Genomic DNA, 455,334 nt, shown 5'->3' on the forward strand with positions numbered 1-455,334 from the left:
CCCGGCGGCCTTGCCGCCTTCCGGGGCGAAACGCGCATCTTCATCACGCCGGGCTATCGCTTCCGCGCCATTGATGCGCTGATGACCAATTTCCACCTGCCGCGCTCGACGCTGTTCATGCTGGTGTCCGCCCTCAGCGGCCTCGAGACCATGCGCGCGGCCTATGCCCATGCGATTGCCGACGGCTACCGGTTCTACAGCTATGGCGACAGCTCGCTGCTGTTTCCCGCTGCCGGAAGCATCGCCGCCCAGGACGAGATCGACCGATGACCGGTGACACCCAGCGCTTCTCCTTCCGCCTGCTTGCGACCGATGGCATGGCCCGGCGCGGGGAGATCACCACGCCGCACGGCCTCGTGCGCACGCCTGCCTTTATGCCCGTGGGCACGCAGGCGACCGTCAAGGCCATGTACACCGATCAGGTGCGCGCGCTTGGCGCCGATGTGGTGCTGGGCAACACCTATCACCTGATGCTGCGCCCCGGTGCCGAGCGCGTAGCGCGTCTTGGCGGGCTGCATCACTTCATGAAGTGGCCGCACACGATCCTGACCGACTCGGGTGGCTTTCAGGTCATGTCGCTGGCGCAACTTCGCAAGCTGGACGAGACGGGCGTGAAGTTCCAGAGCCATATCGACGGCCAGCGCTATCACCTCACGCCGGAGCGTTCCGTTGAAATTCAGGGGCTGCTCGGATCCGACATCCAGATGCAGCTGGACGAATGCATCGGCCTGCCGGCGCCCGAAAAGGAAGTGCAGCGGGCGATGGAGCTGTCGCTCCGCTGGGCCGAGCGCTCGCGCGCCAAGTTCGAGGCCATGGGCGGCGTTGAAAAGGGGCAGGGGCTCTATGGCATCGTGCAGGGCGGTGACGTGCCGCATCTGCGCATCCGCTCCGCCGAAAGCCTCGCGGCCATGCCGTTCGAGGGCTATTCGGTCGGCGGCCTTGCAGTGGGTGAGCCGCAGGACGTGATGCTGCGCATGCTGGAAGTCACCACGCCGGTGATGCCGGTGGACAAGCCACGCTATCTGATGGGCGTCGGCACGCCGGACGATATTCTGGAAAGCGTTGCGCGCGGCATCGACCAGTTCGACTGCGTGATGCCGACCCGCGCCGGCCGACATGGCCTTGCCTTCACCCGCCGGGGCAAGATCAACCTGAAGAACGCCCGCCACGCCGATGATCCGCGTCCGCTGGACGAGGAAAGCGATTGCCCGGCCGCGCGCGACTATTCCCGCGCCTATCTGCATCATCTGGTGAAGGCGGGCGAGGGGCTGGCTGCCATGCTGCTGACCTGGAACAACCTCGCTTACTATCAACAGCTCATGCAGGGCATGCGCGATGCCATCGAGGCTGGCCGCTTCGAGGATCACCGCCTCATCGTTAAGGAAGGCTGGGCCAGGGGCGACCTGCCGCCGCTGTGATGGGATGGCGTGGCTCGCTGCCTGCCGAAACACTCCCGAGCAGTCAGGGCGCGCGGGAATCTATTGTTGCGTGCAGCACCTCCGTCTTGTTCTGGTGTTGCCATTCTCTCCGCGTCACCCCGGCCTTGAGCCGGGGACCACTCGTTCGCAGAGAATTGTTGCCAAGTTCGCCGAAGTACAGCGCGGATGGCCCCATGCGCTTGCCGCGCCCCTTGCAACTCAACTTAATGCTGTGCAAGCGAGTAGGCCCCGGGTCTGCGCTTCGCTTCGCCCGGGGTGACGCCGCGTAGGCCTTGCGGCTGTGCTCTCACTTCTGCAGCCCGCGACCTTTGCATCCTCCCGGCTCAGTCTTGGGATTTTATGCCGGAGCGGTGTGGGAGGAGGAGGACCTTCAGGCCTGAAAGCCCTTGTCCTTGCGCAGGATGCAGCCGGAGATGCCCCAGGTGCCGTCTTCCCGCTGTGCGAAGGAATAAAGCGCCAGCCAGTCATCCCCATCGGGACCGGTGACGAAGACCTCCTGAACGGGGCCGTTCTTGGTCTGGCGCAGCTTGCCGAAGCTGACGCTCTTCGGCCGGTAGACCGGCATGTAGACCTCTTTCACCATGTTGATGAAGATGTCCGGCGTCATGAACTGCTGCTGCAATCCGGGTGTGGCAAATGAAAATGCCCCCGCAGCGTCATTGCGCCGGAAGGCCTGCATCTGCTGCTGGATGAGCTGGCGGAACTCCTGGCCCGAGGCCTCTTCGGCCTGAACCGCCTGAGGCCCGAGCCTCTGCGCTGCCGGGTCCGGGGACAGCACAAGGCCCAGACTTCCGCATAGAACCCACATCACCCCCCACATCACCCTTCTGGCCACCTTGTTCATGGCGCGTCTCCTCGCGTGTGGAACATGATGAGATTACGCCAGAAAACGGAAATGGGATCTGCCTGTTTCGTCACGTTTTCGGGAGGAGAGCGGGTGTGTGCAGAGAAAAACGGCGGCGGGAAACTGTTTGCCGGGAAAGGGCCGTTGTTCCGGGCTCTGCGGTAAGCTCCACTCAGGCCAATTTGAGCTGCGGAAACAATTCTCATCACTCTACGAACGAGTGGTCCCCGGCTCGCGCTGCGCTTGGCCGGGGCGACGCCGTGAGGATACACTTCCTCACGGCTTTTCCTTTGCGTTTCCCGATCCTGCCAGCTTGGCGAAGAAGGCGGAGGTGCGCAGGAGGGAGCGGAAGCGGCTGCGGCGGCCTTCGGCCGGAACGCCTTCGCGCTGCATCATCCGCATCACCGTGTAGACCATGAATAGCCCCTGCACGGCGGCGGTGTACCAGAAGAGGGAATGCGGCCCGTAACGGCCCATCAGCATGGAGGCAAAGAGCGGGCCGGCGATGGCTCCGACCGACCAGAAGAACAGGGTTCCGGCCGAGACAAGCGCATGCTGACCGGGGGCTGCGTGGTCATTGGCGTGGGCCGAGCACAGGGAATAGAGCGGCATGGCGAATGCACCGAAGGCGAAGATGCCCAGATAGTTGAGCCAGACACTTTCGCCCGCCACCTGCGCCAGGAAAATGCCGGAGACGAAGGAGCCGAAAGTGGCGATGAGGATGATCAGCCGCCGGTCCAGCTTGTCCGAATAATGCCCCAGCGGATATTGCAGCACCACACCGGCAAAGATGCCCGCGCTCATGAAGGTGGCGATGGAGGTGACCGTCATGCCGATGCCGTCCGCATAGACGGGGCCAAGCGAGCGGAAGCTGGCGTTGGTGAAGCCGACAACGATGCAGCCGATGGTCGCCAGGGGCGAGACACGCCACAGCACCCGCACATCGAAGCGCACATGTTCGGGCACCGCCGGGCTGGTGCGGTCGGTGAGGGAGATCGGCACCAGCGAGAGCGTCAGCGTCATCGCGATGATGACGAACAGCTCGAAACCGCTGACGCCGACCGCCGGGATGATGTACTGGCCCAAGGTTACCGCGCCCAGATCGACAAAGCGGTAGATGGAAAGCGTGCGGGCGCGGTTGGCATTGGTGACGCGCGCATTGAGCCAGCTTTCCACCACGGCAAACAGTCCGGCGATGCACAGGCCCTGAACGAGGCGCATCAGGAACCAGGGCAGGGGCGCGATATAGAGCAGCATCAGCATGGAGGCGGCGGCGGCGATCGCTGCCAGGGCGCAGAAGGCGCGGATGTGGCCGATGGCCCGGATGATCCGGGTGATGTAGATGCAGCCCACGGCAAAACCGATGTTGTAGCCCGTGCCGATGACGCCGATGGTCTGCGGCGAAAAGCCTTCCTCCAGCGCGCGCAGCGAGATGAAGGTTCCCTGCAGCCCGTTGCCGCCGATGAGAATGCCGGCGGTGGCAAGCAGGGGAATGAGCGGGCGGATCGTTGACATCGGTTTCTCTGGAAGGCGCGTTGCGATTGCGGGCCGGCGCCTTGCTGCTGCGCTCTTGGACCTCTGGTCAGTTCTGTGTGCGGCGGTGCCGGCCCCGACTCAAAGGCCGCAGGCCGCCTGCAATTCCCTTGTATCCCGTTGTACTCTGCGTTTGCCGGTGAAAACAGTTCACGAGGTGAATGGACACTTCACGGAAAGTGATCGGTCGGCGCGCAAGGCCGTGGCACGGCATGCCCCGGAAGGGCTGGAACGGGGGAGGAAACCCGCCTGCGTCTTGACTTTGGCGGCACAACGTGGCTTGTCGCTCGCACGATTGCGTGCCCTTTTGCGGGGCGCGCTCCTTGTTCATTGCCGAGATTGTCGAGGACTGCATGCACCGCTACCGGAGCCACACTTGCGGCCAATTGCGCGCGAGCCACGTTGGGGAAACCGTTCGCCTGTCGGGCTGGGTTCACCGCGTGCGCGATCATGGCGGGCTTCTTTTCATCGACCTGCGTGACCATTACGGCATCACCCAGTGCGTGGTTGACCCGGACAGCGCCGCCTTCAAGCTGGCGGAAACCGTCCGCTCCGAATGGTGCATCCGCATCGACGGCGAGGTGAAGGCCCGCACGGCAGAGACGGTGAACACTGGCCTGCCGACCGGCGAGATCGAGCTGTTCATCCGCGACATGGAAGTGCTGGGCGCTGCCAAGGAACTGCCGCTGCCGGTGTTCGGCGAGCAGGAGTATCCGGAAGACGTCCGCCTGACCTACCGCTTCCTCGACCTGCGCCGCGACACGCTGCACAAGAACATCGTCAAGCGCACCCAGATCATCGCCGCCATGCGCCGCGAGATGACCAAGGGCGGCTTCACCGAATATTCGACGCCGATCCTCACCGCCTCCTCGCCGGAAGGCGCGCGTGACTTCCTGGTGCCGAGCCGCATTCATCCGGGCACCTTCTACGCGCTGCCCCAGGCGCCGCAGCAGTACAAGCAGCTGCTGATGATGGCAGGCTTCGACCGCTATTTCCAGATCGCCCCCTGCTTCCGCGACGAGGACCCGCGCGCCGACCGTCTGCCGGGCGAGTTCTACCAGCTCGACCTGGAGATGAGCTTCGTCACGCAGGAAGACGTGTGGACCACCATGGAACCGGTGATCCGCGGCATCTTCGAGGAATTTGCCGAAGGCAAGCCGGTGACGCAGACCTTCCGCCGCATCGCCTATGACGATTCGATCCGCATGTTCGGCTCCGACAAGCCGGATCTGCGCAACCCGATCGTCATGCAGGAGGTGTCCGACCACTTCCGCGGTTCGGGCTTCAAGATCTTCGCCCGTATGCTGGAAGACGAGCGCAACCAGGTCTGGGCCATTCCGGCCAAGACCGGCGGCAGCCGCGCCTTCTGTGACCGGATGAACTCCTGGGCGCAGGGGCAGGGCCAGCCGGGCCTCGGCTACATTTTCTGGCGCAAGGAAGGCGATGTGCTGGAAGGTGCTGGCCCCATTGCCAAGAACATCGGCGAGGAGCGCACCGAAGCGATCCGCCAGCAGCTCGGCCTTGAGGACGGTGACGCCGCCTTCTTCGTCGCCGGTGATCCGGTGAAGTTCTACAAGTTTGCCGGAGAAGCACGCACCCGCGCAGGCGAGGATCTGAACCTCGTGGACCGTGACCGGTTCGAGCTGTGCTGGATCGTGGACTTCCCGTTCTATGAGTGGAACGAGGACGAGAAGAAGCTCGACTTCGCCCATAACCCCTTCTCGATGCCGCAGGGCGGCATGGAGGCGCTGGAGAACCAGGACCCGCTCACCATCAAGGCCTATCAGTATGACATGGTCTGCAATGGCTTCGAGATTGCGTCCGGCTCGATCCGTAATCAGTCGCCCGAGCTGATGGTCAAGGCCTTCGAGAAGGTCGGCCTCAGCGCTGCGAACGTGGAAGAGCGTTTCGGCGGCCTCTACCGCGCCTTCCAGTATGGCGCACCGCCGCATGGCGGCATGGCTGCTGGCGTGGACCGCATCATCATGCTGCTGGTGGGTGCAAAGAACCTGCGCGAAGTCTCGCTGTTCCCGATGAACCAGCAGGCGCAGGACCTTCTGATGGGCGCGCCGACGCCGCCCAGCAACGAACAGCTGCGGGAGCTGCATCTGCGGCTTAACCTCCCGGCCAAGTGATCTGATGCTGCGCCCGCCCAAAAGCGGGCGCAGCCGTATTATCCGGCGGTGATCCTTGTGCAATGGGCGCAGGCCGCTGCAGACCAGAGGCGTGAAACGTGAGCGTCAAGACCTGGTTTCAGGACCCGGACGGCACCTATGAGGTGATCCGGCGTCTCGTTTCCGAAAATGCCCGCGCCCATGTGCCGGGCTATCTCCTGTCCTTCCTGTTCATGGGCCTCGTGGCCGGTTCGACCGCTGCCAGCGCCTGGATCATGCGCGACGTGATCAACGAGGTCTTCGTCAACCGTGACCAGTCCATGGTCCGGCTGATTGCCTTTACGGTGATGGCCATCTTCGCGGTGAAGGGGATCTCGACCTACGGCCAGCAGGTGACGATGAGCCGGATCGGCAATGCCATCGTTGCCGATTGCCAGCGCCGCCTGTTCCGCACCATCACCCGGCAGGACATGGCCTTCTTCGACCGCACGCCGCTGGGTGATCTGGCGACGCGGCTTTCGCACAATGCACAGGCCGCCCGCAGCGTGCTGGATATGGTGGTGCTGTCGCTCGGCCGCGATCTGTTGAGCGTCGTGGGCCTGGTTGCCGTCATGGTCATTCAGGACCCCGGCCTCAGCGCCATTGCGCTGCTGATCATGCCGCCGGCCGTCTTCGGTGTGTCGCTGCTGGTGCGCCGGGTGCGCAAGCACGCCAAGTCCCAGTTCGTCTCCACCACCAAGATCGTCTCCGCCGTGCAGGAAACCGCGATCGGCGTGCGCGTGGTCAAGGCCTTCCGCGTCGAGGACCGGATGCGCGCCGAGATGGACAAGGCCATCACCGATGTGGAGCGCCGGGCCAACCGCATTGCGGCGCTGACGGCCCGCACCTCGCCCTTGATGGAGACACTCGGCGGTTTCGCCATCGCTCTGGTCATTCTCTATGGCGGTTTCAGCGTCATAGAGCAGGGTAAAGATCCGGGAGGGTTCTTCTCCTTCATCACCGCGCTGCTGCTCGCCTATGAGCCGGTGAAGCGTCTCGCCCGTCTGCATGTGAACCTCAGCTCCAATCTGGTTGGCGTGCGTCTCATGTTCGAGATGCTGGACCGCCCGCCCGCCTTCGAGGATGCGCCGGATGCCGTTGAGCTGAAGACCGGCAAGGGCGAGGTTCGGTTTGAGGGCGTGCATTTCACCTATGGCGACAAACCGGTTCTGACCGGGCTCGACCTGGTGGCGCAGGCTGGCAAGGTAACGGCGCTGGTCGGCTCTTCGGGGGCCGGCAAGTCCACCACCTTCTCGCTGCTGGAACGGTTCTACGACATTCATACGGGGCGCATTCTCATCGACGGACAGGACATCCGGCAGGTGACGCTTGCCTCCCTGCGCGACCAGATCGCGCTGGTGACGCAGGATACCTTCCTCTTCGATCTCTCCATCCGCGACAACATCGCCCTCGGCCGCCCCGGTGCCGGGGATGCGGATATCATCCGTGCGGCCGTGGATGCCAATGCGCATGAGTTCATCGAGGCGATGGAACAGGGCTATGACACGCTGGTGGGCGAGGGCGGGGGGCGGCTCTCCGGCGGACAGCGCCAGCGCATCGCCATCGCCCGTGCCATGCTGCGCGACGCGCCGATTCTGCTGCTGGACGAGGCGACCTCGGCGCTGGATGCAGAATCGGAAGCCAAGGTGCAGGGTGCGCTGAAGCGGCTGATGCAGGGCCGCACCACGCTCGTCATCGCCCACCGCCTCTCCACCGTGCGCGATGCGGATTGCATCGCCGTGTTCGACCGGGGCCGCGTGGTGGAAACCGGCACGCATGAAGCGCTTCTGGCCCATGACGGTGTTTATCGTAGGCTCTACGATCTGCAGTTCCGGGAGACGGCGAAGGGGTGACGCGTGGTGGCAGGCCTGATGTCCTTTCGGGCCTAACCAAACGGTCAAAGCGGTGCGTCCGTGACAGTGACCCGCATCACGTCGCCCAGCACCAGGAACTCCTCCACGCCGGTTCGGCGCGCCGTGAAGACGACGGCACGTGCAGGTGTCTCGCCCTTGCAGAAATTGCTGTTGCGTCTGACGATCCCGCCGTCCGAGAAATCGCCGATGCGGCTGACGGGCAAGCGGGTCAGCACATACTCCCAGTCTGGTGGCAGCTTGCCACAGTCGCCGCGCTCGCCGTGAATGACGATGCTTTCGCCCACAGCCATGGACACATGCGGGCGCAGCACGATGAGAGGGTAAACCGGGCCGGAGTGAAACCAGAGCCATGGCTCAGCCCTGTAGAGCTCCGAGGCGCCGATCCCGCACAGGAACATCAGAAGACCAAAAGCGGCTCCACGCAGTTTTGCTGGCCGTAGAGAAATATCCGCCACCAGGGCCGGCGGTACCAGGCCCGGAGGCGGGGCCGGCTGCAACGGCCCAACCTCGAACGCCTCCTGGTCCTTCTCAAGCTCGTCATCCGTGCCGTTGCCGGTGCTGCCGCCAGTTTTGTCCTCAAGCTCCCGCGCCTTGGCATAGAGAGCGTTCCACCGGGCGCGCAGGGCGGGGCTGCGCTGCACATTCATCAACTCGGAAAGAATCATGAAATTCCGCTGCCGGGGAATATGCCGGCCGGCGCGCCAGTTGCGCAGGTTCCTGACGGCCGTTTCGAAGTGCGTATCTTCTCTTTTGCCAAGGCGGCGGCAAAGCTCGCTACCCAGACGGGCATTGTCATAATCACCGGACTGGTTGCACAGTTCATCCAGCAAGAGGTGCCATCTGTCGATTTCAGGCCCGTTGTCAGCTTCCCCTTCGCCCATTCCTGCCCTCCAAGAAATAGCTCAAGTGTTTGAATTCAAAATCTAAACATCCGGAAATTTTCCGCTTTTACCGTTGCTATCAGGTTTTTCAATTGACTTGGGTGGGGCTAGAATAAACCAATGGTTCCTGTCAGTCATACTGAAAAGGAAATCATCTGATGAGCCCCGTTATCAGACTTTCAATCGCAGCATTCGCCCTTGTGGCAGTTACCGCTTCTGCTCACGCAGAATGTAGTGGTTCAAACGGCCGCGGGTGGGGAACGGGAAATGGCAAGGGAAGCTTCGAAATGACTTCCGCCGACAAGGTTTGTAAAATCAGTTTTCCCGGATTTATTGACGAGGTGAAGAAAACACGCGAACCTGCCACGGATGTAACCATCACCCGGCAGCCGAAAAACGGGAAGGTGTCGGTGGTGAAGGGGCAGGGGTTGATCTATACGCCTGCGCGCAACTTCAAGGGTGAAGATCAGTTCTGCACCAAGAACACGACGCCCAAGGTGAAGGGCAAGAGCCTCTCCGGCTGTATCACCGTCATGGTGAAGTAACGAGAACTGACCCTGTCAACGTGATGGCGGTGTGAGCTGATCCGGAGCTGCCGGATTGGCAATGCGCGGCCGGAAAACAGAAACGCCGGGCAGATCCCTCTGCCCGGCGTTTCTGTTTGCTGTGTCAGCTGTGCTGTTCCCGATGCGTGAGGCGCACCGGGAACGGGGGTTACTTGGCCGTGGCGCTTGCACCCAGCAGATCCGGAAGGGTCTGCGGAGCGGTGGCGCCTGCACCCAGAAGCTGCGTGACCGGGACCGGTGCCTTCGGGGCCATTTCGATCACGATGTTCTTCGGGTCGGCGGCAAAGGTGCGGGCAGCCTCCAGCAGTTCCTCGCCGAAGCGGGTGCCGGTGAGCGGGCCCATGTCCTGCGCCATCGCGTCGACGAGGCCGGCGGCGAGCTCTTCCTGAGTGAGGCCCGCCTCGTCCGCCTGAACGCCGATGAAGGCCGACAGGACAGCGAGATTTTCAGCTTCGATACGGCCAGACTTGATGCTGGCGGTTGCCAGGGCCAGCTGCGCCAGTTCCGGGTTCTCGAAGATGTCCTTCGGGATACCGCCGATGGTGAAGGTCATGTGGATCCTGCCACCGTCCTTCATCTCAAGGCTCAGGTCCTTGAGTGTCAGGTCACCGGTTGCTTCATCCCAGTTCATTTCGAAGTTCTGGTCGATGACCACTTCGGTGATGTTGAGGCGCGCGGCCAGGTCCTGGAACTGCGGGTCGGGCACAATCGCCGCCGGGAAGCGCAGGCCCTTGATGACAAGGCCAGCCTCGGTCGGGATGCGGTTGATGTGGCCCTTCTCGGTCTGGCGGTAGGTGTCCAGAGCGATCTCCTGATCGCCGATGGCGGCCGCCTTGACCGAAACGCCCAGAACCTCGGCCAGACCGATGATCGGACGGGCATCGAGAATGTCCTGCACGGAGGGCTCCATGCCGCTCATGCTGGCAACGGAGATCCGCACCAGGGAGTCCATCAGCGGGAAGTCGATTTCGCCCACCGCGATGCGGCCCAGATTGATCTCGACCTTTTCCTGCGGCTTCGTCACATCGACCTTGAGGCCGTCGAAGGCAACAATGCCGAGGCCGTTGCTGCTGATGTCCTTCATCTCGAACTTGTCGAGACCGCCGCTCACGTCCGGAGCGGTGAAGCTGACACCATTGACGGTCATGCCGTCGGCCTTGAAGAACTGCAGCGAGGCGAGGGCGGCCTTGCCGGCCTCGTCGCTGTCAACGGCATCTTCATCCAGCACCAGCTGGTCAAGATAAGGCCAAAGGGGCAGGGTTTCCGCCTTGGTGATGCTCATGGGATCCGCGGTGAGGCTGTCGATCTTGACGTCGACGCTGGCGACGTTGACGGTCATCTCTTCAACGGTCTGGCTGCCCATGATGGTCAAGCGGCTCGGGTCGGAGCCCTGGCCGATCAGGGTCAGCAGCGGCATGAAGTCGATGTCCTTCACCACCTGCTTGCCGATCGTCATGGTCATCTGGGCCATCTGGCCGCCGGGTTCCAGGGGCATGAAGTCCTGGGTCTGGACCGTTTTGCCGACCGAATACTCGTCGATCCGGAAGTCCTTGTACCCGGTCATCGCATAGTCTTCGTAGACGGTCTTCTGGTTCATGCCGTCCGGGCCGGTCATCTCCAGTGTCATCGTCTCGATGTGATAGCGGTCACCCTTGCCGTCCAGCAGCGTGCGGGCAATGTCGAAGTAACGGGTCACCGGGCGCTGCGGATCTTCCGGCACATCGGGGATGCGGCTCCAGGCCATGCCTTCGGCCACATAGCCGGTCTGGCTGAGGATGATCCTCACCGGTTCGGCAGGCTTTGCCTCCGGTGCGGCCGCCTCGGGAGCTTCGGCGTTTTCCCCGGCTTCGCCGTCTGCCGGTGCATCCGCAGTCTCGTCTTCCGGGTCCGGGATCTCCAGCGTGGTCTGCCGGTGTGAGGACGTGTCGAAGAACTTGCCGGGGATTTCAACGTCTGCCTGGGCTGTTCCCGGCACGGAAATCCTGGCGGCCTCGTAGCCCTTGTCCGTCTCGGTCAGGCCCTCGAAGGAAACAGCATCGATGCCAAGTTTCACGTCCACCTTGTCCTCGCCGCCGGGCAGCGGAATGGCGAACTCGATCTTGACGCCATGGATGGTGACGTCATTCTCGGTTGCACCGTCTTCGGCGCGTTCATAGCTGGCAACGGAAGCCCCCATGCTGGTGAAATCCGCCATCCAGCGGTCCACCAGCACGCTGGCCTGGTTGGCAAAAGCGTGCGAGGGCAGCGACATGACCAGCACCACCGTGGCGGTGCGGGCGCTGAAGCGGGTGAAGATCGGGTTCGGCAACAAGGCTTGGCCTCCTTTTGTGAAAATGCAAAGCGCGGCAGTTCAGTCAAACCGCCGCGCTGGCTGGTTCTGAATTCAGGCGTCCGGTCTATGGTTCCGTTGATGGGGGACCATCGCCGGATGCGGGACCGTCAAACGGCGCTTATTTCTTGTTGGCCGTTACGTCGATCCCGAGGATCTGCGGCAGGCCCTGCGGCGCCATGACGGCCGTTCCGAAGATCTGCGCGATGGAGACCGGTGCAGACGGCTTGGCATCAGCCTGCAGCGACACCGGGTTGTCCAGGAACTCGGCAGCGGCGGTTGCTACCTTGGCCTGGAACTCCGGGTTTTGGAGCAGGGCAAGCATCATCGGCAGGCCGGTCTTGAGCTGGCTTACGACTGCGGCGCGGTCCGAACCGGCGGTCTTGGCCTGCTGGTCCAGCAGACGGTCGACGATGGAGCCGTTGTCGAAGCGCAGGCGCATGGAATTGACCGTCAGCCCCTGGAGAATGGCCATGGCTTCTTCGCTGTTGTCCTTTGCGGCAGACAGTTTTTCGGCCACTTCCTTGGTGAAACCGCCGATCTGGACTGCGAGGGAAACACCGCCCATGTCGGCGGCGGTGATGTCCAGCTTCTGCAGGTCCAGAACCCCGGTCACGGGATCCCACTTGAAGTCGGTCGAAAGGTCAGCGGTGACGGTCTCGTAACCCAGATCGGTCAGCTGCTTTGCCGAGGAGGCATCCATTTCCGATACGGCCATGGTCAGGCCGGAAAGGGTCAGTTCGCCCGAGGTCGGCAGGTTGTCTTCGCGGCTGTTGATGGCGGCATAGGCCGATTCCAGGCGCGCCTTGGTGCTGTCGCCTTCCGTAATCTCGATGCCTTCGGCCTCGATGCTCTTGTAATCGGCCACATCCTCGAAGGACTTGGAGCCGTCGGCCGGGGGCAGGACCACCTCGCTGGCGACGAAAGAGGCCACCGAAACGGCCGTGCCCGTCTTGTCTTCCAGATAGGCTTCCTCGAAGGCGAGGCCGTCCAGCGTCATGGTGCCGTCAGCCTGCACCACACCGTTGGTCAGCGTGATGATGCCGATGGAGCCCGTGCCGTCATCCGGCGTCTTGCCTTCGAGGGCGACGTCTTCAATGGTGACCTCGCTGCCATCCTCAGAGACGCCGCCGACCGACAGAACCTTGACTTCCCCGGCTTCAAGACGGGTCAGGAAGGCGTCGGCAATGTCATTGCCGGTCGCTTCGAAGGCCAGTGCGCCGTGGGCCAGCACCAGGGTCATGACAGAAGCGCTGACACCGCGCATCAGAAAGGATCGCATTTGAAGCTCCAGATTGAGAACTGAAATCTAAACCGCCGGAACCATGTCCCAACCTTGCCATCCGGGTCCGTGACTTGCGTCACACACAGGTCTTTGGCCGGAACATGACCGTCCGTAAGGCAGGTTAAACTACTCCGGCATAACGGCTTTGTGAAATGATCTGTCAAAGGGGGCGATTTCACGGCGCTTTGCCGCGGCAGGCTCATACTTTTTACCGGTGTGTGGAGGCCTTGCGCGCCTGCACAAATGCTTTGGCATTGTTTCCGCGTGAGCTAGAGTGCCGCTGATGGGTTGCACAGACGAGGTCTGCTGCGGCAAAAATCAGGGAACGGGGTGAAGGGCTTGCACATGAGGCAAGGCCTGATTCCCCGGCTGCCCCCGCAACTGTAAACGGCGAGCGACGCCCCGATGCCACTGGCCCCAAAAGGCTGGGAAGGCAGGCGAAGCAGTGAACCGTGAGCCAGGATACCTGTCCATCACATGACCGGGCGCAAAGCCCCACCCAGTCCCATGCGCGGCGGGCGCAGAAAGGAACGAGCATGCATATCGAAGAAGGCGTCGTTGAAGGCGCGAAGATCATCCTGAGCTATGGCACGGCGGCAGCGGCTTTCGGGCTTGCGGCAAAACTCGCCGTTGACGACCTGCGGACCAATGGCGGCGCCATTCCGCTTCTCCTGCGCAGCATCATGACGACTGCGCTTGTGTTCTGCTTCTTCGAGGTGCTGCCGCATCACCCCGTGGGCGTGTCGGAGGTGCATCTGATTCTCGGCTCGACCCTGCTGCTGCTGTTCGGGGCAGGGGCGGCCGCCATCGGTCTTGCGGCCGGGTTGCTGATCCAGGGGCTGTTCTTTGCGCCCTTCGACCTGCCGCAATACGGCATGAATGTCACCACGCTGCTGGTGCCGCTCTTTGGCATCAGCCTGCTGGCAAAGCGAATCATTGCGCCGTCGACGCCTTATGTGGACCTGAAATATTCGCAGGCGCTGGCGCTTTCCACCGCCTATCAGGGCGGCATCGTCGCCTGGGTGGCCTTCTGGGCCATCTATGGCCATGGCTTCTCTGCGGAGAACCTGGCGGACGTAGCCAGCTTCGGTGCGGCCTACATGACCGTGATCATTCTGGAGCCGCTGGTGGATCTTGGCGTGCTGGCCGGTGCAAAAGCCTTGAAGCAGCTGAGCCGCAGCCCGCTGTTCAATTCAAGGCTTCATGTAGCGGGCTGAACCTTTGACATGAAAGGAGGCCGGGCTGTCCCGGCCTCCATGCAGATGATCTGGTCAAAAAGGATCGATGCCGATGCGGCCCAGCTTGTCCTGGGTCCAGCCGTCGCCTTTGCAGCCCTTGTAGGCGCCGCCGGAAGCGTAATCGAGCAGCTCGTCCGGGAGTTCATCCGCTTCGATGCGGCGCGGCAGAACCAGCACGACCTCTCCTGCGGTTTCTTCCAGAACGCGGATTGCAAGGCTGGGCACCGGATCCGTGCCGAGCAGATCCAAGAGCGCTGCGTGCGGATCGCTCAGAAGCGCAGCGCGGAAGGCTGTGTCTGATTGTGCCTTGGCTCGAAGTTCGGCCTCCAGCAGGGCGCGGGCTTTCTCGAATGGATAGGCGATGATTTCGCTCATGGTCTTCTCCTTGATTACCAGAGGCCGCGGCCTTCGATCGGCTTGAAGAAGCCGATATCCCGCAGGCATTTGTCGAGGCTGCCACCGGAGGCATAATCGAGCAGTTCATCCGGCAGCTCGTCTTCGGCGATGGAACGCGGCAGCACGAGAAGCACTTCGCCGGCCTGTTCCTCGACGACGCTGATCTTCATCGAGGGGATCGGATCATTGCCGAACATCTCGCGGATGGCGGCATGCGGGTTGCTCTTCAGCAGCTCGCGGAAGGCCGTGTCGGAGGTTGCCCTGGCAACGAGCGCAGCCTCAATGTGGGCACGGGCGCCGGCAACGGCTTCGATCATGGACGTCATCTGAATATCCTTTCTGATCAAGTGATGAGTGGTTACTTCTTCTTGTCGAACCGGCCGAAGAGCCAGTCGTTCTTGAACTGGTTCCAGCATTCCTGCGCATTGCCGCCAGCGGCATAGTCGAGGATTTCGTCCGGCAGTTCGTCCTGGGCGATCGCACGGGGCAGGACGAGGGTGACCTCGCCGGCCTGTTCTTCCACAACGGTGATCTTCAGCGACGGGATCGGATCATTGCCCAGCAGCTCGCGAATGGCGGCGTGCGGGTTGCTCGTCAGCAGCGCGCGGAAGGCTGCGTCAGACGTGGCCTTTTCGATCAGCGCAGCCTCGATGTGGGCGCGGGCGGCTGCCATGGTATCTGTCATGTGCGGCATGGTGTCTTTCCTTGCAGGGCGTGAGTTCAGGGCTGCAGGGCCGGTTTGCGTGCGCAATGCCTCAGGCGTTCCCCCGGCAGTTTCTGCTGCAGGTGGCCCTCGCCGGATTCTTGCCTTGCTGTTTCTGGACTAGGTGAAGCGCGCGATCATAGGCTCTGTCCGTCCGAGGAGGCATTGCTTGCCGTCGCCGCCAGAGGCGTAGTCAAGCAGCTCGTCCGGCAACTCGTCCTGCGCAATCGCCCGGGGCAGAACGAGCGTGATTTCGCCTGGCTGCTCTTCAATCACGGTGATCTTCAGCGAGGGGAGCGTGTCAACGCCCAGCAGCTTGCGGAGAGCGGCGTGAGGATTGCTTGTCAGCAGAGCGCGGAAGGTTGCGTCAGAGGCCGCTTTTTCGATGAGCACTGACTCGATGTGGGCGCGTACCGATGCCATGGGAACCGTCGTATACGTCATGGTCTTCTCCTTTGAAGATTGCTTTCTCAGGGCATCCAGTCCTGCTTGTAGGCCCACTGGTTGAACTTCCACCAGCACTCCTTGGCATTGCCGCCAGAGGCAAAATCGAGAAGCTCATCCGGCAATTCCTCCGGCAGATCTTTCTGCGAAATCGCACGGGGCAGGACGAGGGTGACCTCCCCGGCCTGTTCCTCGATGACGCGGATCTTGAGCGAGGGGATCGGGTCCACGCCAAGCAGCTGCTTCAGGGCAGCGCGCGGATCGCTCAGCAGCAGGGTGCGGAAGGCGGCATCTTCGCCAGCCTTCGCCAGCAGCGCTTCCTCAACATGCTGGCGGACGCGAGCCATCGGGTCTGTTGAACTGATCATGTGAATGGCCTTTTCCGTTTTGCTTGCTGCTTGTGGCGGCCAGCGCCGCCGCAAAATCCAAGCATTGACCTTTGAAATATCGTATTGTTCTGCCGTTGATCTGCGGGCTTCGCAGAGACGCCGGGAGGTGGAAAGCAACTCTGGAAAATCGAGCCGCGCATTACTCGGTGCGTGCCCGCTTTCTGATGTTTCTTTTCTATTGCATGGCTGGCAGCTTCTGGTGATTGGACCTGAAAAATTCCAAATCACGCCGGAGCGGGCATTGGGGCAGCTCTGCCGCAATCATGGCCTCGACAAGTGCCGCCGGAATGGAGGACGATTGCAAGACCCGCGAGGCCGCGCAAAGGATCAGGAGCCGCCGAACCATCATGCAGACCGGCATTACAACGCTTTCCGCCGTCCAGCTGTCCGCTGCCATCCATCAACGGCAGATTTCCTGTGTCTCCGTGATGGAGGCCTATCTGGAGCGGATCGGGCGGATCAATCCGCTGATCAACGCGATCATCTATCTGCGCCCTGAAAGGGAACTGCTGGAAGAGGCGCGCGTGTGCGACCGCGAGCTGGCGGAAGGGCACTCACGCGGCTGGATGCACGGGATGCCGCAGGCGGTGAAGGATCTGGCGGAGGTGAAGGGCCTGCCGTGCTCATGGGGCTCGCCCCTGTTCCCCGGCTATGTGTCCCCGGCTGATTCCATTCACGTGGCGCGGGTGCGGGCGGCAGGGGCCATCTTCATCGGCAAGACCAACACGCCGGAATTCGGCCTTGGTTCCCACACCCGCAATCCGGTCCATGGGGCGACCCGCAATCCGCATGATCCGGTACGCAGTGCCGGGGGCTCCAGCGGCGGCGCGGCTGCGGCACTGGCAGCAAGGCTGCTGCCGGTGGCCGATGGCTCGGACATGATGGGCTCGCTGCGCAATCCCGCTGGCTTCAACAATGTCTACGGTTTCCGCCCCAGCTTCGGCCGGGTGCCGAACGGCAAGAGCCCGGATCTGTTCTTCAGCCAGCTTGGAATCAACGGCCCCATGGGGCGCACGGTTGCCGACATGGCGCGGCTGCTGGAAACGCAGGCCGGATATGATCCGGTTGACCCGCTGTCGCTCGCCGATGAAGACCTTGCCTTGCGCGGAGCTGCCAATCTCACGGGCCGAAAGGTGGCCTGGCTGGGGGATCTGGGCGGCTATCTGCCGTTTGAACCGGGCGTGCTGGAGGTCTGCCGCAAGGCGCTGGATGTGCTGTCCGCGATGGGCTGCGAGGTGGTGGAGGTGACGCCGCCGTTCGACTTTACAAAGCTGTGGGAGTGCTGGCTGACCTTGCGCAGCTTCTCCGTCGCCCATGGCCTGCGCGGGTTCTACGACAAGCCGGAGGCTCGGGCGAAACTGAATGCGCAGATGCATTACGAGTTCGAGCTGGCCCTGAGCAAGAGCGCGGCAGACATTCACGCTGCTTCCGTGGTGCGCACCAGCTGGCATGCCGCGATGCGGCGCATGTTCGAGACCTACGACTTCCTGATCCTGCCGTCGGCGCAGGTGTTTCCCTTCGATGTCAATCTGCCCTGGCCCGGTGAAATTGGAGGGCGGACGATGGACACCTATCACCGCTGGATGGAAGTGGTCATCGGCCCGACGCTGGCAGGACTTCCCGTGGCTGCAGTCCCTGCCGGTTTTGGGGCGGGTGGATTGCCGGCTGGCGTCCAGCTCATCGGCCCGCCAAGGGCGGACCGGCAGACGCTGGAATTTGCGCTGGCCTATGAGGAAGCGGCGGGGATCGGGACAGGCGGGCTGGAGTTGTGAGAACTACAATTACCAGCGCGGCGCGGTAAGGCGGCCTTCGGCATCCTCAGCCGCAGCGCGGCAGACGGCCTTGCCGTCTTCCAGCAGCACCTGACCGGAGGCAACCAGCGCCAGCGCCTGCGGATAGATCTGGTGCTCGACACTCAGCACCCTTGCCCCCAGCGCCTCGGGCGTGTCGCCGGACAGCACGGGCACGGCGCCCTGCGCAATGATGGCGCCTTCGTCCATGCCGGGCGAGACGAAATGCACGGTCGCGCCATGCAGGCGCACGCCCGCTTCCAGAGCGCGCTCATGGGTGTGCAGGCCCTTGAAGGAGGGCAGCAGGGCAGGGTGGATGTTGATCATCCGCCCGTTCCAGCGTTCCACGAACCAGGGCGTCATCAGCCGCATGAAGCCCGCAAGCACCACCAGTTCGATGCCCTCCGCCACAAGCATGGCGTCCAGCTCGCGCTCGAAGGATTCCCGGTCGCGGCCATAGGTTTTGTGATCGAGAACCTTGGCCGGAATGCCAAAGCTTTCCGCCCGGGCAATGCCGCCCGCATCCGGCCGGTTCGAGACAACGAGGACGATCTCTGCCGGATAGGCAGGGTCCTTCGCAGCCTCGATCAGCGACAGCATGTTGCTGCCCCGGCCCGAAATCAGAACGGCGGTGCGCTTGCGGCTCACGGTCATGCGAAAATGCTGAGGTGATTGTCGAAGATGACTTCGCTTTCGCCTTCGGCACCGGCTTCCATGCGGCCGATCACAGCAACGGTCTCGCCTTCGGCCTCAAGGGCTGCCTTCACGGCTTCCACGCTGTCAGCGGCAACGGCCACGACCATGCCCGCGCCGCAGTTGAAGGTGCGCAGCATTTCCTTTTCGGCGACGTTGCCGGTGTTGGCAAGCCAGCCGAAGACCGGGGGAACGGAAACGGCGGACAGATCGATACGCGCATTGATGCCTTTCGGCAGCACGCGCGGCAGGTTTTCCGGCAGGCCGCCGCCGGTGATATGCGCCAGCGCCTTGATGCCGGAGGTGGCCTTGAGGGCGGCCAGCAGCGGCTTCACATAGATGCGCGTCGGCGTCATCAGGGCTTCGCCCAGCTTGCGGCCATCCGCGAAGGGGGCGGCGTCCTCATAGGTGAGGCCGGAGACTTCGACGATCTTGCGCACCAGCGAATAGCCGTTGGAATGGACGCCGGAGGAGGCGAGGGCAAGCAGCACGTCGCCTTCCTGCACATCGGCACGCGGCAGCAGGCCATCGCGCTCGACAGCGCCGACGGCGAAACCGGCAAGGTCATAGTCGCCCTTGCCATACATGCCCGGCATTTCCGCCGTTTCGCCGCCGATCAGCGCGCAGCCGGCGATCTTGCAGCCTTCCGCGATGCCGCCAACGACGGCGGTTGCCGTGTCCACATCCAGCGCGCCGGTGGCGTAATAGTCGAGGAAGAACAGCGGCTCTGCGCCCTGAACGACCAGATCGTTGACGCACATGGCAACGAGATCGATGCCCACGGTGTCATGGCAGCCGGTGTCGATGCCGACCTTCAGCTTGGTGCCGACGCCGTCATTGGCGGCAACCAGCAGCGGATCGGAGAAGCCTGCAGCCTTCAGGTCGAAGATACCGCCGAAGCCGCCGATGGCGCTGTCCGCGCCGGAGCGGGCGGTGGCCTTGACCAGCGGCGCGATGCGCTTGACCAGAGCGTTGCCTGCGTCAATATCAACGCCTGACTGGGAATAGGTGAGGCCGTTCTTCCCCTGGCTGTCCTGCGCGCTCATGGGTCAAGTCTCCGTGCCGGTTGCGGTTTGCCAGCGCAATGCCCGATTTTCGGCCGCCTTGCAACGGCTGAGAGGGTGCACATCACGAAAAACCGCCGATTGCGCCCGCATGAGCCGTGGACGGCGGCGGCCAAGGAAGCAGGCGGGCAGCTTCCGGCTTGACCTTGCGGCCTGAAACTGCCCCTATCGCGCTCATATGCCCTGTGTTGCGGTGCATAACGGAGTTGCTTCATGACGTTACGCCGGCAGGTCCAGTTCTGGCTTCTGTCTCTCTTGGCCTTCATCCTGTTCATGATGGTCTTCAGCGCGGTTCTGCTGCCCTTCGTGGCCGGCATGGCATTGGCCTATCTGCTGGATCCGGTGGCAGACTGGTTCGAGCGCCGGGGCTTCAGCCGGCTTGCCGCCACGCTGATGATCCTGCTGCTGTTCGTCATTCTTCTCATCGTGGTTCTGGTGCTGCTCGTGCCGGTTCTGGGCAACCAGATGCTGGGATTTGTCGACCGGCTTCCCTCGCTGGTCCGCTCGTTGCAGGACCTCCTGACCGAGCAACTGGGCGACCGCCTCACCAAGTTCAGCGGCCTGAAGGTCGAGGACATGCAGTCGTCCCTTGGCGACATCATGGGCAAGGCCGCAACATGGATCGGCGGCGTGCTGAAATCGGTCTGGAGCGGCGGACAGGCGCTGATGTCGATCCTGTCGCTCTTCGTGGTGACGCCTGTGGTTGCCTTCTACATGCTGCTCGACTGGGACAACATGATCGAGCGCATCGACAGCTGGCTGCCGCGCCAGCATGCGGAAACCATCCGCGAACTGGCGCGCGAGATGGACAATGCCGTCGCCGGATTCGTGCGCGGGCAGGTGTCCGTCTGCCTGCTGCTGGGCCTCTTCTATGCCGTGTCGCTGGTGATGCTGGGGCTGAATTTCGGCCTGCTGATCGGCATTGGCGCGGGGCTTGTCAGTTTCATTCCCTTTGTCGGCGCGGCGCTCGGGTTCATCGCCTCCATGTCGGTCGCGCTGGTGCAGTTCTGGCCCGACTGGCACTGGATTGCAGCGGTGGCAGCCGTGTTTGCCGTGGGGCAGTTTCTGGAAGGCAACATCCTGCAGCCGAAGCTTGTGGGCAGCAGCGTCGGCCTGCATCCGGTGTGGCTGATGTTTGCCCTGTTTGCCTTTGGATATCTCTTTGGATTTGTTGGTATGCTTGTGGCTGTTCCGGCGGCTGCCATGGTGGGCGTGCTTGCGCGTTTCGCGCTAAGGCAGTACCTAGCCAGTGCCCTGTACAAGGGCACGGGCGTTCCGGAACAGTCCGGAGCTTCTGACGAGTAGAGTTCAAAGCCCAAGAGACCATGGCTGACACACCGCGCCAGCTGCCGCTGATCCTGCCGCATGAGCAGGCCCTGAGCCGGGATGACTTCCTGGAAGGCGAGGCCAATCATGCCGCGCTGGAGATGATCGAGTCCTGGCCTGACTGGCCGGCCCCCGTCACCGTGCTGGCGGGGCCCGTGGGCAGCGGCAAGACGCATCTGGTGGAAATCTGGCGGGCGCTGTCGGGGGCGGTGGTGATCCAGGCCCGTGACCTCACCTCTGAAAAGGTGGCGGATCTGGTGGCCGCCGGGGCTGTTGCCGTCGAAGATGCCCATCGGGGCTTTGACGAGACGGCGCTGTTCCACCTCATCAATGCGGCGCGGCAGGCGGGGGCAAACCTTCTCATCACCAGCCGCACGTGGCCGTCGAGCTGGCCGCTGACGCTGCCGGATCTGGTCTCGCGCCTCAGGGCTGCGACACCTGTGGAAATTCTGGAGCCAGATGACGGGCTTTTGCGCTGTGTCCTTGTGAAGCTCTTTGCCGACCGGCAGGTTGCCATTGACCAAGGGGTGGTGGACTATCTTGTCGTGCGCATGGAACGCTCGCTGGGCGTCGCGGGCCGTCTGGTGGCCGCGCTCGACGCAGAAGCGCTGGCCGCAGGCAGCCGCATCACCCGCAGCCTTGCAGGCAAGGTGCTGGAGCGACAGTCCGGCAAGGCCTGACGTCATTTGAAACGGGAGCAGCATTTTGGTTGACAGGGAAGAGACACAGGCAGCACCGCAAGCGGAGGGCGCCCAGCCTGTACCTCAGGCCAGGACAGCGCCGAATGGTGTTGATCCTGCGGCGGTGGAGCAGATGATGCAGTCGCCGGCCCGGTTCATGAACCGGGAACTCTCCTGGCTGCAGTTCAATCACCGGGTGCTTGAGGAATCCATCAACAAGGATCACCCGCTGCTGGAGCGCCTGCGCTTCCTGTCGATCTCGGCGAACAATCTCGATGAATTTTTCATGGTGCGCGTCGCAGGCCTCAGGGGGCAGCTGCGCGCCGATGTGAGCCTGCGCTCCGACGATGGCCTGACACCGGCCGAACAGCTGGAGAAGATCGGCGCGGCCTGCCAGCGCCTGCAGAGCGAGCAGCAGCGCCTGTGGCGGCAGATCCGTTCGGAGCTGGTCGGCGCCGGCATCCGCATCCTGCTGGCAACGGACCTCGCTGAAGCAGAACGCGACTGGCTGGAAGGCCATTTCCTTGCGCATATCTTCCCGGTGCTGACGCCTCTGGCGATCGATCCGGCGCATCCGTTCCCCTTCATTCCCAATCTCGGCTTCTCGCTGGTGTTCGAGCTGGTGCCGGTGAAGGGCGGACGCGGCATGACGGCGCTGATCCGCCTGCCGGCCCATATCGACCGCTTCGTCCGCCTGCCGGATCTGGGGCAGGGCGAGGGCGAGGTCCGTTACATCACCATCGAGAAGGTGATCGGTCTCTTCATCGGCCGCCTGTTCCCCGGCTACGAGATTCGCGGCAAGGGCACCTTCCGTGTCATCCGTGACAGCGATCTTGAAATCGAGGAAGAGGCGGAGGATCTGGTCCGCCTGTTCGAAACCGCCCTCAAGCGCCGCCGCCGCGGCTCGGTGATCCGGCTGGAGATCGACGCCAATGCCCCGGCCTCGCTCAGGGCCTTCGTCGCCAATGCGCTTGGCGTGACGGATAACGAGATTTTCCTGGTGGATGGCCTGCTGGCGCTGGACAACCTGTCCCAGCTGGTCGCCATGGACCGGGACGACCTGAAATTCACGCCCTACACGCCGCGCTTCCCCGAGCGCATCCGCGAGCATGGCGGTGATTGCCTTGCCTCCATCGTGCAGAAGGACATCATCGTTCACCACCCCTACGAATCCTTCGATGTGGTGGTGCAGTATCTGCGCCAGGCGGCGCAGGACCCGGATGTGGTGGCCATCAAGCAGACGCTCTACCGCACCTCGAAGGACTCGCCCATCGTCAAGGCGCTGGCGGAAGCGGCAGAGGCCGGAAAGTCGGTCACGGCGCTGGTGGAGCTGAAGGCACGGTTCGACGAGGAAGCCAACATCCGCTGGGCCCGCGATCTGGAGCGGGCGGGCGTGCAGGTGGTGTTCGGCTTCATCGAGCTGAAGACCCACGCCAAGCTTTCCATGGTGGTGCGCCGCGAGAACGGCGAGCTGAAGACCTATGTGCACATCGGCACGGGCAACTATCACCCGATCACGGCGCGCATCTACACGGACCTGTCCTATTTCACCGACGATCCGGAAATCGGTCAGGATGCGGCCCGCGTCTTCAACTACATCACCGGCTATGCGGAACCCGCCGAACTGAAGCGGCTCGCCGTTTCGCCCGTGACCATGCGCAAGCGCATCATGGAGCTGACGGAAGCCGAGATCGAACATGCGCGGGCAGGGCGGCCGGCGCAGATCTGGATGAAGATGAACTCGCTGGTGGATGCCGGCATCATCGATGCGCTCTACCGGGCAAGTCAGGCAGGCGTGCAGATCGATCTGGTGGTGCGCGGCATCTGCTGCCTCAGGCCCGGCATTCCGGGCCTTTCGGAGAATATCCGGGCCAAGTCCATCGTCGGGCGGTTCCTGGAGCACAGCCGCATCTTCTGCTTCGGCAATGGCCATGGCCTGCCTTCGCCGCAGGCGCATGTCTACATCGGTTCGGCCGACATGATGCCCCGCAACATCGACCGGCGCGTGGAAATCCTTGCGCCCATGCTGACGCCGACGGTGCATGAACAGGTGCTGGACCAGATCATGGTTGCCAACCTGCGTGACAATCAGCAGAGCTGGCGCATTCTGGCCGATGGCACCCACGAGCGCATCATTCCGGGACCGGGCGAGGAACCTTTCAACGCCCACCGGTATTTCATGACAAACCCTTCACTCTCGGGCCGTGGCAAATCGCTCAATGCTGACAGACCTAAACCCTTCATGGAGCGGCCAAAGCGTGGCTGATTCAAGCGAAAAGCATCCTCCGGCCCGCGGCCGTTTCAATGGCAGCGGGCCGGTCGCAGTGATCGACATCGGATCGAATTCGGTCCGCCTTGTCGTCTATGAACGGGAAGCGCGCTCCCCGACGATCCTGTTCAACGAAAAGGTGCTGGCAGGCCTTGGCCGCGGCATTGCCACCACCGGGGAACTTGCCGAAGAATCGACCGCTTCGGCCCTGGCGGCGCTGAGCCGGTTCCGGTTCCTGTGCAGCCATCTGGACGTAAAGGCGGTCTATGTGCTGGCAACGGCAGCCGCCCGCGATGCCAGCAACGGCGCGGCTTTCGTTGCCGAAGTGGAACGTGTGACCGGCCAGACGGTGCGCATTCTCAACGGGCCTGAAGAGGCCTATTACTCGGCTCTGGGCATCATGGCCGGCTTCTGGAAGCCGCATGGCGTCGTCGGCGATCTGGGCGGCGGCAGCCTCGAGCTGGTCAGCATCGGCGCCCGTGGCCCGGGCGAGGGTGCAACTTTCCCGCTGGGCGGATTACGCCTGCAGGAAGCCTCGGGCGGGCGTATTCCGCGCGCCCAGAAGATCGTGGATGATGCGCTGGCGAAAGCCAACTGGCCTGCCCGCGCCGCGCGCCATACGTTCTACGCGGTCGGCGGAACCTGGCGCTCGCTGGCCCGGCTGCATCTCTTCCAGGCTGGCTATCCGCTGCATGTGATGCACAACTATGCCATTCCGGCGGAAGAGGCGATCGAGTTCTGCCGGGTGGTCTCCACCCGGGACGTCAACACGCTGGACTTCATCGACGTCATCTCCCGCCAGCGCCGCGCGCTGCTGCCCTTTGGCGCCATCGTGATGGAGCGGGTGCTCAGGGCGATGAAGGCCGACCGGGTGATCATGTCGGCCACCGGTGTGCGCGAGGGGCTGCTCTACGAGCACCTGCCGCCTGCCATCCGCCGTCAGGATCCGCTGCTGGAATCAGCCCGTGAGCTGGCGCATCTGCGCGCCCGTTCGCCGCAATATGCGGAGGAACTGATCACATGGACCGATCAGCTCATGCCGGTGATCGGGGTGGATGAAACCGAGGAAGAGCTGCGCCTGCGCCATGCAGCCTGTCTTCTGTCCGATATCGGCTGGCGCGCGCACCCCGATTATCGCGGCGAGCAGAGCCTCAACATCATTTCCAACGCAGCCTTTGCCGGTATCGACCATGCGGGCCGCGCCTATCTGGCGATGACGGTGTTCTTCCGCCATCAGGGGCTGATTGACGACGCCCTGTCGCCGCGTCTGCGCGAGCTGGCCCCGACCCGGCTGAAGGAGCGGGCGCGGATTCTGGGTGCGGCGCTGCGTGTGGCATCGCTGATCTCCGCCTCCATGCCCGGCACGCTGCTGAAGACCCTGATCCAGCGCGACGAGGACAGCCTGACGCTGACCTTGCCCGGTGAACTGGCGATGCTGGATGGCGAGCGCCTGCGCAAGCGTATGGTGCAATTTGCCAAGCTGGTCGGCGCCAAGGGCGAAGTTCTGCCGCTGCCGTGAGTGACTGAAGTGACTGCGGCAGATCGCCCGCAGTCAGTTGACGGTGACGGGCTCGTCGGCCGTGCGTGTCGCATCGGCGTGCAGGAGGGCCGCAGAGATGGTTTCCGGGCTTTCCGCCCCGGCGATCGCAAAGCGGCCGTCGATGATGAAGAAGGGCACGCCGGTGACGCCCATGCCGCCGGCCTGCTCGATCTGGCTGCGCAGCTTGGCAAGGTCGCTGTCCGTTTCCAGAAGCTGGGCAACAAGATCGGACTCCATGCCTGCCTCTGCCGAGATATCGACCAGCGTCGAGGCCTTGGAAAGATCGCGGCCTTCGATGAAATAGGCCCGGAACAGCCGCTCCACCACGTCATCCTGCAGCCCGTCCGCCCGGGACCAGAGGATCAGGCGGTGGCTGTCGAGCGTGTTGGGGGACACGCGGATCCTGTCGAAGGCGAAGGCAATGCCTTCTTCCGCCCCTGCGGCGCTCACCTTCTGGTAGATGGCGGCTGCCTTAGCCGGGCCTCCGAATTTCTCGTTCAGATAGGTTTCCCGGTCCTTGCCTTCACGCGGAAGCGACGGATCGAGCTGGAAGGGATGCCAGCGCACTTCGATGTTGAGGTCCGGCACTTGCCGGATGGCTTTTTCGAGCCTGCGCTTGCCAATGTAGCACCAGGGGCACATGACATCTGAGATGACATCGACGGTAAGGGGCGGTTGTTCCGCCATGGCTGCCTCCTGGCTGCGGGCTCGTGTAGGGTCAGGCTAGACAGACTTGTTGAGCCACGCAAGGGCAACCAAAACGGATATCCGCTGCACTGCTTACAAAAGGGTTGAGCCCAGAATGGCGTTGATGCGCCGCTTCAGGCTCGGTCCGGCCTGATCATGTTTCAGCACCGCCACAGGTCCCCGGCCCGCCACATAGCAGATGAGGTCCTCCTCCCGGCTCGTGGCATCGGCAATGGAGAGGATCGTGCCGGACAGATCGCCTGCGAGCTGGGTGACGGGGATATTGGCCGCGTCCGCTTCCGGGGACAGCCGCACCTCATCCAGCATCAGCCCGCGCAAGGCCGCCTGATCGGCGCTGCGATGCAGATAAGCCTGATAGAGGGGCAGGGGCAGGCCTTCCTCGCCCGCCTGCCGCAGCAGCCAGACACGGCTTTCCGCGAGCAGGCGGTCGGCGAGCCGGCGGCGCTTGCCCATGCGGATGGCGCTGGCAATCCTGGCTGACAGCATGGCCCGCGTCAGGTCGCCATGCAGCACATCATTGGCGCCCATCTCGAACAGGGCCGCCACTTCCTGCCGGTCGTCGGCAAAGGCCAGCACAGGGATCTGGGAGAAGCGGGCATCACGGCGGATGCGCTCGATCAGATCGAGGCTGTCGTCGATCCCGGCCTCGATGATCACCGCGTCGAACGCGCGCTGGGAGAGGTAGTTTTCCGCCATGTCGGCGGACAAGGCACCGATCAGATCCACATTTCTTGCGCGAGCGTCGAAGAGCTCGATGAAACGGCGGCCAAGGCCCGCGACCAGAAGGCTGGAGCCGCCCTGCTGATGCGGCGCAGAGCCATAGCTCGGCACACGTCCAAAAACGAGCCGGCGGATGCGCGCCTCGTCACTGCGCAGGATGGCACGCTGGCGCGCACAGATCATGCGGAACAGGCTTGCTTCGGGGATATCCGCGTCAACAAGCCCATGGGAGCGGCGCAGCGGCAAGCCGACAGCACTTCCGGCGCCGCACAGGAGCAGGGCAGGAACCTCCACCGGCAGCTTGCTCTCGGCCCTCGCAAGCCGGGCGAGCGGCGCAAGCGTCTGGTCCAGCCGCACCACAACAGCCGCCGGCAGTTCTGCCAGATCGTCATCGCCCGCCGTCAGCAGGTCGAGCTCACGCGGCCAGCCGGGAGCTCCAGCGCCAAACACCGGCTCCGGACCAATGCGCCAGACGGGCCCCTGCCAGACGAGGGCACTGTCGCCATCTCCGTCAAAGGCCGCCATTGATCATGCCACCTGCCGGTCCTGGCGCTGAAGCCGTGCCGCCAGCCGGTGCCGGTCGACGGTGCCATCCTCCAGCCTCGGGAGTGCCTGCAGCATCAGGACACGTGTGGGCACCTTGGCGAGGTCAACCCGTTCGGTGTCGAGCCAGGCAAAGAAGGCACGGGCATCGGGCGAGCAGCCGGGGCGCATGACAAGGGCCGCATGGAGCTTTGCGCCCAGGATCGGATCATCCACCAAAAAAGCGGCAGCCTCCGTCACCTCGTCATAGGCGGCGTAGATCTGATCGATCCCTTCCAGCGCGCCGGCGCCGGGGGCCAGTTCGCCCGGAATGCCGAAACCGGCAAGTCCGCCTTCAACGGGGATCACGGAAACGCCTGTCCGGAGAAAACCGGCCGCGTCAGTCAGTGGACCCGGCCCGGCCTTGCGGCCGGCCTTCCAGCCGGCATCGGCAACCATCGGGCCGCGGGCCAGCAGCTTGTGCGGGCTGCCGTTGTCGCCGCCTTCCGTCTTGATCTCCAGGACGCCGGCGGAAATATCGGTTCCGGCCGGAGCGCCGAAGCTGCCAAGCGGAATGGGGTGGATGCGGGCGGATTTGCCGCGCAGTCTTGCGACCAGCGCATATTCATCCGCCACGTGCAGGTCCACCAGCTGGTGGCGCGGCACGAAGGTGGTGGCCTGCGGCGAGGAAATGCTCCAGCATGCAACGATGCTGGTGGACTTGCGGCCCAGCCGCACATCCAGCGCCTCGGCCAGCGGGCCGGGCGTCAGCACATAATCGGCTTCCACGGCCTCGGCATGGGCCGCAAGGCGCTGCAGCGAGGTGGGATGATGCAGGTGCATGGTGCCGCCGGACAGGAGCCACGGGACAAGCCCGGCACCGACACCGGTCATGCCGCTGAAGGCATAAGGCACAACGATGCTGGCCCCATCCGGCAGGCGCGTTTCGAGATAGGGCATGAAGCCGGCGGCAATCCACTGATTGTGGCTGCGGGTCACGGGCATCGGCTCGGCGCCATTGCGCGACCAGGTGACCGTTGCCGTATGTTCCGCCGAATTGGGCCGTGACAGCTGCGGGGCGGGCATGTCGTCGCCCATCTCGGCAAGCACGGGCCCCAGTTCGATCAGCCCGTCCGGAATGTCCTTGCCCAGGCCAAAGACGAAGCGCAGGCTGAACAGTTCGGCTGCCACATCGCGGGCGGCATGAGCCACCTGCCTTGTCTCCAATCTGTCCGCTGCCACAAGGCCCTTGGCACCGAGACTGTTGAGCGCTTCCAGCACGTCCTTCTGCCGCCAGTGCAGGGGCAGGGGCGAGACGATCAGCCCGGCCCTCAGCGCGGCCAGAAAGGCAATCACCGTATCCACGGTGTTCGGCGCCTGAATGCCGATCACATGGTCGGTGGACAGGCCAACGGCGGCATAGAAGGCGGCGAGCTTCTGGATCTCGCGCTCGGCTTCGGCATAGGTCAGCTGGCGGGCTTCACCGCCGGTCCAGGAGGAACGGTCGGGCGCGTCCACAAGGGCGAGCCGGTCCGGATTGGCGGCGGCCGTCTTGCGGAAGATCTCGTCGAGCGTCACGCGGCCCCAGAAAGCGCTGAGGCGGTTGCGTTCGATGGAGTCTGCAGGCGTTGTAATCATGATCCTGGTCCCTTGCCGGGTCTCAGTTGGCGCCTTCGGTTTTCCACCACGTCGTGGTTTCGAAACCGTAAATCGGGTCTATCTGAGGTGACGTGATTCTGGTCCAATGTCCAAGCCATTCCGCAGGCGGATGGAACAAGGGCACGGCGTAACGGCCTGAAATCAGAACACGGTCGAGCGCCCGGACGGCCGATATGAAGTCTTCCTTGCTGTGTGATGCGACCATCGCGGCGATCATCGCGTCAATTGCCGGCTCCTTCGCGCCGGTGATGTTGAACGAGCCGGGTGTGTCGGCTGCGGCGATCGACCAGCGTCCCATCTGCTCGCCGCCTGGGGAGAGAGACGAGCTCCACATGTGGAACACCATGTCGAAGTCGAACTTGATGCGCCGGTCCTCGAACTGGGACGGGTCCACCGTGCGCACGTTTGCCTTGATGCCGATCACATCCAGATTGCGGGCATAGGCGAGGGCGATCTTCTCCTCGTCCTCGTTCTTGGTCATGATTTCGAAGCTGACCGGCTGGCCGTCGGGCCCCTTCAGGATACGGCCGTCGAGGGTGTAACCGGCCTCCTTGAGCACGGCCATGGCATCGCGCAGCACGGCCCGGTCACGTCCGGAGCCGTCGGTTTCGGCAGGGCGCCAGGTGCCATCCATCACATCCGGATCCACGACGCCGGGGAAGGGGGCCAGAAGCTCCTTCTCCCGCTCGCTGGCCGGATGGCCGATGGACGACAGCTCCGACTTGTCCCAGTAGCCGGCGGTGCGGTCATAGAGGCCCGCATAGAGATTGCGGTTGATCCATTCGAAATCGAACAGCATCGACAGCGCCTTGCGCAGGCGCTTGTCGGCGAAGACCGGGCGGCGCGTGTTGAAGGCAAGGCCCTGGATCACCGGCGGGATGCCCTTGACGATCTCCTTGCGCACCACCTTGCCTTCATTTGCCGCCGGGAAGTCGAAGCCATTGGCCCAGCGGGAGGGATTGTTGAAGGGCAGCACGTCGATCAGCCCCTTGCGGAAGGCTTCCTGCAAGGTGGTCTCGTCGCGGTAATATTCGATGCGGATCTCGTCGAAATTGTCCATGCCGCGCTTGGAAGGCAGATCCTTGCCCCAGTAATCCGGATTGCGCCGGTACACGGCGCGGCGGCCGGGGACGATCTCGGCAAAGACATAGGGGCCGGTGCCAAGCGGCGGCTTCAGGCTGGACTTGTCGAATGTGTCCGGGTTCGTGGCGGCCTTGGAGAACATCGGCGCCAGCGCGATGAGCAGCGGCAGCTCGCGATTCTCGTTGTTCTTGAAGGTGAAGCGGACGGTTCTTTCACCGGTGACTTCACTCTTCTCGATCTCGGCATACCAGTTGCGGAAGGGCGGGCGGCCCTTCTCGCGCATGATATCGAGCGAGAAGATCACATCGTCGACCGTGAAGGGGCTGCCGTCCGAGAACCTGGCCTTCGGGTTCAGGCGGAATTCGATCCAGGACCGGTCTTCGGCCATGCGCACGGCCTCGGCGAGGTGGCCGTAGAGCGAGAAAGCTTCGGCGTTGGAGCGCACCATCAGGCTTTCGATGATGTTTTCGCCGAATTGCCGCTCCTTCATGCCGCGCGCGCTGGTGAAGCCGCCCTGCACCACGAAGGAATTGAGGCTGTCGAACGTGCCCTGCACCCCCAGCGTCAAAGTGCCGCCCTTGGGCGCATTGGGATTCGCATAAGGAAAATGTGAGTAGTCCGCAGGCAGGGCCGGATCACCATGCATTGCGATTCCATGGACCCAGGGAGCCGGGTTTTCCTCACCCGCGGCAGCTGTTTCCGGGGTCTGAGCGCGGCAATCCTGCGTGAAGGTTAAACCGCCCGCTGCCAGCACAAAGACCGGAAAAGCCAGCGCAAACCGGCGGAAAGCCGTCATGCGTCCGGTCTTTCCAGAAACAGTTTTCAGGGAAAAAGCCATTGTGTGATGCATGTCCATCTTGATTCTGTCGCTGGAATGGTAACACACCAGTGGCTACCCGCGCATTCCGCGCCCGGAGATGCTGGAAATCCGCTCACGATGCGGTTAAACATGGGCCCGCGCAGGTGAAGGGTCACCCTGTTGCCGCAATCTTCCGGCATCGGGGCTGGTGATGTCGGCCAGCGTGGCGGCGGCAGTTCCGCTGGACGCGCGGGGCCGTGGGGAACGCAAGGCCTGGACGAGCGAACGCACAATCGAGGATGTTTCGAATGAAGAGTTTTCTGATGAGGGGGATGGCGGGCTGTGCGGTCGCTGCGCTTGCCATGCTTGGTGGCACGGCCGCCGTTTCGGCGCAGCAGGCCGAGGCAGATTCCCCCTGGGTCAAGGTGTGCAATACCGATCCGAACGTGAACAAGGAAATCTGCCTTGTGACGCAGGAGCTGCGGACTGCCACGGGCCAGTTCCTGTCGTCGGTTGCGATTCGCGAGATCGCCGGCGAAGCGCGCAAGACGCTGCTCATCGCCGTGCCGACCGGCATGCTGATCCAGCCGGGCATGCGCGTGCAGGTCGATGCCGGCAAGCAGACGGAAGCCAAGTACGGCATCTGCTTCCCGAATGCGTGCTATTCGGAGCTCGTCATTGATGATGCCTTCGTCGCCCAGCTGAAGAAGGGCTCCAAGCTCGTCATCACCGCCTTGAACCAGCAGGCAAAGCCGGTTCCGCTGGAACTGACGCTCGCAGGCTTCACCAAGGTCTATGACGGCGCCGCCATGGATGTGGGCGAGATCCAGAAGAAGCAGGAACAGCTTCAGAGCGAGCTGCAGCGCCGCGCTGACGAAGCCCGCCAGAAGCTGATCGACAAGCAGAAGGAACAGACCCAGTCGGGCAACTGATCGGCTGGTCTTTCCTTACATGAACACGAAACGCCGCGCGGGAAACCGGGCGGCGTTTTCATTTGGGCCTTGCAGATGCCGCAAGCGAGCCGGGCACGCCAGCCTGCCTAGTGCAGGCCGGTCGAGCGCGGCAGATAGGAGCCGTCATCCTGCTCTTCGAAGATTTCCTCGATCTGCGGATGGCGCACCGGTTCGCCCGTGTTGTCCGGCACGAGGTTCTGCTCGGACACATAGGCGACATATTCGGTTTCCTCGTTTTCCGCGAGGAGATGATAGAAGGGCTGATCGCGGCTCGGGCGGACATCCTCGGGGATGGCGTTCCACCATTCCTCGGTGTTGGAAAAGGTCGGATCCACATCGAAGATCACTCCCCGGAAGGGATAGACCTTGTGGCGGACGACCTGTCCGATCTTGAATTTTGCCGTACGCATGACTGTCACCGTGGCTTGAACCGGCGGAGACGCCCCATGGTGTGGAGGGGCACGATGCGGCGTCAGCGCGCGGTGAAGACTTTCCCTTATAATAGGGAACCGTCTAGAGTCCGTAAACCTCTGCAAACTTGGTGTCGCGCGCCGCAACAAGGCGTGCAAGGTCAACAATCACCTTGGCCTGTTTCCAGGTGGCATCATCCTGCATCTTGCCGTCGATCATCACGGCGCCGCTGCCGTCGGGCATGGCGTCCAGAATCCGGCGCGCAAAGGCGACTTCCGCCGGGTCCGGGCTGAACACGGTCTTGGCTATGTCCACCTGAGACGGATGCAGCGACCAGGCCCCAAGGCAGCCCATCAGGAAGGCATTGCGGAACTGGGCCTCGCAGGCCGCCGGATCGGAAAAGTCGCCGAAGGGGCCATAAAAAGCCTTGAGGCCGGCGGACATGCAGGCATCGACCATGCGGGCCACCGTATAGTGCCATGGGTCCTGCTGCATGCGGGCGCGGAGCACGCCGCTGCCGTCCTCATCCGCCAGCACCGCATAGCCGGGATGGCCGCCACCGACGCGGGTCGTTTTCATGCCGCGCGAGGCGGCAAGGTCCGCCGGTCCGAGGCTCATGCCGTGCATGCGCGGAGAGGCCGTGGCAATGGCCTCCACATTCTTCACCCCCTCAGCCGTTTCCAGAATGGCATGAATGAGGATCGGCTTCGTCAGGCCCGCGCGGGCTTCAAGCTGGGCCAGCAGCTGATCGAGATAATGGATGTCCCAGGGGCCTTCGACCTTCGGCAGCATCACCACGTCGAGCTTGTGCCCCACGGCCGGAATGATCTCCAGCATATCGTCGAGGAACCAGGGGCTGTTGAGGCAATTGACACGGGTCCACAAGCCCGTGCTGCCGAAGTCATTCGCCCTGGCCATTTCGATGAAGCCATGCCGGGCTGCCGTCTTGGCATCGGCGGGGATGGCGTCTTCCAGATTGCCGAGGATCACATCCACCTGCGAAATGAGATCCGGGATCTTGGCACGGATCTTTTCCAGATGCGGCGGCACGAAATGGATCATGCGCTCCAGCCGCACCGGCAGATCGCGGAAGGGCGCCGGCGCGCCAATGGCAAGCGGGGCATAAAAGGCGCGTGGTGTCTTCGTCATGCTGCGGCTCCTCCGGTCCTCATGACCCACAGCTATAGCATCATGGTGCGGAGCAGCAATTCACCGAAAGACGGAAGCGCAAGCAGCGGATCAATCCGCCCACTTGCGGTGGATCCACATCCATTGCTCCGGCACTTCGCGGATCCATGCCTCGAACTGGGCATGGATGGCGGCAGTCGTCGCCAGAATATCGGCCTCTTTATCACCATCCGACGCCGGATCGATGCAGATGCCCTCGATGCGGAAGCGGGCGCCTTCCAGCCGCACCACGCGGCCAATGACGATCGGCACGCCGCAGGCGCGGGCGAGGGTGGCCGGCACCGGCGTCGCATAGGCCTCCCGCCCGAAGAACGGCACTTTGACGCCGCGCCGCTCGCGCAGGTCCGCCATCAGCGCAAAGACGCCGCCGGAGCGCAGGATGGACAGCAGCTTGCGCGCCGTCTGATGCCCCTTGGAATAGAGCCCGAGCGGATAGAGCGTGCCGCGCAGGCTGCGCAGCAAGGCGTCGGAATAGGGGTTCTTCAACGCCTGATAGACGCCGGCCATCGGCAGGCCGCGCTGGAAGGCGGGCGTCACGCAAAGTTCCCAGCAGGCCGAATGCATCGACACGAAGACGCAAGGGCCTGCGCCATTGAGGATGGCATCGGTGCGCGCGTCCACCTGCAGCTCGAAACGGCTTTCATCGCGGATCATCCGGTCGATCTGGAAGGTTTCGGCGGTCACCCGGCCGAGATTGTCCCACATGCCGTCGATGATCTGGCGGCGTTCTGACGCCGTCAGCTCCGGCATGGCCAGTTCCAGATGCTTCAGTGCCCGCTTGTGGCGCTTGTTGAGCGGGGCAAGCTTGCGCCACAGAAAGCCCATGGCAGCCGACGCCCGGTCCACCGGCACGAGGCGGAACAGGAACACAACAGCGGCCAGAACGGCCCATTCAGCCTTCAGTGCGAGAGTGCGGAATGGGGAGCGCGGGGTCATGGGCAGCGGTCGGATCCGGGTCATGGCCGGCAGGGCATGCACGTATGGCACATGTGTCCGGCCGGCGCGTCACATAGCCAGAGGGTTCATTGACCGTCTGGCGCGAACAGGTTAGGCGTGGATTACCCAAGCCACATGCCGGTTGCAAGCGGCAGATCCTCTGACGCTGTGCATTCCTCACCCTGTCTTGGCCCCTCACGTCTTGGCCCCGAAGTCTTGGCCAAAGGTCCCGGATCCTGCCATGCAAGATGTCATCGCGCTCGCCTTTCCCTTCTTCGGCCTGATTTTTCTGGGCTTCGGAGCGGGCAAGCTCAGCAAGATTCCGCCGTCCGGCATGGCGTGGATGAATTTCTTCATCATCTATATCGCGCTGCCGGCCCTGTTCTTCCGCCTCCTGTCGGAGACGCCGGTGGAACAGCTGACCGACCTCAGCTACGTGGCTGCGACCACCTTCGTCACCTACACGGTCTTTGCCATCTGCTTCTGCATCGGCGTGCTGGCGACCAAGGGCAGCATCCCCGAATCCACCATCATGGCCATCGGCGGCTCCTATTCCAACGTCGGCTACATGGGGCCGGGCCTGACCATGGCGGTGCTGGGACCGGCCGCCACCGTGCCTACCGCCTTTGTCCTGTGCTTCGACAACACGCTGATGTTCATCCTGGCGCCGCTGATGATGGCCATGGCCGGAACGGAAAAAGAGCATCTGTCGCAGACCATGAAGAAGGTGGCGGTGCGTGTCTTCACCCATCCCTTCATTCTGGCGACGATCGCGGGTGTCGGCGCCGCCTTCATCGGCTTCAAGCCGCCGCAGGGGCTTGATACCATGCTGAAATTCCTCAGCGGCGCGGCAGCCCCTTGCGCGCTCTTTGCCATGGGCGTGACCGTGGCGCAGCGCCCCATCGAAAAGGTGCCGCTGGAACTGCCGGTCATTCTGGCGGTGAAGCTGATCCTGCACCCGGTGCTGGTCTATCTGATGCTCACCTGGGTCGGCGGCTTTGATCCGGTCTGGATCGCCACCGCCGTCCTGATGGCCTGCCTGCCGCCCGCCACGAATGTCTTCGTCATCGCGCAGCAGTATCAGGTCTACGTCAACCGCGCCTCCAGCCTCGTCATGATCGGCACCATGGCATCCGTGGTGACGGTGACGGGCGTGATCTGGGCCATCCAGCACGGGTGGCTTTAGGGGGATTTGCCTCTCCACCGTCATTCAGGACGCGCCTGCGCAATCCAGGGCCGCTGAGGCAAAGCCTGTAAGGCGGGAATAGCCTATCCGGTTGAGCTTGATCCCCGCCTTTCGCGGGGATGACAAGGTGAGAAGCTGTAGAACGATTGACGGCGCTGCGGTGAGGGACGCTCTGCCTTGCCCTTCACCGCAGCGTCGCCCCGGCCTTCGAGCCGGGGCCCACTCATTTGCAGAGGGATGCCGAAATTCTTCGCAAGTGAGACATAGATGGCCTGATGTGCCCGTTATGCCTTCGGCGTTTCAACGCGCCGCTCTGCAAGCGAGTGGTCCCCGGGTCTGCGCTCCGCTCCGCCCGGGGTGACACCGAATTTGCGGTTCGCCTGTGCTTCCCTGCGAGCAGTTGCAGTCATCGCTCCGCCCCAGCCTCAAATCTTAACAATGGGCCGGAGCCTGTGCGGCGGGCATGGTGCCTGCCGCAGGACGGCCATCTATCCCTCTTCCAGCTCCGCTGACAGCAGCAGCCATTCTTCTTCCGTGGTGACGAGCTTCTTTTCGATATAGGCCCGTTCCTTGGCGAATTTCGCCGCCCGCTCGGGATCGCGGGTGAAGAAGTCCGGTTCGGACATGGTGGCGTCCAGCATGACGATCTTGTCGGAAAGCCGCGCCATTTCCTTTTCCGCCGCCTCGATCTTCTTGCGCAAGGGTGCCTCGCGGGCGCGCCGTTCGGCGGCCTCGCGCCGCTTGTCCGTGGCGGAGGCCGCCTTGGCCTCGTCCTCGCGGGCCTTCTTCACCGCATCCGGCCCTTGCAGGATGTAGCGGCGGTAGTCTTCCATGTCGCCGTCGAAGGTGCTGACCTTGCCGTCGGCCACCAGCCACAGCCGGTCGGCGCAGGCTTCCACCAGATGCCGGTCGTGCGAGATCAGCACCACGGCGCCCTGAAACTCGTTCAGCGCCAGAACCAGCGCCTCGCGGCTGTCGATGTCGAGGTGGTTGGTCGGCTCGTCGAGGATGATCAGGTTCGGCCCATCGAATGTGGCAAGGCCGAGCAGCAGCCGCGCCTTTTCGCCGCCCGAGAGATCCTTGGCCGGTGTTTCCATCCGGTCGGTCGGCAGGCCGAAGCGGGCGACGCGGGCGCGCACCTGCGCTTCGGCAGCCTGCGGCATCAGCATGCGCACATGCTGGACGGCGCTTTCGTTCGGGCGCAGTTCATCCAGCTGATGCTGGGCGAAGAAGGCGATCTTCAGCTTGGTGGCGCTGGTCACCTCGCCGGACAGCGCTGCCAGACGGCCGGAAATCAGCTTGGCGAAGGTGGACTTGCCGTTGCCGTTGGAGCCGAGCAGGGCGATGCGGTCCTCGGTGTCGATGTTGAGCGTCAGGCGCGACAGCACCGGCTTGCCGTCATAGCCCACCGAGACATTTTCCAGTTTCAGGATTGGCGGCGACAGGCGCCCCTGCGGATCGGGGAAATGGATCGGCCGGCCGCTTTCCTCGGTCAGCGCGGCGATGGGCTCCATCTTCTCCAGCATCTTCAAGCGGGACTGGGCCTGCCGGGCCTTGGTGGCCTTGGCGCGGAACCGGTCGACGAAGGCCTGCATGTGCTTGCGCTGCGCGTCCTGCTTTTCCTTGGCCTTCTGCTGCAGCATCATGGTCTCGCGCCGCTGCCGGTCGAAGCTGTCATAGCCGCCGCGGTAGAAGGTCAGCTTGCCCCGGTCCAGATGCACGATGGAATCAACCGCCTTATTGAGGAGGTCGCGGTCGTGCGAGATCAGCAGCACCTGATGCGGATAGCGTGCCACATAGCTTTCCAGCCACAGCGTGCCTTCCAGATCGAGATAGTTGGTCGGCTCGTCCAGCAGCAGCAGATCCGGTTCGGAGAAGAGCACCGCCGCCAGCGCCACGCGCATGCGCCAGCCGCCGGAAAAGGCCGAGCAGGGCCGCTTCTGCGCCTCCGCATCAAAGCCAAGGCCGTGCAGAATGGCGGAAGCCCGGGCCTCTGCCGTGTGGGCGGAAATATCGGCAAGGCGGGTGTGGATGGCGGCGATCCGGTCCGGATCCTTCGCCGTTTCCGCTTCTGCCATCAGGGAGGCGCGCTCTGTGTCAGCGGCCAGCACCACTTCAATCAGGCTTTCCTCCGTGCCCGGTGCTTCCTGCGCCACCTGGCCGATGCGGGCAAGGCGCGGCACGCTGACGGAGCCGCCTTCACTCGTCAGATCGCCGGTGATCAGCTTGAACAGGGTGGATTTGCCCGCGCCATTGCGGCCCACAAGGCCGGTCTTGCTGCGGGCGGGCAGGGTGACGCTGGCATTGTCGATGAGGAGACGGCCGCCGATGCGATAAGTGAGGTCTGAAATCTGCAACATGGGCGGATCTTTGGGCGAGCTTGGCCCGCATTGCAAGAGGGCAACGTGCGGCCAGCGTGTTTGCGCAAGGGCCCCATGTCTTTCGCGCCGCCCCCCTTGCGGGGCGCGCGAGGCAAAGCTATAGGAACGGCCAAGTTTCCGCGCCCGTCAGCCGATGGGGCGCAGCGCAACGCGGCCGCTCCCAAAGGGCGGCCTTCACACACTTCACCGCCGCATGCGCGGCACCCGTATTTTTAAAGGATGAGACCAATGGCCATCGAACGCACTTTCTCCATGATCAAGCCGGACGCCACGAAGCGCAACCTGACCGGCGCCATCACCGCCAAGCTCGAAGAAGCCGGCCTGCGCGTCGTTGCTTCCAAGCGCGTGTGGATGAGCCAGCGTCAGGCTGAAGCCTTCTACGCCGTCCACAAGGACCGTCCGTTCTTCGGCGAACTGACCGAGTTCATGTCCTCCGGCCCGACCATCGTGCAGGTTCTGGAAGGCGAGAACGCCATTGCCAAGAACCGCGAAGTGATGGGCGCCACCAACCCGGCCAATGCTGACGAAGGCACCATCCGCAAGCTCTTCGCCCTGTCCATCGGCGAAAACTCCGTGCACGGCTCCGACGCTCCGGAAACCGCTGCCGAAGAAATCGCCTTCTGGTTCGCCGGTCACGAAATCGTCGGCTGATCTGCCTGACATTTCCGGAAACGCGGAAAGGCCGGCCTCGCAAGAGGCTGGCCTTTTTGCTTGCCGGCAGACCGTCCGTCCCGTGAAAAACGGAGCTTCAAAACATCGCGGTACGGGCCGTTTTCACGCAAGGCCCCGATTGATAGTGCGCCCCTCATATGCTCAACTCCTGCGTGAGCATGACAGCAGGCAGGGGGCGCCGCATGGTAGTGTTCGAATGTCTGGCACAGGTGTGGACCATTCTGGCTCGTGAAGTCGGGGCAGGCGTGATCGCCGCCCTTGCCGTTTACACTGTCACTTTTCTGGTCATGCGCGGCACGCTGGCCAGCGGCTTTGGCCTGATGCAGCTCTTCTGCGACCAGCGCGCCCATGAAGAGGCGATCCGCAGGCGCGGGTTCTGGCGGCTGTATCTGAGCCCTGCCTTCACCGCGACGCTGCTGCTGTTCATCTGGATTGGCGTGGCGCTCTATCTGACCCGGATCCTGCCCGTTGCGCTGGAGCGGGATGTGGGCACCTCTGTCCGTGCGGCCTTGCATGCCGGGCAAATGCCCTATGGTGTCCTCATCTGGCTGGTGTCTGGCACCATCGCAGCCGTCTGGGCGCGCCCGCCGGACACTCCCTGGCAGCCGGGAGAGCCGTTCCGCCGGTTCGCCGGGGCGGCCATTGGTTTTGCGGTCACGCTCGCGGTTCTCTACCTCTATCTTCCGGCCTTGGACCCGTTGTTTGCCAGCCGTGAGGCGGGACCTCAGCTGGCCCTTGCCGTGCTGGTGCTGGTGGCCTTCGTCGGAGCGGAGAGCCTGAGGCTGCAGACCTGCGCGGCCTGGTTCCTGCTGCTGCTTCTGGTGACGGCGCTGGTGGCGCTGGCCTCCGCCTTTGATGCGCTGGTCCTGACCCTCGGCCTTGCCGCTGGGATCGGGGTTCTGGCGTGGCGCATGCCCGTATTCCGCTTGCGCATTCCCGGTCTTGACTACTCCGGCGAGCTGCCGGATCCCTCAAATCCCGGACAGGACGGCTCTGTCTGGGCTGACCGCCCTGAACCGCCAGCATTGCTGGCGCCGGAAGCCGTTCTGGCTGCCTGGGCCGCGCGGCTCGGAGCAGAAAATCCGGCAAGCCAGGATGGAGATGCGGGGCAGAAGACGGATGATCCGGAACCCCTGAAGCCCAAGCTCGTGCTGCTGGCAACGTCAGGCGGCGCCTACCGGGCTGGCTTCTGGACAGCGGCCGTGCTCGACGGCCTCAGCCGTCATGACCCTTTGTTTCCGGGGGCGGCCGCGGAGGCTGGCAAGGGGCAGGGGACGCAGAGCAATGTGCAACTGCCCGGTTTCATGAATGCCATCCGCTTCATCACTGGGGCTTCGGGCGGCATGGTGGCGGGTGCTTACCTGACCGAACAGACCTCGAAGGCGGCACAGGGGCTGCCCGTCCGCCCGGTGGCCCGGATGATCGAGGACGACATTGCCGCCTGGCAGCAGCAACAGCCGCCGCAGGCGCCTCCCGGCATGCGCTATCCCGCAAGGGAAGGCGTGATCGTGCCGCGTGACAGCATTTCACCGGTGGCGCGGCAGATGGTGCGGGACGTGGGCGCAGGCCTGCTGCCGCGCGTGCGGCGGGCCGACAGGGGGCGTGTGCTGGAGGCCCAGTGGGGCACGCTGCGCCTTCCCTTCAACGGCTGGAGGGAGGAGGAGCGGCAAGGCCTCAGGCCCTCCGTCGTCTTCTCGCCCATGCTGGTGGAAACCGGCGCGCCGCTGTTCATTTCCAATCTCGACCTTCTGGAAATGCGCAAGCATTTCGCGGCGGAGGATCCGGATGTGCATTCGGCGGAGATGTTCCGCGTCTACCCATACGCACAGGTGGGCGGATCCGGGGAGGAGGGACATGCCGTCCGCACGGGCAAGCGGGGCAAGGATGAGTTCACCGTTGCCACGGCTGTGCGTCTCAGCGCCACCTTTCCCTATGTCTCGCCGGCCGTATCCCTGCCCGCGATGCCGCAGCGGCGGGTGGTGGACGCAGGCTATTACGACAATTACGGCGTGATGGCCGCCACGGGCCTCATCAATGCACGAGCCGTGCGCAACTGGGTGGTGCGCAACACGTCCGGCGTGCTGATCGTCAATGTCAGGGCCTTTCCCGATCAGGATCGGGCGAAGCCGGCCAGCGCCCTTGCGCGCCTGTTCTGGTGGCTGACCAGCCCGCTGGAAGGCGTGTTCAATGCGCGCGGCTCATCCCAGACCATCCGTAACCGGGACATGCTGCGCATGACCCGCGACCTTTATGGCCTTGCCCTGCAAGAGGCCAATCCGGGCGTCACGCCGCCAAAGCCCTGGCGGGAGATCGGTCAGGATTTCGTCACCATCGCCAACTTTACCTTCGATGATCCAACCACCATGTCCTGGTTCCTCATCGACAGCGACTACACCCGCCTGCAGGCAGAGGCCGAACGCGATACAGCCGCCACGAACCCCACTGTGCAGCGCATAGCCGAATTCTGGCAGCGTAACCCTCTGGCTTTCCTGAAGGGGGAATAGCTTGAAAGATGGGACGGCGAGATCCAGAACGATGTGGGTTTGCCAGGCTTGGCGCCGTTCCATGAAAGCTCTGACAAGGGATCTGATCGCCGAGCTGCCTGCCCGGACGTGCGGCTGCAGGCGCTGACAGCATTCTTATCATTGAACTTCAGGGACAAAGCCCCACCTGCGGGGCGGTGCTGCAGTGGCCCGGCCGGGCAGAGCGGCACCGGACAGACGTTTGACCATGGAGTTTTCATGCAGCCGATTGAAACGGCCCGGTTGATCATCCGCAATTTCCGCCGCAGCGATGGCGAAGGGCTCTATGCCTATCTGCGCGAGCCGGTGGCAAGCTGCTTCCTGTCGATGCGGCTGGAGAGCCTTGAGGCCTCCGAAGCGGAGGCCGGAAAACGCGGCCTGGATGACGAGTATCTCGCGGTTGCCCTCAAGGAGACCGGCGCACTGATCGGCGATGTCTTCGCCATGCAGGAAGAGGACACCTGGTCCGTGGGCTGGAACTTCAACCCCGCCTATGGCGGCGCAGGCTATGCGCTGGAGGCGGCGCGGGCGCTCTTCACCCATCTCTTCACCACCTGCAAGGCCCGCCGGGTCTATGCCTATGTGGAAGACCACAACATGGCCTCGCAGCGCCTGTGCGAAAAGCTGGGCATGCGCAAGGAAGGCCTGTTTCTGGACTACATCAGCTTCCGCAAGGATGCAGCGGGCAATCCGGTCTATGAGAACACGTTCCAGTTCGCCCTGCTGCACAAGGAGTGGGTGAGAGGCCTCACGCTGCCGGAAGGCTGATCTGCCGGGTGCTGTTGCGGCGGTGTTCGCTGAACACCGCCGTGATGGCGCGCAGGGTTTCGCGGGTTCTGGCGTCGGTCAGCGACGAATGCAGCACGATGGACTGCGAGGGGATCGGCGGCAGGTTCAGCGCTTCGCTGACTTCCACCATGTCAGCCGTCGCCAGGCGGCAGGGGAAGGCGGCCACCGCCAGCCCGGCGGACAGCGCCGCAATGACGGCCGTGGTGCCGCCGACAAAGACCTCCACCCAGGGAATGCCCGCCCCGTTGAGCAGATGCACCGCCACTTCGCGGACCGTGCAGACCGACGGATGGCTGGCAATCCGCAAGGGCTCGCCCGCGTGATGCTCGAAGGCCGGCGAGGCATACCAGCCGAAATGCTCGGGGCCCAGCACCTCGCCATCGCGGCGGCCATCATCGCTGCGGGCGATTACCGCATCCAGCGCACCATTTTCGAAGGAGTCGATCAGCACCCGGGAATTGTCGACGATCACCTCCACCGTCAGGCAGGGATCGAGCGATTTGAGCCGGGCCAGCAGCGCCGGCACCTCCGGCCCCATGACATGGGCGGCGATGCCCAGCCGGAAGCGGCGGCGCTCGGCCGAAAGAGCCGCGAGCGCCCGTTCATGGGCCGCCAGAAACTCCCTTGCAGGCGCCAGAAAGGTTTCCCCCTGTGCCGACAGGCGTACCTGCCGGGGCGTGCGCTCGATCAGCTTCTTGCCGAGCCGCTCCTCCAGCCGCTTCAGCTTCACGCTGACTGCCCCCTGCGTCGAGCCGAGCGCCACCGCCGCACGGGTGAAGCTCTGAAGATCGGCGATCATCACGAAGGCCCGGACGGCCTCGACCTCAAGCGCGCTCATCTATCCAAATCCGTTATCTCTGATATGCCCTGCCATGCGATTGCCAAATGATCATAGCTCCTGCATTCCTGCAAGTGAACCTTACCGCCGCACAAAGTGGATCAGCCGGGCAGCGCATGCTGCCAGCGGCAACGAACCCGCTTGCGCGGCATTCAACTGCAGGGTCAGACAATGAAATCAGCCACCTCATCCGGAAACAGCTTCGCGCTGGCCGCCGTGTGTCTTTCGGCGCTCATGCTGGGGCTGGAGATCACCAGCATTCCGTCCATTCTTCCCACGCTCGAGCATGTTTTACCGGCGGACTTCCGCCAGCTGCAATGGATCATGAACGGCTATACCATCGCCATGTGCGCGGTTCTGATGGCCATGGGCGCCCTGGGCGACCGGTTCGGCCGCAAGCGCATCTTCATCGCCGGTGTCGCCGTTTTCGGCGTGGCCTCGCTCGTCTGCGGGCTTGCCACCAGCGCCCCGCTGCTTATCGCGGCGCGGTTCCTGCAAGGCTTCGCCGCCGCCGCCATGCTCGCCTGTCAGGTGGCGGTGCTGTCGCATCAGTTCCCGGACGGCGCGGGCCGGGGCAGGGCCTTTGGCTGGTGGGGCATCATCTTCGGGATCGGCCTCGGCTTTGGCCCCATCGCCGGGGGCGGCATCATCACGCTGGCCAGCTGGGAATGGGTGTTTCTCATCCATGTGGGCCTTGCCGCTCTCACCGTGCTGTTTGCCCTCAAGGGCGTTGAGGAATCACGCGATCCCCACGCGGTGCAGATCGACCTTGGCGGCATGATCACCCTGTCGCTGGCGGTGCTCGGCATCGTCTATCTGATCACGCAAGGGGAGCAGCCGGGGCTGGACAATCCGGAGGGCCTTGCCATCCTGTCGGCCTGCATCGTTAGCCTTGGTCTCTTCGTTCTGATCGAGACGCGCATCGCCCGGCCGATGTTCGACTTTGCCGCCCTGCGGATCCGCAGCTTCTCCGGCGCGCTGCTCGGCTCCTGCGGCATGAATTTCAGCTTCTGGCCCTTCGTCATCTATCTGCCGATCTATCTGCAGGCCGTGCTCGGATATGATGCCATCGGCGCCGGGCTGACCGTGCTGGCCTATACCGTGCCGACGATCCTGGTGCCGCCGCTGGCCGAAAAGCTGCTGCTGCGCCGCGGCCCCGGCATGGTCATCCCCCTTGGGCTTTTCCTGACCGGCGCCGGGTTCCTGCTGCTGCATCTGGCTGTCGTCAGCGGGGAGGCGGGCTGGCTGACGCTGCTGCCCGGCTGCGCCGTTGCCGGGATCGGCCTTGGCTTCACCAACACGCCGGTCACCAACACTGCAACCGCCGCCGTGCCGCCGGAGCGGGCCGGCATGGCTTCGGGCATGGACATGAGCGCAAGGTTCATTTCGCTCGCCGTCAACATCGCGGTCATGGGGCTGATCCTGTGGAGCGGCGTCCACGCCCATCTGGCTAACGCCTTCACCGGAGCGCCCGCTGACGGCGTGCTGGCGGGTCTTGCTGGCGCCGTATCCGCCGGAAATCTCGCCGCCGCCAGCGGTCACGGCCTCTCCCTTGCGGAGGCCCGGGGCGCCCTGACACAGGGCACCGGCTGGGTCACGCTCTACGGCGCCATCGCCGCCTGGTGCTTCGCCGGCCTCTCACTCCTCACCTTCGCCAGCCGCAAAACATTCCCGGCAGATGCCTGCCTGAGGTGACAGGAACGAGAAAAGCCGCTGGCGGATTTCCGCCGGCGGCTGTTTCCTGCAGAAGGGTGTCATGCGGCAGGCAGCTGGCGCCGTTGCCAGTCTCCGGGATTGGCTGGCATAAATGGCTGGACGAGAACGGAGCAAGACCATGAATGATGTCATCGAGATCAATGGCGAGAAAGCCGTCATCGCTCTCGACCCGGAGCTTCAGATGCTGCGCGGCGAGTTCGTGGGCCTGAGTGGCGGGGCAGACTTCTATGCTGAAAGCGTCCACGAACTGATTGAGGAAGGCCGCAAGTCACTGGCTGTCTATCTTGAAATGTGCCGGGAAAAGGCATCTAGCGGCTCCGGAAGTTCTCCGGAAAGTTCAATGTCCGCTTGAGCCCGGACGACCACGCAGCCGCCGTTATAGTGTCCTATCTCAGTCTAACGTAACAGTGATCAGCCGTTCGTCGATAGCGGGCCCCTTGAAATACGTATACTTCAGCTGAGCGCCTTTACCTTGGATATTGGTATTTCTATTGCCTCGGAATGCGTTGAGAACCTCCTGAACGCTCTCCGGTGCATACCGAGTCGCCAGTGCTGTAACCCAAGCTTCGGCCTGCTCCCTGTCTGTATGGACACCATAGCCAATGTCACGGGTCCAGTCATTCCACATAATTTTCACGTTACTGACACTTGAATTGTCATCAGTGGCGTTGACAAAAATTTTCAGGACCTCTGCCTTTGGTAAGATACATTCCCAAAGGTCAGGAAGACCTTGCGTTTTCGTAACTTTCGGGGTCGGGCATTTAACAAGGTCCGCGATTGCGTTTGTCTCATCTACGAAGCGCCGAGACCCGCCAGCATTGCTTGTATCGACAAGGATATCGCTCATAGTGGTGTTTACTACGATAGCTGGTGCAGAGTTATTTGCGGATTCATTTGACGCCACTGTTCGGGCAGCTGGGAAAAGCCAATTGTATGTTTTGTACGCTCCAGGAGAAATTAGAACTATCGCAAAAAACAGCATTGTGAAACGTTCTCCAGGCTTTTCCTTGTTGGGAAACATGGCCCCCAGTCCAAAGATTGCACCTAAAATCGCGGATACAACCGTTATTATTGGGAAAATAACGGTAGACCAAGGCCAGGATGCAACATAAGCCACGAAAGTGGCAATAATAGTCAGAGCGATAAATGGCATCAGTAATTCTCCATGCTATCTACGCTTAAATATGTTTAAATTTATTAAGGATTTGCAACTGGAGTGTGTTAATTATTGGATGATCTTAAAAAAGTTGTCGAGTGCTTTAAGTTTGCCAACTGGAAGGTAACCTTCATCCGCATGGCTTTGAATGGCATACAACAGGCAGGCCCATGGTCCGCGGGGAACGGCGGCGCTGATCGAGATGCAGGCCTGAAGTCAGTTCCGCACCGGTCGGGCAGAATCTGCTGCGCCACCACCAGCCTCTGGCGGCACAAAGGTGCAGGCGAACTTGCCCGGAAAAACGGCTCCGCTTCTCCCCACCCATGACAGGTGAGCGTGATGATCTGTACCAGGGGCTTGCAGAGCCATATCACCCGGTTGAAGTTGAGCCGTTTCCAGAAGTGGGTGGATTATGAGCGAGTATCAGTTTTATGATTTTCTGGCCGTCGACAAGCCGCTTACCAGGACAGATCTGGAGGCTCTGAGGTCCTTGTCCACGCGTGCCCGGATTTCCTCCACCAGCTTCACGAACTCCTATGAATGGGGCTCCTTCCGGGGGGATCCGGATAGCATGATGGAGCGCTGGTTCGACTTGCATCTCTATCTGGCGAACTGGGGAGCCCGCCGGCTGATGATGCGTTTGCCTGCCGATCTGGCCGGCCGCGCCCGGCTCGATCAGTTGGCCGGAAGCCTCCATTGTGTAGAGCTGCGTGCCGCTGGCCCAAACCTCATTCTGGATATTTCCATTGATGAGATGGAGTTGGATGGCTGGGAGGATGGCGCGGGATGGCTGGCAGCACTTGCGCCGTTGCGTGCTGACGTGCTCGCCGGGGACCTGCGGCTTTTCTATCTTATGTGGCTGATGGAGGTTGATCTGGGGCTTGCGGAGGCGGGCCAGCTGGAGCCAATGCTCGGTATCGGACCAATATCGGATGCGCTGGAAGCTTTCGCAGATTTCTTTGGAATTGACTGCGATCTCGTGGCTGCCGCCGCCGAACGGGAAGACGACGCTTATACGAGCGTGGACGCATCTTCGGAGACCGCAGTGCAGGTTATTGCCGGGCTACCTGATGCGGACAAGTCCGGTTTTCTTGTCCGCCTTGTCTGTGGCGATGCGCATGTTGCCAGCGAATTGCGTGCCCTTGTCCGCAACAGCCTTAAATCTGCCAATACAGTCTCTCCCGTTGCCGCGCGAACGGCAGGTGACCTTTGTGCCCGCGCCAAGGTGATCCGCCAGGAACGTGAGGCAGAACAGGCCGAGCAGGCGGCGGCCGAGAGCAGGCGGCGCGAGGAAGAACAGCTGCAGTTTTTCCGGACCAGGGCCGATCAATTGATGCGGCACGGGTACAACGTCTGGGATGAAATCAACTCAGAGGCCGAACGGCGCAATGCGTCAGGCTATGACACAGCCGCCAATCTGATCCGAGCACTCAGGTCCATTTATGAAGAAAACGGATCGCTTGACGAATTCAGGCTGCGCCTTCAGGAAATTCGCGATCTTCACGCAAGAAAAGAGCGGTTTCTGGAGAGATTTTCGGATTTGGGGTGAATGACGCCCCGTCGTACCGGAAGCTCTCCTGAAACTTCAAAGTTCGGCGCAGCTAGGCTGTCTTCACATAGGCAGGCCCCCGCCACTTCAGGACCTGTCTGGTATGGGCACGATGGACCGGAACCGGCTGCCAGCGTTCGAGACGGCTTTTCTTCGGCGCGAATACTGCCAGTACCGCCAAGCTGTTTGCCGCCGGTGTCAGTGCGGCACGCGCTGCGGCGCTGCCCGGGCTGCATGGCCTGACGTCAGAAGATGCAGGTCTTGAAGGGCAGGGCGGCGGCGCCGACGGCGGAGGGTTCGCCTTCGAGGTCCGAGACGATGAGCTTGGGCGTCCGGCGGCGGTTGCCGTAGCGCGGGCTGTTGTTGAAGGTGACGCGCTCAATCAGCATGTCGGCGAGCTTGCGCGGGACTTCGCCGCCAAACACGATGGCCTGCGGATCGATCACCGACCAGATGGCGTTGAGCAGCGTGTTGGTGAAGGGAGTCACGTCGTCGACCCAGGCCTCGACGCCAGGCCAGTCGGGGCGAAAGTTGCGCCTCAGCCATTCCAGGCTCGGCACATGCATGCCTTCGGCCTCGAGACGGGCGATGAGCAGGTGCAGGGCGGGGCGCCGCTTGTGCCCTTCCGCATCGGCCAGGCCACTGAACTCGCCGGCGTTGCCGTTCGAGCCGGCATAGAGCTCGCCGTTCAGGATCAGCCCGCCGCCGAAGCCGTAGTTGAACGACAGATAGGCAAAGCTCTGGATGTGGCGCCCGACGCCCAGCATCGCCTCGCCGACGGCGGCGGTGCTGGCGCCGTTTTCCACCCAGACCGGCAGGTTGAAGCGGCGCGACAGCAGCGGCCCCAGTTCGATCAGCGACCAGTCATGCAAGGGCAGCGGCGCGTTGTAGACCGTTCCCTCGATCCGGTAGCCGGCAATGCCGAGGCTGAGCCCCAAGATCCGGTCGGCGGCAACGCCGCGCTGGTCGAGGAGTTGTGTCAGCCGGGTCTGGATGCGGTCGAGGCTGCCGGTCAAGGTCTGTCCGCCAATGTCGATGGACACCGTTTCGGCCGGGCCGGCGAAGGGCATAAGGCAGAGGCCGGCGCGGTCCGTGTTCACCGACAGGCCGACTGTCCAGGCGAATTCCGGGTTGAGCGACACGGTCGGGCTCGGCTGACCGCGGCCGGTGCCGGGCCTTGGGCTGCCGAGCAGAATGAGGCCGCGTTCGGCGAGGGCATCAATGATCCGGTGCACGGACTGCTGCGCCAGCGGCAGGCGCGCTGCGATCTCGGAGCGGGAATGGCCCGGATAGGCCCGCGCCAGGCGCAGCAAGGCGCGCTCGTTCTCAGATACGACCTCACAGGGATCACTGGAGCGTAGGAACCGGGGCGAGATCAGGGCAACGGGATCATAGGTCATGGCCGGAGTTAAAGCACAGGGCGAGCCGGCTGCAAAGGCGTTCCGCGTCATGGCATTGTCACACTTAAAGTGTAGTAATCCGCCTGCCTTCACCACTGCCCCATGAGGAGCCTTCATCATGATCCGATCCACTGCCGCAGCCCTGTGCGCGCTGGCTTGCACTGCCCTTTCAAGTCCCGCCTCAGCGACCGATTTCGAGTTCTGGTATGGCAACACCGGCAAGATCGAAGAGGCGATTCAGGCCAACTGCGCCGGCTTCAATGCCGCCCAGAGCGAGCACAAGGTCACCTGCGTCGGGCAGGGCGGCTATGAGGTTGCCATGCAGAAGGCAATCGCCGCCTATCGCTCCGGCACCCATCCGGTGCTGATCCAGTTCTTCGACGCCGGCACGCTCGACCTCCTGCTGTCGGACGCCGTGGTTCCCGTCTCGGACGTGCTGCCCGGCGTCGACTGGAACAGCTACATCGGCGGCGCGCGCTCCTATTACGAGACGTCGAAGGGCGCGCTCTGGTCGCAGCCCTACAATGCCTCGACGTTGATTTTCTACGGCAACCGCGAGGCGCTCGCCTCCGTTGGCGTCAGCGAGCTTCCGGCCACTTGGGAAGGCGTGATCGAGGTCGCGACCAAGCTGCGCGATGCCGGTCATGCCTGCCCCTTCGCCACCGACGGCCATCCCTGGCGCGTGCTGGAACAGTTTGCGGCCCGTCACGGCGCACCGGTTGCTACCCAGGGTAACGGCTTTGCCGGTCTCGATGCGGAGTACGCCTTCAACGCCGGCCTGCCGGCCAAGCATCTGGAAAACCTTGCGGGCTGGCGCAAGGACGGGCTCGTCCGTCTGGCAGCCGACACGCGCGCTGGCAAGTTCGTCGACGCCTTCAACTCTGGCGAATGCGTCATGATCGAAAACTCTACGGGTGGATACTCCAGCCATCTTGCCGCGCTCGGCGACAAGCTGATGGTGGGCCTCGCACCGATGTACGAGGGTGCCGAACGGCGCAACACGCTGGTTGGCGGGGCCTCGATCTATGTCATGAAGGGACATGGCGCCGAGCAGACCGCAGCAGCGAAGGCGTTCCTTGACTACCTGCGCGAACCGGTTCCGCAGCTCGAGTTCGTCAGGGCGACCGGTTATGTGCCGGTGACGCAGGCCGCCCTTGACCTGATCAAGACGACCGGCCGGGCCTCGGATCCGGCCTTTGCAGTGGCAGAGCTGGGCGTCAGGTCGATGGACGTGGCCGGCAACGAATACAGCCGCGGCATCCGGCTCGGCTTCTTTGTCCAGTTCCGGGACATCTTCATGGAAGAGACGCAGAAGGCCTTCAACGGCGAGAAGCCGATGCAGGCAGCCCTCGACAGCGCTAAGACCCGTGGCGACGAGCTGCTGCGCCGCTTCCAGGCAACCTATGCCGGCGTGACCCTGCCGTAAGCAAGACGGCCCAGCCCCTGGCCGTGAGCGTCAGGGGCTGGTCTTTTTCCCGGAAGGATCCTTGATGCTCGCCCTGTTTCCCCAGCGCTGGCTGGCCTTTGCCCTCGTCTTGCCGCAGACGCTGCTGATTGCGCTGTTCTTCTATCTGCCGGTTTATCTCGCGTTCTACTGGTCGTTCACGCTGGAGCGTCCGTTCGGCGGTGGATCGGAGTTCGTTGGCCTGCAGAACTACGCAAGAGTGCTGGCTGATCCGGAGTTCTGGGGATCGCTGCGCCTGACCTTTATCTTCATGGTGATCGGCTCGACGCTGGCCATCGTCATCCCGTTGATCCTTGCGCTCGCCGCCGACCGGCACATCCGGCTGAGCCAGCCGGCGCGCAACATCCTGGTCTGGCCGAAGGGCGTCGCCGGGGCCTCGATCGGTCTTGTGTTTGTATTCATTTTCAACCCGTTTCTGGGCCTGCTGGCGCCGCTCAACGGCCTGTTTCCGGGGATCTGGAACCCGCGCATCGACGGAGCTGACGCCTTCACGATGATTGTCGTGGCCCATGTCTGGGGCGGAATCCCGTTCAACTTCGTCGTTCTGCTCTCCGGCCTTCAGGCCGTGCCGCAGGTGCTGCACAGGGCGGCGGCGCTGGATGGGGCAGGGCCCTGGCGCCGGGTGCGCGACGTCCAGTTGCCGCTGATCGCGCCGCAGCTGTTCCTGTCTTTTGCCCTCGAATTCACCGAAAGCGTCACCGGCGCCTTTGGCCTGATCGACTCGATGACCGAAGGTGGTCCGGGCGGATCTACTACACTTCTAGTGTATAAAATCTACTCGGACGGCTTCCGTGGGTATGACCTGTCGGGCGCTGCGACCCAGACGGCCCTCCTGATGATCTTTGTCCTGATGCTGACGGCCTTCCAGTTCCTCGTTCTGGAACGCCGCGTGAGATACGAGCGCTGACATGGTCGAGAACACCAAGAGCATCGACCGCGCCGCCGGTCTCATTTTGGCCCTCGGCATGGGGTTCGTGCTGCTGCCCCTCGTCGTCGCGGTCATCACGGCCACGCAGGCCTATGAAACGGTACTGACCGGTGGCCTGAGCTGGATGCCGGGTGACCAGATCCTCGCCAACATCGCCCGCGTGTTCGAGGAAACGGCACTCCCCGGCCAGCTGGTCAATTCCTTCGTCGCGGCCATGCTGGTCGCGACGCTGAAGTGCCTCTTCGCCTTCATGACCGCGCTGGCGATCGTGTTCTTCCAGATCCGCTGGGGCGGGGCGCTGTTTGCCCTGACGCTGGTCACCATCATGCTGCCGCTCGACCTCCGGGTGATCACCACCTATCAGGTCGCCGCCGATGTCGGCATGCCGGTTAACATCCTGCTGGAACTGTTCGGCATCGGGCCGCTGATGCGCCTTTCGGTGCTGGACACCTGGTTCGGGCTGGCGGCGCCGCTGGTGGCGCATGGCACCGGCACTTTCCTGTTCCGTCAGGCGTTTCTGGCGATGCCGCGCGATCTGCCCCGGGCGGCCGTGATGGATGGGGCGGGGCCGGTCCGCTTTGCCCTCGACATCCTGCTGCCGCTGTCCCGCGCGCCGCTCATCGCCCTGTTCATCATGATGTTCCTCGGCGGCTGGACCCAGTACCTGTGGCCGCTGGTGGCCGCCTCGCGGCCCGACATGCAGACGGCCGTTGTCGGCCTGTCCCGGCTGGCCAACGACATGCCGGGGGCGGTGCCGGACTATCCGCTGATCATGGCCGGCGCGCTCGTCGTCTCGGCCATCCCGCTGGCCATGGTTGCCCTGCTGCAACGCTTCATCGTGCGCGGCTATGCCCTCTCGGAGAAATGACATGACACAAGCCGCTGAAATTGCGCTGAAAGGCGTAGCCAAGCGCTTCGGCGCAACCGAGGTGCTGCCACCGCTCGACCTGACCTTCACCGCCAGCGCCTTCACCGTCATCCTGGGGCCGTCCGGCTGTGGCAAGTCCACGCTGCTCAACCTCATTGCCGGGCTGGAGGCGGTCTCCGGCGGGGAGATCGAGATCGGCGGACGGAAAGTGCAGGACCTGCCGCCGCGTGAGCGTGGCTGCGCCATGGTGTTCCAGTCCTATGCGCTCTATCCGCACATGACGGCGGGCGACAACATCGGCTATCCGCTGAAGGTCGCCGGTGTGCCGCGCCGCGAACGCATGACCCGGATTGCGGAAGCCGCCCGCGTGGTGGGACTTGGCGATCTGCTTGCCCGGCGCCCTTCGGAGCTGTCGGGCGGTCAAAGGCAGCGGGTGGCGATTGCCCGCGCCATAGTGCGTGCGCCGCAGGTGATGCTGTTTGACGAGCCCCTGTCGAACCTCGACGCGCTGCTGCGCCATGAAACCCGTGCGGAACTCGCCGGCCTGCACCGCCGCATCGGTGCGACGACGGTCTTCGTCACCCATGACCAGGCCGAAGCGCTGACGCTGGCCGACCAGATTGTCGTCATGAACGCTGGCCGGGTCGAACAGATCGGAACTCCGGCTGACATCTACCACCGCCCGGCCACGCGCTTCGTCGCCAGCTTCATCGGCCATCCGCCGATGAGCCTCATCACGGCCATGGGCGACGGCACCTGGCTTAGGCTTGGTGACGGCACGCCGCTGGCCGCCTCCACGCACCGAGGTGCCGTTCTGGCCGGTGTCCGGCCGGAAGCTGTGGTTCTGGACGCGGGAGGGGCATCATTTGTCCCGCTTCACCGGGAAGATTTTGGCTCGCATGTCGTCCATTTCTTCCGTCTGCCCGATGGTCAGACGGTGGCCGTGCAGTCTCCGGCCGGGCGTCCGGTGCCTGCCGATGCTGGTCTCGGCATTCCCGAGCACGCCCTGCATCTCTTCGACGCCGAAACCGGCGCTCGTCTTGTCTCCTGACCGAAAGGACATTTCGTTGTTGAACTACCGTGACTTCGTCGCCCGCAAGAACCGCCAGCCGTTGATTGTTGCCCATCGCGGGGCCTGGACCACCGGTCCCGAGAACAGCCTTCTCGCCATCCGCGGCGCCTTTGACGCCGGGCATCAGATTGTCGAGATAGATATCCAGGAGAGCGCTGACGGGATCCTGTTTCTGATGCATGATGACACGCTGGAGCGGATGACCGGCGAAACCGGCGCGGCCTCGGACAGAACCATGGCCGAGTTGGCGAGCTTCAGGCTGCGCGAGCGCGATGGCGGCAGCGATTCAGCCGCGTCGGATGAGCCGGTTCCGGCCCTCGCCCAGGTTTTGGCACAGGCGGAAGGCCGCGGCTTTCTCGATCTCGATGTGAAGCATCCGCACCTGATCGAAAAGGTCGCTGAAACGGCGGCCGAGCTGGGTGCCGCAGCCCGGGTGAACGTCAAGTTCCCGCTGCGTACGGCCGAGGACCTTGCCCGGCTGCGCCACATCGAGGCCACGACGGGCGTCATGGTCATGCCGATGCTGCGGCTGACGGTTGAAACTTGGGCCGATGATGTCGCGCGCGTGCTGGAAAGCGGTGCGGTGATGACCGAAATGAAGTTCGACAGCCTCGACACACTTCGTGCTGCCGCTGGCCAGCTCAATGCGGGCGGCACCTCGGTCTGGGTCAATACGCTCGATCCCGTCTGCTCGGCCGGGCTCAGCGACAGCCGCGCCGCGCATGAACCGGATGCGATCTGGGGTGTTCTGGTCGAGGCCGGGGCATCTGTCTTCCAGACCGACATTCCCGATCTGCTTTCTGCCTGGATCAAACGGCGGGGAGTGGCAGCTTGACGGCACCTTCGTCCAAAATCTGGGACTGGTTGATCGACGAGGTGCGCGCGGGTGCGGCAGAAGAAATCCTGCCGCGCTTCCGCCGGCTGTCCTCTGACATGGTCAGCGCCAAATCCGCGCCGGATGATCTGGTGACCGAAGCGGACCGGCAGATGGAAGAGCGCCTGCACGGGGCCTGCGCGCGCCTGATGCCGCAGGCCCTGTTCCTGGGCGAGGAGGCGGTTTCCGCCGGCCGGCGTCTACTGGAGGATTTGCCGCAGGCGGAACTGGCGATCGTCTGCGCTCCGGTCGACGGCACCTGGAACTTCGCCGGGCTGTCGCTCCTCACCTTCGCCAGCCGCAAGGCACTTCCGGCAGATGCCTGCCTGAGGTGACAGGGACGAGAAAAGCCGCTGGCGGATTTCCGCCGGTGGCTGTTTCCTGGAGAAGGGCGTCATGTGACCGGCTGCAGGTAAAAGCCTGAATGAGCGGTTCGCGCCGCCATCCTCTGTGCCCACATTTGCCCTGTCTCTGTGCCCACATCGTGCCCACATTTGTTCTGGCTGGTCGTGGATTACGATGGACGGGCACGGACAATAAAGCCGCCGAAAATGGCGGCTTGCAAGGAAAAATGGACGCTGGCGGAGGGTAATGGATGTGGCAATGGCGGAAGAGGTGGGATTCGAACCCACGGTAGGCTCTCACCTACGCCGGTTTTCAAGACCGGTGCCTTAAACCACTCGGCCACTCTTCCGTTGTGCACACCGTTTCGGGGCTTTGGGGGGGAATGTCAAGCGGGGTGGTGTGAATTTGTGAGGACTGCCCGGAACTTGCCAGAAAACGTGCCGGTAACCTGCCAGAAAACCTCGCAGAAACCTTGGCTGAAAACTCCGAGGGACGGGGCGGGTGGCACCTTGGGGCGCATCCCCGGAACAGCAGGATTGACGCGGAAAGGCGGCCTCAGCCTTGCCATATCCTCCGGCGGTCATCCCGGGCGGAGCGGAGCGCAGACCCGGGAACCACTCGCTTGCAGAGCCGCTCGCGTGATGTGTGGCGGCTACGGCAGATGCGCAAAGATGTCTTTGCGGGAAATTTTGCAGGATTCGGCATTTCTCTGGAAACGAGTAGGCCCCGGATCTCCGCTGCGCTCCGTCCGGGGCGACGCTGCGGCAAGGGGGCAGTCGCTCCGCAGCCAGAACGGCTGCCGCCGCGCCGCGCATACAATGCATTGTCAGGAAGAGTTGCCCGCCGTGTATCCCCCGGAAGGGGGCCGCTGATCCGGCGTGTCGTGGGCAGGGGTGCAGGATCAGCGGCCGGTGCCGGGAAGGCCCCAGCCTGCGCAGGGCGGGGCGGCCCGTTGCAGTGACATCACCTTAGGCGCTGCCGCCGCTGCGGTTTGTGATGACGATCACAAAGTGATGCAATGATGGGCCCGAGCCTTGCTGGACCCAAGCCTTGATGGGTCTGAGCCTTTTTAGGGCGGGGCGCGTCAGCGTTGCAAAGCCTGGACAGACCGGCAGGGGGATATGCCAGAGCCGGGCAGGGGTGCAGATTCGGGGCATGAGCCCTCTGCCATGTTGCAGGATGGTAAATTATTTCAAGAAGGCAGCGGCGCTTCCGGCCCTGCCGGAACGGTGGAAAACAGCCGCCCCGGGACTATACGGTGTACCGGATACGGTTTGATGGCCTCTGCGGCGCTTTGGGACTTGGCGAAGCGGTAAGGATCAGGTAACCACTATGCGATTAACTGCGGCTGTTGCATTTCTGCGGGGGCGGAATGCACTTGCGCGCAAGAGACCGAACGGTCAGTTTGCGCAACCGCGAGACAGTGCCGGGAAACCGGCTTCATGGAGCGCGTGTGCTGGGGCCGCCAGACGCGTTGTGAGTGGGACGGCAGGATGCAAGGTTTGGGGAAACGCCCGATGGCAGCTATGGCTGAGAAGGCCGTATGCGCCAGCAAGGACGCTCAGGAGGCAGGCGGTGTGAAACTCCGCAAGCCCGCCCTGAAACTGATGATCGCGCTGACTGCAGCGCTCGCACTGGCAGCCTGCGAAAGCGCGCCGACCAAGAAACGCTCCTCCGAATATTTCCCTGAATCCAAATACGGCGTGAAGGCCAGCCCCCGCGTGGTCGCCGATGGCAAGCCGGTGCCCAAAGGCGGTGGCCGCGCCATCGTCGGCAAGCCCTACAAGGTGGCCGGGCGCTGGTATTATCCGAAGGAAGAGCCGGGTTACACCAAGGTCGGATTTGCGTCTTGGTATGGTGAGGCCTTCCACGGCCGCAAGACCGCCAATGGCGAGATCTATGACCGTCACTCGCTGACGGCTGCCCACACCACCATGCCGCTGCCGTCCTATGCCCGCGTGACCAACGTGGAGAACGGCCGCTCGATGATCGTGCGCGTCAATGACCGCGGGCCGTTCCACGGCAACCGCGAGATCGATCTGTCGCAGCGCGTCGCCAAGATGCTGGGCACCAAGCAGGCCGGTATCGGCAAGGTGAAGGTGGAATATATCGGCCCGGCCCGCATGGACGGCAATGACGAGGCCTTCCTGATGGCGAGCTATGACGGACCGGGCGCCGTGACGCCGGGCGGCACGATGCCGGGCACCATGCTGGCACAGGCCCCTGCTGCGCCTGCACCTGCAGCAGGACCCGTCCGCGCGCCTGCCGCTTCTCTGATGGTTGCCTCTGCCGAGCCGCTGGCGCAGGGCGCCGGCAGCACGAATTATGTGCCGAGCTTCGCGCCGCGCCCGCGTCCCCTGACACTGCCGCAGCCGGTGACGGTGGCTTCCACTTCCGGCACCACTCATCCGCAGCTTGATCCGTCCTACATGATCGCCTTCGATCCGGCGGTTGCCTATGAAAGTGCGGCGCAGATCATGGTCGCCTCGGCAAGCCCTGCGGCCTCTGCGGTCAATGCGTCGGCGGCTGCCGCTGAAGCCCAGGCCATCATGAGCCCGGCCGCAGCCACCGCTACCGAGGTTCCCGCTGCCGCTCCCGCCGTCCAGACGCTGGGTGAACAGCCGCAAACCCTTGGCACCATCCGCGTGCCTGCGGCATCGCCGGTAAATGCGGCGCCTGCGGCCTATCAGGATCCGTCAGCCGCCGGTCAGCCGCAGATGATCTGGCAGCCGGGGCTGAATGCACCGCGCAACCTGCTGCGCGGCGGGGCCGTGTCGTCCTATGCCGCCAACGACCGTATCAATGGTGTTTTCGGTGCGTTCGAAACGTTCGAGAACAGCGCAACGTCCCTTCAGAAGCTGAACCGCTGATCTGGCGGCAGGCGCAGGCTGGATTCCGGCTGTTTGGGGCGGTTTTGAGCGGTTTTCGGCCGGGTGGAACATGATCGGGCAGGGTGAAACGGCCGCGCGGCCGCTGCAGACAAGGTTCAAACGCTTCAGCCTTGCGGCCCTTGTCGCAGGGCTTCTGCTTTCCGGCCTGTGCATGCCGCGCCCCGCTGCGGCGCAGGATGTGCTGGCCACCCGTGCCACGACCGCCATTCTTCTCGACCAGTCCAGTGACACGCTGCTTTATGCCAAGGCGCCGGACCAGCCGTTTGAGCCGGGCTCCCTTGCCAAGGTGATGACGGCGGCGATCGTCTTTGATGCGCTGAAGGCGGGGGAAACGTCCGAAGACACGCTTTACACAGTCAGCGAACATGCCTGGCGCACAGGCGGAGCGCCGTCACGCGGGGCGACGATGTTTGCGGCCGTGAAGTCGCAGATCGCGGTGTCCGACCTGCTGCAGGGGCTCCTCGTTCACAATGCCAATGATGCGGCCATCGTTCTGGCTGAAGGACTTGCAGGCAGCGAGGAGGCCTTTGCCGGGCGCATGAACGCTCTTGCGGTCAAGCTTGGCATGAAGAACACGCATTTTGCCAATCCGACCGGCTATCCGGCGCCGGGCGTGAAAGTGACGGCACGCGATCTCAGTCTGCTGGCCGGCTATATCCTGAGCGAGCACAAGGACCGCTACGGCCTGTTCAGCCAGCCGGAGTTCACCTGGAACAACATTTTCCAGCGGGCGAAGAACCCGTTTCTGGGCAATGTTACCGGGCTCGACGGGCTGGGGGCAGGTCAGACCGAAAAGGATGGGTTCAGCGGTCTTGTTTCGGTGGAGCGGAACGGGCGGCGGGTGATTGCGGCCCTTTCCGGCCTTCCCACGGACAAGGCACGGCTGGCGGCGCTGAAGGATCTTGTCGAGGGGGCATGGGATGCCTTCACCCTCAACCGCCTGTTTGATGCCGGGGCACAGGTGGCCAGCGCGCGCGTGTTCGGCGGCACGGCAGGCGAGGTGCCGCTGGTGGCGGCGCGCACTGTCGAGGTTCTGTTGCCCACGGGCGGCACGATGAACTACCGTCTGCGCGCCGTTTATGACGGGCCGCTGCTTGCGCCGGTTGAAAAGGGCACCGTGGTGGGCGAAATCAGGGTGCTGGGGCCGGATGATGCCATCGTTTACCGCGCACCGCTTCTGACTGGCGGTGACGTCAGCGAGGGCACGCTGAGCCAGCGGGCGATGAATGGTGTGCGTCAGCTGCTGTTCGGCTGGCTGTGATGCAGCGCCCTGCGGGGCGGATGAGTTGGAGAGTTTCGTTGGCGCTGGGGCGGTTCATCACATTTGAAGGCGGAGAGGGGGCGGGCAAGTCCACCCAGATCCGCCGCCTGCGCGAGCGCCTGCTGCAACAGGGGCTGCGGGTGACGCTGACGCGTGAGCCGGGCGGCTCGCCGGGGGCGGAGATGATCCGCGAGGTGCTGCTGTCGGGTGCGGCGCGCAAGCTGGGCCCGCGCGGTGAGGCGATGCTGTTTGCCGCCGCCCGTGCCGACCATGTGGATGTGACCATCCGTCCGGCGCTGGAGCGCGGGGAGTGGGTGCTGTGCGACCGCTATGCCGATTCGACCCGCGTCTATCAGGGCGAGGCGGGCGTCGAGGCCCAGGTGCTGGATGTGCTGGAGGTGACGGCCACAAACGGGCTGAGGCCTGATCTGACGGTGCTGATCGACGTTCCGGCTGCCATCGGCCTGAAGCGGGTGGACACGCGGGCGCAGAATGCCAGCGGCAACAGCCCGGACCGGTTCGAGACCGATGCCATGGAAACCCACGAGCGGCGGCGGCAGCTGTTCCTGGAGCTTGCGGACGCCGAGCCGGACCGCATTGTGGTCATTGACGGCGCGCAGGATGCAGGCGGCGTGGAAGCGGCCATCTGGCAGGTGGTGTCCTCCCGTTTCGGCCTGAAGAACAGGGAAGGCGCAGGATCCGGCCATGGCGCGTAACACGGACATCGAAGCCACCCCGGAGGTCGACGCCATCGACGGCGTGCCGCTGCCGCGCGAGCAGTTTGCCCTCGTGGGGCAGGAGGCAGCCGAGCGCGAGCTGATCGAGGCCTACCGTTCGCCGCGCTTCCATCATGCCTGGCTCGTCGGCGGGCAGAAGGGCATCGGCAAGGCGACGCTTGCCTTCCGCTTTGCGCGTTTCGCGCTGGCCCATCCGGACAGGTTTTCACCCGAGGTTGCCGCAGCCAGCAGCCTTGCCGTGCCGGAGGGGCATATCGTCAGCCGCCAGATCGCGGCGGGTGCGAGCCCCAATGTGCTGCATCTGCGCAGGCCCTATAACGACAAGACCAAGCGCTTCAAGACCGATCTGCCGGTGGACGAGGTGCGCCGCACCGTGTCCTTTTACGGCACCACGGCATCGGGTCAGGGGCTGCGGATCTGCATTGTCGATGCGGCGGATGACATGAACGCCAGTTCCGCCAACGCGCTGCTGAAAATTCTGGAAGAGCCGCCCGCCAACTCTCTGTTCTTCGTGCTGTCGCACGCGCCGGGGCGCCTGCTGCCGACCATCCGCTCGCGCTGCCGCAGGCTGGATCTGCAGCCGCTGGACGAGCGCGCCATGACCCAGGCGCTTTCCGGCCTGGGCGGCAGTGCCGATCCTTCCGCCATGGCGGATGTGGCGCGCTTTGCCGGCGGCAGCCTGCGCTCGGCCCTTCTGCTGCTGGCCGGTGAGGGGCTGGCGGTGACGCAGGGCTTCCACAATCTCGCCGCCCGCCTGCCGCGCATTGATCCGGTGGCGCTGCATGCCTTTGCCGATCTCGTTTCGGCACGCGGCGAAACCGACAACTGGGAAGCCTTCCTGTCGGTGGCGCGGGACTGGATGCACGCCCAGTTGCGCGGGCCGGACGCAGGGCACGCCTCACGGCTTGTCAGGTGGACCGAGGTATGGGAAAAGATGGGCCGCGCGGCGGCGGATGCCGAGGCGCTCAATCTTGACAAGAAACAGGTAGTCATCGACGTGTTCCGGTCCCTCTCCGAGGCCATGCGAATGCCCGCATGAAGCCTTGCCGCCCGCAAGGCACCTGCTGATGACCGGACACCTGTCCGGCTGTTTCTCCCGTTTGTAGCCAGTTCTCGCCCGAAAGCATCCGAAGCGTCATGACCGACAAGCCCCGCTACTACATCACCACGGCCATTTCCTATCCCAACGGTGTGCCCCACATCGGCCATGCCTATGAGGCGATTGCCACCGATGCGATGGCCCGTTTCCAGCGGCTGGATGGCAAGGATGTGTTCTTCCTGACGGGCACGGATGAGCACGGCCAGAAGATGCTGCAGACGGCGCGCAAGGAAGGCATCACCGCGCAGGAACTGGCCGACCGCAACTCCGCCCGCTTCCGCGCCATGGTGGAGGCCCTCGGCTGCACCAACAACGACTTCATCCGCACCAGCGAGGAGCGCCACCACAAGGCGAGCCAGGAAATCTGGAAGCGGATGGCGGCGAATGGCGACATCTACAAGGACAGCTACTCCGGCTGGTACTCCGTGCGTGACGAGGCCTTCTATCAGGAGGGCGAGACCGAAGTGCGCGCCGATGGCGTGCGCTACGGCCCGCAGGGCACGCCGGTGGAATGGGTGGAGGAGGAGAGCTACTTCTTCCGCCTGTCCGCCTATCAGGACAAGCTTCTGGCCCATTACGAGGCCAATCCGGACTTCATCGGCCCGTCCGAGCGCCGCAACGAGATCGTCAGCTTCGTCAGCCGCGGGCTGAAGGACCTGTCCGTTTCTCGCACGACCTTCGACTGGGGCATTCCGGTGCCGGGTGACGAGCGGCACGTGATGTATGTGTGGGTGGATGCGCTCACCAACTACATCACCGGTGCAGGCTTCCCGGATGAGGGGGATGCGCGCTGGTCCTACTGGCCGGCGGATGCCCATATCATCGGCAAGGACATCATCCGCTTCCACGCGGTCTACTGGCCTGCCTTCCTGATGTCGGCCGGCATCCCGCTACCCAAGCGCGTCTATGCCCACGGCTTCCTGTTCAACCGCGGCGAGAAGATGTCGAAGTCGGTCGGCAACGTCATCGACCCCTTCAGCCTGATCGAGCATTACGGCCTCGACCAGACCCGCTACTTCTTCCTGCGCGAGGTGCCCTTCGGACAGGACGGCAACTACAGCCACGAGGCGATCGTCAACCGCATCAACGCTGATCTGGCCAATGACCTTGGCAATCTGGCGTCGCGTTCCCTGTCGATGATCTCCAAGAACTGCGACGGCAAGCTGCCGCAGCCGGGTGCGCTTCACCCGGCCGACGAGGCCATTCTGGCGCAGGCCGACGCCATGCTGGAGACCTGCCGCGCGGCCTTCTCCAAGCAGGAAATCCATGCGGGTCTTGCCTGCATCTGGGCCTGCGTGGCCGAAGCCAACCGCTACTTCGCCGCACAGGAGCCCTGGGCGCTGAAGAAGACCGATCCGGAGCGCATGAACACGGTGCTCTATGTCACGGCCGAAGTGATCCGCCAGATCGCCATCCTGGCCCAGCCGGTCACGCCGGCTGCAGCGGCCAAGCTGCTCGACAACCTGTCGGTTCCGGCCGGCGCCCGCAGCTTTGCAACGCTCGGTGCAGCCGGGCGGCTTGCCGCCGGCGTGGAAATCCCCAAGCCCGAGCCGGCTTTCCCGCGCTATGTGGAGCCGGAACAGGCAGACGCATAAGCTGCGAAAATGCGAGAGAGCGGGGAAATCCCCGCTCTTTCAAAGAGTTCCGAGGTTGATCCACAGGGGAGGGCACCGGTTCTCCACATGGATTGCCCGCATGTTATCCACAAGGTTCCCCCAAGGCTTTCCCATGCTTGTCGACAGCCACTGCCATCTCGATTTTCCCGACTTCGAGGCCGAACGGGACGAGGTGATTGCACGCGCCCACGCGGCTGGCGTGAAGCTGATGGTCACGATCTCCACCCGGGTGCGCAAGTTCCCGCAGGTGCTGGCCATCGCGGAAGCCTATGACAGCGTCTATTGCTCGGTCGGCACCCATCCGCACAATGCTCACGAGGAACTGGACGTCACGGCGGACGAACTGGTGCAGCTGGCCCAGCATCCCAAGGTCGTTGCCATCGGGGAAGCAGGGCTCGATTACTTCTACGACAAGGCACCGCGGGCCTCGCAGGCGCAGGGGCTTCGCACCCATATCGAGGCCGCCCGCCGCACCCAGCTGCCGCTGGTCATCCATTCGCGCGATGCGGATGAGGACATGATGGCGATCCTGACCGAGGAAATGGGGAAGGGGGCCTTCCCGGCGCTGCTGCACTGTTTCTCTTCCGGCCCGGAGCTGGCCCGGCGCGGCGTGGAGCTGGGGCTTTATGTTTCCTTCTCCGGCATTCTGACCTTCAAGCGCTCGGAGGAGATCCGCGAGATTGCCGCCAGCGTGCCGCGTGACCGGCTGCTGGTTGAAACCGATGCGCCTTATCTCGCCCCGCAGCCCTGGCGCGGCAAGCGCAACGAGCCGGCCTATACGGCCTTCACCGCCCAGATCCTTGCCGAAGTGCATGGCGTGAGCGCGGAAGACATGGCCCGGCAGACGACGGACAACTTCTTCCGTCTCTTCACCAAGGCGAAACGGCCGGAGGCAGAATGAGCGCAGAGCTGGAGATCACCATCCTCGGCTGCGGATCATCAGGGGGCGTGCCGCGCCTTGGTGACGACTGGGGACGCTGTGATCCGGCCGAGCCGCGCAACCGCCGCCGCCGCTGCGCCCTGCTGGTGCGCCAGAAAGGCGAGGGGGGCGAGACAACGGTTCTCATTGATACGGGGCCGGACATGCGCGCTCAATTGCTCGACGCCGGGGCAGGGTATCTGGATGCGGTGATCTACACCCATGCCCATGCAGATCATCTGCATGGTATCGATGACCTCAGGATGCTGGCGCTGCGCAACCGCATGAAGGTGCCCGTCTACATGGACGAGCCCACCTCGGCCCGCGCGCATGAGGCCTTCGACTACTGTTTCACCACACCGCCCGGCTCCTCCTATCCGCCGATCCTGGACGAGCGGCGGCTGGCGGCAGGAGAGGAAACCGTGATTGGCGGAGCAGGCGGACCGATCGCCTTCCAGCCCATCCGGGTGCATCACGGGGAAATCGATTCCCTCGCGTTCCGCTTTCAGGACGTGGTCTATCTACCTGATGTGTCAGAGATTCCCGAAAGCGAAGTGGCGCGGTTCGCCGGTCTGCGGCTGTTCATCATCGATGCCCTGCGCCGCACGCCGCATCCCAGCCATTTCTCGCTGGACGATGCGCTGCACTGGATCGCCAGCCTGAAGCCGGCGCGGGCGATCCTCACCAACATGCACAACGACATGGACTATGCCACGCTCTGCCGTGAGCTTCCGCCGCATGTGGAACCTGCCTATGACGGCATGGTGATCAAGCTGGCAGGCGGGGGAGCGGCGCCCGGCTCTTCGGACTGACCGGGCTCAAGCTCCTGTCAGGCTTTGCTCATCGCATAGGACTTCATGAACACGCGTACGGCTGAGGCGACGATTGCCTGCTGCTCGGCCTGAGAGGGCGCCGAGCCTGAGGTCAGCAGCATGCGGCGCATGGTGCCGGAGATGCAAAGATCCAGAAACTGGCTCGCCGCCAGTTCCAGATCGCAGTCCGTGATCTGGCCGATTTCGTGCCGGTGCAGCAGGAACTGCTTCAGGTGGCGGATGCCCTTCTTCGGGCCTTCCTCATAGAGCAGGGCGCCAAATTCGGGGAACTTCTCCGATGCCCCCATCACCATGCGCAGGGTCGAGATGGTTTCGGGCAGGATCATCCGTGAAAGATAGACGATGCCAAGCCGCATGAGCGCGTCCTCAAGCGGCGCGCTGTCATCCAGATCCGTGATGCAATGCTCGGGCTGAAGCTGCCGGTCCTTCAGGATCAGCGCCTTGAACAGGGCTTCCTTGCTGTCGAAATAGACATAGAGCGTGCCCTTCGACACCCCGGCCTCACGGGCGATGGTTTCCATGCTCGCCCCGTCAAAGCCATTGGCGCGGAACACACGGCGTGCGCCGTCCAGAATCTGGTGGCGTTTGGCATTGGCGGGCTGGCCGGACTTGTCTCCGTCCACCTGGGCATCCTGTGCAGTCATGATCCGTTTCAGCTCTGTTGCAGCGGCGTTGCCCCTACGTAGGTTCGTGAAGGGCCCTCTGTCAAATTCCACCCGGAAGATGCCGTGATTTCAGCGGGGGAGGAACCCTGTTCCGGAGGGCTGTCTTTTCAAATCATCTATTGACCGAACCGTTCAGTCAAACTATTTATGTGCGAAAGGCACACAACGAAGGCTCCCCCGCCGTGACCAGCACTGCCACACTTCTCAAGACTGAAACCCAATCTCCCGCGTCCGGTACCCCCACCGGCAGCGGAGAGGAACGCCGCGCGGCTGCACCCGCGGCGGATGGCAGCGGGTCTCCCGCTGGCAGCCCGGAAGCACCATCCCCCACCCGTGCCCGGAATGCCCAGGGAGACCCGCAGCCTGCCACCGGCCAGCAGGCCGGCGAGGGTGGCAGCACGCCGAAGAAGAAGGGCAAGGCGGGCAAGGTCATGCGGGTCATCCTGCTTCTTGCCGCCGCTGCCGGGGCCTATGAGGGCTATGGCTGGTGGACCCATGGCCGCTTCATGGCCTCGACGGATGATGCCTATGTTTCGGCCGATATCACCACGGTTCTGTCCAAGGTGTCGGGCTATGTCGCCAGCATCGAGGTGGCCGACAACCAGCATGTGGACGCAGGGCAGGTGATCGCCCGCATTGATGACGGCGATTACCGGCTGGCCGTGCAGTCCGCAAAGGACAATGTGGCCAGCGCCGAAGCGACGGTGGAGCGTATCGCCCGCCAGATCATCGCCAGCCAAGCCTCCGTCGAGCAGGCGAGGGCCTCTGTCGAAGCGGCTGAAGCCCGCGACATCGAGGCAAAGGCAAGTTACGAGCGCCAGGTGAAACTGACCGCGGGCAAGGTGTCGAGCCAGGCCTCTCTGGACACGGCGCTTGCCAACATGCGCGACGCCTCCGCCACGGTTGCCAGCAGCAAGGCGGCCGTCTCGGTCGCCGAAGCCAACGTGGCCGTGCTGGAGAGCCAGAAGAAGGAAGCCGAGCAAGCCATTGCCTCCGCCCGCACGGCGCTGGAAAAGGCCGAACGGGATCTGGACTTCACCGTGGTGCGGGCGCCGGTTTCCGGTGTCGTCGGCAACCGGGCGGCGCAGGTGGGCTCGCTGCTGCAGACCGGCAGCCGCGTCGCCTCCATCGTGCCGCTGGCCGATGCCCGTATTGACGCCAATTTCAAGGAAACCCAGCTGGATGCCATCCAGCCCGGCGCTTCGGTGAAGGTGACCGTCGATGCCTACCCGGAGCTTGAGCTGCACGGCACCGTGAAGAGCCTGTCCCCGGCGACCGGCTCCGTCTTCAGCCTGCTGCCGTCCGAAAATGCCACGGGCAACTTCACCAAGGTGGTGCAGCGCGTGCCGGTGCGCATTTCCGTTCCGGTAAGCGAAGAGGGCGCTTCCGTGCTGCGCCCCGGCATGTCGGTGGTCGTGGAAGTCGATACCCGCACCGGCACGCGGATCACGGGCCTTCCCGGCAGCGAGACCGCGAGCGCCCGCTGACAGCGGGCGCCCCAGAAGGGCGGCGGACGCAACATGACAGACGCAACGATGGCCGTTCCGGCCCAACCCGTCGTGACCCCACGCAGGATGCTGACCTTCCTGTGCATGGTCTTCGGCATGTTCATGGCGATCCTGGACATCCAGATCGTCTCGGCCTCCCTGTCGGAGATCCAGGCCGGGCTTGGCGCCTCCAGCGATGAGATTCCGTGGGTGCAGACCAGCTATCTGATCGCCGAAGTGATCATGATTCCGCTGTCCGGCTATCTGTCGCGCATGCTCTCGACCCGCTGGATGTTTGCCATCTCCGCCGGCGGCTTCACCGCCATGAGCTTCATGTGCGCCACGGCCACGACGATCAACGAAATGATCCTCTGGCGCACGCTGCAGGGCTTTCTCGGCGGCGGCATGATCCCCACCGTGTTTGCGACGGCCTATCTGATCTTCCCGCGTGAGAAATTCAGCATCGTGTCGCCGATCATCGGCCTCGTCGCAACGCTGGCCCCGACCATCGGCCCGACGCTGGGCGGCTATCTCACCGACTTCATGTCCTGGCACTGGCTGTTCCTGATCAACGTCATTCCCGGCATCTTCGTGACGATTGCCGCCATTTCGCTGATCGACTTCGACGAGCCGGACATGAGCCTTCTCGACAAGTTCGACTGGACCGGCTTTGCCGCAATGGCGGTGTTCCTTGGCTCGCTCGAATATGTGCTGGAGGAGGGGACCAACGACGACTGGTTCCAGAGCGAGCACATCGTCCTGTTCTCCGTGCTCTCGGGTGCCGCCGCGCTGCTGTTCTTCTACCGGGCTTTCACCGTGGATGAGCCGGTGGCGGACCTGCGCGCCTTCGGCAACAAGAACTTCGCCATGGGCAGCCTGTTCAGCTTCGTCATGGGCATCGGGCTCTATGGCCTGACCTATCTCTATCCGGTCTATCTCTCCGGCATCCGCGGCTACACCGCACTGCAGATCGGTGAGACCATGTTCGTCAGCGGCCTTGCCATGTTCCTGACAGCGCCCATCGCCGGACGGCTGATGAGCGTGCTCGATCCGCGCGTGATGATGGGCATCGGCTTCGGCGGCTTTGCCCTTGGCACCTATCTGGTCACCGGTCTGACGCAGGACTGGGATTTCTACGAACTGCTGCTGCCGCAGATCCTGCGCGGCTGTTCCTTGATGCTGTGCATGGTGCCGATCAACAACATTGCCCTCGGCATGCTGCCGCCGCAGATGATCAAGAACGCCTCCGGCCTGTTCAATCTGACGCGGAACCTCGGCGGTGCCGTGGGCCTTGCGCTGATCAACTCCTTCCTGACCGAACGGCGTGACTTCCACTACGAGCGCCTGGCCGAAAGCGTCAATGGCGCCCGTGAGCCGGTGCAGGAAACCATGTCCATGCTGACGCAGGCCTATGCGCCGCTGGGCGATGCAGGCCCCACGGCGGCCCTCAATGCGGTGAAGGGCATGGTCACCCAGCAGGCCTTCATCATGTCCTTCATCGACATGTTCATGCTGCTGACCCTGCTGTTCATCTGCCTGCTGGCCGCCATCTTCTTTGTCGAAAAGCCGAAACTGAACTCTGGCGGCGGAGGAGGGCACTGATGCCCTCCGGTCAGACGCGACCATTTTATCCTTGAAAAATCCAATGTTTCCAATATCTTGATTGGCATGAAACGGATTTTCGGAGGGCTTCATGGCCGATGACGGCGCGCAGGACCGTCCGGCCAGCGCCCGGACAGACGGCCGCAGTGACGAAAGCCCGGCGTCTGCAAGGCCCTTGTCTACAAGGTCCGCTGGCGGCAAGGCACAACGCCGGGCGCCGCGCATTCCGACAGAGGAACGCCTCACGCGGCAGGCCCTGGCCTATCTGGAGCGCTATGCCACGTCACTGGCCAATCTGCGGCTTGTGCTGGAGCGCAAGGTGGCCCGCGCCGCCCGCCACCATGGTACGGATGCAAGCGTCTATGCGCCGATGATCGAGGCGGTGCTGGACAAGTGCAGCCGCAGCGGTCTGGTGAACGACCGCAGCTTTGCCGAAACCAAACTCGCCAGCCTGCGCCGCAAGGGAGCCTCCACACGCAAGATCGCCGCGCAACTGGGGGCCAAAGGTGTGGCGCGTCAGATGATCGATGCGGTGCTGGATCAGGACGAAACGTCGGACGCCAGCGCCGCCCGCCGCTTTGCGCAGCGCCGCAGGCTCGGGCCGTGGCGCAAGGGCCACCAGGACGAGAGCCCGGAAACCCGCCGCGACAAGGACCGCAAGGACATGGCCGCCATGTGCCGCGCCGGCCACTCCATCTCCGCCGCCCGCGCCGCCTTGCAGGATGCCGCCTTCCAGAACGTGGAGGGAATGGAAGAGTGAGCTGTCTCATACAGCACCTTTCCATCGTCATCCCGGCCAAGCGCAGCGCGAGCCGGGACCGGAGAGCCGGGATGCTTGTTGTTTGTTCCGGCGTGAGCGGAGTGTTGCACCGTCACAGCGCGCAGGCCTTTGGCAGAATGAAAGGCACCCTTGGCATATACAAATGTCGGATAAGATATATTATGGAACTTATCTATATGCGGTGGGATTGGCGCCGAAGCGACGCCGCCTGTCACATGCCTCCCGTCACATGGATGACACGGTGCTGCGGTTGTTTCGCGCCATGGCTTCACATTGTCTCATCATCATCGATCTGCTCAACGACTTTCTCGACAGCTGGGACGCCGGGCGAACGGCGGAGCTGATTGCGCAGACCAACCGGCTGGCCGCTGCCTTCCGGATGGCCGGGCTTCCCGTCGTCTGGGTGCGTCAGGAGTTTGAGCCCGGCCTCAGCGATGCCTTTGCCGAAATGCGTGAGCGCAACATCAAGGCCACCATCATGGGCACGCGCGGCGCGCAGCTTCATGCGGATCTCGACTGGCGGCCCGGAGATGTGGTCATTGTCAAGAAGCGCTACAGCGCTTTCTTCCGGACAGACCTTGAAGACCGGCTGGCGCATATGGGCGCCGGGCATGTGGTTCTGTGCGGCATCAACACCCATGCCTGCGTCCGCATGAGCGCCATCGATGCCTATCAGCGCGATCTGCGCGTCACCATCGCCCGCGACTGCACGGCCTCCTATGACGAAGAACATGCCCGTGTCTCGCTGGCCTATATGGACGGCAAGATCGCGACAGTTGCGCCGTCTGCTGCCATTCTAAAGGCCATCGCGGCCCGCTGAATGACCCGTCCGGACTGTGGAGCCAGAGCCTTGTTTTCAAACCATAATACCGAAATCAAAGACCTGATCAGCGCCTTCTGCGCGGCCCATCCGGCGCGTCTGGAAGAGCTTTCCGTCATTGACCGGCTCTGGCGCAGCGATGCGGATATGACCGCCCGGTCGACGGTTCCGGCGCATGTGACCGCAAGTGCCGTGCTGCTGCAGGATGGCAAAGTCCTGATGGTGGAGCATCTCACGCTCGGAAAACTGCTGTTTCCCGGCGGCCACATCGATGCCGGAGAAATGCCCCCTGACGCTGCTGCCAGAGAACTGTCCGAAGAAACCGGTCTCGCCGCGCAGCTGCAGGATAGGCTTCCCATCGATATCGATGTCCACGGCATCCCTGAAAACAGGAAGAAAAACGAGCCGGCGCATATCCATATCGATCTGCGCTATCTCTTTGCGAACCCGTCCGGCGCGCTTCTTGCCAATCCTGACGAGGTATCAGCCCTCAGCTGGGTCTCACCGGACGCCCTTCCCCCGGCGATGCGTAGGATCTTGGAGTATTTCCGGCAGGTCCGCCGGCACGATTGAAACCGCCTTCTTTCTTCCATTCTCTGAAGAAAACGATCATACTCCAAGAATGACCAAGCTTCTTGAACAAGCCCTTGATCAAGTCCGCCGGCTTCCGCCTGAGCAGCAGGATGAGCTTGCACGCCTGCTTCTAAGCCTTGCCGGTTCGGAAGACGATATGGCTGTTTACGAATTGGATCCGGAGGAAATTGCGTCTTTATCCGTATCCCGGTCACAGGCAGCGCGTGGTGAGTTTGCGTCTGACGATCATGTTCGCGCAGTCTGGGCGAAACACGGCCTGTGAAGCTGAAGTTTACACCGCAGGCGTTGGCGGAATTTGAGGAAATCCTCTTTCAGATAGACCATGAGGATCCTTTTGCGGCAGCCCGGGTCAAAGCGCGTATCGCAGCGATTTTAAGTCTCCTTGCCGATTATCCGCGAAGCGGAATTATAACAAGTTCTGCAGGTCTGCGCCGCATCGTGGCAAGGCCTTATCCATATGTCATCTTCTACGAAATTCACTCAGACGCAGTTGTGATCATCGGTCTTCGGCATGGCGCGCGCGATCCGGCAACCATGCCTCAACACCGGTAGAACGGCCCCTCCCCGCCAAATCCATTCCCATTTCGCCCTGCTCCCGCTATACCCCTTGCCAAAAGCAATCTCGGGGAGGAATGCGGGTGACGGAACCTCTGGTCCTGATCGCAGGCGGCGGAATTGGCGGCATGGCGCTGGCCTTGACGCTTCATCAGATCGGCGTGCGCTGCAAGGTGTTTGAATCCGTGCGCGAGCTGAAGCCGCTGGGCGTCGGCATCAACATCCAGCCCAATGCTGTGCGCGAGCTGTTCGATCTCGGCATCACGGCGGACATGCTGGACAAGGTGGGCGTTCCGGCGCGTGAATGGGCGCTTGTGGGGCGCAATGGCCAGGAAATCTACGCCGAACCGCGCGGGCTGGAGGCCGGCTACAACTGGCCGCAATATGCCGTGCACCGGGGCGAGCTGCACATGCTGCTCTTTGAAACCTTCCGCGCCCGCGCAGGTGAAGAGGCAGCCATTCTGGGGGCGAAGGTCACCGGCTACCGCAAGAACCCGGATGGCACTGTCACCGCCCTGCTCCGCCATGCGGATGGCTCCGCCAGTGAAGAAACAGGCACGCTGCTGATTGGCGCTGACGGCATCCATTCGGCCGTGCGTGCGCAGATGCACCCGGATCAGCCGCCGATCCACTGGGGCGGCGCTGTCATGTGGCGCGGCACGGCGATGGCAAAGCCGGTGCGCACCGGCTCGTCCTTCATCGGCCTCGGCTCGCACCGGCACCGCATGGTCATCTATCCGATTTCGCCCGTTGATCCTCAGACCGGCCTTGCCCGCATCAACTGGATTGCCGAAGTCACCTATGACGACATCAGCAAGCGCGATGCCACCGGCTGGTTCCGTCAGGTTGAGGTAGAGGATTTCTTCCATCACTTCGCTGACTGGACCTATGACTGGATGGACGTTCCGGCGCTGCTGCGCGGTGCGGATGTCGCCTATGAAAACCCGATGATCGACCGGGACCCGGTGGACACATGGGTGGATGGCCCGGTGGCGCTGATGGGCGATGCGGCCCACGCCATGTATCCGACCGGCTCCAATGGCGCGAGCCAGGCCATCATCGATGCCCGCACGCTCGGTGTCATGATGCTGGCCCATGGCGTCACGCCGGAGGCGCTTTCCGCCTTTGACGAAAAGCTCTGCGGCCCCGTCTCGCAGCTCATCCTGCGCAACCGGGGGGCTGGCCCCTTCGGCCTTCTCAACATGGTGGACGAGCGCTGTGGCGGCGACTTTGACAACATCGATGACGTGATTCCGCCGGAAGAGCGCGCCAGCTTCATGGGCGCCTACAAGGCCGCTGCCGGCTTTGCCAAGGACGCCCTCAACGCCGCCCCGCGGATGATTGCCGAAGGCGCAAGGGTGCCCGCCCCGGCGCCTGTGTCGGCGCCCGTCTGAACCTCTGGAAGGAAGCCGCAGATGACCAGCCGCACGCCGGAAGACATGAGCCGCGAATCCCCTGCCCCAGAATCCCCTGCCCTGGCGGCGCCCCGCCTTGTGCACGTGTGCGATCTCAGGGTCGAGGTCGCACCGCCCCGCGCCATGGGGCAAGGCAGAGGCGGCGAGCGCAAGATCATGCAGATCACCGGCGGCACGGTCTCCGGCCCCCGCCTCAACGGCCGCATTCTCAATCTGGGCGCGGACTGGCTGACGCTGCATGAGGGCGGGCTGGCGGTGCTTGATGCCCGCTACGCCTTCGAGACGGAAGACGGCGCCCTCATCGAAATGCGCGACAGCGGCTTCCGCCATGGCCCGGCGGATGTGATGGCAGAGCTTGCCAAAGGCGGCGATGTGTCCCCCGACGCCTATTACATGCGCTCCTCCGCAAGGCTCGAAACCGGCGACCCGCGCTATCAATGGGTCAACCGCACCATCTTCGTCAGCCGCGGCGCCAGGCTCGGCAAGGGCGTGGTGATCAGCCTGTTCGCGGTGGAATGAGGAAGAACCTGATCTGGGTTCCGCATTAATTTCTGCCCGATGCCACAAATCCGGCGCCGCCCCGGGCGGAGCGGAGCGCAGACCCGGGGACTACTCGCTTTCAGAGCGGTGAAATGAACCGCGAAGGCGCAGCAGGCGCATGAGACCATCCGTTTCTCACCTTCAGCAGATTTTGGCATCTCTCTGCAAATGAGTGGGCCCCGGCTCAAAGGCCGGGGCGACACTGCGGCAAGTGGCAAGGCAGAGCAAAAAACATACCGCCTCCATAGCCAGAATGAGAACAGTCAGAAACAAAAACCCCCGGAACCTTCCGGTTCCGGGGGCTTCAAACTCAGCTTTCCTTCAGACTGATCAAACCGTCAGGCCAATCAGGCCTTCAGGCCAATCAAGCTTTCAGGATGGAGCGGCCGGCGAAACGGGCCTGGGAGCCCAGTTCCTGCTCGATGCGCAGCAGCTGGTTGTACTTGGCAAGCCGGTCGGAACGGGCCAGCGAGCCGGTCTTGATCTGGCCGCAGTTGGTGGCAACGGCGAGGTCGGCAATGGTTGCGTCCTCGGTTTCGCCCGAACGGTGCGACATGACGGCGGTGTAACCGGCCTTGTGGGCGGTTTCCACGGCGTCCAGCGTCTCGGTCAGGGAGCCGATCTGGTTCACCTTCACGAGGATCGAGTTGGCGGTGGCGCTGGCAATGCCCTGGCGCAGGCGGCTGGTGTTGGTCACGAACAGGTCGTCGCCCACCAGCTGCACGCGGTTGCCGCACAGCTCGGTCACGGCCTTCCAGCCGGCCCAGTCGTCTTCGGCCATGCCGTCTTCGATGGAGATGATCGGGTAGCGGGCGGAGAGATCGGCGAGGTAAGCGGCCATCTGGTCCGAGTCCAGCGTCTTGCCTTCACCGGCCAGAACGTACTTGCCGTCCTTGTAGAACTCGGTGGAAGCGGCGTCGAGCGCGAGGTAGATGTCCTCACCCGGCTTGTAACCGGCCTTCTCGATGGCCTTCATGACGAAGCCGATGGCAGCGTCGGTCGATTCGAGGTTCGGCGCAAAGCCGCCTTCGTCACCCACGTTGGTGTTGTGACCGGCGTCCTTCAGGGCCTTCTTCAGCGTGTGGAACACTTCCGCACCCATGCGCAGCGCCTCGGAGAAGTTCTCCGCGCCCACCGGCATGATCATGAATTCCTGGAAGTCGATCGGGTTGTCCGCATGGGCGCCGCCGTTGATGATGTTCATCATCGGCACCGGCAGCAGGCGGGAAGACGCGCCGCCGACATAGCGGTAAAGCGGCAGGCCGGAGGACTGGGCAGCAGCCTTGGCAACGGCCAGCGACACGCCGAGGATGGCGTTGGCGCCGAGACGGGCCTTGTTCGGGGTGCCGTCCAGCTCGATCATGGTCTGGTCGATGTGGATCTGGTCTTCCGCATCGAGGCCACCGATGGTGTCGAAGATCTCGCCGTTGACAGCATCGACGGCCTTCAGCACGCCCTTGCCCAGGTAGCGGGAGCCGCCGTCGCGCAGCTCGACAGCCTCATGCGCACCGGTCGAAGCGCCGGAAGGCACGCCGGCGCGGCCAAAGGCGCCGTCTTCCAGCAGCACGTCCACTTCAACGGTCGGATTGCCGCGGCTGTCCAGAATTTCGCGCGCCGTGATATCGACAATGGCGGTCATTCGTATCTCCTCGAGATCAGCCCGGCCGGCCCTCCGGCACGGGCAAGGTAGGGACCGGACAATTGTCCGGCGCATTCACATCCCCCGGCAGCCGGCAGCGGCCACGGCAAGGGCAAAAGGTCAGGACTGCGCGGCAGCCTTCACCACGCGGTCAATGTCGCGCACCTGAGCAAGCAGCGCGCCCAGGTCCTTCAGCGGCACCATGTTCGGACCATCGGACGGAGCATTGTCCGGGTCGTCATGGGTTTCGATGAAGAGCCCTGCGATGCCTGCAGCGGCAGCCGCACGGGCGAGAACCGGCACCATGGTGCGGTCACCGCCTGTGGAAGCACCCTGCCCGCCCGGCTGCTGAACCGAGTGGGTGGCATCGAACACCACCGGCGCACCGGTGCGCGCCATGATGGGAAGAGAGCGCATGTCCGTGACAAGCGTATTATAGCCGAAGGAGGCGCCGCGCTCGGTGAGCAGCACATTCGGATTGCCGCTCTCGACGATCTTGGCCAGCACATTGGCCATGTCCCAGGGCGCCAGGAACTGGCCCTTCTTCACATTCACCGTCCGGCCCGTGCGGGCAGCGGCGACGAGAAGGTCCGTCTGGCGGCAGAGGAAGGCGGGGATCTGAAGGATATCAACAACTTCCGCAACCGGCGCACACTGGGCCTCGTTGTGGATGTCGGTGATCACCGGCATGCCGAAGGTCTCGCGCACTTCGGCGAAAACCGGCAGGGCTTCCTTGAGGCCGATGCCGCGCTTGCCCGTCAGCGAGGTGCGGTTCGCCTTGTCGAAAGAGCTCTTGAAAACAACGGGAATGCCGAGATTTCCGGCAATTTCCTTCACCGCTGCTGCAATCTCCAGCGCGTGGGCGCGGCTTTCCATCTGACAGGGACCGGCAATGAGGGAGAAAGGCGCGTCATTGGAGAATGTGACGTTGCCAACAACGACTTCCTTGTTCGGAGTCACCATGCGCAGATCATCCTTTGGGCGTAGGGGCCAACGGGGTCTGCATACAGGCCTTTTGCCCCTGCCGCAACTCCGCAGAACCCCAAGCAACCCCGTTTCGCATTTGCGAAAAATTTGATATTCAGGAGGTGTTGCCTGCAATCCTGCCATGTTTCGGCGCCAGCGTGAGCAACCTACAGCATATTGACCGGACAAACAGTCCACGTGTTTCAGGAGTATTTTCCATGAGCAGACCGATCCGCAAGGCCGTATTGCCGGTGGCTGGTCTTGGCACGCGTTTTCTTCCCGCGACCAAGGCCGTTCCGAAAGAGATGCTCACGATTGTTGACCGCCCGATCATCCAGCACGTGGTGGACGAAGCCCGTGCCGCCGGTATCGAACACATTGTTTTCGTGACAGGACGCAACAAGCACGTCATCGAAGATCATTTCGACATCAATTACGAGCTGGAAGACACCCTGCGCCGGCGCAACAAGGCCGCCGCGCTGGAACTTCTCGACAAGATCCGCCCGGATGCCGGCAGCACCAGTTTCACCCGCCAGCAGGAGCCGCTGGGTCTGGGCCATGCCATCTGGTGCGCCCGTGACATCATCGGCGACGAGCCCTTCGCCATCCTTCTGCCGGACGTGATCGTCAAGTCGCAGAAGAGCTGCCTTGCCCAGATGGTGGACGTCTACAACGAGCGCGGCGGCAACGTCATCGCCGTTGAAGAAGTGCCGGAAGACCAGACCCACCAGTACGGCATCGTCAAGCTGGCCAGCGGCGGTCCGCGCGGCCGCGCCATGCCGATCGAAGGCATGGTGGAAAAGCCGGCTCCGGGCACCTCCCCGTCCAACCTGATGATCACCGGCCGCTACATCCTGCAGCCGGAAATCTTCCTGCTGCTCTCCGAACAGGAGATGGGCACAGGCGGCGAGATCCAGCTGACCGACAGCATGATCAGGCTGATGGAGAGCCAGACCTTTACATCGCTGCAGTTCGAGGGCCGCTCCTATGACTGCGGCTCGAAGATTGGTTTCCTTGCAGCCAATATCGCTTTTGGTCTAGAGCAGCCGGACATTTCCTCTGAGCTGATGACGATCATGTCCGACCTGACCCGCGCCAAGGCCGCCGAATAAGCAGCTGTCCGGAAGCAGAGCAATTCAAGGGGCGGAGCAATCCGCCCCTTTTGCGTGAGCACATTGCTTTTCAGGCTTTGGGGGCATATTTTCGGAAAGCATGCGCTCTGAAAGCTGTGAGATTGACGCTCTGCTGCAAAAACTGCCGCGCGGCTTCAGACAACAGCAGCCCTCTGCAAGTGAGTGGTCCCCGGATCTGCGCTTCGCTTCGTCCGGGGCGACAGCCTGAGTGGGCGGCAAGGCTCAACACATCTCCGGCTCATACTGCGGCGTGATGGAGCCTGGAAGCCATAAAGACGTCAGCGCCGGAAACGGCACAAACCCCGTTTCAATCCAGCGCCTGAATGAGCGGATGCCATTGCGCCAGAACGTCAGCCGGAGCTGCCGGCGGATCGAAGACGCTGGTTCCGCTGGCAGCATGGCGGGCATAGATCACCCGGTCGGCAATTTCGGTCAGCAGCGGATAGCCTGCCTCATGCGCCTGCTGCTGCAGCAGAAGCTGATCAGCCCGGCTGCGCCGGACCCGGTTGGCCACGACGAGAATTTCCGCCTTGCCCTTGCGGATCCGTTTCATCTCCGCGAGCCGTTTCAGGAACGCCGCCGTCGCGTCCCAGTCGAAGGCCGACGGCATCAGCGGCACGACAATGTCATCGGCCTCCGCCACCAGATCCTTTGCCCGCTCACCGCGCAGGCCGCCGGGGCCATCGATGAAGATGAACCCCTGGCTGAAGGACGGCATGTCATGCTCTCCCTTGCTCCAGTCGAGCCCATGGATCACCGGCAGGCCTTGCGGCCGCCGCTTCAGCCAGCCCAGCGACGAGCGCTGCCGGTCGGCATCAGCGAGAAACACCCGCTCGCCCCGCACGGCGAAGGCAGCCGCAAGCGTGGTGGCAAACGTGGTCTTGCCACAGCCGCCCTTGCTGTTAACGATGAGAATCCTGCGCATGAAGCTGTCCTCCGGAACCTGAGCTTTGCGCAGGTGTTTCCCTCATGCAACCTCGCTGGCGCACATTACAAGAGGCTGACGGTTTCATGGCGACAAGATGGCAAGTCTGCGGTATAGACCAGAGTTACCATGAATCTGATCACGACCACATCTGACCTCGCCGACGCCTGCAAGCGCCTTGCCGCCCATGATTACGTGACTGTGGACACGGAATTCCTGCGCGAGACGACATTCTGGCCGAAGCTCTGCGTTATCCAGCTGGCTGGCCCGGATGACGCCTTCATCGTCGACGCACTGGCCACCGGGCTTGACCTTGCGCCCTTCTTCGAGCTGATGCGCGATCAGTCCGTCATCAAGGTCTTCCATGCCGCCCGGCAGGATATCGAGATCGTCTATCATCTCGGCGGCCTGATCCCGACGCCCCTTTTCGACACTCAGGTCGCGGCAATGGTCTGCGGCTTTGGCGACTCGGTCTCCTATGACCAGCTGGTGCAACGCATCACCGGTGCGCGCATCGACAAGTCCTCCCGCTTCACCGACTGGGCCCGCAGGCCCCTGACGCAGAAGCAGCTGGAATATGCGCTGGCGGACGTCACCTACCTGCGCGATGTCTATCTGTTCCTCAAGGCCAACCTTGCCGAACAGAACCGCATCAGCTGGGTCGGCGACGAAATGCAGGTGCTGCTGTCGGAGGGCACCTACCGCACCGAGCCGGAAGACGCCTGGCAGCGCCTGAAGATGCGCGTGCGCAAGCCCATCGAACTCGCCGTGCTGATGGAAGTGGCCGCCTGGCGCGAGCGCGAGGCCCAGTCCCGCGACGTGCCGCGCTCCCGCGTGCTCAAGGATGATGCCATCTACGAGATTGCCGCCCAGCAGCCGGTCAATGCGGATGCCCTCAGCCGCCTGCGCACCATTCCGCGCGGCTTTGAACGCTCCAAGCAGGCCGAGGACATCCTCAAGGCCGTCAACGCCGCCATGAGCCTGCCCAAGGAGAAGCTGCCGAAGCTGCCCAAGGGCCGTCAGGCGCCCGATGGCTCTGCCGCCGCGGTGGACCTTCTGAAGGTGCTGCTGAAGCTCGTCAGCGAACAGCAGGGCGTCGCCGCCAAGGTGATCGCGACGGTCGAAGACCTGGAGCAGATCGCCGCCGATGATCAGGCCAGCGTGCCTGCGCTGGAAGGCTGGCGCCGCGAAATGTTCGGCGAGATGGCGCTGAAGCTCAAGCGCGGCGAGATCGCCCTCGCCTTCGACGGCCGCCAGGTCGTGGCGCTGGAGCAGCCCGCCAAGTCCAAGGCCGCTGCGGAGTAATCCGGCAGGCAGTCTAAAGATTGAAAAGCCCCCGGGCCGCGAGGTTCCGGGGGCTTTTTTTGTTCCTCCAACTCGCCACACGGCGCCGCCCCGGGCGGAGCGGAGCGCAGACCCGGGGCCTACTCGCTTGCAGAGCGGCGAAATGAATCGCGAAGGCGCGGCAGGCGCATGAGATCATCGGTTTCTCACCTTCAGCAGATCTTGGCATCTCTCTGCAAATGAGTGGGCCCCGGCTCAAAGGCCGGGGCGACACTGCGGTAAATTGTGACGCGGTGCTGAAATCAGGTCAGCACGCAGCGTCTCACCATTGCCTTTCCTCGCAGAACGCGTGTCTGACCTCCTCCTCAAACCAATTGAACATCGTGCAATTGTGCGCTACCGGTAGAGGCCTGAGCCACTTCCGCTGGAGCCTTGCCGATGTCCGCAGCCGCCCGTCCCCATTCTCAAGCCACGGACCCCGCTGATCTTGGAGCGCTGGAGGCGCGGCAGATGATGGCGCGGCGGCAGTTGTCAGCGGCGGAACTGGCGCAGGCCTGCATCAGCCGGGTGGATGCGGTGGACCACGCGGTCAATGCACTGGTCGCCCGTGACTTTGATGCTCTGCTGAAGGATGCGAAGGCCGCCGATGAGGCGCTGGCGCGGGGTGATGTGCTTGGCCCTCTGCATGGCCTGCCCTTTGGCGTCAAGGACATGATCGACGTGAAGGGCTTGCCGACCACCTTCGGCTCGGAACTCTTTGCCAGGAACATCGCCGCGAAGGATGACGTCATTGTCGCGGCCATGCGGGCGGCGGGCGCCATTCCGCTGGGCAAGACCAACAATCCGGAATGGAGCGCGGGCGGCAACACCCGCAACCGGGTCTATGGCGTCACCGCCAATCCGCATGACGTGACCCGCAGCTGCGCCGGCTCGTCCGGCGGCTCCGCCGTGGCGCTGGCCTGTGGCTATGCGCCGCTGGCAACAGGCTCGGACACGGGGGGCTCCTTGCGTAATCCGGCGGCCTTTTGCGGCACCGTTGGCTTCCGCCCCAGCCCCGGCGTGGTGCCGGGCGATACGCGTTCCATCGGCCTCATCCCCATGTCCACCTCCGGCCCCATGGCGCGTTCCGTCGCCGATGCGGGGCTGATGCTCTCGGTTTTGACCCGCGCTGACCGCAAGGACCCCTACACCACGGTGATCAACGGCCGCACGCCCTGGGATGCGCAGAGCTTCGCCGCCCTGCCCCGGCGCGATCTGTCCAGCCTGAAGGTGGCCGTCACCGAAGATTACGGCTTCGCGCCGGTCGAGGGGCTGGTGCGTGATCATTTCCGCAAGGCCGTGAAAACCCTCCTGCCCTTCTTCGGCACGGCCGATGAGGCAACACCGGACTGCGCCCATGCGGACCGGATCTTCTCCGTCCTGCGCGGCGTGGTCTTCGTCAGCACCCACGGCAAGCGGGTGGACGAGTTCCCGGATCTGGTCGGCCCCAATGTCACCGAAAATGTCCGCGAAGGCCGATCCTTCAGCGGTGAGGATGTGGCGGGTGCGCTGACGCAGCAGGGCGCCTATTACCAGCGCTGGCAGGCTTTCTTCGAGGACTGGGACGTGCTGATCTCGCCAGCCGTCTGCATCAGCCCGCGGGATTGGCACGAGCTTTACCCCACTGAAATCGATGGCAAGCCAACGCTCAGCTACTACCACTGGCTCGCCATGGCCTATGCCTCGACGATTGCAGGCCACCCTTCCATCACCCTTCCCTGCGGTTTCGATGCCAACGGCATGCCGTTCGGCCTCCAGATCGTCGGCAAACGCCACGACGACCTCGGCGTTCTGGCCATCGCGGCGGAGCTTGAAGCCGTCATTGCCGGTATCCCGGACCTTGCTCCGCACGGGCCGGATATCGCAGCACTGAAGACCGCCCCGCGCCTTTGCGAAGCCGATGGCTTCCTGAGCCTTTGAGGGGGAAATGGCGGCAGAAAACGGCCTCAAACCAGCAAAGCCGCCGCGCGGGCGGGCGGCTTCCATTGGTCTGACGCGGGAGCAGATCGTCGCGGCTGCGATTGCGCAGATCGACGAGAAGGGCCTTGCCGGGTTCTCCCTGCGCGAGCTGGCAAGGGCGCTGCAGGTCTCGCCCAATGTCATTTACTGGCATGTGGGCGGCACCAAGGAAGACCTGTTCGCTGCCATTTCCGGCGCGATCACCAGCGCGCTGCCCGCCGGTTTTGACCGCTCGGCGGACTGGCGCCTACGGCTTCGGCAGGTGTTTCTCGGCTACCGGGCGCTGGTGCATGAACACCCCAACCTCGCGCCACTGCTGGGTGCGGAGATGCAGTCGAACGGCGTGGCCAATCTTGGCTGGGTGGAAACCGTGCTTGCTGCCCTGCGTGATGGCGGCTTTCGCGGGGATGAGTTGACCCGCGCCTTCAATGCCCTGATCGGCGGGCTCGGCGGCTTCGTCACCATGGAGCTTGCCCCCGGCCCGCAAGGCGGCAGCGGCGGCTGGGAGAGCCATTTCCAGCAGCAGGTGGCCGCCATTGACCCGGCCCTCTACCCGCTGACCCATGCCGCCCTGCCGGAAATTGCCAACCGCATCTTCGTGCTGCGCTGGCAGAACGGCACGCAGGTGCCTTACGGCGCCAGCTATGAATTCCTGCTCGATCTCCTGATCAATGGCCTTGCCGCGCTTGGCGAAGGCCGCAAATGCTCTTCAACCCAGAAAGAGGACTAACCGATGACCACACCTGCAAAACTGCCCTTCTCCAAGGTCCGCCGCGCCGGGTCCACCGTTTATCTGGCCGGTGAAATCGGCTTTGCGGCGGACGGCACCGTTCCCGAAGGCATCGAGGCCCAGACCCGCAACTGCCTGTCGCGCATCAAGGCAACGCTGGAAGGTGAGGGCCTGACCATGGCCCATGTGGTCTCCTGCACCTGCTATCTGACGGATGCAAAGGATTTCGCCGCCTTCAATGCGGCCTATGCGGAGTTCTTCGCCGATCCCTTGCCCGTGCGCACCACGGTCCAGTCCGGCCTGATGATCGATGCGAAGCTGGAAATCACCGTCATCGCGCAGGCGTAAAATCATTCAAACTCCGCGCCGTCCCGGATCTTCGCTTCGCTGCGTCCGGGACGGCGCGGTGGACAATTCTTTGCCCTGGCATTGATTTGCCGGCCCCCTTCAAGGAACCTCATCAATGCATAAAATTCTCGTGCTCGGCGCAGGCATGGTTGGCGTTTCAACCGCGCTGGCGCTGCAGGAGCGCGGGCATCGGGTGGTGCTGGCGGACCGGAAGGCACCGGGCGAGGAAACCAGCTACGGCAATGCCGGTGTTATTCAGGCCGAGACCGCTGAGCCCTATGCCATGCCGCGTGATCTGCCGACGCTGCTGCGCTATGCCCTGGGGCAGAGCAATGATCTTGTCTGGTCCCCTGCCGGTATTGCCTCGATGGCCCCTGCCCTGTGGCGCTATTTCCGGGCATCGGCCCCGGCCCGGCACCGGGCAGTCTCTGCCGTTTACAGCCAGCTGACAGCCCAGGCCTGCGCCGCCCATGCGCCGCTGATCGAAGCCTCCGGCAGCGGCAATCTCATTGCCCGCGAGGGACTGGCCATTCTCCACCGGGACCCGAAGACATTTGAGACGGAGGCCGTTGAGGCCCGGCGTTTGCAGGAGGCCTATGGCGTGCCGTTCCGGGCTGTGGCCGGTGCGGCATGGATGCGTGAAGAGCCTTCCTTGCTGAAGGCTCCCGCAGGCGTCATCCACTACACGGGCAGCTGGAGCTGTTCCGATCCCGGCGGCCTCACCAAGGCCTATGCCAACCTGTTCGAAAGCCGAGGTGGGGCAATCACCGCCGCCGATGCCACAACGCTGCAGCGGACCTCCTCTGGCTGGCAGGTGGCTGGCGCGGAGGGGCCGGTCAGTGCGCAAACCGTGGTGCTCTGCCTCGGCCCCTGGACTGGACAGTTGCTGGCGCGCTTCGGCATGTCCGTGCCAATGGTACTGAAGCGTGGCTATCACGCCCATTATCATGCGCCGCAGATGCCCCGCCGCCCCTTCCTGGATGCCGCCAACGGCATTGTCGTGGCGGGCATGCGCAAGGGGCTGCGCCTGTCCTCCGGTGCCGCGCTTGTGGCGCATGGTGCCAAGGCCGATCCACGCCAGCTTCGCCGGGCCGAGGCCAGCGTCGGCGGGCTGATCGAACTGGGGCCGCGCATCGAGGAGCCGCAATGGTCCGGCACCCGCCCCTGTCTTCCGGGCATGCTGCCCATGGTGGGCCCGGTGCCGCGCGAAACAGGCCTGTGGGTGAATTTCGGCCATGGCCATCAGGGCTTTACATTGGGGCCGGTCACGGCGGATATCCTCGCCCGTGCACTGGACGGGGAACTGAAGCAGGACGCTCCTGGCACGTTGCCCCATGCCCTTTCCCCGGCCAGCCAGCTGTCCTGATCCTTCGGAGCCCTCCGGCCATGTCCAGAGCCAAAGACATTTTCGATGACGTGCAGGGCCTGGCCTTCGGCATCATCATGACCAGCCTTGGTGTCGTCTTCCTCAAGGCGGCCGGGCTGGTAACGGGGCAGCTGGCGGGCCTCTCGGTTCTTGTCTCCATGGCAACGCCCCTGCCCTTCGGTCTGGTGTTCTTCTGCGTCAACCTGCCCTTCTATCTGCTGGCCTGGCGGCGGCGCGGGGCAGGTTTCACCCTGCGCACGCTGATATCCGTTGCAGGTATCTCGCTGCTGTCGCCGCTGCTGGGAGAGGTGATCACCTTCCATCAGCTGCCCGTGCCGCTGGCGGGCGTTCTTGCCGGCTGCTGCTGCTCCATCGGCCTCATTGCCCTGTTCCGCCACAAGGCCAGCGCCGGCGGCATCGGCATTCTCGGCCTCTATCTGCAGGAAACCCGCGGCATCCCGGCCGGCTGGGTGCAGATGGCGCTGGATGTGCTCATCTTCACCGGAGCGCTTTTCGTCATCGCGCCCGACAAGTTAATCTGGTCGCTCCTGGGCGCGCTGATCATGAACCTGCTGATCGCCTGGAACTTCCGCCTGCCGAAGCCTCAGGAGGCGTGAGTTTGACGGCAGGGCTCCTTTTTTGTACTCTTTGAAAACATACGGAGATGAGTGCGATGCCCAGGGCCGCTGTTGAAGACAATGAACGCATGAACCTGCGCATCCCGGCTGAGGTAAAGGCGAAGCTTGTCCGCGCTGCTGCCCTGAAGCACACGGACCTTACCAGCTTCGTCACGCAAACGGCTTTGCGTGAAGCCGAAGCCGTGATTGAAGAGGCTGAATCCCTCAAGGCCTCCAGCCGGGATTTCACAAGGATCATGACGCTTCTTGAAAATCCGCCCAAGGCAAATGACCGTCTGGCTGCGGCCATCCACGCTCTGCCTGAAACATTGTGAACCTGCCCGGCTGGCATGAGGAGCCTGTGGCGAAGGCTCATGACCGCGACGCCTTTGATTGCGGGGATGCAGACCTCAATGTCTTCCTGCGGCGTTATGCACGCCAAAGCCATGAGATGAACGCCTCCAAGACCTTCTGTGCAATTTCCGATGAGCAGCCTAACCGCGTTCTCGGTTTCTACACACTCGCTCCGGCCAGTGTCGACTATGCCGAGGTTCCCTCTCACATGACACGGCGGATTGCCCGGCATGAAGTGCCCGGCTTCCGGCTGGCCCGGCTGGCCGTCGACACTTGCGTGGCAGGCAAGGGCCTTGGCGGCCAGTTGCTGGCGGCTGCGGCCCTCAGATGCCTGCGCCTTGCTAATGACGGTGGTGGCCTTTTGCTGATCATCGATGCCAAGTCGGACTGGGCAGCGTCCTGGTACCGGAGCTTTGGCGCCGAGCCCTTGCAGGACAGCCCCTTGACGCTGGTCATTCCACTGGCAACCTTTGCCCCGGGCCTCAAGGCCAAAGGCCTTCTATAGCCCACAAACAGCGCCCTTCATGAGTTATAGAACGCCAGTCTATAGCCCATCCCCTACTCCACCGGCCCGCTGCCGCGCATCTTCTTGATCGTGCCGCGATGTTTCTTGCCTTCGACGCGGCGGCGTTTGGAGGCAAGTGTCGGCCGGGTGGCCTTGCGGGGCTTGTCGCGGTGGGCAGCGCGCGCCAGCAACTCAATCAGCCGGGCCAGCGCGTCGTCCCGGTTCATCTGTTGGGTGCGGAACCGGTCGGCCTGGATGATGATCTCGCCGCTGCGCGTCAGGCGGCTGCCGGCAAGCTCTGCCGCCCGTGCCTTCACATCCTCCGGCAGGCTTGTGTTGCCGGCAAGATCGAAGCGCAGCTGCACGGCGGTCGAAACCTTGTTGACGTTCTGCCCGCCCGGACCGGAGGCGCGGATGAACTCCTCGCGCAGGTCCGCTTCCTCGATGAAAAGCCGCCCGGTCACGGGAATACGGCCGCGCGGCGGCATGCCGTTCTCTTCCGCCATAGTCCCGCCTCCTTTGCTCCCGTCCGCCTGCATTACGGCGGAATTGCGCGCATCCATCTTAAAAAGATTTAACAAAACAATGGCTTGGCAGAATGCCTGGAAAGGCGGATGCTGATCTTGCCTTCCGGAGCGGCCAGCCAAGCCCTCCCCCACAGCGCTCCACGCGCCGCTCCGGGCAAGGCGGATGCTTCCTGCAGGTCCTTATGGCCTGATAACCCAGGAGTTGGTGAAATGAAACTGCAGAAGATGATTGCCCCGGTCCTTGCCGCTTCCTTCCTTGCCACCATGGCAGGCGGCGCATTCGCAGCCAGCACGATGAAGCGGGCGGACACCGGAGCACCTGCACAGCACCAGACGCAGCTGCTGACGAAGACTTCGGCCACCAAACCGGCCACAGCCGCCCAGACGGGCAAGACACAGCAGAAGTCCGCAAGCAGTGGCACGGCCTCCAGTGCCTCGGGCACGGCGCTTCACAAGAAGAAGGGCTGAGCCTTGACCGCCCATCCCGTCAGGAGATCCCCGCCCTGACGCTCACTGCGGTCTCTCAAGACATCTGACCTCCCGCAAGGGCTGCGGCGCTGCCACTGGCGCCGCAGCCTTTCGCGTTTCAGCCGTATCCCTTTCAGGCTGGTTTCAGCCCCAGCGCGGACAGCACCAGCCCGCAGACTGTCTCCGCTGCCCCTTCGCGGAACTCCGGGTCTTCCAGCGACTTGCCCGTCACCATGCGGATCTGGGTTTCGAAATCGGCATAGTGCTGGGTCATGGCCCAGATCATGAAGATGAGATGCACCGGATCGGCAGGCCGGATCAGCCCCTTGTCCATCCAGTGCCGGATGACACCGGCCTTCTCGCGCACCAGTTCCTTCAGATCCTCCTCCAGAACCTTGCGGATGCGCGGGGCGCCCTGCAGCACCTCGTTGGCGAAGAGACGCGAGGCTTCCGGCAGGTCGGCGGACATCTGCAGCTTCTGGCGGATATAGGCGGTCAGTTCCGAGGCCGGATCGCCCTCCGGATCAAGACGGCGCAAGGGGGCAAGCCAGACATCAAGAATATAGGCCAGAACCGCCTCGTAAATCTCTGTCTTGGAGCGGAAATAATAGAGCAGGTTCGACTTGGACATGCCCGCCCCGCCTGCGATTGCTTCCAGCGTTGCGCCGGAAAATCCAAGGCGGGAGAACTCGGCCAGCGCCGCATCCAGCAGGCGGCTGCGGTTCAGTTCCTGAATGCGGCTGAGATTGCCATCCTCGTTCTGCGCGGCAGCGCCCGTGCTGCGCGCCGTGCGGGTGCGCGGGCGCGGCGTGCGGTTGCGCGCCGGAGGATGGCCGGAAGAAGTCTGATCCGTCATGCCGCACTGTCTCCACCCTGAGCCCCGGCGCAAGCCTTGGGCCTTATGCCGACGCCCGATAGCACGATTCGCACCACGTTCTCCCGGGCCAAGGCGAACTGGCCGTCCGACAGCGGCGCTCCGCCGTTCAGCGTTTCGACCTGATGGATGAAGTCCGCATAATGCTGGGTCGTCGCCCAGATCATGTAGAGCAGCGTGCGCGGGTCCACCGGGTCCATCCGCCCCTCCGCCACCCATCTGTCGATGATGGCAATGCGGCTCGCGGTCCAGTCGCGCAGCGTTGTTTCGAGATAGTCCTGAATGACGGGCGCCCGGTGCAGGATCTCGTTGGCCCAGACCTTGGACCCCATCGGATGCTGCCGGGAAATGTCCATTTTGGTGGTGATGTAGCGGGTCAGCGCCTCTTCCGGATCCTCGCAGTCATCGAAGGAATTGGCCGCTTCCAGCCAGATCGTGAAGATGTTCTCCACCACCTGCCGGTACAGCGCTTCCTTGGTGGCGAAGTAGTAATGCAGGTTCGCCTTGGGGATGCCGGCCCGGGCCGCGATCATGCCCGTGGTGGCGCCCCGGTAGCCGTGTTCGGCAAACACCGCTTCGGCCGCCTCAAGGATCGCCCGTTCGGTTTCCGCCCGCGCTGTGCTCCGGCTGGATGGCTTGCGCTCCATTGCCCCCCGCTTCCTGTCCCCGCTGCTGGCCAGTCTATTGCGGCGCAGCGCATCTGTGGTCAGATTTTCATCCTGCCGATGAAATTATCATCTTGACCGTCTGGTCAAGGATTCATACGCTCCTTGACCAATTGGTCAGGTTTCTTTTGAGCTCTCTCAAAGGCTTCCGGCCGCAAAACACAAGACCCCGAACGGGGCATATCCAGAGATCGACCGGCCCGCACGCGGCAACAAGACTGCGGCAGGCCATGAAGGGAACAGCGCAGGTGCAAAATCGCAAGACGATGACGGACAACCGTGCCCGGCACTGCTAGGCTCAGGCTACCCGTGTTCGCCTGAAGCCGAACCCGTGTGCAAGTTTGCTGCAGCCACGACCGTGTTTCCGCGCCGAAATGGGCCGGAACCGGCAAGGAGGAACTATGTCTGACAAGGCCGCGTCCGCTGCCATTCCCAACAATCTGGAAGCCTTCTGGATGCCGTTCACCTCGAACCGCCAGTTCAAGAAGGCGCCGCGCATGTTCGTCGCGGCCAAGGACATGCATTACACCACGGCCGAGGGCAACAAGGTGCTGGACGGCACGGCCGGCCTGTGGTGCTGCAACGCGGGCCACTCGCGCCCCCGCATCGTGGAAGCGGTGCAAAAGCAGATCGCCGAGCTGGACTATGCCCCGGCCTTCCAGATGGGCCATCCCAAGGCCTTCGAGCTGGCGGCCCGCCTTGCCGCTATGCTCCCCTCGCCGATGGACCACGTGTTCTTCACCAACTCGGGCTCGGAAAGCGTCGATACGGCGCTGAAGATTGCCCTTGCCTATCAGCGCGCCATCGGCCAGGGCACCCGCACCCGCCTCATTGGCCGCGAGCGCGGTTATCACGGTGTCGGCTTCGGCGGCATCTCCGTTGGCGGCATCGTCAACAACCGCAAGCATTTCGGCACCATGCTGACCGGCGTCGATCACATCCGCCACACCCATGACCCCGTCCGCAACGCGTTTTCGCGCGGCGAGCCGGAGCATGGCGCGGAGTTTGCCGATGACCTGATCAAGGTCATCCAGTTGCATGATCCCTCAACCATCGCCGCCGTCATCGTCGAGCCGGTGGCCGGGTCCACGGGCGTCCTGATCCCGCCGAAGGGTTACCTCAAGCGCCTGCGCGAGCTTTGCACCCAGCATGGCATCCTGCTGATCTTCGACGAAGTGATCACCGGTTTCGGCCGCATCGGCACGCCGTTCGCCACCGATTATTTCGACGTGATGCCGGACATGATCACCACGGCCAAGGGCATCACCTCGGGCGTGATCCCGATGGGCGCCGTGTTCTGCACCAAGCAGATCTACGAGACCTTCATGACCGGCCCGGAGCACATGATCGAGCTGTTCCACGGCTATACTTACTCGGCCCATCCGGTCGCCTGCGCCGCAGCGCTCGCCACCCTCGACACCTACGAGGAAGAGGGCCTGCTGACCCGTGCGGCCGATCTGGCCTCCTACTGGGAAGCGGCGGTGCATTCGCTGAAGGACTGCCCGCATGTGATCGACATCCGCAACCTCGGCCTCATCGGCGCCATCGAGCTGGAATCGATCCCCGGCGAGCCGACGAAGCGCGCCTTCTCGGCCTTCCTGAAGGCCTATGAGGACGGCATCCTCATCCGCACCACGGGCGATATCATCGCCCTGTCGCCGCCGCTGATCATCTCGAAGGAGCAGATCGACGAGCTGTTCGGCAAGCTGCGCAAGGTGCTGGAAAACAACATCTGACGAAGCCGTGCGTCAGGGCGGGACCGCCTGCCCTGACGCGGCACCAACGCCCCGCACACACAACAAGATGATGCCAGACCGCAGCCAGGCCATCGCTTGCGCGCTCCAAGGCAGAACCCGGAAACGCGACCCATGAAGACCATTCACAACATCATCGCCGGCAAGGAAACGCCCGTCACCTCCGGCAAGGTTTCGCCCGTGTTCAACCCGGCAACCGGCGAGCAGGTGGCCGAGCTTGGCCTCTCCAATGCCGCCGATGTGGCCGGTGCCATCGCTGCGGCCAAGGCGGCCTTCCCGGCCTGGCGCGACACGCCGCCCTTGAAGCGCGCGCGGTTCATGTTCCGCTTCAAGGAACTTCTGACAGCCAACGCGGACAATATCGCGCGGGCGATCTCCGCCGAACATGGCAAGACCCATGACGATGCGCTTGGCGAAGTTGCGCGCGGCATCGAGGTCGTTGAATTTGCCTGCGGCATTCCGCATCTGCTGAAGGGCGACTTCGCCCGCAACGTTGGCCCTGCCATCGACAGCTATTGCGACCGCCAGCCGCTGGGTGTTGTCGCCGGCATCACGCCGTTCAATTTCCCGGCCATGGTGCCGCTGTGGATGTATCCGATCTCCGTTGCCTGCGGAAACACCTTCATCCTGAAGCCGTCCGAGCGGGATCCGTCTGCTGTCATGGTGGTCTATGACCTGTTCCGCGAGGCCGGATTCCCGGAAGGCGTGCTCAACGTGGTTCATGGCGGCAAGGAAGCCGTAGATGTGCTGCTCACCCATCCGGATGTGAAGGCCGTGTCCTTCGTCGGCTCCACGCCGATTGCCGAATATGTCTATGCCACCGGCACCGCCCATGGAAAGCGCGTGCAGGCGCTTGGCGGGGCGAAGAACCACATGATCATCATGCCCGACGCGGACATGGATCAGGCCGCCGACGCGCTGATGGGCGCAGGCTACGGCTCGGCCGGTGAGCGCTGCATGGCCATTTCCGTTGCCGTGCCGATTGGCGAGAAGACCGCCGATGCGCTGATCGAAAGGCTGGTGCCGCGTGTGCAGGCCCTCAAGATCGGCCCGGCCACGGACAAGGACGCCGAAATGGGCCCGGTCATCACCGAGGCGCACAAGCGCAAGGTGCTGGGTTACATCGACCAGGGCGTCAAGGAAGGCGCAGACCTGCTGGTTGATGGCCGTGGCTTCTCGCTGCAGGGCTATGAAGACGGCTATTTCGTCGGCGGCACCCTGTTCGACCGGGTCACCCCGGACATGACCATCTACAAGGAAGAAATCTTCGGCCCGGTGCTCTCCGTGGTGCGGGCCAAGGGCTATGACGAGGCGCTCGACCTCATCAACAATCATGAATATGGCAACGGCACCGCCATCTTCACCCGCGACGGCGACGCCGCCCGTGCCTTTGCCGACCGGATCGAGGTGGGCATGGTGGGCATCAACGTGCCGATCCCGGTTCCGGTGGCCTATTTCTCCTTCGGCGGCTGGAAGCGCTCGCTCTTCGGCGATCATTCCATCTACGGGCCGGAAGGCGTGCGCTTCAACACCCGCCTCAAGACGGTGACCACCCGCTGGCCGGCCGGCATCAAGGACGGCGCGGTCTTCACCTTCCCCAGCCTCGACTGAGGCTGGCCAGAGAGGCCCCCACCCGCCAGCGGCGCAATTTTCAAGGCAGAGCACGATGACAGCACTCGGACAGAACCTGAAGATCAACCCGGACCGGCTGTGGGACAGCCTGATGGACATGGCCAAGATCGGTCCGGGCATTGCAGGCGGCAACAACCGCCAGACCCTGACGGATGCCGATGCCGAGGGACGCAGGCTGTTTCAGTCCTGGTGCGAGGACGCAGGCCTGACCATGGGCGTCGACAAGATGGGCACCATGTTCATGACCCGGCCGGGCACCGATCCCGACGCCCTGCCCGTCTATGTGGGCTCGCACCTCGACACCCAGCCGACCGGCGGCAAATATGATGGCGTGCTCGGCGTTCTGGCCGGGCTGGAGCTGGTGCGCACGCTGAATGATCTCAGCATCAAGACGAAGCATCCCATCGTTGTCACCAACTGGGCCAACGAGGAAGGCGCCCGCTTTGCTCCTGCGATGCTCGCCTCCGGCGTTTTCGCCGGGGTTCACAGCCTTGACTATGCCTATGGCCGCAAGGACCCGGAGGGCAAGACCTATGGCGATGAGCTGAAGCGCATCGGCTGGGTCGGCGAGGAAGAGGTGGGCGCCCGCAAGATGCACGCCTATTACGAGCTGCACATCGAGCAGGGGCCGATACTGGAGGCCGAAGGCAAGCAGATCGGCGTCGTCACTCATTGCCAGGGCCTGTGGTGGCTGGAATTCACCCTGACGGGCCGCGAGGCGCACACCGGCTCCACGCCGATGAACCTGCGCGTCAACGCTGGGCTTGCCATGTCGCGCATCCTGGAAATGGTCCAGAGCGTTGCCATGGACCACCAGCCGGGAGCTGTCGGCGGTGTCGGTCAGGTGTTCTTCTCGCCCAACTCCCGCAACGTGCTGCCCGGTCAGGTGGTCTTCACCGTCGACATCCGCACGCCGGACCTTGCCAAACTCACCGCCATGCGCGCCCGCATCGAGGCGGAAGCGGCCACCATCTGCGAGGCGCTCGGCGTCGGCTGTTCGGTGGAGGCGGTCGGCCATTTCGATCCGGTCACTTTCGATCCGAAGCTCGTCTCCAGCGTGCGCTCCGCCGCCGAACGGCTCGGCTACAGCCACATGAACATCATCTCGGGCGCCGGCCACGACGCTTGCTGGGCGGCCAAGGTCGCCCCCGCCACCATGATCATGTGCCCCTGCGTGGGCGGGCTCTCGCATAACGAGGCGGAAGAGATTTCCAAGGAATGGGCGGGCGCGGGCTGTGATGTTCTGCTGCACGCGGTGCTGGAGACGGCTGAGGTCGTGGGGTGAGAGAGAGCACTCTCGACCCGTTCCCCTCCATCGTCATCCCGGACGCAGCGAAGCGGAGATCCGGGACCGGTGAGCCGGGGCCTGAGTTGACTGGAGGACGGAACGGACAATGCCCGCATGGGTCTACATCATGGCATCAAAGCCATATGAAACACTCTACACGGGCGTGACGGCAGATTTGGCAAGACGGGTTTACGAGCACCGTGAAGGCGAGGCTGAAGGTTTCACGGAGCGCTACGGCATCAAGTCGCTCGTTTGGTATCAGGAGTTTGCCACGATGAATGAAGCGATTGCGATGGAAAAGAAGATCAAACGCTGGCGGCGGCAGTGGAAGTTCGACCTGATCGAGAAGGGCAATCCGCGATGGCGTGATCTTTATCCGGACCTCAACCGGTAGCACCTCGGCTCACCGGTCCCGGATCTGCGCTGCGCTTGTCCGGGATGACGATCGAGAGGGGGAAGACCATTACTCGAACCACAGAAAGCACCGCATGACATCGCTGCGCATCGCCATCGAAACACCTGACCAGCCCGAGGTTCTGGAGCTTCTGGCGCAGTCGGATGCCTATGCGGACAGTCTCTATCCGCCGGAGGGCAATTTCGGCTCGCCGCTTGAGGATTTGATGCGGGCCGACGTGGATTTCATCGTGGTGCGCAAGGCGGATGGTGAGGCGATCGGCTGCGGGGCGGTGAAATGGTTCGACGAAGGCAGCGGCGAGCTGAAGCGCATTTTCGTTGATCCGGCCGCACGCGGCATGGGGGCCGGGCGGGCGCTGATGGAAAAGCTGGAGGATCTGGCGCGGGAGCGCGGCGTGCTGCAGCTTTATCTGGAAACGGGCGAGCTCAATGTGGAGGCGGTGCGCATGTACAAGGCGTTCGGTTATGCGCCCTGCGGGCCTTTCGGGCCCTATGAGGACAATCCCTACAGCCTGTTCATGAGCCGGAGCATCGAGCAAAACTGACATAAAGACAGCCGCGCGATGCCCCGCAAAGGCGCAACGGCGCGGAAACGAAAAAAGGGGAACAGACATGGCAAGCACTGTGATCAAGGGCGGAACCGTGGTGACGGCCGACCTCACCTACGAGGCCGATGTGAAGGTCGAAGGTGGCAGGATCATCGAGATCGGCAAGAACCTCTCCGGCGATACCGTGCTGGATGCCACGGGCTGCTATGTCATGCCGGGCGGCATCGACCCGCATACCCACCTTGAGATGCCCTTCATGGGCACCTATTCCGCCGATGACTTCGACAGCGGCACCCGCGCGGCGCTGGCGGGCGGCACCACGATGGTGGTGGATTTCGCTCTGCCCTCGCCCGGCCAGTCGCTGCTGGAGGCGCTGTCCATGTGGGACAACAAGTCCACCCGCGCCCATTGCGACTATTCCTTTCACATGGCGATCACCTGGTGGGGCGAGACGGTCTTCAACGAGATGGAGACCATCGTCCGCGAGAAAGGCATCAACACCTTCAAGCACTTCATGGCCTACAAGGGCGCGCTGATGGTGAATGACGACGAGATGTTCGCCTCGTTCCAGCGCTGCGCCGAGCTGGGCGCCCTGCCGCTCGTCCATGCGGAAAACGGCGATGTGGTCGCCTCGCTGCAGCAGAAGCTGCTGGCCGAGGGCAACAACGGGCCGGAGGCGCATGCCTATTCCCGCCCGCCGGAAGTGGAAGGCGAGGCCACCAACCGCGCCATCATGATTGCCGACATGGCCGGCGTGCCGGTCTATATCGTCCACACTTCGTCCGAACAGGCGCATGAGGCGATCCGCCGGGCGCGGCAGAACGGCATCCGTGCCTATGGCGAGCCGCTGATCCAGCATCTGACGCTGGACGACAGCGAATACCGCCATGCCGACTGGGACCACGCCGCCCGCCGGGTGATGAGCCCGCCGTTCCGCGACAGGAAGCATCAGGACAGCCTCTGGGCCGGCCTTGCCTCCGGCTCTCTGCAGGTGGTGGCAACGGACCACTGCGCCTTTACCACGGATCAGAAGCGCTTCGGCCTTGGCGACTTCACCAAGATCCCGAACGGCACCGGCGGCCTGGAAGACCGCATGCCCATGCTGTGGACCTATGGCGTTGCAACGGGCCGGCTGACGATGAACGAATTCGTCGCCGTCACCTCCACCAACATCGCCAAGATCATGAACATGTATCCCAAGAAGGGCGCCATTCTCGTCGGCGCGGATGCGGATATCGTGGTCTGGGACCCGGCAAAGGAAAAGACCATCTCCGCCGCCAGCCAGCAGTCGGCCATCGACTACAACGTCTTCGAAGGCAAGACGGTGAAGGGCCTGCCCCGCTTCACCCTCACCCGTGGCCGTGTGGCCGTGGAAGACGGCACGGTGCGCCCGCAGGAAGGCCACGGCCAGTTCGTCAAGCGTGAGCCCTATCAGGCGGTCAACAAGGCGCTGTCCACCTGGAAGGAACTCACCGCCCCCCGCAAGGTGGAACGCACCGGCATTCCGGCGAGCGGAGTGTGAGACAGACCATGGCCGTCCGTCTCCCCGGCCATTGTGCCTTCGTCATGCTTCTGCTTTGCGGCAGCGCCCTGGCCGCAGACGGCACGGGCCGGCTCGACGGACGTTACGGGGATGAGGAGGGCTGTATCCTTGCACGCACCGGCAGCACGGCGGGAGATGGTTTTTTCTTTCTGATGGATGATGAGGGCATTTCAACCGCCGTGTCATATTGCGCCTTTTCGGCAGAGCGCAAGACAGGCGCAGACGGCATTGAAATCGAGGCGCAATGCCGCGAGGAGGGCGAGGAAGAAGCGGTGCCATTCACCCTCATCCTTTCGCAGCAGGCAGATGGCTATCTTGTCACCTTTCCGGACGGAATGAGCTGGGGGCCACTGATGCGGTGCCTGCCGTAAGCTGGCAGAAGAGCAGTGAAAATGGGCGAGAGGCATCCGCATGACACGGGGAAAATCCGGCGGCGGGTGAGCAGCAACAGCGGGGAACGATGAACGTGACGAGTGGAGCAGTTGAGCGGCCAGCCGCCTCCCAGCCGGTGATTTCGGCGAAGGATCTGTGCCTGACCTTCGAGACGAATGACGGGCCGGTGCATGCCCTGTCGAACATCAATCTGGACATTGCCAAGGGGGACTTCGTCTCCTTCATCGGCCCTTCGGGCTGCGGCAAGACAACGCTGCTCAGGGTCATAGCCGATCTGGAGCAGAAGACCTCGGGCGAGATCAACGTCAACGGCACCACCCCGGAAAATGCCCGCCTCGACCGCTCCTATGGCTATGTGTTTCAGGCCGCCGCGCTCTATCCCTGGCGCACCATCGAGAAGAACATCGCCCTGCCGCTGGAAATCATGGGCCTTGCCAAGGCGGAGCAGCGCAGGCGCATTGCCGACGTGCTGGAGCTGGTGGAACTCGGCGGCTTTGCCCGCAAATACCCCTGGCAGCTCTCCGGCGGCATGCAGCAGCGCGCCTCCATCGCCCGCGCCCTTGCCGTTCAGCCCGATCTCCTGCTGATGGACGAGCCCTTCGGCGCGCTGGACGAAATCGTGCGCGATCACCTCAATGACCAGCTGCACCAGCTCTGGGCCAAGACGAACAAGACGGTCGTCTTCGTCACCCACTCCATCCCGGAAGCGGTCTATCTCTCCACCAAGATCGTCGTTCTGTGCCCGCGCCCGGGCCGGATCTATGACATCATCGAAAGCGACCTGCCGCGCAAGCGGACGCTGGACATGCGCGAGAGCCCGGAATTCCTGAGGATCGCCCACCGCGTGCGCGAAGGGCTGAAGGCGGGGCATGTCTATGATGACTGACAAGGGCAAAACCGCACGGCTTCTCTCGGGCTCCACCCTGCCCGTCCTCACGCTCCTGCTGGCGATCCTCGGCCTCTGGTATGTGGCAACGGTCGCCCTCAATGCCCCGTTCCAGCGCGACATCTATGCCCGCGCCGGCCAGACGGATGTGCCTTTCACCCAGCTGGTCGCCGACACCATGATGCAGGAACGGCCCGTCATGCCTTCGCCGCAGCAGGTGGCGGTGGAAATCTGGGACACGACGGTCAACAGGCGCATCACCTCCAACCGCAGCCTGTTCTACCACACCGGCATCACGCTCTCCTCGACGCTGACCGGCTTTGCCATGGGAACGCTGCTCGGCATTCTTCTGGCCGTCGGGATTGTGCACAGCCGCGTTCTGGACAAGTCGCTCATGCCCTGGGTGATCACCTCCCAGACCATTCCGATCCTGGCGATTGCACCCATGATCATCGTCGTCCTCAATGCCGTGGGGATTTCGGGGCTTCTGCCCAAGGCCATGATCTCGACCTACCTGTCCTTCTTTCCCGTGACGGTGGGCATGGTGAAGGGGCTGCGCTCGCCAGAAATCATCCACATGGACCTGATGCACACCTATTCGGCGACGAAGCTTGAAACCTTCTGGAAGCTGCGCCTGCCCTATGCGGTGCCCTATCTCTTCACCTCGATGAAGGTCGGGATTGCCGCAAGCCTCGTTGGTGCCATTGTTGGCGAGCTGCCGACCGGGGCCGTCGCAGGCCTGGGGGCGCGGCTGCTGGCCGGGTCCTATTACGGCCAGACGGTGCAGATCTGGTCGGCGCTGATCATGGCCGCCGTTCTCGCCGGGCTTCTGGTTTCCCTCATCGGCCTTGCCGAAAAAATCACCCTCCGCCGCATGGGGATGAGCCGATGATCCAGTCCCGGCACAGCACCTCCTTCAGCAGCACGGCGTTCATTGCCGGTGCCAGTCTGCTTCTCACCGTCATTGGCCTCACCAGCCTCATCTTCACGCCGGATCTCGGCGTGGTCGAAATGCCGCGTGTTGCCATCGCAGTCAGCCTCATGGCCATCATGGGCATGCGCATCATGCTCGGCTTCCAGCAGAACCGCATCGGCGATGTGGCCATCGGCATCGTCACCGCCATTTCCGCCCTGCTGCTGATCGTCGTTGCGCATCATCACCGCGGGCAGGCCGCTCCCGGCTTCTGGGCGCTGGTGGCGGCCATCTGGCTGTCCGCCTGGCTTCTGGCAAGCCGCCTGTCGGCCTGGCGGGGGCTGGGCAAGACGGCAGCACGCGTGGTCAATCTGGCCATCCCGCTCGTCTTCGGCCTGACGCTGCTGGCCCTGTGGGAGCTGATCACCGTTGGCGCCGGCGTGCCGCAGGTGCTGCTGCCCGCTCCCTCCGCCATCGGCTTGCGCATTGCCGGATCCCTGCCGATCCTCTGGGCCGATTTCCAGCAGACGTTTCTCAAGGCCGTGATCTTCGGCTATGTGGCGGGCTGCGGCTCGGGCTTTCTGGTCGCCCTCATCGCCGACCGGGTACCCTTCCTGAAACGCGGCCTTTTGCCCATCGGCAATCTGGTCTCGGCCCTGCCGATCATCGGCGTCGCACCCATCATGGTCATGTGGTTTGGCTTTGACTGGCCGTCGAAGGCAGCCGTTGTCATCATCATGACCTTCTTCCCCATGCTGGTGAACACGGTGGCTGGACTTGCCGCAGCCGATGCCATGCAGAAGGACCTGATGCGCACCTACGCGGCCAGCCACGGCCAGACGCTGGTGAAGCTGCGCCTGCCCATGGCGCTGCCCTTCATCTTCAACGCGCTGAAGATCAACTCCACCCTCGCCCTTATCGGCGCCATCGTGGCGGAGTTCTTCGGCACCCCCATCGTCGGCATGGGCTTCCGCATCTCGACGGAAGTGGGCCGGATGAACCTCGACATGGTCTGGGCGGAAATCGCCGTGGCGGCGCTGGCCGGCTCCCTGTTCTACGCCGCTGTTTCGGCGGTGGAACGCTGGGCCACCTTCTGGCACCCGTCCCAGAGAGGGTGAGCGAAAACAGGCCCCGCAGCTTCACGCGGGGCCTGCAAGCCGGTAAGGTCCGGGTCCCGACATTCCCTCCCTACCGGATTCTCCCATGAAACCTGGCCGCGATATCTCCGTTCTCATCGACATCATGGCGGCGCTGCGCACGCCGGTGACCGGTTGCCCCTGGGACCTGGAGCAGGACTTCGGAACCATCGCGCCCTACACGGTGGAAGAAGCCTATGAGGTGGCGGAAGCCATCAGCCGCAACGATCTGGATGATCTGCGCGAGGAACTGGGCGACCTGCTGCTGCAGGTGGTCTATCACGCCCGCATGGCCGAGGAAGACGGCGCCTTCAGCTTTCCCGATGTGGTCGAGGCGATCACGAAGAAGATGATCCGCCGCCACCCGCATGTGTTCGGCAGCGAGGAAGCCCGCTCCTCCGGGATGGCCAAAGGCATGTGGGACAGGATCAAGGCGGAGGAAAAGGCCGAGCGCAAGGCCCGCCGGGCAGCCATGGGCCTGCCGGACACCGAACCCGGCTATCTCGACGCGGTGCCTTCCGCCTTCCCTGCGCTGATGGAAGCGGAAAAGATCCAGCGCCGGGCCGCGAAGGTGGGTTTCGACTGGGAGACGCTCGCTCCGGTCTTTGCCAAGATCCGCGAGGAACTGGACGAACTGGAAGCGGAACTCACGGACCATACGCCGCCGGCAGTCACCGGTTCCGTTCCCGATGCGGTGAAGGACGAGTTGGGCGACGTGCTCTTTGCCGTTGCCAACCTCGCCCGTCATCTCGAAGTGGAGCCGGAGGCAGCCCTCAAGCGGACCAACGCCAAGTTCCGCCGCCGCTTCGCCGCCATCGAAGCCGAAGCCACCCGGCGCGGCACCACGCTGGAAGCGCTCACTCTGGATGAAATGGAAGAAATCTGGCAGGCCGCGAAGGGGAAATAAGCCGGCTAATCACCTAGGCACCGTCCCGCGCAAACGCAGCGCGAGCCGGGAACCACTCGTTTCCAGAGCGGTGGATGTCTTGCGAAATCATCAGGCAAACTGGCTTGAGAGCTCCTCAAACGCTCTGCAAGCGAGTGGATCCCGGGTCCTCACTGCGTTCGGCCCGGGATGACCGCTGTTCGTGTGGCAATGCCAAATCCCGATAAGCTTAACTCATCGGGATTTGGTCAAGCCCGTGCGGCGTTTGGGCCTTTTCAAGGCGTGATGCGTCAGCATCTCAGAGCCTTGGTATAAAGGCACCGGCCGTTTCCCGCCGCCTCTATTGCTCTGCGTCTCAATCCGCCCCGGAGATATAGGCGCCGTAGCGGCTGCGGAAGGGGCCTTTCTGCTTGTCGGAAATGCGCACCGTCAGCTCGATAACCTCTTCGCCATCCACCCGCTCCAGCACCTCCCCCATCTGGTAGAGGCCCGCCAGCAGTTCGCCCTCCGTCACCGGGAGCGCCAGCTCGAAGCGGTCGTCGCCCACGGCCATGAAGGCCTCAATGCGGGACAGCAGCGCCGGGATGCCGTCCCCGGTCAGGGCCGAGAGCGCGATGGCGCCTTCCGGACCGTTGGCTTCCAGCAGCTTCGCGCGGCGCTCGGGATCAAGGTTGTCGATCTTGTTCCACACTTCCACCACCGGTGCACCGGTCTGCGGATTGACGCCAAGGTCGGCCAGCGTGCGGCCCACATCCACCGATTGGGCGTCGCTGTCCTCGTGCGAGATGTCACGCACATGCAGGATGAGATCGGCTTCCAGCACCTCTTCCAGCGTGGCACGGAAGGCGGCGACCAGATGGGTCGGCAGTTCGGAGATGAAGCCCACCGTGTCGGACAGGATCACCTCGCGCCCATGCGGCAGGCGGATGCGGCGCAGCGTCGGGTCCAGCGTTGCAAACAGAAGGTCCTTGGCGAACACATCCGACTGGGTCAGCCGGTTGAACAGCGTCGACTTTCCGGCGTTGGTGTAGCCGACCAGCGCGATGACCGGCTGCGGGATCTTCTTGCGCTTCTTGCGGTGCAGGTCGCGGGTGCGGCGCACCTGCTCCAGCTCCCGCTCCAGCCGCATGATCTTGTCCTGGATCTGGCGCCTGTCCGCCTCGATCTGGGTTTCGCCGGGGCCACCCATGAAGCCGACACCGCCGCGCTGGCGCTCAAGGTGGGTCCAGGAGCGGACAAGGCGGCTCTTCTGCCAGGTCAGATGGGCAAGGTCCACCTGCAGGCGGCCTTCCTTGGTGCGGGCGCGGGCGCCGAAGATCTCCAGGATCAGACCGGTCCGGTCGATCACCTTGGTCTTCATCGCCTTTTCGAGATTTCGCTGCTGGATCGGCGTCAGTGCATGGTCGATCACGACCACGTCCACATCGCCCTCTTCCGCCGCACGCGCGATTTCCTCCACCTTGCCGGGGCCCAGCAGGGTTGCCGGGCGCGGCGTGTGGATGCGCGCGATGGAGGCGGAAACGATCTCAAGCTCAATGGCGGCACACAGGCCGACGGCCTCTTCCAGCCGCGCCTCGGGCGTGCGCGTCGGAGGCGGCGTGCCTTCAAAGCCTTTGGGAAGCCGTTCCGGCAGAACCGGCTCGATCACCAGCGCCCGGGAAGACGGTCCCTTGAAGACAAGTTCACCGCCGTGGGCGGCGGGCTCACCATGGCCACCGTCCCTGCCCCGGCTGTCTTCCCCGTCCAGCCAGTCCTGATCTTCAAATTCGTTGCCGGAGCTGCCCTCTCCGGCCTGTCTGTTCTTGCGAGCCAATCAGGCGCCTGCTTTTTCGGCGCCTTCTTCACCGCCTTCGAACAGCTGCACGGGGCCGTTCGGCATGATGGTCGAAATGGCATGCTTGTAGACAAGCTGGGAATGACCATCCCGGCGCAAAAGAACACAGAAATTATCAAACCACGTCACCACGCCCTGCAGCTTCACGCCGTTGATGAGGAAGATCGTCAGCGGAACTTTCTGCTTGCGAAGGTAGTTGAGGAAGGTGTCCTGCAGATTCTGTGCACGCTCAGCCATGAGTCTTCTTATCCTGTTTCTGTCGTCCGCGGCCGGGGCATCTGACATGTTCTTGTTGTGCGACCGGCAAGCGAGGCAAAAAACACAAACGTAAGCGCCTCTCCCGGATGAACCGGGCGCCGGTATTCAAGTTTACAACAAGTCCCGTCCGTTACCCCAGCACTATTTCATATCATCAATATATTTCATCAAGATGGGTTGCTGTGTGGAACTGCTTGCGCAGCTCCGTCGCAACACTTCCCGGATGGCCGTTGCCGATCGAAGCCCCATCGAGACTGACCACCGGCATGCAGATGGTGGAGGCGGCCGTCACGAAAGCCTCACGCGCGGTCTTGGCCTCTTCCAGCGTAAACGGACGCTCCTCGAACTGCAGGCCATCGCGCTCAACCAGATCCAGAACCACGCTGCGGGTGATGCCGCGCAGAATGCCGCTTTCGGCCGGGCGCGTCACCAGCACGCCGTCCTTGGTCACGATCCAGGCGTTGGTCGAACCGCCTTCGGTCACAAAGCCATCCTGATCCACATACCAGACTTCCTTGGCGCCCTGCTCGCGGGCATATTGCTTGGCCAGCACGTTCGGCAGCAGGCCAACGGTCTTGATGTCCACACGCGGCCAGCGGTTTTCCGGGTGGCTGACGACGGCAATACCGGTTTCGGCCTGCTTGTCGGAGGCTGCCGGGTTCGTCGGCTTGGCCGTGATCACCAGCGTCGGCGCGATGGGCGTCAGCGGGAAGAAGTGATCGCGCCGGGCCACACCGCGCGTCACCTGCATGTAGACGATGCCGTTGCGCACCTTGTTGCGGCGGATGACTTCCTTCAGAACCAGCGTCAGCGGCTTATGTTCCATCGGCATGGGGATGCGCAGCTCGCTGCAGGAGCGCTCCAGCCGCGCCAGATGGCGCGGACCATCGACCAGATTGCCCTGCCAGACCTCGCAGACCTCATAGACGCCATCGGCAAACTGATAGCCACGGTCTTCCACATGCACGGCGGCCGAAGAGTGCGGCAGGTACTGTCCATTCACATAGGCAATGCGGCTCATGAGAACTCCTTACGGCAAAGGCCGGAGCGTTGGGCGGGCAAGGCGGGAGGCGGGTACGGGAGGGTACCCTTTCGGCACATCCTGACCGGCGGATCAGAAGAATTCAAGGCTGACGCGGAACATCTGCTCCACCTGGCGCACCCGGTTGGCCATGGCAAACATGACGATCCGGTCGCGCGCCTGGATCTGCACATCGCCATTGGGGGTCAGCACCTTGCCATTGCGGAACACCGCACCAATGCGGATACCGTCCTGCAGGTCAACTTCCCGCAAGGGGCGGCCCACCAGCGGCGAGGTTTCCAGCGCTTCGGCCTCGATGATCTCCGCCGCGCCATTGTGCAGCGACTGGACGCCGCGGATGCGGCCCCGGCGCACATGCTGGAGAATGCGGGAAATCGTCACCGCACGCGGATTGATGAAGGCATCGATCCCCAGCGCATTGGCAAAGGCCGGATAACTCGGGTTGTTGAGCAGAGACAGGTTGCGCTTGCAGCCGAGCTTCTTGGCCATGACGCAGGAGAGGATGTTCACCTCGTCATCATTGGTCAGCGTGATCATGGTATCGGCGGTTTCCACATCCGCTTCTTCCAGGATCCCCTGATCCAGTGCGCTGCCATGAAGAATCACGGTGCGTTTCAGCTCATTGGCGATGCCGACAGCGCGCTCGCGGGACGATTCGATAATCTTCACACGGGTGGATGTCTGGCGCTGCTCAAGGGCGCGGGCCACGTAAAGGCCGATGTTGCCGCCGCCGGCAATGACGACACGGGTGGCCTCCGGTTCCTCGTGACCGAAGATGCCGAGGGTTCGGCGCACCTGATCGCGGCGGGCCACCACATAGGCAAGGTCGCCCACCAGCATGCTGTCGGAGCTTTTGGGTGCAAACAGTTTGCCGCCCCGGTTGATGCCGACGACCACGGAGCCAAGATCGGGGAACAGATCGGTCAGCTGGCGCAGCGGCGTGTCGACAACCGGGCAGTCTTCCTCGCAATTGACGCCGATGACCACGACCTGATCATCGGCAAAGCGCATGGTCTCCACCGCGCCGGGGAGCGAGAGGCGGCGCAGCACCATGTCCCCCACCTCGATCTCGGGCGAGATGATCACGTCGATGGGCAGGTTTTCGCGGGCGAAGAGATTGCGCCAGCGGCCCTGAAGATAGCTCTGGGCGCGCACGCGCGCGACCTTGGTCGGCACATTGAAGAGGGAATGGGCCACCTGGCAGGCGACCATGTTCACCTCGTCATAAAGCGTGACGGCGATGATCATGTCCGCTTCGTCGGCACCGGCCTGCGCCAGCACATCCGGATGGGCGCCGTTGCCCACGAAACCGCGCACGTCGAGCTGATCACCGATGGCAGCAATCAGCTTGGACGACGAATCGATCACCGACACATCGTTCTGTTCCGCAGCCAGACGTTCGGCGATGCCGTAACCGACCTGCCCTGCCCCGCAAATGACGACCTTCATCGGTCACATGTCCCCGTTTGAAGCGCTTTCACGGCGCTTGTCTCACGATAGACCTAACGACTTCAGCTTGCGATGCAAGGCCGAACGTTCCATGCCCACGAATTCTGCGGTGCGCGAGATGTTGCCGCCAAAGCGCTTGATCTGCGCCTGAAGATATTCACGCTCGAACACTTCGCGTGCATCGCGCAGCGGCATGGACATCAGATGCTCGCCGCCGCCATTGGCCGGAAGGCTGGGCACCATGGAGCCGACTTCCGAAGGCAGGAGATCCGCCGTGATCACGGCCTCGGGATCGGCCCGGGTGAGGATCATCAGCCGCTCCACATTGTTGCGCAGCTGGCGGATGTTGCCGGGCCAGTCGTGGGTCTGCAGAACGGCCATGGCGTCATCGCCGATGCGGCGCATGGGAAGGCCTGCGGAGGCGGAGATCTGCTCCATGAAGTGACGCACCAGGATCGGCACATCCTCGCGCCGCTCCGCCAGACCCGGCACGCGCAGCGGCACCACGCCGAGACGGTGATAAAGATCCTCGCGGAAGGCGCCGCTGGCGATTTCCTCTTCGAGATTGCGGGCGGTCGAGGAGAGAATGCGCACGTCCACCTGCACGCGGGTGGAGCCGCCAAGGCGGGTGAAGGTCTGGTCCACCAGCACCCGCAGGATCTTGCCCTGCGTCTCGCGCGGCATGTCGGCCACTTCATCAAGATAGAGCGTGCCGCCATGCGCCTCTTCCAGAGCGCCAACCTTGCGCAGGTTGCCGCCTTCGTCCTCGATGCCGAAGAGCTCCTCTTCCATGCGGTCGGGGGTGATGGTTGCGGCGTTGATGGCGACGAACGGCCCCTTGGCGCGCGGCGACAGCTCATGCACCTGCCGCGCCGCCAGTTCCTTGCCTGCGCCCGATGGGCCGGAAATCAGAATGCGGCTGTTGGTGCCGGCGATCCGCTCGATGGTCTGGCGCAGCTGGTTGATGGCCGACGATTCGCCGATGAAGCGGGACGCATCGCCGCTGCGCTGTTTCAGGTCCCGGATCTCGCGCTTCAGCATGGAGGCTTCCAGCGCGCGCTCCGTGATCAGCAGCAGCCGGTCGGCCTTGAACGGCTTCTCGATATAGTCATAGGCGCCGCGCTTGATGGCGGAAACGGCGGTTTCCACATTGCCGTGGCCGGAAATGATGACGACCGGCAGATCCTTGTCCTGCGCCTTGATCTCGTCCAGCAGCGCCAGCCCGTCGAGGCGGCTGCCCTGAAGCCAGATGTCCAGCACCACGAGGGACGGCCGCCGCTCCTTGATGGCGGCAAGCGCCGTGTCACTGTCGCTGGCCGTGCGCGTGCCATAACCCTCGTCATCAAGGATGCCGGCGATCATCTCACGGATATCGGTCTCGTCATCGACGATCAGGATGTCATAGGCCATGGCTCGTCACTTGTTCTCTGGTCTCTGATTGGGATCCGGACTGCGCTCTTCCGGCCTGCGCCGTGCTGTCTTCTGCGGCGGGCGGTCCAATGATGAGGCGCACCATGGCGCCGGTTTCGTCCGGGGCAAGGTCCGGCGCGTCCAGCAGCTCGATGCTGCCATTGTGGTCTTCCATGATCTTGCGCACGATGGCGAGGCCAAGGCCGGTGCCTTTCTCGCGTGTCGTCATGTAGGGCTCCAGCAGCTTCTGCCGTTCCTGCTTCGGCAGGCCGATGCCATTATCGATAATGTCGATCAAAGCCTTGCCGTTTTCATGGCTCAGCCGGATGCGGATCCGGCCCTTGGGCAAATTGTCTCCGCTGCGGCCGGAAATCGCCTCGGCGGCATTCTTGATCACGTTGGTGAGTGCCTGACCGATCAGGCGGCTGTCGAAACAGGCTTCGATGCTCTCTTCCGGCAATTCGGTCTTCACCTCGATTTCCGGATTGCCGACGCTCTGCATGAAAGCAGCTTCGCGCACCGTGTTGCGCAGGTCCGCCATGGACTTGGCGGGCTTGCGCATGCGGGCAAAGGAGGAGAACTCGTCCACCATCTGACCGATATCGCCAACCTGCCGGATGATCGTGTCGATACACTGGTCAAAGACCGAACGGTCGTCTTCCACCTTCTTGCCATAACGGCGGCGGATGCGCTCGGCTGACAGCTGGATCGGGGTCAGCGGGTTCTTGATCTCATGGGCGATGCGCCTTGCCACATCCGCCCAGGCCGAATTGCGCTGCGCGGATACAAGGTCGGTGATGTCATCCAGCGTCACCACATAACCATGCTCGCGCCGGGTGGAGAGTTCGGTGGTGATACGCGCATTCACCGTCCGTTCGCGCCCGCCGATCCGCAGGGAAATCTGCGTTTGCTTGATACGGTCGCTTTCCTTCGCCAGGGCTTCGCGGAGGAAGGCCTCCAGCTCCGGAATGACATCGGCCAGCGGACGGTCGAGGATTTCGCTCTCCTCCACTCTCAGCAGATCCCGCGCCGACCGGTTGACGAGCGTGATGGCCCCGTCATCATCGATGCCGATCACGCCGGTGGTGACGCCGGAGAGAACGGCCTCGGTGAAGCGTCGGCGGCGGTCGATCTGCTCGTTGGCCGCCAGCAGCGCATCGCGCTGGCCGCGCAACTGGCCGGTCATGTTGTTGAAGGTGGTGCCGAGATTGGCGAGATCGCCTTCCGACTTCTCGGTCATCACTTCCACATAAAGATTGCCCTTGGAAACCTGATCCGCCGCCGAAATCAGACGCCGGATGGGCGACACCAGCCGGTTGGCGAAGCCAAAGCCGATCCAGATGGCGGACAGCAGCAGCACCAGCGCCACGCCGAGATAGACGAGCGCGAAGGCGATCTGCACACCAAAGCGGCTGCGCTCCAGCTGGCTGTATTCACTCGCCCCCTCTTCGGCGAGGCGCTGATAATCCAGCACACGCTGATCCACCGTCCGGGCGACATAAAGATACATGCCGTCATAGGCATCCAGTTTGACGATGCCGCCGACCAGATTGGACCGGCCCGGCGCGATCAGCACCGCCTCGCCCTGATCCGCCTTGGCATAGACGTCGTTCGGCGGCAGCAGGATGTTGACATCGGGCACCAGGATGACGCGGGTGACGACCGTGCCATCTGCCTTCAGCAGGAACGCCGCCACGATGCCGCGCAGCTGCGCCTGACCGGCGAAGAAGGCATCAAAGCGCGTGGGCTCGAATTCATAGACGGCCTTGGCCTGATCCACATCCTGCGACATGGCGATCAGATCGCCGCGCAGCACGCGGGCATGTTCCTGCAGATAGGCCTGCGCCACAGTCAGGGCATTGTCGATGATCTGGCGGGTGCGCTGCTCGAACCAGCGGTCAAGGCCCTGATCGAGCGTAATTGCCGCGACGATCGCCATCAGGATGGCGGGAACGGCGGCAATCAGAGAGAACATGGCGACAATGCGCACATGAAGCCGCGCGGCCGCCCTGCCCCGTCGCCGCGCCTGCATCAGCTTGAAGATTTCCCGGCCGATCATGCCGACCAGAGCGGCGCCAAGCCCGCCATTCACCATCATCGCGACCCAGACCACTTCCGGCGTCGGCGCAATCGGGGTCAGACCCGTCAGGACGGCAAAGGTGACAGAAATCGCCAGGAGAGCAGCCAGCATGACGGCCAGCCCGGCTCGGCGGCCAGCGCGGCCGCGCGACCCCTGGTCCAAATCCGCGGGCGGGTCACGTTCCAGTATCATCAGTCCTCAAGGCAAGGCGGAGGGAAGAATCAGAAATGCAACGCCGGCACAAATGCGCGGCTTTGTTACCACACACTGTTGCCTAAATGCGACAAGAATGCGGCCAGCCCTCTTCCAGGTCCGCGTCACTACGGACTTCTTCGCCGTTGCATATGCATAGGGGGCGTGCCCATAAATCAGCTGGACGGACGTGAAGCTGCAATAATACGCTGAACAATGATCTGCTTTCATAGGGGCTGAAGCAAAGATGACGAAGAAAATCCTTTTGATCATTGCAACGGTTGTTGCCGTCATTGCAGGGGCTGTCTTTGCCTGGTTTGCAACGCGCCCCACACTTCCGCCGGAAATCGCTACGGCGAATGGCCGCATCGAAGCCGAAACCGTTCAGATCGCTGCCAAGACCGGCGGGCGGGTGCTGGAAGTGACTGTCCGGGAAGGTGATCTGGTGCAAGCCGGCACGGTTCTTGCCCGGATTGACACGGATGAGCTGGATGCCCGCAAGGCTGGCGCCGTGGCCCAGGTCAGCGCCGCCGAGGATGCGGCCAATACGGCAGAGGCGCTGATCGCACAGCGTGAAAGCGAACTGAAGCTGGCGGATCAGTCCCTTCAGCGCGCGATAACCCTGCGGGAAAACGGCCATGTCTCGCAGCAGGAGCTGGATCAGCGCCAGACCGCCCGCGAAACCGCCGAAGCCGCACTCAGAGCAGCCCGGGCACAGCTCGCCAATGCCCGCAACACCGTCACGGCGGCGCAGGCCGAGGTGGCCCGGATCGAATCCCTGATCCGCGACAGCGTCCTGACCGCACCGATCACCGGCCGCGTGCAGTACCGGCTGGCCGAGCCCGGCGAAGTGGTGGCAGCCGGCGGCCGTGTGCTGACACTGCTCAATCTCACCGACGTCTATATGACCGTCTATCTGCCGACCGCCAGCGTCGGCCGCGTGTTCATCAATGCCGAGGCGCGGATCGTGCTGGATGCGGCTCCCGATCTTGTGATTCCGGCCAGTGTCTCCTTTGTCGCCGCCGATGCCCAGTTCACCCCGCGCGAGGTGGAGACCCGCTCCGAACGGGACAAGCTGATGTTCCGTGTCAAGCTGCGCATCGATCCGGCCCTGCTGACGGAATATCTCGAGATGGTCCGCACCGGTTTGCCCGGCGAGGCCTATGTGATGATGGCGCCGCCCGTGGCATGGCCGGATTCCCTGGCGGTGCGTCTGCCGGCACCCCGGTGAGGCGGTCATGACACAGGCCCCCTTGCAGGCTTCGCCCGCTTCCACCGTGGCACGTCTGACCGGCGTGTCGCATCTCTACGGCAAGACACGGGCACTTGATGGGGTGACGCTCGCCCTGCCCGCAGGCGGCATGATCGGCCTCATCGGGCCGGACGGCGTTGGCAAGTCCACCCTGCTGGCCCTGCTGTCGGGCGCCCGCAAGATCCAGACGGGCACGGTGGAGGCGCTCGGCGGCGACATGGCCAATGCCCGCCACCGCCGCGCTGTGCTGCCGCGCATCGCCTATATGCCGCAGGGGCTTGGCAAGAACCTCTACATGGACCTGACGGTCGCGGAGAACCTGGAGTTCTTCGGCCGCCTCTTTGGTCAGGACGGGCGGGAACGCCAGCGCCGCATTGCGGAGCTGACCGTTGCGACCGGCCTTGATCCCTTCCTTGACCGCCCGGCGGGGAAACTCTCCGGCGGCATGAAGCAAAAACTCGGGCTGTGCTGCTCGCTCATTCACGATCCGGACCTGCTCATTCTGGATGAGCCGACCACGGGCGTTGATCCCCTGTCCCGCCGCCAGTTCTGGACACTGATCGACACCCTCCGCACCTCGCGCCCCGGCATGACCGTGGTGGTGGCCACCGCCTATATGGACGAGGCGGAGCGTTTCGGCCATCTGGTGGCCATGCATGGCGGGAAAATACTGGCGGAAGGCAGCGCGGCGGACCTGAAGGAAAAAGGACAGGCGGCAACGCTTGAGGCCGCTTTCGTCAACCTGCTGCCGGAATACAGGAGCCAGCCGCACCAGAGCCTCACCGTACCGCCTTATGAAGGCAATGGCGAGGGTCCGGCCATCGTCGCGCAGGATCTGGTGCAGCGCTTTGGCAGTTTTACCGCCGTTGATCATGTCAGCTTCGAGATCCGGCGCGGCGAAATCTTCGGCTTTCTCGGGTCCAACGGCTGCGGCAAGTCCACCACCATGAAGATGCTGACCGGTCTGCTGCCGCCCAGCGAAGGCAAGGCCTGGCTCTTCGGCGAGGAGATCGATGCGCGCAACCTGAACACCCGCAAGCGCGTCGGCTACATGTCGCAGGCCTTCTCGCTTTATGGCGAGCTGACGGTGCGCCAGAACCTGACGCTGCATGCCCAGCTCTTCCATATGCCGGCAGCGGAAATCCCTGGCCGCGTCGATGAACTGCTGCAGACCTTCCGTCTGACGGATCATGCCGATGCCCTGCCCGGCTCCCTGCCCCTTGGCGTGCGCCAGCGCCTGTCTCTTGCCGTTGCCATCGTCCACCGGCCCGATGTGCTCATTCTCGATGAGCCGACCTCCGGCGTTGATCCGGTTGCCCGGGACGAGTTCTGGAGCCTCTTGATCGATCTGGCCCGCAAGGACCGGGTGACGATCTTCCTCAGCACCCATTTCATGAACGAAGGTGAGCGCTGCGACCGCATTTCCCTGATGCATGCGGGCAAGGTGCTGGCCTGCGGCGCGCCGGACGAGCTGGTGCGCAGCTACGGCGCTGCCACTCTGGAAGAAGCCTTCATCAGCGCGCTTGAAGGCGCATCCGCTCCCGCGCAGCCGGCAACAGAAGCGCAGGCTCCACTGGCTGCGGCTATCGAGCCGCCCGCGAAGCCACAGAAGCGGCGGCAGGGCTTCCTGTCGAAGCGCCGCCTCATGGCCTATTCCCTGCGCGAGGCCAAGGAGTTGCGGCGCGATCCGGTGCGTCTTGCCGTGGCGCTGGCGGGCACCATGCTGCTGATGCTGGTCTTCGGCTATGGCATCACCACCGACGTGGACGATCTCACCTATGCGGTGCTGGACCATGACCGGACCCTTGAAAGCCGGCAATATGCCGAAAGCATGTCCGGCTCGCGCTACTTCAAGGAGCAGGCGCCGCTCACCAGCGAAGCGGATATCCTGATGCGGATGCGCAGCGGCGATATTTCACTCGCCGTCGAAATTCCGCCAGGCTTCGGCAAGGCGCTGCTGCGCGGCGAGACACCGCAGATTGCCGCCACCATCGACGGCTCCATGCCGTTCCGGGCCAATACGATTGCAGGCTATGTCACGGGGCTGCATCAGTCCTACATTGCCGAGCAATACCGCCAGCGCTTCGGCGAGACCCCGGTCTTTGCCGCTGCCAGCATTGAACCGCGCTTCCGCTACAATCAGGACTTCAAGAGCATCAATGCCATCGCCCCTTCCGTGATGGCGCTGCTGCTGGTGTTTATCCCGGCGATCCTGACCGCCGTTTCGGTGGTGCGGGAAAAGGAGCTGGGCTCAATCACCAATCTCTATGTGACGCCGGTGACGCCGCTTGAGTTCCTGATGGGCAAGCAGCTTCCCTATGTGGCCATCGCCATGGTCAATTTCGCGCTGATGATGCTGATGGCGACGGTTGTCTTCGGCGTGCCGGTAAAAGGCAGCCTGCTGACGCTGACGGCGGGCGCCCTGCTCTATGTCTGTGCCACCACGGCCATCGGCCTGCTGTTCTCCACCTTCACCTCGACGCAGGTGGCCGCGATCTTCGGCACGGCCATCGGCACGGTTCTGCCGGCGGTGCAGTTCTCCGGCATGCTGCAGCCGGTCTCCTCGCTGACGGGCGCCGGTGCGGTGATCGGTTCGCTCTATCCGACCACCCATTTCATGACCATCAGCGTCGGCACCTTCACCAAGGGGCTGGGCTTTGCGGATCTCTCGGCGAATTTCTGGGGCTTGGCCCCGGTCGCACCGCTGGTGCTTGCCGCCTGCGCCCTGCTTCTCCCGCGGCAGGAGCGCTGAGATGGACAGGCTGATCAGTATTTTCCGGCTGGGACTGAAGGAACTGCAGAGCCTGCGGCGCGATCCGGTGCTGCTGATCCTCATTCTCTGGGCCTTCAGCGCCGGGGTCTATATGGCGGCCGACGGCATGCGCTCGGACCTCAACAACGTGGCCGTTGCCGTGGTCGATGAGGACCGCTCGCCCCTGTCCCGGCAGCTCATCGACACCCTGCGGCCGCCCGAATTCCGCAAGCCGGAGCTGATCAGCTTCGCCGAGATCGACCGTGGCCTCGACACGCAGGCCTATTCCTTCGTGCTGGTCATTCCGGAGCGGTTCGAGGCGGATGTGGTGCGCGGCAACACTCCGAAGATCCTGCTCAACATCGATGCCACAGCCATGATGCAGGCCGGAACGGGCGCCAATCACATCGCCCAGGCCTTTGCCCAGGAAATCGCCCGCTATCAGCACGGCCGGGGCATTGCGGCGGCGGCAATGCCGGTTGATCTCATCATCCGCTATGCCTTCAATCCGAACCTCACCAGCTCCTGGTTCTCGGCCATCATGGAGATCATCAACAACATCACCATGCTGACCGTGGTTCTGACCGGGGCCGCGGTGATGCGCGAGCGCGAGCATGGCACGCTGGAGCATCTGCTCTCCATGCCGCTGACGCCCTTCGAGATCATGATGGCCAAGGTCTGGGCCAATGGCCTTGTCATTCTCGTGGTGGCCGGGCTGTCTCTGAAGATCGTCATCGAGCAGCTTCTGGGCGTGCCGGTCGCCGGTTCCGTCGCCCTGTTCCTGAGCGGCACCGCCCTCTATCTCTTCTTCGCCTCGGCTCTGGGGATCCTGCTGGGCACCATCGCCCGCTCAATGCCACAGTTCGGGCTGCTGTTCATCCTCACCATCCTGCCGATGAACCTCTTGTCCGGCGGCGAAACCCCGATCGAGAGCCAGCCGCTGATGCTGCGCACGCTGATGAGCGCGGTGCCCTCCACCCAGTTCGTCAGCATGGCGCAGGCGGTGCTCTACCGGGGGGCGGATTTCTGGATCGTCTGGCCGAAATTCGTTGCCATGACCCTCGTCGGCCTCCTCCTCTTCACCCTCGCCGCCATCCGCTTCCGCAAATCGATCGCGGCAGCGCATTAACAACCAAGGTGGTCGCCCCGGACGAAGCGAAGCGGAGATCCGGGGTCCACTCGCTCGCAGAGCGCGAGCCGCTTTCATAGGAAAACGCCGCAAGGCCTTCCGCCTGCTCACCGCTCTGGAAACGAGTAGGCCCCGGCGCGCGCTACGCTTGGCCGGGGCGACGGCTGAGCCTGACCCGGACGCCTGACGCATCCGGGCCTTCTTTCATGTTCTCTCGCCCAGCCCCTCAGCGGCTGGAGCGCATCACCTGGACGTCGAGATCACGGATCTTCTTGCGCAGGGTGTTGCGGTTGACGCCGAGCAGTTCCGCCGCCTTGATCTGGTTGCCCCGCGTGGCGGCAAGGGCGGCGCTGATCAGCGGATATTCCACCTCCCGCAGGATGCGGTGATAGAGGCCCGGAGGCGGCAGGGCATCGCCGAAATTGGCGAAATAGGTGTTGAGATAGCGCTCGACCGCCTGACCGAGATTGATTTCGCCGGTGGGCTCCTCGATGGCGCTGGTGACGGCGGGCGTGCTCAGCTCCTGCTCGATCAGCCCCTCGCCGATGACATCCTGCGGATAGAGCGCGGCGAGACGCCGGACGAGGTTTTCCAGCTCGCGTACGTTGCCCGGCCAGCGGTAGCGGCGCAGCAGGTTCATCGCGGCCTGGTCGATCTGTTTGGCCGGAAGGCCTTCCTTCTCGGCCAGCGCAAAGAAGTGGCGCACCAGATCCGGAATGTCCTCCACGCGCTCGCGCAGCGGCGGGAGGCGGATGGGCACCACGTTGAGGCGGAAGAACAGATCCTCGCGGAACAGGCCCTGGTTGATCAGCTGACGCAGATCCTTGTTGGTGGCGGCGACGATGCGCACATCCGTCTTGATGGGCGTGCGCCCGCCGACGGTGGTGTATTCGCCCTGCTGCAGCACGCGCAAAAGCCGGGTCTGCGCTTCCATCGGCATGTCGCCGATTTCGTCCAGAAACAGCGTGCCCCCGTCGGCCTGCTCGAACCGGCCGGATGAGCGGGCCTGCGCTCCGGTGAAGGCACCCTTCTCGTGGCCGAAAAGTTCTGCCTCGATCAGGTCACGCGGGATGGCGGCCATGTTGATGGCGACGAAAGGCCCATTGCGGCGCTTGCCGTAGTCATGCAGCGCGCGGGCCACCAGTTCCTTGCCGGTGCCGCTCTCGCCATTGATCATGACTGTCAGGTCGGTCTGCATCAGGCGCGCCAGCACCCGGTAGATTTCCTGCATGGCAGGCGAGCGGCCGACCAGAGGAATTGCTTCGCCCATGTCGTCCATTTCCGCCGGGCGGCGGGATTTGGGCTCCTCAAGGGCGCGGGCGATGATGCCGGTCAGTTCCTTGAGATCGAAGGGCTTGGGCAGATATTCGTAAGCGCCCTTTTCCGAGGCGCGGATTGCCGTCATGAAGGTGTTCTGGGCACTCATGACGATGACCGGCAGGTCCGGCCGCAGCTTCTTGATGCGCGGCAGAACGTCGAAGATGTTCTCGTCCGGCATCACCACATCGGTGACCACCAGATCGCCGTCGCCGGAACTGACCCAGCGCCACAAGGTGGCCGCGTTGGACGTCAGGCGGACGGTGTAGCCGGCCCGGGACAGGGCCTGATTGAGCACGGTGCGGATGGCGGCATCGTCGTCTGCAACAAGAATGGTGCCGGTCGGCATGGTCAGGCGGTCCTGTCGCTGGAGGAGGTTTCAGGTTCGGTGAAAGCAGGCATCAGGATGCGGAAAACGGTGCGCCGGGGGGCGCTGTCGCATTCGATGAAGCCGCCGTGATCGCTGATCATCTTGGCGACCAGCGCCAGGCCAAGGCCCGAGCCGTTGGTCTTGGTGGTGATGAAAGGCTCGAAAATATGCGGCATCAGGTCTTCCGGCACGCCGGGGCCGTTGTCCTTGACGCAGAATTCCAGCGGCAGGCTGACCTTTTCCGAGGTGCCGGGCACCGACAGGCGCACACCGGGACGGAAAGCGGTGGTGATGCGGATCTCGCCATCGGGATCATCGCCGATGGCTTCGCAGGCATTCTTCACCAGATTGAGGAACACCTGAACCAGCTGGTCGCGGTTGGCATAGACCGGCGGCAGCGACGGGTCATATTCCTCGATGATGCGCTTGCCGCGCCCGAAGCCCGTGTCCGCCAGCCGCTTCACGTGGTCCAGCACCACGTGGATATTGACCGGCTCGCGCTCGATCGGCCGTTCATCCGAGAAGACTTCCATCCGGTCGACGAGTTTCACGATCCGGTCGGTCTCGTCCATGATGAGGCGCGTCAGCGCCCGGTCATCCTCGCTGGCGGATTGTTCCAGCAGCTGGGCAGCGCCCCGGATGCCGGAGAGCGGGTTCTTGATCTCATGCGCCAGCATGGCGGCAAGGCCGGTGACGGTGCGGGCCGCCCCGCGCGAGGTCAGCTGGCGGTCGATCTTCTCCGCCATGCCCCTTTCCTGGAACATCAGCACCACTGCACCGGGCCGCTCCACCACGGGGGCCGCGTGAATGTCCACCACCCGTTCGGCACCAATGCGGGGCGAGCCGATGTCCACCTTGTACTCGTTGACCGGTGCCCCGCGCTCGCGCACCTGCTCGATCAGGGTCAGGAGCGGGCTGCCGAAAGGCACAAAGTAATCAATCGTGTGCCGCCGCAGGAAGGATACGGATGAGCGCAGGAAGATTTCGGCGGCCATGTTGGCGGCCTCGATCACTCCATCGGGAGCGACCAGAAGTACGGGGTGTGGCAAGGAGTCCAGAATGGTCGGGCCATCGGTGGCGAGGGCCTCGGTGCGTCCTTCCACGGATTTCGCAGACGGTCCTGTCATGCGGCGCTCCGTTGGGGTTGATCGGAAAACCAGGTGCGGACAAGCCGCGTGACGGTGGCGGGGCTGTCGCTGGTCAGGATTTCCTTGCGCAGAACGGCTGGCACATCGGCGGTCTGGTCCAGATACCAGCCCAGATGCTTGCGCGCGATGCGCCGGCCCAGCTCCAGCCCGTAAAGAGCAATGAGGGCGTCGTAATGCTCCAGCGCCAGATCGCCGAGGGCCTCTCCCTCGGGCGCGGGCTGCGGCTCCGTGCCGTTGAGATGCGCGCCGATTTGCCCCGGCAGCCAGGGGCGGCCATAGGCACCACGGCCAACCATCACGCCATCGGCGCCGGACTGCTCCAGCATCATCTCCGCCGCCTCGATGGACACACAGTCGCCATTGGCAATGACGGGAATGCTGACAGCCTCGGACACAGCGCGGATCGCCTGCCAGTCGGCCTCACCCTTGTAGAACTGGTTGCGCGTGCGGCCATGCACGGTGACGAGCTGTACGCCCGCATCCTGTGCCCGGCGCGCCAGTTCCGGCGCGTTCATGCAGTCCCGGTCCCAGCCAAGGCGCATCTTCAGCGTCACCGGCACGGATACGGCCCCCACCGTCGCGTCTACCAGCGTCAGCGCATGGTCAAGATCACGCATCAGGGCCGAGCCGGAATAGCCGGTGGTCACGCGCTTGGCCGGGCAGCCCATATTGATGTCGATGATCGCAGCGCCCGCAGCTTCCGCAATGCGGGCTGCTTCCGCCATCCAGTGCGGCTCGCGGCCAGCCAGCTGCACCACATGCAGATCCAGCCCCTCGCCTTCCGCCCGGGTGCGGGTTTCGGCATCGCCTTCCACCAGCTGTTCGCAAGCCACCATCTCGGACACGACAAGTCCCGCACCGAAGCGCGCCGCCAGCTTGCGGAAGGGCAGATCCGACACACCGGACATGGGCGCAAGAAAGGCCCGGTTCGCCAGAACGTGCGGACCGATCGTCAGGGAACTCTCAAAACGTGCAGCTGCAGGTGTGCTCATATCGTGTGCATATCTCGATTTGCCTACACATTAGACATTTTTTGCATTGCGGCAAGGGACAAGTTGTAACAGCTTCTGAAAATGAGTTGAGAACAACCCCGGAAAACCCTTAAGAGACAGGCACGAAACGCGGCCTGCCTCAAAACTGTCCATATGCGGCGGCTGGCGGTCCTGATTGCCCCGGCGCATGAGGCGGCGCCACCAGCGGAAACCCTCGATGACGCGCAAGACATCTGCCCTGATCGTCGCTGCCGGACGCGGAACGCGTCTCGCCGATCCACAGGACAGGTGCCCCAAGCAATATCTTGCCCTCGACGACCGGCCCATGCTGGCCTGGACCCTGGAGGCCATTCTGCAAAGCCCGCATGTGGCTGATGCGCTTGTCGTGATCCATGCCGATGATGGCGGCCTCTATGAAGCATCACTGGCGGCAGTGCAACCGGCCATGCGCGAAAGAATTCTGCCGCCCGCCATCGGCGGCGCCACCCGTCAGGCGTCCGTGCATGCCGGGCTTGAGGCGCTCGCCTCCCGGCCGGAAGAGCACCTTCCTGCACATGTGCTCGTGCATGATGCCGCCCGTCCCTTCCTGATGGCCGTCACACTTGAACGCATGACGGCCGCCCTTCAGGCCGGAGAACAGGCCGTGCTGGCCGCCCTGCCCGTGCATGACACGCTGAAGCGCGCCGGGCCGGATGGTTATGCCACCGGAACCGTGGACCGCAGCGGATTGTGGGCCGCCCAGACACCGCAGGGCTTTGCCTTCGAGCCGCTGCTCGGAGCGCACCGCAAGGCCGCCGTTCTGGGGCAGGACCATTTCACCGACGACACCTCCCTTGCCGAATGGGCCGGTCTGCGCGTTCAGCTGGTGGAAGGGGCCGCCGAAACCTTCAAGGTGACAACCCGCGCGGACCTTGACCGGGCGCGCGCCATAGCCGTGCTTCTGCGCCGGCCTCAAAGTGAATAGGAGCCAGCATGAAGCCCTGGTCTGAACTGCCGGATATCCGCACCGGCAACGGCTATGACGTGCATGCCTTCGAGGACGGCGATGCGGTCATTCTCGGCGGCATTGCCATTCCCTTCCACAAGCGCCTCAAGGGCCACTCCGATGCGGACGTGGCGCTGCATGCGCTCACCGATGCCATTCTGGGTGCCATTGCCGACAAGGACATCGGTGGCCATTTCCCGCCCTCCGACCCGCAGTGGAAGGGGGCATCCTCGGACCGGTTCCTGCAGCATGCCCTGTCGCTCGTGGCCGCCCGCGGCGGGCGGGTGGCGCATCTGGATGTGACCATCGTCTGCGAAGCGCCGAAGATCGGCCCGGTGCGCGACGATATGCGCCGCAGCATCGCCGCCATCTGTTCCCTGCCGGTCGAACGGGTTTCGGTGAAAGCCACCACCTCGGAAGAACTCGGCTTCACCGGCCGGCGCGAAGGCATCGCCGCTCTTGCCACGGCAACGGTCCGTCTGCCAGATTTGGGGGACTGAACCCTCCGGAGGCTTCGATGACCGATCTGACGCAATTGCGGCCGCAGGCCGAGGCGCTTGTCCTGAAGCTGAAGAGCAAGGGGCTGATGATGACGGCGGCCGAATCCTGCACCGGCGGCCTTGTCTGTGCGCTGGTGACGGAGATTGCCGGATCTTCCGCCGTGCTGGACCGGGGTTTCGTCACCTATTCCAATGAAGCGAAGATGGACATGCTGGGCGTGCCGGCTGAGGTGCTTGCCCGCGTGGGCGCCGTCAGCGAAGAAACGGCCCGGGCCATGGCGGAAGGGGCTCTGTCTCACTCACGTGCAGATGTGGCTGTCGCCATAACGGGCATCGCCGGCCCCGGCGGGGGCTCAGCGGAAAAGCCGGTGGGCCTCGTCCATTTTGCAGCCGCAGGTAAAGGCAAGCAGACACGGCATCTGGCCTGCCAGTTCGGAGACCAGGGCCGGGACGGGGTCCGCGTGCTCGCTGCAGCGACAGCATTGGATATTCTGTCAAATTTGATAGACTGACAGAAGAGAATATCAAGACGGCTATACTATATCGTGGCACTTGTGCTGAGCCTGCGCATCTGCTGGCTTGGCGCTGACAACGGGGCAGGTTGTTATGCGCGTCTTGATTTTTCTAACGGGAATTCTCGCAACCGTTCTTCCGGCTCAGGCCGAGGAAGTGGTGAAAGCGGGAGATTTCTATCTCATCTCGCGGCAGGTCGATGGCACGTTTCACGGCAGCCATCAGGTGCTTGAAGAGCAGGCGGTTGGCTATGTCGCCGTCGCTTACTGCGGCCGCAGGGTTTGGGTCCGGCCCAAGTCGGTGGCCTGGAGCCTGATCGAAGTTGAGAACAAGCGCGTCGTCGGTCTTGAATACAGCAATGGACGCGGCTGGGTGGAGGTCTGCGCCAAGGCCGAGAAACATGTCTCCATGGCGGATATTGGCAGCGACGAGGACCCGCTGGTGGTCAGCAACGACACACCGGCCGCGATGACACCGCCGGGCAGCAAATTGTCTCGGATCAGCGAAGCTTTTGCCAACAAGTCCGGCGGCAAGCCCAAAGGCACGTACCATCAGCAGTAACACTTATTCCTCGGAAAACAGCGCGTCCGAGCACACCGATCCGCAAGGTTGACGCAGGATTGACTTGATATTGCCTCCTTTGCAGGCAAAACTTCTAGTCGCAAAAAGTGACAGGCAGGTCGGCGCAACCTGCAGGCGACCATAAGCCTGGCTCAACACAGGGAATTGTGCCGTGGCAACCCTCGCTGGTGTTCTTCTGGTGGTTTTTATTGCAGTCAGCGTCCTGCCGGTGACGGCCGTGGCCCAGACTGCAGCACAAACGGCCGGACAGCCGCAGGCCGCAGAATTTCATATCATCTCCAGAGACAATGGCCGCTTCCGCGGCAGTCACGTGGTGCTTCGCCGGGAACAGCAGGGTTTCATGGCCGTGGAGTATTGCGGCTCGCAATTCTGGGTCCGCCCCACCACCGTCGCCTGGACGCAGAAAGAGGCAAACGACGGCTTTGAACTCAATCTGGAGAGCAACGCCAACGGCCGCTGGCAGGCTGTCTGCCGCAACCCGCAACTGCATGTCACGGTTCAGGACCTGAACCTGCCGGCCCATGTGGAGCGGAGCCTGACCGGTGAGGCCCCTCCTCCACGGGAGTTCAGGTTCCAGGAGATACGCCGGGCCTTTACCGGGCGGTGACCGGAAGCCCGGCCTTGCGGCCATAGACCTCGTCTGCCCGCGCCTCGAAGGCGGAGGCAAACTTGCGGAAGGCCATGTCGAACATGGCGCCCATCAGGGCTGCAAAAGTCCGGCTCCTGAAATCATAGGAAATGAAGAAACCGACGCTGCAGCCGCCATTTTCAAGCGGCTGGAAGGTCCAGCGGTTCTCCAGATGCTGGAACGGGCCGTCCAGATACTCCACGAGGATCTGGTTCTTCGGCCTGTCCAGCACCACGCGGCTGGTGAAGGTTTCCTTGAACAGCTTGTAGGCGACCGTCATGTCGGCCACCAGAACCTCGCGCGTTTCATCCAGCGGCTTGCGTCCGCGGATCACGAGGCTTTGGCACAGGGGCACAAACTGGGGATACTTCTCCACATCGGCAACAAGGTCGAACATGTCGCTGGCGCTGTGGGCCACGTCCCGGCTCGATTCAAATGACGGCATGTAAGTCTCTTCATGCGCCCGGCAGGAGCGGTGCAGCCGCCGGCGCGGTTCTTTGTGTCAATGGCCGAGCTTTGCAGCGCGTGCGGCCCTCAGGTCAGCAAAATCCTCGCCCGCATGATGGGAGGAGCGGGTCAGGGGGCTGGCCGACACCTTCAGGAAGCCCTTGGCATAGGCGATCTTTTCATAGGCCTTGAACTCTTCCGGCGTCACGAAGGACAGCACCGGATGATGCTTCTTCGAGGGCTGCAGATACTGGCCGATGGTGAGGAAATCCACGTCCGCCGTCCGCAGGTCATCCATCAGCTGAAGCACTTCGTTGCGCTCCTCGCCGAGGCCGACCATGATGCCGGACTTGGTGAACATGGTGGGATCCAGCTCCTTCACCCGCTGCAGCAGGCGGATGGAGTGGAAATAACGGGCGCCGGGGCGCACCTTCAGATACTTCGACGGCACCGTTTCCAGATTGTGGTTGAACACATCCGGCTTGGCCTTCACGACGATCTCCAGCGCGCCTTCCTTGCGCAGGAAGTCCGGCGTCAGCACCTCGATGGTGGTCTTCGGCGCCTTGGCGCGGATCGCGGCGATCACATCGGCGAAATGGTTCGCGCCGCCGTCATCCAGATCATCCCGGTCCACCGAGGTGATGACGACATGCTCAAGCCCCATGGTGGCAACCGCCGTGGCGATGCCCTCCGGCTCGTTCTTGTCTACAGGCCCCGGCATGCCGGTGCGCACGTTGCAGAAGGCGCAGGCGCGGGTGCAGGTATCACCGAGGATCATGAAGCTGGCGTGCTTCTTCGACCAGCATTCGCCGATATTCGGGCAGCCGGCTTCCTCGCACACGGTGACGAGCTTGTTCTCGCGCACCACCTGATGGGTCTCGCGGTAGACCGGCGACGTCGGCGCCTTGACGCGAATCCACGCAGGTTTGCGGGCGACCGGATTGTCGGGCCTGTGGGCCTTTTCCGGATGCCGGGGCTTCGCATCGTCTGCGCTCTGCGCGGGAGCCGGACGGTTCAGGGTGTCGAGGATCGTTACCATGGCATCCAAATGTCGTGAGCAGCGCCGAAGGTCAAGTGCCTCTTTGCCGCGGTGTCATGCGTTTTCGGAAGATCCGCTCAGCGCAGCAAAGCGGGCGGCGGTTTGCTGCGAAAGCGGACGGGATTTGCGGGTGGCTTCATCCATCTGCACCACCACGGATACGGCCCGCGCCACACAGGCGCCATTCTGGAACAGGGCCTGCTCCAGCGTGATGGAGCTGCGGCCAACCGCCTTGACCCGCGTGCCGGTCACCACCGTGCCCGGCCATGTGACTTCGGCCAGAAAATCCAGTTCCAGCCGGGCAATGACGAAGGCTGCGCCCTCCTCCTCAAGGCCTTGCTGCGATGCGCCGGCGCCATAAAGCGCCTCGACGCGGCCGGTTTCAAGGAATGTGGAGAAGACGGCATTGTTGACATGGCCCTGACGGTCCGTGTCGCCATAGCGCAGCTTGTCCTCGCTGTGCAGCGGAAAGTCTTCCAGACCTGGCAGATCACCCCGCATGATGCCCCCTTCCCTTCGCCTTCATCCTGTGGCGCCAGTTTCCTGTGGCGCCCCTATCCCGTCGCGCCTGTCAGCGCCCTCTGATCTTGCGCCAGACGAACAGGAACAGAATGGCTCCGACCGTCGCCACAACCAGCTGGTCGATGAAGCCACCGGTCAGGTTGAGCCGCAACATTTCGGCCAGCTTGCCGCCGACGAGCGCGCCGATCAGGCCGACGATGAGTGAACCAAGGAACCCGCCCCGGCTGTCCAGCACCCGGTGGGCGATGGCGCCCGCCAGAAGCCCGATGATGATCCAGAAAATCATGCGTTCTGCCTCCCCTGCTTCCGGCGCTGCCGCCGGAAGCGCTGAGTTGCTCCGGGATACCGTCCGCTCAAACCCGTATTTCAGGCGAGTATGCGGGCGACGAAGACCACCACGACCGCGCCGATGGCTGCCACGGCAATCTCGTTGGCGATGGCATTGCCGAGGTTCAGAGAAAACCCGAAGTAATGCATCAGAAAGCCGCCAACGACGGCACCGGCAAGACCGGTCAGGATGTAGCGGACCAACCCGCCGCCGCCAGTGATGAAGCTGGCGATCCACCCGGCGACAAGGCCAATCAGCGCCCAGATGATCACGGTCTGAAGTGTCATGATGCAGTCTCCCTATTGACGTGCTGCCTTATCAACACTGAAGACACCATCGCGGTTCCGCAAGAGGCCTGTCTGGCTGAAATGCCAAGAGGGCCGCACCTCTTGCGAAGGGCGGCCCCGCGGGACTTGCGTCAGGCGTTCAGCGCCCGCCCGTAGGCGTCCAGAACGCTTTCCTTCATCATTTCCGACAGGGTCGGATGCGGGAAGATCGTGTGCATCAGATCTTCCTCGGTGGTTTCGAGGTTCATCGCCACCACGAAGCCCTGGATCAGCTCGGTCACTTCCGTGCCGACCATGTGGGCACCCAGCAGTTCGCCGGTCTTCTTGTCGAAGATGGTCTTGATGAGGCCGTTGTCCTCACCCAGAGCAATCGCCTTGCCGTTGGCGGCAAAGGAGAAGCGGCCGACGCGGATGTCGCGGCCCTGTTCCTTGGCCTTGGCTTCGGTCAGGCCGACAGAGGCGACCTGCGGGTTGCAGTAGGTGCAGCCCGGGATCTTGCCCTTGTCCATGGCGTGAACGCCCGGCAGGCCTGCGATCTTTTCGATGCAGATGACGCCTTCATGCTCGGCCTTGTGGGCGAGCATCGGGGGGCCGGCCACGTCACCGATGGCATAGAGCCCCGGAACGTTGGTCTTGCCGTAGCCGTCGATGACGACGCAGCCGCGGTCGGTCTTCACGCCAAGCGCCTCAAGGCCGAGGTTCTCGATATTGCCCTGCACGCCGACAGCGGAAATCAGGCGGTCAGCGGTGATCTGGGTCACCTTGCCGTCCTTGGTCTCCACATGGGCGGTGATGGAATTGGCGCCCTTCTCGACCTTGGCAACCTTGGCCTCGGTCAGGATCTTCATGCCGCGTTTTTCCAGCGCCTTGCGGGCGATAGCGGAGATTTCGGCATCTTCCACCGGCATGATCTGTGACATGACTTCGACGACGGTCACGTCCACGCCCATGGAGCGGTAGAAGGACGCGAACTCGATGCCGATGGCGCCCGAGCCCATCACGACCAGCGACTTCGGCATGAAGTCCGGCTTCATCGCCTCGAAATAGGTCCAGATCAGCTTGCCATCCGGCTCGATGCCCGGCAGCGCACGCGGGCGGGCGCCGGTGGCGATGATGATGTGCTTGGCCGTGTAGGTGCCTTCGCCCTTCACGCCCTTGGGCGCGGGGTGCTGCGGCTCGACGGCGGGCTTGGACGACTTGCCGACGACGATCTCACCCGGCTTGGTGAGCTTGGCTTCACCCCAGATGACGTCGATCTTGTTCTTCTTCATCAGGAAGCCGACGCCGCCGTTGAGGCGGGCCGAAACGCCGCGCGAGCGGGCAACCACGTCCTTGATGTCAGCGGTCATCTTGCCTTCCAGCTTCAGCCCGTAGGACTTGGCATGGTTGGCGTGATCGAGAATTTCAGCGGAGCGCAGCAGCGCCTTGGTCGGAATGCAGCCCCAGTTGAGGCAGATGCCGCCCAGATGCTCGCGCTCGACAATGGCAGTCTTGAAGCCGAGCTGGGCCGCACGGATCGCGGTCACATAACCGCCGGGGCCCGACCCGATGATGAGGACGTCATAGCTATCGGCCATGGAAGTTCCCTCGCCTTTGTTTCGCAAGAATGTCGCGTTCTGTTTTCAAGACAGAAAGGCCCCGGACCTGCCGGGGCCTCGCTGAGGGTCACTCAGACCAGCATGCTCATCGGGTTCTCGATGTAGCCCTTGAAGGCGCCGAGAAGTTCCGCGCCCAGAGCGCCGTCCACGCAGCGGTGGTCGGTGGAGAGCGTCACCGTCATGACGGTGGCCACAGCCAGCGCGCCATTCTTGACGACAGGACGCTGCTCGCCCGCGCCGACCGCCAGAATGGTGGCATGCGGCGGGTTGACCACGGCCGAGAAGCTCTTCACGCCCATCATGCCCATGTTGGACACGGCGGTGGTGCCGCCCTGGTACTCTTCCGGCTTCAGCTTGCGGTCCTTGGCGCGCTGACCCAGATCCTTCATCTCGTTGGAGATGGTGGACAGGGCCTTCTGCTCGGCGCTGCGGATGATCGGGGTGATCAGGCCGCCCGGGATCGACACGGCAACGCCGACATCGGCGTGCTTGTGCTTGACCATGGCATCGTCCGTCCAGGAGACATTCGCATCCGGCACATCGCGCAGGGCCAGAGCCATGGCCTTGATGACCATGTCATTGACCGAGAGCTTGTAGGCCGGCTTGCCGTCCTTGGACTTCGGAGCCGCGTCGTTGAGCTGGGTGCGCAGGGCCAGAAGCGCGTCGAGTTCGCAGTCCACCGACACATAGAAGTGCGGGATCGTCTGCTTGGACTCGGTGAGGCGCTTGGCAATGGTCTTGCGCATGCCATCGTGCGGCACCAGCTCGTAGGAGCCTTCGGCGAAGAGCTTGAGCACCTGCTCCTTGGAAGGACCAGCGGGCGCTGCAGCGGCAGCGGCCTTCGGAGCCTCGGCAGGAGCTGCGGCGGCAGCAGCCGGAGCTGCCTTGCCGGTGCCGGACTTCAGCGCAGCTTCAATGTCGCGCTGGACAATACGGCCATGCGGACCGGAGCCTGCGATCGCCTTGAGGTCCAGACCGTTCTGCGACGCCAGACGGCGGGCAAGCGGCGAGGCAAAGATGCGCTCGCCCGATGCGCTGACCGGAGCCGGACCGGCAGATGCCGGTGCAGCAGCGGCAGGAGCCGGAGCAGCTTCAGCCTTGGCCGGAGCGGCTTCCGCCTTGGCGGGCGCAGCAGCAGGCGCTGCCGAGACAGCCGAAGCATCCTCGTCTTCACCTGCGAGCACGGCGATCAGGCTGTTGACCTTGACGCCCTGCGTACCGGCGGCGACGACGATCTTGGCGACCGTGCCCTCGTCCACGGCTTCCACTTCCATGGTCGCCTTGTCGGTTTCGATCTCGGCGATCACGTCGCCGGGAGAAACCTTGTCACCTTCCTTCACCAGCCACTTGGCCAGGTTGCCCTCTTCCATGGTGGGAGAGAGGGCCGGCATTGTGATGTTGATCGGCATTGCGGCCTCCCTCGCCTCAGTCCCTGTAGGTGACAGCCTTCACGGCGTCGATGACGTCCTTGACAGATGGCAGGGCCAGCTTTTCAAGGTTTGCGGCATAGGGCATCGGAACGTCCTTGCCGGTCACGCGCAGGATCGGGGCGTCGAGGAAGTCGAAGGCCTTTTCCTGAACCTGATAGCCGATTTCCGAGGAAACCGAGCAGACCGGGAAGGCTTCTTCCACCGTGACGCAGCGGCCCGTCTTGCGGACGGAGGCGAGCACCGTGTCGATGTCGAGCGGACGGATGGTGCGCAGGTTCACGACTTCCGCCGAGATGCCCTGAGCTGCCAGTTCGTCCACGGCCTTCATGACATAGGTCATGCCGATGCCCCAGGAGACGATGGTCACGTCCGTACCGGCGCGCTCGATCTTGGCCTTGCCGATCGGCAGGACAAAGTCATCGACCTTCGGAACCTCGAAGGACTGGCCGTAGAGGATCTCGTTTTCGAGGAAGATGACCGGGTTCGGGTCGCGGATCGCTGCCTTCAGCAGGCCCTTGGCATCGGCAGCCGACCAGGGCTGGATGACCTTGAGGCCCGGGATGTGGGCATACCAGGAGGCATAGTCTTGGCTGTGCTGGGCACCCACGCGTGCCGCAGCGCCGTTCGGGCCGCGGAAGACGATCGGCGCACCCATCTGGCCGCCGGACATGTAGAGCGTCTTGGCGGCGGAGTTGATGATGTGGTCAATCGCCTGCATGGCGAAGTTGAACGTCATGAACTCGACGATGGGCTTCAGGCCCGTCATGGCGGCGCCGGTGGCAAGACCGGCAAAGCCGTGCTCGGTGATCGGCGTGTCGATGACGCGCTTGGCACCGAATTCGTCCAGCAGCCCTTGCGTGATCTTGTAGGCGCCCTGGTACTCGGCAACTTCCTCACCCATGATGAAGACGTCGCCATCACGGCGCATTTCCTCGGCCATGGCATCGCGCAGCGCTTCGCGCACGGTCATGGACACCATTTCGGTGCCGGCCGGAGCATCGCTGTCGGCAGAGCCGGACGTGACCGGGTGGGCCGGAACCGGGGCAGCGGCAGCCGGAGCTGCGGCAACAGGTGCGGGAGCGGCCGGAGCAGGTGCAGCTGCCGGGACCGAAGCACTGGCCTCAGCCGCAGAAGCATCCTCACCTTCGGCGAGGAGAACGGCGATCTTGGTGTTGACCTTGACGTTCTCGGAGCCTTCGGCCACCAGGATCTTGCCCAGCGTGCCCTCGTCCACGGCTTCCACTTCCATGGTCGCCTTGTCGGTTTCAATTTCGGCGATCACGTCGCCAGCCTTGACGCTGTCGCCCTCGGCCTTGAGCCACTTGGACAGCTTGCCCTCTTCCATGGTCGGCGAGAGAGCCGGCATCAGAATATCGATCGGCATGTATTCCCCCCGGCCTTAAAGCAGAATGTCGGTGTAGAGCTCGGACACATCCGGCTCCGGATCGTTCTGCGCAAACTCCGCCGATTCGGCGACGATGGCGCGCACGTCCTTGTCGAGTTCCTTCAGATCGTCCTCGGTGGCCCAGCCGTTTTCAAGCACGCGGGCGCGCACCTGTTCGATCGGGTCATGCTCGGTGCGCATCTTCTGGACTTCGTCCTTGGAGCGGTACTTCGCCGGGTCGGACATGGAGTGGCCGCGGTAGCGGTAGGTCACCATTTCCAGGATGTAGGGGCCATTGCCTTCACGGCACCAGGCAAGCGCCCGGTCGGAAGCAGCCTTCACGGCGCGCACGTCCATGCCGTCAACCTGCTCGCCCGGAATGCCGAAGGAGGCACCGCGCTGGGACAGGTCGGTGGTGGCCGAAGCGCGCTCGACGCTCGTGCCCATGCCGTATTTGTTGTTCTCGATCACATACACGACCGGCAGCTTCCACAGCTGGGCCATGTTGAAGCTCTCGTAGACCTGGCCCTGGTTGGACGCACCGTCACCGAAGAAGGCCATGGCGACGTTGCCGTTGCCGCGGTACTTGTTGGCAAAGCCAAGGCCGGTGCCGAGCGCGACCTGCGCGCCGACGATGCCGTGACCGCCGTAGAAGTGCTTCTCCTTGGAGAACATGTGCATCGAACCGCCCTTGCCCTTCGACAGGCCGCCACGGCGGCCGGTCAGCTCGGCCATGACGCCCTTCGGGTCAAGATCCATGGCCAGCATGTGGCCGTGGTCGCGGTAACCGGTGATCATCTGGTCACCATCCACCTTGGCCATCTGCATGCCGACGACGACAGCTTCCTGACCGATGTAAAGGTGGCAGAAACCGCCGATGAGGCCCATGCCATAAAGCTGGCCGGCCTTTTCTTCGAAGCGGCGGATCAGGAGCATTTCACGGTAGGCGTGAAGCTCTTCGTCCTTCGTGAATTTTGCGATGGCGGCGGCAGCATTGCCCGCACCACCCTGACCGGACGCGCCCTTCGCGCGTGCGCCGGCGGAAGATTGTTTTGTAGCGGCCATGTCCCTCGTCTCTGCGTGGCGTTTCCCCTAGACAGCAAGCGGAAGGTAACCGCTTGCTGTTGTCAATCCAAGAGGTTGAGTGCAGCGCGGTAATACTGACCAACCAACTGAAATGATTTGATTTTTATCACTTAACCTAATTTCGGTTATTTTGGCGATATAAACTGTTTTTCAGTTATCTCGCCGCAACGGAGCGGCCGCGCATGATGATCAGCTCATCTGCCTGCACGACGTTGAGGATGACGCGGGCGCGCTCATCCACCATATCCGGATCAAGGCTTTCCGGGCGCAGCAGCGCCACACGCGTTGCCAGATGCTCGCGCACGGAGGTGATGTCTGCCAGCTCGCCCTCAAGCTGGGCCACCTGACGGTCCAGACGCTCGCGCCCGGCCATGCCGAACTCGCCATTGACCGCGTGAAAGGCGAAATAGCCCAGCACGGCAGCTGATGCGACCGGGATAACGAGACTGCCAAGAAAGGATTTTTTGCGCTGACGGGTGGTTGCGGGCACTTGTCGACCTACTGGACACGTGGGGTCTGAAACTCCTCGCAGTGTGCCGGGACTCGCTTAACAGAGTCTTGCGCAATTGTGGCGGCTGTCCGGAAATCTGTTGCTGCGGCGGGGTTTGCACAACAGCCTTGAAGGAGCGCAGAAGGCGTGATGGGAGAAGGCCTGCGCCCTGCCCCCGCTCTGCGCTGCTCAATTCTGTTCGGCCCCGCCCCGATCCTCCCGGCTCAAGCCGCCGCCTTGCCACCTCCGGCCAGCTTTGCCAGCTTGGACATGATGACAGCGGTTCCCTTCAGCCGGTCTTCCGCGCGCTCCCAGTCGCGTGACAGCACCACCTTCTGATCCGGGCGGATCTTGGCCAGCACGCCCTGCTCCGCGATATAGCCGACAAGCCCTGCCGGATTGGCAAACTCGCTGTTGCGGAACGAGATGACGATCCCCTTCGGCCCCGAATCCACCTTCTCCACATTGGCCTTGCGGCACAGGCCCTTGATGAAGACGATCTTCAGCAGGTGCTGCACTTCTTCCGGCAGCGGGCCGAAGCGGTCGATCATCTCCGCGCCAAAGGCATCGATTTCCTGCGCTTCCGTCAGATCGGCGAGGCGCCGGTAGAGCGACAGGCGCAGGTTGAGATCGGGCACATAGTCTTCCGGGATGAGGACCGGCGTCCCCACATTGATCTGCGGCGACCACTGGTCTTCACCAAGCTCGTTCCCGCCATCCTTCAGCTGCGCCACCGCCTCTTCCAGCATCTGCTGATAGAGCTCGTAGCCCACTTCCTTGATGTGGCCGGACTGCTCTTCGCCCAGAAGATTGCCCGCGCCGCGAATGTCGAGGTCGTGGCTGGCCAGCTGGAAGCCGGCGCCGAGGTTTTCCAGCGATTGCAGCACCTTGAGGCGGCGCTCCGCCGTCGCCGTCAGCTTGCCGGCGGCAGGCACGGTGAAGAGTGCATAGGCGCGGGTCTTGGAACGGCCGACGCGGCCCCGGATCTGGTAGAGCTGGGCAAGGCCGAACATGTCGGCCCGGTGCACGATCAGCGTGTTGGCGGTGGGGATATCGAGGCCCGATTCCACGATGGTGGTGGACAGCAGCACGTCATACTTGCCCTCGTAGAAGGCATTCATCACGTCTTCCAGCTGCCCCGCCGCCATCTGGCCATGGGCGATGGCAACCTTCACCTCCGGCACGCTTTCGGCGAGAAACTCCGCCCGCTCGGCAAGATCGGACACGCGCGGGCAGACATAGAAACTCTGGCCGCCGCGGTAATGCTCGCGCAGCAGCGCCTCGCGCACCACAAGCGGATCCAGCGGCGAGATGAAGGTGCGCACGGCAAGGCGGTCGACCGGCGGCGTTGCGATCAGCGACAACTCGCGCAAGCCCGTCAGCGCCTGCTGCAGGGTGCGCGGAATGGGCGTGGCCGAAAGCGTCAGCACATGCACGTCCGACTTCAGCTCCTTCAGCCGCTCCTTGTGCTTCACGCCGAAATGCTGCTCCTCGTCGATGATGAGAAGGCCGAGATCGCGGAACTTCACGCCCGTGCCGAGCAGCGCATGGGTGCCGACGACGATATCGACAGAGCCATCCTCCAGCCCCTTCTTCGCCGCCGAAAGCTCCTTCGGGCTGACGAGGCGCGAGGCATGGGCGACGTTGACCGGCAACCCGTGGAAGCGCGTCGAGAAGGTGCGGAAATGCTGGCGGGCAAGCAGCGTCGTCGGCACCACGACCGCCACCTGACGGCCGGACATGGCCGCAACAAAGGCCGCACGCAGGGCCACTTCCGTCTTGCCGAAACCCACGTCGCCGCAGACCAGCCGGTCCATCGGGCGGCCCGAAGACAGATCCTCGAACACCGCATCAATGGCGGTCAGCTGGTCTTCCGTCTCGTCATAGGGGAAGCGGGTGGCGAACTCGTCATAGACGCCTTCCGGCGTTTCGATCACGGGGGCGGTCTTGAGGGCGCGGGCAGCGGCGGTCTTGATCAGGCCATCGGCAATCTCAAGGATGCGCTTCTTCATGCGCGCCTTGCGCGCCTGCCAGGCGCCGCCGCCCAGCTTGTCGAGCTGCACATCGGTCTCTTCCGAGCCGTAGCGCGTCAGAAGTTCGATGTTCTCGACCGGCAGATACAGCTTGTCGCCGCCGTGATATTGCAGTTCCAGGCAGTCATGCGGCGCCCCAAGCGCCTCGATGGTCTTCAGGCCGATGAAGCGGCCGATACCGTGGTCGACGTGGACGACGAGATCGCCTTCCGACAGGCTGGTGGCCTCGGTGAGGACATTGGCGCCCTTGGCCTTGCGCCGCCCCTTGCGCACCAGCCGGTCACCGAGAATATCCTGCTCGGAGATAAAGACCAGCCGGTCCACCTCGAAGCCGGTTTCAAGGCCGAGAAGGCTGAGCGCCACCGTGCGCGGCGGCAGGGCCTGCATGTTGGCAAAGGTATCGGCGGGCGCGGCCAGCTCCAGCCCGTGGTCGAACAGGATCTGCCCCAGCCGGTCCCGCGAGCCTTCGCTCCAGCAGGACAGGATGACCTTGCGCTCTTCGGCCACCAGCGCCCGCACATGGCGCACCAGCGCATCGAAGATGTTGACGTCGCCCGCAGCACGCTCAGCGGCAAAGTTGCGGCCCTGACGCCCGGCGAAATCCACCACCTGACGGCCGGAACCCGGCGGCGGCGTAAACACATCCATCTGGCAGCTGGCGGCATCGGCGAGGCGCGACGTCCACTCCTCCGGCGCCAGATAGAGCCCGCCGGTTTCCACCGGCATATAGGGTACGGACCCGGCCAAATGGCCGTTGTCGAGTGCGTCCTTGCGGGCGGTGTAGTGCTCGGCCACCTGATCCAGCCGTTCGCGCAGGGCGTCGGGCGCGCGGGAATCAAGGACGAGCGGCACACCCTCCACATAGTCGAACAGGGTTTCCAGCGTTTCGTGGAACAGCGGCAGCCAGTGCTCCATGCCGGCGTAGCGGCGGCCCTCGCTGACCGACTGGTAGAGAATATCCTCGCGCCGCGCCGCGCCGAAGCGGCCGATGTAGTTGCGGCGGAAACGGGAGATCGCCTCTTCCGTCAGCACCACCTCGCTCATCGGCACCAGATCCAGCTTCTTCACCGGCGCGGTGGTGCGCTGGCTCTCCGGATCGAAGGCGCGCACGGTCTCCAGCGTGTCGCCGAAGAAGTCGAGGCGGACAGGGGCTTCCGCGCCGGGCGCGAAGAGATCGAGAATGCCGCCGCGCACCGCGTATTCGCCGGTCTCGCGCACGGTCGGCGTGCGGGAAAAGCCGTTCAGCTCCAGCCAGGCGGCGATGGAGGTGAGATCCGCGCGCGTGCCTGCGCTCAAGGAGAAGGTCTGGCCCGCCACCCAGCTGCGCTCCGGCAGGCGCTGCACGGCGGCGTTGACCGTGGTGACCAGCACCTTGCGGCCAGCGCCTTCCAGCCCGCGCGCGAGCTCGCCCAGCACCAGCAGCCGCCGGGCGCTGATGGCCGGGTTCGGGGACACACGGTCATAGGGCAGACAGTCCCAGGCGGGCAGCGACAGGGCTTCCACATCGGGTGCAAAGAAGCTCAGCGCCTCGATCAGCCCCTGAGCCCGCGTGGCATCGCGGGCGACGAAGACGGCGCAAAGCCCCTGCTTCGGACCTTCGTCCAGAATGCGTGCAAGCGCCAGCGCCTCGGCCCCATCCGGCACGCTGGCCAGCGTGATGTTGCCCTTGTCGCGGAGAAGGCTCTCGAACACGGTTCTTATCCCTGAAATGCTGTGCGGCGCGCAAAGGTGCGTTTGCGGACTGACGATCCGTCCGGATCAGGCGGTGCGGCTGGACGTGATGTTGTGGAAGGCGAGCATGCGCCGGTAGAGCGGACGGTCCCATTCTGCCGGAACGGGCTTGCTGCCGGTGATCCAGGCGAAGAGATCCTGATCGTTGACGTTGATCAGTTCTTCCATCTCGTCGAGTTCGGCTGCCGTCAGCTTGTCGAGTTCGGACTGGGCAAAGCCGCCGAACAGAAGGTCCATTTCCTTCATGCCCCGGTGCCAGGTGCGGAACAGGATGCGCTTCTTGCGGTGGGTCAGGGCATCATCCTGTGCTGCCGCCATATCTGCACTTGTGCCGCTCATCATGTCTCTCCGCATTGCCGGGCTCATGCCGTCCTGACGCCTGCAGCCGGAGCGCGGGGTTTCCGCGTCCGGCGCAAACGGGACAGCTCATCGTCCGAGGTATATAGCGCCGCAAACCGGCTCTGTCAGGTCAAGGTTTTGGGGTGCATGTCCTGAAGGTTCAAGAGGCTTCATTGCCCTTGCCGCCAGACCATGCCAAAACGCGGCATCGGTCTTGCGGATTCCTGTGCCATGCGTCCTTCTCTTCTCGATCCCCTGTTTGCTCCGGTTTCGGTGCTGCCCGGCATCGGCCCGAAGATCGCCAAGCTGCTGGACGGGCTGACCGGCAGCACGCCGGGGCGCGAGGCCAGCGTTCTCGATCTGCTGTTCCACCTGCCGCACGGCGTGATCGACCGCCGCCGCCGGCCGGGCATTGCCCATTCCGAGAATGGCGAGATCGCAACGCTGGACGTGGTGGTGGAGCGGCACCTGCCCTCGCCGCGCCAGGGCAAGGCGCCCTATCGCATCATTGCCAGCGACCCGACCGGCGAGATCGCCCTTGTCTTCTTCCATGCCCACAGGGACTGGCTGGAAAAGACCCTGCCCGTGGGCGGGCGGCGGATCATCTCCGGCAAGGTGGAATGGTTCAACGAGCGCCCGCAGATGGTGCATCCGGACTATGTGCTGACGCCTGAAGAGGCCGAAACCATGCCGGATGTGGAGCCGGTCTATCCGATGACCGCAGGCCTTGCCTCGCGCACCCTGTTGAAGGCCATTGCCGCCGGGCTTGGCCGTCTGCCAGTGATGCCGGACTGGCTCGACCCGGAATTTGCCGCCCGCAAAGGCTGGCCGGATTTCGATGAGGCACTGGCGCGGATGCACCGGCCGGAAAAGGCGGGCGATCTTGGCCCCGAATCCCCTTTCCGCGCCCGCCTTGCCTATGACGAATATCTCGCCAACCAGCTGGCACTGGCTCTGGTGCGCGCCACCATGCGCAAGCTGGATGGCGCCCCGCGCATGGCCAGCGGCGCGCTGAAGGCAAAGATCCTCGCCGCCCTGCCCTTCACGCTCACCGAAGGCCAGACGCAGGCCGTTGCCGAGATCGAGGCGGATCTGGCGAGCCCCCACCGCATGCTGCGGCTGGTGCAGGGTGACGTGGGCGCGGGCAAGACCATCGTCGCCCTGCTCGCCATGGCGGCCGTGATCGAATCCGGCGCGCAGGCGGCGATGATGGCGCCGACCGAAATCCTCGCCCGCCAGCATTTCGCCTCAATGGCCCCGCTGTGTGAGGCTTCCGGCATCCGCATTGCCCTGCTGACGGGGCGCGACAGCGCCAGGACACGGCGCGAGACGCAGGCCGGTTTGCTGGACGGCAGCATTGATCTGGTTGTCGGCACCCATGCGCTGTTTCAGGGCTCGGTCGAGTTCCAGAACCTTGGCATTGCCGTGGTGGACGAACAGCACCGCTTCGGCGTGCATCAGCGCCTTGCGCTTTCCTCCAAGGGCAAGGGCGTCGATGTGCTGGTGATGACGGCAACGCCGATCCCGCGCACGCTGGTGCTGACCTATTTCGGCGACATGGACGTCTCCCGCCTCATCGGCAAGCCGGCCGGCCGCAAGCCCATCACCACCGTCTCCGTATCGCTGGAGCGCATGGGCGAGATGGTGGCGCGCATCAAGGCGGCGGTGGCCGAGGGGCAGAAGGTCTATTGGGTCTGCCCGCTGGTGGAGGAATCCGAGAAAGTTGACCTTGCTGCCGTCGAAGACCGGCACCGGCATCTGTCGCAGGAACTGAAAATGCCCGTCGCCCTCGTCCATGGCCGCATGAGCGCGGAAGAGAAGGACATGGCCATGACTGCCTTCAAGGAGGGCCAGGCCCGCGTTCTCGTGGCCACCACCGTAATCGAGGTGGGCGTTGATGTGCCCGATGCGACGATCATGGTGATCGAGCATGCCGAACGCTTCGGCCTTGCCCAGCTGCATCAGCTGCGCGGCCGTGTCGGGCGCGGCGACAGGCCGTCCTCCTGCGTGCTGCTCTACAAGGGGCCGCTGGGCGAAACCTCCGCCGCCCGCCTTGCGGTGATGCGCGAGACGAATGACGGCTTCCTCATCGCCGAGGAGGACCTGCGCCTGCGCGGTGAAGGCGAAATCCTCGGCACCCGCCAGTCCGGCGCTCCCGGCTTCCGCCTTGCGGGCGAAGAGGCGCGGCCAGACCTCATGGAAACCGCTCGCGACGATGCCCGCCTGATCCTTGAGACCGATCCGGAGCTGAAAGGCCCGCGCGGTCAGGCCCTGCGCATCCTGCTCTATCTCTTTGCCCGCGACGAAGCGATCCGCCTGCTGCGGGCCGGGTAAGTTTCACGGGCGGAAGCTCCGGCTCCTCCTCATTTTAACGGCTTTCACACTTGTAAAGCTGCTCCATATGTGAAGAGTAAAAGTGACTGGAGCCTGTACCGTCATGAGAGAGCTTGAGAGCATAAGGGTCGTCGTTTTTAGAGAGGGTGAGCTTTTCATCGCTCAAGGCCTTGAACTCGACATTTGCGCGCAAGGAAGATCATCCGAAGAAGCAAAACTACGCTTTGATGCAGCTTTGGCAGCCGAGATCCATGAGGCGGAATCACGGCAGATCAGCCTGTTTGAAATGATTGATCCGGCACCCGCTTTCTTTGAGGCCATCTACGAAAATGGTGCGCTGGAGCGTGACGCCAAGCCCATTCCAAGGGCAGCATGAGCAAAACGACTCTTGGCGACTACATGGCGTGGATCGAGAGCACCGGCGGCCGATGCCGGACTGGCGTTGGCCAGGACGATGCCATTGGCATGGTACCGGTCACCAAGATCATCGCAGTCAGCGGACGTCATGTGATCTTTCCCGGCGCAGATCCGGACGAAGTCCTCTCACCTTCAACGATCGAGAACTTCGACAGGCGCCTGATGGTGATCTCGCCATTCAGAGGCATTCAACGGTCCTGAACAGCACCCGGCAAAGCCTCTGCGATTTTCGGATGCTCCGGTGAAATCAGGCCGGCAGAGATGATCAGCTTTGCCGCTTCCTCGACCGTCATGGACAGTTCGATCACATCCTTGCGCGGCAGATAGAGCAGATAGCCGGAGGTCGGGTTGGGTGTGGTCGGCAGGAACACGGCCATATGCCCGCCGCCATCCTCCGTCTCCGGCAGCTTCTGCGCCACCTCGCCCTTGGCGGAGGTCGCGACAAAGACTATGGCATAGGTGCCCTTCCGTGGGTACTCGATCAGGGCGGCTTTCTTGAAACTGGCTCCCTTTTCATCAAGTACAGTCTCAAAAATCTGCTTCAAGCCCTTGTAAAGACTACGAACAAGCGGCATCGTTGCGACGATGCGCTCGCCAAAGTTTATGAGCGTCCGGCCAAGGAAGTTGGCCGCCAGAAAGCCCGTGAGAGACAAGGCCGAAAAGGCCACGATCAGACCGAAGCCCGGCACGGCAAAGGGCAGATAGTTATCCGGATTATAGGCCGGCGGAAGCGCGGGCTTGACCAGGGCATCGACCCACTGGATGAAAGACCATGTCAGCCAGAGGGTGATGCCCACCGGCCCTGCAATGACGAGTCCTGCCAGAAACGAGTTGCGCAGTCTTGCGCCAAAGCTTGTTCGCGTCCGGTGCGGCACGTCATGCGCCGCTGTTTCCTGGCTGGATGGCTCTTCCATCGATATCCTCTCGCTTCACTTGCCGGGAATTCGGCCTTCCCTATTTGGCTTGAGGGGCGTAAACCGGATTGCAGAGTTCCGGATTTCAGCTCCAGGCCCGCCCATCATGCGGTGCATCATAGGGCAAAAACGGACACCGGAGAGATGATTTGCGGCGTGCAGCATACCGGATAGCAGGAATTTTATGTGTGATCCTCGGAGTGATCGGCGCCATCCTGCCGGTCATGCCGGGCACCATCTTCTTCATTCTCGCCGCCGCCATGTTCGCCAAGTCCTCCCCGGAACTCGAGGCGCGCATTCTGGCCCATCCGTCCATCGGGCCGCAGGTCATCGCCTGGCGCGAGCACGGCGTCATCCCGCCGCGCGCCAAGCTCTATGCCACGGGCGGCATGGCTTTCGGATATGGCATGTTCTGGCTCGGCGCCCATCCCGGCTGGCCGCTGGCCCTCGGCGTTCTGGCCTTCATGGTGGCCTGCGCCGCCTATGTTCTGTCGCGGCCCTCCTATCCGCGCAGCTGAAGCTATCTAAATTTACGCTTCAATTTTTCTGCACACCCAATTGATTTATAAAATCAATCATCCTTGATTAGCCGCTTGCCCAGCTCCACCACATCGTCGGGGACATAGCCTAGCTGCCGGTAGAGGCCGGTTACCTCTTCATTGCCGGTCCGCACCAGAAGATTGATCTTCGGACAGCCGCGTGCCAGCAGCAGCGCTTCGCCATGCTGCATCAGAAGCCGGGCATAGCCCTTGCCGCGATGGGCCGGATGAATGCTGAGATAGTTCACCGAGCCCCGGTGCCCGTCATAGCCGAACATGGCGCTGCCGATGATGGCATTGCCCAGACGCAGCACGATGAAGCCCCAGGGACTGTCCGCGACCTTGCGGTCGATGTCCTTGTCCGGATCGTTCCAGGGCCGTGTCAGGCCGCACTCTCCCCAGAGGGTGACCACACGATGGCGGTCCCCCTCGGTGAAGGTATCGATAACGGGCTTGGGGCTCGTGATCATTCCACCGTCACCGACTTGGCAAGGTTGCGCGGCTGGTCCACATCCGTGCCCATGAACACCGCCACATGATAGGCGATCATCTGCGTCGGAATGGCGTAGATGATCGGCGCAACGATGCCGGACAGTTCGGGCATCACCACCTGGTCATTGGCCGCAAGGCCGGAGGCTGCAGCGCCCTTTTCGTCGGTGATGAGCAGGATCTTGCCGCCGCGTGCCGCCACTTCCTGCATGTTGGAAACGGTCTTCTCATAGAGGGCGTCATGCGGGGCGATGACGATCACCGGCATGTTTTCGTCAATGAGCGCGATCGGGCCATGCTTCAGCTCGCCGGCGGCATAGCCTTCGGCGTGAATGTAGGACAGTTCCTTGAGCTTCAGCGCCCCTTCCAGCGCCAGCGGGAAGCTGGTGCTGCGGCCGAGATACAGCACATCCGATGCCCGCGACAGGGCCGGAGCCAGCTTCTCGATGCGCGGCTCAAGGCCGAGTGCCTGCACGGCCAGACCCGGCGCTTCGGCAAGAGCGCCGACCAGTTCGGCCTCTTCTGCTTCGGTTATGAAGCCGCGCTGACGGCCTGCGGTGACCGCGAGCGCCGCCAGCACCGCCAGCTGGCAGGTGAAGGCCTTGGTGGAAGCAACGCCGATCTCCGGGCCTGCGACGGTCGGGAACACCACATCGGCCTCACGGGCAATGGTGGATTCCGGCACGTTGACAATGGCGCCGATGGTCAGGCCTTCCTGCTTGCAATAGCGCAGCGAGGCAAGCGTATCCGCCGTTTCGCCGGACTGGGAGATGAACAGCGCCATCTCGCCCGTCGACACGGGCAGTTCGCGGTAGCGGAATTCGGAAGCAACGTCGATTTCCACCGGCAGGCGGGCGTATTTCTCGAACCAGTACTTGCCGATGAGCCCTGCATAATAAGCCGTGCCGCAGGCGGACATGACGATGCGGGTCAGCTTGCTGAAGTCCACCGACGTGCCTTCCGGCAGGCGCACCTTGCGGGCGCTCAGGTCCAGATAGCGCGACAGGGTGTGGCCGATCACCTCCGGCTGCTCGTGGATCTCCTTGGCCATGAAGTGGCGGTAGTTGCCCTTGTCGATCATCGCAGCGCCGACGGCCGACTTGCTCTCCGGGCGCGTGACGGGCGTATTCTGGCGGTCGAAAATGGCGAGGCTGTCACGGCTGAGAACGACCCAGTCGCCTTCTTCCAGATAGGTGATCCGGTCCGTGAAAGGCGCCAGCGCGATGGCGTCGGACCCCAGGAGCATCTCGCCTTCCCCGTGGCCAACGGCCAGCGGCGAGCCGCGTCTTGCGCCGATCAAAAGGTTCTCTTCGCCCTCGAACAGGAAGGCGAGCGCGAAGGCGCCGCGAAGGCGCGGCAGCACGGCGGCCACGGCCTCCTTCGGCGCAAGCCCTTCATCCATCGCGGCATTGACCAGCAGCGCCACCACTTCGGTGTCCGTATCGGTCACCGGATGATAATCCTTGGCGATGGCCTCAGCACGCAGTTCCTGATAGTTCTCGATGATGCCGTTATGCACGACGGCAACGCCACCGCTCTGGTGCGGGTGGGCATTGGAGACGGTCGGTGCGCCATGGGTGGCCCAGCGGGTGTGGCCGATGCCGATGACGCCCGGCAGCGGTGTCTTTTCCAATACGGCTTCCAGATTGCGCAGCTTGCCTTCCGCGCGGCGGCGGGTAACGATGCCGTTCTCCAGCGTGGCAATGCCGGCCGAGTCATAGCCCCGGTACTCAAGGCGCTTCAGCGCATCCACGAGGCGCGGTGCAACACCGCTTAGGCTGACGATACCAATGATGCCGCACATGAAAATGAATCCCTTTGAAACGATCTAACCCGCCTCTGTTAGACGAGACGGGCCAGTTTGTTGAAATCAAACCCTGTTTCAGACGATGACAGGCAGCAATCCGTCAGCTCTTCTTTGCGGCCTTGGCGGCAGCAAAGCGGACGCGCAGCACTTTGGCCCGGCCTTCCTTCACGCTCTGGCGGGCCCGTCCGATGACAAGGGCGTCATCCGCCACCTCTTCCGTCACCGTGCTGCCAGCCGCCACATAGGCGCCCGAACCGATCTTTACCGGCGCAACGAGCGTCGAGTTGGAGCCGATGAAGCTGCCCGCGCCAATCTCCGTCAGGTGCTTGCCGAAACCGTCATAGTTGCAGGTGATGGTACCCGCGCCGATGTTGGTCTTTGCCCCCACCACGGCATCGCCGATGTAGCTGAGGTGATTGACCTTGGCGCCTTCGCCGATCTTGCCGTTCTTCACCTCGACGAAGTTGCCGATATGGGTATCGCGGGCCAGTTCCGCACCGGGGCGCAGACGGGCATAGGGGCCGACCATGGCATCCGCTCCGACCGTCGCCCCTTCCAGATGACTGAAGGCCCGGATGCGGGTTCCGGAGGCAACATGCACGCCAGGCCCGAAAACCACATTGGGCTCCACCAGAACATCCGGCTCCAGCACCGTGTCATGGGAGAAGAACACGGTGGCGGGAGCCTGCAGCGTGACGCCGCGCTCCAGCGCGGCGCGGCGCATTCTGTTCTGGAAAATCTCTTCACATTCAGCAAGTTGAGAACGGTTGTTAATGCCGCGCGCATCGTCTTCGCTGGTGGTGGCTGCAACCACTTTCAGCCCGCGTGCATTGGCAATCTCCACGGCGTCCGTCAGATAGTACTCGCCCTTGGCATTGCTATTGCCAACCGCTGACAGCAACTCCTCTGCAATAGCGCCCTGAAAGCCCATGATGCCAGAGTTACAGAAATTTATCTTTCTTTCGTCGTTGCTTGCGTCCTTTTCCTCACGTATCGCGAGAAGCTGATCGCCTTGCATCAACAGGCGGCCATAGCCGAAGGGATTGGCTGCTTCGAAGCCCAGAACCGCCACATCCGCTCCTGCCGCCAGAGCGGCCCGCACGCGGGCAATGGTGTCCCCGGTCACCAGTGGCGTATCGCCAAACAGCACCAGCACGTCATCGGCCGCCGGCGTCAGGGCGCTTCGGGCGGCGAGTGCCGCATGGGCCGTTCCGAGCCGTTCGGTCTGCTCGTGGCAGCTCGCGCCGGGCGAGAGCTTTGCGACAAGGGATTCCAGCGCCGGCATGTCCGGCCCGACGACCACGGCAACGCGATTGCCTTCGCCGCTCACGGCCTTCAGCACATGGCCGATCATCGGCAGATTGCCGATCTCGTGCATCACCTTCGGCAAGCTGGACTGCATGCGTGTTCCAAGGCCTGCGGCCAGGATGATGGAAAGGAGACTGCGGTTGGACATGGGATCTTTCTGCCGGTCTTGCTGATGGGCACAGGCCGCCCGCGCACCGCCGCAGGCCTTCTGTATCCCTGTTCAGCCTTTTCCTGCCCTTTTACCAAAGATGCAAGCCGCCGATCCACAGTTCCCTGCAGAAGACTTCCCCGGGACCGCTGTAATTCCCTGTTCGTTAACCATGTTTGGAGACAAGATATCCCATGGATAGCAACAGATTCGCCGTAGCGGGATAGCCCAGGTGGAGAGCCGCAAGAAGGATGCCGGTGTCAAGGCGTCCGGGCCAGATATGGCCCGGGCACGGCTCGACATTGCCGCCTGGGCTCTCTTTGCGCTTCTGTTTGGCACCGTCGGCTTTTCGGCCTACTGGTTTGCTCCGGCACGCCCCTCCGGCGGGCAAGCTTACGCAGGCATCATGCTGCCCCCTCCCGGCGAGGTTTCCGGGCCAACCGGCAGCATTGGCCGCACGGAAGCCGTCGTGATGGATGGGGAAACCGTCTCCATCGGCATTCTCCCCTCTCCCCTTGGAACGGGCGGTGCGGAATCCATGCGGCTGCTCGAGGCACGGCTGGAAACGCTGCAGCGGGAGGTGGTCTCTTTGCGCCGCCGTGTCCTCCAGATGACGGAGCTCAGCGACGGCTATTCGAACAGGCTCGCCTCGCTCGAAACCGGCACCGGCGGCGGCCTCATCACCGGCTCGGTAGAGAACAGCATCCCCGCGCCCGCGCAGCCAAGGCTTGCCGACATTGCCGCCGGCACGTCGCAGCGGAGCGAGCCGCTGCACGATGCGGGGGATCTGCCGAAGCTTGATCCCAAGGATGCGGAGCGCCCACAGGCTGCCGTCAGCCTGCCCAGACCCGATCCGCGCAAGACGGTACAGGCCACTGTCGAGACACGGCCAGCCCCGGAAACCCTGGCGGAAACAAGCTCCTCTGCGGCCAAGCCTCTTGCCGCCTCGGACATCAGCGCCATCATGTCACCGGCAGGAGCCGTGCCCGAGTCGCCTGGCAGTTCCTACGAGGGGCGGACCGCGGCGCTTTCTTCAACGCCGGAACCGGTGCGGCCGGTACGGATCGTCGGGTTGCCGGTATCCGGCACGCCCGCCCCTGAAACGACCGCCGCCATTCCTCCCGAGCCCGCGCCGGAAGATGCACAGACCCAGCGTGAGGACCTCGACGCAGCCCTGATGATCCGCCCGGTTGACCCGGCCGGACGCACCATTGGCAGCGCGGACCGTATTGGCCGCAGCGACTTTGCCATTGAAATCGGCCGTTATGCCTCACGCTCCGCGGCGAGCGACGGCTGGGAGAATTTCGCGTCGGCCCATACGGACAAGATGAGCGGGTTGCGCGCCCTGACCCAGCCGGCTGGAGAGGGTTCTGAGTCCGTGCGGCTTCTGGCCGGGCCTTTCGCCAATGCGGCCGCGGCCTCCGTCGCCTGCCTGCGTCTTGAAGTGGACCAGAAAGCCTGTTCGCCCACGCTCTTCTCGGGCGAGCCGCTTCTGGAGAGTTTCCGGTAGGCAGAGATCCGTTTCCAGTGATCTGGAGAGGATCAGCCGATCACCTGAAACTGCGGGAATGTCTCGAGCAGCCAATAGGAGAAGACAGCCATCTGGCCGGTCAGGAACATGATCCCGGTGAGAACCAGGACCACGCCCATCCCCTTCTCCACCTTGCCCATGTGGCGGCGCGCCTTCTGCATGAAGCGCAGGAACGGGCCGGCAAAAAGCGCCGCGATCAGGAACGGGATACCGAGGCCCATGGCATAGGCGCTGAGGAGAATGGCGCCACGCGCCACGGTTTCCTCTGAGCCCGCGACGAACAGAATGGCCGCCAGAACCGGCCCCACGCAAGGGGTCCAGCCGAAGCCGAAGGCGAGGCCAATCACATAGGCTCCGGCGAGGCCAGCCGGTTTGCGGTCCAGATGCACCCGCGCTTCCCGGTAGAGCAGCGGAATGCGGAAGAGCCCGAGGAAATGCAGCCCCATGACGATGGTCAGCACACCGGCGACATAGCCGAGGATCTGGATATGCTGCGTCACCATCTGCCCCAGGAAGGAAGCACTGGCGCCAAGCAGCACGAAAACGGTCGAGAACCCGGCCACGAAGGCAAGCGCGGCAAAGAACACGCGCCGAACCGCTTCGTCTGTCCGGTCATCGGCGGACAGCTCTTCAAGGCTGGTTCCGGCAATAAAACCAAGATAGGGTGGCACAAGCGGCAGCACGCAAGGGGAAACGAAGGACAGAACTCCGGCGAAAACAGCGCCTGCCAGTGTTACTTCCTGAATCATTCCCGCCACCTTTGTCAGCGAATCTGCCGTGCCCGCCCGGGGCCCGCACAATGCATGGACAGGTCTTACCGCATTGCAGGGGATGAAATGAAGATGGCAGAACCGCGCATCCCGTGAGGAATGGGACTTACGCCGATCACCTTACCGCGAGGCGCGCCGCCTCCTCAGAGACAGGGCGCGGCCGCTTCGACCCATCAGGCTGGATGAGGAAAGAGCAACGTACCTCAGCTGTCCTGGCGTCCGCCGTCGACGACTTCAAAGCTGGGCCGGATCACGACACCAACATCACCGCCATCGCGCAGTCCCTGGCGCCATTGGTCCAGCACCAGCCGCAAAGCCAGCGTCTGACGGTTGTGCGGCAGCTGGGAAATCACGCCAGCCAGAAACTCATCGAGCAGGTCGCGGTTGATCGCGCCTTGATGGATCAATGCGTTCACGAGGGTGAGAGTCGCTGCGATGTTCGCTTTGACGAAGTCGAACTCAGGTGAGGTCATCGAGTGCGAAGCAGAGTTTTCCGGCATCGAGCGAGCCAATCTGCCAGAGATTGTTCTGGCGTTAGGACAAAAAATACCAAGGGGCGAACGGCAACCCAAACGGGATGCCTCAGCCCCTGCGACCCACCGCACCTACTGTGATCAGATTTTATGAGTAAGCCAGTACACATTCCAGTCAATTTTTAAGCGACCGGTTCCTTTTTGTGATCTTTCGCCGAAACAGTCCAATTTATCTGCACTACTGACGATGTGTAATTTACCAGATTCACAGTCTTTCGGCTGAACTGAGTCCGGCAGACGCATGGGAAGCATGATCTGCTTCATGCAAAAACAGCGTTTCCGAATGCCGTGCGGGACAATCCCCGACAAGGCAACATGGAATGAATGATCAAAAATCAGGAAAAGGGAAAGTGGTGAGCGAGCGGGGGCTCGAACCCCGGACCAACTGATTAAAAGTCAGTTGCTCTACCAACTGAGCTACTCGCTCCCGCTAGGGAAACAGATGCGCCGGAGCGCCCGTCTGCTGGCGGTGTGTTTATGCCGGAAGGCGGCTGGGCGCAACCCGGAAAAAACACTTTCTGAGACTATCCACGAAGCTGTCAACATCCGGTGAAGACAGTCCGGCAGGCCTGACACATCCCGCGTCAGGCCGGCTCCAGCACCAGCGTCACACCGCAGAGGCTTTCAGCGGGAATGATGGACCGTGCGGCGACACTTGCCCCCGTCACCCGAAGGGCCGCAATGCAGGGCAGTCCGCCCGGCAGCGCATCGGCCGCCGCATCGCCGAAGAGATGGCGGTAGGCGACAGGCGACAGGATCGAGATCTTGCCACGGGCCGTCTGGCACTCGATGCCAAGGCTGGTGGCCCTGAGTTCCCGCACACCCGTGAAACCTTCGAGGAAGATGTGATGGTCTGCCGGATCCCGGGCCACCAGAATCACTTCGGCCAGTGCTGTTGCGCCATTGGCATGGCGCTGGAACTCCGGCTTCCAGAAGTTTTCCGGATAGAGATTGTGGCAGGTGAAGAAACCGGTCTCCGGCGCATCCGCATCGCGGGTGAAGGTCAGCTCAAACCCGACCTTGCGCACCGTGCCATCAGGTGCAGTGGCTTCCCGGCCAAAGGAGAAGGGATCGAACACGGGAAGTCCGGCCGCAGCAAAGGCCGCACGGTCGTCCGCCGCACTGATGCTGTCCAGCACCAGCATGGAGGCCCCTTCCCGCTTTTCCAGGAAGTCCTGATTGAAACGGCCAAACGAGAAGGCCGTTCCCGTGGCCGGAACAATGGCGGCACCGGCCGGAACCGTCAGAAGTTCAAGGAAAGCTCCGTCCAGCTGCACCAGACGGTTTTCCGTGCCCCAGGGATGGCGGGCGCGTGGCGTCAGCGTGAAGCCGAGCGCCTCGAAAGCCTCTGCTGCACGGTCGAGATCCCGGACCGCGATCACCACGTGATCCAGTCCGCGTGTCTTTGCCGCCGCTGTCATGCCCCCCACTCCCTGCCCTGTCCGGCTCTGCCGGATGCCTTTGGCCCTCAGACCAGACGGCTGCGCTTGATGGCCGCCTCGACGAAGGAGGCGAACAGCGGGTGCGGCTCGAACGGCCGGGACTTGAGTTCCGGATGGTACTGCACGCCGATGAACCACGGATGGCCGGTGATTTCCACCGTCTCCGGCAGCACGCCGTCCGGCGAAGTGCCGGCGAAGACGAGGCCGCAGCTTTCCAGTTGCTCACGGTAGCCGATGTTCACCTCATAGCGGTGGCGGTGACGCTCGGAAATGAGGGTGCTGCCATAGACTTCGGCAATGCGCGAGCCCGGCTTCAGCGCGGCCTGATAGGCGCCAAGGCGCATGGTGCCGCCAAGGTCATCACCCGCGTTGCGCAGTTCCTTTTCGTTGCCGCGCGTCCATTCGGTCATCAGGCCGACCACGGGCTCTTCGGCGGGGCCGAATTCGGTGGAGCTGGCCTTGGTGATGCCGGCAAGGTTGCGGGCTGCTTCCAGCACCGCCATCTGCATGCCGAAGCAGATGCCGAAATAAGGCACGTTGCGGGTGCGGGCGAACTGGGCAGCGGCGATCTTGCCTTCCGCGCCACGCTCGCCGAAGCCGCCAGGCACCAGGATACCGGCCACGCCCTCAAGATAGGGCGCCGGATCTTCCTTTTCGAAGGTCTCGGATTCGATCCACTGCAGCTTCACCTTGACGTTGTTGGCGATGCCGCCATGGACAAGCGCCTCGATCAGCGACTTGTAGGCGTCCTTCAGCACGGTGTACTTGCCGACGATGGCGATGGTCACCTCGCCTTCCGGATTGGCGATGCGGCGGGAAATCTCTTCCCAGCGGTCGAGCTTGGGTGCCGGTGCGCCAGTGATGCCGAAAGCCTTGAGGACTTCCTCGTCGAGGCCTTCCTTGTGATAGGCGATCGGCACGTCATAGATCGAGGCCACGTCATAGGCCGGAATGACGGCGCTTTCCCGCACATTGCAGAACTGGGACAGCTTGCGCCGCTCGTTCTCCGGAATGTGGCGGTCGCAGCGGATCATCAGGATATCCGGCTGGATGCCGATGGAGCGCAGCTCCTTGACCGAATGCTGGGTCGGCTTGGTCTTCATCTCGCCGGCGCTGGCGATATAGGGCATCAGCGTCAGGTGGATGTAGATCGCCTGTCCGCGCGGCAGGTCATTGCCGAGCTGGCGAATCGCCTCGAAGAACGGCAAGCCCTCGATGTCGCCCACCGTGCCGCCGATCTCGACCAGCACGAAGTCCACATCGTCATTGCCGTCCAGCACGAAGGCCTTGATGGCATCCGTGACATGCGGAATCACCTGCACGGTGCCGCCCAGATAATCGCCGCGGCGTTCCTTGGCGATGATGTCCTGATAGATGCGGCCGGTGGTGATGTTGTCCTGCTTGGTCGCCGGGCGCCCGGTGAAGCGCTCGTAATGGCCAAGATCAAGATCGGCCTCGGCGCCGTCGTCGGTGACGAAGACTTCGCCGTGCTGATACGGGCTCATGGTGCCCGGATCGACGTTGAGATAGGGGTCGAGCTTGCGAAGCCGGACCTTGTAACCGCGGGACTGAAGCAGGGCGCCAAGCGCAGCCGATGCCAGACCCTTCCCGAGCGAGGAAACCACGCCGCCAGTGATGAAAACGTATCGCGCCATGGAGCAACACCATACTGTGGTCCCTGCCGGATCGGCCAGCGGGGTCCAGTGGTTAAACACAACAAAAATGCCCTGCAGCAGATGTGCGCAGGGCACTTGAGAGATTTTTCCGGTCTATCCGCCGGATATGGCCCTGCGGCGGTGCTGACTGCCCCGCCGCAACCTGCAAGCCTGCGGCGCTTACTGCGCTGCCGGAACCTGGGGGCCGGAAGGCTGAGCCGGAGCCGTTGCGGGCGCCTGGGGCTGGGACTGCTGCCTCAACACATCCAGAACACCGGTCCCCGTCGAGGGTGCGGAACCATCGGCCGGCTGTGCGGCACCCGGAACAACCGTGCTGCCGTCCAGAATGGAGCCGGGACCACTGTCCATGCGGGCGATGATGCTGAGGCCCAGTGACGTGGCAAAGAACATGACGGCGAGAATCGCCGTGGCGCGGGTCAGCACATTGGCTGTGCCGCGGCTCGACATGAAGCCGCCGCCGCCTCCGCCGCCGATGCCAAGAGCGCCGCCTTCGGAGCGCTGCAGGAGGACGACAAGCACCAGGGCCAGCACGACCATCAGGTGAATGACGATAACTACCGTTTCCATTTTGGACCGATCATCCGTTTCAGTTTGGCGGCCTTCTACACCAGCCTTGCCGGAGTTTCCACCCTTGAAGGCCGGGAGATTGGCATCCTTTGTGACAAAAGGCGTCTCACACGCCGCAATCCACCGGAACCTGCCCTGTGAAGGTGGCCCTCTGCGGCGCAGCACTCTGCAACAGTTATATAAGCATCAGGGGCCGGACGACCAGCGCCCGGCCCGGTCCCGCATCAGGCATAGGCCGAAATGATGCCAAGGAAATCGGCAGCCTTGAGGCTGGCGCCGCCCACGAGGGCGCCGTTGACATGCGGCACGGCCATCAGCTCTGCCGCGTTCGAGGGCTTCACCGAACCGCCGTAGAGCAGGCGCATGGCAGCGCCTTCCGCGCCGAAGCGGGCTTCCAGTGCGCTGCGGATGGCGGCATGCACTTCGGCGACGTCGGCTGCAGTCGGCGTCAGGCCGGTGCCGATGGCCCAGACAGGCTCATAGGCAATCACCGTATTGGCCGCCGTTGCACCCTCAGGAACCGACCCGGCAAGCTGCGTGCCGACCACATCCAGCGTCTTGCCGCCCTTGCGCTCGGCTTCGGTTTCGCCAACGCAGATGATGGCCGTGAGGCCTGCGCGCCAGGCTGCTTCCGCCTTGGCCTTCACCACGGCATCGCTCTCGCCGTGATCGGTGCGGCGCTCGGAATGGCCCGCGAGCACGGCGCTTGCGCCTGCATCCTTGAGCATTTCAGCCGAAATGTCGCCCGTATGGGCGCCCGAAGCCTTGGCATGGCAATCCTGCCCGCCGAGCGCCACCTTCGATGCAGCGGAAGATTTGGCGAGAACGGCAATCAGTGTTGCGGGCGGGCAGATCATCACGTCCACCTTGGCCGCCAGCGCTGCCTCAAGCCCCTGCCCCAGTGCCTCGAACTCGGCAGAAGCCGCGGCAAGGCCGTTCATCTTCCAGTTTCCGGCGACAAGCGGGCGGATTGCGGTGGCGTGGCTCATGGCGGTCTCCTCAAGGGCTGTCCGGCGCACGGGCTGGCGGGACAGCAGCATGGTTCCTGGTGGCCACTTCGCTACCCAGCGGCGGCCCAAAGTGCAAGTGTCATCGCATCTTTCCCGCCCTTCCTGCGCATTTCTGCCTGTCTGCGCACATCTGCCAGTTTCCGGCTATTGTCCGCCGCCCCTTGAGCCGCTATTCAGAACCACCGCTCCGGGACCTTTCGCTCCGGACATGAGCTTATGGAATTACGGGAGACATCATGCTCGACGCGCTGCGCAAGGGCGCCGGCACCTGGGTTGCCAAGATCTTCATCGCCCTGCTCATCCTGAGCTTTGCCGTCTGGGGTATCGCCGACATTTTCCGCAACTTCGGCAGCAATGTCGTGGCCAAGGTGGGTGATGCGGAAATTTCCGTGGCCGACTTCGATCTCGCCTACCGGCGCGAACTGAATGCCGTGAGCCGCCAGATCGGCCGCCCGCTGTCCACCACGGAAGGCGCCATGTTCGGTATTCCGCAGCAGGTGCTGGCCCGGATGATTGCCGAAGCTGCCATGAATGACATGGCCGCGGACATGAACCTCGGCATTTCCGATGACGGCCTGCGCCAGATGATCCAGGAAAACCCGGCCTTCCAGCGCCCGGGCGGCGGCTATGACCGCAACAGTCTGGTGCAGCTGCTGCGCGCCAACGGCATTTCCGAAGATGACTTCGTGCGCGAGCAGCGCCTCCTGTCCGGCCGCCAGCAGATCGCAGGCGCCCTGACGGACAATCTGAAGACGCCGGAAGCGATGCTGAGCGCCTTCAACATCTTCGAAAATGAAACCCGCACCGTGCGCTATATCGCCGTGCCGCCCTCGGCAGCCGGTGAAATCGCAGCCCCGTCGGACGCGGACCTTGAGAGCTTCTACGAGACGCGCAAGGAAGATTTCCGCGCTCCGGAATACCGCAGCCTGTCCGTCCTGCAGCTGCTGCCGCAGACGCTGGCCAAGCCGGATGAGGTGACGGACGCAGAAGCAAAACAGGCTTATGACCGCTCCGGCAACCGCTACCGGACGGATGAGCTGCGCCGCGTGCGCCAGATGCCCTTCCCCGATTCGGCCGCAGCCGAAGCTGCCGCCGCCGAGCTTGCCTCCGGGGCCAAGACCTTTGCCCAGCTGATGGAGGAGCGCGGCCTCAAGGACAGCGACGTCGACCTTGGCCTGATGGCGAAGGACAAGTTCCTGGATCCGGCCATTGCGGACGCCGCCTTCGCGCTGCCTGAGGGCGGTGTCAGCGGCGCCGTGCAGGGCCGGTTCACCACCGTCATTCTGGAAGTGGCGCAGATCCAGCCGGAAGCCGTGCGTCCCTTCGACGAGGTCAAGGCGGAGCTGAAGCAGGAAATCGCCCTGCAGAAGGCCGAACAGGACGTGCAGGACCTGCATGACGAGATCGAGGACGCCCGTGCGGGCGGTGCCGCCCTTGCCGAAGTCGCAGGACGCTTCTCGCTGACCACCACCGAAATCCCGGCCGTGGACAGCAATGGCCGCGACGAGGCCGGTCAGCCGGTCACGCTGCCTGAGGCTGACGGCCTGCTGCGCGAGGCCTTCGAGAGCGACGTTGGTATCGAAAACAACCCGCTGCCGCTGGGCCAGCGCGGCTTTGTCTGGTTCGACGTGACCAAGGTCACGCCGCCCCGCGACCGCGAGCTGTCCGAAGTGCGCGATGCCGTTGTCCAGGCCTGGACGGCGAAGGAGCGTGATCAGAAGCTGCTGGATCTTTCGGCAAGCATGGCAGCCCAAGTGCGCGGCGGCGAAACGCTGGAAGCCGTGGCGGAAGCCGCTGGCCTTGCGGTGCAGACCTCCGACAGCTTCAAGCGCAACGGCCAGCCGGCCGGCCTGCCGCAGGAAGCCGTCGAGGAAGCCTTCAGCGGCCCCTCCGGCACCGTTCTGGACACCATGGGCGCGGACAGCGGCCGTCTGGTGATGGTGGTCGACAGCGTCTCTGCCCCCGCCTTCTTCCGCGAGGAAGAGAGCATCCAGCAGATCGACACCCAGATCAGCGAACAACTCTCTGCCTCGCTCCTCAATCTTGTGATCAACAAGGTCGAGGCGGACAAGGGCGTCCAGATCAACCAGCAGGCGCTGCAGATGGTGATCGGCACCTCTGCGCAGAACTGACGGCATGAAAGAACACTGTCCCGGCCGCAATCTGCCGGGACAGTCACAAGCCGGACTGCGGGAAGCGTTAACGCAGGCCGCGTGAAAAACGGGAAGAGGGACAGGCATGAGCGGGCTCAAACCCTTTATCGCCAAGGTGGCTGAAGGCGCGTCTCTGGATTTCGAGGAAGCGCTTGCGGCTTTTGACGTGATCCTGTCCGGCGCGGCAACGCCTTCCCAGCTCGGCGGCTTCCTGATGGCGCTGCGCATGCGCGGCGAGAGCGTCGATGAAGTGACCGGCGCCGTCGCCTCCATGCGCGCCCGCATGCTGCCCGTCGAAGTTCAGGGCGATGCCATCGATATCGTCGGCACCGGTGGTGACGCCACCGGCTCCTACAACATTTCCACCTGCGCCGCGCTGGTCGTGGCAGGCTGCGGCGTGCCCGTTGCCAAACACGGCAACCGCTCGCTCTCGTCCAAGTCCGGCTCTTCCGAAGCTCTGGCGCAGCTCGGCGTCAACATCGACATCGGCCCGGACAAGATTGCCGCCTGCGTGGATAAAGCCGGGATCGGCTTCATGTTTGCCCCGCTCCATCATGCGGCGATGAAGCATGTCGGCCCGACCCGTATGGAACTGGGCACCCGCACCATCTTCAACCTGCTCGGCCCCCTGTCGAGCCCGGCCCGCGTCAAGCGCCAGATGACCGGTGTCTTCGATGGCCGCTGGGTGGAGCCGATTGCACAGGTGCTGAAGAACCTTGGCTCGGAAGCCGTCTGGATCGTCCACGGCAGCGACGGCATGGACGAGATCACCACCACCGGCCCGACCAAGGTGGCCGAACTGAAGAACGGCACCATCCGCAGCTTCGAGATCACTCCGGAAGACGCAGGCCTGCCCCGCGCCCGTTTCGAGGATCTGAAAGGCGGCACGCCGGAAGAGAACGCTGCCGCCCTGCGCGCCGTGCTTTCCGGCGCGAAAAACGCCTACCGGAACGTGGTGCTGTTCAACGCCGCCGCCTCGCTGATCGTTGCGGGCAAGGCGGCAGACCTCAAGGACGGGGTGGCGCAGGCCGCCCGCTCCATCGACACGGGCGATGCCCTCGACCGGCTGGAACGGCTGGTGGCAGTTTCGAACGGATAAGCCATGGCAGACATTCTCACCCGCATCGAGGCCTACAAGCGCGAGGAAATCGCTGCTGCCAAGGCTGAACGTACGCTTGCCAGCCTGCTGGAAGCGGCAAAATCCGTCGAGGCTCCGCGCGGTTTCGAGCGGGCCATTCGCGCCAAGCATGCCGCCGGGGACTATGCGCTGATTGCGGAGATCAAGAAGGCAAGCCCGTCCAAGGGGCTGATCCGCGCCGACTTCGATCCGCCCGCCCTTGCCCGCGCCTATGAGGCGGGCGGTGCGGCCTGCCTGTCCGTGCTCACCGATACACCGTCGTTTCAGGGCAAGCCGGAGTTTCTGACCGCCGCGCGTGGCGCCGTCAGCCTGCCTGCCCTGCGCAAGGATTTCCTCTACGACACCTATCAGGTGGCCGAGGCCCGCGCCTGGGGCGCGGATTGCATCCTGATCATCCTCGCCGCCGTTGATGATGCGCTGGCGAAGGATCTGGAAGACGCCGCCTTCGGCCTTGGCATGGACGTTCTGCTGGAGGTGCATGACGAGGCGGAGCTGGAGCGGGCGCTGAAACTCGCCTCGCCGCTGCTCGGCATCAACAACCGCAATCTCAAGACCTTTGACGTGTCGCTGACGACGAGCGAGCGGCTGGCGCCGATGATCCCGGCGGAACGGATCATCGTTGGCGAATCGGGCCTCTTCACCCCGGCGGATCTCGCCCGCATGGAGGTCTGCAACATCTCCACCTTCCTCATCGGCGAAAGCCTGATGCGGCAGGCCGATGTGGAAAGCGCCACCCGCGCCTTGCTCACCCGCAACGGAGCCTGAACCATGGCAGGCGGCGGCCCCGAGCGGGATCAGGACCACCTGACGCATCTGGATGCCTCCGGCAGCGCCTCGATGGTGGATGTGGGAGACAAGGCCGTCACCCGCCGCAGCGCCACCGTCACCGGCGAGGTGAAGATGCATGCGGACACGCTGGCGCTGATCCTCTCCGGCAACGCGAAGAAGGGCGATGTCATCGCCACTGCCCGCATTGCCGGCATCATGGCCGCCAAGCGCACCCATGAGCTGATCCCGCTCTGCCATCCGCTGCTTCTGTCGAAGATCAGCGTCGATATCGAGCCCGATCACGCCCTGCCCGGCCTGAAAGTCAGCGCCACCGCCACCGTCACCGGCCAGACTGGCGTGGAGATGGAAGCCATGACCGCCTGTTCCGTCGCCTGCCTCACCATCTATGACATGGCCAAGGCCGTGGACCGGGGCATGGAAATCGGCCGCATTCACCTTGCCGAAAAGCTCGGCGGCCGCTCCGGCCATTATGTTGCCGGGCCGGAAAACGCACCAAAGGAGCCCTGACATGGCCTTGATGCCGGTTGACGATGCGCTGCGGCAGCTTCTCACCGGCGTTGCGCCGCTGGGCCTTGAGAACGTGCCGCTGGCCCGGGCCAATGGCCGCATTCTGGCGGCGGACCTTGCCGCCACCCGCACGCAGCCGCCCTTCCCCGCCTCCTCAATGGATGGCTATGCCCTGCGCGCCGCCGATTGCGCCGCAGCCGGCGCCGTGCTCACCGTCATAGGCGAGGCTCCTGCGGGCCATGCCTTTGCGGGCCGGGTGGGCGCGCGCGAGGCCGTGCGCATCTTCACCGGCGCACCGGTGCCCGATGGCGCGGATGCCATCCTCATTCAGGAAAACGCCACCCGCGAGGGCGACCGCCTCACCGCGCTGGAGCCGGTTCGTCCCGGCCAGTTCGTCCGCCCTGCCGGGCTCGACTTTGCGCAAGGCGACGTGCTGTTGAAGGCAGGGCTGAAGCTCGACTACCGCAGCCTTGCGCTGGCTGCCGCGATGAACCACGCCGCCCTGCCCGTCTGGCGCCAGCCGAAGGTGGCCATCATCGCCACGGGCGATGAACTGGTGCTGCCGGGCGGTACGCCGGGGCCTGACCAGATCATCGCCTCCAACCACTGCGGCATTGCGGCCCTCGTCGAAGATTGCGGCGGCCTCCCGCTGGACCTCGGCCTTGCCAGTGATGACCCTGCCGATATCGCCGCCCGCGTGCGCGAGGGGCTGGCGGCAGAGGCCGACATTCTCGTCACCCTCGGCGGGGCCTCGGTGGGCGATCATGACCTTGTGCAGGCGGTGCTGGGCGGGGAAGGCATGAAGCTGGATTTCTGGCGCATCGCCATGCGCCCCGGCAAGCCGCTGATGGCGGGCAACCTTGGCCGCACCAAGGTTCTGGGCCTGCCCGGCAACCCGGTCTCCAGCCTCGTCTGCGCCCTCCTGTTCCTGCGCCCGCTGATGGCGGTGATGATGGGCACAAGCCTTGAGGCCGCCATGAAGGGCAAGCGCACCACCGCCACCCTCACCGGCCCGGTCCCGGCCAACGACCAGCGCCAGGACTACCTGCGCGCCAGCCTCACCACCCACCCGGACGGCACCCGCAGCGTCACCCCCTTCACCCGGCAGGATAGCTCCATGCTCTCGCTGCTCGCCGCCTCCGGCGCCCTCATCCTCCGCCCCCCGCATGCGCAAGCGCTGGAGGCCGGGGCGGAGGTGGATGTGCTGGTGGTATGAGGATTATCCAAGCGTGAAGGCGGTGGGCAAACGGAAGCACTGCGGGTCAGCATAGACGGCGTCGCCCCGGCCTTCGAGCCGGGGCCTACTCGCTTGAAGAGAGATGCGATAGTCCGCCGCGGTGAAGCACGGATGGCCTCATGCGCCCGCCGCTGCTTCCATGCTCCCTATCGCGTCTCTGCAAGCGAGTAGGCCCCGGGTCTGCGCTTCGCTCCGCCCGGGGCGACGCTGCGGTGATGGGCAAGGTAGTGCGTCCCTGCCGTCAATCGTTCTGCCGCCTCTCCATCGTCATACCGGACGAGAGCGAAGCGGAGATCCGGTACCGGTGAGCCACGGTCTTTGGGTTATGGCTCCGAGAGCAGCCAGCTTGCACTTCGGCTCTCCGGTCCCGGCTCAAGGCCGGGATGACGATGGAGAGGATCGAAGGCCTGGAAAGGACTGCGGACGGAGCTGGTGACCTGCGCCAAACGGCGTCCCCCCAACAAAAAAGCGGCACGGTTGCCCGTGCCGCCAGGTGGATGTGTCCCGGGAGGGAGATCAGAAGAAGCCGAGCTTATTGGGGTTGTAGCTGACGAGGATGTTCTTCGTTTGCTGGTAGTGATCGAGCATCATCTTGTGGGTCTCGCGGCCGATGCCGGACTGCTTGTAGCCGCCGAAGGCCGCGTGGGCGGGATAGGCGTGGTAGTTGTTGACCCAGACGCGGCCTGCCTCGATGGCGCGGCCGAAGCGGTAGGCGCGGGTGCCGTCGCGGGTCCACACACCGGCGCCAAGGCCGTACATGGTGTCGTTGGCGATATGCAGCGCCTCTTCCTCGGTCTTGAAGGTGGTGACGGAGACAACGGGACCGAAGATTTCCTCCTGGAACACGCGCATCTTGTTGTGGCCCTTGAGGATGGTCGGCTGGATGTAGAAGCCGTTGGCCAGATCCCCGCCGAGGCGGGCGGCATCGCCGCCGGTCAGCACTTCCGCGCCTTCCTCGACGCCGATCTGCAGGTAGGACATGATCTTGTCATGCTGCTGCTGGCTGGCCTGCGCGCCCACCATGGTGGCGGGGTCACGCGGGTCGCCCTGCTTGATGGCCTTCACACGCGCAATGCAGCGGGCAATGAATTCCTCGTAGATGTCTTCCTGGATCAGCGCCCGCGACGGGCAGGTGCAGACCTCGCCCTGGTTGAAGGCAAAGAGCACGAAGCCTTCGACCGCCTTGTCGAGATAGGCATCATCCTGCGCCATCACATCGGAGAAGAAGATGTTGGGGCTCTTGCCGCCCAGTTCCAGCGTCACCGGAATGAGGTTGACGGTTGCCGCTTCCATGATCTTGCGGCCCGTGGCGGTGGAGCCGGTGAAGGCGATCTTGGCGATGCGGCCGGACGAGGCCAGTGCGTGGCCAGCTTCAGCGCCGGTGCCGTTGACGATGTTGAGGACGCCCGCGGGGAGCAGGCCGCCGATGAGTTCGGCCAGCACCAGAATGGCCGCCGGGGTCTGTTCGGCCGGCTTCATGACGATGCAGTTGCCCGCAGCCAGGGCCGGAGCGAGCTTCCAGGCGGCCATCAGGATGGAAAAGTTCCACGGGATGATCTGGCCGACGACACCCAGCGGCTCATGGAAGTGATAGGCGACCGTGTCATGGTCGATCTCGCTCATGGTGCCTTCCTGCCCGCGCAGCACACCGGCGAAATAGCGGAAGTGATCGACGGAGAGCGGAATGTCGGCGGCGGTCGTCTCGCGGATCGGCTTGCCGTTGTCCCAGGTTTCGGCGGCGGCCAGCACGTCGAGATTGGCCTCCATCACATCGGCGATCTTCAGAAGGATGTTGGCACGGTGGGCGGCAGAGGTCTTGCCCCAGGCCTCGCGCGCCGCATGGGCGGCGTCCAGTGCGGCGTTGATATCGGCGGCATCGGAACGGGCCACCTCGCAGATCCTGGCGCCGGTGATCGGGGTGATGTTGTCCATGTAGCGGCCGCTGACCGGCGGCACGAACTTGCCGCCGATGAAATTGTCATAGCGCTCGCGGAACGGTGAAACGGTGCGGAAATCCGCCTGTGCCTGAATGTTCATGCTTGTCTCCTCCAACGGGCCGCCTCCTCGCGGCCATGGGAAGAGCTTGACGCACGGCGGACGGTCTGAGGAGCCATGGCCGGGAACGGCTGCCCGCGCCCTGTCGCAGTTCTGCGACAGATGATGGCGGGTTTGTGGAAGGGGCTCATCCGCGCTGCGCTGCAGAGATTGCGGAAAGCCGTTCCACCGCAGCTTCTCACCTTGTCATTCCCGCGCAGGCGGGGATCCAGTAACCGCAGCATTTGACATCATTTCCGCCCGGGTCACTGGATCCCGGTCTTGCCGCTGCGCGGCAAACCGGGATGACATGACCAGAGGTTTCCACCTCACTCCTTCGCCAGTTTCCGGTGAAGCGTCGCGCGGGAGAGGCCGAGGGCGCGGGAGGCGGCGGAGACGTTGCCCGAGGCCCGGGCCAGCGCCCGGTGCAGCACGGCGCGCTCCGCATCCTCCAGCCGTTCATGCACCGGCAGGCCGAGAAGATCGGCGAGCGGACGCGGGTTTGCGGCAGGATCGGCAGTTAGGCCCAGCAGAGCCCGCGCCCCGCGTGTGGCGCCGATGACGAGATCATCCTCATCCACCGCCACAAGCGCGGCAAGGCCATGCGTGCCACCGCCCGGCACCAGCACCATACGGGCCTTCGGAAAAGCGGCATGGAAGAGGTCGGCCTCCACTTTCTGCGCCGTGTTCTGCACCGTCTGGCTGATGAGGCTGAGCACGGCGGCGGACACGTCCTGCTCGGCCGTGGACACATCGATCACCGCCGCCAGCTGGCCGCCGGCATCATGCACGGGGGCGGAGGTGCAGGTGAGGCCAATGTTGCGGGCAAGAAAATGCTGGTCCCGGTGGATCGTCACCGCCCTGCCCTCGGCAAGGCAGGTGCCGATACCGTTGGTGCCGGCTTCCGCCTCGGACCATACGGCGCCGGTCCACAGGCCGGAGGCGGCGAAATCGCGGTCCTCGGATGAATTGCCGCGCCGTTCCACCGCGATACCTTCCGCGTCAGCCAGCACCACACAGGCGCCAAGGCCGCCGATGGTCTGGAACAGCCAGTCGAGATGGGGCGCGGCGGTGGCCACGAGCCCGCCCATGCGCTCGCGCACGAGGGCAAGCTCCTGCTCCGTCAGGCGCGGCTCCACCCGGCGTTTCACCGGATCAAGGCCATGGAGATGGGCCGAGCGGGCCCAGGAAGCGGCAATGGGCGAGCGCGCCGCCTGCCCGCTGGCAAGCGCCGCCTCGATACGGCTCTGATGCTGAGACGTCACCGTGGGCATGTCTGGTTCCTCCCGCAAGGCTCTGACAGCCTGCATCCTGCCCGAAGGAACAGGACGCAGGCCGAAGCCCCTGAGGCGGCAGGCATCACTCCCGGCGGGCCTTTGTTGCAAGGACGCGGATCTCTCCCTTCCGCGAGCCTCAAGCCCCCAATGCGCACCATGCCGCAAGGAAAGACTAGCAGCTTCGCCGCGCCCACGCCACCGGCGGATTACACGGCCGGGCGAACCCACACGGCGCAGTCATGGAAGGCGGCGCCGCCATAGGGGGCAATGGGCTCGGCGCCGATCAGCGTGTTGATGCCATTGCCGTTTTCAAAGGCCGTGTTGGGCCAGATGCCTTCCGACACCACCGTGCCGGGGGCCAACCCCTCCACATGGCGCAGATGCAGCCGCACCTCGCCGCGCCGGTTGCCCAGGATAACGCGGGCGCCATCCTCCAGCCCTGCAGCAGCGGCTTCATCGGGACGCATCCAGACCTCCGGCCGGCCGCCTTCCTTCTTGGTGGAGCCCGGCGTTTCGGTGAAGCTGGAATTGAGGAAGGAGCGGGCGGGCGCCGTCACCAGCCGGAACGGATGCTCCGCATCGGCATTCTCCACCGCGTTCCAGTAATCCGGCAGGCGCGGCATGGCGGCGTGGGCGCCGAAGGGCTTGCCGTTTTCCGGCCGGTTGGGCGCTGCGGTGAATCCCCAGTCCACCTTGAAGTGATACTTGCCGTCCGCATGGCCGAAGCCATCGAGATAATGAGCGGTGCGGAAGTCCGGCTGCAGATCCTTCCAGCGCCCGGCCTCCAGTTCGGCCAGCGTGCCATAGCCGGAATTGACGAGCATCCAGTCCACGTGCTCGCGGGCGCTCATGTGGAAGCCGGGATGATCCCTTGCATCAAGACGCTTCGCCAATTCGTTGATAACGAATATGTTCTCCCGCGCCTCGCCCGGCGCATCCGTCAGCTTGGGGCCAAACAGCATGTACTGGTGGCCGCCGCCCCGGTAGATGTCGTCATGCTCCAGAAACTGGGTCGCGGGCAGCACGATGTCGGCATAGCGCGCCGTGTCCGTCATGAACTGCTCATGCACCACGGTGAAGAGATCCTCGCGGGCAAAGCCCTGTTTCACCAGTGTCTGTTCCGGCGCGACGGAGACCGGATTGGTGTTCTGGATCAGCAGCGCCGTCACCGGCGGGCCGCCGGCCAGCGCCTCCCGGTCCCCCGTCAGCACGCGGCCGATGAGGCTCTGGTCGAGGAACCTTGTGCCGGTGCGCAGGGAACTGCCCTCGACCATCGACTTGTCGAGCCTGTAGATCGCCCCGTTGTTGTGGAAGGCCCCGCCCCCTTCATACTGCCAGGAGCCGGCAACAGCTGCGATGCTGGCCGCCGCATGCATGGAGACAGCGCCGTTGCGGCTGCGGGTAAAGCCATAGCCAAGACGGATGAAGGTACGCTTCACCTCGCCGATCATCCGGGCGAGCTGCGTGATCTCTTCAGCCGGAACGCCGGTGATCCCTTCCGCCCATTCCGGCGTGCGGGTGGCAAGATGCGCCTCCAACTCATCCGGGCAATCGGTGTAGCGGGCAAGATACTCCCGGTCGGCCAGACCGTCGCGGAACAGCACATGCATGATGGCACAGGCCAGCGCCGCATCGCTGCCGGGCTTCAGCACGATCCCGATATCCGCCTGCTTCATCGTTTCGGTGCGGTAGACATCAACCACGATGATCTTCGCACCACGCGTCTTGCGGGCGGTGATGGCGTGGGTCATCACATTCACTTGGGTTGCCACCGCATTGGTGCCCCAGATGATGATCTGGTCAGCCTTCATCATCTCGCGCGGGTCCGGCCCGGCCAGAAGCCCGGTTCCGGCCACATAGCCGGTCCAGGCCGGATTGGTGCAGATCGAGGAAAACTGCTGCGAATAGCCCTTGGCATGGCGCAGGCGGTGGATGCTGTCACGCTGCACCAGCCCCATGGTGCCGGCGTAGTAATAGGGCCAGACCGCCTCAGGCCCGTGCTTTGCCTCCGCCTCCAGGAATCGCGCGGCAATAAGGTTCAGTGCCTCGTCCCAGGAGATGGGCTCGAACCGCCCTTCCCCCTTCGCCCCAACGCGGGCCATTGGCGTCAGCAGCCGGTCCGGGTGGTACAGCCGCTCCGCATAGCGCGCAACCTTGGCGCAGATGACGCCCGCCGTGTAGGGATTGTCCGCCGCCCCGCGCAGGCGGCCGATGCGGCCCTCTGCCGTCACCTCCACATCCAGCGCGCAGGTGGAGGGGCAGTCATGCGGACAGGCGGAATGGGCGGTAATGGTGACAGGCTTGTTCATCGTCGGTCTTTTCGGGGTCCCGGTAGCGCCGCCCCAGAGCAGAATGCCGTTTGAGGCAGGGTGAGGCCATCTGCGAAGCGCAGGCAGCGCGGGAGCTGTGTCTTCTTCTTTCGCCAGCTTTCGGGACACCGGCGCATGAAGTCAAGCCGGGCCCGCAGGCAATTGCACGCAAGGAACCGTTCTGCCGGGAAAAGGCGCAGCGGCGGTGTGTTGCCTTGAGTGCATGCGACAGGAACATCCCGCTAACCTCACCTTAAGACTTGTGGAACACAGTGAGAACAGCTAAGGTACGTTCATGATTTGTACCAGACCCTCCAACGGGGACCTCACATGCTGACGCGCAAGCAACACGAACTGCTGATGTTCATTCATGAGCGCCTGAAGGAATCCGGGGTTCCGCCGTCCTTTGACGAAATGAAGGACGCACTGGACCTCCGGTCCAAGTCCGGCATTCACCGTCTGATCACGGCGCTGGAGGAGCGTGGCTTCATCCGCCGCCTGCCCAACAGGGCGCGCGCCATGGAAGTGGTCCGCCTGCCGGATTCGGTCACCCCAGGCCTGTCTTCGCCGCGCGGCAAGGGCTTTGCGCCGTCGGTTATCGAGGGATCGCTCGGCAAGGCCTCTGCCCCGGCCGCCGCTCCGGCCGCCCCGGTGGCGGAAAGCGCCCCTCACTTCACCTCCATCCCGGTCATGGGCCGCATCGCTGCCGGTGTTCCGATCGAGGCGATCCAGACCCACAGCCATTCCATCTCCGTGCCGCCCGAGCTGATCAGCCGCGGGGAGCACTATGCGCTGGAAGTGCGCGGTGATTCGATGATCGAGGCCGGTATTCTGGATGGCGACACGGTGCTGATCCGCAAGACCGACACGGCCGAAAGCGGCGACATCATCGTGGCACTGGTGGACGACGAGGAAGCAACGCTCAAGCGCCTGCGCAAGAAGGGCGCTTCCGTTGCGCTGGAAGCTGCCAATCCGGCCTATGAAACCCGCATCTTCGGTCCCGGCCGCGTGCGCATCCAGGGCAAGCTTGTGGCCCTGTTCCGGCAGTATTGAGCCGCTGCTGCCCGTTCGACACGCTTGAAGAATGCCGGAGACACTGTTTCCGGCATTTCTGTTTATGGCAGCACGCGGCACGCACCCGGCAGACTTGCGTCACCGGCAACTGGGCGGGCCCGTGCGGTGCCTGCGCGCATGCGAGAGCAATTCCGGCAAAGGCGGCACCGGTTTCGCGTCCGGAATCGCATGAAAACAGACAGGCAGAGCACGGCCGGCCGCTCCGTTTTCATCGAAAGGGCTTCAGGCATGTTGCGCCAGCCACTCAAAGCCTTGATACGGGCGGTGCAGAATCGTCCGGACCAAGTTCCCGCCGGGCACAGGAATAGCTGGCCTGCCCTCCCCTTGCCCCCTGCGTCAAAACGCATCTTGCTCCGGACGCGTCTGCGCCGCAGTTAGCGGGTAAGGAATTATCCTGATTTGCCGCAAGCCGGCCAGCACAAGGAGGCCCTCATGACCATCGAGACATCCGGCCAGTGGCCAGCCCAGTCGCCCGCCCATGTCGGCGTGCGCGGCCGTTGCCCGCGCTGCGGTCAGGGGCATCTGTTCAAGGGCTTCCTCACCCTTGCCCCGTCCTGTGAAGTCTGCGGCCTTGACTACAGCTTCGCCGACCCGGCGGATGGCCCGGCCTTCTTCGTCATCTGCTTTGCCTGCGTTCCGAGCGTTGCCTTCGCCATGTGGCTGGAAATTGCCTACACGGCGCCCTATTGGGTCCACCTCTTCACAACGCTGCCGCTCCTCCTCCTCACCTGCATCCCGCCCCTCCGCCCCCTCAAGGGCTGGCTGGTAGCAAGCCAGTATATCTACAAGGCCGAGGAAGGCAGGCTGGTGACGGATACGCCGGCCGAAGACAAGACGGCGGGAGGAGCAAGGCCCGGTCCCGAAACCTGAAAAGGCCGCCTCATGCCAGGAGTTTCGATGCTCACACCTCACGCCTTGAAAAGGCTCGTGCGCCGCAAGGATTTGTCCAACTCTCAATGAGTCAGGCGGATTGAGAGCCGGCAGCAAGCTCCGGAGCAGACCGGACTGCTTCAGCCCGCCCTTTCACCATGAAGGGCACCGCTGTGAGGATCATCAGGCTGAACCACCAGCCCTGCCATGCCCCATGGCTCACAACCGCGACACTGTAGGTGACGGCCAGAGTGACGGTTGCCGCCGCGAGGCTCGCGCCCTGAAGGTGGCCCGCGCGGCGGAACAACAGGGCAAGCGCTGCAGCGAACAAAGCCGCCCCGGCCAGCCCCAGTTCGAACCAGATTTGCAACGGCGCGTTATGGCTGTGCCCGAAACCAAGCAGGTATTTTCTCTCAGGTGAATATCCGGCAGCTTCGGGCAATTCGTCTGCCACTTTCGAGGCTTCCATCCCATATCCCAGCCAGACATGCCCGGGCAGCAAATTGGCATATTCCGTCCAGATGAGCCCGCGTATGGTCAGCGAGGTGTAGCCGACCTTTTCGTGGACGGCCTGAGGGATCATGTCATTCACATGGCCGACAATGAGCGGCATCAAGACAAAGGTCACAAGAGCGCCACCGGTCACGACCCTGTAGATAGCCCGCGGCCAGACGAAGGCCGGAACGGTCAGCAGTAGGATGACAAGCACGCCGAGCTGCGCCGACGAGCTGTCGGATTGAAAGCATGACACAGCTGCAAACACCAGCAGTCCGGCCAGGGGCAAGCGGCGGCGCTGTTTCAAGACCACGAGAGCGGCAAACGGCAGGAACATGGCGATTGCAACGGCCGCGCGGTTCAGAACGTAGTTGTCAGGATCTGCGCGAAGTTCTGCATTCAGCACGCCGCCGGTCAGGAAATGAACAAAAATCAGAACAGCCGTCAGCGGCAGAGAGATGGCAAGCGCGGCTCCGATCCGTCCTGCAAGACGGTCAAGCACCGGAACCGGCAAGGCACAGACACATAGCCACAAAAGGCCTGAGACAAGGACCGAGAAGAGGAACCCCCATGCCGAACTCAGCCCCCTCGCCTGTACCGGGACAGGCGCCCAGGTAACGGAGATCAGCATGAAGGCGGTACAGGCGAGGCCCGCCAGGAGCAAGGGAGACCGGATCTTCGAGCCCAGGCCCTCAAACATGGCCTGCCCGCGGTAACACCACGCCAGCCCGGTAAGAAAGACAGCGGCCAGCCCCAGAAACAACGGCGGAGACACCCGGGCGACCGTCAGGACAGGCGGAAGCGCTGCAAATACCGATACGAAGAGGAATTCGAGCGCCTGCACCGGCTTGCCGCGGTTTCGCCCGGCCAGTTTTTGAGCAACCTCAGTCAAAACGGCAATTCCCTTTAAAAAAGTCTCTTAACTCAGGTCTCTCGATGCAGGCGCATCATGCGTTGAAATTGCCCAACCGCACCACAGCAGCCGCCACCCGGAGCTTGCGGTTCAACGCATTCGGGGCATCGCGGTCTGAACGGGGCTTCCGGCCTCGACTTCACCCAGCGCGGCGATCAGCATCGCCTTGCACTGATCTTCCCCACCGGCAGCCGCACTGTTGCCGAGGCGCTCCAGATGCCACGTCAAACGCTCGAGCGGAATGATGCCGGCGGAGGCGACAAAGAAGCCCTCTGCATCGTGAGGGGTGGTCATCTCGTTGGCGTCAAACAGCTCTTCATAAAGCTTTTCCCCCGGACGCAGGCCGGTGAATTTGATGGCTATGTCCTCATCCGGCCGCAGTCCCGCCAGGGAAATCATCGTTCTTGCCAGTGTCAGGATCTTCACGGGCTCGCCCATGTCGAGGACAAAGATGCGTCCGCGTGTCTCTTCACGTCCGATTTCGGCCGAAGCGGCCTGCAGCACCAGTTCGGTCGCCTCCCGGATCGTCATGAAATAACGCGTCATTTCCGGGTGCGTGACCGTGATCGGACCGCCGGCGGCAATCTGCCGCTTGAAAAGCGGCACGACCGAGCCGTTGGATCCCAGCACGTTGCCGAACCGCACGGTGATGAACCGGGTGTCGACGCCGCTGATGTCCAGTGCCTGGCAATAGGCTTCCGCGATCCGCTTGGTCCTGCCCATCATGCTGGTGGGCCGCACGGCCTTGTCGGTCGAAATCTGCACCATCGCACGGGCACCACAGGCAACGGCCGCATCAGCCACATTGCGGGTCCCCAAGACGTTGGTCAGCACACCTTCACAAATATTGTTCTCCACCAGCGGCACATGCTTGAGGGCTGCTGCGTGAAAAACGACGGCAGGCCTGCAGGCCTGCATCACCTCATGCACACGCCGCCTGTCGCGCACGTTGCCGATGACGGCCTGCCGGGCCAGATCCGGCATCAGGCGGGAGACTTCCAGATCGATTTCATAAAGAGCATATTCGCTTGAATCGAACAGAATGATCGAAGCCGGGTTGCAGGCTATTACCTGCCGCACAATTTCAGATCCGATGCTGCCACCGGCTCCGGTGACAATCACCGTCTGACCTGCGATCAGGGAGCGAATGGCTTCCAGCTGCAGTTGGACCGGGGCACGACCGAGAAGGTCCTCCAGCGTAATGTTTGCAAGATCCGGCTCGGTTCCTGTGAGGGGCTGGTTGACAACTCTACGCAAGGGCAGCTTGAGCCGCGCGGCACTGGCGGCAAGAGACTGCATGCCCTCATCCCGGGTTCTTGGCGAGGCAAGCAGCAATGCCGACACCGGTATGCCAGCCATCGCAAGGCGGGCGACAATCCGCTCCAGCTCATCAGTCGACCCGATAACCGGAATCCCGCGCACGGCCCTGCCGCTGCGCTTGCCTGCGCCAAGCTCGACAATGCCTTCCACCTTGTAGAGGCGGGAAGACTCGAGCTTGTAATTGCGGATGACGTTGTCAGCGTCGCCGACATGTCCCACGATCAGCACGTGTTCGCGGTTCTGTATGTCCCGTTTCCGGAACCCGACCCCGCCAAGATGCCCGTCTTTGTACGCACGGTACATGATGCGGGGGGCACCGAGCAGGACGATGAGGACGAACCAAAGGATGAGCGGCGTCGCACGCGGAAAGCCAGCCAGCCGGTCGACGAGAAAATGAAGAATCAGAAACGCGAAGATCGCGGCCGTGCTGCTCAGCACGATGCTCCGCAGATCGCTCAGCGAGGCAAAGCGCCAGATTCCTCTCCCCAGACCGAAAAGGGCAAACATCACGCCGGCGATGGCCGCGAATGAAAGAACCCACCACGCGAGGCGGCTCATGGGCGGCAGGGACTGAAGATCGTACCGGGCCAGCAGCGCAATCGTCATGGCAAGGCCGGCCATGATCACGTCATGCAGGCGCGCGAGCAGTTGCTTCGTTGATGCCCGCGTTAACACCACGCCCGGCCACTCCTGACACTTGAAGCCATATGGTTCTCTCCTGACCAGGCTTCATTAAACTGCTTCGCTTTTGCCCTGACCAGTGTCGCGGCGTCAAGGCCAAGACAGGTGGAGGCGCAAAACACCCCGGACAGACATTTGACGAATGCACAATTTATAGGCGCGTTATCCTCTGCCTGCTCCAGCACCGCAGTCCCGCAAGCGTATCGGGTTAGACATCCCGGCGGATATTCAAAACATGATTAATTCGAGACAGATTACGCACAATCAATATCTTGCGCGGATGGGTGTCACTCTCAGATAAAAACTTCAACTTCACTTCTTCTCATGATTGAAGCAAAAGATGTGCCACCCACTTTCGAATGATTAATATTTTGTTAAAATTCAAGCCGTAGCCGCGCTTGTTTAGTGAGTGAACCGGCGGCTTCCAGACTTGCACCTCATTCAAATGCGTTTGCGGGGGCCAAATGCGTATCAACCGACTTTTCACCAAAGCCGGAGCGCCGGCATATTGCGATATTCGTTTCCGCCAGCACCAGAGCGAAGTTCGCACACAGGGCGGCAAGGTTCTGTCGCGGCAGGCAGTATCGGAAGTGCCGGAGCGCTTTTCCCAGGTTGCCGCGGATGTGCTGTGCCAGAAGTATTTCCGCAAGACGGGTGTTGCCGCCCGTCTGAAGAAAGTGCCGGAGGACGGTGTCCCGGTCTGGCTGCAGCGATCGGTTCCCGACGAGGAGGCTCTCAAGTCTCTTCCCGAAGAGGCGCGCTTCGGGCCGGAAACCTCGGCACGGCAGGTCTTTGACAGGCTTGCCGGGACCTGGACCTACTGGGGCTGGAAAACCGGCACCTTTGACAGCGAAGACGATGCCCGCGCCTTCTTCGACGAGATGCGCGTCATGATGGCGCTTCAGGCCGCCGCTCCGAACTCGCCGCAATGGTTCAACACCGGCCTCTTCTGGGCCTATGGCATCGAAGGCGCCGCACAGGGCCACTGGCACGGCGATCCCGTCTCCGGCGAAGTCGTCCCCTCCCGCACGGCCTATGAGCATCCTCAGGTCCACGGCAGCGTCATCCTCTCGGTGGAGGATGATCTGGTCAATGAGAACGGCATCATGGACCTGTGGGTCCGGGAGGCGCGGCTCTTCAAATATGGCTCGGGAACCGGCTCCAATTTTTCGCGCCTGCGCGGCGCGGGAGAACCGCTGGACCACGGCGGCCGCTCGGCCGGGCTCCTCTCCTTTCTCAAGGTCGGAGATGTGGCTGCCGGATCGCTGAGGCTTGGCAGCACGACCCGTGCTGCAGCCAAGATGGTCGTCGTGGATGCGGACCATCCGGATATTGAGGCCTTCATCGACTGGAAAGTGGCCGAGGAAGAAAAGGTCGCCGCGCTCGTCTCCGGCTCGCAGCTGGCCAGGCAGTGTCTCAACCGGATCATTTCGCTGGTCAGGGCCATCAGCGGCCATCACACCACGGGCGAGCGGTTCAAGACGGAGCTCGATGCGGCCATTCAGGAGGCGCGTGCCGCCCAGATCCCCGACAGTTTCATCGACCGGATCCTGCGCAGCGCCTCGCAGGGCCACGAGCTGCCCGAGCTGAAAACCTACGACATCAACTGGGATTCGGAAGCTTACCGCACCGTTTCCGGCCAGAATGCGAACAACTCGGTCCGGCTTCCGGACAGTTTCCTGCAGGCCCTGGCAACAGGCGGCGACTGGCACCTGTCTGCGCGCCGGACCACGGCGGCACAGGCAGGACCAGGCCGCAGCATCAGGGCCGAAGCGCTCTGGCAGCGGATTGCCCGTGCGGCCTGGACTTCGGCCGACCCCGGACTGCAGTTCGATACCACCATCAACGGCTGGCATACGTGCCCGGCTTCGGGCCGCATCAATGGCTCGAACTCCTGTTCCGAATTCATGTTCGTGGACGACACGGCCTGTGTGCTCGCTTCCCTCAACCTCATGGCATTCGTGCAGGAGGATGGTGAGATCTGTCTTGAGCGGTTCCGCCATGCGGTGCGGCTGTGGACGGTCAGCCTCGATATTTCCACCGCCATGGCGCAATATCCTTCGCGTGCCGTGGCGCATAACACGCTGCGGCACCGGCCGCTGGGCCTCGGCTTTGCCAATCTGGGCGGGCTCATCATGTCGCTTGGACTGCCCTATGACAGTTCCGCCGCGCGCAGCCTTGCAGCCGCACTCACCGCCGTTCTGACGGGCACCGCCTATGAGACATCGGCGGAACTTGCCAGAGATCTGGGGCCTTTCCCTGCCTTGGCCGAAAACCGGCAGTCCATGGAGCGGGTGCTGCAAAACCATGCGGCCTGCGCCAAAGGCCAGAGCGATCCGGCGCAATATGATGGATTGTGCCGGCCGCCCTACTCTGCCGGCTTTCACATGTGCCCGAGCCCGGACCTTGCCGCGGCTGCGGCCACGGCCTTTGACCGGGCGCTTGAGCTTGGCCGGCGCTTCGGCTGGCGCAATGCACAGGTCTCGCTGCTGGCCCCGACCGGAACAACCGGGCTGGTGATGGACTGCAGCACGACGGGCATCGAACCAGATTTCGCCCTGGTCAAATTCAAGACGCTGGCGGGCGGCGGCTTCTTCAAGATCATCAATGCCATGGTGCCGCTGGCCTTGCGCAGCCTCGGCTATGGCGAGGATGCCATCACCCGCATCGTGCAGCACATCGTCGGACACGGGTCGGTCAAGGACGCGCCGGGCGTCAATCTGGACAGCCTGCGCCAGCGGGGGCTGACCGAAGCCTGTCTCGCCCGGATCGAGGCTGCGGTGCAGGGCGCAAGCCATATCCGCGATGCCGTGAGCCAGTGGGTCACCGGTCCGGAGGAACTGACCTTCTGCCTCGGAATCACGGCAGCGGAAATGGAGCAGCCGGGATTCGACCTGCTGAACTGGCTGGGCTACCTGCCGGAGGAGATCGAAGCGGCCAATGCCCATGCCTGCGGCGCGCTGACCATCGAGGGGGCCGCGGATCTGGACCCGCAGCATCTGCCGGTGTTTGACTGCGCGACGCCTTGCGGCCCTAGGGGCGTGCGCGCCCTCAGCCTGGAAGGGCACCTGACGATGATGGCTGCGGTGCAGCCCTTCCTCTCCGGCGCCATCTCCAAGACGGTCAACATGCCGCGCAATGCCTCTGTCGCCGATTGTTCCGCTGCGTTTCTCAAGGCATGGGAACTGGGCCTCAAGGCCATTGCGATCTACCGGGATGGCTCCAAGCTGTCGCAGCCCCTGTCGGCGGGCAGTCTGGACCAGCTTCCTGCCGTCAACACAGGCGGCAGCAAGGCTGACCGGGTGGAAATGCCTCAGGAACCTACAGCCCAGTCCCCACAGGATCAGGCCGCTTCTGCCGAATCCCCGGCGGCGTCACGCTCGCCCGTCAATGCCTGAGCGAGCTCGATATAGAGTTTGCCGGGCAGCGGCGGCGCAAAGAGATAGCCTTGTGCCGCCGTCACGCCCAGTTCCCGCAGGCGCTCCACCTGCTCGACCTTCTCAACGCCTTCGGCGATGATGCCCATGCCGAGATTGTCGGCGAGTTCCACCATCGAATCCACGATCGTGGTGGAGCTGTCATCCGTACCGATGGCATCGATGAACATCTTGTCGATCTTGATGATGTCGATGCCCAGCTTCTGCAGATAGGCCATACCGCCATGGCCGGTGCCCACGTCATCCAGCGCCACACGCACGCCAAGGGCCTGGATCTCGGCGATCAGCTTGCGGGCGAGCTCCAGATCTTCCAGCGGCATGCGCTCGGTCACTTCCACCACAAGCTGCTGATAGGCGATGGCGGAATTGCCGTAGATTTCCTTGATATCGTCGATGATCCGCCGGTCATTGAAGTGGCCTGCAAACAGGTTGATCGACAACTTCAGATCCGGATGCTCCGAATAGAGCGGGCCAACCTCGCGGACAGTTTCCCGCATCATGATGCGGGTCATTTCAAAGATATGCCCGGTGCTTTCGGCGTAAGGCATAAACTGGGCTGGCGGGATCAGGCTGCCGTCGCGGTTGCGCCAGCGCATCAGCACCTCGCAGCCGCGCAGGCTTCCGGTTTCGATATCCATGACCGGCTGATAATAGGGAATGAACTCCTTGCGCCGGATGGCGGCGGCAAATTCGTCATCCGCATCCTTGTCGGGCCGCCAGGAGAACCAGACGCCGATTGCAATGAAGATGATGGCCAGCCCTGCGCAGACCACGGCCACCATCATCTTCAGCCCGGCGACCAGACTGATGGCGGCAGAGCGCGGCACCGCGATGATGGATTTCAGCGGATAGCGGTCCGAGCGCACCTCGACCGTCAGAATCTCGTCGCTCTCCAGAAGCTCGGAGCTGAAGCCGCCGGTGGAGAACCAGGGCACATCATTGCCGAGCCGCAGTTCGGCGCGGCGGAAGGCCCGCAGATACTCCGGCCCCGGATCGATCGACACCGAAGCAGGCGATATTTCGGCAAAGAGCCGGGTCGAATTCATCAGGTCCCAGCTGACGATGGCAACATGAGTGCCCAGAAACTGGACGCCCATCACGCCGATGCCCACCAGCGGCGCATCCTGCTTGGCGGCCGGCAGGATCGCCTCGCCGTTGATCTGACCGTCGGGAACAACACACATGCGCACGCCGTTGCGGTCGACAAGGCCGATGCGCTGCAGAAAGCCAAGCTGCCCGACGGCGGCCAGAAGCATCTGCCGGTCCTCGCGCGAGCAGCTGGTGGCCGAACTGCGCTCGAGGCGCTGCAGCGTGGTCACCGCATCATTGATCGCGAACTCGCCGCGCATCACATAGCGCTTGGCCATCGCCTCCAGTTCGGTGCGGGCGTTGGTAATGGCATAGTTGTCGAGGACGAAATTGGCTGCGACAAGGGGCGCCAGTGCCAGCATCAAGGCGACGCAGACAGCCCTGATAAAGATCATGTAGCGTCGTGTCATTGCGCGGCCTGATTCCCGAGGGGTTGCTGACCACAATGGTACAGGCCAGTAAAAAAGAACTGAACACTCCATATGCGGCCGAATGTGCCGGCCGCAGCGGAATTACTGCCGGGAGGCGGACACTATGAAGGCACTTTTCATCGGGCAGGCCTATATCGACATCACGTTCCTGGCCGATCAGATCCCCACCGGCGATGAAAAAGCCATCGCGCAGGACTATGCCGTCAGCTTCGGCGGCAATGCGGTCACAGCTGCCTTCTGCTGCGCGAAACTTGGGACCGCCCCCGATCTTCTGTGTTCACTGGCCGATGACTGGCTCGCCCGCATGTTCCTCGACATGGCCGCGCGCTACGGCATCTCCGTGCATGGGCGCAAGGTGCGCGAGTCGTCCCTCTCCTTCATCATGCCGCATGACGGCAAGCGCGCCATCGTGCGCTGCCGCGACAATGACTTCCTGCATCCCTTCCCGCCGTTGAATCTCAATGGCTGCAAGGCGCTGCATCTCGACGGGCACATGCCCGATGCCGCGCTTCATTATGCGAAAACCTGCCGCGAAGCCGGCATTCTCACCTCGCTCGATGGCGGTGCCGTGCGGCAGAACACCGATGAGCTCTTGCATTTCATCGACGTGCCCATTGTTTCGGAACGGTTCTGCGAGCAGCTGAAACTCGACATTCCCGGCACCCTCGCCTATCTGCGCGCCCACGGCTGCCCTGTGGGCGGCGTCACCGCAGGGCACCGCGGGCTCTACTGGTATGAGGGCGATGGCCCGGTGCAGCACATGCCGTCCCTCGCCGTGCCGAAGGAGAAGGTCGTCGACACCAACGGGGCCGGCGACACATTCCACGGCGCCTATGTGGCGGCCTATCTGCAGAACCCCGAAGGCAGCTGGGAAGACCACTTCCGCTTCGCCCGCGCCGCCTCGGCCCACGCCATCCAGCACCTCGGCAACGAGGCCAGCATGCCCACCCGCGAAGAAGTCCTCGCCGCCATGGCCACCTGGCCGGAGCGGGAAGAGTAAAGAAACGCAGCGCCCTCGCCCGTGCCAATCTGCAGCATGTCTCCGCACGGGCAGGCCTGTGCGGGGATGCGTTTGCGCCATCATGCAGCTGTTTCCGGCGGGCATCTGCAAGCTGCAGCCGGACATTTGCCGAGATCAGAATGGCGCTTCTGCCGGTGGTAGCTTGATCTTTTTTGACTTAGATCATTGCACCCGCTCCGGCACTTCTGGACGTTTTCGTCAGGCGGGCTTCTTTCCCCTCCACGATGGAGGGTTTCGTCTCCCCCCGCCAGCGCCCATCAGAAGGCGATATGCCAGACAAGCAACACTGGCAAAACTCCGGAAGATGAAAAACGGACAAAGAATCCGGGCCGCAGCTTCAGCTGCTGCAGATCGAGGAAACGTCAATGAAATCTTTAGAAAACGCCGGACCAAGCACGTCAACAGCCGCAGCAGCGCAAGCGTCCATTCCCCTTCCCGGCCTTGCCCGGCGGCAGTTCCTTGCCGGAGCAGGCGCCTCCCTGGCGGCAGTTGGTACCGGCATTCAGCCAACCTGGGCACAGGCAGCAGAGAACACAGGCATGCCCGGCATTGACCTGTCCTGCAGCGTAACCGCACAGCGGCTGGACGCAGAGGTTGCCAGGGCCTTCCCGTTGTTCAACACTCCAGCAATCCTCCCGGATTTTGACGCAGAAAAGGATGGCGCCCGGCACGACGTCGACCTCCACCGGATCGTCACTCACACGATTGTCCCCGAGACCGGGGAAAACCTGAAGGTCAGTGGCCTTCTTGCCGTTCCCGCCGGCGTCAAGGGCGAAATCCCCCTTGTCTCCTGGCAGCACGGGACGATCCTTTCTTTTGATCAAGTGCCATCGAATCTCACCAAGCTGGCCGATCCGGCCTATGAATTGACGGATGCAGCAGATTCTCTCGAGACACTGTTCAACATCCAGCGCTTTGCGGGCCGCGGCTTTGCGGTGATCGCTGCCGACTACGTGGGCAAAGGCCCCTTCCGGGACGGACGCGGTGAAGGCTACGGCGTCAAGGATGTGACCGTTCGGACTTGCCTCGACATTCTGGAAGCTGGGAAAACGTCCATGCAGTCCCTGGGTCTGACGCCATCCCGGCTTTTCCTGAATGGATGGTCTCAAGGTGCAATCAATACACAGTGGCTTCATCAGGCTTTGCAGGCTCAATCTACTCCGGCGGCTGCGGCGGCAGCTGCCAGCCCGTTCAATGACCTGAACGAGGCATGGAGCTTCTGGGCGGGGCAACTGGCCTTCGCACCGCCAGCAGGGACAAGCTCATACCCTGAGGTGCCGAACTGGGTTTCGCTCTGCATGATCATCGCGCTCGGCAGTTACGAGCTTCAGTATGGTTTGCCCGGACTGCTCCAAAGCGCCATCCGGCCTGAATTTCATGACATGGCGCTGAAATACTGGAAGACCTACGACAGCAATTTCGATCCGGCTCAGCCTTTCCCGTCCGCATCAAACCTTCTGGTTGATGGCTTCTTCGATCGCATGACGGATGACCGCAACAGCGCCTTCCTCCGCCACCTAGCTGCCAACCGGGCATCCTACTGGCCCTATGAAACGCCGATCCGCCTTTATTATGGACTGGCGGACGAGGCCATTCATCCTGCCATGGTCTACCGGGCCCTGTCTGCGGGAGGAAGTCAGATGGCAGGAATACCGGTCGCAGACGCAAGCCATAGGGGAACCTTCCTCGCCGGCCTTTATGGGGGTGGTTCGGCACTCGCGGGCACGGAAAACGTGCTGGATTGGTTCAACAGCCTCGCTTGAGCCGACAGCAGCTCATGCCGGCTGACAGGTTGTTCGTCCGGCATGAGCTGCCTTGTTGCGCAAGGTCAGGCTCCACCCTTGTATACGGAGAAATTAAACCAGCACCCAGCCGGCGCCGGCATTACCGCTCCGCGACGCTCCTCTCTTCTTCTTTTTTCTTCTTTTCTTGCGCTACAAAATAAAACCGGAGCCTTGATTTTTTCATTATTTTGAACCATATTGTTTTTGCTGATTTGATTGATATGGCTTTGCTATGCAAAAGCCTCGCTGTGTTTTCTCAAATTCCGGTGACTGGACGCGCCTTGTGACGCATTCCGAGAACCGGCTTCAGGACCGGAACATTTTTCTGCGCTGACCACGGATGTACTGGCAGACAGACTGCGTTCCGGCCTGGAATGGCACTCGCCAATCCGGCATCCGGGCCGTCCGGAAGCCTCGTCTTTCAGATAGACACTCTGCTCTGTGACCCGTGCCACTGCCGGACTGCGTCTTACGATGTGCACATATGCCTGCGTTCATTTGGTGCATGGCGGCGGCACAGGACTGACGCCTGTCACCGGGGAACGGCGCAGCTGAAAGCTTCTTCGGTTGCGGGGCAGCGCCGCGCGGCAAGCATGCCGCCAAGGCTCGATGCCTCAGCGCCTGATCCAGCTTCCGGCCAGATCCCGGAAAGCCTGACTGACCGGCACGTGTTCAAGCCCGTGAAGGACTCAAGCCCGCCAATGCTCTGCGGCGCAGAAACTGGCTCGCAAGGCGCGCAGGCGCTGACCTGAAGATAAACCGGACTTTTTGGAACTGTTCCTGCTGCCGTTCCGGATCACCTGACAAAGGACCCAACGACCCATGACCTCCACTGCCCGTCCCCGCCGTCCTGCGCCGCGCCCCGTCAGCAATGACGCGCCGGCCTATCTCTACAAGGTCGGGCAGGATGTCCGGCTGAACGGTGGCTCCATGGAGCGGCTGCATGCCGCGGGCGTCTACCGCATCACGGCCCGTCTGCCCATCGAGGGCGACACCCCGAAATACCGCATCCGCAGCGAGGACGAACGTCACGAGCGGGTCGCATCACAGGACACGCTCGTTCCGGCAGGCCCGGCCTCCGGCGGCGCGGACAGCTCTCTTCTCGAAAGGACATTCCGTCATGGCTAAGGGTCAGAAGCGCAGCACGCGCGAAATCAGAAAGCCGAAGCAGGACAAGACCGCCGCAAAGGCAGCCCCCGTCCCCTTCGCCAACAGCAACAAACCCGGCACCAGCCCCTTCCCGAAACTGGGCACCGGCAAGAGCTGATAACATCTCTCGATGAGCCTGGCTCACTGAGTGGTGGTCAAGCCCGTGCGGCGTCTGAGCAATTTCAAGGCGTCATGCGTCAGCAACGGCAGGCTTGGCATAAGATTGATTGGGCAGGGCTGGATCAGCCGCCGCCCGGTCCTCCGGCTTTTGGCTTTTCTGCACCAGGCCCGGGCAGGTCAAGCGCCGACATCAGCACACCCTGCCCCCGGCGGTACAGCGTGGCATAGGCTGCAGTTTCCAGAAGATCGGGCGATGGCACGAAGCCGGGAACGATCTTATTGAAGGGAATGGCGCCACAGCCCGGCGTCCCGCAATCGGGCTTGCCCTTCGGGCACTGGCTGAAACTGCAGAGCCGCCCGAGATACCGGTCCGTCTCCGGCTCGAACAGGAAGACCTCGGCCTGATGACCGGTGACGGCCAGCGGAAGCGGACCAAGCCCGTCGCGGAAAAGGTTCCGCCCTGCGGCCGCAAGAGACTGATCGCGGGCCTGCCGCAACTTCTCCAGCCGCTCACACGATGTCACCCACACCGCAAGATCCAGATCGCCGCATTCATGCCAGATCATGATCTGCTTGCGCCGGAAGCCCCCGAACCGCGGCACTTCCTTCCACAATGGCCGGGCCACCGACCCGATAACCGCCACGGCCTCGACCTCGGCAAATTGCGACAGGCCCCCCGCCACAACATCGGCCGCCACACGGAAGGCCTGTTGCCGGCGGACCATACGGAAGTCCTCCTCCTCAATCCGGGAACGGCGCATGTTGTCGCTCAGGTGTCTGCGAGACAGCCTGATGCTGCCTCTTCAACAAACTGATACGAAACCGCACCCAGTGGCAACCCGCTTCAGATCACTCCCACTCGATCGTGCCGGGGGGCTTGGAGGTGATGTCGTAGGTGACGCGGTTGATGCCTTCGACCTCGTTGATGATGCGGGTCGCGGTTTCGCCGAGGAATTCGTGGGTGAAGGGGTAGTAATCCGCCGTCATCCCGTCCACGGAGGTCACCGCGCGCAGGGCGCAGGCGTAGTCGTAGGTGCGGCCGTCGCCCATGACGCCGACGGTGCGCACCGGCAGGATGGCCACGAAGGCCTGCCAGATCTCGTCATAAAGGCCGTGCCTGCGGATCTGGTCGATATAGACCGCATCCGCCTTGCGCAGGATCTCCAGCTTGGCACGGGTGATCTCGCCCGGGCAGCGGATGGCAAGGCCGGGTCCTGGGAACGGATGGCGGCCGATGAACTTCGCCGGCAGGCCCAGTTCACGCCCCAGGGCGCGCACTTCGTCCTTGAACAGTTCGCGCAGCGGCTCGACGAGCTTGAGGCCCATCTTTTCCGGCAGGCCGCCGACATTGTGGTGGCTCTTGATCGTCACCGACGGGCCGCCGGAGAAGCTGACACTTTCGATCACATCCGGATAGAGCGTACCCTGTGCCAGGAACTCGGCGCCATCGATGCTGTTGGCGTGTTTCTGGAACACGTCGATGAACAGCTTGCCGATGGTCTTGCGCTTCACTTCCGGGTCGGTCACGCCTTCCAGCGCGCCCAGGAACAGCTCCTGCTCATCCGCATGGATCAGCGGGATGTTGTAATTGTCGCGGAACATGGTGACGACTTCTTCGGCCTCGCCCTGCCGCAGCAGGCCGTGGTCGACGAAGACGCAGGTGAGCTGGTCGCCAATCGCCTCGTGGATGAGAACGGCAGCCACCGAGCTGTCGACACCGCCGGACAGGCCGCAGATGACATTCTTGTCACCCACCTGCGCACGGATCTTGGCAATGGCCTCGGCGCGATAGGCGCCCATGGTCCAGTCGCCCTTGAAGCCGGCAAGGCGCACGAAATTCTCGTAAAGCGTCCGGCCATTCGGCGTGTGGTGCACTTCCGGATGGAACTGCACCGCATAGAAATGCCGCTCCGGATCGGCCGTGATCGCAAAAGGCGCGTTTGGCGACGTGCCATAGACCTTGAAGCCCGGCGCGATGCGGCTGACATGGTCGCCGTGGCTCATCCACACCTGCTCGCGCCCTTCGGCAAACCAGCCGGCGATGAAGGCATCGCTCTGATCGGACGGGGTCACATAGGCGCGGCCGAATTCTGCCGTGCCGCCGCCGCCGGAAATCTTGCCGCCATCCACCTGGCCGCCCAGATCCTGCATCATCACCTGCTGGCCATAGCAAATGCCAAGGACCGGCACGCCGAGCGCATAGACCGACTTCGGCGGGCGGGGCGAGCCCTCGCGGGTGACCGAATCCGGTCCGCCGGAGAAGATCACCGCCTTCGGCTTGAAGACCGCCAGAAAGTCATCCGTGACGTTCTGATAGGGGTGGATTTCGCAATAGACATTCAGCTCGCGCAGACGCCGGGCGATGAGCTGCGTCACCTGGGAGCCGAAGTCGATGATGAGAAGACGGTCGTGCTGGGTCATGAGCAGCTTCTAGCGGGTCAGAGGGTGGATTTGAACCGGAATCTTGCGCCTTGCAAAGCTTTTGTGAAGGGCAGCGCCCTGCCCTGTCCCGGCCCTTGAAACGGCAGCCGCAAGCGGCGCGGCGTCAGGCGTTTTCCTTGGTCTGCAGAGAGCCCAGAAGGCTGGCAAGGCGGATGCGGTCCGGCGTGCCGAGGCCTTTCATGATCTCCGCCTCCAGCGGTACCAGACGGGCGTTGATTTCATCGGCAAGGTCACGCCCGGCCTTGGTGGGCTTCAGCACCACGAGGCGGCGGTCCTGCCGGTTTTCGCTCTTCTTCAGGAACTTGCGGTCGGTGAGGCGCATGGCGGCACGGCTGATGGCCACCGCATCGAGCCCGGTCTTCGCTCCAAGATCGCGCACCGAGCCTTCGCCCGCCTCGATCAGCGCCGCCAGAACCAGCCATTCGGCCAGGGCCAGGCTGTGCTGGCTCTGCAGCGCCTTGACGAGGCGGCGCTCCACCAGCCTTGCGGCGGAAATGATCTTCAACGGCAGAAAATTGTCGAGCCCGGTCTCCGGCACCGTGTCGAAAAGGCTGACCTGACCGGCCGCCTGCGCAGAGGCCGGCTTGGCTGCGGGTTTGGCTTTGAGCTCTTTGCCGCCTGACTGTTTCATGTTCCGTGCCCTTCCGGCGCAGGCCGCCGGTGCTTGTGAAGATCCGTGTGGCGGCCGGTGATGCAGCCACAGAAGGCCCCGAAGGCGGTTCTACGGCTTGCAGGCCGCCCGCTTAAAACAATTTCAGTTCATCTGAAAAGGCTTTGCCGCATGGCCCGCCGTGCTCCTCCACAGAATTCGAGCAAGCTGCATTTCACGCGCGCAGCAGCGGTCTTCTTCATGCCGGACAGGGAAAAGCCGCGCCATGGCAGGCAGGCAAGCGCTCAAGGGATCACAAATGCGGGTGGACAGGCACGCCTTGGCCCCGTTCCGCCTTTTGACCGCCTCAGAGTGAGTGCTTAGACTGAAGGCAGCTCATGCTTTTTGATTCGATGCGGAACGCATGGGGGTCAGGGGGCAGGAACAGGAATGGCAAGCAAACAGGAGCCAGACAGTGGCAGCACCGGTCAAGGCTCCGGAAATGGTCGTCTGACATGACGGATGCGGAGGACACCCGGCTGAAGGAAGGAACAGCCACCGGCAGTGATACCGGTGGACGGGAACCTGTGCCTGCAAACACGTCCTCCGCCGGCTCGCAAGGGGACGCGGCAGGCCTTGGCCCGATCAGCGCCAGCAGCATCGAGAGCGCCCACCGGCTGGCGCGCCGCCTGCTGCGCGAAGGCCAATTCGAGGAAGCGGCCACGCACCTGCGCAAGATCGTCTTTGCCGAACCTGCCAACACGCGGGCGCGCGCCAGCCTTGGCAACTGCCAGCTGATGACCGGCGACCTCGTCAATGCCGAAGCCTCCTTCCGTACCGTGCTGGAGACCGACCCCAAGGACCAGAACGCGCTTTATGGCCTCGCCACGCTGCTTCTGCGCCGCGACGCCTATGACGAAGCGGCCATTCACGCGGCAAAGCTGGTCGAGGTGCTGCCGGACAGTGCGGCCGCGCTGTCATTGCTGGCCGAAACCGGCTCCCAGGATGCGCGCCCCGGCGCCGCCATCGCCAATTACCGCCATGCCCTGCGGTTTGATCCGGATTACCAGCCGGCTCTCCTTGGCCTTGCCAATCTTCTGTTGAAGCGCCACCGCTTTGATGAAGCGCGGGAACTGGCCGAGCGTGCCGCCCAGGGCGGCGCCGGACCGGTGGAAGCGCTTGTGGTGCTGGGTGACGTGATGGCTGCCCAGGGGGAGCTGGTCGGCGCCCGCCGCGCCTTTGAAGCTGCCCTTGGCCGCGATGCGCAGCATCATGCCGCGCGCGTGAAGCTCAGCTCGCTGGCGCGCCGCGCCGGTGACATCAAGATGGCCCTCCGGCAGGCGGATGATGCCTGGACCGAGGCTCCCGACTTCCGCGAGGCGGGCAATGCCGTGGGCGCAGCCCTTGCCGCACTGGGCGAGCGGCAGGCGGCCCGCGAGGTGCTGACCAGCGTCGCCAATGGAAGGCAGGCACCCGACTGGGTGCGCCACGTCATCGAAACCCACCGCAAGGTAGACATGCCCTCCGTCGACTGGGTGGCCAGCGAGGAAGCGCTTCACGCAGCCAAAGCCAGCAAGACAGCGGCCATGGCCGCGCTGACGGCCGCTGCCGAAGCCGACAAGGCCGCCGCCATGGCCCGCGCTGCAGCAACGAAGGCGCTGGCAAAAGGGGCTGTCATGGCCGCCAGCGCAGAGCCGGACGAAGATCCTTTGCCGGCTGATGAAAATGATGAGCCGGCAAATGAATCTCCGGCAGAGACAGTCCTGACCGGAGAAGCAGAGAGTGCTTCGGGCTCAGTCCATGGCGAAAACGGACCTGAGGAAAGTCCCGCAGAGCCCACGGCTGCCAGTGAAGCTGTCAGTGAAGCTACCAGTGAAACGGTAGCGGAAGCCTCAGCGGAGACCGGCAGCGGCGGGCCGGAGGGTCTGGATTCAGGTCCTGCAGCGGAAGAGGAGGCTGAGCTGCCCTTCCCTGCCGCAAATGCCGGGTTTCAAGCGGAACCAGAGCTTGAGCTCTTGCCTGCGTCCCCGCCGGAGACAGAGGCCGGGACGGACTCCACGGCTGACGATGAGGACCGGCTTGAGGCAAGTGCGGATCCTTCCGGCAGCGAGGCGCCCGTGCTTTCAGAAGATGAAAGGCAAGCGGCTGACGTTGCGGGGGAAGAGACTGCTGACGGCAGCGCAGGCGCACCGGATGCGGCTGAGCCGCTTGTCCCCTCAGATGAAGTCCCGGAGAGCGAACTGGTCTATGAGCCGGAGCCGGATGACAGCTGGACAGGCGAGGATGATCTGAACGACCTCAACCGTCTCGACGGCAGCAAGACCTGACGTTTGAGCACTTAGCCATCCTGAAATGCCAAAGGCCGCCTGAGGGACATTCCCCGCAGGCGGCCCTTGTTTTCATTCGGGCGGTTCAGATCAGCGCCAGCGAGAAGGCCGGCACGAAGGTGACCAGCAGCAGCGCCACCAGAAGCGTGGCGAGGAAGATCCAGCCGTCGCGCAGGAACTCGACCAGTTTGGCGCCCGTCAGGTTGCACACCATCAGCAGCACCGTTCCCACTGGCGGCGTCAGCGTGCCGATGGAGAGGTTGAGGATCATGACGATGCCGAAATGCACCGGATCGATGCCGAGCTGCATGACCACGGGCTTGAGCAGCGGCACGAGAATGATCATCAGCGCCGTGCCCTCGATGAACATGCCCAGCACCAGCAGCAGCACGTTGACGGCAATGAGGAAGACCCAGGGGTCGGTCGTCAGGCTGGTGATGATCTCCGCCATGGCAACGCCGGCCCGCTCCACCGAGAAGATCCAGGCAAGGGCCGACGAAGTCATGATGACCAGCAGGATCGAGGCGGTCTGGCGGCCGGTTTCGGCAAAGGCGCGGCCCACATCCGAGAGCTTCATTTCCCGGTAGATCAGGAACCCGATGGCGAGGGTGAAGACCGTCGCAACGGCACCGGCTTCCGTCGGCGTGAAGATCGACAGGCGGATGCCGCCGACGATGACCAGCACGAGGAAGATGGCGGGCCATGCACCGATGAGCGTGGTCCTGGTCTCGGCGGCTGACGGCCAGCTTTCACGCGACGGCTTCAGCCCCTTGCGGCGGGCGTTGATCCACACGGCCGTGATCAGCAGGGCGGCGCAAAGCAGGCCCGGAATGATGCCGGCGGTGAACATGGCGCCGATGGAGACGTCGGCCACCAGCGCATAGATGATCAGCGCGATGCCGGGCGGAATGATCGGGGTGATCAGCGAGCCGCAGGCGGTGATGGCCGCGGCCGCACCGGCGCTGTAGCCCTGGCGGCGCATTTCCGGCACCAGAATGCGGCACATCATGGCAGCATCAGCAAGGTTCGAGGCCGAGATCCCGCCCATCAGGGTGGAGAGCATGACGTTGGTGTGGCCAAGGCCGCCGGTGAGCCGCCCGACCATCAGATCCGCCAGCTTCATCAGGCGCCCGGCAATGCCGGTGGTGCCCAGAAGCGTGCCAAGCAGCACGAAAAAGGGAATGGCCAGCAGCGAGGGGTTCTGCGTCGGCGCAATGATCCGCTGCACGGAAATCTGCAGGGGCACCGAGGAGAAGAACACGAAATAGGCGACCACAGCCGCGAACATGGCGAGATAGATGCGCATGTTCAGGGCAAAGAGCGCGAACATGAGAGCAATGATGATGAACCAGGTCATGGACGTCTTTCTGAACGCGAATACGTGGCCGTCAGTAAGGAATGCGAAGGTAGGAGATCAGGCCTTGTGCTCGGGACCGGCGGGCGGGTTCGCCGCCGCATCAGGCCGGTAGAGACGCCAGGCCATGACAAGCGCGGTGCCGCCGGCGCCGATGACAATGGCCAGATCCAGCCAGAACCACGAAATGCCGAGGATCTGCGTCTTCTTGAAAGCCGTGGCCTTTGCCAGCGCCCAGCCCTGCCAGGACATGAAAGCCAGCAGGCCCACGGAAGCCAGATTGACGGCAAACACCAGCAGGCGGCGCGGCAGGCCCTTCAGCGCATTTTCCAGAAGATCGATGGTCAGATGCTGCCGGTTCGCCTCGCAGGCGATGGCGCCGATCATGACGATCCAGATCATCAGGATGCCCGAGACCTCTTCGGTCCAGGCAAAAGGCGTTCCCAGAAGATAGCGCGCGATGACGGCTGCAACGGTCATCAGCACGAGCAGGGCCACGCATACGGCCCCGAAGGCCGAGGCAGCACGGAAAATGAGGGACATGACAGTCTCCGCGAAGAGAGAGGACCGGCCGCTTGCGGGAAGCGGCCGGCCGGAAGGATCACTTGGCGAGTTCTGCCTGGATCATGTCATAGAGGCCCGGCGTCCATTCCGGGAACTGGGTGTAGAAGGGCATGGTCTTCTCACGGAAGGCCGCCACGTCCGGCTCGGTGACGTTGACGCCGGCCGCCTTCATCTCGGAGAGAATGCGCTCTTCTTCCTCGGCGGCGATCTCCTGGCTGTAGAGGCCGGCCTCGTAGCCGGTCTTGTGCAGCATTTCGAGAACCTGCGGGTCGAGGGTGGAGAAGAACTCTTCACCGCCCAGCCACAGGGCCGTGTTGGTGAGATAGCCGATCATGGACAGTTCCTTGGCCGGCTCATGCAGCTTCTGGCCATAGAGCACCGGCAGCGGGTTTTCCACGCCGTCGATCACGCCCTGCGTCAGGGCCGGATAGACTTCGCCCAGCGGCATCGGCGTCGGGGTGGCGCCCATCAGCTCGATGGCCTTGATCTGCATCGGGTTGTTCGGAACGCGGATCTTCAGGCCCTTCAGGTCTTCCGGCTTTTCGATCTTCTTCGTCGCCAGCAGCTGGCGCGTGCCATAGAGGTAGTTCGGGATGACGATGTGGATGCCCTTGGCACGCAGAGCCGCATCCTTTTCCTTGAACCAGTCGCTCTCGTAGATCTTCAGCAGCTGCTGCGGATTGTCGGCCAGATACGGCCCGAACAGGATGCCCAGATCCGGATCGAAGTCGGTCAGGAAGCCGGCGTCGGCAATCGTCACGACGTTCACGCCCAGCATGGCCTGCTCGATCACGTCCTTCTTCGCCCCCAGCTGCGAGGACGGGAACAGCTCCAGCGCCACCTTGCCGCCGGAGGCTTCCTTCACGAGATCGGCCCAGCGGTGCATCACCTTGTCGACCGGCTCGCCCGGATTGTTCTCATAGGCTACCTTGACGACCACTTCCTGCGCCGCCACCGGCAGAATGGCCGCGACGCCCATGAGCGCGGCAAGCGCAAGCGATTTCAATTTCATTGCAGATCCTCCACTTGGATGAGTTCAGACGGGATCGCCCGCCTGTTTTGCGAGGGCCGCGAAGACGGCGCCCGAATAGTCGAAATGGGTGTTGAGACTGGCCGTCAGCCCGGCAGCATCCCGCTCGCGCAGCTTGGCGATGATGGCCTGATGCTGGGCATGGGACTCGACCGTCTGCGCCGAGCGGGACTTGCCCACCTCCATGTAGAAGCGCAGCGGCACCGACAGCACCCGGTACATGCGGATGAGCACCGTGTTGCCCGTCGCCTCCACCATGGCCATGTGAAAGTCGTAGTCGTGCCCCGCGGCTTCCGAAACGGTCATGGCCCGGCGCATGCGCTCGTTGGCCTCGGTCATCTGGTCGAGATGGCTGTCCGTCACGCCAATCGCGGCCAGAGGCGCTGCGCCGGTTTCCACGATGCGGCGGAAATTGAGCACGTCTTCCAGCGTCTTGGCGGAATTGTCGAAATGCTGGGCAAAGACGGAGAAGATCGGATCGAAATCCGGCTTGCGCACCTTTGCGCCGCGCCGCGTCTTCTCGATGAGGCCGAAGGCTTCCAGATGGATCATGGTCTCGCGCACCGTGTTGCGCGCGACGCCAAAGCGTTCCGCCAGATCCCTCTCGTTCGGCAGCAGATCCCCGACCTGCATGCGCTCCACGATCTCCCGGCGCAGAACCTCGCGAATGTCCTCGACTGCTGAAAGTCCCGCCATGGCCTCCCCTCCATTGGCTCTTGGTCCTATGGTTGGACCAAACTCGGCGCTATGAATTCACCGGCGCACGCCGGTTGTCAAGCCTTGTCAGACAAGCTGACCGGAGATTTCTGTTAGAGCGATCACACCGGAGCGGTGTCTTCCGGCCAGATCACCGAGGCCATCAGCGTGCGCCGGGCGGTGGCCAGATGGGCATCCAGCGCCGCCTGCGCCCGCTCTGCATCACCGGCCTGAACCGCATCGATAATGGCCATGTGCTCTGAGATTGCAGCGCGGTTGCGGTGCTGTTCGTCACGCTTGTTCCAGCGGTAGTGGAAGTGCACGATGATGGAGATGGTGCGGCTGAAATCGATGATGAAGCGGTTGCCGGAGGACGCGCAGAGCAGCTGATGGAACTGCGCATCAAGCTGTGGAAAGGCATCGAGCCCCTCATCCGGCCCGGCGGCCAGAGCCTGATGCGCCAGCGACAGCGCCTGGAGCTCCCCTGCCCGCTCGCCGCCCGGCCCGCAGGCGTTCATCATGCCGGCCAGCGCCTTGCGCTCGAACATCTCGCGCACGGTGAACATTTCCTCGGCAAAACCACGGGTGAAGCCCTTCAGCACCCAATGACGGTTCGGCTGCTTTTCGATCAGGCCAAAGGGCTCGAAACGGATCAGGAATTCGCGGACGGAGGCCACATTGACCCCGAAGCGGCGGGCAAGCCCCGCCTCGCTCAGCACCGTGTTGGGCCGCGGATCGCCGCGCAGCACCCAGTCCAGAAACTGGCTCTCCACATGCGCCTGATGGGACAGGGTTTCTGATTCCTCGAACCAGTCGGCCGCTTCCGGCAGGCGGCGCAGGGTCTTTTCGCGCCCCTCCCAGTCGAGAATTCCGGCCCCGGCCAGATGCGCCAGCACGGCGCGCACGGTGGTCCGGCTCACGCTGAGAGCCTCCGCCAGCTCTGCTTCCGAGCCCAGCCGTTCGCCGGGCGCCATTTGCTGCAAGCGATCCAGCATCAAATTCACATGCAGTTTGAAGAGGTTGCGGTTGCGCGCCACGAACAGGCCTCTGGATTTCAACCGGGATCAACCGGATTCAGTTTGACGAAAACGGATCTTTTTCAATAAAAAACCGTAAGCGATCCAAATGCGCATTTCAAGAAACCCGGAAACTGTCCCATGTCCCTGATGAAGACCCTTGTGTGTGCCGAGCCAGGCAAGTTCGAACAAGCCCAGCGTCCGCGCCCCGCGGCAAAGCCCGGCCACGTGCGGGTGAAGATCGGCCATATCGGCATCTGCGGCACGGATTACCACATCTATGGCGGTCATCAGCCCTTCCTCGCCTATCCGCGCGTCATGGGCCACGAGCTTTCCGGCACGGCCGAGGAATCTTCTTCCGATGGCCGCATTGCCAAGGGCGATCTCGTCGTGGTGAATCCCTACATCACCTGCGGCAAGTGCCACGCCTGCGCCATCGGCAAGCCCAACTGCTGCGAGGCCATCGCGGTGCTGGGTGTCCACACGGACGGCGGCATGTGCGAGGAGATCGTGGTGCCGGAGGGCAATCTCTATCCGGCGGAAGGCCTGTCGCCCAAGGCAGCGGCCATGGTCGAGTTTCTGGCCATCGGCGCCCATGGCGTGCGCCGGGGCGGCGTCAAGCGCGGCATGAGCGCGCTGATCGTGGGCGCTGGTCCCATCGGCCTTGGCGCTGCGATCTTTGCCGCCATTGAAGGCGCGGACGTCACCCTGCGCGACACGTCACAGTCGCGGCTGGATCTTGCCCGCAAGGCGCTCCCGTCTGCCCGCTATGAACTGGTGGGCGAGGAAACCCCGGGCACCTATGACGTGGTGTTCGATGCGACCGGCAACATCAAGGCCATGAACGCGGGCCTTGCTCACGTCGCCCATGGCGGCGCCTATGTGCTGCTGTCTGTGGTCAAGGGCGATCTGGTCTTTGCCGATCCCGAGTTCCACAAGCGCGAGACGACGCTCTTCGCCAGCCGCAACGCGCTGAAGGAAGACTTCGAGCACGTCATTGCCAAGATCCGCAGCGGCGAGGTGCCGGTGGATGCACTGGCCACCCACGAGACAAGCTTCGAGGACGCCGTGACCAACCTGCCGCTCTGGGCAGAGGACCGGGGTACCCTGATCAAGGCCATCATCAAGGTCTGATTCACAAACCGCTGCGCCGGATCAGCCTTGCAATCCGGCGCGCTGCTTCCGGCACCGGCTCGATGATGGGCACGGAAAACTGCCCCGACAGAGCACGCGCTGCAGCGGCGAGCGGCCCGCCGCCGATGACAATCGCCTCGGCTGAATCTTCTGAAATGGCCAGATGAATGGCCTCTGCCAGAGCCGCTTCCAGCCGTGCCGGGTCCGCCATCACCTGATGCACATCGCCCGCCGTCAACCGCACGGAGGTGAGGCTGTTCCCGAGGCCATAGGCCATTGCCCGTACCTTGATCGGGGCGGCCAGATCCGGTGTCGTCGTTACCACGCAGACCCGCCTCCCGCCCTCAGCCGCCGCCAGCATGCCCGCTTCGGCAATGCCGGTGACGGGCACGGCGAGCGCTGCACGCAACTCCTCCAGCCCCGGATCACCGAAGGCTGCCGTGATGACGCCGGAAATCCCATCCGGAAGATGATCTGCGAGTGCCGCCACATGCGCCGCCGCTTGCGCCAGCGCCTTTGGCTCCGTGATCACCGGCGGCCCTTTGGCAACAGTGACCGGCAGAAATTCAATCTCCGGCACCGCTTCTGCCGCAAGCCGCACCATGGCCAGCGTCGTCGCCACGGTGGTGTTGGGGTTGATCAGCGCGATGCGCGGCTTCATGCCAGCCTCCTTATGCGGTGGACATGCGGCGGGCAAAGTCGAGGATCATCTCCTCCCCGCCCCTTGCCGCCACCAGTGACAGGCCAACCGGCGCGCCGTCCACGCTGGCACCGGGAATTGTCAGCTCCGGCAGGCCGCTGAGACCGGCAATGCAGGTGATGGGCATGGTGGCCCGGCGGTAAAGCTCAAGATCGGATTGGCTGGCATCACGCAAGGGCGCCGGACCGGGAGCCGTTGGCAGCAGCAGGATCACGCCGCCGGAAAGCGCTTCATCCATGGCCGCGCGGATGGCAGACCGGTCTTGTGAGACCTTGGCAAACGTTTCCTCCGAAACGGCCTTGGCCGCCGCCAGCCGCTCGCCGACACCGGGGCCGAAGTCCGGCTGTTCTGCCTCGATCCAGTCCCCCAGCGCGCCCCAGGCCTCATATGCCTGATGCAGGCGGAATGTCTCGAACCAGTCGATCTCCCCGTAGAGCGGGATGGCATGGGTGAGCGCCGGCCCCAGCAGGCTTTCAGCCCGGGCAATACCCGGCGCGAGCGCGCTGCGCATTGCAGCATCCATCCGGCCCCAGATGGTGTCCGGAATCCATAGCCGCACCGGGACTGTTGCATTATCCGCCGCAAGGCCGAAGACCGCGCTGATCCGCAGCATCAGATCCAGCTCCCGGGCAAACCAGCCCGGCACATCGAAGCTGGGGGCCAACGGTTTCAACCCCGTGCCGTCAATGCGGCCATGGCCGGGACGCAAGCCGTAGAGCCCGCAGAAGGACGCAGGAATGCGAACCGAGCCGCCCGTGTCGCTGCCAAGGGCAAAGTCCACGAGGCCTGCGGCCACCGCAGAGGCCGACCCGGACGACGAGCCGCCCGGCACCCGCAGCGGCGCAGCGCTGTTCAGCGGCGTGCCCGTATGGGCATTGCTGCCGATCATGCTGTAGGCAAGCTCATCCATTTTCGTGAATCCGGCGAGCGCCGCCCCCGCATTCAGCACCGTTTGCAGCGATGGCGCCGTCACAGTGTCCGGCGCATGGCTCGCCTTCCAGGCAGGGCTCCCGTTACAAGCAACGCGGCCCGCGAAGGCGTAATTGTCCTTGGCGGCAAAGGTGAGGCCGTTCAGCGCGCCTTGGCCCGCCACCAGCGGCGTCTCCAGAACCTCGATGAAGGATTCGGCCGTATCATTGATCATGAAATCATCTTCCTCACGAGGGCAGGTCTATTCCGGCGCGCCGGGCGGCGCCCTTAATGTGGGCAGCCATGGCGCGGCAGGCAGCATCCCCGTCCAGACGGTCCACCGCCTCCATGATGGCCAGATGCTCGGCTGCGGTTTCCACCATGCTTTCCATCCGTACCATGGGCACCCACTGGCTGCTCTGGAACTCCCGCGCCATCAACCGGTGCATGGACTGAAAGATGCGGTTGCCGCAAGCCTCGACGATCAGATCATGGAACAGGGTGTCCTGCGCCGCCGCCTCGACACTGCGGCCGGTGCGGGCCGCCGCCATCAGCGCCTCGACCGAGCGCCACAGCCGCCATTTCACATCACCGGTGAGCGCAGGCATGGCCAGGCGCAGCACCTGCGGCTCCATCGCCATGCGGAATTGATAGGTCTCTTCAAGCGAATAGCCTCTGCCGTGCGACCACAGATCGGCCGGCTGCAGGCCGGATGCGCCCGCAACAAAAAGCCCGCGCCGCTGCTCCACCCGCACCAGCCCCAGCGCTTCGAGCATGGAAATCGCCTCGCGCACCGATGGCCGCGATGCGCCCAGAATCCCCACCAGATCACGCTGGGACGGCAGGGCATCGCCCTCTTCCAGCCCTTCATCCGCAATCATCGCCTGGATCGCCCGGGCCACACGCGCCGGAACCGAAGCGGACGCGTCCTCCTCCGGCAGCGCCAGGGTGCCGTCTGCGTCATGTGGTGAAAGAGCGGTCATATCTGCCTAAATCTTCGCCTTGCATCAAAAATGCGCTGTTCATACGCTCATCTGGTCAGACCAGAAGGATTTGGTAGCGCACGAAAACCTGACCTTCAAGTCAAAAATTCAAATGACTTTCAGATCCTGTAATATCCGCAAGTTCTGAAAAGTCATTCAATAAGAAACATATCAAACCTCTCAGAGAAGGAAGACATTGATGGCGTTGAAGACATTCCGAAGCGCAGCACTTGCGGCCCTTTCGCTTGCCGCCCTCGCCGGCACGTCAATGCATGCTTTGGCAGCAGGTACGCTGCGCATCGGCATGACAGCGTCGGATATTCCTCTCACCACCGGTCAGGTCGATCAGGGCGGCGAAGGCATGCGCTTCATTGGCTACACGGTCTATAACTCGCTGGTCGAGTGGGATCTTTCGAGCGCCGACAAGCCTTCCGTCCTGACGCCGGGCCTTGCCACCGAATGGAGCGCCGATCCGGCCGATACCACGAAGTGGACTTTCAAGATCCGCGAAGGCGTGAAGTTCCATGACGGCTCGGACTTCACCGCCCATGACGTGGTGTGGAACCTCGACAAGCTGCTGAAGACCGATGCGGAACAGTATGACCCGCGTCAGGCGGCACAGGGCAAGTCGCGCATTCCCGCTGTCGACACCTACCGCGCCATCGATGACTACACGCTGGAAGTCGTCACCAAGGCTCCCGATGCGACCCTGCCCTATCAGCTCGCCTGGATCTTCATGAGCTCCAAGGCCAACTGGGAAGCCAAGGGCAAGAACTGGGAAGAGGTTGCCAAGGAGCCGTCCGGTACCGGCCCGTGGAAGCTTGCCAGCTTCGTCCCGCGTGAGCGTGCAGAACTGGTGCCCAACACCGGTTACTGGGATGAGGCCCGCATCCCGAAACTCGACAAGATGGTGCTGGTGCCCCTGCCCGAGCCGAATGCCCGCACCGCGGCGCTCCTCTCCGGTCAGGTGGACTGGATCGAGGCCCCTGCCCCGGACACGATCCCGGCCATCAAGGCACAGGGCATGACGATCACCTCCAATGCCTTCCCGCACAACTGGACCTGGCACCTGTCGCGCGCCGAAGGCTCGCCCTGGAACGACATCAATGTGCGCAAGGCCGCAAACCTTGCCATCGACCGCGACGGCCTGTCCGAACTGCTTGGCGGGCTGATGATCCCGGCCAAGGGCTTCGTGCCGCCGTCCAACCAGTGGTTCGGCAAGCCCACCTTCGACGTGAAGTATGACCCGGAAGAGGCCAAGCGCCTTCTGGCGGAAGCTGGCTACGGCCCGGACAAGCCGCTGAAGGTGAAGGCGCTGATCTCGCCCTCCGGCTCCGGCCAGATGCTGCCGCTGCCCATGAACGAATACATCCAGCAGAGCCTTGCGGAAGTGGGCATCGAGGTGGAATTCATGGTGGTGGAATGGAACCAGATGATCAACCTGTGGCGCGCCGGTGCCAAGGACCCGAGCGTCGAGGGCTCCCATTCGATCAACTTCACCTATTTCATTCAGGACCCGTTCACCGGCTTCCTGCGGCACCTGAGCTGTGACCTCGTGGCACCGAACGGCACCAACTGGGGCCACTACTGCGACCCGGAGATGGAAGAGCTGTTCAAGCAGATCAAGACCACCTTCGACCCGGAAAAGCAGGATGAGGTGATCCGCAAGACCCACGAGAAATTCGTCGATGACGCCCTGTTCCTGATGGTCACCCATGACGTTGCCCCGCGCGCCATGACCGGCAAGGTGAAGGGCTTCGTCCAGCCGCAGAACTGGTACCTGAACTTCTCCTCCATCACGATGGAATGAGGCCTTCTGCCCGGCGGGGACCTCTCCGCCGGGCAGGCTCTCCCGAGCATTTGCCACGATCCCGGCCGCAAGAGCCGGGACGCAAAAGACACCGGTTTCCCGAGAAGAGCGGCCCCTGCCCATGTTCATCTATCTTCTGCGCCGTCTGATCTATGTGCTGCCGGTCGCCATCGGCGTCAGCCTGATATGCTTCCTCCTGGTGCATATCGCCCCCGGCGACCCGCTGACGGCGATCATGCCCGTGGATGCAACACAGGAACAGCAGGCGGCCATGCGCTCGGCCTACGGGCTGGACAAGCCCCTGCCCGTGCAATACGGCATCTGGGTCGGCAAGGTCGTGACCGGCGATCTCGGCAAGTCCATCGCCACGGGCCGGCCTGTGGCACAGGAGGTGTTCGGCGCGGTCAAGAACTCCATGCTGCTCGCCTTCATGGCCAGCCTGATTGCCTTTCCCATCGGCCTGACGCTGGGATTCCTTGCCGGATACTGGCGCGGCACCACCTTTGACCGGCTGGTGACGGGCGTTGCCATCACCGGCGTCTCCGTGCCCAATTACTGGCTCGGCATCGTGCTGGTCATCATCTTCTCCGTCCAGCTCGGCTGGCTTCCGGCCATGGGTGCAGGGCCCGGCGGTTCGGGCGAGTGGGTCTGGGACCTTGAGCACCTGAAATATCTGATCCTGCCCTCGGTCACGCTTGCGGTCGTGCCCATCGGGCTGGTGGCCCGCACCGTGCGGGCGCTGGTGGGCGACATCCTCACCATGGATTTCGTGCAGGCGCTCTATGCCAAGGGCATGCGCCACCGCGAGGTGCTGCGCCACGTGCTGTGGAATGCCGCCCCCACCGCGCTCTCCGTCATGGGCCTGCAGCTTGGCTATCTGCTCGGCGGCTCGATCCTGATCGAGACCGTGTTCAACTGGCCCGGCTCCGGCTTCCTGCTGTCCAACGCCATCTTCCAGCGTGATCTGCCGCTGCTGCAGGGCACGATCCTGGTGCTCGCCATGTTCTTCGTCACCATGAACCTCCTCGTCGACGTGGCACAGGCCGCAATCGACCCGCGCATCAAGAGGGCCTGAGCCATGAGCGTGACAAGCCCCGCAGCAAGCCCTGCCGCAATCACCGCACCCGTGGTGCAATCCGCCCCCGGCTACTGGTCCGGCGTCGGCCGCCGTTTCCTGCGCGACCGGCTGGCCGTCATCTGCCTCGTCGTCCTGATGATGCTCATTCTGGCCGCCATCTTCGCCCCGTATCTGGGCCTTGCCGACCCCTACAAGGCCAGCATGATCCGCCGCCTAAAGCCCATCGGCTTCGACGGTCATCCGCTCGGCACCGACGAACAGGGCCGCGACATGCTGGCCCGGCTCATCTACGGCGGCCGCCTCACCCTGTTTGTCGGGCTGATGCCGGTCGTCTTCGCCTTCTTCATCGGCTCGGCGCTAGGCATCATCGCCGGCTATGCGGGCGGCTGGCTCAACACGGTGATCATGCGCACCGTGGACGTCTTCTTCGCGTTTCCCTCCGTGCTGCTGGCCATCGCCATTTCCAGCGCGCTGGGCGCGGGCATCGTCAACAGCCTGGTGTCGCTCACCATCGTCTTCATCCCGCCCATCGCCCGCGTTGCCGAAAGCGCCACCGCCAGCGTGCGCTCGCTCGACTATATCGACGCAGCGCGAGCGAGCGGCGGCGGGGCGCTGACCATCATCCGCGCCCATGTGATCAGCAACGTCATCGGCCCGATCTTCGTCTATGCCACCAGCCTCACCAGCGTGTGCATGATCCTCGCTGCCGGCCTCTCCTTCCTCGGCATCGGCGTGCGCCCGCCCGAACCGGAATGGGGCCTGATGCTGAACACCCTGCGTACGGCGATCTACGTGAACCCCTATGTCGCCGCCCTGCCCGGCCTGATGATCTTTGCCACCTCCCTCTGCCTCAACCTGCTCAGCGACGGCCTGCGCAGCGCGATGAACGTCAAGGACTGAGGAGCACGCAAATGACAGCCACCAACGCCTTGAACGCAGAAACCCTTGCGCAGACCGAAGACAGGGGCGGCCCGGCCCAGCCCCTGCTGATGGCGCAGAACCTGACCAAGCACTTCCCCATCCGCTCCGGACTTCTCAACCGGCGCACCGGCACAGTGCATGCCGTGGATGACGTTTCATTCCATGTGAAAAAGGGCGAGACGCTCGGCATCGTCGGCGAATCCGGTTGCGGCAAGTCCACCACCGCCCGCCTGCTGATCGGCCTTATCCCGCATGATGCCGGGCAGATCGTCTTCGACGGCGAGGCGCTGGGCGCGGAACTGGCGCTGAAGGACCTGCGGCGCGGCGTGCAGATGGTGTTTCAGGACAGCTACGCCTCGCTCAACCCGCGCCTCACCATCCTCGACTCCATCGCCTTCGGCCCAAAGCTGCATGGCATGGACGATCCGGAAGGGCGCGCCCGCAGTCTGATGGAAAAGGTGGGGCTTGATCCGGCCCGCTTTGCCCACCGCTACCCGCACGAACTCTCCGGTGGCCAGCGCCAGCGCATCAACATCGCCCGGGCGCTGGCGATGGCCCCGCGCCTGGTCATCCTTGACGAGGCCGTCTCGGCCCTCGACAAGTCGGTGGAAGCGCAGGTGCTGAACCTGCTCAACGACCTCAAGGCCGAGCTGGGCCTGACTTATGTTTTCATTTCCCATGATCTGAATGTGGTGCGCTACATTTCCGACCGGGTGATGGTGATGTATCTGGGCGAAGTGGTGGAAATCGGACCTGCAGAGAGCATCTACGAGCGGCAGGCTCACCCCTATACCGCCTCGCTCTTTGCCGCCATGCCCTCCATGGACCCGGACAACCGCACCATGGAACCGCCGCTCGCAGGCGATCCGCCCAACCCGATCAACCCGCCCACCGGCTGCCGCTTTCACACCCGTTGCCGTTTTGCCGAAGGCGTCTGCGCTGCGGCCAAACCTGCCCTTGCCGCCCTTCCGGGTGCCGAGGAACACATGGCCGCCTGCCACATGCTGGAGCCCGCCTCCGGCCACAGCCTTGCCGTGAAGGAGGCCGCAGTATGACGAGCACAGTGACTGGCACAGTGACCGGCACAATGACCACCGCCGCCCCCCTGATGGAATTCGACAATCTCACCGTCCGCTTCAAGGGCGAGCGCACGGTCCATGCCATCAACGGCGTCAGCCTCACCATGCAGCAGGGCGAAACCCTCGGGCTGCTGGGCGAATCCGGCTCCGGCAAGAGCGTGACGCTGAAGACGCTGCTGCGCCTGCTGCCGCCGCGCCGGACGGACATCGAAGGCAGCGTGCGGGTGAACGGCACCGACGTGATGAAGCTGCAGGGCGCAGCCCTTTCCGCCTTCCGGGGCAGCGAAGTCTCCATGGTGTTCCAGGAACCGGCGCTGGCGCTTGATCCGGTCTTCACCATCGGCGACCAGATCGCCGAAACCGTGATGCGCCACAAGGGCGTGAGCAAGCTGGCGGCCATGGATGTGGCCCTCGACATGCTCACCCGCGTGCGCATCCCCTCGCCCGAGCGGCGGCTGAAGAACTATCCGCATGAAATGTCCGGCGGCATGCGCCAGCGCGCCATGATCGCCCTCGCCCTCGCCTGCCGCCCGAAGCTGCTGCTGGCGGACGAACCGACCACCGCCCTTGATGCCACCGTGCAGATCCAGATCCTGCTGCTGCTGCGCGAATTGCAGAAGGAATTCGGCATGGGCGTCATTTTCGTCACCCATGACATTGGCGTTGCCATCGAAGTATCGGACCGGATCGCGGTCATGTATGCGGGCAATATCGTGGAGATGGGCCCGGCCCGCGAGATCATCCGCAACCCGCAGCACCCCTACACGCGCGGCCTTCTGGCGGCAAACCTGCATGATGTGGTCAAGGGCCAGCGGCTTGACGCCATTCCCGGCTCCCCGCCCGCGCTGGAGACAAAACCCGTCTCCTGCTCCTTCGCCCCGCGCTGTGCCTTCGCAACCGATGTCTGCCGGGCGCAGAAGCCTGAGCTTGTTCCGGCCAGCGGCCAGCCCACCCACGTCTCCGCCTGCTTCCACCCCCAGGCGGCAAACGTGGCAGCTTGACCCCTCCTCCCGAGCCGTCCCCGCCTTATGCGGGGACGCACGGAGAATACGGCGGCTATTGATGGCCTCTGCCCGGTATCATGAACCTCAGCCCGAGCATCCATGCCCGCACAAGATGAAGCAAGCACCACCAGCAACTCAACCCAGAATACATGAGTTGCTTATGCAAGATTTCCCCTTGCACCTAGACGTGTATGATATACAATCTGCACCTGACATATTTTACGAAGTATCTGCCATGATGCAGCCGGTCTGTCATGGCATGTGCGCCTTGCCCGTTACAGATGCCAGCGTTGAATGATGATCAGGGAGCAGCCATGAGCAGGTGTTTTTGCAGACCTCAGACAGCGGGCAAGCGGGTGGCCCGGCGGGCTTTCTGGCTGCTGGCAGCCGCCGCTGCACTCGCAGCCTCCCCTGCTGCGGCGGGCGGCGTGAAATACTGGGTCTCCGAACATTTCAACGAAGCCCCGGATGTGAATTATTACGAACAGAACAAGGATGAGCGGCATAAGCAATGGCATGTGCCCATCTTCGCCCCTCAGGTGCTGGACCTGTCGCATCTCGATTGGAGCAAGGATGAAGACGAGGGGGCTGACATTCGCCTGTGCTTCGACAACAGGCCACTGATATCCGCAAATAATGGCCGGATTGCAAAGGACAGTGTCTGGACCGGCTATTGTTCACATTATAGCCAGCCGCAAACGCTGAAAGTGGAAGATACGGAAAACAGGCCCTATTATGGATTGGAGGTCCGGCGCAGTCCGGACGGCAAATTTACCTGCGAAGCGGTTTTCACCGTCCGTTCGCTCATTTCTCTGCTCGCAGCCACTGCAGAGGGGGCCGATCTCTCCAGCCCGCTTCCCCCCCGCGTTCTGGCGTACCGCCGCGACAGCTTTCCTTTTTTATGGAAGGCCGAATACCAGTATTACCTGAACAGCCAAGATACCATCGAGATCCACAGCGGCATGGGCGGCTCTCACGGTTATGGGCGGATTTATCTGAACAACACATGGCAATGCCTGCTGCCTGCCTACCGGCTTTACTGGTCCGAAGCATTGTCCTCCTGCAACCGCCTTGTCGAAGAAATGCAGGCAGCCCCTGACAAGACAGAGCTTTACGATCCGCTCGTCACCCGTCTCGGGCCGGACATGATCAGACTGGCAGAGCCTTGCAGGCAGTGACGACCAGCTCTCTACTGCCAACCTACGGAGATTATCATGAGTTATCTTGCCCCTATTACCAAATTCGGAATTGACGGCGCAATAGAATATTATATTTCAACAGAATTCCCAAATCCGCAAACAATAATAAATGCACTAAATCACGTTCTTTCAACCGAAACAGGACAAACCCTCATCAGAAGGAGCTTACACACAGAAAATGAAAAATATTACATCAGAACAACAAATCAGGAAACAAGATACAGCAGCCAGCAAAACGAAATATATATAAACATTTCCGATTTAATCGGAAACGGAACAACATTCATGGACAAGGACGGGATCGTCAAACCAGTTAGTATTGAGCAAATGCTCACCCATGAGCTTTCTCATGCAGTTCTTGGCACGCGTGATCCAGAGCAGATTTATAACATAGTTGATACAGAGCAATACTGGGCCTTTTTGGCAAATCCAAATGCGAAGACCGGTGGCGAAGCGGTGGATTTTGAGAACACCGTAATGGCTGAGCTTTACGGCGATGATGCCCCATTCCGAACCCAGTACTACGGCACAGCGAATGTGAATTCCGAAGAAGCGCCAATTATAGACAGTCTGAATATCAGTTCATACATGAGCGGGGGAGATTCCATCAGGCGCACGAAAATCGGAACCTACAATGACGCGGCAGGAGAGGATATTATTCGGACTGACTCGACTGATGATACCCAAAACGACTCAGACTTGCTGATTGGCCTGCATGGCAATGATGTTCTTGTCGCAGGCGGCGGGCGGGATTTTCTCTTTGGAGGAGATGGCGATGATCTACTCCTCGGCGGCGCAGGCCGCGATGTTCTTGTTGGCGGCAACGGAAACGACATCCTCATTGGTCATGGCGTCATCACGAAAGAATACGACAGCGTCCAGGATCTAATTGAAGATCTTCTCAGGGATGATCGGCTGCTTTTCCATGACGACAACGAAGGTGATGAACTTCACGGCGGCGCTGGCGAGGACATATATTTGATTGGAATGAAAGAAACAGAAGAAAATCCTTTTGACCCAGTTACAGATCAAACCTTCTATGATTTTCTTGCAAAGTTTGATGTAGTCCTATCAACAGGTACGCAAGAAGGTCTTCCGATTTCTCAGTTCAACGAAAACAGATTAGAAGGTGTGGACCGGATCATTGATTCGGATGGGGACGGACGAATATTCGTACAAACCGGATTTGGAGAACTGATCGAATTTAGCAATGTCTCATACAGGTACGCCGGAGAATTCAGTGGCGGAATAGGATTTTATCAAGGAATTAATGACCCTGACAATGATATCTGGCTTAGCCATTTAACTCTGATAAAACATGATGAAGTACTTTACGGAACTGACGCCATGGCCATGAAACTTATAGATCAGACATCATTTCAAGGTCACGATATTTTGTTTGCCATTAATGGATTCAACAACGGTGACTTTGGTATATATTTAGTATAATAATGAGCTTCCAATCTCCATGAGAGGCTATTCAATTGTCGAAGCCGGGGCTCTCAAATTGCTCCGGCTTTAATTTCTATCAGAATATCTTACCATCCGCGCCAGACATACTGTCCCGTCACCACCGAGGATCAGGGGCGCATCCATTTCATCCGTAACGAGAAGACAATCGCGCGGCTGAAGCGTCTCTCTGCCGCTCTTGGCCAAGGCAACGGTGACACGGCCTGACACGCAGACCAGCGCGATGGTTTCCCCTGCGCCGGGACCAGGGCATTCGAGGCCGTTGCCCTCCTCAAGCGTCACCCGCTCCATGGAGTGACGAAACACTCCGCGCCGGGTCATGATGTTGAAATCCAGCACCGGGCCATCGATGAGCCGGCCGGTGACGGGAGCGCCGCCGTCGAAGCTGGTGAAGGCGCCGGGCGTGCTGAGGATGGTTTCTCCATCAGCGCCGAAATCGAGGCCGATGCCTGCCCCGTCCACCAGCGCCAGCGTCCGGTCAATGCCGGTGAAAGCCGAGAACGGGCCATCACTGGCAACCTCGGCCATGGACAGCCGCCAGCCGAAGTCTTCAAGCCCGGCCGTTTGCGGGAAGACGGCGAGTTCATGCGTGATGCCGCCGCCGTTCTTCCAGGGCATGGCCCGCGCCATGCCCCAGCGGATGAGATGCACCGCCATCAGAACATCGCCTTCGGCAGGAAGGTGGCGATCTGCGGCAGGAACCAGATCAGCGCCATGGCGAGGATCTGCAGCAGGATGAAAGGCACGACGCCCTGATAGATCATGCCCGTGGTGACTTCCTTGGGCGCTGCCCCGCGCAGATAGAACAGGGAGAAGCCGAAGGGCGGTGTCAGGAACGAGCTTTGCAGGTTGATGGCAATCAGCACCGCCAGCCACACCGGATCGTGCCCCATGAGGATCAGCGGCGGGATCAGCAGCGGCAGCAGGATGACGGCGATTTCCACGAAATCGAGGAAGAAGCCGAGCACGAAGATGAAGGCCATGGCAAAGATCAGCGCGCCCGTGGGCCCGCCCGGCATGGCCGCCAGAATATTGGCCACCCGGTGCTCGCCGCCGAGGCCGACGAAGACCAGCGAGAAGAAGGACGCCATCAGGATGGTGGCGAAGATCATCGAGGTAACCACCATGGTCTGGGTCAGCGCCGGGATCAGCGTGCGGGCGCCAAAGGACTGGCGCAGCGACACGGCGACGGCGGCAAGGCCGGTCAGGGCGAGCAGCGCATAGGCACCCGCCACCGTGTATTCCAGCGCCCCGGCGTCCGAGCGCTGCAGCCGCACCGGATAATATCCGGCTGCCAGCACCAGCACGAAGAGCGCGATGGCACCGCCGAGGATCAGCCGCTTCGGGCCGCCCTGCTTGTAACCGGCGAGCAGAATGGCGCCGATGGCCCCCACGGACGCGGCCTCGTTGGGCGAGGCAACGCCGAAGAGCACGGCGCCCAGCACCGCGACGATGAGGATGACGGCAGGCAGGATCGCGCCCATCACCTCGCCGCGTGTGGCCTTGCGGTCCAGATCCTTCATGGCCGGTGCATCTGCGGGCACCAGCCAGGCGCGCAGCAGCACATAGAGCACATAAAGCGCCACCAGCAGCAACCCCGGCAGCAGAGCCGCGGCAAAGGTCTGGCCGACGGAAATGGTCTCGATGGAGAACTTGCCCTGCTTGTATTGCGCCTGCTGGAAGGCGGAGGACATGACATCGGCGAGAATGATCAGCAGCGTCGAGGGCGGGATGATCTGGCCGAGCGTGCCGGAAGCGCAAATGAGACCGGCCGACAGGCGCGGATTGTAGCCGTTGCGCAGCATGGCCGGCAGGGCAATCATGCCCATGGCCACCACCGTTGCGCCGACGATGCCGGTGGAGGCGGCCAGCAGCGCGCCGACCAGCACAACGGAGACGCCCAGCCCGCCGCGCATGGAGCCGAACAGGCGGCCCATGGTTTCCAGAAGGTCTTCGGCAATGCGGCTTTTTTCGAGGATCACCCCCATCAGCACGAAGAGCGGAATGGCCGTCAGCACCGGATTGGTGAGCACCGCGAAGAAGCGCTGGCCGAGCGCGCCCATCAGCGACAGGTTGAAGTCACCCAGCGCAAAGCCGAGCAGCGCAAAGCCCGTCGCCACACCGGCAATGGTGAAGGCAACCGGATAGCCGAGCAGGATGAAGCCGATCAGCGCGGCGAACATCAGGATGTCAAGCGGGATCATGCGGCGCTCCGCAGCTTGAGGCAGTCACGCAGGAAGGCGGCAAGGCCCTGCAGCAGAAGCAGGACGCAGAACACCGGAATGAGGCTCTTCAACAGGAAGGAGGCGGGGATGCCGCCGACGGAAATCGGCCCTTCCAGAATGGCCCAGGAGCGCTGCACGCTGGGCCAGGAGTAGACGAGCAGCATGACGAGCGAGGCGCCCAGCAGCGCCACATGGCCGAAGAGGTCAATCACCGCCTGCCCGCGCGCCGTCATGCGGGCGTAGTAGATGTCCACCCGCACATGGCCGTTGACCATCAGCGTGTAGCCTGCCCCCAGCATGAAGACGCTGGCATGCAGATAAAGCACGCCCTCATTGAGGAAGATCGAGCTGTAGCCGAACACATAGCGCAGCAGCACGATGACGAACTGCAGCAGCACCATCGCCAGCGCGAACCAGATCGTCACCGCGCCCACTGCCCTGCTGACCCAATCCAGAGCCCTGGCAAGCCGTTCCATTCCCTCTTGTCCCCTGCTGCTGCGGGCGTTTGCCGCCCTGATCATATTTGCTTTCGCTTCACCTTCGGCCGTCATCCCCGCGCAGGCAGGTATCCGATCCCCCCGGTGTTTGGGCAATGTCCGCACCGGATGCAAGGAGGAGGAAGGACTATCGCTTCACCGCAGCACCCCTCTCCCCCCTTGAGGGGGAGATGTCTGCGCAGCAGACAGAGGGGGGTAGCAGCGCTCCGGCAGAGCACCATCTCTCTCACAAGCGGACAGTCCGTTCCCCCCCCCTCTGCCCCCTGCCGGGGGCATCTCCCCCTCAAGGGGGGAGAGGAGCGGGAGTCTGACTGACTGTCCGGTATAAACATCGTCCGGAGCCTGCGGCACTCTCCCCGGCACCGCAAGCACCCCGGATACTGGATCACGGTCTTGCCGCCATGCGGCAAACCGGGATGACACCAGAGGCAAACCCCGGCGCGGCTTTTACCCCGCGCCGGAGGGGATGGCTCAGCCGTAGTTGTAGTCGAGGCCGCGGGCGTTCATCTGGCCGGCGTCCGCATAGGGCATGTATTCGACCATCAGCTTGCGGTACTCAAGGAAGCTTTCGGTGATCTTGCGCACCAGCTCGTCATTGCTTTCGCGCAGCTCCTTGACCACCTCGCCCATGGCATTGCCCATGGCGATGACGATCTCGTCCGGCAGCTTGCGCACGGTGACGCCATGGTTGGCGGTCAGCTCGCGCAGGGCCAGGGCGTGCTTGGTGTTGTACTCGGTCAGCACCGGGTTGTAGAGGCTTTCGGCCGCATAGGCGACCGCCTGCTTCAGGTCATCCGGCAGGGCTTCCCAGGCCTTCATGTTGACCGCGCATTCTTCCGCCGAACCCGGCTCGCCGACGCCCGGCGCGTAGTAGTTCTTGGCCACCTGCTGCAGGCCGAGGGCGCTGTCGGACCAGGGGCCAATGAACTCGCCCGCATCCAGCGCGCCGGACTGCAGCGCCTGGAACATGGCCGGTCCCGACATGGCTTCCACCGCCATGCCCAGCTTGGCGCAGACTTCCGAATTGAGGCCAGTGGTGCGGTACTTCAGGCCCTTGAGGTCATCGACGGAGCTGATCTCGTTGCGGAACCAGCCGAACCACTGCGGGCCGGAGTTGCCGCACAGGAACGGCTTCAGGCCGAAACGGCCATACATCTCGTCATAGAGCGCCTGACCGCCGCCCTGCATCAGCCAGCCGATCTGCTCGATGGCGGTGAGGCCCAGCGGCTGGGAGCCGAACAGCAGGATGCCCTTGGACTTGGAGCCCCAATAGGCCGGAACGGCGTGGTAGATCTCCGCCGTGCCTTCGGCCACGGCATCGAACACGCCGGGACCGGGGACGATTTCACCGGCGGCGAAAAGCTCCACTTCCAGCCGCCCGCCCGACAGGGCGGTGATGCGGTCTGCCAGCATCTGGGCGGCAACGCCCGGACCCGGCAGATTCTTCGGCCACGCGGTGACCATGCGCCATTTGGTGATGCCCTGGGCAATGGCCGGGGTGGCAAGGGCTGCGCCCGTTGCCGTTGCCGCCGCACCGATGCCCGCTGCCTTGAGGAAGTCACGTCTTTGCATGTCGGTTCTCCATCCTGCTGGTTCCACTCATGAAATGCCTGCTTCTGATTTTTTTCAATCTTTCAGGATCGCAGGCAGGTTAAGTCCGTTTTCGCGGGCGCAATCGAGGGCGATCTCGTAGCCTGCGTCCGCGTGGCGCATGACGCCGGTGGCCGGATCGTTCCAAAGCACATTGGCGATGCGCCGGTCAGCAGCTTCCGTGCCGTCGCAGCAGATCACCATGCCGGAATGCTGCGAGAAGCCCATGCCAACGCCGCCGCCGTGATGCAGCGACACCCAGGTGGCGCCTGACGCGGTGTTGAGCAGTGCATTCAGAAGCGGCCAGTCGGACACGGCGTCCGAACCGTCCTTCATCGCTTCGGTCTCGCGGTTGGGCGAGGCAACGGAGCCTGAATCGAGGTGATCGCGCCCGATGACGATGGGCGCCTTCAGCTCGCCGTTGCGCACCATTTCATTGAAGGCAAGGCCAAGCTTGTGGCGCAGGCCAAGCCCCACCCAGCAGATGCGGGCCGGCAGACCCTGGAAGGCAATGCGCTCGCGCGCCATGTCCAGCCAGTTGTGCAGGTGGGCATCGTCCGGGATCAGCTCCTTGACCTTCTGGTCGGTCTTGTAGATGTCCTCCGGGTCGCCCGACAGCGCACACCAGCGGAACGGCCCGACGCCGCGGCAGAACAGCGGACGGATGTAGGCGGGCACGAAGCCGGGGAAGGCAAAGGCATTCTCCAGCCCCTCGTCCTTCGCCACCTGACGGATGTTGTTGCCATAGTCGAGGGTCGGCACACCGGCGTTCCAGAAGTCGACCATCGCCTCCACATGCACCCGCATGGAGGCACGGGCCGCCTTTTCGACAGCCTTGGGATCGCTCTCCTGCTTGGCGCGCCATTCGGCAACGCTCCAGCCGGAGGGCAGATAGCCATGCACCGGATCATGGGCCGAGGTCTGGTCGGTGACGATATCCGGTCGCGGGCCGCCAGCTTTCATGCGGGCGACGAGCTCCGGGAACACGTCCGCCGCATTGCCGATCAGCGCCACGGACTTGGCCTCGCCTGCCTTGGTCCAGCGGTCAATCATCGCCAGCGCCTCGTCCAGCGAATGGGTCTTTTCGTCCACGTAACGGGTGCGGATGCGGAAGTCGGCGCGGGTCTCGTCGCATTCCACCGCAAGGCAGCAGGCACCGGCCATGACGGCGGCCAGCGGCTGCGCGCCGCCCATGCCGCCGAGGCCGCCGGTCAGGATCCACTTGCCCTTGAGATTGCCGCCATAGTGCTGGCGCCCGGCCTCCACGAAGGTTTCATAGGTGCCCTGCACGATGCCTTGCGTGCCGATGTAGATCCACGATCCAGCGGTCATCTGGCCGTACATGGCCAGGCCCTTCTTGTCGAGTTCGTTGAAATGGTCCCAGGTGGCCCAGTGCGGCACGAGATTGGAATTGGCAATCAGCACGCGCGGTGCATCCGCATGGGTGCGGAACACGCCCACCGGCTTGCCGGACTGTACCAGCAGCGTCTCGTTGTCTTCCAGCGCCTTCAGCGCCGCGACGATGCGGTCAAAATCATCCCAGGTGCGCGCCGCCCGGCCAATGCCGCCATAGACCACCAGTGCATGCGGGTTCTCGGCCACATCCGGATGCAGGTTGTTCATCAGCATGCGCAAGGGCGCTTCTGTCAGCCAGCTCTTGGCGTTGAGCGTGGTGCCGGTGGGCGGGAAAATATCACGCTGGTTATGGCGGGGATTGGTCATGTTTCCTCTCCGGATCATGTTATTTCATTGGATATGCAGCAAACAGGAAGGACGGCGGCCTCAGCCGCGCCAGCTGCCTGATGCGATGGTTTCGAGAATGGCCGTCAGAATGGGCCGCAGCCGCCCTGCCCGCGCCTCGTCATAGGCGTAAGGCGGAAGCTCAGTGGCGAGATGCGTTGACTGCGCCAGCTCCATCTGGATGGCGTGGAAGCCTTCCTCCGGGCGGCCATAGTGGCGCGTCGTCCAGCCGCCCTTGAAGCGGCCATTGACCACGCTGCGGTAGCCTTCTGCTTCCCGGCAGATATTGGCGACAGCCTCTGCCATCGCAGGCGCGCAGGATGTGCCCTCCACCGTGCCGATGTTGAAGTCCGGCAGCGTGCCTTCAAACAGGAACGGAATGTTGGAGCGGATCGAGTGGCAGTCATAGAGCACGGCAAAGCCATGAATGGCGTGCACCCGGCGCAACTCGGCCTCCAGCGCCGCATGATAGGGTGCGTGATAGGCCAACCGCCGCCGCTCGATCCCGCCCGCATCCGGGGCTTCCTGCCAGATGTTTTCGCCGTCAAAATCCGTCAGCGGCACAAGACCGGTGGTGTTCTGTCCCGGATAGAGGCTTGCCCCATCCGGCGGGCGGTTGGCGTCGATGACATAGCGGTGGAAGGTGGCGGCAACGGTGGTCGCACCCGGCAGCAGCCCGGCGTAGAGCCTGTCCACGTGCCAGTCCGTATCGCTCAGCACCAGCCCGCGCGCATTCAGCTTCGCACGGATCTCCGCCGGGACGAAAGTGCCCGAATGCGGCAGCCCCAGAACCACCGGGCTGTCCCCGCGCTCCACCGTCACGGGCGATGCCGGAACGGCCTGACTATCCTGCGTCATCTCAATTCGATCCTTCCCTGCGACCGTTCGTTCCGTTCATCTGTTTTTCATTTTGGCCGTTGCCAGCGACCTGGTTTCAGCTGTCATCCCCGCGAAGGCGGGATGCCCCCAAGGCACAGCCTCCGTGCCCCCCTCCCCCTCGTGGGGAGGGGTCGGGGGTGGGGGGAAAAGCCTTTCAATTCTGGGTGAGGCACTCGCACCGTGAAACCACCCGTCTTCTGGCAGTTCCCGGGTTACGCCTCAGAGCCCCCCACCCCTTACCCCTCCCCACGAGGGGGAGGGGCGCGGAGAGGCTTTGCCTGCAAAACCCGCAGCCCCCCCTACGGCCTGAAATCACCGATTTCCGCCGCAGCAACGAATGCCCCTTCCCGCACCAGAGCCGCAGCCGCTTCGATATCGGGCGCGAGGTAGCGGTCTTCCTTCAGCGCAGGCGCATGGCCGCGCAGCATGGCGATGACGGCCTGAAGCCGTGCCGAGGTCTTCAGCGGGGCGCGGAATTCGATGCCCTGCGCCGCACATAGCGCCTCGACGCCGAGGATGACCGAGAGATTGCCGTTCATACGCAGCAGCCGTCTTGCGCCATGGGCCGCCATGGACACATGGTCCTCCTGATTGGCGGAGGTCGGCGTGGAATCCGTGGAGCACGGCGTCGCCAGATGCTTGTTCTCGCTCATGAGTGCCGCTGTCGTCACTTCGGCGATCATGTAGCCGGAATTCAGCCCAGGCTCCGGCGTCAGGAACGGCGGCAGGTCGTGGCTGAGCGTCGGGTCCACCATCAGCGCCACGCGCCGCTGGGCAATCGCGCCGATTTCGGCCACGGCCAGCGCGATCTGGTCGGCCGCGAAGGCCACCGGCTCGGCATGGAAGTTTCCGCCCGAGACAATGCGGCCCTCGCCCAGCACCAGCGGATTGTCAGTCACCGCATTGGCTTCCGTTTCCAGCGTGCCGGCGGCAAAGCGCAGGAGATCAACGGACGCGCCCAGCACCTGCGGCTGGCAGCGGATGCAGTAAGGATCCTGCACGCGCGTGTCGCCTTCCCGGTGGCTTTCGCGGATGGCAGAGCCTTCCATCAGCGCCCGCATGCGCTCGGCCACCTCGATCTGGCCGCGATGGCCGCGCAGGGTGTGGATTTCCGGCTGCAGCGGCGCGGTCGAACCCATGATGGCGTCGGTGGACAGAGCCGAGATGACCATGGACGAGGCGGCATTGGCCCAGGCGCCGAACAGGCCGATGAGCGCCAGCGCGGTGGAGAACTGGGTGCCGTTGATGAGCGCCAAGCCTTCCTTCGGCCCCAGAACCACGGGCGTCAGCCCGGCCCGCTTGAGCGCCTCGCCGCCCGGCAGGCGCTCGCCCCCGTAGATGGCCTCCCCGGCGCCGATCATCGCCGCCGTCATGTGGGCAAGCGGAGCCAGATCTCCGGAGGCGCCGACCGAGCCCTGCGACGGCACGACAGGCGTCACGCCCTTGTCGAGCATATCCTCGATGAGGGCAATCACCTCCCAGCGCACGCCAGACGCGCCCCGACCAAGGCTGAGCAGCTTGAGCGCCATCATCAGCCGTGTGGCGGCCCGGTCCAGCGGCTCGCCCACACCGCAGCAATGAGACAGGATGAGATTGCGCTGCAGCGTTGCCGTATCCTTGGCCGCGATCTTCACCGAGGCGAGCTTGCCGAAGCCGGTGTTGACGCCATAGACGCCCACATCCCCGGCGGCAGCGGCGGCGATGACGGCGCTGGCCGCTTCCACGGCGGGACGGGCCGAGGGGGCGAGACGGGCGGACAACTCCTCCCGCCAGAGCTGTTCCAGCTGCTCCAGCGTGGTCTTGCCGGGCGTGAGCACGAGGGTCATTCCGAGCCTCCGAAGATACGGGCATGAAGGGGATTGAAACCGAAGCGGTAGGCGAGTTCCGCCGGGCTATCGGCATTCCAGATGGCAAGATCGGCTCGAAGACCCGGGGCGATGCGCCCGCAGTCCGAAAGCCCCAGCGCCCGCGCCGCGTTGACCGTGACACCGCGCAGCGCTTCTTCCACGGTGAGGCGGAAGAAGGTGCAGCCCATGTTCATGGTCAGCAGCAGGGAGGTCAGCGGCGACGTGCCGGGGTTGCAGTCGGTTGCCAGCGCCATGGGCACGCAGTGGGCGCGGAAGGCAGCAACCGGCGGCACCTGCGTTTCGCGGATGGCATAAAAGGCGCCGGGCAGCAGCACCGCCACCGTGCCGGAGCGGGCCAGCGCCGCCGCGTCGTCATCGGTCGCATATTCCACGTGATCGGCAGAGAGCGCGCCATAGTCCGCCGCAAGTCTGGTGCCGCCCAGATGCGACAGCTGCTCCGCATGCAGCTTCACCGGCAAGCCGAGACGGCGGGCCTCATCAAAGACCTTGCGCATGGAGGTGACGGAAAAGGCGATGCCTTCGCAGAAGCCGTCCACCGCATCCACCAGCCCTTCCGCCGCAGCATGGCGCAGGCCCGGAAGGCAGACCTCGTCGAGATAAGCCTCCTCGCGGCCCTTGTACTCGGACGGCAAAGCATGGGCGCCGAGATAGGTGGTGCGCACCCGCACCTTACGTTGGCTCGCAAGGCTTCGCGCTGCGCGCAACATCTTCAGCTCGGTTTCGATGTCGAGGCCATAGCCGGATTTGATCTCCACCACGGCCACACCTTCGGCCAGCAGTGCATTGAGGCGCGGCAGGGCCGAGGCCACAAGCTCCTCTTCGCTGGCAGCGCGGGTGGCCGACACGGACGAGACGATGCCGCCACCGGCGCGGGCGACCTCTTCATAGCTAGCCCCCTCCAGCCGCATCTCGAATTCCCGCGCCCGGTGGCCGCCGTGGACGAGATGAGTGTGGCAGTCGATGAAGGCCGGCGTCATCAGGCGCCCCTCAAGATCACGGCGTTCATAGGCGGCAAAAACCGCCGGAAGATCCGCTTCCGGCCCCACCCATTCGATACGGCCATCGCGGATCGCAACAGCGCCGCGCTCGACAAGGCCATAGCCGCCCGCCTCCGGCAGGGTGACGAGCCTTGCGTTGGAAAGAAGGGCCGGACCGTGAAGTTCCATCTTGGTTTCCCCTGAAGTTCGGTTTATTTATGTATGTACATAATAGCCCTGTCAATCAGCAAAGGCGGCGAAAGAATGAGCAGCGCAAAAAACGGAGAAACTCCGGCAAGTGGCGGAAACCCGTCTTTCGCGGCGCAGGTTCTGTGGGCGGAGCAGGCACTTTTGCCCAATGGCTGGGCAAGCGGCGTGACTGTGCATATTGCCGCTGATGGCAAGGTGAGCCATGTGGCCGCAGGAACGCAGCCGGAGCAGAAGGCCATGCGCCTGGGCCTGCTGCTGCCCGCCCCTGCCAACCTGCATTCCCACGCCTTCCAGCGCGCCATGGCGGGGCTGACCGAGCGGCGGGGACCTGATCCGAGGGACAGTTTCTGGACATGGCGCCAGCTCATGTACCGCTTTCTCGACCAGCTGACGCCGGAGGACGTGGAAGCGATCGCCGCCTTCGTGCAGATGGAGATGCTGGAGGCAGGTTACGCCACCAATGTGGAGTTCCACTACCTGCATCACCAGCCGGGCGGTGAGCCCTATGCTGACCTTGCCGAAATGTCCGCCCGCATCGCCGCGGCGGCTGCCACATCCGGCATCGGCCTGACGCTGCTGCCGGTGCTCTATCAATATGGCGGCTGCGACAGGCGGGCGCTGGGGGCGGGCCAGGTCCGCTTCGGCAATGACATGGACCGCTTCGCCAGGCTGGTGGAAGGTGCCGAAGCTGCCCTTGGCGCCCTGCCCGCCGATGCCCGCATCGGCATTGCTCCGCACAGCCTGCGCGCCGTGTCTGCCGAAGACCTTTCCCGCGCCGCCGCCTTGCGCCCGCATGCGCCGCTGCACATGCATCTGGCCGAACAGGTGGCCGAGGTGGAGGAAGTGAAGGCGCATCGCGGTGCAAGGCCGGTGGAATGGCTTCTGGCCAACCAGCCGGTCGACGGCCGCTGGTGCCTGATCCACTGCACCCAGATGGAAGAGGCCGAAACGCTGGGCCTTGCCGCAACGGGCGCGGTTGCGGGCCTGTGCCCCATCACGGAATCGAGCCTTGGCGATGGCATCTTTGACGGCGTGCGCTTTGCCGCAGCGGGCGGGCGCTTCGGCATTGGCTCGGACAGCAACATCCGCATTTCACTCACCGAAGAGCTGCGCACCCTCGACTATTCCCAGCGCCTGCGCGACCGCTCGCGTGCGGCCCTTGCAACGGCGGAGCGGTCTACAGGCCGTGTGCTGCTCGAGGAGACGGTCCGGGGCGGCGCACAGGCGGCCGGACGCAAGTCGGGAGAGATTTCCGAGGGCTTTCTTGCAGATCTGCTTGCGCTGGACACGGAAGATGCCAACATGCTGGGCCGCAGCGGCGACACCGCCCTCGACAGCTGGATCTTTGCCGGAGACGACCGGATCGTCAGCGACGTCTGGGCCGCCGGGCGGCATATGGTCAAGGGCGGCCGTCACGTGGCGCGGGACAATATCAGGCAAGCCTACATGCGGACCATCCGCAAGCTGAAAGAGGCCTGACCGGGGAAACCGGACATATGAAAACCGGACATGGGGAATGACCAAGGCAGACGCAAACAGGCCCGCAGCTTCCAGGGCAGCTGCGGGGAACATTACCTGGCAGTCCATTCAGGCGGAGGCGCTGCGGCGCATTCATGACCGGGAATGGGCGCCGGGCAGTCTGATCCCGCATGAGGAGGAGCTTGCGGCCGAGTTCGGCTGCGCGCGAGCCACCGTCAACCGGGCCCTGCGCGAACTGGCCATCCTCGGCATGCTGGAGCGCCGCCGCAAGGCCGGAACGCGCGTGCCGCTCAATCCTGTGCGCCGCGCGACGTTCCAGATCCCGGTCATCCGGCAGGATGTGGAGGCCAAGGGCATGGATTATGCCTATCAGCGGCTGACCCTCGGCACAAAGCCCCTGCCCGCAGCCATCGCGGCAGCCCTGTCACTGGAGCCCGGCACGCCCTGCCTGCATGTCACATCCCTGCATATGGCGGACGGCAAGCCCTATTGCCAGGAAGACCGCTGGATCAACCCGGCGGTCGAAGGCGCCGGAGTGCAGGATTTCGTGACCATCAGCCCCAACGAATGGCTGGTGCAGAACATTCCCTTCTCGCGCGGCGGCATCGATTTTTCCGCCACCAGCGCCAGCCCGATCCTCGCCGACATGCTTCAGTGCAAGCCGGGCGCGGCCCTCTTCGTCATGGAGCGCACCACCTTCTCCGGCGACATGCCCGTCACCGCCGTGCGGCTGACCTATGCGCCGGGGCACAAGGTCAGCACAGCGATCTGACGGGACGCGCCAAGATCAGAGCGTCAGCGCTTCGCCCGCCCCGTCCAGGGACCTGTAAGGGTCGCAAGGCCTTGCTGCTCGCTCATAACCGGGCATGAAGCAAGGCTGTGCTTCCAGCTGCTACTGCGCATTCTCCATGATCAGATCGGTCATTTCAAAACGGATGACATCAACGAGCCCGAGATCGGAAATGCGCAGTTCGGGGATCACGACAAGCGCCAGCAGCGAGTGCTGCATGTAGGCGTTGTTGAGGGTGCAACCGCAGGCCGCCATGGCCTCCACCATCGCTGCAGCCTTCGCAGCAACATCCACGGCGGGGCTGTCGGACATGAGGCCGGCGATGGGCAGTTCCACCAGCGCCAGTTCCTTGCCGTCCTTCCAGACGGTGACGCCGCCGCCCACCTCGCCCAGCCGGTTGGCAGCCTTCGCCATCATCTGCCGGCTGGTGCCGACGACGATCATGTGGTGGCTGTCATGGGCGACGGTCGAGGCAATCGACATGTCTCCCGTGTAGCCGAAGCCGGAGACAAAGCCGTTGACCACCTTGCCCGTGGCGCGGTGGCGCTCCACCAGCGCGATCTGGCAGACCTCGCCTTCCGCTTCCACCAGCCCGCCGGAGACAGGAAGCTCCGCCGTCAGCGCCTTGGTGGGGGCCTGATTTTCAACAACGCCGATGACGCGGGCCTTCACCGCATTGGCCCCGGCAGGCGCGGGAATGGCGAAATCGGCAGCCTCCAGCACCTTGCCGAGACGCACTGTCTCACGGGCGCTTTGCGGCCAGTCATAATGCGGGCACTCCGCAAGCAGCTTGCCCCCCTGCGCCACCAGAACGCCGCGGGCATAGACATCCTCGATGGGCAGGTCTGTGAGGCTGGAGGTGAGGATCACATCCGCCCGCCGCCCCGGCGCGATGGAGCCAAGCTCCCGCTCCAGGCCGAAGTGGGAGGCCGTGTTGATCGTCGCCATCTGCAGCGCGATCACCGGATCGCAGCCGCATGCGATGGCATGGCGCACCACCCGGTTCATGTGGCCATCATTGACCAAGGTCCCGGAGTGGCAGTCATCGGTGCACAGGATGAAGTTGCGCGGATCGAGCCCCTTCTGCGTCACCGCCGTGATCTGGCTTTCCACGTCATACCAGGCCGAACCCAGCCTCATCATGGAACGCATGCCCTGCCGCACCCGGGCGATGGCATCAGATTCCGCCGTGCCCTCATGATCATCCGCCGCACCGCCCGCCACATAGGCGTGAAAGGGAATACCCCGGTCGGGGCTGGCATAATGACCGCCCACCGTCTTTCCGGCGGCCATGGTCGCGGCCATTTCGGCCAGCATCTGCGGGTCGCCGTTGATGACGCCGGGATAGTTCATCATCTCGCCAAGGCCGATGATGCCGGGCCAGTTCATGGCCTCGGCGACATCTTCGGCCGAAATCTCAAAGCCCGTCGTTTCCAGCCCCGGCGCGGACGGCGCGCAGGAGGGCATCTGCGTGAACATGTTGATCGGCTGGAGCAGCGATTCGTCATGCATCATCTTCACGCCCGCCAGCCCCAGCACGTTGGCGATCTCGTGCGGGTCGTGAAAGATCGTCGTGGTGCCATGGGGAATGATAGCGGCGGCGAACTCCGCCGGGGTCAGCATGCCGCTTTCGACATGCATGTGGCCATCGAGCAGCCCGGGAATGAGGAAGCGCCCGTCCGCCTCCACCACCTTCGTGCCTTCGCCGATGCAGTGCGAGGCATCAGGGCCCACATAGGCAAAACGGCCCTCGCTGACCGCCGCCTGCCAGCCGTCGAGGATTTCCCGGCTCTGCACGTTGACGAGCCGCCCGCCCCGGATGACGAGATCCGCAGGCGCCCGCCCCGCCGCCACCGCCACGAGCTTCGGAGCCGTTTCGGCCCAGGATTTGAAGGTGGACTGGCTCATGGCGGCAAACTCCTGAAAGAACTGACTGTTGCGCCATGGTTCGGTGCGGCGCCCCGGCTGTCAAGCCACAGACCGGCCCAAGAAACAACCGGCAATTGATCTGGCGCAAGGATGATACCGCCTCATCGCTGGCACCTTCTTGGCAAGCCGCTGCCCGGGAACTCCAGTTTCCGCGCGGTGCAGCCATTTCCTGCTGGACGGAAGGAGACAGCACATGTCTGCAAAGATGAAAGCAGCCGTCGTCAGGGCTTTCGGAGCCCCGCTCGACATCAGCGAGGTGCAGAAGCCGGAAGCAACGGCGGGCAAGATCGTCGTCAAGATGATGGCGAGCGGCGTCTGCCACACTGATCTTCATGCCGCCGAAGGCGACTGGCCGGTGAAGCCCAATCCCCCTTTCATTCCGGGTCATGAAGGCGTCGGCTACGTCTGCGAGGTCGGCTCCGGCGTCAAGGGCGTCAAGGAAGGCGACCGGGTGGGCGTGCCCTGGCTGCATTCGGCCTGCGGCCATTGCAAGCATTGCATGGGCGGCTGGGAAACCCTGTGCCACGACCAGCACAACACCGGCTACAGCGTCAACGGCGGCTTCGCCGAATATGTGCTGGCCGATCCGGACTATGTGGGCCACCTGCCCGACGGGCTCGAATTTGCCCCCGCAGCGCCCGTGCTCTGTGCCGGTGTCACGGTCTACAAGGGCCTCAAGGAAACCGAGACAAAGCCCGGCGAAACCGTGGTCATCGTCGGTGTCGGCGGCCTTGGCCACATGGCCGTGCAATATGCCCGGGCCATGGGCATGAAGGTGATTGCCGTCGATATCAGCGACGACAAGCTGAAGCTCGCCAGCAGCCTTGGCGCCGATCTGACGATCAACGCACTGACCACCGATCCTGTGGCCGAGGTGCAGAAGCTGGGCGGCGCAGAAGGCGTGCTCGTCACTGCCGTCTCCACCAAGTCCTTTGCGCAAGGCTTCGGCATGCTGGCCCGGCGCGGCACCATGGCCCTGTGCGGCCTGCCCCCCGGCGATTTCCCGCTGCCGATCTTCGACACGGTGCTCAACCGCAAGACCATTCGCGGCTCCATCGTCGGCACGCGCAATGACCTTGCCGAATCCCTCGCCTTTGCCGCCGACGGCAAGGTGAAGGCGCATTACGCCATGGACAAGCTCGACAACATCAATGCGATCTTTGACAAGATGCGCGCCGGACAGATCGACGGCCGCATTGTCATGGACATTTCCTGAAGACCCCAACCTTCAGGAGATCCCTCCGGCCGCGGGGCCGGTGCATGAAGGACAGGCAACCGGGTTGTCTCACGGCAACAAGCTGCCTATAGTCCCGCGTGCACCGGGGCCGGAGGGTTTCTTTTCAGAAGCGAGGCTGCGGTGCGCCTCCGCCGTGACGTTCCCCGACCCGCAGCACCCCCGTGTCCCGACCAGACCCTGCCCCTGAACAGACAGGCCCGGAAGCCTCCGGCACAGAAAATGCGCGCGCCCTGACGCCGGACGTGCTGCACCGCATTGCCTTTGGCGCGCTGCTCGGGGCTGCGGGCGGCATCCTGTTCTGGCTGGCCCATATGCCACTGCCGTGGATGCTGGGCTCCATGCTCTTCACCATGGTGGCCTCGATCTTTGGCGCACCAATCCTGCCGCCGAACCGCATCCGCCCTGCCCTTGTGGCGGTCATCGGCGTGCTGCTCGGCTCCGGCTTTTCGCCCGCCCTCATGGGACAGCTCGGCGACTGGGCCATCTCGCTTGGCCTGCTGGCGCTTTATCTCGTTGTCTCCGGCGTGCTGGCCGTTCCCTTCTACATGAAGGTGGGCGGCTTTGACCGCATCACCGCCTTCTGCTCCGGCATGCCGGGCGGGCTGATGGAAATGGTCAGCCTCGGCAAGGATCTGGGCGGCGACGAGCGCAAGATCATTCTGGCGCATGCGGCCCGCATCGTCGTCACCATCAGCCTTATTTCCTTCTGGTTCCGCATTATCGAGGGCCAGAATGTGGGCTCCGCCATCACCAAGGGCGGCAGCCCGTCCTGGCAGGACCTTGCCATCCTCGCGGCCTGCGGCGTCATCGGCGCCTTCGTGGCGCTGAAACTGCGCCTGCCTGCTGCCACCCTCGTCGGCCCCATGCTGCTGAGTGCCGCCGTCCATGTCACCGGCATCACCACCAGCGCCCCGCCGCAGGGGCTGGTGATCGCCTGTCAGGTGCTGATGGGCACCATCATGGGCTGCCGGTTTCTGGGAGCCGGGCGGCGCGAGGTGATCCACGCCGTCTCCCTCAGCTTCGGCGCCACCTTGATGACCCTGCTGGTGACCTTGCTGTTTGCCCTCGTTTTCGGCGCCTTCATCGGCCAGACCACCTCGCAGATCGTGCTGGCCTATGCCCCCGGCGGCCTCACCGAGATGAGCCTCATCGCCCTCGCGATGAAGGCGGAAGTCGCCTATGTGGCCAGCCACCACATCACCCGCATCGTGCTGCTGATTTCCTTCGCGCCGCTGGTTCTCTCCCTCATCGACCGCCGCCCGCCCGGCCGCATCAAGCCGCGGGACTGATCCCTTCTGACTGGCGGTCCGGGCCTGACTTGAGGAGGGCCGGCCAGACACCGGAATGCGGACGCAGCAAGCCGGTTCCTGACGGCAAAACGGGCTGGGTAAAAATTGGCGGTCCAGAAGCCTCCGCGTCACGGCCCTGTCACCTAAAGCAGCTATCACGCAATTCATTCGAATGAATTGGAGGCCTTGATGGCGCGTGAAACGTGGCAATCGATCCGGGACCGGCTTGCTGCTGATATTCTGTCTGGCAGCCTCGCGCCGGGAGCGCAACTGCCGACCGAACCGGAACTCTGTGCCGAATTTGGTGCAGGCCGCCATTCCGTGCGCCGCGCCATCGCTGCGCTGGCCGTTGAAGGCAAGCTGCGGGTTGAGCAGGGACGCGGGACCTTCGTCGAAAGCGCACCGCTCATCAACTACCAGATCGGCCACCGGACCCGTTTCCGACAGAACCTCCTGAGCCAGGGCGTCACACCAGCAGGCGAACAGGTCTCCGATGACGTGATCCCTGCGCCGCGCCGGGTTGCCGAAGCCCTTGAACTGCCGGCAGGCACGCCGGTCCACCGTATGATGCGCCTTGGCCTTGCCGATGGTGTGCCGCTCAGTCTTGGTGTTGTCTATCATTCGCAGGCGCTTTTCCCCGATATGCCCGGGCAGCGCCGCGCCGGGCAATCCGTGACGGATGTCTACCGCGCCCATGGCATCACGGACTATCTGCGCAAGCGCACCACCATCTACGCCCGCCGCCCGACGGCCGAAGAAGCGCGCCTGTTGAAGCAGCACCCGGATCAGCCGGTTCTGGCCGTGACCAAGACCGATGTGGATCTGACCGGACGGCCCATCGGTTACTCGCAGGCCATCTGGGCCGCCAACCGCGTGCAATTCACCTTCGATCTTCCACCCGAAACCGGGAGCCCGGACCAGGATGACTGACACTGCCATAAACGCTGGCATTAAGACTGGCATGAGTGAGGGCATGAGTGAGGGCATGGGCCCGGCTCTTGCCTCCCCTGACGGCGGCGCCCGCGCCGGTCACGGCGCCATGCTGACCGCCCTGTCCCACGGCTGTGCGGACAAGGTGAAAGGTTTCGCCGAAAGCCTTCTGCCCTCTCTCGGCGCCATTGACGTGCTGTGCAGCCGCACCGGCCTCGTCATGCTGCCCTTCCGCGACACGGTCAAGGGCACCGACTTCCACCTCGGCGAGGTTCTGGTGGCCGAAGCCGAGGTCCGCCTGACCGCCCACGGCTCGACCGGCTATGGCATGGTCACCGGCCGTGATCTTGAATGGGCCATGGCCATGGCCCTCATCGACGCTGCAGCCTCTGCCGGGATCGAGCCCGCAGCCATCAGCGCCTTCGTTGCCGAAACCATCGCCACCAATGCCGCCCGCGACCGGCAAAGCCTTTGCGCCATCGAGGCGACACGCGTCGACATGGAAACCTTCTGATCCCCCTATCCCTCAAGGAGGCCCGGTCATGGGTGCCCTGCCCGCCAGTTCACATGCCCTCATCACCGCGCCGTTGCGGGGTGAGGATGAAATCCGCGACAATGCCGCCTTCGAGGCGATCCTCTGGGCGCTGAGCCGCCCCGGTGACGTGCGCCATCTGCCCGAACCCGGCCCGCGCACCATCCTTCTCGCGCTCATCGACCGGGAATGCCGGGTCCATGCCGATGATCCGGTGATTGCCGGGCTCGCAGCGCAGACGGGTGCAACGCTTGCCCCGCTGCATGAGGCCTGCCACGTGTTCCTGCAACTGGACCCAGGCGCAGATACGGCCCGGCTAGCCACTCTGAAAACCGGCTCCGCACTCTACCCGGACGAGGGCGCGACCGTTGTCACCGAAGCCCGCCTGGGCGAAGGCCAGCGCCTGCGCCTGTCGGGCCCAGGCATCGAAACCACGCGCGAGATCGCCGTCGCCGGCCTGCCGCAGGGCTTTTTTGCCCTGCGCAATGACCTGTGCCGCTACCCGCTCGGCTTTGATCTCTTCATTGCCGATGGCAGCAAGGTGATGGGCCTGCCGCGCTCAACCCGGATCGAGGTGCTCTGATGGCTTATGTCGCAACCCGTGGCGGGGAAAGGGCTATTGACCAGTCCGAGAGGCTCTACAGGGCCGGAATGGGCACCATTGGCGCGGAGCGCGTGGCGGAGATCCGCCAGTCCCTGCCCTGGCTGATCGGCCGGGTCATGGGCGAGGCCTCGCTTTATGAGGAGGATCTGGCGGCGCTGGCGCTGGCCCAGTCCGGCGGCGACCTCTATGAGGCCGTGCTGCTGCTGCGGGCCTGGCGCACCACGCAGCCGCGCCTTGCCATTGCCGAAACGGTGACGCAGGATCAGCTCTTCACCCACCGCCGCATCTCTGCCGCCTTCAAGGATATTCCCGGCGGCCAGATCCTTGGGCCCTCGCTCGACTATTCCCACCGGCTGCTGGCCACCGGCGTGCTGGAAGGCCGGCCCCTTGTGCCGGAGCCGGTTGAGCCGGCGCCTCTGCCCGCTCCCGCCCGCCAGCCGTCTCTGGCCGCCTGGCAGAAGGCGCAGGGCCTCGTCGCCGATCCGGCGCGCGAAGAGGTGGCACCGGACGATATTCCCGACCTGACGCGCGAGCCGCTGCTATTCCCGGCCAAGCGCGCCCACACGCTGCAAAGCCTTGCCCGGGCCGACACCGGCGGCGTTCTGGCGCTGGGCTATTCCGCCATGCGCGGCTATGGCAACGCGCATCCGACGGTCAACGAACTGCGCCTTGCGGAAGCGGAGGTGACAGTCCGTCATCCGTGCGGCCCCCTGTTCAGCGCCGGACGGGTCAAGGTCTCTCAGGCCGAAGTCACCTCCAAGGGCAAGTCGGGCCAGCTTGACCTTGGCTTCTGCGCCACGCTGGGCTGGAACGAGATCAAGGTCATCGCCGGAGCGACCCTCGACCTCAACGCCCCCGATGCACCGCAGAATTCGCCGGTGAACGAGGAATTCTTCCTCTATCACACCGAACCGGTGGAGGCCTCCGGCTTCTGCATCCACTTCAAGCTGCCCCACTATGTCACCTTCCAGTCGGCGCTGGATGCCCTGCGCGACGCCAAGTCGAAGGCCGCGGGGGGGAATGCCGCGGGGGCAAAGACGGCACCCGATCCCGTATCTGCCGCCGTATCTGGCACCGCACCGGAGCCGGCCATCACCGGGGAGATTTCCGCATGACCAGCCTTGCCAGCCTGACCAAGCCCTGGGAGGCATTCTCCTACGGCTTCCTGGATGCCTCCGCCAAGCGTGAACTGCGCCGCAAGATGTTGAAGGCCATCGCCGTGCCCGGCTGCCAGATGCCCTATGCCAGCCGCGAGGTGCCCATTGCCCGCGGCTGGGGAACCGGCGGCCTGCAGGTGACGCTGACGCTGCTGAAGCCCTCGTCCGTCGTCAAGGTCATCGACCAGGGCGCCGATGACAGCGTCAACGCCGCTTCGATCCGCAAGTTCCTCGCCCGCGTCTCGGGCGCTGGTGAGACCTGGGACACGGGCGAAGCCACCATCCTGCAGTCCCGCCACAGGGTGCCGGAGGAAATCCTGCGGGAGGACCAGATCCTCGTCCTGCAGGTGCCGAACCCGGAACCCTTGCGCCCCGTCGAGCCGAACATGTCGGTGGCCCGGCAGATGCACGCCGATGCCGACTATGGCCGCCTCTGGCTGACCCTTTACGAGCAGATGGTCCGCTCCGGCCGCATCATGCAGGGCGCGGCCTATCCCAGCCTTGTCAACGGCCGCCATGTGATGACGCCCTCGCCGATCCCGCGCTGGGATGTGCCGAAGCTTCACATGGCGCGGCATCTGACCTTCCTTTCCGCCGGCCGCGAGAAGCGCCTTTATGCCGTGCCGCCCTATACGAGGGTGGAGCCGCTGGTCTTCTCGGATGTGCCCTACAAGGTCGAGGAGCACAAGCCGCTCACCTGCCACCGCTCCGGCGTGACAGGCTATTTCATGAACGAGATCCCGCAGGACGATGGCGGCTCATCCTTCGAGGTATCCGACAGCCATTTCGGCATCAAGGCCATCCGCCGCAGCGAAGGCGAAGCCATCCCGGACGTCGGGACCTGGTACAAGAACGGGGAGTTCCGCCCATGACCGTCCAAAGCCCCGCTCAGCGCATCGAGGCCGCGCCCCGGCTGATGACCGTTCCCCCGCTCCTCACCATGCGCGGCATCACGCGCCGCTTTGGCGGGGTCACCGCCCTCGACGGCGTTGATGCCACCGTCTATCCGGGCGAAGTTCTGGGCATCGTCGGCGAGAGCGGCTCGGGCAAGTCGACGCTGCTGCGCATGATGAACCTCGAGGACACGCCAGGCAGCGGCACCTATCACCTCAATCTGCCGGGGCCTGACGGAGCAGATCTGACCGGCAACCTGTTCGACCTCGGCCGGTTCGAGCGCCGGATGCTCTGCGCCCGCAACATCGGCATCGTCTACCAGAACCCGCACCTCGGCCTGCTGATGCGCCACTCCTCATCGGGCAATGTGGCCGAACGGCTGCTGGTGGCCGGGGAGCGCAGCTTCAAGGTGCTGCGCGGCAAGGCAAGGGATGCACTCGACGCCTCGGAATTCCCGCTGGAGCGCATGGATGCCCGGCCCATCGAACTGTCCGGCGGCATGCAGCAGCGCGTCCAGCTGGCCAAGGCCATCGCGCTGGAACCCTCGCTGCTGCTGCTCGACGAGCCCACCACCGGCCTCGATGTCTCGGTGCAGGCGCTGGTGCTGGACACGCTGAAGCGGCTTCAGCGCGACCGCTCCATCACCATGGTCATCGTCTCGCATGATCTGGGCGTCATCCACACCATGGCAGACCGCGTCATGGTGATGCGCCGTGGCAAGGTGGTGGAACAGGGGCTCGTCGACCAGGTGTTCCAGGATCCGCAGCACGAGTACACCCAGCAGCTCGTGCAGGCCAAACTTTGACAACAAGGAACCAGTCCGCATGACCCCGCTTCTCGACGTGGAAGGTTTGTCAAAGCGCTTCCACATGTATCACCTCGACCAGGAACTGCACGCCTTCAGCGGCATTTCCTTCCGCCTCCATGCCGGTGAGTTCCTGCTGCTGCGGGGTGAAAACGGGGCTGGCAAATCCACCCTGTTGCGCACGCTCTACCGCAGCTACCTGCCGCAGGCCGGGCACATCTGGTACACGGCCGGCGAAGGCCGCATCGACCTTGCAACAGCCGCCGATGTCGACATCACCCTGCTGCGGCGCCGTGACATCGGCTTCGTCACCCAGTTCCTGACCGCGCGCCCGCGCGTTGCCGCCGACGAGATCGTCGCCGAACCGCTGCGCCGGGCGGGCATGGCCAGAGCCGAGGCCCTTGACGAGGCACACCGCTGGCTTGAAGAATTCGGCGTGAAACGCGATCTGTGGCGCGCCTATCCCACCACGTTTTCCGGCGGCGAACAGCAGAAGGTCAACCTTGCCCGTGCGCTGATCCTGCCGCAGAAGCTCCTGCTTCTGGACGAGCCAACCGCCTCGCTCGATGCCGGTGCCCGCGCTGCCCTGGTGCGGCGGCTGGCGGATCTGAAAGCCGGCGGTGTCGCCATGATCGGTGTTTTCCATCACCCGGGTGATGTGGCGGGCCTGATCGACCGGGAAATCCTCCTCACCACCCAGACTGTGCCGGAAACGGCAGTCCCCTACGCGCCTGCGGCAACCGGAGAACTTGATCATGTGGCTGTCTGACTTTCGCATTGTCACCCCGAACGAGGTGATCGAACACGGCTCCCTGCGGATCGAGGATGGCTGCATCGCCGAGTTGCGCGATACTCCGGTTGCGGGCGCAGAGCTTGAGGGGAACGGCCTGCTGCTGCTGCCCGGCTTTGTCGATATGCATGGCGACATGGTGGAACGCGAGGTCGAGCCGCGCCCGAATGTACCGATGCCGCTGGAACTGGGGCTGCGCGACCTTGACCGGCGCCTCGCCGGATCCGGTTTCACCACCGCCTATGCCGCCCTCTCCTTCAGCCCCATGTCCACCTACGGGCATCTGCGCAGCTATGAACACACCAGCGCCGTGATCCGCAAGCTGAAGGCCATGCGGCACATGCTCAATGTCGACCACCGCGTCCATGCCCGGTTCGAGATCACCTTCCCCAAGGCACTCAGCGTCATCGAGGAACTGATCACGGAAGGAACCGTCGATCTCATTTCGCTCACCGACCACACGCCCGGCCAGGGCCAGTACCGCGACATCGAGCGGCACGTGCAGAAGATGGCCCGGGAAAGAGGCCTGAGCCGCGAAGAAGCGGCCGAGGCCATCGCCCGCCGCATCGAAGAGCGGACGCAGCCGGCAAGCGTTCTGGCCGAAACGCTCGAAGCCATTTCCAGCCTGTGCAGGGCGCATGGTGTCGCCCTTGCCAGCCATGACGACGACACAACGGACAAGGTGGAACTGATGCATGGCCTCGGCGTTGTCATCAGCGAGTTCCCGGTGACGCTGGAGGCTGCGGCCGAAGCGCGCCGCCGCGGGCTTGCCACGGCCATGGGCGCTCCCAACGCCCTGCGCGGCCAGTCCTACTCCGGCAATCTCTCGGCCCGCGAGGCCCATGCCGCGGGTCTTCTCGACATGCTGGCCTCCGACTATCACCCCTCGGCCATGCTTCCGGCCCTTCTGGAACTCGCCGGAACAGACCGGGATGGCCTTCCCGGCGCCGTGCGTCTGGCAACCCTCAACCCCGCAAAAGCCCTCGGCCTCGACGATCGCGGCTGCATCGAAGCCGGCCGCCTGGCCAACCTTGTCATTGCAGATGATACGGGCATCGGCCATGTGCGGGCCACGCTGCGCCAGGGCCGGTTCATCTACTCCGGCGGCCATCTCGGGGCATGTGCAAAGGCGGCTTGAGCCGCGCCTGCGGTGCCGCCACCTGCGGCGGCACCATTCCTCTCATACCAAGGCTTTCGATGCTGACGCATCACGCCTTGAAAATGCTCAAGCGCCGCACGGGCTTAACCAATGCTCGATGAATCAAGCTTATCGAACATTGGTATCAGCCCGCTCTTGCCGGACGGGCCCGGCGCTGCGTCCAGCGCACCAGCGTGTCGAAGTGCATCTCCATCCGCGTCTCGCCCGAAAGGCCATGGGACGCGCAGATTTCCTGAAAATCCGCCATCACCCGCGACAGGCCAAGACGGCGGACAACAGTCCAGACCACTGCCCGCGTCAAATAGAAATCGATCAGTTCCCGCGCTGTAAAGGCGCGGGACCAGGGCCAGCGCCGGCTGTGCGCGGTCAGGAAACCGTCCAGTCCCGACAGTTCCTCATGGCTCGGCTCCTTGCGCTGCTCCCGGGCTTCCAGCTCCGCACTGTTGGGATAGTGTTTCCAAACATAAGCGTCGAACCCGTCAAAGATCTGCCCCGGCCTGCGCCGGTTGCGCACAACCGCCAGAATGCCGCCCGGCGACAGGATCCGCGCCGCCTCGGCGTAGAATTTCGGCCGGTCGAACCAATGCACGGCCGAACAGGCCACCACCAGCGAGGCAAAATCCGGCGGCAGGCTCAGCTGCTCGGCCGGGGCACCGATGATCTGCACCTGCGGCGTATTGCGGAACCGGCGCATGAGCACGTGGCGCATGTCCTCTCCCGGCTCTGCCGCAATGACGCTCCAGCCATCACCAAGGCCGGTGAGCAGATCGCCCGTCGAATTGCCCGGCCCCGCCCCCACATCCACGGCCACCTTCAGCCCGGAGCGGGCCGGACAGATCCGCGCCAGATGCGCAAACACCGCAGGTGGATACCCGGGACGGCCGGCCTCATAGAACTCGGCCAGTCCCTCGAACTGATGCGCTGTCTCGATCATTGCCTTTTCCTGACGCACCGGCCCGGCAAATGGCATGGAGCCGGCGGACAGTGTGAAAATTGGTTCGAATGACTTTCCGCCGTTTACATGACAGTTCAGCGAAGGACAGATGAACCTTTCATTGCAGCAAGCCCCTGCCATCAGCCCGGCCCACAGGCTAACCTATTGGATTGATGAGTTTAAACCGGGCCTCAGCCACCTCCTGAAAGACTTTCCGCAGCGGGAACAAACTCCCTTGCCCGTAAAAGCTGCATATCCGTCACGGATACGTCACAAAGGCCCAGACGAAAATTCATTCGGATGACGTGGCGCTGTTACAGAGGGCGGGCAGTCTTCCCGTCATGGAACAGAACATCCTTTCCCTCTCCGGCCTCGGCCGCTCCTTCGGCGCCACGCGCGCTGTCGACAACGTCACGCTCTCCATTGCCCCGGGCCAGTTCGTCGGGGTGATCGGACGCTCAGGCGCAGGCAAATCCACGCTGCTGCGCCTGATCAACCGGCTGATCGACCCGAGTGAAGGGACGATCCATTTCGGCGGTCTCAATGTCGGTGCGCTGAAGGGCAAGGCCCTGCGCAGCTGGCGCCGGGACTGCGCCATGATCTTCCAGCAATTCAATCTGGTGGAGCGGCTCGACGTCCTCACCAATGTGCTGGTCGGCCGCCTTTCCGCCCACGGTTTCCTCAGTTCCATGGCGATGCAGTTCTCGGACGAGGAGCGCACACTCGCCATCCACGCCCTTGACCGGCTTGATCTTGCCCCGCAGGCGCTGCAGCGGGCCGGAACGCTTTCCGGCGGCCAGCAGCAGCGTGTCGCCATTGCCCGCGCCCTCGTGCAGAACCCGCGCATCCTGCTTGCCGACGAGCCGATCGCAAGCCTTGACCCGGGCAATGCGACCCGCGTGATGGATGCCCTGCGCACCATCAACCGAGAGGATGGCATCACCATCCTCGTCAACCTTCACACCCTCGACACCGCCCGCACCTATTGCGACCGGATCATCGCCATGCGCTCCGGCCGGGTGATGTTCGACGGCGCGCCGCGGCTGCTCACCTGCGAGGTGATGCGCAGCATCTACGGCAGCGAGGACCTCGAGGACTTCACCGAATCCGTGACATCGACGAGCCTCAGGGTCGCGATGCCGGCCTGACCTCTCAAGGGAGACTGACATGCGTATCATTGCCGCCGCCACCGTGCTTGCCCTCGGCCTCGGTGCAACCACCGCCCACGCCCAGGACTGGAAGAATGACTACAAGGTCGTCAAATTCGGCATTCTCTCGGGCGAGAACGAAAGCGACCGCGTCTCCCGCTACACCCCCTTCAAGGACTACCTGAAGCGGACGGTGGGCGTGGATGTGGAGATCTTCACGGCCGGAAACTACGATGGCGTGATCCAGGCGCTCGCGGCCAACCAGATCGAATTCGCCTTCCTCGGCTCCTCCGCCTATGCGGCCGCCTACACGGAGTCCGAAGGCGGCATGATCCCGCTTCTGACACAGGTGCAGCAGGACGGTTCCACCGGCTATTTCTCGGTCATCGCCGTGCGCTGTGACAGCCCTTACAAGAAGATCGAGGACCTGAAGGGCAAGACGCTCGCCTTTGCCGATCCGGACAGCACCTCGGGCTACAACGTGCCCTACTACAATCTCGACAAGCAGGGCTTCAAGCCGTCCGAATTCTTTGGCGCAACGCCCTTCTCCGGCAGCCATGAAGCGGGAGTTGCCGGTGTCGCCAACGGCCAGTTCGACGCGGCCGCCACCTATATCAACAACGAGATCAACGGCATTCCGCAGCGCATGGAAGCCAAGGGCATGATCCAGAAGGGCGAGATCTGCTGGATCTGGCAGTCACCGGAAATCACCTCCGGTCCTTTTGCGGCCCGCGCCAATCTGCCGGAAGGCCTGATCACTGCAATGAAGGACGCGGTCAAGAACGTCCCCACGGCCGATCCGGTGGCCTTCAAGGAAATGTCCGGCGCCGAAAAATCCACGGCCAAGGGCTATGTCGAGGTCGACCATGACCGCTACCAGTGGATCATCGACATGCGCGACTGGTTCAAGAAGCAGCGCCGGAGCTGACATCAGCTCTGCGTGAATACGGCCAGCTCCCGGTGGGCCTTGCTCACCGGGAGCTGGCCAAGCCCATGCCGCGCTTGAGCAATGTCAGGGCGTGATGCGTCAGCATTGCAAGACCTGGGGCGGTGACGCTGGGCATTGGCAGAAAATACGCAGCAACGGACAGCTTATGACCCTTGTATCCCCGACAGTAGCGGCCTTCGAGCGGGACTATGCCGCGCAACGCAGCCGCGCCCGGCTGACTTTCCTTGTGGTCCTCGCCCTTCTTCTGGTGCTGTTTCTGGTTACGGCCGGATTTTCCGACTTCTTCAAGGTCAGCCAGATCACGCTTGCCGACGGCAGCCGCGCCGAGCGCTGGGTGCTGCTGGCCGGTCTGCCCCGGCTTGGCGAATATCTGTACAAGACCATCCCCTCCCTCTCGCCCGAAAGCCTCGGTGAAGACCTGGCCGAATGGTTCTGGCGCTGGAAGGTGTGGCTCTGGCTGCTGCTGGAGACGATCCTCATCGCCTTCATGGCCACCGTTCTGGGCCTTGCCGGCGGTTTCCTGCTGTCCTTCTTCGCTGCCCGCAACCTGACACCGGGCCCCGTCACGCTGTGGGTTTCGCGGCGGGTGCTGGAAATTGCCCGGACCGTGCCGGATCTGGTTTTTGCACTGATCTTCGTCTTCTGCTTCGGCGCAGGACCGCTGGCCGGCATGCTCGCTATCGCCTTCCACACCACGGGCTCGCTCGGAAAACTCTATTCCGAGGTGAACGAAAACATCGACATGCGCCCGCTGGAAGGGGTGAAGGCGTCCGGCGGCAGCTGGTTCGACCAGATCCGCTATGGCGCGGTGCCGCAGGTCATGCCGAATATCATCAGCTACACGCTGCTGCGCTTCGAGATCAACGTCCGCTCCTCCTCGATCATCGGCTACGTGGGTGCCGGCGGTCTTGGACAGGAGTTCCGCACCGCCCTGTCCTATCAGGAATACACCGACCTTTCGGCCCTGTTCCTGATCATCCTGGTCACCGTCACCGTGATCGACTGGCTGTCGGAAAAGCTCCGCCATCACATCATCGGCCTGGAAAGGAACGCGTGATGCAGCGCGACACCGCATATCGTCACGGCCCGGCTGCCGCCCCAGCCATCACCGCAGCCGAAATCGCCCGTGCCAGAGCCCGCCTGCCGCATGCCTTCCGCCGCCCTCCGCTGCAGCGGCTCGCCCGGCTGTGCTTCTGGCTGGCTTTCACGGCCCTGTTTGCCTGGTGCCTCTATGATTTCGATGCGTCACCCGAACGGCTCTGGAACGGGCTGCAACGTCTTGGCCGGGTGCTGTCCTTCATGTTCCCGCCCCATATCTGGACGTCCTGGCGGGAAATGTCGGAGATCCTGACCGGCCTTGCCCAAACCCTGTCGATGGCCTTCCTCGGCACCGTGCTGGGCGCCGTCATCGCATTTCCCCTCTCCTTCCTTGGCGCCCAGAACATCAACCGCCTCCCGTTCCTGCGCTTCGGCGTGCGGCGCGGCTTTGATATTATCCGCGCCTTCGAAACGCTGATCCTGGCGCTGATCTTCATCCGCGCCTTCGGCCTTGGCCCTCTGGCCGGTGTTCTGGCGATCGCCGTCAGCGAAATCGGCGTGCTGGCGAAACTTTACGCCGAAGCCATCGAAAACACCTCGAAGAAGCCTGTCGAAGGCGTCATCGCCTCGGGCGGCGCACCGCTGCAATCCGTCCGCTTTGGCATTCTGCCGCAGGTCCTGCCCGTGCTTTTGTCGATCACGCTCTACAATTTTGAATCCAATGTCCGCTCCGGCACGATCCTCGGCATCGTCGGCGCGGGCGGCATCGGCTTCCTGCTTTCCGACCGCATCGGCGCCTACCGCTGGGATGAGGCCTGGTCGATCATCTTCCTGATCATTGCCATGGTCTATGTCATCGACGCCCTGTCTGCAGTCATCCGCACCCGTTTCATCGGCACATACGACGGTACAAGATAATGAAGACGCTCTCCGAAGCCCCCAGCATCCACGAAACAGCAACGGTGGTTGATTGCCAGATCGGCAAATGGACCGAGATCATGGCGCATGTTTCCATGCGGGAATCGAGCCTTGGTGATTATTCCTACATCGTGAAAGGCGGCAATATCGTCTGGTCGACCATCGGCAAGTTCTGTTCGATTGCCGAAGGCGTGCGCATCAATCCGGGCAACCATGCCACCTGGCGCGCCAGCCAGCACCACTTCACCTACCGCGCTGCCCAATACGGCCTCGGCGAGGACGATGACGAGTTCTTCCAGTGGCGCAAGGATCATTGGGTCACCATCGGCCACGATGTCTGGATCGGTCATGGGGTCACGGTTCTGGCCGGGGTCACCGTGGGCACCGGTGCCGTCATTGGCGCAGGCGCCGTGGTCTCCAAGGATGTGCCGCCTTACACCATTGTTGGCGGCGTTCCGGCCCGTCAGATCAAGCGGCGTTTTTCCGAAGCTCAGGCCGAAGCCCTGCAGGCCATTGCCTGGTGGGACTGGAGCCATGACGCCCTGCGCGAAGCCCTCCCCGATATCCGCAAGCTGTCCATCGATGAATTCATCGAAAAATACCGCTGACACCATTCCACGATGAGCGCACCGGACCGGGTAGTCAGGGCACGCAATCCCGGCATGCGGCGGCAGAACAGGAGGCAGGAGGCGCGCCTTCAGCCCGGGGGGATCTTGCGCCGCCGCGCGTGCCGGGGCACAAGCAGTGCGGAGCTGATTTGATCCGGAAACCGGGAGGAACGCGGATGATCTTGTGTTGCGGCGAAGCGCTGATGGACATGCTGCCAAGGACTGTTGGCACGGAAGGCACAGCCTTTCTGCCGGTGCCGGGCGGCGCCATCTTCAACACGGCCCTTGCGCTTGGCCGCCTCGGCAACCGTGCAGGCTTCCTCTGCGGTGTCTCGACGGATCTCTTCGGCGAGCAGCTTCTGGCCCATCTGGCGGCCTCCGGCGTCACGTCGGACCTGTGCATCCGCTCCGCCCGGCCGACGACGCTTGCCTTCGTGCGGCTGGTCAATGGGGACGCCACCTACACCTTCTATGACGAAAACTCGGCCGGGCGGCTGATCACGCCGGAAGACCTGCCGGTGCTGCCGGACGGGACAAGCGCCCTGCATTTCGGTGCCATCAGCCTGATCGGCGAGCCTTGCGGCACCGCCTATGAGGCCCTGCTGACGCGCGAGGCCCCCGCCCGCGTGATCTCGCTCGATCCCAACATCCGCCCCGGTTTCATCACCGATGAAGCCGCCTACCGTGCCCGTCTTTCCCGCATCATTCCGCAGGCGGACATCATCAAGGTCTCGCATGAGGATCTGGACTGGCTGGCCCCCGGCGAGCCGTTCGAGGCGCTTGCACAGGGCTGGATCGCCAGCGGCGCGAAGATCGTCATCCTCACCCTTGGCAAGGATGGTGCAAGGGCTCTGACCCGCACGCTCGACGTGACCGTTCCGGCCCGCAAGGTCGAGGTGGTGGATACGGTCGGCGCCGGCGACACGTTCAACGCCGGCTTCCTGTCGGCGCTGGAGGATGCCGGTCTCCTGACCAAGGAAGCGGTTGCAGGCATCTCGGACCAGAGCCTTACAGCCGCGCTGGCCCGTGCGGTGGCGGTCGCCGCCATCACGGTTTCGCGCGCGGGCGCCAATCCGCCTTTCCGCAGCGAACTTTCCGGCATCTGATACCAAGGCTTTCGATGCTGACGCATCACGCCTTGAAATTGCTCAAGCGCCGCACGGGCTTAACCAACGCTCGACAAGTCAAGCTCATCGAGCATTGGTATGAGACCGCTGCTCGCCGCCTGAAGAAGGAATCAGTTGCCCGCAGGGCGGCTGATTTCTTGTGCACCGCAAAATAAAACCGGAAGACCTCCCGCCCCACATTCGGCAACCGAAGATTTTACCGGAAGAACTACGTGCAATCTCAAATTACAAAGAAGCCGGACCACCTGTCCTCAACGTCACCCAGCTGTCATCTTCATTTAAAGCTTCAGTAATCACCACATCCTATCGTTACGGCCAGATTCTTCCGCTTCGGCAGAAAGGCCTTACCGATGGCACTCAAGCATATTCCGATCGTTCAGAAGATTCTGGCGGTCCTCATTCTCATGGGACTTTGCGCGACCGGAATCGCGGCCGTCGCCTGGACGCAGATCAACGCTCTCAGTCATTCCTTCACGGAAGTCGGCGCTTCGGAAGAAGCGGCCCGCGAAGCAATGGACCTGCGGATCGACATCATCGCCATCAGCCGCATGACCTATCAGCTGGCCCTCGCGCCGGAAAAAGCCTCCGACTTCCGCGCCGAAACAGACCGCCGCTCCAAGGAAATGCTGGACCGCCTGCCGGTTCTCGAAGCGGTGGCCGACACGGCGCAGAAGCAGCAGCTGGCCGATGTGCGCAAGGCAATGGATGCCTATTTCAAGACCATCATTGCCATGGTGGACGTGGCCGCCAAGGATCCGGCAAATGAGGAAGCCATCACTGGCGCCCTTGCAACCGCCCTTTCCGGCCAGAAAAACGTAACGGATGCGGTGAAGGTCTACAGCACCTACTCCGATGGCATGATGAAGACGCAGCGCGAGACTGCCTCCAGTTCCGCCATCTCCGCCGCAACCACCATGGTGGTCACGGCCGTCATTGCCATTATCGCCGGTATCGGCATCGGCCTCTATGTCAGCCAGTATGGCGTGGCCAAGCCGATTTCCGCGATGGTCGAAACACTGACCCGGCTTGCGGATGGCGACAACACGGTCGCCGTCGAGGGCACGGACCGCCGCGATGAAATCGGTGCAGTTGCCAAGGCTACGCTGATCTTCAAGGAAAACAGCATCGAGAAGGAACGCCTGCAGCGGGAAGCCGATGCGGAGAAGGCCAGCGCAGAAGCCCGCCAGAGGGAAATGATGGCGCGCATTGCCAAGGAATTTGAAGATGCCGTTGGCGGCATCGTCAGCAATGTCACGGTGGCCGCGAATCGTCTCGAAAAGGCTGCGCAGGCCATGTCCTCCAACGCGGAACACACGTCCCAGCAGTCCATCACCGTGGCAGCGGCCGCCGAGCAGGCCTCGGCCAACGTCCAGACCGTCGCTGCTGCGACCGAGGAACTGACCGCTTCCGTGCGCGAGATCGCCGGTCAGGTCGACCAGTCCAACCGCATGTCGAATGTGGCCGTGACAGATGCCGATACGGCCGCCCGCAAGGTTCACAGCCTGTCGGATGCGGCCCAGAAGATTGGCGACATCGTCGAGCTGATCAACGGCATCGCCAGCCAGACCAACCTGCTGGCACTCAACGCCACCATCGAGGCGGCCCGTGCGGGCGAAGCCGGCAAGGGCTTTGCGGTGGTTGCCGCCGAAGTGAAGCAGCTCGCCGATCAGACGGCCAAGGCCACCACGGAGATCGCCTCGCAGGTGGCCTCCATCCAGCTCTCGACCACGGACTCAGCCGCAGCCATCACGGACATCGCCGAATCCATCCGCAAGATGAGCCAGATCAGCGGCGCGGTTGCCGCCTCGGTGGAAGAGCAGTCCTCCGCCACGCAGGAAATTGCCCGCAACGTGCAGCAGGCTTCCAGCGGCACCGCGGAAGTGTCCGGTGCCATCACCACGGTGACCCGTGCGGCACAGGAATCCAGCTCCGCCTCGACGGACGTGCTGCATTTCTCGGCCGATCTTGCCAAGCAGGCCGATCAGCTCAACCGCGAGCTCTCCCGCTTCCTCGGCACCATCCGCGCCGCCTGAAAGCCGGGCGTGCCGGAACAACAAAGGGCGGAATGGTCACCATCCCGCCCGTTGTTTTTTCCTGGCAGCCAAGGTTCTGCGTTCAGATCGTGGGATCCTGGCGCTTTTCCTTGAAGATCAGCCACAGGTTCCGGATATAGATGATCAGGCCAAGGGCCTGTCCGGCGATGAACACCGGGTCCTGACGCTGGATCGAGTAGATCAGCAGCAATGTTCCGCCGCCGATGGAAAAGAACCAGAAGGCCACCGGCACGATGGACCGCCCTACCCGCTCCGATGCAATCCACTGCACCACAAAGCGCATCGAGAACATGAACTGGGCGACGAAGCCCAGGATGATCCAAACATCCAGCTGCTGCACGAAAACCGTATGCAGCCAGTCAAGCAAAGCGTTCATCTGAATTGCGGCTCCTGTGATCCGCTCCGGCGTGGTCTCAACGGGGTCCGGCGGCCGGTTCGATGGCCGAAACCTCGGGGATGGATTTGCGGCGGCGGCGCAGCCACCACACACCGAGCAGATCGAGTGCGCCGATCAGGGCCCGGTCGAAAATGCCATATTTGGACGTGCCGTGGCGGCGGTGCCGGTCCAGCACATCCACATGCACCACGCCGTAGCCCTCGCGGATCACCAGCGCGGGCAGGAAGCGGTGCCAGCTGTCAAAATACGGCAGCTGCAGGAAGACCTCGCGGCGCAGCGCCTTGAGGCCGCAGCCGCTGTCACGGGTGTTGTCCTTCAGCAGCGCGCCGCGCAGGCGGTTGGCGAGCCGCGAGGCAATGCGCTTGGCACGGCTTGCCTTGCGCCCCACCCGCTGCCCGGCGGCGAGCGCCACGGACGGCCCACCCGCCTCCAGCGCAGCCATCAGCTCCGGGATATAGGCCGGGTTGTTCTCACCATCGCCATCGATCGTGGCAACAATCCGCCCGCGTGCATGGCGCAGCCCGGTGCGCACGGCGCAGGACTGGCCGCCGGACCGGGCATGGCGCAGGGGGCGCAGCCAGGGATGGGAAGCGGCATAACCGGCGAGAACCTGATCGGTGCCATCGGTCGAGCCATCGTCGATCACCAGCACCTCGAAGGCGCGGCCCTGCAGCGCCTCGGCAATTTCGTCCAGCAGGATGGGCAGGTTGTCGCGCTCGTCCTTGGCCGGCACGATCACGCTCACCTCAAGTCCGGTCTCTGCCATGCCCTGCTCTGTACCGTTCATCGGCATCTCACTTTTCATCCTGTGCAGCGGCTGGATGCGCGGTCATAGACCGGCGCCCAAGGGCCGCATTCCAAAGCGCCCGGAAGGCTGCCCGCGCCGAAAAGGCATTGGCAATGGGCCGGATCCGTCCACCGGGGCGCAGCACGAAGCCGATCCGGCGCTTCGCCATCCAGCGGGCGCAGTATAGCGTTGTCGCGGCCCCGAGCAGCAACCCCGCCGCAACGTCCGAAGGGTAATGCGCCCCGACCATCACACGGCTGAAAGCCGCCCAGAAGGCCACAGCGGCGATCAGCCAGCGCCAGGCCGGGAAAATCAGCGCCAGTGCCAGCGCGAAAGCGGCGACCGTGGTCGAGTGGCCCGAGGGAAAGCTGGTGTAGGTGCTGTTAAAGGCGAAGAGGCTGAACTCGACCGGGCCCGCCACCTCATACAACTTCGGCCGGGCGCGGCCGATGCTCCACTTCAGGATCACCACCAGGAGGCCGCTGAGCGCGACGGAGTAGAAGACGAAGGCCGCATAGGTCCAGATCATGGCTCCGGCCATGCGCACCCGCACAGCAAGAACCTGCGCATTCACGAGAGCCAGACAGGCGAGGCAGAACAGTCCGGTAGACCACAGGATCCAGTTGGACTTGCCCAGATCCGTGACCCAGGAGAACACCACGCCATATTCCGGTGGCAGTGCCCGCACCCATGGAATGGCGGGAATGTCCAGCATCACCACGCCGAATCCTGCTGCCAGCAGCAGGATGGCCAGAAAGTCCTGCGGGCGCTGGCCGGCAGGCAGTGGCTCATGCGGGCCCTTCGCCCGGGCACGCCGGTTTGCAAGAATGGTGCGGATGCTGGCCACATTTGCCACAAAACGCTGCCGCACCTTGGAAAAACGTCCGGATGCCATCAGGGGCCTTACCTCTTGCTCGCTCATCTTGCAGACGCTCCGGGCACATAAATCCCCAGATCGAGCTGCCGCCCCCCGTTGATATTCAGGCCCTGTACCCTGCCTGCCAGCACGGGCACAAGCCCATCCTTGCTGGCGGCGTCCAGAAACGCCTGTTCCTGACGGCTTTCCACCACGGCGGCACGGCAAGGGGCCGGGTCCTGCGCCAGGAAGGCTGCGGACTGTTCCGCGCCGCCCAGCAAGGTGTCCGTGCCTTGCAGGAACACAAAACTTGGCTCGCTGAAGCCGGTCGAGGCCACTTTCACAGGGGTGCAGCCTGCACCTTCGGAAATAGCGGCCACAAGGCGCGGACTGACCCAGATCGTCGACAGTCCTGGCCCCACAAAGCCCCAGAAGCCGGTGGTCATGGCCACCGCAGCCGCGCAGGAGCGCCAGAGCGCACCCGTCATGTCGCCGCGCAACAGGCGCATGGAGGCCCAGACGCTGATCACGGCCGCAATGACACAGAAGACCACGCCCGGAGGAGACGGCCAGTCGCCAAGGAACAGCGGCCCGGCAACGGAGGCCGCGGCAATCGCCACCGGCAGCAGCGCCAGCAGCACCGCCGCAATCCAGCGCAGCACACGGCCGGTGGCCGGCCGCTCGTCCACGATCACCAGGGCAACGGGCAGCGCAAGGGCGGGCAGCAGCGGCATGGTGTAATGGGGCAGCTTGGTCGCCACCAGTTCAAACACCACCCAGGCCGGGAAGAACCAGGCGGCACAGAACCGCACCAGCGGCAGGGAGCGCAGCGCCCAGATGCGCGGGGCTGCCAGCGCCAGAAAAGCCGGCAGCGGCCAGAACACCACAAGCATGGCTGCAAGATGGGTCAGCGGCGGTGCGCCGTGGCTTTCCTGGCCCTCGGCCACCTTGCCCATCAGATCGCGGCCGATGGCCTCTTCAAAGAATGTGCCCTTGGAGGCAATCCAGATCGCCACAAACCACGGCAGCACCAGCAGGAGCGTCAGGACGGCACCCGGCAGCGGCGCGGCGGCGCGGAACCAGCCGATCCGGCGGCGCATCAGGGCGAGCGCGGCAACTGTCAGACCAACGATCATCGGTGCCACCGGCCCCTTGACCAGAATGCCAAGCGCCAGCGCCACCCAGAAGACCAGTGCCAGCCCCCAATGGCGGCGTGTGGCATCATCCGCCAGATAGATCCGCGCCAGCGCCCCTTGCGCCAGAACGATGGAGGCGAAAAGCGTAGCATCCGTCTTGCCGAGGCGGCTTTCCACACCAAGGATCAGCGCCAGAGCCACCAGCATGGCAGCCACCAGCGCGGCAGGCGGCCCGGTGAAGGCGCGTGCCGTCCAATAGACCGCCAGCACCACCGTCAATGCCGCCAGCAGGGACGGCAGCCGGTAGACCCACAAGGGTGCGGAAGCGTCGTGTCCCGTGAGCTTCACGGCAGCGGCCTGCAGCCAGTAGATGCCGATCGGCTTCTTATAGCGCGGCTCCTCCTGCAGGCGGATGTCCATGTAGTCGCCGGTTTCCAGCATCTGCTTGGTGGCCTGGGTGAAGCGCGGCTCATCCCGGTCGAGCGGCGGCACGGCAGACTGGCCCGGCACAAACATGAACAGCGCCAGAAGAAGCAGCAATGCGGGGGCAAACAGGTCATGCCCGAGCAGCTTCAGCCAGGCCGTATGCGGCCGGGGATCGCGCGCCTGTGCCATGCCGGCTGCGCCGCCGTCGATGCTCTCGCCTGTCTGCTGCTCGGTCTCATGCATGTGACTGTTCCGGAACCGTTTGCACCTGCCATGTGATGCTGCACCGCTTCCTACAGGAGAGCAATCCAAAGGGGAACCTGAGACTTGCGCGAAACGCGGTTTCCACTATCGTCCTCCCGCCCTTTCCATGGAGCTGAACCCAAGGCCGATGACCCTGATTGTCCAGATAACCGACCTGCACCTGCGCCCGCGCGGCCTTGCCTGTTACAGGGTGAGTGACACAAACATGCTGGCGGCCCGTGCGTTCCGCGCCATCGCCGCCCTGCCGCAGAAGCCCGATGCCGTTGTCATCACCGGTGACCTGACGGACGGCGCCGATGAGCGGGAATATGCCCTGCTGCGTCAGCTCTGCCGCCAATTGCCCTGCCCGGTCTATGTGATGCCGGGCAATCATGACCTGACGGCCGCCATGCGCAGCGAACTGGCGGATTTTCCGGGTGTCGGGGATGCGCCCGCCGGGGACAAGCTGCATTATGCGGTCACCATCGGCGGATTGCGCCTCGTGGTGCTGGACAGCAGCGTTGCGGGCAAGCCCTATGGCCGGCTGGGCGGGGAACAGATCGCCTGGCTTGACCAGACGCTTGCAGCCGATCACACGCCCACCCTCGTTGCCCTTCATCACCCGCCCAAGGTGACCGGCATCGCCCATATGGACGTGATAGGCCTTGCGGACACCGAGGCGCTCGCCGCCATCCTCTCACGCCACCACCACGTGGAGCGGCTGATCTGCGGTCATGTGCACCGGACAATCATCGCCCGCTTTGCCGGAACCGTCATGACCCTGTGCCCCAGCACGGCCCATGCCTGTGTTCTGGACTTTTCGCCGGACGCTCCTGCCGAATTTGTGATGGAACCGCCTGCGTTTTTTGTGCACCGGCTTGACCCGGAGGCTGGTTTGTCCAGCCATCTTCACTATGTAGAGGCATATCCGGGGCCCTATCCCTTCTTCGCGGACAAGGGTGTGAGTTGGCCTGGCGAAAAATAATCTTTTTTTTCAATACCCTGAGGGACGATGCTGAGACAGAACCTTACCCGACGCGACGCCCTGCGCCTGACTTTGCTTGGTGCAGCCGTTCTTCCCCTTGCGGCCTGCGGCGGTGGATCAGGCAGCCAGTTCGACCGCAATGTGCCCATTGAGCCGGTCTCGGTAAACCGGGATGAGATGCTGCAGAGGCTGAACAGCTTCCGTGCGGAAAACGGCTTGCCGCCGCTGCGCGCTGACGGACGCCTGAATGAAATCTCGGCATGGATGGCCAATCACATTGCCCGCTGGGACAGCATGGATACCCGCGAGCACCGGGCCATCGCCCTCGCCCGCCGCCTGGATGGGCATGGCTACGAACATTACGCCGCTGCGGAAAACCTCGGTGCCGGCTATGACAGCCTCGATGCCGCCATGGCCGGGTGGAAGGGCTCTGCCGGCCACCGCCGCAACCTGCTCAATCCCTATGTGACCCGGGTCGGCATTTCGCGGGTGCGCCGCCCGACCGGCAAGTGGCGCCATTTCTGGGTGCTGACGCTCGCCCGGCCCAAGGAAGATGGCCGCCCGGGCTGACAGCGCCCAAAAGCTGAAATAAAAAAGAGGCGGGCAAAAAGCCCGCCTTTAAAGTCTGGTTTCCAGAGACCCCAAGAGGGGAACCGGCACGAAGCCGGTGAGAGCGCCGCTCCAAAAGTGGAGTATCAATCTCATGTTTTTTCTATGCGGTCAGGACGGGCGTGTCAAGCACCCTGCCCTCCGGTATTTCACGGATCTGACCGCAGAGAACCGGCCGGACTTCAGACATGGCGGCATGCGGCAGATCAGAACGGATAGTGCCGTCCGGAAAATTCCCCCTCTTCTGCAGGCAAAGGCCTCAGACCCCACCGGACCGGAGACGTGAAGAGCCGCGGGTTGCCGAAGCGGGGAAGCCAGGAGCACAGATCCGGACTAACCGCCTTCACGCAAGCAAGCCCAGTCTCCGCTCTCGAGCAATCCGCCAGCCAGATCCGGATTTTCTGCGCCATCAGCGAGGCTTCGAACTCCTGCCAGGAAAATTCCCGTTCCAGATCCTGCACCACGGCGGCCGTTGCCGCCTCCAGCCGCAGGTCTTGCCGCACGTCCCTGGCTGCATAGGACTGCAACGCAGAGCCAGTTCCCCCCTCTTTGCCGGACGCAGACCTCCGACCGGCAAGCTCCAGCGCAAATTCACCTTGTACGAGTTCTCCGATTGCAGACTGAAGCACAGCCCCTGCCTCCAGCCCGCCAGCCACCCCGATCACGCCGGATTTCCCGTCTTCACCGTGGGAAACGGCGGCTATCACATGCAGCGAAAAGTCAACTGGCAAGTAAAGAAAATGAGTGACGTGCGCGCGCGCAGAGAGCCAATCAGCACATATTTTAGGCAGAAACTCCCTCACCTGAGCCCAGGGTAAGGGGGTTATCCCCAGCCGGTTGTGCCACCAGATGCCGGCGGCGTCCCGTTCGGCAAGTTCCAGCACCGCCCGCCGGGCCGCTGTTTCCCGATCCGTCCAGACGGCTGCCCCCAGCGTCGATCCAAGCGCCGACCCAAGCGGGAGCTGCGGTATCCCTGCATTCCGTCCTTCGCCAAGGAGAACGGCAAAGGCGGGAATCAGCGCTGTCTCATCCGAGAAGGCAGAGGTAACACGCATCCGCCGCCGGGACAGCCGGTTCCAGCCGATCCTCTCGCCTTCCCATACCGCAGCAAGCGCGGGAACGCGGCCGGCCAGCTCCTTCTCCTGAGCGGCGCTGAACTGCAAGAAGGCCCCGGCCGGCAGATCCCCGTCATCTTCACCTTGCCGCTCCAGCACGAGCGGATCCTCTGGCCCTTGCGCGATCAGACTGAGCCTTTCCGCCAGTTCGCCGAGGCAGCCGAGCACGGCCCGGTGCCGTTCCAGCCCCTGCCCGCCACAGGCCAGCTGCGCCAGAAGAGGCTGGAGCGCCTCCCGCCGCCAGCCCTCAGGCAGGGGGCCAGGCATGGCCGTACAGACATGGACCGGACAGTCCGCCAGCGGTGCAAAGGCGATCCGGGGGGCAAAACGGTCCAGAAACCCGGCAAACAGGCGCAGGGTCTCAGGCGGGACGCCCTCAGCGGCCCGCAAACTGCCGCCGCGCTGCTCCAGAAGGCCGCAGGACAGGAGGAAGGCCAGAGCCTGCGCCGTCCCGTCTGTCCCGCCATTTCCCTGCGCCGCAGATCTGAATGCCCCATGAGGGTCCGCTTCTGCCGTTTCTGCAGCCCGCAGAAATGCCCCTTTTTGTGCCACTGCCTTGTCCACAAGCCTTCACCGCTCAAGAGTTGCATTGCTGGGGAGCCCCGGTCCGCCTCTTGCCGAAGAGCTCCGTCCGGCGCAGCCTGATTGAGCAACGGCACCCCGGCCAGATCATCTGACGGGAACACGTGACACCAGCATCAGGCAAGGCCCTTTGACCCTGGAACATAACAGTTTCCAGGAGCAGCTTCGCTTTACCCGGTGCCAGCAATTCCAACACCAGACTGAAGAGGTTCGTCATGAAGCAGGAAGCCATTCTCGACAGCAAGCTCTCCCTTGGCGCGCTCATCGGCAAGACCGTGAATGACGCGGCCACTGCCAGCGAAGCTGCGGCCGCTGCCGCAAAGCACCTCTCCGGCGTCACCGTCCATGCGGACAGCGCTGACACCGTGCATCTGGTGGTTCCGGCCGCGGTTGATACGGCCCGCCTCGCCGCTGCCGACGAGAGCTATTTCGAAGAGCTCGGCCGCAAGGCTCTGGGTGCGTGCTACTACGACATCCTGCCGGAATAAGACCGGAGGGCTACAGGACAGCCCGCCGACAGGGGGGCTGTCCTGTCCATCCCACATTCTGCAGCTCTTGCAAGGACAGGTGCCATGGCGCGATTTCCCCTGCCCGCCTCCAAGATCCCGGTGCTTGGCCGCATTCTGGCTGAAGCGGCAGCCGACCCGGACAAGCGTGAAGCGCTCTGCCGGAACCCGGCCGCTGTCCTTGCCGCTGCCGGTTTGCCCGCCAACCTGACAGCGCTGTTTGACTTCAAGATTCTCGTGGAGACGGCAGAGACTCGTCAGGTGGTGCTTCCGTTTCGCTACAATGCCGAAAAGCTGGCACGCGGCGATGCCGCCTATCTGCAGGAAATCGAAAGCGGCCTTGGCCAGAGCGCCGCGGCAGGTCCGCTGCATTGATGCCAACCGGCAGCATCCCGGCCAGGTCCCCCGCCGGGCATCAGGCGTGCCGCGCCAGCCCGACAGTTTCCCGCAGGCTGTTCATGGCCAGATCAAACGAGGCCCGCGCCTCCGGATCCTGAAACAGGTTCACGCTGTCCAGCCATTGCCGCAGCTGCAGGGAAGTCTGCCAGCGGGTACTCGCCCCGAGCTGCCGCTCCATGCATTGCAGCAGCAGCGCGCGTGCTGCTTCCGCATCCTGCATATGTCCGGCCCGGTACAGCGCGGCAAAACGGGTGGCCAGGCCATGCAAATTGTCGAAGGGGCCGCGCCTTGCGTAGTCAGCCGACCGTTCATAATCGCCGAGCGCAAAGAACACATTCGCCAGATATCCATAGACGATGCGCGGCGTGACAATCAGCCCGTCAAATCCCCTCTCGGCCGTCTTCAGTGCCTGTTCTCTTTCGCCGATATAGGCCAAGGCCTCGGCCGCAGAGATCGTGTTCATCGGATCAAGCGGGTTCAGCTTCAATGCCTGGACAAAGGAGCGGCGGGCATCATCGGGCCGGCGCGAGTGGATCAAGGCCCAGCCGTTCACACGGTGGTTGACCACCTGCCACGGATCCAGAGCCACGGCCTTTTCCGTCAGCGACAGCACATGTTCGGCATCAGCCAGCGGCGTCTCGGCCGTTGGATAGAACAGGGCCTGTTTCAGCAGGATGGAGGCCTGCCCGGCATAGGTGAGACTGAAGGACGGATCACTCGCCTGCAGATCCTGCATGATGGCCAGAGCCTTGCGGTCGGCAGCGGCGTTGAACTCCCAGATCAGCGCATCTGCCTGGCACCAGCGGCCAAAGGGGCTGCGGCCCGGCCGCTGGCGCAGCCGCCCGATAATATGGCTGTGGATGCGGCTGACCGTGCGGTAGACGGCTTCGTGAAGCTCGTGGCTGGACCTGACCAGATCGAGATCAATCAGTTCATGAAAAGCGATCTGCCCGCTGGTCCGGTTCTCCAGCTGGATGCCAAGCCGGTTGAGCGTCCGGTCCCGGTGAAACCGCAGCAGGAAGCTGCCCAGATCCCCGCCATCCACGCGCATCGGGGCTATGCTGCCGTCCCCCGCCCAATAGGCGGCCTCATAGAGCTCGAACGACCGGTAGGCCGAAAGCCCCGTCACAACCTCTTCCCGGACAGCGAAAGCCGTCTCATCTCCTGCCGTCTCGTCCCAGGCCATGCTCGAAATCGAAATGACCGGCAAACGCAGCTCACCGGGGACAGCGGCCTCGATGCTGCCAGCGGCAGAAAACCGGCCAGTCTCGCTGCCGGCCGCCGGCGCCATGGCCGGGGGCGGCGCAGACGCGATCCTGTTGCCCGTGGGAAAGGCTATGACGCTTTGCTGGACGGTCTCTGTACCGGCGCCAGAGGTTTGCGCAGGCGCAGCCAGATGCCCCTCAGAGCCGGCAACATCCGGCACGTCCTCCAGCAAGCGGCGCGTTTCTGCCGAGGGCTCGATGTCGAGGAGATTGCGCAACTCCCGGGCACAGTCCCTGAACTGCTGCTGTGCTTTCTCCTTCTGCCCCTGACGCAGAAAATGCCGGATCAGTTCCTGATGCCCATATTCATTGGCCGGATCAAGCAACAGGAGAAACCGCGCCAGCCGCTCGCGCTTGACACAGGCAACATGGCCAATCCCCGTCCGGCTTTCTTCCAGAACCTCCGTGATTTTCTTGCTCAGGACCGAGCGCACCCGTGCCTGCTCAACGGCAAGCCATTCGCCGAATGCCGGGTCAAGCACATCAAAGCCATGCAGGAAATCACCGGCCCAGAGCGAGCTGATGCGGTCCAGTTCACCGGGATCGGCCCCGCCCACGCCCCGTGTCAGCACATCGATGTCGGTCTGGATGTTTTCACGCAGCAGCGACAAGGTGGAAGGTGTTGCCACCACCAGCCGCATCCCCGCCTCTTTCTCGGCCTGGCGGATGTGACTGAGGGCCTGACGCAGGGACATGGCGGAACGGGAGCGGTCGCCGTCGCTCCACAGCAAGGCGGACAGCTCGCCGCGCGTCTCGGTTCCTCCGGGGCAGCGCACCAGATAGCCGAGAATAGCCAGGGCCTTTCGCGTCTTCAGGCTCAGCACCCTTCCGCTGCTGTCCTCAAGCTGCGGCACCCCGAGCGTCCTGAAAAACAACCTCGTCATGCTGTTTGTCCCACAATCATTCCGGATCAGAAGCAAGAAATTCCGCTGCAGACACCCCGCCCCTCAGCCGTTCCCTTGCTATTTTTCCTTATGTACTAGGATAGGTTTCTCAAAGCACCCGCACAACCTGCAACTCAAGAGTGCCGATTCTTCAGCATTACCGCAATCATAGTCAACCTATCACGTTCATTTCACGCTACAACCCGATGATCAACGTACCGGTGCCGTGGCAGGCTGGCTTTCAGTGAGCCGGGAAACCAGCTGCCGCCCAAGAACTGGGTATTTCACGCAAGGCCGGAGAACCGGTCAATATCAGAACGGTAGGTTGCACATGTCGAAAGCTGCAGGACTGACGAAGGCTGAAGCAGCCGCGGAAACAGTGCATGGCCATGATGCCATGCAGGATATGTCTGCGGAGTCCCTCAAGCGCATGATCTATTTCACCCGCCGTGAAGCTGAAAAGGATGGCCGCACGTTCTGCGCCTATCTGCTGACCATGGCGGCCAACGCACTGGACGATGATGCTGCCGATGTGAACGAGGCGCTCAGGGCAAAGCTGTCGCCGGGTGATCTGCTGCGGAGCACGAAAGCGGGCTGAACAAGGTGCGCTGCCGTTCCCTGCCGGCTGACCGTCCGGACATGGCATCGCAGCCATTCTTCGCATCTCAGCCATTCCTCGTATCTCAGGCATTCTTCCCGGGGCAGGCCAGCGACTGTTGGCCTGCCCCGTTCGTTTTATGACGACAGCAGGCCGCAAGGCACCAGCCCAAAGCGGCAGCGAACGCCTGCAGAACAGACTCCAAGTCGCACCCCATTCCCGGAACGGTCGCACCTATAGCAAAATCAATCGGTTGGATAATGGTTTGGCGACCCCTGCAGGATTCGAACCTGCGACCATTCGCTTAGAAGGCGAGTGCTCTATCCAGCTGAGCTAAGGGGCCGTTTGCGCGGATCAGGCCGCGCGGGGCATGCCGGAGGAACGGCCTTGCCCGGTGTCGATTTCAAAACCCGCCCGGAAGGCGGGACGGGCGGCATCAGTGCCCAGATCTCATTGAGGCAGGCTTGATCTGGTCAGGCGCCTCAATGCGTCCAGGGTGCATGCCGGTCGAAGCGGAAATTGTCCGAATAGCTTGCACCGCGAATGGTGCGGTCCTTCGGCTTTTCCACCCGGTAGGCGATGCCCTTGCGCTGTGCATAGGTTTCGGCTTCTTCACAGGTTTCGAAGAAGAGACGCACCTGCTGCTTCATGTCGGAAGAGGAGGTGTAGCCCATCAGCGGATCGATGCTGCGCGCAACCTCGGGCTCATAATCGAGCACCCAACGCTGCGTCTTGGCCTTGCCCGACTGCATGGCCGTCTTCGCCGGCCGGTAGATTCGCGCCACCATTGTGTCTGTCCCGTCTCGCATACGTGCTGCAAGCTGCTGGTTTGCCGGAGTTTTCCAGGCTGCAGCGCGACCGCGGCGCTGCACCAGCCATTCATGGCTGTTTTCTGCGGGAACGGAGCGAATGTCAACATCACTTGCGCATCGCGGGGGCCGCACAACCGGTTTTGACACAGGCACCGGCACGCAGGACCGGCAGCTGAGGTCAAGCGCTGACGCGATTTGGCACAATTTGCAACCTTAGGGATCACTCTTGATTGCTATGACAGCTTTGAATCTGGACCTATTCTAACAACCGCACTCAAGGATTGCACTTGATGCTGGCGCAATCGCGGCCCGGTATTCCGTTTCAGGCATACCTTCGCCGCGCTGAACCGGACTTGACTGGAAAGGCTGTCATGCCCCGCTTTGACGTGAACAGACTGCAGCATGAGCACAAGATGCCGGCCGGTAACCGGGCCGGGCGGCTGCATGCGGAAGCACGACATCAGGATCTTGCTGTTCTCTGGGACATGATCCTGGCGGTCGATTACCATGCAGCGAGTGTTGATGCCCTGTCACCGGATGCCCGCGAGGACTTCTGCGATGTGATTGAGGTGCTGTTGCGTACTCTGGCGCAGGACTGATTCCGCCGGAAGCCATAGGTACCAGCACGCATCATCTTCACTTCACGCTTCCGTTTGCAGGATGACTAGGGCATCTTTGTCCGTACATATGCCCTGCGGCAGACGCCCCGAGCCGGGAGGCGCATGCCCCAAGAAAGTTGACAGGCCCGATGCTCGCCAGACCCCGACAGCTCTTTGCCGACCTTGGCAGCAGTGCGATCGAACGCGGTCTTGCAGACCCCCGGCTGTCTCAATTCTATGAAGACATGCTCAGGGCCGGCTCTGTCGCAGGGCCGGAGCTGCAGAAGCATCTGCCCTATCTCAGCCTCTGCGCATTGCCGGATGACAGCGGAACGGCACCGCCGATCGTCTATGCGGGACGGCTTTCCTCGCAGGTCCAGCTTTTCGGCAGCGTGTGGAGCGAGCAGCCCGGCGAGGCGCTGGTGACACCGGATCCCGAACTTGAGCGGGCCGCGGCAGCGGGCTACCTGAGCGCTCTGGAATCCGGCACCTATTATGGCTATGGCCGCACCGGTATCCGGCTGGGTGGACGGATGCATGACGTTGCCTATGAACGGCTGATCATGCCCCTGCGCCCAAGACCCGATTCTCCGGTGCGGATGCTGGCCTATTTCGGCGTCATTCAGGCTCTGGAGCCGCAAGGCCCCGCGCCAGCGTGACGAGATCGGCCCGCGTCGCCCAGACGAGCCAGTCATCGGGCCGGATATGGGCGGGCGCTGAGATCCAGTGCGTTCCGGACGGCGCAAAGTGCCGGTAGCCGACCCGCACACCGAATCCCTTCATCGCATTGGCCTGCGCCATCAGACCATAAAGATAGTCGGGTGACCATTTGAGCAGCGCCAGCAGAAAGCCGGTCTGCGTCAGCAATTCGGCAAGGCCCCTGCCCCGGATGTCCTTTCTCAGCCACAGATTGCCGTGATAGACGATCCGGCCCCGCATCCGGAACGCTTCTGCGGCATGGGCAGTGCCAAGTCTTGCGTCCGCATGCGGATCTTCAAACAGGCGCCGCTGCTGCTGCTGCCAGAAGGCAGCAAGGCTCCTGTCCTTCAACTCGTCAATCTTGGCGGCCTGAACGGACACAAGCTCGCCCTGCCCGTTATAGGCCCCAACCCAGAAGGCTAGGCTGGCGTGCAGATCGACGAAGCGGATGGAGAAGTCCTCCATCAGATAGCGGTCCTCGGTCCGGGACACAGCCTCTTCAAAGGCCTGAAAGTCCGTGCTTTCCTGCAAGGACAACCCTTGCTCCCGGATACGCCCCGTGAGGGCGGCGAGAGCGTCAGCGACGACAAGCGTCGGATCTTCTTGAAGTATCAAGGTCATGCGTTTCCCCATCATGCAGATGCCGCGAAACCGCAGCACAACCATGAAGCGATGAAGGGCGCAAAAAAGCGAGCTTTGCCTTGCATAAACCGGCCCGCGCGGCACCTGAGCCATTTCAAGGCGTGATGCGTCAGCATCGGAAGCCTTGGTATCAGGCGGGGAAACCCGGAAGCTTCAAAGAGTGCAGGCTGGGGAAAGAAAATGGTCGGGGCAGCAAGATTCGAACTTGCGACCCTCTGCTCCCAAAGCAGATGCGCTACCAGGCTGCGCTATACCCCGACGTCCGGTATGTGTGCGGGTGTACCGCCTTCCCCTGCACAGCGTCAAGCCCGAAGGCCGGGACAATGACAGCCTCTGCGCAGTTGCGCACCGCCGGTTTCCGGCCGGCACCCTGCAGCAAAGTTCAGGGTCTGATGCTGGGTGCCGAGACCTTCTGGCCCGGCGCAAACTGCAGGCGTGCGGAGGTGCCTGCGATCACTTCCAGAACATAACGGGCGCTGCCGTCAGAGGAGACGATCTTCTCCGACAGAGGTTCCGTGTCCCTGGCGATGGAAACGATACGGCCCGTCTCATCAATGAAGATCATGTCGAGAGAGATATAAGTGTTCTTCATCCAGAAGAACTTCTCGCCGCTGTCCGGAAAGACAAAGAGCATGCCCGCATCCGCGGCCATTTCCTTGCGGTTCATCAGGCCCGTGGCGCGGTCTGCCTCTGTGGCGGCAATTTCCACGGTGAAGGTCTGCGGGCCCGCTGCGGTTTCCACCGTCAGCTGTTCGGTGGGCAGTCCCGCCGCCTTGGCAAAGGCAGCAGCTCCCAGAACGATCATGCCGACCAGAATGGCCCTGACGGCGATCCCGAAGGCTCCACGCAGACACGGCGCCGGAACACCTGTGCTCCGGACGCTCAAGGCACGCAAAGGTGCCGTGAAGTGGGCGATACGCATTACTTCCCCCTCCAGACTCATACGCAACTGGTACAATATCCAATCCTTCAAGGCCGGTACAAGGCCACCTCAGGATATCAGTCTTATCGAAAGCATCGCTTCTTCTGGCGTATGTCTTCCAGCCGGGCTTGCCAGAACCTGGCCGCCCTGCCCTTTCATTTCGCCCCGCACCCTAGGTGCAAGGTGTTCCCGCCGGATTAACGGACGGATATTTCCTTTGCAGCGCAACAGAGAGACGCTCTGCAAAGGAAATCCTCAATGGGAGGACGGAATATGGGAGCCACTGCCGAGCGGACGGATTTCGGCAGCCATGCGGCCCTTCGGGCCCTGACCGAAGCGGACCTGCACTTCCTGGCCCGGACGCAGTTCCGTGATGCCGAAGCGGCGCAGGGTCTCCATATGGATGAAGATGTCTTCGGAGGTTTCGCCCTGCGTCAGGAAGCCGAAGCCCTTGACGCGGTTGAACCACTTGACGGTCGCCCGCTCGAAGCCGCTTTCCGGCACCACCTGCACATGGGTGCGCGAGGGCGGCAGCTGGGAAGGATGCACGGCGGTGGATTCGTCCATCGACAGAACGCGCAGGGCCTGAAGGCCGCGCGGCTTGTCGAGAACCTCGCAGACGACGCGGGCACCTTCATAGGCGGTCTGGAACCCGTCCCGGCGCAGGCACGTCACATGCAGCAGGATGTCCGGCAGGCCATCATTGTCCGGCACGATAAAGCCATACCCCTTGGCAATATCGAACCACTTGATCGTCCCGGCCAGCTCGATCACGTCGACGCCGGCGTCTTCCGCCATCGCCTCGATCAGCCGGGGATCCTGAGCCGTCTTAGCCCCCATGTGTCCAAGCCCCATCTCTGTGCCGCTCACGTCAGCTTCGGGTGAACCGTCCGACTCACCGCATACTGATTCCTAAGAAAAGGATAACACTCACAGAGGGCTCGGCCAGTGCCTTTTGTTAACAAACCACAACCTCTCAGTCTTTGCCCCCTGCAATTGCGGCAAACCTGTCAATTTTTACCGGATAACAGGACATCAAAAGTCGCGGCTGCCGGCGTGCGGATGAGAAGAGAGGCAAGATCATCCAGAGGCCCGGACTGCTGATTAACGATCATCATTTCTGCCGTGGCCTCAACTGCAATTTCCGGCAGGCGTGCAGCGGGATAAACCTGCAGCGATGAGCCAACCACAACGAAGACATCAGCTTTGCGGGATGCCGCGACGGCCCTTTGCCAGGGCTCTTCCGGCATGGACTGGCCAAAGCTGACGACAGCCGCCTTCAGCAGGCCTCCGCAAGCCGCACAGCGCGGGCTGCGGCCCGCACTCACCAGCTCCTCCTGCGCCATCAGGTCTGCCCGCTGACCGCAGGAAAGACAGGAGGCATAGGTGCCATTACCATGCAGTTCCACCAGCCTGTCCTCCGGCAGCCCTGCCCGCTGGTGCAGGCCATCAATATTCTGCGTGATCACCAGATGCACCCGCCCGGCCGTCGCCTCCTGCGCCAGGGCGAGATGGGCGGCATTCGGTACGGCGCGGGTGAAATCACCATGAAAGATGAAGCGACGGCGCCAGTCTTCCAGCCGCTGCGCCTTGTCTTCAATGAAATCAGCATATTGAACCGGGGCCATCCTGGACCATATGCCTCCCGCAGACCGGTAGTCGGGAATCCCTGACTCGGTTGAAATGCCGGCGCCGGTCAGGACAACAATCCGCCCGCCGCCGGAAAACACCTCCCGGAGCGCGGCCTGCGCAGCGGTCAGGTCGTCAATCTGTCTTGGCATTGCGGTGTCTTGTCATTTTGCAGTCTGGCCGTCACGCTGGTTCCGTTCAACGAACAGGCCCCGAGAGTGGCGCAAGGCTGCAGCCCATGGCAAGCCCCCGACGCAGGGCGGCACAGCCAGTGCCCTCCGGGATATCAGATAAGGGAATCAAGATGCGCTACCTGCACACCATGGTCCGCGTGACCGATATCGAGGCCTCTCTCGACTTCTATTGCAACAAGATGGGCATGACCGAGGTCCGCCGCATCGAGAACGAGGGCGGGCGCTTCACGCTGATCTTCCTTGCTGCCGGCAAGGATGTGGAAAGCGGCAAGGCTCATGCCGCCCCGCTGCTGGAGCTGACCTATAACTGGGATCCGGAAACCTACACGGGCGGGCGCAACTTCGGCCACCTCGCCTATGAGGTGGACGACATCTATGCCTTCTGCGCCAGCCTGATGGACAAGGGCGTCACCATCAACCGGCCGCCGCGCGACGGCCGCATGGCCTTCGTCCGCTCTCCCGATGGCATTTCCATCGAACTTCTGCAGAAGGGTGCGGCCAAGGCACCGGCAGAACCCTGGTCTTCCATGCCGAATACCGGCAGCTGGTAAGGCCTTTCAGACCCTCCTTGCGAGGGTCTGCGGCGCTGCCGGGCAGGAAATCATGGCCTGAAATCAAGGCTGTGGATATTTTGCCCGGCAAAAAGGCGCGGATTTCCGCGCCTGCCACCCTCTTCCTTCAGCGCCTCGTCCGGACCTGTGGAAAAACATGCAAATACCCTCTTGCAGCCTCCGAACAATCTGCCTATAAGCCTCCTCACACGACGCGGCCCACACGGGCCAGACAGTCAAGCGCCCATCGTCTAGCGGTCAGGACGTCGCCCTTTCACGGCGAAAACAGGGGTTCGATTCCCCTTGGGCGTACCACTCTCCTTCTGGTGAGTGACGATAGAAAAGACGCTTCGGCGTCTTTTTTCGTTTTAATCTCCCTGCTCTCTTCACTGTCCTTTGGTGGCAGTTCCAGCACCGGCTACGGCCCCGCCATGCGCTGAATCCTGTCACTTGCAGGCGGGACCGGCCACACCAAAAAGCCGGTGTTGAGCGCTTGCCGCTTGCGGGCCTGCTGCCAGCCGTGGCAAAACTTCCTCAGAAAACCTGACGAACTGCCGGTTTCGCTTCCCTGCGAAAGGTCCTGAAGATGCTTGCGCGCGCGCTCACCTGTCTTCTCCTGATTCTGGCCGGCATCAGCCCGGCTTTGGCCAAACGTGTGGCGCTGGTCATGGGCAACGGGGCCTATGTCCACACCGTCGCACTTCCCAATCCGGCCAATGATGCGCGCGCCATGTCGGCCAAGCTGAAGGATCTCGGCTTCGAGGTGGTGGCAGGCTATGACCTCGACTATCACGCCATGCGCCGAACGGTGGCAGAGTTCGCGAAGGAAGCGCGCGGCGCCGATGTGGCGCTGCTGTTCTATGCCGGACACGGCATGCAGGTGGGCGGCACCAATTATCTCGTCCCCGTGGATGCGAAATTCGACGACGAAACGGCGCTGGATTTTGAAACCATCTCCGCCGACTTCGTGCTGCGGCAGATGTCCAATGACGTGAAGGTGCGGATGGTGTTTCTCGATGCCTGCCGCGACAACCCGCTGGCACGCACGTTGGCCCGGTCCATGAATCCCTCGCGTTCGGCCGGTGTCGGTGCCGGTCTTGCGGAACTGAAACTGCAGGATCAGGGCGGCGAAGGCTCCGTCATCGCCTTTGCCACCAGCCCCGGAGACGTGGCGCTGGACGGCACCGGCAGCAATTCGCCCTTCACCAGCGCCCTGCTGCGCCACATCGATGCGCCGGACACGCCGATCCAGACCGTGATGACCCGTGTGACGGGGGACGTGTTCAAGGAAACCGGGCAGAAGCAGCGCCCCTGGGTCAATGCCTCGCTGATCGGCGAAGTCTATCTCAACCGCTCCGCCGCACCGGCCAATGCCACCACGGAAACCACCGTCTCGCAGGATGCTGCAGCCGTGGCCTCCGGTACGGTGCCCGCCAGTGCCACCCTTGCCTGGGAGCGGGAGAAGGCGCTGTGGGATGCAGCGGCGGCTGGCGGAACGGTGGAGGACTACAACGTCTATCTGGCCGCCTATCCGACCGGCAGCTTTGCCGATTTTGCCCGCAACCAGATCAAGCGCATCGAAGCGGCCAATGCCCCTGCGTCCGGCGAGGTTGCAGCAGAAGACGGGACGGCAGATACGGGCGGCGAGGCAGCAACCGCGGAAGGCGCCAGAACGCAGAAGGCCGTTGCGGCCAGCGCCCCCTCCACATCAGCCGCGACGGACGACGAAGCGTCCTGGTCCCGGTTCAAGCGCCGTGAAATCCAGTTGCGCCTGAATCTTGCCGGCTATGATTCGGGAACGCCGGACGGCGTTTTCGGCGCCCGCTCGCGCGCTGCCATCAAGGAATGGCAGAGCTACAACGAATATGAGCAAACCGGCAGCCTGTCCGAAGAGGAATATGAACTGCTGAAGGACCAGACGCAGGCGGAGTTTCTGGCCGCAACGGCGCAGCAGCCGCGGCCCGAGCGCCAGTTCCAGCGACCGCCGCAACAGGTGCAGCGCGGCACCACGGCGGATGGCTCGCCCATCTATTCCGCCGAGCCGGAGCACCTGCCGCCGGGCGCTGCTCCCGAGCGGGATCCGATGCTGGATGCGGCCGGAGCAGCGCTTCTGGGCGGCGCCATTGGCGGCATTCTCAACGGCATCCGCCGCTGATCCCGGCCGGAGCGGCGCTCACGCCACTTCGGTCAGCAGCAGCTCGAAGGTCACGCAGACCGGGTTGCAGCCCTGCCGCAGGATGCCGGTGCTGATCGCCCCGTCCAGTCCAACAAGGGCAATGTCGAGGCATGTGCCCTGCCCGCGCCGCCAGGAACCGGAGCGCACCAGAACTTCCGTAGCGTAGGACGAGACGGAGGTTCCGTCTTCATAATCTGCCCCCACCAACGATCCGATGCCATGCACCGATACGGCGGCAAAGCCCGCCGCCTCGCAGGCCTCTGAGATCATGGTGCAGACATCCACATTGGGCCGGATGGTCAGCAGCAGGCCGCGGGCACTGCCCGTCCTTTCCCGCTCGGCTTCGCCGGGTGCAGGCGGGGCGGCCTCCGGTGCAAACAGCGGAAAGTTGGTCTCGGCATCGAGCCGCGTCACCAGTTGCGCACCGGAAATGGCCAGCACATCCACCCCCACCGGCCCCGCCAGCTCCGCCTCGAAGGGCAGAAGATGCCCCATGGCCTCTGGCCTGCCTGCCGGGGTCCAGATGCCGTGGCAATGCAGGAAAGGCGCCCCATCCCTCTGCCCCAGATGCAGCCCGGCCCGGGAAATCCGGCTGCCCGGCCCGCCCTCATGCGTCGCGCTGTACCAGGCGGCGTGGCTGTCATCGGGGCTTGCGGCGGGGATCACGTAATTCATCCGCGCCATGGCAACGTCTTCAAGGCAGGCATAACCTGCCGCATAGCCGGCATCTGCAAAGGCGCGGGCGAGTGCCGCAAGGACCGTTTCGCCCGCAGCAGGTTCCAGCGTCAGCCTCAGCGGGCGCACCCGGCAGGGCACAGCCGCAAGGCGTTCCCCTGCCACCGGGCCCGGATGAACGATCTGGCGCATGAGTTTCCCCGCGTCCGGCCTCATGCGGACAGCCCCGCCATCACGAAGCCGCCATCCACCGCCAGCACCTGGCCATTCACATAGGATGCCTCGTCCGAGAGGAGGAAGGCAACCGCGCTGGCCACTTCCTCCGGCTGGCCATAGCGGTGCAGCGGCACACGCTTATGCCATTGCTCGCGCACATCCGGCGTATGCACGGCCCGGGCCAGCGGCGTATCGATCGGCCCGGGAGCCACCGCGTTCACCCGCACGCCGCAGGGGCCGAGTTCATTGGCCATCACCAGCGTCATCAGGTTGAGCCCGCCCTTGGACGCGCCATAGGCCGAGCGGCCCTTGTTGCCGCAGATGCCAGAGATGGAAGTGATGTTGACGATGGCGCCCGTTTCCTTGCGTTCCAGCCAGAGCCGCGCCGCAGAACGGCAGACGATGAAACTGCCGGTAAGATTGATATCGACCACCTTGCGGAAGTCCTCGACGCTGGTCTCCACGGCCGGACGGTCAAAGCCGATGCCGGCGGAGTTGACCACACCGGCAAGGCTGGTGGCGGCTGCGATCCGGCGCATGGCCGCTTCGACCGATGTTTCATCCGCAACGTTACAGACAATGCCGCGCGCTGCCGGAATGTCCAGTTCCGTGCAGGCGGCTTCCAGCGCCTCGGCCCTCAGGTCCAGAAGCCAGGGTTCGTAGCCGAGGCTCTGCAGCTTGTGTGCCGTTGCCAGACCGATGCCGGACGCACCGCCGGTGATGGCCACCGCCTTCGCCTTATCCTGATCGTTCATCGCCGTTCCTCCCTTGTCCGTCCCGCTCAGGCTCCGGCATCCGGCGCGGGGATTTCACCCCGGCGCTGAAGTTCCTCCCGGATCATCTTCTTGGTGATCTTGCCATAGGCCGACTTGGGCATGGCCTCCCAGAACACGGTGATTTTCGGCAGCTTGTAGCGGGCGACCTTGCCGTCCAGCCAGCCGCGCAAATCAATGGCCGATGGGTCGGCACCCGGCCGCGCCACGCAGACCGCAACGCCCGCCTCGCCCCACACCGGATCGGGAATGCCCAGCACGGCCGTCTCGGTGATGTCCGGATGCAGAAGGATCTTCTCCTCGATCTCACGCGGATAGATGTTGGAGCCGCCGGAGATATACATGTCCGAGGAGCGGCCGGTGATGTAGACGAAGCCCTGCTCATCCATGTGGCCAAGGTCACCGGTGCGGAACCAGCCATTGCGGAAGGCCTTGGCATTGGCCTCCGGGTTGTTGAAATAGCCTGCGAAAACGGCCGGCCCGATGACGCAGATCTCTCCCGTCGCGCCCGGTGCCACCGGCTCGCCGCTCTCGTCCTGGATCTCCACCTGCATGCCGGTGCGCTCGAAACCGCAGGTGCCGATGCGCGCGTCCGGCCCATCCTCCAGCACATGCAGGGCGGGCGGCAGAACGGTGATGTTGCCGGTCACCTCGCCGAGGCCGAAATATTGCACGATGACCTTGCCGAGCTTTTCCAGCGCCCGTTTCTGGTCGGCCCGGTACATGGGCGCACCGGCGTAGATGACATAGCGCAGGCTGGAATGGTCGTACTGGTCCGCCGAAGGGTCTTCCGCCAGCATCTTCAGGATGGTCGGCACGGTGAAGGCATTGGTCACCTTCCAGCGCTCCACCAGCGCCCAGATGCCCGGCACGTCGAGCTTTTCGGAAGCAGGCAGGATCGTCTTGGCGCCATGGGCCACCTGCGTCAGCTGATGCACGCCTGCCCCATGCGACAGCGGCGCCACAACGATGGAGGCATCCTCCGGCCCCGTCCCGGGCATCAGATCGCACAGGTGATTGGTGATGACGAAGGCCATCTGGCCATGGGTGAGGATCGCCGCCTTCGGCCGTCCCGTGGTGCCGGAGGTGAAGAAGAACCAGCACGGATCATCGCGGAACACCGGCACCGGCGCCTGTTTGCGGCCCATGTTGCGCGCGGTGATGGCGTCATAATCCTCGGCGAACTCCGAGGCGCCGATGGAGATGAGGAAGCTGAGCGATGATGCTTCCGCCCGGCAGGCGGCGGCGTGGGCGGGAAACTGCGCGCCGCAGATCATGCCCTTCGCGCCGCTGGCCGCCGCCAGGTAGGCCACCTCCTCCGGTGACTGGCGGAAATTGGCCGGAACCCAGACGGCCCCCGCCCAGAAGCAGGCGAACATGGATTCGAACATCTGGTTGCAGTTGGCCGACTGGATCAGCACCCGGTCTCCCTTGCGGACGCCGAATTCATGCACCAGCGCATGGGCCATGGCTTCTGCGCGGGCCTCCATTTCCGCCCACGTCCAGTGCTGCTCCCCCCAGACAAAGCCGATGGCATCGGGATGGCGGCGGGCCGCCTGGGTGAGGAACTGGCTGAGGTTCATCACCCGCGTGGTGGCCGGAGCCACCCCGGCCGAAAGATCCTGTGTCTGGCTTGCCCCTGTCACTTGCGCTTGTCCTCCCAAACAACGAATTCTGCGCCCGCCTCTCCTCAAGGCGGGCGAAACAGTTCAGGCGCTTATGGCCCGCGCTGCGGCCTTCTGCTCCCGGCTGGCGAACATGGCAGCGAGCTTCTCCTCCACCCGCAGCACTTCCTCGTGCAGAAATCCGGCCAGTTCCTGCTGGCGCGGCTCCTGCATGCGGCTGTCGATGGCCGCAATGCTCAGTGCGCCGATCACCTGCCCGTCCGGATGGCGCAAGGCAGCGCCGATGCCCCAGGAATTGGCAAAGATCAGTCCCGGATTGAGCGAAAAGCCGCGCCTGCGCGTCTCCTCCACCCGCTCAAGAATCCGTTCCGGCGGCAGGGCCGGATAGCGCTCAGTGAGGATCTGGGCATTCTCGGCCAGCACCTGCGCCACTTCTTCATCCGGCAGCCCGGCCAGCATGGCCAGCGCCCCGGCCCCGACGCCCAGCGGATGCTCCTGCCCGGCGAGAAGCGCATGGGTGCGCACCGGATAGGCGCCCTCCTCCCGGTGCAGGCACACGGAAAAAAGCCCGCGCCGCAGAGAGACGAAGCTGGTGTCTTCCGTGCGGCGGGACAGGCGCCGCAGGCTCTCCTGGCAGATTTCCACCAGACTGAACCGGCGCGCGGCCATGATACCCAGCACATAGGCCTCTGCGCCCGGATAGTAGCGGCGCGTCACAAGGTCCTGCTCGACAAGGCCCGCGCGGATCAGCGCCAGCAGCAGGCGGCGCACGGTCGGCTTGTTGAGGCCGCTCTCGTCAACAAGCACGGACAGCGGCGCACCCGCTGCCGCATGCCGCCCCACCCTCGATAGAAGCGACAGGGCCCGGTCCACGCTCTGTGACCCAATCAGCATCTGCAGGTTGCCTGAGCAAGGTTCATATTGTGGACCTCAAAACCACTGCTGTTTAATCATCACAAAAGCCAGCTTATTTCTTCTTGCCCGGCAGCTGCAAGAGGCTATTGTCATAGGACTGACTGGACCTGACTTAGTTCCACATTATGGACCACATGATAGCGCGGGAGGAAACGGCGTTGTCATGGGGGCCGGAATAAAGCTGCAGGTAGCATGACGCACGCACAGGGGACGAACACCGCTGTGCGGCAAAAAGTGGAGGAGAGACAATGAAGTTCGAGAAGCTGAACCGGCTCGCGCTGACGGCCACCGTTGCCCTTGCGGCGCTCATGGGCGCTGCCTCGGCAGAAACCCTGCGCCTGTCGCACAACACGGGCGATGCCACCACCTGGCACAAGGGTGCGGAAAAGTTCAACGAGCTGCTCAGCGCCGCGACCGATGGCGCCTATGACGTCAAGGTGTTCCCGAATGCATCCCTTTCGGGCGGCGACCAGATGAAACAGGCGGAGATGGTCAGCCGCGGCTTCCTCGACTTCGTCGTCACCTCGGCGATCAACGTGACGCCGCTGGTGCCGGAAATGGCGGTCTTCTCGCTGCCCTATCTCTATTCGGGCTACGAGGCCGTCGATGCGACCACGGACGGCGCACCGGGTGACAAGATGAAGGAAATCATGGCAAGCCACGATATCATCGTGCTGGCCTGGGGTGAAAATGGCTTCCGCGAAGTCACCAACAATGCACGCCCCATCAAGTCGCCGGAGGACATGAAGGGCCTGAAGATGCGCGTTGCGGGCCCGATGTATATCGACGTGATGAATGCCCTGGGCGCCAACCCGCAGCAGATGCAGTGGACCGAGACCTTCACCGCGCTGCAGCAGGGCGTCGTGGACGGACAGGAAAACCCGATCGGCGCCGTGATCATTCCCCAGCGCGTCTATGAGGTGCAGAAATACCTGTCCACCTGGCACTATTCCTATGACCCGGTCTTCCTCGGCATCAGCCGCAAGCGCTGGGAAAGCTTCGATGACGCCACCAAGGCCAAGGTCCAGCAGGCCGCCAGCGAAGCCATGGCCTATCAGAAGGACATCACCCGTCAGGCGACCGCCAGCGGCATCGAGCTGCTGAAGGAAAAGGGCATGGAAATCTACGAGCCCACGGCCGAGGAACTCCAGGCCTTCCGTGAAGCCACGAAGCCGGCCTTCGACAAGTGGTCCGAAAAAGTCGGCCCGGAGCTGGTGAAGACCTTCACGGACACCATCGCCGCCAAGCAGTAAACGAATGGCGGGGGGCCTGCTTGACGGCAGGCTCTCTGCCACGACACTGTGCCGTCTGCGCCCCGATTGTCTGCGCCCTGATTGTCTGGCCCAGTCATCCTGCCGGTCCGCGTGCCGTGGAGCCTGTCCGCATGTCCTTCCTGCTGCGTGAGGCAGAAAAACTCATCTGCGCCGTCATCTTTGCCGGCATGACATTGCTTGGCTTCGTCAATGTAGTGGTGCGCTACGCCACCAGCTATTCCCTCGCCTCGACGGAAGAGATCCTGACGAACGGCTTCCTGCTGCTGACGGTGTTCGGCGCAGCCATTGCCGCGCGCAAGGGCGACCATCTGGCCGTCACCCTGATCTACGAACGGGTGCCGCAGCCGCTGCGCAAGGCGATGCTGATCTTCGCCACGCTCATGTCCGCCGTGCTGCTGGCCCTCTCGGCCAAATACACATTCGATCTCGTCCAGAGCCAGATGAAGAGCGGTGTGCGCTCCTACGCGCTGCAGATCCCGGCCTGGTATTACAGTTTCGCCCTGCCCATAGGCTTTGCCTTCATTCTGCTGCGCCACCTCCAGTACAGCCTGGACTGCTGGCGCACGCTCTGTGCCGAAGGAAAAGCCCATGCTTGAATTCTGGTCAGATATGGGCGCGGGCACGCAGATGATCGTGATGTTCTTCCTGCTGCTGGCCCTGCGCCTGCCCGTCGCCTTCGCGCTGGGGCTCTCCGCCTTCTATGCCATGTGGTCCATCGGCTTCGGGCTGGAAATGGCGGGCGATCTCATCGCCACCGGCATCGCCAAATATTCGCTGCTGGCGATCCCCTTCTTCATTCTCGCCGGCACCCTGATGGGAAGCCTTGGCATTGCCGAACGGATGATCCGCTTCTTCCGCGTGCTCATCGGCGGCCTGCCTGGGGGCATGGGCATTGTCGGCACCACCGTCTGCCTGTTCTGGGGCGCAGTCAGCGGCTCGGGGCCTGCCTCCGTTGCCGCCATCGGCCCGCTGATCATCAAGGGCATGGAGGAGGACGGCTATCCGAAGGCCTTTGCCGCCGGGCTCGTGTGCACCGGCGCTGCGCTTTCCATCGTCATCCCGCCCTCCATCGGCCTTGTCATCTATGGCGTCATCGCCGAAGCCTCGATTTCGAGCCTCTTCATCGCCGCCATCATTCCAGGCCTGTTTCTCGGCCTGCTGATGCTCGCCGCCCTGCCCTTTGCGCGCAGCGGCGATGCGGCCAGGGGAGCCGAAACACTGAAGCGCCTGTTGCCGGCCGATCCGGATGCAGGCCTGCCCTATGGCCAGCGCCTGCGCCGCTCCTTCGTCTCCAGCTTCTGGGGGCTGCTGACGCCGGTGGTCATCCTCGGCGGCATCTATTCCGGCGCCTTTACGCCGACGGAAGCCGCGCTCGTCGCCACCGTCTATGCCCTGCTCGTGGGCGGTCTCATCTACCGGACGCTCACCTTGCGCGGGCTCTACCAGTCGCTGGCCGATGCAGCCGCCTCCTCGGCCGTGGTGATGCTCGTCGTCACCTATGCCAGCCTCTTCGGCTGGGTCGTCACCGTGGATGATGTCATCGGCAAATATTCCGCAGCCCTTCTCGGCCTGTCGGACAATCAGTGGGTGATCCTGCTGGTCATCATGGCCATTCTGCTGATTGCGGGCATGTTCATGGACGCGGTGACGATCATGTTCATCTGCCTGCCGATCTTCCTGCCGGTGGCTCAGCATCTGGGCTGGGACCCGGTGTGGTTCGGCGTCGTGGTGATGATCAATCTCGCCATCGGCCTGTTCACACCGCCTGTCGGCATCAACCTCTATGTGGCCGCCAACATTACGAAACTGCCGCTGGAGCGGGTGGCGCAGGGCGTGCTGCCCTTCCTCGTTACCAGCCTCATCGGCCTTGCCGTAGTCTGCGCCGTGCCGGGCATGTCGCTCCTGCTGGTGGAATGGCTGAGACCCTGAGACAGCTGCCGCCTTGTTGCCTTTGCCGGCAGCGGCAGTCATTGTCAGCCGGCAAGGCAAATACGGGAGACCAGCATGGCCGGCAGTCAGGAAGAACGCGATTGGCTTGAATCCCTCAGGGTGAAGCCGGGCCAGAAGGTGGATCTGTCCGCACTGCCCACGGCAGACAAGCCCAACGGGCACGACAAGGACGCGGCAGAGGCGCGCACGGCGGAAGTCACGCAATCGCTCGCGCGGCTTCAGTTCCTGCTCTATGCGGACGCCCGCTCCTCCCTGCTTGTGGTGCTGCAGGGGCTGGATGCGGCGGGCAAGGACGGGACCATCCGCAAGGTCATGTCCGGCCTCAACCCGCAAGGGGTGAAGGTAACCTCCTTCAAGCAGCCGACGGCGCAGGAGCTGGCGCATGACTTCCTCTGGCGCGTGCACAGGGCCGTGCCGGGCAAGGGCGAAGTCGGCATCTTCAACCGCTCCCACTATGAGGACGTGCTGGTGGTGCGGGTGCATGAGATGGTGGAGGAAAAGGTCTGGCGTGCCCGCTATGACCAGATCAACGCCTTCGAGCAGCTTCTGACGGCCAGTGGCACGCGCATTCTCAAGTTCTTCCTGCACATCAGCCCGGAAGAGCAGCTGGAACGCTTTGCCGTGCGGCTGACCGACCCCACGCGGCAGTGGAAGATCAGCGAGGCGGACTATACCGAGCGCAAGCATTGGGACGCCTACACCAAGGCCTATGAAGAGGCGCTGCAGCGCACCTCCACCAAGGACGCGCCCTGGTATGTCATCCCGGCCGACCGCAAGTGGGTACGCAACTTTGCCGTCGCACGAATCATCGAGGAAACGCTTCTGTCGATGGACCTGAAGACGCCGAAGGTGAGTGTCGATCTGGAGGACATCCGCCGCCATTATCACGCGGCCGTTGCGGCTGCCGATGCTGAGGCCCGATGAACCTGTGTCATTGGAAACAGCTCATGCCCGCGTGGAACACGGGCATTTTCTAGCCGTGAAAATTTAGCTGCCGCCTTCCCTAACGGCACGGCTTTTCAGCAGACAGGAAACAGCATAGCCTTCCCTTTGCGTAAAGGGCATCCAGCCTGTTTGAGGAGACAGCGGGATGCCACTGGGAGGAGACACGCAATGATGCTTTCACTTGTCCGCAACACATCAGCCCGCAGCCTGTCCGCAACGCTCGGCGGCGGCCTGATGCTGGCTGCTTCCCTGATGCTGATGCTTCCAGCCTCGTCCGCCCGGGCCGCGGATGCTTCAGGCGAATGGACGCGCCCCAGCGGTTCGTCGCGCATCAAGATCGGCCCCTGCGGCGGCAATCTCTGCGGCACCATCATCTGGCTGAAAGAACCGCGCAACGACACCAAGAACCCGGACCCGGCCAGGCAGAGCAAGCCCCTGCTCGGCACACAGATCGTGCTCGGCATGAAGCCGACCGGCAAGGATGGTCAGTGGAAGGGCGAGGTCTACAACGCCGAGGACGGCAAGACCTACACCGGTTTCATCCAGATGGACGGCGCCGACAAGATGACGCTGGAAGGCTGCGTCATGGGCGGCCTCATCTGCAAGGGAGAGACCTGGTCTCGGGTGAAGTAACGCCGTGATGTCTTGAACTTATGCAGGCCGGTCTATCCACTGAGAGACCGGCCTGCTCTGTCTGAAGTATGTCTTCAGCGGGCGCGCTGGCCGAACAGAACCTTCTGCGCGTCCTTGTCATCGGCCAGCGAAGCCTGACGCTCGCGTTCCTCACGGCCAACCGCAAGCCCGCGCTGCACGGCGGGACGCTCTTCCAGCCGGGCTTTCCAGGCCTTCACATGGGGGAACTCTTCAAGGTCCATGCCCTGGTTCTTCCAGCCTTGCGCCCAGCCAATGATGGCCATGTCGGCGATGGTGTATTCATCTGCCGCAACATAGGCGCGTCCGTCCAGCCGCTTGTTGAGAACGCCGTAAAGCCGGTGCGTCTCGTTGAGATAGCGGTCCATGGCATAGGGGATCTTTTCGGGCGCATAGATGCGGAAGTGATGGTTCTGGCCGAGCATCGGACCGAAGCCGCCCATCTGCCACATCAGCCACTCGTCCACCTCGACCCGCTTGCGCTCGTCTGCCGGATAGAACGCGCCGAACTTGCGGCCGAGATATTGCAGGATGGCGCCGGATTCAAACACGGAGATTGGCGCGCCGCCCGGGCCTTCCGGATCGACAATCGCCGGCATGCGATTGTTCGGGGCAATGGCCAGAAACTCGGGACGGAACTGCTCGCCCTTGCCGATATTGACGTATTTCACCTCATAGGGAACGCCGAGCTCCTCCAGAAGGATCGAGATCTTCCAGCCGTTCGGCGTCGGCCAGTAATGCAGTTCGATGGGCGCAGTCTGGGTCACAGGCATCATGGGCTCCAGTCATGGTATCCGGTCGGGGGATCCAGTCAGGGGATCCAGTCAGGGGATCAACGCGGGCAAGCGCCCGCTCTCACCTGCCAAGCTAGGCCAGCCGCGCCAACCCGGCAAGTCATGCGTCCTGGATACCGCCTTCGTAGCGGGCCACCACGATCTCGTCAGCCTTCAGCCGCGTGCGGGCAATGTCGAAGCTGTTCTGCATGCGCATCAGTGTCTCCATCGAAACACCGAAGGCCTTTTCAATACGCAACGCCATCTCAGGCGATAGCGCGGCACGCTCGTTCAGAAGGGCCGAAAGCGCGGGCCTTGTCACCCCCAGCACCTTTGCCGCATCCGTTACCGACAATTTCAGCGGCTCAATGATTTCATGCTTCACAAACCCACCGGGATGCGCCGGTGTGTTCATGCGGATGCTCACTGTTGTACCTGTTCCTATTTCAACTGCCTCGGTCATCGCAGCACCTCAAAGCATCTTCTTGAACCCGAGATGGCTCTGCTCATAGCCTTCGCGCAGGTAGAAGCGGTGGGCATCGAGACGGATGCGGTTGGAGGAAAGCTGGATCAGGGCAACTCCCCTCGCCCGCGCCAGAGCCTCGGCATGTTTCACCATCGCCTTGCCGATGCCTTGCCCTCGCATATCCGACCGCGTGTGGACGCTTTCAAGGCTCACCCGGCCGCGCCCGCGAAAGGCCAGGCCCTTCTCGAAGATCAGCTGATAGGTGGCCAGAACCTCCTCACCGCTTGTCCCGCCCAGCACCACGTAGATGTCCGTTTCGGGTGCGGTCAGGATCTCATCGAAGGCGGCGCGATAGTCTTCCGGATCGCCGCTTTCATAGTTCTCTCTTGCGCCGACAGCACCGGCATTGATGATGGCGAGAATATCCGCCAGATGCTCAGAGCGCGCCTTTTCAATCCGGAACCCGTCCATAAACTCCACTCCACATGCAAACGCCCCGAACCATGGTCCGGGGCGCAGAACTTAAGAAACAGGCGTCATCACATGGCGCGATTACTCGATACCGATCTTGGCCTTGAGCAGGTCGTTCACCGCCTGCGGATTGGCCTTGCCCCTGGATTCCTTCATCACCTGACCGACAAACCAGCCGAGCAGCGTCGGCTTTTCCTTGGCCTGGGCCACCTTGTCTGGGTTGGCAGCGATGATCTGGTCGACGACGGCCTCGATGGCGCCAAGATCGGTCACCTGCTTCATGCCGCGCGCTTCCACGACAGCCGCCGGCTCGCCGCCATCGGTCCAGATGATCTCGAACAGGTCCTTGGCGATCTTGCCCGAAATCGTGCCTTCCTTGATCAGGTCGATGATCCCCCCGAGCTGGCCGGCATTCACCGGGCTGGTCTCGATGGTCAGCCCTTCCTTGTTGAGGCGGCCGAACAACTCGTTGATCACCCAGTTCGCCGCCATCTTGGCATCGCGGCCCTTGGCAACGGATTCGAAGAAGTCCGCCGAGACCTTTTCGGCCACCAGCACGTCGGCGTCATAGGGCGTCAGGCCATAGTCCGCAACGAAGCGGGCCTTCTTGTCGTCCGGCAGTTCCGGCAGGTGCTGGGCCAGCTCATCGACATAGCCTTGCGTGAACTCCAGAGGCAAAAGATCCGGGTCCGGGAAGTAGCGGTAGTCATGCGCCTCTTCCTTGGAGCGCATGGAGCGGGTCTCGCCCTTCACCGCATCATAGAGGCGGGTTTCCTGATCAATGGAGCCACCGTCTTCCAGAATGGCGATCTGGCGGCGGGCTTCATAGTCGATGGCCTGACCGACAAAGCGGATGGAGTTGACGTTCTTGATCTCGCAGCGCGTGCCGAAACCTTCGCCCGGGCGGCGCACGGAGACGTTCACGTCGGCGCGCATGGAGCCCTGGTCCATGTTGCCGTCGCAGGTGCCCAGATACCGCAGGATGATGCGCAGCTTGGTGAGATAGGCCTTGGCCTCGTCCGCCGAGCGCAGGTCCGGCTTGGAGACGATTTCCATCAGCGCCACGCCGGAGCGGTTCAGATCGACGAAGGACATGGTCGGATGCTGGTCATGCAGCGACTTGCCCGCATCCTGCTCCAGATGCAGACGCTCGACGCCCACTTCCACGCGCTCGTCCGGCATGTCGAGGATGATGACGCCCTCGCCGACGATCGGCTGCTTGAACTGGGAAATCTGGTAGCCCTGCGGCAGATCCGGGTAGAAATAGTTTTTCCGGTCGAACACGGACTTCAGGTTGATCTGCGCCTTCAGGCCAAGGCCCGTGCGGATCGCCTGTGCCACGCATTCCTCGTTGATCACGGGCAGCATGCCGGGCATGGCCGCGTCAACGAGGCTGACATTCGCATTGGGATCATTGCCGAATTCCGTCGAGGCGCCCGAGAAGAGCTTGGCTTGGGAGGTCACTTGCGCATGGACTTCCATGCCGATCACGACTTCCCAGTCACCGGTGGCTCCCTTGATGAATTTTTTCGGATCGGGCTTGCGTGCCTCGACAATCGTCATCTGATCTCTAATCCTGTTCAAATTCCGGCGGGTTGCGCGTCTGCCGCACAGGCCTTTCCCGCCCGTTTCCGGAGGTCTGGCTGCGCCGGCGCACGCTCCTGTTGCCTAGACGGGATTTGCCCTGCCTGCAAGAGGGAGAGCCCGCCCGGCCGCTGGAAATTGCAGATGAAACCCGCCTGCCCTCACCCCGGCGGATTAGGTGCCTTGCCCTTGCGCAGGATGAAGCTGATCAGCACCGCCACCGCCTGATAAAGCGCCTCGGGGATTTCCTCGTCTAGCTCCAGATGCGACAAGGCCTCGGCCAGCGGCGAGTTGGCCTCCACCGGCACCCCGGCCTCCCGGGCGATCTCGACAATCCGCTCGGCCACCGGCCCCATACCCTTGGCCGAAACACGCGGGGCGCTGCGGTTGTCATAATGCAGGGCGATGGCGAGCTTGCGGGGTGGTCTTGCCAAAGTTTTTGCCGCCACTCCCTCCGGGGCGGGATCCGGCGTTTCGGGTTTCTTCATGAACTGCGGTCCAGCGGCAGAGGCGCAATGGCCGGAGCCGATTCAGGCTTTGCCCTCAGGATGCGCAGATCCTCCAAGTCCAGCCCTTCATCGGCAAAAAGCGCCGCCAGCGTTTCCCGGCGGCTGAGGAAACCGGCCAGCGTGTCCTCCTCGGCGGCACGCAGCGTGACATAGCTGCTGGTGCCGCGCAGACCCGCCGCAGCCTCCACCAGCCCGCCTTCGGGCAGATCAAGGCTGAAGCGCACGCGCCATTCCGGCCCCTTGGGGTCGGCAGGCACATCAGGATTTTGCGGATCGCGCGAGATCCTGAGGCTGAGGACCCGCGATTGGCCGTCAATCAGCACCGGCAGATCCAGCGACACATCCACGGGCCGCGCCGCCGGTGCACCTGAGGACGTTCCCGCAAGGGCAGCCCCTGCCGTGGCGCCCGATACGGCACGGGCCTGCCCGGCCTGAGATTCCTGCGCGGTGCCCTTGCCGGCGGCCCGCGCCATATCCCGGATCAGATATTCCGCCGCCATGCGTGAAACGGATTGCAGCCGCACGCGCTCGCCAACCTCGGCGCCGGTCTTTTGCGCCAGCGCCGTGGCCGTTTCCGGGTCAAGACTGGAGGGCATGCCCCCGCGGCCCGCCTGTGCCGCCCCCTTGCGGCCGGAGGGCAGTTGCGGCTGGGCGGCCAGCGCCTCATCGGCAAGGCCTGCGAGCCGCACCAGAAGCATGGTCAGGCCGTCGGCCTTCTGCGGCACATCGCCCTTGCGCTGCAGGCCTGCCGCCATGGCGCCGGTGGCGGATGCCGCCAGCCCGAGAACCGCATCCACCGCAGCCTTCAGTCTTGCCGGATCGGACAGGCTGTCCGCATCCGCCTGCAAGCCCTTCAAGGCTTCCACCAGCTTCTGTCCGGCCGGCGGAAGCGCAGCCGTGTCCAGTTTGCCGGCACTGGCCATGAGCGCAGACAGCACCGTGCGCGCCTGCGCCGGTTCGGCAAGCGCCGCCTTCAGCGCCTGCGGATCCAGTGCCCGCGCGGCTTCACCTGCCGCCGTCAAGGGTCCGGGGCCGCGCGCCAGCGCCTGAAGCTCCGCCTCCGTCTGTGCACCGGACAGGGAGGCACGAGATGGCGTGGCGGCAGAGGCGTCTGCAGAAGACGCGAGCGCTGGCATTTGCCTGTTGATGCCGGAAGCGGAGCCTGCAGCGGCGGGGGAAGCAGCAGGGCCTGCGGTCTGCGTTGGTGCACCGGTGGCGGCTGCATTTGAGGCAGCGGTACCGGCATTTGCTGCGGCTGACTGGCCAAGACCCGGCGACATCTGAGGTACCGCCCCAAGGCCAGATGCGGGAGCTGTAGCGGCATGACCGGGAGCAGCAGCCCCGGAAGGCACGGCCGCTCCGGCCGACAGTCCGGCGGCGGACGGGACTGCGGGCTTTGCCGCACCAACTCCCTCCGCGCCCATGCCGGTGGAACCAGCTGCGGCAGCGGCAGATGGTGGTGCGAACGGCAAGGATGGAGCTGGCGGTTGACCGGATGATTGCGGGCCTGCGGCCTGACCTTGGGGCTGGCCTGGCACCGGATTTGCTCCCGGATTGGCCGCCTGATTGGTTCCGGGCCCAACCAGCTGGCCCACAGTCTGACCCAGTATCTGGCCTGATATCTGGCCCTGCCCGGCAGAAGCTGAAGAAGCAGGCACCGTTCCTGCCGCAGACACCTGTGCGGGAGACCCTGCTGCTGCTGCTGCGCCGGCGGCCTGCCCCGAGGCCGGAGCAGACGGAGCAGCGCCCGAAGGCGACGCATTTGCAACGGGCGCCGGAGCGGTTGGCTGACCACGCCCTGCCGCATCAGGAGCGGCTGGCGGCTGCGCACCTGCCTGCGGTGAAGGCTGGACGGCACCCTGTCCTCCAGCCGGAGCTGAGGCAGCAGCCTGCCCGCCCGCAGGCGCGCCGGGAGCCGCTGCCGAACCGGTTGCTGCAGCACTGGATACCGGAGAACCGGAAGCGGGAGAGCCGGATGCAGAGGCCGCAGGGCCCGGTCCTGACGTAACCCCCGGAGCCTTCGTATCGGCTTTCAACAGGACAAAGGTGGACAGATCGACATTTGCCAGCACAGGCCGGGCCTGAGCCGTTCCGGTCTGGAGGGCGGCTTGTGCGGGCGTGGCGCCGCCTGCTGCCTGAGCCAGCGCGGCGGCGGATTTGAGCTGCTGGGCCTGAAGGCTTGCATCGGACGTTGCCTGACCGGGAGCAAGACCTGTGGCCGGGCTGGCACCTGCCCCACTGCTCTGCCCCGCATTCGCCTGCGGCTGGCCGCGCCCCTGCAGCGCTGCTTCATCGGCGCTCACCTTCAGCCGCATGGCAGGAGCTGGCTGCTTGACCTCGATCAGCACCGGCGTTCCGGCGGGCAGCGGCAGATCCGCCTTCACGTCGAGCCGGGCAGAACCGACCGCAAGCCGCATCATGCCCTCAGGCGCGCCGCTCACCACCTGGCCGCGCAACTGCGCACCGACGGGCAGCGCCTCAAGCGCTGGAGCCGCTGTCTGGGGAGCCGTCACCTGGCCGGTTGAAACCTGCGTCACCGCATGCGCCCTTCCCCGAATTTGCGCTCACTGACCCTCACATTGTTCGGCCTGGCTTGATCGGGGTCAAGGCGCAAAGCTGTTTGCCGGAGAAATATGAGCCAAATCCGGGGCTGCCGGCAGGAGGAAGTTGCATGAGCTGGATGGACAGACTGAACGAACGAGCCGAACTGATGGGCCGCATGATGAGCGCCATCGGTGCCGTCAACAAGCCAAACACGGGTTTCAGCGGCGCAAATGACCTGCGCGTGGCAGCCACCCGCTGCCTCAGCTGCGGCCACACCAAGGAATGCCGCGAGTGGCTGGACGCGCATCCTGAAGGTGCCGCCCATGCCCCTGCGATCTGCCCGAATGCCAATCTCTTCAAGGAATGGGCCCGCTACGGCTGATCCATACCGCCAGGCAGAATGCGGACCTCAGGCCTTCTGCGCCTTGCGCCGGAAGACCAGATGCACCACCAGAGCCAGAATACCGCCGCCAGCAAACCGGAAGGGAAAGGCGGCGAGTGGGCCTGCCTGCGCTGCAAACTGAGGCAGCCCGATGGAGCGCAGCAGCGCGTCAGCCATCAGCGAAAACACCGCTGCGGCAAAGGCCGCGATGATGATCTGCCGCCGCTGGGCCGCGAAATATCCCATGACGGCGCCGATCACGAGCGCGATCGGGTTGAGAAGTCCGGCGAATTCGAAAAGACCCGCCCACATGGCTGAAACATCAATCATGCGCGCACTCTAGCCCGCGATCGCTCCGCTGGCGAGCCTTTGCAGGGCCTGCGCGGCGTTTTCACACAGGCGGGGCATTGGATGTGACCACCGGGAGTTTCCGGCATCAGGCCAGCCCCTTCCGCCTGTCTGATGCGTCCTTGTAGACTTCACTCCTGTCACGGCGGCCAACGGCCACCACAGTGACAGTTACCACGAGGTCGTCGACACGGTAGACAAGCCGGTAGCCTGCGCTGCGGAGCTTGATCTTGTAATGGTCCTGCAGGCCATGCAGAGCATCGCCCGGAACACGCGGGTTCTGCAGGCGCTCGGCCAGTTTCTTGCGCAGCTGAGCCCGGATCGTTGCGCCCAGTTTGTTCCATTCCTTCAAAGCGGAAGGCAGAAACTGAAGCTCATAGCTCATCAAGTGAAACCCGGACCGGTGTCTCACCGGCACGGCTCTCGATGACCTTGACCAGCTCCAGATCATCCAGACGCTCGATCATCGTCTCGAACACGCTGGCTGGCACCATGTAAGCCATGATGCGGTTGTGATTGAGCACAGCAACCGTTTCTCCCTGCGCCTGTTCCAGCACAGCGGAAGGGCTTTTCTTCAGTTCGGAAACGCTGACGGCTACTTTCGCCTCGATACGCTGCATGAGAGCACCTCCTGTCCGCACTCATTCAGATATCATTTTTGGCACCTTTTTTCAACCTTTGGCACGGGGAACGCCTCCAACGAAAAAAGGCGCGGAAGCTGCCCCCGCGCCTTGACTGTCAAAAACTCACTGCCTGGCTCAGACCGCCTGCACGGCCTTGGCCGCAAGCGGCGTCGTGGGCGCATTGGCGCCAGCTTCCAGCGTGCGTTCCAGATCGGCAATCACCGGCTCCGGGGTCATCTCGAAAGGCGTGACGAACAGGCGGAGACGGCGGAAGGCCTGGCCCATCAGCACGGACGAGGTGAGAAACACGAGGATTGGCGCCAGCACCAGCGGCAGGGCAATCGGCATCAGCCAGAGCAGCAGGTCCGGTGTGTAATTATGGGCAAAGACCAAGGCGGCAGCCCCGCCGATCGCCATCCACCAGGTGGCCTTGATGCTGTCCCAGAAGGACATGGAGCCATCGGCACGGTCGGCTGCAGGCCAGCCGGAATCAGCCCCGAGCAGGATCTGCAGCACCGACCGGCTCTGGAACATCATATGCACCGGCGCCAGCATCGAGGTGAAGACAAGCTCCAGAAACGCCGTCAGCGTCACGCAGAAGGCACCGCCGAAGTTGCGGGAATCTCCGCGTACCAGCGCCCGCACCAGCAGGATGGCCTTGGGCAGGATCAGGAGCGCCACCACGCCGAACAGCAGGGCCAGCGCCGTGGTCGTCTCCGGATGCGGGAACACCGGGAAGGGTGAGGACGCATCGAAATAGACCGGCGGCGGCGCAAACAGCGGCGCGGCAAGGCTGGCGATGATGAAGATCAGCCAGATCGGCGAGGACAGATAGGCGAAAATCCCCTGCAGGATCGAGATGCGGCTCCACAGGCGGAAGCGCGGCGCGATCAGAAGGCGGGCATGCTGCAGGTTGCCCTGGCACCAGCGCCGGTCACGCTTGGCATAGGCCACGATATTGGCCGGAGCCTCCTCATAGGAGCCTTCCAGATCCGGGTCGACGCGCACGGTCCAGCCGTCACGGGCCAGCATCGCCGCTTCCACCGTGTCGTGGCTGAGAATATGCCCGCCGAAGGGCGGCTTGCCGGTCAGCGCGCCCATGCCGCAGCTTTCGGCAAAGGCCCGCACGCGGATGAGCGCATTATGGCCCCAGAACGGGCCTTCCGAGCCCTGCAGTGCCGCCACACCCCGGGTGAAGACCGGGGAATAGAAGGCGGCCGAGAACTGCAGCATGCGGCCGAAGAGCGTGCTGAGACCGATGACCTGCGGCAGGGCCTGCAGCAGCCCCAGCTTCGGCTCGGCTTCCATGCGGCGCACCATCTCGACGATGGTCTCCCCGCGCATCAGGCTGTCGGCGTCCAGCACCAGCATGTAGGAATAAGCACCGCCCGACGTGCGGATGAAATCGGCGATATTGCCGGCCTTGCGGCCGACATTCGGGCTGCGGTTGCGGTAATAGAGATGCCCGCCCGCCTTGAGACTGATCAGGGCCGAACGGTAGGCCTCGTTTTCGGCAGCGACACTGGCCGCCCTGGTCGAGTCCGACAGCACATGCACATCGAAAAGATCGATGTAGCCGGCAGCCTCGATGGAGCGGTACATGGCTGCAATCCGGGCGAAGACCGGCCCTGTGTCCTCGTTGTAGACCGGCACCAGAATGGCCGTGCGGCCCACGGGGCGGCCCTGCAGCACCGGCATCTGCGGCGGGGTGAAAAGCACGCCCAGCAGCGCAGTACAGGCACCCCAGGCCAGCCAGAATGCGGTGATGACGATCAGCGCGATGCGCAGAACGTCAACCCAGTCAAACCCGTCCGACTGAACCACCGTGCCAAACATGGAAGCGGCGGCAACCGTCAGGGTCGCCGCCAGCACGAAAGCTCCGATACGCCGGATTGCCACCGCGAGGCGGCTTTCCCCCGACCCGATCATGGATGTCAGCCCTCACCCACCGGAGGACGCGCGCCAAACAGGCTGCGTGCACCCGCAGCAGAGCGCAGCCACGCAGGCACCAGCCGTCCCTGCAGGTTATGCTCGGGCATCGCAAGCGCCACTTGCGGCTGCGGCAGAACAATACAGGACGCTACGAGACGCAGAGTTGCCGCATCGCTCTCCGGATGAGCCAGCAGCTCTTCCGCATCGCGCTCAAGACCCAGCAGGGCCAGCGTCTCGGCAACCGATTGCACGAGCACAGCATCCTCAACATCCGCCCGGCCCGTGTGGGCGCGGACAAACTCCAAACCAGCTGCAACCACTGACTGTTCAGCGCCTGCAGTAAAGTCTGTTTCAATCGACATAGAAGCCTCCTGGTCTCCCATGACAACTCCACTCATACCGTTTTGTTCCATTGGTACATCCAAGTCTCTGTCGCGGTCTTGCCGTCCAGGACAAGAGACAAGCTCATTTCAGACGGGCTGCTGTTGTCTTGCCTGTAAAGGTCAAAGATGAAGCGCCAGTGCCCCGGCTGCAGTTGCTGAAGCAGCGGATTGCGCACTTCGGCATTCTGCACCCAGAGTTTCGGTTCAATATTGGCGTCACGGCCAACCGGCATCAGCGGCCCGCCCCTGAATTCGACAACAAACTTGCGCAGGGCCGGATCATAATCCGAGGCCGCGCTGCCGCCGTGACCGGTGCGGGTATCGGTGATCTGCGCAAGCTCCGTGCCCGGTTCCGGCTCCCGGCCCCAATACATGCGGTAGCGGAACCGCAGCTCCGCCCCGGCCTTGGCCGGACCGGAGGGAATCCAGAAGGCTGCGATGTTGTCGTGGATCTCCTTCTGCGAAGGAATTTCCGCCAGCATCACATGGCCCTTGCCCCAATCATCCAGCGGCTCGATCCACAGGGACGGACGGCGCTCGTATTTCGCTTCCGTGTCCTGATAGTTTTCGAAATTGCGATCCCGCTGGATCAGTCCAAAGCCCTTGATCTTTTCCGCTGAGAAGAAGGACAAGCCCAGATTGCGCGGGTTCACCAGCGGCCGCCACTGCCGTTCGCCGGAATCATGCAGGATCAGCAGCCCGTCGCTGTCGTGAACCTCGGGGCGGAAGTCGTCAAAGCCGAGCCGGTCATTCTCACCAAAAAGATACATGGACGTCAGCGGCGCAATGCCCAGCCGGTCCACATCTCCGCGCAGGAAAATGCGGGCATCGACTTCGACTTCCGTGTTGATTCCCGGCGTCACCACGAAAGCATAGGCGCCCGTGACGCGCTCGCTCTCCAGTTCGGCCCAGATCTTGAGGCTGTTCTGCCCCGGCTGCGGCCGCTCGATGAAGAAACGCGTGAAGCGCGGAAACTCTTCCGGCTTGCCGGCCGCCGTATCGATGGCAAGGCCGCGGGCGGACAGGCCATAGATCGACCCCTTGCCAAGCGCCCGGAAATAGCTGGAGCCGAGAAAGGCGATCAGCTCGTCCTTGTACTCGGGCCGGTTCAGCGGATAATGCAACCGGAAACCGGCGACACCCGGCAGGTCCTGCCCCTCGAAGTCCGCCGCATTGAGCGGCTCGCGGTATTCAAAGTCTGCGCCGGTGAAATGCAGCTCGCGCAGGTTCGGCCCATCCACCTCATAAATCTGGACTGGCTTGGTGTAGAGCCCGCCGGGAGGAAAGGCCTGCATCTCGTAGCTGACACCGGCATCGCGCCAGACTGCCTTGTCCGGCCGGAAGCGGATGGCCCGGTACTGGTCATAGTCGAGCGCGGCGAAACGTTCCGGCAGCTCGGCCACAGTGCTATCGAAGGACTCACCCGCCTTCTGCCGCATCTGCTCGACAAGCGCTTCAAAAGAGAACGCGGGCGCCGGGGCACCACCGCCGGCCTGCGCAAAAGCCGTGCGCGGCGCGAGGCTCAAGGCACTGGCGAGAGAGCCGAGACACAGCGAACTTGTCACAAGAAACTTGCGTCGATTGATCACGTTATTTGCCCGAGGAAAGTGGGTCACCAGCGCTGCAGGAAGGCCTTGGAGGTCGCATATAACACAAGGCGATGCGACAATAATATGAGATACTTAGGCCTCTCGTCCATAAAAATGCTGCAATGCGGCACCGTTTACCTCACGTTTTCTGAACACCTCGCAAAACAGGAATACCAAACCCTTAATCTGGTCTTCCTGCCCCTCTTTTTAGAAACGAAATGCGGCAGTAATTCGCAGAACGCCAAACAGCCCTCACATATCATTAACAATCAAGGCAACGCGGGCGCCAATCGCCAATGAAGCCGTCAATCCCGGCGATTCGATTCCGAGAAGATTCACAAGGCCGGCGATTTTGTGACCGGCCTCAGTTTCGATGAGGAAATCTGCGGAGACCTCGCCTTCACCTGTCAGCTTGGGGCGAATACCTGCATAGTCAGGCAGCAGAGCTTCATCCGGCAGATGCGGCCAATAGCGGCGGATTGCGGCGTAGAATCCGGCTGCGCGCGCCGGATCGACGCTGTAATCCTCCTCGCCGGTCCATTCCACATCCGGTCCGAAGCGCCCCTGCCCTGCCAGATCGAGCGTCAGATGCACACCAAGGCCGCCCGGCTCCGGCACCGGATAGATCAAACGCGAGAACGGCGGGCGGGCGGACAGGCGGAAATAGTTGCCCTTGGCCATGTGGAACGGCCGCTGCGGATAGCCGTCCAGCGTCGACAGCAGCCGCATTGCGGAGAGACCCGCACTGACCACGAGATGGCGGCAGGAAAGCCTGTACCCCTCTGCCCCTTCCATCAGCAGCTCGAAGCCGCCGCCGCTGCGGTGATGGATAGCGGCCACACAGCTGTGCAGCACCACCTGCCCGCCCCGCGATGTAATGTCCCCCTCCAGCGCCTGCATGTAGCCGTGGCTGTCGAGAATGCCGGTGGAAGGTGACAGGAGCGCAGCCTCGCAGGCCAGTGCCGGCTCCAGCGCCTGCGCCTCAGCCCGCGTCAGAAACGCCAGATCATGAACGCCATTGGCGGCAGCGCGGGCGGCAATGCTCTCCAGTTCCGCCACCTGCTCTTCAGACGTTGCCACGATCAGCTTGCCGCAGCGCCTGTGGCCGATGCCGCGCGCGGCACAATAGGCATAGAGCCGCTCCTTGCCTTCCACGCAAAACTCGGCCTTGAGGCTGCCTTTCGGATAGTAGATCCCTGCGTGAATGACTTCGGAATTGCGGGAGCTCGTCTCCGAACCGATCAGTCCATGGCGCTCCAGCACCATGACCTCGCGCCCGCTTTCAGCCAAAGCACGGGCGGCGGCCAGCCCAACGGCCCCTGCTCCGATGACAACGGTATCCACGTCAAACACGGCCTTCTCCAGCTACGACAGGAATGACCCCGGCAGAAAGGCTGGCAGAAGACCGTGCTCAATTCACACCGTCAAGCCGAAAGGACATTCAGCCTTCCACCGAAGGCAGAATCAATCTGGGACCAGGGGGAGAAGATGCCGTAGGTCCCGGCGCCGACGGCCGGCGTGCTGGCGGTTACATCGGTGTTGGAGCAGGAACCGACATTGATGCCGCAGAAGGTGACGTTGGTATTGGTTCCCACCTGAGTATAGACCGGCCCGCCGCTGTCCCCCTCTTCGGAGGCATAGGACGCCAGAACCTGATTGGTCAGGGTCTGCGGCTCGTCATATTCGCCCACGGCGAAGGTGACGCTGACACCGGTGGCAACCACCTGGCCCTGCTGCGGGGCCTCGTTGTTCATGCCCAGCATCTTTACATCAAGGCCGGGCACGATCACATCATCCCCGGCAACACCCGTCGCCCGCAAGTAGGGCCCGGCTGCCGTCCAGATCTCCCCCTTGGTGACGGCGGCAGCCGCAGTCTTGGCAACGAAGGCGGCATCGCAGCAGCCGGTCTTCCAGTTGGCAATCACCAGAACCTTGCCGATGTTGTCCTGCGACACCTTGCTGTTCTGGTAGACGGTCGTGTTCGTCTTGCTGACCACATGCCCGGAGACGAGGACCCCGTGCTTGGGCGTGATGGAGCCATCATCATAGCTGCAGCCGATGCAGATGGTGCCTGTGAACTCCTGATAGCTGCGGTTCACCACCATCTGGATCCCGCCCACGACCGGGCGGATGCGGTTCTGATTGGACATGTGCCGGCGTGCCGTGAAGGGCTGCAGACGCAGCGGCAGGCCGCAGGTGAGGTAGCGCAGGTGCGCGAAGGTCTCCTCGGACGGACCGTCGCTGAAATCGAGCCCGGCCGTCAGGACACCGGTTTCCCAATCCACATAGGCCAGCGTCAGCGGCAGGTGGCCGCGGCCCCGGGTCTGCATGGCGGCGGTCACCGCGCCATGCGCCTGCATCAGATAGTCTTCGATCATCGCCGTCTCTCTCAAGATGCTCCCTATCCCTGAGGAGGAGACGCATCCATGGGGGCTGGCGTGAAAGATGGACGGCAACACAACCGGGACTCACCGCAGGGCTTTCGCGCAGGCCTCTACGGCTTAGACGAGCCGGACCTTGTCCGAGGCTTGCAGGGAGAGGCCCTCCCCGGGGAGACTTCGTCATGCCACGACTTGATCGTGGCATCCATGCCGTTTCAGAAAAGCACACTACACGATCAGGCTAGTCAGACTGCAGAGATCCCATCTCCTTCGTCTTCCCGGACGCAGCGAAGCGGAGATCCGGGACCGGTGAGCCAAGGCCTGCCGGCTATGAACAATGCGAACATGCAACAGGCACCCCGGCTCACCGGTCCCGGCTCGCGTTGCGCTTGGCCGGGATGACGGTGGAGAGGAAAGAGGAAAAGGGCGTTCAAAAACAAACCCGCCGAGCTGCCCCGGCGGGTCTGATATCTCAAGCTGACAGCGCCAGACTTATGTCACCACCAGCGGGCCGGGGTGAAGCGGCCGGCGGCCTTTTCGATCACGGCACCGGCCTGGAACAGGGTTTCCTCGCCGAAGGGGCGGCCGATCAGCTGCAGGCCGAGCGGCAGGCCGGTGGAGGACAGGCCCGCAGGGACGGAGAGGCCCGGCAGGCCGGCCATGTTCACCGTCACCGTGAAGATGTCGTTGAGATACATGGCGACCGGATCGGAGAACTCGCCCGGCGCAAAGGCGGCATCCGGGGTTGCGGGGGTCAGGATGGCATCGACGCCCGCTTCAAAGGCCAGATCGAAGTCGCGCTTGATCAGGGTGCGCACCTTCTGGGCCTTGAGGTAATAAGCGTCGTAATAGCCGGCCGACAGCACATAGGTGCCGATGAGGATGCGGCGCTGAACTTCCTTGCCGAAGCCTGCGGCGCGGGTGTTCTCGTACATCTCGACAATGTCCTTGCCCGGCACGCGCAGGCCGTAGCGCACGCCGTCATAACGGGCAAGGTTCGAGGAAGCCTCTGCCGGAGCAACGATGTAATAGGCCGGAAGGGCATATTTCGTATGCGGCAGCGAGATGTCGACGATCTCGGCACCGGCTTCCTTCAGCCAGGCGATGCCCTGCTGCCAGAGAGCTTCCACTTCTGCCGGCATGCCTTCGACGCGGTATTCACGCGGAATGCCGATGCGCAGGCCCTTTACGGACTTGCCGATGGCGGCCTCGTAGTCCGGCACCGGCAGATCGACGGAGGTGGTGTCCTTCGGATCAACGGAAGCCATGGACTTCAGCAGGATGGCGCAGTCTTCCACCGTCTTGGCGATGGGGCCTGCCTGATCCAGCGAGGAAGCATAGGCGATGATGCCCCAGCGCGAGCAGCGGCCATAGGTCGGCTTGATGCCGACAGTACCAGTGAGCGCGGCGGGCTGGCGGATGGAGCCGCCCGTGTCGGTCGCCGTCGCGCCAAGGCACAGACTGGCGGCAACGGCTGCCGCCGACCCCCCGGACGAGCCGCCCGGCACCAGCGCCTGGGTGGAACCGGTCTTGCGCCAGGGGTTGACCACGTTGCCGTAGTAGGAGGACTCGTTGGACGAGCCCATGGCGAATTCGTCCATGTTCAGCTTGCCCAGCATCACCGCGCCATCGGCCCACAGGTTGGACGTGACGGTGGATTCGTAAGTCGGCTTGAAGCCATCCAGAACATGCGAGCAGGCCTGCGTGTGATCGCCCCTGGTGGCGAACAGGTCCTTGATGCCCAGCGGCAGGCCTTCCAGCGCGCCGCCTTCACCCTTGGCCAGCTTCTCGTCGGAGGCCTTGGCCATGGCGCGGGCCTTGTCCGCCGTCACGGCGACATAGGCGTTGATCGCGCCGTTCGAGCCCTCGATGGACGAGAGGAAGGCATCCGTCAGCTCGGCGGAGGTGAAGTCCTTGTTGCGCAGGCCGCGGCGGGCTTCGGCAAGGGTCTGATTGGTCAGATCGGTCATGATGTGATATCCTTGCCCGGCTTATTCGACGACTTTGGGAACCATGAAGAAGTTGTCTTCGGTGGCCGGTGCGTTGGCCACCACGTCAGCGGCATAGCCGCCATCGGTCACGCCATCGGCGCGCTTCTTCATCGTCTGCGCCACCACGGAGGTCAGCGGCTCGACGCCCTCGATGTTCACTTCGTCCAGCTGCTCGACGAACTGGAGAATGGAATTCAGCTCACCGGTCATGCGCTCGGCATCCGCATCGCTCACCTTCAGGCGGGCAAGACGCGCAACGCGCTTCACCGTATTGATATCAACAGACATGGCGCTTCCTTGTGCCGGATGGTCTCATGAAACAGATGCCCCCTTATTCCGCTGCGCTTGTCCAAAGGCAAGGGTGGCCGGGGGTTGAGGATGGAGGTGGGATGAATTACGGTATGGATGGATACCGGAAGAACACGGATTGAGGCGCAGCCCGGATTGATGAACGGATTTTCCACGCAAAGCCTATCCGCCCCCCTCCCCCTAGTGGGGAGGGGGGCTGAAACGCCGTGCCAAAGCCCCACCATGACCCAGCCTCAAACCAACTCCCCCTCCCCGCGTGGGCGCCATCAGGATGAGGCGCTGACGGTCCGTATTCTGGATGCGGCGCTGAAGGCCATTGCTGACCATGGCCCCGATGGAGCAAGGCTGGCGGAGATTGCGCGGATGGCTGGAACAAGCCAGCAGGCGCTGCACCGGCGCTGGCCGGAGAAGGCCGGGCTGCTGCAGGCCGCGCTTGAGCATGGAATTGCGGGGCTTTCGGACCTGCGTGCCGGACGGGCCGGATTTCAGCGCACCACGGCGGGGGAACTGGCGGCGTTCCTGAGCGAAGCCTGCCAGCGGCTGTGCGGAACGGTCCTGGGCCGGGCGCTCGTCCGCCTGCCCCGCGGAACGCAAGGCTGCCCGATGGCACAGCTTGTGGCTGGGCTGGAGGATGAATGGCGGCTTGCCCTGCGGCAGATGCTGATTGCCACGCCCTTTGAAGCTGCCCTTGCTGCCCGCATCGAGCTGGTCACAGGCTTCCTGCGGCTTCAGACGGGAGCGCCGCACCCGCCCCCGCAGCGCCTGATCGAAGACACGGCAGCGCTGGTTCTAGGCCTCATTGCCCCTGCACAGCCGCAAAGCCCCGGCAGCACTGACTCAGCACTGCCGGGGCTGTGAGGTCTATCCTTGCGGATGCGGCACAAGATCGGGCCGCAGCACCTGCGGGGCTTCCTCCACCGGCTGACGGGTGAAGCCCTTCACACTCGAGAACTCCTGCGCATCGCGCTGGATCTCGACCGGGCTCAGCACATAGGCCGCAGCCAGTTCCGCCAGCGAGCGCAGCGCATGCATGTGGATGCGCTCATAGCCATGGCTGGCATCGACACCGAAGGTGGCCAGCGCCGTGCGCACATCCGCCCCCGCCTCCACAGCCGAAGCTGCATCGGAGCGGTAGTAGCGGAACACATCCTTCTGGTAGCGGATGTCATGCTGGCGGCACAGTTCCACCAGTTTGCGGGTCAGATGATAGTCGAACGGCCCGGTCTGGTCCGCCATGGCGATGGTGACGCCGAACTCGTCCGAATTCTGCCCCGGCGCTGTGGTGCCGTTGTCGATGGCGACCAGCGAGGCGATATCCGGCGTCAGAACGGCCCCTGCCCCGTGGCCGGTTTCCTCTGCGATGGTGAAGAGGAAATAGGTGTCCACCGTCGGAACGGAGCCCTCCTTCACCAGCGCCTTCAGCGCCGCCAGCATGACGGCAACGCCCGCCTTGTCATCCAGATGCCGTGAGACAATGAAGCCATTGGGCAGAAACTCCGGCTGCGGATCGACCGCCACCATGTCTCCGATTTCGATACCAAGGCGGTGAAGATCGGTGGCCGTGCGGGACAGCGCATCGACACGGGCTTCCACATGGGTCCAGCCGGTGGGCTGGGTGTCCACCTCGGTGTTGAAGGTGTGACCTGACGCTTTCAGCGGCAGGATGGTGGCGCGGTAGGCGCCTGCGCCGGAAAAGATGGTCACTCTTGCGCCTTCGGCAAAGCGCGCCGACCAGTGGCCGACCGGCACAAGCTCCAGCCGCCCGTTGGGCTTCAGGGCCTTCACCTGTGCCCCCAGCGTGTCGAGATGGGAGACGATGGCCCGGGCCGGGCGCGGCGCCTCTCCGGGAAGACGGGCACGGATTGCGCCGCGCCGGGTCATTTCATAGGGAATGCCAAGATCTTCCAGATAGGCACAGACCCAGCGCGCCACCTCATCGGTGAAGCCGGTGGGGCTGGGCACGTTCAGCAGCGCCATCAGCACCCGTTCCAGCTCCTCCACATCAATGGACGGCAGGCTCAAAGGTCACCTCCCCCGCGCCAAGCGGCCCGGACAGGCTGGGGCATGGACAGCGGAAACAGGAAATCGACAAAGCGCTCCGCCGTCGGCTGCGGCTCGTGGTTGGCAAGGCCGGGCCGTTCATTCGCTTCGATGAAGTGATATTCCGGCTCGCGTGGGTTCTTCACCATCAGATCAATGCCCGTTACCGGGATTTCGATGGCCTTTGCTGCCCGCACCGCCGCGTCGATCAGCGCACCGTGTGTCTCCCCCGTTACGTCGTGAATGGTGCCGCCGGTGTGCAGGTTCGCCGTGCGCCGCACGCGCACGGTCACGCCCGCAGCCGGAACATCATCGAGAGCATAGCCTTCCAACGCCAGACAGCGCTCGGTCTCTGCATCCATCGGGATGCGGGACTCGCCCCCCGTTGCCGCCGCCCGGCGGCGGGACTGGGCGGCAATCAGGTCGCGGATCGGCGTTGCGCCATCACCGGTCACTTCCGCAGGCTTGCGGATAGCGGCTGCAACAACCTTGTAGTCGATCACCACAAGCCGCAGATCCATGCCCTCAACGCAAGCCTCAAGCAGCACATCGGCGCAGGTGTTGCGGGCCACGGCAATGGCGGCCATGGTTTCCTCAAGGCCGGTGAGGCCGATGGCGATGCCCTTGCCCTGCTCGCCCCGCGCCGGTTTCACCACCACCTTGCCATGGGCTGCCAGGAATGCCTTGACCGTTTCCTCATCAGTTGCCAGCGCCTGCGCCGGAACGCTGATGCCGGCCTGTTCCACCACACGGCGGGTGGCGGCCTTGTCATCGCAGATGGACATGGCAACGGCGCTGGTGAATTCGGACAGCGACTCCCGGCACTTCACCTGCCGCCCGCCATAGGAGAGGCGGAAAAAGCCGCCCTCCGCATCGAGAATATCCGCATGAATGCCCCGCCGGCGCGCCTCGTTGACGATGATCGCCGCATAAGGGTTGAGCGCCGTATCGACCGCTGGCCCGGCATAGAGCGCCTCGTTGATGGTGTTTTTCTTCTTCACCGTGAAATAGGGCACGCGGGAAAAGCCCAGCTTCTCGTAGAGCTTTATGGCCTGCTCATTGTCATGCAGCACGGAGAGGTCCATGAACGGCCGTCCGCGCCCCTTGAAATGCTCGGCCAGACGGCGCACCAGCGCCTCGCCAACGCCGGGAAACTTCGCCTTGGGCGACACGGCCAGGCACCAGAGCGAAGCCCCTGCAGCCGCGCCATCCGTTGCCCGGTCATGATCCACGCCCATGGCGGTTCCGGCAATCTCGCCGGTTTCCTCTTCCTCGGCGACAAGCACGGTGACTGTGCGTGCATCCATCTGCGACCAGAAGAAATCGAGCGGCACAGGCACCATGCCGCGCTCGGCATAAAGCCGGTTCACGGCCTCGGCATCTGCGCGCGACGAGGCGCGGCGGATGGTGAAGCCCGGACGGCGGTTACGCGCCGTGCGGTAGGTCGCCAGATCCAGCCGGAACATGTGCGAGGGATCGAGAAACAGATCCTGCGGGGCGGCCGCCAGCAGCACATGCGGATCGCGCACATAGATGGCGATATCCCGCCGCCCCGGCACTTCGGCGAGCAGCGCCTCCACCAGTGGCTTCGGTTCGGCGAAGGTATCGCCGAAGATCAGCCGTCCCCAGCCGCAATCAACGCTCGCATCCGGGTCGCCACCAGCCTCGTCCAGACGTATGCCCGGCTTCAGCCCATGCTCACGCAGCCGCAGCAGCCGGTGGTCATAGGCCCGGCGCGGACGGTTCAGCTCAAGTTCGCTCATGGATCAGATTCCCTGTTCCTGCAGCCACATTTCCAGTAGGCCCACCTGCCACAGGGCAGAACCCCTGAGCTTCGTCAGGTGTTCCCTCGGCTCAGCCAGAAGCATGTCGGCATAGCGGGTATTGAACAGGCCGCGCTGGCGCGCCGCCGGGCTGTGCAGGGCCTCGCGCACCATCTCCAGCGTTTCGCCCTCAAGGTATTTCAGCGCAGGAACCGGGAAGTAGCCCTTGGGCCGGTCGATCACATCCGCCGGGATCACCTTGCGGGCCGCATCTTTCAAGACGCCCTTGCCGCCCTGCGCCAGCTTGTGGCGGGCGGGAATGCGGGCCGAAAGCTCCACCAGCTCATGGTCGAGGAACGGCACCCGCGCCTCCAGCCCGAAGGCCATGGTGTGGTTGTCCACGCGCTTCACCGGGTCGTCCACCAGCATGATGTTGGTGTCCAGCCTGAGCGCCTTGTCCACCGGGTCGGCAGCGCCGGGCCGGGCGAAATGCTGCTCGACGAAGGCAAGGCTCTCGTCCCGCTCCGGCAGATACTCAGGATTCACCTGCTGGCGCAGCTCCGCATCCGTGCGATCGAAGAAGGCATCCGCGTAATCGGCCACCGGCTGGTTCGAGCCGGCCAGCGGCGGATACCAATGATAGCCGCCGAAGACCTCATCCGCCCCCTGCCCCGACTGCACCACCGTGATGTGCTTCGACACCTCCCGCGACAGCAGGTAGAAGCCGATGTTGTCATAGGAAACCATCGGCTCGGACATGGCCTTCACGGCGGCGGGCAGCTCGGCGCGCATGTCGGCGGAGGGCACGAAGATCTTGTGGTGGTTTGTGCCGTAGTGGCGGGCGATCAGATCCGAGTAATGGAACTCGTCGCCCTTCTCACCATTGGCCTCCTCGAAGCCGATGGAGAAGGTGGCCAGGTCCTTCTGCCCCTCTTCGGCCAGAAGGCCGGTGATGAGACTGGAATCCACACCGCCCGACAGGAGCACGCCCACCGGCACATCCGCCACCATCCGGCGGCGCACGGCAGTGCGCAGGCCGTCCAGCACCATGTCGCGCCACTCTGCGGCGGACCGGGTCTCATCCGCATTGCTGCGTTCGAACTCCGGCTGCCAGTAGACATGATCGGAATAGCTGCCGTTCACATCATAGGTGCGGATGGTGGCAGCGGGCAGCTTGCGCACACCCTTCAGCACCGTGCGCGGCGCAGGCACCACCGCATGCCAGGTCATGTAGTGGTGAATGGCGACCGGATCGAGCGTGGTGTCGATCCCCCCGCCCGCCAGCAGCGCCGGCAGCGTCGAGGCAAAGGCGAGGCGGCCCTTGCTTTCGGCCAGATACAGCGGCTTGATGCCGAAACGGTCGCGCACCAGATGCACCCGGCCCGTGTCACGCTCATGCACGGCGATGGCGAACATGCCGTGAAACCGCTCCACGCAATCGCGGCCCCACTGGGCCCAAGCCTTCAGGATCACTTCCGTATCGCTGGTGGAGGCAAAGCGCTGGCCGAGCTTGCTCAGTTCTGCCCGCAGCTCCTCATGATTGTAGATGCAGCCATTGAAGACCAGCGACAGGCCAGCTTCCCGGTCCTGCATCGGCTGGGCGCCGCGCTCGCTGAGATCGATGATCTTCAGCCGCCGGTGGCCGAGCGCAACCCGCCCCTGCTGGGTGACACCCATGCCATCGGGTCCGCGGGCAGCCATCGCGCGCGCCATCGCGTCCACGCGCCGCACATTCGCGTCGCCATCGCCAAAGACCACTTCTCCACACAAGCCGCACATATCCGGGCCGAGCCTCCATTTGCTATTATTGGTGTATAATATATAGGGCTCTAATTATTAGAGTTCAAACCATCAGGGCAAATCATGCCGCAGAACGCCGAAGCCACCCGTATTTTCAAGGCCTTGCGCCGCATCGTCCGCGCCATTGACCTGCGCTCGCGCGAGGTGGCACGCACGGCGGGACTGACCATTCCGCAGATTGTGGTGCTGCAGGCGATCCGCGATCTTGGGGATGTGACGACGAAGGCGCTGTCCGTTCAGGCGGATCTGAGCGCGGCCACGGTGGTGACCATTCTGGACCGGCTGGAAGAGCGCGGACTGGTGGCGCGGGAGCGCTCTGCCACGGACCGGCGCATCGTCCACGCCCGCCTGACGGAGGAAGGACGCACGCTGCTGGAGCGCGCGCCTGCCCTGCTGGACGAGGAATTCGAAACCCGCTTCGCCCGCAAGGACAATGCAGCCCAGCAGTCCCTCGCCAGCGCCATCGAGGAGATCGCCGCCCTCATGGACGCGCACCGCCTCGACGCAGCGGCCATTCTGACGACAGGCGAGATGACGGCGAATGTGGCACAGCGTCCAAGCCCTCCTGTCACTTGAGAGCTACCGGATTCACCCATCGTATTTGAAGCTGCTCGCGGATTGAGGAAGGCCTGAGGTCTTGTCATTCTGGCACGGCTTCTCAGCCCCCCCTCGTGGGGCATTGTTTACTTTGGACGCACGGAGGAGGTTTGGGCCTCCGTTTTGCCGCAGCGCCCCTCTCCCCCCTTGAGGGGAAGATGTCTGCGTCAGCAGACAGAGGGGGGTAGCTGCGTATCAATGCGGCAGAATCTCTCACGATCGGATAGTCCGTCCCCCCCTCTGCCCCCTGCCGGGGGCATCTCCCCCTCAAGGGGGGAGAAGAGTTGGAGCCTGACTGACTGTCCGTTGTAAACACTGCACCCTCGTGGGGAGGGGGGCGGAGGCGTTCTGCCATCATACCAGTGCATCCGGCAGGTCAAAGAGAAGAGGAACTGTTGCCTGACGGCTTTTGCAGCCCCCCTCCCCCATACCCAGGCGTTCAGATGCGGGTGCTCACGCCCGGATGATGTTGTGCTCCGGGCCGAAGGGGAAGCCGGTGATGTTTTCGGCGCCAGAGTCCGTGACGATCAGGATGTCGTGCTCGCGGTAGCCACCAGCGCCCGGCATGCCTTCGGGGATCATGATCATCGGCTCCATGGAAACGACCATGCCCGGCTCCAGCACCGTATCCACATCCTCGCGCAGCTCCACCGCAGCCTCGCGGCCATAGTAGTGCGACAGCACGCCGAAGGAATGGCCGTAACCAAAGCTGCGGTATTGCAGGAGGTCATGCTGACGGTAGATGTCATTGAGTTCCATGGCAATGTCGCAGCAGCGGGCGCCGGGGCGGATCAGCTTCAGCCCGGCCCGGTGAACCTCGCAGTTCACCTCCCAGAGCTTCAAATGAGCGTCAGAGGCATGTTCGCAGAAGAGCGTGCGCTCCAGCGCGGTGTAATAGCCGAAGATCATCGGGAAGCAGTTGAGGCTGAGAATGTCACCCGCCTCGATCTTGCGGTTGGTGACCGGATTATGCGCGCCATCGGTGTTGATGCCGGACTGGAACCAGACCCAGGTGTCCATCAGTTCCACGAAGGGGAACGAGGCGGCGATTTCCCGCACCATGGCCTGCGTGCCCGCCAGCGCCACCTCATGCTCGCCAACGCCAGCGGCAACGGCTGCCGCGATGGCTGCACCGCCGATATCGCAGATGCGTGTGCCATGGCGGATCAACAGGTGCTCCTCGGCGCTCTTGATGGTGCGCATGCGCATCACCGCATCGCTCACGTCAACGAGTTCGATGCCGGGAAGCGCGGCTTCCAGCAGGGCCTTCAGGTCGAGCGACACATGGTCGAATTCGATGCCGAGCCGCTTCGGCTTGCGCCCGCCCCGGAAGAGGATTTCGGAGACCGCATGAAAATAGTTGTCCTTGCGCCAGTCGGTATAGGTCAGCGCCGTGCCATGCACCCGCCGCCAGGGCTGGCCGCCATCGATGCCCGGAACCACCGCCGTTGCCGCCTCATCATCAACGATGAAACCGAAACGCCGGCCGAAGGCGCAATAGAGGAAGCCGGAGAAATAGCAGATGTTGTGGTAGCTGGTGAAAAGGCAGGCATCCACACCGAGTGCTTCCATGCGGGCGCGCAGCCGGTCCTGCCGGCCTTGCATCTCTCCTGCTGAAAACGGCGACCAGCTCTTTTCGCCGTTCTCGATCACCTGCAGCCGCATCATGTCTTCCGCCATTTCCATCGCTCCATCTTGCCGAACCGGCCAGAACCGGATCTTGAAAGTCAGCTTCTGAAACCAGAACGGGCCGGCGTCCCGAATGGGAAGCCGGCCCGCCAGGCCTGAACTCGGTGCTGGAAGAATGCCCGGAACTGGCGTACCGCCCCGGGTCTCCAAAGAGCCTCAAGAGGCCTTGGAGGAAGCATCATTCCAGCGATGTCGTGCCGCTCCGCTGCGCGGAACATGCGTTTGAATTTGCTTCAGTCTGCGTGATCCGGGCGCATCTGATCAAGCGGAGCAACGCGCCAAACACTTGTCAAAATGCGCCAGCTCCCGGGTCCGCCTGCCGCATCAGGCCGGTGTCACGCCGCGCAGCCGTTCCGACCGGCGGCGCAGCAGTTCCAGCACGCTGAGGAGAATGATCGACAGCAGCACCATGATCGAGGCGACCGCCAGAATGGTGGGCGAAATCTGTTCGCGCAGGCCGGTGAACATCTGCCAGGGCAGCGTCTTCTGACCGGCAGAACCGAGGAACAGCACCACCACCACTTCGTCAAAGGAGGTGATGAAGGCAAAGAGCGCGCCCGACACCACACCCGGCAGGATGAGCGGCATCTGCACCTTGAAGAAGGTGCGGATCGGCCCTGCCCCCATGCTGGCGGAGGCGCGCACCAGGCTCTGGTCAAAGCCAACCAGCGTCGCCGTCACCGTGATGATGACGAAGGGCGTGCCGAGTGCCGCATGGGCCAGAACCACGCCCCAATAGGTGCCCTGAAGGCCGATGCGGGAGTAGAAGAAATACATGCCCGCCGCCGAGATGATCAGCGGCACGATCATCGGCGAGATCAGGATCGCCATGATGGTGGAGCGGAAGGGCACGTGGTTCTGCGACAGGCCGATGGCCGCCAGCGTCCCGAGCACGGTTGCAATCAGCGTCGCCGCCGGTGCGATGATGAAGGAGTTCCTCAGCGCCTGCTGCCAGTCCGGATTGGTGAAGAAATCCATGTAATGCTTGGTGGAATAGCCTTCCGGATCCAGCGCCAGCATGGCAGGGGTGAAGGTGAAGAAGTTCTCCGCGTTGAACGAGAGCGGAATGATGGTGATGATCGGAAAGATCAGGAAGAAGAAGATCAGCGCGCAGATCGTGCGGAACGTGTAGTGCCACGCGATCTGGCCCGCCGATGCGTAAGGAGGAAGGGATGACATGGTTTCTCTCCTTACCCGAGCTTCACATTGTCGATGCCGACGATCTTGTCATAGACATAGAACAGCACCATCACGGCCAGCAGCAGCAGGGCACCGAGCGCAGCGGCCAGACCCCAGTTGAGTGACGTTGAGATGTGATAGGCGATGCGGTTGGAAATGAAGATGCCCGAAGTGCCGCCCACCAGCTCCGGCGTGATGTAGTAGCCGATGGCCAGAATGAAGACGAGCACCGCCCCTGCCCCGATACCGGGCACGGACTGGGGGAAATAGACCCGCCAGAAGGCCGTCCAGTCATTGGCGCCCAGCGAGCGTGCCGCCCGCATGTAGGACGGAGAGATGGTCTTCATCACCGAATAGAGCGGCAGGATCATGAAGGGCAGCAGGATATGCGTCATGGCGATGATCGTGCCGGTGGCGTTGTTCATCATCACGAGGCGTCCGTCATTGCCGATCAATCCCACCCAGACCAGAAGATCGTTGATGACGCCCTGCTGCTGCAGCAGAACCTTCCAGGCGGAGGTGCGCACCAGAAGACTGGTCCAGAACGGCAGCAGCACCAGGATCATCAGCAGGTTCGACGTGCGCAGCGGCAGTTGCGCCAGCAGGAAGGCCACCGGGTACCCCAGAAGGACGCAGGTCAGCGTGATGGCGATGCTCATCATCAGCGTGCGGCCGAAGAGCATGATGTAGATGCGCTCATTCTCCGGCAGCCGCTCGTAGCCGTCCGGCCCCTTCCTGGCATCGACCGCCGCCAGGAAATACCCCGGCGTATAGGATCCCGAATAGCGCTTCAGCGTGGTCCAGATATCAAGCCGGCCCCAGTCCTTTTCAGCAGCAATCATCTGACCCTTGATGTCAGATCCCTCCAGCTGCTCAACAAGACGGCCTGACCTGCGCATCAGGCTCGACATGCCGGAGGTCTCGTAGTTCAGACGCGTGCCGAGGCGGGTATGCGTCTTGGCCGCCACGGCCTCCTTCAGGTCTTCAGCGAGAGCGGCAAAGACCGGCTCGCCGGGCAATTCGCCCGAAGCCGGTTGCCAGTCCTCCAGTGCCACGACTGTGCGCGGCAGCGTGTTGGGCACGATACTGTTGTCGACCGAGCGCAGCAGCATGTCGAAGATGGGTGCTGCGAAAGTCAGCAGGATGAAGAAAAGCAGCGGCGCGATCAGGATGAAGGCGCGCATTTTCTCGCGGCGCAGCGCCCTGGCAAGGCTCGCCTTCAGCGGGCGGCCATCCTGGGTCAGCACGGGGCCTGACGGAGCAGCCTCGCCCGTCCGTGATCCGCTTGGTCCCGCTCCGCCTGTCAAGGCTGCGGCTGGCGCATCGGCAATGGTCATGGGTTCCGGAAATCCAGCTTGAGTATCTGTTCGGGCCATAGATCCGGGGCAGAAGCACGCCCTGCTGTTCCCCGGTTCCGGCCTTGGCCTTGGCTTTGGCCTCAGCCCTTGCCGGCCTGCCGGACGGCGGCCTCAGCCGCACGGCAGACCAAGGGCGTGAAAGGTGCCGGATAGCTGCGTCTGGCGCAGCCATCCGGCACATCAAAAGGCTTGGAGCCGGGCTTACTTGGTCAGCCAGACCTGGAATGCGGCTTCCACCTCATCCTGGTTGTCGGCCCACCACTCAATGTTGTTGACCAGATAGTTCTTCTGGTTTTCCGGGTTGGTCGGCATGTGCGGCGCCATCTCGATGCCGAGGTCGGCATGCTTGCCGACGAGCGGCTGAGACGAGGCGCGGGCCGGGCCGTAGGAAATGTACTTCGCCTGATCCGCCAGACGCTGGGTGTCGGTGGCGAACTTGATGTATTCCTTGATGAGCGGCAGCTTGTCTTCCGGCACATCAGCGGGGATGATCCAGCCGTCGAAGTCAAACACCTGCCAGTCCCACAGCATGGCAACCGGCTGCTTCTGCTCCTCGATCACCGAGAACAGGCGGCCATTGTAGGTGGAGCCGATCACCGCTTCGCCGTCGGCAAGGCGCTGCGGCGTCTCGGCACCGGCCGACCACCAGATGACATCGCCCTTGATGGTGTCGAGCTTGGCCAGTGCCTTCTGCAGCCCTTCGGGCGTGGACAGGACCGTGTAGAGGTCGTCCTTGGCCACGCCATCACAGAGCAGCGCCCATTCGAGGTTCTTCTTCGGGCGCTTTTCCAGGCTGCGCTTGCCCGGGAAGTTTTCCGTGTCGAAGATGTCGCACAGGCTCGTCGGCACCTTGCCGTTCCAGGCGGCCACATCCGTGCGGTAGCCGAAGGTGGTGGAGAACACGATCTGCGGAATGAAGCACTTGTTGATCAGCGACGGGCCGAAGTCCGCAGTAGCAGAGGTGCCATCTGGAGCGGCGGCCAGCCATTCGTCAAAGTCGATCTCCATGGCCAGGCCTTCGTCGCACAGGCGCTGGCTGTCCGGGCCTTCCACGTCGACCACGTCCCAGGTCACGTTGCCGGCCTCGCTCATGGCGCGCAGCTTGGCGACTGCCTCGTTGGACGATTCATCATTGATGATCTTCACGTCCGGACGCAGTTCCATGAAGGGCTTGTGATAGGCGTTGTTCTGCGACGTCGAATAGGCGCCGCCCCAGGACACGATCGTCAGATCCGCGGCGCTTGCGGCGCCAGCCGACAGAACAATGGCCGAAGCCATAAGTGTGCTTGCCAGTCTCATTAGTGCTGCTCCCCTTTTTTGAGCATTGGGCCGGTTGCCGGCCAATCAGGTGCAGGCTGTTCCGCCTGCCCGTATATTACGCAACGGCATCGAGTGCCTTGCAATCCTTCTTCGCCCAGCCGATCGGCACGGTGCTGCCGGCTTCAAGCTGGCGCCGGTCGGCGCGGTTGCGCACCTTGACGATGAATTCGCTGTTGCCGCAGACCGTCATGCGCACGCGGATATGGTCGCCGAGATAGATCAGCTCCTCGATCCGGCCCTGCAGCATGTTGTCCATGGGCTTTTCCGGCGCCAGTTCGACGCGTTCCGGGCGCAGCGACACGGTGGTGAAATCGCCTGTGCCGCCCACATTCACCTTGTCTGCCAGAAGCCGGGTGCCGTCAGGCAGCATCACCTCGCAAGAGCCATTGTCCACCGAGGCCACGGTGCCGTTCAGCTTGTTGTTCTCGCCGATGAACTGCGCCACGAAGGAATTCTGCGGCTCTTCGTAGAGCAGGTCCGGCGTCGACAGCTGCTGGATGATGCCATCATTGAACACGGCCACCCGGTCCGACATGGTCAGAGCTTCGGTCTGGTCATGGGTCACATAGACCACGGTGACGCCGAGATTTTCGTGGATGTGCTTGATTTCATACTGCATCTGCTCACGCAGCTGCTTGTCGAGCGCGCCCAGCGGCTCATCCATCAGCACCAGTTCCGGATCAAAGACCAGGGCGCGGGCCACGGCCACACGCTGCTGCTGGCCGCCGGACAGCTGGGCCGGGCGGCGGGAGCCGAGCTTGCCCAGTTCCACCATCTCCAGCGCCCGCTTGACCTTGGCCTCCTGCTCCGCCTTGGCCATGCCGCGCACCTGCAGCGGAAAGGCCAGGTTTTCAGCCACGGTCATATGCGGAAAGAGGGCATAGTTCTGAAACACCATGCCGATGCCGCGCTTGTGCGGCGGCACCTTGTTGATCGGCTTGTTGTTCAGAAAGATTTCGCCGTGCGTTGCGGGCTCGAACCCGGCCAGCATCATGAGGCATGTTGTCTTTCCGGACCCGGAAGGCCCGAGCATCGTGAGAAATTCCCCGGGAGGAATATCCAGATTGAGATTTTTGACGACGAGACTTTCACCGTCATAGCTTTTCTGGACATTCTCGTAACGGACTGACGCCCCTCGATTTTTCGCCATCTGTTCCCCAATTGCGATGCGGGCGGCTTTTTATTTTATGCCGCTCACGCATTTATTGCCGGGACCATGCCCCGGCGAACCCCGTCGCGATGACCTCTTCAACCGTCATCTCGAACGCTAGGAAAGCAAAAAATCGAACATAACAAAAGGGGGCATTTGGAATTTTTTGAACGTTTTTTATTCAGGACCGAAGTCAATATTTGCGCACATCCAATTACGCAGGAAAATTTTTCCCAGAATTCGCCGTTGCAGCCCGAACCATTCCGGCGCCGCTTGTAATCTGGAGGATTTCCGCCCAAAACCGCTGCCTGACGAAAAGGCAGGCGCAGGCATCCCTCGCAACCTGCACAGGGAAGCATCAGGAACGGGCAATCACGTGCAAGCCTCAAAGCGCCATGGACCCGCCTGAATGCGACACTTCATCCGGCACCTCATCCGGCACCTTCATCCACCTTCCGGCCGGCCACTGCCTGGTTTTTCTGTCCCTGCCGTACCGCGCCAATGCTTTGCGCAGCTTGCCCGGCCCTTACAGCGCGGCTTAAATGCCGCCCGTGAGTGAAAGCTCTAAGAGGATTCGGGTTCCGGTCATGCAGCACGAACATGGCACTTCCGCGCTCCGGCAGGCGGTCATCGGCACGGCCCGGGCGCTGGTGACGCGCGGCCTGACGCGCGGCACCTCGGGAAACGTGAGTGCCCGCTGCGAGGACGGCTTTCTCATCACCCCCTCCGGGCGGCCCTATGAAAGCCTGACGCTGGATGACATCGTCTTCATGGACATGGACGGTGGCTATCATGGCAGCGTCCTGCCCTCTTCCGAATGGCGGATGCATCTCGACATCTACACCGCTCATCCAGATGCCGGCGCCGTGGTGCATTGCCACTCGCCGCGGGCAACGGCGCTCGCCTGCCTGCGCCGCCCCATTCCGCCGTTTCATTACATGATCGCCATTGCGGGCGGTGATCACATTGCCTGCTCGGCCTATGCCACATTCGGCACCCGCGCCCTGTCAGAAGCCATGCTTCAGGCGCTCGGGCCCCGCCGCGCCTGCCTTCTCGCCAATCACGGCCAGATCGCCTATGGCCGTGATCTGCCGAAGGCGCTGGCCCTGGCGGAAGGCGTGGAGGAACTGGCCGACCAGTATCTCTCGGCTCTCTCCGGCGGCGAGCCTGTGCTGCTGTCTGCCGGGGAGATCGAACGGAACATCCGGAAATTCAAAAACTATGGCAAGCAGCCGGGGGACCTTGACCCGGATGCGGGCGATGCCTTTGAAATGCCGCTGCAACGCGCCTGAGGCGTCCTTGCAGTGCAAAAAAATGACGGACGGGAGCACTCATGCGGCTTGGAATTGACTGGGGCGGCACCAAGATGGAAATCATCGCGCTGGATGACAGCGGGATGGAGCTTTACCGCGAGCGGATGCCGACGCCGCGCGACGACTATGCCGCCTGCATCGAGGCCGTGGCCCTGCTGGTGGCCCATGCGGAAAAGGCAACCGGGTTGACCGGAACGCTGGGGCTCGGGATTCCCGGCTCCATCTCGCCGGGTACCGGCCTCGTCAAGAACGCCAATTCCACCTGGATGAACGGCATGCCGCTGGACAAGGATCTGGAGGCCCGTCTTGGCCGGCCGGTCCGCATCCAGAATGACGCCAATTGCCTTGCGGTCTCCGAGGCGACAGACGGTGCAGGCGCGGGCGCGCATTTCGTGCATGCCATCATCATCGGCACCGGCTGCGGTTCAGGGATCGCCATTGATGGCAAGGCCCATCGCGGCGCCAATGGCATCGGCGGCGAATGGGGCGCCATCCCCGTGCCGTGGATGAAGGAAGAAGAATATCCCGGCCCCGAATGCTGGACCGGCCACCGCGGCACGATCGACCGCTGGTGCTCGGGCACGGGCCTTGCCCTCGACTACCGCACGGCAACGGGCCGGGACCTGAAGGGCCATGAAATCATCGCCGCAAAGCGGGCCGGGGAAGCCGAGGCCATCGCGTCCTACGAGCGCTATGTCAGCCGCCTCGCCCGCGCCATGGCCATGTCCGCCAATCTCATGGACCCGGATGTCTTCGTGCTCGGCGGCGGCATGTCCAACGTGGACGAGCTTTACACCGACCTGCCGCCCGCCATGGCACCCTATATCTTCTCCGACACTTACGGCGTGCCGATCCGCAAGGCCGTCCACGGCGACAGCTCCGGCGTGCGCGGCGCGGCCTGGCTGTGGAATGATTGAGAAAAAAGCGGAGCCTAGCGAGGAGATCACCAAGGCGAATACCCTGCCCCTGACGCAAACCCGGCCATGCGGCCGGGCCAGCACAAAGTGAGGTAGCCTACCTCAGAGCGTCAGTGCTTCGCCCGCCTTCGGCGCCTTCACCGTGGCTGCCTTGGCACCCATCGCGGCGATGAAACCCTCTGCCGACTGGTCGACCATCGGGAACGATGCATAGTGGCAGGGAATGACGGTCTCGAAATCAAAGAAGCGGCTGCAGGCGAGCGCGGCGGCCTTTGCGCCCATGGTGAAGCGGTCACCAATCGGCACGAGGCCGATTTTCGGCTGATGCAGTTCGTTGATCAGCGCCATGTCGCCGAAAACATCCGTGTCGCCCATGTGATGGAGCACCTTCTCGCCGGGCGCTGCCAGGATGATGCCATGCGGATTGCCCATGTATTTGAGCCCGTCGCCATCCTGACTGGTGGCGGAGGAATGGATCGCCTGCGTCAGCCCCACCTTGAACGGCCCCACATCCACCATGCCGCCGGCATTCATCGGGTTGATGTTCGAGATCCCCTTGCCCGACAGCCACATGCAGATCTCGAAATTGGCCGTCACCTGCGCCCCGCTCGCCTTGGCAATCGCCACCGTGTCGCCAATGTGATCGTCGTGGCCATGGGTCAGCAGGATGTGGGTCACGCCGGCGCTGGCCTGTTCCACGGTCAGACCGGCGGGAAAGCCCGGGTTGCCGGTGAAGAACGGGTCGATCAGGATCACCGCATCCTTCACCTCGATGCGGAAGGCGGAATGTCCAAGCCAGGTCAGTTTCATTGCATTGCTCCAGACTGAGGGCGGCCCCGGACGGGACCCGGACCGGCGGAGCGCATGGGCAGCCCTTCGCAAGCAAAGGCCAAGCCGCAACGCGCCATCAGCCCGGAATATAAGCTGCCCTGCCCGGACAGCAACCCACACCGCGGCGGCACAAGGGCCTGGAACTCTATCCCCGCCTCCTTCCTGCTTGCCGAAACACCTCCGCTGTGCGAGCACTTGCGCCATGTGGCGGCAGGTGTGGCCTGACTGTCTTTCCGGCACTTATCCTTGATGATGCAGCAACGGCCCCATGACCCAGAACTCCTCACAGGACACTTCACAGGACACTGGCACCACCGCCCCGGGCGGGCAGAAGCAACTGCACAGCGCGGTCATTGCCCGTCAGTTGGAGAACGAGATCATTGCCGGTGAGTTGAAGGCAGGCAGCAGACTGGACGAAATTGCCCTGGCCGAGCGCTTCGGCGTGTCCCGCACGCCGGTGCGCGAAGCACTGCATATCCTCGCCTCCCGCCATCTGGCCGAGCGCGTGCCCTATCGCGGCGTGATCGTTGCCACCATCACCCGCGAGCGCATCGACCAGCTGTTCGAGGCCATGGGCGAGATCGAGGCGACCTGCGGCCGCTTTGCCGCCGAGCGCATGACCATGGGCGAGCGCGCGGCGCTGGAGACCCTGCATCTCGATATGATGGAGATGGCGGAAACCTCCCTCTACGAGGCCTATGAGGACGGCAACACCCGTTTCCACACGCTCATTTTCGAGGGAACGCACAACGATGAGCTGATCCAGATCGCGCATGGCCTGCGGCTGAAGCTCGCCCCCTTCCGCCGCTCGCAGCTGCGGGCAGCCGAGCGGATGAAGAAATCCAACGAGGAACATGCACTCATCGTCAATGCCATCATCGAACGCAACGCAAAGGAAGCCGAACGCGCCCTGCGCCGTCATCTCGTCAGCGCGGCAAGGGCGGTTCTGGAGCATATGACCTAGCGATTTCAGATAATTCGGATGAATATCTCATTGTTTCAGTCAAGCGGACCGGCGCCCTCACTCCATGCAAATACGAATATTTACAGCTGCTTATTCCTGATATTTAAGATCTGATCTCAGGTGGGCAGCCGTAGCGGCACACCAGCCCTCTTCCTCTGGCTTTGGGCCACGGCACCTGATACACGCCAGTCCATGGCAAACGACCCCACGCTTCCGCTTGAAGACTTCATCGCCGCTGTTGCTCCCGGCAGCCGGCTGATCGGCCTTGACCTTGGCACCAAGACCATCGGTCTGGCGCTGTCGGACATTGGCCATGGCATTGCCACCCCGCTGGAAACGATCCGGCGCGAGAAATTCACGCTGGATGCGCAGAAGCTGCTAGGCATCTGTGCAAAACAGGGCGTGGGCGGGCTGGTCATGGGCCTGCCGCTCAACATGGATGGCAGCGAGGGCCCGCGCGTGCAGGCGACCCGCGCCTTTGTGCGCAATCTGGCAGAAAAGACGGCCCTGCCCATCACCTATTGGGACGAGCGCCTGTCCACCGCCGCCGTCACCCGCACGCTGATCGAGGCGGACCGCAGCCGGGCCCGGCGGGCGGAACTCGTCGACAAGATGGCCGCCGCCTACATCCTGCAGGGCTTCCTCGACCGGCTGGGCTATCTGCAGCAGGCGGAGGAAAAGCCCCGGCGCACCTTCACCATCATCGATGACGCAGACTGACGGCCGCCGCCCATGCTGATGACGCTGAGCGCCCTTCTGCCGGTCATTCTGGTCATTGCCTGCGGCTACGGCGTGGCGCGGGCGGGGCTCATCACCGGCGATCAGTGGCGCGGCGTCGAGCGGCTGGCTTATTACGTCCTGTTTCCGGCGGTGCTGTTCCGCACCATTGCAACGGTCGACTTCTCGAAGCTGCCAACCTTCGGCATGGGGTTCTCGCTGATGGGGGCCATTCTGGCTCTGGCGGCGCTGCTGCTGGTGATCCGGCTGCCGCTGGAGCGGGTATTGGGCATTCCCGGCCCGCGTTTCACCTCGATCTTTCAGGGCACCTTGCGCTGGAATGCCATGATCGCACTGGCCATTGCCGGCAGCGTCGTGGGCGAAGACGGGCTGGCCATGCTGGCCATTGCCATGGTCTTCATGATCCCGCTGCTGAATGTGCTGAGCATTCTGGTGCTGTCGCATTATGCCAGCGGCAATCCTCCGGGTGCAACCAAGATCTGCAAGGATCTGGCGCTCAATCCCTTCATCGTCTCCATCGCGGCGGGCATCCTTGTGAACCTTGCAGGCCTGCCCCTGCCGGATGCTGTGGACTCCACCCTTGCCATTCTCGGCAGCGCCTCCTTGCCCATCGGCATCATCTGCGTCGGGGCGAGCCTTGATCTGTCTTCCCTGCGCCGCCCCGGCCCTGCCCTTGCGCTCGGCACCTTCCTGCGCCCGCTGCTGATGCCGCTGGCGGCCTATGGCTTTACGCTGCCGTTCGGCGTCACCGGCACGCCTCAGCTGGTGGTAATCATCGCCAGCGCGGTGCCGACCGCCAGCAACGCCTACATCCTTGCACGGCAGATGGGCGGCGACGCCAAGCTGATGGCAGAAATCATCACGCTGCAGACACTGGCCGCCGCCGTCACCATTCCGGCAGCCCTGCTGATTTTTGGCTGAACGGTCAATAATTTCCCCCGCATGTGGACAGGCCGCCCGGGAGCGCCTGCAAAGCCATTCCGCGCTTGTAGACTCGCGGAACAAGGCCTATCCAGTTCATTCGATGAGCGCACAAGAAAACCATCGAGCAGGCCTTTTCCCCCATCGTCATTTGCTGGGCATGGAAGGCCTTCAACCCCAGGACATCCTCGGCCTTCTGGACCGGGCGGATCAGGCTGTCGAAGTCTCCCGCCAGGTTGAAAAGATCCGGCCGGTGCTTCGTGGACGCACCCAGATCAACCTGTTCTTCGAGGCCTCGACGCGGACGCAATCGTCCTTCGAGATCGCGGGCAAGCGCCTTGGCGCGGATGTGATGAACATGCAGGTCTCCGCTTCTTCGGTGAAGAAGGGCGAGACGTTGATCGACACAGCCGCAACTCTGAACGCCATGCACCCGGATATCCTCGTCGTGCGCCACCATGCGGCAGGCGCGGTGCATCTGCTGGCGCGCAAGGTGGGTTGCTCGGTGATCAACGCCGGTGACGGCCAGCATGAACATCCGACGCAAGCGCTGCTGGATGCCCTGACCATCCGCCGCCACAAGGGCAAGATCGCAAGGCTGACGGTCGCCATCTGCGGCGACATCCTGCATTCGCGCGTCGCCCGCTCCAATATCATCCTGCTGAATGCTCTGGGCGCCAGGGTGCGCGTGGTCGCCCCCTCCACCCTGCTGCCCAGCGGCATCGACCGGATGGGCGTGGAAGTGTTCCGCGACATGAAGGAAGGCCTCAAGGGCGCCGACATCGTCATGATGCTGCGCCTGCAGCGCGAGCGCATGAACGGCGCCTTCATTCCGTCCGTGCGCGAGTATTACCGCTACTATGGGCTCGATGCGGAAAAGCTGGCCTATGCCAAGGAAGATGCACTCGTCATGCATCCCGGCCCGATGAACCGGGGCGTGGAAATCGACCCGGCGGTGGCCGACGGGCCGCAGAGTCTCATCCGCGAGCAGGTGGAAATGGGCGTGGCCGTGCGCATGGCCGTGCTGGAAGCCCTCGCCGCCCATCTGCCGAACCAGTAGGAGCCTGACCCGTGGCCCAAGACACTCCCAAGCCCCTGGTTCTCAAGAATGCCCGGGTGATCGACCCGGCGCGCGGCCTTGATGCAGATGGCAGCGTGATCATCGCGGACGGCACCATTCTGGCCGCCGGTCCCGAAGCGCAGAACCAGGGCACGCCCTATGGCGCCGAGATCATCGACTGCGACGGAGCCATCGTCGCCCCCGGCCTCATCGACATGTGCGTGTCGGTGGGCGAGCCCGGCCACGAGCACCGCGAAACGCTGGCCAGCGCCAGCGAGGCGGCAGCCGCGGGCGGCATCACCACCATCGTCACCATGCCCGAGACCGATCCGGTGATCGACGATCCGGCACTGGTGGACTTCATCCTGCGCCGCGCCCGCGACACGGCGGTGGTCAATGTCCGGCCCATGGCCGCCCTCACCAAGGGCCTTGCCGGGCAGGACATGACCGAAATCGGCCTGCTGCAGGAAGCCGGTGCCGTCGCCTTCACCAACGGCCACAAGTCCGTCCGCAATGCGCAGATCATGCGCCGGATCATGACCTATGCGAGGGACTTCGGCGCGCTGGTCGTGCATCACACGGAAGACCCGGACATGACCGGCGGCACCATGAATGCCGGTCTCAATGCCTCGTGGAAGGGGCTGTCCGGCGTGCCGCGCGAGGCCGAGATCATCATGATCGAGCGGGACCTCAGGCTCGTCGGCATGTCGCGCGGGCGCTATCACGCCAATCTCGTCTCCACCTCCGATGGCGCCGCCGCCATCCAGACCGGCAAGGACCGGGGGCTGGACGTGACGGCCGGCGTGTCCATCAACCATCTGACGCAGAACGAAAACGACATCGGCCCCTACCGGACCTTCTTCAAGATGTCCCCGCCCCTGCGCGATGAGAACGACCGCATGGCCATGGTGCAGGCGGTGGCCGATGGCACCATCGACATCATCTGCTCCAACCATGACCCGCAGGACGTGGAAACCAAGCGGCACCCCTGGGCGGAAGCCGAGGACGGTGCCATTGGCCTGGAAACCCTTTTGGCCGCCGCGCTGCGGCTCTATCATGCAGGCGACATCGGCCTTCTGCCGCTGCTGCGGGCGATGACGCTGAACCCGGCCAACCGGCTGGGCCTTGACGCCGGCCGCCTCACGGCAGGCGCACCGGCGGACGTGATCGTCTTCGACCTTGACCGGCCCTGGGTGCTGGAAAAGAAGGCCATCCGCTCCCGCTCCAAGAACTCGCCGTTCGAAGATGCGCGTTTCTCGGGCCGGGTGCTCACAACCATTGTTGCAGGCCGCAAGGTCTACGATTACGCTTGACGCAACACCACCGGAGATAAACGCGTGGACACCGCGCCTACCTTTGATCTGGCCCCGCATCTGATTTTTGCCTCCCTCGCCCTCGGCTATCTGCTGGGCTCGATCCCCTTTGGCCTCGTCATCACCCGCATGGCGGGCCTCGGCGATATCCGCAAGATCGGCTCGGGCAACATCGGCACCACCAATGTGCTGCGCACCGGCCGCAAGTCGCTGGCGGCGGCAACGCTGCTGGGCGATGCGCTGAAGGGCACCGTGGCGGTGCTGATCGCGGGCCATTTCTTCGGCCCCTCTGCCGCGATGCTGGCCGGTCTTGCCGCGTTCATTGGCCACATCTTCCCGGTCTGGCTGGGCTTCAAGGGCGGCAAGGGCGTGGCAACCTATCTCGGCATCCTGCTCGGCCTCAGCTGGCAGGCAGGCATCGTCTTCGCGCTCAGCTGGATCCTCGCCGCCTATCTCTTCCGATTCTCCTCGCTGTCGGCCCTCATCGCCAGCCTCATCAGCCCCATCGTGCTGGTGCTGCTGGGTCAGATGCAGCTCGCCCTCGTCTTTGCGCTGCTGACTGCCTTCCTGTGGGCCAAGCATCACGAGAATATCCGCCGGCTTCTGAGCGGCACGGAATCGAAGATCGGTTCCAAGGCCAAGGTCCCGGCGGCGGAAGGGGCAGACACACCATCATGAAGACAGACACACCATCATGAAGACAGGCCCGCAGCCCGGCAGAACGATTGTCCTGAGCGACCGTCAACGTCTCGCCTGGCTGCGGCTGATCCGCTCGGAAAACGTCGGCCCGGCCACATTCCGAAGCCTCGTCAACCATTGCGGCTCGGCGGAAGCGGCCATCGAGGCCCTGCCCGACCTGTCCCGCCGGGGCGGCAAGACCGCCATCCGCATCTGTTCACTGGCCGATGCAGAAGCCGAACTCGAAGCCCATGCCCGCGCCGGGGCAAGGCTCGTCGCCATGGGCGAGGCAGACTATCCCCCGCATCTGCGCCACATCGATGGCCCGCCGCCGCTCATTTCCGTGCGTGGTGGAAGCTCTGCACTCGCCAATCCCAGAGCCCTTGCCATCGTCGGGGCGCGCAACGCCTCGCTGGCGGGCCGCAAGTTTGCAGCACAGCTTGCCGGAGAACTGGCGGAGGCCGGCTTCACCATCGTCTCCGGCCTGGCCCGCGGCATTGATGCTGCCGCGCATGAGGCCTCTCTGAGACTTGGCACCGTCGCGGTCTTTGCCGGCGGGGTGAATGTGCTCTATCCGCCCGAACACGCCAGCCTGCTGGAGCGGTTGCTGGCGTCAGGCGGCAATGCCATCAGCGAAATGCCCTTCGGCTGGAGCCCGCGCGGGCGCGACTTTCCCCGCCGCAACCGCATCATCTCCGGCCTGTCGCTGGCGGTGATCGTGGTGGAAGCGGCCAAGGGCTCCGGCTCGCTGCACACCGCCCGTTTCGCGCTGGAGCAGAACCGGGAAATCCTCGCCGTCCCCGGCTCGCCGCTCGATCCGCGCTGCGAGGGCTGCAATCACCTGATCCGTCAGGGCGCGCAGCTGATCACCTCCACCGCCGACATTCTGGAAGCCATCGGCAACCGCGCCGCGCCCGATCTGCCGCCGGACCTGGACCTTGAGGAGCCCTCCTGGGATGGCCCGGACGGCAACCTGCCGGAAGACAGCGCCCGCGCCCGCCTCCTCGAGGCCCTCGGCCCGACGCCGGTCGGCATCGACGAACTCATCCGCGACACCCGCCTCTCCGCCCGCGCCGTCCATGTGATACTGCTGGAACTGGAACTCGCCGGCCGTCTCGAACGCCACTCCGGCCAGAGGGTCAGCCTGACAGGGTAACGCCAGCGCTTGAGGGATGGCAGGCCCGGGTCACGCAGTGGCGGGTATGCGGGCGATGACCTTGATCTCGAAGTCAAATCCCGCAAGCCAGTTGACGCCGACCGCCGTCCAGTTCGGATAGGGAGGCTCGGGGAAAACCTCGCTCTTTATCTCCAGAAAGATCCCGGCCTGCTTTTCCGGATCGGTGTGGAAGCTTGTCACGTCCACGATATCGGCAAATCCGCAACCGGCTGCAGCAAGCACAGCTTCGAGATTGGCAAAGGCCAGGCGGACCTGCTCCCGGTAGTCAGGTTCGGGGCTGCCATCGGCGCGGCTGCCGACCTGACCCGATACAAACAGAAGATCGCCGGACCGGATCGCGGCGGAATAACCATGGGCCTCATAAAGGGCATGGCGGTTCGCAGGGAAAACAGGCGTGGGAGTTGTCATGGCTTTGTCCTAACCGGCGCGGACCTTCACAGGCCCGCCGAATTGAGATACGTTGCGTATGTGTAATTCACATACGCGGCGTATGTCAACGCATTTGCGCACCGGAAACCTAAAGCAATGACGCAAGGCCCCCGCAGAACCCGTTCCGCGATGATGGAAGAGACCCGCATCAAGCTGATTGCAGCGGGCCGCCGCGCCTTTGCCGAAAAGGGCTTCGCGGCATCTTCGATGGATGACCTGACGGCCGCTGCGGACCTGACGCGCGGCGCCCTCTACCATCACTTTGGTGACAAGAAAGGGCTGCTCGCGGCTGTCGTGGCTGAGATCGATGGCGAATTGGCCGGGCGTGCGCGGCGCGCAGGGGCTGCGGCTGGAACCGGTTGGGCCGCCCTCGAAGCGCAAGGGGCGGCCTATATCGAGGCAGCGCTGGATCCGGAGGTTCAGCGCATCGTGCTGCTGGACGGGCCCGCATTTCTGGGTGACCCTTCGCAATGGCCGAGCCAGAACAGTTGCCTCGAAGAAACCCGCACCGCGCTCGCCGCCTTGTCCGAGGCGGGCATCCTGAAGCCTGTCGACCTTGAGGCCGCTGCCCGGCTGCTCAACGGAGCAGCCCTGAATGCCGCGCTCTGGGTCGCTTCCAGCGACGATCCGGCCGGGACCCTGCCCAAGGCGCTTGAGGCCTTCCGGCATCTCGCATCCGGATTGCTGGCAGAGTGACGCCTTAGGAAGGACCGAATGGCTGGCCCGGCATTCAAGCGCCGATGACCTTTCAAACAGCCAGAATCACAAGCGTGGCTTGACCTTCTGTTCACAAACGGTCATTTGACAGGCGGCTTGCGATCCTTGATCGTTGCCGGGGGAACAAGAATTTGCAGCGGAAACGGCCGGACAATCTGGTCACGGCCCGCTCACCAGCTTCTGGATTGTGATGAACATCGTCATTGTGGAATCGCCGGCCAAGGCCAAGACGATCAACAAATACCTGGGATCGGACTATCACGTTCTGGCGTCCTATGGTCACGTGCGCGACTTGCCGGCGAAGGATGGCTCCGTCCGTCCCGACGAGGACTTTGCCATGATCTGGGAGGTGGACAGCAAGTCCCAGAAGCGGCTCAACGAGATCGCCAGCGCCGTGAAGGGCGCAGACCGCCTGATCCTCGCAACTGACCCGGATCGCGAAGGTGAGGCGATTTCCTGGCATGTGCTGGATGTGCTGCAGAAGAAGAAGGTGCTCAAGGACATCCCGGTAGAGCGCGTTGTCTTCAACGCCATCACCAAGCAGTCGATCCTGGAGGCGATGAAGAACCCGCGGCCGATCGACACACCGCTGGTGGATGCCTATCTCGCCCGCCGCGCGCTCGATTATCTCGTCGGCTTCACCCTCTCCCCCGTCCTGTGGCGCAAGCTGCCGGGCGCGCGCTCTGCCGGACGTGTGCAGTCCGTGGCGCTGCGCCTCATCTGCGACCGGGAAATGGAGATCGAAACCTTCGTCAAGGAAGAGTACTGGTCGATCCTCGCCAGCCTGAAGACGCCGAAGGGTGACGGCTTCACCGCCTCCGTGGTGGGCTTTGACGGCAAGAAGCTCGGCCGCCTCGACATCAAGACAGAAGAGCAGGCGCAGACCATCAAGCGCATGCTGGAAGGCGCCAGCTACCGGGTGGAGAGCGTCGTCTCCAAGCCCGCCAAGCGCCATCCGCAGCCGCCCTTCACCACCTCGACGCTGCAGCAGGAGGCTTCCCGCAAGCTCGGCTTCTCCGCGTCCCGCACCATGCAGGTGGCGCAGAAGCTTTATGAGGGCATCACCCTCGGCGGCGAGACCACCGGTCTCATCACCTATATGCGTACCGACGGCGTGCAGATCGCGGGCGAAGCCATTGCCGCCGCCCGCCGCGTCATCGGCAGCGACTTTGGCGACAAATACGTTCCCGAAAAGCCGCGCTTCTATTCCTCCAAGGCCAAGAACGCCCAGGAAGCGCACGAAGCCGTGCGCCCGACCGACCTTGGCCGCCGCCCGCGCGATGTCGCCCGTTTCCTCGATCCCGATCAGGCCCGGCTTTACGAGCTGATCTGGAAGCGCACCATGGCCAGTCAGATGGAATCGGCCGTTCTGGAGCGCACCACCATCGATATCGACGCAAGCGGATCCGGCAAGCATGCTGCCCTGCGCGCAACCGGTTCCGTTGTCCGCTTCGACGGCTTCCTGGCGCTCTATCAGGAAGGCCGCGATGACGACGAAGACGAAGATTCCCGCCGCCTGCCGGCCGTGGACGATGGCGCGCCGCTGAACCTTGCTGCCGTTGACGGCAAGCCGGGTATCGACGCCAGCCAGCATTTCACCACGCCGCCGCCGCGCTACACGGAAGCCAGCCTCGTCAAGAAGATGGAAGAGCTGGGCATCGGCCGGCCTTCCACCTATGCCTCGACGCTGCAGACCCTGCGCGACCGCGAATATGTGGATCTCGACAAGAAGCAGCTGGTGCCGCAGGACAAGGGCCGCATCGTAACGGCCTTCCTGGAAAGCTTCTTCTCCCGCTATGTGGAGTTTGACTTCACCGCGAGCCTTGAAGAGCAGCTCGACCGGATTTCCGCCGGCGAACTGTCCTGGCGCGAGGTGCTGGCCGCGTTCTGGCGCGATTTCTCCGCCGCCGTGGACGAGACCAAGGACCTGCGCGTTGCCCAGGTGATCGACGCGCTGAACGAGCTGCTGGCCGCCCATATCTTCCCCGTGAAGGAAGAGGGCAAGGACCCGCGTGCCTGCCCGTCCTGCGCCACCGGCCAGCTGTCGCTGAAGGTCAGCCGCTTCGGCGCCTTCATCGGCTGCAACAACTATCCCGAATGCAGCTACACCCGCCAGCTGGCACGCGGTGCCGAGGGCGAGGACGGGGAAGCAGCTGCCGACGGCCCGAAGGTGCTGGGCACCGATCCGGCCACCGGGCTGGATGTCTCCCTGCGCACCGGCCGTTTTGGCCCTTATGTGCAGCTGGGCGAGGAAGCCAAGCCCAAGCGCGCCTCCCTGCCCCGCGGCTGGTCTGCGGCAGATATCACGCTGGACAAGGCCTTGCAGCTTCTGTCCCTGCCCCGCGAAATCGGACCGCATCCGGAAGACGGCAAGATGATCTCGGCCGGCATCGGGCGCTTCGGCCCCTTCGTGCTGCATGATGGCACCTATGCGAACCTTTCGTCCGCCGATGAGGTGTTCTCGGCCGGCATCAACCGCGCCGTAGATCTTCTGGCGGAAAAGCGCGCCAAGGGTGCCCGTGGCCGGGCGGCCCCCGCAGCGCTGAAGGAACTGGGCGAGCATCCCGATGGCGGGCCCATCACCGTGCGCGATGGCCGTTACGGGCCTTACGTCAACTGGGCCAAGGTCAACGCCACCCTGCCCAAGGGCAGTGATCCGCAGGCGGTGACGCTGGAACAGGCGCTGGAGCTGATTGCGGCCAAGGGCGGCGGCAAGAAGGCTGCAGCCAAGAAGCCGGCCGCAAAGAAGGCCGCCACCACCAAGAAGGCTGCCCCGAAGAAAGCTGAAAAGGCTGAGGACGGCGAAGCCGCACCGAAGAAGGCGGCAGCCAGGAAGACCACGGCAACCAAGGCAAAGACCGCAACCGCCAAGACAGCGGCAGCGAAAGCGCCTGCCAAGAGCAGATCCAAAGCCGGCAGCACTGCCGCAGACGAGGCCAATTGACCACGAAACGCACCCATGGCGGCGGCGGCGCATCCGATCAGCGCCCCGTCCGAGCCCGCAAGAGCGCAGCAAAACCCGGCGGCAGGGCCGCAAAACCGGCCAAGACGCCGGGCGCCTTTCCCTCGCGCGAAGACATCCTTGCCTTTGTCGCAGAAAATCCGGGCAAGGCAGGCAAGCGGGAAGTGGCGCGCCATTTCGGCATCGTCGGCGCCGCCCGCATCCAGCTGAAGCGCATCCTCAAGGATCTGGCCGAGGAAGGCGTCGTAGAAAAGCGGCAGAAGCGCCTGATCCGCCCCGGCGACCTGCCGCCTGTTTTCGTGGTCTATCTCAACGCCCGCGATGCCCATGGCGAATTGCTGGGCGAGCCCGTGAACTGGGACGAAGAGGCGGGCACACCGCCGAAAGTGCTGGTGCTGACGGGCCGCGATACGCCGCGCGGCGCAACGCCGGGCATTGGCGACCGGGCGCTGGTGCGCCTTGCAGACCTTGATCCCGGCCCGGAAGCCGCCCACGCTGCACGGGTGCTGAAGCTGCTGGAGCGCCAGCAGGGCGCCATTCTGGGCATCCTGCGCGAGCGCGCCGGGCACATGCCGCCCTATCTGGAACCCATCGACCGCAAGCAGCGCGAACTCGACATCGACACCTCCGACCTGAAGGAGGCGGTGGATGGCGATCTCGTCAGCGTCGAGATCACCCGCATTGGCCGCTACGGCGCGCCCAAGGCCCGGATCGTGCGCCGCTTCGGCTCGCTGAAGTCGGAGATGGCCGTTTCCGAAATCGCGCTGCAGAGCCACGGCATTCCCCACATCTTCCCCGCTGCCGTCGAGCTGGAAGCAGAGCGGGCCCAGCCGGTGACGCTTGGCAAGCGCGAGGACTGGCGCAAGATCCCCTTCATCACCATCGACCCGGCAGACGCCAAGGACCATGACGACGCGGTCTATGCGGAAGCCGACGAGGACCCGGCCAACGAAGGCGGTCATGTGGTCTTCGTCGCCATTGCCGATGTCGCCCACTATGTCCGGCCCGGCACGGCGCTGGACCGGGAGGCGCATCTGCGCGGCAACTCGGTCTATTTCCCCGACCGGGTGATCCCGATGCTGCCGGAGCGCATTTCCAACGATCTGTGCTCGCTGAAGGAAGGCGTCGACCGCCCGTCCATGGCTGTGCGCATGGTCTTCGACAAGACCGGCCGCAAGATCGCGCACACCTTCCACCGGGTGCTGATCCGCTCTGCCGCCAAGCTGTCCTACCAACAGGCGCAGGCAGCCATCGACGGCCAGACGGATGACAAGACTGGCCCGCTGCTGGAGCCCATCCTCAAGCCCCTGTGGGCGGCCTATGAATGCCTGACCCGTGGCCGCGACGCCCGCGAGCCACTGGATCTCGACCTGCCGGAGCGCAAGATCAAGCTGAAGGCGGATGGCACGGTCGATTATGTCTTCATCCCGGACCGGCTTGATGCGCACAAGCTGATCGAGGAATGCATGATCCAGGCCAACGTTTCGGCTGCCGAGACGCTGGAAAAGCGGAAAGTGCCCCTGCTCTACCGCATCCATGATGCGTCGAGCCCGGAGAAGCTGCAGTCGCTGAAGGACTTCCTGTCCACGCTCAGCATGAAGCTGCCTTCCTCCGGCGGTCTGCGGCCCGCCACCTTCAACGGCATTCTGGCCAAGGTGAAGGACACGCCACAGGCCCATCTCGTCAACGAAGTGATCCTGCGCTCGCAGGCCCAGGCAGAATATGCGCCGGAGAATATCGGCCACTTCGGCCTCAACCTGCGCCGCTATGCCCATTTCACCTCGCCCATCCGCCGCTATGCCGACCTTATCGTGCACCGTGGACTGATCCGGGCGCTGGGGTTCGGCTCCGATGGCCTGCCGGAGGAAATCGGCGGCAAGCTCGCGGCCATCGGCGCGGAAGTCTCCGCCGCCGAGCGCCGGGCCATGCTGGCCGAGCGGGACACCATCGACCGTCTGATTGCCCTGTGGATGAGCGAGCGCGTCGGCGCCCGCTTCACGGGCCGCATTGCGGGCGTCGTCAAGTCGGGCATGTTCATCAAGCTGGATGACACGGGCGCGGATGGCTTCATCCCAGCCTCGACCATCGGCCACGACTATTACCGCTATGACGAAGCGTCGCATGCTTTGATCGGCGAGAGGACTGGCGAAACCCACCAGCTTGGTGACAAGGTGGAGGTCGAGCTGGTGGAAGCTGCCCCCTTTGCCGGAGCCTTGCGCTTTGCATTGCTGAGCGAGGGGCGCATCACCGCCAAGGGCGCACGCCGGAAGGGCGGCTCATCAGGGCCGGGCGGGCGCAGTTCACCCGCCCGCAAAGGCGGCTTCACCCCGGGACGGAGGGGGAAAAGATAATCATGGGCTTGCAGTATCTGACGGGGGGAGGCCCTGAGGAACCAGTTGCCGCGAAGCCGAAACGCAACGTGGGCCAGTCGATCCTGCGCGGCTTTTCTTGCCGCTGTCCGGCCTGCGGAGAGGGGAAGATCTTCACCGGCTATCTGACGGTGAACCCGGCCTGCACTGTGTGCGGTGAGGAGCTGCATCACCAGCGCGCCGATGACGCCCCGCCCTATTTCACCATCACCATCGTCGGTCACATCATCGTGCCGGCCATGATGGCGGTGGAATTTGCCTGGCGTCCGGCCGTGTGGATCCACATGGCGCTGTGGCTGCCGCTGACCCTCATCCTTTCACTGGGCTTCCTGCGGCCGGTCAAAGGTGCTCTGATCGGGCTGCAATGGGCGCTCTACATGCATGGCTTCGACCCCGAATCCATCGAGGACCTGCCCGAACCGGATCCCGCTGCCAGCCACCGCAGCCCCTGAGAAGCCGAGCCTGACATGAGCGACGAAGGCCTTGCCGCCCTCCACAAGGAAGCCCAGACGCACACGGGCCACGCCTATATCCGCCCCAAGGATGCCTCGACGCTGCTGATCCTCGACCGCAGCGGCAGCGCCTTGCGCGTGCTCATGGGCAAGCGGCACCAGCGCCACACCTTCATGCCGGGCAAGTTCGTCTTTCCCGGCGGCCGGGTGGACCCGGGCGATTCCCGTGTGGCTGTCTCTTCCAGCTATCATCCGGAAGTGGAGCGCAAGCTCGCCGTGCTGCCGAAGGGCGGCAAGCTGACGCCCTCGCGCCTCAAGGCGCTTGCGGTGGCCGCCGTGCGCGAAACCTACGAAGAGGCGGGCCTCTTCATCGGCCGCCAGACCGGGCGCCAGTGGCCCGCAAAAGGCGATTTTCAGGCTTTCTCCGACCGGGGCATCGAGCTGGACCTTTCGCCCGTGCGCATGGTCGCCCGCGCCATCACGCCGCCGGGCCGCTCCCGCCGCTTCGACACGCGTTTTCTGGCCGTCTTTGCCGATGGAATCGCTGACCGCCTGCCGCAGGGCACCGGCCCTTCGGGGGAACTGGAGGACATCGCCTGGCTGACGCTGGAGGAAACGCGCGATGCGGACCTGCCCATCATCACCCAGAAGATTCTCTCTGACCTTGCCGAAAGGCTCGCCCACGACCCGGATCTGGCGCCGCAAACGCCGGTTCCGCTCTATTTTGCCCGTGGAAACGGCTTTGCCCGGGAGCTGATCTGAGCCATTGCCGGGGATTTTTGCGGGGAGCCCGCGCCAGAGCTTGACTTTGGCTGGCTTATGAGTAGTTTGCGCCCTGATTTCGTGACACCGCAGCGAACTCAAAGGGCGCCAGAGACTGGCCGCATTGAGCGTTTGCCGGACTAACCAGAACAGGATCGAAGGCTATGGCCAAGGCGACCACCATCAAGATCAAGCTGCTTTCCACCGCTGACACCGGTTTCTTCTACGTGACCAAGAAGAACTCCCGCACCATGACCGAGAAGATGTCCATGCGGAAGTACGACCCGGTTGCCAAGAAGCACGTCGAATTCAAGGAAACCAAGATCAAGTAATCCGCGCTGCTCCGCCTGACATGGCAGAGCGCAGGACCTGATCTTCCTTCCAGAAACCCGCCAGGCATCGCCTCGCGGGTTTCTTGCTGTTCGCACGCTCTCTTCCGTCATGCCATGACTTGATCATGGCATCCATGCCCTGCCCTCCCTGCACGGCGGCGTGTTGCGGAACACTTGGCGGACTGCCTGCATGGAAAGTCCACGGAATGGATGCCATGGCCGAGCCATGGCATGACGAAAAGGGAGGGCGCGGTGCATTGTTTCAAGAGGAACATCGGCAGGTGCGTTGACCGCCTTGGCAAGCATGGCCATGGAGGCTTCACCATCGCTAGCCGTCAGGCACCGCCTCGCGGGCTTCTTGGTGTTCGCACGCTCTCTTCCGTCATGCCATGACTTGATCATGGCATCCATGCCCTGCCCTCCCTGCACGGCGGCGTGTTGCGGAACACTTGGCGGTTTGCCTCCAGGGAAAGTCTACGGAATGGATGCCATGGCCGAGCCATGGCATGACGAAAAGGGAGGGCGCGGTGCATAGGGTAGGGGCTGCAAAGTGAGGCCCCGGGGGCTACTGTATGCCCGACCTTTGAAGGTCCGCCTGCCGGAACTTTCAAGGTCCATTTCCCCCGCTCGGGCGTTCTGCGGCTAGCTTGCCTTCATCACCTGAGGACAAGGATCGCCAGCCATGAGCGTGAAACCGGTCAGCAACCGCATCGAACTTGAAGCCGCCATCCAGAGCAAGGCGGCAGAGGACGCCGCCTTCCGGGCGGCCCTGACGGCCAATCCGGCCACCGCGCTGGAAGCTGCCTTCGGCCTTGCCGTGCAGCCGGGCGTCAGCATCCGTATCATCGAGGAAAAGCCGGGCGAAGTGGCGCTGGTGCTGCCAGCGGGCGCGGGTGAGCTTTCCAGCAAGGATCTGGAGGCCGTGTCCGGAGGCTATGCCGTGAATGCGCAGGTGACCGATGCCGTCACCCAGAGCAACGTCAAGCATCCCGGCGGCGGCAGCGATCCGATGGGCTGGGGTGGCAGCGTCTATTCTGCCCGGTTCCCCTTCTTCCCCCGTTGATTCACCCTTGAAAGAACAACGTCATGACAACACCCCTACCCGCCCGCCTTGCCTGTGAAGCCCTGCTGCGTGAGAAGGCAGCAAGTGATGCTGAGTTTCGTGCAAGGCTCGTCAGCAATCCGGCTGAAGCCGTTGGTGAAACCTTCGGACAGGCGCCCAAGGGCGATCTGACCTTCCGTGTCATCGAGGAAGAGCCCGGTGAGGTGGTGCTCGTGCTGCCGCCCCTGCCCGGGGAACTGTCCGACGCACAGCTGGCAGCCGCATCCGGCGGTTACACCCTCACGATCAACAATTCGGGTAGTGGCAGCTCTGGCTTCTTCATCTTCCAGAAGGGCCCGCAGACCGGCGGCTCCGCGTCTATTGCATGGTCCACATTGCCGGGCGGCTCAGGCGCCGGCACAAGCTTTACCTGGAACATCAATTACGGCGCATCCTGGTGGTGAACCAGCCGGTGCGCGGCTGCAGTGATGCGCCGCGCACAGACCACATACCGGTCAGGGAGCAGTGACAGCCTTCGCCAACATGGCCATGGGCGCCTCCCCGCGGCTTGCTGCAAGGCTGGAGAGCGTATCCGAACCGGAAGCTCCTGCGATACCAGCCGCCTCAAGCCTTGCGATCAGCGCGGCTTCCTCAAGGCCCAGAACCGGAGCGACAGCCGACAGCGGTGCGCTCTGGACCGCCTTCACCATGGCCATGGCCGGATTGCCGCTGCGGCCCGGCCCGCTCAAGGCTTCGGCTGCGAAGAAGCCGCCTGCGGCAAGACTGCCCGCCAGCGCCAGCGGCATGGCGGCACGGCGGAAATAGCCCAGCATCGGCTTCCAGTTGCGCCACAGGTGAACGGCCACAGGCGCCAGCAGCACCATGGACAGAACTTCATGCATTTCGTGGAAGAGGCCGGACTGCCAGCCGAAGAAGAGAGCCACACCTGAAATGGTGGAGACGAGGAACAGCCCGGCCGTCAGCGGGGTTGCCCATCGGAAAAGAAGATCGCGCATGACTGGAAACCTTTGGCTATCGGGCACCGCCTGATCGCGGCTGCCCTTGGCTCCGGATTCCATAGCACCGGCACCTGTCCGTGCGCGTATCCAATTGTAACGATACGTAATCAAAGGGATGACGCCGCGAAGATCTCAACATCCGCGCGGCGGATCCTGTCAGGTTCAAGCCGTACGGCGCACCACCGAGACGAAGAAACCATCCGTCGCGGTCGAGGCCGGGGTGAGCACCAGATGCCCCTCAGCCGTGGCATGGGCCGGCAGGGCCTTGCCCGGCAGCGCGGCCTCGAAGGAGGCTACGGCAGAGCCGCGCGTAAAGCGGCTGTCGCGCGTCAGAAAGGCCTCGATCTGGCCGCCGTTTTCCTGCGGCAGCAGCGAACAGGTGGCATAGACCAGCCGCCCGCCCGGCTTGACGAAGCGCGCCGCCGTGTCCAGCACGCGGGCCTGATCTTCCATGCGCTCGCCAAGGGCCCTTTCGGTCAGGCGCCACTTGGAATCAGGCCGCCGCCGCCACACGCCCGTGCCGGTGCAAGGCGCATCGACGAAGACCAGATCCATCTGCCCTTCCAGATCCTCCAGCGAGGAGAACTTCGGATCACGCACCTGCACATTGCGCGCGCCCGCACGGGCCAGACGCTCGTGAATGGGCGCAAGGCGCAGCCGGTCGGAATCGTAAGCGTAGATCTGGCCGCGATTTTCCATGAGGGCCGCGAGCGCCAGCGTCTTGCCGCCGCCACCGGCGCAAAGGTCCAGCACCTGTTCGCCGGGCTTCGGAGCTGCGATCAGCGCGGCCAGCTGGCTGGCCTCGTCCTGCAGCTCGAACCAGCCCTTGCGGTAGCCTTCTTCCGCCTGCACATGCGGCATGCGGGCAGCGCCGGGGCGCGGGGCGATGCGCAGGCCCTGCGGCGACAGGCCGGTTTCCACCGCGCCCTCTTCGCCAAGGCGCTTGAGCACCTTTTCGCGCGTCGCCTTCAGCGTGTTGACGCGCAGATCAATCGGCGCACGGGCAGCCAGCGCCTGCCCTTCGGCAACAGCTGCCGCGCCAAAGGCATCCGTGAACATCGGCCACAGCCATTCCGGCACATCGGCGGTCACATGGTCCGGCGCGGGCTCGTCCCGGTCTGTGGAGAGGAAGGCAATTTCGTCTTCGCTCAAGGCTTCGGGCGCATGGCGGTCATCGGCCAGCACCTCGGTGAGGCGCGGCACACCCTGGCCCCAGAGCCGGGCATAGGTTGCCAGCGCCAGCGCGCGCGGGCTGCCAGAGCGCATCTGCCAGCCGAGGCTGAGCTGATGGCGCAGGGCATCAAACACCAGATTGCCGATGATGGTGCGGTCGCCCGACCCGGCAAACCGGTGGGCATTGCCCCAGTCCTTCAGGGCCTCCTGCACCGGGCGGCGGCGGCTTTCCACCTCACCCAGCACCTCGATCGCCGCTGCAAGGCGTCCGCCGTCCTTCATCATGCAACTCCGGTTCCGTTGTCCTGCGCGGGGCTTTATGCTCCTGCGCAGGACAGTGTCAGTCAAATGCTCAGATATTCGTCGGGTAGTTCGGGCTTTCGCGCGTGATCGTCACGTCATGGGCGTGGCTTTCGCGCAGGCCGGCACCGGTGATGCGCACGAAGCGGGCCTTTTCCTGCAGCTCCGGGATCGTCTTGGCGCCAACATAGCCCATGGCAGCGCGCAGGCCGCCGGCAAGCTGATGCAGCACGCTGGAGAGCGGCCCCTTGTACGGCACCTGACCTTCGATGCCTTCCGGCACCAGCTTCAGCGTGTCGCGCACTTCCGCCTGGAAGTAACGGTCGGCAGAGCCGCGCGCCATGGCGCCGACGGAACCCATGCCACGGTAAGCCTTGTAGGAGCGGCCCTGATGCAGATAGACCTCGCCGGGGCTTTCCTCGGTCCCCGCCAGCAGCGAACCGATCATGGCAGCCGAAGCACCAGCTGCCAGCGCCTTGGCCAGATCGCCCGAATACTTGATGCCGCCGTCGGCGATGACCGGAACGCCCTGCTTGGTCGCTTCGTCGCAGGCTTCCAGAATAGCGGTCAGCTGCGGCATGCCGACGCCTGCAACGATACGGGTGGTGCAGATGGAGCCCGGCCCGATGCCGACCTTCACCGCATCCGCACCGGCATCGATCAGCGCCTTGGTGCCCTCGCGGGTGGCGACGTTCCCGGCCAGAACCTGGACGCCGTTGGACAGGGCCTTCACCTTGCTGACCATTTCCAGAACGCGGGCCGAATGGCCGTGGGCGGTGTCCACCACCACGAGGTCAACGCCCGCATCGATCAGACGCTCGGCCCGCTGCATGCCTTCTTCGCCCACGCTGGTGGCGGCGGCAACGCGCAGGCGGCCCTGCTCGTCCTTGGTGGCATTGGGATTGAGGTGGGCCTTTTCGATGTCCTTCACGGTGACAAGGCCGATGCAGTTATAGGCATCGTCCACCACCAGCAGCTTTTCGATGCGGTGCTGGTGCAGAAGGCGCTTGGCTTCTTCCTGGCTGACGGTATCGCGCACGGTGACGAGGTTTTCCCGCGTCATCAGCTCATAGACCTTCTGGCCCGGATTGGTGGCAAAACGCACATCACGGTTGGTGAGCACGCCCACCAGACGGCCGGTCACCAGACCGCCGCTGCCGCCGTTTTCCACCACCGGAATGCCGGAAATGCCATAGGCCTTCATCAGGTCCAGCGCATCCTTGAGAGTGGCGTCCGGGCCGATGACGACCGGGTTCACCACCATGCCGGATTCGAACTTCTTCACCTGGCGCACCTGCTCGGCCTGCTGGTCGAGGGTGAGGTTGCGGTGCACCACGCCGATGCCGCCGGCCTGGGCCATGGCGATGGCAAGGCGGGCTTCCGTCACCGTGTCCATGGCGGAGGACAGGATCGGCAGGTTCAGTTCAATCCCACGGGTGATGCGGGTGCGCACATCGGTCTGGCCCGGCATGACTTCCGAATGGCCCGGCATCAGCAGGACGTCATCAAAGGTCAGCGCATCAACGCCGGTGGTCGGAACGAAAAATGAAGCCATGGCCAATTCCCCTTGAGTTGAAATGCCGGAACCCGCCAGCCCTTGGGAAGGCGGCGGCGGCAGGATGCGCTTCGGCAATGCCGGAGAAGTTGGCGCGGGTGAATAACACGCAGGTGACAGGTTGGGAAGGGCAAACAAACAAGCTGTGACAAATGGATGATTGAAGCAGTCTTCCATTCGGCCACACCGCCGCCCTGCCCGGACCTCAGTCCTCCCCGTCTCCTTCGCCCTCAAGCAGGCGCGGATCGCGGGAGGCAGCGCGATTGCCCCGGAATCCCTTGGCGACCACGTAAAGCTCCGGGCTTTCCTTGCGGCTGGCCGGCGGCTTGATGTGGGCGACGGAATCAAAGGACTTCTTCAGGTCGGTCAGCAGCTGATTCTCCGTGCCGCCCCGGAACACCTTGGCAAGGAAGGCCCCGCCCGGTGCCAGATTCGTCAGCGCAAAATCAATCGCCACCTCGAACAGATGCGTGGTGCGCAGATGGTCGGTCTTGCGGTGGCCCGTGGTGGGCGCCGCCATGTCCGACAGCACCAGATCCGGCTTGTGCCCGCCAAGGGCGGCGATCAGCGCGTCCGGCGCATCCTCATCAAGAAAATCCTTCTTGAGCAGCACGACGCCCGGCAGATGGTCCATGTCGAGATAATCGATGCCGACGACCAGCGGCTCTTCCGGCGTGGACTTGACCACATCGGCCAGCACCTGACACCAGCCGCCGGGCGCGGCGCCCAGATCCACCACGCGCAGGCCCGGCCGCAGCAGGTTGAGCTTCTCGTCGATTTCCAGCAGCTTGTAGGCCGCCCGCGACCGGTAGCCGTCGATCTTGGACCGGCGGACATAGGGGTCATTGAGGTGCCGCTCCAGCCAGCGCGTGGAGGATTCCTTGCGCTTGGCCGCCGTCTTCACCCGCACATGCAGGCCGCGATCACCCGCTCCGCGCTTGCCGCCTGTCATGATCTTCCTTTCTGGCCCTTGTGGCCGCGTCCGCCGCGGGACCATACGCCATCCGCAGCCATCAGTTCGGTCAGAATACCCTCGCGCAGACCCCGGTCGGCGACGCGCAGGCGCGCACAGGTCCAGCGGCGGCGGATGGCTTCCAGAATGGCGCAGCCCGCCAGCACCAGATCGGCCCTGTCCGCACCGATGCAAGGGTTCTCCACCCGCTCCCGGTAGGACATGTCGCGCAGCTTGGCAACCATGGCCGACACATCCTCATCCGCCAGCCAGGCTCCGTCCACACGGCGCCGGTCATAGCGGCGCAGGCCGAAATGCACGCCCGCCAGCGTCGTCACCGTGCCGGAGGTGCCCAGCATGTGCATGTTGCTGGAGGCCATCGCCTCGCGGAGCCCGGCGCCAAGCACCGAGCCATCGAGATGGCTGCTGACATCATCGATCATCGCCTCGAAGACTTCATGGCTCACGTCCATGCCGCCGTGGCGCTCCGCCAGATTGACGACGCCCACCGGCAGCGACACCCATGCACGGATGAAGCGCGTCAGCGCATAGCCGCGCGCCCCGCCCCGGTTGCGCAGATCCAGCCAGACGATTTCCGACGAGCCGCCGCCGATATCGAACAGCAGCACGCCATCCGCATCCCGGTCCACCAGCGAGGCACAGCCCGCCACCGCCAGCCGGGCTTCCGTTTCCCGGTTGACGATTTCCAGCGCCAGCCCCGTTTCCCGCTGCACGCGGGCGATGAACTCCTCGCCATTTTCCGCCGCGCGGCAGGCTTCCGTCGCGATCAGGCGCGAGCGGCGCACGCCGCGCTCGGCCAGCTTGCGGTGGCAGCTGTCCAGCGCCTCGATGGCGCGCTCCATGGCCGCCTCGCTGAGGCGGCGGCTGGCGCCCACCCCCTCGCCCAGGCGCACGATGCGCGAATAGGCATCGACGACGCGAAAGCCCCGTTCGTCCGGTTTGGCGATCAGCAGGCGGCAGTTGTTGGTGCCAAGGTCAAGCGCGGCATAAAGATCGCCGTCCGCCTCACCGGAACGCCCTGCCTCATAGCCGGAGCGGCGCACCTGCGGCAGGTCATGGCCCGTCTGTGGCCGGGGCTGTTGGCGCGGCTCCACAGCCTGCCGGGCGGCATTGTGAGCAGCCGGGTGAGCAGCCTGCTCCCCGCCAGCCTGATCAGGCCCGGAAGCACCGCGCGGGGCCGGATGGGCGGATGCAGAATGCGCGCCGCGCGCCGCACCGCGCCCGCGCCGCCGCCTGCGGCCACGCCCGCCTGCCCCGTCCGTCTCCGCGCCGGGATGGGCTGCCTGCCCCGTTGCAAGATCGCCCGCCTCGTTTCCGGTGCCGGAACCGGAAAGCTGCGGGCTGTCCAGCAGCTGATGGGAAGGCTGACCTGAAGATGGCCCTGAAGATGGCCCTGAAGACGCCCCTGCAGCTGCTCCAGCGCTCCGTCCCTTGAAACCGGGGCGCCCGCCACGGGCATGCCGCGGCTGGTTGCCAGAACCGGAAGCAGAACCGGAGCCCGAAGCAGAAGCAGAACCCGGGCCTGTTTGCCCGTTCCGCCCGCCATGACCGGACCCCGCCTGCCCGCCCTGCGGACTGGAAGCCTTGGAACCGGCAGCCATGGGACCGGCAGCTTTGGAACTGGCGGTTTGCTCTGCGCCGCCGGCGGCAGGACCATCCTCGCCCTGAAGGCAGGCGCGCCGCTCGGCACGATTGGGCCGCTGATCGGCGCGCGGACGGCGCCTGTGCTTCTTCTTTGCCGGACGCGGCCCCGAAGACGTTTCCGCCTGCGGTCCGGGCGCAACTGGCCCGTTCTCGATTCGCTTCTGGGCGCCGCCCCTGCCCTTGGAACGGCGCTTCTTGCGCGGGCCCTTGCCGGACCGCGCATCCTGAACCGAAGCCGCACCAGCCTGCCGCTCCCGTGCCGGGGCAGCCTCCTGACCGTGCTCTTCCACCTGAATGCCCTTCTGCGCCGGCGCCAGTCACCCAGGAGGAGCCCCTCAAGAGGACAGCGCGCGCAACAAGATAATGTTGGGCAAAGTGTATCAGCTTGCCTGCCGCAGCGCAAAGGCGGCAAAGCGCAAGAGGCAGGAAAGACGCAACGACAGCTTAGGGGCGCTCAAAACCACCCGGCAAAACCGGACGAAGCATCCGAACGAAGCATCCGGAAGAAACATCCGCAGGACGAACCGCCACCAGCAGGCCACGCCCGCAGACCCGCAGTTATGGCAAGGCAGAAACAGGACTGGTCTCATGACCCCGGTTTCCGGGCCGGATTCCGCCATTTTTCCAAGCGCTTGAGATCATTCATCCACAGGCGCGCAGCCGTTTCATTTTTTTGCCTCTCCCCAGTTGATCCCCCGCCCCCAAGCCGCTATAAGCCCCCTCATCGCAGCGCCACCAAGCGCCGCCCGCCAAGAAGGCGTCTACTGGGGAATAGGTTAACGGTAGACCCACGGACTCTGACTCCGTTAGTCCTGGTTCGAATCCAGGTTCCCCAGCCAACTTTCCTGAAAGCCCCTGCATCACTGGTTTTCCGATCGTGCCCGTTCTGGTTTGGAGTCACTGGTGGCCCGATGCCCGGAACTGATGCCCCGGGAGTTTCCGGTTCCGGTTAACCTCGAAACCGGGGGACCTCAGATCAATCCCGTGTCTCGTTCGATAAAACTTAAGGTAGCGTCACCGGGCGTAGCACCCGCATTCCAACCATGGCACCGATCGGCATTGCCATCACCGGCACTTTCCCGGCACACAGAACCGGAGACGGCGTCAGGCCATTGGAGGTGCTGGATACCGGTTACTCTAGCTTACACCCGACGGCCCGGCCTGAAATCCGATCGAGAAGACCTCCAAGGCGATCTTGCGCGCCAAAGCCGGACGGACGGTCGAGGGCGATGAGATATGGCAGGCCAGATCGCCTGTTTTTCGAGCCGCAGGCTTGCGCTAACGGCTTCTCCGCAGACAATAAGGCGTGAAGTGGCTGCGCCCTATTTTTTGGCCGGCATCCTCAAGTCGATGCTCGCACCACCGAACAGCCGGGCCTGCGAATGAAGCACATGCTCGCGCATCCGGTCAGCCGCTGCGTCTCCGTCAGACGCAAGGATCGCCTCGAAAATCGCCTGATGCTCGTGCAGCACACGCTCCAGGCCAGCGGCTCCCTCCCGCAACAACGACTGGCCATGCATCTTCATCCCCGCCGAGATCTGCTCGTGCAGCGCTCTCAGCGTAGCTTCGAAAAAAGTGTTGTTGGCGGCATGTGCCACCGCAATGTGGAACGTAAAATCCGCATCCTCACGGTGCAGCATCGACCCGGTGGCCGCCCTCATCAGGTCCAGTGCGTTCGAGAGCCTGGCCAAGGCCTCGTCATTCCGCCGCTCGGCGGCAAGACGAGCAGCCTGTGGCTCGACCGTCAGCCGAAACTCATAGCAGCGCTGAATATCGGCGATCGTTTCGATCCGGCCATAGCCCAAGGTCCGGGCCTGGTGCGGGCGGACAAAGTTCCCCGCCCCCTGACGCGAGACAATCAGCCCTTCCGCCCGCAGCCGCTCCAGTGCATCCCGCAGCACCGGGCGCGACACGCCGATCTCAGCGGCCAGTGCCGTCTCTGAAGGGAGCTTCTCGTCAGGCGGGTAATCGCCGTTGCTGATCCGCCCGTAGAGCGTGTTGTAGACATGATCGGCGAAGGAAGGCCGAGATTTTTGCCGAGGCTCTTTCAAGCGATGATCCCGTAGTTGACAATTGCAAGTGCTGCCGCACGATTATCGACCAGATTGACGAGTTGCGCCAGCGTGTCCGGCCCTCCGAACCCACCAGACTTGGTGACCACATGAAGGACGCGCGCGCCTTGTAGCGTGGCGCGCGCAACCGGAATACCCGGCAGCGCAAGACCGCAGACATCAAGACACCCGATCCCAATCCGGGAAAGAACTGCGCCCGCGGTCTCGCCGCCGCAGGCTATCAGAGTGGCGATGGTTTCCCGCAGCAGGATGCTGGCAACGCCTTGGGCAAAAAGCGCTCCTGCCTCGGCCGGCGGGCGGCCCGTGCCGCCGGGCACCATCTGGACCACGCAGGTGCTGAACGGAATGTCCCGGCGCAGTTCTCCGTCGGGAGCGGCATGGAGCGGTATCTCCAGCCGCCCGGCCTGTGCAAGCGTGATCGGATCGCGTGAACCAATGGCGAGAACTGCGGGGCCATGAAGACGCGGCGTGGCGACCGGCCGCGCTCCGGGCCAGAGGCGCTCGGCCATGGCTGCGGCCAGCGCACGGGCACCAACCGGAAGCCCTGCGGATTCCACGGCGCGCTGCATCTGGTCTGTATCGGTGATCTCGGGCACCTCGGCTGACAGACCTTCGAAATGACCGGCAATCCCGATGGGCTGGCTAATACCGCTGCCGCTGAGAAATCCATTCTGCTGGATACGGCCCATGTCGGGAAGAGCGGGGGCGACGAGCAGCCGCGACTGGCCGAGAGCAGCGGCCAGCCGGGCGGTTTCGGCAAACACATGACCCTTCAGCCGTGAGTCGACCTTCTTCATCACGGCCTCGGGCGACAGCCAAGGCAAAGTGGCGCAGACCGCGTCCATTGCCTCAAGAGCTGCTGCGGCACTTCCCTCGCGGCTGCCGGTGCTGACGGCGACAACCGGCGGCAAGGCCTGTCCTTCCGCTGCGGCCAGAGCCGCAGGTGACAGAAAGGCACGCGCCGCAATGCCAAGCCGTGCGGCCTCGCCTGCACTGTCCAGAGCGCCAGTCAGGTCGTCGGCAACGATCAGCAGCCGCGGTCCGCTCATCAGCCGCACTCGTCAAGCGGCACGATCATATGCCGGATCGACTGGCGGAAATGCGTCCATGTGACGTGTACCCTGCCTTGCCGGTCCTGCAGTATCGAGGGGTACGACAGCTCGCGGTTCACCTGATCGGCCGAGTTGTTCGACAGGCAGTAGCCGTCGCTGAATGCAAGATCGATCCGCTGCGGCCAGCTTTGCCCGTCGTCCGGGGATAGGGCAAGCGACAGCGGCGCGCGCGGCGCGCCCCAGAACGCCCGGCCAGGCTCGGCTGCAGGTGTGCCGTCCTCTTCTTCGATCTCATCGTAGAGCGAGACCCGCCGCCCCCCCGCATCTGCACGACTGGCGTGATTGTAGACGATGCCGAGGCGCCCGTCCGTCAGACGGATAGCCTGAACTGACGAGTTGTTGTTCGGAAGACCTGCGGGCTCCGGCGCGCTCCAACTGAGCCCGTCCGTAGAATACGAGCGCCAGATATGATCGGCCCACCGGCTGCGGTAGAAAGCGGCCATCCGGCCATCGGTCAGCGGGACGATATTCATGTGCACACACCCAAGGCTGCCCGGCACCTCGTGGATCTGCCAGCTGGCTCCCTGATCGCGCGAAACCATGACCACACTGTCATCATTCTCGCCGGTCCAGGTCTCGCCCGGCGCTGCACGGCAGCGAAAGCCGGGCAGCAGCCATGCCCCGTCCCCGGTTACGACAACCGGCTGACGCACGAAGATGCCCTTCTGCGGCCAAAGAGCGCGCGGCTCGGTCCAATTTGTGCCGCCATCGTCCGAGATGCGGAAGCGAACTTCGGCCTCGTTCTGCCGGCCGCCAGGCTGCGCCGTGTAGATCAGCCACAACCGGCCATCCGGCGCTGTGAAAAGCACCGGGTTCTGTTCGGAGCGCGCCGGATCGCCGGACACCTGAACCGGCTCGCTCCAGCTTGTGCCATCGAAGCGCGACAGGAAGATCGAGATATCGGACTTGCCCTCCATCGTACCGCCAAACCAGGCGCACAGGATGGTCCCATCGGGCATTTCATGAAGGAATGAGGCGTGGTTCTGCACGCGGTGCGCCGGCAGGCTGATGGCGGGGAAGGCTGTCTCAGCCATGATGGTATCGGTCATTCAAGCCTCCTTCAGGCGGTGACAAAACGGGGGCGTAAGGCAAAGCGCCAGAGAAGCAGGAAACCAGCCAGGGCCACAGAAATCAGCCAGCCGGTGGACAGTGTCGGCGTGACAACCAGTGCGAGGCTGAGGATCGCAAAGCCGATGCGCTCGGGTAAGGTCAGTGTCCCGCGCAGCCAGCCAATCAGAAAGACGGCCCAGCAGAAGGTGGCCAGGAACATTCCGGCCGCCCCAACGGCAATCTGTAGCGGGTTGCCCTGCCAAAGCACGTGAGGATCATTGATGAAGCCGAACGGCACGAGAAAAATCACCAGCGAATAACCGAAGGCCAGAAGCCCGGTTTTGTTGGCATCCGATTTGGCGATACCTGCAGCCGCATAGGAGCACAGCGCCACGGGCGGTGTGACCATTGACAGCACGCAATAATAGAGAACGAAGAGGTTTGCGGCCAATCGCTCGACGCCCAGGTCCATCAGCGCAGGAACAAAGACAAGCGAGCCGATGATGTAAGCCGCAACGGTTGGCAACCCCATCCCCATGATGATGCAACCGAAGATAACGAGCAGCAGCGAGAGATAGAGATTCCCGGTGCCCATGTCCGACAGCAGCCTCACGAACTTCAAGGCCAGGTTCGACTGCGTCGCCACCACCATGACCACGCCGACGGCAGCCAGTGGAGCCGAAATCCAGGCCATCTGTCTGGCTGTGTCGAGAACAGTTTCAAAAAGCTGGCGGATGTTGTAGCGCGTCGACTTGCGCAGCAGCGGTGCCACGAGTGCAATGGCCGTGCCGACCAGCGCGGCATAAGGGGCCGAATACCCTGCCACCAGCGCCGCAATCATCGCCACAGGCGCGGCCAGCAGGTGAAGGCGCGGCAGAACCGGGGGAATGTTTAGAAGCTCGGGGGCGACATCGCCAACCCCCGACTTTCGCGCCCGCAGATCCACGATCACATAGAGTGCGAAGTAGAAGGCCGCCGCCGGGATCAGCGCAGCTGCGGCAATATTGACATAGGGAATGCCCAGCATGTCGGCCATGACGAACGCTGCAACGCCCATGATCGGCGGCATCAGCTGCCCACCAGTTGACGCAATGGCCTCGGTCGCAGCGGCCTGTTCTTTGCTGTAGCCCGAACGGTTCATGATCGGGATTGTCAGAACACCCGTCGAAGTGGTGTTGGCAATCGCCGAGCCCGACACCATGCCGAAAAGCGCGGAGCCAACCAGCGACATCTTTGCAGCTCCGCCTTTGAGCCGCGCCGTCATCCGCATGGCAAGGTCGATGAACAGCTGCCCTCCCCCGGTGATGGCAAAGACCGATCCGAAGAGGACGAAGTAAAAGACAAAATTGATCGCTGCACTGGCGGTTACGCCAAAGATGCCGTCAGTCTTCATGCTGATCAGTTCCGCCTGCGTCGGCAGATCGAAGCCTGGAAAGCGCATCAGGCCGGGGAACCAAGGCCCCAGATAAGCGTAGGCAAGGAACGTCAGCACCACCGCCAGCAGTGACCAGCCAACCGAACGCCGCACAGCCTCGAAAATCAGCGCGAGACCCAAAACATGCAGCAGAATATCGACCGGCAGGATGGGATCAATCATCTCGAAGCGCCGCTCCAGGCGGAATATTTCGCCCGCGTAAAGAACGACCACCATCAACGACAATGCGACCCCGGCAATGTCCAGCAGTCTGCCGGCTAAGCGGGTTGCCTGCCCCTGCCAGTCCAGGGGCGTCCAGGCAAATACCAGCGCGGTTGCCATGAAGACGTGGAAGCTCGCGGCCGTCAAAGGAGAGGACGGGCGGAAAAACTGCACCAAAAGAAAGCCGACATAGGCGAACGAGAGCGCAGCCTGAAGCACCCGCCAGAGCGCATTATAGGTAAAGTATCTGCTCATCACGGGCTCCTCCCCTTCCGAACAGGCCGCCGCTTTACCGCGGCGGCCGACCGTTGCTTACTGGATCCAGCCGCGCTCGCGGTAATAGCGTGCAGCCCCCGGATGAAGCTCGATCACGGCCTGATCGGGCTGCGCACCAGCTTCGGGGTTCCAGTCAGCAAGCGCTGGGAAGGTTGCGGCGATGCGTTCCCGCTGTTCGACCAACGCCCGTGTCAGCTGATAGGCAACCTCCTCATCCATGTCGGCATTGGCGATCAGGATCGTAGGCGTCATGGAGGTCAGATACGCGCCGTCCTGCCCTGGGTAGCTGCCTTCGGGCATCTGAGCTTCGGGCGCGCCGAGCTGGGTCATATGATCGAGAACCTTCTGACTGGCCGGAATAAAGACCATCGGCGTGGTGAGCGTCACCTCCGACATGGTGGCCTGACCAACGGGAGAGTTCTCGATGTAGACATCGGCAGTCGCATCACGCAGCATTTGCGCGATCTGTGCCGTGCTGATCTGGGTGATTGCACCACGGCCGCGCATGTCCTCAAGGCTGCTGCCCAGGGCCTCGAACATGTAGTTTGCGAGGATCGGCACCTGCGAACCTGCCGGCTTCAGCACGAAACGCGGCGGATTGTCCGATGCCACCATCTCGTCGAAGGTCTTGAGGCCGCTGCGCTCCACATAATCCCGGCGCGCCGCAATCGTCGTATAGGCGAGCTGCAAACCACCCAGAATTGCGCGGGCGTTGCTTGCCTCGCGCCCCTTGAATTCCTCACCGATCCCGTCACGGGCCCACACGGCTGCGGCAGCAGAGACAAATCCGAGGTCAGCCGCCCCCTGGCTGACGGCCACAGGATTGGTCATGCCGCCACCGCGCGGGAGCACTTCGACCGACAGCTTGTGCGCGCCCTCCGACGCCTCGATGATCTCGCCAAAGGTCGAGCCGTAAGAGTACCAGCTACCGCCTGGTTCCTGGCTGATGAGCCGCAGCTGCACCTGATCGGCATAGGCTGCCAGCGGCGTTGTAAAAAGCGCAGCCGCGATGGCCGCTGTCCTCAAATGCTTCATGTCGTCCTCCCTGATGTCGCACACCCTGATTTCCGGCCAGCATCAGGCCAGCCTCCACCTCACCCTCCTTGCAAGGCACATAAGCAATGCGCTTCAGATGATAACTTGTCAATTAATTTTCGACAAAGGAAACTGGATACTAAATTTCAGATGACGAAGAAACCATTTTATCCGTTGATTTTATTAATTAAATTCAAGAACCACTCAAATATCGCCTTAAATCTGGCTGATCGTCATGTTGACAAGTTGTAACTCCAAGGCCATTAATGCACCACAAGCACCGGAGGATGCCATGCTGGATAAGCCCCTAGAATTGCTGCAGCCCGGCTGCATACGAATTGGCGCAAACCAAGCCGCACAGGCAAAGCAATGGCTGAGTGCGCGAAACCTGTCCCGGCCCATCGTCATCGCGGATGCGTTCAACGCGGCGCGCCTCCACGTGTTAGGCCTTGAGCCTGCGGACACCTGCTGCATCTCCGTCCGGCCCGAGCCTGACCTGACTGATCTAAATACGGCCGTCAGCGCAGCCCGCGACGTCAAGCCCGATGCCGTGATCGGCTTCGGGGGCGGCAGCGCCATGGACGTAGCCAAGCTTGTCTCGGTAATGATAGATCCCTCCAGTGCGTTCGAGGGGATCTCCGGGCTGAACCGCGCCCCTTCCCGTGATGCTGCACTGCTGCAAATCCCGACGACCGCTGGGACCGGCAGCGAGGCAGGAACCCGGGCACTGGTCACCGAGCCCGGCACGCAGCGAAAGATCGCCACGGAAAGCCCCCACATGCTGGCGGATATGGTGATCCTCGATCCTGAACTGACGGTCTCGCTTCCCGCAGGTGTCACCGCGGCCACCGGTATCGATGCACTCGCCCACTGTGTCGAGGCCTTCACGAGCCGCCGCGCGCATCCGGTCATCGACCACTATGCACTGGAGGGCATCCGGCTTGTCGGGCGCTTTCTGCCGCGCGCCGTCCGCGACGGCGGTGACCTTGAGGCGCGGGCCGCCCTGCTTCTGGCATCATTCTACGGCGGCGTCTGCCTCGGCCCCGTCAATACAACTGCGGGGCATGCGGTCGCCTATCCGCTCGGAACCCGCCATCACCTGCCGCACGGACTGGCGAATGCGCTGATCTTCCCGCATGTCCTGGCCGCGAACGCCGAGCATTGCCGTGAAAAGACCGCACATGTCGCGGAAGCGCTCGGCCTTTCCAGGAACCGCCCTCTGGCGGAGGCAGCTAATGACTTCTGCGCAGGCCTTGGCCTGAAAATGCGCCTGCGGGATCATGCGGTTCCGGAAAATGACCTGCCCGAGATGGCAGGCGAAGCCCATGCCATCCGCCGCCTTCTTGACTATAACCCGCGGGATCTGTCCCGCAGCGACATCCTCGCGCTTTACCGCGCGGCCTATTGAGCCATTGGAGTTCCCATGACACATGCCGCTTGCCGCGCCTTTGTCGCCACAGTCACCTGCTTCAACGGCGACGAAACGCTGAACCTCGATCAATGCCGGGCGCAAGTACGCCGTCAGGTTGAAGCAGGCAACGATATTCTCTGCGCCGGTACCAACGGCGATTTCACCGCTCTGCTCTTCGACGAAAAACTGGCTCTGACTGAGGCCGTACTGACCGAAAACGAGGGCAGGATGCGGGTCATGGTCAATGTTGGCACACCTTCCACCTTCGAGACGGTGCGGCTGGCAAAGGCCGCCGCCGCTCTCGGCGTCGACTGCATATCCGTCATTACCCCCTATTTCATTGCCTGCACGCAGGACGGGCTCCGCCGGCATTTCGAAGCCGTCGCCGACGCGGTGGACGTACCCGTCTATCTCTACGACATACCGGCGCGCACGCAGAACCATATCGAGCCGGAAACGGCGGCAGCCCTTGCACGGCACGGCAACATCCACGGCATCAAGGACAGCGGCGGCAGCCAGAAGACTCTGGAAGAGTACCTGGAGGTTTCGCGCAATGCGCCGGACTTTGGCGTCTGGTCGGGACCGGATCACCTTGTTCTCTGGGCGCTGCAGAATGGTGCCGCCGGCGCAATCTCCGGGCTTGGCAACGTTGCGCCGCATCTGCTTGCGGAAATCGTCCGCGCCTTCAATGCAGGCGATATGGACGCAGCTGGGGCTGCGCAGGCACGCTTTGGTGCCCTGCGGACCGAACTCTATGCCCTGGGTTATCCTCCGGCGGTTGTAAAGCGGGCGCTCTATCTTTCTGACCCGCGCGTCGGAGCGTCGCGTCAGCCTGCCCTGCTGCCCAATCCGGAACAGGATGCCGCAATCCGCGTGATCCTGGAAAGCCACGGCCTTGCCGCAACCGCCTGAACGGAGCCACGCATGACCCGCCCCCTTATAGCCGTTACGATGGGTGACCCTTCCGGCGTTGGCGCCGAAGTGACCTTGCGTGCCGCTGCCGATCTTTCTCCAGATCTGCGTGCGGGTCTGGTGGTTGTCGGAGACCTAGTGGTGCTGGAACGCGCCCGCGATGCGCTCGGCCTCAGCCTTGAACTTGGCGATGCAGCTGGCGGGCTCCGGGTGCGGCACGTCTCTGTCGCGGGTCTGCCGGACCGCTTCGGTGTGCTGTCACCGGTCTGCGGCGAGGCGTCGTACCGCTATATCTGCACAGCCGTCGAGATGGCGCAGGCGGGTGACGTTGCCTGCATCGTCACCGCTCCCATCAACAAGGAAGCCCTGAATGCGGCCGGACATCACTATGACGGCCACACAGGCCTGCTGGCTCATCTGACAGGAAGCAAGGGCAGCTGGATGCTGCTTGCCTCGGAACGGCTGAATGTCATCCACGTCTCAACCCATGTTGCGTTGAGAGATGCCATAACCCGGGCCACGCCCGAGCGCATCCTCGAAACGATCCGCACCGGGCACCGGCACCTGCAGCGCATGGGGGTCACGGCGCCTCGCATCGCCGTTGCCGGCATCAACCCGCATTGCGGCGAGTCAGGCCTGTTCGGAACCGAGGATGATGTCCAGGTCACCCCTGCCGTGGCCGCTGCACGGGCCGAAGGAATTGATGTCCAGGGCCCGATCTCGGCAGACACCGTCTATCACCGCGCCTATCAAGGGAACTTCGACCTTGTCGTCGCCCAATATCACGACCAAGGGCATATTCCGATCAAACTGGTGGCATTTGACACAGCAGTTAATGTCTCGCTTGGACTGCCGATAGACCGGGCTTCAGTTGATCACGGCACGGCGTTCGACATTGCCGGCACCGGCAAGGCAAACCATGTGAACATGTTGAGCGCGCTGTCCTATGCGCGCCGCCTGGCTGAAGCGAAGCGCCATGCCCGGTAACCGCCACGCCGTCATCACCGGCGCCAGTTCAGGCATCGGGCTGGCCATCTGCAAGCGCCTGCTGGCCGGCGGCTGGCAGGTCACCGGTCTCAGCCGCCGCCAGCCTGCTGAGGAACTGGGAACCAGCTTCACGCATCTGCCTGTTGATCTGATGGACGAGGACGCTCTTGCCGCCGCTTTGCAGGATATCCCTGTACCCGAAGCGCTGATCCACGCCGCAGGAGTTCTGCGCGTTGGAGATCACGCCGCGATGTCGCGTCAGGAGGGGGCCCAGATGTGGCGCCTGCACGTCGACTGCGCCGCGCAACTGATCCAGCACTTCGCCCCGGCCATGCCCGAGGGTGCGCGGATCGTACTGATCGGCAGCCGAGTCGCGACGGGAGCAAAGGGCAAGGCGCTTTATGCTGCATCCAAAGCGGCTTTCACCGGCCTTGCCCGTTCGGTTGCGGCGGAACTCGCTTCGCGCGGCATCACGGTGAATGTCATAGCGCCAGCGGCCACGGATACCCCCATGCTGCGTGACCCTGCCCGGCGGGGTGTGGGACCGGAATATCCGCCCATCGGCCGCTATGTCCTGCCCGAAGAGGTCGCAGGAACTGCAGCGTTCCTGCTGTCGGACGCGGCAGCCAGCATGACTGGCCAGACCCTTGTCCTCTGCGGCGGAGCATCGCTCTAAGACCTGCCCCCGATGAGCACGCCTCATTGAGGATTGGCCAAGCCCGTGCGGCGCATGAGCAATTTCGAGGCGTGATGTGTCCGCACCGGAAGACCTTGTATAAAGCTCATGCAACGCGGGTTTTAACGCAGGACTGAGCCGGCTTTTGACCAGGGAAACGCGCCGCCGGCTCATCCCGGAGCGCCTCAGGCTGGCGTTGGTTTTCCGCCTGCTTCAGATCCAGCACGATCTGCGCTTCCGCGTGTCTCGATGCCCTCATCAAACTCCCCTTGCCCGCAGGCGGGAGCACAAAGGCGAAATTCCAGTTCTGAATGGCAGAACTTCAGGCGAGCACATCGGCCAGAACTTCACGTCGAGGACAGAGCATCCACGCCAGAAGTCGCCATTGCTGGATCCTGTGGCCGGACATTTGAAGATCGCGCAGCAGGAAGCGGTTGCTGCAACAGATCGATGGTCTCGCGGCAAGACCATCCCCTAGATAAGTTGTCCCGAAGCCCCTCCGATGATGGACTTCGCCCTGATACGCGCGGCCTTGCGATAGGCTCGGGGTGTGAGGCCCGTCTCCAGCCGGAAATACCGATTGAAGTTCGACAGATTGTTGAAGCCGGCCTCGAAACAGATGTCGGTGATCGATGTCTCGGTTTCTGCAAGCAGCGTGCGGGCTCGCCAGATACGGACCGACCGGCTGTAGTCGGAGAAATTCATGCCCGTCAGGCGCCGAAAGGCGCGCGAGAAGGCTGAGGGCTCGAAACCGACCTGTTCCGCCACCTCGTGCATCTGCGCAGCCGGATCCGACTGCAGGATCTGGATCGCCTGATCAATGCGTCGGTACCTGCGATCCGACACCTGATTGTAAACCGACAAAAAGTGCTCGCTTGCCAGCACCCGCTTCTGCGGTGCCGCCTCGATGTCCTGCAGAATCTCAAGAAACAGCCCCAGCGAGCCACGGTGGCCGGCGCTGTGCAGTTCGAGAATTTTCGCTCCGATCTGAAAGGCCTCCGGGCCCAGAACCTCAATTCCACGCTGGGCGAGCGGCTTGAGCCGGTGGAGCACCTCAAACTCTGGACAGACCGCGCGAATACCAATCAAAGCATCTGCATCGAACTGCAGGACCATGTCACGGCCGGGAAGTGATGGTGCACCGGGTGTGATCCAGTTGTGCGGCAGATTGGTGCCCGTGAGCATCAGATGCCCCGGACGAAAGGGGCCAATATAGTCACCGACATAGGCAAAGCCGCTGGCATCGGGGATGAAGTGAATCTCCCATTCGGGATGATAGTTCCAGATGCAGATCGGATTGGGATAGTCATCCCGCCGGATCAGATAGGATTTGCCGCCGGGCAGCACAATCTGCTCGCGCGTTGCAGTAAACGTTTCCGAAACCGAGAGTGGAAAATCTGATGCCATAGGCATTCATCGTCTCATGTTGTGCTGCACAAATGTCAATATAGTACCATTTCTTCGCCAGTGACAAACTAGTTCGCGCTGACCGCTTGCGCAAAAGTTCCCCCGTCGATGGTAAGGGAGTTGCCATCAAGGGAGGAAATCATGACACACATTGCTCTCCGCGCCAGTTGCGCGGTCGTCGCCATGCTTGCCGCATCCAGCGCTCTTGCCGCCGCACAATGCTCCGACGACATTCGCGTTCTCGCACAGCCGCGCGACGGCCTGACGCTTCTGGAAAACTACGTCGACGAATTCGAGAAACTCTCGGGCGCAGGCTTCGAGATCAGCTATCTCAACGAGAACGACCGCCGCGCAAAGTCCCAGGCTGATGCCTCGACCGTCGGCAGCTTTGACGTCTACTATGTCGATGAAGCCAATCTTGCCCTGTTTGCCTCTTCCGGCTGGATTGTCCCGCTCGACGGCTTCTACCCTGCCGAATACGACTACAATGACTTTGATGCCGGCATGCGCGCTGCTGCGGCCTATGACGGCAAGCAATGGTTTGCCCCCGTGCAAGGTGGCGGTGACCTGATGGTTTACCGTACGGACCTCCTCGAAAAGGCCGGTATCACACCGCCGGAGACGCTCGACGAATATCTCGCCGCCGTGCAGAAGCTGCATGATCCCGCAAACGGCGTCTATGGCACGGCCCTGCGCGGCCAGCGCGGTTCAGGCGCCAACGTCTGGCGTTGGATGCCCTTCTTTAAAGCCAATGGCGGCGAGTGGTTCAAGGACGGTAAGCCGGCCTTCAACTCGGAAGCCGCGGTGAAAGCGACCGAGATCTACCTCGAGCTCTTCAAGTATTCTGCCCCAGGCACTCAGACCGGCTCCTGGGACGAATCCACCGGCGCCTTCCGCTCCGGCAAGGTGGCGATCATCATCGAATCTGCACCGCTCGGCGGCATGTCCGTCGACAAGGCCCAAAGCCAGGTCGCCGACAAGGTCGCCTTCTCCGTACCGCCGTCGCCGCTGCCGGGTGGCGGCTACGCTCATGGCTTTGCCATTGCTTCCAAGGCCAATGCGACAGACGAGGAAAAGGCCTGCGCCGGTCTCTTCGTTGCCTGGGCAACCTCCAAGGAGCAGGAAACCCGCCGCCTCGCCGCCGGCCAGCCGGGCGAATTGACGCGCACCAGCACGTATCAGAGCCCAGAATATGCCAAGACCTTTGGCCAGAACCTCTCGGAGGCTATGGCTGCGACCGGTAACAGGACCACCGTCACCTTCTGGCAGGATCCGCGCTGGCAGGAACTGGGCAACCAGTGGGGCATCATGCTGGAAGAGCTGATCACCGGCAGCCGCACCGACATCAAGGCGACGCTGACAGAACTCGAAGCCTTTGCCGCCAGACTCTAAGGCCTCCCAAGCCGCAACCTTGGGCGCGTCTCACGACGCGCCCCTTTTTCCCATCCGAGGATCTGCCATGCGCCGCGGCCGCTCGCTACCATATGTCTTTCTTGGGCCCACTTTGGGCATCCTGATCGTTCTGGCGCTCGTCCCGACGATCTATGCTATCAACATATCCCTGCAGAACCGCACCCTTTCGGCGCCTGATGCAGACTATGTCTGGTTTGCCAATTATCTGGCGCTGTTTTCGGACGCCCGCTTCCTGAACGCCCTGTGGGTGTCGCTCAAGTGGGAGATTATCAGCGTCACCGCGACCATGGTCACCGGGATTGCACTAGGGATCGCAATGTTCGAGGCTGCAAGTCCCCGCATGCGCAATCTGCTCTGCGTGCTGTTCATCATTCCGGTCCTTCTGCCGCGTGTCTGCGCCGCCTTTGTCTGGAAATTCGCCTTTCACCCGCTCTACGGCGCTCTGACCTGGCCGGTCAGGGAAATCACCGGCATTACCCCTGACATTCTCTCCACGCCGTTCGGCGCGCTGCTCGCCGTTGCCTTCGTCGATGTATGGCAGTGGGGCCTGTTCTTTGCGGTCATCATCCTGAAGCTGCTCGAATCCCTGCCGCCACAGCCGCTGGAGGCTGCGCGCATAGACCGGGCGACCCGCTTCGATATCCATCGTTTCATCACCCTGCCGATGTTGAAGGCACCGTTGATCAGCCTGCTGCTCGTCAAGGCAATCGAAAGCCTGCGCTCCTTCGACCTCGTCTATGTGATGACCCGCGGCGGACCCGGCATCTCCACGGAGACGCTCGACATGTATGCCTATTCGCAAGGTTTCATCGAAGCCGGCAAGATCTCCTATGCCTCATCCATGGCCGTCATCATGATGGTTCTGACCATCGTCACCTTCACCTTTACCTGGAAGAGGCTGAACCGATGAAGCTCTCCACCCTTCTGCTCAAGCTTCTATTAGCCCTTGCCGCTGCGCTGGTCGTGCTGCCACTTCTCTGGACGCTGCTCAACGCCTTCAAGACCAACGCCGACCTTCTGGTATCCACTCCGAAGGTGGTTTTCCAGCCGGTCTGGGATAACATGAGCTATGTTCTGAACCGCCGCTCGGTGGCCCGCGCACTCACCAATTCGCTGATCATCTGCTCGAGTGCGGTCGTTCTCGGCGCCATCCTCGGCGTGCCGGCGGCCTATGTGATCGCCCGGTTCAAGAACAGGATCACGGCGGAGGCGCAGTTCTTTGTCCTGTCGCTTCGCTTTCTGCCCCCTGTCGCAATCGCCATTCCGATGCTGGTCATCTGGCTCGGACTCGGTCTCTACGACACCCGTCTTTCGCTGATCGTTACCTATCTCATCGTCACCGCTTCCATCACCATCTGGCTGTCGGTGCCGGCATTTGAGCGCGTCAGCCTGCATGTCGAGGAAGCCGCCCGCGTTGATGGACTTGGTCCATATGCGACCTTCTTCCGCATCGCCCTGCCGATCGCCCGTTTCCATGTCTTCGGTGCGATTGCCTTTTCCTTCGTCCTCGTCTGGAACGAGTTCCTGCTTGCCATGATGCTCACGACTTCCAAGGCGAAGACCTTGCCGATCGTCGCGTCCGAGATGTCTCAGCTCGGCATGAATGTGCCCTGGGGCATCCTGAACGCCGCTGTTGTCCTTCTTTCCCTGCCGCCGCTGATCCTGCTTGGGGTTCTTGCCGGTGGTCTCAACGCTGCATTTTCAAAGAAATCTGAGCAAGGTTGATCTATCCATGAAAGCACTGGTCCTCGAACGTATCGGCGAACTCTCCCTGCGCGACATCGAAATCCGTCAGGAAATGGGGCCGGACGACGTCCGCATCCGCATCCACACCGTCGGCGTCTGCGGCAGCGACGTGCATTATTACACCCACGGCCGCATCGGCGACTTCGTTGTCAACGCGCCGATGGTGCTGGGCCACGAGGCTGCTGGCACCGTCATCGAGATCGGTGCCAATGTCACCCATCTGAAGCCCGGCGATCGGGTCTGCATGGAGCCTGGCATTCCCGATCCGAGGTCGCGCGCTTCCCGGCTCGGCATCTATAATGTCGATCCCGCCGTTACCTTTTGGGCCACGCCGCCGGTTCATGGCGTGCTCTGCCCGGAGACGGTGCATCCAGCAAGCTTCACCTATAAGTTGCCGGACAACGTCTCCTTCGCCGAAGGTGCAATGGTCGAGCCTTTTGCCGTCGGCATGCAAGCTGCGGCGCGGGCGAAGATCACCCCCGGCGACACGGCTGTCGTCACCGGTTGCGGCACGATCGGCATCATGGTGGCGCTCGCCGCTCTTGCGGGCGGTTGCTCGCGCGTCCTGATCTCCGACATGTCCGAGACAAAGCTGAAGCTTGCCGAAAGCTATGGCGGCATCACAGGCGTCAATCTCAAGAAGGCCGATCTTGTCGAGACGGTCAACGCTGCAACCGAAGGCTGGGGGGCCGACATCGTCTTCGAATGCTCGGGCGCACCGGCGGCGATACGTGATCTCTTCAAGGTCGTTCGTCCGGGGGGCACTGTCGTTCTCGTCGGCCTGCCCCCGGAGCCGGTCGCCGTGGATCTGGCCGCAGCCTGCTTCCACGAGTGCCGCATCGAGACAGTCTTCCGCTACGCCAATGTGTTCGACCGGGCCCTGGCCCTGATTGCAGCCGGCAAGGTCGATCTCAAGCCTCTGATCTCCGGCACCTATGGCTTCGACCAATCCATCGCCGCTTTTGAGCGCGCGGCAGAAGGCCGGCCGGAAGACGTGAAGTTACAAGTCGTTGTGGATGAGGAGGGAAACTGATGGCCACTGTCGAATGCCGGGGCATCCGAAAGGTCTATGGGGCGCTCGAGGTCATGCGGGACTTCGACCTGAAGATCGACGACCATGAATTCGTCGTCTTCCTCGGGCCGTCCGGCTGTGGAAAATCCACTATGCTCCGGATGATTGCCGGGCTGGAGGAGATTTCGGGCGGTGATCTGCTGATCGGTGGAAAGCGGATGAACGACCGCGATCCGGGTGACCGGGGCATCGCCATGGTTTTCCAGAACTATGCGCTCTACCCGCACATGAGTGTACGCGAGAACATCACCTTCGGCCTCGAGCGTGCCGGTACCAGCAAGGCTGCGATCGAGGATCGCCTGGCGCCCGTGGTTGATGCGCTCGGTCTTGGCGTCTATCTCGCACGCAAGCCGATGGAACTGTCCGGCGGCCAGCAGCAGCGTGTGGCGATTGCTCGAGCCATGATCAAGACTCCAGAGGTCTTTCTCTTCGACGAACCCCTGTCCAACCTCGATGCCAAGCTGCGCGGCAGCCTCCGCGTCGAGATCGCGCGCCTGCATCGCAGCCTGAAGACCACGAGCATCTATGTGACGCATGATCAGTTGGAGGCGATGACGCTGGCTGACAGGATCGTTCTGATGAAGGATGGCCGGATCGAGCAGATGGGTACACCCGAGGAGATCTATCAGACACCGGCAACCGTCTTCGCCGCCGGTTTCATCGGCACTCCCAACATGAACTTTCTGCAGTTGCAGATGGCACAGGACTGCCTTGGCGACGACCTCGTCCGCTTCGCAGCACCTGCAGATCTACGCAGGGGTGAGGTAACCGTTGGCATCCGGCCTGGTGCGTTCCGTGTGAGCGAGGATGCACAGGCATTCCGCGGCACCGTTGAACGCAACGAATTCCACGGCGAAACCCGTCTGATCTGTCTCAAAAACGACCGTCATGAGATCAATGTCTCTATTCCTGCAGAGATCAGACCGGCAATCGGTGAGGTGCTTGGTGTCGACGTGGCCGCGCCCGACATTCACGTATTTGATCCCGGCACAGGTCTGAGGTTGAACTAGCTTCGACGCTATCAGGTCGTGGGGTGCGTTCCGTTGAATACGGGATGTTGACAGTCCAACCGCACTGCCTTTGCCCGATCGGGAGCAGCTGCTTGAACACATGCGGACGGCGCTGACTATCGAAGGCGGTATTCGAGCGTTTTCTGCCCCCGGTACACACTCATCCTTTGCAAACGGGGCAAAAGGCTCAGCAGGGGATGCAAAGACGGGTGCCGCCCCCTCCCGCCTCATCCCCCTTCTGCGCTCATGACCCAGCCGCGGAAGGACAGGGCGGCGTAGAAGAGAGCTGGCGTCTTGAAGCCGGCTTCCCGGAAGCAGTCTTCTTCTTCCGCCGGAGAGAGCAGCGGCAGGCGCTCCGCCATGGCTTTGGCCGATGCTGCGGCCTTGTGAGGATCCGCGGTTGCACCTGCAGCAAATGCGGCGGAGCGGGCCAGCCAGGTTTCGGCTTCGCCGCCGGGGCTGGTGTGGTGGGCCGCAACGAAGATGCCGCCCGGCTTGAGCCGGCTGCGAACGTTCCGCAAGGTCTGCAGCCTTTCGGCTCTGCTGAGGAAATGCAGCGTCAGAAGGCACACGGCCCCGTCAAAAGGGCCATGGGGGGCGTCAACGGCGGTGCCCAAAATAAGCTCTGCCCGCTCCGCGCAGCCGGAAAGTGTCTGCCGGGCGATGCCCAGCATGGCGGGCGACGGATCGACACCCGTAAACCGCCAGTCCGGCTGCGCCTGCGCCATGGCCCGGATTTCCAGCCCGCCGCCTGCCCCCACCACCAGAATGTGTGCTGCGCGGCGAGCCTTTTCGGCAATGAGCAGTGCCGTCATCTTGTGAAGATCCGCCAGTCCCGGCACCTTGCGGGGCGTATCGCGCAGGTAGGAGGCGACGGCGGCCGGGTCCATGAAGGAATTGGGCGTGCGGGTCATGGGGCATCCTTTCATGTAACTTTAACTGATACATAACACGGCATTTCCTCACGTATCAACAACTGATACATGTTATGCAGCAGCATGATGGCCGGTGCAGAGGCAGGTGATGAACAAGGACACGAGGCTTTCGGACGTGCTGCATGTGCTGCTGCACATGGGACAGGTTGAGGAACCCTTGACCTCGGAGGTTCTGGCCCGGAGCATGGGCACCAACCCGGCCGTCTTCCGCAGGACCATGGCCGGCTTGCGCAAGGCGGGCTATGTCACCTCCGGCAAGGGCCACGGCGGAGGCTGGCAGCTGGCCCGGCCGCTTGGTGAGATCACGCTGCTTGCCGTCTATGAGGCGCTCGGCCGCCCGGCGCTTTTCGCCATCGGCTCCCGCAGCGCCCATCCCGGCTGCATGATCGAACGGAACACCAATGCGGCGCTGGCCGGCACCCTGCACAATGCGCAGAGCCTGCTGCTGGCCCGGTTCGCCGAAGTGACGCTGGATCAGCTCATGCCGCAGGCTCAGGAAACGTCCTCCGGCGCGTGCGGCAACGGGGCGCCTGCTGCCGGGGGCGCGGCTCTTCCCACCCTGAAGGGGGCCTGATCTGGCCCCGCAGATGCGGCCGGACCACGAGTCTTGAAGGAAGCATCAGATGCTGCGGGACATGAGCGATACACTGGCCTTCATCGAGGTTGCCGAGCGGGGCAGCTTTACGGCGGCGGCCGAAAGCCTGCGGACATCCAAGGCACGGGTCAGCAAGAAGGTGCAGGATCTTGAGCAGCGGCTGGGGGTCAAGCTTTTCCACCGCACCACCCGCACCATCCGGCTGACAGAGGCCGGAACGATCTATTTCGAACGGTGCCGGGGCCTCGTCCGCCTCATTTCCGATGCGGAAAGCGCCGTCGAACAGGTGCATGGCACGCCGTCAGGCTGGCTCAGAGTGACGGCGCCGCACTGGTTGGCCACCAAAACCCTCGCCCCGCTTCTGGCCGGGTTTCGCGAAACCTATCCGCAGGTCAAGCTGCAGCTGCTGCTCGACCACGGCATCAGGAACATCGTGCACGAGAACATCGATGTGGCCTGCCGCCTCTGGAACGGCCAGATGCCGGATTCCAACCTCGCCGCCCGGCGTCTCGCCGATATCGGCACTGGCCTTTACGCTTCGCGGCACTATCTGGAACGGCGCGGCACGCCCGATCATCCTTCGCAATTGAAGGACCATGACTGCCTCGTGACGCAGCTGTTCTACGGCAGGCCCGAACATTCCTGGCCGCTGATGGCTGAGAATGATGTTGCCGACTATCCGATCAACCCGGCGGTTGTTGCCTCGGACCCGGAAGCCTTGCTGGAGTTTCTGGCCAGGGGGCAAGGCATTCAGCTGACAACCCCCTATCTGGTGCGCGCCGCGGTGGAGGCCGGCGAGGTCGTCCGCATCCTCCCGCAATGGTCCGGCCCGGACGCCACCTTGTATGCCGTCAGAGCGGGCGGCCGGGTTCAGCCTCTCAAGGTGAGAGCCTTCATCGACTACCTGACGGAGCATCTTGGTGAAGTCCTGCAGTTGCCCTGACCCACCGGAAAACACCGCCCGGGACCGCCGCTTGTCAACGATCGATTGTAACCGGATTCTTGACAGTGAGATCCAGCTTCACCGGCTAATCCCCGGCACTGCCAGCCCCTAGCTTCACCCGGCACACGCTGCATGGCCCTGAAGGGCGCAGGCAGCGTCATTGTTCCGACGGAGCTTTTCATGAACAACATCACGAGACGGGGCGTCCTGAAAGGCGCTTCGGTTCTGGCCACAGCCGCAGCGCTTCCCAACCTCCCCTCCTCCGCCTTCGCGGCGGCTCCAAAGCAGCAGTTCCAGGCACCCGGCTTTTACCGGATGGCGCTTGGCGATCTGGAAATCACGGCCCTTCTGGACGGCACGCTGCCGCTGCCTCTGCCGCAGATGTACCGGGGCGTCATGGCGCAGGACGCAGCCGGGTTGCTCCGCAAGGCATACCGGGACATTCCAACGGATACATCGGTCAACGCGTTTCTGGTCAATGATGGCGCGCGGCTCGTCCTCATCGATGCGGGCACCGGGCACTATCTGGGTGCAGAAGCCGGGCATCTGATGTCCAATCTCGAGGCCTCCGGCTACACCGCCGCCCAGGTCGATCATGTCATCCTGACCCATGTCCACACAGACCATACCGGCGGGCTCATCCGCGACGGCAAACCCGTGTTCGAGAATGCAACCCTTCATGTTCCAAAGCGTGAGCTGGATTTCTGGCTGGAAACGCCTGCAGAAGCGCGGCCGGAAGGTCTGAACCCGCAGCTTTTCCAGGAAGCGGAGGACTGTCTGCGGCCTTATCTGCAGCAAGGCCGGGTGGCGGCCTTTGAAGATGATGCGGAGGTCATCGCGGGCTTCCGCTCGATCCTGCGGCCCGGACATACGCCCGGCCACAGCTCCATCGTGGTGGAAAGTGGCGGCCGGAAGCTGGTGTTCTGGGGCGATATCACCCATGGCGATATCGTTCAGTTCAAACAGCCGGAGGTGACCATCGAGTTCGATGTGGACGGGCCTGGCGCCGTTGCCTCCCGCAGGAAAGCCTTCGCCGAAGCCGTCAGCGAAGGATACCTCGTTGCCGGTGCACACATCGCATTTCCCGGCATCGGGAATGTCCTCCAAGAGGGCCAGCACTTCGGCTGGATCCCGGTGAACTACTCGGATGGCGAGGGCGGGATCGTCCGGTAACCGCCATCGGTACCAAGGCGCCCGGGGTGCGGGCGCCTTGGATTTCAGGAGTGGTCCGGATCAGGACAGGTGATGCGGCTTGGTCATTCCGTAGACCGGGGTGTCGAGGCCGGCGTGGCGGGCTTTCAGCTGCAGCGAGAGATATTGCGAATAGTGGCGGGACTGGTGCAGGTTGCCGCCGTGGAACCACAGCGCCTCCTGCTGCACCGGCTTCCACATGTTGCGCTGCTCGCCTTCCCAAGGGCCGGGGTCCTTGGTGGTGTTCGAGCCAAGCCCCCAGCATTTGCCAACCTTGTCCGCCACCTCGCGCGAGATGAGATCGGCGGCCCAGCCGTTCATCGAGCCGTAGCCGGTGGCATAGACCACCAGATCGGCGGGAAGCTCCGTGCCATCCTTCAGCACCACGGAGCTTTCGCTCAGATGCGACACGTCAACACCGGACTTCAGCTTGATCGAGCCGTCGATGACGAGATCACAGGCGCCCACGTCAATGTAATAGCCCGAGCCGCGGCGCAGGTATTTCATGAAAAGGCCGGAACCGTCATCGCCGAAATCGAGCATGAAGCCGGCCTTCTCAAGCGCCGCGTAGAAGTCTGCATCCTGCTCGCGGATCTTGTCATAGATCGGGATCTGGAACTCATGCATGATCCGGTACGGCAGTGAGGCAAAGATGAGATCGGCCTTGCGGGTCGTCATGCCGCCCTGCACCGCACGCTCGGAGTAAAGGTCGCCGAGGCCGATCTCCATCAGCGAGTCCGACTTGACGATATGGGTGGAAGAGCGCTGCACCATGGTGACATCGGCGCCCGCTTCCCACAACGCGGCGCAGATGTCATGCGCCGAATTGTTGGAGCCAATGACCACCACCTTCTTGCCGGCATAGGCATCCGGCCCCGGATGCTGCGAGGAATGCTGCTGCTCGCCCTTGAACACGTCCTGTCCGGGGAACTTCGGCACATTGGGCTTGCCGGACATGCCGGTGGCCAGCACCAGCTGCTTTGGCCGCAGCACCACTTCCTCTCCGGCACGGTCGACGATGACGGTCCACTCGCCGGTCTTCTCGTCATAGTGCGCGGACTTAGCCGTGGTGGAGCCCCAGTAATTCAGCTCCATCACCCTAGTGTACATCTCCAGCCAGTCGCCCACCTTGTCCTTGGGCGTAAACACGGGCCAGTTCTCCGGGAACGGGATATAGGGCAGATGGTCGTACCAGACCGGATCATGCAGGCAGAGCGACTTGTAGCGCTTGCGCCAGCTGTCCCCCGGCCGCTCGTTCTTCTCGATGATGATGGCCGGCACACCCAGCTGGCGCAGGCGCGCGCCAAGGGCGATGCCGCCCTGCCCGCCGCCGATGATCACCACATAGGGCTGCACCGAATAACCGAGTTCGGCCGTCTCCGCCTCGCGCTTTTCCTTCCAGGTCTTGCGGTTGCGGTCATGCCCATGTTCGGCGCCCATGGGGCGGCGGAAGCCCTTGGGCTCCTCATGGCCCTTCAGTTCGCTCATGGTGGTGAGCAGGGTCCAGATCAGCCCGTCCTTGAGGCGGATATGGCCATAGCCGCGCGCCGCGCCGGTTTCGAACTCGAACCAGCCTTCGGTAACACCGCCCGCCTCCGATGCGGCCTCCTTGCTGTCCTGCACGAAGCCGGAGGGTTTGATGGCGGCCAGCTGACTGGTGAGCATGCTGCGGATCTCGCCGTGGCCTTCCAGCGTCTTCAGGTTCCAGGTGAAGGTCACAAGGTCACGCCAGTAGCATTCGGCCTGAAACAGGTTCACGGCGGCCTCTATGTTGCCGCTCTCCAGCGCCTTGCCGAGCTTGGCAAGGGCGGTATCGATCTTCGTTGCTGGGCTGGTATCAAGCATGTCATCTCCTCCATGAGTGCTTGGGGTTTGCAAGGTGGCATGCCCCCGTTGCGGGGGCGCGCCGGGATCGAACCGGCCGGCGCCGCCCAGGCTCCTCTCCCGGGCAGGCGCAGGCCGGAGATCATTATTTCGACAGGTCGATCAGGATCTTCAGCTGCGTGCCTGCCGGATCGAGCAGCACGTCGAAGCCTTCCTTCACTGCCGTGTCGAGCGTGATGCGCTTGGTGACGATCTTCGTCGCCGGCAGCAGGCCGGAGGCGATCAGGCGGATGACGCGCGGCCAGTAGTGGGTCGGATAGGCCCAGGAGCCCTTGATCTCCAGATCACGGAAGGTGACCTGGAACCAGTCGAGCGGGTTGTCATGCGGATGCAGGCCCGTCTGCACGACGACGCCCTGCTTTCGCACCGCATCGGCGCAGGCCTTCAGCGCGTGTTCATTGCCGACGCATTCGATGGCCACATCACAGCCCACCTGCCCCTCGGTCAGCGAGCGGACCACATCGCCCACCTTGTCACGCTTGGGGTTGATGGTGATGACGTCCGGCAGCACACCCTTGGCCAGTTCCAGCCTTGCATCGTTGAGATCGGAGACGAAGAGCTGCGTGGCACCGGCGGCACGGGCGGCAAGCAGCGTCAGCATGCCGATGGGGCCTGCACCCGTCACCAGCACGCTGTTGCCCGCCGTCACCCCGCCCCGGTCGCAGGCATAGACGGCAACCGCCGTGGGCTCGACGAGCGCAGCTTCCTCATCCGTCATTTCATCGGGAATTTTCTGGACATTGTACTCGTTGACGAGAGCGGCCTCCGCCATGCCGCCACCATCCCAGCTGAGACCGACGAGGGCGAGCTGCGGGCTGAGGTGGAACAGCCCGCGGTCTGCGAAGTAATCGCCCGAACGCGGCATGACGAGCGGCTGGATCGACACCCGGTCGCCGGGAGCAACCGAAGCGACGCCGTCCCCGACGGCTTCGACAACGCCGCCGAATTCATGGCCGAGAACCTGCGGGCCATGGGCGCCGGTGAAGGGATGCGGCTCGGTGGGAATGAAGATCGGGCCGTAGCTGTATTCGTGCAGATCGGTGCCGCAGATGCCAACGAACCGGTTGCGGACGAGCACCTGTCCCGGTCCCGGCTTTTTCGGCTCGGGAATGTCCTCAAGCCGCAAATCCTTGGCTGCATGAAATCTGAGCGCGCGCATGTTTCCTCCTGTGGCTGCTTCTTGATGCCAGGGGGAATTGCAACGGCCGTGCCAGCGCACACGGCGGGAAGGCGGACTGAGAATGCAGGATTTTCAGCGCCTGTGGTGGCAGCAAGCGCCGCAGGTGTGGCGCAACAGCTGCGGCGCACGCCACAGTGCGGCGGTTGATCGCGAGGCGCTGAGATGCAGACGGACCGGCACTCGTGATACCCGGAGCAGGCCTCCGCGCCGCGCGTCAGTCTCACCGCTCTGCAAACGAGTAGGTCCCGGACCTCCGCTCCGCTGCGTCCGGGACGGCGCCCCGAGTGTGGCGCGGCTCGGGCAATGCCACACTCGCGCCCATCACAGGCTCCGCCCCCCCTAATGCGCCCCCCTAATGCGGGCGGCCGATGCCCAGGCGCCTCATCCGGCGGTGCAAGGTGGTGCGGTCGATGCCGAGCCGCCGTGCAGCTTCAGAGACATTGCCCTTGCAGGCGGAGAGCATGGCGCGCAGGCCGTCCCCGTCATTGCCTTCTGCGATAGCATGGGGCGAAAGGGTCAGCTGCTCCGGCAGGTCCTCCACCCCGATCACGCCATCCTCGCAAAGGGCAGCGGCAAAGGCGATGGCATTGTCGAGCTCGCGGATGTTGCCCGGCCAGGAATGGGCGAGCAGCAGCGCTTTTGCCTCCGGCGAAAGCCGCAAGGGGCGGCCTCCGGCGGCATGCTTTTCAAGGAGCCGGGCGAGCAGCCAGGGAAAGTCCTCCCGCTCGGACAGCGGCGGCAGCGGCAGAACGGCGGCATTCAGCCGGTAATAGAGATCCTCGCGGAAACGGCCTGCCGCAACAAGGGCTGCCAGTGGCCGGTGAGAGGCGGAGATGACGCGGAAGCTGATCTTGCGCGGCACGGAGCCGCCCACGGGCAGAACCTCGCCCTCCGCCAGCACCCGGAGCAGCCGGCTCTGCGCGGCAAAGGGCATGTCGCCGATTTCATCCAGGAACAGCGTGCCGCCGCTCGCCTCTTCCACCAGCCCCTTGCGCCCCTTGGCAAGCGCTCCGGTGAAGGCGCCCGGCGCATAGCCGAACAATTCGCTCTCGATCAGCTGTTCGGGGATGGCGGCGCAGTTGACGGCGACGAACCGGCCGGAAACGCCGCTGACCTCATGAATGATCCGTGCCAGATGCTCCTTGCCGGTGCCCGTCTGCCCCTGAAGCAGCACAGGCAGGCGCGCAGGCGCCAGCTTTATGACCTTGCGCCGCAGGCTGTCCATGGCCGGACAGGCGCCGCCCAGCCGGCTCAGCGCGGGCAAGGCACGCGGCAGGCGGGCCGCCGGCTGGCCTGCAATGCGCTGCTGCGGCTCGATGGCATGGGCATAGAGGAACGCGCCGCCGCGCAGGGCAATCCTGCGGTCCTGCGGCAGGCTGGCCCGGGTCAGCGAAGCCAGTTCGCCAAACTCCGCTTCAAAGAAATCCGTGACCAGTTGCCCCAGCAGCAGTTCGGGCCTGCGCCAGTCAAGACCACGCGAGCCAGCCAGAAGCTTTGCGCCGCCATGCGTCATGCCGGTGATGCGCCCTGCCCCGTCAACGGCAATCGCCGCTTCCGGGTCCACATCGAGAAACTCCGGCGCTCCGGCAAAGCGCAGCACCAGATCGTGGCGGCTGCTGGCCATCAGATTGGCCAGCTCGATCCGCCGCACCGTGGAGGACACCAGATGGCGCGCCATGTTCTGGCTGGCCTTGAGGATCGGCGAGCTGAGCAGCGAGATGTCGAGAACGGCCGCAAGCGCGCCCTGCGTGTCATAGATCGGCGCGGCGGTGCAGGACAGCGGCGTGTGGGTGATGTCGAAATGGTCGGTCTGGTGGATCGTCAGCGGCTCGCCGGTGGTGATGCAGGCCCCCACCGCACAGGTTCCGGCGCGCGGTTCGGACCATTCGGAGCCCAGATAAAGCCCTGCCTTGCGCAGGTTGTTGTTGAAGGACGGATCGCCCAGAAACTCGACGGTGACGCCCTGCCGGTCGGAAAGAAGCAGGACATAATTCTGCTCCGCCACCTGCCGGTAGAGCCGCTCCAGACCGGATCTTGCGATATGCACCAGATCCTCGGCCTGCTGCCGGTGCTCGCGCAGCCGCGTCTCGGAGACGATCACCGCCTCCCGCGCCTTGGCCGGATCAAGCTGATAGGTCTCGAGGCAGCGCCGCCAGGAGGCAACGACCACGGCATCCCTGCCCGTGTTGCTGCCCTGGCCGACGCGCTCGATTTCCTTGATGTGATCGGAAAAGCCCATCAAATCACCAGCCCCTCCGGACTGCCTTCCGTGATCTTTGGCCCGATCATAGCCGGGATTGTCTGAACTGCCTAATCTTCCGGCTGCCGTCCCAATACGGTATTCCGGAGGCTCGGAGCGAAATTTTTTTCGATGTGTATAGCCGCAGGCCTTCCCGCTGCCAGCGTTGCTTTATACCGCGGAGTTGATGGTCTTCACGCCAGGCACGAGATAACTTGTCAATGATGAGCAAAGCCCCCACGACACACATCGACCGCCTGTCACAGCAAACCGGGATCGCCCCGTCCTATATCCAGGACCGGCTTGGCGCTGCATACGGCAGCGCCGGTGCAGCTCCGGCGTTGCAGTCCGATGCAGATCTAATCGAGCGCCTCGTTGTTCAGGAAACCTCCTTTTTCCGGCATGGTGCCCAATGGGATTCCCTGCGCGCACTGCTGCGCGAAGGCATACTGTTTCCGCCGCGGACGCTGCAGGTCTGGTGTGCCGGCTGCGCAACGGGGGAGGAGGTCTGGTCTCTGGCCTTCCTGCTTCACTCCGAAGGCTTTGGTGCGTCCCGCATCCTGGGCAGCGACATCAGCCCATCCGCCATCGCAGCGGCCACTGAGGGCCGTTATACCCGTCTTGAAGCCATGGGCAGTTTCCGCGATCTGCCAGAGTTCGCCCGCGGTCTATTCCCTGGCCGCAGTGGCGAGACCTGGTCGGCGCCGGATGCCTTGCGCAGCATGGTGCACTTTCAGATCCATAATTTGCTCGATCCGGTGCCCGCCGCTTGGCGCACGCGCCCGGCTGATCTTGTATTCTGCCGCAACTTGCTGATCTATTTTACAGAAACGGCGGCATCAAAGGCCCTGTCGCAGCTTGCGGGGGCGATGCGGAAAGGAGCTGTCCTGGTGCTTGGAGCGGCAGAAACCATGCGCAGAACCGATCTTTTCGAGCCTGTCGAAACGCCAGGGGCTGTCTTCTGGCGCAGGACAGAAGCCCAGGCAAGGCCACTCGCGTGAAACGGCCTGTCATCATCGCTGCCCCCGGAGCCTTTGAGCGGTCGGGCCTGCGCCGCTTGGTCTCGGAGACGTTTCCGGCAGCGGACCTGCGTGAAAGCACCAGTGCGCCAGAGCTGGTGCAGGCGCTTGACGCCCGCTTTGCCGGACTGGTCGTTCTCGACGAGGCCATGCTGCAGCAGCAAGGAGCGGAGGCAGTGCTTCAAGGACCGCTGGCACGGCTGGGAACCCGGCTTATCCGCCTGTCGCGCGATCCTGTCAGCGCAGGCCCGCCAATCGGCACCTGGGCGCGCGATCTGCCGGACCGTCTGCGGCGGGCGCTTACCGTCCAGACGCTGCCCACCACTGCCCTGCAGCCAGATTCAGCCCCACCGGACCTGCCACAAGGAGCGCAAGGATCAGGGCGTGCGCCTCAGCATGCGGGCCGGACGGCCCGTCCTGCCTGTCTGCTGGTGGCAAGCAGCACGGGAGGACCGGGCGCCCTCGCTCAGCTGCTGCAGGCCATTCCTCAAGGTGGCCCGCCCTGGATCATCGCCCAGCATATGCCGAGCCATGGAACACAGGCCTTCGCGGCCCACCTCTCAGAAGTCACCGGCAGGCAGGTTCGGGAGGCGGGAGGCCGGGATTTGCCGGCAGCAGGTGACCTGATCGTGCTGCGCGGCGGACAGGACTTCGAGCTGCAGCGCCGCCAGGACGGTGCGCTCAGCTTGCGCCCTGCCCTCCTCACATCCAGCCCGTTTCATCCGAATGCAGATACCCTGATGCTCTCGGCGGCCGCGTCCGGCATCGCCGCGGCCGCTCTCATCCTCAGCGGCATGGGGGAAGATGGGGCCATTGGCGCCGCTGCACTGTCAGCGGCCGGTCATCCCGTCTTCGTGCAGGCACCCGAAACCTGTGTGGTCGCAGGAATGCCTGGCGCTGCCCTGGCCCGGCTGCCGATGCTCCAGAAAATCGATCCTGGAACGCCCCCCCTCTCTCTCCTCAGACTATGCGCGCCGCAGCTGTAAGCGCCGAAAGGCCGTTTCATTCTCAGGATTGCGTTCATCGGGCATGGCAGTCATGGAACTTTTCGGGTGGATCACCACACCACCCGCGCGCGTAAACTAAATACCGGGCATGCCTGCAAAAACTGCCTTTGCTCCACAATGGAGCAGGCCACCCCGGGGGTCAGCTTGAAGAACATAGCCCTGTCGACCCGCATTTACGGCCTTGCGGCCGTTCTGCTTGTCCTGCTTGCCGTGCTGTCGGCCGTTGGCTATGCCTCGGTCCGGGATCTGGCAAAACTGTCATCTGACATGGACCGTTTCTACCGAGCGGTGGGAGAAATGTTCCTGACCGACCGGAATTTTACCGGCTTCCGCCTTCGGACAAATGCGGTTCTGACATTCGGACGGGAAGCCGATTTCGACCGCTCTCAGGCGCAAGCAAAGCTGATCGAGCAATCGCTGACCAAGGCGGAAACATTGATTGCCGGTCAGCCAGAGGCTGAAATCCTGAAGAGTACAAGGCAAAATCTCGATGCTTTCCGGGCCCGGGCCGAAGGCCTGATGAAGGACCGCCTCGCCATCACTGCGGCCTCGGAGAAACTTGCAAAACTGAAGGCCGACGCACAGGTTGCCTCCAGCGCTGGGGACAACGCGGGCAAGGCAGTGGAGGCTGTGATCCTTGCTGCCAATACCTTCTCGCCGGAAACAGTCACCGCCGCGCGGACTGCCCTCGACGGGGTAACGCCGCAGCCCTTCTCAACCGCTGAACGAACTCTGCTGAGCGAAGCGGTCAGTCTGTCGGATCAACAGATTGCTCTTATCAAGGCAGCAGGCTTGGGCGGCGCGGATGTCGTCACACCGGAAGAGCGGGGGATCCTCGACGGCATCGCCCAGTTCCGCGAACGCCTCCAGGCCCGCATTTCCGACCTGAGCACCAGTGTTGCGGATCAGACAGCGGACGTGCAGCAGCAGCTTGCCCTTCTGGCCGGTGGCGGCATTCTCGCCGGACTGATCATCGCCGTGCTGATCGCCCGGTCGATCATCGCTCCGCTGACACAAATGACCCACGCTATGGCCCGCTTGTCCGAAGGAGACGGCAATGTTGTCATCCCTGGGCTTGGCAGCAGCAACGAGATTGGCCGCATGGCAGCCGCCGTCAACGTCTTCAAGGAGAATGCGGACAAGATCGCAGCAATGCTGAAGGCCGAAGAGACCACACGCGAGATCGGCGGTGTTATCTCCCGCGCCGCAGCGGGTGATCTGACCGTGCGCGTGCCGCTGGAGGGCAAGAATGGTTTCCTGCGCGATATCGGCGAACAGGTGAATAGCCTGCTTGACATGTCTCATGCCTCCTTCCGCGATTTTGGGGAGAAAGCAAGAAGCACGGCAATGTCCGTGGGTGAGGCCAGCCTCGCCGTGTCGCAGGTCGCAGACGGCGCCCGCGTGCAGAACGCGTCGCTTACTCAGGTTGCGACCGCTGTCAAGGAGGCCATGCTGGCGATCCGCGAGGTTTCAGACAACACCCGGCAGGCCAGCGAAAAGGCCGACAACGCAACCGCGCTGGTTGAGCGTGGCCTTGCGTCTGTAGAGGCCATGGGAACCCTGGTTGACCGGATTGCACAGAACAGCCGCAAGGTGAACCAGATCACGCAGGTGATCGCCCAGATCGCCAACCGCACCCACATCCTGTCGCTCAATGCGGCGATCGAGGCCGCCCGCGCCGGTGAACATGGCAAGGGCTTCGTCGTCGTGGCGCAGGAGGTTGGCAAGCTCGCTGAAAGCGCAGGTCAGAACGCCAACCAGATCGCCGAAATCGTCGAGCAGGCAAGCGGCGACAGCATCGCAGGCAAGCAGGCCGCCGATACGGTGCGCGCGGCTATCGAGGGCATCTCCGGCGAAGCGCGCCAGACCACCCAGATGATCCATGCCTCCGTGGCAGCAATCGAGCAGCAGCGCGCATCCATCACCCAGATTGACGGCACAGTCAGCGATCTGAAGTCAATCGCCAACTCCAACTCGGCGGCCGCCGAAGAGATCACCGCGACGATGGTGCAGCTCGCCCGGCTGGCCGATGAAACGCGCCAGCGGATTGACGCCTTCAAGATGGCCTGATTGGCGGACGCTCAAGCAGGCGTGATGAGATGGGGAAGACAATGGCGGCAGGCACGGCGCGCACAGAGGCATGGAGTGTAATCCTGGTCAGCGATGACCTTGGTCTGGCGGACAGCCTGCATGCTCTTCTGGCCCGCGCCCCGGAGGCAAGCCTCTCGGTGACCGGGACTGCGGATGCGCTCGTCAGTTTGCGCAAGCTGGTCTGCGATGCCGTTCTACTCGATGCGGATAGCCTCACGGATGTGGCGCGCATGGCCGGAGCGGCGGTCCTCATCCAGCCGGCTCCCGTTGCCGTAATCGGCCTGGCCGTCACCCCGGGCAGCCAGGGGTATGACCTCTGCCGCAGCCGGGGTGCCAGCCTCATTCATGCCAAGGTGAGCGGCATGGCAGATCCGCTTCTTGCAGGACCGGCGGGAGACAACCTGCTGGCAGGGCTCCGGGCCCTGATCAGCCAGGACGCGAACCTGCCGCCGCAGCAGGAGGCCACCAATGCAGGGCACTGACTTTGCCAGCGACCTTCTGGCCGAAGCTGCCGAGCATCTGGATGCCATCGAGCCGCTGCTGGTGGGCGCTGAGACGGGCCCCCTCTCCCGCGTGGATATTGACCTCCTGTTCCGCGCCTTCCACTCGCTCAAGGGCCTTGCCCGGGTGGCAGGAATCTCCCAGCTTGAGGAATTGACGCATCAGGCAGAGGCCTGCCTTTACCCGGTGCGGCACGGCAGAAAACCACTCGAGGCACCAGCCATTGACGCCCTGTTGCGCCTGGTGGATGGCATCCGCCGGGCCATAGGGTCGGGCGATCTTGCCAGTTTCCTTGCACAGGAGGGCCTGGCGCAAGATCTGGAGCAGCAGGCCAGTGCCAGTTCAGCAGGCCTGACCGCAGACTTTCCGGAACAGACGGTTGCGCTTGATGCTCTGGGGCTTGAACCGGAGATGAGCCGGGCCTTTGCCGAACTTCTGTCGGAACTGCTCGATGAATTCGCAAGCGCCCAGGCAAGCGGCGACCTGGATGCACTTCGTCAGACGGCAGCGGTGCTCGTCCATGGCTGCGCCCGCCTCGGTCTGCACGGACTGGAGCGTTGCGCCAGGATGCTCACAACGGCAACTCCCGGCGATTGTCCACGCATCCTCGCCGGTATCATCAATCAGGCCCGGACCCTTGAAAACCTAACGGGTATCGAAACCGGCTGGGCAGAGGCGAGCATGGCACTGGGAGAGCCGCTCGAACCATCAGACCCTGCGGCCGCACCGTCGCCGCCAAGTCTGCCGGACTTGCTGGCCGCCCGCCTTTCGCACTGGAAGGTGGCTTTGCATCACTTGCCCAGGCAGGCTTCCCCCGCACTGGACCGTTTCGCTGAGGACCCTGCCGCAAGGCTCGCCGAGGTGGTTTTGCCTGCGCCAGGCGCACAGCGCCTGGCGGGGCTGGTGTCCGCCCTGCCCGGACTGATCGCCGGGCGCAGCGTGAAGGCCGCGGAAGGTCCCGGTCTTGCCCTGCTCATCGCAGTGACCACGCAAGACATGCCCGAGGGACTTGAAGCTGCGGACACCCGGACTGCACTGCCGGGACTGGAGAGCGCAGGGTTGGTGCCAGTCTCTGTCACCTGGCTGGATGGCATCTCTGCTCCGGTCCATTTCGGCGAGCAGCAGGCGGTTCCGCGCCTGGCGGCAGCTGAAGAAACGCAGGTGCGCGTCCCGGTCGAGGTTCTTGACCGCCTTTTCGGCCGTATCGGTTCGTTCTTCACCCTTGGCAGCCGGCTAAACGTTCTTGCCAGCGAGGGCCGCAGCGGCGATGCCCTGCGCCGCCTCTATGACTATGCCTCTGCACGCGCGCCCGAAATGCTGCCAGAGGTGGAAGCGCTGATGGCGGACCGGCGCGACTTTCTGACGCTCGAAGCTGAAGTCAGCCATTTTATCAGCCTGATCCACGAGAGCACACTGGGGCTGCGCGTCATCCCCTTCGAGAACATCATCGCCCGTTTCCCGCGGATGGTCAGGGACGCGGCGCGGGACCTCGGAAAGTCTGTCCGTTTTGAACAGACCGCCGGCTCGATCAAGATCGACAAGGGCATGGCTGACATGCTCATCGACCCGCTGATGCATATCATCCGCAATGCCATCGATCATGGCATCGAGACACCGCAAGCCCGCATAAACTCCGGGAAGCCTGCGACCGCGCGGCTGACATTGACCGCCGAACAGCATGGCAACCGTCTGGTCCTCACCGTGAGTGACGACGGGCGCGGCATCGACATTGCCCGCGTTGGGGAAAAAGCCATTGCCCAGCGTCTGGCAAGCGCGGATGACTTGGCACGCATGAGCAGCGCCGAGATTGCCCGCTTCATCTTCACCCCCGGCTTTTCCACGCGCGAGGAAGCGAGCACTGTTTCCGGCCGCGGCGTTGGTATGGATGTGGTTCTGGTCAATGTCACCAGGCTCGGCGGGCGCATCGAGATCGACACCGAGCCAGGCCGCGGCACGGCCTTTCGTATGGACATGCCCCTTTCGGCAGCGATCCGGCCCATGCTGCTGGCAGACACCGGACGCCAGACGATCGGCTTCCCGGAAACCATGGTGGCCGAGGCTGCCGTTTTTCCGGCAGACGCGGTCCAGCCGGTCAACGGACATCCATCGCTGCTGCTGCGCGGCCGCTTCCTGCCGCTCTTCGATATTTGCGAACTGATGAACCTGCCTGAGCAGGAGATAAACAGCCAGGCAGATTTTTCTGTTGTCATCTGTTCCTGGAAGGGCCGCAGGGCAGGCTTCCGGATCGCACGCATCCTGCGCCGTACCGAGTTGCTGATCCGGGAAACGCATCTGCGCGTGGCCGAACTTCCAGGCGTTGGCGGCATTTCCATTCTCGGCGCCGACCGCATCGTGCTGGTACTGGATCCGGACAAGTTGTTCGGCCTCGCCGCCCGTGCCGTCAACAAGGGCCTGCGCAGCGCCGATGGGGTGTCGCCATGAGCAGCTACTTGCGTGTCCATGCCGGGTATTCTGCCTTTCTGGTGCCCAGGGCAGCCGTCGCTTCAGTGCGCAGCCTGACCGGCGCCGCCCGGCCAGCCTCCGGAGACACAGTTCTGGACCGGCAGATGCTCATTGCCGACTTTGCGCGCCTGCTGCAGCTGCCCTCCAGCCTGCCGCTTAACCCGGTCGGTCTGCGCTTGACCTGTACCCCGGCTGCCTGGCTCTGTGCCGCCGACCGGGTTGAACGGATCGAGAACCACCCGCCTGACAGCCTGCGCAATCTGCCCCGCGCCCTCGCACCGCTTGACCGCTGGCTCGCCGGCGTCGTTGCAGATCCCGGTACGGGCGGTCTGATCTGTGTGCTGCGTGAAAAGCCCGGACTTGCGCCTATGGCGTTCTTGCGGCAATTGCGGCGTGCCGCCATTGACCCGCAAAGCCTGCGGGAGGAAGACCTATGAGCGCCCTCACCACCGCTGCCGGAACGCCGCTGCGCCGCCGCATCCTTGTCGTGGACGACAGCTATATCATCCGCCGCCTCGTCAGCGAGATCATTGAAAGCGATCCTTTGCTTGAGGTAGCGGGCGAGGCGGAAAACGGCAAGACCGCGCTGCAGCAGGTGCGCAAGCTTAACCCAGACCTGGTCCTGCTCGACATCGAGATGCCGGAAATGTCGGGCCTGGAAACACTGCGCCGCCTCAGCCTGCGTTCTCCCTGCCCGGTCGTGATCCTGTCGTCGCTCGTCGCGTCCGCAGACTCGGCCGAGCGGCTTGAAGCCCTGCGGCTCGGCGCTGCCGCCATCATCGCCAAGCCGTCCGGCGCTGTCAGCCTTGACCTGAAACAGAAGCGCGCCTCGGAAATCGTCACCACGGCACGGCGTGTCCTCCGGCTGCCGCCTGTGCTTGATGCAGACCGGCCCGCCCATGCCGCTAGCGAAGCATCGGATGAAGCAGAAAGCCACTCCGTCACCGGCAGCAACCTTCATTTGCTGGGCGGACCTGCACTGGAGGAACTGACCGGCGCCATGGCCGGTGGCTTGCTCGTTTTCGATGCCAGCGGCCATCTGGCTCTTGCCAACACCGCTGCACGGTCGATCCTGCGAATGGGCCCTCTTCCACGGGGCCTGGCACTGGCTTCGGTCTTTGCTGACTATAATGAAGACCTGGCTGACAAAATCTCCGCCGTGCTTCAGGGAGCGCCCCCTCTCGAAGGCGTTGAATGTGAGTTCGCAACGCCGGATGGTGACTGGACCTCCTTGCGTCTGAGCGCTCGCCGGCTGCCACGCTCCCAGGATTTTCTTGCGGTCTCCTTCCTCGACATTAACCGGGAAAAGAACCTCGAAAGACTGCTCGCCCGCATTCAGGCAAACCCAGTCGCCCGGATCATGGCCGGACAAGATGCAAGTGTTCTGGACGGTGCCATAGTTCCCGCGACCGTGCTCTTCTGCGACATCCGCAACTTCACTTCCCTTTCCGAGGCGCTCGGTGCCCGGGGCACCGTGCGGCTTCTCAATGATTATTTCTCCTTCATGGCAGACATTCTGCGCGATCAGGGCGGGATCATCGACAAATTCATCGGCGATGCAATCATGGCCCTCTTTGGCGTACCTGCGCCACAGGGCGGCGATGCAGACCGTGCCGTGGAAGCTGCCCGGGTGATGATCAAGGCACTGGATCTGGTGAATGAACGGCGTCAGGACGGCCTAGCCGAGCCCTTGCGCATCGGCATTGGCCTTGCCAGCGGCGAGGTGCTTGCCGGAAACATCGGATCACCTGACCGGATGAACTATACGGTCATCGGCGACGCTGCGAACCTGGCCTCGCGGCTGGAGGCCATCACCAACACCTATGGTGCAGCTATCCTTGCATGCGGAGAAACCGTTTCGCAGCTGACCCGGCCCGTGCCGCTGCGGCTGGTGGACGTGGTCCGGGTAAAGGGCCAGACCCGCCCGGCCGAAGTCTACGAAATCCTGCCAAGCGACACACCAGGCCCCATTCAGGAGCAGTGGCTGGAGGCCCATGCAGGCGGCTTCAGTGCCTACCGCGCCGGAGACTTCGCCATGGCTGAGGCCGGTTTCGTCCGTGCCCTTGAACTAATGCCCGCAGACAAGGCGAGCCTTTTGCTGCGCGACCGGTGCAGGATGATGATGATCCGCGATGCCGCTTCATTCGTCACGCCCTGGGATGGCGTGTGGACCTTGAAGGAGAAGTGACGGTGGAGCGCATCGACTATCTTCTGGCGACCCTTGGTGGAATCCACCTCGCCCTGCCTCTGGATCTCGTCCTCTCTGTCAATGAGCCGGCGCCTGTCACACCTCTGCCCTTTTGCCCGCGTCATGTCCGCGGGCTTATCTTCGTGCAGGACCGCGTGCTCCCGCTAATGGATCTGGCCGGGGTTCTGGGCCTGCCTGCAAAAACCGGCTCAGGCGGGCCGGGTTCGCTGGTCATCCTGGCCAGCGGCGACGATGTTCGCGCGCTGGAGGTGGATCATGTGGTCGCTATGGTCGCCGTCGAGGACGGCGCCATCAGGCCTGTTGATACCCTGCAGGACATGGATGCACAGGCGTCATCCCCCTTTCTGCCGCAATGCCTCAATGCCCGCAGTGCCAGCTGGCTCGTTGTCGACTATGTCCGTCTTGCCGCCGAGACCCGCATGGATGCAGAAGGGCTGGTTGAAGATGGCGCGCTGCTTCCGGCAGATCCCGCCGGCTTGCCGGAACTGGACGAAGACGGCAGTGCAGCGGCGGCAGCCGAGCGCTTCGCACATCTTCTGATTGACATTGGCGCCGACCGCTATGCGCTGCCCACCCCGGTCATCGCAGAGGTTCTCGAACCTGCGGGGCTCCGGCCGCTGCCTGCGGCACCTTCCTATGTAGCCGGCCTGATGGAACACGAGGGAAACCCGCTGCTGGTCATCGACACAGCGGTTCTTCTTGGCGCCAGGGCTCCCGTGGGAAGCCTTGCGCAGGACACGGTCGTGCTGCGCATTGCCGATCCTGCCGCCCGTCTCAACTTTGCCCTTCTGGCCGACCGGGCCCCAGGCCTTCTCTCCCTCACGGAAGACGAGATATTCACTGCTGAAGACGCAGTTTCAGGGATCAGCCGCTATGCCGTTGTCGAGGGGCGGATCATTGCGATCCTGGAGCCACTGGCGTTGACCGGTGAGCATCAGGCCGTGATCGAGCGCCTTGCCCCGCACCGCGCGCCCACGGAAGTTGAGACCGCAGAGACAGCCGCCGCTCTGCCTGCGACGATATCCACAAAGCCTGGCTTCCGCTTTCTCACCTTGCGCGTGGCAGATGATTTCTTTGCAATTGATCTCGACCGCGTTGATAGCATCCTGTCTAGTGTCCGCCTTTCGCCACTGCCCGGTGACGGCAACGGCTTCGATGGACTGGCGGATGCAGGTGACCGGGTGGTGCCGGTGCTCGATCTTCGCCGGCGCCTGAAAGCAGCGGGCACCGCCAGTGAGGCTCCGCCCTGCGTTCTGCTTCAGCTGGAGGGCTCGATGGCGGGCATCACCGCAGATCAGGTGCTGCGCATCGAAGATGTTGCCGCAGAGGACCTCGACGAGGTTGCCAGCCAAAGCAGCCTGCCGGTGCATGCGGTCGCGCGTATCCGTGGCCGCCTTATGGCCGTCCTGACCATCGACCGCCTCCTTCCCCGCCGCTTTACATGACAACCCGGCATCCCCTGTTTTCCATGTCTCGGGAGCGGCAGCTCCCCACCGGGTACACGCGCCTGCGGATCAATGACCGGCCACACCACGTTGGGCGGGCAGTTGCTCCAGCCGGGATTGTCTGCACTGCCCTATCTTCCGATCCTGTCAGGGCAGGACAAGACTCTGGCCAGAAGAGCCAGGGCTGTCGCGCCCAGTGAGGAAGCCGCGGCCCGGGATCACGAATCTAAGCCCTTTGCAGGGATAAAATGCTTGCACCAGGTTCGAAAACGGAAAGATTCAAAACTGTTTTTCCGGCTGAAACCCTGCGTATTTTTGCTCCAGCTCATGTTTTTCAAAAACAAAAATTGACAAACCGGCGCGCAACTCGTATGTATTTTTCATCGATATCTTTTTTGCTGAGCTTTGGTTATCACGCGATCAACATCGCGCTGAACGAACACTCCCTCTAAAGCATCGTTATCACCGCTTGCAGGCCTCCGGGCTTGCGGCTTTTCTCTATGCTATGAAAGGGTTCATCATGACCACTGGCACAGTAAAATGGTTCAATTCCACCAAGGGTTTCGGTTTCATCGAGCCTGACAATGGCGGCCCGGACGCCTTCGTCCACATCTCGGCCGTCGAACGGTCCGGCATGCGCGAAATCGTGGAAGGCCAGAAGCTTTCCTATGACATGGAGCGCGACAACAAGTCGGGCAAGATGTCTGCCTGCAATCTGCAGGCCGCCTGATAGATCCGGGATCTGCTTTCCCTTGACCACGGATGTACTGGCATTGCCGAAAGCATGAGACCAAACAAGGTCAGGCAGTTTGCCTGGCCTTTTTTGTTGCCCGCAGCAGCGGGCAACGTCCGGAAGGATCCCCATGACCGACAAGCACAGCAAGTCCCGCCAGCAGGCGGAAACGGCCTTTGGCCGGGAACAGTCGCAGTTCTTTGCCCGCACCCGTGCCTTTGAAGAGCTGGACGCGATCACCGCCGCGCGTGACGAAAAGACCCTGAGACTGCGGGAAGCACGGCTTGCCAGGGAACTGAGCGAGAGCCTTGCAGCTGCCGCCAAATCCCCTGCCAAACGGACCAAACGGACCTGACCGCGGGGCCCGCTGCACCGGCAGCTGGTGCCCTTTGCATGAAAAAGCCAAGGCGGAACCGCCTGATGGAGTGAAGACTTGAGAGACATGACGAACAACGGCCATTCCGGCCGCCGCAGCACAGCCTCCGACGCGAAGGCAGCCCTTGTGCAGGCTTTCCGCGCCGCAAAGGAAGCAGCCGGACCGGAGCGCGAAGCAAAGCAGGCCGAGCGGATCAGGATCGCGGAAGCCCGTGATGCACGCCGGGCCGAACGCGCACAGGCAAAGCTGGATGAACAGAACCGGGCCGCGAACGAAGCCGCCCTCAAGGCCGCCGAAGCGGAGGCCGCAGCCAGAGCCGAAACCGAAGCGCGCGAACTGGCCGACAGGAACCGCGCTGCCCGCGTTATGGAAGATGAAGCCGCCCGCAAGGCCGAGCGTGACCGGCGCTACGCCAACCGGAAAGCCCGTCAGGCCTGAAATTTGGCCTGAGATTTGGCCTGAGATTTGGCCTGAAAAATTGGCCCAGAAGCTGGTCCGCGTTTCTCTGGCAGGGAGCCCTTTCAGGCCGCTCCCTGTTCAGGCGTTTGCCGGATCACGCGGCCCCATAAAGCACCGCCTTGTCGCGGCCGCGGTGTTTGGCTAGGTAAAGCGCCTCGTCGGCCTTGTGCCGCAAGGCGCGGGTGTCTTCCGTCCCGGTCCAGACTGCTATGCCAAGACTGGCGCTGGTGGTGATGGTGTCAGCGCCGGGGTTGAACGAAAGGGATTTCACGGCCTGACGGATCTGTTCGGCCCCCGCCAGGGCGGTCTCTTGCGTCTGGCCGCGCAGGAACAGGCAGAACTCCTCGCCGCCGAGGCGGCCCAGAAGCGCGCGCGGACCGGCGGCGCCTGCAATCGCCTGCGCCACACCGGTCAGCACAACATCTCCGGCCTCGTGGCCGAAACGGTCGTTGATGCTCTTGAAGTGGTCGATGTCCAGCATGATGAAGGCGTCACCCGGCTGCAGGTGCTGCGGCAGCGACGCCAGGAAATGCTGCCGGTTCGGCACGCCGGTGAGCGCGTCGGTGTTGGCCAGACGCTTCAGCTTGGCCTCCGCCCGCTCCTGCACCAGCACCACCACGAAAAGCGCAATGGCGAACTGGCAGATGATCAGCATGAAGAAGGACTGGCGCGGATCGGGCAGGCCGAATTCCGGGGCTCCCAGCGCCAGCGCCGCCAGACCGGCGAACACGATGGACGTCAGCAGCGCCCCCAGCAGGCCGAAGCGGGCCGGCAGACGGTCCCGCAGATAATCCCGGAAGATGACCAGCGCAGCGGCGGCCAGATAAACGGCAGTGGTCAGATTGAACAGCACAGCCCGCACGGTATTGTCCGCGTACCACTCCATCCGCCAGACCAGAAGGACGAGCGCCAGCGCGGCGGCACCTGCTGCCCAGTCCCCCACCCACCGGCGGCGGCTGCTCAGTTGCACCAGCCCCGCCGCAATCAGCGCATATCCGCCTGCCCCGGCTGTAAAGCTGCCCATCGTCCACGTGACGAAGGCCACCAGCCCCTGTTCCCCCCACCCGGCCAGTGTCGAGCCAAAGGCAAGCACCGCAAAGCCCGCTGCCAGAAAGTCCAATCCCGGTTCCTGCGACCGGCAGCGCATATAGGCAAAACAGACCGCCCCAACCATCAACGAGGACTTGTAGAGCAGGAGAACCGTCGCAAGATCCATCTTCAATCCGGGAACCAGCCAAACATAGTTCAGCGGATACTGCAGAAGAGCTACTTTTGAGTGAACCGGCAGTGTTGCCAGACATGCTGACGTAAATGCAGTTTCCGTTGAATGCAGCCTGCCGTACGCAGATCAATCCCGTGACACATATAAATATTACAAGTCCTGATCGCTCTGCATTTCAGATAAACGGACACCAAAAAGGCAGGAAAGCCTTCACACTTGCGCATTATCCAAGGCGGACAAACGGTGGGCGGACACAAGCACACCATGCTATCATGGCGGCATGACAATGAACGGCGCAGCATTTTTCCTGATGGTGAACTTCGCTGTCGCCCTGTCGTTCAGCGCCGTCTTCTTTGTCACCGCCCGGCGCAGCCAGTTTCCTCTTGCGGCAAGATGGATTGGCGCGGGATTTTGTGTGGCTTCACTCTCGGCCCTGTGCGAACTGCTCGTCGCCTATGCGGGGCCGCCCCGGCTGTGGGCGCTGGGAGCCTTTGCGTCGGTTCTGTTCGGGCTGACCATGATGACGGCCGGGATCGGCGAAATGTACCGCCGCCGGATCGATGCCAGGGGCATTGCCATCTTCCTGTCCGCAAGCCTGTTTCTCGGTTACATCATTTATGATCTGCCACGAGGCACGCCGCTTCACGCCTTCCTTTATCAGGCGCCCTTTGCCATCACGGTGCTTGCTGGCGCCCTTGTCGTGTTATCCGCTCCGCACCGCACGGGGCTTGACCGGTTCCTCGGCCTCCTGCTGCTGGTCACCGGACTGCATTTCCTGGCCAAGGCCGGGCTGGCTGTCGTCTTCGGAGCCGGCAGCACGGCCAAGGACTATGTTCACACGAACTATGCGCTCATCTCGCAAAGTCTGACGGCTGTCCTGATGGTCGCGACAGGTTTGACCCTGCTGGCGAAGCTCGTTCTCGAGATCATGGCCCTGCAGCAGACGCAATCGGAGCTCGACAGTCTGTCGGGCCTTGCCAACCGGCGCGGATTTGACCGGCGGGCCGACGCTCTGCTGCGCAATGATCCGCATGGCCCCCACGCCATCATCCTGTGCGATCTGGATCATTTCAAACAGATCAACGACACGTTCGGCCACCATACCGGCGATGCCGTGATCAGGGGTTTTGGCGAGCGGCTGCGCGCCTGTGCGGGGATCAAGGCTGTGGCCGGCCGCATGGGCGGGGAGGAATTCGCCCTGTTCCTGCCGGGAACGGATATCGATGCCGCCGTCCAGATTGCGCAGCGCTTGCGGCTGGAGGTCATGTCTCTGCCGGACCTGCCGCATGGCCTCACGGTGACTGCCAGCTTTGGCGTTGCGCCGGTGCCCTTCCAGACCAGTCTTGCGGAGGCCTGCCGCCTCGCCGATCAGGCGCTTTACAGAGCCAAGAATGCCGGACGGAACAGGGTCAAGCTGGCGGCAGCCAGTTAGCCCAATGCTCGATGAGCTTGGCTCATCGAGCATTGGTTAAGCCCGTGCGGCGCTTGAGCATTTTCAAGGCGTGATGCGTCAGCATCGAAAGCCTTGGTATTAGGCCGCTCTCCCCGGATGAGGCAGGAGTGCGGGCTGGCGCGGCAGCTGCGGGAGGAGTTTCCCGAGAGCGTTCAGGGCGCCGGAACAGCACCGGCTTTCAGGGATGCGCGGATGAGACCGGCTTCATCCGTTGAAATGTAAGGCGTGAACTCGCAGAGCATCTGGCCCTTTCCCGCTTCAAGGCATGTGTCCCCATCCGGCTGGTTGAGGCCGATGAGCTTGAAATTGCCGGCCGGATCCATGTCCCAGAACCATGCGGAAAGCCTGCCATCAGCCAGTGGCCTTGCCACCTCAACCGACCAGCCCGCCGGCAGCTTTCCGGCGAATGCTGGATTGCGCTGCTCGAAGGTGCAATCCTCATTGCCGCAGCGGCGCAGAACCTCTCCGGTGGTCAAGGTGACTTGCAGCTTTTGCAGGTCACGGGCCAGCGCTTCGTCAATCCGGTCCGGGTCAGTGCACAATTGCCCGGCACGGGTCAGGAAACACCCCCGGTCACCCTGCGGCCAATCGGCCGGGTTGAGCCAGAGCGAATGGGCAGACCCTGCCTGTTCGGCAAACTCGGCACGCGGCAACGGCGATGCGGGTGTCACATCCGCCACCCAGTTTTCCGGCAAATCGAAAGTCAGACCGGTGGCGGCATCGCGCATGCTGCAGCCGTCAGCCGTCCTGTCACCGGGCAGGCAGCGGTGGAGATAATCCGCAAAGGCCTTGCCGCCTGCCTCCTTGCCGTTTTCGCAAGCATCAGGGCCATGGCCTTGAGCATCTGCGCAGCCCGGCGCGGCAGGTGCTGACGCCTGAGACTGTTCCCATTTCAGCGTGGCGCGGACCAGCTGAAAGGCCGCCAGCACCTGCGGATCAGCACTCTCGAACATGCAGAAGGGGCCAAGGGCGCCCGCATCCTCGCAGGGCCCGTTCATGGCCACCCACTGGCGCGGCCCAAGCACCAAAGCGTCACCGGAACCGTGCCGGAAGAAAGTGACCCGCGGCGGAAAACTCTCACCTGCGGCCTGTGCGCCGGTTGTGTATCCCTCTGTCGTGGGCTGATCGGTCCACCAGCCGGCCGGCAGCAGGAAGGAAAGACCGGTCGCACCATCCGTCACGGGGCAAGGCGCAGGCCCATCACAGGAATAGGCCACATCCTCCGCGGTGCCAGCGGCAGCACCGGTGGCTGCACCGGCATCCACCACCTTTTGCCTGCCTTGCGTCTCGCCTTCCGTTTTGTCCAGCTTGCGGACCTCAACCGGGATACGGGCGAATTCGGCATATTCACCGGCGGCGTTATACCCCATGTAAACAAGATCGTAAGTTCCCGGCTCTGAGGGGGCCAGCAGGGATTCACCGGCGGCCAGTTCACTCAGGCTGCGCCCCCAGTCGTGCCGGCCATCTCCCTGCCAGATTTCAATCCGGTCGAGGCGCAGCTGGCGGCCCTGTGTTTCAACCGCGATGGGCGCACCGGGAGCCGCAGCAGACGGCGCTGTAAGGATCACGGCCGGATCAGCCGCAGCATCGATCACCATCTCGTCGAGGACTTCGCCGCCCCAGGTTTCGAGCCTGAGCAGATACTGACCAGGCGCATCGAGGTTGATACCGGCGTCCTTGCCCCCTTGCGAACCTTCGACCGTGCTGTAGGTGATGACCCCATCGGAACTGGTGCTGCCCACCGGATAAAGCCTCAGAGCAAGCGCTGCACCGCCTGTTTCTGTTCCTTCAACGCTCACGCCGAGGTCAATCTGCACGCTCCCCACGGCATAAGGGCCCCGGTTGATCATGCCCGCCTTGCCAGGCTGATATGCCGGTTCTTCAAGCGGCCGGACAAAGAGGATAGCATCCGGTTTGAACCCGGAGACCCAACCGTCTTCCGGCGGATAAACGGCCCAGTCCATCTCGGTCGAATAGCTGTAAAGGCGGCAGCGCGGCTCTTCGACGAAATAGCTGCCAGGCGGTTCAAACATCCAGGCTGCGGCTGCAGCATCCGCCTCCGCCAGGGCGCGGCAGTCCTCTGCCGTGCCGGTGCGGGGAAAATCCGGCTGGCCGGGTACGCCAGATTCTGCGCCAATCGCCCCGCCCGTTGCTTGAAGCTGGATGGCAGGCATCAAGGGCTTGCCCGGGAAATGGGTGTTCGCCCTCGGCGGCTCCATGCTGATGGCCTCGGTCAGGGCGCTGACCAATTCGCCCGCATTGGCCGCCTCGATGTAGCGCCCGCCGGTGTTTTCAGCCAGGCACGCCACCTGAGCACCCTCCTCCTTCGTCAGGCCGAACCCCACCACATGCGCGGTGAAATTGACGCCGGCCGCCTCCAGTTCGGATGCCAGTGCGCAAGGGTCGGCCTCGCAGGTTTCCAGCCCGTCGGTGACAAGGACAACGGTGGCACTTTCCTCGCCATAGCGCAGCGCCTCCGCCGCCTGTCTCACGGCAGCCGAAAGCGGCGTCTTGCCGAGAAACCGCATGGCATTGACCGCATCGACAATCGCAGGGCCCGTGCCCTGTCCGGGCGGCACCAGAAGCTCGATGTCGCTGCAATTGCCCTTGGTGCGGTGGCCATAGGCCAGCAGCCCCAGTTCCTGCTGCGCCGGGATGCCTTGCACCACCCTGGCCACCGCCTCGCGGGCGATCTCCAGCTTGGCGCGCCCGTCGATCTGGCCCCACATGGAGCCGGAGCCGTCCATGACGATGATGGTGCGCGGCGCCTCCTGCGCCGTGGCAGCCAGTGGCTGGCAGACGGCGGATGCCGCCAGCAGGGCTGCTGTTCTGAGTTGGATGCTCTTCATCACCGGTAATCTCCTCATGCGGATGCCGCGGTGGAGCGGGCAGCGCCAGCGCGTCCTGACGCCCAGTCGCGCGCCTTGCCGCCAATCTCCCTGAACTTGCCCGACAGATCCTGCAGCCGGGCACGCCAGGCCGGATCCGGCACCTGTCCTTCGGTTGTTCTGAAAAAGACCTGCATCATGCAGGTGATGGCCAGCGGCTCCAGCAGCGCCGCCTTGAAGGCCCAGGCAAAGAGAATGGCAAAAACGAGGCCACCCGCGCTGAGCGCGCCGGGCATCAGATAGACAAGGGCGGCCGCCGGGGCGAGCGCCAGCAGGAACACCAGGAAGGACAGGCCATAGATCATCACGGCCAGCCAGGCGGCGTTGCGGAACATGGTCCTGTAGTTCTGCCCGTAGAGCACCAGGGCCTCTTCCGCCGAGGCCCAGGGATTGGCCGCGCGGGTGCGCATGGCGTGGGCAAGGATCACCTCGTCCGTGAAGCCAATGGCGACTTTCAGGAAGTTGCGCAGCAGCCCCGCCGCCGCCTGCAGGCCGGGAATGGGCAGAAGCGAAGCAATGCCCTCGATCAGCCCGGCGATGGCGGAAATCACGCCCTTGACCAGCTGGTCGATGCCGAAAAGCAGGCTGGCCTGCGCAAAGCGCTCACGCACCATGCGGCTGCCATAGGCCACCTGCCCTTCCCCCTCCGGCAGGGACCGGCCGTCCATCAGCTCGACCAGAACGGCAATATGTCCGGCCTTGACGATGTAGAGCACATATTCGCGCAGCAGATAGAGCACCGCCGCCACAAGGCCAAAGCCGGCAATGCCCCCCAGCGCCGTGCTGGAGGCCAGGAAATCCTCATCGCCCAGCTGGCCGGCACCATAGCCGATGGCCGCGCCCGTGCCTGTTGCGATGACATAGGCGCAGGCCATGCCGAAATAGACGGCCATGCGGAAAAGAAGAAAGGGCGCGGTGCGCGCCATGAGTGCGAAGGCACCTGTCAGGCTGAAATCCCACATCCGGAACATCCTCGAATGGCCATGCAGCCCCTGCCCGCCGGCAAGGAGGCAGGCAACTGCATCGTGAAAAAAGACTAGGATGAGAGGCCGGGACGGTCTTGGGCCTCTCGGCACTTGTTTGCGGGGACTACGGCACAAACATGGGCCAATCTCCCTGCATATGACCTTAGAACCGGTGCGCCCGCACGTCCCTCGGGGTCATGCCGTAGGTCTGGCGGAAGCGGGCATTGAACCAGGACAGATCGCCGAACCCGGCCTCCAGGGCAATCTGTGCAATGTTGAGATGCTGACAGGCCGGATCCGTCAGCATGCGGTGGGCCATGGCAAGGCGCCGTGCGGCCACATAATCCCGGAAGGACGTGCCCTCGCGCTCGAACAGGGCCCGCACATAGCGCGGGGAGAGGCCGAGGCGCGCGGCGATCCTGTCCGCGCTGAGGCCGGGCGTCACGAGGCTGCGCTCGATCTCCGCCTTCACCTGCTTCAGCCGGGCGGCCCTCAGCCCCCGTCCGGCGGCCGCTTCGGCCGCCTCCCGTGTGGCGCCAAGGGCCATCAGCGCCAGATCCTGCACATGCGCCACGCATTGCGCCGCCTCTTCAGGAGCAAGCGCGGGCAGTTCGTCATGCAGCATGCGTGCATAGCCGAGGAACAGCCGCCATTGCGGCGTCAGCGGCGCGGCGCGGCGCAGCACCGCATCGAGCCCTGCCGCTGCCGGCCCCAGATGCACCCGGGGGATGGACACATAGATGCCCTCCATATGCTCCCCGCCAAAGCGCACGGTGCCCGGCACATCGCCCGGATCGGCATAGACGAGGCCCGGACGCAGAGTTTCCTCGCACCCGCCGGTCTGCAGGATCGTGCCGCCGCCAGCGAGCGGGATGTGGAACATCACGTCATCGCTGCAATCGGCCGCGTGGCTCTGGCTGCGCACCGCAGTGGAGGCGGAATGCCGCCCGTGACCCACGATAAGTCCCGGCATCACGGCAATGGATGTTTCGGAGTGAAAGTCCTGCCGGTCATCGGGGATGAAGTCCACCTTGGTCATAGTGGCGACCACGTTGCGGAACTCTTCCACGCGCCGCGCGCGGCTGAAGTCTTTCGACCGTATCGACAGGATCGCCATGCTGCCCCCCTCCCCGCAGAACCACCAGCCCGGCTTTCTGCTTGAAAGGACCATAGCAAATACGGAACTGCGCGGCCTGTGACGAAAGTCACGCTTGGGAAGCTGCACGCAGGATCTTCACGGCTCCCCGGAGCATTCAGAGCGGATCTGCGGGCAGCAAGAACAACCTCTGCCTTCAAACATGCATCAGGCTCCGGAGCGGGCCCCGGAGCCTGTAACATTGCGTGTCTGCGCTAGATCATGCCGCGCTGACGCGGCGCAGGAAATCGTCAATGTTGCTGGCCAGAAGGCGGGTCTTCTCGGAGACATCGCCCGAGGAGCGCGACACATCGGCCGCGGCCGAAGAGGTCTCCTCGACCGCATGCTTGACGCTGGTCATGTTGACCGTGATCTCGCGGGTTCCAGAGGCCACTTCCTGCACAGAGTTGCTGATCTCGGTGGTGGCCAGCCCCTGCTGCTCCAGCGAACGGGAAATAGCATCGGTATATTCGTTGACCCGGACCATGGTTCTGGCAATTTCGTCGATCGCCGCCACGGAGCCGGTCGAGGCATCCTGAATGGCCGTAATCTGGGCCGCGATCTCTTCGGTGGCCTTCGACGTCTGGGTTGCCAGATCCTTGACCTCGGCAGCCACGACGGCAAAGCCCCGGCCGGCATCGCCAGCGCGCGCGGCCTCGATGGTGGCATTGAGGGCCAGCAGGTTGGTCTGTTCTGCGATATCCTGGATCAGCTGCAGCACGGCGCCGATCCGCTGGGCGGAGGCGGCAAGACCGGCCACCTGCTGGTTGGCGGAGGCTGCCTTGGAATTGGCCGCGGAGACAACCCCGCTGGTGTCTGCGATCTGGCGCGAGATTTCGCCAATGGAAGCCGACAGCTCTTCCGCAGCCGAGGCAACGGTCTGCACGCTGGCATAGGCCTGCTCGGTTGCGGCGGCGACAGAGGCTGTGCGGCTCGTCGTATCTTTCGACATGCCGAGCAGCTGGTCGGAAATCTGCGCCATGGCAACAGTGGACTGCTGCACCGGCTCAAGCAGCTGGCGCGAGTCATTGCGGAAATCGGCAATCAGCGCTTCGAGCACAGCCTGGCGCTCGCGCTCTTTCTCATAGGCGGTGGCCTGCGCGCCCTCAAGTTCGCGCTGGCGCTGGCCATTGTGCCGGAACACTTCCACGGTCTTGGCCATCTGGCCCAGTTCATCGGCCCGGTCGAGGCAAGGCACCTCACAGTCGAGCTGGCCATCGGCCAGCGTCAGCATGGTGCGCGACAACTGGGCAATCGGCTTGGCAATCCGGCGGATCAGGAAGAACAGGCACAGCGACACGATCACGATCGCAGCCGCCGTCAAAAGCAGAGAGGTTGTCAGCGCCTCGGTCCGGGCGCTGGTGACGAACTGACGGTCAAACGCCACATAGGCATTGCCGATCCGGGTCTGGCTGCCGCCATCCTCGCGCACAATCGGCTTGATGCCGACAATATATCCCGGCGTTACGATGAATTTGGTACTGCCATCATCGGCGGGCGCCTGCTCTGCCTCCGGCACATTGTCCAGCAGATCCTGGCCGCTCGCCCCGGACCGGTCAATCACGGCGAAGATGGAGCCGCTTTCCTCCCGCACGACGGCCCAGGAGAAGCGGGGATTGTCCAGAAGCGGCCTCAGAACGGTCCTGGCCAGTTCCGCATTGAAGTCCCAGATTGCATTGCCGAGGGCGAGATTTGACAGCTCGGTGCTCAGCTGGATCTCGGACCGGAAGGACGCCTCCACCGTATCAATCTGCTTGGTGCTGGCGACGTAGGAGAACCCGGCGAAAGCCACCGCAACGACCGCCACGACCGGCGCAATGGTAGCAAATTTTACGGACTGCCAGAACTTCATGGTAGATCCCCATCTGAATTCGCAGAATTGTTACTTATACTGACGAATGAAGTCTTAATTCTGCAAGCGGATACAGATAATTGTTTCCAGATATCAAATATTGAAATGAGAAAACCGACCTTCTGGGCCGCACAAATCCCCGGCCTCTACGTCAACCGCAACAATATCCATGCACCTGCCTGACCTTCGACCGCTTCATCCTTGCATCCAGGCCGTGAGGTGGGGACGCTCAATCAACGCCCCACCCCGGCAACGCCGGTCAGGAAACGCCACGCCGGATCAAAGACAACAGGCCCCGGCAGCAGGAAACCAGCAGCCGGGGCCTTGCGCTTCACAGACCGCCGTCAAAGGCATCGCGTGCCTTGCGGCCCTCGTCCGAGTTCTTGAAGCAGATATGCAGACCATGCTCCTTCAACAGGACATCATTGAAGGACAGCTTGGCAGCAACGGCCGACACCTGGGGGTCGGTCTTGGCAAGATGCTCGAAGACCAGCTTGTCGACCACCGCGGCATCCGTGCGCCCGCCGGCGGCCTTCAGGATGTTCTGCACATCACTGTCCGCCTCATCGACCTTGATCTCGCCCTTTGCGGCCATGGCATCGAACTGCTCTTCGTTATTGTAGCCGCGCACCACGCCGATCTTGTAGGCCTTCAGATCATCCAGCGATTTCCAGGTGATGGGCTTGTCTGCAAGCTGGATGAACCCGACAGGGCTGATGCCGAAGGACTTGGAGAACAGGCAGCGGCTGCCACCCTTTTCGGCATCGGAGTCAGAGCTGTAATATTCCGGGAACACCCCGATCCAGGCCGGGTCTTCCGCTGCCATCTTCACGGCGCGGTTCCACGGAAAGACCGCCACCTCCGCGCTGTGACCTGCCTTTGAGAAGGTGTTCTTCACCGCATCGGGGCTGGTGCCAGAGCCGTCAGCCATGACATAGGGCGGCCATTCCAGCGTGGTCAGCTTGTAGGAGTCGGCCAGCACCGGCGATGCAGCAAGGAGCAGGGAGGCGGCGATTCCGGTCTTCAGCAAGGTGGTCGGCATAGTGTCTTCCCCGTATTGGAAAAATGCAAATGCAGCGCCCCTGTCCCTTTGTCTCTAGCGCATCAGTTCAACAGCAGCCCTGCGAAGAGGACGCTAGACTTACTCCGTTAAAATTCAGCAAACGACTCAAACATCAAAAGAAATGCGCGGCCTCCTCCATAGAGAAACCCTTAAATTTTAGTCATACAAATATTATTAGCCGTGTAATGTAAAAAGTATTTCGAGAATTTATGAGCAAATTGTGATCCAGCATCACCGCGCGGCGATCATGCCGCAACGGCAACAGGCCAAGCCCGCGCGGCACCTCAGCAAATTCAAGGCGTGATGCGCCAGCATCTCAGCCCCTGGCATCAGCCCCTCTGTTGGCGGGGCAGCTGTTTCCGGGCTTTTGTTTCTGGGCTCTCGTTTCCGGGGCTTTGTTTCCGGGGTTTTGTTTCCGGGCTTCATCGCCTGTCTCAAAAAGCCCCGCCGACGCCCCAGCCAGCACATGCCCCGCCACCTGCGGCAGCAATACCGGCCGGCGCCTCACTCCTCCCCGAAGAAATCCTCGTCCAGCCGCTTGAACTCGACCGTCCGGTAGCCTCTGACGCCAACGCCGTGCTCGATCATCAGATCGGCCAGCTCCTGCCCGTCGATGAGGATCACCCGCTGAGCTAGATGGCGCACGTAGTCGCGTGCGGGCAGGCTGAAGCTGGAGGTGGTGACGAAGACGCCCTTGGTGGCGCCAAGGCCAACGAGACTGCCGACGAAACCGTTCACATCCGGGCGGCCAACGGGATTGCCGGGAGCGTAGCGCTTGGCCTGCACATAGATCCGGTCAAGGCCGAGCCGGTCCTCGTTGACCACGCCGTCCACGCCGCCATCGCCGGAGCGGCCAAGCTGGGCGGCGGCATCCTTGTGGCTGCCGCCATAACCCATGGCCACCAGCAGATCGACGATGAGCTGCTCGAAAAAGGCCGGGCTGTTGGCGAGGATGCGCTGCAGCAACTCATCCCGCAGCTCCGCCGTCATGGCCGCATGGGCCGCGTCGATCTGCTCTTCCGGTGTGGCGGAGGGAGCGGCAGCCTCAACAGAAATAGCAACCGCCCCCGGCGCGCGCGCCGCGTCTTCCCCGCTGGTGCTGCCACGCCCGTTCTCATAAAAGGCGCGGAATTCCGGATCCTGCATCAGCATCGCCAGGGTGATCTGCTGCGGCGCACCGGCCAGCAGCGCCCTGCCCTTGTCCGAGGCCACAAAGCGCCCCCGCACCGGCGAGACGATCAGTCCGGCCTTGCTCATGTAAAACTTCGCCCAGTGAATGCGGTTGTGCAGCACCCGCTGACGCCCGCTCGGCAGCATCTCCTCCTGCTCCTGCGGCGTCAGCCCGAACTCACCGGCAATACGCCCGGCCGCATCCGCCACCCGCGTTTCACCTTCGGCAGCAAGACGCAGGACGGGCAGCATGAGGGTTTGGTAATCGGGGATCATGAAGGCCTCATCTGGGACGTAGAAGGGCGGCCAAAACCGACATGAGATCGGTCTGCTTCACCCCCTTGATGATTTCACCATTGCTGGCGAGCCGGTGTCTGGCAAAGTGCGCCAATAGCTCCTGCTCGATCCTTCGGGCTTCATCTTCGTTGCCAGCCGGTTGCTGGATGGCAAGATTCCAGGTCAGGCCGGTCACTTCTGCAGCCATGGGCGCCTGATAGGCGGCAAGGCGGGTGACTGGATCGCTTGCATAGCCGATCTTGAAGGCAAGGTCGTGCCCGCGTTGATCCTTCAAAATGAGAATATAAACAAACCAGACAGCATGGTCGGCGAAAGCACCGCTGAAAGCCCCCTCGTGTTTGGGCGCAAGCTTGCTGTTCTTTTGCGCAATCAACCCGCGTCCGAGCAAGGTCTTGGGCTCTGCCAGCGTAACCGGACGGCGGCCGAGTTCAAGCAATGGAGCAGACGTCTGCGGATCAAGCTCGACGACGGTGGATTGTGCCCGCAAATGATGAGCCCCCGTCAGCGGCCCAACAAGACGCGAAAAGAAGTTATCCGGGGACGTAATCTCCCAGACAGCTATCGGATGCAGCGCATAGGGAAACTCACTTGCCGCTCGCTCCGTGATGCCGCTGGTATCGATCTGGTCCATGTAATCGATCGTGTTCACCTCAAGTGAGGACACCTGATAGAGACCAAGAACGCGCCCCCTGCTCTCCGGCATGGTCGGCTCCCCCCTTGTGCCGACCGTAAAAACAAGATCCCCCTCGGACAGGGCTCTCCTCGCCTGTGTTCGCGCGCCCTTGGACCCGAATGTCAACGGCCAGCAAGGATCTCCGGGCGGTCCCCAGACATAGGTGAAAAAAACCTTCGGCATTCCCCCTTCTCCCCTGACAGCTGTTGTGGCTAGCTTCTCGCCTTTCGTCCCCGCTTCACCTTCGGTGCCGCTTCGCGTTCGGTGCGGAGGCGGGCGAGGAGGGTTGCGGCGGGTTCGTCGTTTTCGTCCTGGGGGACCAGTTCGCCGCGGAAGGCCTTGGCCAGGACCGCCTCATCCAGCCGCCCCACCAGCGCCAGCGCCCGCTTCGCCTCTGCCGCCAGCCGGTCGATTTTAGCGAAGGCGGATTCGATCCGGCGGACGATTTCGTGTTGTTCTTCGAGGGTGGGGACCAAGATTGGCAGCGGTGCTATGTCCCCGTTGTTGATCTGAGGCACATTCGATCCATTACTGATCGTTGAAAGATCAAGCTTCTGAGTCCACCACCAAAGAAAATCAATGTCGACGTCGGTGGCAATCAACACCATCAGATTTAGATCTAGAGCGGCAGGGACTTGGAGTTTGCGCTTCTTGTTGGTGGCTATTGCGCCGCCTCGCTTAGGAAAAGCAATTGAACCGACAGGGTAGATCTTCAGGCCGATCTTTTGAGCGTCAACGTAAGAAAGGCAAAATTGCGAGTGGCGCAACCCACCAAGATTGGCTGCTTCGTTCATGCTAGAAACTTTAAACCATAAAACCTCTCCGTTTTCGTGGAGAACGCTCTCGATACCCTTAGGTGTTTGCCCACTCGCAATTCTTGCGACTTCGGCGATTGTTTTTTCCTCCCACTCGAGGTTTACATCTACCTTCTCCCGCCAATCCCGCGTCAACTCCCCGCTGAACGCCTTGCTGAGCACGGCCTGTTTGTAGCGGGAGACGAGGGTTTCGATGCGGGCCAGTTCGGTGCGGGCGCGGGCGGATTTCGCGTTCAGCGCCTCCAGCTTGGCCACGATGCGCTTTTGCTCGGCCAGAGGCGGAAGGGGGACAGAAAATTCCGCAACCTGCTTCGGACTGGCCCTCATAAGAGAGCCACCAACGCCGGAAACGGTTCCAAGAAAGCTGGCTCGAAAGCTACGCTCTGAAAGAGCCAGCCTAATGAAATGTGGCTCCAAATGTGAGCTGCGATAGACGATCCATTCCCCCGACGCGATTTGTCTGCGATCGTTGGCTTTTGGCACCACCCAAACGCGCCGTATATGTGGAACGATCTTAGACAGCAGTACGTCGCCCTGCTGGACAAGCTGCTTCGTTGAACCAATATCTATCCCCAGCACTCTTTCTGGCAGACCTTCGGAAAACGAGGGGATACTAAACAAGTCAAACGTTTCGTCAGGAAAGGCGCGAGGATCAATTGTGCCGCCGCCTTCTTTGACGATCTCCTTCAGCCGTAGCTTTTCCCACCCCTTCGGCAGCCCGCTCATTCCACTGCCTCCGGCAGATCGCCGCCGAGTTCGGCGGAGAGGGCTTCGGTTTCCAGCATGGCGGCCTGCAAGTGGCCAAGGATGGCGGCGGCGATGTCGTCGGGCTCGGTGAGGCCGTCTTCCGCCTCTTCCTCCGCCTCGCGCAGCCAGGTGATGTCGAGATTGCCGCCGCGCGCGGCAATGTCTTCACGGGTGAACATGCGCCAGCGCCCGGCCTCGCCCTCGTCCGGGCCGCGCTCCGCACCATGAGGGCTGGTGCCGAAGGCCTTTTCAAATCCTTCGAAATGACTTTCCGTCAGCGGCGTGGTCTTGCCGAATTTCGGCATCTGTGCCCGCAGATCATAGATCCAGACCGCCTTGGTGTTGCCGGTCTCGCTCTTGCCCCGGGTCAGGAAGATGACATTGGTCTTCACCCCTTGCGCATAGAAGATGCCGGTGGGCAGGCGCAGGATGGTGTGCAGGTCGCACCAGTCCATCATCATCTGCCGCAGCGCCTTGCCGCGCCCATCCTCGAACAGCACATTGTCCGGCACGACGATGGCCGCCCGCCCGCCGGGCTGCAGCGCACGGATGCAATGTTCCACAAAGGGCAGCTGATAGGAGGAGACGGTGGCCGTGACCGTCAGGTCATCACGCGTCGGCGCCCCGCCCGCCGGGCCGAAGGGTGGGTTGGTGAGGATGAGGTTTGCCCGGCCCAGCTTCGTGCCCTTGTCCGACAGGGTGTCGCCCAGATGCACATGCTCGCTGTCGATATCATGCAGGTAAAGGTTCATCAGCAGCAGGCGCAGGGTGCCCGGCACGTTTTCCATGCCACGGATCGCCTGCCGCTTCTGCCAGGCGGCCTTTTCGCCGAGGTCGAAATAGTCATCCGTGCGGGCGCGCATGTAGCGGTCTGCCGCGATGAGGAAGCCGCCGGTGCCTGCTGCCGGGTCCTGGATCACCTCCCCCGGCTGCGGCTGCATGAGGCGGACCAGAAGCTCGATCAGCACACGCGGGGTGAAATACTGCCCGGCACCGCGCTTCGTCTCTTCCGCGTTCTTCTGCAGCAGGCCCTCGTAAAGATCACCGAACTGATCGCGCTCGTCCGAGAACCAGTCCAGCTCGTCAATGGCGGTGACAAGGGTGGCAAGGTTCTGCGGCTCGCGAATGAAGGTGGAGGCGCTGTCAAAGATCTCCTGCACCATCTCCGGCAGCGGCCGCGCATCGGCATAGCGCTTGCGCTCTTCCGGCGGGGCATTGTCCGCAGGCACGGGCACCAGCTCGTCATCACGCCCCAGCCGCGCGCTGGAATTTCCGAGCGTGACCAGAACGTCCCGGTAATGGCGCAGCTGCGGCAATCCGCTGGCCTTCGCTAGATCCGCCCAGCGCATGCCCTTCGGCAGGCTGCCCGTCTCGCGGTTGCGCTCGGCCATCATCTTCAGGAACAGCAGATAGGTCAGCTCCGTGACATATTGCTGATAGGTGATGCCGTCCTTGCGCAGCACGGTGCAGAGGCGCCAGAGTTTCTGGACGATGGCATTGGCGTTCATGACGGGCTTTCCGGTTCGCTTGGCGGGTGTGTGTTTGTAACGGGCGGCAGGCGCGGGTCAACAGGCTGCCCGCCTCACGCGGCAGAAGGTCCCCATATGGCTTCGTTGAAGGCGTGCAGAACCTCATCCAGCGCGCCGTCAAACTCCTGCGAGATGCGCTGGAAACCGCCCTTGTCGGCAAAGCTGTCCTGATCCAGCATCACCGGATCGGCCACGGGCCTGTCCTTCAAGGCACGGCCAATGCGGCGCAACCACTCCTTCTGCTTCGCCGTCCAGCTGCGCGAGGCCTCGATCCTGCGGATGGCATTGTCCACGCGGTTGGCATAGGGCACCAGCGGATCGCCCAGCGCGGCCTGCCGCACGAAGCCGATGATATGGGCGGCGATATCGGCATTGCGCGCCCGGCCATAGGCGGCGCGCAGCATACTTTCGGAGTAGTTGTGCTCGTCCAGCAGCCCCGCCAGTTCGGACAGCTCCTTGCGGGTCAGGTCACGCGGGCGCTGGGTCACGGCGATCAGCGCCGGAACCTGGTTCATGTTCTCCCGCACGAAACGCTCGAAGCCGGTGATGTAATCCTCTGGCGTGGTGTTGCGCCCGAAGATTTCCTCAATGCGCAGCAGCTCGTCCTCATGGGTGGAGATGAGCATCCCCTCCCCCTGCGCCACCGGCCGCCGCTCCAGCAGCGGCACGGCCTGCGGATGGGCCTCGAACCAGTCCTGCAGCGCCCTGCCGGAGAGGCTTGCCAGATGCTGCAGCAAGATATCCGGGCTCTCCCCCGTCACCCGCTCGAAGCTCTCCTGCGTTTCCCTGTCCATGCGCTTGAGGCGCGCCCGCATGCGCATGATCACCTGCCCCGCCACCCAGTTGCGGTCTTCTTCCGTGGGCGCGTTCTCAAGGTCAGCCAGAAGCTGGCCCAGCGGAACATCCGGCCTTACGGCCACGGGCCGCATGTCCGATGTTTCCTGCAGTTCCGCATAAAGATCGACCGCATCGAAAATGCGGAAATGCTCCTTGCCGATATCAGGGCAAAGCCGTGTCGCCCGGCCGATCATCTGGTCATAGAGAATGCGGCTTCTCACCCGGCGCACGAAGACCAGATTGCAGATTGAGGGCACATCAACACCGGTGGTCAACAGGTCCACGGTCACCACGTATTTCGGCTGGGGATCGTTCTTGAACTTCAGGATCTTTTCCTCAACCCGGTCAACCTTTCCGGTGATCTTGGCGACCATCCCGTGTGGAATGGCATCCCTGCCGTATTCCTCCTGCAGTTCCTCCACCAGAAGCCGCTCGATATCATCGGCATGGCTGTCACGGGCCGCAAAGATCAGCGTCTTGCCCGGTTTGGACGGCGGAATCTCGGTTGCGATGGCCCGGCAGACGATCCGGTTGAACGCTTCGGAGTGGACCCGCCTGTTGAAGTCGGCCAGATCATAGTCATGTTCCACATCATCGGGCAGCTCGAACAGGTCGATCTGCCCCGTGCGGCGGTCGATGATCTCCACCTCCTCGCCGCCCTCAAAGTGGATACCCGCCTCAGCCAGCGCAGTTGTGATGCGCCGGGGCGGCAGATAATCGATCAGATAGCCCTCCACGACGGCCTGCCGGTAGCCATAATGGAACACCGGATGGCCGAAGATCTCGCGGGTGTGCAGCGCAGGCGTTGCTGTCAGCGCCACTTTCACCGCATCGAAATGGTCCAGGATCTGGCGGTAGGCGGACTGATAGTCATCAATGTTGCGGAAGCCGGCTTCACTCTCGCTCAACTCCGCATCCAGCGTGTAGCCCCGGTGGGCCTCGTCCACGATGATGCAGTCAAAGGTGCCGGGCGTCAGGCGCCTTGCCGGGTCCGGCTCGTTGAGAATGCGGGCGATCATCGACTGTACGGTCGCCACCTGCACCCGGTCCTCATCCGCAGGCTGGCGCGTCTCAAGACCTGACACCTTGTAGATCTGCGAAAAATTGAGCATGCCTTCGATTTCGGTGGTGTCGAGGGCATCACTCGTCTGCTTGCCAAGCGTCTTGCGGTCAACAAGGAAGAGGATACGGCGGAAGCGGCTGTGCTTCAAAAGCCGGTACATCAGCGCAATGGCCGTGCGCGTCTTTCCGGTTCCCGTCGCCATGGAGAGGAGGATCTCTCGCCGCCCCCCGGCCACCGCCTCCTCAACCGCCTCGATCGCCTTCTCCTGATAGGGCCGTAACCGGCCATGGCCGAAGCTTTCCTCCGCCAGCCCGAGCGCCGCAGCGTCCACATCGGTGCGCAGCTTGTCCAGCAGGTCCTTCGGCGCAAACCATTCCCGCATGGGCACGGGATGATTGGTCTGCCGCCGCACATCCCTGTACCAGATGCCCGATCCGGCTAGCCACTGGCGCAAGAACGGGCAGCCATTGGTGGAAAAGACGAACGGCACCCGGAATGGCTCATCAAGGCCATATTGCCACGGCCCGCCCTCGGACAGCATTTCAGGGCTCAGACGGATATGACGGGCATAACGCTCCGACTGGGACAGCGCAGACTGCACATTCACCGTCTCGCGCTTGGCCTCGACCACGCCAACACAGGTAAGCCCGCAGAACAGCGCATAGTCGGCAGAGCCGCTTTCTGTGGGCCATTCGGCGATGGCAAGGTTGCGGCCCTCTTCCGGCCTTGTGCCCTTCGAATAGCGCAAGACCGTGGAATCGGCCTCCCAGCCGGCATCCGACAACTGCACGTCAATCAGCTGCCGGGTCTGCCGCTCATCAAGCTCCAGCCTGCTGGCCGCCTCCATGCCCGCTTGCCGGAACGCCAGAAGCGTTGCCTGCGGCTGGGCGGCGGCCTGTGTCTGCAATTCCTTCAGTCTCGACGCCAGAGCCGCCTGATTTGCCTCAAGCTCCATGGCCGTCTGCTCCCAGACCGCGCTTTCCTCTACCGCCTGCCGGGCCATCTCCTGCGCTGCAAGGCGGGCCTTTTCCAGCTCTTCAGCAGACGCATGGGCCGCTGCCAGTTTCGCTTCGGCGTCCTGCACCTGCTGACGCAGGGCCGCCAGCTCGGCCAGTGTGGCCGCGTCGGTTTCTCTTGACGCGCGTGGCGGCACAAAGGGGCCGGGGTTGAACCCGGCGTCCCGCCCCCAGGTTCTGCGGTACCACACACCCAGCGCATGACAGAACCGCAGCGCAGACAGAGCATCAGATGGAGAACCGCCAATACCGTGGGCAGCCTCGTTACCGGCCTTTCTGACCGCATGGAAAATGCCGGCAACATCCCTCGGCAGTATCTGTTCAGCGGCAAGCCTGCGGATCAGGTCCACCTGCAGCTCCCGGAGAGCCGGATCATAAAGCCCTGAACGCGCCGCGATCTCCTTGGCCAGATACTCGCCGAACTGGCGGCTCTTGATCAGAGACGTGTTGGCATCATCTGCAAAGAAACGTTCGGCCAGCACACCCAAGCGGTGCAGTTCCGGACTGATATTGCTCAGATGATCAAAATTAACCGACACCGCCAACCTGCCCCCTGCCTAGCGCATTGACTTCAATACGATATCAGGAGTTGTGTGATCAAGCAGCAATCATCTCCCCCTCACGGCCCCTCGCACCGCGCCGCGCGGCTTGTCGGCACTTGTGATGTCTCGGCGGTGTAGGCGCGCAGGCCGTGACCGTCGAGGAGGAGGATGCGGTAGGTGGGGTTGCCGCCGGTCCACCAAGGGCATGGGTCGGCAAGGTCGGTGATGAAGCGGTGGCCGGTGGCCTGGCCGGAGCTGTAGGCGATGCCGTTGGCTGCCGTGCCTGCCATGGGGATGTGGATGTGGCCGAAGACGATGTGGCGCACGCCGCCCGGATGGGCGCCGAGGCGCTGCATCAGCGCGCCGTCATCATGCAGGCCGATGTTCTCGAAATGGCCGATGCCGCAGTCAAACGGCGGGTGGTGGATGAAGACGGTGACGGGCACATCCCCTGCCCCGGCCAGCGCTTCATCGAGAAAGGCCATGCGGTCCGCACCATAGAGCCCGCCGATCATGCCGGCTTCATGAGTGTCCAGAAACAGCAGGCGGCCATGGTCCGTATCCATGAAGGACTGGACGAAGCCCTGCCCGTCCAGCGGATGCTCCGGGAAGGCGTCGCGGAACTCCGGGCGGCGGTCGTGGTTGCCGATCAGCAGGCGCAGCTCGAAGGGCACGGGCGCCAGGATCTCGCGCAGCAGCGCATAGGCTTCCGGATCGCCGTGGTTGCACAGGTCACCGGTGATGACCATGAGGTCCGCATCGCCATGGCGGGCGAGAATGTCCTCGACGGCAAGGCGCAGCTGGCGCTCCGGGTCAACCCCGTTCACCACAGCGCCGGGGGGCATCAGGTGGGTGTCGGTGAGCTGGATGATTTTCATGGAAACGGTCCTGACAGGGTATGCAAGGGGCAAGAAAAAGCTGCGGGAAACAGGCCCCCGCAGCCTCAACGGTCAAATGTCTGTGCCCGGCTGCCGCAAGACGCAGACAGCCGGGAGTTCAGATCACTTCATCAGGGCGTTGGTCTGTTCAACCACCTGCTTCAGGCCGTCTTCCGGCGTCAGTTCGCCGCGCATGACGGCACCGATGATGTCGCGCTGGGTGCGCCAGATGCGGACGGAATCGCCGCCCGGATAACCGGCCCAGGGCATGGAGCGGTCGGCCTGCAGGGAGGCGGTCTTCACGTTCGGCTTCTCGGCATAGAAGGGCGCCAGATAGTCCGGGCCGGTGGCCAGCTTGTTGGTCGGCAGGTAGCCGGTGATGCGCACGATGGTGTCCTGCGCCTGCGGGCCGGTGATCCACTTCAGGTACTTCCAGGCCGCGTCCTGCTTGGCTTTGTCCTGCGTCAGGATCACGGCGGAGTTGCCGCCGGTCGGCACGCCGCCGGTGTCCTTGTTGTCCAGCGGGAAAGTGGCGGTCTTCAGTTCGAAGCGGTCACCCACCAGGCCTTCGATGGTCTGCACATGGGCGGGCGTGGAGAAGATGAAACCGGTGAGGCCTGCGCCGAACTGCTGGCGCGACTGGTCCCAGTCCAGCAGGTTCTGGCCGCCTTCGGTGACGAAACGGCGGGTCAGCTTCAGGGCATTGAGGCCGACCTCGTTGTCGAAGGCAACGGTCTTGGTTTCCGCATCGACCAGACGGCCGCCCTGCTGGAAGATCAGCGCCTGCCACAGCCAGTCATCCGGCCAGCCGTTGATGTCATAGCCCATGCCGGCGGTCTTCGGGTCCAGGGCGTGGATCTTCGCGGCCAGCTCAATGAGGCCCTCGAAGGTGGTGGGCATCTTGTCCGGGTCGCCGCCAGCCTTCTTGACCAGATCGGCGTTGATGTAGACGATCGGCGAAGAGGCGTTGACCGGCAGGCCATACTGCTTGCCGTCGATCTGGCCGAGGGCGGCCATCTTCGGGCTGTAGTTGGCGTCGAGGAAGGCCTGGCCGCCTTCGGCTTCGATGAAGGGCGTCAGATCGGTGATCTGGTTGCGCGGGGCCAGCGTGTGGACGAGTTCCGCCGTCAGGTTATAGCCGGAGAAATAGACATCCGGCAGGTTGCCCGTCACGGCAGCGCGCAGCACCTGCTGCTGGCCTTCGTTGTAGCCGGCGGCGGGGGCAAGGAAGTTGATCTTGATGTCCGGGTTGTTCTTCATGAACTCATCGGCCAGCGGCTGATGGAACTTGGTGAAGCCCGGCAGGTTGTAGAGCACGTCGAGCGTGATCTCATTGGCGAGGGCAGGCTTGCCAAGCCCGGCCATGGCAAGGCCGAGGGCAAGACCGCCGAGGGCGGTGCGGCGAGTGATCTTCATGACAGTCTCCAGATGCGGTTGGGAGGAGGAGAACGGCCGGGTCATTTGACACCGGTCATGGTGATGCCCGCGATGAAATGGCGGCGGGCAAGGAGGAAGCACAGCACCATGGGTGCAGTGATGAGGGTGGCACCGGCCATCAGCGCGCCGTAGTTGGCGCCCGTCTCCGCATCGGCGAAGAACAGCATGCCAAGCGGCGGCGGGGCGAGATTGACGTCCGTGACGACGATCATCGGCCAGTAGAGGTCGTTCCAGTGGGCGACGATGGAAAAGACCGAGAAGGCGGCAAGCGAGGGCAGCGAGCCGCGCAGCACCAGACCCCAGCAGATTTCCATCTCCGAAAAGCCATCCATGCGGGCGGCCTCGATGATTTCGTCCGGATAGCTGCGGAAAGACTGGTGGAAGAGGAAGATGGCGAAGACCGACAGGAAGAACGGCAGCATCATCGCAAAGTAGGTGTTGAGCATCTTCGTCCAGGCGAGGCCGACGAAGAGCGGCAGGGCCAGCGCCTGAATGGGCACACAGAGCGCGGCGATGACGAGGCCGAGCAGCAGGCGGCGGCCCGGAAAGCGGAGCTTGGCCAGCGCATAGGCCGCCGGCACCGCCGTCAGGATCTGCACGATCAGGATGCCGCCGCAGACGATGGCGCCATTCAGCATGAAGCGCGCCATGGGCACCTGGCTGGCGGCGCGGGAATAGTTCTCCGCCCCGTCGAACTGGTCCGGAAACGGCCAGAGCGAGACGTTGAAGATCTCCGCGGGTGGGCGGATGGAGGTCAGCAGCATCCAGTAGAACGGCAGCAGCATGAAGGCTGCACCGAGGGCGAGAACCAGATGCGGGGCAAAGCGGCGGAGAGCGGCCATCAGTAATGCACCTTCCGGTCCATGTGCACCGTCTGCCCGATGGACAGCACCAGCACGATTGCAAGGAAGAGCAGCGTCAGCGCGGCGGCATAGCCGGTGTTGGAATATTCAAAGCCTTCGAGATAGAGCGCGAAGAGCAGCGTCTCGGAGCCGAAGCGCCCCTTGGTCAGCACAGCCACCGTCTCGAACACCTTGAAGGCGGAGATGGAGGTGGTGACGACGACGAAAAGGGTGGTCGGCCCCAGCATCGGCCAGGTGACGGTCAGGAACCGGTCCAGCGGCGAGCGGGCGCCGTCCAGCCTTGCGGCCTCGTAAAGGTCCTGCGGAATGGCGGTGAGACCGGCCAGAAACAGCACCATGTTGAAGCCCAGCACCTGCCAGATGCCGATGATCGCCATGGACGGGATCAAGAGCGCCGGATCGGAGAGGAAGGACACGGGCGAAAAGCCCAGCCACTTGATCGCCGCATTCACCGGGCCGATGGAAGGATGCAGCAGGAACTGCCAGACGGTGGCCATGGCGACGAGCGTTGCCGTGACCGGCAGGAAATAGGCGACTTCCCAGAAACTGCGGCTGCGCTTGCGGGCATTGACCAACAGCGCCGCGCCAAGCCCCAGGCCGACGCCGAAGGGGATGACCAGCGCCGCATAAAGCGCGGTGTTGCGCAGCGCCCGCATGAACACCGGATCGGAGAAGGCCTGCGCGAAATTATCAAGGCCAATGAAATGAAGGGACAGCGCGCCCAGCCGGTAATCCGTGACGGAAAACCCGGCGAGAATGATCACCGGCAGAATGTAGATGCCGAGCAGCAGCAGACTGGCAGGGGCGGCAAACATCAGCCCGCGCATCATCATCTGCCGTTCACGGCGGGTGCGGCGGCGCGGCACGGGCGCTGCCTCTCCGGTCTCAAGGCCGAGGCTGGTCACGCTCATGCGGCCGCCCTCCCCTGCGTTGCGGTTTCGCGGCGCTGGCCATCGGCACCGAAGACATGCAGCCGCTCCAGCGCGAAAGCGAGGTTCAGCGTGCCCTCCGGCGAAACGGCCAGCGGCACGGCCGCGGACTGGCGGAAGGTCAGGACGAGATCATCCCGGCCAGCAAGCGCGCAGCTGACATAGCGGTCGGCGCCATGCATCTCGGCCCGCAGCACGCGGACAGAAAGACCCTCGGAGGCAGGCGCCAGGTCTTCCGGCCGCAGGCCGATGGTGGCGGTTTCCGCCCCTTGTGCGGCCACCTGCAGTCCCAGATCCAGCCCCAGCGCATGCACGCGGCCTTCGTCCGTGATTTCGGCCGGCAGAAGGTTGATCGCCGGCATGCCGATGAAGCGGGCGACGGTCAGCGTCGCCGGGCGGCGGTAGAGTTCATCCGGCGTGCCCAGCTGCTCGATCCGCCCTTCCGACATCAGCGCGATGCGGTCCGACATGGTCATGGCTTCGATCTGGTCATGGGTGACATAGATGAAGGTCGCGCCCAGCCGCCGGTGCAGGGCCGCCAGTTCCTCGCGCATGTGGGCGCGCAGCTTGGCGTCGAGGTTCGACAGCGGCTCATCCATCAGGAAGGCCGAAGGAGAGCGCACCAGCGCCCGGGCAAGCGCCACACGCTGGCGCTGGCCGCCGGAAAGCTGGGCGGGCCTGCGGTCCAGCAGATGGCCGATCTGCAGGGTCTCGGCGGCGTCTTCGACAGCGGCGGAGATTTCAGAAAGCCGCGCCTTCGGCGCCATCAGGCGGCCCACCAGCGGCAGGCGGGCGGAAGCGGGCAGACGGCGCATGCGCAACGGGGTGGCGATGTTCTGGCGCACGCTCATGTGCGGATAGAGCGCGTAGGACTGGAACACCATGGCAAGGTTCCGGTCGCTCGGGTCCATGCCGGTCACATCCGAACCGCCGATATTCACCTTTCCCTGATCCGGCGTCTCCAGCCCGGCGATGACCCGCAGCAGCGTGGACTTGCCACAGCCGGAGGAGCCGACCAGCGAGAGAAATTCACCCGGACGGATGGACAGATCGATGCCCTTGAGCACGCTTTCGCTGCCAAAGGTCTTGCGGATTCCGGAAAGTTCGACTGCTTGCGGCGACATCCTGCGCTCCCTGTTCAGGGGCGCATATGCAAGTCTCCATATGACAGATTGACGAAGCCTTGCTGACCTTTTGATGACTTAAGCAAATTTAAGCAGAGATTTTACCCCCAGGTAATCAGGACTGATCACAGGGATAAGCAGGATTGATGGCTTTGCGTATCTTCGATTGCTTTCTTAGACGGCACAAAAACCTGACGCCATCTGCCTTCTGCCGTAACCCGGCTGAATCTGTCCAAGGCGGAACATGAGGGCGGCAGACCGTGACAGGCAGCACATCTTGCAAGACAGGTTGCTGTAAGATCATTGCCCGCAGGTTGCCTTTGCTGCTCCCGGCGGATTATCCAGTAGGCAGCAACACGGGCGCCGTTTCGGGCATCACTCCGGGCAGGACAGACGATGAGACAAGCTGACAGCGGGTCGCTGAAGACGATGGCAGAGCCCGCCAGACTGGTGCCTGCGATGATGGCCGTTCTGCTTCTCTGCCTCACGCTGATGGGTGCGGTGGCGCCGGCACGGGCGCAAGACACGGCCAGCCGCCTCGCGCTGGTGATCGGCAATGCCGCCTATGACAGCCCGGCCCTGCCCGCCCTGAAAAACCCGGCCAATGATGCGGCGCTGATTTCCGGCAGCCTCAAGGCCGCAGGCTTTGAGGTGACGCTGGTGATGGATGCGGATCTGCGAGCCATGAAAGCGGCGGTGCGCGACTTCACCGCAAGGCTCAAGGCTGCGCCCTCCGGCACGCTGGCGGCGGTCTATTACTCCGGCCACGGCTTTGCCGCCGGCGGGCGCAATTATCTGGCCCCGCTCGGCGCAGACCTGCGCGAGGAAGTGGATGCCGAGTTCGAGGCGCTGCCGGTGGACTGGGTGCTGGCGGCGGTGGAAGAGGCCCATGACGGGCCGAACATCATCATCCTCGATGCCTGCCGCAACACGGCGCTGACCCGCTCTGCAGGCGGCAGCGCAGGCGGGCTGACGCTGCTGACCGGCACGCCGCGCGGCAGTTTCATTTCCTTTGCAACGGCTCCCGGCAGCACGGCAGCCGATGGCCAGGGGCTCAACAGCCCCTATTCGGCGGCGATTGCCCGGGAGCTTCTGGTGCCCGGCGCCAGCATCGAAACCGTGTTCAAGCGCGTGCGGCAGGATGTGGTGACGGCAACGGACGGGGCGCAGGTGCCGTGGGACCATTCTTCGCTCACCACCGACATCATCCTGATGCCTTCCGCAGACAGCGCGGATGCAGCGGGTGCTACTCCTGCACCGGCGGCCACCGCCGAGGCGCTGCAGCAGGAACTGGTGTTCTGGAACGGGGTGAAGGACAGCCGCACCGCTTCTGATTATGAAGCCTATCTGGAGCGCTTTCCCGCAGGTGCCTTTGCCGAGCTGGCCCGCATGCGCCTTGCCAGCCTGCCTGCGGCAGATGCCGGGCAGATCGAACAGTTGTTCGCCGCCCTGCAAAGCCGCTCGCTGCTGGTGGAAAATCCGCAGCGCCCGCATGAGTTCTATGCCAATGCCCGCCTGCGGGAGCTGAAGGGCGACTATCCGGGCGCGCGGCAGGACTATCTGAAATATTTCGCCTTCGGCGAGCCGCAGATTGATCCGCACCTGCGGTTTCAGGCGGTGCTGAAGGTGCAGGAGGGCCGCGCCGGAGCGCGAGAGGTCTACCGCGCGCTTTCCGCCGGGCGGCGCGATCCGGCAACGCTGTTTGCCTCGATCCTGCTGGAGGAGCGGGACGAGCGGGTGCGCCGGCTGGACAGCTTCATCGAGGCCTATCCGGACTTCGGCCCGGCACTCTACGAGCTCAGCCTCGATTATTCGCAGAGCCGCCTCGGTCAGCAGTCGCTGGCGGACAAGACGAGGGAAAAGGAGCTGCTGACCCGTTTCGTTGAGGCGGCGGATCAAGGCAAGGTGCTGCGCTATTTCATTGATCAGCAGATGGCCGCCAGCTGGCTGGAGGATGCCCGCAGCCGCCTTGCCGCGCTTTCGGCCATGAGCGATGCGGCCATGGCCAATCCGCTGCAGCTGTCCGCCACCCGCAGCAATCAGGGCTGGCTGATGACGCTGTCCATCGCCGACAAGGCACGGGAAATCTTCGTGCGCCTGCCGGGCGGGGAGTTCCGCTCCACCGGCGTCATGAGCGGGGCGATGGACCCGGCCACCGGCCAGCCCCTGCCCTATCCCGGCTTCGAGCTGCCGGGCTCGGCGGCTGCCATGGAGATCGAGGTGCAATACACCAACCTGCGCGGCGAAACGCAGGGGCCCTATACGCTGCATTTCGATCCGGACACGGCGCTGATTGCCGGGCAGAAGGACATTCTCGAACGCTTCTGGAACAGCTGGATCTCCTTCGGCGGCGGGCGTGAGCAGCTGGCCTATTTCACCCATCTGATCAGCTACCGCTGCGCGCTGTCCGGTGTGCGCTACGGCATCAACAAGGACGAACCGGACACGGCCTTCGACACCGGCCCCTGTGACCCGGACAATCCCCATGCCGTGCCCCGCTCCGGGCCGGGATCGGATGTCTATCTGCAGGTGCCGCGCAGCACCGCCTACATCACCGTGCAACTGACCTACAAGGACGGCACCCGTTCGGACGTGCGCCGCTTCGACGCGCCCAGATGACCATGGGCCGCGCCAGCAAACCCGCGCTTGCGGGCCCGTTGCAGCGGCGGCTGGCGCCGGTTCTGGCTGCCTGCCTCGCACTCATTCTGGTGTTGCCCGTCGCCACAAGGCTGGAACCGCGCCTTGGCGATGTGATCCTGTTTGCCGGTGGCGGCACAGCAGCGGAGCAGCGCGAGGATATCGTCATCCTCACCATCACCGAGGAAACGCTGGCCGCCTTTCCCTACCGCTCACCCATTGACCGGGGCTTTCTCGCGGCCCTGATCCGCCGCATCAGCGCCACCGGCCCCAAGGCCATCGGCATCGACATTCTGTTCGACGGCCCGAGCGACCCGGTAAAGGACGCCGATCTGCTGGCGGCGATCGACGAAGCGTCAAGCCCGGTGATCTTGGCTGTTGCCAGCGACCTCAATGACCTGACGCCGCAGCAGCGGCTTTATCTCGGAAATTCGGTCAGCGGGCGCGGCCATGGCTCCATCGTGCTGCAGCGCGATGATTCAGATGGCATCGTGCGGCATCTGCCCTTCCCGCAGGACCGGGACGGCGCCCCCATCATCACCTTCACGGCAGCGCTGGCCGCCGATGCTGCCGGCACGCCGCCGCCGCGCGGGCGCATTCTCTATCAGGCGCCGCAAGGCCCCGGCCTCACCGCCTTTCCGCAATATCCGGCCCACACCGCTGCACTGCTGCCGGATGAATGGCTTGCCGGGAGATACGTGCTGATCGGCACGGACCTGCCGCATCTCGACCAGCATCCGGCGCCGATGGTGTCCCTTGCCGGCACCGAAGGCGGCACGGTGCCGGGCATCGCCATCCACGCCCATATTCTGGCGCAGGTGCTGGAAGGCCGCAGCCTGCCTGCCCTGCCGCTGGAATTCGGCCTCATGCTGGCTGCCCTTGCGGCGGTCGCCACCGTCACCGGCTTCACTCTGACGCAGAAGCCGGGCCGCTTCTTCCTCGTGCTCGGCCTTACCGCATTTGCCTGTCTTGCCGTGTCCGCGCTGCTGCTGCGCCTGCAGATCCTGCAGCTGCCGGTACTCACCCCGCCTGCCGCCGCGATTGCCGCCGCGCTGCTGCTTGCCCTGTTCCGCTGGCGCATCGACCGGTCGGAGCGGGCGTTTCTCAACACCGCATTCTCCCGCTATGTCAGCCCGCAGGTGGTGCAGCGGCTGACTTCGGGGCGGCTCAGCCTTGCCCTTGGCGGGGAAAAGCGCACGGTCACCTATGTGTTCACGGATCTGGAAGGCTTCACCACCCTGTCGGAGCAGCTGACGGCGGATCAGGTGGCCGCGATCCTCAACCGCTATCTGGACCGCATGTGCGACCTCTTCGTCAGCCACGGCGCCACCATCGACAAGCTGATCGGCGATGCGGTGGTCGGCTTCTTCGGCGCACCGGAGGAAGACCCGGAGCAGAGCCTCAAGGCCGTGAAGCTGGCGCTGGCGGTGGATGCCTTCTGCGAGGGCTTCCGCAAGGAGATGGCGGTGGAGGGCATTCCGCTCGGCGTCACCCGCATCGGCCTGCACCGGGGCGAGGCTGTGGTCGGTAATTTTGGCGGCAGCCGGTTTTTCGATTATACAAGCATCGGTGACACGGTGAACACCGCCGCCCGGCTGGAGGGCGCCAACAAATATCTGGGCACGCGCATCTGCGTCAGCGCCGCTGCCGCTGCCCATGCGCCGGGCCTCACCTGCCGGCCCATCGGCGATCTGGTGGTGAAGGGCCGCGCGGAACCCTTGCCCTGCGTCGAGCCTTTGAGTGAGGCAGAGGCCGGGGCGGAGTGGGTGGCTGCCTATGCCGCCGCTTTCGCCTTGCTGCAGCAAGATGAGGCGGAGGCGGCGCGGCAGGGATTTGAAACGGTGCTGCGCCTGCGCGGTGATGACGGCCCCTCGCGCCTGCATCTGGCGCGCCTCGGGCAAGGTGAAACGGGTACACAGATCGTTCTGGGCGGCAAATAACCTGCGCCCGGTTGGATTGAGAGCAGGATGAGGTTCGGCATGTTCCGGCAGATGATGATCGCGGCCCTGTTGAGCGGGGCAACCGCAGCGCCAGCGCTGGCGGACATGATTGTGGTTGCTGCCAGCGGCCCCGCCAGCCTGCAGCCGGGCGACCGCATTGCCGAAGGCTCCAGCCTGAAATTGCCTGATGGCGCAAAACTCACCGTTCTTTTCCAGTCCGGTGAAATGAAACGGATCGACGGCCCCTTCGACGGCAAGCTGGATGCCGCCCCGCCGGTGGAGCGCCCCTTCAGCGGCTGGGACGCGGTGCGCAAGTTCCTTGGCGCTGGCGGCCAGACATCGGAAGTGCTCGGCGCCTCGCGCAAGACGGACAGCAGCCTGCCGGAGCAGCCGGGCATCTGGCTCGTCAGCATCGACAGCTCCGGCGAACGCTGCACCCGCAAGGATGAACTGACGTTCTGGCGGCGGGACGCGGCAGAGGCCCTGACCGTTACCCTGCGCAATCAAGCAGGCAAGGCGTCAGACCTCAACTGGCCGGCGGGCAGCCACACATTCACCGCCCCAGCCACATTCCCCGTGACCGACGGCGCGCTGGCGCTTTCGGCTGGCTCCGCCTTGCGCAAGTTCGGCCTCAAGGTGCTGCCGCAGGATCTGGAAGACGCCTATCCCGGTGCCGTGCTCGGCTGGCTGCTCGACAGCGGCTGCACCCGCCAGGCCTCCGCACTCATCTCCCGCGTCCACGGCGGAGAGCCGCTGGAGTGAGGCAAGGGCTGCCCGCCCTTGCCTTTACCGCTCTCAGGACAACCGCAGGAACAGGCCGGCGCAGAGCTTGGCACGCTCGGCGAGGCTGTCGATCAGGATATGCTCGTTGAGGGTATGCAGCCCGGCGCCGCGTACCCCGATGGAGTCCAGCGTCGGGATGCCGAGGGCGCCGGTGAAATTGCCGTCCGAGCCCCCGCCCGCGCTGGCATGGCTCATTTCGAAGCCCACTTCTGCCGCCAGTTCCCGTCCGATTTCATAGAGCGCCAGCGTGCCCGCATCCGGCTCCCACACGGGACGGGTGACGCCGCGTGTCACCTCGATGATCACGTCGCCGCTGTCATCATTGAGCGCCAGCATCCGCTCCACGCCCGCATCAAGGTCCGCCTGCCGCTTGGCCATGGACAGCACCTGCCCCTCGCACAGGGACGAGACGCAGTTGACCCACTCCCCGCCCCGAACGATGCCGACGCTGAAGGTGCAGTCCTCGCCCGTCATCGCCTCGATTTCCAGCACCTTGCGGGCCATGGCGGCAATCGCCGAGCGCCCGTCCTTCAGCGCCCAGCCCGCGTGGCTGGGGCGGCCGATGGTGCGCAGGTTGAAGCGGGCAATGGCATAGCGCCCCGTGACGCAGCCACCATCCTCCCGCGCTGGTTCCGGCACCAGCACATAGCGGTTGCGCAGGGCCTCCATCTCGATGAGATCACGTGTTGAAGGCGTGCCCACTTCCTCATCAGGGGTGAAGAGCACCGTCACCGGCAGCGGCGTGGTGAGCCCGGCGCGGATGATCTGGCGCAGGGCTTCGACGGCCACGTAATTGCCGCCCTTCATGTCCTGGATGCCCGGCCCGTAGGCACGGTTGCCGTCGATGCGGAACGGCAGCTTTTCCAGCGTGCCGACGGGATGTACCGTATCCATGTGGCCGCTGACGAGAATGCCGGGCTTGCCCTTGTCCGGATGCGGCAGGCGGGCGCGCAGCGAGCCACCAAAACCCATCCGTCCCGGAATGCGCTCGATATCCGCGCCAAGTGCAGCCAGTTCATAGGCGGCGAGATCCATCATCCGGTTGAGGGCAGCCGCATCATGGGTGGGGCTTTCGCATTCCACCCAGGGGCGCAGGCCCTTGATCATTTCATTGCTATCGAAAGGTAATTCCGTGAAGCGCATGGCCTGCTCCCGGCGGTTCTGCGTGAAGGGATGAGGTTGAGGATCAGGCTGCCAGATCAGGCCGCGAGCCGCCGTTCGGCAATGCGGGCATAGATGCTGGCGCCCACCGGCAGGATGGCATCATCCAGCACGAAACCGGGATTGTGCACCGGCACGCCGCCGCTATGGCCAACGGTGCAATAAGCCCCCGGCACGGCCAGCAGCATGTCGGCGAAGTCCTCGCTGGCGGGCACCAGATCCACCTGATCGGTGACGAGATCGCCGCCGACAATTTCGGCTGCCGCTTCCAGATAGGCCGCACTCAGGGATGGATCGTTGCGCAGCACGGAGAACACGGGCCGCAGTTCCGGCGTGATGGTGACGCCGAAGCTGGTGGCATAACCGGCGCAGAAGGCCTCGATCCGCTCATGAATGAGATCGCGCACGCCATCATCGAAGTAACGGATCGTGCCGGAGATGACGGCCTGATCGGGAATGACGTTATAGGCCGTGCCGGAATGGATCTGCGTCACCGACAGCACCGCCGGCTGCACCGGCTCCACATTGCGGCTGACGATGCTTTGCAGGTTCTGCACCAGCGAGGTGGCGACGATGATCGGATCCTTGGCGTGATGCGGTGCCGCGCCGTGGCTGCCGCACCCCTGAATGGTGATGTCGAAGAAGGTGGAACCGGCCATGGCAACACCGGGGCGCACCGCCACACGGTTCGGTGCGGCAAGCGGGTTGTTGTGCATGCCGTAGACTTCATCGCAAGGGAACCGGTCGAACAGCCCATCCGCCAGCATGGCCCGCGCGCCACCCAGCCCTTCTTCGGCCGGCTGGAAGATGAAGACCACGGTTCCGGCAAAATCCCGCGTCTCGGAGAGATAGCGCGCCGCCCCCAGCAGCATGGTTGTGTGGCCGTCATGACCGCAGCCGTGGAACTTGCCCGGATGGGTGGAGCGGAACGGCAGGTTGGTGTGCTCGTCCATGGGCAGGGCATCCATGTCGGCGCGCAGGCCAATGGTCCGCCCCTCCCCCTTTGCCCCTTTCAGCACGCCGACGACGCCGGTCTGGCCGATGCCCCGGTGCACCTCAAGGCCCCACTCCTCCAAAAGGCTGGCGACAATGCCGGACGTGCGCTGTTCCTCGAAACCGATTTCCGGGTGGGCGTGGAAGTCATGGCGCAGCGCCGTCAGCTCCTTGGCATAACCGGCGATTTTCTCGATGACGGGCATGGGTCAGTCCTCTGACAGATGAAATGAAACGGAAAGGGAAGAAGCAGCCGGGGTGGCTGCGGGTGCCCCGGCTGCGACGGACGCCGGGCCTCAGGAGGCCAGCGTCAGCTCACGGAAGTTGGCAAAGTCCCAGTTGCGGCCAGGCGCCGCCTCGATGAGGGAACGGGTGTAGGGATGTTCCGGATGGGCCAGCACCTCGCCCGCAGGCCCGTGTTCCACCACCCTGCCCTTTTGCATCACCAGCACATCGTCACAGATCTGCGCCGCAACGCGCAGGTCATGGGTGATGAACAGGATGGCGATGCCGAGCTTGGCCTGCAGATCCTCCAGAAGCTTGAGCACCTGATCCTGGACCGACACATCCAGTGCCGATACGGCCTCATCAGCCACCAGCACATCGGGCTCCATGGCGATGGCCCGGGCGATGGCGATGCGCTGGCGCTGGCCGCCGGAGAACTGGTGCGGATAGCGGTCCACCGCATCGGCCGGAAGGCCGACGAGCGCCATCAGCTCGCGGGCGCGGGCCATGGCCGCCTCCTTGTCCTGACCAAGGTTCAGCGGCCCCTCGATCAGCGAGCGCCCTACCGTCCAGCGCGGATTGAGCGAGCGGAACGGGTCCTGAAACACGATCTGGATGTGCTTGCGGTGCGGGCGCAGCTTTGCGCGCGGCATGCTGGCGATCTCAAGCCCGGCCACCTTAATGCCGCCGCCGGAGGGATCAATCAGCCGCATGACGCAGCGCGCCACGGTGGACTTGCCCGAGCCGCTTTCCCCGACGATGCCGAGGGTGCGGCCCGGCGCGATGGTGAAGGCCACATCCTGCGCCGCCCGGGTCGGCTCCCGGTTGAGCAGCCAGCCGGAGGTGCCATAGACCTTGGCAAGGTTGGAGACTTCCAGCACCGGCGGCTTGTCCTCCACCGCAGCCCGCGGCGGGCGCGGTGTCAGGCTGGGCACGGCCTTCAGCAGGCGGCGGGTGTAGTCGTTCTGCGGGTTGCGCAGAAGCTCGGCGACGGGCGCATTCTCCACCATCTCGCCATGCTTCATCACCTGCACCGTATCGGCAATCTCGGCCACCACACCCATGTCATGGGTAATGAACAGAACGGCTGTGCCGTGCTTTTCCTGCAATTCCGCGATCAGCGAGAGGATCTGCTTCTGGGTGGTCACATCCAGCGCCGTGGTCGGCTCGTCGGCGATGAGCAGTTGCGGCTCCAGGATCAGCGCCATGGCGATCATGATGCGCTGGCGCTGGCCGCCGGAGAGCTGATGCGGATAGGACCGGTAGATCCGCTCCACATCCGGCAGATGCACCTGTTCCATGATGGCAAGCACGCGCTTGCGCTTTTCACCGGCCGGCAGCTTCGTGTGGGTGTCGAGCACTTCCTCGATCTGCTGGCCCACCCGCATCACCGGATTGAGCGCGGTCATCGGCTCCTGGAACACCATGGAAAGATTGCGGGCGCGCATGTCGCGCATCTGCTGCGGCGAAAGCTTCAGAAGGTCGGTCTCGCCAAGCAGGATGCGCCCGCCCGTCACCTCCAGCGCGTTCTTCGGCAGAAGCCCCATGGTGGCAAGCGACGTGACGGATTTGCCCGAGCCGCTTTCCCCCACAAGGCAGACCGTTTCGCCTGCCCGGATGGTCAGGGACACACGGTCGAGGATCGGACGGAAGTCCGGCGCGGCTGTTGGAATGCGGACGGTGAGGTTGTCGATGGTGAGAACCGCCGGGGCGCCCTCGAAGGATCTGGACTTGAAGATCACAGGCTCAGCCCTCCCTCTTGCGCAGGCGCGGATCGAGGAGATCGCGGGCCGTGTCGCCAAGCAGGTTGATGGACAGGATGCACAGGGACAGCATCAGTCCCGGCCAGAAGATCAGCGAGGGCTTGAGCTGGAAGTGCATCCGCCCCTCCGCCATGATGTTGCCCCAGGTGGGAATTTCCGTGCTGACGCCCGCGCCCAGGAAGGAGAGGATCGCTTCCGTCAGGATGGCCGAGGCGCAGATGTAGGTGGCCTGCACGGTCAGCGGCGCCAGCGTGTTGGGCATCAGGTGCTGCCACAGGATCTTCGGCATGGAAGACCCCAGCGCCACCGCCGCCTCCACATAGGGCTCCTCGCGCACGGACAGGACGACCGAGCGCACCAGCCGCACCACGCGGGGGATTTCCGGAATGGTGATGGCGGCAATCACCGACCACAGGCTCGGGCCGTTGAGGGCAACCAGCGCAATTGCCAGAAGGATCGACGGGATGGCCATCAGGCTGTCCATGATCCGCATGATGATCGCATCCGCCAGCCGGAAGAAGCCGGAGACAAGGCCGATGGCAAGGCCGATGAGCACGCTCGTTACCGCCGCACCAATACCGATGAACAGCGACACGCGGCCGCCCATCATGACGCGGGAGAAGAGATCGCGGCCGAAGGCATCCGTGCCCAGCAGGTTGCTTTCCGAAGGCCCCTTCAGCCGGTTCAGCGCATTGATCGCCAGCGGATCATGGGGAATGTAGAGCGGCGCCAGCAGCACCGCGACGGCGATGATGGCCAGCACAATGGCCGCAACCATCGGCCCGCCGCCGAGCTTGCGGACTTTCGCCGGCAGGGACAAAAGCCGCAGGACGGGCTGCAGCCGGGATACGGGATCAGAAGAAGCTGACATCAATACCGGATCCTCGGGTCAAGAAAGCTGTAGGCAACGTCGATCATCAGGTTGATGAAGACGTAGATGGCACTCGTCAGCAGGATCATCGCCTGGATGACCGGATAGTCACGGGCGAGGATCGCATCGACGGTGAGCCGGCCGATGCCGGGGATGTTGAAGACGCTTTCCGTCACCACCACGCCGGAAATGAGCAGCGCGAAGCCGGTGCCGATGATGGTCAGGATCGGCACCGAGGCATTGCGCAGAGCGTGGCGGAACAACACCGCCTTTTCCCTCAGGCCCTTGGCGCGCGCGGTGCGGATGTAATCCTCGCCCAGCACCTCCAGCATGCTGGCCCGCGTCATGCGGGCGATGAGGGCGATGTAGATCGTCGCCAGCGTCAGGCAGGGCAGGATGGCGCGGGTGAGGAACTTGCCGAAGTCCTGCGAGGGCGCCGTATAGCCCTGCACCGGCAGCCAGCGCAGTTGCAGGGAAAAGACCTGGATGAAGAGATAGCCGATGACGAAAACCGGGATGGAGAAGCCCAGCACCGAAAAGGCCATCACCGCATAATCCGTCCAGGTGCGGTGCCGCCAGGCGGCCAGCACACCCATGGGCACGGCGATGAGCACGGCCAGAATGATGGTCATGACGGCGATGTTGATCGTCGGCCAGATGCGCTGTGCGATGAGATCGGTCACCGGAACATTGGAAATGAGTGAAATGCCGAGATCACCTTCCGCAAGGTGTCCGGCCCAGGTGATGAACTGGGTCAGCAGCGGCTCATTGAGGCCAAGCGAGGTGCGGATCTTCTCCAGCTGCTCGGGCGTTGCCGCATCACCGGCAAGGATGGCTGCCGGATCGCCCGGCGTCAGGCGCAGCAGCAGAAAAACAAAGATGGCGACACACAGCACGACCGGAATGACGGCCAGGATGCGCCGGAAGATGTAACCGATCATCGGCGGATGCTCCCTTCCCTTCAGGCGGTGTGAGCGGCGGAGGCCCTGCCCTTTTCAAGGCAGGCCCGCCGCTCCCGATGAGCCGGGGCCGCGTTGGGCGGTCCCGGCAGCCGTTCAGACGGCGGGAGGATCAGTCTTCCTTCTTCATGTTCCAGAACACCGGCACCGGCGAGGGGATCATGTCCACCAGCTTGACCGAGCGTCCCTGCGGGGTGAGGTACTGGCCGAGCGGGATGTAGTTCACCACATCCATGGCATGAGCCTGGATCTTCTTCGCCACTTCCACCTGCTCTTCTGCGGAACCGGCCGCGATGAAGTCCTTGCGCAGCGCCTCCAGCGGCTCATCCGTCGGCCAGCCGAACCAGGCCGCATTGCCGCGGCCATTGAGCATGGGGTTGATCAGCGGCGAGGCGATTTCCGGCACGGCCCAGTTGGTGAAGAACAGGTTCCAGCCGCCTTCGGACGGCTTGGACTGGCTGGCACGGCGGGTGACCAGGGTCTGCCAGTCCATCGGCTGCAGATCGACGGTGAAGCCCGCATCACGCAGCGCCTGGGCTGCCACCACCGGCTGGGCGGAAATGGCCGGCACGTCGGTCGGCTGCATCAGCACCACGGGCGTGCCGTCATAGCCGGACTCGGCCAGGAGCTTTTTCGCCTCTTCGATGTTGCCGCCGCTGACGAGGCTTTCCGCTCCGGTTTCATCGGCCAGCGGCGTGCCGCAGCCGAACAGAGCGCCACAGATCTTGTAATAATCCGGGTTGCCGATCAGCGTCGCCAGCACCTGCTCCTGACTGATCGCCATCATGGCCGCCTTGCGCACCTTCACATTGTCGAAGGGCGGGTAGAGGAAGTTCATGCGGCCCATGGTCTGGTAGCCGAGCGGATCGCGCAGCTCCGACAGCACATCGTCATTACCCTCCAGCAGCGGCAGCAGGTCAACCGGCACCTGTTCCATGTAGTCGATTTCGCCGGAGGACAGCGCATTCACCGCCGTCTGGGCATCGGGCATGGTGATCCATTTCACCTTGTCCACATGGACGGTCTTGCCACCGGCCATCCAGCTGGACGGCTCGTCGCGCGGCACATAATCGGCGAACTTCTCGTAAGTGACGCTGACGCCGGGCTGGAACTCGGATTCCACGAAGCGGAACGGGCCGGAACCGATGAAGCTCTTGATCGACTCTGATGCCGGCGTGGCGGCAACGCTCGCCGGCATGATGAAGGGCGGCAGTGCCGACATCTTCGCCAGAGTCTCGATCAGCGGTGCATAGGGCTCCTTCAGCTGCCAGACGAGCGTCTTGTCATCGGCCGCCGACAGGCTGTCCGTCACGTCGAAGATGAGCTGGCCTCCGGAATCCTTCTGGCCCCAGCGCTTCAGCGAGGCCACGGCATCTTCCGCCGTCACCGGGGCGCCATCGTGGAACTTCAGCCCGTCGCGCAGGGTGAAGGTGTAGGTCAGCTTGTCATCGGAGATGGTCCAGTCCGCCATCTGCGGCCTGGGCGTGAAGTCCTCGTCCACGGCGATGAGCACATCGTAGATCATATAGGCATGATTGCGCACGATGTGGGCGGTGGTGATGACCGGATCGGTGACACGCAGGCCGGAATGCATCACGGCGGTGATCACCTTTTCCTGCGCCATGGCGCTGCCGGCCAGCAGCGTTCCGGCAATAAGACCGGCTGCAAGACGGCCAAGGCCCGTCAGGCGGCGCGGCCGGCTCTCAGCCTTCAATCTGCTTACGACCCCAGTTTCAACACTCAGCATGTTCGTGAACCCCGTCTGGTTGGTTGTGATGATGCTTCGTTGGTGCCGGCCTGTTTTCCGGCCGGTTGTGATCTGCTCTGCTTCTCCTCCCATCCGCTCCCGCAAGCCTGTGGAGCGAACTTCATTTCACTTCAGATGTTTGCTGTCGTTGCAGCTGTTTCATTGGCCATGAAGGCAGGTCCGCAGGGCGTCAGCCGGATGCCCGGCTTCAGGTTGCGGAAGGGCAGATCGCTGGCGTAAAGCGCCATCGGCCCCGGCGAGCGGGCGACGAGAATGGTCTCGGCCACCGGCTCGAAATCGGCACGGAAATGCACCGAACTCTTGTTGACGAGAATGGCTTCCTGCGTCGGTTCAATGCCAACGAAACGGTACATGGCGAGGTCCGCCATCTGCACCTTGCGGCTGGCCAGCACCACGCGCACGCCGCCGATGGAGACACAGGCCGAAAGACCCAGATCCATGTGTGTGTGCCCGAAGAACGGGCCAGCGGCCATGAAGCTGCCGTCCGATAGGCGCTCCACCTTGAAGGTGCCGGTGAAGGGTTCATCGCCCGCGACACCGGAGCGCCCGCCGAGGGTGAGCGTCACCTCCGCCCCCTCGCCTGCCGCATGCGCAGCTTCTGCTGCCTCCGGATCGACCATCAGGCCGAGTGAGGCGCGCGAAACACCTGCGCGCACCAGCGCCGCCAGCATGCCGGCGGTGTTGGAATCCCCGCCCGCGCCGGGATTGTCCTGCGTGTCGGCAATGACGACGGGCCGGGACGCAGAAGCTGCAATCCGCAGTGCTTCGGCAATGGCCTCCTCCGGCTCATAGGCCCTGCCCTGGAACGCAGGCTCTGCCGCCAGAATATCCGCCACCAGCGCATCCGCCGCCGCATCGGCTGCGGTCTGCTCTTCCGCATAGGTGATGACGGACGGAGCGCAATCCTTGAAATCGGCGGCCGGGAACCCGGTCAGAAAGGATGTGCTGGCAACAGCCCCGCCTTCCAGATCAGCCACGCGGGCATAGAGGCTTCTGGCTGGTTCCAGTCCGGTGCACTGCCAGGGGATGGGAATGAGGAAGGGCAGCTGGCGGAAGGCCTTGGCAAGGCGTTTGCCCGATTGCATCAGCCGGTCAAGCTGCACCGCCGTGCGCCGGCCGGTCTCGGCCATGTCCACATGCGGATAGGTACGGTAGGCGACGAGAACGTCACTCTCCTCCACCATGCGGGCGGTGACATTGCCGTGCAGGTCGAGGCTGGCGGCGATGGGCAGATCCGGTCCCGCCACCTTGCGCAAGCGGGCGAGGATTTCCCCCTCCCCGTCATCCAGATGCTCGCAGACCATGGCGCCATGCAGATCGATATAGAGCCCGTCGAGCGGCCCGGCAGCGGCAAGCCGCTCGCACAGCTCGCCGAGGATGGCCTCGAAAGCGGCCTTCTCGACATGGGCAGACGGAATGGCCACGGTCCACAGCAGCGGCACCAGCTCCCACCCGGCCTCACGGGCGTAATCCACCGCTCCGGCAACGCCGATGTTGATGCCGGGGCAGCGGTCGAGGATCTCCTGCCCCCGTGAAATCGGCATGTGCCCGCCACCTTCGGCGAAGTGAGCCAGCGTCGCACGGGAGGGGGCAAAGGTGTTGGTTTCGTGCAGGAAACCGGCAACTGCCACGCGCCTTGTCATCCGTCGTCTCTCCTTGCACCCAATCAGGAAATTTCACGGCTTGCTTCGCGATATCGCTGTGCAATACACTTGTATTGATTATGCTGACCCAGTTAACCACTGAGGTCAATGTCAAAACACATGCAATCCGGAGCCTCATGAGCCCAAAATTTTTGCGTTCTATCTTCGGCCCGCCGGTCCGTCAGGACGAGACCTGGGAAGATCCGCTGTTCATCCAGTCGGTTGGCCGGGCCATGCAGGTGCTGTCCGCCTTCCATCAGAGCGAAAAGCCGATGTCGCTGCAGGACCTGGCGGATCAGACCGGCCTCACCCGCAGCGCCGTGCAGCGGCTGGTGTTCACGCTGAGGCATCTGGGCTACGTCACCCGTGACCCCGACGACACCGGCTATGTGCCGGGCCTGCGCATCCTTGATCATTCGCTCGATTTCCTGCGGCTCAACCCGGTGGTGGTCAAGGCAACACCCGTGCTGCTGGAACTGCGGCGGCAGGTGCGCGAGCGTGTCGATCTCAGCCTGTGGGACGGCTTGCGCCTCGTTTATGCCAGCCGCCTGCAGAGCAAGCGGGAGATCCTGTCCTCGACCATGGTCGGCCACAGCGTGCCGCTGTTCTGCACCTCCGGCGGCTGGGCCATTCTCGCCCGCCTGCCCGAAGCCGAGTGCGAGGAGCTGATTGCCCGCTCCAACCGCGTGCCGGTGACGCCGCAGACGATCACCGATCCGGCGGTCCTGATGGAGCGCGTGGGCGAAACCCGGCGCAACGGCTATGCGCTGGCGCTGGAGCAGATCCTGACCGGCGAAATCGCCATCGGCGCAGCCATTCTTGGCGCCTCCGGGCGTCCGGTGGCCGCCATCCACGTGGCGGGCTCTCTCGCCGAATGGGAGCCGGAGGACTTTGCCCGTCAGGTTGCGCCGCTGGTGATCCAGGCGGCGCAGACCATCAGCCGGGGCTGAGTTTCCGGCCACCCCTGCCCTCACGGTTTCGGCCAGGAGCTGATGCCCCCGGTCCAGCTTTCAAAGACGCGGGCAACGGACAGAACCCTGAGATCAGCAAAGCGCGGACCGATGATCTGCAGGCCGATGGGCATGCCCGAAACCGAGAAGCCGCAGTTGATCGAACAGGCCGGGTTGTCGCCCATGTTCCAGGGCACGGTGAAGGCAATATGTTCGAACGGCAGCGAGGGATCGTTGGTCGGCCCGGCCCATTCCGCCGGGAAGCTGACCACCGGGTTGACCGGCGAGATGATGAGATCAAGCCCCTGAAACACCTGTGCCGTGGCTTGCCGGATCGCCAGCATCTGGTCAAAGCCGATTGCTGCCCGTGTGGCGGGCAGGTCCTTTGCGCCTGCTGCCCAGTCCAGGATGAAGGGCAGGATCTTTGCCCGCCGCTCCGGCGTATAGGTTTCCATCAGCGCCCAGAAGCGCGCGCGCCAGAAATCATCCAGCCCGTCCAGCATCTGCCGGGTCAGGATGCCCTCCATCGGGATGATTTCAGCCCCCGCATCCTCGAAACGATGGACGGCAGCGAGCACGGCTGTGCGGATTTCGCCATCCACCGGCAGGCCGCAGCCCGCATCCAGCATGAGCCCGATCTTCATGCCGCGCACGGAAGCGGGCGGCACGTTCCAGTTCAGATCTTCCGGCGGCAGTGATGTGGCATCGCGCCAGTCCGGGCGGCTGATCGAGGCCATCAGCAGCAGCGTGTCATCCACCGTCGGCGTCATCGGACCGGCGCAGCGGCCCGGATAATAGGGATAGACCGGCACACGGCCCTGAGACGGCTTGTAGCCGATGAGCCCGGTCCAGCCGGCCGGCAGGCGGATGGAGCCGCCGATGTCCGTGCCGATATGCAGCGGGCCATAGCCTGCAGCCCCTGCCGCTGCCGCGCCCGCGCTGGAGCCGCCGGGGTTCTGTGTCAGGTCCCAGGGGTTGCGGGCAAGGCGGTGCAGGCTGGAGAGGCCGGAACTCAGCATGCCGAAGTCAGGGCATGTGGTCTTGGCGTAGAAGATCGCGCCATCCTCGCGCAGCCGCGCCGTCAGCGGCGCGTCTTCGGCTACGGGCGTCATGTCGGCAGCAGCGGTGCCGGTGGTCACCGGATCGCCCTTCATGGCGAGGTTGTCCTTGATGCTGACGGGCATGCCATCCAGCGGGCCGATGGGCGTGCCCTTGACCCAGCGGGCTTCGGATGCCCGCGCCGCCTTCATCGCTTCATCGGGACGGAAATCATAAAGAGCGCAAACCCTTGGCTCACGATCTTCAATTCTTGCGATAAGCGCCGCCATATATTCGGCAGGCGAGAGACTGCCCGCCTTGAAGGCCGAGAGCACGCTGCGGGCCGGAAGGGACAGAACCTCATCTTCCGGGCGCACCCGCTCGTCCGCATCCACCATCGCCATGCCTGCCTCCTGTGCGCTCACATGCCGTCATCCGCATGTCATGGCCTCAGGCTGCACGACTTTGCAGCGCACACTCAACGAAGATCTTGAGTGCTCCGTGTTGCGCAAACCGTTACACTGGAGGCCAAAGAAGAGCCAAACCGGACGCGCAGCAGCCGTTCCAGCGACGCGGCAAAGCGGCTGGCGGCGAAACTCAGCTGGCGTTCCGGCGAAAGACTGAGCTGAAGCGCCGTGTCGATGGCGGCATCTGCGGCGAGCGGGCGGGCAACGAGGCTGCCGAGTTCCAGATCGCGGATCACCGCAATCTCCGGGAGAATCAGGATCGCAGCCCCCAGCCGGGCAAGTTCCTTCTGCACAGTCAGCGAAGCCGTGGTGAAACTGACGGAAAGCGGATCATGCCCTGCGGCCCGCAGCCGTGCTTCAAGCGCCGCGCGGGCACTGTAGGATGTGTCCGGCACCGCCAGCGCATGGGTGGTGAGCGCATCCAGATCAAGGCTTTTCAGCGCCGCGGCCGGATGATCGGGCGCAAGAATGGCCGCATGGCGCACCCGCACACGGACACGCGCCGTCACGCGCGGGTCGTCCGGTGAGAACAGGGTCAGTGCCATGTCCGTATCGCCGCGCACGATCGCGCTCATGGCCTCACGCGCCGAGGTCTCCTGCACGGTGACGCGGATCGCCGGGAATTCCTTCGAGAAGGCAGCAAGCGCTGCCGCCAGAATGGAGCCGCCGGTGGCGCCATTCACATGCACGCTCACCTCGCCCCGGCGCAAGCCGCGCAGGTCATCAATCGCCTGATTGGCCTGATCGAAGGCGCGGATCGCCGTCTTCAGCCGGGCCGCCACCACTTCGCCCGCCGCCGTCAGCTCGATACCGCGCGCACCGCGCTCCACCAGTTGCACGCCGAAATGATATTCGAGATTGTCGAGCTGGCGGCTGATCGCCGTTGGCGTCACGCCCAGGTTCTGGGCGGCCTGCCGGATCGACCGGCAGCGCACCAGTTCGTTGAAATAGGTGATCGCCTGAAGCTGCATTGCGCCCTGCCCTCATGTGCTGCCGAAGCAGTCCTCAGGATGGCATGACGGACGCCGCAAAGGCCAGCCTCACATCAGCGAGGCATTGGGAATGTCGGTCACCAGCATGTGGCCCGGCGCATGGGTGATGCAGAACTCCGGCTTCACACGGGCAATCGCCGCCTGCGGCGTCACCCCGCAGGCCCAGAACACCGGCACCTCGCCTGCCTGCACGCTCACCGCATCGCCGTAGTCGGGACGGGAGAGATCGGCAATGCCGATCTGTGCCGGATCGCCGATATGGATCGGGGAGCCATGGGCAGCCGGCAGGCGCGAGGTGATTTCCACCGCCCGCACCGCGTCCTTCGGGCTCATCGGCCGCATGGAGACAACCACCGGGCCGGAGAAGCGCCCGGCGGGAACCGTCTCGATGCTGGTGCGGAACATCGGCACGTTGCAGCCTTCCTCGATATGGCGGATGCCGATGCCTGCCGCCAGCAGCGCCTCTTCAAAGGAGAAGGAGCAGCCGATCAGGAAGGACACCAGATCATCGCGCCACCAGTCCTCAACGCTCTGCGGCTCGGCCACCAGCTCCCCTTTCTGCCACACGCGGTAGCGCGGCAGGTCGGTGCGGATGTCGAGATTGCGGCCAAGGGCCGGGATCATCGGATCGCCGGTTTCCGACACACCGACCAGCGGGCAAGGCTTGGGGTTGCGCTGGCAGAACAAGAGGAAGTCATAGGCCAGATCCTGCGGCAGAATGGCGAGATTGGCCTGAATGAACCCCGGTGCCAGATTGGCCGTCGGGCCGCACAGGGCACCCGTGCGGGCGGCCTGCCGGACATCAAAAGGACTGGAGAGAAGGCTGGTTGCGGTCATGCCGGTATCATTCGTTCATGCGGTGATGGCGGCAAGTGCCGCCTCGATGGAAAGGCCGAGGGCAAGGATCTTGCGGTCCTGCATCTGCGTGCCGGCAATCATCAGCCCCACCGGGGCTTCACCGGCCGCATGGCATGGCACCGACAGGGCACAGCCATCGAGGAAGTTGATCATCGTCGGGTTGCGCAGGATCAGGCCGTTGGCCGCAAAGAAAGCCGCGTCATCGGCCTCAAGCGGGGCAATCTCCGGCGCGATCACCGGCACGCTGGGCAGAATCATGGCATCGAACGGGGCGACGCGGGCTTCGACGGCGGCCTGCCACGCCTTGCGGCTGGCGAGCGTGTCCAGGTAATCCGCCGCCGAAATCTCCCGCCCGCGCAGGATGCGCTGGCGCACCCGCTGGTCATAGCTGTCACCCGCCTTTTCGAGCAGCGCCCGGTGCCAGTGCCAGGCTTCGGCGGCGATCAGCCCGCCCTTGGCGTTGATCGTGGCAAGCTGCGCGAACTCGGGGATTTCGATTTCCGTGATCAGGGCACCAGCCGCTTCCAGCGCCTTGCGGGCGCGGGCGAAGGCGGCGCTGACGGTTTCGTCCATGTCCGACAGCACGACCGTGGTGGGGACGGCAAGGCGGACCCCGGCGAGCGGCAGGGCTGCGGGCACATCCTCGCCGCTGCCGGAAAGCACCGCGTCAATGACGGCACAGCAGGCAACGCTGCGGGCAATCGGGCCGATGGAATCGAGCGAGGTGGACAGAGGCACCACGCCTTCTGCTGGCACACGGCGGGCGGTCGGCTTGAAGCCGGTCAGCCCGCAAAGCGCCGCCGGAATGCGGATGGAGCCGCCGGTATCCGTGCCAATGGCAGCCAGCGCCATGCCATCGGTCACAGACACGGCCGCACCGGAGGACGAGCCGCCGGGAATGCGCCCCGTGGCGCGGTCATAGGCATTGCGCGGCGTGCCGTAATGCGGGTTGATGCCAAGGCCGGAGAAGGCAAACTCGCTCATGTTGGTGGTGCCGGTGATGACGGCACCTGCCGCCACCAGCCGCGCCACCACGGGGCAGTCTACCGTCTCTGCTGCGGCATCCTTGAGGGCGATGCTGCCTGCGAGGGACACTTCTCCGGCAATGCCGAAGAGATCCTTCACCGAGATGGGAAGCCCTTCGAGGGGCGAACGCACATGCCCGGCAGCACGCACGGCATCCGAGGCCTCCGCCAGCTTGCGGGCGCGGGTATCATTGCGCCGCACGAAGGCACGCGCCCCCTCGCCTGCCGGGTCGTTGATGCGCGTCAGCGCCTCGTCCGTCAGGCTGGTGGAGGTCACGGTTCCTTTCGCCAGAGCATCGGCTGCGGCGGCAAGGGTCAGGCGGGAGGTCTCGGAGGTTGTCATCAGGCGATTTCCGGCAAGGTTTCGATGGAATAGCTGTGCGCGATGGTCCTGTTCAAAACCGGATCATGCAACTCCATTCTGAAGGCTTTCGACGGACGGATGCCGCCGATGGCCCCAACCGTGCCGCAGACCATGCCGGAGCCCGGCTCCAGCATGTCCTTGCCGCCCGAATAGCCGGCGATCAGGTCCTGCGGGCTGCGCAGGGAGGCGAGCGTGCCTTCCTGATACAGCACCTCGGCGCCGTTCTCCTCGATGAAGGAGCGGATGATCAGCTGGTCCCAGTGCGGGGCGACTTCAGCGAAAGGCCAGGCACGGGAAGCCACCGGCTTGGCGCAGATCTGCTTGGACAGGGCGACGCTGTGGGATTCCAGCTTGCGGTCGGTGTGGTCGGAAGCGATGGAGACGAACAGCTCATCACCTGCACGGAACACGAAGGTTTCGACCTCGCCCGAGGTCTCCTCGCCCACCACCTGGATGGTGTCCGCCTGCACCAGCGAATTGTCGGAGCAGCGGTAGTAGAGCGGCACGGTGCTGGGGCGCGGCACGCCGATGGCGGCCAGTTCCTCGATGTGATGCTCGATGGCGTGGATGTCGCGCCCGGCCCAGCCGGCAACGATGAGGTCAGAGATGCTCACCTCAAGGCTCGACGGAGCCTTGAGGGTTTCAACGGTGAAGGACAGTTTCATGTGTCTTGTATCCGGATGGAATGGTCGTGGTACCGGGGGGGCCGTCAGCCGGCCAGCCCCGGCAGGTAAAGGGCGATTGCGGGGAAGATGGCGAGCAGGACGATCAGCACGCCCATGGAGACGACGAACGGCAGGCTGCCGATGATCACCGGCCCCATGGAGCCGCTCTTGCGCAGGCTGTGCACCACGAAGAGGTTGAGCCCCACCGGCGGTGTGATCAGGGCCGCTTCCACCAGTACGATGATCAGGATGCCCACCCACAGCGGATCAAAGCCGAGGGCAAAGAGGATCGGCGTCACGATCGGAATGGTGGTGATCATGATCGACAGGGATTCCATGAAGCAGCCGAGGATCAGGTAGAAGATCACGACGACCGCAATCATCTGCATCGGCGACAGGCCAAGCCCCTTGATCGAGTTGGTGATGGCATCGGTGATGCCGGCCGCCGACATGATGAAGTTGAGGAAGCCCGAGGCGATGATGATCAGGAGGATCATCGCCGAGGATTTCATCGTGCCCTCAATGGCGGTGGCCAGCATGGAGAGGGTCAGCCGGCGGAAGCAGGCGGCAAGGATCAGCGCCCCCAGCACGCCCAGCGCGGCGGCTTCCGTCGGGGTGGCGATACCGGCATAGATGGAGCCGACGACCAGCACGAAGATCGCCAAAGGCGGTGCCAGATGCACGAGGCTGGCAAAGCGTGCGCCCCAGGCGCCCTTCACCCGCTCCCCGCCCCAGCGCGGGACCAGGATGCAGCCGGCGATGATCGTCAGCATGAACAGGCCGGTGAGGAGGAGGCCGGGCAGAATGCCCGCCAGATAGAGCTTGGGCACGGACGTATTCGTCAGCACGCCGTAGAGCACCATGTTGATCGACGGCGGAATGAGAATGCCGAGCGTGCCGCCAGCCGCAATGCTGCCGAGGAACAGCGGCTCGTTGTAGCCATAGCGGCGGATCTGCGGGATGGCGACGGTGCCGACCGTGGCAGCCGTGGCGACGCTGGACCCAGAGGTCGCCGCGAACAGGGCCGAAGCGCCGATATTGGCATGCATCAGGCCGCCGGGTAGCCAGGAGAGCCACAGGCTCATGGCGCTGTACATGCGCTCGGCAAATCCGGCACGCAGCAGGATTTCACCCAGCAGGATGAACAGCGGAATGGCGACGAGCAGGAACTCGTTGTTGGTGCTCCAGGCCATTTCGCCCATGGCCCGCGTCAGCGGCAGCATGGAATAGAGCGGGTCCAGAATGAGCCCCAGCACGCCCAGCGCCGCAGCGACGGGAACGGACAGGCCGATGAGGACCAGAAGAATGATGAGCGTTGTGGCGATCACTTGCGCTCTCCCTGAATGAGGCGTTCGCCCTGAGCCGCTTCTTCCTCGGCTTCTTCCTTGGTGGAGCGCATGCCGGCCACCAGCTTCACCGTCTCGAGGTCACCGGTGACGAGTGCGACGGAGGAGCGGATCAGCATCAGCGCGAGGATGAGGCACATGAAGACAAGACCGCCGAACCACAGGCCCTGCGGCAGGGCGAGCGGCGTTCCGAGCGGGGTGTTGGCGCGCGAGCCGTAGATCCACGACTGGGCCACCACGTCATAGGCATAGAAGGTGAGATAACCGATAAAGATGCCCATGCAGACCAGCGACAGCCAGTCGAGCAGCGCCGAAACGCGCACCGGCAGATGCTGATAGAGCACATCCACCCGCACATTCGCCCGCTGCAGCACGCCATAGGCGAGCGACCAGGACGTGCTGATGGCAAAGGCATAGCTGGACAGTTCGTCCGAACCGCCGAGGGTGATGCCGAACAGCTTGCGGACGATCACGTCATAGGAAATCAGCAGAACGCTGGCGATGGTCAGCGCACCGCTCGCCAGAACGGCACAGCGTGCCGCGGTGTTGGCGAAGCGGTAGGCACCCGCAAGAACGGGAAGAGATCCGGAAAGGCCCATGTCTCACGGCTCCAATCAAAAAGGGACAGGGCGGAACCCCGGCTGCAGTGAGGCCCCGCCCTGTCAGTCTCACATTACTTGGCTGCGGTCAGGTTCATTTCCTTGCCAATGGTGGCATTGAAATCAGCAACGCAATCATCCGAGCAGCGGGCCGCCCACTGCGGCAGGATCTTGGTCTTCAGCGTCTCGGCCAGAAGCGCCTTGTCCTCATCGGACGGCACCACCAGCGTCATCTTGCCCTTCACCTCGAGGGTGCAGGCATCAGCGCCGGTGTTGCAGTCGAAGCCCTGCTGGGTCTGCTCATCGGCAGCGGCCCAGATGTCATCCATCAGGGTGTTCATGTTTTCCTGGATGAAGGCCTGCACCTTCGGGTCCAGCTTGTCCCAGGCGCCCTGGTTGACCGCATGGATCTGCTGGTTCCAGTTGATCGGCAGCGCCAGAAGGTGGGTGGAGACTTCATACCACTTGGCCGAATAGCCGGAGAGCGAACCGGTGATGGCGCAGTCCACCACCTTGTTCTGCAGGGCCGGAACCACTTCGCCGAAGGCCATGGTCACGCTGGCGCCGCCAAAGGCTTCCACGAACTCGGCCTGGGTGCGGCTCGAGGTGCGCACCTTCTTGCCGGCCAGATCCTTCAGGCTGTTGATCTCGGCGTTGCAGAACAGCACCTGCGCCGGATAGGTGGAGATGCCCAGCAGCTTCACCCGCGAGCCTTCGCCATAGAACTTCTCATAGACCGGCTGGAAAGCGGCGGTCACCTTGCGGGCGGTTGCCACGTCAGGCGCCAGACCCGGCAGGTCGATGGCTTCGTTGATCGGGTTGTCCGAGGCGAAATAGGACAGGGTCGCGGTGCCGAATTCGATGGCCCCCTGGGACATCAGGCGCATCAGTTCCGGGCCCTTCACGCCCATCTCGTTGAAGCCCTTGATGGTGGCCGTCACCTGGCCGCCGGACTTCTCCGGGATCGTCTTTTCCCAGAACGGCTGCTCGAACTGCTGATAGGCCGTCAGGTTGCTGAGGCCGCCGACGACATGCAGCTCCGTCTTCGGCAGGTCCTGCGCGAAAGCGGAGAGCGAGGTGGAGGCGGCAAGGAATGCGGTCGTGAGGGTAAGGAGTTTCATGCTGCGGTCCCTTCTGCTGGTTTCTGTCACAGCACCGCACACAAGAAGTAGCTGGCTTCACCTGAGATATAAAAACAGGGCAAGCCTGTTCTTCATCACCGGATGATTTACACGTCCAGTCTGTTCCCTTGCATGCAGCTTATAGCGCTGTCTTGGCCGCTATAGAACGATGACGGAAACCCGGCTGTCCAATCGTATGTTTGGAAGCGTGATATAAATTTTATTTATGTCTCAGCTTCAATTCTGGGCATTTGCACAGTTTCTGTGCCTGCCTCCCCTGCAGCCACCTGCTGCGCCATGCGGGCAATCACCCGGGCGGCATAACTGTCCGGCCCATCGATCCAGGTGGCGGTGAAATTCAGGTCCTGCAGCGGGTCTGCGATCACGTCGAGGATTTCCAGCTCTCCCCGCTCCAGTTCGGCGCCAAGGAAGATGGGCGTGATCACTGCCGTGCCGATCCCATCCTGAACCATGCGCACGATCATCGACAGGGACGCGCAGCCATACATGCGCGGAGACGGCACCCCTTCCCGCCGCAGCATGTCGCGCACCTGCCGGTAGGGCGCACTGTTGGAGGCATAGGTGATGACCGGCAGGCGTGTGACCTGCTCCAGCGTCAGGGGCCGGGGCCCGAGATCCAGCCCGGCCTTGGCCACCCAGGACAGCGGATAGGTGCAGAGCGGCCGGTTCTCCATCCGCGCTTCCAGCACCGGCCCCATCATGAAGGCGAGGTTGAGGCGGCGGCTTGTCAGATGCGCCTTCAGCATCTCGCTGCTGTCCACCTCGATTTCCAGAGTCAGCGCCGGATAGGCGCTGTGCACCTCGGCAATGAGGCGCGGCAGCCAGGTCTGGACGATGGTTTCCGCAACGCCGATGTGGAAGCTGCCGCTCATGGTGGTCTGGTCGCGGGCGGCCTGGATGATGTCATTGCGCGCCTGCATCATCCGCTCGGCATGGGCGAGCAGTTCATGCCCCTTGGCGGTGAGACGCACACCGCGTGCGGCGCGCTCGAACAGCCGCACGCCCAGCGCCCCTTCCAGCGAGGCAATGCGCTGGGACACGGCAGGCTGGGTGGTGCCCAGCTTCTCGGACGCCGCCCGCAGGCTGCCGAGGGCCGCAGCCCAGAAGAAGGTTTCGATGTTGCGCAGATCAATCACGGCATGGCCCAGGACGGAGAGGAGTAGGGCATGATACTCCCTGCGCCCGTGCGATCCTACTGCGGATCCGGCAATTCCACCGTATGCGCCTGCCGCTCCAGCCGCTGCAGCCAGTGAGAGAGATCGGCTTCCGCCCGCTCCAGCGCCGTATGGTTGAGCAGCTTGCGCAGGAACGCCATGGTCACGGCACGGGCCCGCAGGTTGAAGGCGGCCTCCCCGCCGCCCGCACCATCCGGTGCGCTCTGGTAGACATCCAGCTTCTCGTAGATGCTCTGCAGCCGGTTCTGCACGCTGCGCAGGGACAGGCGCCTGCGCCGGGCGATCATCCTGTCCGTCAGGCCAAGGGCGATATCAACCAGCACCTCGTATTCGGATTCGCTCAGGCCCTGCGCTGCGCTGCTGCCACGCTGCTGCAGGCCCCAGACCTCCCGGTCGATGACGATCTGCGCCTCGATGAAGATCGACCGCAGCGCGAGGCGCAACCGCTCCTCGGAGGCTGATTTGAGCACATAGCCATAAACCGCGCCCTTGGGCACGATCCGCGCAATGCCGCGCACATTGGCCTCATCCGCATAATTGGACCAGAACAGGATGCTGGTGCCGGGCCGCTCCTGCCAGATGGCCCGCGCCGCCTCGATGCCATTGCGCGGGCTCATCTGCAGATCCATGACGATCCGCTCCACCTTGTGCTCGCGGGCCAGCTGCTCGCCGGACTGGCCATCACCCGCCTCGATCACCTGCCCGCATTCCGGCAGGGCCGAAAGCACCGCCTCATGCAGATAGGCCCGGTGCAGGGCGTCATCCTCAACGATCAGCAGCTTCATGATGCTCCCCTTCGTGATCGCCCGTCTCTGCGGTCTCCCCGCTGCTGACTTGCGGCACCGGCGGCAAGGGCAGGATGACACGCACATAACTGCCCCTGCTGCCCGACCCGCAACTGAAACTGGCTGCGATCAGGCTCGCCCGTGTCTGCATGTTGCCGATGCCTGTGCCCTTGTGCAGGCGCCCCGCCTTGAGGCCAATCCCGGTGTCGGACACTTCCAGATAAAGCTGGGCCTTCTCCTGCCAGATCCGGACCGTGATACGGCTGGCCTGCGAGTGGCGCACCGCATTGTTGATGGCCTCCTGCGCGATCCGGTAGAGCGCAAGGCTGACGGGCGGCGGCAGCGAGGCCAGCGCGCCGCCCGTTGCATCCTCCATGGCCCAGCGGATCGACAGGCCGCTGTCACGCACGGCCCGGCCGAGATGGGTTTCGATCGCTTCCGCCAGACCAAACAGCTGCAGCACCGAGGGCCGTGCCTGCTCGATGATCTGCCGCAGCTCCTGCATCGACTGCTGCAGGCTGAGGCTCAGCGGCTCCAGCATCGCTCCGGACACGGGCCCCGACAGGCTGAGCCGCTCAAGCCGGCGGGCAATGCGGGTGAGATCGGCCAGCGTCTGGTCATGCAGCTCCATGCCGATGCGCTGGCGCTCGGCGTCCAGCTCTTCTGTCAGCTGCCTTGCCCCCTGCCGCAGCGTCTCTTCCCGCACACGAGCCTCTGCCTCGATGATGGCAAGCTTGCGCGCCTCTTCGGAAGCCCGCAGGGCATAAAAATAGGGGGCGATCAGATCCGCGATCAGGCAGGCGCGGTCCAGATCCTCCTGTGTGTAGACATCCTCCTCCAGCCGCGAGCAGGACAGAACGCCAATGGTCTCGCCATGCACCTTCAGCGCCGCATGCAGACGCGCCCGCAGCCGGTGCTCGAGGATGGGCGCGGCAAAGGCGCCCTCGAAATGAAAGCGCGGGTCGGTGCAGGCATCGCCCGTCAGCATCGTGTCGAAGGCGCCCTCCAGCATGTCGCGCAAGGGGCTGAAGCGGATGCTCGCCGGCGGCCTGCGGCTCCAGTCGGTCGCAAGGCCGCTTTCATAGGCGATGTGGAATGTACTGCCCGGCGAAATGATGCAGACATCCATATGGTCGTGCGGGATGACGGCCTTGATTTCCTTGGCCACCGCATCTATCGCTGACTGGAAGTCCAGCCGTCCGGCCAGAAGCCGTGAAATGCGCACATACTGCGCCAGCTGGGCTGCGGATTGAAGATCCGGCATCTTGTCCTCCCGGCGGCCCTCCCCGGCCTGCCCGTCTCCCACCATAGCCATGCAGGCCCCCGGTTCGTCCTGCGGATTCCCGCAAATGATATGCGGTTTCCCGCAAGTCCGCTTCACCCATCCGCCTGTACAGCCATTTTCATTTCCGGCATCCTTCTTGCCGCTGGACAGGTTTTCCAGAAACAAAATTTCCGGCACGGGCTGTTGAGGAGCGGCCCCGGAAATTGCCTGATACGGCTCCAGGGAGTGAGACAATGACATTCAGGACATTCATCATGGCTTCTGTGGCCGTGACATGCGCGGCCATGCCCATGGCGTCACACGCGGACACCTCGGACAAGAAGATCGCCCTGTCGAACAACTACGCCGGCAACTCCTGGCGTCAGGCGATGCTGACGAGCTGGGAAAAGGTCACCTCAGAAGCCGTGAAGGCCGGTATTGTTGCCGCTGCCGATCCGTTCACCACCGCCGAGAACCAGGCAACCGAACAGGCCGCGCAGATCCAGAACATGATCCTGCAGGGCTATGATGCCATCGTCCTCAATGCAGCCTCCCCGACCGCCCTTAACGGCGCGGTGAAGGAAGCCTGCGATGCCGGTATCATCGTTGTTTCCTTCGATGGCATTGTCACCGAGCCCTGCGCCTGGCGCATCGCCGTCGACTTCAAGGAAATGGGCCGCGGTCAGGTGGAATACCTGTCCAAGCGCATGCCCGATGGCGGCAACCTGCTGGAGATCCGCGGCCTTGCCGGTGTCTTCGTCGATGACGAAATCTCGGCGGGCATTCATGAGGGCGTGAAGCAGTTCCCGCAGTTCAAGATTGCCGGCTCCGTGCATGGCGACTGGGCGCAGGATGTGGCGCAGCGCGCCGTCGCAGGCATTCTGCCGAGCCTGCCGGAAATCGCCGCCGTCGTCACTCAGGGCGGAGACGGCTATGGCGCAGCTCAGGCCTTCGAGGCCGCAGGCCGCCCGACGCCGGTGATCATCATGGGCAACCGCGAAGACGAGCTGCAGTGGTGGAAGAAGCAGAAGGACGCCTCCGGCTACGAGACCATGTCCGTCTCCATCGCCCCCGGCGTCTCCACCCTCGCCTTCTGGGTCGCCCAGCAGATCCTCGACGGCAAGGACGTGAAGAAGGATCTCGTCGTTCCCTTCCTCAGCATCAGCCAGGACACGCTGGAAGAGAACCTTGCCACCACCCAGAAGGGCGGCGTTGCCAACGTGGAATATTCGCTGGAAGACGCGCAGGCCGTGATCGCGGCCGCTCAGTGACGCCAAGGCTCTGAGATGCTGATGCATCAAGTGAACTGCTCAAGCGCCGCACGGGCTTGTGCAGGCTTTCCCTGCCGCCGCCCACTCTGCAAGGGCCTTGCGGCGGCAGGGCTGTCTCTTACCGAAATTCAGGACGGTTCAAGCAAGCATGACCGGAAACAGTCTGGTGGCCCGTGTAAGCGGCGTAAGGGTCCAGTTCGGAGCCGTCACGGCACTGGACGGTGCCGGCCTCGACATCTGCGCAGGTGAGGCCATCGGCCTCGTCGGCCACAATGGTGCGGGCAAATCCACCATCGTCAACGTCATCAATGGCTCACTGACACCGCAGGAAGGCACGGTGGAACGGGGCGGCACGGCTCTGGAAGGCGTTGCAGGCGCGCGCGAGGCGGGGATCCGCTGCGTCTTTCAGGAACTCTCCCTCTGCCCCAACCTGACCATCGCCGAAAACGCCCGGCTGATGCATGCCGGGCTGAAGGGCATGGGCTGGCGGCGGCGCGCCGAGGGACTGATGCGGCGCCAATTGGATGCCATCTTCCCCGGCAACCGCATCCCCACCGGGGCCACGGTCAGCAGCCTGTCCATCGCCGAGCGGCAGATGGTGGAAATCGCCCTGAACTTTCTTGCCGTGACGGGCAAGCCAAGGCTCGTCATCCTCGACGAGCCGACGTCCTCGCTCGACGCCGGACTTGCCGAACAGCTTCTGGCCTATCTGAAAACATACGTTGCAGAAGGCGGATCCATTCTTTTCATTTCACATATTCTGGGCGAAATCCTGTCCCTGTCGAGCCGCATCGTGGTGATGAAAGATGGCCGCGTGACCGCATCCCGGCCTGCGGAGCAGTTTACCGCGCGCAGCCTTGTGGAGGCCATGGGCAGTGTGGTGCGCGACAGCCATGCTGCAGGCCCCGCACTCCGCAAAGGTGATGCGCCCATCGTGCTCAGCCACCGCCCGAAGGATGGCTGCCCTGCTTTCGAGGCGCGCAAGGGCGAGATCATCGGCCTTGCCGGCCTCGCCGGCCACGGCCAGACACGGATGCTGCTGGCGCTTTATGAGGCGCAGCGCAGCAACTGGCTGCCGTCGTTCCGGGACAGGATCGCCTTTGTTGCAGGCGACCGCTCGCTCAATGGCACGTTTCCGCTGTGGAGCATCCTGCGCAATCTCACCATCAGCAGCCTGCCCGGCCTCTCCCGCTTCACCGCCATCAGTGCCACCCGCGAGGCCGCGCTCGGTGCCGAGTGGAAGCAGCATATGGCAGTGCGCACGCCGGACATGGGCAATCCCATCCTGTCACTCTCCGGCGGCAACCAGCAGAAGGTGCTGTTTGCGCGGGCGCTCAGCACCGCGGCTGACGTGGTGCTGATGGATGACCCGATGCGCGGCGTCGATATCGGCACCAAGCAGGATGTCTATGCCATCCTGCGCCGGGAGGCAGAAGCCGGGCGCACCTTCGTCTGGTATTCGACCGAGATGGACGAAATCTGCCTGTGCGACCGGGTCTATGTGTTCCGCGACGGGGTGATTGCGGCCGTCCTTGAGGGCAGCGGCATCTCGGAAGACCATGTGCTTGCCGCGTCCTTCTCCGGAGAAACCGCATGAAGATCTCCTCCGCCGAAGCCCTGCGGCTGCTCATTCCGGCCGTCTCACTGGCCCTGCTGCTGGCTGCCGTCTTCTACCTGCAGCCGCGTGCCATGAGCTATACCGGCCTCAACCTGCTGTTCAATCTGGCGGTGCCCATCGCCCTTGCCACCATTGCGCAGATGATCATCATGGCAGTGAACGACCTCGATCTGTCGATTGGCACCTTCGTCAGCTTCGCTGCCTGCGTCACCGCCGCCTTCATGCCCGAGGCGCCGCTGACCGCAGGCCTGATCCTTGGCGGCGCGGTCTGTGTCTATGCGCTGACGGGCTTCATCATCACCCTGCGGGATCTGCCCTCCATCGTCGTCACGCTCGGCATGAGTTTCGTCTGGGGCGGGCTTGCGGTGCTGATCCTGCCCGCACCGGGCGGCTCCGCGCCGGAGTGGCTGCGTGGGCTGATGACGGCCAAGCCGCCTTTCGTGCCCATGGCCATCATTGCGAGCCTGGCCGTCGCGGCGCTGGCGCATGTCATCGTCATGCGCTCAACCTTCGGCGTCGCCATCCGGGGTGTTGGTGGCAACAGCCGGTCCGTCGCCCGGGCCGGATGGTCTGTGCTGCGGCTGAAGGCCGGGGCTTATGCGCTTGCCGCGGTCTTCGCCATTCTGGCAGGCATGGCGCTTGTCGGCCTCACCACGTCAGCCGATGCCAATATCGCCTTGCGCTATACGCTGCTGTCCATTGCCGGGGTGATCCTGGGTGGCGGCGAATTCACCGGCGGACGCGTGTCGCCCATCGGCGCGGTCATCGGCGCGCTGACACTCACGCTCGCAGGCTCGTTCCTCTCCTTCCTGCGCATCTCGCCTGACTGGCAGATCGGCGCACAGGGCGCGATCCTGATCATCGTGCTGGGCCTGCGCCTCCTCTTCAACGCCCGCCAGAACGGCGGCCAGAGCGGCAGTAAGACCGGAGGCGCCCAGACATGAGCCAGCACACCAGCCCCGCCGCCCGCACCGCATGGACGCCGGTCAGCCTCCTGCGCCCATGGATCTGGTCCTTCGCCGCCGCCTTCCTGACCTGGGCCACCACCCTCGCCTTCACCGGCGGCGCGGGCGTGGGCGGGCTCAGTCAGGCTGCCCTCACCTTCGCGGCCTTTTCGGTGATTGCCGGTCTCGGGCAGATGTTCGTCATCACCCTTGGGCCGGGCAATGTGGACCTTTCCGTCCCTGCCACCATCACGCTCGCCGGAACCGTGTCCATGAAGATCATGGACGGACAGGATTCACTGATTTTAGCCGGTCTTCTGGCCGCAATCCTTGTTGGCATCGCCATCGGCATTGCCAACTACGCCCTGATCAAGCTGCTGCGCATCCCCCCGATCATCGCCACCTTGTCGATGAGCTTCATCGCCCAGTCGGCGGCCATCTGGTACAATCGCGGCATCCGCATCAAGCCGCCGGAACTGCTGGCGCAATTTGCCACCGGCACCACATCCGGCATTCCCAACATGGCACTGGCGGCGCTGGCGCTCACCCTGCCCGCCTGGTGGCTGCTGGAGCGCACGCTCTACGGCCGCTGGATCTCGGCCATCGGCCAGAGTTCCTTTGCCGCGCGCATGGCCGGAATTCCCGTCGATGGCACCCGCTTCGTCACCTATGTGCTCTGTGCGGTGCTGGCCTCGGTCTGCGGCTATCTGCTGGCAAGCTTCTCCGGCGGGGCGGCGCTCAACATGGGCGCGGAATATCTGCTGGCCTCGATTGCCGTGGTGGTGATCGGCGGCTCGGCCGTAGCAGGCGGCAACTCCAATGTGCCGGGCATCTGGGGCGCATCGCTCTTCATGTTCCTGGTGGTGTCGATGCTCAACACCTACGGCTTTGGCGCAGGCCCGCGCCTTGTCCTCACCGGCCTCATCATCATCGCCGTTATCATTGCCGCCAGCCGCCCTGCGGCGGGGCGCTGACTGGTCCCTTGCAACGGAAGATCCAGACCATGACCTCTCCTTACGAGATCATCGACCCGCGGTTCCGCAACCTGATCGTCCCCAGCGCCGCGCTTGAAGAGCTTTTCAGCGGCTGCCGCTGGGCGGAAGGACCGGTCTGGTTTGCCGATCTCGGCTGCCTCCTGTTCAGCGACATCCCGAACGAGCGGATGCTGCGCTATGTGCCTGAACCGGGCGCGCAGGCCGGAACTGGCTCAAACCCGGGCGCCGCAATTTCCGTCTTCCGGGCTCCTTCCGGTTTTGCCAATGGCAACACCCGCGACCGCGAGGGCCGGCTGGTGACCTGTGAACATGGGGAGCGCCGCGTCACCCGCACCGAAGCCGATGGCAGCCTCACGGTTCTGGCCAGCCATTTCGAGGGCAAGCGGCTGAACTCGCCCAATGATGTGGTGGTGAAGTCGGATGGCAGCATCTGGTTCTCAGATCCCACCTACGGCATCCTGTCCGACTACGAGGGCTACAAGGCCGAGCCTGAACAGGCGGCGCGGCGGGTTTACCGGATAGATCCGCAGACCGGCACGGTGAGCGCCGTGGTGGATGATTTCACCCAGCCCAACGGCCTTGCCTTTTCACCGGACGAACGGCGGCTCTACATCGCCGAATCCGGGGCAAGCCACGATGCCTCAGTGCCGAGCCAGATCCGCGTCTTTGACGTGGTGGACGGGCGCAGGCTGGAGAATGGCCGCGTTTTCTGCAAGCTGGATTGCGGCCTGCCGGACGGTTTCCGCCTCGATACGGATGGCAATCTCTGGACCAGCGCCGGTGACGGCGTGCACTGTTTCGCCCCCGGTGGCACTTTGCTGGGCAAGATCCGGGTGCCGCAGACGGTTGCCAACCTCACCTTCGGAGGGCCGCGCCGCAACCGGCTGTTCATCACGGCAACCCGCTCGCTTTACGCCGTCCATGTCGCGGCGACCGGGGTTCAGATGCCCTGACGCAGGCTGTGTCCGCCCCTTCTCCCGGTTCATGAAAAAACCGCATCGCAGGGGGCGATGCGGTTCTGGAGTTTGGGGGACACGCTGTAAAACCGCGTGTCCCTCTGCTGCAAGTTACTTCGTCAGCTTGTCGGTAATCTGCTTGAACAGAGCCAAATTGGGTTCGTCATGACCAACCGGATCGGGCGAAGCGGTCGCCTTCATGATGACGAGATTGTTGGTGGGATCGACGTAGATATACTGGTGGAACAGGCCCAGTGCCGAATAGGCGTCGCTCTCCGGGAAGGTCCACCACTGGTATTGATAGCCCAGTTGTTCCTCCGGCCCGGCAGGCTCGTTGCCCTCGGACGGCACGGTGGCTTCCTTCACCCAGTCAGCCGAAACAACCTGCTTGCCGTTGGACTTGCCTTCATTCAGGAACATCAGGCCAAAACGGGCATGATCGCGGGCGGTGGCAGCAAGGCCTGCGCCGAAGAACTCGCGGCCAACGGAAGGCGGCCCGTCCATGATCCAGTAGGCATCATTTGCCATGCCGGCCGGCTTCCAGAGCTTTTCAGACATATACTCGGCGCCGGTCTTGCCGACGGCCTTTTCGAGGATGCAGCCGAGCACGCTGGTGTCGAGCGTGGCGTAGTTGAAGGGCCGCTCCGCCGCATTGGCGCCCGGCTTGGATTCCTTGGCGGCATAGTCGCACCAGCGGTACTTGTAGCCGACGAGGGAATTGTCATGAACGGTGGTCAGCTGGGTGTCGCTGCCGAATTCATAGACCTCCAGCCAGTCCACGCCGGAGCGCATCTGCAGCAGGTCGCGGATGGTCGGCCCGTCATAGCCGCTGCCCTTCATCTCGGGCAGATAGTCGGTCACCTTGTCGTCGAGGCTCTTGATATGGCCATCGGCCAGCGCAAGGCCGATCAGCGTCGAGACATAGGACTTGGCGACCGAGAAGGTCAGAAAGCGGGTGTTCTCGTCGCTGCCATTGCGGTAGGTCTCGTAAACGAGGTTGCCGTCCTTCAGCACGACCAGGGCATTGGTGTGGGTCGCTTCAAGCGCACCTTCCAGATCCAGCCTGGCCTCTCCAATCGTGTACTCGCCCTCCAGCGACACAGGCATGGACGGCAGCGGCTGCACTTGCGCGCCTGCGGCAACGGTCCGGGTCGCGAACATCTGGTCCATGTGCTGGAACGTCAGGTAGTTCAGCGCCGGGTTCAGCATGTTGGCGCGGGCATTCACCATGGTCGGTGACAACCATTTCGCATCATTCTGGTCGCTGGCCGATGCAGCCGCCGGAAGGCTCATCAAGGCCATGGCCAGTATTGCCGGGATTTTTTTGAATTCAGTTCGCGACACAAGCTTCCTCCCCTGGTCTGCCGCTCCGGGAACAGAAGCGGCACCGAACCCGCGCGTCTTTGCGCCTGCGGTTGTTCGTTGGGTCATTCAGGCATATTGGCAAAAATCAAAACAGACACATAATGTTGCCACCTGACAACCAAGAGAGTTCACCCCACCCGTGAAGACACAGCAGCTCAAGGCGCTCGTCGCCCTCGCCGACAAAGGCTCCATCCGCGGTGCAGCGCGGGAGATGGGGCTGTCCCAAAGTGCGCTGACCAAGATGCTGCGAGAACTGGAAGCGCAGACCGGGGCGGCGCTGCTGCTGCGCGCCTCGCACGGCACACAGTTCACCCCCGCCGGCAAGGCGCTGATGACCCATGCACGGCTGATCGTGGCGACCATGCGCCGCGCGGAAGAGGAGGTACGGCGCATCTCCGGGCAGACGGTGGCCACCGCGCGCATCGCGGTGACACCTGTGGTGGCGGCGACGAAGCTCGGCAGCATCATTCACGAATTCCAGCGCCGCCACCCGGAGGGGCAGCTGGAAGTGGAATCCGGCACGCTGGGCAATATCGTGCCCCGGCTGCAGGATGGGCAGCTGGATCTGGCGCTTGGCATTGCGGTGCCAAATGCCCTGCCGGCGGATCTCGCCTTCTTCTCTTTCGCTGAGGTCCAGATTGCGCCGGTCACCGGCTCAACCCGCTTTGCCGGCCGGCAGGTCTCCTGGGAGGAACTGGCCCAGGAGCGCTGGCTGCTCAATCCGGCCCCCGGCAGTGCCGATCAGGCAACGCTCGACTGGCTGGCGGCAAAGGACGTCACCCTTGCCCATCCGCCAACCCTGTGCCGCTCTCCCTTCCTGCTCGCCGCCCTGAACCGGTCAACGGATCTGATCGCCTTCTGCCCCTTGCGCATCCTTGATCATGCCTTCTGGGGCCAGGACCTGCATCAGATCAGCGTGCCGGATCTGCCGCCGCCGATGCAGCTCGGCGTGCTGACCCGCAAGCACACGCCGGCCTCGCTGGTCTCCCGCGATATCATCGATATTTCGACCCGGCTGCTCCAGACGCTCTGAACGGAACAAGGACCTGTTTCTTCGCAAAAAACAGCGGCAAGCTGTGGACCAAGGGCGGAGATTGCGTGCACTTTTTTGCGGCAGATGGCATTCTCGGAGGCAGGTTCCGTGACTGGTCAACAGCCGCCCGCCCCACTTCTGGCGGCCTCGCGCGGACCCTGCTTTTCACCGCATCATACCGGCCGCTTCAGGCAGCCAGAATCCCGGCCACAAGGACCCTCAACATGACTTCCACGAGCGCGGCCGTTCATCGTCTTGGCGGGATTGCAGGACCTGCCATCATGCTGCTCGGCATGTTCCTCTTTGCGCTGAACGACGCCATGGGCAAATGGCTCGTCGCCAGCTACAGCGTCGGCCAGGTGGTGCTGATCCGCAGCATCGCGGCGCTGCTGATCCTCGCCCCATTTCTCTGGATGTCTGGCCTCAAGCCGCTGCTCAAGCCGGAGCGGCCGGGCATGCAGGCGGCCCGTGTGGCCTTTTCCACCTTCGAGCTTTTCTGCTTCTACTATGCCGTCACCTATCTGCCGCTTGCAGACGTAATGACCTATTGGCTGGCGGCGCCGATCTATGTGGCCGCGCTCTCCCCCTTCCTTCTGGGCGAGAAGGTGGGCTGGCGGCGCTGGAGCGCCATTGCGGTGGGCTTCATCGGCGTCATCATCGCGCTCAATCCGTCGAGCGCCATGTTCACCCCGCCCGCGATCCTCTCGATCGCCGGAGCTGCCGCCTTTGCCTTCATGATGCTGTCCGGCCGCAGCCTGCGCGGCACGCCGGACAAGACGCTGGTCTTCTTCCAGACGGCAGGCGCAGGGCTTGCCGGGCTTGTCATGGCCCCGTTCGACTGGCGCCCTATCGCCTCGATGGAAGATGCGCTGCTGCTGTCCCTGCTCGGCATCGTCGCCATGACCGCCCATATCATGGTCAACCGCGCCCTGAAGATCTCGGATGCGGCCACGGTTGCGCCGCTGCAATATACGCTGCTGCTGTGGGCTGTCGTCTTCGGCTGGTATTTCTTCGGCGACCTGCCCAAGCCCAGCATGATGCTTGGTGCAGCGCTCATCACCGGCGCTGGACTGTTCATCTTCTTCCGCGAACAGAAGCTGAAGAAGCGCGATCAGGTGCTGCCCGCAATTCCGGAGTGAGGGGCCGGAGTAATACCAATGCTCGATGAGCTTTTCTCATCGAGCATTGGTCAAGCCCGTGCGGCGCTTGAGCATTTTCAAGGCGTGATGCGTCAGCATCGAAAGCCTTGGTACAAGCAGCCCGAATGAGCGGCAAAACAAACGGAAAAGACCCGCAACGTTGCCGCTGCGGGTCTCTGCGCTGAACTGCGGCGGATGGGGCACCGCAGTCCGGGGGATGGGTCAGGAGGGGCGTGTCCCCTCCTCCAGGATCAGCCGCGGATCTTCGCCAGTTCCTGCTGCACGCGCTCGATCACATCGGCACCGATGGTGTCCTTGTGCTTCTCGTAGACCACCTGAGACTTTTCGAGCATGCGCTTCTGCTCATCCTCGCTCAGGGTGTTGAACTTGACGCCTTCGGCCTGGATCTTCTCCAGCGAGGTCTGGTTCAGTTCACGGATCACCTTGCGCTCCTCGTCGCGGCCAACGATGGCGCAGTCCCTCAGGGCAGCCTGCTCATCTGCGGTGTAGCTGTCGAAGATCGGCTTGGAGAACAGGAACAGGAACGGCGTATAGGCGTGGCGCGTCTCGCTGACATATTCCTGCACCTCGTAGAACTTCGAGGTGTCGATGGTGACATAGGGGTTTTCCTGCGCATCGATGGTCTTGGTTTCGAGCGCGGAAAAGACCTCGCCAAAGGCCATGGGCGTGGCATTGGCGCCGAAGTTCTGGAAGGTGTCGAGGAAGACGTTGTTCTGCATCACGCGCACCTTCATGCCCTGCAGATCCTCCCACTTGGTGACAGGACGGCTGGAGTTGGACAGGTTGCGGAAGCCATTTTCCCAATAGGCGAGATTGACGAGACCAGCCTCGGCCAGCTTGCCATTGAGGAACTCGCCGAACTCACCGTCCATCACGGCATCGGCTTCCTCGTTGCTGGCAAAGAGGAACGGCAGGTCGAAGACGCCGAGCGCCGGAACGATGCCGGCCAGCGGCGAGGACGAGGTGACGACAGCTTCCTGAACGCCGGCGCGCAGGGCCTGGGTTGCCTGCAGGTCGCCGCCGAGCGCGCCGCCCCAGAAGGCGGTCAGCTTCAGCTTGCCGCCGGACTTTTCGTCAAGGCAGGCCTGCATGGCATTGATGCCGTTGCCGACCGGATGGTCCGCATTGATGCCATTGGACACCCGCATGTTGCGGTCATTGAATTGCGCCGATGCCGGAACAGCGGCGGTGGCGGCAAACACCACAGCCGTGGTGGCGAGAAGCAGTTTCTTCATTGTCTCTTCCTCCCTTTTCATCAAGTCTTTCCGGCGGGCAGCCACTCCTCTGGCCTGCCGCCGTATGGGTACAGGGCGCCTAGTGCAGCCAGGACAGCGGCACCAGCACCAGTTCCGGGAACATGATCAGCAGCAGCAGCACTGCGATCTGTGACAGCAGGAAAGGCATGACGCCTGTCACCACCTTGCCGAGCGGCACCTTGGACACGCCGCTGACCACGTTGAGCACCACGCCAACCGGCGGCGTGATGAGGCCGATACAGGTGTTCATGACGAAGAGAACACCGAAATAGACCGGATCAATACCCGCCTGCTTGACGATGGGCATCAGCACCGGCGACAGGATCAGGATGGTGGGCGCCAGATCCAGCGCCGTGCCCACCACAAGCACCAGCATCATCATCACCAGCATCAGCAGCTTGGGCTGCTCGATCAGCGGGGCAATGTGGCGGGTGATCTCTGCCGGAATGTTCGCCGCCGTGATCAGCCAAGCCGACACCAGCGCCGCCGCGACGAGGAACATGACGATCGAAGTCGTCTTCGCCGCCCGCAGGATGACGAAGTAAAGATCGGCGACCTTCAGTTCCCGGTAGACGAACAGCCCGACCATCAGCGCATAGAAGGCGGCAATCACCGCTGCTTCCGTCGGCGTGACCACTCCCATGCGGATGCCGCCAAGGATGATCACCGGCATGCCCAGCGCCCAGGCGGCGCGGCCCGTTGCCGCAAGGCGGACGGACATGGGCTGGCGCGGCAGCGTCTCGACCTTGGACTTGCGGACAAGAAAGGTCCAGGTCAGGGCCAGGGCGCAGCCCATCATGATGCCGGGCACAATGCCGCCCATGAACAGCTTGGTGATCGACACATTGGCGGCCACGCCGAAGATGATGAAGGCAAGCGACGGCGGAATGACCGGAGCGATGATGCCGCCTGCCGCCATGAGGCCAGCCGAGCGCGGCACGTCATAGCCCGCACGGGCCATCATCGGCACCAAGATCGCGGCCAGAGCCGCCGTATCGGCTGCTGCCGACCCGGACAGGCTGGCCATGATGATCGCCGCCACGATGGCCACGAAGCCGAGGCCGCCGCGGATATGCCCGGCCCAGGCCAGCGCAAAGTCGATGATGCGGCGGGACAGGCCGCCGGAGTTCATCAGTTCACCGGCGAGGATGAAGAAGGGAATGGCCAGCAGCGTGAAGGTGTCTGCGCCGGAGATCATGTTCTGCGACACGATCTGCGTGTTGAACATGCCCATGTAGGACATGAGGATGACGCCGCAGAACATGAGCGCAAAGGCAACCGGCACACCGATGGCCATGGAACCCAGCAGGGAGCCGATGAAGACGAGAAGCGTCATGTGTCAATGCTCCATCAGCTTGGCAGGGTCCGCGTGCTCACCGGCGAACACGGCGATTTCCTTGTCCGTGGTGCGGCCCAGCAGAATGCGGATGAAGCGTTCCAGCGAAATCAGGAACATGCCGCCACCGGTGAAGAAGCCGATGCCATAGACCCAGATCATCGGCATGCCGGTGACGGGCGCGGCCATGGAGGCATTGATGGGGAACTGCTTCCAGGTGCCCCAGAAGAAGATGGCGGAACAGGTCATGATGATGATGTTGACCAGCGCCATGCAGAAGAGGCGCCCGCGCCGGGAGAAATGCACCACCAGCGTCTCGATGCCGAGATGGGAGTTTTCCCGGAAGGTCACGACCGCACCGATGAAGGTGAGCCAGACGAAGAAGTACCGCGCCAGCTCTTCCGAGACGACGAGGCCGGAATTCATGCCGTAGCGCAGGACCACATTGACGAAGACCATGACGGCCATGGAGGCCAGCAGGAAAACGAGCACCGCTTCCAGCGCGCGGTAGAAGAGACGGGTGAGGGTCGCGATCATGAGCCCCTCACACCTTGTCCGCCAGCCCGCGGCGGGCAAGGTTGCGGAACAGCTCACGCAGGCCGAAAGTCCATTCCGGGCAGGCATCCGTGCGGTCGATCCAGTTGATCAGGCGCCCCAGCTTCGGCGTGTGGATCTCCACCCGGTCGCCAATCTCGTGGGTGAAGCCCTGCCCTGCCCCGCGCCGGTCCTTCACGGGGGCAAACATGGTGCCGAGGAACAGCACAGCCCCGTCCGGATACTGGTGATTGCGGTTGCGCAGCTGGCTGACCAGTTCCTCCGGCGAGCGGCTGATGGCTTCCATCGGGCTTTCTCCCGTCATGACGAACCCGTCCTCGCCCTCCACCAGCAGCGACACCCGCACCTTGCGCAGGTCATCGATGGTGAAGCCCTCGTCGAACAGGCGGATGAAGGGGCCGATGGCGCAGGAGGCGTTGTTGTCCTTCGCCTTGCCGAGCAGCAGCGCCGAGCGGCCCTCCACATCGCGCAGGTTCACGTCATTGCCGAGGGTGGCGCCGAGGATCACGCCGTCCGAGCGAACCGCCAGAACCACTTCAGGCTCCGGATTGTTCCACTCGGAAATGGGATGAATGCCCGCCTTTGCGCCGCAGCCGACCGACGACATGGGCTGCGCCTTGGTGAAAATTTCCGCATCCGGGCCAATGCCCACTTCCAGATACTGCGACCACAGGCCCATGTCCTGCAGCAGCGCCTTGACCTTGCGGGCTTCTTCCGACCCGGCCTTGACGCCGCGCAGGCTGCCGCCCAGCACCGGGGCCAGACGCTCGCGGATTTCCAGCGCGCGGGAGCTGTCGCCCTTGGCCTGTTCCTCGATCACCCGCTCCAGCATGCTGTCGGCAAAGGTGACGCCGGCCGCCTTGACCGATTGCAGATCGATGGGCGCCAGCAACTGACCGGCGCTGCCATCGAGGAACGCATCCAGCGGCCCCAAATCCGGCAGGCCAGACGCCTGCTTCAGCCGTGCGGCGATCTCCGGCATTTCAAAAAGGGAGGAAACGGTGGCGGCAATGCCGGTCAGGTTGAACACCTGCCCATCGCGGATCAGCACCGGGCAAGGCCCGTCTTCCGCTTTCGACCAGACGCGGCCAACGAGCACGGCGTCCTGCGCATCGGCAGGCAGAATTCCAGATGCAGTAACAACTTGACCGGCCACCAGTGCCCTCCTCCCCAATTCCCCGGACAGCAGGCCAGCGCCTCCACGCGCATTGCTCCTGCCATGCCCTGCCGGATTGTCTGGATGTCAGACAATCACATTAATGAGTCTTAGCAACATGACGCCGGGCTTGTCCAGCCTGTGGCAGCGCCTGTCCGCAACAACAGCGAAGATGTGCAAACACCCTGCGGGTTCCCGCAGGTGAGGCCTTGCCCCAGGACATCAAGAGCTTGCCGAAGCGCAGTCTAAAAATGGAGACCTTATTCAGGCGAAAGACTGCCCCGGCCTCTCTGCCACGCCTTCAACGGCAGCCTGCAGCCCATTGCTCTGCGGCGGGACACCGGCGGAACTTCGCAAGACCCAACCGCTTCGTCATGCCATGGCCCCGACCATGGCATCCATTCCATGACCTTGCCGCACCTGACAAGCGGCGAATTTCCCCACACCTAAAAGCAAACAACACCTGAACCGCAAGGGCATGGATGCCATGATCAAGTCATGGCATGACGAAATATGAAAGTCTCGAACGCGAAATCTACTGCCTGAACTGCGGACAGAGAGATATGCGTCAATAAATCTCGAGATTGAGGGCAATGCGGCTTGCAGCGCCCGTCAGATGCTGGCGCATGGCGGCGCGGGCGGCCATTGCGTCGCGGCTGGCGATGGCGTCACGCACGGCCACATGTTCGGCGATGGTGGTCTCGACGATCTCTTCCAGCACGGCGCTGGCCCGCGCCGCATTGATCGCAAGGCTGATGCGCTCGGCGATGAAGCCGATGAACATGCCGAAATAGGCATTGCCGGTGGCATCGGCGACGGCCCGGTGGAAGGCCAGATCGGCAATGATGCCCTGCTCCGTCCACTTCTCCGCCCCGGTCATCTGCGCCAGCGCCTCGTCCAGCCGGGCGAGGTCTTCGGCCGTATGATGCAGGGCGGCAAGTCCGGCCGCCTCGATCTCCAGCGGCAGGCGCAACTGGAACAGGTCGCGGAAGCTCTCCCGGTCGTCCAGATCGTTCTGGGCAATGCGGATCGGACGCGCCTGCGGCCCGGTCACGAAAGCACCGACGCCCTGCCGCGTTTCCACCAGCCCCTCGTTGCGCAGCTGGGCAATGGCCTCCCGCACAACCGTGCGGCTGACGCCGAGGGTCTTGGCCAAAGCATGTTCCGTCGGCAACCGGTCACCAGGCTTGATCCGGCCCTCGCTGATGTCGCGGGCGATCTGGGCCGCAATGCGTGCGGGCAGATGTTCACTGCGCCGGATCTGTTCCATGCCGATGGCCATTCCCTGTCCTGTCTTCTGGGCGATCAGCGCCTTTACCCCGAAACCCCGCCCAAATTCAATTGGCAGCCGGGATTCATGATGCCTTGCGGGTCGATTGCCGCCTTGATGGAGGTCAGAAGCTGGCGGTCCACAGGCTGCAGCCGCGCCTCGAAATCGGGCTTCTTCAGCCGGCCGATGCCATGTTCGGCGCTGATCGAGCCGCAAAAGCCGTCCAGCACGGCGTTGAGCACGGTCTTGGCCTGATAGATCCGCGCATCCGCCTCCTGCCTTGTGAGCCCTGCAGGCGGCAGCACGTTGAGATGCACGTTGCCATCGCCCACATGGCCATAGGACACGCAGGTGCAGTCGGGCAGCGCCGCATGGATGGCAGCTTCCGCCTCGCGTACGAAATCCGGCACGCGCGACAGGGGCACGGAGACATCCGTGCGCAGGTGCCGCCCGCGCTTTGCTTGCCCCTCGTTCATGCCCTCGCGGAAAAGCCAGAGAGTGCGCGCCTGTGCCTGCGAGGCGGCAACCACCCCGTCCACCACCAGCCCGTCGGCCATGACGCCTTCGAGGAAGCGGCTCATCAGATCGTCCACATCGACGAGCCCGGAGCCGGAAATCTCCATCAGCACATAGGCCGGATAATCTGCCGCCATGGGCATGGGCAGGTCCGGGATGGCCTCCTGCGCCAGGGTGAAAGCCAGCGGCGGCATGAACTCGAAAGCCGACATCAGGTCGCAGCAGTCGCGCCGCGCACGGCGGTAAAGCCGGATGGCATCCTCCAGCGCATTGAGCCCCAGCAAGGCGGTGGCCACCTGATCCGGCTGCGGCAAGAGCTTGACGGCCACGGCGGTGACGATGCCCAGCGTGCCTTCCGCGCCGATGAAGAGCTGTTTCAGGTCGGTGCCCCGGTTGTCCTTGCGAAGGGCGGAGAGGCCATCGAAAATGCTGCCGTCCGGCAGCACCACCTCAAGCCCCAGCACCAGCTCCCGCGTCATGCCATAGCGCAGCACGTTGATGCCGCCAGCATTGGTGGAGACATTGCCGCCGATGCGGCAGGAGCCTTGTGCCCCCAGCGCCAGCGGAAAGAACAGGCCTGCCTCCGCCACCTTGTCCTTGAACTCCGACAGCACTGCCCCGGCTTCGACCACGGCGGAAAAATCATCGGCATCGAGACGGCGGATGGCGGTCATCCGCTCAAGGCTCAGCACCACCTGCCCTGCCGGATCATCCGGCGTTGCGCCGAGCACCAGCCCGGTGTTGCCGCCCTGCGGCACGAGGGAAAGCCCAAGCGCGGCCACGGCCTTCACCGCCCGCGCCACATCTTGCGTGGAGCGTGGCCGCAGCACGGCGACGGCGCCCGTTTCCACATCCCCGTGCCAGTCGCGGCAATATCGGGCCACATCAGTGCCCGTCAGCACCATATCCGGGCCAAGCGCATCCACCAGCCTTGCCGCCACGGCTGCGCATGCGGCTTCAGGCTGGTTTGTTCCCTGCGGGTGTTCCATCACATCCGTCATTCTTCCGGTCCCGTATGCCGCCACGGCGCGATGCCGGTCTTCACCACCGGGCGCCTGTGCAGACAATCACTCTGGCTGTTTTCAAATCCATCATATAAGGTTATCAGACAACCTTACAAATGGTTTCCACGCGCTGCCGCACACCGGTCCGGCAGCGCTGCGGATGGAGGAAAGGCAGCCTCCCAAGCGGCTGCAATTGAGAATGCGGAGGAGAGAGCGCATGCATGTTCTGATCATTGGTGCAGCTGGAATGGTGGGCCGCAAGCTGGCTGAGCGTCTGGCAAGGGATGGCCAGCTGGGCGGCAAGGCGGTGGACCGGATGACGCTGGCCGATGTGATCGAGCCCTCCGCTCCCGCAGGCTTCTCCGGTCAGGCAAAGCTGGAGACGGCAGACCTCTCCGTCCCCGGCACCTCGGAGCGGCTGATTGCAGACCGCCCGGACGTGATCTTCCATCTTGCCGCCATCGTGTCGGGCGAAGCCGAACTTGATTTCGACAAGGGCTACCGCATCAACCTTGACGGCACGCGCTATCTCTTCGACGCCATCCGCCTCGCCCACGGGGCAGACGGATATTACCCGCGCATGGTCTTCACCTCATCGGTCGCCGTCTTTGGTGCGCCCCTGCCCTATCCCATCTCCGACGACTTCCACACCACGCCGCTGACGAGCTATGGCACGCAGAAGGCGATCTGCGAGCTGCTGCTGTCCGACTATTCCCGCCGCGGCTTCTTCGATGGCGTCGGCATCCGCCTGCCGACGATCTGCATCCGCCCCGGCAAGCCGAACAAGGCCGCCTCCGGCTTCTTCTCCAACATCCTGCGCGAGCCGCTCATCGGCGAAGAAGCCGTGCTGCCGGTGCCGGAGGACATCCGCCACTGGCACGCCTCGCCGCGCTCGGCCGTTGGCTTCCTGCTGCATGGCGCCACCATTGACACCGGCCTCGTCGGCCCGCGCCGCAATCTCTCCATGCCCGGCGTCAGCGCCACGGTGGGCGAGCAGATCGAAGCCCTGCACCGCATTGCCGGCGAGAAGGCCGTGAAGCTGATCCGCCGCGAGCCGGACGAGATGATCATCCGCATGGTCTCCGGCTGGGCACCCGGCTTCGAGGCCACCCGCGCCACGGCGCTTGGCTTTACTGCCGAAACCTCCTTCGACGAAATCATCCGCGTCCACATCGAGGACGAACTGGGAGGCCGCATCGCATGAGCGGTGACAGCAAACCCGCCCGCCGCCTGCGCTCGCAGGACTGGTTCGACAACCCCGACCATCTGGACCTGACGGCGCTCTATCTGGAACGTTTCATGAATTATGGAACGACACCGGAAGAGCTGCGCTCGGGCAAGCCCATCATCGGCATTGCCCAGTCCGGCAGCGATCTCAACCCCTGCAACCGCCATCACATGGATCTGGCCAAGCGCGTGCGCGACGGCATCCGCGATGCGGGCGGCATTCCCATCGAGTTTCCAACCCATCCGCTGTTCGAGAACTGCAAACGCCCGACGGCGGCGCTGGACCGGAACCTTGCCTATCTCGGTCTGGTGGAAATCCTCTACGGCTATCCGCTCGATGGCGTTGTGCTGACCACCGGCTGCGACAAGACCACACCCTCGGCCCTGATGGCCGCGTCCACCGTGGATATTCCGGCGATTGTCCTGTCCGGCGGGCCGATGCTGGATGGCTGGCATGACGGGGAGCTGGTGGGCTCGGGCACCGTCATCTGGCGCTCGCGCCGCAAATATGGCGCGGGCGAAATCACCCGCGAGCAGTTCCTGGAAGCGGCGCTGAGCAGCGCCCCTTCCATCGGCCATTGCAACACCATGGGCACGGCGCTGACCATGAATTCCATGGCCGAAGCGCTCGGCATGTCGCTGACCGGCTGCGCCGCCATTCCCGCCGCCTACCGGGAGCGCGGCCAGATGGCCTACCGCACCGGACGGCGGGCAGTGGAACTGGTGCTGGAGGACATGCGCCCTTCCAAGATCCTGACGCGGGAGGCCTTCCTCAATGCGGTGCGGGTGAACTCCGCACTCGGCGGCTCCACCAACGCCCAGCCGCATCTGATGGCCATGGCCAAACATGCGGGCGTTGATCTGAGGCCGGAAGACTGGCAACTGCACGGCTATGACATTCCGCTTCTGGCCAATGTGCAGCCGGCCGGCGCCTATCTCGGCGAGCGCTTCCACCGGGCGGGCGGCGTCCCGGCCATCATGTGGGAGCTGATGCAGGCGGGCAAGCTCGACACAGGCTGCCTCACCGTCACGGGCCGCAGCATGGGCGAAAACCTTGACGGCTGCGAGGCCACCGACCGGGAGGTCATCCGCCCCTACGGCGCCCCGATGAAGGAGCGCGCCGGGTTCCTCGTGCTGAAGGGCAATCTCTTCGACTTCGCCATCATGAAAATGAGCGTCGTCTCGGAGGATTTCCGCAAGCGCTATCTCAGCGAGCCGGGCCGCGAAGGCATCTATGAAGGCAAGGCCGTGGTCTTCGACGGTTCGGAGGATTACCACGCCCGCATCAACGATCCCGCGCTCGGCATCGACGAGCGCACCATCCTGGCCATCCGGGGCGCAGGCCCGCTGGGCTGGCCAGGGTCGGCGGAAGTGGTCAACATGCAGCCGCCCGATCATCTGCTGAAGCGCGGCATCACCAGCCTGCCGACCATCGGCGATGGCCGCCAGTCCGGCACCGCCGACAGCCCGTCGATCCTCAACGCTTCGCCCGAAAGCGCCGCTGGCGGCGGCCTTGCCTTCCTGCGCAGCGGCGACACCATCCGCATCGACTTCAACACCGGCCGTTGCGACATGCTGGTGGACGAGGCGGAAATCGAACGCCGCAAGGCCGAAGGCATCCCGCCGGTGCCGCCCTCGGCCACGCCCTGGCAGAAGATCTACCGCGAAACGGTCACCCAGCTCGCCGATGGCGCCACCATCCGCGATGCCGAAACCTTCCGCGGCCTTGCAGCCACCCCACCGCGTCACAACCACTGACGCGGTGGGTGCACACGCACGGTGTCACCCCGGCCAAGCGCAGCGCGAGCCGGGGACTACTCGCTTGCAGAGCAATGCCGCTGCCCGGAGCCTCGCGGCAGGCTCCGGCACTAGGCCTCACCTCACCGCCACAACTTTGCCGCTCAGGGTACGAGTAGTCCCCGGATCTCCGCTTCGCTCTCGTCCGGGGCGACGCTCAGTTTGGGGCGCGGCTGCCCCCTCTTCACCCCAGATCAATCATCCGGGGGCTGGTGATCACGTCGCCGAAGCCGGTGATGTGGTGGAGCCAGTAGACATAGGGCTCTGCGGACAGCGGAGGTTCGCTGGTCCAGCCGAGGCCCGGGGCATATTGGAAGGCAGGGCTGCCGGCGATGGCGCCGAAATGGCCGGCAAAGCTGGTGATCAGCGGCCGGTGCACATGACCCGTCAGCAGGCGCAGGTGGCCGGGGAAACCGGCCAGAAGCGCACGCAGCTCATCACGCCCCGCCGTCAGCGTCATCCAGTCCCAGGCGGGTGAGGCAAGGCCGAAGGGCGGATGATGCAGCATGAAGAAGGTGACGCCGGAGGTGGTCTCTTCCCGCGCCTTTTCGTCGGCCAGACGCTCGGCCAGCCAGCCGAGACGTTCCGCACAAAGCTCCCCCTCGACCTTGCCCGGAATGATCGTGTCAAGACCAATGACACGGATGCCCTTGTGCACCATATCGAAGTTGAGGAACGGCTCCGGCGTGAAGGGAATGGTGCCCAAGAAAGCCGCACGCATGGCGTCCCGCCGGTCGTGATTGCCCGGCACCACCAGCACGGGAGCATCAAACCGGGCCAGCATCTGCCGCGCCAGCGCATAGTCTTCCGCGCTGCCGCAGTCGGCCAGATCGCCGGAGATCAGCACCAGATCCGGCTGCGGTGTCAGGCTGGCGGCATCGGCCAGCACCTTTTCCACCGCCGCCACCGTATCGGGGCGCGGGTGGGCGCTTTCCTTGTCTGCGGCGAAGAGATGAAAGTCGGAGAAATGTAGAATGTACATGCCCTGAAAGGTCTTTCAGTCAGCGGCCGATGCGCGAGAGCACATCCGCCTTCAGGAAGCGTTCGATGACCAGCATGAAGCCGACGGAGGGGATCAGGAGGATCAAGGCGGTGATGGCGGCGATCTGGTAATTGCCGCCCATGCTGGCGTTGAACATCAGGATCGGCAGGGTCGAGATATCCGGCGCACCGACGAAATAGGTGCCGGTGAACTCGTCGATGCTGTCGAGGAAGACGAAGATCGACGCGGCCATCAGCCCCGGAAAGGCCTGCGGCAGGGTGATGTCCCGGAAGGTGCGCAAGGGCCCGGCCCCGAGGTTGCGCGCGGCTTCCTCCATGCTGCGGTCCACCGCGCTGAAGGAGGCCGTGGCGATCCACACCGCATAGACAAGACCAGGCAGCGAATGCACCAGCACCACGCCGAAAAGCGTGCCGTTGAGCCCGAGGCCGTAGAAGATCGCGGCGATGTTGACGAAGATCGGCAGCGACGGAAAGGCCTGCGGCAGCAGGAAGATCAGCATGATGAAGCTGCGGGCGGGCAGCGCCAGCCGCGCCAGCGCATAGCCGGCCGGAATGGACAGGGCCATGGAGAGACCGACGGTCGCCGCCGCGATGGAGACGGAGTTCCACAGCGACTCCCACGCCCCTGCACGCGGACGGAACACCCGGCCCCAGAACTCGAAGCCCCAGCGGGTCGGCCACTGGTTGGGATAGAACCACTGTTCGGCAAAGGCCCAGATGGCAAGGTTGGTCAGCGGCCCGAAAACAATGAAGGCGACAAGCCCCATGGCAAGGGCAAGGCCGAAGGTGGCACCCGCCTTGCGGGCAAGGAGTGAGAGAGAGGTCATTGGCCTGCCTTTGCCTTGAGCGTCATGCGCAGGTAAGCCCAGGCTGCCACTGCCGTCAGCAGATAGGAGAAGAGGCCGAGCGCATTGGCAACCGCATAGTCGCCGTAATAGGTGACCCGGTGGGCCATCATCGCGGTCATCATGGTGGGATTGCCGGAGATCAGCATGGCGGGCACGGAGAGCACCGACATGATGGTGACAAGCGACAGCACCAGCGCCACCAGCAGCTGCGGGCACACCTGAGGCAGCACGATATCGAACAGGCAGCGCAGCCGCCCTGCCCCCAGATTGCGCGCTGCCTCGATGGTGGAGCGGTCGAGCGAGGCCATCGCCCCGGCCAGCAGCAGCGTGACGAAGGGGATCTGCTTCCAGGCAAAGGTCAGCACCAGGCCGCGCCAGTCGAGCAGGCTTTGCGCCGCTGCAGCATCCAGCACCCCGGCATCCACCAGCAGCGTGTTCAGCATGCCGTTGCGGGCCAGGAACGAGCGCGCCGTCTGCCCGGCAACGATGAAGGGAATGAACAGCGGCCAGCGGTAGAGCCAGCGCAGCAGCGGCACGGCCCAGCGGCTTTCGCCCAGCGTCAGATAGCCGGCGATGGCGATGGAGGCCGCTGCAATCAAGGCCAGCGAGCCAAGCGCCACGAGAATGGAGAAGATGATATCGCCGCTGTAGAACTCCAGCGCCTTGGCGATATTGGCCATCGAAAAGCTGCCATCGCCATCCTGAAAGGCGGTGATGAGCGAACGCAGCAGCGGCGCGGCATAAAGCAGGCCGATGGCCGTGAGCGCGGGGGCAACGAGCAGCAGCCCGGCGCCCATGCCAGCCCAGCGGCTGAACAGCCCGCTCGCGGCGGTCTGACCGGTCCGCAGCGTGTCAGCGGCAGAATGTGCAGTCATGAGGCATTTCCTCTGAGCCGGTTTGTCCGCACTGCGGCCCCGGCCTGTTCCCTGAAAGGCAGATGCCCGGCCCGGCGGGGAGCCGGGCCAGACGGGATTAGAAGAATGGCTGCGAGGGCGCAGGTCAGACTGTCAGCAAGCTCCAGTCTCTCCTTCGTCATCCGGCCAAGCGTAGCGCGAGCCGGGATGACGAAGGATGGGAAAAACCTTGGTCTGAACCGCCGGTGTCCCCCGCAACTTACCCCTTACTTGGCGACGTTCTTCTCGTAGGCTTCCAGAATGGCCGCGAAGTACTTGGCCTGCGGCATGGACCAGCCACGCTCGGCCAGCGTTTCCGGGGTCACGTCGGCAAACAGGCGGTTCCATTCGGCGTCCGTCAACTCGCTCTTGACGTTCTGCGGATCGATGCCGGGGAACCAGTTGAAGCGGCGCACGATGCCGTCAGCCTGCACAGCCGGGCTGGTGGCGAAGGCGATGAACTCCTTGGCGAGTTCCGGCTGCGCAGCCTTGGCCGGCACCGTGTAGTACATCGGCTGGCCCGGCATGCCCGGCGACAGGATCATCAGCTTCAGGTTCGGGTTCAGGCGGCCATCGGCAACCCAGGTGTAGAACATGTCCATCCACACCGGGCCCATGGCGATTTCGCCGCGGTTCATGGCATCCAGCGTGCCGGCGTTGCCCGGCGTCATGACAACGCTCTGGTTGAAGTCGCGCAGCGAGGTGAGCGCGGGCTCCCACTTGGCAGCGGCATCGTCAGCCCACGGCCCATTGCGGATTTCGTCAGCCGCGCCGGAGAAGGCATACATCCAGCCGAAGACGAAGCCGACGCCGGCCATGCCGCCGGTGATGCCGTTGTAGCCGAACTTGCCTGGGTTTTCCTTCACCCACTTGGCCAGTTCCTCATAGGACTGCGGCGGGTTGGCGATCACGTCCGGATTGTAGGCAATGGCGATCTGGCTGTGGAACATCGGCATGACATAGCCGGAGACATTCACGCCCAGCGAGTTTTCAGCCGTTTCGCGGGTGACGAGTTTGGCGGTGGCCAGACCATCACGGTAGCTCGACAGCAGCTTCTCCTCGACCATCTTGCCGGCCATGCGCTGATGCACGACGGCGACGTCCACATCCCACACGTCCTTGCCCTTCTGGGCGTCGATCTTTTCATAGATCGCCTGGCTGCCGCCATCGCCCGGGCCGGTGCCGACCGCGCGCACGGTCACACCCGGATGGGCCTCCTCGAACTTCGGTCCGAGGTAGTCGTTGATGTAATCCACCATGTTGGTGTCACCGGCGGTGATCACCGTCAGGGTCTGGGCCGACACGCTGGTCGCCAGAGCCGTCGTAAGGGTCGTGGCTGCCAGCATGCTGGCAAGGGCAATCCTGAGTTTCATGACTGTCTTCCCTGAGGTTCGTGAGTGGGAAAATTAGTGCCGTGTCTCCAGCACAGCCCCGTGGAGCGTGCCCTGAAGCAGGCGGTTTTCGGCATCGAAGCTCATCAGCATCGATGCCGGAACGGTGAGGGACGCATCAGCGCCCGCAGCGATGGGCACGGGCGAGCAGCCCGACAGGCTCTCCCCGGCAGAATCAATCGTGATCTGGTAGGTGCCGCCCGCATAGGCGCAGGCACTGACCTGCCCCTTGCGCAACAGCGCCGGACCTTCGGGCAGAACCTCTGCCGAAGTGAACGCGCGTGCAACTTCGGTGCGGAACCCGGCAATCTTCGCAGACGCCGCAACCGGATCGCCATGGCGGAAGGCGGTGACGTTGCCGACACCGAGAAACTCAGCCGCCTCAAGATCGGCCGGGGCGCTGTACAGCTCCTCCGGGCTCGCCACCTGCACGATCTGCCCCTTGCGCATCAGGACGATACGGTCGGCCATGGCCAGCGCCTCGTCCTGGTCGTGGGTGACCATGATGGTGGTGATGCCGACCTTCTGCTGCAGGCGGCGCAGCTCGCCGCGCAGGCTGCGGCGGATGGAGGCGTCGAGGTTCGACAGCGGCTCATCCAGAAGCAGCAGCGGCGGGTCGATGATCAGCGCCCGGCCCAGAGCCACGCGCTGGCGCTGGCCGCCGGACAGGCTGGTGACGGCGCGGCCGCCATAGCCCTCAAGGCCCAGCAGCGCCAGAACCTCCTCTGCCCGCCGCTCCCGTTCAGCCTTGCCGAGGCCGCGCAGCTTCAGCGGATAGGTCAGGTTTCCGGCGACCGACATATGCGGCCACAGGGCGTAGGACTGGAACACCATGGCGGTCTGGCGCGCCTCGGGCGCAAGGCCGGCGATGGAGCGTCCGCCCACGGTGATATCTCCTGCGCTCAGCGGGGCGAACCCCGCGATGGAGCGCAGCAATGTTGTCTTGCCGCAGCCTGAAGGGCCAAGCAGGCAGGTAAAGGTGCCCGCTGGCACCTCCAGCGAGATGCCGTCGAGAATGAGAGACTGCCCAAGGCGAATGGACACCTCCTCCAGTGACAGCGCTTCAGTTCCCATGGGGACCTCCTCCGATTGAAAGCGCGTTCAATCTATGTTCAGTGCATGACGGTTTTATGTCAACTCCATTTGCAAAGAGCCGTTTTTTGTGCGATGCAAAGTATGAACGCGTTTGCAAGTTGAGCCGGAGAAGGAATGCGCGTCACCGCCGATGATGTTGCCGAAGCCGCAGGCGTCTCCCGCGCCATGGTGTCCCGCGCCTTCACGGAAGGGGCGCCAATTGCCGCCCGCAAGCGCGCCCATGTGCTCGCCGTGGCCGAATCCCTCGGCTACCGCCCCAACCGCATTGCCCGCGGCCTCACCGGCAGCCACACCGGCCTCATCGCGCTTGTGGTCGGCGCCGTCTCCCGCCCCTATGAAGCCTGGCTCCTGGAAACCATGAGCCGGGAAATCCGCGCGGCCCGCAACTGGCCGCTGCTGCTGCAGGTGCAGCCGGGCGATGAACTGGACAATGCGCTGGAAGACGCCCTCGCCTATCAGGTGGACGGGGCGATTGTTGCCGCCGGATCCGTCAGCCCGGCGCTGGCCGAACGCTGCCGCAATTCCGGCGCGCCGATTGTCATGGTCGGCCGCATCATGCCGGGCGGCGATACGGATGCCGTGTGCTGCGACAACCGGCTGGGGCTGGAGCTGCTGGTGGATCATCTGGCATCAAGCGGCCGCAAAAAGCTCGCGTGGATCGGCGGCACACCGGAAACCTTCTCCAACATCGAGCGGCACGACGGGCTGATGCAGGCGCTGGCCCGGCGCGGCATGAAGCTGCTGGCTGCACGTCAGGGCGACTATTCCGTCGACAGCGGCCTTGCGCAGGCCCTCACCCTGCTGACGGCGCCGGAAAAGCCCGATGCCATCCTCTGCGGCAACGACGCCATGGCCCTTGGCGCCATCGCCGCCGCCCGCCGCCTTGGCCTCAGCGTGCCCGGTGACGTGGCTATTGCCGGTTTTGATGATATCCCGGCCGCCGCGTGGGAGCCCTATCAGCTGACCACCGTGCGCAATCCGGTGCTGGAAACCACCCGCGAGGCGCTCCGCCTCCTGCGCCAGCGCATTGATGGCCACGGCGAAACCGGCAGCGCCGAAATCGTCCGCCTCGCCCCGGAACTGGTCATCCGCCAGAGCGCCTGAGGCGGAACGGGCCTCTTCGTTGCTCTGGCAAGGCCCGTCTTCCCCCCTCCCCGCACAACAAAAATTCCTGTCCGTGATCCGCCCGCCTGGGCGCAGCGTAAGATCTCGCAATACAAGGCATTTCCCCGCTGCCCCCACCTTTGGGACACCCCGTCCCGCATGACAAGGATACAGAATGCGGATTGCAGTCATCGGTTCCGGTATCTCGGGCAACAGCGCAGCCTGGGCCCTCAGCGGCCATCACGACATCACCGTTTACGAAAAGCGCCTGCGCCCCGGCGGGCATAGTGCCACCGTCGATATCGATTACGATGGCGCCGCCATTTCGGTGGACACGGGCTTCATCGTCTACAACGAGCTGAACTACCCGAACCTGACCGCACTCTTTGCCCATCTGGGCGTTGCCACCGAAGCCAGCGACATGAGCTTTGCCCTGTCGGTAGATGCCGGCCGGCGCGAATGGTCAGGCACCAACCTGCGCACCATCTTCGCCCAGCGGCGCAACATGGTCTCGCCGCGCTTCCTGTGGATGCTGCGCGAGATCCTGCGCTTCAACCGTCAGTGCGCCGCAGATCTGGCCTCAGGCTATCTGACGGGCATGAGCCTTGGCGATTACATGCGCGCACGCAAGTTCTCCGCCGCCTTCATTGAAGACTATCTGGTGCCGATGGGTGCGGCGATCTGGTCCACCCCGGCCTCCGAAATGCTGGCCTTCCCGGCCGCTTCCTTCGTCTCCTTCTTCGAGAATCACCGGCTGATCAACTTCGACCGGCCGCAGTGGCGCACGGTGTCCGGCGGCAGCCGCAACTATGTGCAGCGCCTGCTGGAGCCGCTGCGCGGCCACGTGCGCCTCGGCTCGCCCGTCACCAGCGTCCGCCGGGCTGAGGGCAAGGTGCATGTGCGCGATGCCTCGGGGCACGAAGACATGTTCGATCACGTCATCCTTGCCAGCCACACGGACCAGACGCTGGCCATGCTGGATGACGCGAGCGACGACGAGCGCCGCATTCTCTCGGCCATCCGCTACCGGCCCAACACGGTCTATCTGCACCGGGACGAAAGCCTGATGCCCAAGCGCAAGAGCGTCTGGGCGTCCTGGAACTATCTCGCCCGCACCGGCTCGGCGGAAGGAACGGATGTGGCCGTCTCCTACTGGATGAACCGGCTGCAGAACATCGACACCAGCCGCCCGCTGTTCGTCACGCTCAACCCGCCGCATGAGCCGCGCGAGGATCTGACCTTCGCCCGCTTCACCTATGACCATCCGCAGTTCGATGCAGGCGCGCTGGCCGCGCAGCAGCAACTCTCACGGATACAGGGCGTGGCCAACACGTGGTATTGTGGAGCCTGGCAAGGGCATGGCTTCCATGAGGACGGTCTTGTTTCCGGCCTCAAGGTTGCCACTGCCCTCGGCGCGGAACTTCCCTGGCGCTCTGCGGCGGTTGGCTCGTCCGGCCTCGCGGAAGCTGCCGAGTAAGGCAGGACGCAGCATGGCGGCGCACAGAAAGACGGACGGGCACGGCCAGACCCGTGTGAGCGGCAACGGCCCGGCCCCGGCGGAGGCAGCAAGCCTCTATGCCGGGCAGGTCATGCATGCGCGCATGAAGCCCGTGCCGCACCGCTTCAGCTATTCCGTCTTCAGTCTGCTGATCGATCTGGACAGACTGAAGGAGGCCAGCCGGCAGAGCTGGTTCTTCTCGCACCGCCGCTTCAATCTTCTGTCCTTCCACGAGAAGGACCACGGCCCTCGTGACGGCTCGGATCTGCGTGAACATGTGAACCGGCTGCTGGCGGAGAAAGGCGTTGCCCGCCCCGCTCGTGTCCTGCTGCTGTGCTATCCGCGCATGCTGGGCTATGTGTTCAACCCGCTCAGCGTCTATTACGCCTATGACGGCGAAGGCACTCTGTCCGGCATCGTCTATGAGGTGCGCAACACCTTCGGCGACCTGCACACCTATGTGGCGCCCGTTACAGCGGATCAGGTGAGCGAAGCGGGCATCCGGCAGACGCAGGACAAGCAGTTCTACGTCTCGCCTTTCCTCGACATGGTGCAGACCTATCACTTCCGCATGATGCCGCCGGGTGAAAGCGTGCGTGTGCGGATTCTGGAAACGGACCCGGACGGCCCCTCGCTGGCCGCCACCTTCCACGGCAATCACAGCGCTCTCACCGGCCGCGTCATCCTGCGGGAGTGCGTGAGAATGCCTTTCATGACGCTCAAGGTCATGGGCGGCATTCACTGGGAGGCCTTGAAGCTGTGGCTCAAGGGTATACGTTTTCATTCAAAGACATCTGCCACCGCACCTGCGGCAGGCAGCGGCGCGCAACAGGCCAAAGAGGCAAACGCGTCCGCACATGAACAGTTTTACGGGAAAGCCTGATGGAGACCGACATGTCTTTTGCCTCCTCCCTGCCCTCCCCGGCCATTGCCGGATCGCAGCGGGTCATTCATCTGACCCAGGCCAATGCCCGCGAGGTGCTCTCGGGCCTGCCCCGCTTCGTCCGCATGGGCATGCGCATCGTGCTTGCCCTGCGCTATGGTGTGCTGACAATCACGACGCCAGATGGTCAGGCCTTCCGCATCGAAGGCAAGGAATCCGGTCCGGTTGCCGACCTGACCGTCCATGACTGGCGCTTCGTGCGCATGGCCGCCGAAGGCGGCGATGTGGGCGTGGGTGAAGCCTTCATGGCCGGATACTGGTCCAGCTCGGACGTCACCACCTTCCTTGAACTCTTCTGCGTCAACCGGGACGCGACGGTGGAGAAGCTGCAGGGCAGCCCGCTGTTCCGCCTGGCCGTCACGCTGCGGCACTGGTTCAACCGCAACACCCGCAAGGGCTCGCAGCGGAACATCTCTGCGCATTACGACCTTGGCAATGCCTTTTACCGGGAATGGCTCGACCCCTCGATGACCTATTCCTCGGCCCTCTTTGACGAGAGCACCACCTCGCTGGAAGAGGCGCAGCGCAAGAAATATCTGGCTTTGGCGGAGGCCACCGGCATCAAGCCGGGCCACAAGGTGCTGGAAATCGGCTGCGGCTGGGGCGGCTTTGCCGAATTTGCCGCCGGCGAGATCGGCGCCAATGTACGCGCCCTGACCATTTCCCGCGAGCAGTACGACTATGCCCGTGAGCGCATGTTCAAGGCCGGTCTCAACGACAAGGTCGAGGTCGTCTTTCAGGATTACCGCGATGAAACGGGCATTTACGACCGGATCGCCTCCATCGAAATGTTCGAGGCGGTCGGCAAGGAATACTGGCCGGTCTATTTCAACAAGGTGTCGTCCTGTCTGAAGCCCGGCGGGCTTGCAGGCCTGCAGATCATCACGATCCAGGACACCATGTTCAAGGACTATGCCCGCCGCCCGGATTTCATCCAGCGCTACATCTTCCCCGGCGGCATGCTGCCGCCTCCCGGCAAGCTGCAGGAGATCGGCGGACGGCAGGGTCTGAAACTGTCGGCGGAGCGCATCTTCGGTCAGGACTATGCCCGCACTCTCGCCGAGTGGCGCGAGCGCTTCCGCGAGGCATGGCCGCGCATTTCCCCGCTCGGTTTCGACGAGCGCTTCAAGCGGCTCTGGGAGTTCTATTTCCATTACTGCGAGGCCGGCTTCCGCTCCGGCAACATCGACGTGCGCCAGATCGTCTATGCGAAGGCGGGTTGAAACCGTCTTGCCAGTCAGCGCCGCCCCGCACGAGTGCCGGGGCGGCTTTTTCTTGCGTATATGAGGACTTGCCCGCCGTCGCGCTTGCCGCAGCCAGCCTTCACGGCTAACAGTCGGGAACACGTTTCACGTCAACGGGAGCCTGACCCATGACCGCCCTTCTGCCGCGTTTCGCCCGCCTTGCCGCCCTTGCCCTGTCGGTGCTGCCCTTCACCGGCGGCCTTGTCCAGGCCGCTGAACTGCCGGATCTGGGCGGCCGGGAAATCGCGGTGCTGACGGAAAATGCCTATCCGCCGCTGCAGTTCATGGACAGCAGCGGCAAGGCCGTGGGCTGGGAATATGATGCGGTTGCGGAGATCGCCAAGCGGCTCAACGCCAGGGTCACCTATCAGAACTCCAGCTGGGACGCGATGATCCCTGCCATCGCCGCCGGGGAATATGACTTTGCCATGAACGGCATCACCATCCGCGACGACCGCAAGGACAAGGTGGATTTCTCCGATCCCTACATGCGCTCGGAAATGGTGATGCTGGTGCGTGCCGATGAAGCCCGGTTCTCCGATGCCAAGGGCTTTGCCGCCGATGCCGGGCTGCTGATGGCCGCCCAGCCGGGCACCACGCCCTTCTATGTCGGTGTCTACGAAGTGCTCGACGGCGACGAGGCCAACCCGCGCATCAAGAAGTTCGAGACCTTTGGCGCCGGCGTTGCCGCGCTCCGGGCCGGTGACGTAGATCTGGTTCTGACCGACAGCACGGCGGCGGAGGGCTATGTCTCCACCTCCAATGACACGCTGAAGATCGTGGGTGAGAAGCTGGGCACGGAAGACTTCGGCTTCATCTTCCCGAAGGGCTCGGATCTCGTTGCCCCGGTCAATGCCGCCATCGCATCAATGAAGGCAGATGGCACCATTGACGCGCTCGATAAGAAGTGGCTGCTCGACTACAAGATGGGCCAGTGACCCTGATGCCCGCCGGAGAGCCGTGAAGAATGGGACCCGCCCGCCCGAAGCCGCGCGCCAGACACCTCCCCGGCGGCCGTTCGCCCTCTTCGCCTGAGTTTCCATGGTGGCTCGCCGCCATGGGGCTGCTGATCGTCTATGCCTTCGTGCAGGCGCTGGCCGATGCCCAGCAGGCGCAGGTGCTGTCCACCCTGTCGCGCGGCATCGGCATCACGCTGATGGTCACGGCCACAGCCTTCACCGGTGCCTCGCTGCTGGGGCTGCTGCTGGCGCTCGGCACCCTGTCGCGGTTTGCCGTGATCCGCCAGTTCGTCCGCTTCTATGTGGAACTGATCCGCGGCATTCCGATCATCGTGCTGCTGCTCTACATCGCCTTTGCCGGTGTGCCATTGCTGGTGGAGGGCTGGAACTGGCTCGCCGGGCACCTCGGCCTTGGCGAAGTCAGGACGCGTGATGTCTCCCTGCTCTGGCGTGCCGTTGCTGCGCTGATCCTGGCCTATTCCGCCTTTCTGGCGGAGGTGTTCCGGGCCGGTATCGTCTCGATAGCCCCCGGTCAGGTGGAAGCGGCCAAGGCGCTTGGCCTTACCGGCTGGCAGCGTTTCCGGCTCGTCATCGCGCCGCAGGCCCTGCGCGTGGTGCTGCCGCCCTTCGGCAATGATTTCATCGCCATGCTGAAGGACAGTTCCCTTGTCTCGGTTCTGGGCGTCACCGACATCACCCAGCTCGGCAAGGTCGCAGCGGCGGGCAACTTCCGCTATTTCGAGACCTACAATCTCGTCGCGCTGATCTATCTGTCGATGACCGTCACCCTCTCCGTCGCCCTGCGCCAGCTCGAACACCGCCTGCGCTGGCGGGACAAGCCGGGCAGCGGCGAAGCGCAGGGCGGGCAGATTTAGGTTATGGTGCCCATAATCCACCCACCTCTCCATCGTCATCCCGGCCAAGCGTAGCGCGAGCCGGGATGACGATGGAGAGATACGGGCTGGGGCTAAACATCCCCTGACCGCCCCTTGCGGCTCCAGCCGGTGGCTTTGGCGACAAGCGGGAAATAGAGGCTGTAGGGCAGAAGCCGCAAGAATTTAAGCTGCCGGACGAAGGCCTTGGGGAAGGAAATCTCGAAGCCCTTGCGCGCCCGCAGCCCCGCCACAAAAGCCTTGGCCGCCTCTTCCACCGGCATCAGATGCGGCATGGGGAAAGGGTTTTCCTTGGTCGCCGGCGTATCGACAAAGCCGGGTGAAACCACCTGAATACGGATGCCCACCCGGTCGAGATCGAACTTCAGGCTCTCGGCCAGATTGATCAACCCGGCCTTGGTCGTTCCATAGGCGGCCGAGGTGGGCAGGCCGCTGTAGCCCGCGACAGAGGCGACAATGGCGATCTGACCGCGCCCCCGCCCCTTCATGGCGGCAATGGCTGGCAGCACCACATGCACGGTGCCCTTCAGATTGACATCGAAGGTCTGCGCGTAAGCCTTTGCAGAACCATCGAGACCATCGACCGGGATATAGACCCCTGCATTGGCGATGACGAGGGCAAGCGGCGCAAGCTCCGCCTCGATGCTGGCGGCAATAGCGGCCATGGCGGCCGCATCCGTGACGTCTCCGGGATAGGCGTGGATCGATCCGGCAAGGCCTGCGGCCTCCCCGGCAAGGCTCTCGAGCGCTTCAGCCGAACGGGCCGTCACCGCAACCTTGAAGCCCGCCCGCGCCAGCTCCAGCGCCACCGCCCGGCCGATGCCGGAACTGGCGCCCGTGATCCATGCCGAACCGTCGGAAGGGGTTGCCGTATAATCTGTCACCTGAAACTCCTGTGTCTGGAGTTTCTACGGACAAGGGCGGGCTGTGGATCTGGTTGGGGACCGCTTCCTCGCCACTCTGACCGCCCCGGCCTCACCTGGAACGCACTTGTTCGTGGAGGAGAGAATGTAGCTGGCAAAGGTGCGGTACTGCGGGCCTGCTAGCACGAACGCAAATCCATAGACCGTTCATTCCGGCTTCGAGCCGTGACCTGTCAGGGAGGCATCATCCGGAACAACCGGCCACTCACTTTCCAGCAGCCTCTCATCTCGTCATCCCTGACGAAGCGCAGCGGAGATCAGGGACCGGTGAGCCTGGGTCTATCCTGCTGCCGACCTGAACCAGCCAACGCCCCGGCTCACCGGTCCCGGCTCGCGCTACGCTTGGCCGGGATGACTCAGTGCTTGCTGGCACCACGGTACCGGGCGACTAAAGTTCTGACGAGGTAGAGGCAAAAGCACAGGCGTTCCAAACACTCAGGCGTCGCCCCGGGCCGAACAAAGTGAGGACCCGGGGACCACTCATTTCCAGATCGGTGAGACTTGTTTCCGGTGGTGCATCTGACTTCGGACAGGAGCCTGAAGCAGGGCTTGAGATAATCTCAGCTCTCTGGAAGCGAGTAGGCCCCGGCTCGCGCTGCGCTTGGCCGGGGTGACGGCCTGAGCAAGCGTTAAGGCGTGCCAGCCTCACAGGTCCCCGCTCAAGGCGGGGACAGCGCGGTAGGGCTATGACGCTCTGACTTTCAGCAGCACCGCAGTGAAACAGGCATACCTAACCTGCCCGACCCTCACATCCGCATGAAGGGAGCAATGAGGCGGCCGAGGGGGCCGGTGAGGCGCAGGTGGCCTTCGGTGACGGCAAAGCAGATGCAGTCTTCATCGTCATCGGCAACGGGCTTGTGATCGACGTGATCATCGGCAAAGGCGAGATCGCCGCGCACATAATGGCCGTCAGCATCCGAGAAGCCGCCCTGCAGCACGAGCGTCAGTTCCTGGCCGTCATGGGTGTGCGACGGCACAGCGCGGCCGGCCTTGATCCACAGGAGGCTGGCGGTGCAGCCATCCATTTCGCCGAACTTGAATTCCTTCACGCCCGGCATCAGGCTGCGCCACTTCAGGCCATCCAGCGTGTTGCGGCCCAGCAGGCCGCGCAGGCTGGACGGAAGACGCGGATCGAAGGACTCGCAGGGCTGGATGGCCCGCTCCGGCATGACCGGAAGGCCGAGAATGGCCTCAAGACGGGCATCCCGGCTGGTCAGTTCCACCGGTGCGGTGGTGTCCAGCTCCGCTCCGGCCAGCGCCTCCAGCGAGCGGACATAGCCGCGGTGGCGGGGCGAGAGTTCCAGATGAGACGATACGAGGACGCGCGCGGGTTCTGCCAGCCTTCCGGCGACATATCCTGCCAGCAGTTCGTCCAGTCCAGTGGTAGTTTCCATTAAAGTGCCTGGTGCCATCTTTTGAGTGAGCAGCTTTTCCTGCTCTACGGCGGTCTTTGGTGCCCGGATCACGTCTTTCTGCGTGTTAGTAAGGAAACCTAGATAAACTGCCCCTTCCCGGCAAGATGCCACCGGGGCCAAGGCGGGGGTTTTCCGTTTCCATTTAAGCGAAGATGCAGAAAAACCTTCCACGCATGACAGGTCAGATTGCAGCCGCGTCACTTGATCCGGCGCCTTTGGACCATTAGCTTGCGCACAAGCCGTTTCAACCAGAAAACAGTAACACCGGATCACCATGACCCTTTATTCCTCCGCCGTCGAAGCCATCGGCAACACCCCGCTCATCCGCCTCAACCGGCTTTCTGACGAGACGGGCTGCGAGATCCTGGGCAAGGCGGAGTTCATGAACCCCGGCCAGTCGGTCAAGGACCGTGCCGGCAAGCAGATGATCCTGGAGGCCGAAGCGCGCGGCGACCTGAAGCCCGGCGGCCTGATCGTCGAGGGCACGGCCGGCAACACCGGTATCGGGCTTGCGCTTGTCGCCCGCGCCCGCGGCTACCGGACCGTCATCGTCATGCCGGACAGCCAGAGCCAGGAAAAGAAGGACATGCTGCGCCTTGCGGGCGCCGAACTCGTTGAAGTGCCGGTGAAGCCCTTCTCCGACCCCAACAATTACCAGCATGTCGCCCGCCGCCTCGCCGAAGACCTGGCAAAGAGCGAGCCCAACGGCGTGCTCTTTGCCGACCAGTGGAACAACCTCGACAACCGCAAGGCCCATTTCGTCAGCACCGGCCCGGAAATCTGGCGCGACACGGACGGCAAGGTGGATGGCTTCATCTGCGCGGTCGGTACCGGCGGCACGCTGGCGGGCACCTCCACCTATCTGCGCCAGCAGAAGCAGGACATCGTCATCGGCTGCGCAGACCCGCGCGGGGCGGCGATGTACTCGCTCTTCACCACCGGCAAGGCAGAATCCTCCCCCGGCGGCTCCGTGTCGGAGGGCATCGGCCTTGGCCGCGTCACGCCGATCATCGAGGACATCAAGGTGGACAAGGCCTATCTGGTGACCGATGAGGAAGCCATGCCGCTGCTGTTTGATCTGGCGGAGAATGAAGGTTTGCTGCTCGGCGGCTCCAGCGCCATCAACATCGCCGGTGCGGCCCGTCTTGCGCGGGATCTCGGCCGCGGCCATACGGTCGTGACCATCCTGTGCGACCACGGCTCGCGCTATCAGTCCAAGCTCTACAATCCGGAATTCCTGCGCTCCAAATCCCTGCCGGTTCCGGCGTGGCTGGAGAGCCGGTCCGGGCTGAAGGCGCCTTTCCTATGAGATAAGGACCACGCCCATGGGGGGCGCTGCCACGTCCATCGGCAGGGACGTCCTTACGGATGTCAGTCTCGCCGATACGATCCTGAACAATCTCGGCATCATCGCCGCGGTTACGGCAGCGCTTTACACCCTTGCAGCCATCTGCGCCGTGCGGGAAGTGATGAACAGCCGCACGGCGCAAGGCACCATCGCCTGGCTCTTGTCGCTGTTCTTCCTGCCCATCCCCACGATCCTGCTTTATCTCGTCTTCGGCTGGAAGCAGTTCGACGACTATGCCGATGTGCAGCGCAAGATGGGCCGGGACGAGCGCAGCCGCCGCGCCCGGCAGATCGGCATCGCCGACAAGGCCGCGACCACGGACTGGCAGGTGCTGTCACGCGTCGCCAACCTGCCCTTCATTTCCGGCAACCGCTGCGAATTGCTGATCGATGGCGATGCCACGTTCTCCTCGATCCTGCAGGGAATTTCCGAGGCCAGAACCGTGGTTCTGGTGCAATTCTTCATCGTGCGCAGCGATGTGCTGGGCCGCACGCTGGCCGACCTGCTGATCGAGAAGGCCCGGCAAGGCGTCCGGGTCTATTTCCTTTATGACGAGATCGGCTCCAAAGGCCTGCCCAAGGCCTATATCCGGCGGCTGCGCCGGCACGGCATTCACGTCTCGGGCTTCAACGAAACGCATCACTATCTGCGGATCCTGGGGCCGATGCGGATCAACTACCGTAACCACCGCAAGGTCGTCGTCGTGGACAACCGGCATGCCTGGGTCGGCGGGCACAATGTGGGCGATGAATATCTGGGCAAGGACCCGGATTTCGGCCACTGGCGCGACACCCACGTGAAGATCAGCGGCCCGGCAGCACTCGGCTGCACCCTCTCCTTTGCCGAGGACTGGCACTGGGCCTGCGGCGAGCCGCTGGATTTCTTCTCGCCCGGCCCCTACGAATCCCCCGGTGACGAGGCCGTCCTTGTGATGCCGACGGGCCCGGCCGACCCGCTGGAAGACTGTTCCATCGCCTTCACCGAGGCCATCTCCCGTGCCCGCCACCGGCTGTGGATCGTCAGCCCCTATTTCGTGCCCGGGCCGGACGTGCAGACGGCGCTTTATGCAGCAGCCATGCGAGGCGTCGATGTGCGGGTGCTGCTGCCGCAGAAGGCCGACCACCGGCTGGTCTGGCTGGCCAGCCACGCCTATGCGGATGACATGGTGAACCACGGCATCAAGGTCTACCGCTATCTCGAAGGCTTCCTGCATCAGAAGGTCGTGCTCGTGGATGACGAGCTGGCGTCTGTCGGCACGGTGAATTTCGACAACCGCTCCTTCAGGATCAATTTCGAAATCACGCTCTGGTTCACCAGCCCCGGCTTCATCGCCCAGATTGCGGCCATGCTGGAGAAGGATTTTGGCCGCGCCCGGCAGACCGGACCGGATGACCTCGACAAGCGCTCCTATGCCTTCCGGGTTCTTGCCCAGAGTGCCCGGCTGTTTTCGCCGATCCTCTAGGGTCCCGGTCATTTCAGGTCCTTTCAAGGCTTGCGGCTGCGGCAGAGCGTGCTACCGTGCGGCCCCGCCTTGTCCGATACCGGAGCCTTTCAGATGACCGAGCCCCTTTTCCGCGATGATTCCTATCTGCGCAGCTGCGAAGCGCGGGTGGTGGAAATTACCGGAGATGGCGCCATCGTGCTGGACCGGACGGTGTTCTACGCCACCAGCGGCGGCCAGCCCGGCGACAGCGGCTATCTGGAACGCGCCGATGGCAGCCGGGTTGCCATCACCACCGCCCTTTATGCAGACGGCAAGACCGGCCACCGGCACATTCCCGCCGCCGGAGAGGCCCTGCCGGGCGCAGGTGAGGCCGTGAGCGTGCATGTGGACTGGACGCAGCGCTACCGTTTCATGCGCATGCACACCGCTCTGCACATCATCTGCGCCGTGCTGAAGACCAAGATCACCGGCTGCCAGATCGGCGCCGAGGAAAGCCGCATCGATCTCGACATGCCCGAACCGCCGGAACGCGAGACCATCGAGGCTGCGATCCGCGAAACGGTGGGCCGGGACATGGCGGTGAGCATGGAATGGATCACGGATGAAGAGCTGGATGCCAATCCGGGCCTCATCAAGTCCATGAGCGTCAGCCCGCCGCGCGGCAACGGCAAGGTGCGCCTCGTGCGCATCGGCGAGGATTTCGACCTGCAGCCCTGCGGCGGCACCCATGTGTCACGCACATCCGAAATCGGGCTCGTTGAGATCACGAAAATGGAAAAGAAGGGCAAGCTGAACCGGCGGATCCGCATCCGCCTTGCTGATTGATCCCTTTCCCAGAAACAGACCAGAACCAGACCCGCCCCTGCAGCACCGGAGACCGGCATGAACCGTCCGCCCCTCGTCAGTACCGAATGGCTTGCCAGCCGTCTTGCCGCGCCAGATGTTCTGGTGCTGGATGCCTCCATGCACCTGCCGGGCACGGGCCGCGATGCCAACGCGGAATATCTGGCCGAACATATTCCCGGCGCCATCCGCTTTGACATCGACGCCATCGCCGACAAGGCAAGCCCCCTGCCCCACATGCTGCCGCAGCCGACGGCTTTCTCGTCCATGATGCGCAAGCTGGGCGTGGGCGACGGCATGACGCTGGTGTTCTACGACACGGTCGGCATCTACTCCGCCCCGCGCGGCTGGTGGATGCTGAAGACCATGGGGGCAGAGCGTGTCTTCATCCTCGACGGCGGCCTGCCGAAGTGGAAAGCCGAAGGACGGCCGGTGGAAGACGGCAAGGTGACACGGCCGGAGCGCCACTTCACCGCCCGCCTTCACAATGGCGCCGTGACGGATATCGAAGCCATGCGGGCGATCGTGGACAGCGGCAGCCGCCAGGTTCTGGACGCCCGCGCCGGCGCCCGCTTCCGCGCCGAAGTGAAGGAGCCGCGCGAGGGCCTGCGCTCCGGCCATATGCCCGGCGCCTTCAGCACACCCTTCACCGAACTTCTGAACGCGGACGGCACGATGAAGTCCAACGGGGATCTCAGCCAGGTCTTCCTGGACGCTGGCGTGGATCTGTCGCGCCCGGTGACCACTTCCTGCGGCTCCGGCGTCACCGCGGCGGTCATCACTCTCGCCCTCACCCTGCTCGGCCACAAGGATCTGAGCCTCTATGACGGCTCCTGGAGCGAATGGGGCAGCCTGCCGGACACGCCCGTCGTCACGGGGTGACTACAAGGCTGAACTGAAAAAGACAGAAGGCCCGCGTCAGAGACTGACGCGGGCCCTTGTTTTCAGCACGGGTTGCCGGGCTCACATCAGCGACAGGCGCAGCACCGGTTCGGAATTGGCGTTGAGCAGCGTCAGGGAGCCCCGCTCCCCCCGGTAATCGACGGCCGCATGGACGGCTTCGACGAATTTGCGCTCCTGATCCATGATGGCAGGGGCACAGGCCTTGCGGGTGACCGCCAGCGGGCCGATCTTCAAAACGCCGCCACTCTGGCGGACCTGCCCGAAGATGGTGTTGCAGCCGCCGGAGCCCGCAACGGTTCCAGCTTCCTCGATCTGCAGGATACTGTCCGCGCCGCTCTGCGGCACCTCACCCTGAATTTCCTCCACCTTCCATTTGCCCACCAGATCGAAGGGCAGCCCGCGATCCTGTGCGGCGGCAGGCTGAAAAGCCATCAGCGCCAGCGCGGTGGCAGCGCAGGCTCCGGTTTTGGCAGCAAGGTGGCGAAAAGTTCCAAGAACAGTCATGCGTCGAACAACCCTCTCATACCAAGGCTCCGGGATGCTGGCGCATCACGCCTTGAAAATGCTCAAACGCCGCAGGGGCTTGATCAGATCCCGATGAGGCAAGCTCACCGGGATTTCGTATAAGGCATGCAATAACGAGCGGCCGGTGATTTCCGCGCTCCAGAATGCCCCAAGCCCGATAATGCAAAGTAAACCGGCAGGCATTTCCGCAAGACATGACTTACAGGCTGTTTACGGCAAATTCTTGAAAACGAATTTCGCAAGATAGCGAAAGGCATAGCGCTTTCGCGATGCTCCTTATTGTAAAAACACACAATCGTCTTTTCTTCAGGGGAACATTCACCGTCACATAAAAACAAGGCCCCGGACCTTGCAGTCCGGGGCCTGATTCTAACCTGCGAGCTGCGGCCGGAAAACCGGTCCGCGCTATTGCGGATCAGTGGTGCAGGATCTGGCTCAGGAACAGCTTGGTACGCTCGTGCTGCGGATTGAGGAAGAACTGCTCCGGCTCGTTCTGTTCCACGATCTGGCCGGCATCCATGAAGATGACCCGGTTGGCGACCTTGCGGGCGAAGCCCATTTCGTGGGTGACGCAGAGCATGGTCATGCCTTCTTCGGCAAGACTGACCATCACATCCAGCACTTCCTTGATCATTTCCGGATCGAGCGCCGAGGTCGGCTCATCGAACAGCATGATCTTGGGGTTCATGCAGAGCGAGCGGGCAATGGCCACGCGCTGCTGCTGACCGCCGGAGAGCTGGCCCGGGTACTTGTGCGCCTGCTCGGGGATCTTCACCCGGGTCAGGTAGTGCATGGCGATTTCCTCGGCCTGCTTCTTCGGCATCTTGCGCACCCAGATCGGCGCCAGTGTGCAGTTCTCAAGGATCGTCAGATGCGGAAACAGGTTGAAGTGCTGGAAGCACATGCCAACCTCACGGCGGATCTCGTCGATCTTCTTCAGGTCATCGGTCAGTTCGATGCCATCGACGATGATCTGGCCTTTCTGATGCTCTTCCAGACGGTTGATGCAGCGGATCATCGTCGACTTGCCGGACCCTGAAGGCCCGCAGATGACGATGCGCTCGCCGCGCATGACCTTCAGGTTGATATCGCGCAGCACGTGGAAATCCCCGTACCACTTGTTCATGCCGATGATCTCGACCGCCACATCCGTGTCGGACACGGTCATCTTGCTGCGGTCAACGGCGATTTCGACTTCGGAGACTGCGTTCTCACTCATGGGTTTACTCCAGAATATCCAGGGATCGGAGGCGGCGCGGAGATCCGCGCCAGCCTGTCAACGGTCGCTCTAGCGTTTATGGCCCGTGTTCAGCCGCCGCTCCATGTAGATGGAGTAGCGCGACATGCCAAAACAGAAGGCAAAGAAGATCACGGCAGCAAACAGATAGCCTGTACGGCTGGTGACCGGCGTTGCCCAGGTCGGGTCTGTGAACGAGGACTGGATCTGGCCCAGAAGGTCGAACATGCCGACGATCAGCACCAGGGTCGTGTCCTTGAACAGGCCGATGAACGTATTCACGATGCCCGGAATGACGAGCTTGAGCGCCTGCGGCAGGATGATGAGACGCATCATCTGCCAGTAGCCCAGGCCGAGCGCCTTGGCGCCCTCATACTGTCCTTTGGGAATGGCCTGCAGGCCGCCGCGCACCACCTCCGCCATATAGGCGGCGGAGAACAGCGTCACACCGATCAGCACGCGCAGGAGCCGGTCGAAGGTGATGCCTTCAGGCAGGAACAGAGGCAGCATCACGGAGGACATGAACAGCACCGTGATGAGCGGCACACCGCGCCAGAACTCGATGAACATCACCGAGAACAGCTTGATGACCGGCATGTTCGAGCGCCGTCCCAGGGCCAGCAGAATGCCGATGGGAAGCGATGCGGCAATACCGGTCACCGCAATCACCAGCGTCACCAGCAGCCCGCCCCACAGGGAGGTCGAGACCACCGGCAGGATGACGTTGCCGCCGATGGAAAGCCCCGTCAGCAGATAGTAGGCCGCGATGGGAAGCCCGACGATGAACAGCACCGCGTTGATCCGCTTGTAGGGCACCGAGGGGATCGCCAGCGGAATGAGCAGCGCCGCGAAGAGCACAAAGACAATATCCACCCGCCAGGTCTGGGCCGCCGGATAACGGCCGTAGATGAACTGCGGGAAATACGCCTTCACATAGGCCCAGCAGGCCCCGACTACCTCGCCCGAGCCTTCCGGCACAAGACAGGCATTGCGGTTCTCACCGGTCCAGACTGCGGTGATGAGGGCAAACTCGATCAGCGGCTTGATCAGGGAATAGGCGATCAGAATGCCGATGAGGGTGAGAATGGTGTTGCCGATGGAGGAGAACAGGTTCGTTCTCACCCAGCCGATGGCACCAGCAGTCGAAACCGGAGCCGGAAGAAGCGGAGCCTCCTCCGTCCGGATGTGAAATGCAGATTTGGTTTCAGCCATGGTGTTCATCCTTACCGCTCCACCAAAGCCATCTTCTGGTTATACCAGTTCATGAAGGCCGATGTGATCAGGCTGAGCGACAGGTAGACCGCCATCCAGATCGCAATAACCTCGATCGCCTGGCCGGTCTGGTTCAGCACCGTACCGCCAAGGGACACGAGGTCGGGGAAGCCGATCGCAACCGCGAGCGAAGAGTTCTTCGTCAGATTGAGATACTGGCTGGTGAGCGGCGGAATGATCACGCGCATGGCCTGCGGGATGATCACCAGCCGGAGGGTCGGCGCATTGCGCAGGCCCAGGGCATTGGCTGCCTCGGTCTGGCCGTGGCTGACCGCCTGAATGCCGGCACGCACGATTTCTGCAATGAAGGCCGACGTATAGATCGCCAGCGCCACCGTGAGGGCCAGGAACTCCGGAATCAGCGTCATGCCGGTGCCGAGCGTGAAGCCCCGCTGCAGCAGCGGCCCGGTGTCGTTGAAGACCGGATGGCTGAACGAAACGGGCATGCCCGATGCCAGATAGGCCACCAGCGGCAGGCCGATGATCAGGCCGAGAGCCGTCAGGAACACCGGAAACTGCTGCCCCGTCGCCTCCTGGCGCTTGCGGGCCCAGGTCTTGATCACCGCAACGGCGGCGATGGCAATCAGCAGAGCAATGCCGATCGCCGAGGAGCCCGGCTCGAACACCGGCTTGGGCATCCAGAGCCCTGCGATGTTCAGATGGATCGCATCAAACAGCGACCACCTGTCCCGCTTGTCCGGGACTGACCGCAGAACGGCGAAATACCAGAAGAAGATCTGCAGCAGCAGCGGAATGTTGCGCAGGACTTCCACATACCAGTAGGCCAGCTGCGAGATGACCCAGTTCTTCGACAGGCGGGCAACGCCGATGAGGAAGCCCAGGATGGTCGCGCAGAGAATGCCGATGACGGCAACGAGCAGCGTGTTCAGGAAGCCCACCAGCAGGGCGTCCCCGAAAGTGGAGGTCTCCGAATAGTTGATCAGGCTCTGGGATGTGCCAAATCCTGCAATCCGGTCAAGAAATCCGAAGCCCGATGCAATTTTCTGGCGCTGGAGATTGGCGATCGTGTTGGTCACGATCACATAGCCCACGGTCACAAGGACCGCCACCAGCAGCAACTGAAAGAAAATACCTCGAACATGCGGGTCGTTGACCAGCGACCCTCTCGAAGAGGATGCTGCGCCGTTATCCCGTGTTGTCATATTGCCTCGCCAACCAATGACGCACCGGTGCTCTTGTAGCGGCACCTGTGATGCGTTGCCGTTCTCCAGACCCCGTCGACAGAGATACGGCAGTTTTCCCCTGATGCCGGTTGCTGCATTTTGCAGTCTTTACCAGCACCGTCATTACGCAAATCCCGGCCAGCTTGCACCGGCCGGGACGCAGATCCGGGGCTCCCGAAGGATCCCGTAAAGTCTGGCTTAGCGGACCGGCGGGGCGTACTGCAGGCCGCCCTTCGTCCACAGGGCGTTCAGGCCGCGGGCGATGCCCAGCGGGGTGTCCGGACCGACGTTGCGGTCGAAGGCTTCACCGTAGTTGCCCACGCCCTTGACGATGCTGACAGCCCAGTCGTTGCCGACGCCCAGCTGCTGGCCGTAATCACCTTCAACGCCGAGCAGACGCTTGATTTCCGGATTGTCGGAGGACTTCATCTCTTCGACGTTGGCCGAGGTGATGCCAAGCTCTTCCGCGTTGATCATGGCGTAGAGGCTCCACTTCACCAGATCGAACCACTGGTCGTCGCCATGACGCACCACCGGGCCGAGCGGCTCCTTGGAGATGATTTCCGGCAGCACGACGTGGTCGGCCGGGTTGGCAAGCTTCAGGCGCTCGGCGTAGAGACCGGAAGCGTCGGTGCTGAACACGTCGCAGCGGCCGGCGTCATAGGCCATGATCACTTCGTCGGCCTTTTCGAAGGCGACGACTTCATACGGCATGTTGTTGGAGCGGAAGTAGTCTGCGATGTTCAGCTCGGTCGTGGTGCCGGTCTGGGTGCAGACGGAAGCGCCGGACAGTTCCAGAGCGGAGGTCACGCCCAGCGACTTGCGCACCAGGAAGCCCTGACCGTCATAATAGGTCACGCCGGTGAAGTTCAGGCCGAGCGAGGTGTCGCGCGAAGAGGTCCAGGTGGTGTTGCGCGACAGGACGTCGATTTCGCCGGACTGCAGGGCGGTGAAACGCTCCTTGGCGCTCAGCGGGGAATACTTGACCTTCTCGGCATCGCCGAAAATGGCGGCTGCAACGGCGCGGCAGATGTCGACGTCGAGGCCGCTCCAGTTGCCCTGTGCATCCGGATTGGAGAAGCCCGGCAGACCCTGGCTCACACCGCACTGGACAAAACCCTTGGCCTTGACGTCGTCAAGCGTCGCTGCAGACGCAGAGGTCGCAGCAGCCGCAACGACGGTCGCGCCGAGCATCATGGGAATGAATTTCGCTTTCATGGATTTGCAGCCTTTTTTTGTTACCCATCTGTGTTTTGCATCAGGACCCGGATGTTCCGCATGCGCTTTTTCCAGCTGCTGGACCCCCTGCCCGGCCGTGCCGGGCTCCAGTCCTCCCTCACGCAAAACGCGAAGTCGGAATAGCGCCGCTACCCGAGCCCCAATGTGGCCATTCGATGGCATTTGACGCGACGGGTCAAGAGGCCGCAGAGTGGTAAAACGATTATTTCATCGTGATACCCGCCCCTCTTCCACCTCCCGCTGCATAGAAAGTCAACACGAGTAACAAAATGGCAGAGATTGATCAGAAACTGGACACCGTGCTTGTTCACGCAGGCCGGCATCCGGATGACTTTCACGGATTCGTGAACCCGCCGGTGGTCCATGCCTCCACCGTCCTTTTTCCCAATGTCGAGGCGATGGCACCGGGTGCGCAGAAGTATTCCTACGGCCGCCGCGGCACACCCACGACCGAGGCCCTGGAAGAGGCCATCGCCGCCATCGAAGGGGCAGCCGGCGCCAAGCTCGCCACATCCGGCCTCAATGCGATTTCCCTTGCCTGCCTCTCCTGCCTGAAGGCTGGCGACCACTTCCTTGTGGCAGACACGGTCTATGGCCCCACGCGGCATTTCTGCGACGCCATCCTGCCGCGCTACGGCATCGAGGTGGAGTATTTCGAACCCTGGGCCGGCGAGGGAATCAGGAAGCGGTTCAAGGCCAATACGAAGGCGGTCTTTCTTGAAGCGCCCGGCTCACTCACCTTCGAGATGCAGGACGTGCCGGCCATTGCCACGGCGGCCCGCGAAATTGATGCTTTCGTACTGATGGACAACACCTGGGCGACGCCGGTGTTCTTCCAGCCGCTGGCCCATGGGGTCGACCTGTCGATCCAGGCAGGCACCAAATATATCGTCGGCCACTCGGACGTGATGATCGGCACGGTGGCTGCAAGCGCAAGGGCCTGGCCGGGCCTCCTAAACATGCACGGCAACCTTGGCCTGCATGTGGGACCGGATGATGTCTATCTCGCCCTGCGCGGCCTCAGGACCATGTCGGTTCGTCTTGAACGGCACATGCGCAACGCACTGGAAGTGGCGAACTGGCTGGCGGAGCAGAGCTGCGTGGCGGCAATCCGCTATCCCGCTCTGCCGCAGGATCCCGGCCATGCCCTGTGGAAGCGCGATTTCAAGGGCGCCTGCGGGCTCTTTGCCTTTGATTTCACGCCGGACGTCACGGAGAAGCAGGCGGTCACTTTCCTCAATGCGCTGAAGCTGTTCGGCCTTGGCTATTCCTGGGGCGGCTTTGAAAGCCTGGCCATCCCGGTGAAGCTCAAGGGCCTGCGCACGGCTGGAACGCCGGTGCCGCTCAGCCAGAGCGTGCGCCTGCATATCGGGCTTGAAGACACGCGTGACCTGATTGCAGACCTGACGCAGGCCATGGCGGCGATGAAGGCCTGACACAAAATGACCGGCTGCCGCGATCTGGCGGCAGCCGGTCAGTCTTGCAGCAAATGGAGCTGGACCGGCCGGCAGGAAGCCCTGCTCAGGCGATCTTCACATCCGCCTCTTCCAGCAGCACGGCCCATTGCGCGCCGTGCATGTCGCGGTCATTCGCGCTGCCCTGCACCACCGGGCGGGGAAAGCTGAACTTGATGACCGAGAGCTCCTCGATATCGAAGCGCTTCAGCAGCTGCGGTTCGGTGTGGAACAGCGCCGCCACATCCGCCGTCTTCAACGACGGCACAACCCGCTTGAACACCTCGTCAGAGCCGCAGAACACGTCGACGGTCACCCAGAAGGGACCGGCATTCTTCGAACGGACCTTCAGGACAGTATCACCCAGACGCGCCATATCAGACCTCCGTCACGTCAATGCGGAAGGCGGACATGGGGTCGTCCAGTTCCAGCACATGGTTGAGGGCAAACTCGTAGAGCGCGCCGCGGTCCGACTGGGCCGGAGAATAGGGAAACGCAAACGTCGGCAGTTCCTCGTTGTCCGTCAGCGGATAATGCAGCACGAAGGGATTGATGAGCTTGCCGATTTCAGAGGCAATCGCCTGCGTTTCAGCGGTCACGATACCCAGAACGCCGATCTCGACCGGATCGCCCTTGCGGTTTTCCATGGCCCCCAGCGCGCCGTCCACGCCGATGAGGCGGAACTGCAGGTCATAGGCGCCCGGCTCCAGTCCCATGCGGGAGCGGATTTCGCCGGTCAGAAAACCGGTGAGGCGGTCCACCCAGGCGCGGGCCTCGCGCACATAACGGTCATTGCGCAAAATGGCCATGATGGTGGTCTGGTAGCCAGCCACACGGGCGCCCTCCAGCTTCACCGTATATTGCCCCTCGACCCAGCGCGACCCCTCGACCCGCACCCTCCGCTCATCCAGCGCCGTGTAGCGCGAACCGCGCACATCGAGATAGCCGCCCGGCTCATAGAGCTGATAGGGATCGGAATTCTCGTAGAGCATATGGGCGGAAACGGAATGGGGCGTGCAGGCAGCATTGTCCGCCAGCGGCTCGACCGTGAAACCATCCTTGTCGAAGTCCACCATGATCACGCCGGAGGTGGGATTGGTGGAGCAGAGCGCGCCGCATTCGGCGATCTTTGCCCCATGCCAGGCCCCGCCCGGATGTTCACCGCGGGCAAGCGGCAGCGCGCAGATGGTCGCCGTGTCGGTGGTGCGTCCGGCGATGACGATATCGGCACCTGTCTCAAGCGCGGCCTGGATCTGCTCGGCACCGGCCAGCGCCACGATGTTGGAGAGCGAGCCGATCAGGTCTGCGGAAATCTCCGGCGCCGGGGTCAGCGGGCGGATGCGGCCCTCCGCCAGCGCCTTGAGGATCCGCTCTTTCGGCTGGGAGGAATAGACCCGTGCGATCTTGAGGCTCTGGCCAAGTTCGGCCGCCAGTTCGCAGGTGATCTCATACATCCAGTCCACGGTTGCATCGGCACCGCAGGTGCCGGCCGTGCCGATGACGAGAGGAACGCCGGCCTCGGCGCGCGCCTTCATCAGGTCGCGCCATTCGGCCTTGGTGGCGGCGCGGGAGTATTTGGATACCCCCGCCCCGAGTGAGAAGGGGCCACTGTCGGTGGACCCGCCATCAATGCAGATGATGTCGGGGCGGAGACGCACGCCGCGAGCCAGCGCCTCCCGGTCAAACCCCAGTCCGAGGACGCCTGAAGGCACCAGCACGCGGGTGGTCATGTCTTAGTCCTTGTCTGCCGCCGCTGCGTCAGCAACGGCCGTTTCACTGTCCGGCAGCGGCTTCTTGAGGAAGCGGCGCAGGAAGATGGGGGCAACGAAGCCCAGCACGGCCGCAGTCCAGAGGCCAATGGCAATGCCCGAAGAGAACAGGTAAGTCCAGTCCCCATCCGACAGCACCATGGCGCGGCGCAGGTTGTCTTCCATCTGGTTGCCCAGCAGGATGCCTAGGATCACCGGCACGGTCGGGATGTCCAGCTTGCGCAGGATGTAGCCCAGGGCACCGAAGGCAACCATCATCAGCATGTCGAAGGACGAGCCGGTCAGCGAGAAGATGCCGACGAAGGCAATCATCGTCACGCCGGGCAGCAGGATGTAGCTCGGCACCGACAGAATCCGCACGAAGATCTTCACCATCGGGATGTTGAGGACCAGGAGCACGAAGTTGCCGATGAAGAGCGAGGCGATCAGGCCCCAGACGATTTCCGGACGATCCGTGAACAGCAGCGGCCCCGGCGTGATGTTGAGCGTCAGCAGCAGGGCCAGAAGCACCGCCGTGGTGCCGGAGCCCGGAACGCCGAGGGTCAGCATCGGAATCAGCGCACCACCGGCAGCGGCGTTGTTGCCCGCTTCAGGTGCGGCGATGCCCTTCGGATTGCCGGTGCCGAAGGTGTGCTTGTCCTTGGCAATGGCCTTTTCGCCGGCATAGGCAAGGAAAGAGCCAAGAGACGCACCAGCCCCGGGCAGAACGCCTGCAACGAAGCCGATGACAGTCGACCGCAGCATGGTCCAGCGGGTCAGCCAGATATCCGCCCACGGAATCCGCGTGGAGCCGAGCTTCACGCCGATGGCGCTGTTCTTGCCGTGGCTCTCGATGAAGAAGAAGATTTCCGAGACGGCAAAGAGCCCGACGATGGCGACGAGGAAGTCGATGCCATCCATCAGATGCAGTTCACCAAAGGTGAAGCGCGGCATGCCCGTGGTCTTGTCCAGGCCGATCATGGCAATACCCAGCCCCATGGCAGCGGCAAGGGCCGCCTTGGCCTGGTTGTTCGACCCCAGACCGCCGAGCGTGCAGAACGCCAGCAGATAGAGGGCGAAATACTCCGCCGGGCCAAACTGGAAAGCCACGCGTGCAAGCAGCGGCGACATGACCATCAGGCCAACGGTGGCGAGGAAAGCGCCCACGAAGGAGGCCACGGCCGAAATCACCAGCGCATCCCCTGCCCGGCCCTTGCGGGCCATGGGGTAGCCGTCCAGCGTGGTCATCATCGCCGGCTCGTCACCGGGGATGTTGAGCAGGATCGACGAAATGCGCCCGCCATACATGCAGCCGTAATAGACCGAGGTCAGCAGCACCAGCGCCGACATGGCGTCAAGGCCGAGCGTGAAGGAGATCGGGATCAGCAGCGCCACGCCGTTTGAGGGGCCAAGGCCCGGCAGCGCACCAATGATGGTGCCCAGGAAGCAGCCGACGATCGCCAGGAACAGCGTGGTCGGCGTCAGCGCCACGGACAATCCGAGCGCCAGATTAGACAGGATATCCATGATGTTGTCCCCTCACCCAAGCAACCCGCGCGGAAACGCCACGAGGCCGAGACCGAGCACGAACTTGAAGAGTGTAAAGAGGCCGATGGAAAGCCCTGCGCCGGTCAGGAGTGCCGGGACAGGCCGGGGCTCGATCTGATAGCTGATGATGCCGGCCACGATGAAGGTCGGAATGATGAAGCCAAGCGGGCGGATCATCATTGCATAGCCAATCAGCAGAAGCAGCGTGAAACCCAGCTTTGCGAGCATCAGGCCATAGGGCCACTCGACGTCCGGGTCCGGACGCAGCATCATCGTGAGGGAGGCGAGAATGGTCACGCCGCCGATCATGTAGGGAAAAATCCGCGGACCGATCGGGTCCGAGATGAAGCTGGTCTCAATCTGTGTGGCGCTGGAGAGATACCCCAGCGCCACGAGGATCATGACCAGACCAAAGATCCGGTCACCCTTCATTACTTGATGATCCCGATCTCACGGGAAATCTCCTGGATTTCCGCGATGTTGTTGGCAACCCAGCCTTCGAACTCGCCGCCGATCAGGGCGTAGGGAGCAAGGCCGTTGTCAGCCATGACCTTCTTCCACTGCTCGGACTCGGCGACCTTCTGCAGGCGATCGACCCAGACGTTGAACTCTTCGTCGGAGATGCCCTTCGGGACATAGAAGCCGCGCCAGTTCATGGCCACGAGATCAAGCCCCTGCTCCTTGGCCGTCGGAACGTCCGGGAACGCCTCGACCCGCTCTTCGGCAAAGACGGCCAGCGCACGCACATCGCCCGACTTGATGAAGCCGGAGATCTCCGAGATATCGCCGGTCATCGCAGCGGTAAAGCCGCCCACGGTCTGGGTGATGGCATCGGCGCCGCCATCCACGCCGATGTACTTGATGGCGCGTGCGTCGGTGAAGCCGGCACGATCCATCATCATCAGCACCTTGAGATGGTCGAAGCCGCCCACGGCCGAGCCGCCTGCGAAAGCGTTCTTGGCGGGATTGGCCTTCACGGCCTCGATCAGATCATTGAGGGTCTGATAGGGGCTGTCCTTTGCCACGACGATGACACCGGCATCGCCGCCAAGGGTGCCGAGCCAGCGGACCTGATCAGCCGTCATGCCTGCAAAGGCGTTCTGGGCAAGACGGGTGGTCGTTGCCGAGGAAGCGGCCACGAGGAGGTCAGCATCCGTGTCACGCTGCCCCACGACATGGGTGTAGGCCACACCGCCACCGGCACCGGCCATGTTGGTGACCTGGATGGGGTTCGGCACAACGCCGATCTCATACATGATCTGGGAGACCTGACGGCAGGTGAAGTCCCAGCCGCCGCCGGGGTTTGCCGGTGCAATGCATTCCGTCGCAACAGCAACGGTGGACATGCCAGCACCGATCATGACGCTGAGTGCAAGCGCCTTAAGCGTAGTTTTCATCCCTGGTTCTCCTCCCTGGGGCATTGGTATCAGTCCGCAAGGCCGATCCGGACCTCTTGCGCCCGGCCATAGTTTCGTCCAAACCTGACACAAACCTGTCACAGGTATAAATTCTGGGGGGATGGCCTTGCGGTTCCTGCTTGTCGAGGACAATGGCGACCTTGCGCGTTCTGTTCGCGAGCGCCTGACGCTGGAGGGCCATGCCGTCGATCACGCCCCGGATCTCGAAACCGCGAGATCCTGTCTGGCGTCAGCCGATTACGATCTCATCCTTCTCGACATCATGCTGCCTGATGGAGACGGCCGGGCGTTTCTCGCAGCACAGCGCCAGAAAGGCGATGCGACACCGGTGATCGTCATGACGGCACGGTCCGCCGTTTCCGACCGCGTGGGCACGCTCGACATGGGCGCCGATGACTACATCACCAAGCCTTTCGACTTCACCGAACTGGAAGCCCGGTGCCGGGCGGTTCTGCGCCGCCGCGGCGGCACGCCCAATGCGCAGCAGCGCTTTGCCGATGTGGTGTTCGATCCGATGGCCGGCCAGGTGATCGTTGCGGGCGAGAGCCGGGAACTGCGCAGCCGCGAACTGCGGCTTTTCGAGGTTTTCCTGGCCGCGCCCGGGCGCATCCTGTCAAAGGACCATCTGTGCGACCGGCTGTTCTCCTATTCCGAACCGGTCACGGACAATGCCATCGAGGTCTATGTGGGGCGTCTGCGCAAGAAGCTGCAGGGCAGCAGCCTGCGCATCGAAACCCTGCGCGGCCTGGGCTACCGGCTGACCAGCCCATGAACCGGCCTATGGACCGGCCCCGCAAAGGCAGAGCAGGCGGGCAAAACGCGGCCCCTTACTCCCCTTCCCTGCGGCGCCGGCTGGTCACCCAGCTCCTGGGTCTTTCCGCCATTCTCGCCATCGCCCTCTTCTTTGCCGTGCGCATCAGTTCCGAACAGGCCTCGGAAGCAACTCTTGACGGCATTCTGGGCGCGGCGACCATCGCCATTGCCGAGGAACTGCGCAGCGTCGATGGCGGCCCGCTGGTGGAACTGCCCTCCGGCACTTTCTCCATCCTCTCGGCCATGGGCGAGGAACGGATCTTCTACCGGATCATGATCGGCGGGCGCGATCTGACGGGCTACGAGGATCTGCCTGCTCCCGCAAAGGCCCCCTCTTCGCTGGAGCCGGTTTTTTACACCGCCCTCTACCGCGATGCCGAGCTGCGTATCGCGGCTGTCGCCCGCAATCTGGTGATTGACGAGGGGCCGGTCCGGCTGCTGGTCATGGTCGGGCAGACACGGGAAGCGCAGAATGCCATTGCCGCGCGGCTTGCCAACCGGGCAGCCGCGCTTGGCCTTGCCGTGTTTCTCGCCGCCATTCCCCTGTCGCTGCTGGCAGCCTCGCGCCTGCTGCGGCCCATCGAAAAGCTCGCCGCAGCCATGGAGCGGCGCGGCCCGCGCGACCTGCGCCCGGTGCGCCACCCTGCCCCGGCCGAGCTTGTGCCGCTGATCTCTGCGCTCAACAGCTTCATCACGCGCCTGCGCGGCACTCTGGCACAGACGGAAACCTTCATTGCCGAGGCCGCCCATCACATCCGCACGCCGCTGGCCACCATCCGCAGCGAAGCGGAACTGGCCCTGCGCCTTGCTTCCGATGAAGCCATGCGCCAGCGCATGCGCGGCCTCATCCGTGCCGTTGACGAGGGCTCCCGCTCGACCGGCCAGTTGCTCGACCATGCGACCGTCGCCTACCGCGCCGGCCAGCAGAGTTTCAGTGAAGTCGACCTCGGCCGGGTGACCGCTGCACTGGCCGAGCGGTACCGGACGGCGGCGGATCTCAAGGATATTCACATCCGGCTGTCTTGCCCGGAAGAACCACTGACCACCTTTGGCGATGCCGTGCTGCTGGAGGCCGCCATCCGCAATCTCATCGATAATGCCATCAAGTATTCTCCGCCGGACACGGACATTCACCTGACGCTGCAGCGGAAGAACGAGATGGCCGAACTGACCTGCCGCGACCACGGGCGGGGCCTTGACGGCCAGAGCGGCGGCACTCTCTCCGGCCGTTTCCAGCGCGGCACCAATGTCGATGACGTGATAGGCTCGGGCCTCGGCCTGACCATTGTCAGCGAGGCGGCGGCTGTCATGGAGGGCCGGTTCAGCCTGGAGGCTGCCGAGGGAGGCGGCGCGCTGGCAACGCTGCAGCTGCCGCTTCTGGCGCAGCAGGAGGAAAGATCATGACAGCTGTCCCTGATGCTGCGGCTTCCCGCGATGAGCTCAAGCGCCTCATGAGAACAGGACTGCAACTCCTTGCGGTGGCAATAATCTTTCTGATGCCGCTTAGTCAGGCTCAGGCGATGACCATCGAAGCTGAGCGCCGGTTCGGACCGGCCTCGGCGCCCAATGAAATCCGCATCGTCTCAAGCACGGACATCGAGGTGTTCCAGCCGGTGATCGAGGGCTATGTCCGTGAGCACCCCGCTGTGGCGATCCACTATATCGTCTCGCCCAGCCAGGGGCTCTACGATGCGGTGGCGACGGAGAAGGAGAGGTTTGATCTGGTCATCTCTTCCGCGATGGATCTGCAGATGAAGCTGGCAAATGATGGCCTCGCGCAGCCGCTGCACGAGGAGATCATAGCCGCCCGTCCGCCCTGGGCGCGCTGGCAGGACCGGCTGGTGGGCGTGGCGCAGGAGCCGGCCGTCGTGCTGCTGGCAGATGAAGCCCTGGCGGGCGGCCTGCCCCTGCCGGGCACCCGGCGGGACCTGATCAACCTGCTGCGCGACAATCCGGAGCGCTTCCGCGGGCGCATCGGCACCTATGATCCGGCCGTTGCGGGCGTCGGCTATATGTTCGCGGCTCAGGACGCCCGCATGAGCGACACCTTCTGGCGCCTTGCCGAGGTGATGGGCCGGCTCGACGCAAAGCTCTATTGCTGTTCGGGCGAGATGATCACGGATGTGCAGACGAAAAAGATCCTCATGGCCTACAATGTGCTGGGCAGCTACCTGCCGCGTGACAAGATGGAACGCGAAGGCTTCGAGGTGATCGAGCTGCAGGATTTCACCATCACTCTGCTTCGCACGGCGCTGGTGCCTGCCAACGCGCGCCAGCCGGGCCTCGCGCAGGACTTCCTCGCCTTTCTCGTCTCGCCCGAAGGCCAGAGCCTGCTGACCGAGCGGACCGGGCTGCCGCCGATTGATCCGGGCGTCTATGCCGAGCGTCCGCACCTGCGCCCCATCCGCCTGGATCCCGGCCTGCTGGCCCAGCTCGACAAGCTGACGCGCGCCCGCTTTCTGGAGGAATGGAACGCGGCCATGGAACAGCCCTGAGGCTGCCTCAGCCCCCGAAGAGCGAGGCAATCGTCAGATAGGCCGGGATGAAGAGCGGCGGCAGGCCGAAGAAGGCATCGCCGAACAGCATGATCTTCAGGAAGAAGAACAGAAACGCCCCATAGAGCGCGGCGGCAAAGGGCATCAGAAAGCCCGGCGTGATCGGGGCCACCAGAGCCAGAAACGGATTGGTGACCTTTCGCAGCACCACGAAGAAGGTGATCTCGCGCTCGCCGAACACAAACTCCAGAAGCCCCCTGGCAAACAGGAATGCGGCGATCGCCGACAGGGCGTAGGTGCCCCCGAGATAGACGGCGACGATACCGGGCGCCCCGCCCGCCAGAAAGGTGACGACCGCCAGAAGATAGGTGCCGGTCAGATAGAGGACGCCGTTAAGGGCGGTTGCCTGCTGCTGCATGAGTGCTTCCCGATTCTCCTGCGTCCTGCCGCAAAGGCGAGCGGCAGAGACAAAAAAAGCGCAGGGTCCAAAGACCCTGCGCCATTTTCTCTTTTGGCAGATCAGTGCCCTGCGACCATCATGGTACCGCCTTTCGGCAGACGCAAGCGGTCAACGAAGTCCTGCATCTCCTGGCTGGGGGCAGGCGTGACCAGCGACACCACATAGGTGACGACGAAGGCCACCGGCACGCCGAAGATACCTGCCGAGATGGCCTTGACGCCAAACCAGCTGATCTCGTCGCCCGTGCCCTTGACAAAGTCAAAGCCGTACACGTTGCCGATCAGGTAGTACATGGTGACGCCGAAGCCGGCGATCATGCCCATGATACCGCCCAGATTGGTCGCACGCTTCCACCAGACGCCCAGCACCAGCGGCGCGAAGAGCCCCGCAGCGGCGATGGAGAAGGCCCAGGCCACCATGGACAGGATGTCCGACGGCTTGGTGCGTGCCAGGAAGGCAGCAGCCAGAGCGACGACGACAAGAAGGATCTTGGAGATCATCAGGCGGCGCTTTGCGTCGGCCTTCGGATCGATCATCTTGTAGTAGACGTCGTGGGACAGGGCGTTGGCGATGGCGAGCAGCAGGCCATCGGCGGTCGACAGGGCTGCAGCGAAGCCGCCGGCACCGACGAGACCGACAACCCACACCGGCATGCCGGCGATCGACGGGGTCGAGAGCACGATCATGTCGTTGTTGAGCCGGAGTTCGCCATAGGGGAAGCCGTTGGCAAAGCCCTTGGCCTCGCAGGCCGTCTGGATGGCTGCGATCGTTTCAGCCTTCACGCCGCAGATCGTCACCAGCTGGTGACCGGCGATCGAACCCCATTCCAGCATCCACGCCGGGATGGCGGAATAGGCCAGCTGATACTGTGCTTCCGCCCCTGCCCCGACGAAGAGACCCATCAGGTTGAACTTCGAGAAGGCAGCGTAGGCCGGTGCCGTGAAGTACAGCAGGAAGATGAAGAACAGCGACCAGCC

General features: G+C 63.7%; 405 protein-coding genes, 6 tRNA genes, 2 pseudogenes and 1 riboswitch (2 of these 414 cut by a window edge). Of the genes and pseudogenes, 203 read left to right on the forward strand and 210 right to left on the reverse strand.

All coding sequences use genetic code 11. From position 1 onward, the window contains the following. Together queA and tgt are read left to right on the forward strand one after the other, a co-directional pair. Nucleotides 1-270: the final stretch of a tRNA preQ1(34) S-adenosylmethionine ribosyltransferase-isomerase QueA gene (gene queA / locus IF10I1_RS15095; protein WP_186393409.1), read on the forward strand. Its footprint begins 849 nt before the window's first position; 270 of the gene's 1,119 nt are visible here — the last part of the coding sequence; its start codon lies beyond the left edge, outside the window; it ends in the stop codon at nt 268-270. Further along, on the forward strand, nt 267-1,418 hold the full coding sequence (tgt, locus tag IF10I1_RS15100) for a tRNA guanosine(34) transglycosylase Tgt (protein ID WP_186393410.1): 1,152 nt from the start codon (nt 267-269) through the stop codon (nt 1,416-1,418). The genes queA and tgt overlap by 4 nt, the downstream gene beginning before the upstream one ends. A gap of 391 nt (nt 1,419-1,809) precedes the next feature. Here tgt and IF10I1_RS15105 read toward each other — a convergent pair whose 3' ends face one another. Together IF10I1_RS15105 and IF10I1_RS15110 are read right to left on the reverse strand one after the other, a co-directional pair. Then, nucleotides 1,810-2,283 (reverse strand): DUF4864 domain-containing protein, encoded by a 474-nt coding sequence (locus IF10I1_RS15105; protein ID WP_208977427.1) that lies wholly within the window; start codon nt 2,281-2,283, stop codon nt 1,810-1,812. A 276-nt stretch (nt 2,284-2,559) separates the two neighbouring features. Continuing rightward, complete coding sequence (locus IF10I1_RS15110) at nt 2,560-3,798, reverse strand: MFS transporter (RefSeq protein WP_186393411.1); 1,239 nt, start codon at nt 3,796-3,798, stop codon at nt 2,560-2,562. A gap of 371 nt (nt 3,799-4,169) precedes the next feature. Here IF10I1_RS15110 and aspS point away from each other — a divergent pair, with 371 nt between their 5' ends. Beyond that, a complete protein-coding gene (gene aspS / locus IF10I1_RS15115) occupies nt 4,170-5,951 on the forward strand; it encodes an aspartate--tRNA ligase (protein WP_186393991.1) in 1,782 nt (593 codons plus the stop codon). Nucleotides 5,952-6,049: 98 nt separating this feature from the next. Beyond that, on the forward strand, nt 6,050-7,822 hold the full coding sequence (locus IF10I1_RS15120) for an ABC transporter ATP-binding protein (protein WP_186393412.1): 1,773 nt from the start codon (nt 6,050-6,052) through the stop codon (nt 7,820-7,822). 44 nt (nt 7,823-7,866) lie between these two features. On the opposite strand, the gene IF10I1_RS15125 is transcribed toward IF10I1_RS15120, so the two are convergent. Continuing rightward, nucleotides 7,867-8,724, reverse strand: a complete 858-nt coding sequence (locus IF10I1_RS15125) for a hypothetical protein (RefSeq protein WP_050471464.1) — start codon at nt 8,722-8,724, stop codon at nt 7,867-7,869. Between the two features lie 158 nt (nt 8,725-8,882). Here IF10I1_RS15125 and IF10I1_RS15130 point away from each other — a divergent pair, with 158 nt between their 5' ends. After that, nucleotides 8,883-9,269: an Ig-like domain-containing protein gene (locus IF10I1_RS15130; protein WP_050471465.1), complete on the forward strand. Its 387-nt coding sequence runs from the start codon at nt 8,883-8,885 to the stop codon at nt 9,267-9,269. Between the two features lie 169 nt (nt 9,270-9,438). On the opposite strand, the gene IF10I1_RS15135 is transcribed toward IF10I1_RS15130, so the two are convergent. Continuing rightward, the gene (locus IF10I1_RS15135; protein ID WP_186393414.1) at nt 9,439-11,601 is read right to left on the reverse strand and encodes a hypothetical protein; all 2,163 of its coding nucleotides are present in this window, start codon (nt 11,599-11,601) and stop codon (nt 9,439-9,441) included. Between the two features lie 139 nt (nt 11,602-11,740). Then, entirely contained in the window at nt 11,741-12,901 is a 1,161-nt protein-coding gene (locus IF10I1_RS15140; RefSeq protein WP_050471467.1) for a hypothetical protein, read from the reverse strand. A 270-nt stretch (nt 12,902-13,171) separates the two neighbouring features. Beyond that, nucleotides 13,172-13,394: riboswitch (cobalamin riboswitch) on the forward strand. Nucleotides 13,395-13,440: 46 nt separating this feature from the next. Here IF10I1_RS15140 and IF10I1_RS15145 point away from each other — a divergent pair. Next, nucleotides 13,441-14,121, forward strand: coding sequence for an energy-coupling factor ABC transporter permease (locus tag IF10I1_RS15145; protein WP_186393415.1), 681 nt, complete (start codon nt 13,441-13,443; stop codon nt 14,119-14,121). Between the two features lie 54 nt (nt 14,122-14,175). On the opposite strand, the gene IF10I1_RS15150 is transcribed toward IF10I1_RS15145, so the two are convergent. The 5 genes from IF10I1_RS15150 to IF10I1_RS15170 all read right to left on the reverse strand — a co-directional run bounded on the left by IF10I1_RS15150 (nt 14,176) and on the right by IF10I1_RS15170 (nt 16,053). After that, nucleotides 14,176-14,517, reverse strand: coding sequence for an NHLP leader peptide family natural product precursor (locus IF10I1_RS15150; RefSeq protein WP_186393416.1), 342 nt, complete (start codon nt 14,515-14,517; stop codon nt 14,176-14,178). A 14-nt stretch (nt 14,518-14,531) separates the two neighbouring features. Further along, nucleotides 14,532-14,864 (reverse strand): NHLP leader peptide family natural product precursor, encoded by a 333-nt coding sequence (locus tag IF10I1_RS15155; RefSeq protein WP_186393417.1) that lies wholly within the window; start codon nt 14,862-14,864, stop codon nt 14,532-14,534. Nucleotides 14,865-14,896: 32 nt separating this feature from the next. Next, entirely contained in the window at nt 14,897-15,232 is a 336-nt protein-coding gene (locus tag IF10I1_RS15160; protein ID WP_186393418.1) for an NHLP leader peptide family RiPP precursor, read from the reverse strand. 129 nt (nt 15,233-15,361) lie between these two features. Next, nucleotides 15,362-15,685, reverse strand: coding sequence for an NHLP leader peptide family RiPP precursor (locus tag IF10I1_RS15165; RefSeq protein ID WP_186393419.1), 324 nt, complete (start codon nt 15,683-15,685; stop codon nt 15,362-15,364). Nucleotides 15,686-15,711: 26 nt separating this feature from the next. Then, a complete protein-coding gene (locus tag IF10I1_RS15170; protein ID WP_208977426.1) occupies nt 15,712-16,053 on the reverse strand; it encodes an NHLP leader peptide family RiPP precursor in 342 nt (113 codons plus the stop codon). Between the two features lie 368 nt (nt 16,054-16,421). Here IF10I1_RS15170 and IF10I1_RS15175 point away from each other — a divergent pair, with 368 nt between their 5' ends. Continuing rightward, nucleotides 16,422-17,846, forward strand: a complete 1,425-nt coding sequence (locus IF10I1_RS15175) for an amidase (RefSeq protein WP_186393420.1) — start codon at nt 16,422-16,424, stop codon at nt 17,844-17,846. A gap of 9 nt (nt 17,847-17,855) precedes the next feature. Here IF10I1_RS15175 and purN read toward each other — a convergent pair whose 3' ends face one another. After that, nucleotides 17,856-18,518: a phosphoribosylglycinamide formyltransferase gene (gene purN, locus IF10I1_RS15180; protein WP_186393421.1), complete on the reverse strand. Its 663-nt coding sequence runs from the start codon at nt 18,516-18,518 to the stop codon at nt 17,856-17,858. Beyond that, complete coding sequence (gene purM / locus IF10I1_RS15185) at nt 18,515-19,603, reverse strand: phosphoribosylformylglycinamidine cyclo-ligase (protein WP_186393422.1); 1,089 nt, start codon at nt 19,601-19,603, stop codon at nt 18,515-18,517. Before purM ends, purN begins: the two co-directional genes overlap by 4 nt. A gap of 231 nt (nt 19,604-19,834) precedes the next feature. Between purM and IF10I1_RS15190 the strand changes: the two genes are divergently transcribed. The 4 genes from IF10I1_RS15190 to IF10I1_RS15205 all read left to right on the forward strand — a co-directional run bounded on the left by IF10I1_RS15190 (nt 19,835) and on the right by IF10I1_RS15205 (nt 25,415). After that, nucleotides 19,835-20,926: an AI-2E family transporter gene (locus IF10I1_RS15190; RefSeq protein ID WP_122520114.1), complete on the forward strand. Its 1,092-nt coding sequence runs from the start codon at nt 19,835-19,837 to the stop codon at nt 20,924-20,926. Nucleotides 20,927-20,946: 20 nt separating this feature from the next. After that, on the forward strand, nt 20,947-21,627 hold the full coding sequence (locus IF10I1_RS15195) for a hypothetical protein (protein ID WP_186393423.1): 681 nt from the start codon (nt 20,947-20,949) through the stop codon (nt 21,625-21,627). 133 nt (nt 21,628-21,760) lie between these two features. Continuing rightward, nucleotides 21,761-23,893, forward strand: a complete 2,133-nt coding sequence (locus IF10I1_RS15200; protein WP_186393993.1) for an RNA degradosome polyphosphate kinase — start codon at nt 21,761-21,763, stop codon at nt 23,891-23,893. Next, entirely contained in the window at nt 23,886-25,415 is a 1,530-nt protein-coding gene (locus IF10I1_RS15205; protein ID WP_122520112.1) for a Ppx/GppA phosphatase family protein, read from the forward strand. Before IF10I1_RS15200 ends, IF10I1_RS15205 begins: the two co-directional genes overlap by 8 nt. Before the next feature lie 33 nt (nt 25,416-25,448). On the opposite strand, the gene IF10I1_RS15210 is transcribed toward IF10I1_RS15205, so the two are convergent. The 4 genes from IF10I1_RS15210 to IF10I1_RS15225 form a co-directional block, all read right to left on the reverse strand. Continuing rightward, nucleotides 25,449-26,123, reverse strand: a complete 675-nt coding sequence (locus IF10I1_RS15210; RefSeq protein WP_050471475.1) for a DsbA family oxidoreductase — start codon at nt 26,121-26,123, stop codon at nt 25,449-25,451. A gap of 93 nt (nt 26,124-26,216) precedes the next feature. After that, nucleotides 26,217-27,389, reverse strand: coding sequence for a hypothetical protein (locus tag IF10I1_RS15215; protein WP_122520110.1), 1,173 nt, complete (start codon nt 27,387-27,389; stop codon nt 26,217-26,219). A 3-nt stretch (nt 27,390-27,392) separates the two neighbouring features. Then, on the reverse strand, nt 27,393-29,024 hold the full coding sequence (locus IF10I1_RS15220; protein ID WP_186393424.1) for a class I adenylate-forming enzyme family protein: 1,632 nt from the start codon (nt 29,022-29,024) through the stop codon (nt 27,393-27,395). Between the two features lie 22 nt (nt 29,025-29,046). Further along, nucleotides 29,047-30,966 carry an extracellular solute-binding protein gene (locus IF10I1_RS15225; protein WP_186393425.1) on the reverse strand — a complete coding sequence of 640 codons (1,920 nt, stop codon included), beginning with the start codon at nt 30,964-30,966 and terminating at the stop codon, nt 29,047-29,049. A 269-nt stretch (nt 30,967-31,235) separates the two neighbouring features. Between IF10I1_RS15225 and IF10I1_RS15230 the strand changes: the two genes are divergently transcribed. Then, nucleotides 31,236-31,859 (forward strand): invasion associated locus B family protein, encoded by a 624-nt coding sequence (locus IF10I1_RS15230; protein ID WP_050471479.1) that lies wholly within the window; start codon nt 31,236-31,238, stop codon nt 31,857-31,859. 107 nt (nt 31,860-31,966) lie between these two features. Here IF10I1_RS15230 and hspQ read toward each other — a convergent pair whose 3' ends face one another. The 3 genes from hspQ to IF10I1_RS15245 form a co-directional block, all read right to left on the reverse strand. Further along, entirely contained in the window at nt 31,967-32,290 is a 324-nt protein-coding gene (gene hspQ / locus IF10I1_RS15235) for a heat shock protein HspQ (RefSeq protein ID WP_050471480.1), read from the reverse strand. A gap of 103 nt (nt 32,291-32,393) precedes the next feature. After that, complete coding sequence (locus IF10I1_RS15240; protein WP_186393426.1) at nt 32,394-33,440, reverse strand: CoA ester lyase; 1,047 nt, start codon at nt 33,438-33,440, stop codon at nt 32,394-32,396. 90 nt (nt 33,441-33,530) lie between these two features. Continuing rightward, nucleotides 33,531-34,415 (reverse strand): lysophospholipid acyltransferase family protein, encoded by an 885-nt coding sequence (locus IF10I1_RS15245; protein ID WP_208977422.1) that lies wholly within the window; start codon nt 34,413-34,415, stop codon nt 33,531-33,533. A 241-nt stretch (nt 34,416-34,656) separates the two neighbouring features. On the opposite strand from IF10I1_RS15245, the gene IF10I1_RS15250 reads away from it, so the two are divergent. Next, nucleotides 34,657-35,601: an AEC family transporter gene (locus IF10I1_RS15250; RefSeq protein ID WP_019966523.1), complete on the forward strand. Its 945-nt coding sequence runs from the start codon at nt 34,657-34,659 to the stop codon at nt 35,599-35,601. 488 nt (nt 35,602-36,089) lie between these two features. On the opposite strand, the gene IF10I1_RS15255 is transcribed toward IF10I1_RS15250, so the two are convergent. After that, nucleotides 36,090-37,961 carry an ABC-F family ATP-binding cassette domain-containing protein gene (locus tag IF10I1_RS15255; RefSeq protein WP_186393428.1) on the reverse strand — a complete coding sequence of 624 codons (1,872 nt, stop codon included), beginning with the start codon at nt 37,959-37,961 and terminating at the stop codon, nt 36,090-36,092. Between the two features lie 249 nt (nt 37,962-38,210). On the opposite strand from IF10I1_RS15255, the gene ndk reads away from it, so the two are divergent. The 3 genes from ndk (at nt 38,211) to IF10I1_RS15270 (ending at nt 41,944) form a co-directional block, all read left to right on the forward strand. Next, nucleotides 38,211-38,633 carry a nucleoside-diphosphate kinase gene (gene ndk / locus IF10I1_RS15260; protein ID WP_094461759.1) on the forward strand — a complete coding sequence of 141 codons (423 nt, stop codon included), beginning with the start codon at nt 38,211-38,213 and terminating at the stop codon, nt 38,631-38,633. 203 nt (nt 38,634-38,836) lie between these two features. Next, nucleotides 38,837-41,158, forward strand: a complete 2,322-nt coding sequence (locus IF10I1_RS15265; RefSeq protein WP_186415501.1) for a hypothetical protein — start codon at nt 38,837-38,839, stop codon at nt 41,156-41,158. A gap of 237 nt (nt 41,159-41,395) precedes the next feature. After that, nucleotides 41,396-41,944 (forward strand): GNAT family N-acetyltransferase, encoded by a 549-nt coding sequence (locus tag IF10I1_RS15270; protein WP_186393430.1) that lies wholly within the window; start codon nt 41,396-41,398, stop codon nt 41,942-41,944. Here the strand turns inward: IF10I1_RS15270 and IF10I1_RS15275 are convergent. After that, complete coding sequence (locus tag IF10I1_RS15275) at nt 41,925-42,803, reverse strand: LysR family transcriptional regulator (protein ID WP_186424554.1); 879 nt, start codon at nt 42,801-42,803, stop codon at nt 41,925-41,927. The two genes, IF10I1_RS15270 and IF10I1_RS15275, sit on opposite strands and share 20 nt — an antisense overlap. A gap of 171 nt (nt 42,804-42,974) precedes the next feature. On the opposite strand from IF10I1_RS15275, the gene IF10I1_RS15280 reads away from it, so the two are divergent. The 3 genes and pseudogenes from IF10I1_RS15280 to IF10I1_RS22990 form a co-directional block, all read left to right on the forward strand. Further along, a complete protein-coding gene (locus tag IF10I1_RS15280) occupies nt 42,975-44,498 on the forward strand; it encodes an MFS transporter (RefSeq protein WP_186393432.1) in 1,524 nt (507 codons plus the stop codon). A gap of 139 nt (nt 44,499-44,637) precedes the next feature. Beyond that, nucleotides 44,638-44,871, forward strand: a complete 234-nt coding sequence (locus tag IF10I1_RS22985; protein WP_244284730.1) for a type II toxin-antitoxin system HicB family antitoxin — start codon at nt 44,638-44,640, stop codon at nt 44,869-44,871. Further along, a pseudogene (locus IF10I1_RS22990) lies at nt 44,865-44,924 on the forward strand (hypothetical protein); the annotation flags it as partial. The gene IF10I1_RS22985 and the pseudogene IF10I1_RS22990, both read left to right, overlap by 7 nt. Here the strand turns inward: IF10I1_RS22990 and IF10I1_RS15290 are convergent. Next, nucleotides 44,911-45,672 (reverse strand): hypothetical protein, encoded by a 762-nt coding sequence (locus IF10I1_RS15290; protein WP_186393433.1) that lies wholly within the window; start codon nt 45,670-45,672, stop codon nt 44,911-44,913. The pseudogene IF10I1_RS22990 and the gene IF10I1_RS15290 sit on opposite strands and share 14 nt — an antisense overlap. Nucleotides 45,673-46,087: 415 nt before the next feature. Here IF10I1_RS15290 and IF10I1_RS15295 point away from each other — a divergent pair, with 415 nt between their 5' ends. Further along, entirely contained in the window at nt 46,088-47,224 is a 1,137-nt protein-coding gene (locus IF10I1_RS15295) for a hypothetical protein (RefSeq protein ID WP_186393434.1), read from the forward strand. Between the two features lie 245 nt (nt 47,225-47,469). Here IF10I1_RS15295 and IF10I1_RS15300 read toward each other — a convergent pair whose 3' ends face one another. After that, nucleotides 47,470-48,624, reverse strand: a complete 1,155-nt coding sequence (locus tag IF10I1_RS15300; protein WP_186393994.1) for an ROK family transcriptional regulator — start codon at nt 48,622-48,624, stop codon at nt 47,470-47,472. A 118-nt stretch (nt 48,625-48,742) separates the two neighbouring features. Here IF10I1_RS15300 and IF10I1_RS15305 point away from each other — a divergent pair, with 118 nt between their 5' ends. From IF10I1_RS15305 to IF10I1_RS15330, 6 genes are all read left to right on the forward strand, one after another. Next, a complete protein-coding gene (locus IF10I1_RS15305; protein WP_186424555.1) occupies nt 48,743-50,050 on the forward strand; it encodes an extracellular solute-binding protein in 1,308 nt (435 codons plus the stop codon). A 64-nt stretch (nt 50,051-50,114) separates the two neighbouring features. Beyond that, nucleotides 50,115-50,996, forward strand: coding sequence for a carbohydrate ABC transporter permease (locus tag IF10I1_RS15310; protein ID WP_186424556.1), 882 nt, complete (start codon nt 50,115-50,117; stop codon nt 50,994-50,996). Between the two features lies 1 nt (nt 50,997). After that, nucleotides 50,998-51,885, forward strand: coding sequence for a carbohydrate ABC transporter permease (locus IF10I1_RS15315; RefSeq protein WP_186424557.1), 888 nt, complete (start codon nt 50,998-51,000; stop codon nt 51,883-51,885). Between the two features lies 1 nt (nt 51,886). Then, nucleotides 51,887-52,936 (forward strand): ABC transporter ATP-binding protein, encoded by a 1,050-nt coding sequence (locus tag IF10I1_RS15320; protein WP_186424558.1) that lies wholly within the window; start codon nt 51,887-51,889, stop codon nt 52,934-52,936. A 16-nt stretch (nt 52,937-52,952) separates the two neighbouring features. Continuing rightward, on the forward strand, nt 52,953-53,792 hold the full coding sequence (locus IF10I1_RS15325; RefSeq protein WP_186424559.1) for a glycerophosphodiester phosphodiesterase family protein: 840 nt from the start codon (nt 52,953-52,955) through the stop codon (nt 53,790-53,792). After that, the gene (locus IF10I1_RS15330; RefSeq protein WP_244293756.1) at nt 53,789-54,166 is read left to right on the forward strand and encodes an inositol monophosphatase family protein; all 378 of its coding nucleotides are present in this window, start codon (nt 53,789-53,791) and stop codon (nt 54,164-54,166) included. Before IF10I1_RS15325 ends, IF10I1_RS15330 begins: the two co-directional genes overlap by 4 nt. Nucleotides 54,167-54,435: 269 nt before the next feature. Here the strand turns inward: IF10I1_RS15330 and IF10I1_RS15335 are convergent. Continuing rightward, a tRNA-Ser gene (locus IF10I1_RS15335) sits at nt 54,436-54,525 on the reverse strand. A gap of 1,168 nt (nt 54,526-55,693) precedes the next feature. Between IF10I1_RS15335 and IF10I1_RS15340 the strand changes: the two genes are divergently transcribed. The 7 genes from IF10I1_RS15340 (at nt 55,694) to IF10I1_RS15370 (ending at nt 63,511) form a co-directional block, all read left to right on the forward strand. Continuing rightward, nucleotides 55,694-57,046, forward strand: a complete 1,353-nt coding sequence (locus IF10I1_RS15340; protein WP_186393441.1) for a septal ring lytic transglycosylase RlpA family protein — start codon at nt 55,694-55,696, stop codon at nt 57,044-57,046. Nucleotides 57,047-57,116: 70 nt separating this feature from the next. Continuing rightward, nucleotides 57,117-58,328 carry a D-alanyl-D-alanine carboxypeptidase family protein gene (locus IF10I1_RS15345; protein WP_208977420.1) on the forward strand — a complete coding sequence of 404 codons (1,212 nt, stop codon included), beginning with the start codon at nt 57,117-57,119 and terminating at the stop codon, nt 58,326-58,328. 38 nt (nt 58,329-58,366) lie between these two features. Then, complete coding sequence (gene tmk / locus IF10I1_RS15350) at nt 58,367-59,044, forward strand: dTMP kinase (protein WP_197717613.1); 678 nt, start codon at nt 58,367-58,369, stop codon at nt 59,042-59,044. After that, complete coding sequence (locus IF10I1_RS15355) at nt 59,034-60,104, forward strand: DNA polymerase III subunit delta' (protein ID WP_186393442.1); 1,071 nt, start codon at nt 59,034-59,036, stop codon at nt 60,102-60,104. Before tmk ends, IF10I1_RS15355 begins: the two co-directional genes overlap by 11 nt. Nucleotides 60,105-60,202: 98 nt before the next feature. Then, the gene (gene metG / locus IF10I1_RS15360) at nt 60,203-61,759 is read left to right on the forward strand and encodes a methionine--tRNA ligase (protein ID WP_186415500.1); all 1,557 of its coding nucleotides are present in this window, start codon (nt 60,203-60,205) and stop codon (nt 61,757-61,759) included. 133 nt (nt 61,760-61,892) lie between these two features. Further along, a complete protein-coding gene (locus IF10I1_RS15365) occupies nt 61,893-62,681 on the forward strand; it encodes a TatD family hydrolase (RefSeq protein WP_122520087.1) in 789 nt (262 codons plus the stop codon). Further along, entirely contained in the window at nt 62,678-63,511 is an 834-nt protein-coding gene (locus tag IF10I1_RS15370; protein WP_186393444.1) for an MBL fold metallo-hydrolase, read from the forward strand. The genes IF10I1_RS15365 and IF10I1_RS15370 overlap by 4 nt, the downstream gene beginning before the upstream one ends. Nucleotides 63,512-63,528: 17 nt before the next feature. On the opposite strand, the gene IF10I1_RS15375 is transcribed toward IF10I1_RS15370, so the two are convergent. Continuing rightward, nucleotides 63,529-64,176: a TetR/AcrR family transcriptional regulator gene (locus IF10I1_RS15375; protein WP_186415499.1), complete on the reverse strand. Its 648-nt coding sequence runs from the start codon at nt 64,174-64,176 to the stop codon at nt 63,529-63,531. A 203-nt stretch (nt 64,177-64,379) separates the two neighbouring features. On the opposite strand from IF10I1_RS15375, the gene IF10I1_RS15380 reads away from it, so the two are divergent. From IF10I1_RS15380 to IF10I1_RS15420, 9 genes are all read left to right on the forward strand, one after another. Continuing rightward, nucleotides 64,380-65,684 carry an HlyD family secretion protein gene (locus tag IF10I1_RS15380; protein ID WP_208977419.1) on the forward strand — a complete coding sequence of 435 codons (1,305 nt, stop codon included), beginning with the start codon at nt 64,380-64,382 and terminating at the stop codon, nt 65,682-65,684. Between the two features lie 33 nt (nt 65,685-65,717). After that, the gene (locus tag IF10I1_RS15385; protein WP_186393446.1) at nt 65,718-67,286 is read left to right on the forward strand and encodes a DHA2 family efflux MFS transporter permease subunit; all 1,569 of its coding nucleotides are present in this window, start codon (nt 65,718-65,720) and stop codon (nt 67,284-67,286) included. 91 nt (nt 67,287-67,377) lie between these two features. Then, entirely contained in the window at nt 67,378-68,046 is a 669-nt protein-coding gene (locus IF10I1_RS15390) for a regulatory protein RecX (protein WP_186393447.1), read from the forward strand. Between the two features lie 283 nt (nt 68,047-68,329). After that, the gene (locus IF10I1_RS15395) at nt 68,330-68,887 is read left to right on the forward strand and encodes a cysteine hydrolase family protein (protein WP_208977418.1); all 558 of its coding nucleotides are present in this window, start codon (nt 68,330-68,332) and stop codon (nt 68,885-68,887) included. Continuing rightward, nucleotides 68,888-69,460 (forward strand): NUDIX hydrolase, encoded by a 573-nt coding sequence (locus IF10I1_RS15400; RefSeq protein WP_186393448.1) that lies wholly within the window; start codon nt 68,888-68,890, stop codon nt 69,458-69,460. It begins immediately after the preceding gene. A 49-nt stretch (nt 69,461-69,509) separates the two neighbouring features. Beyond that, nucleotides 69,510-69,743: a hypothetical protein gene (locus IF10I1_RS15405; RefSeq protein ID WP_123194284.1), complete on the forward strand. Its 234-nt coding sequence runs from the start codon at nt 69,510-69,512 to the stop codon at nt 69,741-69,743. Next, on the forward strand, nt 69,740-70,033 hold the full coding sequence (locus IF10I1_RS15410; RefSeq protein WP_186393449.1) for a type II toxin-antitoxin system RelE/ParE family toxin: 294 nt from the start codon (nt 69,740-69,742) through the stop codon (nt 70,031-70,033). The genes IF10I1_RS15405 and IF10I1_RS15410 overlap by 4 nt, the downstream gene beginning before the upstream one ends. Nucleotides 70,034-70,113: 80 nt before the next feature. Further along, nucleotides 70,114-71,430, forward strand: coding sequence for a flavin-dependent oxidoreductase (locus tag IF10I1_RS15415; protein ID WP_371328560.1), 1,317 nt, complete (start codon nt 70,114-70,116; stop codon nt 71,428-71,430). Nucleotides 71,431-71,451: 21 nt separating this feature from the next. Then, entirely contained in the window at nt 71,452-71,970 is a 519-nt protein-coding gene (locus tag IF10I1_RS15420) for a DUF3237 domain-containing protein (RefSeq protein WP_186393451.1), read from the forward strand. Nucleotides 71,971-72,355: 385 nt separating this feature from the next. On the opposite strand, the gene eno is transcribed toward IF10I1_RS15420, so the two are convergent. Next, nucleotides 72,356-73,630 (reverse strand): phosphopyruvate hydratase, encoded by a 1,275-nt coding sequence (gene eno / locus IF10I1_RS15425; protein WP_019965637.1) that lies wholly within the window; start codon nt 73,628-73,630, stop codon nt 72,356-72,358. Between the two features lie 120 nt (nt 73,631-73,750). Then, nucleotides 73,751-74,593 carry a 3-deoxy-8-phosphooctulonate synthase gene (gene kdsA, locus IF10I1_RS15430; RefSeq protein ID WP_186393452.1) on the reverse strand — a complete coding sequence of 281 codons (843 nt, stop codon included), beginning with the start codon at nt 74,591-74,593 and terminating at the stop codon, nt 73,751-73,753. A 221-nt stretch (nt 74,594-74,814) separates the two neighbouring features. Here kdsA and galU point away from each other — a divergent pair, with 221 nt between their 5' ends. Next, nucleotides 74,815-75,708: a UTP--glucose-1-phosphate uridylyltransferase GalU gene (gene galU / locus IF10I1_RS15435; protein ID WP_186393453.1), complete on the forward strand. Its 894-nt coding sequence runs from the start codon at nt 74,815-74,817 to the stop codon at nt 75,706-75,708. A gap of 328 nt (nt 75,709-76,036) precedes the next feature. On the opposite strand, the gene IF10I1_RS15440 is transcribed toward galU, so the two are convergent. Continuing rightward, a complete protein-coding gene (locus IF10I1_RS15440) occupies nt 76,037-76,654 on the reverse strand; it encodes a ParA family protein (RefSeq protein ID WP_186393454.1) in 618 nt (205 codons plus the stop codon). A gap of 129 nt (nt 76,655-76,783) precedes the next feature. On the opposite strand from IF10I1_RS15440, the gene rnd reads away from it, so the two are divergent. The 8 genes from rnd (at nt 76,784) to IF10I1_RS15480 (ending at nt 83,856) form a co-directional block, all read left to right on the forward strand. Continuing rightward, nucleotides 76,784-77,959, forward strand: coding sequence for a ribonuclease D (rnd, locus tag IF10I1_RS15445; RefSeq protein WP_055455474.1), 1,176 nt, complete (start codon nt 76,784-76,786; stop codon nt 77,957-77,959). Between the two features lie 489 nt (nt 77,960-78,448). Beyond that, nucleotides 78,449-79,897 (forward strand): amidase, encoded by a 1,449-nt coding sequence (locus IF10I1_RS15450; protein WP_186393998.1) that lies wholly within the window; start codon nt 78,449-78,451, stop codon nt 79,895-79,897. Nucleotides 79,898-79,904: 7 nt separating this feature from the next. Further along, on the forward strand, nt 79,905-80,666 hold the full coding sequence (locus IF10I1_RS15455) for a TetR/AcrR family transcriptional regulator (protein ID WP_186393455.1): 762 nt from the start codon (nt 79,905-79,907) through the stop codon (nt 80,664-80,666). 3 nt (nt 80,667-80,669) lie between these two features. After that, nucleotides 80,670-81,014: a RidA family protein gene (locus tag IF10I1_RS15460; RefSeq protein WP_186393456.1), complete on the forward strand. Its 345-nt coding sequence runs from the start codon at nt 80,670-80,672 to the stop codon at nt 81,012-81,014. 115 nt (nt 81,015-81,129) lie between these two features. Beyond that, the gene (locus tag IF10I1_RS15465) at nt 81,130-82,380 is read left to right on the forward strand and encodes an FAD-binding oxidoreductase (RefSeq protein ID WP_186393457.1); all 1,251 of its coding nucleotides are present in this window, start codon (nt 81,130-81,132) and stop codon (nt 82,378-82,380) included. A gap of 20 nt (nt 82,381-82,400) precedes the next feature. Then, the gene (locus IF10I1_RS15470; RefSeq protein ID WP_186424560.1) at nt 82,401-82,997 is read left to right on the forward strand and encodes a YitT family protein; all 597 of its coding nucleotides are present in this window, start codon (nt 82,401-82,403) and stop codon (nt 82,995-82,997) included. Between the two features lie 56 nt (nt 82,998-83,053). After that, entirely contained in the window at nt 83,054-83,332 is a 279-nt protein-coding gene (locus IF10I1_RS15475) for a DUF1778 domain-containing protein (protein WP_186424561.1), read from the forward strand. After that, the gene (locus tag IF10I1_RS15480) at nt 83,329-83,856 is read left to right on the forward strand and encodes a GNAT family N-acetyltransferase (RefSeq protein ID WP_186424562.1); all 528 of its coding nucleotides are present in this window, start codon (nt 83,329-83,331) and stop codon (nt 83,854-83,856) included. Before IF10I1_RS15475 ends, IF10I1_RS15480 begins: the two co-directional genes overlap by 4 nt. 53 nt (nt 83,857-83,909) lie before the next feature. Here the strand turns inward: IF10I1_RS15480 and arfB are convergent, their stop codons facing one another. Beyond that, complete coding sequence (gene arfB, locus IF10I1_RS15485; protein WP_122520079.1) at nt 83,910-84,362, reverse strand: alternative ribosome rescue aminoacyl-tRNA hydrolase ArfB; 453 nt, start codon at nt 84,360-84,362, stop codon at nt 83,910-83,912. Nucleotides 84,363-84,593: 231 nt separating this feature from the next. Here arfB and IF10I1_RS15490 point away from each other — a divergent pair, with 231 nt between their 5' ends. Beyond that, nucleotides 84,594-84,851 carry a hypothetical protein gene (locus tag IF10I1_RS15490; RefSeq protein ID WP_123194275.1) on the forward strand — a complete coding sequence of 86 codons (258 nt, stop codon included), beginning with the start codon at nt 84,594-84,596 and terminating at the stop codon, nt 84,849-84,851. Between the two features lie 133 nt (nt 84,852-84,984). On the opposite strand, the gene IF10I1_RS15495 is transcribed toward IF10I1_RS15490, so the two are convergent. Next, complete coding sequence (locus IF10I1_RS15495) at nt 84,985-85,707, reverse strand: TetR family transcriptional regulator C-terminal domain-containing protein (RefSeq protein ID WP_162544608.1); 723 nt, start codon at nt 85,705-85,707, stop codon at nt 84,985-84,987. Continuing rightward, a complete protein-coding gene (locus IF10I1_RS15500) occupies nt 85,704-86,372 on the reverse strand; it encodes a TetR/AcrR family transcriptional regulator (RefSeq protein WP_186424563.1) in 669 nt (222 codons plus the stop codon). Before IF10I1_RS15500 ends, IF10I1_RS15495 begins: the two co-directional genes overlap by 4 nt. Nucleotides 86,373-86,791: 419 nt before the next feature. On the opposite strand from IF10I1_RS15500, the gene IF10I1_RS15505 reads away from it, so the two are divergent. From IF10I1_RS15505 to mazG, 11 genes are all read left to right on the forward strand, one after another. Continuing rightward, a complete protein-coding gene (locus IF10I1_RS15505; protein ID WP_058899767.1) occupies nt 86,792-88,126 on the forward strand; it encodes an aspartate aminotransferase family protein in 1,335 nt (444 codons plus the stop codon). 132 nt (nt 88,127-88,258) lie between these two features. Beyond that, complete coding sequence (locus tag IF10I1_RS15510; protein ID WP_186424564.1) at nt 88,259-89,755, forward strand: CoA-acylating methylmalonate-semialdehyde dehydrogenase; 1,497 nt, start codon at nt 88,259-88,261, stop codon at nt 89,753-89,755. A 55-nt stretch (nt 89,756-89,810) separates the two neighbouring features. Next, nucleotides 89,811-91,061, forward strand: coding sequence for a Zn-dependent hydrolase (locus tag IF10I1_RS15515; RefSeq protein ID WP_186393464.1), 1,251 nt, complete (start codon nt 89,811-89,813; stop codon nt 91,059-91,061). Nucleotides 91,062-91,170: 109 nt separating this feature from the next. Continuing rightward, on the forward strand, nt 91,171-91,458 hold the full coding sequence (locus IF10I1_RS15520) for a GIY-YIG nuclease family protein (RefSeq protein ID WP_186393465.1): 288 nt from the start codon (nt 91,171-91,173) through the stop codon (nt 91,456-91,458). A gap of 94 nt (nt 91,459-91,552) precedes the next feature. After that, nucleotides 91,553-92,023, forward strand: coding sequence for a GNAT family N-acetyltransferase (locus IF10I1_RS15525; protein ID WP_186393466.1), 471 nt, complete (start codon nt 91,553-91,555; stop codon nt 92,021-92,023). Nucleotides 92,024-92,090: 67 nt separating this feature from the next. Further along, nucleotides 92,091-93,548: a dihydropyrimidinase gene (hydA, locus tag IF10I1_RS15530; RefSeq protein WP_050471524.1), complete on the forward strand. Its 1,458-nt coding sequence runs from the start codon at nt 92,091-92,093 to the stop codon at nt 93,546-93,548. 8 nt (nt 93,549-93,556) lie between these two features. Next, nucleotides 93,557-93,940 (forward strand): hypothetical protein, encoded by a 384-nt coding sequence (locus IF10I1_RS15535; protein ID WP_186393467.1) that lies wholly within the window; start codon nt 93,557-93,559, stop codon nt 93,938-93,940. Nucleotides 93,941-94,035: 95 nt separating this feature from the next. Next, the gene (locus IF10I1_RS15540; RefSeq protein ID WP_371328559.1) at nt 94,036-94,848 is read left to right on the forward strand and encodes an ABC transporter ATP-binding protein; all 813 of its coding nucleotides are present in this window, start codon (nt 94,036-94,038) and stop codon (nt 94,846-94,848) included. Further along, nucleotides 94,838-95,740 carry an ABC transporter permease gene (locus IF10I1_RS15545; RefSeq protein WP_186393999.1) on the forward strand — a complete coding sequence of 301 codons (903 nt, stop codon included), beginning with the start codon at nt 94,838-94,840 and terminating at the stop codon, nt 95,738-95,740. Before IF10I1_RS15540 ends, IF10I1_RS15545 begins: the two co-directional genes overlap by 11 nt. Beyond that, nucleotides 95,737-96,879, forward strand: coding sequence for an ABC transporter permease (locus IF10I1_RS15550; protein WP_186393469.1), 1,143 nt, complete (start codon nt 95,737-95,739; stop codon nt 96,877-96,879). The genes IF10I1_RS15545 and IF10I1_RS15550 overlap by 4 nt, the downstream gene beginning before the upstream one ends. Nucleotides 96,880-96,964: 85 nt before the next feature. Further along, nucleotides 96,965-97,804 carry a nucleoside triphosphate pyrophosphohydrolase gene (gene mazG, locus IF10I1_RS15555; RefSeq protein WP_186393470.1) on the forward strand — a complete coding sequence of 280 codons (840 nt, stop codon included), beginning with the start codon at nt 96,965-96,967 and terminating at the stop codon, nt 97,802-97,804. 334 nt (nt 97,805-98,138) lie between these two features. Here the strand turns inward: mazG and hflX are convergent, their stop codons facing one another. The 6 genes from hflX to IF10I1_RS15585 all read right to left on the reverse strand — a co-directional run bounded on the left by hflX (nt 98,139) and on the right by IF10I1_RS15585 (nt 106,048). Continuing rightward, the gene (hflX, locus tag IF10I1_RS15560) at nt 98,139-99,596 is read right to left on the reverse strand and encodes a GTPase HflX (RefSeq protein ID WP_082205792.1); all 1,458 of its coding nucleotides are present in this window, start codon (nt 99,594-99,596) and stop codon (nt 98,139-98,141) included. Continuing rightward, entirely contained in the window at nt 99,597-99,854 is a 258-nt protein-coding gene (gene hfq, locus IF10I1_RS15565; protein WP_019966324.1) for an RNA chaperone Hfq, read from the reverse strand. Nucleotides 99,855-100,029: 175 nt separating this feature from the next. Further along, nucleotides 100,030-100,896 (reverse strand): D-amino-acid transaminase, encoded by an 867-nt coding sequence (locus IF10I1_RS15570; RefSeq protein WP_186393471.1) that lies wholly within the window; start codon nt 100,894-100,896, stop codon nt 100,030-100,032. A gap of 93 nt (nt 100,897-100,989) precedes the next feature. Continuing rightward, complete coding sequence (gene trkA / locus IF10I1_RS15575; protein ID WP_050471531.1) at nt 100,990-102,366, reverse strand: Trk system potassium transporter TrkA; 1,377 nt, start codon at nt 102,364-102,366, stop codon at nt 100,990-100,992. 42 nt (nt 102,367-102,408) lie between these two features. After that, nucleotides 102,409-103,776 (reverse strand): sigma-54 dependent transcriptional regulator, encoded by a 1,368-nt coding sequence (locus tag IF10I1_RS15580; protein ID WP_050471532.1) that lies wholly within the window; start codon nt 103,774-103,776, stop codon nt 102,409-102,411. Then, the gene (locus IF10I1_RS15585) at nt 103,766-106,048 is read right to left on the reverse strand and encodes a PAS domain-containing sensor histidine kinase (protein ID WP_186393473.1); all 2,283 of its coding nucleotides are present in this window, start codon (nt 106,046-106,048) and stop codon (nt 103,766-103,768) included. The genes IF10I1_RS15580 and IF10I1_RS15585 overlap by 11 nt, the downstream gene beginning before the upstream one ends. Before the next feature lie 247 nt (nt 106,049-106,295). Between IF10I1_RS15585 and IF10I1_RS15590 the strand changes: the two genes are divergently transcribed. From IF10I1_RS15590 to IF10I1_RS15600, 3 genes are read left to right on the forward strand one after another with little or no spacing between them, the layout of a single operon-like run. Continuing rightward, nucleotides 106,296-107,279, forward strand: a complete 984-nt coding sequence (locus IF10I1_RS15590; RefSeq protein ID WP_094461719.1) for an HlyD family secretion protein — start codon at nt 106,296-106,298, stop codon at nt 107,277-107,279. A 7-nt stretch (nt 107,280-107,286) separates the two neighbouring features. Continuing rightward, nucleotides 107,287-110,052, forward strand: coding sequence for a ribosome-associated ATPase/putative transporter RbbA (gene rbbA / locus IF10I1_RS15595; protein ID WP_186393474.1), 2,766 nt, complete (start codon nt 107,287-107,289; stop codon nt 110,050-110,052). A gap of 1 nt (nt 110,053) precedes the next feature. Then, nucleotides 110,054-111,181 carry an ABC transporter permease gene (locus IF10I1_RS15600; protein ID WP_122520065.1) on the forward strand — a complete coding sequence of 376 codons (1,128 nt, stop codon included), beginning with the start codon at nt 110,054-110,056 and terminating at the stop codon, nt 111,179-111,181. 226 nt (nt 111,182-111,407) lie between these two features. Here the strand turns inward: IF10I1_RS15600 and ntrC are convergent, their stop codons facing one another. From ntrC to dusB, 3 genes are read right to left on the reverse strand one after another with little or no spacing between them, the layout of a single operon-like run. Further along, nucleotides 111,408-112,847, reverse strand: a complete 1,440-nt coding sequence (gene ntrC, locus IF10I1_RS15605; protein WP_019966316.1) for a nitrogen regulation protein NR(I) — start codon at nt 112,845-112,847, stop codon at nt 111,408-111,410. A gap of 2 nt (nt 112,848-112,849) precedes the next feature. After that, nucleotides 112,850-113,995 (reverse strand): nitrogen regulation protein NR(II), encoded by a 1,146-nt coding sequence (locus tag IF10I1_RS15610; RefSeq protein WP_197717611.1) that lies wholly within the window; start codon nt 113,993-113,995, stop codon nt 112,850-112,852. Continuing rightward, nucleotides 113,992-115,008: a tRNA dihydrouridine synthase DusB gene (gene dusB, locus IF10I1_RS15615; RefSeq protein ID WP_186393475.1), complete on the reverse strand. Its 1,017-nt coding sequence runs from the start codon at nt 115,006-115,008 to the stop codon at nt 113,992-113,994. The genes IF10I1_RS15610 and dusB overlap by 4 nt, the downstream gene beginning before the upstream one ends. Before the next feature lie 217 nt (nt 115,009-115,225). Between dusB and IF10I1_RS15620 the strand changes: the two are divergent. The 4 genes and pseudogenes from IF10I1_RS15620 (at nt 115,226) to IF10I1_RS15635 (ending at nt 118,195) form a co-directional block, all read left to right on the forward strand. Continuing rightward, nucleotides 115,226-116,493 (forward strand): annotated as a pseudogene (locus tag IF10I1_RS15620) (bifunctional 2-C-methyl-D-erythritol 4-phosphate cytidylyltransferase/2-C-methyl-D-erythritol 2,4-cyclodiphosphate synthase). Between the two features lie 17 nt (nt 116,494-116,510). Continuing rightward, nucleotides 116,511-117,005, forward strand: a complete 495-nt coding sequence (locus IF10I1_RS15625; RefSeq protein ID WP_186393476.1) for a CinA family protein — start codon at nt 116,511-116,513, stop codon at nt 117,003-117,005. 67 nt (nt 117,006-117,072) lie between these two features. After that, entirely contained in the window at nt 117,073-117,567 is a 495-nt protein-coding gene (locus tag IF10I1_RS15630; protein WP_186393477.1) for a hypothetical protein, read from the forward strand. Between the two features lie 172 nt (nt 117,568-117,739). Further along, the gene (locus IF10I1_RS15635; RefSeq protein WP_050471541.1) at nt 117,740-118,195 is read left to right on the forward strand and encodes a hypothetical protein; all 456 of its coding nucleotides are present in this window, start codon (nt 117,740-117,742) and stop codon (nt 118,193-118,195) included. Here IF10I1_RS15635 and IF10I1_RS15640 read toward each other — a convergent pair. From IF10I1_RS15640 to IF10I1_RS15695, 12 genes are all read right to left on the reverse strand, one after another. Next, a complete protein-coding gene (locus IF10I1_RS15640; RefSeq protein WP_186393478.1) occupies nt 118,182-118,661 on the reverse strand; it encodes a type II toxin-antitoxin system RatA family toxin in 480 nt (159 codons plus the stop codon). The genes IF10I1_RS15635 and IF10I1_RS15640 overlap by 14 nt on opposite strands. Before the next feature lie 57 nt (nt 118,662-118,718). After that, entirely contained in the window at nt 118,719-119,702 is a 984-nt protein-coding gene (gene lipA / locus IF10I1_RS15645) for a lipoyl synthase (RefSeq protein WP_050471855.1), read from the reverse strand. Nucleotides 119,703-119,756: 54 nt separating this feature from the next. After that, entirely contained in the window at nt 119,757-120,203 is a 447-nt protein-coding gene (locus IF10I1_RS15650) for a thioesterase family protein (protein WP_050471543.1), read from the reverse strand. A 70-nt stretch (nt 120,204-120,273) separates the two neighbouring features. After that, on the reverse strand, nt 120,274-120,510 hold the full coding sequence (locus IF10I1_RS15655; protein WP_050471544.1) for a GlsB/YeaQ/YmgE family stress response membrane protein: 237 nt from the start codon (nt 120,508-120,510) through the stop codon (nt 120,274-120,276). A gap of 80 nt (nt 120,511-120,590) precedes the next feature. Beyond that, entirely contained in the window at nt 120,591-120,839 is a 249-nt protein-coding gene (locus tag IF10I1_RS15660) for a GlsB/YeaQ/YmgE family stress response membrane protein (RefSeq protein WP_186393479.1), read from the reverse strand. Nucleotides 120,840-120,970: 131 nt separating this feature from the next. Further along, nucleotides 120,971-122,416, reverse strand: coding sequence for a dihydrolipoyl dehydrogenase (gene lpdA / locus IF10I1_RS15665; protein ID WP_186393480.1), 1,446 nt, complete (start codon nt 122,414-122,416; stop codon nt 120,971-120,973). 92 nt (nt 122,417-122,508) lie between these two features. Beyond that, nucleotides 122,509-123,846, reverse strand: coding sequence for a pyruvate dehydrogenase complex dihydrolipoamide acetyltransferase (locus IF10I1_RS15670; protein ID WP_186393481.1), 1,338 nt, complete (start codon nt 123,844-123,846; stop codon nt 122,509-122,511). Nucleotides 123,847-123,862: 16 nt separating this feature from the next. Beyond that, the gene (locus IF10I1_RS15675) at nt 123,863-125,251 is read right to left on the reverse strand and encodes a pyruvate dehydrogenase complex E1 component subunit beta (protein WP_186393482.1); all 1,389 of its coding nucleotides are present in this window, start codon (nt 125,249-125,251) and stop codon (nt 123,863-123,865) included. 15 nt (nt 125,252-125,266) lie between these two features. Then, the gene (pdhA, locus tag IF10I1_RS15680) at nt 125,267-126,316 is read right to left on the reverse strand and encodes a pyruvate dehydrogenase (acetyl-transferring) E1 component subunit alpha (RefSeq protein ID WP_050471548.1); all 1,050 of its coding nucleotides are present in this window, start codon (nt 126,314-126,316) and stop codon (nt 125,267-125,269) included. Between the two features lie 175 nt (nt 126,317-126,491). Continuing rightward, the gene (locus IF10I1_RS15685; protein ID WP_208977415.1) at nt 126,492-126,827 is read right to left on the reverse strand and encodes a septum formation initiator family protein; all 336 of its coding nucleotides are present in this window, start codon (nt 126,825-126,827) and stop codon (nt 126,492-126,494) included. 224 nt (nt 126,828-127,051) lie between these two features. After that, entirely contained in the window at nt 127,052-130,552 is a 3,501-nt protein-coding gene (mfd, locus tag IF10I1_RS15690) for a transcription-repair coupling factor (protein WP_186393483.1), read from the reverse strand. A 66-nt stretch (nt 130,553-130,618) separates the two neighbouring features. After that, nucleotides 130,619-130,930, reverse strand: coding sequence for a succinate dehydrogenase assembly factor 2 (locus tag IF10I1_RS15695; protein WP_208977414.1), 312 nt, complete (start codon nt 130,928-130,930; stop codon nt 130,619-130,621). Between the two features lie 231 nt (nt 130,931-131,161). Between IF10I1_RS15695 and recG the strand changes: the two genes are divergently transcribed. The 3 genes from recG to IF10I1_RS15710 all read left to right on the forward strand — a co-directional run bounded on the left by recG (nt 131,162) and on the right by IF10I1_RS15710 (nt 133,882). Next, complete coding sequence (gene recG, locus IF10I1_RS15700) at nt 131,162-133,264, forward strand: ATP-dependent DNA helicase RecG (protein WP_186393484.1); 2,103 nt, start codon at nt 131,162-131,164, stop codon at nt 133,262-133,264. Between the two features lie 103 nt (nt 133,265-133,367). Continuing rightward, on the forward strand, nt 133,368-133,640 hold the full coding sequence (locus tag IF10I1_RS15705; RefSeq protein WP_123194260.1) for a hypothetical protein: 273 nt from the start codon (nt 133,368-133,370) through the stop codon (nt 133,638-133,640). After that, nucleotides 133,637-133,882, forward strand: a complete 246-nt coding sequence (locus IF10I1_RS15710) for a hypothetical protein (RefSeq protein WP_164477553.1) — start codon at nt 133,637-133,639, stop codon at nt 133,880-133,882. The genes IF10I1_RS15705 and IF10I1_RS15710 overlap by 4 nt, the downstream gene beginning before the upstream one ends. Here IF10I1_RS15710 and IF10I1_RS15715 read toward each other — a convergent pair. Then, the gene (locus IF10I1_RS15715) at nt 133,870-134,595 is read right to left on the reverse strand and encodes a DUF502 domain-containing protein (RefSeq protein WP_123194258.1); all 726 of its coding nucleotides are present in this window, start codon (nt 134,593-134,595) and stop codon (nt 133,870-133,872) included. The two genes, IF10I1_RS15710 and IF10I1_RS15715, sit on opposite strands and share 13 nt — an antisense overlap. Before the next feature lie 149 nt (nt 134,596-134,744). On the opposite strand from IF10I1_RS15715, the gene IF10I1_RS15720 reads away from it, so the two are divergent. Beyond that, nucleotides 134,745-135,113 (forward strand): YbaN family protein, encoded by a 369-nt coding sequence (locus IF10I1_RS15720; protein WP_082205793.1) that lies wholly within the window; start codon nt 134,745-134,747, stop codon nt 135,111-135,113. Between the two features lie 53 nt (nt 135,114-135,166). Here IF10I1_RS15720 and IF10I1_RS15725 read toward each other — a convergent pair whose 3' ends face one another. The 3 genes from IF10I1_RS15725 to glmU form a co-directional block, all read right to left on the reverse strand. Then, a complete protein-coding gene (locus tag IF10I1_RS15725; RefSeq protein WP_186393485.1) occupies nt 135,167-135,604 on the reverse strand; it encodes a GNAT family acetyltransferase in 438 nt (145 codons plus the stop codon). Then, nucleotides 135,601-137,427 (reverse strand): glutamine--fructose-6-phosphate transaminase (isomerizing), encoded by a 1,827-nt coding sequence (gene glmS, locus IF10I1_RS15730; RefSeq protein ID WP_186393486.1) that lies wholly within the window; start codon nt 137,425-137,427, stop codon nt 135,601-135,603. Before glmS ends, IF10I1_RS15725 begins: the two co-directional genes overlap by 4 nt. A 103-nt stretch (nt 137,428-137,530) precedes the next feature. Next, a complete protein-coding gene (gene glmU, locus IF10I1_RS15735; RefSeq protein ID WP_186393487.1) occupies nt 137,531-138,886 on the reverse strand; it encodes a bifunctional UDP-N-acetylglucosamine diphosphorylase/glucosamine-1-phosphate N-acetyltransferase GlmU in 1,356 nt (451 codons plus the stop codon). Between the two features lie 232 nt (nt 138,887-139,118). Between glmU and IF10I1_RS15740 the strand changes: the two genes are divergently transcribed. After that, nucleotides 139,119-140,396: a hypothetical protein gene (locus IF10I1_RS15740; protein WP_186393488.1), complete on the forward strand. Its 1,278-nt coding sequence runs from the start codon at nt 139,119-139,121 to the stop codon at nt 140,394-140,396. Between the two features lie 32 nt (nt 140,397-140,428). Here IF10I1_RS15740 and IF10I1_RS15745 read toward each other — a convergent pair whose 3' ends face one another. The 8 genes from IF10I1_RS15745 to tpiA all read right to left on the reverse strand — a co-directional run bounded on the left by IF10I1_RS15745 (nt 140,429) and on the right by tpiA (nt 146,394). Then, the gene (locus IF10I1_RS15745; RefSeq protein WP_050471557.1) at nt 140,429-141,166 is read right to left on the reverse strand and encodes a cytochrome c biogenesis CcdA family protein; all 738 of its coding nucleotides are present in this window, start codon (nt 141,164-141,166) and stop codon (nt 140,429-140,431) included. Nucleotides 141,167-141,390: 224 nt separating this feature from the next. Further along, entirely contained in the window at nt 141,391-141,687 is a 297-nt protein-coding gene (locus IF10I1_RS15750; protein ID WP_050471558.1) for a hypothetical protein, read from the reverse strand. Between the two features lie 114 nt (nt 141,688-141,801). Then, nucleotides 141,802-141,984 (reverse strand): hypothetical protein, encoded by a 183-nt coding sequence (locus IF10I1_RS15755; protein ID WP_152967463.1) that lies wholly within the window; start codon nt 141,982-141,984, stop codon nt 141,802-141,804. An 87-nt stretch (nt 141,985-142,071) separates the two neighbouring features. Then, a tRNA-Lys gene (locus IF10I1_RS15760) sits at nt 142,072-142,147 on the reverse strand. Between the two features lie 157 nt (nt 142,148-142,304). Further along, nucleotides 142,305-143,141: a VOC family protein gene (locus IF10I1_RS15765; protein ID WP_186393489.1), complete on the reverse strand. Its 837-nt coding sequence runs from the start codon at nt 143,139-143,141 to the stop codon at nt 142,305-142,307. Between the two features lie 47 nt (nt 143,142-143,188). Then, nucleotides 143,189-144,817, reverse strand: coding sequence for a CTP synthase (locus tag IF10I1_RS15770; RefSeq protein ID WP_050471560.1), 1,629 nt, complete (start codon nt 144,815-144,817; stop codon nt 143,189-143,191). A gap of 180 nt (nt 144,818-144,997) precedes the next feature. After that, nucleotides 144,998-145,405, reverse strand: coding sequence for a preprotein translocase subunit SecG (secG, locus tag IF10I1_RS15775; RefSeq protein WP_050471561.1), 408 nt, complete (start codon nt 145,403-145,405; stop codon nt 144,998-145,000). 224 nt (nt 145,406-145,629) lie between these two features. Next, entirely contained in the window at nt 145,630-146,394 is a 765-nt protein-coding gene (tpiA, locus tag IF10I1_RS15780) for a triose-phosphate isomerase (protein WP_186393490.1), read from the reverse strand. 257 nt (nt 146,395-146,651) lie between these two features. On the opposite strand from tpiA, the gene IF10I1_RS15785 reads away from it, so the two are divergent. The 5 genes from IF10I1_RS15785 to glp all read left to right on the forward strand — a co-directional run bounded on the left by IF10I1_RS15785 (nt 146,652) and on the right by glp (nt 152,218). Then, nucleotides 146,652-148,547, forward strand: coding sequence for a peptidylprolyl isomerase (locus IF10I1_RS15785; RefSeq protein ID WP_186393491.1), 1,896 nt, complete (start codon nt 146,652-146,654; stop codon nt 148,545-148,547). Nucleotides 148,548-148,653: 106 nt separating this feature from the next. Continuing rightward, the gene (trpD, locus tag IF10I1_RS15790) at nt 148,654-149,667 is read left to right on the forward strand and encodes an anthranilate phosphoribosyltransferase (RefSeq protein WP_186393492.1); all 1,014 of its coding nucleotides are present in this window, start codon (nt 148,654-148,656) and stop codon (nt 149,665-149,667) included. 3 nt (nt 149,668-149,670) lie between these two features. Then, nucleotides 149,671-150,471, forward strand: a complete 801-nt coding sequence (trpC, locus tag IF10I1_RS15795; RefSeq protein WP_186393493.1) for an indole-3-glycerol phosphate synthase TrpC — start codon at nt 149,671-149,673, stop codon at nt 150,469-150,471. A 3-nt stretch (nt 150,472-150,474) separates the two neighbouring features. Then, nucleotides 150,475-151,002, forward strand: coding sequence for a cyclic pyranopterin monophosphate synthase MoaC (gene moaC / locus IF10I1_RS15800; RefSeq protein ID WP_058899737.1), 528 nt, complete (start codon nt 150,475-150,477; stop codon nt 151,000-151,002). 1 nt (nt 151,003) lies between these two features. Then, nucleotides 151,004-152,218, forward strand: coding sequence for a gephyrin-like molybdotransferase Glp (glp, locus tag IF10I1_RS15805; RefSeq protein ID WP_186393494.1), 1,215 nt, complete (start codon nt 151,004-151,006; stop codon nt 152,216-152,218). Nucleotides 152,219-152,755: 537 nt separating this feature from the next. Here glp and adh read toward each other — a convergent pair. From adh to IF10I1_RS15820, 3 genes are all read right to left on the reverse strand, one after another. Next, nucleotides 152,756-154,276: an aldehyde dehydrogenase gene (gene adh, locus IF10I1_RS15810; RefSeq protein ID WP_186393495.1), complete on the reverse strand. Its 1,521-nt coding sequence runs from the start codon at nt 154,274-154,276 to the stop codon at nt 152,756-152,758. A gap of 326 nt (nt 154,277-154,602) precedes the next feature. Further along, nucleotides 154,603-155,547, reverse strand: a complete 945-nt coding sequence (locus tag IF10I1_RS15815) for a helix-turn-helix domain-containing protein (RefSeq protein ID WP_186393496.1) — start codon at nt 155,545-155,547, stop codon at nt 154,603-154,605. 209 nt (nt 155,548-155,756) lie between these two features. Then, nucleotides 155,757-157,859 (reverse strand): molybdopterin oxidoreductase family protein, encoded by a 2,103-nt coding sequence (locus tag IF10I1_RS15820; RefSeq protein ID WP_186393497.1) that lies wholly within the window; start codon nt 157,857-157,859, stop codon nt 155,757-155,759. 330 nt (nt 157,860-158,189) lie between these two features. Here IF10I1_RS15820 and lexA point away from each other — a divergent pair, with 330 nt between their 5' ends. Both lexA and IF10I1_RS15830 read left to right on the forward strand, forming a co-directional pair. Beyond that, a complete protein-coding gene (lexA, locus tag IF10I1_RS15825) occupies nt 158,190-158,912 on the forward strand; it encodes a transcriptional repressor LexA (protein ID WP_186393498.1) in 723 nt (240 codons plus the stop codon). Between the two features lie 453 nt (nt 158,913-159,365). Beyond that, complete coding sequence (locus IF10I1_RS15830) at nt 159,366-159,803, forward strand: DUF983 domain-containing protein (RefSeq protein WP_055456798.1); 438 nt, start codon at nt 159,366-159,368, stop codon at nt 159,801-159,803. 91 nt (nt 159,804-159,894) lie between these two features. Here the strand turns inward: IF10I1_RS15830 and IF10I1_RS15835 are convergent, their stop codons facing one another. Together IF10I1_RS15835 and IF10I1_RS15840 are read right to left on the reverse strand one after the other, a co-directional pair. After that, a complete protein-coding gene (locus IF10I1_RS15835) occupies nt 159,895-161,190 on the reverse strand; it encodes an O-antigen ligase (RefSeq protein WP_186393499.1) in 1,296 nt (431 codons plus the stop codon). 111 nt (nt 161,191-161,301) lie between these two features. After that, nucleotides 161,302-163,209 (reverse strand): nucleoside-diphosphate sugar epimerase/dehydratase, encoded by a 1,908-nt coding sequence (locus IF10I1_RS15840; RefSeq protein WP_208977413.1) that lies wholly within the window; start codon nt 163,207-163,209, stop codon nt 161,302-161,304. 467 nt (nt 163,210-163,676) lie between these two features. Here IF10I1_RS15840 and IF10I1_RS15845 point away from each other — a divergent pair, with 467 nt between their 5' ends. Beyond that, entirely contained in the window at nt 163,677-166,610 is a 2,934-nt protein-coding gene (locus IF10I1_RS15845) for an adenosylcobalamin-dependent ribonucleoside-diphosphate reductase (protein ID WP_208977412.1), read from the forward strand. Here IF10I1_RS15845 and IF10I1_RS15850 read toward each other — a convergent pair. After that, the gene (locus IF10I1_RS15850) at nt 166,556-168,148 is read right to left on the reverse strand and encodes an EAL domain-containing protein (protein WP_208977411.1); all 1,593 of its coding nucleotides are present in this window, start codon (nt 168,146-168,148) and stop codon (nt 166,556-166,558) included. The two genes, IF10I1_RS15845 and IF10I1_RS15850, sit on opposite strands and share 55 nt — an antisense overlap. A 124-nt stretch (nt 168,149-168,272) precedes the next feature. On the opposite strand from IF10I1_RS15850, the gene IF10I1_RS15855 reads away from it, so the two are divergent. The 4 genes from IF10I1_RS15855 (at nt 168,273) to IF10I1_RS15870 (ending at nt 172,241) form a co-directional block, all read left to right on the forward strand. Then, nucleotides 168,273-169,169, forward strand: coding sequence for a sugar kinase (locus IF10I1_RS15855; RefSeq protein WP_123194244.1), 897 nt, complete (start codon nt 168,273-168,275; stop codon nt 169,167-169,169). A 386-nt stretch (nt 169,170-169,555) separates the two neighbouring features. Beyond that, complete coding sequence (locus IF10I1_RS15860; RefSeq protein WP_244284731.1) at nt 169,556-170,953, forward strand: S9 family peptidase; 1,398 nt, start codon at nt 169,556-169,558, stop codon at nt 170,951-170,953. A gap of 843 nt (nt 170,954-171,796) precedes the next feature. Next, the gene (locus IF10I1_RS15865) at nt 171,797-172,102 is read left to right on the forward strand and encodes a hypothetical protein (protein WP_186393500.1); all 306 of its coding nucleotides are present in this window, start codon (nt 171,797-171,799) and stop codon (nt 172,100-172,102) included. Beyond that, nucleotides 172,095-172,241 (forward strand): hypothetical protein, encoded by a 147-nt coding sequence (locus IF10I1_RS15870; protein ID WP_162936354.1) that lies wholly within the window; start codon nt 172,095-172,097, stop codon nt 172,239-172,241. The genes IF10I1_RS15865 and IF10I1_RS15870 overlap by 8 nt, the downstream gene beginning before the upstream one ends. A 124-nt stretch (nt 172,242-172,365) precedes the next feature. Here the strand turns inward: IF10I1_RS15870 and IF10I1_RS15875 are convergent, their stop codons facing one another. The 3 genes from IF10I1_RS15875 to IF10I1_RS15885 all read right to left on the reverse strand — a co-directional run bounded on the left by IF10I1_RS15875 (nt 172,366) and on the right by IF10I1_RS15885 (nt 175,316). After that, complete coding sequence (locus IF10I1_RS15875; protein WP_186424566.1) at nt 172,366-173,004, reverse strand: hypothetical protein; 639 nt, start codon at nt 173,002-173,004, stop codon at nt 172,366-172,368. A gap of 88 nt (nt 173,005-173,092) precedes the next feature. Further along, nucleotides 173,093-174,664, reverse strand: a complete 1,572-nt coding sequence (guaA, locus tag IF10I1_RS15880) for a glutamine-hydrolyzing GMP synthase (protein ID WP_186424567.1) — start codon at nt 174,662-174,664, stop codon at nt 173,093-173,095. Between the two features lie 124 nt (nt 174,665-174,788). Beyond that, nucleotides 174,789-175,316, reverse strand: a complete 528-nt coding sequence (locus IF10I1_RS15885; RefSeq protein WP_050471578.1) for a MarR family winged helix-turn-helix transcriptional regulator — start codon at nt 175,314-175,316, stop codon at nt 174,789-174,791. Nucleotides 175,317-175,789: 473 nt separating this feature from the next. Here IF10I1_RS15885 and IF10I1_RS15890 point away from each other — a divergent pair, with 473 nt between their 5' ends. Then, nucleotides 175,790-177,601 carry a tetratricopeptide repeat protein gene (locus IF10I1_RS15890; protein ID WP_186393503.1) on the forward strand — a complete coding sequence of 604 codons (1,812 nt, stop codon included), beginning with the start codon at nt 175,790-175,792 and terminating at the stop codon, nt 177,599-177,601. A gap of 85 nt (nt 177,602-177,686) precedes the next feature. Here the strand turns inward: IF10I1_RS15890 and IF10I1_RS15895 are convergent, their stop codons facing one another. From IF10I1_RS15895 to IF10I1_RS15915, 5 genes are all read right to left on the reverse strand, one after another. Beyond that, entirely contained in the window at nt 177,687-178,958 is a 1,272-nt protein-coding gene (locus IF10I1_RS15895) for a TRAP transporter large permease (RefSeq protein ID WP_058899911.1), read from the reverse strand. A gap of 57 nt (nt 178,959-179,015) precedes the next feature. Next, nucleotides 179,016-179,498, reverse strand: a complete 483-nt coding sequence (locus IF10I1_RS15900; protein WP_050471581.1) for a TRAP transporter small permease — start codon at nt 179,496-179,498, stop codon at nt 179,016-179,018. Nucleotides 179,499-179,556: 58 nt separating this feature from the next. After that, on the reverse strand, nt 179,557-180,531 hold the full coding sequence (locus tag IF10I1_RS15905; protein ID WP_050471582.1) for a C4-dicarboxylate TRAP transporter substrate-binding protein: 975 nt from the start codon (nt 180,529-180,531) through the stop codon (nt 179,557-179,559). Nucleotides 180,532-180,555: 24 nt separating this feature from the next. Further along, the gene (locus IF10I1_RS15910; RefSeq protein ID WP_058899912.1) at nt 180,556-181,245 is read right to left on the reverse strand and encodes a FadR/GntR family transcriptional regulator; all 690 of its coding nucleotides are present in this window, start codon (nt 181,243-181,245) and stop codon (nt 180,556-180,558) included. A gap of 122 nt (nt 181,246-181,367) precedes the next feature. Beyond that, nucleotides 181,368-182,240, reverse strand: coding sequence for a GntR family transcriptional regulator (locus IF10I1_RS15915; RefSeq protein ID WP_208977410.1), 873 nt, complete (start codon nt 182,238-182,240; stop codon nt 181,368-181,370). A 171-nt stretch (nt 182,241-182,411) separates the two neighbouring features. On the opposite strand from IF10I1_RS15915, the gene IF10I1_RS15920 reads away from it, so the two are divergent. Next, on the forward strand, nt 182,412-183,395 hold the full coding sequence (locus IF10I1_RS15920) for a zinc-binding alcohol dehydrogenase family protein (protein WP_208977492.1): 984 nt from the start codon (nt 182,412-182,414) through the stop codon (nt 183,393-183,395). Between the two features lies 1 nt (nt 183,396). On the opposite strand, the gene IF10I1_RS15925 is transcribed toward IF10I1_RS15920, so the two are convergent. From IF10I1_RS15925 to IF10I1_RS23100, 3 genes are read right to left on the reverse strand one after another with little or no spacing between them, the layout of a single operon-like run. Next, nucleotides 183,397-184,056, reverse strand: coding sequence for an aspartate/glutamate racemase family protein (locus tag IF10I1_RS15925; protein ID WP_186424568.1), 660 nt, complete (start codon nt 184,054-184,056; stop codon nt 183,397-183,399). Between the two features lie 10 nt (nt 184,057-184,066). After that, nucleotides 184,067-185,239, reverse strand: coding sequence for an amidase (locus IF10I1_RS15930; protein WP_186393507.1), 1,173 nt, complete (start codon nt 185,237-185,239; stop codon nt 184,067-184,069). A gap of 13 nt (nt 185,240-185,252) precedes the next feature. Beyond that, nucleotides 185,253-185,987, reverse strand: a complete 735-nt coding sequence (locus IF10I1_RS23100) for a FadR/GntR family transcriptional regulator (RefSeq protein WP_186424569.1) — start codon at nt 185,985-185,987, stop codon at nt 185,253-185,255. A 199-nt stretch (nt 185,988-186,186) separates the two neighbouring features. Between IF10I1_RS23100 and IF10I1_RS15940 the strand changes: the two genes are divergently transcribed. The 7 genes from IF10I1_RS15940 to IF10I1_RS23005 all read left to right on the forward strand — a co-directional run bounded on the left by IF10I1_RS15940 (nt 186,187) and on the right by IF10I1_RS23005 (nt 194,527). Next, nucleotides 186,187-187,797 carry an ABC transporter substrate-binding protein gene (locus IF10I1_RS15940; protein WP_208977409.1) on the forward strand — a complete coding sequence of 537 codons (1,611 nt, stop codon included), beginning with the start codon at nt 186,187-186,189 and terminating at the stop codon, nt 187,795-187,797. A 121-nt stretch (nt 187,798-187,918) separates the two neighbouring features. After that, nucleotides 187,919-188,872, forward strand: a complete 954-nt coding sequence (locus IF10I1_RS15945; protein WP_186393509.1) for an ABC transporter permease — start codon at nt 187,919-187,921, stop codon at nt 188,870-188,872. A gap of 3 nt (nt 188,873-188,875) precedes the next feature. After that, nucleotides 188,876-189,775, forward strand: coding sequence for an ABC transporter permease (locus IF10I1_RS15950; RefSeq protein WP_122520033.1), 900 nt, complete (start codon nt 188,876-188,878; stop codon nt 189,773-189,775). Between the two features lie 11 nt (nt 189,776-189,786). Continuing rightward, nucleotides 189,787-190,851 carry an ABC transporter ATP-binding protein gene (locus tag IF10I1_RS15955; RefSeq protein ID WP_186393510.1) on the forward strand — a complete coding sequence of 355 codons (1,065 nt, stop codon included), beginning with the start codon at nt 189,787-189,789 and terminating at the stop codon, nt 190,849-190,851. Continuing rightward, on the forward strand, nt 190,848-191,876 hold the full coding sequence (locus IF10I1_RS15960) for an ABC transporter ATP-binding protein (RefSeq protein ID WP_244284732.1): 1,029 nt from the start codon (nt 190,848-190,850) through the stop codon (nt 191,874-191,876). Before IF10I1_RS15955 ends, IF10I1_RS15960 begins: the two co-directional genes overlap by 4 nt. Before the next feature lie 293 nt (nt 191,877-192,169). Beyond that, complete coding sequence (locus IF10I1_RS15965; RefSeq protein WP_162544483.1) at nt 192,170-193,057, forward strand: hypothetical protein; 888 nt, start codon at nt 192,170-192,172, stop codon at nt 193,055-193,057. Between the two features lie 36 nt (nt 193,058-193,093). Next, complete coding sequence (locus tag IF10I1_RS23005) at nt 193,094-194,527, forward strand: hypothetical protein (RefSeq protein ID WP_186424570.1); 1,434 nt, start codon at nt 193,094-193,096, stop codon at nt 194,525-194,527. A gap of 69 nt (nt 194,528-194,596) precedes the next feature. Here IF10I1_RS23005 and IF10I1_RS15975 read toward each other — a convergent pair whose 3' ends face one another. The 8 genes from IF10I1_RS15975 to hutI form a co-directional block, all read right to left on the reverse strand. After that, the gene (locus IF10I1_RS15975) at nt 194,597-195,205 is read right to left on the reverse strand and encodes a HutD family protein (protein ID WP_186393512.1); all 609 of its coding nucleotides are present in this window, start codon (nt 195,203-195,205) and stop codon (nt 194,597-194,599) included. Next, complete coding sequence (locus IF10I1_RS15980; protein WP_050471660.1) at nt 195,205-196,752, reverse strand: TRAP transporter large permease subunit; 1,548 nt, start codon at nt 196,750-196,752, stop codon at nt 195,205-195,207. Before IF10I1_RS15980 ends, IF10I1_RS15975 begins: the two co-directional genes overlap by 1 nt. Beyond that, nucleotides 196,749-197,249: a TRAP transporter small permease subunit gene (locus tag IF10I1_RS15985; protein WP_019966381.1), complete on the reverse strand. Its 501-nt coding sequence runs from the start codon at nt 197,247-197,249 to the stop codon at nt 196,749-196,751. The genes IF10I1_RS15980 and IF10I1_RS15985 overlap by 4 nt, the downstream gene beginning before the upstream one ends. A 492-nt stretch (nt 197,250-197,741) precedes the next feature. Next, nucleotides 197,742-198,842: a TRAP transporter substrate-binding protein gene (locus IF10I1_RS15990; protein ID WP_050471661.1), complete on the reverse strand. Its 1,101-nt coding sequence runs from the start codon at nt 198,840-198,842 to the stop codon at nt 197,742-197,744. Nucleotides 198,843-198,896: 54 nt separating this feature from the next. Further along, nucleotides 198,897-200,582, reverse strand: a complete 1,686-nt coding sequence (gene hutU, locus IF10I1_RS15995) for a urocanate hydratase (RefSeq protein WP_186393513.1) — start codon at nt 200,580-200,582, stop codon at nt 198,897-198,899. A gap of 60 nt (nt 200,583-200,642) precedes the next feature. Next, nucleotides 200,643-201,458, reverse strand: coding sequence for an N-formylglutamate deformylase (hutG, locus tag IF10I1_RS16000; protein ID WP_186393514.1), 816 nt, complete (start codon nt 201,456-201,458; stop codon nt 200,643-200,645). A gap of 320 nt (nt 201,459-201,778) precedes the next feature. Beyond that, entirely contained in the window at nt 201,779-203,305 is a 1,527-nt protein-coding gene (gene hutH, locus IF10I1_RS16005; protein WP_186393515.1) for a histidine ammonia-lyase, read from the reverse strand. After that, a complete protein-coding gene (hutI, locus tag IF10I1_RS16010) occupies nt 203,302-204,513 on the reverse strand; it encodes an imidazolonepropionase (RefSeq protein ID WP_186393516.1) in 1,212 nt (403 codons plus the stop codon). The genes hutH and hutI overlap by 4 nt, the downstream gene beginning before the upstream one ends. Before the next feature lie 75 nt (nt 204,514-204,588). On the opposite strand from hutI, the gene IF10I1_RS16015 reads away from it, so the two are divergent. Both IF10I1_RS16015 and IF10I1_RS16020 read left to right on the forward strand, forming a co-directional pair. Then, a complete protein-coding gene (locus IF10I1_RS16015; RefSeq protein ID WP_208977408.1) occupies nt 204,589-206,013 on the forward strand; it encodes a formimidoylglutamate deiminase in 1,425 nt (474 codons plus the stop codon). A gap of 37 nt (nt 206,014-206,050) precedes the next feature. Then, on the forward strand, nt 206,051-206,785 hold the full coding sequence (locus IF10I1_RS16020; RefSeq protein WP_186393517.1) for a GntR family transcriptional regulator: 735 nt from the start codon (nt 206,051-206,053) through the stop codon (nt 206,783-206,785). A 120-nt stretch (nt 206,786-206,905) separates the two neighbouring features. On the opposite strand, the gene IF10I1_RS16025 is transcribed toward IF10I1_RS16020, so the two are convergent. Further along, nucleotides 206,906-208,711, reverse strand: a complete 1,806-nt coding sequence (locus tag IF10I1_RS16025) for an adenine deaminase (protein ID WP_186393518.1) — start codon at nt 208,709-208,711, stop codon at nt 206,906-206,908. A 214-nt stretch (nt 208,712-208,925) separates the two neighbouring features. On the opposite strand from IF10I1_RS16025, the gene adhP reads away from it, so the two are divergent. The 10 genes from adhP to IF10I1_RS16075 all read left to right on the forward strand — a co-directional run bounded on the left by adhP (nt 208,926) and on the right by IF10I1_RS16075 (nt 218,108). After that, nucleotides 208,926-209,948 carry an alcohol dehydrogenase AdhP gene (adhP, locus tag IF10I1_RS16030; RefSeq protein WP_050471594.1) on the forward strand — a complete coding sequence of 341 codons (1,023 nt, stop codon included), beginning with the start codon at nt 208,926-208,928 and terminating at the stop codon, nt 209,946-209,948. A 182-nt stretch (nt 209,949-210,130) separates the two neighbouring features. Beyond that, on the forward strand, nt 210,131-211,258 hold the full coding sequence (locus IF10I1_RS16035) for an AbrB family transcriptional regulator (protein ID WP_208977407.1): 1,128 nt from the start codon (nt 210,131-210,133) through the stop codon (nt 211,256-211,258). 189 nt (nt 211,259-211,447) lie between these two features. After that, nucleotides 211,448-212,188 carry a phosphonate metabolism transcriptional regulator PhnF gene (gene phnF, locus IF10I1_RS16040; RefSeq protein ID WP_058899925.1) on the forward strand — a complete coding sequence of 247 codons (741 nt, stop codon included), beginning with the start codon at nt 211,448-211,450 and terminating at the stop codon, nt 212,186-212,188. A gap of 43 nt (nt 212,189-212,231) precedes the next feature. Next, complete coding sequence (locus IF10I1_RS16045) at nt 212,232-212,702, forward strand: phosphonate C-P lyase system protein PhnG (RefSeq protein WP_186393519.1); 471 nt, start codon at nt 212,232-212,234, stop codon at nt 212,700-212,702. 28 nt (nt 212,703-212,730) lie between these two features. Next, nucleotides 212,731-213,303, forward strand: a complete 573-nt coding sequence (phnH, locus tag IF10I1_RS16050; protein WP_094461690.1) for a phosphonate C-P lyase system protein PhnH — start codon at nt 212,731-212,733, stop codon at nt 213,301-213,303. Further along, nucleotides 213,303-214,439: a carbon-phosphorus lyase complex subunit PhnI gene (locus tag IF10I1_RS16055; protein WP_186393520.1), complete on the forward strand. Its 1,137-nt coding sequence runs from the start codon at nt 213,303-213,305 to the stop codon at nt 214,437-214,439. The genes phnH and IF10I1_RS16055 overlap by 1 nt, the downstream gene beginning before the upstream one ends. Beyond that, nucleotides 214,436-215,353 (forward strand): alpha-D-ribose 1-methylphosphonate 5-phosphate C-P-lyase PhnJ, encoded by a 918-nt coding sequence (locus IF10I1_RS16060; RefSeq protein ID WP_186393521.1) that lies wholly within the window; start codon nt 214,436-214,438, stop codon nt 215,351-215,353. The genes IF10I1_RS16055 and IF10I1_RS16060 overlap by 4 nt, the downstream gene beginning before the upstream one ends. Beyond that, on the forward strand, nt 215,350-216,180 hold the full coding sequence (locus tag IF10I1_RS16065) for an ATP-binding cassette domain-containing protein (protein WP_058899928.1): 831 nt from the start codon (nt 215,350-215,352) through the stop codon (nt 216,178-216,180). Before IF10I1_RS16060 ends, IF10I1_RS16065 begins: the two co-directional genes overlap by 4 nt. A 19-nt stretch (nt 216,181-216,199) precedes the next feature. Then, entirely contained in the window at nt 216,200-216,949 is a 750-nt protein-coding gene (locus tag IF10I1_RS16070; protein WP_186393522.1) for a phosphonate C-P lyase system protein PhnL, read from the forward strand. Next, the gene (locus tag IF10I1_RS16075; RefSeq protein WP_186393523.1) at nt 216,936-218,108 is read left to right on the forward strand and encodes an alpha-D-ribose 1-methylphosphonate 5-triphosphate diphosphatase; all 1,173 of its coding nucleotides are present in this window, start codon (nt 216,936-216,938) and stop codon (nt 218,106-218,108) included. The genes IF10I1_RS16070 and IF10I1_RS16075 overlap by 14 nt, the downstream gene beginning before the upstream one ends. Nucleotides 218,109-218,253: 145 nt before the next feature. Here IF10I1_RS16075 and IF10I1_RS16080 read toward each other — a convergent pair whose 3' ends face one another. Continuing rightward, complete coding sequence (locus IF10I1_RS16080) at nt 218,254-219,063, reverse strand: class I SAM-dependent methyltransferase (protein WP_186393524.1); 810 nt, start codon at nt 219,061-219,063, stop codon at nt 218,254-218,256. Nucleotides 219,064-219,404: 341 nt separating this feature from the next. On the opposite strand from IF10I1_RS16080, the gene phnC reads away from it, so the two are divergent. The 7 genes from phnC (at nt 219,405) to IF10I1_RS16115 (ending at nt 226,884) form a co-directional block, all read left to right on the forward strand. Then, nucleotides 219,405-220,211, forward strand: a complete 807-nt coding sequence (gene phnC, locus IF10I1_RS16085; protein ID WP_050471604.1) for a phosphonate ABC transporter ATP-binding protein — start codon at nt 219,405-219,407, stop codon at nt 220,209-220,211. A gap of 19 nt (nt 220,212-220,230) precedes the next feature. Next, nucleotides 220,231-221,139: a phosphonate ABC transporter substrate-binding protein gene (gene phnD / locus IF10I1_RS16090; protein WP_019966221.1), complete on the forward strand. Its 909-nt coding sequence runs from the start codon at nt 220,231-220,233 to the stop codon at nt 221,137-221,139. Nucleotides 221,140-221,305: 166 nt separating this feature from the next. Then, nucleotides 221,306-222,217, forward strand: a complete 912-nt coding sequence (gene phnE / locus IF10I1_RS16095) for a phosphonate ABC transporter, permease protein PhnE (protein ID WP_058899932.1) — start codon at nt 221,306-221,308, stop codon at nt 222,215-222,217. After that, nucleotides 222,217-223,116, forward strand: coding sequence for a phosphonate ABC transporter, permease protein PhnE (gene phnE / locus IF10I1_RS16100; RefSeq protein ID WP_094461682.1), 900 nt, complete (start codon nt 222,217-222,219; stop codon nt 223,114-223,116). The genes phnE (IF10I1_RS16095) and phnE (IF10I1_RS16100) overlap by 1 nt, the downstream gene beginning before the upstream one ends. Beyond that, nucleotides 223,116-223,724, forward strand: a complete 609-nt coding sequence (locus IF10I1_RS16105; protein WP_186393525.1) for a DapH/DapD/GlmU-related protein — start codon at nt 223,116-223,118, stop codon at nt 223,722-223,724. The genes phnE (IF10I1_RS16100) and IF10I1_RS16105 overlap by 1 nt, the downstream gene beginning before the upstream one ends. Before the next feature lie 176 nt (nt 223,725-223,900). Next, a complete protein-coding gene (locus IF10I1_RS16110) occupies nt 223,901-224,830 on the forward strand; it encodes a carbohydrate kinase (protein ID WP_186393526.1) in 930 nt (309 codons plus the stop codon). 371 nt (nt 224,831-225,201) lie between these two features. Further along, on the forward strand, nt 225,202-226,884 hold the full coding sequence (locus IF10I1_RS16115) for a methyl-accepting chemotaxis protein (protein ID WP_050471609.1): 1,683 nt from the start codon (nt 225,202-225,204) through the stop codon (nt 226,882-226,884). An 82-nt stretch (nt 226,885-226,966) separates the two neighbouring features. Here IF10I1_RS16115 and IF10I1_RS16120 read toward each other — a convergent pair whose 3' ends face one another. Genes IF10I1_RS16120 through IF10I1_RS16135 form a run of 4 tightly spaced genes read right to left on the reverse strand, consistent with a single transcriptional unit; the run spans nt 226,967 to nt 230,750 of the window. Further along, nucleotides 226,967-227,281, reverse strand: coding sequence for a lipid-A-disaccharide synthase N-terminal domain-containing protein (locus tag IF10I1_RS16120; protein ID WP_050471610.1), 315 nt, complete (start codon nt 227,279-227,281; stop codon nt 226,967-226,969). Nucleotides 227,282-227,318: 37 nt separating this feature from the next. Continuing rightward, nucleotides 227,319-228,089 carry a glycosyltransferase family 2 protein gene (locus IF10I1_RS16125; protein ID WP_244284734.1) on the reverse strand — a complete coding sequence of 257 codons (771 nt, stop codon included), beginning with the start codon at nt 228,087-228,089 and terminating at the stop codon, nt 227,319-227,321. A gap of 7 nt (nt 228,090-228,096) precedes the next feature. Beyond that, nucleotides 228,097-228,984 carry a phosphatase PAP2 family protein gene (locus tag IF10I1_RS16130; protein ID WP_208977406.1) on the reverse strand — a complete coding sequence of 296 codons (888 nt, stop codon included), beginning with the start codon at nt 228,982-228,984 and terminating at the stop codon, nt 228,097-228,099. 23 nt (nt 228,985-229,007) lie between these two features. Next, the gene (locus tag IF10I1_RS16135; protein WP_186393528.1) at nt 229,008-230,750 is read right to left on the reverse strand and encodes a glycosyltransferase family 39 protein; all 1,743 of its coding nucleotides are present in this window, start codon (nt 230,748-230,750) and stop codon (nt 229,008-229,010) included. A 148-nt stretch (nt 230,751-230,898) separates the two neighbouring features. Here IF10I1_RS16135 and IF10I1_RS16140 point away from each other — a divergent pair, with 148 nt between their 5' ends. Together IF10I1_RS16140 and IF10I1_RS16145 are read left to right on the forward strand one after the other, a co-directional pair. Then, on the forward strand, nt 230,899-231,735 hold the full coding sequence (locus tag IF10I1_RS16140; protein WP_050471613.1) for a phosphodiesterase: 837 nt from the start codon (nt 230,899-230,901) through the stop codon (nt 231,733-231,735). Nucleotides 231,736-231,762: 27 nt separating this feature from the next. Continuing rightward, nucleotides 231,763-232,305 (forward strand): CAP domain-containing protein, encoded by a 543-nt coding sequence (locus IF10I1_RS16145; protein ID WP_208977405.1) that lies wholly within the window; start codon nt 231,763-231,765, stop codon nt 232,303-232,305. Between the two features lie 245 nt (nt 232,306-232,550). Here the strand turns inward: IF10I1_RS16145 and IF10I1_RS16150 are convergent, their stop codons facing one another. After that, nucleotides 232,551-233,726: a YcaO-like family protein gene (locus tag IF10I1_RS16150; RefSeq protein ID WP_256387918.1), complete on the reverse strand. Its 1,176-nt coding sequence runs from the start codon at nt 233,724-233,726 to the stop codon at nt 232,551-232,553. 530 nt (nt 233,727-234,256) lie between these two features. Between IF10I1_RS16150 and IF10I1_RS16155 the strand changes: the two genes are divergently transcribed. Together IF10I1_RS16155 and IF10I1_RS16160 are read left to right on the forward strand one after the other, a co-directional pair. Further along, nucleotides 234,257-234,529: a hypothetical protein gene (locus IF10I1_RS16155; protein WP_050471615.1), complete on the forward strand. Its 273-nt coding sequence runs from the start codon at nt 234,257-234,259 to the stop codon at nt 234,527-234,529. An 84-nt stretch (nt 234,530-234,613) separates the two neighbouring features. Beyond that, nucleotides 234,614-234,922: a hypothetical protein gene (locus IF10I1_RS16160; protein WP_122520012.1), complete on the forward strand. Its 309-nt coding sequence runs from the start codon at nt 234,614-234,616 to the stop codon at nt 234,920-234,922. A 40-nt stretch (nt 234,923-234,962) separates the two neighbouring features. Here IF10I1_RS16160 and IF10I1_RS16165 read toward each other — a convergent pair whose 3' ends face one another. Beyond that, nucleotides 234,963-237,095, reverse strand: a complete 2,133-nt coding sequence (locus tag IF10I1_RS16165) for a BTAD domain-containing putative transcriptional regulator (protein ID WP_208977404.1) — start codon at nt 237,093-237,095, stop codon at nt 234,963-234,965. A gap of 331 nt (nt 237,096-237,426) precedes the next feature. On the opposite strand from IF10I1_RS16165, the gene IF10I1_RS16170 reads away from it, so the two are divergent. Further along, the gene (locus tag IF10I1_RS16170) at nt 237,427-237,693 is read left to right on the forward strand and encodes a hypothetical protein (RefSeq protein ID WP_208977403.1); all 267 of its coding nucleotides are present in this window, start codon (nt 237,427-237,429) and stop codon (nt 237,691-237,693) included. Nucleotides 237,694-237,959: 266 nt separating this feature from the next. On the opposite strand, the gene IF10I1_RS16175 is transcribed toward IF10I1_RS16170, so the two are convergent. Both IF10I1_RS16175 and IF10I1_RS16180 read right to left on the reverse strand, forming a co-directional pair. Then, nucleotides 237,960-238,036 (reverse strand) — tRNA-Arg (locus tag IF10I1_RS16175). A 139-nt stretch (nt 238,037-238,175) separates the two neighbouring features. After that, entirely contained in the window at nt 238,176-238,481 is a 306-nt protein-coding gene (locus IF10I1_RS16180) for an ETC complex I subunit (RefSeq protein WP_186393530.1), read from the reverse strand. A 314-nt stretch (nt 238,482-238,795) separates the two neighbouring features. On the opposite strand from IF10I1_RS16180, the gene IF10I1_RS16185 reads away from it, so the two are divergent. Together IF10I1_RS16185 and IF10I1_RS16190 are read left to right on the forward strand one after the other, a co-directional pair. Continuing rightward, entirely contained in the window at nt 238,796-239,104 is a 309-nt protein-coding gene (locus IF10I1_RS16185) for a hypothetical protein (RefSeq protein WP_186393531.1), read from the forward strand. 149 nt (nt 239,105-239,253) lie between these two features. Then, nucleotides 239,254-239,763, forward strand: coding sequence for a hypothetical protein (locus IF10I1_RS16190; RefSeq protein WP_058899941.1), 510 nt, complete (start codon nt 239,254-239,256; stop codon nt 239,761-239,763). On the opposite strand, the gene IF10I1_RS16195 is transcribed toward IF10I1_RS16190, so the two are convergent. The 5 genes from IF10I1_RS16195 to IF10I1_RS16215 all read right to left on the reverse strand — a co-directional run bounded on the left by IF10I1_RS16195 (nt 239,723) and on the right by IF10I1_RS16215 (nt 243,148). Beyond that, nucleotides 239,723-240,424: a hypothetical protein gene (locus IF10I1_RS16195; RefSeq protein ID WP_208977402.1), complete on the reverse strand. Its 702-nt coding sequence runs from the start codon at nt 240,422-240,424 to the stop codon at nt 239,723-239,725. The two genes, IF10I1_RS16190 and IF10I1_RS16195, sit on opposite strands and share 41 nt — an antisense overlap. 202 nt (nt 240,425-240,626) lie before the next feature. After that, nucleotides 240,627-240,703 (reverse strand) — tRNA-Pro (locus IF10I1_RS16200). Between the two features lie 124 nt (nt 240,704-240,827). After that, a complete protein-coding gene (locus IF10I1_RS16205) occupies nt 240,828-241,367 on the reverse strand; it encodes a DUF192 domain-containing protein (protein ID WP_244274432.1) in 540 nt (179 codons plus the stop codon). Nucleotides 241,368-241,622: 255 nt separating this feature from the next. After that, nucleotides 241,623-242,207: a cold-shock protein gene (locus IF10I1_RS16210; protein ID WP_050471622.1), complete on the reverse strand. Its 585-nt coding sequence runs from the start codon at nt 242,205-242,207 to the stop codon at nt 241,623-241,625. Between the two features lie 170 nt (nt 242,208-242,377). Beyond that, nucleotides 242,378-243,148 carry a Sir2 family NAD-dependent protein deacetylase gene (locus IF10I1_RS16215; RefSeq protein ID WP_186393532.1) on the reverse strand — a complete coding sequence of 257 codons (771 nt, stop codon included), beginning with the start codon at nt 243,146-243,148 and terminating at the stop codon, nt 242,378-242,380. A gap of 152 nt (nt 243,149-243,300) precedes the next feature. Between IF10I1_RS16215 and IF10I1_RS16220 the strand changes: the two genes are divergently transcribed. The 3 genes from IF10I1_RS16220 to IF10I1_RS16230 all read left to right on the forward strand — a co-directional run bounded on the left by IF10I1_RS16220 (nt 243,301) and on the right by IF10I1_RS16230 (nt 245,896). Beyond that, a complete protein-coding gene (locus IF10I1_RS16220) occupies nt 243,301-243,741 on the forward strand; it encodes a VOC family protein (protein ID WP_186393533.1) in 441 nt (146 codons plus the stop codon). A 240-nt stretch (nt 243,742-243,981) separates the two neighbouring features. Beyond that, nucleotides 243,982-244,056 (forward strand) — tRNA-Glu (locus IF10I1_RS16225). 271 nt (nt 244,057-244,327) lie between these two features. Beyond that, nucleotides 244,328-245,896: a caspase family protein gene (locus tag IF10I1_RS16230; RefSeq protein WP_186393534.1), complete on the forward strand. Its 1,569-nt coding sequence runs from the start codon at nt 244,328-244,330 to the stop codon at nt 245,894-245,896. 18 nt (nt 245,897-245,914) lie between these two features. Here IF10I1_RS16230 and IF10I1_RS16235 read toward each other — a convergent pair whose 3' ends face one another. The 4 genes from IF10I1_RS16235 to IF10I1_RS16250 form a co-directional block, all read right to left on the reverse strand. After that, nucleotides 245,915-246,784, reverse strand: coding sequence for a DUF296 domain-containing protein (locus IF10I1_RS16235; RefSeq protein WP_186393535.1), 870 nt, complete (start codon nt 246,782-246,784; stop codon nt 245,915-245,917). 20 nt (nt 246,785-246,804) lie between these two features. Then, a complete protein-coding gene (locus tag IF10I1_RS16240; RefSeq protein ID WP_186393536.1) occupies nt 246,805-247,563 on the reverse strand; it encodes an SDR family NAD(P)-dependent oxidoreductase in 759 nt (252 codons plus the stop codon). A gap of 26 nt (nt 247,564-247,589) precedes the next feature. After that, entirely contained in the window at nt 247,590-249,227 is a 1,638-nt protein-coding gene (locus IF10I1_RS16245) for an acyl-CoA synthetase (protein WP_186393537.1), read from the reverse strand. Between the two features lie 63 nt (nt 249,228-249,290). Next, nucleotides 249,291-250,100 (reverse strand): IclR family transcriptional regulator, encoded by an 810-nt coding sequence (locus IF10I1_RS16250; protein WP_186393538.1) that lies wholly within the window; start codon nt 250,098-250,100, stop codon nt 249,291-249,293. 269 nt (nt 250,101-250,369) lie between these two features. Between IF10I1_RS16250 and IF10I1_RS16255 the strand changes: the two genes are divergently transcribed. The 5 genes from IF10I1_RS16255 (at nt 250,370) to IF10I1_RS16275 (ending at nt 254,923) form a co-directional block, all read left to right on the forward strand. Then, on the forward strand, nt 250,370-251,374 hold the full coding sequence (locus IF10I1_RS16255) for a DctP family TRAP transporter solute-binding subunit (RefSeq protein ID WP_058899949.1): 1,005 nt from the start codon (nt 250,370-250,372) through the stop codon (nt 251,372-251,374). A 131-nt stretch (nt 251,375-251,505) separates the two neighbouring features. After that, nucleotides 251,506-251,991, forward strand: coding sequence for a TRAP transporter small permease (locus IF10I1_RS16260; protein ID WP_123194209.1), 486 nt, complete (start codon nt 251,506-251,508; stop codon nt 251,989-251,991). Beyond that, nucleotides 251,984-253,324 carry a TRAP transporter large permease gene (locus IF10I1_RS16265; protein WP_186393539.1) on the forward strand — a complete coding sequence of 447 codons (1,341 nt, stop codon included), beginning with the start codon at nt 251,984-251,986 and terminating at the stop codon, nt 253,322-253,324. Before IF10I1_RS16260 ends, IF10I1_RS16265 begins: the two co-directional genes overlap by 8 nt. A 75-nt stretch (nt 253,325-253,399) precedes the next feature. Then, a complete protein-coding gene (locus IF10I1_RS16270; RefSeq protein WP_186424571.1) occupies nt 253,400-254,269 on the forward strand; it encodes a polyphosphate kinase 2 family protein in 870 nt (289 codons plus the stop codon). Between the two features lie 189 nt (nt 254,270-254,458). Then, nucleotides 254,459-254,923: a DUF2147 domain-containing protein gene (locus tag IF10I1_RS16275; RefSeq protein WP_186393540.1), complete on the forward strand. Its 465-nt coding sequence runs from the start codon at nt 254,459-254,461 to the stop codon at nt 254,921-254,923. Between the two features lie 74 nt (nt 254,924-254,997). Here IF10I1_RS16275 and IF10I1_RS16280 read toward each other — a convergent pair whose 3' ends face one another. From IF10I1_RS16280 to IF10I1_RS16305, 6 genes are all read right to left on the reverse strand, one after another. Then, entirely contained in the window at nt 254,998-255,714 is a 717-nt protein-coding gene (locus IF10I1_RS16280; protein WP_186393541.1) for a glutathione S-transferase N-terminal domain-containing protein, read from the reverse strand. 121 nt (nt 255,715-255,835) lie between these two features. Further along, nucleotides 255,836-256,129, reverse strand: a complete 294-nt coding sequence (locus tag IF10I1_RS16285) for a HigA family addiction module antitoxin (protein ID WP_186394009.1) — start codon at nt 256,127-256,129, stop codon at nt 255,836-255,838. 57 nt (nt 256,130-256,186) lie between these two features. Beyond that, nucleotides 256,187-256,651: a GNAT family N-acetyltransferase gene (locus IF10I1_RS16290; RefSeq protein ID WP_186393542.1), complete on the reverse strand. Its 465-nt coding sequence runs from the start codon at nt 256,649-256,651 to the stop codon at nt 256,187-256,189. An 81-nt stretch (nt 256,652-256,732) separates the two neighbouring features. Next, entirely contained in the window at nt 256,733-258,214 is a 1,482-nt protein-coding gene (gene gatB, locus IF10I1_RS16295) for an Asp-tRNA(Asn)/Glu-tRNA(Gln) amidotransferase subunit GatB (RefSeq protein ID WP_186393543.1), read from the reverse strand. Nucleotides 258,215-258,396: 182 nt separating this feature from the next. Next, nucleotides 258,397-258,723, reverse strand: a complete 327-nt coding sequence (locus IF10I1_RS16300; protein WP_208977400.1) for an EscU/YscU/HrcU family type III secretion system export apparatus switch protein — start codon at nt 258,721-258,723, stop codon at nt 258,397-258,399. Further along, on the reverse strand, nt 258,720-261,281 hold the full coding sequence (locus IF10I1_RS16305) for a flagellar hook-length control protein FliK (RefSeq protein WP_186393544.1): 2,562 nt from the start codon (nt 261,279-261,281) through the stop codon (nt 258,720-258,722). The genes IF10I1_RS16300 and IF10I1_RS16305 overlap by 4 nt, the downstream gene beginning before the upstream one ends. A gap of 134 nt (nt 261,282-261,415) precedes the next feature. On the opposite strand from IF10I1_RS16305, the gene IF10I1_RS16310 reads away from it, so the two are divergent. After that, on the forward strand, nt 261,416-261,670 hold the full coding sequence (locus IF10I1_RS16310; protein ID WP_208977399.1) for a DUF6455 family protein: 255 nt from the start codon (nt 261,416-261,418) through the stop codon (nt 261,668-261,670). Between the two features lie 27 nt (nt 261,671-261,697). On the opposite strand, the gene IF10I1_RS16315 is transcribed toward IF10I1_RS16310, so the two are convergent. From IF10I1_RS16315 to gatC, 10 genes are all read right to left on the reverse strand, one after another. Continuing rightward, on the reverse strand, nt 261,698-262,000 hold the full coding sequence (locus tag IF10I1_RS16315) for a phosphatidylglycerophosphatase (protein WP_186424572.1): 303 nt from the start codon (nt 261,998-262,000) through the stop codon (nt 261,698-261,700). Between the two features lie 106 nt (nt 262,001-262,106). Further along, nucleotides 262,107-262,403: a type II toxin-antitoxin system RelE/ParE family toxin gene (locus IF10I1_RS16320; RefSeq protein ID WP_122519998.1), complete on the reverse strand. Its 297-nt coding sequence runs from the start codon at nt 262,401-262,403 to the stop codon at nt 262,107-262,109. Beyond that, nucleotides 262,393-262,638, reverse strand: coding sequence for a type II toxin-antitoxin system Phd/YefM family antitoxin (locus tag IF10I1_RS16325; RefSeq protein WP_050471641.1), 246 nt, complete (start codon nt 262,636-262,638; stop codon nt 262,393-262,395). Before IF10I1_RS16325 ends, IF10I1_RS16320 begins: the two co-directional genes overlap by 11 nt. 138 nt (nt 262,639-262,776) lie before the next feature. Continuing rightward, the gene (gene mdoH, locus IF10I1_RS16330; RefSeq protein WP_186393545.1) at nt 262,777-264,570 is read right to left on the reverse strand and encodes a glucans biosynthesis glucosyltransferase MdoH; all 1,794 of its coding nucleotides are present in this window, start codon (nt 264,568-264,570) and stop codon (nt 262,777-262,779) included. Between the two features lie 5 nt (nt 264,571-264,575). Continuing rightward, nucleotides 264,576-264,935 carry a hypothetical protein gene (locus IF10I1_RS16335; protein ID WP_050471643.1) on the reverse strand — a complete coding sequence of 120 codons (360 nt, stop codon included), beginning with the start codon at nt 264,933-264,935 and terminating at the stop codon, nt 264,576-264,578. Between the two features lie 32 nt (nt 264,936-264,967). Beyond that, nucleotides 264,968-266,545, reverse strand: a complete 1,578-nt coding sequence (locus IF10I1_RS16340; protein ID WP_244284735.1) for a glucan biosynthesis protein — start codon at nt 266,543-266,545, stop codon at nt 264,968-264,970. 252 nt (nt 266,546-266,797) lie between these two features. Then, nucleotides 266,798-267,898 (reverse strand): NAD(P)/FAD-dependent oxidoreductase, encoded by a 1,101-nt coding sequence (locus IF10I1_RS16345; RefSeq protein ID WP_186393546.1) that lies wholly within the window; start codon nt 267,896-267,898, stop codon nt 266,798-266,800. Nucleotides 267,899-267,969: 71 nt separating this feature from the next. Beyond that, nucleotides 267,970-268,923, reverse strand: a complete 954-nt coding sequence (locus IF10I1_RS16350; protein ID WP_186393547.1) for a hypothetical protein — start codon at nt 268,921-268,923, stop codon at nt 267,970-267,972. Between the two features lie 500 nt (nt 268,924-269,423). Beyond that, nucleotides 269,424-270,896 carry an Asp-tRNA(Asn)/Glu-tRNA(Gln) amidotransferase subunit GatA gene (gene gatA / locus IF10I1_RS16355; protein WP_186393548.1) on the reverse strand — a complete coding sequence of 491 codons (1,473 nt, stop codon included), beginning with the start codon at nt 270,894-270,896 and terminating at the stop codon, nt 269,424-269,426. A gap of 21 nt (nt 270,897-270,917) precedes the next feature. Further along, nucleotides 270,918-271,205 (reverse strand): Asp-tRNA(Asn)/Glu-tRNA(Gln) amidotransferase subunit GatC, encoded by a 288-nt coding sequence (gene gatC / locus IF10I1_RS16360; RefSeq protein WP_019966277.1) that lies wholly within the window; start codon nt 271,203-271,205, stop codon nt 270,918-270,920. A gap of 243 nt (nt 271,206-271,448) precedes the next feature. On the opposite strand from gatC, the gene IF10I1_RS16365 reads away from it, so the two are divergent. After that, nucleotides 271,449-272,084, forward strand: a complete 636-nt coding sequence (locus tag IF10I1_RS16365) for a TetR/AcrR family transcriptional regulator (RefSeq protein ID WP_186424573.1) — start codon at nt 271,449-271,451, stop codon at nt 272,082-272,084. 3 nt (nt 272,085-272,087) lie between these two features. Here IF10I1_RS16365 and IF10I1_RS16370 read toward each other — a convergent pair whose 3' ends face one another. Genes IF10I1_RS16370 through IF10I1_RS16380 form a run of 3 tightly spaced genes read right to left on the reverse strand, consistent with a single transcriptional unit; the run spans nt 272,088 to nt 276,808 of the window. Continuing rightward, nucleotides 272,088-273,242 (reverse strand): osmoprotectant NAGGN system M42 family peptidase, encoded by a 1,155-nt coding sequence (locus tag IF10I1_RS16370; protein WP_371341338.1) that lies wholly within the window; start codon nt 273,240-273,242, stop codon nt 272,088-272,090. 2 nt (nt 273,243-273,244) lie between these two features. Further along, nucleotides 273,245-275,029 (reverse strand): N-acetylglutaminylglutamine synthetase, encoded by a 1,785-nt coding sequence (ngg, locus tag IF10I1_RS16375; RefSeq protein WP_186424575.1) that lies wholly within the window; start codon nt 275,027-275,029, stop codon nt 273,245-273,247. 3 nt (nt 275,030-275,032) lie between these two features. Then, complete coding sequence (locus tag IF10I1_RS16380; RefSeq protein ID WP_186424576.1) at nt 275,033-276,808, reverse strand: N-acetylglutaminylglutamine amidotransferase; 1,776 nt, start codon at nt 276,806-276,808, stop codon at nt 275,033-275,035. An 84-nt stretch (nt 276,809-276,892) separates the two neighbouring features. Here IF10I1_RS16380 and IF10I1_RS16385 point away from each other — a divergent pair, with 84 nt between their 5' ends. Beyond that, nucleotides 276,893-277,405, forward strand: a complete 513-nt coding sequence (locus IF10I1_RS16385) for a MarR family winged helix-turn-helix transcriptional regulator (RefSeq protein ID WP_186424577.1) — start codon at nt 276,893-276,895, stop codon at nt 277,403-277,405. A gap of 474 nt (nt 277,406-277,879) precedes the next feature. On the opposite strand, the gene IF10I1_RS16390 is transcribed toward IF10I1_RS16385, so the two are convergent. From IF10I1_RS16390 to IF10I1_RS16410, 5 genes are all read right to left on the reverse strand, one after another. Then, nucleotides 277,880-279,106 (reverse strand): M24 family metallopeptidase, encoded by a 1,227-nt coding sequence (locus IF10I1_RS16390; RefSeq protein WP_122521255.1) that lies wholly within the window; start codon nt 279,104-279,106, stop codon nt 277,880-277,882. Nucleotides 279,107-279,439: 333 nt separating this feature from the next. Further along, entirely contained in the window at nt 279,440-280,294 is an 855-nt protein-coding gene (locus IF10I1_RS16395; protein ID WP_186393553.1) for an ABC transporter permease, read from the reverse strand. Between the two features lie 11 nt (nt 280,295-280,305). After that, nucleotides 280,306-281,631, reverse strand: coding sequence for an ABC transporter permease (locus IF10I1_RS16400; RefSeq protein ID WP_208977398.1), 1,326 nt, complete (start codon nt 281,629-281,631; stop codon nt 280,306-280,308). Nucleotides 281,632-281,853: 222 nt separating this feature from the next. Beyond that, the gene (locus tag IF10I1_RS16405; protein ID WP_186393554.1) at nt 281,854-282,951 is read right to left on the reverse strand and encodes an extracellular solute-binding protein; all 1,098 of its coding nucleotides are present in this window, start codon (nt 282,949-282,951) and stop codon (nt 281,854-281,856) included. A 76-nt stretch (nt 282,952-283,027) separates the two neighbouring features. Further along, the gene (locus IF10I1_RS16410; RefSeq protein WP_050471656.1) at nt 283,028-284,122 is read right to left on the reverse strand and encodes an ABC transporter ATP-binding protein; all 1,095 of its coding nucleotides are present in this window, start codon (nt 284,120-284,122) and stop codon (nt 283,028-283,030) included. A 587-nt stretch (nt 284,123-284,709) separates the two neighbouring features. On the opposite strand from IF10I1_RS16410, the gene IF10I1_RS16415 reads away from it, so the two are divergent. Both IF10I1_RS16415 and IF10I1_RS16420 read left to right on the forward strand, forming a co-directional pair. Next, nucleotides 284,710-285,414 carry a class II aldolase/adducin family protein gene (locus tag IF10I1_RS16415; protein ID WP_050471657.1) on the forward strand — a complete coding sequence of 235 codons (705 nt, stop codon included), beginning with the start codon at nt 284,710-284,712 and terminating at the stop codon, nt 285,412-285,414. 41 nt (nt 285,415-285,455) lie between these two features. Next, complete coding sequence (locus IF10I1_RS16420; RefSeq protein ID WP_122519987.1) at nt 285,456-286,352, forward strand: ROK family protein; 897 nt, start codon at nt 285,456-285,458, stop codon at nt 286,350-286,352. 102 nt (nt 286,353-286,454) lie between these two features. Here the strand turns inward: IF10I1_RS16420 and IF10I1_RS16425 are convergent, their stop codons facing one another. Then, complete coding sequence (locus IF10I1_RS16425) at nt 286,455-287,162, reverse strand: metal-dependent hydrolase (RefSeq protein ID WP_186393555.1); 708 nt, start codon at nt 287,160-287,162, stop codon at nt 286,455-286,457. A gap of 289 nt (nt 287,163-287,451) precedes the next feature. Between IF10I1_RS16425 and IF10I1_RS16430 the strand changes: the two genes are divergently transcribed. The 7 genes from IF10I1_RS16430 to dprA all read left to right on the forward strand — a co-directional run bounded on the left by IF10I1_RS16430 (nt 287,452) and on the right by dprA (nt 294,013). Then, a complete protein-coding gene (locus tag IF10I1_RS16430; protein ID WP_186393556.1) occupies nt 287,452-288,147 on the forward strand; it encodes a GntR family transcriptional regulator in 696 nt (231 codons plus the stop codon). A 192-nt stretch (nt 288,148-288,339) separates the two neighbouring features. Then, on the forward strand, nt 288,340-288,867 hold the full coding sequence (gene ruvX / locus IF10I1_RS16435; protein ID WP_186393557.1) for a Holliday junction resolvase RuvX: 528 nt from the start codon (nt 288,340-288,342) through the stop codon (nt 288,865-288,867). Between the two features lie 12 nt (nt 288,868-288,879). Further along, nucleotides 288,880-289,806 (forward strand): AEC family transporter, encoded by a 927-nt coding sequence (locus IF10I1_RS16440; protein ID WP_186393558.1) that lies wholly within the window; start codon nt 288,880-288,882, stop codon nt 289,804-289,806. A gap of 103 nt (nt 289,807-289,909) precedes the next feature. Continuing rightward, a complete protein-coding gene (locus IF10I1_RS16445) occupies nt 289,910-290,866 on the forward strand; it encodes an aspartate carbamoyltransferase catalytic subunit (protein WP_050471673.1) in 957 nt (318 codons plus the stop codon). Between the two features lie 11 nt (nt 290,867-290,877). Next, nucleotides 290,878-292,179, forward strand: a complete 1,302-nt coding sequence (locus IF10I1_RS16450) for a dihydroorotase (RefSeq protein ID WP_050471674.1) — start codon at nt 290,878-290,880, stop codon at nt 292,177-292,179. A gap of 24 nt (nt 292,180-292,203) precedes the next feature. Then, nucleotides 292,204-292,857: a glycerol-3-phosphate 1-O-acyltransferase PlsY gene (gene plsY / locus IF10I1_RS16455; RefSeq protein WP_186393559.1), complete on the forward strand. Its 654-nt coding sequence runs from the start codon at nt 292,204-292,206 to the stop codon at nt 292,855-292,857. 16 nt (nt 292,858-292,873) lie between these two features. Beyond that, nucleotides 292,874-294,013: a DNA-processing protein DprA gene (gene dprA, locus IF10I1_RS16460; RefSeq protein WP_186393560.1), complete on the forward strand. Its 1,140-nt coding sequence runs from the start codon at nt 292,874-292,876 to the stop codon at nt 294,011-294,013. Nucleotides 294,014-294,043: 30 nt separating this feature from the next. Here dprA and IF10I1_RS16465 read toward each other — a convergent pair whose 3' ends face one another. Beyond that, nucleotides 294,044-294,442, reverse strand: coding sequence for a RidA family protein (locus IF10I1_RS16465; protein ID WP_050471677.1), 399 nt, complete (start codon nt 294,440-294,442; stop codon nt 294,044-294,046). 117 nt (nt 294,443-294,559) lie between these two features. Between IF10I1_RS16465 and IF10I1_RS16470 the strand changes: the two genes are divergently transcribed. The 6 genes from IF10I1_RS16470 to rpmG all read left to right on the forward strand — a co-directional run bounded on the left by IF10I1_RS16470 (nt 294,560) and on the right by rpmG (nt 302,057). Beyond that, on the forward strand, nt 294,560-295,159 hold the full coding sequence (locus tag IF10I1_RS16470) for a TetR/AcrR family transcriptional regulator (RefSeq protein WP_244284736.1): 600 nt from the start codon (nt 294,560-294,562) through the stop codon (nt 295,157-295,159). A gap of 211 nt (nt 295,160-295,370) precedes the next feature. Continuing rightward, the gene (gene topA / locus IF10I1_RS16475; protein ID WP_186393561.1) at nt 295,371-298,124 is read left to right on the forward strand and encodes a type I DNA topoisomerase; all 2,754 of its coding nucleotides are present in this window, start codon (nt 295,371-295,373) and stop codon (nt 298,122-298,124) included. After that, nucleotides 298,121-300,493, forward strand: coding sequence for a ribonuclease R (gene rnr, locus IF10I1_RS16480; protein ID WP_186393562.1), 2,373 nt, complete (start codon nt 298,121-298,123; stop codon nt 300,491-300,493). The genes topA and rnr overlap by 4 nt, the downstream gene beginning before the upstream one ends. Nucleotides 300,494-300,495: 2 nt before the next feature. Further along, nucleotides 300,496-300,963 carry a DUF983 domain-containing protein gene (locus IF10I1_RS16485; RefSeq protein ID WP_186393563.1) on the forward strand — a complete coding sequence of 156 codons (468 nt, stop codon included), beginning with the start codon at nt 300,496-300,498 and terminating at the stop codon, nt 300,961-300,963. Nucleotides 300,964-300,978: 15 nt separating this feature from the next. Next, on the forward strand, nt 300,979-301,725 hold the full coding sequence (locus IF10I1_RS16490) for an NUDIX hydrolase (protein WP_050471680.1): 747 nt from the start codon (nt 300,979-300,981) through the stop codon (nt 301,723-301,725). A 164-nt stretch (nt 301,726-301,889) separates the two neighbouring features. Continuing rightward, nucleotides 301,890-302,057: a 50S ribosomal protein L33 gene (gene rpmG, locus IF10I1_RS16495; protein WP_019966402.1), complete on the forward strand. Its 168-nt coding sequence runs from the start codon at nt 301,890-301,892 to the stop codon at nt 302,055-302,057. A gap of 123 nt (nt 302,058-302,180) precedes the next feature. On the opposite strand, the gene IF10I1_RS16500 is transcribed toward rpmG, so the two are convergent. After that, a complete protein-coding gene (locus tag IF10I1_RS16500) occupies nt 302,181-302,468 on the reverse strand; it encodes a hypothetical protein (protein ID WP_186393564.1) in 288 nt (95 codons plus the stop codon). Between the two features lie 271 nt (nt 302,469-302,739). Between IF10I1_RS16500 and IF10I1_RS16505 the strand changes: the two genes are divergently transcribed. Both IF10I1_RS16505 and IF10I1_RS16510 read left to right on the forward strand, forming a co-directional pair. Further along, entirely contained in the window at nt 302,740-303,120 is a 381-nt protein-coding gene (locus IF10I1_RS16505; protein ID WP_122519972.1) for an NHLP leader peptide family RiPP precursor, read from the forward strand. 23 nt (nt 303,121-303,143) lie between these two features. Continuing rightward, nucleotides 303,144-303,563: an NHLP leader peptide family RiPP precursor gene (locus tag IF10I1_RS16510; protein ID WP_186393565.1), complete on the forward strand. Its 420-nt coding sequence runs from the start codon at nt 303,144-303,146 to the stop codon at nt 303,561-303,563. Nucleotides 303,564-303,614: 51 nt separating this feature from the next. On the opposite strand, the gene IF10I1_RS16515 is transcribed toward IF10I1_RS16510, so the two are convergent. From IF10I1_RS16515 to IF10I1_RS22875, 5 genes are all read right to left on the reverse strand, one after another. Continuing rightward, a complete protein-coding gene (locus tag IF10I1_RS16515; RefSeq protein ID WP_186393566.1) occupies nt 303,615-304,115 on the reverse strand; it encodes a DUF4405 domain-containing protein in 501 nt (166 codons plus the stop codon). A gap of 165 nt (nt 304,116-304,280) precedes the next feature. Further along, nucleotides 304,281-305,573: an RsmB/NOP family class I SAM-dependent RNA methyltransferase gene (locus IF10I1_RS16520; RefSeq protein ID WP_186394011.1), complete on the reverse strand. Its 1,293-nt coding sequence runs from the start codon at nt 305,571-305,573 to the stop codon at nt 304,281-304,283. 70 nt (nt 305,574-305,643) lie between these two features. Then, entirely contained in the window at nt 305,644-307,146 is a 1,503-nt protein-coding gene (guaB, locus tag IF10I1_RS16525) for an IMP dehydrogenase (protein WP_186393567.1), read from the reverse strand. A 205-nt stretch (nt 307,147-307,351) separates the two neighbouring features. Then, entirely contained in the window at nt 307,352-308,098 is a 747-nt protein-coding gene (locus tag IF10I1_RS16530; protein ID WP_186393568.1) for an RlmE family RNA methyltransferase, read from the reverse strand. After that, complete coding sequence (locus IF10I1_RS22875) at nt 308,095-309,471, reverse strand: Ppx/GppA phosphatase family protein (RefSeq protein ID WP_371341339.1); 1,377 nt, start codon at nt 309,469-309,471, stop codon at nt 308,095-308,097. The genes IF10I1_RS16530 and IF10I1_RS22875 overlap by 4 nt, the downstream gene beginning before the upstream one ends. Nucleotides 309,472-310,528: 1,057 nt before the next feature. On the opposite strand from IF10I1_RS22875, the gene IF10I1_RS16540 reads away from it, so the two are divergent. Then, nucleotides 310,529-310,602, forward strand: a tRNA-Gln gene (locus tag IF10I1_RS16540). 483 nt (nt 310,603-311,085) lie between these two features. Here IF10I1_RS16540 and IF10I1_RS16545 read toward each other — a convergent pair. From IF10I1_RS16545 to IF10I1_RS16565, 5 genes are read right to left on the reverse strand one after another with little or no spacing between them, the layout of a single operon-like run. Next, complete coding sequence (locus IF10I1_RS16545; protein ID WP_123194165.1) at nt 311,086-311,814, reverse strand: FadR/GntR family transcriptional regulator; 729 nt, start codon at nt 311,812-311,814, stop codon at nt 311,086-311,088. Beyond that, entirely contained in the window at nt 311,811-312,884 is a 1,074-nt protein-coding gene (locus tag IF10I1_RS16550) for a four-carbon acid sugar kinase family protein (protein ID WP_186393580.1), read from the reverse strand. Before IF10I1_RS16550 ends, IF10I1_RS16545 begins: the two co-directional genes overlap by 4 nt. Beyond that, complete coding sequence (locus tag IF10I1_RS16555) at nt 312,884-313,996, reverse strand: exo-alpha-sialidase (protein WP_123194163.1); 1,113 nt, start codon at nt 313,994-313,996, stop codon at nt 312,884-312,886. The genes IF10I1_RS16550 and IF10I1_RS16555 overlap by 1 nt, the downstream gene beginning before the upstream one ends. 11 nt (nt 313,997-314,007) lie before the next feature. Continuing rightward, complete coding sequence (locus IF10I1_RS16560) at nt 314,008-315,888, reverse strand: TRAP transporter fused permease subunit (RefSeq protein ID WP_186424602.1); 1,881 nt, start codon at nt 315,886-315,888, stop codon at nt 314,008-314,010. A gap of 57 nt (nt 315,889-315,945) precedes the next feature. Next, nucleotides 315,946-316,944, reverse strand: a complete 999-nt coding sequence (locus tag IF10I1_RS16565) for a TAXI family TRAP transporter solute-binding subunit (RefSeq protein ID WP_186424578.1) — start codon at nt 316,942-316,944, stop codon at nt 315,946-315,948. Nucleotides 316,945-317,236: 292 nt separating this feature from the next. Here IF10I1_RS16565 and IF10I1_RS16570 point away from each other — a divergent pair, with 292 nt between their 5' ends. The 4 genes from IF10I1_RS16570 to IF10I1_RS16585 are packed head-to-tail and all read left to right on the forward strand — an operon-like array spanning nt 317,237 to nt 320,930. Then, nucleotides 317,237-318,352 carry an iron-containing alcohol dehydrogenase family protein gene (locus IF10I1_RS16570; protein WP_186424579.1) on the forward strand — a complete coding sequence of 372 codons (1,116 nt, stop codon included), beginning with the start codon at nt 317,237-317,239 and terminating at the stop codon, nt 318,350-318,352. 15 nt (nt 318,353-318,367) lie between these two features. After that, nucleotides 318,368-319,267, forward strand: coding sequence for a dihydrodipicolinate synthase family protein (locus IF10I1_RS16575; RefSeq protein ID WP_123194159.1), 900 nt, complete (start codon nt 318,368-318,370; stop codon nt 319,265-319,267). Nucleotides 319,268-319,279: 12 nt separating this feature from the next. Further along, nucleotides 319,280-320,254 carry a 4-hydroxythreonine-4-phosphate dehydrogenase PdxA gene (pdxA, locus tag IF10I1_RS16580; RefSeq protein ID WP_186424580.1) on the forward strand — a complete coding sequence of 325 codons (975 nt, stop codon included), beginning with the start codon at nt 319,280-319,282 and terminating at the stop codon, nt 320,252-320,254. Then, complete coding sequence (locus IF10I1_RS16585; protein WP_186393586.1) at nt 320,244-320,930, forward strand: SDR family NAD(P)-dependent oxidoreductase; 687 nt, start codon at nt 320,244-320,246, stop codon at nt 320,928-320,930. The genes pdxA and IF10I1_RS16585 overlap by 11 nt, the downstream gene beginning before the upstream one ends. Nucleotides 320,931-321,404: 474 nt before the next feature. Here the strand turns inward: IF10I1_RS16585 and IF10I1_RS16590 are convergent, their stop codons facing one another. Continuing rightward, the gene (locus tag IF10I1_RS16590) at nt 321,405-322,343 is read right to left on the reverse strand and encodes an AraC family transcriptional regulator (RefSeq protein WP_186393587.1); all 939 of its coding nucleotides are present in this window, start codon (nt 322,341-322,343) and stop codon (nt 321,405-321,407) included. Nucleotides 322,344-322,478: 135 nt separating this feature from the next. Between IF10I1_RS16590 and IF10I1_RS16595 the strand changes: the two genes are divergently transcribed. From IF10I1_RS16595 to IF10I1_RS16615, 5 genes are all read left to right on the forward strand, one after another. Beyond that, a complete protein-coding gene (locus IF10I1_RS16595) occupies nt 322,479-323,729 on the forward strand; it encodes a sugar ABC transporter substrate-binding protein (RefSeq protein WP_186393588.1) in 1,251 nt (416 codons plus the stop codon). Between the two features lie 67 nt (nt 323,730-323,796). Next, the gene (locus IF10I1_RS16600; protein WP_186393589.1) at nt 323,797-324,660 is read left to right on the forward strand and encodes a carbohydrate ABC transporter permease; all 864 of its coding nucleotides are present in this window, start codon (nt 323,797-323,799) and stop codon (nt 324,658-324,660) included. Then, nucleotides 324,657-325,475: a carbohydrate ABC transporter permease gene (locus IF10I1_RS16605; RefSeq protein ID WP_123194153.1), complete on the forward strand. Its 819-nt coding sequence runs from the start codon at nt 324,657-324,659 to the stop codon at nt 325,473-325,475. The genes IF10I1_RS16600 and IF10I1_RS16605 overlap by 4 nt, the downstream gene beginning before the upstream one ends. Nucleotides 325,476-325,482: 7 nt before the next feature. Further along, on the forward strand, nt 325,483-326,529 hold the full coding sequence (locus tag IF10I1_RS16610; RefSeq protein ID WP_123194152.1) for an NAD(P)-dependent alcohol dehydrogenase: 1,047 nt from the start codon (nt 325,483-325,485) through the stop codon (nt 326,527-326,529). After that, nucleotides 326,529-327,578 (forward strand): ABC transporter ATP-binding protein, encoded by a 1,050-nt coding sequence (locus IF10I1_RS16615; protein ID WP_123194151.1) that lies wholly within the window; start codon nt 326,529-326,531, stop codon nt 327,576-327,578. Before IF10I1_RS16610 ends, IF10I1_RS16615 begins: the two co-directional genes overlap by 1 nt. Nucleotides 327,579-327,805: 227 nt before the next feature. Here IF10I1_RS16615 and IF10I1_RS16620 read toward each other — a convergent pair whose 3' ends face one another. Then, nucleotides 327,806-328,492 carry a class I SAM-dependent methyltransferase gene (locus IF10I1_RS16620; protein ID WP_186393590.1) on the reverse strand — a complete coding sequence of 229 codons (687 nt, stop codon included), beginning with the start codon at nt 328,490-328,492 and terminating at the stop codon, nt 327,806-327,808. Nucleotides 328,493-328,601: 109 nt separating this feature from the next. On the opposite strand from IF10I1_RS16620, the gene IF10I1_RS16625 reads away from it, so the two are divergent. The 3 genes from IF10I1_RS16625 (at nt 328,602) to IF10I1_RS16635 (ending at nt 331,224) form a co-directional block, all read left to right on the forward strand. Continuing rightward, a complete protein-coding gene (locus IF10I1_RS16625; protein WP_186393591.1) occupies nt 328,602-329,087 on the forward strand; it encodes an Rrf2 family transcriptional regulator in 486 nt (161 codons plus the stop codon). Between the two features lie 61 nt (nt 329,088-329,148). Continuing rightward, a complete protein-coding gene (locus IF10I1_RS16630) occupies nt 329,149-330,051 on the forward strand; it encodes a LysR family transcriptional regulator (RefSeq protein WP_244284737.1) in 903 nt (300 codons plus the stop codon). Between the two features lie 180 nt (nt 330,052-330,231). Continuing rightward, nucleotides 330,232-331,224, forward strand: a complete 993-nt coding sequence (locus IF10I1_RS16635; protein ID WP_186393593.1) for an MBL fold metallo-hydrolase — start codon at nt 330,232-330,234, stop codon at nt 331,222-331,224. Nucleotides 331,225-331,284: 60 nt separating this feature from the next. Here IF10I1_RS16635 and IF10I1_RS16640 read toward each other — a convergent pair whose 3' ends face one another. The 3 genes from IF10I1_RS16640 to IF10I1_RS16650 form a co-directional block, all read right to left on the reverse strand. After that, nucleotides 331,285-333,087 carry an NAD(P)/FAD-dependent oxidoreductase gene (locus IF10I1_RS16640; RefSeq protein ID WP_186393594.1) on the reverse strand — a complete coding sequence of 601 codons (1,803 nt, stop codon included), beginning with the start codon at nt 333,085-333,087 and terminating at the stop codon, nt 331,285-331,287. A 124-nt stretch (nt 333,088-333,211) separates the two neighbouring features. Continuing rightward, a complete protein-coding gene (locus tag IF10I1_RS16645) occupies nt 333,212-334,285 on the reverse strand; it encodes a 2,3-butanediol dehydrogenase (RefSeq protein ID WP_186393595.1) in 1,074 nt (357 codons plus the stop codon). A gap of 373 nt (nt 334,286-334,658) precedes the next feature. After that, nucleotides 334,659-336,545 carry a sigma-54-dependent Fis family transcriptional regulator gene (locus IF10I1_RS16650; RefSeq protein ID WP_186415474.1) on the reverse strand — a complete coding sequence of 629 codons (1,887 nt, stop codon included), beginning with the start codon at nt 336,543-336,545 and terminating at the stop codon, nt 334,659-334,661. A gap of 221 nt (nt 336,546-336,766) precedes the next feature. On the opposite strand from IF10I1_RS16650, the gene IF10I1_RS16655 reads away from it, so the two are divergent. From IF10I1_RS16655 to IF10I1_RS16705, 11 genes are all read left to right on the forward strand, one after another. Beyond that, nucleotides 336,767-337,546 (forward strand): protein-glutamate O-methyltransferase CheR, encoded by a 780-nt coding sequence (locus tag IF10I1_RS16655; RefSeq protein ID WP_186415473.1) that lies wholly within the window; start codon nt 336,767-336,769, stop codon nt 337,544-337,546. Further along, entirely contained in the window at nt 337,543-338,550 is a 1,008-nt protein-coding gene (locus IF10I1_RS16660) for a chemotaxis protein CheB (RefSeq protein ID WP_186424582.1), read from the forward strand. The genes IF10I1_RS16655 and IF10I1_RS16660 overlap by 4 nt, the downstream gene beginning before the upstream one ends. A 165-nt stretch (nt 338,551-338,715) precedes the next feature. Then, nucleotides 338,716-340,641 carry a methyl-accepting chemotaxis protein gene (locus IF10I1_RS16665; protein WP_186393599.1) on the forward strand — a complete coding sequence of 642 codons (1,926 nt, stop codon included), beginning with the start codon at nt 338,716-338,718 and terminating at the stop codon, nt 340,639-340,641. 29 nt (nt 340,642-340,670) lie between these two features. Then, a complete protein-coding gene (locus tag IF10I1_RS16670) occupies nt 340,671-341,144 on the forward strand; it encodes a hypothetical protein (protein WP_186393600.1) in 474 nt (157 codons plus the stop codon). After that, complete coding sequence (locus IF10I1_RS16675; RefSeq protein WP_186393601.1) at nt 341,131-343,605, forward strand: chemotaxis protein CheA; 2,475 nt, start codon at nt 341,131-341,133, stop codon at nt 343,603-343,605. The genes IF10I1_RS16670 and IF10I1_RS16675 overlap by 14 nt, the downstream gene beginning before the upstream one ends. Further along, the gene (locus IF10I1_RS16680) at nt 343,602-344,063 is read left to right on the forward strand and encodes a hypothetical protein (protein ID WP_186393602.1); all 462 of its coding nucleotides are present in this window, start codon (nt 343,602-343,604) and stop codon (nt 344,061-344,063) included. The genes IF10I1_RS16675 and IF10I1_RS16680 overlap by 4 nt, the downstream gene beginning before the upstream one ends. After that, nucleotides 344,060-345,814, forward strand: coding sequence for a response regulator (locus IF10I1_RS16685; RefSeq protein ID WP_186393603.1), 1,755 nt, complete (start codon nt 344,060-344,062; stop codon nt 345,812-345,814). Before IF10I1_RS16680 ends, IF10I1_RS16685 begins: the two co-directional genes overlap by 4 nt. Then, nucleotides 345,793-347,280: a chemotaxis protein CheW gene (locus IF10I1_RS16690; RefSeq protein WP_186393604.1), complete on the forward strand. Its 1,488-nt coding sequence runs from the start codon at nt 345,793-345,795 to the stop codon at nt 347,278-347,280. The genes IF10I1_RS16685 and IF10I1_RS16690 overlap by 22 nt, the downstream gene beginning before the upstream one ends. A 520-nt stretch (nt 347,281-347,800) precedes the next feature. Next, the gene (locus IF10I1_RS16695) at nt 347,801-348,010 is read left to right on the forward strand and encodes a cold-shock protein (RefSeq protein ID WP_026355832.1); all 210 of its coding nucleotides are present in this window, start codon (nt 347,801-347,803) and stop codon (nt 348,008-348,010) included. A gap of 133 nt (nt 348,011-348,143) precedes the next feature. After that, complete coding sequence (locus IF10I1_RS16700) at nt 348,144-348,368, forward strand: hypothetical protein (RefSeq protein ID WP_019965150.1); 225 nt, start codon at nt 348,144-348,146, stop codon at nt 348,366-348,368. A 78-nt stretch (nt 348,369-348,446) separates the two neighbouring features. Next, entirely contained in the window at nt 348,447-348,827 is a 381-nt protein-coding gene (locus IF10I1_RS16705) for a DUF6481 family protein (RefSeq protein ID WP_058900003.1), read from the forward strand. A 115-nt stretch (nt 348,828-348,942) separates the two neighbouring features. Here the strand turns inward: IF10I1_RS16705 and IF10I1_RS16710 are convergent, their stop codons facing one another. Beyond that, nucleotides 348,943-350,064, reverse strand: a complete 1,122-nt coding sequence (locus tag IF10I1_RS16710; protein ID WP_186393605.1) for a GGDEF domain-containing protein — start codon at nt 350,062-350,064, stop codon at nt 348,943-348,945. 292 nt (nt 350,065-350,356) lie between these two features. On the opposite strand from IF10I1_RS16710, the gene IF10I1_RS16715 reads away from it, so the two are divergent. After that, a complete protein-coding gene (locus tag IF10I1_RS16715) occupies nt 350,357-351,502 on the forward strand; it encodes a diguanylate cyclase (protein ID WP_186393606.1) in 1,146 nt (381 codons plus the stop codon). Between the two features lie 173 nt (nt 351,503-351,675). Here the strand turns inward: IF10I1_RS16715 and IF10I1_RS23160 are convergent, their stop codons facing one another. The 15 genes from IF10I1_RS23160 to IF10I1_RS16790 all read right to left on the reverse strand — a co-directional run bounded on the left by IF10I1_RS23160 (nt 351,676) and on the right by IF10I1_RS16790 (nt 373,346). Further along, nucleotides 351,676-354,372 carry a VWA domain-containing protein gene (locus IF10I1_RS23160; RefSeq protein WP_186393607.1) on the reverse strand — a complete coding sequence of 899 codons (2,697 nt, stop codon included), beginning with the start codon at nt 354,370-354,372 and terminating at the stop codon, nt 351,676-351,678. A gap of 14 nt (nt 354,373-354,386) precedes the next feature. After that, nucleotides 354,387-355,373, reverse strand: a complete 987-nt coding sequence (locus tag IF10I1_RS16725) for a hypothetical protein (protein ID WP_186424583.1) — start codon at nt 355,371-355,373, stop codon at nt 354,387-354,389. A 166-nt stretch (nt 355,374-355,539) separates the two neighbouring features. Further along, the gene (locus tag IF10I1_RS16730; RefSeq protein ID WP_186424584.1) at nt 355,540-356,493 is read right to left on the reverse strand and encodes an AraC family transcriptional regulator; all 954 of its coding nucleotides are present in this window, start codon (nt 356,491-356,493) and stop codon (nt 355,540-355,542) included. 238 nt (nt 356,494-356,731) lie between these two features. Continuing rightward, nucleotides 356,732-358,363 (reverse strand): methyl-accepting chemotaxis protein, encoded by a 1,632-nt coding sequence (locus IF10I1_RS16735; RefSeq protein WP_208994285.1) that lies wholly within the window; start codon nt 358,361-358,363, stop codon nt 356,732-356,734. A gap of 331 nt (nt 358,364-358,694) precedes the next feature. Next, complete coding sequence (locus tag IF10I1_RS16740; RefSeq protein WP_094462982.1) at nt 358,695-359,405, reverse strand: ABC transporter substrate-binding protein; 711 nt, start codon at nt 359,403-359,405, stop codon at nt 358,695-358,697. A gap of 525 nt (nt 359,406-359,930) precedes the next feature. Then, on the reverse strand, nt 359,931-360,872 hold the full coding sequence (locus IF10I1_RS16745) for a restriction endonuclease (protein ID WP_186393610.1): 942 nt from the start codon (nt 360,870-360,872) through the stop codon (nt 359,931-359,933). A 7-nt stretch (nt 360,873-360,879) separates the two neighbouring features. Then, entirely contained in the window at nt 360,880-361,749 is an 870-nt protein-coding gene (locus tag IF10I1_RS16750; protein WP_186393611.1) for a GIY-YIG nuclease family protein, read from the reverse strand. A 29-nt stretch (nt 361,750-361,778) separates the two neighbouring features. Continuing rightward, nucleotides 361,779-363,107 carry a restriction endonuclease subunit S gene (locus IF10I1_RS16755; protein ID WP_186415471.1) on the reverse strand — a complete coding sequence of 443 codons (1,329 nt, stop codon included), beginning with the start codon at nt 363,105-363,107 and terminating at the stop codon, nt 361,779-361,781. Further along, complete coding sequence (locus IF10I1_RS16760; protein ID WP_186393613.1) at nt 363,104-364,636, reverse strand: N-6 DNA methylase; 1,533 nt, start codon at nt 364,634-364,636, stop codon at nt 363,104-363,106. The genes IF10I1_RS16755 and IF10I1_RS16760 overlap by 4 nt, the downstream gene beginning before the upstream one ends. 74 nt (nt 364,637-364,710) lie before the next feature. Further along, nucleotides 364,711-368,112, reverse strand: a complete 3,402-nt coding sequence (hsdR, locus tag IF10I1_RS16765; RefSeq protein ID WP_186393614.1) for a type I restriction-modification system endonuclease — start codon at nt 368,110-368,112, stop codon at nt 364,711-364,713. Nucleotides 368,113-368,192: 80 nt separating this feature from the next. Further along, a complete protein-coding gene (locus tag IF10I1_RS16770; RefSeq protein ID WP_186393615.1) occupies nt 368,193-368,993 on the reverse strand; it encodes a phosphodiesterase in 801 nt (266 codons plus the stop codon). 123 nt (nt 368,994-369,116) lie between these two features. Further along, on the reverse strand, nt 369,117-370,409 hold the full coding sequence (locus IF10I1_RS16775; RefSeq protein ID WP_186393616.1) for an ABC transporter substrate-binding protein: 1,293 nt from the start codon (nt 370,407-370,409) through the stop codon (nt 369,117-369,119). A 41-nt stretch (nt 370,410-370,450) separates the two neighbouring features. Further along, a complete protein-coding gene (locus IF10I1_RS16780; RefSeq protein ID WP_058900027.1) occupies nt 370,451-371,272 on the reverse strand; it encodes a carbohydrate ABC transporter permease in 822 nt (273 codons plus the stop codon). Then, a complete protein-coding gene (locus IF10I1_RS16785; protein ID WP_208977482.1) occupies nt 371,272-372,126 on the reverse strand; it encodes a carbohydrate ABC transporter permease in 855 nt (284 codons plus the stop codon). Before IF10I1_RS16785 ends, IF10I1_RS16780 begins: the two co-directional genes overlap by 1 nt. 74 nt (nt 372,127-372,200) lie before the next feature. Then, a complete protein-coding gene (locus IF10I1_RS16790) occupies nt 372,201-373,346 on the reverse strand; it encodes an ABC transporter ATP-binding protein (protein ID WP_186393618.1) in 1,146 nt (381 codons plus the stop codon). 396 nt (nt 373,347-373,742) lie between these two features. Between IF10I1_RS16790 and IF10I1_RS16795 the strand changes: the two genes are divergently transcribed. From IF10I1_RS16795 to IF10I1_RS16805, 3 genes are read left to right on the forward strand one after another with little or no spacing between them, the layout of a single operon-like run. Further along, nucleotides 373,743-375,965: a caspase family protein gene (locus IF10I1_RS16795; RefSeq protein ID WP_186393619.1), complete on the forward strand. Its 2,223-nt coding sequence runs from the start codon at nt 373,743-373,745 to the stop codon at nt 375,963-375,965. Further along, on the forward strand, nt 375,962-377,923 hold the full coding sequence (locus IF10I1_RS16800; RefSeq protein ID WP_186393620.1) for an adenylate/guanylate cyclase domain-containing protein: 1,962 nt from the start codon (nt 375,962-375,964) through the stop codon (nt 377,921-377,923). The genes IF10I1_RS16795 and IF10I1_RS16800 overlap by 4 nt, the downstream gene beginning before the upstream one ends. 39 nt (nt 377,924-377,962) lie before the next feature. Continuing rightward, complete coding sequence (locus IF10I1_RS16805; RefSeq protein WP_186393621.1) at nt 377,963-378,685, forward strand: hypothetical protein; 723 nt, start codon at nt 377,963-377,965, stop codon at nt 378,683-378,685. A 33-nt stretch (nt 378,686-378,718) separates the two neighbouring features. On the opposite strand, the gene IF10I1_RS16810 is transcribed toward IF10I1_RS16805, so the two are convergent. The 7 genes from IF10I1_RS16810 to IF10I1_RS16840 all read right to left on the reverse strand — a co-directional run bounded on the left by IF10I1_RS16810 (nt 378,719) and on the right by IF10I1_RS16840 (nt 388,089). Beyond that, complete coding sequence (locus IF10I1_RS16810) at nt 378,719-379,849, reverse strand: M20/M25/M40 family metallo-hydrolase (protein WP_186393622.1); 1,131 nt, start codon at nt 379,847-379,849, stop codon at nt 378,719-378,721. Between the two features lie 56 nt (nt 379,850-379,905). Next, the gene (locus IF10I1_RS16815; RefSeq protein WP_186393623.1) at nt 379,906-381,066 is read right to left on the reverse strand and encodes a M20 aminoacylase family protein; all 1,161 of its coding nucleotides are present in this window, start codon (nt 381,064-381,066) and stop codon (nt 379,906-379,908) included. 90 nt (nt 381,067-381,156) lie between these two features. Further along, entirely contained in the window at nt 381,157-382,827 is a 1,671-nt protein-coding gene (locus tag IF10I1_RS16820) for an ABC transporter ATP-binding protein (RefSeq protein WP_186393624.1), read from the reverse strand. A 4-nt stretch (nt 382,828-382,831) separates the two neighbouring features. Then, nucleotides 382,832-383,719, reverse strand: a complete 888-nt coding sequence (locus tag IF10I1_RS16825) for an ABC transporter permease (protein WP_058900045.1) — start codon at nt 383,717-383,719, stop codon at nt 382,832-382,834. Further along, nucleotides 383,719-384,660, reverse strand: coding sequence for an ABC transporter permease (locus IF10I1_RS16830; protein ID WP_186415464.1), 942 nt, complete (start codon nt 384,658-384,660; stop codon nt 383,719-383,721). The genes IF10I1_RS16825 and IF10I1_RS16830 overlap by 1 nt, the downstream gene beginning before the upstream one ends. Before the next feature lie 130 nt (nt 384,661-384,790). Next, on the reverse strand, nt 384,791-386,425 hold the full coding sequence (locus tag IF10I1_RS16835) for an ABC transporter substrate-binding protein (protein ID WP_208977396.1): 1,635 nt from the start codon (nt 386,423-386,425) through the stop codon (nt 384,791-384,793). A gap of 131 nt (nt 386,426-386,556) precedes the next feature. Beyond that, complete coding sequence (locus tag IF10I1_RS16840; RefSeq protein ID WP_186424585.1) at nt 386,557-388,089, reverse strand: M81 family metallopeptidase; 1,533 nt, start codon at nt 388,087-388,089, stop codon at nt 386,557-386,559. Nucleotides 388,090-388,226: 137 nt separating this feature from the next. On the opposite strand from IF10I1_RS16840, the gene IF10I1_RS16845 reads away from it, so the two are divergent. After that, nucleotides 388,227-389,039 (forward strand): IclR family transcriptional regulator, encoded by an 813-nt coding sequence (locus IF10I1_RS16845; RefSeq protein ID WP_186424586.1) that lies wholly within the window; start codon nt 388,227-388,229, stop codon nt 389,037-389,039. Between the two features lie 20 nt (nt 389,040-389,059). Here IF10I1_RS16845 and IF10I1_RS16850 read toward each other — a convergent pair whose 3' ends face one another. The 11 genes from IF10I1_RS16850 to IF10I1_RS16900 all read right to left on the reverse strand — a co-directional run bounded on the left by IF10I1_RS16850 (nt 389,060) and on the right by IF10I1_RS16900 (nt 400,759). After that, complete coding sequence (locus IF10I1_RS16850) at nt 389,060-390,481, reverse strand: amidase (protein ID WP_244293758.1); 1,422 nt, start codon at nt 390,479-390,481, stop codon at nt 389,060-389,062. 74 nt (nt 390,482-390,555) lie between these two features. Further along, nucleotides 390,556-391,515: a LysR family transcriptional regulator gene (locus IF10I1_RS16855; RefSeq protein ID WP_186424587.1), complete on the reverse strand. Its 960-nt coding sequence runs from the start codon at nt 391,513-391,515 to the stop codon at nt 390,556-390,558. Nucleotides 391,516-391,584: 69 nt separating this feature from the next. After that, nucleotides 391,585-392,373: a putative hydro-lyase gene (locus IF10I1_RS16860; RefSeq protein ID WP_186393628.1), complete on the reverse strand. Its 789-nt coding sequence runs from the start codon at nt 392,371-392,373 to the stop codon at nt 391,585-391,587. Between the two features lie 15 nt (nt 392,374-392,388). Further along, nucleotides 392,389-393,762 (reverse strand): amidase, encoded by a 1,374-nt coding sequence (locus IF10I1_RS16865; RefSeq protein WP_186393629.1) that lies wholly within the window; start codon nt 393,760-393,762, stop codon nt 392,389-392,391. Continuing rightward, a complete protein-coding gene (locus tag IF10I1_RS16870; protein ID WP_186393630.1) occupies nt 393,762-394,448 on the reverse strand; it encodes a DUF2848 domain-containing protein in 687 nt (228 codons plus the stop codon). Before IF10I1_RS16870 ends, IF10I1_RS16865 begins: the two co-directional genes overlap by 1 nt. Nucleotides 394,449-394,492: 44 nt before the next feature. Next, the gene (locus IF10I1_RS16875) at nt 394,493-395,776 is read right to left on the reverse strand and encodes a TRAP transporter large permease (RefSeq protein WP_050471740.1); all 1,284 of its coding nucleotides are present in this window, start codon (nt 395,774-395,776) and stop codon (nt 394,493-394,495) included. Beyond that, a complete protein-coding gene (locus tag IF10I1_RS16880) occupies nt 395,773-396,393 on the reverse strand; it encodes a TRAP transporter small permease subunit (RefSeq protein ID WP_186393631.1) in 621 nt (206 codons plus the stop codon). Before IF10I1_RS16880 ends, IF10I1_RS16875 begins: the two co-directional genes overlap by 4 nt. A gap of 74 nt (nt 396,394-396,467) precedes the next feature. Further along, nucleotides 396,468-397,514, reverse strand: a complete 1,047-nt coding sequence (locus IF10I1_RS16885) for a TRAP transporter substrate-binding protein (protein ID WP_050471742.1) — start codon at nt 397,512-397,514, stop codon at nt 396,468-396,470. Nucleotides 397,515-397,738: 224 nt separating this feature from the next. Continuing rightward, complete coding sequence (locus IF10I1_RS16890; protein ID WP_186393632.1) at nt 397,739-398,671, reverse strand: LysR family transcriptional regulator; 933 nt, start codon at nt 398,669-398,671, stop codon at nt 397,739-397,741. 56 nt (nt 398,672-398,727) lie between these two features. Then, on the reverse strand, nt 398,728-399,495 hold the full coding sequence (locus IF10I1_RS16895) for a response regulator transcription factor (RefSeq protein WP_050471744.1): 768 nt from the start codon (nt 399,493-399,495) through the stop codon (nt 398,728-398,730). Further along, nucleotides 399,476-400,759 (reverse strand): GAF domain-containing sensor histidine kinase, encoded by a 1,284-nt coding sequence (locus IF10I1_RS16900; RefSeq protein WP_186394016.1) that lies wholly within the window; start codon nt 400,757-400,759, stop codon nt 399,476-399,478. The genes IF10I1_RS16895 and IF10I1_RS16900 overlap by 20 nt, the downstream gene beginning before the upstream one ends. Before the next feature lie 254 nt (nt 400,760-401,013). Between IF10I1_RS16900 and IF10I1_RS16905 the strand changes: the two genes are divergently transcribed. The 5 genes from IF10I1_RS16905 to IF10I1_RS16925 all read left to right on the forward strand — a co-directional run bounded on the left by IF10I1_RS16905 (nt 401,014) and on the right by IF10I1_RS16925 (nt 406,540). Further along, nucleotides 401,014-402,030 (forward strand): ABC transporter substrate-binding protein, encoded by a 1,017-nt coding sequence (locus tag IF10I1_RS16905; protein ID WP_055456242.1) that lies wholly within the window; start codon nt 401,014-401,016, stop codon nt 402,028-402,030. Nucleotides 402,031-402,178: 148 nt separating this feature from the next. Continuing rightward, entirely contained in the window at nt 402,179-403,627 is a 1,449-nt protein-coding gene (locus IF10I1_RS16910) for an ATP-binding cassette domain-containing protein (protein ID WP_186393633.1), read from the forward strand. After that, nucleotides 403,624-404,592, forward strand: a complete 969-nt coding sequence (locus IF10I1_RS16915; RefSeq protein ID WP_186393634.1) for an ABC transporter permease — start codon at nt 403,624-403,626, stop codon at nt 404,590-404,592. The genes IF10I1_RS16910 and IF10I1_RS16915 overlap by 4 nt, the downstream gene beginning before the upstream one ends. Next, nucleotides 404,589-405,566: an ABC transporter permease gene (locus tag IF10I1_RS16920; protein WP_186393635.1), complete on the forward strand. Its 978-nt coding sequence runs from the start codon at nt 404,589-404,591 to the stop codon at nt 405,564-405,566. Before IF10I1_RS16915 ends, IF10I1_RS16920 begins: the two co-directional genes overlap by 4 nt. A 29-nt stretch (nt 405,567-405,595) precedes the next feature. Next, a complete protein-coding gene (locus IF10I1_RS16925) occupies nt 405,596-406,540 on the forward strand; it encodes an SMP-30/gluconolactonase/LRE family protein (protein WP_186393636.1) in 945 nt (314 codons plus the stop codon). A 114-nt stretch (nt 406,541-406,654) separates the two neighbouring features. Here IF10I1_RS16925 and IF10I1_RS16930 read toward each other — a convergent pair whose 3' ends face one another. After that, nucleotides 406,655-407,773, reverse strand: a complete 1,119-nt coding sequence (locus IF10I1_RS16930) for a serine hydrolase (protein WP_244284739.1) — start codon at nt 407,771-407,773, stop codon at nt 406,655-406,657. Here IF10I1_RS16930 and IF10I1_RS23015 point away from each other — a divergent pair. The 3 genes from IF10I1_RS23015 (at nt 407,772) to IF10I1_RS16945 (ending at nt 410,080) form a co-directional block, all read left to right on the forward strand. Further along, nucleotides 407,772-408,023, forward strand: a complete 252-nt coding sequence (locus tag IF10I1_RS23015; protein ID WP_162490628.1) for a hypothetical protein — start codon at nt 407,772-407,774, stop codon at nt 408,021-408,023. The two genes, IF10I1_RS16930 and IF10I1_RS23015, sit on opposite strands and share 2 nt — an antisense overlap. Nucleotides 408,024-408,047: 24 nt before the next feature. After that, nucleotides 408,048-408,941, forward strand: a complete 894-nt coding sequence (locus IF10I1_RS16940; RefSeq protein ID WP_186393638.1) for a LysR family transcriptional regulator — start codon at nt 408,048-408,050, stop codon at nt 408,939-408,941. Between the two features lie 224 nt (nt 408,942-409,165). Further along, nucleotides 409,166-410,080 (forward strand): DMT family transporter, encoded by a 915-nt coding sequence (locus tag IF10I1_RS16945; protein WP_050471751.1) that lies wholly within the window; start codon nt 409,166-409,168, stop codon nt 410,078-410,080. Nucleotides 410,081-410,331: 251 nt separating this feature from the next. Here IF10I1_RS16945 and IF10I1_RS16950 read toward each other — a convergent pair whose 3' ends face one another. From IF10I1_RS16950 to IF10I1_RS16975, 6 genes are all read right to left on the reverse strand, one after another. Next, complete coding sequence (locus IF10I1_RS16950; RefSeq protein WP_050471752.1) at nt 410,332-411,336, reverse strand: DctP family TRAP transporter solute-binding subunit; 1,005 nt, start codon at nt 411,334-411,336, stop codon at nt 410,332-410,334. A gap of 79 nt (nt 411,337-411,415) precedes the next feature. Continuing rightward, nucleotides 411,416-412,693 (reverse strand): TRAP transporter large permease, encoded by a 1,278-nt coding sequence (locus tag IF10I1_RS16955; RefSeq protein ID WP_050471753.1) that lies wholly within the window; start codon nt 412,691-412,693, stop codon nt 411,416-411,418. Between the two features lie 3 nt (nt 412,694-412,696). After that, nucleotides 412,697-413,230 carry a TRAP transporter small permease gene (locus tag IF10I1_RS16960; RefSeq protein WP_050471754.1) on the reverse strand — a complete coding sequence of 178 codons (534 nt, stop codon included), beginning with the start codon at nt 413,228-413,230 and terminating at the stop codon, nt 412,697-412,699. A 7-nt stretch (nt 413,231-413,237) separates the two neighbouring features. Then, on the reverse strand, nt 413,238-414,404 hold the full coding sequence (locus IF10I1_RS16965) for a fumarylacetoacetate hydrolase family protein (RefSeq protein ID WP_371328558.1): 1,167 nt from the start codon (nt 414,402-414,404) through the stop codon (nt 413,238-413,240). 568 nt (nt 414,405-414,972) lie between these two features. Next, complete coding sequence (locus IF10I1_RS16970) at nt 414,973-415,686, reverse strand: FadR/GntR family transcriptional regulator (RefSeq protein ID WP_186393639.1); 714 nt, start codon at nt 415,684-415,686, stop codon at nt 414,973-414,975. A gap of 32 nt (nt 415,687-415,718) precedes the next feature. Continuing rightward, nucleotides 415,719-417,191 carry an FAD-binding oxidoreductase gene (locus IF10I1_RS16975; RefSeq protein ID WP_371328557.1) on the reverse strand — a complete coding sequence of 491 codons (1,473 nt, stop codon included), beginning with the start codon at nt 417,189-417,191 and terminating at the stop codon, nt 415,719-415,721. Between the two features lie 220 nt (nt 417,192-417,411). Between IF10I1_RS16975 and denD the strand changes: the two genes are divergently transcribed. Both denD and IF10I1_RS16985 read left to right on the forward strand, forming a co-directional pair. Further along, nucleotides 417,412-418,398: a D-erythronate dehydrogenase gene (denD, locus tag IF10I1_RS16980; RefSeq protein ID WP_162544775.1), complete on the forward strand. Its 987-nt coding sequence runs from the start codon at nt 417,412-417,414 to the stop codon at nt 418,396-418,398. Continuing rightward, nucleotides 418,395-420,179 carry an IlvD/Edd family dehydratase gene (locus tag IF10I1_RS16985; RefSeq protein ID WP_186393640.1) on the forward strand — a complete coding sequence of 595 codons (1,785 nt, stop codon included), beginning with the start codon at nt 418,395-418,397 and terminating at the stop codon, nt 420,177-420,179. Before denD ends, IF10I1_RS16985 begins: the two co-directional genes overlap by 4 nt. A gap of 223 nt (nt 420,180-420,402) precedes the next feature. Here the strand turns inward: IF10I1_RS16985 and IF10I1_RS16990 are convergent, their stop codons facing one another. The 5 genes from IF10I1_RS16990 to IF10I1_RS17010 all read right to left on the reverse strand — a co-directional run bounded on the left by IF10I1_RS16990 (nt 420,403) and on the right by IF10I1_RS17010 (nt 425,426). Next, entirely contained in the window at nt 420,403-421,200 is a 798-nt protein-coding gene (locus IF10I1_RS16990; RefSeq protein ID WP_186393641.1) for a metallophosphoesterase, read from the reverse strand. 19 nt (nt 421,201-421,219) lie between these two features. Next, nucleotides 421,220-422,047: an ABC transporter permease gene (locus IF10I1_RS16995; RefSeq protein WP_186393642.1), complete on the reverse strand. Its 828-nt coding sequence runs from the start codon at nt 422,045-422,047 to the stop codon at nt 421,220-421,222. Continuing rightward, nucleotides 422,044-422,865 carry an ABC transporter permease gene (locus IF10I1_RS17000; RefSeq protein ID WP_186394018.1) on the reverse strand — a complete coding sequence of 274 codons (822 nt, stop codon included), beginning with the start codon at nt 422,863-422,865 and terminating at the stop codon, nt 422,044-422,046. Before IF10I1_RS17000 ends, IF10I1_RS16995 begins: the two co-directional genes overlap by 4 nt. Nucleotides 422,866-423,188: 323 nt before the next feature. Continuing rightward, complete coding sequence (locus IF10I1_RS17005; protein ID WP_186393643.1) at nt 423,189-424,334, reverse strand: extracellular solute-binding protein; 1,146 nt, start codon at nt 424,332-424,334, stop codon at nt 423,189-423,191. 33 nt (nt 424,335-424,367) lie between these two features. After that, on the reverse strand, nt 424,368-425,426 hold the full coding sequence (locus IF10I1_RS17010; RefSeq protein ID WP_186393644.1) for an ABC transporter ATP-binding protein: 1,059 nt from the start codon (nt 425,424-425,426) through the stop codon (nt 424,368-424,370). Nucleotides 425,427-425,561: 135 nt separating this feature from the next. Between IF10I1_RS17010 and IF10I1_RS17015 the strand changes: the two genes are divergently transcribed. The 6 genes from IF10I1_RS17015 (at nt 425,562) to IF10I1_RS17040 (ending at nt 432,070) form a co-directional block, all read left to right on the forward strand. Continuing rightward, entirely contained in the window at nt 425,562-426,551 is a 990-nt protein-coding gene (locus tag IF10I1_RS17015) for a LacI family DNA-binding transcriptional regulator (RefSeq protein ID WP_058900068.1), read from the forward strand. A gap of 175 nt (nt 426,552-426,726) precedes the next feature. Beyond that, the gene (locus tag IF10I1_RS17020) at nt 426,727-428,028 is read left to right on the forward strand and encodes an NAD(P)/FAD-dependent oxidoreductase (protein WP_186393645.1); all 1,302 of its coding nucleotides are present in this window, start codon (nt 426,727-426,729) and stop codon (nt 428,026-428,028) included. 13 nt (nt 428,029-428,041) lie between these two features. Continuing rightward, entirely contained in the window at nt 428,042-428,932 is an 891-nt protein-coding gene (locus IF10I1_RS17025) for a DUF1365 domain-containing protein (RefSeq protein WP_186393646.1), read from the forward strand. 11 nt (nt 428,933-428,943) lie between these two features. Continuing rightward, nucleotides 428,944-430,215, forward strand: coding sequence for a cyclopropane-fatty-acyl-phospholipid synthase family protein (locus IF10I1_RS17030; protein WP_186393647.1), 1,272 nt, complete (start codon nt 428,944-428,946; stop codon nt 430,213-430,215). Nucleotides 430,216-430,364: 149 nt separating this feature from the next. Beyond that, nucleotides 430,365-431,174, forward strand: coding sequence for a transporter substrate-binding domain-containing protein (locus tag IF10I1_RS17035; protein ID WP_186393648.1), 810 nt, complete (start codon nt 430,365-430,367; stop codon nt 431,172-431,174). 119 nt (nt 431,175-431,293) lie between these two features. After that, nucleotides 431,294-432,070 carry an amino acid ABC transporter permease gene (locus IF10I1_RS17040; RefSeq protein WP_123195641.1) on the forward strand — a complete coding sequence of 259 codons (777 nt, stop codon included), beginning with the start codon at nt 431,294-431,296 and terminating at the stop codon, nt 432,068-432,070. Between the two features lie 92 nt (nt 432,071-432,162). On the opposite strand, the gene IF10I1_RS17045 is transcribed toward IF10I1_RS17040, so the two are convergent. Next, on the reverse strand, nt 432,163-432,972 hold the full coding sequence (locus tag IF10I1_RS17045) for an SDR family NAD(P)-dependent oxidoreductase (protein ID WP_186393649.1): 810 nt from the start codon (nt 432,970-432,972) through the stop codon (nt 432,163-432,165). Between the two features lie 785 nt (nt 432,973-433,757). Further along, on the reverse strand, nt 433,758-434,405 hold the full coding sequence (locus IF10I1_RS17050) for a ChrR family anti-sigma-E factor (protein ID WP_186393650.1): 648 nt from the start codon (nt 434,403-434,405) through the stop codon (nt 433,758-433,760). A 295-nt stretch (nt 434,406-434,700) separates the two neighbouring features. Between IF10I1_RS17050 and IF10I1_RS17055 the strand changes: the two genes are divergently transcribed. The 4 genes from IF10I1_RS17055 (at nt 434,701) to sseA (ending at nt 438,943) form a co-directional block, all read left to right on the forward strand. After that, nucleotides 434,701-435,735: a cysteine synthase A gene (locus IF10I1_RS17055; RefSeq protein ID WP_186393651.1), complete on the forward strand. Its 1,035-nt coding sequence runs from the start codon at nt 434,701-434,703 to the stop codon at nt 435,733-435,735. Nucleotides 435,736-435,751: 16 nt separating this feature from the next. Continuing rightward, entirely contained in the window at nt 435,752-437,236 is a 1,485-nt protein-coding gene (gene cls / locus IF10I1_RS17060) for a cardiolipin synthase (RefSeq protein ID WP_186393652.1), read from the forward strand. Nucleotides 437,237-437,329: 93 nt separating this feature from the next. Next, nucleotides 437,330-438,043 (forward strand): alanyl-tRNA editing protein, encoded by a 714-nt coding sequence (locus IF10I1_RS17065; protein ID WP_186393653.1) that lies wholly within the window; start codon nt 437,330-437,332, stop codon nt 438,041-438,043. A gap of 57 nt (nt 438,044-438,100) precedes the next feature. After that, nucleotides 438,101-438,943 (forward strand): 3-mercaptopyruvate sulfurtransferase, encoded by an 843-nt coding sequence (sseA, locus tag IF10I1_RS17070; protein ID WP_186393654.1) that lies wholly within the window; start codon nt 438,101-438,103, stop codon nt 438,941-438,943. A gap of 81 nt (nt 438,944-439,024) precedes the next feature. On the opposite strand, the gene IF10I1_RS17075 is transcribed toward sseA, so the two are convergent. The 5 genes from IF10I1_RS17075 to IF10I1_RS17095 form a co-directional block, all read right to left on the reverse strand. Next, nucleotides 439,025-439,468: an META domain-containing protein gene (locus tag IF10I1_RS17075; RefSeq protein WP_123194092.1), complete on the reverse strand. Its 444-nt coding sequence runs from the start codon at nt 439,466-439,468 to the stop codon at nt 439,025-439,027. A gap of 436 nt (nt 439,469-439,904) precedes the next feature. Then, the gene (locus IF10I1_RS17080; RefSeq protein WP_050471773.1) at nt 439,905-440,708 is read right to left on the reverse strand and encodes an amino acid ABC transporter ATP-binding protein; all 804 of its coding nucleotides are present in this window, start codon (nt 440,706-440,708) and stop codon (nt 439,905-439,907) included. A gap of 69 nt (nt 440,709-440,777) precedes the next feature. Then, complete coding sequence (locus tag IF10I1_RS17085; RefSeq protein WP_094462947.1) at nt 440,778-441,947, reverse strand: amino acid ABC transporter permease; 1,170 nt, start codon at nt 441,945-441,947, stop codon at nt 440,778-440,780. Nucleotides 441,948-441,949: 2 nt separating this feature from the next. Then, nucleotides 441,950-443,161: an amino acid ABC transporter permease gene (locus IF10I1_RS17090; protein WP_050471774.1), complete on the reverse strand. Its 1,212-nt coding sequence runs from the start codon at nt 443,159-443,161 to the stop codon at nt 441,950-441,952. A 219-nt stretch (nt 443,162-443,380) separates the two neighbouring features. Further along, a complete protein-coding gene (locus IF10I1_RS17095) occupies nt 443,381-444,400 on the reverse strand; it encodes an amino acid ABC transporter substrate-binding protein (RefSeq protein WP_186393655.1) in 1,020 nt (339 codons plus the stop codon). A 290-nt stretch (nt 444,401-444,690) separates the two neighbouring features. Here IF10I1_RS17095 and metC point away from each other — a divergent pair, with 290 nt between their 5' ends. Then, nucleotides 444,691-445,857, forward strand: coding sequence for a cystathionine beta-lyase (metC, locus tag IF10I1_RS17100; protein ID WP_186393656.1), 1,167 nt, complete (start codon nt 444,691-444,693; stop codon nt 445,855-445,857). Nucleotides 445,858-445,942: 85 nt separating this feature from the next. Here metC and IF10I1_RS17105 read toward each other — a convergent pair whose 3' ends face one another. Genes IF10I1_RS17105 through IF10I1_RS17125 form a run of 5 tightly spaced genes read right to left on the reverse strand, consistent with a single transcriptional unit; the run spans nt 445,943 to nt 450,568 of the window. Continuing rightward, nucleotides 445,943-446,251 carry a DUF4387 family protein gene (locus IF10I1_RS17105; RefSeq protein WP_186393657.1) on the reverse strand — a complete coding sequence of 103 codons (309 nt, stop codon included), beginning with the start codon at nt 446,249-446,251 and terminating at the stop codon, nt 445,943-445,945. A gap of 1 nt (nt 446,252) precedes the next feature. Continuing rightward, nucleotides 446,253-447,605, reverse strand: coding sequence for an acyclic terpene utilization AtuA family protein (locus tag IF10I1_RS17110; RefSeq protein WP_186393658.1), 1,353 nt, complete (start codon nt 447,603-447,605; stop codon nt 446,253-446,255). Between the two features lie 3 nt (nt 447,606-447,608). Beyond that, a complete protein-coding gene (locus tag IF10I1_RS17115) occupies nt 447,609-449,150 on the reverse strand; it encodes a tripartite tricarboxylate transporter permease (protein ID WP_186393659.1) in 1,542 nt (513 codons plus the stop codon). A gap of 12 nt (nt 449,151-449,162) precedes the next feature. After that, nucleotides 449,163-449,603, reverse strand: coding sequence for a tripartite tricarboxylate transporter TctB family protein (locus IF10I1_RS17120; protein ID WP_050471780.1), 441 nt, complete (start codon nt 449,601-449,603; stop codon nt 449,163-449,165). Beyond that, entirely contained in the window at nt 449,603-450,568 is a 966-nt protein-coding gene (locus IF10I1_RS17125; protein ID WP_208977393.1) for a tripartite tricarboxylate transporter substrate binding protein, read from the reverse strand. The genes IF10I1_RS17120 and IF10I1_RS17125 overlap by 1 nt, the downstream gene beginning before the upstream one ends. Before the next feature lie 121 nt (nt 450,569-450,689). On the opposite strand from IF10I1_RS17125, the gene IF10I1_RS17130 reads away from it, so the two are divergent. From IF10I1_RS17130 to IF10I1_RS17140, 3 genes are all read left to right on the forward strand, one after another. Beyond that, complete coding sequence (locus IF10I1_RS17130; RefSeq protein WP_244274442.1) at nt 450,690-451,361, forward strand: response regulator transcription factor; 672 nt, start codon at nt 450,690-450,692, stop codon at nt 451,359-451,361. A gap of 8 nt (nt 451,362-451,369) precedes the next feature. Beyond that, complete coding sequence (locus IF10I1_RS17135) at nt 451,370-452,806, forward strand: sensor histidine kinase (protein ID WP_186393660.1); 1,437 nt, start codon at nt 451,370-451,372, stop codon at nt 452,804-452,806. Between the two features lie 116 nt (nt 452,807-452,922). Beyond that, entirely contained in the window at nt 452,923-453,897 is a 975-nt protein-coding gene (locus tag IF10I1_RS17140; protein ID WP_186393661.1) for an ABC transporter substrate-binding protein, read from the forward strand. A 7-nt stretch (nt 453,898-453,904) separates the two neighbouring features. On the opposite strand, the gene IF10I1_RS17145 is transcribed toward IF10I1_RS17140, so the two are convergent. Continuing rightward, nucleotides 453,905-454,315, reverse strand: coding sequence for a hypothetical protein (locus IF10I1_RS17145; protein ID WP_122519897.1), 411 nt, complete (start codon nt 454,313-454,315; stop codon nt 453,905-453,907). Between the two features lie 101 nt (nt 454,316-454,416). Continuing rightward, nucleotides 454,417-455,334 carry the 3' portion of a sodium:solute symporter family protein gene (locus IF10I1_RS17150; protein ID WP_186393662.1) on the reverse strand. Its footprint extends 942 nt past the window's final position, so the window shows 918 of its 1,860 coding nt (coding positions 943-1,860); the start codon falls outside the window, past its right edge — the gene reads right to left on this strand; it ends in the stop codon at nt 454,417-454,419.

The sequence above is a fragment of the Pannonibacter sp. I15F10I1 genome (genome assembly GCF_900185665.1).
Lineage (GTDB): Bacteria > Pseudomonadota > Alphaproteobacteria > Rhizobiales > Stappiaceae > Pannonibacter > Pannonibacter indicus.

Excerpts from the sequence above, each read along its gene's own strand:
- IF10I1_RS15160 (WP_186393418.1), bottom strand. The coding sequence starts at position 15,232 with ATGCCGCACATGACAGATACCATGGCAGCCGCCCGCGCCCACATCGAG.
- IF10I1_RS16150 (WP_256387918.1), bottom strand. The coding sequence starts at position 233,726 with ATGCCTGGCCCCCTGCCTGAGGGCTGGCGGCGGGAGGCGCTCCAGCCT.
- IF10I1_RS16410 (WP_050471656.1), bottom strand. The coding sequence starts at position 284,122 with ATGGCGAAAAATCGAGGGGCGTCAGTCCGTTACGAGAATGTCCAGAAA.
- IF10I1_RS16995 (WP_186393642.1), bottom strand. The coding sequence starts at position 422,047 with ATGACCTCTCTCTCACTCCTTGCCCGCAAGGCGGGTGCCACCTTCGGC.
- IF10I1_RS16020 (WP_186393517.1), top strand. The coding sequence starts at position 206,051 with ATGACCAAGGCAGACGCAAACAGGCCCGCAGCTTCCAGGGCAGCTGCG.
- IF10I1_RS17095 (WP_186393655.1), bottom strand. The coding sequence starts at position 444,400 with ATGAAAGCGAAATTCATTCCCATGATGCTCGGCGCGACCGTCGTTGCG.
- IF10I1_RS15585 (WP_186393473.1), bottom strand. The coding sequence starts at position 106,048 with ATGATACTGGAACGTGACCCGCCCGCGGATTTGGACCAGGGGTCGCGC.
- metC (WP_186393656.1), top strand. The coding sequence starts at position 444,691 with ATGGCAGAGATTGATCAGAAACTGGACACCGTGCTTGTTCACGCAGGC.
- purN (WP_186393421.1), bottom strand. The coding sequence starts at position 18,518 with ATGACCGTGAGCCGCAAGCGCACCGCCGTTCTGATTTCGGGCCGGGGC.
- IF10I1_RS15885 (WP_050471578.1), bottom strand. The coding sequence starts at position 175,316 with ATGAAACAGTCAGGCGGCAAAGAGCTCAAAGCCAAACCCGCAGCCAAG.
- IF10I1_RS16700 (WP_019965150.1), top strand. The coding sequence starts at position 348,144 with ATGACCGACAAGCACAGCAAGTCCCGCCAGCAGGCGGAAACGGCCTTT.
- IF10I1_RS16845 (WP_186424586.1), top strand. The coding sequence starts at position 388,227 with ATGAGCCCAAAATTTTTGCGTTCTATCTTCGGCCCGCCGGTCCGTCAG.
- IF10I1_RS16255 (WP_058899949.1), top strand. The coding sequence starts at position 250,370 with ATGAAGTTCGAGAAGCTGAACCGGCTCGCGCTGACGGCCACCGTTGCC.
- topA (WP_186393561.1), top strand. The coding sequence starts at position 295,371 with ATGAACATCGTCATTGTGGAATCGCCGGCCAAGGCCAAGACGATCAAC.
- IF10I1_RS15130 (WP_050471465.1), top strand. The coding sequence starts at position 8,883 with ATGAGCCCCGTTATCAGACTTTCAATCGCAGCATTCGCCCTTGTGGCA.
- IF10I1_RS15290 (WP_186393433.1), bottom strand. The coding sequence starts at position 45,672 with ATGCCATTTATCGCTCTGACTATTATTGCCACTTTCGTGGCTTATGTT.
- ruvX (WP_186393557.1), top strand. The coding sequence starts at position 288,340 with ATGGCAAACGACCCCACGCTTCCGCTTGAAGACTTCATCGCCGCTGTT.
- IF10I1_RS16915 (WP_186393634.1), top strand. The coding sequence starts at position 403,624 with ATGAAGATCTCCTCCGCCGAAGCCCTGCGGCTGCTCATTCCGGCCGTC.
- IF10I1_RS16605 (WP_123194153.1), top strand. The coding sequence starts at position 324,657 with ATGAAGCTCTCCACCCTTCTGCTCAAGCTTCTATTAGCCCTTGCCGCT.
- IF10I1_RS16400 (WP_208977398.1), bottom strand. The coding sequence starts at position 281,631 with ATGACCATTGCCGATGCGCCAGCCGCAGCCTTGACAGGCGGAGCGGGA.
- IF10I1_RS16215 (WP_186393532.1), bottom strand. The coding sequence starts at position 243,148 with ATGCCAAGACAGATTGACGACCTGACCGCTGCGCAGGCCGCGCTCCGG.
- IF10I1_RS17050 (WP_186393650.1), bottom strand. The coding sequence starts at position 434,405 with ATGGAAACTACCACTGGACTGGACGAACTGCTGGCAGGATATGTCGCC.
- trkA (WP_050471531.1), bottom strand. The coding sequence starts at position 102,366 with ATGAAGGTCGTCATTTGCGGGGCAGGGCAGGTCGGTTACGGCATCGCC.
- IF10I1_RS16280 (WP_186393541.1), bottom strand. The coding sequence starts at position 255,714 with ATGCCTGTGACCCAGACTGCGCCCATCGAACTGCATTACTGGCCGACG.
- IF10I1_RS16840 (WP_186424585.1), bottom strand. The coding sequence starts at position 388,089 with ATGACAAGGCGCGTGGCAGTTGCCGGTTTCCTGCACGAAACCAACACC.
- IF10I1_RS16570 (WP_186424579.1), top strand. The coding sequence starts at position 317,237 with ATGCTGGATAAGCCCCTAGAATTGCTGCAGCCCGGCTGCATACGAATT.
- IF10I1_RS15655 (WP_050471544.1), bottom strand. The coding sequence starts at position 120,510 with ATGATTTTCTGGATCATCATCGGGCTTCTGGCGGGCGCCATCGCCCAC.
- IF10I1_RS17130 (WP_244274442.1), top strand. The coding sequence starts at position 450,690 with ATGGCCTTGCGGTTCCTGCTTGTCGAGGACAATGGCGACCTTGCGCGT.
- IF10I1_RS17145 (WP_122519897.1), bottom strand. The coding sequence starts at position 454,315 with ATGCAGCAGCAGGCAACCGCCCTTAACGGCGTCCTCTATCTGACCGGC.
- IF10I1_RS15915 (WP_208977410.1), bottom strand. The coding sequence starts at position 182,240 with ATGCTGGATCGCTTGCAGCAAATGGCGCCCGGCGAACGGCTGGGCTCG.
- IF10I1_RS15105 (WP_208977427.1), bottom strand. The coding sequence starts at position 2,283 with ATGAACAAGGTGGCCAGAAGGGTGATGTGGGGGGTGATGTGGGTTCTA.
- aspS (WP_186393991.1), top strand. The coding sequence starts at position 4,170 with ATGCACCGCTACCGGAGCCACACTTGCGGCCAATTGCGCGCGAGCCAC.
- IF10I1_RS16695 (WP_026355832.1), top strand. The coding sequence starts at position 347,801 with ATGACCACTGGCACAGTAAAATGGTTCAATTCCACCAAGGGTTTCGGT.
- IF10I1_RS16835 (WP_208977396.1), bottom strand. The coding sequence starts at position 386,425 with ATGCTGAGTGTTGAAACTGGGGTCGTAAGCAGATTGAAGGCTGAGAGC.
- IF10I1_RS16985 (WP_186393640.1), top strand. The coding sequence starts at position 418,395 with ATGAGCGGTGACAGCAAACCCGCCCGCCGCCTGCGCTCGCAGGACTGG.
- adh (WP_186393495.1), bottom strand. The coding sequence starts at position 154,276 with ATGAACATTCAGGCACAGGCGGATTTCCGCACCGTTTCACCGTTCCGC.
- IF10I1_RS15675 (WP_186393482.1), bottom strand. The coding sequence starts at position 125,251 with ATGCCGATCGATATTCTGATGCCGGCTCTCTCGCCGACCATGGAAGAG.
- IF10I1_RS16585 (WP_186393586.1), top strand. The coding sequence starts at position 320,244 with ATGCCCGGTAACCGCCACGCCGTCATCACCGGCGCCAGTTCAGGCATC.
- IF10I1_RS17015 (WP_058900068.1), top strand. The coding sequence starts at position 425,562 with ATGCGCGTCACCGCCGATGATGTTGCCGAAGCCGCAGGCGTCTCCCGC.
- IF10I1_RS15395 (WP_208977418.1), top strand. The coding sequence starts at position 68,330 with ATGGCTTCACATTGTCTCATCATCATCGATCTGCTCAACGACTTTCTC.
- IF10I1_RS15310 (WP_186424556.1), top strand. The coding sequence starts at position 50,115 with ATGCTCGCCCTGTTTCCCCAGCGCTGGCTGGCCTTTGCCCTCGTCTTG.
- IF10I1_RS16045 (WP_186393519.1), top strand. The coding sequence starts at position 212,232 with ATGAGTGAGGGCATGGGCCCGGCTCTTGCCTCCCCTGACGGCGGCGCC.
- IF10I1_RS15650 (WP_050471543.1), bottom strand. The coding sequence starts at position 120,203 with ATGCGGGGTGATCTGCCAGGTCTGGAAGACTTTCCGCTGCACAGCGAG.
- phnF (WP_058899925.1), top strand. The coding sequence starts at position 211,448 with ATGGCGCGTGAAACGTGGCAATCGATCCGGGACCGGCTTGCTGCTGAT.
- IF10I1_RS15895 (WP_058899911.1), bottom strand. The coding sequence starts at position 178,958 with ATGACCTGGTTCATCATCATTGCTCTCATGTTCGCGCTCTTTGCCCTG.
- IF10I1_RS16555 (WP_123194163.1), bottom strand. The coding sequence starts at position 313,996 with ATGACCGATACCATCATGGCTGAGACAGCCTTCCCCGCCATCAGCCTG.
- IF10I1_RS15985 (WP_019966381.1), bottom strand. The coding sequence starts at position 197,249 with ATGGAACGGCTTGCCAGGGCTCTGGATTGGGTCAGCAGGGCAGTGGGC.
- IF10I1_RS15280 (WP_186393432.1), top strand. The coding sequence starts at position 42,975 with ATGAAATCAGCCACCTCATCCGGAAACAGCTTCGCGCTGGCCGCCGTG.
- dprA (WP_186393560.1), top strand. The coding sequence starts at position 292,874 with ATGAAGACAGGCCCGCAGCCCGGCAGAACGATTGTCCTGAGCGACCGT.
- ntrC (WP_019966316.1), bottom strand. The coding sequence starts at position 112,847 with ATGCCGACCGGCACCATTCTTGTTGCAGACGACGATGCCGCCATCCGC.
- phnH (WP_094461690.1), top strand. The coding sequence starts at position 212,731 with ATGGGTGCCCTGCCCGCCAGTTCACATGCCCTCATCACCGCGCCGTTG.
- IF10I1_RS16825 (WP_058900045.1), bottom strand. The coding sequence starts at position 383,719 with ATGTCAGCTTCTTCTGATCCCGTATCCCGGCTGCAGCCCGTCCTGCGG.
- IF10I1_RS17085 (WP_094462947.1), bottom strand. The coding sequence starts at position 441,947 with ATGAACACCATGGCTGAAACCAAATCTGCATTTCACATCCGGACGGAG.
- IF10I1_RS15670 (WP_186393481.1), bottom strand. The coding sequence starts at position 123,846 with ATGCCGATCAACATCACAATGCCGGCCCTCTCTCCCACCATGGAAGAG.
- IF10I1_RS16470 (WP_244284736.1), top strand. The coding sequence starts at position 294,560 with ATGACGCAAGGCCCCCGCAGAACCCGTTCCGCGATGATGGAAGAGACC.
- IF10I1_RS17005 (WP_186393643.1), bottom strand. The coding sequence starts at position 424,334 with ATGAAACTCAGGATTGCCCTTGCCAGCATGCTGGCAGCCACGACCCTT.
- IF10I1_RS15195 (WP_186393423.1), top strand. The coding sequence starts at position 20,947 with ATGGCTGACACACCGCGCCAGCTGCCGCTGATCCTGCCGCATGAGCAG.
- lexA (WP_186393498.1), top strand. The coding sequence starts at position 158,190 with ATGCTGACGCGCAAGCAACACGAACTGCTGATGTTCATTCATGAGCGC.
- IF10I1_RS16680 (WP_186393602.1), top strand. The coding sequence starts at position 343,602 with ATGAGCAGCTACTTGCGTGTCCATGCCGGGTATTCTGCCTTTCTGGTG.
- IF10I1_RS16610 (WP_123194152.1), top strand. The coding sequence starts at position 325,483 with ATGAAAGCACTGGTCCTCGAACGTATCGGCGAACTCTCCCTGCGCGAC.
- IF10I1_RS16650 (WP_186415474.1), bottom strand. The coding sequence starts at position 336,545 with ATGGGCTTTTCCGATCACATCAAGGAAATCGAGCGCGTCGGCCAGGGC.
- IF10I1_RS15830 (WP_055456798.1), top strand. The coding sequence starts at position 159,366 with ATGACCATCGAGACATCCGGCCAGTGGCCAGCCCAGTCGCCCGCCCAT.
- IF10I1_RS15415 (WP_371328560.1), top strand. The coding sequence starts at position 70,114 with ATGCGGGTGACGGAACCTCTGGTCCTGATCGCAGGCGGCGGAATTGGC.
- phnC (WP_050471604.1), top strand. The coding sequence starts at position 219,405 with ATGGAACAGAACATCCTTTCCCTCTCCGGCCTCGGCCGCTCCTTCGGC.
- IF10I1_RS15215 (WP_122520110.1), bottom strand. The coding sequence starts at position 27,389 with ATGGCGGCCTTTGACGGAGATGGCGACAGTGCCCTCGTCTGGCAGGGG.
- trpC (WP_186393493.1), top strand. The coding sequence starts at position 149,671 with ATGGCAGACATTCTCACCCGCATCGAGGCCTACAAGCGCGAGGAAATC.
- IF10I1_RS16885 (WP_050471742.1), bottom strand. The coding sequence starts at position 397,514 with ATGAAACTCCTTACCCTCACGACCGCATTCCTTGCCGCCTCCACCTCG.
- IF10I1_RS16930 (WP_244284739.1), bottom strand. The coding sequence starts at position 407,773 with ATGGTGAATGCCCGCGCCAACATGCTGAACCCGGCGCTGAACTACCTG.
- IF10I1_RS15155 (WP_186393417.1), bottom strand. The coding sequence starts at position 14,864 with ATGACGTCCATGATCGAAGCCGTTGCCGGCGCCCGTGCCCACATTGAG.
- hspQ (WP_050471480.1), bottom strand. The coding sequence starts at position 32,290 with ATGCGTACGGCAAAATTCAAGATCGGACAGGTCGTCCGCCACAAGGTC.
- IF10I1_RS16135 (WP_186393528.1), bottom strand. The coding sequence starts at position 230,750 with ATGCATGAGACCGAGCAGCAGACAGGCGAGAGCATCGACGGCGGCGCA.
- IF10I1_RS16350 (WP_186393547.1), bottom strand. The coding sequence starts at position 268,923 with ATGATCGAAGACTATCTGATGCAGGCGCATGGCGCGGTGACCGCCGCC.
- IF10I1_RS15610 (WP_197717611.1), bottom strand. The coding sequence starts at position 113,995 with ATGACAGGACCGTCTGCGAAATCCGTGGAAGGACGCACCGAGGCCCTC.
- secG (WP_050471561.1), bottom strand. The coding sequence starts at position 145,405 with ATGGAAACGGTAGTTATCGTCATTCACCTGATGGTCGTGCTGGCCCTG.
- IF10I1_RS16325 (WP_050471641.1), bottom strand. The coding sequence starts at position 262,638 with ATGCAGCGTATCGAGGCGAAAGTAGCCGTCAGCGTTTCCGAACTGAAG.
- pdxA (WP_186424580.1), top strand. The coding sequence starts at position 319,280 with ATGACCCGCCCCCTTATAGCCGTTACGATGGGTGACCCTTCCGGCGTT.
- IF10I1_RS15240 (WP_186393426.1), bottom strand. The coding sequence starts at position 33,440 with ATGACGAAGACACCACGCGCCTTTTATGCCCCGCTTGCCATTGGCGCG.
- IF10I1_RS15900 (WP_050471581.1), bottom strand. The coding sequence starts at position 179,498 with ATGTCCCTCATTTTCCGTGCTGCCTCGGCCTTCGGGGCCGTATGCGTG.
- IF10I1_RS15505 (WP_058899767.1), top strand. The coding sequence starts at position 86,792 with ATGTCTGACAAGGCCGCGTCCGCTGCCATTCCCAACAATCTGGAAGCC.
- IF10I1_RS15390 (WP_186393447.1), top strand. The coding sequence starts at position 67,378 with ATGGCCGATGACGGCGCGCAGGACCGTCCGGCCAGCGCCCGGACAGAC.
- IF10I1_RS15640 (WP_186393478.1), bottom strand. The coding sequence starts at position 118,661 with ATGCCGTCATTTGAATCGAGCCGGGACGTGGCCCACAGCGCCAGCGAC.
- purM (WP_186393422.1), bottom strand. The coding sequence starts at position 19,603 with ATGAGCGCGCAGGACAGCCAGGGGAAGAACGGCCTCACCTATTCCCAG.
- IF10I1_RS16675 (WP_186393601.1), top strand. The coding sequence starts at position 341,131 with ATGCAGGGCACTGACTTTGCCAGCGACCTTCTGGCCGAAGCTGCCGAG.
- IF10I1_RS15275 (WP_186424554.1), bottom strand. The coding sequence starts at position 42,803 with ATGAGCGCGCTTGAGGTCGAGGCCGTCCGGGCCTTCGTGATGATCGCC.
- IF10I1_RS15765 (WP_186393489.1), bottom strand. The coding sequence starts at position 143,141 with ATGACAGCGGCGGCAAAGACACGCGGACTGGATCACGTGGTGATCGCG.
- IF10I1_RS15230 (WP_050471479.1), top strand. The coding sequence starts at position 31,236 with ATGAAGAGTTTTCTGATGAGGGGGATGGCGGGCTGTGCGGTCGCTGCG.
- metG (WP_186415500.1), top strand. The coding sequence starts at position 60,203 with ATGACCGACAAGCCCCGCTACTACATCACCACGGCCATTTCCTATCCC.
- IF10I1_RS16190 (WP_058899941.1), top strand. The coding sequence starts at position 239,254 with ATGCTCGCCAGACCCCGACAGCTCTTTGCCGACCTTGGCAGCAGTGCG.
- IF10I1_RS15495 (WP_162544608.1), bottom strand. The coding sequence starts at position 85,707 with ATGACGGATCAGACTTCTTCCGGCCATCCTCCGGCGCGCAACCGCACG.
- IF10I1_RS15705 (WP_123194260.1), top strand. The coding sequence starts at position 133,368 with ATGAGAGAGCTTGAGAGCATAAGGGTCGTCGTTTTTAGAGAGGGTGAG.
- IF10I1_RS16870 (WP_186393630.1), bottom strand. The coding sequence starts at position 394,448 with ATGAAACTGTCCTTCACCGTTGAAACCCTCAAGGCTCCGTCGAGCCTT.
- IF10I1_RS15265 (WP_186415501.1), top strand. The coding sequence starts at position 38,837 with ATGGTAGTGTTCGAATGTCTGGCACAGGTGTGGACCATTCTGGCTCGT.
- IF10I1_RS16185 (WP_186393531.1), top strand. The coding sequence starts at position 238,796 with ATGCTGGCGCAATCGCGGCCCGGTATTCCGTTTCAGGCATACCTTCGC.
- gatB (WP_186393543.1), bottom strand. The coding sequence starts at position 258,214 with ATGACGATTGTCGAGGCACGCAAGCCCGATCCGAAAAAATTCATCAAG.
- IF10I1_RS16645 (WP_186393595.1), bottom strand. The coding sequence starts at position 334,285 with ATGCGCGCGCTCAGATTTCATGCAGCCAAGGATTTGCGGCTTGAGGAC.
- IF10I1_RS15175 (WP_186393420.1), top strand. The coding sequence starts at position 16,422 with ATGCAGACCGGCATTACAACGCTTTCCGCCGTCCAGCTGTCCGCTGCC.
- IF10I1_RS16230 (WP_186393534.1), top strand. The coding sequence starts at position 244,328 with ATGCTTGCGCGCGCGCTCACCTGTCTTCTCCTGATTCTGGCCGGCATC.
- IF10I1_RS16140 (WP_050471613.1), top strand. The coding sequence starts at position 230,899 with ATGACCCTGATTGTCCAGATAACCGACCTGCACCTGCGCCCGCGCGGC.
- IF10I1_RS16805 (WP_186393621.1), top strand. The coding sequence starts at position 377,963 with ATGTTCCGGCAGATGATGATCGCGGCCCTGTTGAGCGGGGCAACCGCA.
- ngg (WP_186424575.1), bottom strand. The coding sequence starts at position 275,029 with ATGAGCGAACTTGAGCTGAACCGTCCGCGCCGGGCCTATGACCACCGG.
- mazG (WP_186393470.1), top strand. The coding sequence starts at position 96,965 with ATGAAACCTGGCCGCGATATCTCCGTTCTCATCGACATCATGGCGGCG.
- IF10I1_RS16920 (WP_186393635.1), top strand. The coding sequence starts at position 404,589 with ATGAGCCAGCACACCAGCCCCGCCGCCCGCACCGCATGGACGCCGGTC.
- IF10I1_RS23100 (WP_186424569.1), bottom strand. The coding sequence starts at position 185,987 with ATGACCGCTCTTTCACCACATGACGCAGACGGCACCCTGGCGCTGCCG.
- IF10I1_RS15510 (WP_186424564.1), top strand. The coding sequence starts at position 88,259 with ATGAAGACCATTCACAACATCATCGCCGGCAAGGAAACGCCCGTCACC.
- IF10I1_RS17055 (WP_186393651.1), top strand. The coding sequence starts at position 434,701 with ATGACCCTTTATTCCTCCGCCGTCGAAGCCATCGGCAACACCCCGCTC.
- IF10I1_RS16485 (WP_186393563.1), top strand. The coding sequence starts at position 300,496 with ATGGGCTTGCAGTATCTGACGGGGGGAGGCCCTGAGGAACCAGTTGCC.
- IF10I1_RS15745 (WP_050471557.1), bottom strand. The coding sequence starts at position 141,166 with ATGATTCAGGAAGTAACACTGGCAGGCGCTGTTTTCGCCGGAGTTCTG.
- IF10I1_RS16630 (WP_244284737.1), top strand. The coding sequence starts at position 329,149 with ATGAGCGATACACTGGCCTTCATCGAGGTTGCCGAGCGGGGCAGCTTT.
- IF10I1_RS15975 (WP_186393512.1), bottom strand. The coding sequence starts at position 195,205 with ATGGCGGTGCATCTCATCCGCTGGGGCATGGCGCGGGCCATGCCCTGG.
- IF10I1_RS16110 (WP_186393526.1), top strand. The coding sequence starts at position 223,901 with ATGATCTTGTGTTGCGGCGAAGCGCTGATGGACATGCTGCCAAGGACT.
- IF10I1_RS16895 (WP_050471744.1), bottom strand. The coding sequence starts at position 399,495 with ATGAAGCTGCTGATCGTTGAGGATGACGCCCTGCACCGGGCCTATCTG.
- IF10I1_RS15355 (WP_186393442.1), top strand. The coding sequence starts at position 59,034 with ATGGCGCGTAACACGGACATCGAAGCCACCCCGGAGGTCGACGCCATC.
- IF10I1_RS15500 (WP_186424563.1), bottom strand. The coding sequence starts at position 86,372 with ATGGAGCGCAAGCCATCCAGCCGGAGCACAGCGCGGGCGGAAACCGAA.
- IF10I1_RS16395 (WP_186393553.1), bottom strand. The coding sequence starts at position 280,294 with ATGTCATCCCTTCCTCCTTACGCATCGGCGGGCCAGATCGCGTGGCAC.
- rnd (WP_055455474.1), top strand. The coding sequence starts at position 76,784 with ATGAATCTGATCACGACCACATCTGACCTCGCCGACGCCTGCAAGCGC.
- hutG (WP_186393514.1), bottom strand. The coding sequence starts at position 201,458 with ATGACGCAGGATAGTCAGGCCGTTCCGGCATCGCCCGTGACGGTGGAG.
- IF10I1_RS15945 (WP_186393509.1), top strand. The coding sequence starts at position 187,919 with ATGTTCATCTATCTTCTGCGCCGTCTGATCTATGTGCTGCCGGTCGCC.
- IF10I1_RS15455 (WP_186393455.1), top strand. The coding sequence starts at position 79,905 with ATGGCGGCAGAAAACGGCCTCAAACCAGCAAAGCCGCCGCGCGGGCGG.
- IF10I1_RS15755 (WP_152967463.1), bottom strand. The coding sequence starts at position 141,984 with ATGAAGCAGATCATGCTTCCCATGCGTCTGCCGGACTCAGTTCAGCCG.
- IF10I1_RS15460 (WP_186393456.1), top strand. The coding sequence starts at position 80,670 with ATGACCACACCTGCAAAACTGCCCTTCTCCAAGGTCCGCCGCGCCGGG.
- denD (WP_162544775.1), top strand. The coding sequence starts at position 417,412 with ATGCATGTTCTGATCATTGGTGCAGCTGGAATGGTGGGCCGCAAGCTG.
- IF10I1_RS15295 (WP_186393434.1), top strand. The coding sequence starts at position 46,088 with ATGAGCGAGTATCAGTTTTATGATTTTCTGGCCGTCGACAAGCCGCTT.
- IF10I1_RS16220 (WP_186393533.1), top strand. The coding sequence starts at position 243,301 with ATGCGCTACCTGCACACCATGGTCCGCGTGACCGATATCGAGGCCTCT.
- IF10I1_RS16015 (WP_208977408.1), top strand. The coding sequence starts at position 204,589 with ATGAGCAGCGCAAAAAACGGAGAAACTCCGGCAAGTGGCGGAAACCCG.
- IF10I1_RS17115 (WP_186393659.1), bottom strand. The coding sequence starts at position 449,150 with ATGGATATCCTGTCTAATCTGGCGCTCGGATTGTCCGTGGCGCTGACG.
- IF10I1_RS17080 (WP_050471773.1), bottom strand. The coding sequence starts at position 440,708 with ATGAGTGAGAACGCAGTCTCCGAAGTCGAAATCGCCGTTGACCGCAGC.
- IF10I1_RS16745 (WP_186393610.1), bottom strand. The coding sequence starts at position 360,872 with ATGATCCCCGATTACCAAACCCTCATGCTGCCCGTCCTGCGTCTTGCT.
- IF10I1_RS16335 (WP_050471643.1), bottom strand. The coding sequence starts at position 264,935 with ATGTCGATTGAAACAGACTTTACTGCAGGCGCTGAACAGTCAGTGGTT.
- IF10I1_RS16415 (WP_050471657.1), top strand. The coding sequence starts at position 284,710 with ATGCAGCACGAACATGGCACTTCCGCGCTCCGGCAGGCGGTCATCGGC.
- IF10I1_RS16780 (WP_058900027.1), bottom strand. The coding sequence starts at position 371,272 with ATGGCCGCTCTCCGCCGCTTTGCCCCGCATCTGGTTCTCGCCCTCGGT.
- IF10I1_RS16240 (WP_186393536.1), bottom strand. The coding sequence starts at position 247,563 with ATGAACGATCAGGATAAGGCGAAGGCGGTGGCCATCACCGGCGGTGCG.
- IF10I1_RS15590 (WP_094461719.1), top strand. The coding sequence starts at position 106,296 with ATGACGAAGAAAATCCTTTTGATCATTGCAACGGTTGTTGCCGTCATT.
- IF10I1_RS16205 (WP_244274432.1), bottom strand. The coding sequence starts at position 241,367 with ATGCGTATCGCCCACTTCACGGCACCTTTGCGTGCCTTGAGCGTCCGG.
- arfB (WP_122520079.1), bottom strand. The coding sequence starts at position 84,362 with ATGGCGGAAGAGAACGGCATGCCGCCGCGCGGCCGTATTCCCGTGACC.
- IF10I1_RS15570 (WP_186393471.1), bottom strand. The coding sequence starts at position 100,896 with ATGAGCCGCATTGCCTATGTGAATGGACAGTACCTGCCGCACTCTTCG.
- IF10I1_RS17030 (WP_186393647.1), top strand. The coding sequence starts at position 428,944 with ATGTCTTTTGCCTCCTCCCTGCCCTCCCCGGCCATTGCCGGATCGCAG.
- IF10I1_RS16320 (WP_122519998.1), bottom strand. The coding sequence starts at position 262,403 with ATGAGCTATGAGCTTCAGTTTCTGCCTTCCGCTTTGAAGGAATGGAAC.
- IF10I1_RS16080 (WP_186393524.1), bottom strand. The coding sequence starts at position 219,063 with ATGATCGAGACAGCGCATCAGTTCGAGGGACTGGCCGAGTTCTATGAG.
- IF10I1_RS16970 (WP_186393639.1), bottom strand. The coding sequence starts at position 415,686 with ATGGCCATCGGCATGGAACAGATCCGGCGCAGTGAACATCTGCCCGCA.
- IF10I1_RS15145 (WP_186393415.1), top strand. The coding sequence starts at position 13,441 with ATGCATATCGAAGAAGGCGTCGTTGAAGGCGCGAAGATCATCCTGAGC.
- glmS (WP_186393486.1), bottom strand. The coding sequence starts at position 137,427 with ATGTGCGGCATCATTGGTATCGTCAGCCTAAGCGGTGTTGCACCGCGC.
- gatA (WP_186393548.1), bottom strand. The coding sequence starts at position 270,896 with ATGACCGATCTGACCAATCAGACCCTTGCCGAAGCCCGCCGCGGCCTG.
- IF10I1_RS16445 (WP_050471673.1), top strand. The coding sequence starts at position 289,910 with ATGAGCGCACAAGAAAACCATCGAGCAGGCCTTTTCCCCCATCGTCAT.
- IF10I1_RS22985 (WP_244284730.1), top strand. The coding sequence starts at position 44,638 with ATGAATGATGTCATCGAGATCAATGGCGAGAAAGCCGTCATCGCTCTC.
- IF10I1_RS15890 (WP_186393503.1), top strand. The coding sequence starts at position 175,790 with ATGACGGATGCGGAGGACACCCGGCTGAAGGAAGGAACAGCCACCGGC.
- IF10I1_RS16860 (WP_186393628.1), bottom strand. The coding sequence starts at position 392,373 with ATGACCGCAACCAGCCTTCTCTCCAGTCCTTTTGATGTCCGGCAGGCC.
- galU (WP_186393453.1), top strand. The coding sequence starts at position 74,815 with ATGAGCAGACCGATCCGCAAGGCCGTATTGCCGGTGGCTGGTCTTGGC.
- lpdA (WP_186393480.1), bottom strand. The coding sequence starts at position 122,416 with ATGGCCGATAGCTATGACGTCCTCATCATCGGGTCGGGCCCCGGCGGT.
- IF10I1_RS15125 (WP_050471464.1), bottom strand. The coding sequence starts at position 8,724 with ATGGGCGAAGGGGAAGCTGACAACGGGCCTGAAATCGACAGATGGCAC.
- IF10I1_RS15210 (WP_050471475.1), bottom strand. The coding sequence starts at position 26,123 with ATGGCGGAACAACCGCCCCTTACCGTCGATGTCATCTCAGATGTCATG.
- IF10I1_RS15225 (WP_186393425.1), bottom strand. The coding sequence starts at position 30,966 with ATGGCTTTTTCCCTGAAAACTGTTTCTGGAAAGACCGGACGCATGACG.
- phnD (WP_019966221.1), top strand. The coding sequence starts at position 220,231 with ATGCGTATCATTGCCGCCGCCACCGTGCTTGCCCTCGGCCTCGGTGCA.
- IF10I1_RS16105 (WP_186393525.1), top strand. The coding sequence starts at position 223,116 with ATGAAGACGCTCTCCGAAGCCCCCAGCATCCACGAAACAGCAACGGTG.
- eno (WP_019965637.1), bottom strand. The coding sequence starts at position 73,630 with ATGACCGCCATTGTCGATATCACGGCGCGCGAAATTCTGGACAGCCGC.
- IF10I1_RS16125 (WP_244284734.1), bottom strand. The coding sequence starts at position 228,089 with ATGAACGGTACAGAGCAGGGCATGGCAGAGACCGGACTTGAGGTGAGC.
- IF10I1_RS15450 (WP_186393998.1), top strand. The coding sequence starts at position 78,449 with ATGATGGCGCGGCGGCAGTTGTCAGCGGCGGAACTGGCGCAGGCCTGC.
- IF10I1_RS15865 (WP_186393500.1), top strand. The coding sequence starts at position 171,797 with ATGACCTCCACTGCCCGTCCCCGCCGTCCTGCGCCGCGCCCCGTCAGC.
- IF10I1_RS16800 (WP_186393620.1), top strand. The coding sequence starts at position 375,962 with ATGACCATGGGCCGCGCCAGCAAACCCGCGCTTGCGGGCCCGTTGCAG.
- IF10I1_RS15725 (WP_186393485.1), bottom strand. The coding sequence starts at position 135,604 with ATGATCACGAGCCCCAAGCCCGTTATCGATACCTTCACCGAGGGGGAC.
- IF10I1_RS16760 (WP_186393613.1), bottom strand. The coding sequence starts at position 364,636 with ATGAACGCCAATGCCATCGTCCAGAAACTCTGGCGCCTCTGCACCGTG.
- IF10I1_RS15750 (WP_050471558.1), bottom strand. The coding sequence starts at position 141,687 with ATGCCGGAAAACTCTGCTTCGCACTCGATGACCTCACCTGAGTTCGAC.
- IF10I1_RS16385 (WP_186424577.1), top strand. The coding sequence starts at position 276,893 with ATGCCGCAGAACGCCGAAGCCACCCGTATTTTCAAGGCCTTGCGCCGC.
- IF10I1_RS16365 (WP_186424573.1), top strand. The coding sequence starts at position 271,449 with ATGACCCAGCCTCAAACCAACTCCCCCTCCCCGCGTGGGCGCCATCAG.
- IF10I1_RS15820 (WP_186393497.1), bottom strand. The coding sequence starts at position 157,859 with ATGAACAAGCCTGTCACCATTACCGCCCATTCCGCCTGTCCGCATGAC.
- IF10I1_RS15110 (WP_186393411.1), bottom strand. The coding sequence starts at position 3,798 with ATGTCAACGATCCGCCCGCTCATTCCCCTGCTTGCCACCGCCGGCATT.
- IF10I1_RS15660 (WP_186393479.1), bottom strand. The coding sequence starts at position 120,839 with ATGACACTTCAGACCGTGATCATCTGGGCGCTGATTGGCCTTGTCGCC.
- IF10I1_RS15320 (WP_186424558.1), top strand. The coding sequence starts at position 51,887 with ATGACACAAGCCGCTGAAATTGCGCTGAAAGGCGTAGCCAAGCGCTTC.
- IF10I1_RS15955 (WP_186393510.1), top strand. The coding sequence starts at position 189,787 with ATGACAGCCACCAACGCCTTGAACGCAGAAACCCTTGCGCAGACCGAA.
- moaC (WP_058899737.1), top strand. The coding sequence starts at position 150,475 with ATGGCAGGCGGCGGCCCCGAGCGGGATCAGGACCACCTGACGCATCTG.
- IF10I1_RS16810 (WP_186393622.1), bottom strand. The coding sequence starts at position 379,849 with ATGCGCTTCACGGAATTACCTTTCGATAGCAATGAAATGATCAAGGGC.
- hutU (WP_186393513.1), bottom strand. The coding sequence starts at position 200,582 with ATGACCAATCCCCGCCATAACCAGCGTGATATTTTCCCGCCCACCGGC.
- IF10I1_RS16730 (WP_186424584.1), bottom strand. The coding sequence starts at position 356,493 with ATGGCGATCCTGTCGATACGGTCGAAAGACTTCAGCCGCGCGCGGCGC.
- gatC (WP_019966277.1), bottom strand. The coding sequence starts at position 271,205 with ATGTCTGTTGATATCAATACGGTGAAGCGCGTTGCGCGTCTTGCCCGC.
- IF10I1_RS16560 (WP_186424602.1), bottom strand. The coding sequence starts at position 315,888 with ATGAGCAGATACTTTACCTATAATGCGCTCTGGCGGGTGCTTCAGGCT.
- IF10I1_RS16250 (WP_186393538.1), bottom strand. The coding sequence starts at position 250,100 with ATGCTGATTGGGTCACAGAGCGTGGACCGGGCCCTGTCGCTTCTATCG.
- IF10I1_RS16795 (WP_186393619.1), top strand. The coding sequence starts at position 373,743 with ATGAGACAAGCTGACAGCGGGTCGCTGAAGACGATGGCAGAGCCCGCC.
- hutH (WP_186393515.1), bottom strand. The coding sequence starts at position 203,305 with ATGACCCTCGTGCTCACGCCCGGCAAGACCACGCTGGAGCAGCTGGAA.
- IF10I1_RS16425 (WP_186393555.1), bottom strand. The coding sequence starts at position 287,162 with ATGAAACTGACCTGGCTTGGACATTCCGCCTTCCGCATCGAGGTGAAG.
- IF10I1_RS16590 (WP_186393587.1), bottom strand. The coding sequence starts at position 322,343 with ATGCCTATGGCATCAGATTTTCCACTCTCGGTTTCGGAAACGTTTACT.
- IF10I1_RS15470 (WP_186424560.1), top strand. The coding sequence starts at position 82,401 with ATGTCCAGAGCCAAAGACATTTTCGATGACGTGCAGGGCCTGGCCTTC.
- IF10I1_RS15140 (WP_050471467.1), bottom strand. The coding sequence starts at position 12,901 with ATGCGATCCTTTCTGATGCGCGGTGTCAGCGCTTCTGTCATGACCCTG.
- IF10I1_RS17000 (WP_186394018.1), bottom strand. The coding sequence starts at position 422,865 with ATGGGCGCCGGGCTGCTGCTCGTTGCCCCCGCGCTCACGGCCATCGGC.
- IF10I1_RS16515 (WP_186393566.1), bottom strand. The coding sequence starts at position 304,115 with ATGCGCGATCTTCTTTTCCGATGGGCAACCCCGCTGACGGCCGGGCTG.
- IF10I1_RS16505 (WP_122519972.1), top strand. The coding sequence starts at position 302,740 with ATGAGCGTGAAACCGGTCAGCAACCGCATCGAACTTGAAGCCGCCATC.
- IF10I1_RS15365 (WP_122520087.1), top strand. The coding sequence starts at position 61,893 with ATGCTTGTCGACAGCCACTGCCATCTCGATTTTCCCGACTTCGAGGCC.
- IF10I1_RS17035 (WP_186393648.1), top strand. The coding sequence starts at position 430,365 with ATGACCGCCCTTCTGCCGCGTTTCGCCCGCCTTGCCGCCCTTGCCCTG.
- IF10I1_RS16850 (WP_244293758.1), bottom strand. The coding sequence starts at position 390,481 with ATGGCGATGGTGGATGCGGACGAGCGGGTGCGCCCGGAAGATGAGGTT.
- IF10I1_RS16290 (WP_186393542.1), bottom strand. The coding sequence starts at position 256,651 with ATGGACGGGTTCCGGATTGAAAAGGCGCGCTCTGAGCATCTGGCGGAT.
- IF10I1_RS16575 (WP_123194159.1), top strand. The coding sequence starts at position 318,368 with ATGACACATGCCGCTTGCCGCGCCTTTGTCGCCACAGTCACCTGCTTC.
- IF10I1_RS16595 (WP_186393588.1), top strand. The coding sequence starts at position 322,479 with ATGACACACATTGCTCTCCGCGCCAGTTGCGCGGTCGTCGCCATGCTT.
- IF10I1_RS16380 (WP_186424576.1), bottom strand. The coding sequence starts at position 276,808 with ATGTGCGGCTTGTGTGGAGAAGTGGTCTTTGGCGATGGCGACGCGAAT.
- IF10I1_RS17065 (WP_186393653.1), top strand. The coding sequence starts at position 437,330 with ATGACCGAGCCCCTTTTCCGCGATGATTCCTATCTGCGCAGCTGCGAA.
- hutI (WP_186393516.1), bottom strand. The coding sequence starts at position 204,513 with ATGGAACTTCACGGTCCGGCCCTTCTTTCCAACGCAAGGCTCGTCACC.
- IF10I1_RS16600 (WP_186393589.1), top strand. The coding sequence starts at position 323,797 with ATGCGCCGCGGCCGCTCGCTACCATATGTCTTTCTTGGGCCCACTTTG.
- IF10I1_RS15255 (WP_186393428.1), bottom strand. The coding sequence starts at position 37,961 with ATGTTGCAGATTTCAGACCTCACTTATCGCATCGGCGGCCGTCTCCTC.
- IF10I1_RS15165 (WP_186393419.1), bottom strand. The coding sequence starts at position 15,685 with ATGACGTATACGACGGTTCCCATGGCATCGGTACGCGCCCACATCGAG.
- IF10I1_RS15440 (WP_186393454.1), bottom strand. The coding sequence starts at position 76,654 with ATGCGCAGGATTCTCATCGTTAACAGCAAGGGCGGCTGTGGCAAGACC.
- IF10I1_RS17110 (WP_186393658.1), bottom strand. The coding sequence starts at position 447,605 with ATGACCACCCGCGTGCTGGTGCCTTCAGGCGTCCTCGGACTGGGGTTT.
- IF10I1_RS15535 (WP_186393467.1), top strand. The coding sequence starts at position 93,557 with ATGGCCGTCCGTCTCCCCGGCCATTGTGCCTTCGTCATGCTTCTGCTT.
- IF10I1_RS16160 (WP_122520012.1), top strand. The coding sequence starts at position 234,614 with ATGGCGCGATTTCCCCTGCCCGCCTCCAAGATCCCGGTGCTTGGCCGC.
- guaA (WP_186424567.1), bottom strand. The coding sequence starts at position 174,664 with ATGACCCAGCACGACCGTCTTCTCATCATCGACTTCGGCTCCCAGGTG.
- IF10I1_RS16025 (WP_186393518.1), bottom strand. The coding sequence starts at position 208,711 with ATGAGCCAGTCCACCTTCAAATCCTGGGCCGAAACGGCTCCGAAGCTC.
- IF10I1_RS16880 (WP_186393631.1), bottom strand. The coding sequence starts at position 396,393 with ATGGGCCTTTCCGGATCTCTTCCCGTTCTTGCGGGTGCCTACCGCTTC.
- IF10I1_RS16625 (WP_186393591.1), top strand. The coding sequence starts at position 328,602 with ATGAACAAGGACACGAGGCTTTCGGACGTGCTGCATGTGCTGCTGCAC.
- pdhA (WP_050471548.1), bottom strand. The coding sequence starts at position 126,316 with ATGGCCGCTACAAAACAATCTTCCGCCGGCGCACGCGCGAAGGGCGCG.
- IF10I1_RS17140 (WP_186393661.1), top strand. The coding sequence starts at position 452,923 with ATGACCATCGAAGCTGAGCGCCGGTTCGGACCGGCCTCGGCGCCCAAT.
- glmU (WP_186393487.1), bottom strand. The coding sequence starts at position 138,886 with ATGTCCAACCGCAGTCTCCTTTCCATCATCCTGGCCGCAGGCCTTGGA.
- IF10I1_RS16490 (WP_050471680.1), top strand. The coding sequence starts at position 300,979 with ATGAGCGACGAAGGCCTTGCCGCCCTCCACAAGGAAGCCCAGACGCAC.
- IF10I1_RS15960 (WP_244284732.1), top strand. The coding sequence starts at position 190,848 with ATGACGAGCACAGTGACTGGCACAGTGACCGGCACAATGACCACCGCC.
- IF10I1_RS16550 (WP_186393580.1), bottom strand. The coding sequence starts at position 312,884 with ATGAGCGGACCGCGGCTGCTGATCGTTGCCGACGACCTGACTGGCGCT.
- IF10I1_RS16685 (WP_186393603.1), top strand. The coding sequence starts at position 344,060 with ATGAGCGCCCTCACCACCGCTGCCGGAACGCCGCTGCGCCGCCGCATC.
- IF10I1_RS15170 (WP_208977426.1), bottom strand. The coding sequence starts at position 16,053 with ATGATCAGTTCAACAGACCCGATGGCTCGCGTCCGCCAGCATGTTGAG.
- IF10I1_RS15475 (WP_186424561.1), top strand. The coding sequence starts at position 83,054 with ATGCCCAGGGCCGCTGTTGAAGACAATGAACGCATGAACCTGCGCATC.
- IF10I1_RS16725 (WP_186424583.1), bottom strand. The coding sequence starts at position 355,373 with ATGTGGGATTTCAGCCTGACAGGTGCCTTCGCACTCATGGCGCGCACC.
- IF10I1_RS16655 (WP_186415473.1), top strand. The coding sequence starts at position 336,767 with ATGATGAGCAAAGCCCCCACGACACACATCGACCGCCTGTCACAGCAA.
- IF10I1_RS15715 (WP_123194258.1), bottom strand. The coding sequence starts at position 134,595 with ATGGAAGAGCCATCCAGCCAGGAAACAGCGGCGCATGACGTGCCGCAC.
- IF10I1_RS16170 (WP_208977403.1), top strand. The coding sequence starts at position 237,427 with ATGTCGAAAGCTGCAGGACTGACGAAGGCTGAAGCAGCCGCGGAAACA.
- IF10I1_RS15925 (WP_186424568.1), bottom strand. The coding sequence starts at position 184,056 with ATGAAGCCGCGCATCGCGCTGATCAACCCCAACACCACCGTGGCGACG.
- IF10I1_RS16120 (WP_050471610.1), bottom strand. The coding sequence starts at position 227,281 with ATGAACGCTTTGCTTGACTGGCTGCATACGGTTTTCGTGCAGCAGCTG.
- IF10I1_RS16285 (WP_186394009.1), bottom strand. The coding sequence starts at position 256,129 with ATGAACACACCGGCGCATCCCGGTGGGTTTGTGAAGCATGAAATCATT.
- IF10I1_RS15200 (WP_186393993.1), top strand. The coding sequence starts at position 21,761 with ATGATGCAGTCGCCGGCCCGGTTCATGAACCGGGAACTCTCCTGGCTG.
- IF10I1_RS16060 (WP_186393521.1), top strand. The coding sequence starts at position 214,436 with ATGACCAGCCTTGCCAGCCTGACCAAGCCCTGGGAGGCATTCTCCTAC.
- IF10I1_RS16075 (WP_186393523.1), top strand. The coding sequence starts at position 216,936 with ATGTGGCTGTCTGACTTTCGCATTGTCACCCCGAACGAGGTGATCGAA.
- trpD (WP_186393492.1), top strand. The coding sequence starts at position 148,654 with ATGAGCGGGCTCAAACCCTTTATCGCCAAGGTGGCTGAAGGCGCGTCT.
- IF10I1_RS16945 (WP_050471751.1), top strand. The coding sequence starts at position 409,166 with ATGACTTCCACGAGCGCGGCCGTTCATCGTCTTGGCGGGATTGCAGGA.
- recG (WP_186393484.1), top strand. The coding sequence starts at position 131,162 with ATGCGTCCTTCTCTTCTCGATCCCCTGTTTGCTCCGGTTTCGGTGCTG.
- IF10I1_RS17125 (WP_208977393.1), bottom strand. The coding sequence starts at position 450,568 with ATGAAAACTACGCTTAAGGCGCTTGCACTCAGCGTCATGATCGGTGCT.
- IF10I1_RS16130 (WP_208977406.1), bottom strand. The coding sequence starts at position 228,984 with ATGGCATCCGGACGTTTTTCCAAGGTGCGGCAGCGTTTTGTGGCAAAT.
- IF10I1_RS15545 (WP_186393999.1), top strand. The coding sequence starts at position 94,838 with ATGATGACTGACAAGGGCAAAACCGCACGGCTTCTCTCGGGCTCCACC.
- mdoH (WP_186393545.1), bottom strand. The coding sequence starts at position 264,570 with ATGATCGGGTCGGGGGAAAGCCGCCTCGCGGTGGCAATCCGGCGTATC.
- IF10I1_RS15515 (WP_186393464.1), top strand. The coding sequence starts at position 89,811 with ATGACAGCACTCGGACAGAACCTGAAGATCAACCCGGACCGGCTGTGG.
- IF10I1_RS16265 (WP_186393539.1), top strand. The coding sequence starts at position 251,984 with ATGCTTGAATTCTGGTCAGATATGGGCGCGGGCACGCAGATGATCGTG.
- IF10I1_RS16740 (WP_094462982.1), bottom strand. The coding sequence starts at position 359,405 with ATGCCGACCACCTTGCTGAAGACCGGAATCGCCGCCTCCCTGCTCCTT.
- IF10I1_RS16855 (WP_186424587.1), bottom strand. The coding sequence starts at position 391,515 with ATGCAGCTTCAGGCGATCACCTATTTCAACGAACTGGTGCGCTGCCGG.
- IF10I1_RS17105 (WP_186393657.1), bottom strand. The coding sequence starts at position 446,251 with ATGGCGCGTCTGGGTGATACTGTCCTGAAGGTCCGTTCGAAGAATGCC.
- IF10I1_RS16210 (WP_050471622.1), bottom strand. The coding sequence starts at position 242,207 with ATGGGGGCTAAGACGGCTCAGGATCCCCGGCTGATCGAGGCGATGGCG.
- IF10I1_RS15870 (WP_162936354.1), top strand. The coding sequence starts at position 172,095 with ATGGCTAAGGGTCAGAAGCGCAGCACGCGCGAAATCAGAAAGCCGAAG.
- IF10I1_RS17010 (WP_186393644.1), bottom strand. The coding sequence starts at position 425,426 with ATGGGAACTGAAGCGCTGTCACTGGAGGAGGTGTCCATTCGCCTTGGG.
- IF10I1_RS15315 (WP_186424557.1), top strand. The coding sequence starts at position 50,998 with ATGGTCGAGAACACCAAGAGCATCGACCGCGCCGCCGGTCTCATTTTG.
- IF10I1_RS15600 (WP_122520065.1), top strand. The coding sequence starts at position 110,054 with ATGGACAGGCTGATCAGTATTTTCCGGCTGGGACTGAAGGAACTGCAG.
- rbbA (WP_186393474.1), top strand. The coding sequence starts at position 107,287 with ATGACACAGGCCCCCTTGCAGGCTTCGCCCGCTTCCACCGTGGCACGT.
- IF10I1_RS17120 (WP_050471780.1), bottom strand. The coding sequence starts at position 449,603 with ATGAAGGGTGACCGGATCTTTGGTCTGGTCATGATCCTCGTGGCGCTG.
- IF10I1_RS16235 (WP_186393535.1), bottom strand. The coding sequence starts at position 246,784 with ATGCGCCAGATCGTTCATCCGGGCCCGGTGGCAGGGGAACGCCTTGCG.
- IF10I1_RS15300 (WP_186393994.1), bottom strand. The coding sequence starts at position 48,624 with ATGACCTATGATCCCGTTGCCCTGATCTCGCCCCGGTTCCTACGCTCC.
- IF10I1_RS16405 (WP_186393554.1), bottom strand. The coding sequence starts at position 282,951 with ATGAGACTGGCAAGCACACTTATGGCTTCGGCCATTGTTCTGTCGGCT.
- IF10I1_RS23160 (WP_186393607.1), bottom strand. The coding sequence starts at position 354,372 with ATGAAGAGCATCCAACTCAGAACAGCAGCCCTGCTGGCGGCATCCGCC.
- IF10I1_RS15245 (WP_208977422.1), bottom strand. The coding sequence starts at position 34,415 with ATGACCCCGCGCTCCCCATTCCGCACTCTCGCACTGAAGGCTGAATGG.
- IF10I1_RS15920 (WP_208977492.1), top strand. The coding sequence starts at position 182,412 with ATGAAGACCCTTGTGTGTGCCGAGCCAGGCAAGTTCGAACAAGCCCAG.
- IF10I1_RS16500 (WP_186393564.1), bottom strand. The coding sequence starts at position 302,468 with ATGGATGCCATGATCAAGTCATGGCATGACGGAAGAGAGCGTGCGAAC.
- IF10I1_RS16925 (WP_186393636.1), top strand. The coding sequence starts at position 405,596 with ATGACCTCTCCTTACGAGATCATCGACCCGCGGTTCCGCAACCTGATC.
- IF10I1_RS15150 (WP_186393416.1), bottom strand. The coding sequence starts at position 14,517 with ATGAGCGAAATCATCGCCTATCCATTCGAGAAAGCCCGCGCCCTGCTG.
- IF10I1_RS16640 (WP_186393594.1), bottom strand. The coding sequence starts at position 333,087 with ATGCTTGATACCAGCCCAGCAACGAAGATCGATACCGCCCTTGCCAAG.
- IF10I1_RS16900 (WP_186394016.1), bottom strand. The coding sequence starts at position 400,759 with ATGCCGGATCTTCAATCCGCAGCCCAGCTGGCGCAGTATGTGCGCATT.
- ndk (WP_094461759.1), top strand. The coding sequence starts at position 38,211 with ATGGCCATCGAACGCACTTTCTCCATGATCAAGCCGGACGCCACGAAG.
- IF10I1_RS16790 (WP_186393618.1), bottom strand. The coding sequence starts at position 373,346 with ATGTCGCCGCAAGCAGTCGAACTTTCCGGAATCCGCAAGACCTTTGGC.
- IF10I1_RS16865 (WP_186393629.1), bottom strand. The coding sequence starts at position 393,762 with ATGACAACCTCCGAGACCTCCCGCCTGACCCTTGCCGCCGCAGCCGAT.
- IF10I1_RS16065 (WP_058899928.1), top strand. The coding sequence starts at position 215,350 with ATGACCGTCCAAAGCCCCGCTCAGCGCATCGAGGCCGCGCCCCGGCTG.
- IF10I1_RS16300 (WP_208977400.1), bottom strand. The coding sequence starts at position 258,723 with ATGAAGAAACCCGAAACGCCGGATCCCGCCCCGGAGGGAGTGGCGGCA.
- IF10I1_RS16420 (WP_122519987.1), top strand. The coding sequence starts at position 285,456 with ATGCGGCTTGGAATTGACTGGGGCGGCACCAAGATGGAAATCATCGCG.
- IF10I1_RS15770 (WP_050471560.1), bottom strand. The coding sequence starts at position 144,817 with ATGGCGCGATACGTTTTCATCACTGGCGGCGTGGTTTCCTCGCTCGGG.
- guaB (WP_186393567.1), bottom strand. The coding sequence starts at position 307,146 with ATGGCTTCATTTTTCGTTCCGACCACCGGCGTTGATGCGCTGACCTTT.
- IF10I1_RS17075 (WP_123194092.1), bottom strand. The coding sequence starts at position 439,468 with ATGACTGTTCTTGGAACTTTTCGCCACCTTGCTGCCAAAACCGGAGCC.
- IF10I1_RS15400 (WP_186393448.1), top strand. The coding sequence starts at position 68,888 with ATGACCCGTCCGGACTGTGGAGCCAGAGCCTTGTTTTCAAACCATAAT.
- cls (WP_186393652.1), top strand. The coding sequence starts at position 435,752 with ATGGGGGGCGCTGCCACGTCCATCGGCAGGGACGTCCTTACGGATGTC.
- IF10I1_RS16990 (WP_186393641.1), bottom strand. The coding sequence starts at position 421,200 with ATGTACATTCTACATTTCTCCGACTTTCATCTCTTCGCCGCAGACAAG.
- IF10I1_RS16510 (WP_186393565.1), top strand. The coding sequence starts at position 303,144 with ATGACAACACCCCTACCCGCCCGCCTTGCCTGTGAAGCCCTGCTGCGT.
- IF10I1_RS16620 (WP_186393590.1), bottom strand. The coding sequence starts at position 328,492 with ATGACCCGCACGCCCAATTCCTTCATGGACCCGGCCGCCGTCGCCTCC.
- IF10I1_RS15910 (WP_058899912.1), bottom strand. The coding sequence starts at position 181,245 with ATGGCGGGACTTTCAGCAGTCGAGGACATTCGCGAGGTTCTGCGCCGG.
- IF10I1_RS15940 (WP_208977409.1), top strand. The coding sequence starts at position 186,187 with ATGGCGTTGAAGACATTCCGAAGCGCAGCACTTGCGGCCCTTTCGCTT.
- IF10I1_RS16750 (WP_186393611.1), bottom strand. The coding sequence starts at position 361,749 with ATGCCGAAGGTTTTTTTCACCTATGTCTGGGGACCGCCCGGAGATCCT.
- IF10I1_RS15875 (WP_186424566.1), bottom strand. The coding sequence starts at position 173,004 with ATGCGCCGTTCCCGGATTGAGGAGGAGGACTTCCGTATGGTCCGCCGG.
- IF10I1_RS17090 (WP_050471774.1), bottom strand. The coding sequence starts at position 443,161 with ATGACAACACGGGATAACGGCGCAGCATCCTCTTCGAGAGGGTCGCTG.
- IF10I1_RS17025 (WP_186393646.1), top strand. The coding sequence starts at position 428,042 with ATGGCGGCGCACAGAAAGACGGACGGGCACGGCCAGACCCGTGTGAGC.
- IF10I1_RS15710 (WP_164477553.1), top strand. The coding sequence starts at position 133,637 with ATGAGCAAAACGACTCTTGGCGACTACATGGCGTGGATCGAGAGCACC.
- IF10I1_RS17020 (WP_186393645.1), top strand. The coding sequence starts at position 426,727 with ATGCGGATTGCAGTCATCGGTTCCGGTATCTCGGGCAACAGCGCAGCC.
- IF10I1_RS16310 (WP_208977399.1), top strand. The coding sequence starts at position 261,416 with ATGAGCTGGATGGACAGACTGAACGAACGAGCCGAACTGATGGGCCGC.
- IF10I1_RS16770 (WP_186393615.1), bottom strand. The coding sequence starts at position 368,993 with ATGAAAATCATCCAGCTCACCGACACCCACCTGATGCCCCCCGGCGCT.
- IF10I1_RS15250 (WP_019966523.1), top strand. The coding sequence starts at position 34,657 with ATGCAAGATGTCATCGCGCTCGCCTTTCCCTTCTTCGGCCTGATTTTT.
- IF10I1_RS16155 (WP_050471615.1), top strand. The coding sequence starts at position 234,257 with ATGAAGCAGGAAGCCATTCTCGACAGCAAGCTCTCCCTTGGCGCGCTC.
- IF10I1_RS16785 (WP_208977482.1), bottom strand. The coding sequence starts at position 372,126 with ATGATGATGCGCGGGCTGATGTTTGCCGCCCCTGCCAGTCTGCTGCTG.
- kdsA (WP_186393452.1), bottom strand. The coding sequence starts at position 74,593 with ATGGTGACTCCGAACAAGGAAGTCGTTGTTGGCAACGTCACATTCTCC.
- IF10I1_RS16465 (WP_050471677.1), bottom strand. The coding sequence starts at position 294,442 with ATGACAACTCCCACGCCTGTTTTCCCTGCGAACCGCCATGCCCTTTAT.
- IF10I1_RS15950 (WP_122520033.1), top strand. The coding sequence starts at position 188,876 with ATGAGCGTGACAAGCCCCGCAGCAAGCCCTGCCGCAATCACCGCACCC.
- IF10I1_RS15305 (WP_186424555.1), top strand. The coding sequence starts at position 48,743 with ATGATCCGATCCACTGCCGCAGCCCTGTGCGCGCTGGCTTGCACTGCC.
- IF10I1_RS15420 (WP_186393451.1), top strand. The coding sequence starts at position 71,452 with ATGACCAGCCGCACGCCGGAAGACATGAGCCGCGAATCCCCTGCCCCA.
- IF10I1_RS15930 (WP_186393507.1), bottom strand. The coding sequence starts at position 185,239 with ATGATCAATGATACGGCCGAATCCTTCATCGAGGTTCTGGAGACGCCG.
- IF10I1_RS16735 (WP_208994285.1), bottom strand. The coding sequence starts at position 358,363 with ATGAAGTTCTGGCAGTCCGTAAAATTTGCTACCATTGCGCCGGTCGTG.
- tgt (WP_186393410.1), top strand. The coding sequence starts at position 267 with ATGACCGGTGACACCCAGCGCTTCTCCTTCCGCCTGCTTGCGACCGAT.
- IF10I1_RS15625 (WP_186393476.1), top strand. The coding sequence starts at position 116,511 with ATGACCGATCTGACGCAATTGCGGCCGCAGGCCGAGGCGCTTGTCCTG.
- IF10I1_RS15405 (WP_123194284.1), top strand. The coding sequence starts at position 69,510 with ATGACCAAGCTTCTTGAACAAGCCCTTGATCAAGTCCGCCGGCTTCCG.
- lipA (WP_050471855.1), bottom strand. The coding sequence starts at position 119,702 with ATGGTAACGATCCTCGACACCCTGAACCGTCCGGCTCCCGCGCAGAGC.
- IF10I1_RS23005 (WP_186424570.1), top strand. The coding sequence starts at position 193,094 with ATGAGTTATCTTGCCCCTATTACCAAATTCGGAATTGACGGCGCAATA.
- IF10I1_RS15850 (WP_208977411.1), bottom strand. The coding sequence starts at position 168,148 with ATGACACGACGCTACATGATCTTTATCAGGGCTGTCTGCGTCGCCTTG.
- IF10I1_RS16710 (WP_186393605.1), bottom strand. The coding sequence starts at position 350,064 with ATGGATCTTGCGACGGTTCTCCTGCTCTACAAGTCCTCGTTGATGGTT.
- IF10I1_RS16195 (WP_208977402.1), bottom strand. The coding sequence starts at position 240,424 with ATGACCTTGATACTTCAAGAAGATCCGACGCTTGTCGTCGCTGACGCT.
- IF10I1_RS15905 (WP_050471582.1), bottom strand. The coding sequence starts at position 180,531 with ATGAAATTGAAATCGCTTGCGCTTGCCGCGCTCATGGGCGTCGCGGCC.
- IF10I1_RS15580 (WP_050471532.1), bottom strand. The coding sequence starts at position 103,776 with ATGGCCTATGACATCCTGATCGTCGATGACGAGACCGATATCCGTGAG.
- IF10I1_RS15370 (WP_186393444.1), top strand. The coding sequence starts at position 62,678 with ATGAGCGCAGAGCTGGAGATCACCATCCTCGGCTGCGGATCATCAGGG.
- IF10I1_RS17040 (WP_123195641.1), top strand. The coding sequence starts at position 431,294 with ATGGGGCTGCTGATCGTCTATGCCTTCGTGCAGGCGCTGGCCGATGCC.
- hydA (WP_050471524.1), top strand. The coding sequence starts at position 92,091 with ATGGCAAGCACTGTGATCAAGGGCGGAACCGTGGTGACGGCCGACCTC.
- IF10I1_RS15465 (WP_186393457.1), top strand. The coding sequence starts at position 81,130 with ATGCATAAAATTCTCGTGCTCGGCGCAGGCATGGTTGGCGTTTCAACC.
- IF10I1_RS16520 (WP_186394011.1), bottom strand. The coding sequence starts at position 305,573 with ATGAAGGACGGCGGACGCCTTGCAGCGGCGATCGAGGTGCTGGGTGAG.
- IF10I1_RS16755 (WP_186415471.1), bottom strand. The coding sequence starts at position 363,107 with ATGAGCGGGCTGCCGAAGGGGTGGGAAAAGCTACGGCTGAAGGAGATC.
- IF10I1_RS16055 (WP_186393520.1), top strand. The coding sequence starts at position 213,303 with ATGGCTTATGTCGCAACCCGTGGCGGGGAAAGGGCTATTGACCAGTCC.
- sseA (WP_186393654.1), top strand. The coding sequence starts at position 438,101 with ATGAACCGTCCGCCCCTCGTCAGTACCGAATGGCTTGCCAGCCGTCTT.
- IF10I1_RS15220 (WP_186393424.1), bottom strand. The coding sequence starts at position 29,024 with ATGATTACAACGCCTGCAGACTCCATCGAACGCAACCGCCTCAGCGCT.
- IF10I1_RS15190 (WP_122520114.1), top strand. The coding sequence starts at position 19,835 with ATGACGTTACGCCGGCAGGTCCAGTTCTGGCTTCTGTCTCTCTTGGCC.
- IF10I1_RS16275 (WP_186393540.1), top strand. The coding sequence starts at position 254,459 with ATGATGCTTTCACTTGTCCGCAACACATCAGCCCGCAGCCTGTCCGCA.
- IF10I1_RS16390 (WP_122521255.1), bottom strand. The coding sequence starts at position 279,106 with ATGGCGGAAGACATGATGCGGCTGCAGGTGATCGAGAACGGCGAAAAG.
- IF10I1_RS16775 (WP_186393616.1), bottom strand. The coding sequence starts at position 370,409 with ATGAAGATCACTCGCCGCACCGCCCTCGGCGGTCTTGCCCTCGGCCTT.
- IF10I1_RS15860 (WP_244284731.1), top strand. The coding sequence starts at position 169,556 with ATGAAATCTTTAGAAAACGCCGGACCAAGCACGTCAACAGCCGCAGCA.
- IF10I1_RS15270 (WP_186393430.1), top strand. The coding sequence starts at position 41,396 with ATGCAGCCGATTGAAACGGCCCGGTTGATCATCCGCAATTTCCGCCGC.
- IF10I1_RS15385 (WP_186393446.1), top strand. The coding sequence starts at position 65,718 with ATGACAGACGCAACGATGGCCGTTCCGGCCCAACCCGTCGTGACCCCA.
- IF10I1_RS15375 (WP_186415499.1), bottom strand. The coding sequence starts at position 64,176 with ATGACTGCACAGGATGCCCAGGTGGACGGAGACAAGTCCGGCCAGCCC.
- IF10I1_RS16950 (WP_050471752.1), bottom strand. The coding sequence starts at position 411,336 with ATGAAGAAACTGCTTCTCGCCACCACGGCTGTGGTGTTTGCCGCCACC.
- IF10I1_RS16830 (WP_186415464.1), bottom strand. The coding sequence starts at position 384,660 with ATGATCGGTTACATCTTCCGGCGCATCCTGGCCGTCATTCCGGTCGTG.
- IF10I1_RS16530 (WP_186393568.1), bottom strand. The coding sequence starts at position 308,098 with ATGACAGGCGGCAAGCGCGGAGCGGGTGATCGCGGCCTGCATGTGCGG.
- IF10I1_RS16430 (WP_186393556.1), top strand. The coding sequence starts at position 287,452 with ATGACCCAGAACTCCTCACAGGACACTTCACAGGACACTGGCACCACC.
- IF10I1_RS15525 (WP_186393466.1), top strand. The coding sequence starts at position 91,553 with ATGACATCGCTGCGCATCGCCATCGAAACACCTGACCAGCCCGAGGTT.
- IF10I1_RS15815 (WP_186393496.1), bottom strand. The coding sequence starts at position 155,547 with ATGCCCACGGTGACGTCTCAGCATCAGAGCCGTATCGAGGCGGCGCTT.
- IF10I1_RS15695 (WP_208977414.1), bottom strand. The coding sequence starts at position 130,930 with ATGAGCGGCACAAGTGCAGATATGGCGGCAGCACAGGATGATGCCCTG.
- IF10I1_RS16715 (WP_186393606.1), top strand. The coding sequence starts at position 350,357 with ATGAACGGCGCAGCATTTTTCCTGATGGTGAACTTCGCTGTCGCCCTG.
- IF10I1_RS16180 (WP_186393530.1), bottom strand. The coding sequence starts at position 238,481 with ATGGTGGCGCGAATCTACCGGCCGGCGAAGACGGCCATGCAGTCGGGC.
- IF10I1_RS16670 (WP_186393600.1), top strand. The coding sequence starts at position 340,671 with ATGGGGAAGACAATGGCGGCAGGCACGGCGCGCACAGAGGCATGGAGT.
- IF10I1_RS16960 (WP_050471754.1), bottom strand. The coding sequence starts at position 413,230 with ATGATCGCGACCCTCACCCGTCTCTTCTACCGCGCGCTGGAAGCGGTG.
- IF10I1_RS15785 (WP_186393491.1), top strand. The coding sequence starts at position 146,652 with ATGCTCGACGCGCTGCGCAAGGGCGCCGGCACCTGGGTTGCCAAGATC.
- IF10I1_RS16955 (WP_050471753.1), bottom strand. The coding sequence starts at position 412,693 with ATGACGCTTCTCGTCTTCATCGGCTCCCTGCTGGGTTCCATGGCCATC.
- IF10I1_RS15980 (WP_050471660.1), bottom strand. The coding sequence starts at position 196,752 with ATGATCCCGCTTGACATCCTGATGTTCGCCGCGCTGATCGGCTTCATC.
- IF10I1_RS16115 (WP_050471609.1), top strand. The coding sequence starts at position 225,202 with ATGGCACTCAAGCATATTCCGATCGTTCAGAAGATTCTGGCGGTCCTC.
- IF10I1_RS15990 (WP_050471661.1), bottom strand. The coding sequence starts at position 198,842 with ATGCAAAGACGTGACTTCCTCAAGGCAGCGGGCATCGGTGCGGCGGCA.
- adhP (WP_050471594.1), top strand. The coding sequence starts at position 208,926 with ATGTCTGCAAAGATGAAAGCAGCCGTCGTCAGGGCTTTCGGAGCCCCG.
- IF10I1_RS15490 (WP_123194275.1), top strand. The coding sequence starts at position 84,594 with ATGAAACTGCAGAAGATGATTGCCCCGGTCCTTGCCGCTTCCTTCCTT.
- IF10I1_RS15550 (WP_186393469.1), top strand. The coding sequence starts at position 95,737 with ATGATCCAGTCCCGGCACAGCACCTCCTTCAGCAGCACGGCGTTCATT.
- IF10I1_RS15845 (WP_208977412.1), top strand. The coding sequence starts at position 163,677 with ATGCGTATCAACCGACTTTTCACCAAAGCCGGAGCGCCGGCATATTGC.
- IF10I1_RS16070 (WP_186393522.1), top strand. The coding sequence starts at position 216,200 with ATGACCCCGCTTCTCGACGTGGAAGGTTTGTCAAAGCGCTTCCACATG.
- phnE (WP_058899932.1), top strand. The coding sequence starts at position 221,306 with ATGACCCTTGTATCCCCGACAGTAGCGGCCTTCGAGCGGGACTATGCC.
- hfq (WP_019966324.1), bottom strand. The coding sequence starts at position 99,854 with ATGGCTGAGCGTGCACAGAATCTGCAGGACACCTTCCTCAACTACCTT.
- IF10I1_RS16615 (WP_123194151.1), top strand. The coding sequence starts at position 326,529 with ATGGCCACTGTCGAATGCCGGGGCATCCGAAAGGTCTATGGGGCGCTC.
- IF10I1_RS16815 (WP_186393623.1), bottom strand. The coding sequence starts at position 381,066 with ATGCCCGTCATCGAGAAAATCGCCGGTTATGCCAAGGAGCTGACGGCG.
- rpmG (WP_019966402.1), top strand. The coding sequence starts at position 301,890 with ATGGCCAAGGCGACCACCATCAAGATCAAGCTGCTTTCCACCGCTGAC.
- dusB (WP_186393475.1), bottom strand. The coding sequence starts at position 115,008 with ATGAGCACACCTGCAGCTGCACGTTTTGAGAGTTCCCTGACGATCGGT.
- IF10I1_RS15855 (WP_123194244.1), top strand. The coding sequence starts at position 168,273 with ATGAAGGCACTTTTCATCGGGCAGGCCTATATCGACATCACGTTCCTG.
- IF10I1_RS16905 (WP_055456242.1), top strand. The coding sequence starts at position 401,014 with ATGACATTCAGGACATTCATCATGGCTTCTGTGGCCGTGACATGCGCG.
- IF10I1_RS16635 (WP_186393593.1), top strand. The coding sequence starts at position 330,232 with ATGAACAACATCACGAGACGGGGCGTCCTGAAAGGCGCTTCGGTTCTG.
- IF10I1_RS16440 (WP_186393558.1), top strand. The coding sequence starts at position 288,880 with ATGCTGATGACGCTGAGCGCCCTTCTGCCGGTCATTCTGGTCATTGCC.
- IF10I1_RS16315 (WP_186424572.1), bottom strand. The coding sequence starts at position 262,000 with ATGATTGATGTTTCAGCCATGTGGGCGGGTCTTTTCGAATTCGCCGGA.
- IF10I1_RS16975 (WP_371328557.1), bottom strand. The coding sequence starts at position 417,191 with ATGACGGATGTGATGGAACACCCGCAGGGAACAAACCAGCCTGAAGCC.
- IF10I1_RS15520 (WP_186393465.1), top strand. The coding sequence starts at position 91,171 with ATGCCCGCATGGGTCTACATCATGGCATCAAAGCCATATGAAACACTC.
- IF10I1_RS15345 (WP_208977420.1), top strand. The coding sequence starts at position 57,117 with ATGATCGGGCAGGGTGAAACGGCCGCGCGGCCGCTGCAGACAAGGTTC.
- IF10I1_RS15340 (WP_186393441.1), top strand. The coding sequence starts at position 55,694 with ATGGCAGCTATGGCTGAGAAGGCCGTATGCGCCAGCAAGGACGCTCAG.
- IF10I1_RS23015 (WP_162490628.1), top strand. The coding sequence starts at position 407,772 with ATGGTCGGTGACAACCATTTCGCATCATTCTGGTCGCTGGCCGATGCA.
- glp (WP_186393494.1), top strand. The coding sequence starts at position 151,004 with ATGGCCTTGATGCCGGTTGACGATGCGCTGCGGCAGCTTCTCACCGGC.
- phnE (WP_094461682.1), top strand. The coding sequence starts at position 222,217 with ATGCAGCGCGACACCGCATATCGTCACGGCCCGGCTGCCGCCCCAGCC.
- IF10I1_RS16145 (WP_208977405.1), top strand. The coding sequence starts at position 231,763 with ATGCTGAGACAGAACCTTACCCGACGCGACGCCCTGCGCCTGACTTTG.
- IF10I1_RS16260 (WP_123194209.1), top strand. The coding sequence starts at position 251,506 with ATGTCCTTCCTGCTGCGTGAGGCAGAAAAACTCATCTGCGCCGTCATC.
- tpiA (WP_186393490.1), bottom strand. The coding sequence starts at position 146,394 with ATGAGCCACGCCACCGCAATCCGCCCGCTTGTCGCCGGAAACTGGAAG.
- IF10I1_RS16165 (WP_208977404.1), bottom strand. The coding sequence starts at position 237,095 with ATGACGAGGTTGTTTTTCAGGACGCTCGGGGTGCCGCAGCTTGAGGAC.
- IF10I1_RS16270 (WP_186424571.1), top strand. The coding sequence starts at position 253,400 with ATGGCCGGCAGTCAGGAAGAACGCGATTGGCTTGAATCCCTCAGGGTG.
- IF10I1_RS16910 (WP_186393633.1), top strand. The coding sequence starts at position 402,179 with ATGACCGGAAACAGTCTGGTGGCCCGTGTAAGCGGCGTAAGGGTCCAG.
- IF10I1_RS16565 (WP_186424578.1), bottom strand. The coding sequence starts at position 316,944 with ATGAAGCATTTGAGGACAGCGGCCATCGCGGCTGCGCTTTTTACAACG.
- IF10I1_RS17135 (WP_186393660.1), top strand. The coding sequence starts at position 451,370 with ATGGACCGGCCCCGCAAAGGCAGAGCAGGCGGGCAAAACGCGGCCCCT.